The 420772-nt window shown below is 63.6% G+C and carries 404 protein-coding genes, 1 tRNA gene, 3 pseudogenes and 2 riboswitches (1 of these 410 cut by a window edge); of the genes and pseudogenes, 228 read left to right on the forward strand and 180 right to left on the reverse strand.

The annotated features are described in order from the left end of the window. From AC1D10_RS16025 to AC1D10_RS16070, 10 genes are all read left to right on the forward strand, one after another. Nucleotides 1-581 carry the 3' portion of a 2Fe-2S iron-sulfur cluster-binding protein gene (locus AC1D10_RS16025; RefSeq protein WP_477273384.1) on the forward strand. It extends 481 nt beyond the left edge of the window, so only the last 581 of its 1062 coding nucleotides appear in the window; its start codon lies off the left edge, out of view; its stop codon occupies nucleotides 579-581. A 48-nt stretch (nucleotides 582-629) separates the two neighbouring features. Beyond that, on the forward strand, nucleotides 630-1688 hold the full coding sequence (locus AC1D10_RS16030; RefSeq protein ID WP_477273386.1) for an aromatic/alkene monooxygenase hydroxylase subunit beta: 1059 nt from the start codon (nucleotides 630-632) through the stop codon (nucleotides 1686-1688). 16 nt (nucleotides 1689-1704) lie between these two features. Beyond that, entirely contained in the window at nucleotides 1705-2076 is a 372-nt protein-coding gene (locus AC1D10_RS16035) for an MmoB/DmpM family protein (RefSeq protein WP_096455128.1), read from the forward strand. A gap of 73 nt (nucleotides 2077-2149) precedes the next feature. Beyond that, complete coding sequence (locus tag AC1D10_RS16040; protein WP_477273387.1) at nucleotides 2150-3172, forward strand: amidohydrolase family protein; 1023 nt, start codon at nucleotides 2150-2152, stop codon at nucleotides 3170-3172. 5 nt (nucleotides 3173-3177) lie between these two features. Then, nucleotides 3178-3975 (forward strand): iron-sulfur cluster assembly protein, encoded by a 798-nt coding sequence (locus tag AC1D10_RS16045; RefSeq protein WP_477273389.1) that lies wholly within the window; start codon nucleotides 3178-3180, stop codon nucleotides 3973-3975. Nucleotides 3976-4052: 77 nt separating this feature from the next. Further along, nucleotides 4053-5684, forward strand: coding sequence for a chaperonin GroEL (gene groEL, locus AC1D10_RS16050; protein WP_477273391.1), 1632 nt, complete (start codon nucleotides 4053-4055; stop codon nucleotides 5682-5684). 31 nt (nucleotides 5685-5715) lie between these two features. Next, a complete protein-coding gene (locus tag AC1D10_RS16055) occupies nucleotides 5716-6759 on the forward strand; it encodes an NAD(P)-dependent alcohol dehydrogenase (RefSeq protein ID WP_477273393.1) in 1044 nt (347 codons plus the stop codon). Nucleotides 6760-6940: 181 nt separating this feature from the next. Then, nucleotides 6941-7438, forward strand: coding sequence for a DUF1097 domain-containing protein (locus AC1D10_RS16060; RefSeq protein WP_167458681.1), 498 nt, complete (start codon nucleotides 6941-6943; stop codon nucleotides 7436-7438). Nucleotides 7439-7806: 368 nt separating this feature from the next. After that, nucleotides 7807-8286, forward strand: coding sequence for a GlcG/HbpS family heme-binding protein (locus AC1D10_RS16065; protein ID WP_379092406.1), 480 nt, complete (start codon nucleotides 7807-7809; stop codon nucleotides 8284-8286). A 59-nt stretch (nucleotides 8287-8345) separates the two neighbouring features. Next, on the forward strand, nucleotides 8346-9110 hold the full coding sequence (locus tag AC1D10_RS16070) for a hypothetical protein (RefSeq protein WP_477273396.1): 765 nt from the start codon (nucleotides 8346-8348) through the stop codon (nucleotides 9108-9110). 84 nt (nucleotides 9111-9194) lie between these two features. Here AC1D10_RS16070 and AC1D10_RS16075 read toward each other — a convergent pair whose 3' ends face one another. Then, complete coding sequence (locus AC1D10_RS16075) at nucleotides 9195-10106, reverse strand: LysR substrate-binding domain-containing protein (protein ID WP_477273398.1); 912 nt, start codon at nucleotides 10104-10106, stop codon at nucleotides 9195-9197. 224 nt (nucleotides 10107-10330) lie between these two features. On the opposite strand from AC1D10_RS16075, the gene AC1D10_RS16080 reads away from it, so the two are divergent. Further along, the gene (locus AC1D10_RS16080) at nucleotides 10331-11377 is read left to right on the forward strand and encodes a Kelch repeat-containing protein (RefSeq protein WP_477273400.1); all 1047 of its coding nucleotides are present in this window, start codon (nucleotides 10331-10333) and stop codon (nucleotides 11375-11377) included. Nucleotides 11378-11500: 123 nt separating this feature from the next. Here the strand turns inward: AC1D10_RS16080 and AC1D10_RS16085 are convergent, their stop codons facing one another. The 3 genes from AC1D10_RS16085 to AC1D10_RS16095 all read right to left on the reverse strand — a co-directional run bounded on the left by AC1D10_RS16085 (nucleotide 11501) and on the right by AC1D10_RS16095 (nucleotide 15307). Beyond that, complete coding sequence (locus AC1D10_RS16085) at nucleotides 11501-13573, reverse strand: sigma-54-dependent Fis family transcriptional regulator (protein WP_477273402.1); 2073 nt, start codon at nucleotides 13571-13573, stop codon at nucleotides 11501-11503. 81 nt (nucleotides 13574-13654) lie between these two features. Further along, the gene (locus AC1D10_RS16090) at nucleotides 13655-14128 is read right to left on the reverse strand and encodes a hypothetical protein (protein WP_477273404.1); all 474 of its coding nucleotides are present in this window, start codon (nucleotides 14126-14128) and stop codon (nucleotides 13655-13657) included. 192 nt (nucleotides 14129-14320) lie between these two features. Beyond that, nucleotides 14321-15307 carry an aldo/keto reductase gene (locus AC1D10_RS16095; RefSeq protein WP_477273406.1) on the reverse strand — a complete coding sequence of 329 codons (987 nt, stop codon included), beginning with the start codon at nucleotides 15305-15307 and terminating at the stop codon, nucleotides 14321-14323. A 162-nt stretch (nucleotides 15308-15469) separates the two neighbouring features. Here AC1D10_RS16095 and AC1D10_RS16100 point away from each other — a divergent pair, with 162 nt between their 5' ends. The 5 genes from AC1D10_RS16100 (at nucleotide 15470) to AC1D10_RS16120 (ending at nucleotide 20154) form a co-directional block, all read left to right on the forward strand. Continuing rightward, on the forward strand, nucleotides 15470-16684 hold the full coding sequence (locus AC1D10_RS16100) for an ABC transporter substrate-binding protein (protein WP_477273407.1): 1215 nt from the start codon (nucleotides 15470-15472) through the stop codon (nucleotides 16682-16684). A 116-nt stretch (nucleotides 16685-16800) separates the two neighbouring features. Beyond that, nucleotides 16801-17673, forward strand: coding sequence for a branched-chain amino acid ABC transporter permease (locus AC1D10_RS16105; protein WP_477273408.1), 873 nt, complete (start codon nucleotides 16801-16803; stop codon nucleotides 17671-17673). Further along, nucleotides 17670-18701, forward strand: coding sequence for a branched-chain amino acid ABC transporter permease (locus AC1D10_RS16110; protein WP_477273410.1), 1032 nt, complete (start codon nucleotides 17670-17672; stop codon nucleotides 18699-18701). The genes AC1D10_RS16105 and AC1D10_RS16110 overlap by 4 nt, the downstream gene beginning before the upstream one ends. Then, the gene (locus AC1D10_RS16115; RefSeq protein ID WP_477273412.1) at nucleotides 18698-19426 is read left to right on the forward strand and encodes an ABC transporter ATP-binding protein; all 729 of its coding nucleotides are present in this window, start codon (nucleotides 18698-18700) and stop codon (nucleotides 19424-19426) included. Before AC1D10_RS16110 ends, AC1D10_RS16115 begins: the two co-directional genes overlap by 4 nt. After that, a complete protein-coding gene (locus AC1D10_RS16120) occupies nucleotides 19423-20154 on the forward strand; it encodes an ABC transporter ATP-binding protein (protein ID WP_477273414.1) in 732 nt (243 codons plus the stop codon). The genes AC1D10_RS16115 and AC1D10_RS16120 overlap by 4 nt, the downstream gene beginning before the upstream one ends. 8 nt (nucleotides 20155-20162) lie before the next feature. Here AC1D10_RS16120 and AC1D10_RS16125 read toward each other — a convergent pair whose 3' ends face one another. Then, on the reverse strand, nucleotides 20163-20903 hold the full coding sequence (locus tag AC1D10_RS16125; protein ID WP_477273416.1) for a FadR/GntR family transcriptional regulator: 741 nt from the start codon (nucleotides 20901-20903) through the stop codon (nucleotides 20163-20165). Between the two features lie 125 nt (nucleotides 20904-21028). On the opposite strand from AC1D10_RS16125, the gene AC1D10_RS16130 reads away from it, so the two are divergent. Further along, the gene (locus AC1D10_RS16130; RefSeq protein ID WP_477273418.1) at nucleotides 21029-21946 is read left to right on the forward strand and encodes an NAD(P)-dependent oxidoreductase; all 918 of its coding nucleotides are present in this window, start codon (nucleotides 21029-21031) and stop codon (nucleotides 21944-21946) included. Nucleotides 21947-22177: 231 nt separating this feature from the next. Then, nucleotides 22178-22786 (forward strand): hypothetical protein, encoded by a 609-nt coding sequence (locus AC1D10_RS16135; RefSeq protein WP_477273420.1) that lies wholly within the window; start codon nucleotides 22178-22180, stop codon nucleotides 22784-22786. A gap of 140 nt (nucleotides 22787-22926) precedes the next feature. Here the strand turns inward: AC1D10_RS16135 and AC1D10_RS16140 are convergent, their stop codons facing one another. Next, entirely contained in the window at nucleotides 22927-23775 is an 849-nt protein-coding gene (locus AC1D10_RS16140; protein WP_477273423.1) for an AraC family transcriptional regulator, read from the reverse strand. Between the two features lie 169 nt (nucleotides 23776-23944). Between AC1D10_RS16140 and AC1D10_RS16145 the strand changes: the two genes are divergently transcribed. Beyond that, a complete protein-coding gene (locus AC1D10_RS16145) occupies nucleotides 23945-24514 on the forward strand; it encodes a GNAT family N-acetyltransferase (RefSeq protein WP_477273425.1) in 570 nt (189 codons plus the stop codon). A 440-nt stretch (nucleotides 24515-24954) separates the two neighbouring features. On the opposite strand, the gene AC1D10_RS16150 is transcribed toward AC1D10_RS16145, so the two are convergent. Next, a complete protein-coding gene (locus AC1D10_RS16150; protein ID WP_477273427.1) occupies nucleotides 24955-25692 on the reverse strand; it encodes a hypothetical protein in 738 nt (245 codons plus the stop codon). A gap of 332 nt (nucleotides 25693-26024) precedes the next feature. Between AC1D10_RS16150 and AC1D10_RS16155 the strand changes: the two genes are divergently transcribed. After that, nucleotides 26025-26177, forward strand: coding sequence for a hypothetical protein (locus tag AC1D10_RS16155; RefSeq protein WP_477273429.1), 153 nt, complete (start codon nucleotides 26025-26027; stop codon nucleotides 26175-26177). Between the two features lie 8 nt (nucleotides 26178-26185). Here the strand turns inward: AC1D10_RS16155 and AC1D10_RS16160 are convergent, their stop codons facing one another. Both AC1D10_RS16160 and AC1D10_RS16165 read right to left on the reverse strand, forming a co-directional pair. Beyond that, complete coding sequence (locus AC1D10_RS16160; protein WP_477273431.1) at nucleotides 26186-26968, reverse strand: FadR/GntR family transcriptional regulator; 783 nt, start codon at nucleotides 26966-26968, stop codon at nucleotides 26186-26188. Nucleotides 26969-26975: 7 nt separating this feature from the next. Further along, the gene (locus AC1D10_RS16165; RefSeq protein WP_477273433.1) at nucleotides 26976-28415 is read right to left on the reverse strand and encodes an FAD-binding oxidoreductase; all 1440 of its coding nucleotides are present in this window, start codon (nucleotides 28413-28415) and stop codon (nucleotides 26976-26978) included. A 153-nt stretch (nucleotides 28416-28568) separates the two neighbouring features. On the opposite strand from AC1D10_RS16165, the pseudogene gloA reads away from it, so the two are divergent. Continuing rightward, nucleotides 28569-28979 (forward strand): annotated as a pseudogene (gene gloA, locus AC1D10_RS16170) (lactoylglutathione lyase). Nucleotides 28980-29065: 86 nt separating this feature from the next. On the opposite strand, the gene AC1D10_RS16175 reads toward gloA, so the two are convergent. From AC1D10_RS16175 to AC1D10_RS16190, 4 genes are all read right to left on the reverse strand, one after another. After that, entirely contained in the window at nucleotides 29066-30034 is a 969-nt protein-coding gene (locus tag AC1D10_RS16175) for an ABC transporter permease (RefSeq protein WP_477273435.1), read from the reverse strand. 4 nt (nucleotides 30035-30038) lie between these two features. Then, nucleotides 30039-31541, reverse strand: a complete 1503-nt coding sequence (locus tag AC1D10_RS16180; protein ID WP_477274107.1) for a sugar ABC transporter ATP-binding protein — start codon at nucleotides 31539-31541, stop codon at nucleotides 30039-30041. A gap of 5 nt (nucleotides 31542-31546) precedes the next feature. After that, complete coding sequence (locus AC1D10_RS16185) at nucleotides 31547-32587, reverse strand: ABC transporter permease (protein WP_477273437.1); 1041 nt, start codon at nucleotides 32585-32587, stop codon at nucleotides 31547-31549. Between the two features lie 97 nt (nucleotides 32588-32684). After that, complete coding sequence (locus AC1D10_RS16190) at nucleotides 32685-33767, reverse strand: sugar ABC transporter substrate-binding protein (protein WP_477273439.1); 1083 nt, start codon at nucleotides 33765-33767, stop codon at nucleotides 32685-32687. Nucleotides 33768-33981: 214 nt separating this feature from the next. On the opposite strand from AC1D10_RS16190, the gene AC1D10_RS16195 reads away from it, so the two are divergent. Beyond that, nucleotides 33982-35577: a GMC family oxidoreductase gene (locus AC1D10_RS16195; RefSeq protein WP_477273441.1), complete on the forward strand. Its 1596-nt coding sequence runs from the start codon at nucleotides 33982-33984 to the stop codon at nucleotides 35575-35577. 5 nt (nucleotides 35578-35582) lie between these two features. On the opposite strand, the gene AC1D10_RS16200 is transcribed toward AC1D10_RS16195, so the two are convergent. Further along, nucleotides 35583-36413 carry an NAD-dependent epimerase/dehydratase family protein gene (locus AC1D10_RS16200; RefSeq protein ID WP_477273443.1) on the reverse strand — a complete coding sequence of 277 codons (831 nt, stop codon included), beginning with the start codon at nucleotides 36411-36413 and terminating at the stop codon, nucleotides 35583-35585. A gap of 158 nt (nucleotides 36414-36571) precedes the next feature. Here AC1D10_RS16200 and AC1D10_RS16205 point away from each other — a divergent pair, with 158 nt between their 5' ends. Next, the gene (locus AC1D10_RS16205) at nucleotides 36572-37303 is read left to right on the forward strand and encodes a FadR/GntR family transcriptional regulator (protein WP_379092337.1); all 732 of its coding nucleotides are present in this window, start codon (nucleotides 36572-36574) and stop codon (nucleotides 37301-37303) included. A 48-nt stretch (nucleotides 37304-37351) separates the two neighbouring features. Here AC1D10_RS16205 and kdgD read toward each other — a convergent pair whose 3' ends face one another. The 4 genes from kdgD to AC1D10_RS16225 all read right to left on the reverse strand — a co-directional run bounded on the left by kdgD (nucleotide 37352) and on the right by AC1D10_RS16225 (nucleotide 41494). Further along, complete coding sequence (kdgD, locus tag AC1D10_RS16210) at nucleotides 37352-38284, reverse strand: 5-dehydro-4-deoxyglucarate dehydratase (protein WP_477273446.1); 933 nt, start codon at nucleotides 38282-38284, stop codon at nucleotides 37352-37354. A 79-nt stretch (nucleotides 38285-38363) separates the two neighbouring features. Beyond that, nucleotides 38364-39191 (reverse strand): ATP-binding cassette domain-containing protein, encoded by an 828-nt coding sequence (locus AC1D10_RS16215; RefSeq protein ID WP_477273448.1) that lies wholly within the window; start codon nucleotides 39189-39191, stop codon nucleotides 38364-38366. Continuing rightward, nucleotides 39188-40261: an ABC transporter permease gene (locus AC1D10_RS16220; protein ID WP_477273450.1), complete on the reverse strand. Its 1074-nt coding sequence runs from the start codon at nucleotides 40259-40261 to the stop codon at nucleotides 39188-39190. Before AC1D10_RS16220 ends, AC1D10_RS16215 begins: the two co-directional genes overlap by 4 nt. 141 nt (nucleotides 40262-40402) lie before the next feature. After that, on the reverse strand, nucleotides 40403-41494 hold the full coding sequence (locus tag AC1D10_RS16225) for a substrate-binding domain-containing protein (protein WP_477273452.1): 1092 nt from the start codon (nucleotides 41492-41494) through the stop codon (nucleotides 40403-40405). A 185-nt stretch (nucleotides 41495-41679) separates the two neighbouring features. Between AC1D10_RS16225 and AC1D10_RS16230 the strand changes: the two genes are divergently transcribed. Beyond that, complete coding sequence (locus tag AC1D10_RS16230) at nucleotides 41680-42714, forward strand: aldo/keto reductase (RefSeq protein WP_477273454.1); 1035 nt, start codon at nucleotides 41680-41682, stop codon at nucleotides 42712-42714. 31 nt (nucleotides 42715-42745) lie between these two features. Here AC1D10_RS16230 and AC1D10_RS16235 read toward each other — a convergent pair whose 3' ends face one another. Beyond that, entirely contained in the window at nucleotides 42746-43615 is an 870-nt protein-coding gene (locus AC1D10_RS16235) for a LysR family transcriptional regulator (protein WP_477273456.1), read from the reverse strand. Nucleotides 43616-43848: 233 nt separating this feature from the next. On the opposite strand from AC1D10_RS16235, the gene AC1D10_RS16240 reads away from it, so the two are divergent. Next, entirely contained in the window at nucleotides 43849-44004 is a 156-nt protein-coding gene (locus AC1D10_RS16240) for a YjiS-like domain-containing protein (protein ID WP_477273458.1), read from the forward strand. A gap of 16 nt (nucleotides 44005-44020) precedes the next feature. Beyond that, the gene (locus AC1D10_RS16245; protein WP_477273460.1) at nucleotides 44021-45007 is read left to right on the forward strand and encodes an aldo/keto reductase; all 987 of its coding nucleotides are present in this window, start codon (nucleotides 44021-44023) and stop codon (nucleotides 45005-45007) included. Here the strand turns inward: AC1D10_RS16245 and AC1D10_RS16250 are convergent. Continuing rightward, nucleotides 45004-45594, reverse strand: coding sequence for an amino acid synthesis family protein (locus AC1D10_RS16250; RefSeq protein WP_477274109.1), 591 nt, complete (start codon nucleotides 45592-45594; stop codon nucleotides 45004-45006). The two genes, AC1D10_RS16245 and AC1D10_RS16250, sit on opposite strands and share 4 nt — an antisense overlap. Before the next feature lie 194 nt (nucleotides 45595-45788). On the opposite strand from AC1D10_RS16250, the gene AC1D10_RS16255 reads away from it, so the two are divergent. From AC1D10_RS16255 to derI, 22 genes are all read left to right on the forward strand, one after another. Next, a complete protein-coding gene (locus tag AC1D10_RS16255) occupies nucleotides 45789-47594 on the forward strand; it encodes a helix-turn-helix domain-containing protein (protein WP_477273462.1) in 1806 nt (601 codons plus the stop codon). A gap of 191 nt (nucleotides 47595-47785) precedes the next feature. Beyond that, the gene (locus tag AC1D10_RS16260) at nucleotides 47786-48778 is read left to right on the forward strand and encodes a flavin reductase (protein WP_477273464.1); all 993 of its coding nucleotides are present in this window, start codon (nucleotides 47786-47788) and stop codon (nucleotides 48776-48778) included. Beyond that, nucleotides 48775-50286 carry an aldehyde dehydrogenase gene (locus AC1D10_RS16265; protein WP_477273466.1) on the forward strand — a complete coding sequence of 504 codons (1512 nt, stop codon included), beginning with the start codon at nucleotides 48775-48777 and terminating at the stop codon, nucleotides 50284-50286. The genes AC1D10_RS16260 and AC1D10_RS16265 overlap by 4 nt, the downstream gene beginning before the upstream one ends. Nucleotides 50287-50323: 37 nt before the next feature. Then, nucleotides 50324-51397, forward strand: coding sequence for an LLM class flavin-dependent oxidoreductase (locus AC1D10_RS16270; protein WP_477273468.1), 1074 nt, complete (start codon nucleotides 50324-50326; stop codon nucleotides 51395-51397). A gap of 5 nt (nucleotides 51398-51402) precedes the next feature. Next, on the forward strand, nucleotides 51403-52227 hold the full coding sequence (locus AC1D10_RS16275; protein WP_477273470.1) for an alpha/beta fold hydrolase: 825 nt from the start codon (nucleotides 51403-51405) through the stop codon (nucleotides 52225-52227). Continuing rightward, entirely contained in the window at nucleotides 52220-52606 is a 387-nt protein-coding gene (locus AC1D10_RS16280) for a carboxymuconolactone decarboxylase family protein (RefSeq protein WP_477273472.1), read from the forward strand. Before AC1D10_RS16275 ends, AC1D10_RS16280 begins: the two co-directional genes overlap by 8 nt. Nucleotides 52607-52764: 158 nt before the next feature. Next, nucleotides 52765-53598: a transporter substrate-binding domain-containing protein gene (locus AC1D10_RS16285; RefSeq protein ID WP_477273474.1), complete on the forward strand. Its 834-nt coding sequence runs from the start codon at nucleotides 52765-52767 to the stop codon at nucleotides 53596-53598. Nucleotides 53599-53658: 60 nt separating this feature from the next. Beyond that, nucleotides 53659-54633, forward strand: a complete 975-nt coding sequence (locus tag AC1D10_RS16290) for an amino acid ABC transporter permease (protein WP_477273476.1) — start codon at nucleotides 53659-53661, stop codon at nucleotides 54631-54633. Then, nucleotides 54630-55373, forward strand: coding sequence for an amino acid ABC transporter ATP-binding protein (locus tag AC1D10_RS16295; RefSeq protein WP_477273478.1), 744 nt, complete (start codon nucleotides 54630-54632; stop codon nucleotides 55371-55373). Before AC1D10_RS16290 ends, AC1D10_RS16295 begins: the two co-directional genes overlap by 4 nt. A 471-nt stretch (nucleotides 55374-55844) precedes the next feature. Further along, nucleotides 55845-57380 carry an FGGY-family carbohydrate kinase gene (locus AC1D10_RS16300; RefSeq protein ID WP_477273480.1) on the forward strand — a complete coding sequence of 512 codons (1536 nt, stop codon included), beginning with the start codon at nucleotides 55845-55847 and terminating at the stop codon, nucleotides 57378-57380. Then, nucleotides 57377-58153: a DeoR/GlpR family DNA-binding transcription regulator gene (locus tag AC1D10_RS16305; protein WP_477273482.1), complete on the forward strand. Its 777-nt coding sequence runs from the start codon at nucleotides 57377-57379 to the stop codon at nucleotides 58151-58153. Before AC1D10_RS16300 ends, AC1D10_RS16305 begins: the two co-directional genes overlap by 4 nt. Next, entirely contained in the window at nucleotides 58150-59862 is a 1713-nt protein-coding gene (locus AC1D10_RS16310) for a glycerol-3-phosphate dehydrogenase/oxidase (RefSeq protein ID WP_477273484.1), read from the forward strand. The genes AC1D10_RS16305 and AC1D10_RS16310 overlap by 4 nt, the downstream gene beginning before the upstream one ends. A 423-nt stretch (nucleotides 59863-60285) precedes the next feature. Then, complete coding sequence (locus AC1D10_RS16315; RefSeq protein ID WP_477273486.1) at nucleotides 60286-61308, forward strand: sugar-binding transcriptional regulator; 1023 nt, start codon at nucleotides 60286-60288, stop codon at nucleotides 61306-61308. A gap of 33 nt (nucleotides 61309-61341) precedes the next feature. Further along, the gene (locus tag AC1D10_RS16320) at nucleotides 61342-61998 is read left to right on the forward strand and encodes a DUF2291 family protein (protein ID WP_477273488.1); all 657 of its coding nucleotides are present in this window, start codon (nucleotides 61342-61344) and stop codon (nucleotides 61996-61998) included. Beyond that, on the forward strand, nucleotides 61995-63536 hold the full coding sequence (locus AC1D10_RS16325) for a sugar ABC transporter ATP-binding protein (RefSeq protein ID WP_477273490.1): 1542 nt from the start codon (nucleotides 61995-61997) through the stop codon (nucleotides 63534-63536). The genes AC1D10_RS16320 and AC1D10_RS16325 overlap by 4 nt, the downstream gene beginning before the upstream one ends. 26 nt (nucleotides 63537-63562) lie before the next feature. Beyond that, nucleotides 63563-64696, forward strand: coding sequence for an ABC transporter permease (locus tag AC1D10_RS16330; RefSeq protein WP_477273492.1), 1134 nt, complete (start codon nucleotides 63563-63565; stop codon nucleotides 64694-64696). 40 nt (nucleotides 64697-64736) lie between these two features. Continuing rightward, a complete protein-coding gene (locus tag AC1D10_RS16335; RefSeq protein ID WP_095081092.1) occupies nucleotides 64737-65678 on the forward strand; it encodes a D-ribose ABC transporter substrate-binding protein in 942 nt (313 codons plus the stop codon). 106 nt (nucleotides 65679-65784) lie between these two features. After that, nucleotides 65785-67344 (forward strand): FGGY family carbohydrate kinase, encoded by a 1560-nt coding sequence (locus AC1D10_RS16340; RefSeq protein ID WP_477273494.1) that lies wholly within the window; start codon nucleotides 65785-65787, stop codon nucleotides 67342-67344. Further along, complete coding sequence (locus AC1D10_RS16345) at nucleotides 67341-68858, forward strand: glycerol-3-phosphate dehydrogenase (protein ID WP_477273496.1); 1518 nt, start codon at nucleotides 67341-67343, stop codon at nucleotides 68856-68858. Before AC1D10_RS16340 ends, AC1D10_RS16345 begins: the two co-directional genes overlap by 4 nt. Further along, nucleotides 68858-69799, forward strand: coding sequence for a sugar phosphate isomerase/epimerase family protein (locus AC1D10_RS16350; RefSeq protein ID WP_477273498.1), 942 nt, complete (start codon nucleotides 68858-68860; stop codon nucleotides 69797-69799). Before AC1D10_RS16345 ends, AC1D10_RS16350 begins: the two co-directional genes overlap by 1 nt. Nucleotides 69800-69838: 39 nt before the next feature. Next, a complete protein-coding gene (locus AC1D10_RS16355) occupies nucleotides 69839-70606 on the forward strand; it encodes a triose-phosphate isomerase (protein ID WP_477273500.1) in 768 nt (255 codons plus the stop codon). Between the two features lie 93 nt (nucleotides 70607-70699). Next, nucleotides 70700-71137 carry a D-erythrulose-4-phosphate isomerase gene (gene derI, locus AC1D10_RS16360; RefSeq protein WP_111547084.1) on the forward strand — a complete coding sequence of 146 codons (438 nt, stop codon included), beginning with the start codon at nucleotides 70700-70702 and terminating at the stop codon, nucleotides 71135-71137. Between the two features lie 24 nt (nucleotides 71138-71161). On the opposite strand, the gene dhaL is transcribed toward derI, so the two are convergent. The 4 genes from dhaL to AC1D10_RS16380 form a co-directional block, all read right to left on the reverse strand. After that, nucleotides 71162-71803, reverse strand: coding sequence for a dihydroxyacetone kinase subunit DhaL (gene dhaL / locus AC1D10_RS16365; RefSeq protein ID WP_477273502.1), 642 nt, complete (start codon nucleotides 71801-71803; stop codon nucleotides 71162-71164). Between the two features lie 26 nt (nucleotides 71804-71829). After that, complete coding sequence (locus tag AC1D10_RS16370) at nucleotides 71830-72837, reverse strand: dihydroxyacetone kinase subunit DhaK (protein WP_477273504.1); 1008 nt, start codon at nucleotides 72835-72837, stop codon at nucleotides 71830-71832. Between the two features lie 229 nt (nucleotides 72838-73066). Continuing rightward, a complete protein-coding gene (locus tag AC1D10_RS16375; RefSeq protein ID WP_477274111.1) occupies nucleotides 73067-73831 on the reverse strand; it encodes a GntR family transcriptional regulator in 765 nt (254 codons plus the stop codon). A gap of 5 nt (nucleotides 73832-73836) precedes the next feature. Then, a complete protein-coding gene (locus AC1D10_RS16380) occupies nucleotides 73837-74877 on the reverse strand; it encodes a Gfo/Idh/MocA family protein (RefSeq protein ID WP_477273506.1) in 1041 nt (346 codons plus the stop codon). A 186-nt stretch (nucleotides 74878-75063) separates the two neighbouring features. Here AC1D10_RS16380 and AC1D10_RS16385 point away from each other — a divergent pair, with 186 nt between their 5' ends. The 10 genes from AC1D10_RS16385 to AC1D10_RS16430 all read left to right on the forward strand — a co-directional run bounded on the left by AC1D10_RS16385 (nucleotide 75064) and on the right by AC1D10_RS16430 (nucleotide 85338). Then, a complete protein-coding gene (locus AC1D10_RS16385; RefSeq protein ID WP_477273508.1) occupies nucleotides 75064-76332 on the forward strand; it encodes an ABC transporter substrate-binding protein in 1269 nt (422 codons plus the stop codon). 98 nt (nucleotides 76333-76430) lie between these two features. After that, nucleotides 76431-77318 (forward strand): carbohydrate ABC transporter permease, encoded by an 888-nt coding sequence (locus tag AC1D10_RS16390; RefSeq protein ID WP_477273511.1) that lies wholly within the window; start codon nucleotides 76431-76433, stop codon nucleotides 77316-77318. Between the two features lie 8 nt (nucleotides 77319-77326). Next, complete coding sequence (locus AC1D10_RS16395; protein ID WP_477273513.1) at nucleotides 77327-78202, forward strand: carbohydrate ABC transporter permease; 876 nt, start codon at nucleotides 77327-77329, stop codon at nucleotides 78200-78202. Between the two features lie 61 nt (nucleotides 78203-78263). Beyond that, nucleotides 78264-79307: an SIS domain-containing protein gene (locus AC1D10_RS16400; RefSeq protein ID WP_477273515.1), complete on the forward strand. Its 1044-nt coding sequence runs from the start codon at nucleotides 78264-78266 to the stop codon at nucleotides 79305-79307. Then, the gene (locus tag AC1D10_RS16405) at nucleotides 79307-80236 is read left to right on the forward strand and encodes an ROK family protein (RefSeq protein WP_477273517.1); all 930 of its coding nucleotides are present in this window, start codon (nucleotides 79307-79309) and stop codon (nucleotides 80234-80236) included. The genes AC1D10_RS16400 and AC1D10_RS16405 overlap by 1 nt, the downstream gene beginning before the upstream one ends. Before the next feature lie 4 nt (nucleotides 80237-80240). Beyond that, entirely contained in the window at nucleotides 80241-81332 is a 1092-nt protein-coding gene (locus AC1D10_RS16410; RefSeq protein WP_477273519.1) for an ABC transporter ATP-binding protein, read from the forward strand. Between the two features lie 203 nt (nucleotides 81333-81535). Further along, on the forward strand, nucleotides 81536-82534 hold the full coding sequence (locus AC1D10_RS16415; protein WP_477273521.1) for an ABC transporter ATP-binding protein: 999 nt from the start codon (nucleotides 81536-81538) through the stop codon (nucleotides 82532-82534). 7 nt (nucleotides 82535-82541) lie between these two features. Further along, nucleotides 82542-83411 carry an ABC transporter permease gene (locus AC1D10_RS16420; RefSeq protein WP_477273523.1) on the forward strand — a complete coding sequence of 290 codons (870 nt, stop codon included), beginning with the start codon at nucleotides 82542-82544 and terminating at the stop codon, nucleotides 83409-83411. Next, on the forward strand, nucleotides 83408-84211 hold the full coding sequence (locus tag AC1D10_RS16425; RefSeq protein WP_477273526.1) for an ABC transporter permease: 804 nt from the start codon (nucleotides 83408-83410) through the stop codon (nucleotides 84209-84211). Before AC1D10_RS16420 ends, AC1D10_RS16425 begins: the two co-directional genes overlap by 4 nt. Before the next feature lie 80 nt (nucleotides 84212-84291). Continuing rightward, a complete protein-coding gene (locus tag AC1D10_RS16430) occupies nucleotides 84292-85338 on the forward strand; it encodes an extracellular solute-binding protein (protein WP_477273528.1) in 1047 nt (348 codons plus the stop codon). Between the two features lie 76 nt (nucleotides 85339-85414). On the opposite strand, the gene AC1D10_RS16435 is transcribed toward AC1D10_RS16430, so the two are convergent. Further along, a complete protein-coding gene (locus AC1D10_RS16435; protein ID WP_477273530.1) occupies nucleotides 85415-86116 on the reverse strand; it encodes a GntR family transcriptional regulator in 702 nt (233 codons plus the stop codon). A gap of 145 nt (nucleotides 86117-86261) precedes the next feature. On the opposite strand from AC1D10_RS16435, the gene AC1D10_RS16440 reads away from it, so the two are divergent. From AC1D10_RS16440 to AC1D10_RS16450, 3 genes are read left to right on the forward strand one after another with little or no spacing between them, the layout of a single operon-like run. After that, nucleotides 86262-87146 carry a fumarylacetoacetate hydrolase family protein gene (locus AC1D10_RS16440; protein ID WP_477273532.1) on the forward strand — a complete coding sequence of 295 codons (885 nt, stop codon included), beginning with the start codon at nucleotides 86262-86264 and terminating at the stop codon, nucleotides 87144-87146. Between the two features lie 27 nt (nucleotides 87147-87173). Then, a complete protein-coding gene (locus AC1D10_RS16445; RefSeq protein WP_477273534.1) occupies nucleotides 87174-88448 on the forward strand; it encodes a metal-dependent hydrolase family protein in 1275 nt (424 codons plus the stop codon). A gap of 5 nt (nucleotides 88449-88453) precedes the next feature. Beyond that, nucleotides 88454-88972: a DUF5943 domain-containing protein gene (locus AC1D10_RS16450; RefSeq protein WP_477273536.1), complete on the forward strand. Its 519-nt coding sequence runs from the start codon at nucleotides 88454-88456 to the stop codon at nucleotides 88970-88972. 10 nt (nucleotides 88973-88982) lie between these two features. Here the strand turns inward: AC1D10_RS16450 and AC1D10_RS16455 are convergent, their stop codons facing one another. Further along, a complete protein-coding gene (locus tag AC1D10_RS16455) occupies nucleotides 88983-89303 on the reverse strand; it encodes a hypothetical protein (RefSeq protein WP_477273538.1) in 321 nt (106 codons plus the stop codon). A 338-nt stretch (nucleotides 89304-89641) separates the two neighbouring features. Here AC1D10_RS16455 and AC1D10_RS16460 point away from each other — a divergent pair, with 338 nt between their 5' ends. Together AC1D10_RS16460 and AC1D10_RS16465 are read left to right on the forward strand one after the other, a co-directional pair. Further along, on the forward strand, nucleotides 89642-91072 hold the full coding sequence (locus tag AC1D10_RS16460; RefSeq protein ID WP_477273540.1) for a DHA2 family efflux MFS transporter permease subunit: 1431 nt from the start codon (nucleotides 89642-89644) through the stop codon (nucleotides 91070-91072). A gap of 157 nt (nucleotides 91073-91229) precedes the next feature. After that, nucleotides 91230-91868 carry a GntR family transcriptional regulator gene (locus AC1D10_RS16465; protein ID WP_477273542.1) on the forward strand — a complete coding sequence of 213 codons (639 nt, stop codon included), beginning with the start codon at nucleotides 91230-91232 and terminating at the stop codon, nucleotides 91866-91868. A 124-nt stretch (nucleotides 91869-91992) separates the two neighbouring features. On the opposite strand, the gene AC1D10_RS16470 is transcribed toward AC1D10_RS16465, so the two are convergent. The 8 genes from AC1D10_RS16470 to AC1D10_RS16505 all read right to left on the reverse strand — a co-directional run bounded on the left by AC1D10_RS16470 (nucleotide 91993) and on the right by AC1D10_RS16505 (nucleotide 99321). Next, complete coding sequence (locus AC1D10_RS16470) at nucleotides 91993-92448, reverse strand: MaoC/PaaZ C-terminal domain-containing protein (protein ID WP_477274113.1); 456 nt, start codon at nucleotides 92446-92448, stop codon at nucleotides 91993-91995. Then, entirely contained in the window at nucleotides 92445-93518 is a 1074-nt protein-coding gene (locus tag AC1D10_RS16475) for a Gfo/Idh/MocA family protein (protein WP_477274115.1), read from the reverse strand. The genes AC1D10_RS16470 and AC1D10_RS16475 overlap by 4 nt, the downstream gene beginning before the upstream one ends. Further along, entirely contained in the window at nucleotides 93514-93843 is a 330-nt protein-coding gene (locus AC1D10_RS16480) for an L-rhamnose mutarotase (RefSeq protein ID WP_477273544.1), read from the reverse strand. The genes AC1D10_RS16475 and AC1D10_RS16480 overlap by 5 nt, the downstream gene beginning before the upstream one ends. An 8-nt stretch (nucleotides 93844-93851) precedes the next feature. Next, nucleotides 93852-94964 carry a mandelate racemase/muconate lactonizing enzyme family protein gene (locus AC1D10_RS16485; protein WP_477273546.1) on the reverse strand — a complete coding sequence of 371 codons (1113 nt, stop codon included), beginning with the start codon at nucleotides 94962-94964 and terminating at the stop codon, nucleotides 93852-93854. Nucleotides 94965-94969: 5 nt separating this feature from the next. Then, entirely contained in the window at nucleotides 94970-96067 is a 1098-nt protein-coding gene (locus tag AC1D10_RS16490) for an ABC transporter ATP-binding protein (RefSeq protein WP_477273548.1), read from the reverse strand. Between the two features lie 4 nt (nucleotides 96068-96071). Further along, nucleotides 96072-96938 (reverse strand): carbohydrate ABC transporter permease, encoded by an 867-nt coding sequence (locus tag AC1D10_RS16495; RefSeq protein WP_095080845.1) that lies wholly within the window; start codon nucleotides 96936-96938, stop codon nucleotides 96072-96074. 2 nt (nucleotides 96939-96940) lie between these two features. Then, nucleotides 96941-97837 carry an ABC transporter permease subunit gene (locus AC1D10_RS16500; RefSeq protein ID WP_473602544.1) on the reverse strand — a complete coding sequence of 299 codons (897 nt, stop codon included), beginning with the start codon at nucleotides 97835-97837 and terminating at the stop codon, nucleotides 96941-96943. A 164-nt stretch (nucleotides 97838-98001) separates the two neighbouring features. Then, the gene (locus AC1D10_RS16505) at nucleotides 98002-99321 is read right to left on the reverse strand and encodes an ABC transporter substrate-binding protein (RefSeq protein ID WP_379092163.1); all 1320 of its coding nucleotides are present in this window, start codon (nucleotides 99319-99321) and stop codon (nucleotides 98002-98004) included. A 168-nt stretch (nucleotides 99322-99489) separates the two neighbouring features. On the opposite strand from AC1D10_RS16505, the gene AC1D10_RS16510 reads away from it, so the two are divergent. Further along, a complete protein-coding gene (locus AC1D10_RS16510; RefSeq protein ID WP_477273551.1) occupies nucleotides 99490-100275 on the forward strand; it encodes an IclR family transcriptional regulator in 786 nt (261 codons plus the stop codon). A 64-nt stretch (nucleotides 100276-100339) separates the two neighbouring features. Next, complete coding sequence (locus AC1D10_RS16515) at nucleotides 100340-101179, forward strand: amidohydrolase family protein (protein ID WP_477273553.1); 840 nt, start codon at nucleotides 100340-100342, stop codon at nucleotides 101177-101179. A gap of 10 nt (nucleotides 101180-101189) precedes the next feature. Here AC1D10_RS16515 and AC1D10_RS16520 read toward each other — a convergent pair whose 3' ends face one another. The 3 genes from AC1D10_RS16520 to AC1D10_RS16530 are packed head-to-tail and all read right to left on the reverse strand — an operon-like array spanning nucleotide 101190 to nucleotide 104073. Then, nucleotides 101190-102326: an extracellular solute-binding protein gene (locus AC1D10_RS16520; RefSeq protein WP_477274117.1), complete on the reverse strand. Its 1137-nt coding sequence runs from the start codon at nucleotides 102324-102326 to the stop codon at nucleotides 101190-101192. A gap of 32 nt (nucleotides 102327-102358) precedes the next feature. After that, nucleotides 102359-103519 (reverse strand): CaiB/BaiF CoA transferase family protein, encoded by a 1161-nt coding sequence (locus AC1D10_RS16525; RefSeq protein WP_477273555.1) that lies wholly within the window; start codon nucleotides 103517-103519, stop codon nucleotides 102359-102361. Nucleotides 103520-103521: 2 nt separating this feature from the next. Further along, entirely contained in the window at nucleotides 103522-104073 is a 552-nt protein-coding gene (locus AC1D10_RS16530) for a MaoC family dehydratase (protein WP_477273557.1), read from the reverse strand. Between the two features lie 198 nt (nucleotides 104074-104271). Between AC1D10_RS16530 and AC1D10_RS16535 the strand changes: the two genes are divergently transcribed. Then, nucleotides 104272-105369, forward strand: coding sequence for a lactonase family protein (locus AC1D10_RS16535; RefSeq protein ID WP_477273559.1), 1098 nt, complete (start codon nucleotides 104272-104274; stop codon nucleotides 105367-105369). A gap of 49 nt (nucleotides 105370-105418) precedes the next feature. Here AC1D10_RS16535 and AC1D10_RS16540 read toward each other — a convergent pair whose 3' ends face one another. The 3 genes from AC1D10_RS16540 to AC1D10_RS16550 all read right to left on the reverse strand — a co-directional run bounded on the left by AC1D10_RS16540 (nucleotide 105419) and on the right by AC1D10_RS16550 (nucleotide 108034). Further along, on the reverse strand, nucleotides 105419-106420 hold the full coding sequence (locus AC1D10_RS16540; RefSeq protein ID WP_477273561.1) for a Tim44 domain-containing protein: 1002 nt from the start codon (nucleotides 106418-106420) through the stop codon (nucleotides 105419-105421). Nucleotides 106421-106495: 75 nt separating this feature from the next. Next, nucleotides 106496-106795 carry a TFIIB-type zinc ribbon-containing protein gene (locus tag AC1D10_RS16545; protein ID WP_477274119.1) on the reverse strand — a complete coding sequence of 100 codons (300 nt, stop codon included), beginning with the start codon at nucleotides 106793-106795 and terminating at the stop codon, nucleotides 106496-106498. 249 nt (nucleotides 106796-107044) lie between these two features. After that, nucleotides 107045-108034: a zinc-dependent alcohol dehydrogenase family protein gene (locus tag AC1D10_RS16550; protein WP_477273563.1), complete on the reverse strand. Its 990-nt coding sequence runs from the start codon at nucleotides 108032-108034 to the stop codon at nucleotides 107045-107047. A gap of 102 nt (nucleotides 108035-108136) precedes the next feature. On the opposite strand from AC1D10_RS16550, the gene AC1D10_RS16555 reads away from it, so the two are divergent. Both AC1D10_RS16555 and AC1D10_RS16560 read left to right on the forward strand, forming a co-directional pair. After that, nucleotides 108137-109039, forward strand: a complete 903-nt coding sequence (locus tag AC1D10_RS16555; RefSeq protein WP_477273565.1) for a LysR family transcriptional regulator — start codon at nucleotides 108137-108139, stop codon at nucleotides 109037-109039. Between the two features lie 151 nt (nucleotides 109040-109190). Then, nucleotides 109191-110507, forward strand: coding sequence for an aspartate aminotransferase family protein (locus tag AC1D10_RS16560; protein ID WP_477273567.1), 1317 nt, complete (start codon nucleotides 109191-109193; stop codon nucleotides 110505-110507). Between the two features lie 132 nt (nucleotides 110508-110639). Here AC1D10_RS16560 and AC1D10_RS16565 read toward each other — a convergent pair whose 3' ends face one another. Genes AC1D10_RS16565 through AC1D10_RS16585 form a run of 5 tightly spaced genes read right to left on the reverse strand, consistent with a single transcriptional unit; the run spans nucleotide 110640 to nucleotide 115390 of the window. Further along, on the reverse strand, nucleotides 110640-111944 hold the full coding sequence (locus tag AC1D10_RS16565; RefSeq protein ID WP_477273569.1) for an NAD(P)/FAD-dependent oxidoreductase: 1305 nt from the start codon (nucleotides 111942-111944) through the stop codon (nucleotides 110640-110642). Further along, complete coding sequence (locus AC1D10_RS16570; protein WP_477274121.1) at nucleotides 111941-112924, reverse strand: branched-chain amino acid ABC transporter permease; 984 nt, start codon at nucleotides 112922-112924, stop codon at nucleotides 111941-111943. Before AC1D10_RS16570 ends, AC1D10_RS16565 begins: the two co-directional genes overlap by 4 nt. Next, nucleotides 112921-113829, reverse strand: coding sequence for a branched-chain amino acid ABC transporter permease (locus tag AC1D10_RS16575; protein WP_477273571.1), 909 nt, complete (start codon nucleotides 113827-113829; stop codon nucleotides 112921-112923). Before AC1D10_RS16575 ends, AC1D10_RS16570 begins: the two co-directional genes overlap by 4 nt. Then, nucleotides 113826-114593: a branched-chain amino acid ABC transporter ATP-binding protein gene (locus AC1D10_RS16580; protein WP_477273574.1), complete on the reverse strand. Its 768-nt coding sequence runs from the start codon at nucleotides 114591-114593 to the stop codon at nucleotides 113826-113828. The genes AC1D10_RS16575 and AC1D10_RS16580 overlap by 4 nt, the downstream gene beginning before the upstream one ends. Further along, nucleotides 114590-115390, reverse strand: coding sequence for an ABC transporter ATP-binding protein (locus AC1D10_RS16585; RefSeq protein WP_477273576.1), 801 nt, complete (start codon nucleotides 115388-115390; stop codon nucleotides 114590-114592). Before AC1D10_RS16585 ends, AC1D10_RS16580 begins: the two co-directional genes overlap by 4 nt. Nucleotides 115391-115516: 126 nt before the next feature. Between AC1D10_RS16585 and AC1D10_RS16590 the strand changes: the two genes are divergently transcribed. From AC1D10_RS16590 to AC1D10_RS16620, 7 genes are all read left to right on the forward strand, one after another. Next, nucleotides 115517-116251 (forward strand): GntR family transcriptional regulator, encoded by a 735-nt coding sequence (locus tag AC1D10_RS16590; protein WP_477273578.1) that lies wholly within the window; start codon nucleotides 115517-115519, stop codon nucleotides 116249-116251. Next, complete coding sequence (locus AC1D10_RS16595) at nucleotides 116248-116730, forward strand: DUF3830 family protein (protein ID WP_477273580.1); 483 nt, start codon at nucleotides 116248-116250, stop codon at nucleotides 116728-116730. Before AC1D10_RS16590 ends, AC1D10_RS16595 begins: the two co-directional genes overlap by 4 nt. Nucleotide 116731: 1 nt before the next feature. Continuing rightward, nucleotides 116732-117085, forward strand: coding sequence for a TIGR04076 family protein (locus AC1D10_RS16600; RefSeq protein WP_477273582.1), 354 nt, complete (start codon nucleotides 116732-116734; stop codon nucleotides 117083-117085). Next, nucleotides 117082-118137 (forward strand): aldo/keto reductase, encoded by a 1056-nt coding sequence (locus AC1D10_RS16605; RefSeq protein ID WP_477273584.1) that lies wholly within the window; start codon nucleotides 117082-117084, stop codon nucleotides 118135-118137. The genes AC1D10_RS16600 and AC1D10_RS16605 overlap by 4 nt, the downstream gene beginning before the upstream one ends. After that, nucleotides 118134-118562 (forward strand): DUF4440 domain-containing protein, encoded by a 429-nt coding sequence (locus tag AC1D10_RS16610; protein ID WP_477273586.1) that lies wholly within the window; start codon nucleotides 118134-118136, stop codon nucleotides 118560-118562. The genes AC1D10_RS16605 and AC1D10_RS16610 overlap by 4 nt, the downstream gene beginning before the upstream one ends. Nucleotides 118563-118669: 107 nt before the next feature. Beyond that, nucleotides 118670-119929: an ABC transporter substrate-binding protein gene (locus tag AC1D10_RS16615; RefSeq protein WP_477273588.1), complete on the forward strand. Its 1260-nt coding sequence runs from the start codon at nucleotides 118670-118672 to the stop codon at nucleotides 119927-119929. Between the two features lie 140 nt (nucleotides 119930-120069). Continuing rightward, the gene (locus AC1D10_RS16620; protein WP_477273590.1) at nucleotides 120070-121473 is read left to right on the forward strand and encodes an FAD-binding oxidoreductase; all 1404 of its coding nucleotides are present in this window, start codon (nucleotides 120070-120072) and stop codon (nucleotides 121471-121473) included. On the opposite strand, the gene AC1D10_RS16625 is transcribed toward AC1D10_RS16620, so the two are convergent. The 8 genes from AC1D10_RS16625 to pcaQ form a co-directional block, all read right to left on the reverse strand. Continuing rightward, on the reverse strand, nucleotides 121461-122906 hold the full coding sequence (locus AC1D10_RS16625) for an aldehyde dehydrogenase (protein WP_477273592.1): 1446 nt from the start codon (nucleotides 122904-122906) through the stop codon (nucleotides 121461-121463). The genes AC1D10_RS16620 and AC1D10_RS16625 overlap by 13 nt on opposite strands. 39 nt (nucleotides 122907-122945) lie before the next feature. Beyond that, nucleotides 122946-123731, reverse strand: a complete 786-nt coding sequence (locus AC1D10_RS16630; RefSeq protein WP_477274123.1) for a coniferyl-alcohol dehydrogenase — start codon at nucleotides 123729-123731, stop codon at nucleotides 122946-122948. Nucleotides 123732-123733: 2 nt separating this feature from the next. After that, entirely contained in the window at nucleotides 123734-124798 is a 1065-nt protein-coding gene (locus AC1D10_RS16635) for a branched-chain amino acid ABC transporter permease (RefSeq protein WP_477273594.1), read from the reverse strand. After that, complete coding sequence (locus tag AC1D10_RS16640; protein ID WP_477273596.1) at nucleotides 124795-125691, reverse strand: branched-chain amino acid ABC transporter permease; 897 nt, start codon at nucleotides 125689-125691, stop codon at nucleotides 124795-124797. The genes AC1D10_RS16635 and AC1D10_RS16640 overlap by 4 nt, the downstream gene beginning before the upstream one ends. Continuing rightward, nucleotides 125688-126416 (reverse strand): ABC transporter ATP-binding protein, encoded by a 729-nt coding sequence (locus tag AC1D10_RS16645; RefSeq protein WP_477273598.1) that lies wholly within the window; start codon nucleotides 126414-126416, stop codon nucleotides 125688-125690. The genes AC1D10_RS16640 and AC1D10_RS16645 overlap by 4 nt, the downstream gene beginning before the upstream one ends. After that, a complete protein-coding gene (locus AC1D10_RS16650; protein WP_477274125.1) occupies nucleotides 126413-127156 on the reverse strand; it encodes an ABC transporter ATP-binding protein in 744 nt (247 codons plus the stop codon). Before AC1D10_RS16650 ends, AC1D10_RS16645 begins: the two co-directional genes overlap by 4 nt. A gap of 21 nt (nucleotides 127157-127177) precedes the next feature. Continuing rightward, nucleotides 127178-128455 carry an ABC transporter substrate-binding protein gene (locus tag AC1D10_RS16655; RefSeq protein WP_477274127.1) on the reverse strand — a complete coding sequence of 426 codons (1278 nt, stop codon included), beginning with the start codon at nucleotides 128453-128455 and terminating at the stop codon, nucleotides 127178-127180. 331 nt (nucleotides 128456-128786) lie between these two features. After that, a complete protein-coding gene (pcaQ, locus tag AC1D10_RS16660) occupies nucleotides 128787-129704 on the reverse strand; it encodes a pca operon transcription factor PcaQ (protein WP_477273600.1) in 918 nt (305 codons plus the stop codon). A gap of 93 nt (nucleotides 129705-129797) precedes the next feature. Here pcaQ and pcaD point away from each other — a divergent pair, with 93 nt between their 5' ends. From pcaD to pobA, 6 genes are read left to right on the forward strand one after another with little or no spacing between them, the layout of a single operon-like run. After that, nucleotides 129798-130607, forward strand: a complete 810-nt coding sequence (pcaD, locus tag AC1D10_RS16665; RefSeq protein WP_477273602.1) for a 3-oxoadipate enol-lactonase — start codon at nucleotides 129798-129800, stop codon at nucleotides 130605-130607. After that, nucleotides 130600-131007 (forward strand): 4-carboxymuconolactone decarboxylase, encoded by a 408-nt coding sequence (pcaC, locus tag AC1D10_RS16670; protein WP_477273604.1) that lies wholly within the window; start codon nucleotides 130600-130602, stop codon nucleotides 131005-131007. Before pcaD ends, pcaC begins: the two co-directional genes overlap by 8 nt. Continuing rightward, complete coding sequence (gene pcaH, locus AC1D10_RS16675; RefSeq protein WP_477273606.1) at nucleotides 130997-131752, forward strand: protocatechuate 3,4-dioxygenase subunit beta; 756 nt, start codon at nucleotides 130997-130999, stop codon at nucleotides 131750-131752. The genes pcaC and pcaH overlap by 11 nt, the downstream gene beginning before the upstream one ends. Continuing rightward, a complete protein-coding gene (gene pcaG / locus AC1D10_RS16680) occupies nucleotides 131752-132366 on the forward strand; it encodes a protocatechuate 3,4-dioxygenase subunit alpha (RefSeq protein WP_477273608.1) in 615 nt (204 codons plus the stop codon). The genes pcaH and pcaG overlap by 1 nt, the downstream gene beginning before the upstream one ends. Nucleotides 132367-132385: 19 nt before the next feature. Then, complete coding sequence (locus AC1D10_RS16685; RefSeq protein WP_477273610.1) at nucleotides 132386-133438, forward strand: 3-carboxy-cis,cis-muconate cycloisomerase; 1053 nt, start codon at nucleotides 132386-132388, stop codon at nucleotides 133436-133438. After that, nucleotides 133438-134607 carry a 4-hydroxybenzoate 3-monooxygenase gene (gene pobA / locus AC1D10_RS16690; RefSeq protein WP_477273612.1) on the forward strand — a complete coding sequence of 390 codons (1170 nt, stop codon included), beginning with the start codon at nucleotides 133438-133440 and terminating at the stop codon, nucleotides 134605-134607. Before AC1D10_RS16685 ends, pobA begins: the two co-directional genes overlap by 1 nt. Here the strand turns inward: pobA and AC1D10_RS16695 are convergent. Both AC1D10_RS16695 and AC1D10_RS16700 read right to left on the reverse strand, forming a co-directional pair. Beyond that, on the reverse strand, nucleotides 134604-135056 hold the full coding sequence (locus AC1D10_RS16695; RefSeq protein WP_477273614.1) for a GFA family protein: 453 nt from the start codon (nucleotides 135054-135056) through the stop codon (nucleotides 134604-134606). The genes pobA and AC1D10_RS16695 overlap by 4 nt on opposite strands. 132 nt (nucleotides 135057-135188) lie before the next feature. Then, nucleotides 135189-135659, reverse strand: a complete 471-nt coding sequence (locus AC1D10_RS16700) for an NUDIX hydrolase (protein WP_477273616.1) — start codon at nucleotides 135657-135659, stop codon at nucleotides 135189-135191. 191 nt (nucleotides 135660-135850) lie between these two features. On the opposite strand from AC1D10_RS16700, the gene AC1D10_RS16705 reads away from it, so the two are divergent. Continuing rightward, complete coding sequence (locus AC1D10_RS16705; RefSeq protein ID WP_477273618.1) at nucleotides 135851-136384, forward strand: sterol desaturase family protein; 534 nt, start codon at nucleotides 135851-135853, stop codon at nucleotides 136382-136384. A 75-nt stretch (nucleotides 136385-136459) separates the two neighbouring features. After that, on the forward strand, nucleotides 136460-136882 hold the full coding sequence (locus tag AC1D10_RS16710) for a GFA family protein (RefSeq protein ID WP_477273620.1): 423 nt from the start codon (nucleotides 136460-136462) through the stop codon (nucleotides 136880-136882). 26 nt (nucleotides 136883-136908) lie between these two features. Here the strand turns inward: AC1D10_RS16710 and rsgA are convergent, their stop codons facing one another. Continuing rightward, nucleotides 136909-137946, reverse strand: coding sequence for a ribosome small subunit-dependent GTPase A (gene rsgA / locus AC1D10_RS16715; RefSeq protein WP_477273622.1), 1038 nt, complete (start codon nucleotides 137944-137946; stop codon nucleotides 136909-136911). A gap of 168 nt (nucleotides 137947-138114) precedes the next feature. Further along, nucleotides 138115-138786 (reverse strand): FadR/GntR family transcriptional regulator, encoded by a 672-nt coding sequence (locus tag AC1D10_RS16720; protein WP_477273624.1) that lies wholly within the window; start codon nucleotides 138784-138786, stop codon nucleotides 138115-138117. Nucleotides 138787-139010: 224 nt separating this feature from the next. On the opposite strand from AC1D10_RS16720, the gene AC1D10_RS16725 reads away from it, so the two are divergent. The 12 genes from AC1D10_RS16725 (at nucleotide 139011) to AC1D10_RS16780 (ending at nucleotide 153998) form a co-directional block, all read left to right on the forward strand. Continuing rightward, a complete protein-coding gene (locus AC1D10_RS16725) occupies nucleotides 139011-139889 on the forward strand; it encodes a fumarylacetoacetate hydrolase family protein (RefSeq protein ID WP_477273626.1) in 879 nt (292 codons plus the stop codon). Beyond that, nucleotides 139886-140665: an alpha/beta fold hydrolase gene (locus AC1D10_RS16730; RefSeq protein WP_477273628.1), complete on the forward strand. Its 780-nt coding sequence runs from the start codon at nucleotides 139886-139888 to the stop codon at nucleotides 140663-140665. Before AC1D10_RS16725 ends, AC1D10_RS16730 begins: the two co-directional genes overlap by 4 nt. Nucleotides 140666-140717: 52 nt before the next feature. Continuing rightward, nucleotides 140718-142058, forward strand: coding sequence for a metal-dependent hydrolase family protein (locus AC1D10_RS16735; RefSeq protein ID WP_477273630.1), 1341 nt, complete (start codon nucleotides 140718-140720; stop codon nucleotides 142056-142058). 44 nt (nucleotides 142059-142102) lie between these two features. Further along, nucleotides 142103-143104 carry a branched-chain amino acid ABC transporter permease gene (locus AC1D10_RS16740; RefSeq protein ID WP_477274129.1) on the forward strand — a complete coding sequence of 334 codons (1002 nt, stop codon included), beginning with the start codon at nucleotides 142103-142105 and terminating at the stop codon, nucleotides 143102-143104. Then, nucleotides 143101-144126, forward strand: coding sequence for a branched-chain amino acid ABC transporter permease (locus tag AC1D10_RS16745; RefSeq protein ID WP_477273632.1), 1026 nt, complete (start codon nucleotides 143101-143103; stop codon nucleotides 144124-144126). The genes AC1D10_RS16740 and AC1D10_RS16745 overlap by 4 nt, the downstream gene beginning before the upstream one ends. Before the next feature lie 51 nt (nucleotides 144127-144177). Next, nucleotides 144178-145425 carry an ABC transporter substrate-binding protein gene (locus AC1D10_RS16750; protein WP_477273634.1) on the forward strand — a complete coding sequence of 416 codons (1248 nt, stop codon included), beginning with the start codon at nucleotides 144178-144180 and terminating at the stop codon, nucleotides 145423-145425. Nucleotides 145426-145451: 26 nt separating this feature from the next. Beyond that, the gene (locus tag AC1D10_RS16755; RefSeq protein WP_477273636.1) at nucleotides 145452-146237 is read left to right on the forward strand and encodes an ABC transporter ATP-binding protein; all 786 of its coding nucleotides are present in this window, start codon (nucleotides 145452-145454) and stop codon (nucleotides 146235-146237) included. Next, entirely contained in the window at nucleotides 146230-148455 is a 2226-nt protein-coding gene (locus AC1D10_RS16760) for a Tm-1-like ATP-binding domain-containing protein (RefSeq protein WP_477273638.1), read from the forward strand. The genes AC1D10_RS16755 and AC1D10_RS16760 overlap by 8 nt, the downstream gene beginning before the upstream one ends. 89 nt (nucleotides 148456-148544) lie before the next feature. Continuing rightward, entirely contained in the window at nucleotides 148545-150731 is a 2187-nt protein-coding gene (locus AC1D10_RS16765; protein WP_477273640.1) for a flotillin domain-containing protein, read from the forward strand. Between the two features lie 69 nt (nucleotides 150732-150800). Further along, nucleotides 150801-151238 (forward strand): SRPBCC family protein, encoded by a 438-nt coding sequence (locus AC1D10_RS16770; protein WP_477273642.1) that lies wholly within the window; start codon nucleotides 150801-150803, stop codon nucleotides 151236-151238. 9 nt (nucleotides 151239-151247) lie between these two features. Beyond that, complete coding sequence (locus AC1D10_RS16775; protein ID WP_477273644.1) at nucleotides 151248-152774, forward strand: zinc-binding dehydrogenase; 1527 nt, start codon at nucleotides 151248-151250, stop codon at nucleotides 152772-152774. Nucleotides 152775-152963: 189 nt separating this feature from the next. Beyond that, complete coding sequence (locus AC1D10_RS16780; protein WP_477273646.1) at nucleotides 152964-153998, forward strand: LacI family DNA-binding transcriptional regulator; 1035 nt, start codon at nucleotides 152964-152966, stop codon at nucleotides 153996-153998. Nucleotides 153999-154008: 10 nt separating this feature from the next. Here AC1D10_RS16780 and AC1D10_RS16785 read toward each other — a convergent pair whose 3' ends face one another. Both AC1D10_RS16785 and AC1D10_RS16790 read right to left on the reverse strand, forming a co-directional pair. Further along, nucleotides 154009-154953, reverse strand: coding sequence for an alpha/beta hydrolase (locus tag AC1D10_RS16785; RefSeq protein WP_477273648.1), 945 nt, complete (start codon nucleotides 154951-154953; stop codon nucleotides 154009-154011). 10 nt (nucleotides 154954-154963) lie between these two features. After that, nucleotides 154964-156100 (reverse strand): Gfo/Idh/MocA family protein, encoded by a 1137-nt coding sequence (locus tag AC1D10_RS16790; protein WP_477273650.1) that lies wholly within the window; start codon nucleotides 156098-156100, stop codon nucleotides 154964-154966. A 198-nt stretch (nucleotides 156101-156298) separates the two neighbouring features. Here AC1D10_RS16790 and AC1D10_RS16795 point away from each other — a divergent pair, with 198 nt between their 5' ends. From AC1D10_RS16795 to AC1D10_RS16840, 10 genes are read left to right on the forward strand one after another with little or no spacing between them, the layout of a single operon-like run. Then, nucleotides 156299-157645 carry an ABC transporter substrate-binding protein gene (locus AC1D10_RS16795; protein ID WP_477273652.1) on the forward strand — a complete coding sequence of 449 codons (1347 nt, stop codon included), beginning with the start codon at nucleotides 156299-156301 and terminating at the stop codon, nucleotides 157643-157645. 4 nt (nucleotides 157646-157649) lie between these two features. After that, on the forward strand, nucleotides 157650-158582 hold the full coding sequence (locus AC1D10_RS16800; protein WP_477273654.1) for a carbohydrate ABC transporter permease: 933 nt from the start codon (nucleotides 157650-157652) through the stop codon (nucleotides 158580-158582). After that, on the forward strand, nucleotides 158579-159415 hold the full coding sequence (locus AC1D10_RS16805) for a carbohydrate ABC transporter permease (protein WP_477273656.1): 837 nt from the start codon (nucleotides 158579-158581) through the stop codon (nucleotides 159413-159415). The genes AC1D10_RS16800 and AC1D10_RS16805 overlap by 4 nt, the downstream gene beginning before the upstream one ends. A gap of 5 nt (nucleotides 159416-159420) precedes the next feature. Further along, nucleotides 159421-160242 carry a sugar phosphate isomerase/epimerase family protein gene (locus tag AC1D10_RS16810; protein WP_477273658.1) on the forward strand — a complete coding sequence of 274 codons (822 nt, stop codon included), beginning with the start codon at nucleotides 159421-159423 and terminating at the stop codon, nucleotides 160240-160242. Between the two features lie 11 nt (nucleotides 160243-160253). Then, nucleotides 160254-161330, forward strand: coding sequence for a Gfo/Idh/MocA family protein (locus AC1D10_RS16815; RefSeq protein WP_477273660.1), 1077 nt, complete (start codon nucleotides 160254-160256; stop codon nucleotides 161328-161330). Beyond that, nucleotides 161330-162148: a sugar phosphate isomerase/epimerase family protein gene (locus tag AC1D10_RS16820; RefSeq protein ID WP_477273662.1), complete on the forward strand. Its 819-nt coding sequence runs from the start codon at nucleotides 161330-161332 to the stop codon at nucleotides 162146-162148. Before AC1D10_RS16815 ends, AC1D10_RS16820 begins: the two co-directional genes overlap by 1 nt. Further along, entirely contained in the window at nucleotides 162148-162981 is an 834-nt protein-coding gene (locus AC1D10_RS16825) for an alpha/beta fold hydrolase (protein ID WP_477273664.1), read from the forward strand. The genes AC1D10_RS16820 and AC1D10_RS16825 overlap by 1 nt, the downstream gene beginning before the upstream one ends. Beyond that, nucleotides 162978-163700, forward strand: a complete 723-nt coding sequence (locus tag AC1D10_RS16830) for a ribulose-phosphate 3-epimerase (protein ID WP_477273666.1) — start codon at nucleotides 162978-162980, stop codon at nucleotides 163698-163700. The genes AC1D10_RS16825 and AC1D10_RS16830 overlap by 4 nt, the downstream gene beginning before the upstream one ends. Beyond that, a complete protein-coding gene (locus AC1D10_RS16835) occupies nucleotides 163697-164719 on the forward strand; it encodes an ROK family protein (RefSeq protein ID WP_477273668.1) in 1023 nt (340 codons plus the stop codon). Before AC1D10_RS16830 ends, AC1D10_RS16835 begins: the two co-directional genes overlap by 4 nt. Next, entirely contained in the window at nucleotides 164712-165812 is a 1101-nt protein-coding gene (locus AC1D10_RS16840; RefSeq protein WP_477273670.1) for an ABC transporter ATP-binding protein, read from the forward strand. Before AC1D10_RS16835 ends, AC1D10_RS16840 begins: the two co-directional genes overlap by 8 nt. A 75-nt stretch (nucleotides 165813-165887) precedes the next feature. Here AC1D10_RS16840 and AC1D10_RS16845 read toward each other — a convergent pair whose 3' ends face one another. After that, entirely contained in the window at nucleotides 165888-167216 is a 1329-nt protein-coding gene (locus AC1D10_RS16845; protein WP_477273672.1) for a dicarboxylate/amino acid:cation symporter, read from the reverse strand. Between the two features lie 341 nt (nucleotides 167217-167557). Here AC1D10_RS16845 and AC1D10_RS16850 point away from each other — a divergent pair, with 341 nt between their 5' ends. From AC1D10_RS16850 to AC1D10_RS16860, 3 genes are all read left to right on the forward strand, one after another. Beyond that, nucleotides 167558-169381 carry a sensor histidine kinase gene (locus AC1D10_RS16850; protein WP_477273674.1) on the forward strand — a complete coding sequence of 608 codons (1824 nt, stop codon included), beginning with the start codon at nucleotides 167558-167560 and terminating at the stop codon, nucleotides 169379-169381. Further along, the gene (locus AC1D10_RS16855) at nucleotides 169378-170769 is read left to right on the forward strand and encodes a sigma-54-dependent transcriptional regulator (RefSeq protein ID WP_477273676.1); all 1392 of its coding nucleotides are present in this window, start codon (nucleotides 169378-169380) and stop codon (nucleotides 170767-170769) included. Before AC1D10_RS16850 ends, AC1D10_RS16855 begins: the two co-directional genes overlap by 4 nt. 68 nt (nucleotides 170770-170837) lie before the next feature. Continuing rightward, the gene (locus tag AC1D10_RS16860; protein WP_477273678.1) at nucleotides 170838-171266 is read left to right on the forward strand and encodes a GNAT family N-acetyltransferase; all 429 of its coding nucleotides are present in this window, start codon (nucleotides 170838-170840) and stop codon (nucleotides 171264-171266) included. Here the strand turns inward: AC1D10_RS16860 and AC1D10_RS16865 are convergent, their stop codons facing one another. The 9 genes from AC1D10_RS16865 to murA form a co-directional block, all read right to left on the reverse strand. Next, a complete protein-coding gene (locus AC1D10_RS16865; protein ID WP_477273680.1) occupies nucleotides 171267-172382 on the reverse strand; it encodes an anhydro-N-acetylmuramic acid kinase in 1116 nt (371 codons plus the stop codon). It lies immediately after the preceding gene. Nucleotides 172383-172392: 10 nt separating this feature from the next. Further along, the gene (locus AC1D10_RS16870) at nucleotides 172393-173397 is read right to left on the reverse strand and encodes a serine hydrolase domain-containing protein (RefSeq protein ID WP_477273682.1); all 1005 of its coding nucleotides are present in this window, start codon (nucleotides 173395-173397) and stop codon (nucleotides 172393-172395) included. 43 nt (nucleotides 173398-173440) lie between these two features. Continuing rightward, nucleotides 173441-175189, reverse strand: a complete 1749-nt coding sequence (locus AC1D10_RS16875) for an ABC transporter ATP-binding protein (RefSeq protein ID WP_477273684.1) — start codon at nucleotides 175187-175189, stop codon at nucleotides 173441-173443. Next, nucleotides 175186-176025, reverse strand: a complete 840-nt coding sequence (locus tag AC1D10_RS16880; protein WP_477274131.1) for an ABC transporter permease — start codon at nucleotides 176023-176025, stop codon at nucleotides 175186-175188. The genes AC1D10_RS16875 and AC1D10_RS16880 overlap by 4 nt, the downstream gene beginning before the upstream one ends. Next, nucleotides 176025-176984: an ABC transporter permease gene (locus AC1D10_RS16885; RefSeq protein ID WP_477273686.1), complete on the reverse strand. Its 960-nt coding sequence runs from the start codon at nucleotides 176982-176984 to the stop codon at nucleotides 176025-176027. Before AC1D10_RS16885 ends, AC1D10_RS16880 begins: the two co-directional genes overlap by 1 nt. Nucleotides 176985-177015: 31 nt before the next feature. After that, nucleotides 177016-178536: an ABC transporter substrate-binding protein gene (locus tag AC1D10_RS16890; protein ID WP_477273688.1), complete on the reverse strand. Its 1521-nt coding sequence runs from the start codon at nucleotides 178534-178536 to the stop codon at nucleotides 177016-177018. Between the two features lie 145 nt (nucleotides 178537-178681). Beyond that, nucleotides 178682-179605: an N-acetylmuramic acid 6-phosphate etherase gene (murQ, locus tag AC1D10_RS16895; protein WP_477273691.1), complete on the reverse strand. Its 924-nt coding sequence runs from the start codon at nucleotides 179603-179605 to the stop codon at nucleotides 178682-178684. Between the two features lie 176 nt (nucleotides 179606-179781). After that, nucleotides 179782-180663 carry a glucosamine kinase nucleotide-binding domain-containing protein gene (locus AC1D10_RS16900; RefSeq protein ID WP_477273693.1) on the reverse strand — a complete coding sequence of 294 codons (882 nt, stop codon included), beginning with the start codon at nucleotides 180661-180663 and terminating at the stop codon, nucleotides 179782-179784. Continuing rightward, on the reverse strand, nucleotides 180660-181916 hold the full coding sequence (murA, locus tag AC1D10_RS16905) for a UDP-N-acetylglucosamine 1-carboxyvinyltransferase (RefSeq protein ID WP_477273695.1): 1257 nt from the start codon (nucleotides 181914-181916) through the stop codon (nucleotides 180660-180662). Before murA ends, AC1D10_RS16900 begins: the two co-directional genes overlap by 4 nt. A gap of 206 nt (nucleotides 181917-182122) precedes the next feature. Here murA and AC1D10_RS16910 point away from each other — a divergent pair, with 206 nt between their 5' ends. Both AC1D10_RS16910 and AC1D10_RS16915 read left to right on the forward strand, forming a co-directional pair. Further along, the gene (locus AC1D10_RS16910; RefSeq protein ID WP_477273697.1) at nucleotides 182123-182983 is read left to right on the forward strand and encodes a MurR/RpiR family transcriptional regulator; all 861 of its coding nucleotides are present in this window, start codon (nucleotides 182123-182125) and stop codon (nucleotides 182981-182983) included. A 186-nt stretch (nucleotides 182984-183169) separates the two neighbouring features. Continuing rightward, entirely contained in the window at nucleotides 183170-183859 is a 690-nt protein-coding gene (locus AC1D10_RS16915; protein ID WP_477273699.1) for an SDR family NAD(P)-dependent oxidoreductase, read from the forward strand. A 6-nt stretch (nucleotides 183860-183865) separates the two neighbouring features. Here AC1D10_RS16915 and AC1D10_RS16920 read toward each other — a convergent pair whose 3' ends face one another. Both AC1D10_RS16920 and AC1D10_RS16925 read right to left on the reverse strand, forming a co-directional pair. Next, entirely contained in the window at nucleotides 183866-185221 is a 1356-nt protein-coding gene (locus tag AC1D10_RS16920; RefSeq protein WP_477273701.1) for a glutamine synthetase family protein, read from the reverse strand. A gap of 230 nt (nucleotides 185222-185451) precedes the next feature. Then, nucleotides 185452-185670, reverse strand: coding sequence for a hypothetical protein (locus AC1D10_RS16925; RefSeq protein WP_477273703.1), 219 nt, complete (start codon nucleotides 185668-185670; stop codon nucleotides 185452-185454). Nucleotides 185671-185847: 177 nt separating this feature from the next. On the opposite strand from AC1D10_RS16925, the gene AC1D10_RS16930 reads away from it, so the two are divergent. Further along, complete coding sequence (locus tag AC1D10_RS16930; protein WP_477273706.1) at nucleotides 185848-186660, forward strand: class I SAM-dependent methyltransferase; 813 nt, start codon at nucleotides 185848-185850, stop codon at nucleotides 186658-186660. Here AC1D10_RS16930 and AC1D10_RS16935 read toward each other — a convergent pair. Beyond that, complete coding sequence (locus tag AC1D10_RS16935; RefSeq protein WP_477273708.1) at nucleotides 186657-187355, reverse strand: GntR family transcriptional regulator; 699 nt, start codon at nucleotides 187353-187355, stop codon at nucleotides 186657-186659. The two genes, AC1D10_RS16930 and AC1D10_RS16935, sit on opposite strands and share 4 nt — an antisense overlap. Before the next feature lie 367 nt (nucleotides 187356-187722). Between AC1D10_RS16935 and ftsZ the strand changes: the two genes are divergently transcribed. From ftsZ to AC1D10_RS16965, 6 genes are all read left to right on the forward strand, one after another. Beyond that, nucleotides 187723-188760 (forward strand): cell division protein FtsZ, encoded by a 1038-nt coding sequence (gene ftsZ, locus AC1D10_RS16940; RefSeq protein WP_477273710.1) that lies wholly within the window; start codon nucleotides 187723-187725, stop codon nucleotides 188758-188760. A 221-nt stretch (nucleotides 188761-188981) separates the two neighbouring features. Further along, nucleotides 188982-190364: an SWIM zinc finger family protein gene (locus AC1D10_RS16945; RefSeq protein WP_477273712.1), complete on the forward strand. Its 1383-nt coding sequence runs from the start codon at nucleotides 188982-188984 to the stop codon at nucleotides 190362-190364. After that, the gene (locus tag AC1D10_RS16950; RefSeq protein ID WP_477273714.1) at nucleotides 190361-191800 is read left to right on the forward strand and encodes a DUF5691 domain-containing protein; all 1440 of its coding nucleotides are present in this window, start codon (nucleotides 190361-190363) and stop codon (nucleotides 191798-191800) included. The genes AC1D10_RS16945 and AC1D10_RS16950 overlap by 4 nt, the downstream gene beginning before the upstream one ends. Before the next feature lie 19 nt (nucleotides 191801-191819). Then, a complete protein-coding gene (locus AC1D10_RS16955) occupies nucleotides 191820-192899 on the forward strand; it encodes an ATP-binding protein (RefSeq protein ID WP_477273716.1) in 1080 nt (359 codons plus the stop codon). A 4-nt stretch (nucleotides 192900-192903) separates the two neighbouring features. Beyond that, nucleotides 192904-195153, forward strand: coding sequence for a DUF5682 family protein (locus AC1D10_RS16960; protein WP_477273718.1), 2250 nt, complete (start codon nucleotides 192904-192906; stop codon nucleotides 195151-195153). Continuing rightward, entirely contained in the window at nucleotides 195146-196369 is a 1224-nt protein-coding gene (locus tag AC1D10_RS16965) for a VWA domain-containing protein (protein ID WP_477273720.1), read from the forward strand. The genes AC1D10_RS16960 and AC1D10_RS16965 overlap by 8 nt, the downstream gene beginning before the upstream one ends. A gap of 60 nt (nucleotides 196370-196429) precedes the next feature. Here AC1D10_RS16965 and fba read toward each other — a convergent pair whose 3' ends face one another. From fba to AC1D10_RS16980, 3 genes are all read right to left on the reverse strand, one after another. Continuing rightward, on the reverse strand, nucleotides 196430-197494 hold the full coding sequence (fba, locus tag AC1D10_RS16970; RefSeq protein ID WP_023729260.1) for a class II fructose-bisphosphate aldolase: 1065 nt from the start codon (nucleotides 197492-197494) through the stop codon (nucleotides 196430-196432). A 163-nt stretch (nucleotides 197495-197657) separates the two neighbouring features. Continuing rightward, the gene (locus tag AC1D10_RS16975) at nucleotides 197658-198131 is read right to left on the reverse strand and encodes a 6,7-dimethyl-8-ribityllumazine synthase (RefSeq protein ID WP_477273723.1); all 474 of its coding nucleotides are present in this window, start codon (nucleotides 198129-198131) and stop codon (nucleotides 197658-197660) included. A 76-nt stretch (nucleotides 198132-198207) separates the two neighbouring features. After that, nucleotides 198208-198412, reverse strand: a riboswitch (FMN riboswitch). Nucleotides 198413-198481: 69 nt separating this feature from the next. Further along, nucleotides 198482-199660 (reverse strand): MFS transporter, encoded by a 1179-nt coding sequence (locus tag AC1D10_RS16980; protein WP_477273725.1) that lies wholly within the window; start codon nucleotides 199658-199660, stop codon nucleotides 198482-198484. A gap of 48 nt (nucleotides 199661-199708) precedes the next feature. Here AC1D10_RS16980 and AC1D10_RS16985 point away from each other — a divergent pair, with 48 nt between their 5' ends. Further along, the gene (locus AC1D10_RS16985) at nucleotides 199709-200248 is read left to right on the forward strand and encodes an Lrp/AsnC family transcriptional regulator (RefSeq protein ID WP_477273727.1); all 540 of its coding nucleotides are present in this window, start codon (nucleotides 199709-199711) and stop codon (nucleotides 200246-200248) included. A gap of 32 nt (nucleotides 200249-200280) precedes the next feature. Here AC1D10_RS16985 and mtnA read toward each other — a convergent pair whose 3' ends face one another. Beyond that, nucleotides 200281-201375 carry an S-methyl-5-thioribose-1-phosphate isomerase gene (mtnA, locus tag AC1D10_RS16990; RefSeq protein ID WP_477273729.1) on the reverse strand — a complete coding sequence of 365 codons (1095 nt, stop codon included), beginning with the start codon at nucleotides 201373-201375 and terminating at the stop codon, nucleotides 200281-200283. Beyond that, nucleotides 201372-202643: an S-methyl-5-thioribose kinase gene (gene mtnK, locus AC1D10_RS16995; protein WP_477273731.1), complete on the reverse strand. Its 1272-nt coding sequence runs from the start codon at nucleotides 202641-202643 to the stop codon at nucleotides 201372-201374. The genes mtnA and mtnK overlap by 4 nt, the downstream gene beginning before the upstream one ends. Before the next feature lie 134 nt (nucleotides 202644-202777). Between mtnK and AC1D10_RS17000 the strand changes: the two genes are divergently transcribed. The 4 genes from AC1D10_RS17000 to AC1D10_RS17015 all read left to right on the forward strand — a co-directional run bounded on the left by AC1D10_RS17000 (nucleotide 202778) and on the right by AC1D10_RS17015 (nucleotide 207417). Then, nucleotides 202778-204289, forward strand: a complete 1512-nt coding sequence (locus AC1D10_RS17000) for a sugar ABC transporter ATP-binding protein (protein WP_477273733.1) — start codon at nucleotides 202778-202780, stop codon at nucleotides 204287-204289. 82 nt (nucleotides 204290-204371) lie between these two features. Further along, a complete protein-coding gene (locus AC1D10_RS17005) occupies nucleotides 204372-205367 on the forward strand; it encodes an ABC transporter permease (RefSeq protein WP_477273735.1) in 996 nt (331 codons plus the stop codon). Nucleotides 205368-205415: 48 nt separating this feature from the next. After that, a complete protein-coding gene (locus AC1D10_RS17010; RefSeq protein ID WP_477273737.1) occupies nucleotides 205416-206468 on the forward strand; it encodes a substrate-binding domain-containing protein in 1053 nt (350 codons plus the stop codon). Nucleotides 206469-206571: 103 nt separating this feature from the next. Then, nucleotides 206572-207417 (forward strand): acyl-CoA thioester hydrolase/BAAT C-terminal domain-containing protein, encoded by an 846-nt coding sequence (locus AC1D10_RS17015; protein ID WP_477273739.1) that lies wholly within the window; start codon nucleotides 206572-206574, stop codon nucleotides 207415-207417. Nucleotides 207418-207455: 38 nt separating this feature from the next. Here AC1D10_RS17015 and AC1D10_RS17020 read toward each other — a convergent pair whose 3' ends face one another. Further along, the gene (locus AC1D10_RS17020; RefSeq protein WP_477273741.1) at nucleotides 207456-209510 is read right to left on the reverse strand and encodes a bifunctional aldolase/short-chain dehydrogenase; all 2055 of its coding nucleotides are present in this window, start codon (nucleotides 209508-209510) and stop codon (nucleotides 207456-207458) included. Between the two features lie 91 nt (nucleotides 209511-209601). Beyond that, the gene (locus AC1D10_RS17025; RefSeq protein ID WP_477273743.1) at nucleotides 209602-210567 is read right to left on the reverse strand and encodes a sugar-binding transcriptional regulator; all 966 of its coding nucleotides are present in this window, start codon (nucleotides 210565-210567) and stop codon (nucleotides 209602-209604) included. Nucleotides 210568-210758: 191 nt separating this feature from the next. On the opposite strand from AC1D10_RS17025, the gene AC1D10_RS17030 reads away from it, so the two are divergent. The 11 genes from AC1D10_RS17030 (at nucleotide 210759) to AC1D10_RS17080 (ending at nucleotide 226055) form a co-directional block, all read left to right on the forward strand. Further along, nucleotides 210759-212399: an acyl-CoA synthetase gene (locus AC1D10_RS17030; protein WP_477273745.1), complete on the forward strand. Its 1641-nt coding sequence runs from the start codon at nucleotides 210759-210761 to the stop codon at nucleotides 212397-212399. A 189-nt stretch (nucleotides 212400-212588) separates the two neighbouring features. Continuing rightward, complete coding sequence (locus tag AC1D10_RS17035) at nucleotides 212589-213194, forward strand: TetR/AcrR family transcriptional regulator (protein WP_477273747.1); 606 nt, start codon at nucleotides 212589-212591, stop codon at nucleotides 213192-213194. 52 nt (nucleotides 213195-213246) lie between these two features. Further along, entirely contained in the window at nucleotides 213247-214395 is a 1149-nt protein-coding gene (locus tag AC1D10_RS17040) for an efflux RND transporter periplasmic adaptor subunit (protein ID WP_477273749.1), read from the forward strand. Nucleotides 214396-214593: 198 nt separating this feature from the next. After that, entirely contained in the window at nucleotides 214594-217734 is a 3141-nt protein-coding gene (locus AC1D10_RS17045; protein WP_477273751.1) for an efflux RND transporter permease subunit, read from the forward strand. 197 nt (nucleotides 217735-217931) lie between these two features. After that, on the forward strand, nucleotides 217932-219941 hold the full coding sequence (locus tag AC1D10_RS17050) for a CocE/NonD family hydrolase (RefSeq protein WP_477273753.1): 2010 nt from the start codon (nucleotides 217932-217934) through the stop codon (nucleotides 219939-219941). A 19-nt stretch (nucleotides 219942-219960) separates the two neighbouring features. Continuing rightward, on the forward strand, nucleotides 219961-220911 hold the full coding sequence (locus AC1D10_RS17055; RefSeq protein WP_477273755.1) for an ABC transporter permease: 951 nt from the start codon (nucleotides 219961-219963) through the stop codon (nucleotides 220909-220911). Then, complete coding sequence (locus AC1D10_RS17060) at nucleotides 220895-221782, forward strand: ABC transporter permease (protein ID WP_477273757.1); 888 nt, start codon at nucleotides 220895-220897, stop codon at nucleotides 221780-221782. Before AC1D10_RS17055 ends, AC1D10_RS17060 begins: the two co-directional genes overlap by 17 nt. Continuing rightward, nucleotides 221779-222744 (forward strand): ABC transporter ATP-binding protein, encoded by a 966-nt coding sequence (locus AC1D10_RS17065; protein WP_477273759.1) that lies wholly within the window; start codon nucleotides 221779-221781, stop codon nucleotides 222742-222744. Before AC1D10_RS17060 ends, AC1D10_RS17065 begins: the two co-directional genes overlap by 4 nt. Then, nucleotides 222741-223769, forward strand: a complete 1029-nt coding sequence (locus AC1D10_RS17070) for an oligopeptide/dipeptide ABC transporter ATP-binding protein (protein WP_477273761.1) — start codon at nucleotides 222741-222743, stop codon at nucleotides 223767-223769. Before AC1D10_RS17065 ends, AC1D10_RS17070 begins: the two co-directional genes overlap by 4 nt. A gap of 1 nt (nucleotide 223770) precedes the next feature. Then, nucleotides 223771-225330 (forward strand): ABC transporter substrate-binding protein, encoded by a 1560-nt coding sequence (locus AC1D10_RS17075; protein WP_477273763.1) that lies wholly within the window; start codon nucleotides 223771-223773, stop codon nucleotides 225328-225330. Nucleotides 225331-225374: 44 nt separating this feature from the next. Then, complete coding sequence (locus AC1D10_RS17080) at nucleotides 225375-226055, forward strand: TetR/AcrR family transcriptional regulator (RefSeq protein ID WP_477273765.1); 681 nt, start codon at nucleotides 225375-225377, stop codon at nucleotides 226053-226055. 1 nt (nucleotide 226056) lies between these two features. On the opposite strand, the gene AC1D10_RS17085 is transcribed toward AC1D10_RS17080, so the two are convergent. From AC1D10_RS17085 to AC1D10_RS17170, 18 genes are all read right to left on the reverse strand, one after another. Beyond that, the gene (locus AC1D10_RS17085; protein WP_477273767.1) at nucleotides 226057-227595 is read right to left on the reverse strand and encodes a trimethylamine methyltransferase family protein; all 1539 of its coding nucleotides are present in this window, start codon (nucleotides 227593-227595) and stop codon (nucleotides 226057-226059) included. Nucleotides 227596-227664: 69 nt separating this feature from the next. Then, nucleotides 227665-229767 carry an oxidoreductase gene (locus AC1D10_RS17090; RefSeq protein WP_477273769.1) on the reverse strand — a complete coding sequence of 701 codons (2103 nt, stop codon included), beginning with the start codon at nucleotides 229765-229767 and terminating at the stop codon, nucleotides 227665-227667. 178 nt (nucleotides 229768-229945) lie between these two features. Next, nucleotides 229946-231655, reverse strand: a complete 1710-nt coding sequence (locus AC1D10_RS17095) for an APC family permease (RefSeq protein WP_477273771.1) — start codon at nucleotides 231653-231655, stop codon at nucleotides 229946-229948. 403 nt (nucleotides 231656-232058) lie between these two features. Then, a complete protein-coding gene (locus AC1D10_RS17100; RefSeq protein ID WP_477273773.1) occupies nucleotides 232059-234428 on the reverse strand; it encodes a DUF1989 domain-containing protein in 2370 nt (789 codons plus the stop codon). Between the two features lie 161 nt (nucleotides 234429-234589). Continuing rightward, nucleotides 234590-235219, reverse strand: coding sequence for a sarcosine oxidase subunit gamma (locus AC1D10_RS17105; RefSeq protein WP_477273775.1), 630 nt, complete (start codon nucleotides 235217-235219; stop codon nucleotides 234590-234592). Further along, entirely contained in the window at nucleotides 235212-238193 is a 2982-nt protein-coding gene (locus AC1D10_RS17110; RefSeq protein ID WP_477273777.1) for a sarcosine oxidase subunit alpha, read from the reverse strand. Before AC1D10_RS17110 ends, AC1D10_RS17105 begins: the two co-directional genes overlap by 8 nt. Beyond that, nucleotides 238193-238468: a sarcosine oxidase subunit delta gene (locus AC1D10_RS17115; RefSeq protein ID WP_477273779.1), complete on the reverse strand. Its 276-nt coding sequence runs from the start codon at nucleotides 238466-238468 to the stop codon at nucleotides 238193-238195. The genes AC1D10_RS17110 and AC1D10_RS17115 overlap by 1 nt, the downstream gene beginning before the upstream one ends. Before the next feature lie 16 nt (nucleotides 238469-238484). Beyond that, entirely contained in the window at nucleotides 238485-239738 is a 1254-nt protein-coding gene (locus tag AC1D10_RS17120) for a sarcosine oxidase subunit beta family protein (protein ID WP_477273781.1), read from the reverse strand. Nucleotides 239739-239783: 45 nt separating this feature from the next. Then, on the reverse strand, nucleotides 239784-241091 hold the full coding sequence (gene glnT, locus AC1D10_RS17125) for a type III glutamate--ammonia ligase (RefSeq protein ID WP_477273783.1): 1308 nt from the start codon (nucleotides 241089-241091) through the stop codon (nucleotides 239784-239786). Between the two features lie 51 nt (nucleotides 241092-241142). After that, complete coding sequence (locus AC1D10_RS17130; RefSeq protein ID WP_111546931.1) at nucleotides 241143-242471, reverse strand: FMN-binding glutamate synthase family protein; 1329 nt, start codon at nucleotides 242469-242471, stop codon at nucleotides 241143-241145. A 6-nt stretch (nucleotides 242472-242477) separates the two neighbouring features. Further along, a complete protein-coding gene (locus AC1D10_RS17135) occupies nucleotides 242478-243209 on the reverse strand; it encodes a GltB/FmdC/FwdC-like GXGXG domain-containing protein (protein WP_477273785.1) in 732 nt (243 codons plus the stop codon). Nucleotides 243210-243213: 4 nt separating this feature from the next. Further along, on the reverse strand, nucleotides 243214-244110 hold the full coding sequence (locus AC1D10_RS17140) for a class II glutamine amidotransferase (RefSeq protein WP_477273787.1): 897 nt from the start codon (nucleotides 244108-244110) through the stop codon (nucleotides 243214-243216). Nucleotides 244111-244195: 85 nt separating this feature from the next. Continuing rightward, entirely contained in the window at nucleotides 244196-244525 is a 330-nt protein-coding gene (locus AC1D10_RS17145; RefSeq protein ID WP_477273789.1) for a hypothetical protein, read from the reverse strand. Then, complete coding sequence (locus AC1D10_RS17150) at nucleotides 244522-245211, reverse strand: hypothetical protein (protein WP_477273791.1); 690 nt, start codon at nucleotides 245209-245211, stop codon at nucleotides 244522-244524. Before AC1D10_RS17150 ends, AC1D10_RS17145 begins: the two co-directional genes overlap by 4 nt. Nucleotides 245212-245256: 45 nt before the next feature. Beyond that, entirely contained in the window at nucleotides 245257-246651 is a 1395-nt protein-coding gene (locus AC1D10_RS17155; protein WP_477273793.1) for an APC family permease, read from the reverse strand. Nucleotides 246652-246665: 14 nt separating this feature from the next. Further along, nucleotides 246666-246827 carry a hypothetical protein gene (locus tag AC1D10_RS17160; RefSeq protein WP_477273795.1) on the reverse strand — a complete coding sequence of 54 codons (162 nt, stop codon included), beginning with the start codon at nucleotides 246825-246827 and terminating at the stop codon, nucleotides 246666-246668. A 15-nt stretch (nucleotides 246828-246842) separates the two neighbouring features. Further along, nucleotides 246843-247220, reverse strand: a complete 378-nt coding sequence (locus AC1D10_RS17165) for a hypothetical protein (RefSeq protein ID WP_477273797.1) — start codon at nucleotides 247218-247220, stop codon at nucleotides 246843-246845. A gap of 12 nt (nucleotides 247221-247232) precedes the next feature. Beyond that, on the reverse strand, nucleotides 247233-247511 hold the full coding sequence (locus AC1D10_RS17170) for a hypothetical protein (protein WP_477273799.1): 279 nt from the start codon (nucleotides 247509-247511) through the stop codon (nucleotides 247233-247235). 297 nt (nucleotides 247512-247808) lie between these two features. Here AC1D10_RS17170 and AC1D10_RS17175 point away from each other — a divergent pair, with 297 nt between their 5' ends. From AC1D10_RS17175 to AC1D10_RS17190, 4 genes are read left to right on the forward strand one after another with little or no spacing between them, the layout of a single operon-like run. Then, nucleotides 247809-248942, forward strand: a complete 1134-nt coding sequence (locus AC1D10_RS17175) for an aminomethyl transferase family protein (RefSeq protein ID WP_477273801.1) — start codon at nucleotides 247809-247811, stop codon at nucleotides 248940-248942. A 41-nt stretch (nucleotides 248943-248983) separates the two neighbouring features. After that, entirely contained in the window at nucleotides 248984-249580 is a 597-nt protein-coding gene (locus tag AC1D10_RS17180) for a dimethylamine monooxygenase subunit DmmA family protein (protein ID WP_477273804.1), read from the forward strand. Beyond that, on the forward strand, nucleotides 249577-250542 hold the full coding sequence (locus AC1D10_RS17185) for a PDR/VanB family oxidoreductase (protein WP_477273806.1): 966 nt from the start codon (nucleotides 249577-249579) through the stop codon (nucleotides 250540-250542). The genes AC1D10_RS17180 and AC1D10_RS17185 overlap by 4 nt, the downstream gene beginning before the upstream one ends. Before the next feature lie 9 nt (nucleotides 250543-250551). Next, nucleotides 250552-251592: a heme-dependent oxidative N-demethylase family protein gene (locus AC1D10_RS17190; RefSeq protein ID WP_477273808.1), complete on the forward strand. Its 1041-nt coding sequence runs from the start codon at nucleotides 250552-250554 to the stop codon at nucleotides 251590-251592. Here the strand turns inward: AC1D10_RS17190 and AC1D10_RS17195 are convergent. After that, on the reverse strand, nucleotides 251589-252314 hold the full coding sequence (locus tag AC1D10_RS17195) for a helix-turn-helix domain-containing protein (RefSeq protein WP_477273810.1): 726 nt from the start codon (nucleotides 252312-252314) through the stop codon (nucleotides 251589-251591). The two genes, AC1D10_RS17190 and AC1D10_RS17195, sit on opposite strands and share 4 nt — an antisense overlap. A gap of 44 nt (nucleotides 252315-252358) precedes the next feature. Continuing rightward, on the reverse strand, nucleotides 252359-252592 hold the full coding sequence (locus AC1D10_RS17200) for a hypothetical protein (RefSeq protein WP_477273812.1): 234 nt from the start codon (nucleotides 252590-252592) through the stop codon (nucleotides 252359-252361). Nucleotides 252593-252652: 60 nt separating this feature from the next. On the opposite strand from AC1D10_RS17200, the gene AC1D10_RS17205 reads away from it, so the two are divergent. Continuing rightward, on the forward strand, nucleotides 252653-254011 hold the full coding sequence (locus AC1D10_RS17205) for an NAD(P)-binding domain-containing protein (RefSeq protein WP_477273814.1): 1359 nt from the start codon (nucleotides 252653-252655) through the stop codon (nucleotides 254009-254011). Between the two features lie 15 nt (nucleotides 254012-254026). Here AC1D10_RS17205 and AC1D10_RS17210 read toward each other — a convergent pair whose 3' ends face one another. The 6 genes from AC1D10_RS17210 to AC1D10_RS17235 all read right to left on the reverse strand — a co-directional run bounded on the left by AC1D10_RS17210 (nucleotide 254027) and on the right by AC1D10_RS17235 (nucleotide 261958). Next, a complete protein-coding gene (locus AC1D10_RS17210; RefSeq protein ID WP_477273816.1) occupies nucleotides 254027-256009 on the reverse strand; it encodes an ABC transporter permease in 1983 nt (660 codons plus the stop codon). Next, nucleotides 256006-257085, reverse strand: coding sequence for a quaternary amine ABC transporter ATP-binding protein (locus tag AC1D10_RS17215; RefSeq protein WP_477273818.1), 1080 nt, complete (start codon nucleotides 257083-257085; stop codon nucleotides 256006-256008). The genes AC1D10_RS17210 and AC1D10_RS17215 overlap by 4 nt, the downstream gene beginning before the upstream one ends. A gap of 77 nt (nucleotides 257086-257162) precedes the next feature. Then, entirely contained in the window at nucleotides 257163-258137 is a 975-nt protein-coding gene (locus AC1D10_RS17220) for an ABC transporter substrate-binding protein (RefSeq protein ID WP_379105554.1), read from the reverse strand. A 432-nt stretch (nucleotides 258138-258569) separates the two neighbouring features. Further along, a complete protein-coding gene (locus AC1D10_RS17225; protein ID WP_477273820.1) occupies nucleotides 258570-259334 on the reverse strand; it encodes an SDR family oxidoreductase in 765 nt (254 codons plus the stop codon). A gap of 81 nt (nucleotides 259335-259415) precedes the next feature. Beyond that, a complete protein-coding gene (locus tag AC1D10_RS17230) occupies nucleotides 259416-260213 on the reverse strand; it encodes a DUF427 domain-containing protein (protein WP_477274133.1) in 798 nt (265 codons plus the stop codon). An 89-nt stretch (nucleotides 260214-260302) separates the two neighbouring features. Continuing rightward, entirely contained in the window at nucleotides 260303-261958 is a 1656-nt protein-coding gene (locus AC1D10_RS17235) for an ABC transporter substrate-binding protein (protein WP_477273822.1), read from the reverse strand. A 113-nt stretch (nucleotides 261959-262071) separates the two neighbouring features. Here AC1D10_RS17235 and AC1D10_RS17240 point away from each other — a divergent pair, with 113 nt between their 5' ends. Beyond that, nucleotides 262072-262974 carry a LysR family transcriptional regulator gene (locus tag AC1D10_RS17240; protein ID WP_477273824.1) on the forward strand — a complete coding sequence of 301 codons (903 nt, stop codon included), beginning with the start codon at nucleotides 262072-262074 and terminating at the stop codon, nucleotides 262972-262974. Nucleotides 262975-263006: 32 nt separating this feature from the next. Here AC1D10_RS17240 and AC1D10_RS17245 read toward each other — a convergent pair whose 3' ends face one another. The 8 genes from AC1D10_RS17245 to AC1D10_RS17280 all read right to left on the reverse strand — a co-directional run bounded on the left by AC1D10_RS17245 (nucleotide 263007) and on the right by AC1D10_RS17280 (nucleotide 272824). Beyond that, nucleotides 263007-265037, reverse strand: coding sequence for a dipeptide ABC transporter ATP-binding protein (locus AC1D10_RS17245; protein WP_477273826.1), 2031 nt, complete (start codon nucleotides 265035-265037; stop codon nucleotides 263007-263009). Further along, nucleotides 265030-265908, reverse strand: a complete 879-nt coding sequence (locus AC1D10_RS17250; protein WP_477273828.1) for an ABC transporter permease — start codon at nucleotides 265906-265908, stop codon at nucleotides 265030-265032. The genes AC1D10_RS17245 and AC1D10_RS17250 overlap by 8 nt, the downstream gene beginning before the upstream one ends. Continuing rightward, a complete protein-coding gene (locus AC1D10_RS17255; protein WP_477274135.1) occupies nucleotides 265905-266858 on the reverse strand; it encodes an ABC transporter permease in 954 nt (317 codons plus the stop codon). Before AC1D10_RS17255 ends, AC1D10_RS17250 begins: the two co-directional genes overlap by 4 nt. 72 nt (nucleotides 266859-266930) lie before the next feature. Next, on the reverse strand, nucleotides 266931-268595 hold the full coding sequence (locus AC1D10_RS17260) for an ABC transporter substrate-binding protein (protein WP_477273830.1): 1665 nt from the start codon (nucleotides 268593-268595) through the stop codon (nucleotides 266931-266933). Between the two features lie 250 nt (nucleotides 268596-268845). Then, entirely contained in the window at nucleotides 268846-270030 is a 1185-nt protein-coding gene (locus AC1D10_RS17265) for a mandelate racemase/muconate lactonizing enzyme family protein (protein WP_477273832.1), read from the reverse strand. 1 nt (nucleotide 270031) lies between these two features. Beyond that, nucleotides 270032-271138 (reverse strand): mandelate racemase/muconate lactonizing enzyme family protein, encoded by a 1107-nt coding sequence (locus AC1D10_RS17270; RefSeq protein ID WP_477273834.1) that lies wholly within the window; start codon nucleotides 271136-271138, stop codon nucleotides 270032-270034. A 52-nt stretch (nucleotides 271139-271190) separates the two neighbouring features. Next, entirely contained in the window at nucleotides 271191-271928 is a 738-nt protein-coding gene (locus AC1D10_RS17275) for a GntR family transcriptional regulator (RefSeq protein ID WP_477273836.1), read from the reverse strand. A gap of 107 nt (nucleotides 271929-272035) precedes the next feature. Continuing rightward, nucleotides 272036-272824, reverse strand: a complete 789-nt coding sequence (locus AC1D10_RS17280) for a HalD/BesD family halogenase (protein WP_477273838.1) — start codon at nucleotides 272822-272824, stop codon at nucleotides 272036-272038. 104 nt (nucleotides 272825-272928) lie between these two features. On the opposite strand from AC1D10_RS17280, the gene AC1D10_RS17285 reads away from it, so the two are divergent. Then, nucleotides 272929-273837 carry a LysR substrate-binding domain-containing protein gene (locus AC1D10_RS17285; protein WP_477273840.1) on the forward strand — a complete coding sequence of 303 codons (909 nt, stop codon included), beginning with the start codon at nucleotides 272929-272931 and terminating at the stop codon, nucleotides 273835-273837. A gap of 41 nt (nucleotides 273838-273878) precedes the next feature. Here the strand turns inward: AC1D10_RS17285 and AC1D10_RS17290 are convergent, their stop codons facing one another. The 3 genes from AC1D10_RS17290 to AC1D10_RS17300 are packed head-to-tail and all read right to left on the reverse strand — an operon-like array spanning nucleotide 273879 to nucleotide 278581. After that, on the reverse strand, nucleotides 273879-275030 hold the full coding sequence (locus AC1D10_RS17290; RefSeq protein ID WP_477273842.1) for an efflux RND transporter periplasmic adaptor subunit: 1152 nt from the start codon (nucleotides 275028-275030) through the stop codon (nucleotides 273879-273881). A gap of 15 nt (nucleotides 275031-275045) precedes the next feature. Next, nucleotides 275046-278222 carry an efflux RND transporter permease subunit gene (locus tag AC1D10_RS17295; RefSeq protein ID WP_477273844.1) on the reverse strand — a complete coding sequence of 1059 codons (3177 nt, stop codon included), beginning with the start codon at nucleotides 278220-278222 and terminating at the stop codon, nucleotides 275046-275048. Then, nucleotides 278216-278581, reverse strand: a complete 366-nt coding sequence (locus tag AC1D10_RS17300) for a hypothetical protein (protein ID WP_477273846.1) — start codon at nucleotides 278579-278581, stop codon at nucleotides 278216-278218. Before AC1D10_RS17300 ends, AC1D10_RS17295 begins: the two co-directional genes overlap by 7 nt. 148 nt (nucleotides 278582-278729) lie before the next feature. Here AC1D10_RS17300 and AC1D10_RS17305 point away from each other — a divergent pair, with 148 nt between their 5' ends. Next, entirely contained in the window at nucleotides 278730-279320 is a 591-nt protein-coding gene (locus AC1D10_RS17305; RefSeq protein ID WP_379105582.1) for a TetR/AcrR family transcriptional regulator, read from the forward strand. Nucleotides 279321-279658: 338 nt separating this feature from the next. Here the strand turns inward: AC1D10_RS17305 and AC1D10_RS17310 are convergent, their stop codons facing one another. From AC1D10_RS17310 to AC1D10_RS17370, 13 genes are all read right to left on the reverse strand, one after another. Next, the gene (locus AC1D10_RS17310) at nucleotides 279659-280681 is read right to left on the reverse strand and encodes a LacI family DNA-binding transcriptional regulator (RefSeq protein WP_477273849.1); all 1023 of its coding nucleotides are present in this window, start codon (nucleotides 280679-280681) and stop codon (nucleotides 279659-279661) included. Nucleotides 280682-280884: 203 nt separating this feature from the next. Further along, nucleotides 280885-281676, reverse strand: a complete 792-nt coding sequence (locus tag AC1D10_RS17315) for an ATP-binding cassette domain-containing protein (protein WP_477273851.1) — start codon at nucleotides 281674-281676, stop codon at nucleotides 280885-280887. Nucleotides 281677-281679: 3 nt separating this feature from the next. Beyond that, the gene (locus tag AC1D10_RS17320) at nucleotides 281680-282666 is read right to left on the reverse strand and encodes an ABC transporter permease (protein ID WP_111547193.1); all 987 of its coding nucleotides are present in this window, start codon (nucleotides 282664-282666) and stop codon (nucleotides 281680-281682) included. A 121-nt stretch (nucleotides 282667-282787) separates the two neighbouring features. After that, the gene (locus tag AC1D10_RS17325) at nucleotides 282788-283723 is read right to left on the reverse strand and encodes a substrate-binding domain-containing protein (protein ID WP_477273853.1); all 936 of its coding nucleotides are present in this window, start codon (nucleotides 283721-283723) and stop codon (nucleotides 282788-282790) included. Between the two features lie 188 nt (nucleotides 283724-283911). After that, entirely contained in the window at nucleotides 283912-284034 is a 123-nt protein-coding gene (locus AC1D10_RS17330; RefSeq protein WP_477273855.1) for a hypothetical protein, read from the reverse strand. 50 nt (nucleotides 284035-284084) lie between these two features. Then, nucleotides 284085-285233 (reverse strand): fumarylacetoacetate hydrolase family protein, encoded by a 1149-nt coding sequence (locus AC1D10_RS17335; protein ID WP_477273857.1) that lies wholly within the window; start codon nucleotides 285231-285233, stop codon nucleotides 284085-284087. A gap of 171 nt (nucleotides 285234-285404) precedes the next feature. Continuing rightward, on the reverse strand, nucleotides 285405-286274 hold the full coding sequence (locus AC1D10_RS17340) for an aldose 1-epimerase (protein ID WP_477273859.1): 870 nt from the start codon (nucleotides 286272-286274) through the stop codon (nucleotides 285405-285407). Nucleotides 286275-286290: 16 nt separating this feature from the next. Continuing rightward, nucleotides 286291-287046: an SDR family oxidoreductase gene (locus AC1D10_RS17345; RefSeq protein WP_477273861.1), complete on the reverse strand. Its 756-nt coding sequence runs from the start codon at nucleotides 287044-287046 to the stop codon at nucleotides 286291-286293. Nucleotides 287047-287062: 16 nt separating this feature from the next. Further along, nucleotides 287063-287794: an ATP-binding cassette domain-containing protein gene (locus tag AC1D10_RS17350; protein WP_477273863.1), complete on the reverse strand. Its 732-nt coding sequence runs from the start codon at nucleotides 287792-287794 to the stop codon at nucleotides 287063-287065. 3 nt (nucleotides 287795-287797) lie between these two features. Beyond that, nucleotides 287798-288775: an ABC transporter permease gene (locus tag AC1D10_RS17355; protein ID WP_477273865.1), complete on the reverse strand. Its 978-nt coding sequence runs from the start codon at nucleotides 288773-288775 to the stop codon at nucleotides 287798-287800. A gap of 76 nt (nucleotides 288776-288851) precedes the next feature. Next, entirely contained in the window at nucleotides 288852-289829 is a 978-nt protein-coding gene (locus tag AC1D10_RS17360; protein ID WP_477273867.1) for a substrate-binding domain-containing protein, read from the reverse strand. A 25-nt stretch (nucleotides 289830-289854) separates the two neighbouring features. After that, nucleotides 289855-291057, reverse strand: coding sequence for a mandelate racemase/muconate lactonizing enzyme family protein (locus tag AC1D10_RS17365; RefSeq protein ID WP_477273869.1), 1203 nt, complete (start codon nucleotides 291055-291057; stop codon nucleotides 289855-289857). After that, nucleotides 291054-291776: a FadR/GntR family transcriptional regulator gene (locus AC1D10_RS17370; RefSeq protein ID WP_477273871.1), complete on the reverse strand. Its 723-nt coding sequence runs from the start codon at nucleotides 291774-291776 to the stop codon at nucleotides 291054-291056. The genes AC1D10_RS17365 and AC1D10_RS17370 overlap by 4 nt, the downstream gene beginning before the upstream one ends. A gap of 114 nt (nucleotides 291777-291890) precedes the next feature. On the opposite strand from AC1D10_RS17370, the gene AC1D10_RS17375 reads away from it, so the two are divergent. The 8 genes from AC1D10_RS17375 (at nucleotide 291891) to AC1D10_RS17410 (ending at nucleotide 299726) form a co-directional block, all read left to right on the forward strand. Further along, entirely contained in the window at nucleotides 291891-292781 is an 891-nt protein-coding gene (locus tag AC1D10_RS17375; RefSeq protein WP_477273873.1) for an SMP-30/gluconolactonase/LRE family protein, read from the forward strand. Nucleotides 292782-293020: 239 nt separating this feature from the next. Beyond that, on the forward strand, nucleotides 293021-294304 hold the full coding sequence (locus AC1D10_RS17380) for an NAD(P)/FAD-dependent oxidoreductase (protein ID WP_477273875.1): 1284 nt from the start codon (nucleotides 293021-293023) through the stop codon (nucleotides 294302-294304). A gap of 103 nt (nucleotides 294305-294407) precedes the next feature. After that, entirely contained in the window at nucleotides 294408-295292 is an 885-nt protein-coding gene (locus AC1D10_RS17385; RefSeq protein ID WP_477273877.1) for an ABC transporter permease, read from the forward strand. After that, nucleotides 295289-296158, forward strand: a complete 870-nt coding sequence (locus tag AC1D10_RS17390) for an ABC transporter permease (RefSeq protein ID WP_477273879.1) — start codon at nucleotides 295289-295291, stop codon at nucleotides 296156-296158. The genes AC1D10_RS17385 and AC1D10_RS17390 overlap by 4 nt, the downstream gene beginning before the upstream one ends. Then, nucleotides 296143-297207, forward strand: a complete 1065-nt coding sequence (locus tag AC1D10_RS17395; RefSeq protein WP_477273881.1) for an ABC transporter substrate-binding protein — start codon at nucleotides 296143-296145, stop codon at nucleotides 297205-297207. Before AC1D10_RS17390 ends, AC1D10_RS17395 begins: the two co-directional genes overlap by 16 nt. A 265-nt stretch (nucleotides 297208-297472) precedes the next feature. Beyond that, entirely contained in the window at nucleotides 297473-298081 is a 609-nt protein-coding gene (locus AC1D10_RS17400) for a cupin domain-containing protein (protein ID WP_477273883.1), read from the forward strand. Continuing rightward, a complete protein-coding gene (locus tag AC1D10_RS17405; RefSeq protein WP_477273885.1) occupies nucleotides 298071-299156 on the forward strand; it encodes an ABC transporter ATP-binding protein in 1086 nt (361 codons plus the stop codon). Before AC1D10_RS17400 ends, AC1D10_RS17405 begins: the two co-directional genes overlap by 11 nt. Nucleotides 299157-299372: 216 nt before the next feature. Beyond that, a complete protein-coding gene (locus AC1D10_RS17410; RefSeq protein ID WP_111546893.1) occupies nucleotides 299373-299726 on the forward strand; it encodes a nuclear transport factor 2 family protein in 354 nt (117 codons plus the stop codon). A gap of 100 nt (nucleotides 299727-299826) precedes the next feature. Here the strand turns inward: AC1D10_RS17410 and AC1D10_RS17415 are convergent, their stop codons facing one another. Then, a complete protein-coding gene (locus tag AC1D10_RS17415; protein ID WP_477273888.1) occupies nucleotides 299827-300306 on the reverse strand; it encodes an SRPBCC family protein in 480 nt (159 codons plus the stop codon). Further along, nucleotides 300303-300659 (reverse strand): ArsR/SmtB family transcription factor, encoded by a 357-nt coding sequence (locus AC1D10_RS17420; protein ID WP_477273890.1) that lies wholly within the window; start codon nucleotides 300657-300659, stop codon nucleotides 300303-300305. Before AC1D10_RS17420 ends, AC1D10_RS17415 begins: the two co-directional genes overlap by 4 nt. A 159-nt stretch (nucleotides 300660-300818) precedes the next feature. Between AC1D10_RS17420 and AC1D10_RS17425 the strand changes: the two genes are divergently transcribed. Further along, entirely contained in the window at nucleotides 300819-301172 is a 354-nt protein-coding gene (locus AC1D10_RS17425) for an ArsC family reductase (RefSeq protein ID WP_477273894.1), read from the forward strand. Between the two features lie 48 nt (nucleotides 301173-301220). Here the strand turns inward: AC1D10_RS17425 and AC1D10_RS17430 are convergent, their stop codons facing one another. From AC1D10_RS17430 to AC1D10_RS17440, 3 genes are read right to left on the reverse strand one after another with little or no spacing between them, the layout of a single operon-like run. Continuing rightward, nucleotides 301221-301586 (reverse strand): DUF488 domain-containing protein, encoded by a 366-nt coding sequence (locus tag AC1D10_RS17430; RefSeq protein ID WP_477273896.1) that lies wholly within the window; start codon nucleotides 301584-301586, stop codon nucleotides 301221-301223. 20 nt (nucleotides 301587-301606) lie between these two features. Next, nucleotides 301607-302863, reverse strand: a complete 1257-nt coding sequence (locus AC1D10_RS17435) for an aminopeptidase (RefSeq protein WP_477273898.1) — start codon at nucleotides 302861-302863, stop codon at nucleotides 301607-301609. Continuing rightward, complete coding sequence (locus tag AC1D10_RS17440; RefSeq protein ID WP_477273900.1) at nucleotides 302860-303858, reverse strand: LysR substrate-binding domain-containing protein; 999 nt, start codon at nucleotides 303856-303858, stop codon at nucleotides 302860-302862. Before AC1D10_RS17440 ends, AC1D10_RS17435 begins: the two co-directional genes overlap by 4 nt. A 94-nt stretch (nucleotides 303859-303952) precedes the next feature. Between AC1D10_RS17440 and AC1D10_RS17445 the strand changes: the two genes are divergently transcribed. The 3 genes from AC1D10_RS17445 (at nucleotide 303953) to sbmA (ending at nucleotide 306971) form a co-directional block, all read left to right on the forward strand. After that, nucleotides 303953-304177 carry a hypothetical protein gene (locus tag AC1D10_RS17445; protein ID WP_379105623.1) on the forward strand — a complete coding sequence of 75 codons (225 nt, stop codon included), beginning with the start codon at nucleotides 303953-303955 and terminating at the stop codon, nucleotides 304175-304177. Nucleotides 304178-304437: 260 nt separating this feature from the next. Next, nucleotides 304438-305598 (forward strand): YbfB/YjiJ family MFS transporter, encoded by a 1161-nt coding sequence (locus AC1D10_RS17450; protein ID WP_477273902.1) that lies wholly within the window; start codon nucleotides 304438-304440, stop codon nucleotides 305596-305598. A 113-nt stretch (nucleotides 305599-305711) separates the two neighbouring features. Next, nucleotides 305712-306971, forward strand: a complete 1260-nt coding sequence (sbmA, locus tag AC1D10_RS17455; RefSeq protein ID WP_477273904.1) for a peptide antibiotic transporter SbmA — start codon at nucleotides 305712-305714, stop codon at nucleotides 306969-306971. A 36-nt stretch (nucleotides 306972-307007) separates the two neighbouring features. Here the strand turns inward: sbmA and AC1D10_RS17460 are convergent, their stop codons facing one another. Further along, complete coding sequence (locus AC1D10_RS17460; RefSeq protein ID WP_477273906.1) at nucleotides 307008-308015, reverse strand: polysaccharide deacetylase family protein; 1008 nt, start codon at nucleotides 308013-308015, stop codon at nucleotides 307008-307010. Between the two features lie 192 nt (nucleotides 308016-308207). On the opposite strand from AC1D10_RS17460, the gene AC1D10_RS17465 reads away from it, so the two are divergent. Then, nucleotides 308208-308873, forward strand: a complete 666-nt coding sequence (locus tag AC1D10_RS17465) for a tetratricopeptide repeat protein (RefSeq protein WP_477273908.1) — start codon at nucleotides 308208-308210, stop codon at nucleotides 308871-308873. Next, a complete protein-coding gene (gene der, locus AC1D10_RS17470) occupies nucleotides 308870-310309 on the forward strand; it encodes a ribosome biogenesis GTPase Der (RefSeq protein WP_379105630.1) in 1440 nt (479 codons plus the stop codon). The genes AC1D10_RS17465 and der overlap by 4 nt, the downstream gene beginning before the upstream one ends. A gap of 26 nt (nucleotides 310310-310335) precedes the next feature. On the opposite strand, the gene AC1D10_RS17475 is transcribed toward der, so the two are convergent. After that, nucleotides 310336-311259, reverse strand: a complete 924-nt coding sequence (locus tag AC1D10_RS17475) for a LysR substrate-binding domain-containing protein (RefSeq protein ID WP_477273911.1) — start codon at nucleotides 311257-311259, stop codon at nucleotides 310336-310338. A 122-nt stretch (nucleotides 311260-311381) separates the two neighbouring features. Here AC1D10_RS17475 and AC1D10_RS17480 point away from each other — a divergent pair, with 122 nt between their 5' ends. The 8 genes from AC1D10_RS17480 to AC1D10_RS17515 all read left to right on the forward strand — a co-directional run bounded on the left by AC1D10_RS17480 (nucleotide 311382) and on the right by AC1D10_RS17515 (nucleotide 316965). Next, a complete protein-coding gene (locus AC1D10_RS17480; protein ID WP_477273913.1) occupies nucleotides 311382-312686 on the forward strand; it encodes an MFS transporter in 1305 nt (434 codons plus the stop codon). Nucleotides 312687-312835: 149 nt separating this feature from the next. After that, on the forward strand, nucleotides 312836-314020 hold the full coding sequence (locus AC1D10_RS17485; protein WP_477273915.1) for a cell wall hydrolase: 1185 nt from the start codon (nucleotides 312836-312838) through the stop codon (nucleotides 314018-314020). Nucleotides 314021-314031: 11 nt separating this feature from the next. Then, nucleotides 314032-314193: a hypothetical protein gene (locus tag AC1D10_RS17490; protein ID WP_477273917.1), complete on the forward strand. Its 162-nt coding sequence runs from the start codon at nucleotides 314032-314034 to the stop codon at nucleotides 314191-314193. Between the two features lie 82 nt (nucleotides 314194-314275). After that, nucleotides 314276-314683, forward strand: coding sequence for an AtpZ/AtpI family protein (locus tag AC1D10_RS17495; protein WP_477273919.1), 408 nt, complete (start codon nucleotides 314276-314278; stop codon nucleotides 314681-314683). Between the two features lie 60 nt (nucleotides 314684-314743). Further along, complete coding sequence (locus tag AC1D10_RS17500; RefSeq protein WP_027142301.1) at nucleotides 314744-315502, forward strand: F0F1 ATP synthase subunit A; 759 nt, start codon at nucleotides 314744-314746, stop codon at nucleotides 315500-315502. Between the two features lie 74 nt (nucleotides 315503-315576). Further along, the gene (locus tag AC1D10_RS17505; RefSeq protein ID WP_006206606.1) at nucleotides 315577-315801 is read left to right on the forward strand and encodes a F0F1 ATP synthase subunit C; all 225 of its coding nucleotides are present in this window, start codon (nucleotides 315577-315579) and stop codon (nucleotides 315799-315801) included. Nucleotides 315802-315863: 62 nt separating this feature from the next. Then, the gene (locus tag AC1D10_RS17510) at nucleotides 315864-316463 is read left to right on the forward strand and encodes a F0F1 ATP synthase subunit B (RefSeq protein ID WP_477273923.1); all 600 of its coding nucleotides are present in this window, start codon (nucleotides 315864-315866) and stop codon (nucleotides 316461-316463) included. A gap of 10 nt (nucleotides 316464-316473) precedes the next feature. Next, the gene (locus AC1D10_RS17515; RefSeq protein ID WP_379105645.1) at nucleotides 316474-316965 is read left to right on the forward strand and encodes a F0F1 ATP synthase subunit B; all 492 of its coding nucleotides are present in this window, start codon (nucleotides 316474-316476) and stop codon (nucleotides 316963-316965) included. 76 nt (nucleotides 316966-317041) lie between these two features. On the opposite strand, the gene AC1D10_RS17520 is transcribed toward AC1D10_RS17515, so the two are convergent. After that, nucleotides 317042-317737, reverse strand: coding sequence for a ribonuclease HII (locus tag AC1D10_RS17520; protein WP_477273925.1), 696 nt, complete (start codon nucleotides 317735-317737; stop codon nucleotides 317042-317044). 152 nt (nucleotides 317738-317889) lie between these two features. Next, nucleotides 317890-319044, reverse strand: coding sequence for a PA0069 family radical SAM protein (locus AC1D10_RS17525; RefSeq protein ID WP_477274137.1), 1155 nt, complete (start codon nucleotides 319042-319044; stop codon nucleotides 317890-317892). A 150-nt stretch (nucleotides 319045-319194) separates the two neighbouring features. Between AC1D10_RS17525 and AC1D10_RS17530 the strand changes: the two genes are divergently transcribed. Further along, nucleotides 319195-319719, forward strand: a complete 525-nt coding sequence (locus AC1D10_RS17530) for a glycosyltransferase family protein (protein WP_477274139.1) — start codon at nucleotides 319195-319197, stop codon at nucleotides 319717-319719. Between the two features lie 146 nt (nucleotides 319720-319865). Next, nucleotides 319866-320840 (forward strand): hypothetical protein, encoded by a 975-nt coding sequence (locus tag AC1D10_RS17535; RefSeq protein ID WP_477273927.1) that lies wholly within the window; start codon nucleotides 319866-319868, stop codon nucleotides 320838-320840. On the opposite strand, the gene AC1D10_RS17540 is transcribed toward AC1D10_RS17535, so the two are convergent. The 7 genes from AC1D10_RS17540 to AC1D10_RS17570 form a co-directional block, all read right to left on the reverse strand. After that, entirely contained in the window at nucleotides 320816-321271 is a 456-nt protein-coding gene (locus AC1D10_RS17540; protein ID WP_477273929.1) for a GFA family protein, read from the reverse strand. The two genes, AC1D10_RS17535 and AC1D10_RS17540, sit on opposite strands and share 25 nt — an antisense overlap. Before the next feature lie 140 nt (nucleotides 321272-321411). After that, entirely contained in the window at nucleotides 321412-321966 is a 555-nt protein-coding gene (gene moaB / locus AC1D10_RS17545) for a molybdenum cofactor biosynthesis protein B (protein WP_477273931.1), read from the reverse strand. Between the two features lies 1 nt (nucleotide 321967). Beyond that, a complete protein-coding gene (locus tag AC1D10_RS17550) occupies nucleotides 321968-322855 on the reverse strand; it encodes a 4-(cytidine 5'-diphospho)-2-C-methyl-D-erythritol kinase (protein ID WP_477273933.1) in 888 nt (295 codons plus the stop codon). Nucleotides 322856-322881: 26 nt separating this feature from the next. Then, nucleotides 322882-323067 (reverse strand): membrane protein, encoded by a 186-nt coding sequence (locus tag AC1D10_RS17555; protein WP_027023000.1) that lies wholly within the window; start codon nucleotides 323065-323067, stop codon nucleotides 322882-322884. A gap of 140 nt (nucleotides 323068-323207) precedes the next feature. Next, a complete protein-coding gene (locus AC1D10_RS17560; RefSeq protein WP_379105658.1) occupies nucleotides 323208-324068 on the reverse strand; it encodes a S49 family peptidase in 861 nt (286 codons plus the stop codon). Between the two features lie 79 nt (nucleotides 324069-324147). Further along, nucleotides 324148-324948: a tRNA1(Val) (adenine(37)-N6)-methyltransferase gene (locus AC1D10_RS17565; RefSeq protein WP_477273935.1), complete on the reverse strand. Its 801-nt coding sequence runs from the start codon at nucleotides 324946-324948 to the stop codon at nucleotides 324148-324150. Next, on the reverse strand, nucleotides 324948-325172 hold the full coding sequence (locus AC1D10_RS17570; RefSeq protein ID WP_023759075.1) for a putative signal transducing protein: 225 nt from the start codon (nucleotides 325170-325172) through the stop codon (nucleotides 324948-324950). The genes AC1D10_RS17565 and AC1D10_RS17570 overlap by 1 nt, the downstream gene beginning before the upstream one ends. Nucleotides 325173-325379: 207 nt before the next feature. Here AC1D10_RS17570 and AC1D10_RS17575 point away from each other — a divergent pair, with 207 nt between their 5' ends. From AC1D10_RS17575 to AC1D10_RS17595, 5 genes are all read left to right on the forward strand, one after another. Then, on the forward strand, nucleotides 325380-326396 hold the full coding sequence (locus tag AC1D10_RS17575; RefSeq protein ID WP_379105662.1) for a polyprenyl synthetase family protein: 1017 nt from the start codon (nucleotides 325380-325382) through the stop codon (nucleotides 326394-326396). Between the two features lie 107 nt (nucleotides 326397-326503). After that, nucleotides 326504-327172, forward strand: coding sequence for a GntR family transcriptional regulator (locus AC1D10_RS17580; protein WP_477273938.1), 669 nt, complete (start codon nucleotides 326504-326506; stop codon nucleotides 327170-327172). A 175-nt stretch (nucleotides 327173-327347) separates the two neighbouring features. Further along, nucleotides 327348-327941, forward strand: coding sequence for a biotin transporter BioY (locus AC1D10_RS17585; protein ID WP_477273940.1), 594 nt, complete (start codon nucleotides 327348-327350; stop codon nucleotides 327939-327941). Then, nucleotides 327938-328381, forward strand: coding sequence for a DUF1284 domain-containing protein (locus AC1D10_RS17590; RefSeq protein ID WP_477273942.1), 444 nt, complete (start codon nucleotides 327938-327940; stop codon nucleotides 328379-328381). Before AC1D10_RS17585 ends, AC1D10_RS17590 begins: the two co-directional genes overlap by 4 nt. Before the next feature lie 238 nt (nucleotides 328382-328619). Continuing rightward, nucleotides 328620-330395, forward strand: a complete 1776-nt coding sequence (locus AC1D10_RS17595; RefSeq protein ID WP_477273944.1) for a tetratricopeptide repeat protein — start codon at nucleotides 328620-328622, stop codon at nucleotides 330393-330395. Nucleotides 330396-330495: 100 nt separating this feature from the next. Here the strand turns inward: AC1D10_RS17595 and AC1D10_RS17600 are convergent, their stop codons facing one another. Continuing rightward, a complete protein-coding gene (locus AC1D10_RS17600; protein ID WP_477273946.1) occupies nucleotides 330496-330957 on the reverse strand; it encodes an N-acetyltransferase family protein in 462 nt (153 codons plus the stop codon). 223 nt (nucleotides 330958-331180) lie between these two features. Here AC1D10_RS17600 and AC1D10_RS17605 point away from each other — a divergent pair, with 223 nt between their 5' ends. Next, entirely contained in the window at nucleotides 331181-332101 is a 921-nt protein-coding gene (locus AC1D10_RS17605; protein WP_477274141.1) for a glycine--tRNA ligase subunit alpha, read from the forward strand. 2 nt (nucleotides 332102-332103) lie between these two features. On the opposite strand, the gene AC1D10_RS17610 is transcribed toward AC1D10_RS17605, so the two are convergent. Continuing rightward, a complete protein-coding gene (locus AC1D10_RS17610; protein WP_477273948.1) occupies nucleotides 332104-332280 on the reverse strand; it encodes a hypothetical protein in 177 nt (58 codons plus the stop codon). Nucleotides 332281-332507: 227 nt separating this feature from the next. Between AC1D10_RS17610 and glyS the strand changes: the two genes are divergently transcribed. Both glyS and AC1D10_RS17620 read left to right on the forward strand, forming a co-directional pair. Beyond that, on the forward strand, nucleotides 332508-334886 hold the full coding sequence (gene glyS / locus AC1D10_RS17615; RefSeq protein ID WP_477273950.1) for a glycine--tRNA ligase subunit beta: 2379 nt from the start codon (nucleotides 332508-332510) through the stop codon (nucleotides 334884-334886). 134 nt (nucleotides 334887-335020) lie between these two features. Beyond that, entirely contained in the window at nucleotides 335021-335275 is a 255-nt protein-coding gene (locus AC1D10_RS17620) for an ATPase (RefSeq protein ID WP_477273952.1), read from the forward strand. Nucleotides 335276-335348: 73 nt separating this feature from the next. Here the strand turns inward: AC1D10_RS17620 and AC1D10_RS17625 are convergent, their stop codons facing one another. Beyond that, entirely contained in the window at nucleotides 335349-335738 is a 390-nt protein-coding gene (locus AC1D10_RS17625) for a hypothetical protein (protein WP_477273954.1), read from the reverse strand. A gap of 151 nt (nucleotides 335739-335889) precedes the next feature. Further along, complete coding sequence (locus AC1D10_RS17630; protein ID WP_477273956.1) at nucleotides 335890-336372, reverse strand: hypothetical protein; 483 nt, start codon at nucleotides 336370-336372, stop codon at nucleotides 335890-335892. A 162-nt stretch (nucleotides 336373-336534) separates the two neighbouring features. Between AC1D10_RS17630 and AC1D10_RS17635 the strand changes: the two genes are divergently transcribed. The 3 genes from AC1D10_RS17635 (at nucleotide 336535) to AC1D10_RS17645 (ending at nucleotide 339701) form a co-directional block, all read left to right on the forward strand. Next, a complete protein-coding gene (locus AC1D10_RS17635; protein ID WP_477273958.1) occupies nucleotides 336535-337509 on the forward strand; it encodes an L-threonylcarbamoyladenylate synthase in 975 nt (324 codons plus the stop codon). A gap of 9 nt (nucleotides 337510-337518) precedes the next feature. After that, nucleotides 337519-338949 carry an FAD-binding oxidoreductase gene (locus tag AC1D10_RS17640; protein ID WP_477273960.1) on the forward strand — a complete coding sequence of 477 codons (1431 nt, stop codon included), beginning with the start codon at nucleotides 337519-337521 and terminating at the stop codon, nucleotides 338947-338949. A 185-nt stretch (nucleotides 338950-339134) separates the two neighbouring features. Next, nucleotides 339135-339701: a DUF6101 family protein gene (locus AC1D10_RS17645; RefSeq protein ID WP_379105689.1), complete on the forward strand. Its 567-nt coding sequence runs from the start codon at nucleotides 339135-339137 to the stop codon at nucleotides 339699-339701. Between the two features lie 37 nt (nucleotides 339702-339738). On the opposite strand, the gene ubiA is transcribed toward AC1D10_RS17645, so the two are convergent. After that, complete coding sequence (ubiA, locus tag AC1D10_RS17650; protein ID WP_477274143.1) at nucleotides 339739-340722, reverse strand: 4-hydroxybenzoate octaprenyltransferase; 984 nt, start codon at nucleotides 340720-340722, stop codon at nucleotides 339739-339741. Nucleotides 340723-340753: 31 nt separating this feature from the next. Then, the gene (locus AC1D10_RS17655) at nucleotides 340754-341680 is read right to left on the reverse strand and encodes a LysR family transcriptional regulator (RefSeq protein WP_477273962.1); all 927 of its coding nucleotides are present in this window, start codon (nucleotides 341678-341680) and stop codon (nucleotides 340754-340756) included. A gap of 88 nt (nucleotides 341681-341768) precedes the next feature. Between AC1D10_RS17655 and AC1D10_RS17660 the strand changes: the two genes are divergently transcribed. Both AC1D10_RS17660 and purD read left to right on the forward strand, forming a co-directional pair. Further along, a complete protein-coding gene (locus AC1D10_RS17660; RefSeq protein WP_477273964.1) occupies nucleotides 341769-342590 on the forward strand; it encodes a phytanoyl-CoA dioxygenase family protein in 822 nt (273 codons plus the stop codon). Nucleotides 342591-342748: 158 nt separating this feature from the next. Further along, the gene (gene purD, locus AC1D10_RS17665; RefSeq protein ID WP_477273966.1) at nucleotides 342749-344026 is read left to right on the forward strand and encodes a phosphoribosylamine--glycine ligase; all 1278 of its coding nucleotides are present in this window, start codon (nucleotides 342749-342751) and stop codon (nucleotides 344024-344026) included. Nucleotides 344027-344146: 120 nt separating this feature from the next. On the opposite strand, the gene AC1D10_RS17670 is transcribed toward purD, so the two are convergent. Both AC1D10_RS17670 and AC1D10_RS17675 read right to left on the reverse strand, forming a co-directional pair. Continuing rightward, the gene (locus AC1D10_RS17670) at nucleotides 344147-345256 is read right to left on the reverse strand and encodes a glycoside hydrolase family 25 protein (RefSeq protein WP_477273968.1); all 1110 of its coding nucleotides are present in this window, start codon (nucleotides 345254-345256) and stop codon (nucleotides 344147-344149) included. A gap of 138 nt (nucleotides 345257-345394) precedes the next feature. Continuing rightward, nucleotides 345395-345631, reverse strand: coding sequence for a hypothetical protein (locus tag AC1D10_RS17675; protein WP_379105701.1), 237 nt, complete (start codon nucleotides 345629-345631; stop codon nucleotides 345395-345397). Between the two features lie 213 nt (nucleotides 345632-345844). On the opposite strand from AC1D10_RS17675, the gene AC1D10_RS17680 reads away from it, so the two are divergent. Together AC1D10_RS17680 and AC1D10_RS17685 are read left to right on the forward strand one after the other, a co-directional pair. After that, nucleotides 345845-347614 carry an acyl-CoA dehydrogenase gene (locus tag AC1D10_RS17680; RefSeq protein ID WP_477273971.1) on the forward strand — a complete coding sequence of 590 codons (1770 nt, stop codon included), beginning with the start codon at nucleotides 345845-345847 and terminating at the stop codon, nucleotides 347612-347614. A gap of 19 nt (nucleotides 347615-347633) precedes the next feature. Next, nucleotides 347634-348386, forward strand: a complete 753-nt coding sequence (locus tag AC1D10_RS17685) for a crotonase/enoyl-CoA hydratase family protein (RefSeq protein ID WP_477273973.1) — start codon at nucleotides 347634-347636, stop codon at nucleotides 348384-348386. A gap of 9 nt (nucleotides 348387-348395) precedes the next feature. Here AC1D10_RS17685 and pdxH read toward each other — a convergent pair whose 3' ends face one another. Continuing rightward, nucleotides 348396-349013: a pyridoxamine 5'-phosphate oxidase gene (gene pdxH, locus AC1D10_RS17690; protein WP_477273975.1), complete on the reverse strand. Its 618-nt coding sequence runs from the start codon at nucleotides 349011-349013 to the stop codon at nucleotides 348396-348398. Between the two features lie 59 nt (nucleotides 349014-349072). Here pdxH and AC1D10_RS17695 point away from each other — a divergent pair, with 59 nt between their 5' ends. From AC1D10_RS17695 to AC1D10_RS17710, 4 genes are all read left to right on the forward strand, one after another. Then, nucleotides 349073-349537: an RT0821/Lpp0805 family surface protein gene (locus AC1D10_RS17695; protein ID WP_477273977.1), complete on the forward strand. Its 465-nt coding sequence runs from the start codon at nucleotides 349073-349075 to the stop codon at nucleotides 349535-349537. 100 nt (nucleotides 349538-349637) lie between these two features. Then, nucleotides 349638-350567: a DnaJ C-terminal domain-containing protein gene (locus tag AC1D10_RS17700; protein ID WP_477273979.1), complete on the forward strand. Its 930-nt coding sequence runs from the start codon at nucleotides 349638-349640 to the stop codon at nucleotides 350565-350567. 105 nt (nucleotides 350568-350672) lie between these two features. After that, on the forward strand, nucleotides 350673-351491 hold the full coding sequence (fabI, locus tag AC1D10_RS17705; RefSeq protein WP_056581092.1) for an enoyl-ACP reductase FabI: 819 nt from the start codon (nucleotides 350673-350675) through the stop codon (nucleotides 351489-351491). Nucleotides 351492-351536: 45 nt separating this feature from the next. Next, nucleotides 351537-352124, forward strand: coding sequence for a histidine phosphatase family protein (locus AC1D10_RS17710; RefSeq protein ID WP_477273982.1), 588 nt, complete (start codon nucleotides 351537-351539; stop codon nucleotides 352122-352124). A 127-nt stretch (nucleotides 352125-352251) separates the two neighbouring features. Here the strand turns inward: AC1D10_RS17710 and AC1D10_RS17715 are convergent, their stop codons facing one another. Then, a complete protein-coding gene (locus AC1D10_RS17715) occupies nucleotides 352252-352512 on the reverse strand; it encodes a DUF1344 domain-containing protein (RefSeq protein WP_379105717.1) in 261 nt (86 codons plus the stop codon). A gap of 282 nt (nucleotides 352513-352794) precedes the next feature. Between AC1D10_RS17715 and aroC the strand changes: the two genes are divergently transcribed. Together aroC and ribB are read left to right on the forward strand one after the other, a co-directional pair. Then, entirely contained in the window at nucleotides 352795-353895 is a 1101-nt protein-coding gene (gene aroC, locus AC1D10_RS17720; protein ID WP_477273984.1) for a chorismate synthase, read from the forward strand. A gap of 30 nt (nucleotides 353896-353925) precedes the next feature. Beyond that, nucleotides 353926-355026, forward strand: a complete 1101-nt coding sequence (gene ribB / locus AC1D10_RS17725) for a 3,4-dihydroxy-2-butanone-4-phosphate synthase (RefSeq protein WP_111546838.1) — start codon at nucleotides 353926-353928, stop codon at nucleotides 355024-355026. A gap of 53 nt (nucleotides 355027-355079) precedes the next feature. Here ribB and AC1D10_RS17730 read toward each other — a convergent pair whose 3' ends face one another. Next, entirely contained in the window at nucleotides 355080-356303 is a 1224-nt protein-coding gene (locus tag AC1D10_RS17730; protein ID WP_477273986.1) for an MFS transporter, read from the reverse strand. 121 nt (nucleotides 356304-356424) lie between these two features. Between AC1D10_RS17730 and AC1D10_RS17735 the strand changes: the two genes are divergently transcribed. Both AC1D10_RS17735 and AC1D10_RS17740 read left to right on the forward strand, forming a co-directional pair. Next, nucleotides 356425-357033 (forward strand): TetR/AcrR family transcriptional regulator, encoded by a 609-nt coding sequence (locus AC1D10_RS17735; RefSeq protein WP_477273988.1) that lies wholly within the window; start codon nucleotides 356425-356427, stop codon nucleotides 357031-357033. Between the two features lie 95 nt (nucleotides 357034-357128). Next, nucleotides 357129-358112, forward strand: coding sequence for a hypothetical protein (locus tag AC1D10_RS17740; protein WP_477273990.1), 984 nt, complete (start codon nucleotides 357129-357131; stop codon nucleotides 358110-358112). Nucleotides 358113-358282: 170 nt separating this feature from the next. Here the strand turns inward: AC1D10_RS17740 and bluB are convergent. Then, nucleotides 358283-358864 (reverse strand): annotated as a pseudogene (bluB, locus tag AC1D10_RS17745) (5,6-dimethylbenzimidazole synthase); the annotation flags it as partial. A 50-nt stretch (nucleotides 358865-358914) separates the two neighbouring features. After that, nucleotides 358915-359094: riboswitch (cobalamin riboswitch) on the reverse strand. 121 nt (nucleotides 359095-359215) lie between these two features. On the opposite strand from bluB, the gene AC1D10_RS17750 reads away from it, so the two are divergent. From AC1D10_RS17750 to AC1D10_RS17775, 6 genes are all read left to right on the forward strand, one after another. Then, entirely contained in the window at nucleotides 359216-360142 is a 927-nt protein-coding gene (locus tag AC1D10_RS17750; protein WP_379105723.1) for a histone deacetylase family protein, read from the forward strand. A 3-nt stretch (nucleotides 360143-360145) separates the two neighbouring features. Beyond that, on the forward strand, nucleotides 360146-360397 hold the full coding sequence (locus tag AC1D10_RS17755) for an exodeoxyribonuclease VII small subunit (protein ID WP_027035956.1): 252 nt from the start codon (nucleotides 360146-360148) through the stop codon (nucleotides 360395-360397). A 110-nt stretch (nucleotides 360398-360507) separates the two neighbouring features. After that, nucleotides 360508-360774 (forward strand): DUF2277 domain-containing protein, encoded by a 267-nt coding sequence (locus tag AC1D10_RS17760; protein WP_379106621.1) that lies wholly within the window; start codon nucleotides 360508-360510, stop codon nucleotides 360772-360774. Nucleotides 360775-360808: 34 nt separating this feature from the next. Then, nucleotides 360809-361729: a pirin family protein gene (locus AC1D10_RS17765; RefSeq protein WP_477273993.1), complete on the forward strand. Its 921-nt coding sequence runs from the start codon at nucleotides 360809-360811 to the stop codon at nucleotides 361727-361729. 150 nt (nucleotides 361730-361879) lie between these two features. Further along, nucleotides 361880-363793 (forward strand): 1-deoxy-D-xylulose-5-phosphate synthase, encoded by a 1914-nt coding sequence (gene dxs / locus AC1D10_RS17770; RefSeq protein ID WP_477273995.1) that lies wholly within the window; start codon nucleotides 361880-361882, stop codon nucleotides 363791-363793. Between the two features lie 148 nt (nucleotides 363794-363941). Next, a complete protein-coding gene (locus AC1D10_RS17775; RefSeq protein WP_477273997.1) occupies nucleotides 363942-364235 on the forward strand; it encodes a hypothetical protein in 294 nt (97 codons plus the stop codon). A 26-nt stretch (nucleotides 364236-364261) separates the two neighbouring features. Here the strand turns inward: AC1D10_RS17775 and AC1D10_RS17780 are convergent. Further along, nucleotides 364262-364477: pseudogene (locus AC1D10_RS17780) on the reverse strand (GFA family protein); the annotation flags it as partial. Nucleotides 364478-364621: 144 nt separating this feature from the next. Here AC1D10_RS17780 and AC1D10_RS17785 point away from each other — a divergent pair. Together AC1D10_RS17785 and AC1D10_RS17790 are read left to right on the forward strand one after the other, a co-directional pair. Then, nucleotides 364622-365386 carry a TlyA family RNA methyltransferase gene (locus AC1D10_RS17785; RefSeq protein ID WP_477273999.1) on the forward strand — a complete coding sequence of 255 codons (765 nt, stop codon included), beginning with the start codon at nucleotides 364622-364624 and terminating at the stop codon, nucleotides 365384-365386. Beyond that, nucleotides 365383-366624, forward strand: coding sequence for a class I SAM-dependent RNA methyltransferase (locus AC1D10_RS17790; RefSeq protein ID WP_477274001.1), 1242 nt, complete (start codon nucleotides 365383-365385; stop codon nucleotides 366622-366624). Before AC1D10_RS17785 ends, AC1D10_RS17790 begins: the two co-directional genes overlap by 4 nt. Before the next feature lie 19 nt (nucleotides 366625-366643). Here the strand turns inward: AC1D10_RS17790 and AC1D10_RS17795 are convergent, their stop codons facing one another. The 4 genes from AC1D10_RS17795 to AC1D10_RS17810 form a co-directional block, all read right to left on the reverse strand. Further along, a complete protein-coding gene (locus AC1D10_RS17795) occupies nucleotides 366644-367426 on the reverse strand; it encodes a transglutaminase-like cysteine peptidase (RefSeq protein WP_477274003.1) in 783 nt (260 codons plus the stop codon). 179 nt (nucleotides 367427-367605) lie between these two features. Continuing rightward, on the reverse strand, nucleotides 367606-369018 hold the full coding sequence (gene tldD, locus AC1D10_RS17800) for a metalloprotease TldD (RefSeq protein WP_477274004.1): 1413 nt from the start codon (nucleotides 369016-369018) through the stop codon (nucleotides 367606-367608). Nucleotides 369019-369102: 84 nt separating this feature from the next. Further along, nucleotides 369103-369594: an N-acetyltransferase family protein gene (locus AC1D10_RS17805; RefSeq protein ID WP_477274006.1), complete on the reverse strand. Its 492-nt coding sequence runs from the start codon at nucleotides 369592-369594 to the stop codon at nucleotides 369103-369105. A 10-nt stretch (nucleotides 369595-369604) separates the two neighbouring features. Continuing rightward, entirely contained in the window at nucleotides 369605-370174 is a 570-nt protein-coding gene (locus AC1D10_RS17810; protein WP_477274008.1) for an invasion associated locus B family protein, read from the reverse strand. A 377-nt stretch (nucleotides 370175-370551) separates the two neighbouring features. Here AC1D10_RS17810 and coxB point away from each other — a divergent pair, with 377 nt between their 5' ends. The 13 genes from coxB (at nucleotide 370552) to AC1D10_RS17875 (ending at nucleotide 380746) form a co-directional block, all read left to right on the forward strand. Beyond that, on the forward strand, nucleotides 370552-371418 hold the full coding sequence (gene coxB / locus AC1D10_RS17815; RefSeq protein WP_477274010.1) for a cytochrome c oxidase subunit II: 867 nt from the start codon (nucleotides 370552-370554) through the stop codon (nucleotides 371416-371418). A gap of 37 nt (nucleotides 371419-371455) precedes the next feature. Next, the gene (ctaD, locus tag AC1D10_RS17820) at nucleotides 371456-373108 is read left to right on the forward strand and encodes a cytochrome c oxidase subunit I (protein ID WP_379105753.1); all 1653 of its coding nucleotides are present in this window, start codon (nucleotides 371456-371458) and stop codon (nucleotides 373106-373108) included. A 73-nt stretch (nucleotides 373109-373181) separates the two neighbouring features. Next, nucleotides 373182-374126, forward strand: a complete 945-nt coding sequence (locus AC1D10_RS17825; protein WP_477274013.1) for a heme o synthase — start codon at nucleotides 373182-373184, stop codon at nucleotides 374124-374126. A 2-nt stretch (nucleotides 374127-374128) separates the two neighbouring features. Then, the gene (locus AC1D10_RS17830) at nucleotides 374129-374290 is read left to right on the forward strand and encodes a hypothetical protein (protein WP_379106651.1); all 162 of its coding nucleotides are present in this window, start codon (nucleotides 374129-374131) and stop codon (nucleotides 374288-374290) included. Between the two features lie 8 nt (nucleotides 374291-374298). Beyond that, complete coding sequence (locus AC1D10_RS17835) at nucleotides 374299-374931, forward strand: cytochrome c oxidase assembly protein (protein WP_477274015.1); 633 nt, start codon at nucleotides 374299-374301, stop codon at nucleotides 374929-374931. Between the two features lies 1 nt (nucleotide 374932). After that, entirely contained in the window at nucleotides 374933-375814 is an 882-nt protein-coding gene (locus tag AC1D10_RS17840; RefSeq protein ID WP_477274017.1) for a cytochrome c oxidase subunit 3, read from the forward strand. Nucleotides 375815-375900: 86 nt separating this feature from the next. Next, nucleotides 375901-376392, forward strand: coding sequence for a L,D-transpeptidase family protein (locus AC1D10_RS17845; protein ID WP_477274019.1), 492 nt, complete (start codon nucleotides 375901-375903; stop codon nucleotides 376390-376392). A gap of 3 nt (nucleotides 376393-376395) precedes the next feature. Beyond that, nucleotides 376396-376782 (forward strand): DUF983 domain-containing protein, encoded by a 387-nt coding sequence (locus tag AC1D10_RS17850; RefSeq protein WP_379105762.1) that lies wholly within the window; start codon nucleotides 376396-376398, stop codon nucleotides 376780-376782. Continuing rightward, on the forward strand, nucleotides 376779-377534 hold the full coding sequence (locus AC1D10_RS17855; RefSeq protein WP_477274022.1) for an SURF1 family protein: 756 nt from the start codon (nucleotides 376779-376781) through the stop codon (nucleotides 377532-377534). Before AC1D10_RS17850 ends, AC1D10_RS17855 begins: the two co-directional genes overlap by 4 nt. A 71-nt stretch (nucleotides 377535-377605) precedes the next feature. Next, complete coding sequence (gene ispH, locus AC1D10_RS17860; protein WP_477274024.1) at nucleotides 377606-378616, forward strand: 4-hydroxy-3-methylbut-2-enyl diphosphate reductase; 1011 nt, start codon at nucleotides 377606-377608, stop codon at nucleotides 378614-378616. A 5-nt stretch (nucleotides 378617-378621) separates the two neighbouring features. Then, nucleotides 378622-379584: a homoserine kinase gene (locus tag AC1D10_RS17865; protein ID WP_477274025.1), complete on the forward strand. Its 963-nt coding sequence runs from the start codon at nucleotides 378622-378624 to the stop codon at nucleotides 379582-379584. After that, nucleotides 379581-380111 (forward strand): ribonuclease HI, encoded by a 531-nt coding sequence (gene rnhA / locus AC1D10_RS17870; protein WP_477274027.1) that lies wholly within the window; start codon nucleotides 379581-379583, stop codon nucleotides 380109-380111. The genes AC1D10_RS17865 and rnhA overlap by 4 nt, the downstream gene beginning before the upstream one ends. Before the next feature lie 41 nt (nucleotides 380112-380152). Next, nucleotides 380153-380746, forward strand: a complete 594-nt coding sequence (locus AC1D10_RS17875) for a histidine phosphatase family protein (protein ID WP_477274029.1) — start codon at nucleotides 380153-380155, stop codon at nucleotides 380744-380746. A gap of 5 nt (nucleotides 380747-380751) precedes the next feature. Here AC1D10_RS17875 and AC1D10_RS17880 read toward each other — a convergent pair whose 3' ends face one another. From AC1D10_RS17880 to AC1D10_RS17890, 3 genes are all read right to left on the reverse strand, one after another. Beyond that, complete coding sequence (locus AC1D10_RS17880) at nucleotides 380752-381228, reverse strand: DUF2938 domain-containing protein (RefSeq protein ID WP_477274031.1); 477 nt, start codon at nucleotides 381226-381228, stop codon at nucleotides 380752-380754. Nucleotides 381229-381324: 96 nt separating this feature from the next. Further along, on the reverse strand, nucleotides 381325-381807 hold the full coding sequence (locus tag AC1D10_RS17885; RefSeq protein ID WP_379105777.1) for a peroxiredoxin: 483 nt from the start codon (nucleotides 381805-381807) through the stop codon (nucleotides 381325-381327). Between the two features lie 103 nt (nucleotides 381808-381910). After that, nucleotides 381911-382717 (reverse strand): protein-disulfide reductase DsbD domain-containing protein, encoded by an 807-nt coding sequence (locus AC1D10_RS17890; RefSeq protein ID WP_477274033.1) that lies wholly within the window; start codon nucleotides 382715-382717, stop codon nucleotides 381911-381913. Nucleotides 382718-382887: 170 nt separating this feature from the next. On the opposite strand from AC1D10_RS17890, the gene AC1D10_RS17895 reads away from it, so the two are divergent. Then, nucleotides 382888-383496 (forward strand): YqgE/AlgH family protein, encoded by a 609-nt coding sequence (locus AC1D10_RS17895; RefSeq protein ID WP_091576862.1) that lies wholly within the window; start codon nucleotides 382888-382890, stop codon nucleotides 383494-383496. Nucleotides 383497-383513: 17 nt separating this feature from the next. Here AC1D10_RS17895 and AC1D10_RS17900 read toward each other — a convergent pair whose 3' ends face one another. From AC1D10_RS17900 to thrC, 4 genes are read right to left on the reverse strand one after another with little or no spacing between them, the layout of a single operon-like run. Continuing rightward, complete coding sequence (locus AC1D10_RS17900; protein WP_477274034.1) at nucleotides 383514-386402, reverse strand: EAL domain-containing protein; 2889 nt, start codon at nucleotides 386400-386402, stop codon at nucleotides 383514-383516. Nucleotides 386403-386404: 2 nt separating this feature from the next. Then, nucleotides 386405-387001 carry a GNAT family N-acetyltransferase gene (locus AC1D10_RS17905; protein WP_477274036.1) on the reverse strand — a complete coding sequence of 199 codons (597 nt, stop codon included), beginning with the start codon at nucleotides 386999-387001 and terminating at the stop codon, nucleotides 386405-386407. A gap of 14 nt (nucleotides 387002-387015) precedes the next feature. Then, complete coding sequence (locus AC1D10_RS17910; RefSeq protein WP_477274038.1) at nucleotides 387016-388308, reverse strand: M16 family metallopeptidase; 1293 nt, start codon at nucleotides 388306-388308, stop codon at nucleotides 387016-387018. Nucleotides 388309-388322: 14 nt separating this feature from the next. Continuing rightward, nucleotides 388323-389720 carry a threonine synthase gene (gene thrC, locus AC1D10_RS17915; protein ID WP_477274040.1) on the reverse strand — a complete coding sequence of 466 codons (1398 nt, stop codon included), beginning with the start codon at nucleotides 389718-389720 and terminating at the stop codon, nucleotides 388323-388325. A 128-nt stretch (nucleotides 389721-389848) separates the two neighbouring features. On the opposite strand from thrC, the gene AC1D10_RS17920 reads away from it, so the two are divergent. Beyond that, the gene (locus tag AC1D10_RS17920; RefSeq protein ID WP_477274042.1) at nucleotides 389849-390553 is read left to right on the forward strand and encodes a hypothetical protein; all 705 of its coding nucleotides are present in this window, start codon (nucleotides 389849-389851) and stop codon (nucleotides 390551-390553) included. Between the two features lie 42 nt (nucleotides 390554-390595). Here AC1D10_RS17920 and AC1D10_RS17925 read toward each other — a convergent pair whose 3' ends face one another. Next, a complete protein-coding gene (locus AC1D10_RS17925) occupies nucleotides 390596-391285 on the reverse strand; it encodes an HAD family hydrolase (protein ID WP_477274044.1) in 690 nt (229 codons plus the stop codon). Nucleotides 391286-391462: 177 nt separating this feature from the next. Between AC1D10_RS17925 and AC1D10_RS17930 the strand changes: the two genes are divergently transcribed. Further along, the gene (locus tag AC1D10_RS17930; RefSeq protein WP_379105792.1) at nucleotides 391463-392596 is read left to right on the forward strand and encodes a site-specific DNA-methyltransferase; all 1134 of its coding nucleotides are present in this window, start codon (nucleotides 391463-391465) and stop codon (nucleotides 392594-392596) included. Between the two features lie 67 nt (nucleotides 392597-392663). Here AC1D10_RS17930 and AC1D10_RS17935 read toward each other — a convergent pair whose 3' ends face one another. Next, nucleotides 392664-393275 (reverse strand): HAD family hydrolase, encoded by a 612-nt coding sequence (locus AC1D10_RS17935; RefSeq protein ID WP_477274047.1) that lies wholly within the window; start codon nucleotides 393273-393275, stop codon nucleotides 392664-392666. After that, nucleotides 393272-394474, reverse strand: coding sequence for an A/G-specific adenine glycosylase (gene mutY / locus AC1D10_RS17940; protein ID WP_477274049.1), 1203 nt, complete (start codon nucleotides 394472-394474; stop codon nucleotides 393272-393274). Before mutY ends, AC1D10_RS17935 begins: the two co-directional genes overlap by 4 nt. 55 nt (nucleotides 394475-394529) lie before the next feature. On the opposite strand from mutY, the gene AC1D10_RS17945 reads away from it, so the two are divergent. The 3 genes from AC1D10_RS17945 to smc all read left to right on the forward strand — a co-directional run bounded on the left by AC1D10_RS17945 (nucleotide 394530) and on the right by smc (nucleotide 399473). Beyond that, nucleotides 394530-395030, forward strand: coding sequence for a DUF721 domain-containing protein (locus AC1D10_RS17945; protein ID WP_477274051.1), 501 nt, complete (start codon nucleotides 394530-394532; stop codon nucleotides 395028-395030). Between the two features lie 162 nt (nucleotides 395031-395192). Then, the gene (locus tag AC1D10_RS17950) at nucleotides 395193-395936 is read left to right on the forward strand and encodes a DsbA family protein (RefSeq protein WP_477274053.1); all 744 of its coding nucleotides are present in this window, start codon (nucleotides 395193-395195) and stop codon (nucleotides 395934-395936) included. 78 nt (nucleotides 395937-396014) lie between these two features. Beyond that, on the forward strand, nucleotides 396015-399473 hold the full coding sequence (gene smc / locus AC1D10_RS17955; protein WP_477274055.1) for a chromosome segregation protein SMC: 3459 nt from the start codon (nucleotides 396015-396017) through the stop codon (nucleotides 399471-399473). A gap of 125 nt (nucleotides 399474-399598) precedes the next feature. On the opposite strand, the gene AC1D10_RS17960 is transcribed toward smc, so the two are convergent. After that, entirely contained in the window at nucleotides 399599-401689 is a 2091-nt protein-coding gene (locus AC1D10_RS17960) for an O-antigen ligase family protein (protein ID WP_477274057.1), read from the reverse strand. Between AC1D10_RS17960 and AC1D10_RS17965 the strand changes: the two genes are divergently transcribed. Beyond that, nucleotides 401689-401964, forward strand: coding sequence for a hypothetical protein (locus AC1D10_RS17965; RefSeq protein ID WP_477274059.1), 276 nt, complete (start codon nucleotides 401689-401691; stop codon nucleotides 401962-401964). The genes AC1D10_RS17960 and AC1D10_RS17965 overlap by 1 nt on opposite strands. Nucleotides 401965-402247: 283 nt before the next feature. Here the strand turns inward: AC1D10_RS17965 and AC1D10_RS17970 are convergent, their stop codons facing one another. The 3 genes from AC1D10_RS17970 to AC1D10_RS17980 all read right to left on the reverse strand — a co-directional run bounded on the left by AC1D10_RS17970 (nucleotide 402248) and on the right by AC1D10_RS17980 (nucleotide 403856). Further along, the gene (locus tag AC1D10_RS17970) at nucleotides 402248-402928 is read right to left on the reverse strand and encodes a Crp/Fnr family transcriptional regulator (protein WP_477274061.1); all 681 of its coding nucleotides are present in this window, start codon (nucleotides 402926-402928) and stop codon (nucleotides 402248-402250) included. Nucleotides 402929-403309: 381 nt separating this feature from the next. Beyond that, nucleotides 403310-403384, reverse strand: a tRNA-Gln gene (locus AC1D10_RS17975). A 127-nt stretch (nucleotides 403385-403511) separates the two neighbouring features. Further along, nucleotides 403512-403856: a VOC family protein gene (locus tag AC1D10_RS17980; protein ID WP_477274063.1), complete on the reverse strand. Its 345-nt coding sequence runs from the start codon at nucleotides 403854-403856 to the stop codon at nucleotides 403512-403514. A gap of 224 nt (nucleotides 403857-404080) precedes the next feature. Between AC1D10_RS17980 and ppdK the strand changes: the two genes are divergently transcribed. The 3 genes from ppdK (at nucleotide 404081) to AC1D10_RS17995 (ending at nucleotide 408996) form a co-directional block, all read left to right on the forward strand. Continuing rightward, complete coding sequence (gene ppdK / locus AC1D10_RS17985) at nucleotides 404081-406765, forward strand: pyruvate, phosphate dikinase (protein WP_477274065.1); 2685 nt, start codon at nucleotides 404081-404083, stop codon at nucleotides 406763-406765. 214 nt (nucleotides 406766-406979) lie between these two features. Then, nucleotides 406980-408083, forward strand: coding sequence for a glycosyltransferase family 9 protein (locus AC1D10_RS17990; protein WP_477274146.1), 1104 nt, complete (start codon nucleotides 406980-406982; stop codon nucleotides 408081-408083). A gap of 172 nt (nucleotides 408084-408255) precedes the next feature. After that, nucleotides 408256-408996 (forward strand): polysaccharide deacetylase family protein, encoded by a 741-nt coding sequence (locus AC1D10_RS17995; protein WP_477274067.1) that lies wholly within the window; start codon nucleotides 408256-408258, stop codon nucleotides 408994-408996. A gap of 134 nt (nucleotides 408997-409130) precedes the next feature. On the opposite strand, the gene AC1D10_RS18000 is transcribed toward AC1D10_RS17995, so the two are convergent. Together AC1D10_RS18000 and AC1D10_RS18005 are read right to left on the reverse strand one after the other, a co-directional pair. Continuing rightward, nucleotides 409131-409520: a DUF427 domain-containing protein gene (locus AC1D10_RS18000; protein WP_477274069.1), complete on the reverse strand. Its 390-nt coding sequence runs from the start codon at nucleotides 409518-409520 to the stop codon at nucleotides 409131-409133. A 143-nt stretch (nucleotides 409521-409663) separates the two neighbouring features. Beyond that, nucleotides 409664-410020 carry a hypothetical protein gene (locus AC1D10_RS18005; RefSeq protein ID WP_477274071.1) on the reverse strand — a complete coding sequence of 119 codons (357 nt, stop codon included), beginning with the start codon at nucleotides 410018-410020 and terminating at the stop codon, nucleotides 409664-409666. A 193-nt stretch (nucleotides 410021-410213) separates the two neighbouring features. On the opposite strand from AC1D10_RS18005, the gene AC1D10_RS18010 reads away from it, so the two are divergent. Together AC1D10_RS18010 and AC1D10_RS18015 are read left to right on the forward strand one after the other, a co-directional pair. Further along, nucleotides 410214-411842 (forward strand): fatty-acid--CoA ligase, encoded by a 1629-nt coding sequence (locus AC1D10_RS18010; protein ID WP_477274073.1) that lies wholly within the window; start codon nucleotides 410214-410216, stop codon nucleotides 411840-411842. A gap of 183 nt (nucleotides 411843-412025) precedes the next feature. Continuing rightward, the gene (locus AC1D10_RS18015; protein ID WP_477274075.1) at nucleotides 412026-412811 is read left to right on the forward strand and encodes a DUF1499 domain-containing protein; all 786 of its coding nucleotides are present in this window, start codon (nucleotides 412026-412028) and stop codon (nucleotides 412809-412811) included. A gap of 63 nt (nucleotides 412812-412874) precedes the next feature. On the opposite strand, the gene AC1D10_RS18020 is transcribed toward AC1D10_RS18015, so the two are convergent. Next, on the reverse strand, nucleotides 412875-413873 hold the full coding sequence (locus tag AC1D10_RS18020; protein WP_477274077.1) for a LacI family DNA-binding transcriptional regulator: 999 nt from the start codon (nucleotides 413871-413873) through the stop codon (nucleotides 412875-412877). A 321-nt stretch (nucleotides 413874-414194) separates the two neighbouring features. Between AC1D10_RS18020 and AC1D10_RS18025 the strand changes: the two genes are divergently transcribed. The 5 genes from AC1D10_RS18025 (at nucleotide 414195) to AC1D10_RS18045 (ending at nucleotide 418816) form a co-directional block, all read left to right on the forward strand. Continuing rightward, the gene (locus AC1D10_RS18025) at nucleotides 414195-415112 is read left to right on the forward strand and encodes an ABC transporter substrate-binding protein (protein ID WP_477274079.1); all 918 of its coding nucleotides are present in this window, start codon (nucleotides 414195-414197) and stop codon (nucleotides 415110-415112) included. A gap of 63 nt (nucleotides 415113-415175) precedes the next feature. Further along, the gene (locus tag AC1D10_RS18030; RefSeq protein ID WP_477274081.1) at nucleotides 415176-416213 is read left to right on the forward strand and encodes an ABC transporter ATP-binding protein; all 1038 of its coding nucleotides are present in this window, start codon (nucleotides 415176-415178) and stop codon (nucleotides 416211-416213) included. A 2-nt stretch (nucleotides 416214-416215) separates the two neighbouring features. Continuing rightward, a complete protein-coding gene (locus AC1D10_RS18035) occupies nucleotides 416216-417103 on the forward strand; it encodes an ABC transporter permease (RefSeq protein WP_477274083.1) in 888 nt (295 codons plus the stop codon). Next, complete coding sequence (locus AC1D10_RS18040; protein ID WP_477274085.1) at nucleotides 417096-417887, forward strand: ABC transporter permease; 792 nt, start codon at nucleotides 417096-417098, stop codon at nucleotides 417885-417887. The genes AC1D10_RS18035 and AC1D10_RS18040 overlap by 8 nt, the downstream gene beginning before the upstream one ends. Before the next feature lie 14 nt (nucleotides 417888-417901). Continuing rightward, entirely contained in the window at nucleotides 417902-418816 is a 915-nt protein-coding gene (locus tag AC1D10_RS18045) for a phosphorylase family protein (protein ID WP_477274087.1), read from the forward strand. A 36-nt stretch (nucleotides 418817-418852) separates the two neighbouring features. On the opposite strand, the gene AC1D10_RS18050 is transcribed toward AC1D10_RS18045, so the two are convergent. Further along, complete coding sequence (locus AC1D10_RS18050; protein WP_477274089.1) at nucleotides 418853-419761, reverse strand: MBL fold metallo-hydrolase; 909 nt, start codon at nucleotides 419759-419761, stop codon at nucleotides 418853-418855. A gap of 122 nt (nucleotides 419762-419883) precedes the next feature. On the opposite strand from AC1D10_RS18050, the gene AC1D10_RS18055 reads away from it, so the two are divergent. Then, on the forward strand, nucleotides 419884-420474 hold the full coding sequence (locus AC1D10_RS18055) for a biotin transporter BioY (RefSeq protein WP_379105830.1): 591 nt from the start codon (nucleotides 419884-419886) through the stop codon (nucleotides 420472-420474). Between the two features lie 37 nt (nucleotides 420475-420511). After that, a partial coding sequence (locus tag AC1D10_RS18060) for a GDP-mannose 4,6-dehydratase (RefSeq protein ID WP_477274091.1) occupies nucleotides 420512-420772 on the forward strand: 261 nt, incomplete at its 3' end.

Genomic DNA, 420772 nt, shown 5'->3' on the forward strand with positions numbered 1-420772 from the left:
ATACGCCGGACCAAACCGAAAAACTCTCCTTCATCATCAAAAAATACCCTGAGGGAAAGTTCTCCGGAGAACTCGATTCCGGAGGGATCGAAGCCGGAGCCGAGGTCACCGTCGTCGGACCTTACGGAACCTGTTTCCGCCGCGACGAACGGCAAGGACCCCTGATCCTGGTCGGCGCCGGCTCGGGCATGTCGCCGATCTGGTCGATCCTCAACGACCATCTCAAGAGCGGCGAGAAGCGTCCGGTCTATTTCTTCTACGGCGCCCGCACCCGCAACGACCTGTTCTATCTCGACAGGATCGCCGAGCTGGTCGGCAATCATTCCGACGTCACCTTCATTCCCGTGCTGTCGCACGCGAACGACGACGCCGAATGGCAAGGCGAACGTGGCTTCGTGCACCAGAGTGTCGACGCCATGCTCAAGCAACTGGCGGTCGACGGGCAGGGCGATGTCCATGCCTGTGGTCCGCCGCCGATGATCGATGCGCTGCAGCCGGTCCTGTTCATGAACGGCTTCGAAACCGAGCGCATCTTCTTCGACAAGTTCACCACATCGGCAGGTGCAACGCCGGCCCATTGAGGGCGGCCGACGCACAGCCATCCACAACTGCAACAAGGGAGAGAGACTATGCCTGCAACCTCGAGTTCAGTCGGATCCGGAGCCGCCGGCGCGGCGATCTTCGCCGACTCTGACAGCCGGAAATACCGGTATTTCGACCCGAAAGGCCAGCGCGCCACCCACTACGAGGACATGACGGTCGACGTTCAGCCCGACCCGGAACGCTACCTGATCCAGGACTGGATCATCTCCTTCGCCGACGGCAAGGGCGCCTATGTCAAGCAGAACACCGCCGCGCAGAGCTCCAACTGGCATGCCTTCCGCGCTCCCGACCAGGAATGGGAGCGCACGCACTACCAGCGCCAGTCGAAGATCGAGACGATGGTGCAGAGCGTCATCAACAATGCCCGCAAATCCGGCACCCCGAAGACCTTCGACAAGGCCTGGGTCAAGATCCTGCAGACCCATCTCGGCGCCTGGAAACACGCCGAATTCGGGCTCGGCACCTCGCTGATGCAGGCGCAGCGTTACGGCTACACCCAGATGATCAACAACGCGACGCTGACCAACTCGTCCTACAAGCTGCGACTTGCCCAGGACATCACGCTCTACCTTGCCGAGATCGGGATGGACCTTCCCGACTGGGACGACGAGCTCGGCAAGAAGGCCTGGCTCGAGGATAAGAACTGGCAAGGCACCCGCGAAGCGGTCGAAACCATCATGGGCGCGACCGATTATCTCGAGCAGTATTTCGCCATCAACATCGTCTTCGAACCGCTGGTCGGCGAAGTGTTCCGCTCCGGCTTCCTGATGCAAATCGCCGCCGCCAACCACGACTTCATCACGCCGGCGGTGATCTCGGCGGCCGAGGCCGACTACGAACGCAACCTCGCCAACACGATCGACCTCATGCACCTGCTCGCCAATGACGAGAAGCATGGCGCCGCCAACAAGAAGCTCTTCCAGGGCTGGGTCAAGAAACACGGCGCGCTCGCCGACAAGGCAGCCACCGGCCTGCAGCCGATCTGGTCGATGCCGCATTCCAAGCCGGTCGCGTTCGCGGATGTCCGCGCCAAATCCGAGGAGCGGATTGGCCAGATACTCGGCGAACTCGGCCTCAAGCGCTGAAACAGGAGAATTTGTCATGTCACTAGCAGCACGCGACGCAACGCATTCCAACATCTTCAAGGCGATGAAGGACATCACCTTCGAGCAGACGATTTCGCATCAGTGCGGCGTCACCATGAACGACTCGGTCGAGGCTCGCGCCATCGCCGAATTCATGGGCCAGAAGCCGGGGGTGACCATCACCTACCAGCCGGCACTGATCCGCATCGACGGTGACGGCAAGCTCATCTTCAAGATGGACGCGATCGGCGAATATCTCGGCCGCGAGATCTCGGCCGAGACCTTCGAGGTCAACACCTCCACCCATTACGGCCGCATGGTCCGCGTCGACGACAACACCGTGATCCTGTTCGGCAACATGGACGAGATGTTCGAATACATCGAATAGCCGCCCCAAAAAATCTGGCGCGCCGCTGGGTGCGGCGCGCCGACCGATCAACGCGATTGCTGCGGAGGCAACCATGTACAGAACACCGGAAGGCAAGGACATTTTCGTGGTCGACGGCCACACCCATTTCTGGGACGGCAGCCCGGAAAACCAGAAGAATATCCACGGCAAGCAGTTCATCGAATGCTTCTATGCCTATCACACCGGCTTGAGCCCGAAGGACCAGCTGTGGGAGAAGAGCAAGTTCGAGAAATACAGCGCCGACGATCTCTATCGCGACCTGTTCATCGACGGTCCCGATGATGTGGCGATCGTCCAGTCGACCTACCTCAAGGACTTCTACAAGAACGGCTTCAACACGATCGAGCGCAACGCCGAGGTGGCCAAGCGCTATCCGGAGCGGTTCATCGTCAACGGCGCCTTCGATCCGCGCGACGGGGAAAAGGCGCTGGAATACATCCACTTCCTCAAGGAGACCTACAACGTCAAGGGCGTGAAGATGTACACGGCCGAATGGAACGGCGCTTCCAAGGGCTGGAAGCTCACCGATCCCGATGCCTACAAGTGTTTCGAACTCTGCGACAAGCTCGGCATCAGGAACATCCACGTCCACAAGGGTCCGACGATCATCCCGCTCAACAAGGACGCCTTCGACGTCCATGACGTCGACCACGCGGCGACGGATTTCCAGAACCTCAACTGGATTGTCGAGCATTGCGGCCTGCCGCGTCTCGACGATTTCTGCTGGATCGCGACGCAGGAAACCAATGTCTATGGCGGCTTGGCGGTCGCGCTGCCGTTCATCCACGCGCGCCCGCGCTATTTCGGCGAGGTCATCGCCGAGCTCTTGTTCTGGCTCGGGCCGGAGAAGATCCTGTTCGGTTCCGACTACGCGATCTGGACGCCGCGCTGGCTGGTCGAGAAATTCTGGGCCTACCAGATTCCCGAGGACATCGCCGCCGAACGGGGTGTGCAACTGACCGACGAGATCAAGGAAAAGATCCTCGGCCTCAACGCCGCGCGTCTCTACAACATCGATATCGAAGCCAAGAAGAAGGCGCTCGCCAGTTCGCCCTTCAGCATCGCGGCGGAGTAGGAGCCATGGCAACCGCCAGCGTTTCCGGCAGCCGCGAGAAGGAACTCTGGCGGCGCCTTGGTGAGGTCAACGACCCGGAACTCGACGAACCCATCACCGAGATGGGCTTCGTGGAGCGGGGCGAGGTGACGAGCGACGGCAGCGTGGAAGTTGACTTCCGCCTGCCGACCTACTGGTGCTCGCCCAACTTCGCGTTCCTGATGCTGGACGGCGTCCGCAAGGCGCTCGACCAGCTTTCCTGGGCGCCGGCCTACCGCGTCAAGCTGCACGACCACATGTTCGCGGAGGAGGTCAATCGCGGCATGGAAGCCGGCAAGAATTTCGGCGACATCTTCGCCGTGCTTGCCGAGGAGCAGGATCTCGGCGGCTTGCGTGAAACCTTCGCAATGAAGGCCTTCAAGCGTCGCCAGGAGGCGGTCCTGCGCGGCCTCCGGCAGCACGGCCTGACCGATGGGGAAATCCTCGGCATGGACCTGCCGGCATACGACGTCGCCCGGTTCGAAGCTGGCGAAGCCGCCAAACAGAAGCCGAGATACAGGGCGGCTCTGCTCGAGCGTTTCCCTGACCGGCGGGCGGCCGATCCTGTGTTCGTGACCTGGGAAGGGCAGAGAATACCGCCTGGCGCGCTCGGTGCCCATCTCGCCGAGCTGCGCGGTGTGCGCATCAACATGGAGTTCAACGGCGCGCTGTGCCGCGGGCTCAAGCAGACCAGATACAAGGAACTGGATGTGGTCGACGGCGAACCGACGCTGGTCGATTTCATTCTGGATCGCGTGCCGGCACGAGCCGCGCCGCCCGCCTGAAGCAGAGCCGACAGCAACGGCCTCCCTCGCACGAGGCCCCCAACCAACAACCCGCCCGTAAGGCGGAAGGAGGAATCATGCCCAAGATAATGCTTCACAATTCCGAGGCCCGCCGTGCTCTCGCCCGCGGTGTCTTCCGGCTTGCCGCCGCCGTCGAGCCGACGCTCGGCCCCAAGGGCATGAACGCCATGATCGACCGGCCGATCGGCACGCCGATGGTGACCCGCGACGGTGTCAGCATCGCCTCCGAGATCGAGCTGCACGACCGTTTCGAAAACATGGGCGCACAGGTCGTCCGCGAAGTGTCGATGCAGACCAACGAGATCGCCGGCGATGGCACCACGACGGCCATCGTGCTCGCCAACGCGCTCATCCAGGGCGGCGTCGAGGCCAATGAACGCGGGGTGAAATCCGTTGATCTGTGCAAGGGCATCGACCTGGCCGTGGCGGCGGTGGTGGCCGCGCTCAAGGCGTCCGCCAGGCCGGCCAAAGGCAACGGCATCCTCGCGTCGGTCGCCAACATCGCGGCGACCAACACCAAGCTCGGCGCACTGGTGGCGGAGGCGCATCAGCGGGTGGGCGCCGAAGGCGTCATCACCACCGACTTCAGCGTCACTACCGAGACCACGCTCGATGTCGTCGAGGGCATGTCGTTCGAACGCGGCTACCTCTCGCATCACATGGTGACCGATCAGGAGAAGATGGAGGCGGTTCTCGAACGGCCCTACATCCTGATGACCGACCTCAAGATCAAGGACCCCGGGCAGCTCGATGCGGTTCGCCGCATCGCCGCCGAGGCCGGCCGGCCGCTGCTGATCGTGTCCGAGGAAATGTCGCCGGAAGTCGTGGTGACGCTGCTCGGCAAGCAGGGACCGGGACGGTACCTCGTCGTCCATCCGCCGGAATATGGCCACTGGCGCAAGGCGATGATGGAGGATCTGGCCATCATCACCGGCGGCAAGGTGATCGCACGCGATCTCGGCGGCCGGCTCGAGGATGTCACCGCCGAGGATCTCGGCACGGCCGACCGGGTGAAGACCAGTTCGTCCTACACCTCGATCATTCGTGGCGGCGGCGACCATGCGGCAATCGCCTCGCGCCGCGCCCAGGTGCAGCGGCAGTACGAAGCCTCGCCGCCCAACATCGACCAGGACAAGCTGCGCGAACGCCTGGCCAAGCTCTCCGGCGGCACCGCGATCCTCTATGCCGGCGGTGTCACGCCGGTCGAGCAGAAGCGCACCATCCAGCTGATCGAGGATTCCTTGAATGCGGTGCGCGCCGCATCCGAAGAGGGCGTCGTCGCCGGCGGCGGCTCGGCACTCGCCCAGATCGCGCCACTGCTCGACAAGGTGGCGGCCGGCGTCGACGGCGATGTCGCCGAGGGCGTGCGCCTGGTGCGCTCGGTGCTGTCGCGGCCGTTGTGGCGCATCGCTGCCAATGCCGGCGCCGACCCCGAAGCGGTGGTGATCGAGGTCACCCGCATCAACGGCGGCTATGGCTACAACGCGTCGACTGGTGCGTACCAGAACATGTTCGAGGCAGGCATCATCGATCCGGTCCGTGTCACCTACACCGCGCTCGCCAACGCGGCTTCCGTGGCGACGCTGATCCTGACCACCGAAACGTTGATTGGCGATCTCGCCGAGGACGAGGATCCGACGGCTGGACCGGCGCGTGGCGGCGGCTCCGAAAAGCTCGGCCGCGCCTGAAGCTACCCAGACATATCGAAAGGACACAGCCATGAAAGCTGCCAGACTCTACGAATACGACCCGAAGATAAACGTCCAGCTCAGGATCGAGGAGGTCAAGGCGCCGACGATCACCGCTCCCGATGAGGTGATCGTGCGGGTCGGGGCCGCCGGCCTCTGCCGCACCGACCTGCACATCATCGAGGGTGTGTGGAAACCGACGATGGACCCCGAAGGCACGCTGTTGCCCTACATCATGGGCCACGAGAATGCCGGCTGGGTCGAGGAGGTCGGCAGCGGCGTCAGGTCGGTCAAGCGCGGCGACGCGGTCATCTGCCATCCCTTCCGTTCGTGTGGCATCTGCCTCAACTGCCGCCATGGCGAGGACATGTATTGCGACAACGGCCAATTCCCCGGCCTTGGCATGAATGGCGGTTTCGCCGAGTACTTCATCACCAGCGAGCGCTCGCTGATCAAGCTGAACGCCAACATCACGCCGATCGAGGTGGCGCCGCTGGCCGATGCCGGCATCACCGCCTACCGCGCAGCCAAGCGTGCCGCGAAGCTCCTGCGGCCGGGGAGCTACTGCGTGCTGCTGGGCATTGGCGGGCTCGGCCACATCGCGCTGCAATCGCTGCACGCGATCTCCGGCTGCCGCATCATCGCCGTCGATCGCGAACCGGCGGCGCGGGTGCTGGCCAAGGACCTGGGTGCCGACTTCATCCTCGATGGCGGGCCGAACGTCGTCGAGGAAGTCAGCCAGATCACCGGCGGCGGTGCGCATGTGGTGATCGACTTCGTCGGCGAACTCGGCGTCGAGAACATCTGCTGGAAGATGGTGCGCAAGGGCGGGCAACTGTTCGTCGTCGGCTATGGCGGCAACATCAACGTACCGACCGCGCATCTCGTCATCGAGGAGATCAACATCGGCGGCAGCCTGGTCGGCAATTTCACCGAGCTTGTCGAACTGATGGAACTCAACGCCGACGGCAAGGTGAAGATGCACTACACCGAATACAATCTCGCCAGCATCAACACCGCGCTCGACGATTTCAAGAACCGCCGGTTCACCGGCCGCGGCGTCATCGTGCCCTGAAAACCTTGCACCGCACGCGGCATGGAACGGGTGTCGCGGGCGGTTCGATCTGGCTGCTTGCCGGACCCGGCAAGCCTTCCTTTGAGCGCCATGGCGGATGCCATGGCATTTCCGAGTCGGGACGTCGGCGAAGCGCGATCCCCGCACGAGTTTCCTTGCTTCGTCAAAACGGGAGGACAACATGGATCTTGTTACAGGGCTGGCCGTCGTCATCGGCATTATGGGTGGCATTGCGACATGGGCGGCGATCACGATCGGCAATCCTTATCTGCTGATCTGGGCGGTGTTTGTCGGCTGGGGAAGTTTCTATCACTGTGGCGGCAAGGAAGCCGGGTTCAAGAACTCGGCGGTTGCAAACCTGTGGGGCGCGATCTGCGCGGCCGGCGCCTTGATCGCGCTGACGTCGATTGGCGTTACCGCGATCATGGCCGGTATTTGCGTCGGCATTTCAATCATAGTCCTGATCCTCGCCGCCAAGCTGCCATTGCTGAGCGCCATTCCGTCAGCGGTCTATGGCTACGCAACGACCGCAGCGCTTTTTCTGCTTGCTGCCGCCGCCTATGGCGAGGGTGCCGGCGGCATCATCAAGGTCGCTGCCGCCGTGGTGATCTCGCTGATCATCGGCAACATCCTCGGCTACGTCTCGGAGAAAGTGACCGGTGCCGTCGTGAAGGCCTGATCATGTCCGCGACCGCTGCCTGAAGGCAATTTCGGTCGACGAATTTCCCCAACCCCGCGGCGCGAATGCCGCGGGTTTTTTGTTGCGAAGGAGCCGGCCTGGTTCGCGGAGTCACGCAGACGCGGGATTTCCGCTGAGCGCCAACGGACTTGTCCGTACGAGCCCATTCTTTCACATCCCCAAATACTCCATTTCGGAATTCGTCATTCATTCGCGGGACGGGCAGACATATCCATGTCCAGTGACCAACGGCATTCACTCTCACCGGGGATTGATGAGCGCCCGTTCTGGTCTTTCTCATGAGGCGGCAGCGACCTTCGCTTCGTTTCAACGAAACAAGGTCGCATGACCAACGAAAGGTTTCAAAAATGTCTATGTCAAAATGGGCCGCCACCGCTGCGGCCATTGGCTTTCTCTCGGTTGCCACGTCCGCATTTGCCAGCGACGCCGATGTTTACGGTCCCGACATCACTCTGTCGCAGGCCAAGCAGGTTGCCGCCGGCGCTGTCAAGGAATGCGCAGCCAACAAGTGGCTCATGGCCATCGCCGTCGTCGATACGCACGGCGCCCTGGTCTATTACGAAAAGGCTGACAACACCGAGGTGGCGAGCGCCCAGATCGCCTTGGACAAAGCGGCTTCGGCAGCCGTCTACAAGCGTCCGACACGCGACTTCTTCGACGTCACGGCCAAGATGGGTCCATTCATGCTGAACATGGACCACGTCATCGCGGCGCCTGGCGGTATTCCGGTCATGAAGGACGGCAAGATCATCGGTGCGATCTCGGCCAGTGGCGGCACGGGCGCGCAGGACGAGCAGTGCGCCAAGGCTGGTCTCGCCGGCTTTTGATCCTCCTTCTAGCGACGCTCCCGAGGGAGCCGCCGCACTCCAAAGGAACTATTGAAATGATGAATCTCAAATCGCTGGGCAGCCGTCTTGCCGCGGCCGTCGCGCTGTCCGTTGCGCTTGCATCGCCATCTCTCGCAAACGCCGCCGAGCTTTACAGCGGAAGCAATTCCGATGTCCGCACGGTTCTCTACTACAAGGCTTCGACGGCTGCGCTCTCCAAATTCCTGCCAGCGGGCTGGGAGCTCAGCCCGTTTGCAACAGCACCTTCCGCCGGCGCCAACCTCCAGGTTGAATTTGTGGACCAGCTTTATGCGGTGGATCCCAAGGGTACCGTCGGGGCTCCGTACCGCTACGTGCTTTTCGGCATCCCTGTTCACAAGACGGGAAGCAGTGAGAACGTGCTGATGTTGTTCGATGGCCTTTCGCGAGGTGGGGCCGGTCCTTACGGCATTGCCGAGACCGCTGCCGACGACGTCAATCGCGGGGTCCATTACAGCTCGAGCCCGACGGCGGTGAGCGAGGCCTGGAACTTCGAAGGGGGTGGTGAGAAGGTTTCACTGGAAACGGAATTCGAACGTGGCCCGGTGACCCTGGAGAAGGGCGACAGTCACGTCTACTCGCAGCTCAAGCCTGAATTCTCGCGCATCTATCGCTATAATGAGGCTGCTGACGTTGTGAAGTCCGGCGCCGCAAACCATGTCCGCAGCCTGTCCTTGAAGGCCGAAGGTGGAAAGTTGACCGCGATGTTCGACGGCAGCGAGAGCCTTGTCGCGGTCGTATCGTTGCCTGTCTATTCCCGCGACATCTTTGTTCCGCAGCCCTGAGCATCGCGTTCCTTGAAGGGTGGCGGCCACCCAAAAGGGTGCTGCTGCCCTCCAAGTTTCCACCGCGCCTGTGACCGTCCCGTTTCAGGCACGTGTTGGCGCGGGCCTGTTCTGCTTCATGAACGCTATGAAGGCAGCAAGGGCTGCAGGAAGCTGCCGGCGGCTGGGATAGTACAAGTAGATCCCAGAGATCTGGGAACCCCACCCATCGAGGACAGGCACGACGCGCCCCGACCGAAGCTCATCCTGCAGAAGAACGGCTGGCACCAAGCCGATTCCGGCGCCTCCGGCAATCGCACTGGCAACCGCACGAAGATCGTTGGCCACAACTTGCGTGCCGGCGACGGGTTCGGCCTTCTCAGCCCCCTTGTGCAGGGTCCAGGGTCGGATTGTGCCGTCCCACGGGGATCGAAGGCGAACGCACCAGTGATCTGCCAGAGCGCTGGGCGTGCTGGGCTCGCCATGAGCCAGAAGGTAGTCTTTCGTGGCAAGAAGAACTTCGTTGAAGGGATCGGCGATCCGAACGGCGATCATATCCTTCTCGATGCGTTCTCCGACCTGAATGCCCGCGTCGATGCGGTGTTCCACCAGATCGAGGTGAAGATCATCGACGAGGATTTCGAGCTCTATTTCGGGGTGCTTTGTCAGGAAGCGGCCGATCAGAGGGGCAATCAGCACGGTTGTTGCCGTCCGTGAACCTAGAATTCTAAGCCTTCCGCCCGTAGCGTTGCGGAACTTGTTCAATCCGTCGAGGACGCTGTCCAGTCCGCTCAATATCGGGCCTATGTTGGTAAGGAGCTCTTCGCCCGCCGCGGTCAACGACACGCTGCGGGTGGTTCGTGTGAGCAGTCTCACGCCGAGCTTCTCTTCCAGACCCCTCAGCGTCTGGCTGAAGCTGGGTAGCGACACCCCCAGTGCGGCGGCGGCCCTGGTAAAGTTCAACTGCCGAGCAGCCTCCGCGAAGGCGATGAGCTCCCGCAATTCAGGCTTGTGCATTTGTCCTCCTCGCTGGGGCTGCCCGGTTGCGCGTCGCAGGCCGAGCCTTCTGCCCAGGGCGCTTCGGAATGGCAAGGTTGGGCACGACATTGTTTGGTGGGCCCAAAGAGCCCATTCCGCAATCGATAATTCTAACGGCTCATACGTTCAGTTACCTCCTGTGCGAGACGAAGGCGCTCGGGCAACTCGAGGTCGGTGCCCAACCGCGACCAAGGAGCTTCCCGATGAAGACGAAATTGCTGGTTTCCGCTGCGATGATCGGTCTGGCACTTAATCTTGCGCCTGCACTAGCCCAGGAGGGCACGTGGCAGATGGGAACGCCGATGCCAGAGCCTCAGAGCGAGAACTCCAGCGCAGTGGTGGGCAGCCAGTGGTTCGTCATTGGCGGCATCGACGTGCCGGAGGTCATGCCCGTCGGCACGGTCGTGATGTACGACGAAAATAGCAGGACCTGGTCGAAGAGAGCGGCAATGCCCGAGCCGGCCCATCACACGGCAACTGTGGCTTGCGGCGGCAAGGTGTACGTGTTCGGTGGTTTCGTCGGAGCGCCGGGCACCAAGGAATGGCAACCGACGGCAGATGCTTTTGTCTACGATCCGAAGACCGACAGTTGGTCCAAGCTTCCACCCATGCCAACTGCCCGCGGAGCGGCAGCGGCCGTGGTGCTCGACGGAAAAATCTACGTCGTCGGCGGGGCGCATGCCCATGAGGATGGCCGCGACATGAAGGAGCCCCTTTGGGCCGACGTTCCCAACATCGTCGGCAGGACTGTCGAGGCCTACGACCCCGCATCCAAGACCTGGACAAGGCGGGCTCCCATGCAGACCGGCCGCAATCACTTTCTCGCCGCTGCTGTCGGTGGGAAGATTTATGCGATCGACGGTCGAATTGGCCTGCCCTTCGTGACCAAGAGCGACGTCACCGATCTGGTCGAGGAATACGATCCCAAATCCGATTCCTGGACCTACAAGGGTCGCTCCCCCACGCCGCGGGGTGGGGTGTCGGGCAGTGCCTATGGCGGGAAGATCTATGTGACGGGCGGCGAGTACCAGGACCCGGCGGGCAAGCGCACATTCTGGGCCTTTGAGGCCTACGATCCCGCAACCGACACGTGGCAGACCCTACCGCACATGCAGATTGCCCGCCACGGCTTCGTAGCCGGTTTCATAGGCAGCGAGTTCCATGTCGCCGGCGGCTCCTTCCAATCCGACGGCATGCCGGGGATCAATGCTCAGATGAACACCCACGAGTTCTACACCGTCCCCAAGTAGTTCAATTTGATGCCGATGCCGGTCGTGTTCGGGAGTGGTTTGCGCTTTGGTCCCGGCAAGCAGCAGGTCGGGCCGCGCACAGCTGTTCGCAAGGCAGCGCAAAACCTCTGGCGGCATTGCAGGCTAGAGGAAGCCGCGCCGGATCCCGTATTGGCCGAGCTTGCGATACAGCGTCGGCCGTGAAATGCCGAGCCGCAGCGCGACCTTGCTGAGATTGCCGCCCTCCGCGACAAGCGCATTCTTGATCGCCTGGCGTTCCGCATCCTCGAACGAGCACACCGGCGCTTCGAGCATGGCTGCGGGATGGTCGCCGTGTACGGCGTTGCGATCGCCCGCGCTGATTTCTCCGGGAAGGTCCCGCAGTTCGATCGCGCCGCCGCGCGACATTATGTGCAGGCGCTCCACAAGGTTCTTCAATTCGCGCACGTTGCCCGGCCAGCGATAGGCCAGCAGCGCGTCGAGCGCATCGTTCGAAAACGCCAGCGGGTCATTGCCTGCCTGCTTAGCAATCTGCCGGTTGAAATGTTCGATCAGCAGCAGCACGTCGTCGCCGCGCTCGCGCAGGGCCGGGACATGAATCGAGACGGCGCCGATGCGGTAATAGAGATCGCTGCGGAAGCGCCCGGCCGCGACCTCCTGCTTGAGGTCGCGATTGGTCGAGGCGACGAGGCGCACGTCCACCGGTCGACCCCTCGAGTCACCGATGCGGTGGACCACGCGCTCCTCCAGGACACGCAACAGGAAGGGCTGGATTTCGAGCGGCAATTCGCCGATTTCGTCAAGGCTGAGTACGCCGCCATTGGCCTGTTCGAAGATGCCCGGCTTGCCGTCACGCGAAGCTCCGGTAAAGGCGCCGGCGACGTGGCCGAACAATTCGCTGCCGAACAATTCCTTGGTGATCGCGCCGCAGTTCATGGCGATGAACGGATCATTTTCGGTGCGCCGGCTACCGGCATGGACAAGCCGCGCAAACAGCTCTTTTCCGACACCCGTTTCACCTTCTATCAGCAACGAGGTGACACCGTTCGATCCGGCCACTCGGGAGGCGACATCGACGGCAGCAAGCAGTTTCTCGCTTTCGCCGACGATCATCGCCGCGGCTGCCTGCAGGTGCTTGTTCACCTGCCTGCCTGTTACCGTCATGCTGGAGACGGCAGGGACCGAGGGGAACACCAGGGCCGCGCCACGCAGGTCGCCATCGAGCTTCAGCGGCGTGACATGGCAGGATCGCAGATGCGCCGGCAGCGCGTTGGCGAGATCGGTGTCCGAGCCCGAGGCCGGCAGGTTCATGAGCCAGCGACCGCGGCCCGGTTCCATCGGGCCGTCCATCATCTCCGTCGTGTCGCCATTGGGCACGTTGTTGCAGAAGATCGCGCGGCCACGATGGTCGACGATCACCAACCCGTCCTTGCGGCGGTAGCTCGGTGCCGAGGAAATGAAGGCTTCGAGCAGGCGCGTGCGCTGCTCCTGCTGCTGCTCGGCCAGTGCCTTTTCGATTTGCCTGGCGGTGGCGGCGACGAGCGCCGTGTTGTGCGGCCGGAAGATCGGCGAATAGCCCGAAAGGTCGACAACGCCGATGATCTTGCCGTCCAGCGGATCGCGGATCGGCGCGCCGGCGCAGGTCCAGGATTTGATGCCGGCGCAGAAATGTTCGGCCGCGTGGACGAAGATCGGTTCGCCGGTCCACAGCGCGGTGCCGATGCCGTTGGTTCCGACGGCGTCCTCGTTCCATTTGCCGCCGATGCCCAGATGAATGTCCATGCCGTCATGCAAGGTCTTCTTGTCGCCGATGGCGTCGACCAGCACGCCGTCGCTGTCGGCGAGCACCAGCATCGCTCCCGTGCCTTCCAGCAACTGGCCGAGCGACGCGAACGATCGCCGCGCCGCCGAAAGCAGCTCGGCGTTGGCGCGGGTCAGGTATTCGATCTCGTCGCGGTCGCTGCTCAGCGGCGCTTCGATGCCTTGCGCGTTGATGCCGCCGGTGGCGCTGCGATACCAGGAATCGTGGATCAGCGAGCGGACGTGGACCGGATCGCGTGCGCTTGTCGGCTCGTCGGAAAGAAAGCTTTCCCAGGCGCGCATGGTGGCGCGCTCGTCATAATCGATCTTGTCTAGAACCAGCTGTCCGGTGGCCATCGAGGCACGCGTCGGAAGAGCATGGGTTTTCATCTGATCGGGGCCGCTCGCGTGTCTCATTCAGTCATCACAGTACCTTTGAGGTATGCCATTTCTGTATGCTGTCGCGGATTGGACGTGCAAACGTCCGAATGCCGGTCGTCAGTCGATGCCAAGTTTGGCACCGATGTCGGCGGCAAGCTGCTCTTCGGTATAGGCTTCGGTCAGCCGGGACCCATCCAGTTCGGCAAGTGCCTCGGCGATGGTTTCGTCGACCGGCGAGAAAAAGCCGTTCTGCTTCGTCGCCAGGACGAAGACCTGGTCCCCATTCCGGTTGCGGACATCGCCGATATGGTGAAGCTGGCGGCCGGTGTTCTGGTCCTTGGAGATCACGCGGCCATTCATGGTGACGCGGATCGACGGGCTCGCCTCAGTGGCGGACGCCGCGCCGCCGCCGACATGGATGATCAGGCCTTCCGCCTTGGGTTGCTGGCGTGGCTGCCTGGAGGCCGAGTAGCCGCCGCCGCTGATCTGGTCGGCCAGGCGGACGATGGTCGAGCGGTTCTGCTCGATCAGTCGCTTGACCTGAACATCCTCGCGCCGCGGGCCGTCCCGCTTGGAGATGATCTCGACCATGAATCCTCCCAGATTCGCCCGGCGGTGCCGGGGGTGCGGCTCAATCTTCTTTTGTGCGAAGCCTACACCGCCTTTTGCGGGTTCGCCATCCCTGATGGATAGCACCAGAATTCACATTGCTGGTAGCAGGGGGCTGCTACATCCTGCTATGGCACCCCCCAGGAAAACGCACCGGGATGCGATGGCCTTCGATCACCAGCGCTGGTGCACATGGGGCTTGATGTCCTGGTCGTAGATGTCCCGGATCTTGCCCATGAGTTCAGCCGACAGGGGCGGAAGCTCGGCGGCTTCGGCATTGGAACGGGCCTGTGCAGGATTGCGGGCGCCCGGAATGACCACCGTGACCGCGTTGAACATCAGGATCCAGCGCAGCGCGAATTTCGCCATCGTCGTGTCGCCCAAGACAAGCGGTCGGATGCGTTCGACCGCCGCCAGTCCGACCTCATAGGGCACGCCGGAAAAAGTCTCGCCGACATCGAAGGCCTCGCCGTTGCGGTTGAACAGGCGATGGTCCGTTGTCTCGAACTTGGTGTCTGCGTTGAACTTGCCCGACAGCAGACCGCTGGCCAGCGGGACGCGGGCGATGACAGCCACATCGTTCTTTTTCGCCAGGTCGAAGAACAGCTCGGCCGGCCGCTGCCGGAAGGCGTTGAAGATGATCTGCACGCTGACGACTCCGGGAAACTGCATCGCCTTCAGCGCCTCTTCGACGCGCTCGACGCTGACGCCGTAGTTGCGGATCTTGCCTTGCTCGACGAGCCGGTCGAGGCGCTCGAACACTTCCGGGTGATAATAGAGGTCGGTCAACGGGCAGTGCAGCTGCACCAGATCGAGCGTATCGGCCTCGAGATATTTCAGGCTGCGGTCGATCCAGTCGGTCAGGTTCTTCTGGCTGAACCCCTCGACCGTCTGCGCCGGCAGTCGCTTTCCGGCCTTGGTGGCAATGAACGGCCGCTCGCCGCCACGCTCCTTCATCACCCTGGCGATCAGCTTTTCGGAACGGCCGTCGCCATAGACGTCGGCGGTGTCGATGAAGGTAACGCCGGCATCGAGGGCCGCGTGCAGGGCGGCCACCGCGTCGTCGTCATTGACCTCACCCCAGGCAGCGCCGATCGCCCATGAGCCAAAGCCGATCTCGCTGACGTCGCGGCCGGTACGGCCGAATTTCCGTGACTGCATGTCCTGTTCCTAACTGCGGCTTGGTGGTGATTCCTGATCTGCGGGTCGCCTTTTATCGCATGGCAACGCGATTGACATCCCGGTTCGTTGGATTTACCAGATAACAGGGTTGTATGACAACCCGGTAAGACTGCAATGATTTGGAGTCGGGAGGATCTCAAGTTGAAAACCGTTCTGAAAATGGGCGCGTCGGCGGCACTGTGCCTTGGCGCGCTTGCTCATCCTGCATTGGCCGAGGACAACATCGTCAAGATCGGTGTCGTCGCGGCGGAGTCGGGCTCGTTCGTTTCCGCCGGCCATACCTTGCCGGCGGGCGTCGGGCTTGCCGTGAAACAGATCAACGACGCCGGCGGCATCAAGGTCGGCGGCAAGACCTACAAGCTGGAAATGGTCAAGCGCGACGATCGCACCGACATCGCGACCGCAATAGCCGCCACCCAAGAACTGGTGCGCGACGTGAAGGTGCAGGCGATCTTCGGGTCGGAAACGCATGACTTCACGCTGGCCATGGCCAAGATCACCCAGCCGGCAAAGATCATCCATTTCGCCGGCAATTCGACGCTGGCGAAAATATTGACGCCGGACTCGGTCAAGCCGGGCGGCGAGGATCACTATCTCTTCCAGTCCGAGCCGCAGGAGTTCCAGCGCTCCGGATCGACCGCGCGTGGCGTGCTCACCCTTCTCGAGCCGCTGCTCGGCTACAAGCCGAAAAAATCGGTCATGATCGTCGGCAACGACGCCACCGGCCAGTTCCTGTCGTCCTACTACTACAAGGCGCTGAAGGCCGAGGGGCAGGATGTTCCAGACATCATCTTCTATCCGCCTGACACGACCGACTTCTCGCCGTTCCTGACCCGCGCCAAGAGCCTCAATCCGGATATCATCCACTTCTGGTACAATGGCGATTCAACGCTGACGGCACTGCCGCAGGCGCTCGAACTGGGTGCAGCCAAGAGCTACTTCCTGTTCGGCGTCGACCCCGGCATCTGGAAGGAGAAGCAGCTTTCGGCCGATGTGCCGGTGGCGATGAGCTGCGTTCCGGTCTGCTGGGGCGAGTCGTCCAACCCGAAAGCCAAGGCCTATTTCGACGCATACTTTGCAGCGGGCGCGCCGCACGGCGTGACCTCGTCGGTGTCGCTGCTCTACCACGACTATGTCCACTTCCTCGCCGAAGCCTGGGAGAAGGCCGGCAGCTTCGATCCGGACAAGACGGTTGAGGCGCTGCTGACCCTCCACCATCAGGGCGTGGTCTCGGATGACCTGACTTTCAATCCGACCCACCAGGTCACCCATGCCACCGAGGTCTGCGCGGCGGCACCCGGCGGCGCGATCTCCTGCTCGATGCAGCAGCCACCGGCTGAAGCGCCGAAAAGCTGATCTGGGAAGCGACCCTTGGGTTGGCGGCGTCACCTGCCGCCAACTCATCCATCTTGAACACCGCCGGGTCGCCACCACGTCAACGGCGCCCACCACGTCAACAGCGGAAGCGAGCCGTGGATATTTTCATACAGCAGATCCTCAACGGGCTTTCGATCGCCAGCGTCATCACGATGATCGCCATCGGCGTGACCCTGATCTTCGGCCTGACCGGCATCATCAATTTCGCCCATGGCGAATTCCTGATGATCGGCGGCATCGTCACCTGGCTTGCCGTCAGCGCCGGCCTTGGCTTCCCGCTGGCGGTGGTGCTGGCGATCCTGGCGGTCGGGCTGATGGGCTACATCCTCGAGCGCGGCCTTTTCCGGTTTACGCTGGAGCGGCCGACCAACGGCTTCATCGTTTCGCTCGGCCTCATCGTCGTGCTGCAGCATGTCGTCGTGCTGTTCTGGAATCCCAACCAGAAGAGTATTCCGCGTCCGCTGACCACCGTCTGGGAGGTCGGCGGCGTGCGCATCGCTTCGGTTCGCGTCATGGTCATCCTGATCACCATCGCGGTGGTGGCGCTGAGCTTCCGGATGATCACCGCAAGCCGCTACGGCCGCGCCTTGCGTGCGAGCGTCGAGGACCGCGATACGGCGGCCCTGATGGGCATTCCGGTGCGCCGCTACATCACCGGCGTGTTCGTGCTCGGCAGTGCGCTGGCCGGGCTCGGCGGCGCGCTGCTGATCGCGCTGTTCCCGATCACGCCGTTCACCGGCGGCACCATGGTCATGAAGGGGTTCGCCGTGGCATTGATCGGCGGGCTCGGCAACATCTACGGCGCCGTCGCCGCCGGTCTCATCCTCGGCATCGTCGAGGGCTTCAGCGCCGGCTACGGCTTCTCGCAATGGACGGATGCGTACTCCTTCGCCCTGATGATCCTGGTGCTGATCGTTCGCCCGCACGGCCTGTTCGGCGGCACCAGCGGACCCAGGATGGCATCATGAAGGAGGGCCTCGACCAGGATCGCGCCGGTTCCAGCCTCAAGGCGTTGCGATCCCTGCTGCCGGTGCTGGTCATCCTGGCGCTGATCGCGCTTGTGCCTTTGTTCTCGCCGAGCAACCGTTTCATGTCGCTGGCGATCTCGGCCGGCATCAACGTCATCGCGCTCTACGGCCTGTCGGTGCTGTTCGGCCAGACCGGCATCCTGTCGATGGGTCACGCGGCGCTGGTCGGCGTCGGCGCCTATGCGGCGGCGATCCTGGCGCGGGACTTTGGCGTCGGGTTCTGGCTGGCGCTGCCGGCGGCAGCCCTGGCGAGCGCCGTGTTCGCGATGATCGTCGGCATTCCGTCGCTGCGCGTCGGCGGCCATCATTTCGTCATCATGACCTTTGCATTCGGCCAATTGCTGGCCATCGTGCTCACCAATGGCGGCGACTATACCGGTGCGGCGACGGGGCTCGACCTGGCCGGCCCGATGACCCTGTTCGGCGCCGACATGAGCGACCTGACGCGCTACTATCTGATGGTGGTGGCTTTCGTGACGGTCGCGGCAATGGCGAGCTGGGCGATCATCAACTCATCCTACGGCCGCACGCTGCGCGCCATCCGGGAGAACGAGAAACTGGCCGCCTCGCTCGGCATCAATGTCGGCCGCCACAAGATCGGCGCCTTCGTCGTCAGCGGCATCTTTGCCGGCATCTCCGGCGTGCTGCTGGCCTATTTTCTCGGCCACATCTCGCCGTCGCAGTTCTCCTCCTTCCCCAGCATCTACCTGGCGCTGATGGTCATGATCGGCGGCGCCCGCCTGATCGAAGGTCCGCTCGCCGGCGGCATCCTGGTCGCCTTCCTGCCGGAGGTGCTCAACCTCGATCCGGTGCAGTCGCGCATCGTCTACGGCGTCTGCCTGATCGCGGTGATCATGCTGCTGCCCGACGGCCTGATCGGCGGCATCGTGCGTGCGCTTCGCGCGGCGTTTTCCGGCAAGCCGAAACAGGCGGCGGAACAGCGCGACGCGGCGGAGGCGCGGCGATGAGCCCGATCCTGGCGATCAATGGCCTGAGCAAGCAGTTCGGCGGCGTCACGGCATTGGCAGGCGTCGACCTCGCCATCGAAGAGGGAGAAATCCTCGGCGTCGTCGGTCCGAACGGCTCGGGCAAGACGACGCTGTTTAATGTCGTCACCGGCGTCCACAGGCCGAGCGGCGGCAATGTGGTGTTTCGCGGGCAAGACATCACCGGCCTGGCGCCGCATGCCATATCGCGGGCCGGCATCGGCTACACCTTCCAGCAGGCGATGGCCTTTGCCGGCCTTGGCGTGCTGGAGAATGTCCAGATCGCCGGCGAGCATGTCCGGGCGAGGGCGGACGGCACCGCCAATCCGTGGCCGACAGCGCAGGCGCTGCTCGACTTCGTCGGCTTGAAGCCACTTGCGGTTGAAAAAGCAGGCGTCCTGCCATTCGGCAGCCTGCGCCTGCTCGGCCTTGCCTTGGCTCTCGCCACGCGGCCGTCGCTGCTCTTGCTCGACGAACCCGCCGCCGGCCTCAACGACCGCGAGACCACGGCCCTGGTCGGGCTTGTCCGCCAGCTCCCCGGCCACGGCATATCCGTTTGCGTCATCGATCATGACATGAAGCTGATGCAGATGCTGTGCCGGCGCCTCGCGGTGCTCGACTTCGGCTCCAAGATCGCCGACGGGCCGACCGAAGCGGTGCTTGCCGATCCTAAGGTGCTGGAAGTCTATCTGGGGGGCGATCTGTGAACCTGCTCGCCGTTTCCGATGTCATCACCGGCTATGGGCCGACGATCGTCAACCGCGGCGTCACGCTGACGCTGGGCGAGGGCGAGATCGTCACCATCCTCGGCCCCAATGGCGCCGGCAAGTCGACGCTGCTCAAGGCGATCGCCGGGCTGATCCGGCCGCGCGCCGGCAGCATCTCCTTCGATGGCGCCGAGGTGACCGGGCTTACCGCCGATGTCATGGCCAGGCGCGGCGTCGTGCTGGTGCCGGAAGGGCGCAAGATATTCGTCGACATGACGGTCGAGGAGAATTTGCGTCTTGGCGCCTATGCGCGCCGCGACGATGCCGCCGTGGAAACCGATTTCGCAACCATGCTGGCCTTCTTCCCGATCCTGGCCACCAAGCGGCGTGACAAGGGCGGCTCGCTGAGCGGCGGCCAGCAGCAGATGCTGGCAATCGCGCGCGGGCTGATGACGCGGCCGCGCGTGTTGTTGCTCGACGAGCCGTCACTGGGCCTGTCGCCGCTGCTGGTCAAGGAGATCAAGGCGATCATCCTCGGCATCGGCGAACGCTTCGGCGCCGCCGTGCTGCTGGTCGAGCAGAATGCCGGCCTGGCGCTTTCCGTCGCCTCGCGCGGCTATCTCATGCAGAACGGCCGCATCGTCGTCTCAGGCGCAATCGCCGAATTGCGCGACATGTCGCTGATGCGGGAGCTCTATCTCGGCGGCGTGGCGGGAGCCACTGCATGAGCAAGCGGTCAGTCGTGGCTTGCCCTGTCGCGCAACTCCTCGAAGCGGGCATAGCTCTTGGTCAGATGGCTGCGCATGGCGCGCCGCGCCGCGTTGGCATCCCTGGCCTCAATTGCGGCGAGAATGGCGCGGTGCTCGCGCTGCATCCGGGCCAGATATTTCTCCCGCTCCGGAACGGTCATCCGGTCGAGCCGCGTCCACTGGCGCGGGATCATGGCGCTGCCGAACGTGTCGAACAGCCGGGTGAAATTGGCGTTCTGCGTCGCAGCCAAAATGGCGCGATGGAAACCGAAATCCTCTTCCGAGCCCGACCCGCCGGCGCGCACCGCCGCCTCCAGCGCGTCAAGCCGCGAGCTCATCTGCTCGAGCGCTGCGTCGCTGCGCCTCTCGGCGGCAAGCCCGGTCGCCTCGACCTCGATGCCCATGCGCAGTTCCAGCACGCGCAGCACCTCGTCGATCGATTCGAGGTCGTCCGGCAGGATGGAAAAGGTCCTCGGCAGCGGATCCTTGGCGACGAAGGCGCCGAGACCCTGGCGCGTGGTGATCAGGCCACGGGCGCGCAGCGCAGCAAGCGCCTCGCGCACGACGGTGCGGCTGACGCCGGTGGCGGCCACGATCTCCTGCTCGGTCGGCAGCCGTTGACCCGGCGCCAGGTCGCCGGATTCGATCTGCGCGATCAGCGTGTTGACCAGCCCGGTCCGCAGATTGGGCGCTTGCGGTATGGCGTCGAAAGACATGGGCTGCGCCATCGGGGCACTCCGGTCCGATTCTCCCGCAAGGATTGCATCGACAGGTGCCCGCCGCAAGGTGAGGAAATGTGGTCCGCCGTGCGCAGGCCACAGTTGTTGGAGGCCACGGTTTGTTGGAGGATGGCATGAAAGAACGCATAGGCTTCATCGGTTTGGGCAGCATGGGTGCCGGCATGGCCGACAATCTGCTGCGCAAGGGTTGGCCGCTGACGGTCTGCGTGCATCGCAGCCGCACTGCCGCCGACCGGTTGATCGCAGCCGGCGCCACCGAGGCGGCAAGCCCGCGCCAACTCGCCGCCGCCTGCGATGTCGTCATCCTGTGCGTCACCGGCTCGCGTGAGGTCGAAATGCTGATCAACGGGCCGGATGGACTGGCCGCGGCCGGAACGCCGCTGTTGATCATCGACTGCTCGACCTCCAACCCGTCATCGACGACCGCACTTGCAGCCAAACTCGCAGCACTTGGCGTGATGCTGATCGATGCACCGCTGGCGCGCACCCCCAAGGAAGCGACTGAGGGCAAGCTCGACGTCATGGTCGGCGGCCCGGCCGAAGCCGTCGCCCGCGCACGACCAGTACTTGAAGCCTTCGCGGCGCGAGTGATCCACACCGGCCCGACCGGCAGCGGCCACACCATGAAGCTGCTCAACAACTTCGTCTCGATGGGCTATTCGGCGATCTATTCGGAGGCGCTGACGCTCGGCGCCAAGGCCGGGCTGACGCCGCAGGTCTTCAACAGCGTCATCTCGGGCAGCCGCATGGATTGCGGCTTCTACCAGGCCTTCTTCGATTTCGTCCTGACCCGCAACGAGAACGCCCAGCGTTTTGCCATCGTCAATGCGCTGAAGGACATGACCTATCTCGCCTCGTTCGCGCAGGCCGCAAGCGTTGCCAACCCGATCGGCGCGGCGGTGCGCAACGGCTTCGCCACCGCGGTCGCCACTGGCCATGGCGAGAAGTTCGTGCCGGCACTGTCAGACATCATCGCCGGCCTGAACGGCGTCTCGCTGGTCGAGCCGCCACGGGAAGTGAATCCGGACTGAGCCTATCTTTCCGGCATGGACCTCAAGCCAGCGCTCCAGGGCGCGTGGACGAATTGGCCTGTGACGGATCAATGAAACTGCGAGAAGAGGTTTCTCTGGGCTCGCGAAAGCCGCCATTAGGGTCAAATCCAGTCACGCTGAACGACCGAGTTCGACCCCATAGCTGCCATTCGAACTTATCCGTCTCTGGCAATGTGGTTCTCATTCTGCCGAACTTGTCTATGATCGGGAATGGACGCAAGTTTCAAAGTCTTTGCCAAAGCAACACTTTTGACAGTCATCCTTGCCGTTGGCGGACCGGCGGTCCCGAGTGAACTGACCGCGACGGCTTCCAAGCGGATTTCCATATGCCACGGCTACGGTTGCAACTATCGCACCATGCTTGTGCTTGGCTCCGGCGACTACATTCGTTTGCGCTCTATCCTGCATACGGGCGCGGGTTCAGCCCGTGCCGAACGTTCCGCCATTTCGAAGGCTGTCCGCTATTTCGACCAGCGCATTTTCCGGGCCACCGGTGTCCGCGACTTGCCGCAGTCGGAATTCGGTGCATCGCGTATCAGGGGCCAGATGGATTGTGTCGACGAATCGACCAATACGCATACGCTGCTGGTCTATCTTGCCGAGCGAAAACTGCTCACGTTTCACAAGGTCGAGGACAAAGCCTCGCGCGGCCTGTTTGTCGACGGACGCTATCCCCATTGGACGGCGGTGATAAGTGATCGCGGCGGGACCGAATGGGTGGTGGACTCCTGGTATGCGGCCATGGGCGGCGCACCGGACATTTTTCCACTGAGCCAGTGGAAGGAACGGGGCGTGCTGAAAAGTGGTGCGCTGGACTGACGATGCCCCTTAGATGGGAAATCAGTTAGCGGGCGTGCCGAGTGCATTGCCGGGAACTCATAAATGCGGAATGACCGAGATGGGGGACAACGGTCTGTCCGCTGCTGGGGATCAGAAGGACAAGCCGCCGTCCAGCGGTATTATTTCAGCGGCAGGAACAGCTCCGCGACCGTCTCATGCTCCGGCACCTCCGGGAAGAAGGCGAGGCGTTGGCAGTAGAGAGGGAAATCCCTTGCTTCCTCGCCGCTGGCCGGCAGCCAGTCGCGATAAAGGTAGAGCGCGGCGGGCTCCAGATTGTGGGTGTTGCCGACGACGCGCAGCACCGCGCAGCGTCCGCCAGGGATCTCGCCGGCCTTGATCTGCTCGCCGTTCGCCTCGATCGGTTGGTCGGTCCCGACACAAAGGTCCACGCTGTAATCGGCAGGCGACGCAGGACGTCGCTCGGAACGCCAGACATTGAACGTCGGATTTGTCTTGGGCGACAGGCCAGCGGCCTTGCGCCACGCGATGAACCGCTGGATGGTGGCGCCGAGCGTCGCCGGGTCGCCCCGATGCTCCACGATCGCCACAGGCGTCGGGGGCACATCGCGGATCGTCACGTCGTCAGTGGTAAAAGTCTTCTGCATGAGCTTGCTCCTGGCGTTGTCGAGAGGCCCGAAGGCCGCAAGCCACGGCTCCCAGTCGGGAGACTTCCGGAACGACGAAGGCGATTGCCCGAACCGTTGCCGAAAGGCGCGGGCGAAGGCATCCGGTGCGTCGTAACCGGCATCCATCGCTATGTCCGTGACGCTTTGGGTGTCTTGGTAGGCCAGCCGGTACGAAGCGCGCTTCATGCGGGCAAGCTGGACATAGCGATGCACGGACAACCCGAAGGTGGACATGAACTGCCGGTGGAAATGGTATTTCGAGAACGCCGCGACGGCGCTCAACGCTTCCAGGCCCAGATCGTCGTCCAGATGCTGGTCTATGTGGTCCAGCACCCGCTGCATTCGGGCATGGTAATTTGCACGTGCCGTCTTCACCGTCTCTTCCTCCGTGGCGACACCAGCTAGGCCCTTCCGGATATGTCGCGCTCGACCGATCTTGCGATTTGGCATGGATCGACAGGTGCCTGCCAGCGCCGTTGCATTGGCGCCGCCTCAGGTCGAAAATGCCCCGATGGAAGCAGTCCGATTTCCCAAGCTCACGACACCAAGGCTCGTGCTTCGGGCGCCGAGGAAACGGGATATCCCAGCATGGTTTGCGCGCGCGACGGATGTCGAAGCCGCCTCCCTTGCCGGCGATCCCGTTCCCGACGACACAAGCGCAGGCGAGCGATGGTTCGCCCGTTCGCGTCAGCGGTTCGCTGACGGCAAGGCGATCCAGTGGTCCATAGACCAGGCAGGAGTATCGGACGCGATCGGGTCGATAACCCTGTCCTTCGGCGCAACCGACGCCAAGGCAGCCGCATTGGGATTTGTGCTGGCGCGTGCGCATTGGGGGCACGGACTGGGCAGCGAGGCGGCGCGCGAAGTCCTCCGCTACGCCTTTGAATCTCTGGCGCTTGAACAGGTGACGGCCGAGGCGGCGGCGCGCAATTTCGCGTCGCTGCGGATATTGGCGAAGCTCGGCTTCAAACATAGCGAGAGCTTCATCGATGAGTCCGACGGCGAGCGCTGCGAGCGTTTTGCGCTCGACCGAGACATCGGATCGTCACTGCTGGCGAGCACGCGATGCCAGCCGATATGACCTGACCGACTTCAATGGTGCAAATGACGCGTTGTAGCGTTCATCTCCGAATCGTCGCAGCGCCCTATCAAGTAGCCGGCATTTTCTATCGACATCCCATGGATGACATCGAGTAGCATGGGCTCGAAATTCCCATGCCCATCAGATCGGGCAGCTTGTGCTTGTCCGTTGCGGGCTCTGTAACGTCAAACGCTGGTATCAGCCGAGTGATCTGAGGGAAATCTTTGGGGACATCGAGGCCGAGCTAGTGGGGGCAACAATGAGGTGCCAACGGTGCGGTAAGAACGGGTACATGCATGCCGAGACACGAAATCCACCGGCGCGGGAACGGCAGGACATTCGGGTTACGCGGCTTGCCGAAATGAGGGTCCGGCGCGTGATCTGGAGGGATGAGAATTGAGAGGCGGCTTTCGACCCTGAACGAAAGTTCGAGAGGCAGCTCACGGGAAATACGATGGCCCTCCAGCGCGAACCCAATGTAATTCTAACATGCGTTCAGGCGTCGAGGGGACGAAGAGAGGCTTCGTGAAAGCGTCAGGGATCTCAATTTCACAACGATCTGCCCCGTCGTCGTAGACAAGCGCCCCTTGCGAAATCCGTAGCGCAATATTCGTAACGCGTCGTGGCTCATTGGACCACCTATCCAGAGCAGCCATACTGTCTGGCATGGCAAGCCCTTGAAACTCTTGCATCGCGCGGATGAGACGTTGCGCTCGTCGCGTTTCAAAAAAGATCAATCTCGGAAGGACGAAAACTGAAAGATCATTTTTGCTTTCCAAGTCTTCAGTATCACCACCCATCAAGCCCATTCGCAGGAGGGTCATCATGCAACTCTGCAATATACGGTGGAAATTTGTGGGCCACGGCGAGAAAAGGAGATGTCCGGGCAGCGTATAGCGCATATTGCCCTTTTTTGTTCGCCGCCACGGCCGAGGACACTCATCGCTGGGGTCAGTTGATTGAACGAGGAGCATGCCTTTTGTTTCGCGGATGACCGGCCAGAAATTTCTCATGGGCGAGCGACGAATTGATTTGTGAAGTTGGGCGATAGCAACAGCAACTGAAGCTGCATTGACCAACTTTTCGATGGCTGCCGACACGTGTTGGCTTTCCTGGCGCATATATTCTTCCGCCAGGCGGCGATTTATGCTTCGGAGATGATCGCGATAGGCCCACATATGCGCTTCATATGTGGCGGTCGTCCGATTAAGTGCCAATCATCCACCTTCCCCCGACCGATTAATGGCGCATGCGACGAATAATCGTCACCGCCACAATCGCAAAAAACAGGGCAAGCGTAAACCACGGTGCGATATCGAATAGTATTCGAAGTCCACCCCACATCTGTGCTTGATCCTTTGGTTAATCCTGCACCGCGACATCTCCTAGGACGACATGGAGTCTCAGGCAACCCGGGATCGAATCGAGCGCGAAACCAGTTGGTTTGCCGGGGCATTTCTTCTGCCGCGCGTCCATATTCCGTGAGTTCTATTCTACCAGGGCGAGCCATTTGAAGGGGCTCAAACAGCGCTGGTTGGTGTCAATGCAGGCGATTGCCCATCGCGCGCGCGACATAGGCGCTATTGATGAAAACCAATACGTTTCCTTCCGCATTCAAATGACCAAAACAAAGCAAAAAGCTCAGGGTCAAATTTCAAACTGATGCACGACCTATCCCGCGGCCTGCTTGCGGACAGCCTTCCGCAACCTTGTGTGCCGCGGCGAAGGCGCTGCCTCTGCCTCACCACCATCGTGCAGTCCAACGCGCAGGGCGGCGCCCGCCAGATGGTCGCGCATGGCCGTCTGTGCCGCCTCAACATCGCCGGCGCGGATGGCGGCCAGGATGCGCTCGTGTTCGCCCAGCGTGATGCGGGCCATGTCGTCCGATTTCTGCTGGTTGCCGGCGGCGAGAATGCTCTCGCGGACCCGCTCGGACACAAACACCAGGAACTGGCCCATGTAATTGTTGCGCGTCGCCTCGGCGACGGTGCGGTGGAATTCGAGGTCGCTGCGCAGCCAGGCGACGCTGCCATAGGGGGCCGCGCGCATGCCGGCCAGCGCATCGCCCATCGCGGTGAGATCGGCTTCGGTGCGCCGCTTTGCGGCAAAGGCCGCCGCCTGCACCTCGAGGATACCGCGCAGTTCGAACAGGTTGCGGAAGGAGTCGGCGCGCTGCAGCGCCTCATAGTCGATGGTCAGCACCGTCGGGTTGGTGCTCTCCACCACGAAGGCGCCGCGCCCCTGCTGCGACCAGATGCGGCCTTCCGAGCGCAGCCGCGCGATTGCCTCGCGCACCACGTTGCGGCTGACGCCGAATGTCGTCGCCAGCGCCTGCTCGGTCGGCAGCTGATCGCCGGGCTTCAGGCGCCCCTGCGCGATCTCGCGCGAGATCGAACTCGCAACCAGGGTGGAGAGGTGTGGTCCGCGATTGACCTTGTCGAGCTTCAGCGTCATCGCTCACCTATAGACCATGATTGGCCTTGCTTGCCAGAATGCGACCATTGCTCAGGATATGGCGCGGATCGAAGGCTTGCTTGATGCCGGCCGCCAGATCAAGCGTCACCGGGTCGATCCGTTCGAGAAACGCCTTCTGCTTGACCCGGCCGATGCCGTGCTCGGCGCTGATCGAGCCGCCATAGCGGTCGACGACGGCAAAGATCTCGGCCTCCGCCTCTTCGAACAGATGCTCGACCGCGCGCGGTTCCATGCCTTCCGGCGGCACCACGTTGAGATGGATGTTGCCGTCGCCGACATGGCCATAGGTGACGGCCAGCGCGTCCGGTCGCGATTCCGCCAGCGCCGCCAGCGCGTCGGTGACGAAATCGGCGAGTTTGGAGATCGGCACCGAGACGTCGGTGCGCAGATAGCGGCCGCCGCGTCCCTGCCGTTCGACCATGATCTCGCGGTAGAGCCACAGCCGCTCGGCCTGTGCCCGCGTCGATGCCACGATGCCGTCTTCGACGATATCGGCGACGCCGCCGAGAAAACCCAGCAGCATGGCCGACAGGTCGATCAGCCCGCCGGAGGAAACCTCGATCAGCACATAGGCCGGATAGGCTTTGGTCAGCGGATCGGCAAAGTCCGCGCCCTCGCGCATGGTGATCTCGATGCCCTGGCGCAGGATCAGTTCGAAGGCGGTGAGAAGATCGCTGCAGTCGCGCCGCGCCCGCGCGTAGAGCGCCATGGCGTCCTCGACCGAACGCAAGCCCACCAGCGCCGTCTCGATCTGCGTGGGCTTGGGAAAGAGTTTCAGCGCCGCGGCGGTGACGATGCCGAGCGTGCCTTCCGAGCCGATGAAGATCTGCTTGAGGTCGTAGCCGCGATTGTCCTTGCGCAGCACCTTCAGCCCGTTCCAGATCCGGCCATCGGCCAGCACCACTTCGAGGCCGAGCACCAGGTCGCGCGTCATGCCGTAGCGCAGCACGTTGAAGCCGCCGGCATTGGTGGCGACGTTGCCGCCGATGCGGCAGCTTCCCTGCGCCCCGAAGGTGATCGGCAGCAGGCAGTCGCTCTCTTCGGCGGCGCGCTTGGCGTCCTCGAGGATACAGCCGGCCTCGACCACCATGGCGAAGTCGATCGGGCTGATCGAGCGGATCCTGTTCATGCGTTCCAGCGAGATGACGATCTCGCCGCCATCCGCGGCGACCGCTGCACCCACGAGCCCAGTCAGGCCGCCTTGCGGCACGACGGGAATGCGCTCCGCATGGCAGTGCCGCATCAGCGCCGACATCTCCTCGACCGAGGCCGGACGGGCGACCGCCAGCGGACGGCCGAAATGGTCGCCGGACCAATCGCGGCTGTAGCGGGCCAGGTCTTGCGTCTCGGTCAGCAGCCCGCCGTTCGGCAGCACGCCGGCAAGGGCCGAGATCAGCGATGCTGAGGTGGGTGGCACGACATTCATGACCTGGCTCTGGACCCTCTGGGAAAACGACTGGACAACCACCGTTCTTGTCGTGTTATCATACAACCCTGATTCAGAACATCAAGCATTCCCGCCAACCGTTTGATGTGGATGGTCAGACCAGCAAATCACCTGACGCGGAGGACTTTCCCAATGAGCGACGCCCCGGGCTTTCGCTATATGCACACCATGATCCGGGTTCTCGACCTCGACAGGTCGATTGCCTTCTACACCGAGGTTCTCGGCATGACCTTGCTGCGCCGGGACGACTATCCCGGCGGCAAGTTCACCAACGCCTTTGTCGGCTATGGCCCGGAAGAGACCGAGGCCGTCGTCGAGCTGACGCTGAACTGAGGCAGGGAAGAGCCGTATGAAATCGGCACCGGCTTCGGCCATCTGGCGCTCGGCGTCAACGACATCTACGCCGTCTGCGCCGAACTCGAGAAGCGCGGCGCCAAGATTCCGCGCAAGCCCGGGCCGATGCAGCACGGCACCACCCACATCGCTTTCGTCGAGGACCCGGACGGCTACAAGATCGAGCTGATCGGTCTCGACACGATGTAACGACCTGATCAGGCGGGGCCGCATCGAGCCTTTGATGCGACCCCGTCCGGTCCGCGCTTGCTTGGGAGGCGGTGCGGAGCGTTCTGTCACTTGATGACCGCGATCTTGCTGCGGTCGATGGTGATGGCGACGGCGGCGATGAGCACCGCGCCGAACACCATGTTTTCCAGGAAAATGTTGACGCCGACGAAGGTCATGCCGATGCGCACGATCGAGATGATCAGCGCGCCGACCGCCGTGCGCGCAACGCCACCCAGCCCGCCGGTGATGGCGGTGCCGCCGACGATGACGGCGGCAATGGCCGGTAAGAGCAGTTGGTTGGCGAGCACCGGCGAACCGCTCGACAGCCGCGCCGCCAATACGACGCCGGCGATGGCGGCCAGCATGCCAGAGGCGGCGAAGGCGATGATCTTGGTGCGGTCGACATTGATGCCCGCCGCCCATGCGGCCGGCTCACCGGCGCCCACCGCAATCGCCTGGCGGCCAAAGCGCGTGTAGCGCAGCGCCAGAAAGCTTGCGATGCCGATGACCGCCGAAATCAGCACCACCACCGGCAGGCCGGCGACCGTGGCATTGATCCAGGCGGTGTTTTCGCGGCCGCCTTCCTCGATGGTGATAGCGCGGCCGTCGGACACCCACAGCGCGATGCCGGTGACGACACCGCCGGTGGCGAGCGTCGCCACGAAGGACGGCACGCGCAGCTTGACATGGACGATGCCGCTCAACGTGCCGAAGGCGAGCCCGGACAGGATCGCCACCGGAAAGGCGGCCAGCCCAAGCGAGGGCAGCAACTGCGCCAGGATGACACTGGCCAGCGAAGCGACCGCCTGGATCGACAGGTCGATGCCGCCGAGCAGGATGGCGAAGGTGACGCCGGTCGCCAGGATGAACAGCACGGCGGTGTTGGCGAACAAGAGCGCCACGGTTTCGCCGGTGAGAAAGCCGGGCGCGGCGATCTCGATGATTAGCAGCAGGGCGACGAGCAGGACCAGCGGAATGGCGCCCTGTGTCCACTTGCCTTCGAAGATGCGCCTGAAGGAGAAATCGTCATTCATCGGCTCACACCATTGCCCGCAGAAGGTCGACCTGGTTCGGCTTGTTGCCCGGGCTGGCATCGAAGCGCGCGGTGATCTCGCCGTCGCGCATCACCAGCACCTGGTGCGACAGGCCGATGGTTTCCTCCAGCGTGTCGGAAATCAAAAGGATCGCCACGCCCTGCGCGGAGAGATCGCGCACCAGCTCGTAGACCTCCTCCTTGGCGCCGACATCGAGGCCGCGCGTCGGGTGGTCGAGCACGAGGATGCGCGAGCCCGCCGTCATCCAGCGCGCCAGCACCACCTTCTGCTGGTTGCCGCCGCTGAGCTTGCGGCAGGCGGCATCGGGGCTAGGCGCCTTGATGCGCAGCCGCTTGATCCAGTCGGCGGCGAGCCGGCGCTCCTTGCCATAGTCGATGGCGCCATGGCGCATGACGCTCGACAGGTCGGCCAGCGAAATGTTTTCGGCGATCGACAGGAACATCACCAGCCCTTCGAGCCTCCGCTCGCGCGGCACATAGCCGATGCCCCTGCGCACCGCTGGTTCCGGCGAGCCGAAACGCACCGCGTCGCCGGCGATCTTCATTTCACCGGCATCGTGCTGGAGGAACCCGCCGATGGTGCGCGTGACCTCTTCGCGGCCGGAGCCGACGACGCCGGCAATGCCGACGATCTCGCCGGCCCTGATCTTGAGGTCGACGCCGTGATAGGCGCCGCCCGCGCCCAGCCCTTTTGCCTCGACCATGACCGTTTCGCGCGGTGCCTGCTGGCGAGCCTCGCGGTAATACTCCGCCTGCAGCCCGCGCCCGACCATGATCTCGTGCAGCTCCGGCGCGGTGACATCAGCCGCGCGGTGCTCGGCGACGACCGCGCCGTCCTTCATCGTGTAGACGCGGTCGGAGATTGCAAGCACCTCGTCGAGACGGTGCGAGACGAAGACGAAGCTGGCGCGCGATTTGAGCGACCGCACGCGCGCGAACAGCACCTCGATATCTGCGGCGTTGAGCACCGAGGTCGGCTCGTCGAGCAGGATGAGCAGCTGTCGCTCGACCACTTCTTCCAGGGTCAGCGCCTTGGCCAGTTCGACCATCTGGCGCGCCGCGAAGGTAAGCTCGGAGGTGCGCGCCGTGACGTCGATATCGATGCCGATCTTGGCCAGCTGGCGGCGCGCCGCCGCGTTCATGGCGCGCCAGTTGACGATGCCGAAGCGGGTGAAACGATCTTCCTCGCCGAGATAGATGTTTTCGGCGACCGTCAGATTGAGCACCAGCGACTGTTCCTGGAACACCATGCCGATGCCGTGCCGGGCCGCGTCGCGCGGACTGCGCATGCGCAGCTGCTCGCCGTCGAGGGTGAGGCTGCCGCCGTCCGGCCGGTAGCTGCCGGCCAGCACCCGCATCAGCGTCGACTTGCCGGCGCCGTTCTCGCCGATCAGCCCGACAACTTCGTTGGGCCGGACCTCGATACTGACGTCGCGCAGAGCCTGGACGCCGGGAAAATTCTTGATGATGCCGGAAGCGCGCAGCATGGCGGTCACTTGACTATTCTGAGGCGGACGCGGTCGAGCGACAGCGCCACCGCGGCGATGATCATCAGGCCCTGCACCGTTTGCTGGATGTAGGGCGAAATGCCGAGCAGGATCATGCCGTTGGCGAGAACGGTGACGATCAGCACGCCGATCAGCGTGTTGACGACGCCGCCTTCGCCGCCGGTCAAGGCCGTGCCGCCGACGACGACGGCGGTGACCGCGGCAAACAGCCTGCCATCGCCGATGACGGCATGCGACTGCCCGAGTTGGGCTGCGGCAAGCACGCCGGCAATGCCGAAGAAGAAGCCGGCCAGCGCGAAGGCGGTGACGCGCACGCGCACCACATTGACGCCGGAGAGCTTGGCGACGTCCTCGTCACCGCCGATGGCCAGGATGTGGCGGCCGAGCTTGGTGTGATACTGGATGATGGCGGCAAGCAGGAACGCGCCGGTGGCGACCCACACCGCCAGCGGCAGGCCGAGGAAGCGGGTCAGCGCCAGATCGCGGATCGAGGCGTCGTTGAGACGGATCGCCGAGCCGCCGAGCATATAGACCGACAGGCCAAGGCCGATGAACCACATGCCGAGCGTCGCCATGAAGGAAGGGATCCGCAGCATGGTCTGGACGAGACCGCTGACGAACCCCATCACGGTGCCGGCGACGACCGCGGCCAGCACCGCCCACCAGCCATAATCGTTGCCATTGCCGTCATTGGCGGCGAGCAGCACGACCACCATCGCCGCCACCGACAGGGTGCCTTCGACGGAGAGGTCGATGCTGCCCATCAGGATGATGAAGGTCAGCCCCATCGCCAGCGTCAGCGGCACGGCGGCCGAGTTGGCGAGGCGCACCAGGTTGCGCAGTTCGATGAAATTGTGATTGGCGATGGCGATCAGCACGCACAGCACGATCAGCACCGCCAGCGGCGCCAGGCTGCGCCAGCGCCTGCCACCGAACACGGTGGCGATGCGGCCGGGGAGAAATGTCATAAGCGTCGTCCGCTCGATGTCCGAAACGGACTTCAGGGGTTCTGTATGGATTGTCAAGAAACCGCTTCCCGTCTGCTGATGACAGTGGCCGATGCAATGCACGACGACGATAAAAGGGAGCGGGCCGCCAGGGAGCAGCAGCCCGCCCCGGTGGTCAGGTCCGGATGGCTCCAGTCACCCGACCCCACAGATCGTTCCAGTCGATCTCCGGCTTCGCGTCGACATTGGTCTTGTAGTATTCCTCGACATTGTCGTGCGAGATCAGCACCGCCTTGCCGTAGAATTCGCGATGCTCCGGCGGCTCCTTGACCGGGTCGAACTTGCCGATCTTGGCGTTGTAGCCGATGGCCAGTCCCATGCCGCCCTGCCAGAATGGATCCGAGGTCACGGTGCAGGCGAACTCGCCGGTGCGCACCGCGTCGACCGCCGTCTTGATGCCGTCGACGCCGACGATCGGCACCTTGCCGGCGAGGTTTTCGGCGCGCAGCGCCTCGAGCGCGCCGGAGCCCATGTCGTCATTGGCGGCCCAGATACCCTTAATGTCGTCGCCGAAGCGGGTGAGCAGGTTGCCCATCAGGTCGAAGGCTTCGGTCGATTTCCAGTTGGCGACCTGGAAGTCGAGCAGCTTGATGTCGGGATTGGCGGCAAGGGCCGCGTCGAGACCCTTCTTGCGCTCGATCGCCGCCGTGGTCGAGATCAGGCCGCCGAGGGCGACGATGCCGCCCTTGCCGCCGATGGTCTTGAACAGGATCTCGGCGATGGTCTTGCCGCTCTCGATGCCGTCGAACTCGATGTGGGAAACATAGTTCGGGTTGAAGTCCTTGGGGTGCAGATCCCCGGGCTTGTTCCATTGCGTCACCACATAGGCGCCGGCCTTGGCGCAGGCCTCGACGATCGGGCGTGCATCAGGCGTGTCGTTGGGATCGGAATTGAGCACCATGTTGCCGCCGGTCTTGGCCAGCATCGCCTTGATGTCGGCGATGCCTTTCTCGCTGTTGCCTTCCGAAACCAGCGTCACGTGTTCGAGACCGGCCCATTTGGCGTAGGCCTCGGCGCCGGTCTTCCACACCGCGTGATAGGGGTTGGACAACGAGCGGATCGACGTCACCAAAGTCGGCTTTTCCTGCGCGCGCAAAACTTTTGGCATGGCGAGCGCCGCCATTCCGACGGTGGCGCCCATCATCAGCGTCCGGCGGCTGACTGCGCCGGAAAGCGTTAAACCTGTCCTGTCCTTCATTTGTCGAACCTCCCGATTGAATTCTGTTTCCCGCCCGGCGGCTTGCGCGGGGAGCGCGGCCGGGCCTCCGATCGAGGGATTGCCAAGTTCCTCCACTTGTACGACAACCCTTCAACACGGCAACCATACCCTTTCTCTTGACGCGGCACAAGGGACTTGAGATCGTCGCGCACATGAGGCTGCCGTAATCTGTGGCCGTGGCATCGGAGGAAAAATGCCGGATTTCATCATTGTCGGCGGCGGCTCGGCCGGCTGCATTCTGGCCGCCAGGCTGAGCGAGGATCCGGATATCTCCGTCGTCCTGCTCGAGGCCGGACCGCGCGACACCGACCGCTACATCCATCTGCCGGTCGGCTTCTTCAAGATGACGGCAGGGCCGCTGATCTGGGGCTATGACACGGCGCCCGGCAAGGCGATCGACGGCCGCACCATGGTCTATCCGCAGGCGCGCGTGCTCGGCGGCGGCTCCTCGATCAACGCCCAGGTGTTCACCCGCGGCTGCCCGCAGGATTACGACGGTTGGGCTGTCGACGATGGCTGTGCGGGCTGGAGCTACGCCGAGGTGCTGCCGTATTTCCGCCGCTCCGAGGGCAACGACACCTTCGCCGGCCCGCAGCACGGCATCGATGGCCCGCTCGGCGTTTCCAGCGGTGCGCCGCATCCGCTGACCCGGGTCTTCGTCAAGGCGGCGCAGCAGGCCGGTCTTCCGTTCCGGGCCGATTTCAATGCCGGCCAGCAGGAAGGCACCGGATTCTACCAGACGACGACGCGTCAGGGGAAACGCAGCAGCACGGCGGTCGCCTATCTCAGGCCGGCGCTTGGCCGCAGGAACCTGACGTTGCGCGCCGACGCCACGGTCAGCCGCATCGTTGTCGAGAACGGCCGCGCCATCGGCGTCGAGATCATCGTCAATGGCCGCACCGAGCTGCTGCGCGCCGAGCGCGAGGTGATCGTCACCGCCGGCGCCATCGGTTCGCCCAAACTCTTGATGCTGTCAGGCATCGGCCCGGCCGCCCATCTCGACACACACGGCATCGAGGTGATCCACGATCTGCCCGGCGTCGGCCAGAACCTGCATGACCACATGGATGTCGACGTCGTCGCCGAACTCAACGGGCCGCACGGCATCGACCGCTACAAGAAGAAGCGCTGGCAGGCGGTCGCCGGCCTCGAATACGCGCTGTTCGGCAAGGGGCCGGTGGCGTCCAACATCGTCGAAGCCGGCGGCTTCTGGTGGGGCGACCGGGCGGAGAAGACGCCGGATATCCAGTTTCATTTCCTGCCCGGTGCCGGCGTCGAGGAAGGCATCGGCTCGGTTCCCGGCGGCAATGGTTGCACGCTGAATTCCTACCATGTCCGCCCCCGTTCGCGCGGCAGCGTCACGCTCGGATCAGGCGATCTGCGCGATCCGCCCATCATCGATCCCAACCCGTTCGCCGAACGCTACGACCTCGAGCGCGCCGTCGACGGCATCGAGATCAGCCGCGAGATCCTGTCTCAGCCGGCCTTCGCCAGATACATCAGCCGGGAACACCTTCCGGGTGCGGCAACGAAGGGACGCGCGGCACTCGAAGCCTTCGCCCGCGAGCACGGCCGCAGCGCCTACCACCCTGTCGGCACCTGCCGGATGGGCGGCGATGCACAAAGCGTCGTCGATCCCGAACTTCGTCTGCGCGGGCTGCAGGGCCTGCGCGTCTGCGACAGTTCGGTGATGCCAAGCATCGTGTCGTCAAACACCAATGCAGCGGTGATCATGATCGCCGAAAAGGCAGCCGACATGATCGCCGGGCGGAGCCCATTGCCGGCGTAGATAAATCATTCGTCCGGGAACATGGAGCGCGGCGGGAAGTCGGCGCGGCTGTAGTCGACAACGATGAACTTGCCGCCTTGGTATCGCTCGACGACCGGATTGTCCGTCACCTTGCCACGGACGCGCTCGGCCTGGCTGTCGGAACTGTCGAGCGGCGTCCAGCCGATCTTGCGCCTGGCATCGTGCCGCCAGAAGCCACGGCTGTTGTTGGACTGCCCCCAGATCACCGAGCAGCCGACGTGCTCGGCCTCGGCGCAACGCTCGATCAGCCTGACAAAGTCGCCATGCGATATCCAGGTCGACAGGATCCTTTCGTCCGCAACCTCCGGCAGCACCGAGCCGATGCGGATCAGCACGCTTTCGACCGCATGCTTGTCCCAGTACAGTCTAGCCAGCATCTCGCCATATGCCTTCGACAGGCCGTAATAGCCATCCGGTCGCAACAGGCAGTCCTGGTCGAGAATCTCTGTCCGCTCGTAAAGGCCGACGGCGTGCACCGAGGAAGGAAAAACCACGCGTGCCTTCTGGCTGCGCGCCGCCTCGTAGATATGGAAGCTGCCGCGCAGATTGGGGCCAAGCACCGTCTCGAAGGATTGTTCGGTGGATATGCCGCCGAAATGCAGGATCAGCCCGCAGCCCTGGGCGAGATCGTTCACCGTCTGCTGATCCTCGAGATCGGCAATGTCGAAACTTGCCTTGTCCGGCAGCGGGATCGGCAGAGGCACCACATCGGTGAGCCGCAAGGTCCAGCCGAGCGCCGCCAGCCTGGCCGAGAGCAGGCGTCCGATCGTGCCGGAGGCTCCGGTCAACAGGACCGGTTTGTCGCAGAGTGCCAATCCCTGTCCTTTCATGATAGGGAAATCGGGAGACATGTTCGCGCCGGCTTGGCAAGGCGAACGGAGATTGAGCGCGTCATGCGCCCCGTAAATGTCATCATATCACCATACAAATAATGGGTTGCCAAGAACAGCGGTTCGTTTATTGCTTGGTGGCGATGAAACGTTCCTTTGGCCTTCCCCCTCAGATCAGCCGCACGGCGCAGGTGGCCGACTGGTTTGCGCGCGAAATACGCGCCGGCCATCTGACCAGTGGCGAGAAATTGCCGACCGAGCAGGAACTGATCGCGCAATTCGGGGTCAGCCGGACGGTGATTCGCGAGGCGATGGCTTCGCTGCGCTCGGAAGGGCTGGTGGTCAGCCGACAGGGTTCCGGCGTGTTCGTCGCCGACCACGAGGCCAACACCACATTTCGCATCGTCTCCGACGAGCTTCACTCGCTGACCGAAGTCCAGAACGTGCTGCAGCTGCGGCTCGCCGTCGAACTCGAAGCGGCCGGCATCGCCGCCGAGAAGCGCAGCGACGACGACCTTGCCCGCATGCGTGATTGCCTCGATGCCATCGACGCGTCGATCGCCGCCGGCGAGAGCGCGATCGAACCGGACTTTGCCTTCCACCGGGCGATCGCCTCGGCCACCGGCAATCCCTATTTCGAGCGCTTCATGCATTTTCTCGGGCCGGTCATCATTCCGCGCCAGTCGATCCGCCCGCGGACTGAGACGCCGGAGCAGCGGCGGCTCTACCTCGAACAGGTCCAGATGGAGCACCGCCGCATCTATCAGGCCATCGAGCGGCAGAATGTCGAAGCCGCCCGCTTCACCTTGCGCGAGCATCTGGAGGCGGGCCGCGAGCGCTATCGCCGCATGGTCGACGGTTCGGCCAGGTCGTAACACGGCGTCAAACCTGACCTTCGATCCGTTTGCCCAGCCCATCCGATCTCACGCCAGCTCCCCGACCGGCATGCGGCAGGACTGCATGAGGGCCGCGAGCTGCCGCTCCTCATCTATTGTCAGGTCCAGAAGCGGTGACCGCACCGGCCCGCAGTCGATCCCGGCGATGCGGGCGCCGGCCTTGACGATGGAGACGGCATAGCCGGCGCGACGGTTGCGGATGGCGAGATAGGGCAGGAAGAAGCTGCGGATGATGTCGCCGACTTCCGCCGTGCGCCCGGCCCGCAGCGCGTTGAAGAAACGCAGCGCCATCTCGGGCGCGAAATTGTAGATCGCCGACGAATAGGTGGTCATGCCGATGGCCGCGGCGGCACTGGCATGGACTTCGGCCGTCGGCATGCCGCCGATGAAGATCAGGCGGTCGTCCATGCGGTAGCGCAAGGCGGTAAGCAACTCGATGTCGCCGACGCCATCCTTGAGGCCGACCAGATTCGGGCAGTCCTGAGCCAACCGGTCGAGCGTCTCGGGCGTCAGCACCGCATTGTCCCTGTTGTAGGCGATCACGCCGATGCCGACCGAGCGGCAGATGGCGGTCAGATGCCGGCGCAGGCCTTCCTGCTCGGACTTGACCAGATAGGGCGGCAGCACCAGCAGGCCGTCGGCGCCATTGGCCTCGGCGGCCTTGGCGAACTCGACCGCCATATGCGTGCCGTAGCCGACGCCGGCCAGCAGCGGCAGGTGATCGGGAACTTCATCCGACGCAGCGCGGACGACGCGCTTGTATTCCTCGAGCGTCAGCGAGAAGAACTCGCCGGTGCCGCCGGCCGCGAAAAGCCCGCTTGCTCCGGCAGCGCCCTGTTGCGCGACATGGGCGCGATAGCCGTCTTCGTTGAAGGCGCCGTCGTCGTCGAAGAAGGTCAGCGGAAAGGACAGCAGCCCGCGGCCAAGGGATTTGGTCAGCTCGGTGGGTGAGAACGTCAAAACGAATACTCCGTGTATGGGGCCGGCAAATGGATGGTCGGGCCGGCAAAGGTTTTTGCGGCCGTGGCGTTGGGTGGGCTCATAGGATGCCGGGCCGGACTTCGGCGGCGGCGGCGTCGATCGCCTTGCGGCCAAGGCCCGACTTGACGATGCGGATCAATTCCTCCTCGCTGGTGTCGGCAGTGGACGCGTCCAGCGCGACCTCGCCGGAATGCAGGAAGTTGATGCGGTCGCAGACTTCGAAGATCTGGTTGTAGTTGTGGACGATCAGGATCACCGAGACCTGGCGCTGCTGGCGCAGGTTCTGGATCAGGCCCAGGACATGCGCGCTCTCGCGCACACCCAGTGCCGCCAGCGGTTCATCGAGGACCAGGATCTTGGGCGACGAATAGATCGAGCGGGCAACGGCGATGCACTGGCGCTGTCCGCCCGAGAGTAGGTCGACCGTGCTGTTGACGCTGGGGATCGAGATGCCCAGCGTGTCGAGGTAGATCTGCGCCTGTTCGCGCATCTTCCTGTTGTCGAGCAGGTTCAGCCCAAGAATGCGCTTATGGTATTCGCGGCCGAGGAACATGTTGTGGAAGACGCTGAGGTCGCCGATCAGGGCGAGGTCCTGGTAGACGGTCTCGATGCCCTCGGCGCGCGCATCGCGCGGCGAGGCGAAACGCACCTCCTTGCCTTGCGAGACGATCGTGCCGGTGTCGGGCTGGTGAAAGCCTGACAGGATCTTGATCAGCGTCGACTTGCCCGCGCCATTGTCGCCGACCAGGGCCAGAACCTCGCCCTGGCGCAGCTTGATCGAGACGTCGACAAGTGCTGTGACGGCGCCGAAACTCTTGGAGATGTTGGACATTTCCAGCACCACGGGCGCGTCGGGTGCGAGCGGCGGAATGGTCTGCGTGTTCATAGGCGCCTCCTTGTGCGCAGCCGGTCGACCTGGATGCTCAGGATCATCGCCGCGATGATGGCGGCGCCCAGATAGATGTCAGACACGGTGGCCTGGGCGCCGATCATCACCAGGCCATTGTTGAGCGAGGCGACCACGAACGCGCCGATCAGGGCGCCGATGACGGTGCCGGAGCCGCCCAGCAGCGAGGTGCCGCCGATGACTGCCGCGGCGATCGCCTGCAAGGTGAGGAACGGGCTGCCGGCCTGCGGGTCGGCGGATGTGAACTGGGCGGTGTTGATGATGCCGGCAAACGCCGCGCAGCCGCCGGCGATCATGAAGTTGTAGATCTTCATCCGGTCGGTGCGCACACCGATCTCGCGGGCGCCGATGATGTTGCTTCCCGTCGCGATCGTGTGCAGGCCGAAGGTGGTGCGGTTCAGCGCCAGGGCCAGCGCCAACACGATCAACACCGTCCACAGGAACGGCGTGAACGCCGTCACGCCGTGCCAGGACAGCAGCGCGTCCGACGGCTGGTAGAGGCTCTGCCCGAAGATCGCGTTGAAGGGCTGTTCGACCGGCGCCACGATCGGCTGGCTGTTGTAGATCGAGACGACGATGCCTTGCATGAAGAACAGCATGCCGACCGTGGTGATCAGCGACGGCACGCGGAAGCGTACCGTGATGATGCCGTTGATGGCGCCGACCAGCACCCCGATCAACACGCCGATCACCGCGCCGACGGCCAGAGGCACGCCCCAGGTGACCGACAACAGCGCCATGACATAGGGCGCGATCGAGAAGATGGCGCTCAGCGAAAGATCGATCTCGCCGGTGATCATCAGCATGACCTCGGCGGCGGCGATCAGGCCGAGCCGGCCGGTGTCGCGCAGCACGACGCTCATGAACTGCGGCGACAGGAACCCGCCATCGCTGCCGACCTGGAAATAGATCACCAGCACGATGGCGACGACGGCGATGCTGGCCTCGCGATAGCGGGAAAGCAGGATAAGCAGCCTTTCCGTCATCGTGTGCGGAACCTTGACGCCAACGGCGCTCTTTCGGGCTTTTAGGGGTTCGATTGGCGGCACTCTTGTCTTCCTGATTTCGAATTCTGGGCGACGGGACGGATCGGCGGCGGGCGAGCCGGCCGCATGGGCTTGCAGCCGGCGATGTCCCGCCACGTCATCGGAAAATGACGTGGCGGGGTAGGCGTTTCGCTTGGCTGAGTGTCAGGTCGGCTCGACGTCGCTGCGGCCTTCGAAGCGGGACTTGCCGACATAGGCGTCGACATTGTCCTTGGTCACATAGGCCTGGCTGGTGTCGCTGTTGGCCGGGCCGACGAGACCGCCCGACAGCTTGTAGAGATACATCTGCTGGACCGGCAGGAAGCCCTGCAGATAGGCCTGCTGGTCGGTGGTGAAGTTGACGTCGCCCGACTTGATGAAGTCCAGCGTCTGCGGGAACAGGTCGAAGCCGGCCACGGCGCCGCCGGCTTTCACCAGCCCATATTTGTTGGAGATGAAGCCGCAGGCATAGGTGTCGGAACCGCCGGTGCCGAACATGCCCTTCACGTCCTTGTGGCTGAGATAATAGCTCTCGACGCGCGAGATTTCCGTTGCCGGATCGGGGCCGGTGTTGACGACATCGTAAGTGACGCCGCTGCCGCTGTCCTTGATCGCCTGGATGTAGCCATCGAGGCGCGGCTGCGTGTTGAGCGAGCCGGGAACGCCGATCGACAGCATGACGTGGCCGCCCTTGGGGATCAGCTTCAGCCACTTCAGCGCCGAGTTGTAGCCCGACTGATAGAGCGGCTGGCCAACATAGGACAGCCGCTTGTTGGGACTGCCGACCGGCACGTCGGCATTGAAGGCGACGACCGGAATGCCGGCCTGGGCGGCCATGTCGGTGGCGGCGTCGAAGGCCGTCGGATCGACCAGGCAGACGGCAATGCCGTCCGATTTCTGCGCGATCGCCGTCTGCATGGCGCTGACCATCTCGGAGACGACGTTCTTCTGCGAACCCGTCCACTGATAGCTGCACCCGAAGGCGGCGCAGGCGTCCTGGATGCCGTAGACCGTCGGCGTGAAGAACTGGTCCAGCGTCACATGGCAGACGAAGTGGAACTTGTAGGGCTTCTTCGGCAGTCCAGCCGATGAATCCGCCGCCTTGGCGGCGCTGATGCCGCCGGCCAGTCCTGCGCCTGCCAGTCCGCTGGCCAGGCCGGCGGCACCGAGACCGAGTTTCCCGGCCAGTGCGAAGGCACTTCGCCGGCTGATGGCGGCATTCACCATCTCCATCTGATTTTTCGTTTCGTCGTCCACTTGGTTCCTCCCTCTTCGTTTTGCGGGCTTGCCCACATTTGTCGTCTGGTTACATTGTTATATGATAACTTTTGTGTCAATGCTTTTTCGACACCGGTTTCACGACGGGCTTTTTGCGATCGCAACACGGTGCGGAAAGGCTGCCGCTTGGCCGGCACGATGGACAGGGATGACAGGAAGAGAAAATGGCTGAAATCGAATTCAGGGCTGTCGCGAAGAACGGCCTGAAGGTGACGACGATCGGGCTCGGCGGCACCGGGCTGGGCAACATGTACCGCGCCGTCGACACCGACGCTGCGGTCAAGACGGTGCACGCGGCCTATGACAATGGCATCCGCTATTTCGATACCGCGCCGGTCTATGGCTTTGGCGTCAGCGAGACCCGGCTTGGGCTGGCGGTCAAGTCGCTGCCGCGCGCCGACATCGTCATCTCGTCGAAGATCGGCTACGACCTCGTCCCGATCTCGCCAGAGGACCTTCAGCCGGCGCTGTGGGACCAGCCCGGATCATTCCGTGCCGAGTTCGACTATTCGCGTGACGCCGTGATGCGCTCGCTCGAGGGAACGCTGAAGCGCCTCGACACCGACTATGTCGACATGGTCTCGATCCATGATCCCGACGAAGCCATTCATTTCGGCCCCGGCGAGGATCCCTATGCCAGAAGCCGTTTCAGGGAAGCCATGGATGGCGCCTATCCGGCGCTCGACGAACTGCGTTCGCAAGGCGTCATCAAGGCGGTCGGCGTCGGCATCAACCAATGGCAGATGCTGTCCGACTTCGTCGTGGCGGGCGCGTTCGACTATTTCCTGCTTGCCGGCCGCTACACCCTGCTCGAGCAGGAACCGCTGGCGACCTTGCTGCCGCTATGCGAACAGCGCGGCACCAGGATCATTATCGGCGGGCCCTACAATTCGGGCATCCTGGCCACGGGCGCCGTCAAGGGCGCGACCTTCAACACCAGGCTGGCGCCGGAACCCGTGCTTGAGCGCGTCCGCCGCATCGAGGCGATCTGCGCCAGCCACAAAGTATCGTTGCCGGCGGCCGCCCTGCAATTCCCTTTGGGGCATCCGATCGTGTCGAGCGTCATTCCGGGGGCGCGATCGGTCGAGGAACTGAAACAGAATCTGGACTATCTGCGGGAAGATATTCCCTCGGCTTTGTGGGCTGATCTCAGGCAGGCCCAGCTGATTGAAACCAGCGCACCCGTACCTGGAACGTGAGGGCACCTGGCGGCCGATCGACGCCTGAGGCTTACCGGATCGGCGTCTCGCCGCGAAACAGCGGCTGGTGCGCCCGCATCAAGGCGGCAATCCGGTCGGCGACTTTTCGTACCGGCGGGGAGTGACGTTCCTCGTGATGAGTGACGATCCATTGGTCGGTTTCGAGTTCGGGGATGGGCTGGGCGACGCGAACCAGCCGCGGATCGCAGTCGCCGACGAAGCACGGAAAGATTGAAAGACCGGCGCCGGCGGCGACCAGTTCGCGCACCGAATGGCTGTTGTTGCCGCGCACGGCGATGCGGTCGCCGTGATGGGCCTGCAGCCAGCGCGCCGAAGCAATGTTTGCCCCTTCGCCGGTGACGCCGACGAACAAGCCGGCGGCGATGCCGTTGATCAGGTGGCGTCCGGAATAGATGGCGTGGGCGACCTTGCCGCTCTGACGGCCGGCCAGCCACTGCTCGGTCGGTCGCTCGCTGCGGATGCCGATATCGGCGGCACGGCGTCCGATGTCGACCCTGTCGGTGGTGGTGACGAACTCCACCCTGATGCCATCATCGACCGTCCAGATCTCGCCGATGTGGGCGGAAACGAAGGCCGAGGTCCATGGCCCGGCCGAGACGCGGACAATGCGGTCAGGCAGGCTCCCCTCGCGCCAGCGGGTCAGAGACTGCATAGCTGCCTCGACGTCTTCGGCGCGCCGCAGCAGTTCTTCACCGACCGGGGTCAGCCGGTAGCCGGTCTGCTGACGCACGAACAGCGGTTCGCCGATCTGCTTTTCGAGCGCGGTGACGCGTCGCCCAAGGGTGGCAGCGCTGAGCCGCGTGGTTCCCGTCGCCGCGCTCAGGCCACCCAGCCGCGCAACGTCGAGAAACAACCGCAGATCGTCCCAGCCGATATCCATTTTGCAGAAATGAAAAACTCCTTGCGACCGTGGCTGTAGCGCGAAGCGGGCATCACGCGCAAGTATGCAGGCCTTGGAGACGTTGGACAGTCCGGCCTGGCGGGACGGTGACAGGCGCCTCGGCTGGCCAGGAAGCCAGTGCAATCCTTTCGATCGCGCCTGCGCTTTGTCCAGATGCTTTGCGCTTTCGATCAACCCAGGCGCGGGCCTTCTGCGCGCCAAAGGAGACGATCATGTTGGATGAACTTCGACGCCGTTTCGCCTGCTGGCGTGCCTATCGCCAGACACTTGCAAGCTTGAGGCATGTCCCGGACAGCACGCTGGCGGATGCCGGCATTTCTCGCGAAGAGATCCGCAAGCGTGCCCGCCACGCCAGCCTGCATCGTTGAGACCATGGAGGCGGGCATGCAGATGATGGAGCTCTGGGATGGCCGCTCGGTGCCGCGCATCGGGATCGGCACCTGGGCGGCGGGCGGCGCCGCGCGCTGGGGGGATGCGGCGACTATCTATGGCGAAGTCGACGACATCAGATCGCAAGCCGCGCTGGCGATGGCCTATGACATCGGCGCGCGGGTGTTCGACACGGCTGCCGCCTACGGCGCCGGCAATGCCGAGCTGATCCTCGGGCGGGCGTTGAAGGGCAGGGACGAGGCCGTCATCGTCACCAAGGTCGGCTATTTCGGCGATCCCGAAACGCGCAAGATCGCTCCCGAGGATGCCTCTGCCGCGGCGATCCGGACATCGATCGACAAGTCGCGGCAGCGCCTGCAGCGCGATTGTATCGACGTCGCGCTGCTGCATATCAACGAGTATCCGATCGAGCGCGCCGGCGAGGCGTTCGATACGCTCGGTCAACTGCACCAGGAGGGCAAGATCGGCGGCTTCGGCTGGAGCACCGATCACCGCGAACGGCTTGCCGCCTTCGCGGCGCGCGACGGTTTCGTCGCCGTGGAGAACGACTTCAATGTGTTTGCCCCGGCGAACGAGCTGATGGCCGTTGCGGCGCGCGAAAACCTCGTCTCGTTCAGCCGGCTGCCGTTGGCAATGGGCCTGCTCACCGGCAAATACACGCCGGCCATGAAGCTGCCCGCCGACGACGTGCGTGGCGGCAATGCAGAATGGATGGTGTTCTTCAGGGATGGCGCCGCCAACCCGCAATATCTGTCAAGGCTCGCGGCGATCCGCGACCTGCTCACCTCGGGCGGACGCACGCTTGCGCAGGGCGCGCTTGGCTGGATCCTCGCCAAATCGGCAATCGCCTTGCCGGTGCCCGGCTTCACGCGGCCCGAGCAGGTCGAGGACAATCTCGGTGCACTCGAAAAAGGGCCGCTGCCGGCAGCGGTGATGGCCGAGATCGACGCCGTGCTGAACAGTGCCGAGACCGCCTGCTAAGACCGCGAGGAGTCGTTCTCCGCTTCCATCTCCGCAACATCCTGAAACCTGTCGGCGATGCGGGCGTGCACCCGTCCGCCATTGGCTGCTCCAATGGCAACCAGCACTTCGTCGGCACCCGGCGCGTCGGCGATCTGGAAATTTGCGGTGAGGAAATGCGAACGCCTGCCATTCTCGCTCTTGTGCATCATCGGCAGTGACATCAGCGCCCCGGCGGCGTTTCTTGTGTTGCAGAATTCGAGATAGGTGGTGCCGCCAACGGCATCGCGGAACAGATTGCCGAACCGCAGCGTGTGGATCAGCGCCGAGGCATGTTCGATCTCGCCGTTGACGCCGACCGCCGCGGCCTTGCCGTAGGATTCGATCTCGCCCGGCGGCATCAGGGCGATCAGGCGCTGGGTAAGTTCGGCACCGACCTTGGGGGCGACGTCGAGGATTTCGGGGCGAAGGTTCTCGACGAAGCCGCGCCCCGCCCACGGGTTCTTCAACACCGCCGCGACGACGATGATGGTGACCGGCTTGCCCGCAGCCTTTCCACCTTCGATCAGAACCTCTTCGATGAAGGTGCAGATTTTCCTGATTTCCATTCGCTTCAACGGCCTTTCCTGCGCGCAGAATTCTGACGTGAGGCTAGGAAGCGTCTGGTCGTGCGTCTTCCTCCGCTTCGGAGGAAAATCTGGATGTCTCGCTGTCGGAAGCCGTGTAGCTTCGCAAGGCTGCGAATTGCTTATATCCAGCCTCGATGGATCAGCAGGAACAGATCGGCCAACAGGATCGAGAAGTGAACCACCAGTCGCAAATCCTGTCCTTGCGGGATGCCGCCAGCCTGATCAATTCCGGCGGCGATCTCAGCACGGTGCTGCGCGATCTGGTGTTGGCCGCCTGCCGGCACGCCAAGTGGACGATGGGCTCGATCATGAGCATCGACGCGCCGCATGGCCATGCCTACGTCATCGTTCGTCACGATCCGACCTTGATCCAGCGTCCGCTGCCCGACCGCTGGGAACTCGCCACCAGCCCATCGATCATCGCCCTGCAGCGCAACGAACCGGTCTATATCCGCGATGCGCGCGTCTCGGAGGAATTTTCCGGCTATCGCCGCGAGGCCTTCGAACGCGACTACCGCAGCGTTCTCGTGATGCCGATGAACTGTGTCGACGAGGACGGCCGGCCGATGGTGCTCAGCGTCGTCTCGCGCGAGATCATGGACGTCACGGCCGACGACCTCGCTTTCATAGGCATGATCGTCCATCTCGGCGAGATCGCGGTCGAGAAACAGCACAAGCTGCGTGCGGAAAAGCGCGCGGCGGAACGGCTCCAGCAGGCGCTGCAGGCCCATACCTCCCTGCTGCAGCAGGCCCTGGCGGAAAGCTCGGTTTCCTCGCTTGCCGGAAAGATCAGCGCGCTTGTCCCCAACCCGGTGGTCGTGGTCGATTTCACGGCGAACCTGATCGTCGCCAGCCGCTCGCCGAGCGAGAAGCATTTCGACGACGCGGCCTGGCAGCTTGCCGCCAACACGACCTTGCACCGGCAGATCATGAAGGCCGCGCGGTCGGCGGTGGATCTGCCGCAGACTGAGCCCTACACTTTCTTTCTCGACGACGGCACGCGCCGTCTGCGCGTCACCGCGAAAATCGAACCGCTGAGCGTCGACGCGGAGGCTGTTGGCGCGCTGGTCATCTTCACCATGCAGCAGCCGTTCAGCCAGCTCGACCTGCTGTTGCTCGACAGCGCCAAGTTCGCGCTTAGCGTCCAGATGATGCGCAGTTTCATCCGCTTCCGTTTCGAAACGCGCACGCTGACGGAGCTGTTCATGGAGGTCGTCGAGCATCGTTGGCACGACGCCGCGGATGTCATGCAGCGGGCGCAGCGGCTGGGCATCGGCCTCGCGTCACCGCAGCAGATGATCGTCATCGACCTGCCTGAAGCCGCGAAAAGCAACGCCGGACGTTCGGTCGACCCGCATCATGCCGTGATCCGGCTGCTGCAGCAGAATTCGGTCGCGGCAGGCATCATCGTCGTCGACAACGGCCTTGTCTGTCTGATCCCGCCCGAACTGGGTGACGACAAGGAGCGTGTCAACAAACTGCTGCGCAAGATCGCCGAGGAACTGGGCCGCTATTTCGGCCAGGAGCCGTTCGTCGTTCTGTCCGGCCCCTGCGTGAAGCTCTCGGACTACCCGGCGGCATGGGACCGCTGCCGACGCATGATCGGCATCGGCCGCTCGTTCGGCCGCACCGGCGTCTTTTCCAGCCAGGATTTCGGCCCCTTGCCGATGCTGGTCGCGGCCGCCGATGTCGAGGACGTTCGCGGCTTCGTGCAGGACAGCGTCGGCGCGATCGCCGACCACGATCGCCAGCACGGAACGCCCTATATGGAGACGCTGTTCTCCTATCTACGCGAGGGCTGCCGCAGCCAGGCCTGTGCCGACGCGATGGGCCTGCACGTGACCACCTTGCGATACCGGCTGGCGCGCATCCAGGAACTGTTCGGCGTCAATCTCGATACGCCCGAGCGGCGCTTTGCCTTTGAACTCGCCATTCGCTTGCGCGAGGTCATCGACAGCAGCGGCTCCACGGAAAAATAGTCTCAGTCCAGGCTCCGCCGAACGGACGGTTTCCGGCTTGGGAACACGACCGCTGCTGACCGGATCGCCCCTTCCCCTCTTGCTCGCAAACACAGCAGTGTCTCCGCCGCCTGTTCCTCTCAACAGGAGGAAGAACGGCTGCGAATGAGCGGCTAACGTTTCGTGCAATCCGAAAGGGACCACGAGGCCAGATGCTGACCACCCCGCAACCGACGATCGATCCGATCGCCCTCAGAAGGGCCTTCGGAACCTTCGTGACCGGCGTGACGATCATCACCACGCGCGACAGCGACGGCACGCCGCGCGGCATGACGGCGAACTCCTTCACCTCCGTCTCGCTTGATCCGCCGCTTCTCCTGGTTTGCGTCGGCAAGGCGGCGGCGAGCTATGCGGCGTTCAACGCCTCCGATTCGTTCGCCGTCAATTTGCTGCATGAGGGGCAGGCCGACGTCTCGACGGTCTTCGCCTCGAAGGCTCACGACAAGTTCGGGTCCGTCAGGCATGACCGTGTCCACACCGGCGCGCCGATCCTCAACGAGTGCCTGACTTGGTTCGACTGCACCGTGCACGACCGCGTCGATGCCGGCGATCATGTTGTGCTGATAGGCGCGGTGCAGGCGTTCGGCACCAGCCCATCGGCGCCGCTCGGCTTCTGCCGGGGCCGCTATGCGTCCGTCAAGGATCCGCTGCCGCCGGGCTGGCTTGCCTCCCACAGCATGATCGTCGGCTACCTGATCGAAGCCGACGGAAACATCCTGCTGCGCTCCGACGGCAAGGGGGGCTGGGTGCTGCCCAGCGCCAAGAGCCGGAAAGCGGAAAACGAACTCAAGCTCGAAGGCGGCGATGCGCTGACGCTGCTGCCTGACGAGACGTTCCTCTATTCGGTCTTCGATGTCGCCGACAGCGATCCCGGCTACCTCATCTATCGCGCACGTCTCTCCGGCACCTCGGCCGCCTTCACCATGCCCTCGGGGTTCCGGTTCTTCTCCCTGGCTGATCTTCCATACGAGGACATCCCAGCCGGCGAGATCCGCGCGCTGCTGCGCCGCTACAGCCGCGAGCGGCGCGACGATTCCTTCAGCATCTACATGGATTCGGGCGATGGCGGCCGCCTTGCCAGGATCGAAGGCGCCTCACAGCCATGGTCGCATGGCCCCCGGGACGCGGAACAGGAAAAGCCATGAAAACGACCGTCAAATCGCTCGAGAACTCCCGCCAGACGCTGTTCATCGGTGGCAGCTTCGCCGCTCCGAAAGGCGGGCAGTACATTGCGAGCTATGATCCGACGAGCGGCGAGCCCTGGTATGAACTGGCCGAGGCCGACGCATCCGATGTCGATGCAGCCGTAGCCGCCGCACGCGCCGCTTTTGCCGACCCGGCATGGCGCCGGATGACCCAGACCGACCGCGGCAAGCTTGTGCACCGGCTGGCGCAACTCGTGCTGGACCATGCCGACGAACTGGCGCTGATCGAGACGCGCGACAACGGCAAGCTCATCAAGGAAATGCGGGCGCAGATGCGCGCCATGCCGGATTCTTACAGCTATTTCGCCGGCATGGCCGACAAGCTGCTGGGCGACACCATACCCGTCAACAAGCTCGACATGCTGAACTTCAACCTGCGCGAGCCGCTTGGCGTCGTCGGCATGATCACGCCGTGGAATTCGCCGCTGATGCTTCTGACCGGGACCTTGGCGCCTTGCCTTGCGCTCGGCAACACCGTCGTCATCAAGCCTTCGGAGCATGCCACGGCCTCGACGCTGGCGCTGGCCGAGCTGATTATGGAAGCCGGTTTTCCGGCAGGCGTGGTCAATGTCGTGACCGGCACCGGAGCCAGCGCCGGCGAGGCGCTGACACGTCATCCCGGCGTCGCCAAGATCGTCTTCACCGGCAGCACCGCCACCGGCCGGCGCATTGCCACCAACGCCGCGGCCAACCTGGTTCCCTGCCAGATGGAGCTAGGCGGGAAATCACCGCATGTCGTCTTCGCCGACGTGGACATCGAACACGCCGTCAACGGCGTCGTGTCGGGCATCTTCGCGGCGGCCGGCCAAAGCTGCGTCGCCGGATCGCGCTGCTTTGTCGAAGCCAGCGCCTATGACCGCTTCGTGGATGCGCTGGTCGAGCGCACCAGGCGGGTCAGGGTCGGCCATCCCATGGATGATGATACCGACATTGGCCCGCTCGCGATGTCGGCGCAGCTTGCCAAGGTCGAAGCCTATGTCGCGTCGGGCGTCCGCCAGGGCGCCAGGATCGCGGCCGGCGGCCGGCGGCCGCAATCGGCGGACCTTGGCGGCGGCTGGTATTTCGAACCGACCGTCATGGTCGATGCCCGCAACGACATGGAGTTCATGCAGGACGAGATTTTCGGACCGGTGGTCGGCGTCATCCCGTTTTCTTCGGAAGAGGAGATGACCGCTCTTGCCAACGACACGCGCTATGGACTGGCTTCCGGTATCTGGACCAAGGACATCGACCGCGCGCTGCGTTTTGCCCGCAACGTCGATGCCGGAACCGTCTGGATCAACACCTATCGTGCGTCGTCCTTCATGTCGGCGAATGGCGGCTTCAAGGAAAGCGGCTACGGCCGCCGCGGCGGCTTTGACGTGATGCAGGAATTCTCGCGGCTGAAGAACGTGGTCATCGATTACTCCGGGGCCATGCAGGACCCGTTCGTCATCCGCCTGCGCTGAGCTTCATCCAAGCCGAAACATCAAACGGGACAAGAACATGAAATTCGCAGTGTCGCTGACCATGGAGCGCTTCTCGCCGGAGACATCGATGGCGACGGTGAAGAACAACCTGCTCGAACTGGCTGTCATGGCCGACGAGGGCGGCTTCGAAACGTTGTGGACGGCGGAGCATCACACGATCGAGTGCACCATTTCGCCCAACCCGCTGATGACGCTGACATGGCTGGCGCAGCACACCCAGCAGATCAGGCTTGGTACCTCGACGCTCGTGGCGCCGTACTGGAGCCCGATCCGGTTGGCCGGCGAAGCCGCGCTTTGTGACCATTTGACCGGCGGCCGGCTGGAGTTCGGCATCGCGCGCGGATCCTACCAGTATGAATTCGACCGCATGGCCGAAGGCATGCCGCAGCAGGAAGGCGTCGCCTATCTGAAGGAACTGGTGCCGGCGGTGAAGAAACTATGGGCCGAGGACTACGCGCATCAGGGCCACTACTGGAATTTTCCGCTTGCCGCCGGCGTGCCCAAGCCGCTGCAGCAGCCGCATCCGCCGATCTGGGTCGCGGCACGTGATCCCGGCACGTTCGACTGGGCTGTCGGCATCGGCGCTAACATCCTGTCGACGCCGCTTTCCGCCCCCGCCGCTGAAATCGCCGTGCTTGGCGAAAAATTCCGCAAGGCGGTCGCCGATCACCCGGAAGTGCGGCGCCCGCGTCTGATGATGCAGCGCCGCACCTGCGTCTATGAAAGGCCGGAGGAATGGGAAGTCGCCGTCCGCCACGCCATTGATTACGGGCGCGCCTTCGAGAACCTGTTCCAGAACATCGGCACGGTGAAGAACGGTTTTCCCGAAGCCGTCCCGTACGAAAGCGTCAAGGGCAAGGACAATTACAACCCCGAGAGCATCCGCAGGAACCTGATGTTCGGCACGCCCGACGAGATCATCGAGAAGCTTGAGGATTACGAGGCCGCGGGCGTCGATCAGTTTTGCCTTGGGCTCACCTTCAACCTGCCGTTCGAGCTGCAGAGGAAGACGATCCGGCTGTTCGTCGACGAGGTCATGCCGCATTTCGCCGGTCGGGATCGTGCCAAGGCCGTCGCGGTGGGGCGTTGACGGCAATGGCAGCCGATTCCTTCGTCCATGGCGACGTCACGCTCAATTACCGTGTCGACGGAAACGGCCCGCAGAAGCTGGTCTGCATCCATGGCGTCGGCTCCTATCTGGAAGCGTGGGGCGGCGTGGCCGCCCGCCTGCCGGATCAGTTCACGGTGCTGACATCAGATCTGCGCGGCCACGGCCGGTCGACGCGCATCAAGGGCCGCTACGAGATCGACGACTTCGTCCATGACACGCTGGCCTTGGCCGATCATGTCGGCTTCGCAAGTTTCCATCTGGCCGGCTTTTCGCTGGGCGGCCTTATTGCCCAGCGCCTCGCGCTGACCCATCCCGACCGGTTGCGCCGGCTGGTGCTGCTGGCAACCGTCGCCGGACGTCTGCCGGAAGAACGCCAGGCCGTTCTCGGTCGTCTTGCCGCCCTGGCCGCCAGCCAGCCGAGCGCGCACCATGCCGCGTCGCTGTCGCGCTGGCTGACCGAGGAATTTCAGCAGCGCAATCCAGATATAATTGCCGAGCTGCGCCGGCGCGATGCCGAAAACGATCCGGCATGCTACGCCGCCGCCTACCGGGTGCTGGCCGAGACCGACTTTGGCGGCATCCTCGACCAGATCAGGGCGCCGACGCTGATCGTCACCGGCGAGGACGATCAGGGATCCAACCCGCGCATGGCGCGCCACATGCACGATCAGATCCGCGGCTCGCGGCTCGAGATCCTGCCTGGATTGCGGCATTCGATCCTGGTCGAGGCGCCGGCGCAGGTGGCCGGCCTGATGGCGGATTTCCTGACCGAACACGCTGAGCAAGCGGGGGCAGCCAGCCATGGATAACGACTTGCAGAAAGCCGGCGAAACGGTCCGGCGTGCGGTTCTCGGCGACGATTATGTCGACCGGGCGATCGGCAATGCCGACGACTTCTCACGGCCGTTCCAGGAGATCCTCAACGAGTATTGCTGGGGCACATGCTGGACGGACGAGGCGCTCGACCTCAAGCAGCGCAGCCTGCTCAATCTCGGCATGCTCGCGGCGCTGGGGCGGATGCATGAATTCGGCGTGCATTTCCGGGGTGCGATGCGAAACGGTCTCAGCGACGACGAACTCCGCGCCGCGTTGATCCAGATATCAGTCTATTGCGGCATTCCGGCCGGCGTCGAGAGCTTTCGGGTGGCGCGCTCGGTGCGCGACGAGATGAAGGCGCAAACGCGATGATCGGGGCAGGTGGAATGCGTCCTGGCCGGAAGCTCAAGGACAGAGGCCGGCTTACCATCCTTCCGAGCAACCGCCACGAAAAACCTCCTCTGGCTCGCCGGAAGACGGCGCCAGAAGGCTCGTCTCTAAATTAGCAAACAACAAGGGGAACTGAACATATGAAAACATCTCTCAGATTGACGACGCTGGCGGCCTCGCTGGCCTTGGCCATCGCAGCGCTTCCCGCGCACGCCGGCGCGGTGCTCGACCGCGTGATGGCGGCAGGCACCCTCAAAGTCGCCACCGATGCAAATTGGGCGCCGCAGTCCTTCCTCAACGCCAACAACGAGCTGGACGGCTTTGACGTCGACGTCGCCAAGGAAATCGGCAAGCGCATCGGCGTCAAGGTCGAGTTCGTGACGCCGGGCTGGGACATCATCACGGCCGGCAACTGGGTCGGTCGCTGGGACATGCATGTCGGCTCGATGACGCCGACCAAGAAGCGGGCCGAGATTTTCGATTTTCCCGCTGTTTACTACTACACCCCGGCCGCTGTTGCCGTGCACAAGGACAGCAAGGCCGCGTCGTTGAGCGATCTCGACGGCAAGGTCGTCGGCGCGACGACGACATCGACTTTCGAGGCCTATGCCAAGAAGGATCTGACGCTCGACGCCGCCGGCGCACCGCCTTTCGAGTACAGGCTCAATCCGAAAGAGGTGCACTCCTACGAGAACTCCACCACCGCCTTCGACGATCTGCGGATTGGTGATGGCGTTCGGCTGGACGCTGTCGTGTCGTCGCTGCCCAGTATCCTTGATGCGGTGAAGGCAGGCTATCCGATCAAGCAGATCGGCGATCCGGTGTTCTATGAACCGCTGGCTGTCGCCATCGAACATGGCGATCCCGAATTCTCGGCCAAGATCGCCGATGCGGTGAAGGCCATGAAGGCAGATGGCACGCTCAGCACGCTGTCCAAGAAGTGGTACGGGGTCGATTATTCCATCGTAAAATAATCTCGACTTTCGCTGGCGGTCTGCCGTGGGCAGGCCGCCAAATCATCCAAGGGACAGACGATGCTCTATCCGGATACCGTCGAAGCTGAAATTCTCGTGCACAAGCCGTGGTTTATCGCGACGATGTTTGGCGTCGTCTTTGCGATCTTCCTTGCCTTCAACCTGACATCGACCGGCTTTGGCGAATTGATGCGCCCGGTCATCGGTGAGCCGTCCCAGAGTGGTCTCTACGGCAGGTTTGCCATTGCCTTCATCATAGCACTTCTCTTCATCTTCAACGTCGTGTTGATCGGCTTCGCCTCGCTGCGCGTCCAGATAGCCATCGTCTGGGCGGAGCTGCTGCTGCTCTTTCTGGCCTTCTTCCAGACCTTCCATCTCAGTCTGCCCTTCATCTGGCAAAAGCTGCCGTTCCTGATTTCCCAGGGTGTCGTCACGACGCTTTATGTTTCGGCGATCTCCATCATCATCGCCTCGCTGATCGCAATCCTGGGTGCGGTCGCCAAACTGTCCACCAACGGCTTTGCTTATGCCATCGCCAGCTTCTACACCTCGTTCTTTCGCGGCCTGCCGCTTTTGATGCAGGTCTATCTGATCTATCTCGGCCTGCCGCAGCTCGGCTTCGTGGTCGGCGCCGTGCCGGCCGGCATCCTGGCGCTGTCGCTATGCTACGGCGCCTACATGACCGAGATTTTCCGATCGGGCATCCAGAGCATCGATCGCGGCCAGTGGGAGGCGTCGCGCTCGATGGGCTTCGGCTTTTCGCTGACCATGCGAAGGATCATCCTGCCGCAGGCGCTTCCCGTGATCATTCCGCCGACCGGCAACCAGTTCATCTCGATGCTCAAGGACAGTTCGCTGGTGTCGGTCATCGGCGTCTGGGAATTGATGTTCCTCGCCCGCACGCTCGGCCAGAAGACCTTCCAGCACATGGAGATGCTGATTTCGGCCTCGGTCATCTACTGGATGCTGTCGATCTGCCTCGAACTGATCCAGTCCCGCATCGAACGGCACTACGCCAGGAGCAAGGTGCGATGAGCGCTGCGCCGATCATCGAAGCCAAAGCCGTATCCAAATGGTACGGCAAATTCCATGCGCTGAAGGACATCAACCTGACGGTCCACAAGGGCGAGCGCATCGTCATCTGCGGGCCGTCCGGTTCCGGCAAGTCGACGCTGATCCGCTGCTTCAATCGCCTCGAAGCGCATCAGGCCGGCGACATCACCGTGAACGGCGTGCACCTCCACCCAGGGATGAAGAACGTCGCCGATGTGCGCAGCAATGTCGGCATGGTGTTCCAGCACTTCAACCTGTTTCCGCACATGACGGTGCTGATGAACTGCATGGCGGGTCCGATGTGGGTCAAGGGTGTCCCGGCAGCCGAAGCGCGCAAGACCGCGCTTCAGTTTCTCGAACGCGTGCGCATCCCCGAACAGGCGAACAAATTCCCGGTCCAGCTGTCCGGCGGCCAGCAGCAGCGCGTCGCGATCGCGCGCAGCCTGTGCATGAAGCCGGCGGTGATGCTGTTCGACGAGCCGACGTCGGCACTCGACCCCGAAATGGTGTCGGAAGTGCTCGACACCATGACCGGCCTTGCCCGCGATGGCATGACCATGGTTTGCGTCACCCATGAAATGGGCTTTGCGCGTGCGGTGGCCGACCGCGTGATCTTCATGGACGCCGGCCAGATCGTCGAGGAAGGCAAGCCGGACAGCTTCTTCGGCAGTCCCCAACATGCCCGCACGAAACTGTTTCTGAGCCAGATACTAAAACACTAGCGCTGCCGGCAGTTCTGATATCACTCTCGCAAACGACTATGCAGCTGCCGTCAGGTTTGGCGCCCGACGGCGAAATTGAAGGACCCCAAGTTGTCCTGCCGGCTGGCTGGCCGTCCGGTCCCGGCAGCAGCGTTCATGAGTTCAGCTTGTCGGCGAACTGAGCCCATCAATGGCGTTCGCCGATCGAATGAACGACCCGAATGGGATATTTCAGGAACGAAAAAATTCAACTGAATCATAGAGTTTGAAAATTTCGTATCTTTTGATCACGCTCGATTTCAACGGCGCGGGCGTCATTGTCTCATATATTGACGTTAAATTAACATCGCGATATGGTTCGTTCAGTCCGCAAGGTACCCGCCGCTTTGTATCGCCGTTGCCCCTCGCTTGTTGTTATGTCTGTCGCCCTTGCCCCAGCCTGCAGGATTGTCGTGCAGTGCGCATCGCCAGTTGCTGAAAGAGGCGGTGATCATGCCCAGTTTGCTTGGAATCGATAACGGTCTCACGGTTACCAAGGCGGTGATCTTCGATGCCGATGGCACGCAGTTGTCGGTGGCGCGTCGCCGGGTGCCGCAGTCGATGCCCCATGCGCGCTGGGTGGAGCGCGACATGGCGGGCCTCTGGCAAGCGACCGCCGATGCAATCAAGGAAGCGATCGCCCTGTGTGGCCGGCCTGCGGACGACATCAAGGCGGTGGCGGCGACCGCGCATGGCGACGGTCTCTATCTGCTCGACAAGGATCGCCGGCCGCTAGGGCCAGGCATCCTGTCGCTCGACAGCCGCGCCGGCGAGATTGTCGAAAGATGGTCGGCGGATACGGTCTTCGACGAAGCGCTCGCGCGCACGGGCCAGGCGCCGCATGTCTCGGCGCCATCGGCGCTGCTTGCATGGATCAAGCAGAACGATCCCGATCGCTATGGTCGCATCGGCCACGTGCTGGCCTGCAAGGACTGGCTTCGCTTTTGCCTGACCGGCACGATCGGTACCGACCGTACGGAGGCGAGCACGTCGTTCACCGATTACCGCACCCAGGCTTACGCGCCGGAAGCGATGCAGGTCTTCGGGTTGGCCGACCTTTTCGGCGCGCTGCCGCCGGTTGCGCATTCGGCCGACATCGTCGGTCACGTCACCGCCGATGCCGCCGAAATGACTGGCCTTCGCCAGGGAACACCGGTCGCGTGCGGCCTGCACGACGTGACCGCTTCGGCGCTGGGCATGGGCGGCCATGAGGAGGGCGTGCTCGCCATCGTCGCCGGGACCTATTCCATCAACGAAGTCGTCTCTTCAAAACCGCGCGTCGACCGGCGTTGGTTCTGTCGTAACGCCATCGATGCAGGCCGCTGGAACAACATGGCGATCTCGCCGGCCTCGACCGCGAACTACGACTGGTTTCTCGACACGTTCTGCCGCTCGGAACAGGACAGGACAAACGCGGATGGCGGCTCGATCCACGAACTGCTGGCGAGCGAGATCGACGCGGCGCTGAAGAAGCCTTCGACCATCCTGTTTCATCCCTATCTGTTCGGCTCCCCCCATGGTGACGTGGCCAGCGGCAGTTTTGTCGGCCTGCACGGCTGGCACAATCGCGGCGACATGCTGAAGGCGGTTCTGGAAGGCATAGTCTTCAATCATCGCACCCATGTCGAAGCCTTGCGCGAGGGCTTCGCCGTTCGCGAGATCCGCCTGACCGGCGGCGGTTCGCGTAACCCGGCCTTCGTCCAGATGTTTGCCGACGTGCTGGACGCTCCGGTCACCATCACCTCGACCGACGAGGCCGCCGCCTTGGGTGCCGCCCTTTGCGCCGGCGCCGCGGTCGGCATCTTCGCGACGCCACAGCAGGGCGCCGAGCAGGTCGGCATGACGGCGCGCCAGTATCAGCCGGTGCCCGCCTCCAGTGCTGTGTTCAACGAGCGCTTTTCCCTCTATTGCCGCATCGCCGAGCAGCTGAAGTCGCAGTGGCCTGACATCGAAAGGCTGGCGCGGCCGGACACCAGGGGGACCGCATGATCAAGGCCGACGAACGACGCGAAGAGATCGCCGACTATGTGATCAAGCTCGGCCAGGTGCGCATCGACGATCTGGTCGAGCATTTCGGCGTATCGCGCATGACCATCCACCGGCATATCGACCGGCTGGCGCAGCAGGGCGTGCTGCGCAAGCTGCACGGTGCGGTGACGGTTCAGCCTTCCGGTCTCTACGAAAGTGCCTTTCGTTATCGCGTGACGGTCAACAGAGCCGAGAAGGATACGCTGGCGCGGGCGGCACTGGATTATGTCGAAGCCGGACAGGTGGTCATGCTGGACGATTCGTCGACCGCGAACGCCGTCGCCACGCTGCTGCTCGACATCAAGCCGCTGACCGTCATCACCAACAGCGTAGCGACGGCTTCGCTGCTGACCAATGTCGACGACATCGACTTCATCTGTCTCGGCGGCAAGTACCACGGCACCTACAATGCCTATATCGGCATCGTCTGCGAGAACGCCGTGGCGCAGCTTCGCGCCAATGTGCTGATCTGTTCGGCATCGGCCATCACTGGCACCACCGCCTTCATCCAGGATCCCAATGTGGTGCGGGTCAAGCAGGCGATGATGGCCGCATCGGTGAAACGCATCCTGCTGGTCGACCATGCGAAATTCGATCGGATCGCGCTGCATGTCTTCGACGATCTGACCAGTTTCGATGCCGTGCTGACGACCGGGGGGCTGGGCGACGCACAGGCGCAGAGCCTTGAACGGGCCGGCGTGAAGCTGCGCGTCATCGAGACAAAGGCACAATGAGTCCAGCCGACGCAGCAGGTGCGGAAAACCCGGCCAGGCGGCTCGCGGCCATGGCCGGGACCGGCGAGGTCGACGTCGTCATTCTTGGCGCTGGCATCAACGGAGCGGGGCTGTTTCGCGACCTGTGCGCGCAAGGCGTCAGCTGCCTGATCGCCGACAAGGCGGATTTCGGCTCGGGCACCAGTGCCGCGCCGTCGCGGCTCATCCATGGCGGCCTGAAATATCTCGAAACCGGCGAGTTCGGGCTGGTGGCGCAGTCGACGCTCGAACGCAACCTGCTTTTGCAGAACGCGCCGCACTATGTCAGCCCGCTGCCGACCGTCATCCCGATCTTCTCCTGGAGCAAAGGCATGCTGGCGGCGCTGCGAACGCTGTTCGGCTCGACCAGCGCGCCGCGCAGCCGCGGCGCCATTCTGATCAAGATCGGCCTGATGATCTACGATTTCTATGGCTCGCGAAACCAGGTCATGCCGCGCCACCGCATGGTCGGGCGGCGGCAGGCGCTCGGTGAGATGCCGGCGCTCAACCCTTCGATCGTCGCCACCGGCACGTACTACGATGCCAAGATAAGCCATCCCGAAAGGCTGGTGCTCGAACTGATCCTCGATGGGCTGCAGGCCAATGCAGCCTCGGCCAGCACGAACTACACGGCGCTGGTGAACTCAGCCAATGGCGTGCTGACCTTTCAGCCGGAAAGCGGCGCCGCATTTTCGGTTCGGCCGAAGCTGGTGGTGAATGCCGCCGGTCCCTGGATCGACGATGTCAACGCCTTGCTTGGCGCGCCGTCGAAGATGATCGGCGGCACCAAGGGCTCGCACATCCTGCTGAAGCATGACGACCTGGTAAAAAGCCTGGCCGGCCGCATGCTCTACTTCGAGGCCGATGACGGCCGCATCTGCCTTGTCTACGACTATCTCGGCCTGGCGCTGGTCGGCTCGACCGACATCAAGGCCGACAACCCGGACGAGGTCCGCTGCGAACCGGACGAAGTCGAGTATCTGCTCGAGAGTGTGCGGGCCCTGCTGCCGGGCATGGCGTTCGAACGTGACCAGATCGTCTATGCCTATAGCGGCATCAGGCCGCTGCCGGCGTCGGAGACATCGGTGCCCGGGCTGATCAGCCGCGACCATTCGGCCCCGGTCGCCGAGCCGAACCGGGACAGGCCCTTCGCGGTCATCTCGCTGGTCGGCGGCAAATGGACGACATTTCGCGGCTTCGCCGAGGAAGTCGCCAACACGATACTCGACCGCCTGCAACGCAGCCGCAAGGTGACGACGCAATCCATGCCGATCGGTGGCGGCAAGGACTTCCCAGCCAATGCCGCAGCGCGCACGGACTGGCTGGCTCGGGCGCGGTCGCAAACGGGCATCGGGGAACGACGTCTCGACCAATTGCTGTCCCGCTACGGAACCCGAGCCCTGGAGATCGCCAGGTACGGGCCGGATGGTGAGGGCCATCTGCCGGACTCCGGCGGCTACGGCAAATCGGAGATCGACTACATCGTCCGCAACGAGTTCGTCGAACATCTGGCCGATATCGTCATGCGCCGCAGCACGCTCGCCATAGGCGGCACCCTGACATGCCGGGACCTGCAGGAGATTGCCGTGATCGCCGGGTGGGCGCTGGGCTGGAGCGCTGAGCGCATTGCGCAGGAAGTCGAGGCCGCCGTTGTGGAGCTCGAAGGCAGGAACCTGATGCGGCTGGACTGATCCCGCCATCGACAGTGCCAATGCCCCTTTCTTGAGGCAATCCGACCGGTTTGCCCATGGCGCCGTCGCATCCGCAAAGCGTCCCAACTCACAGCCGGATTGGGATTTTTATCCCGTTGGGTATATCTGATTAAAAGCAGACACTTAGTGGATAATTCGGCGGCGATGATCTTTGCGTGGCCACCGGCGATGGCATTAAATAACATCGATTGACGTTAAATTAACATCGCCATATGATCAACTAACATGCCGACCTGCTAATGGGCGGAGGTCGCCGATGCGCCGGCAGGAGGATCGGGAGGGCGCGGCTTGTGAATTCCCGCCGCGGCTTGGAAGCCGATCCGCAGAGGGATTGACAGCGATGCAGGGATGTGAAAATTTTTGCACACAAAGATAATAATATCATCTCAGGGAGGAGATGGCTTGAAATCCGGCGGAACCGCTAACCGCGACCACGAGTCCAGTCTCGCCACGCGCGCGGCCTGGCTTCACTATGCGGGCGGTCTCACGCAGGCCCAGGTGGCCAAGCGGCTTGGCCTGACCAGCCTCAAGGCACATCGGCTCATCACCAAGGCCAACCAGGAAGGTCTGGTCAGGGTCTTCATCGACGGCGACGTCGCCGAGTGCGTGGAGTTGGAGCAGCGCCTGACCGCTGCATACGGGCTCGACTATTGCGAGGTGGTTCCGGATCTGGATCAGGAAGACCTGCCGCTCAGGGGTCTGGGCATCGCCGGCGCGCAGTTTCTGAAGCGCGAGATCGATCGCGGCGAAGACATGCTGATCGGCGTCGGTCATGGCCGTACCCTTGCTGCCAGCGTCGAATATCTGACGCGCACCGCCGCCGCCCACATCCGTTTCGTCTCGCTGCTTGGCGGGGTGACGCGCAAGTTCGCGGCCAACCCGCACGACGTCATGCATCGGCTGGCCGAGCGGACGGGCGCGCAGGCCTATGTGATGCCGGTACCCTTCGTCGCCAACACCGCCGAGGACCGTGAGGTGCTGCTTGGCCAGCGCGGCATCAGCGATGTCTTCGCACTCGCAAGCCGGTCCGACCTGATGTTCGTCGGAATCGGGACAGCCGAGCGGGAAGCCTCGCTGGTCGCAACCGGCATGATCGAGCATTCCGAAATCGATGAGGTCAAACGTGATGGCGGCGTCGGCGAGCTGCTCGCCCACTTCTTCGACGACAACGGGCGCCCGGTGGAAACGGCGCTGTCGGACAGAATCCTGGCGCTGCCGCGTGACCAGTTGAAAGGCCGAAGGATCGTCGCCGTCGCCGGCGGCAAGGTGAAAGTGCGGGCGATCAAAGCGGTGCTCGAAAGCCGTTACCTGAGCGGCCTGATCACCGATGAATGCACCGCCCGTGCGCTTGTCGAACAAAGCCAATCCAATGCGGCGTACGGCGCGGCGAAGCACCATGTGAACGGAGGATCGTCAAATGCGTAACAACGGCAAATCCGCTTCACCGGCGGTTGCGTCATGAGCGCGAAGGCCACCACGGCGCCAACCCGTCAGACCTCGCCTGGCCTGCGGCGCACCATCGCTGCCGCCGCGGTCCTGGTTCTGCTCGGCGCCATGGCGCTCGACACCAAGGTCGTCAGGATCGGATCCGCGGGCGACGTTCGCAGCGCCGTCTTTTCCGCGGCCGACTATGGCAAGTCGGAGTTTCCCAAGGTGCAGGCCGATGTCGAAGCACGCGCCGCCGACGCGGTGACGGTGGCGACGGCGATCGCCAAGGACAGGGCGACGGCCGAGAAGGAATACGGCGTGCCCGCCGGCGTCGGACCGGTCATCTCGGTCAAGTTCAGCGGCGTCGTCGGCGAGGGAAAATCGGGCATCTACAAGGTCACCGTCGAGGGCGTGCCGGACACGTTGCAGGTTCGCGTGCAGACGGGCCCGGCGATCAACGGCACCGAGCTGCGCGACGCCACCGGCAAGATCACGTTTGGCCAGTTCACCAATCAGATCGAATACCAGGACGCCGGCTCGGCGCTGAACAACGAGATGAAGAAGGAAGTCCTGGCAAAGGTCGATACCAGCGCCCTGACCGGCAAGACCATATCGGTGGTCGGCGCGTTCAAGCTGGTCAATCCGAAGAGCTGGCTGGTCACTCCGGTGAGGCTGGAGGTGCAATGAAACCGGCTGCCGACACCGGGCCCGCGACTGGAGACGCCGTGCTTTCGGCGCGCAACATCGTCATGTCGTATGGCGGCGTTCATGCGCTCAAGGGCGTCAATTTCGACATCCATCGCGGCAAGGTCACCACGCTTTTTGGAGAGAACGGCGCAGGCAAGTCGACGCTGATGAAGATCCTGTCCGGCGTCGTCACGCCGACATCCGGCGACATCGTGCTCGACGGCAATCTCGTCAGTTTTTCCTCGTCCTCGGACGCGCGCGATCGCGGCATCTCGATCATCCACCAGGAACTCAGCCTGGCGCCCAATCTCAGCGTTCGCGACAACATCTTCATGGGCCGAGAACTGCGCACCAGGACCGGCCTCGACTTCGCCGAGGAGTCGCGCCAGGCGCGCGCGCTAATGGCCGACCTCGAGGAAGACATCGACCCGATGACCCTCGTCGAGGATCTGCGCCTCGGCCAGCAGCAGATCGTCGAGATCGCGCGGGCGCTCTCGGTCGACTCGCGCATCCTCATCATGGACGAACCGACATCGGCACTCAGCGCGACCGAGGTGGAAGTGCTTTTCAAGGTGATCCGCGATCTGACCAGCCGCGGCGTATCCATCGTCTACATTTCGCATCACCTCGAAGAGGCGCTGCAGATCACCGATTACGCCGTTGTCCTGCGCGACGGCGCGATAACGGCGACGGCTGAAGCCGGGGACATCGATCTCGAGTGGATCGTCCGCAACATGGTCGGCGAGAATTTCGATCTCGGCTCGCCGCCGACCGGCCATGAATTCGGCGAGGTCGCGCTGTCGATCGAGGATGTCAGCGTCATAGACACTTCGGGCTCGGGCTATTCGGTCGTCGATCACCTGTCGCTGGACGTCAGGGCGGGCGAGATCGTCTGCATCTATGGGCTGATGGGCGCCGGGCGCACGGAATTGCTGGAGGCCGTCGCCGGACGGGTGCCGATGGCGGGCGGCCGTGCGCTGCTGGAAGGCGAGGACGTCTCGGGGCTGAGCATTGCCCAGCGCATCGCCAGAGGCCTTGTTCTGGTCCCCGAGGATCGCCAGCGCGATGGGCTGGTGCAGACGATGACCGTCGGCCGCAATCTTTCGCTTGCCAGCATCGAGGCGTTTGCGAAAGGCCTGTTTCTGTCCCGCTCCAGGGAGCGAGAGCTGGTCGAAGAGTCGATCCGCAAGGTGACCGTCAAGACCGCGGGCGGCAACGCCATGATCGGATCGCTGTCCGGCGGCAACCAGCAGAAGGTCGTCATCGGCAAGATGCTGACGACCAACCCAAAAGTCATCCTCCTCGACGAGCCGAGCCGCGGCATCGATGTCGGCGCCAAGGCCGAGGTCTTCCGCTTGCTGAGCGAGCGTGCCGCGCAAGGCCTGGCGGTCGTCTTCTCGACTTCCGAGGTCAACGAGTGCCTCAGCATTGCGCACCGGATCGTCGTCATGCGCCGGGGCAGGATTTCAGCAGAGTTCGGCGCCAACGCCACCAAAGAGCAGATCATGGCCGCCTCCGGCGAAGCCGTGGTCGCCTGATCACCAGGAATTTCGGAGCCCCGACCATGACCGACGTCAGCCAGGCCAGAAAACAGTCCAGTCCAAGCGCGCGCGGCGAAGGCTTCGATCTCGCCAAGCTGCTGCTCGAGGGCCGGGCTTTCTTTGCCCTGATCGTCATCATCGTCGTCTTCTCGATCCTGTCGCCCTACTACCTCTCGGTGGCGAATTTCCTCACCATGGCCTCGCATGTCGCCATCTTCGGAATTCTCGCGGTCGGCATGCTGCTCGTCATCCTCAATGGCGGCATCGATCTGTCGGTGGGGTCGACGCTCGGCTTGGCCGGCGTGGTTGCCGGCTTCCTGATGCAAGGCGTGACGCTGACCTGGCTGGGCGTCGTTCTCTATCCGCCGGTCTGGGTGGTCGCGGTGATTGCCTGCATGCTCGGCGCCGGCGTCGGGCTGATCAACGGTGTGCTCATCGCGCGCTTCAAGGTTCCGGCTTTCGTCGCCACGCTGGGCGTCATGTACATGGCCCGCGGTCTGGCGCTGCTGATGACCAGCGGCCTGACCTACAACAATCTCGGCGGCAAGCCGGAGCTCGGAAACACCGGCTTCGATGCGCTCGGCTTCAACCGCCTGTTGGGCGTGCCGACCGGCGTGGTGGTTCTCGCGGTCATCGCGCTCATCGGCAGCATCGTCTTGAACCGCACCGCCTTCGGGCGCTGGCTCTACGCATCAGGCGGCAACGAGCGCGCGGCCGAACTGTCCGGCGTTCCGGTCAAGACGGTGCAGGTTTCCGTCTATGTGCTGTCAGGCATCTGTGCCGCCATTGCCGGCCTGATCCTGTCCTCGCAGCTGACCTCGGCTGGACCGACCGCCGGCACCACCTACGAACTGACGGCCATCGCGGCCGTCGTCATCGGCGGTGCGGCGCTGACCGGCGGGCGCGGCAACATCCGCGGAACCCTGCTTGGCGCCTTCGTCATCGGCTTCCTGTCCGACGGTCTGGTGATCATCGGCATCTCGTCCTACTGGCAGACAGTGTTCACCGGCGCGGTCATCGTGCTCGCCGTGCTCCTCAATGCCGTTCAGTATCGCCGCCGCAGCAAGCTCCCAAGCTCGACAGGTGGCCAACCGACTTCTCAGCAACGGGGGAAGGCCGAGCCGGCCAATCCTGCCCAAGGGAAGACTGCCATGTGAACTGGCAGCAATACCGCGTAAATCATTTGGAGGAATGTACATGAAAACAATGCTGAAAAGTCTGCTTGCAGCCGCGATGGTCGTCGGGTTTACGGCCGCCGCGTCGGCCGCAGGCCTGATCTCGATCATCGTCAACGATCCGGCCAACCCATACTGGCTGACCGAAGGCAACGTCGCCAAGGCCGAGGCCGAGAAGCTCGGCTATACGGCCAACGTCGCCGCCCACAAGGGCGACACCAACACGGAAAGCAACCTGATCGACACCGCCATCACCAACAAGTCCGTTGCGATCATCCTCGACCCGGCCAACGCCGACGGCTCTGTCGGTGCGGTGAAGAAGGCGATTGCCGCCAACATCCCGGTTTTCCTCGTCAACGCCGAGATCAACCAGGAAGGCCTCGCCAAGGGGCAGCTCGTTTCCAACAATGCTCAGGGTGCTGCTCTGGGCGCCCAGCAATGGGTGCAGGCAGTTGGCGAAAAGGGCAAATATGTCGAACTCCTCGGCGCTCCGTCGGACAACAATGCCGCCACGCGCTCAAACGGTTACGCGACCGTGCTGAGCCAATATCCGGACTTGGAGAAGGCCGCCTCGCAGGTCGCCGACTGGGATCGTACCAAGGGCCACGACAAGATGCAGAGCATGCTGCAGGCCAATCCCGACATCATCGCCGTGATCAGCGGCAATGACGAAATGGCGCTCGGCGCGGTTGCTGCTCTGAAGGAAGCCGGCAAGCTTTCCGGCATCAAGGTCGGCGGCTTCGACGGCTCTCCGGACGCGGTTGCAGCGATCAAGTCCGGCGAACTGCAGTACACCGTGCTTCAGCCAGTCGCCATCTTCTCGGCCAAGGCCGTGCAGCAGGCGGACTCGTTCATCAAGAGCGGTGCCACCGGTGCCGCGACCGAGAAGCAGCTGTTCGATTGCCTTCTCATCACCAAGGACAATGTCGACAAGTACACCGCACCCTTCGTGCTGTCGGAATGAAACCTGCACAGGGGGTGTCCTTGCGGACACTCCCTGCCTCTTCCACGGCTTGAGACGACACGATTGTGCTTGTGAATTGCCTTCGTAACCAACCGGAATTTGCGGCATGAAAGATCTGCTGATCGGGATCGACGCGGGAACGTCGGTGATAAAATCGGTCGCTTTCGATCTGTCCGGGCGGCAGCTCGCGATGACGTCGGTGACCAACAGCTTCGTCACGCTGGAAGGTGGCGGCGCCGAGCAGGACCTGGATCAGACCTGGCGCGACATGGCACAGACGGTTCGCGACCTGGCGACCAAAATTCCCGACCTCGCGCAACGAACCGCGGCAGTTGCCATCACCGGGCAGGGCGACGGAACCTGGCTGATCGATGGCGACGGCTTGCCTGTCTCGCGCGCCTGGCTGTGGCTTGACGCCCGCGCCGGACATCTGGTGGACGAGATGCGCGCCGATCCCCGCGATCGCACGCGGTTTGAGCTGACCGGCACGGGGCTCAATTCCTGCCAGCAGGGCGCCCAGCTTGCCTTTATGAAAAAGAACAATCCGGACATGCTGGAGCGGGCGGCGACCGCGCTGCATTGCAAGGATTGGCTTTACTTCAAGATGACGGGCGAACGCGCCACAGATCCGTCCGAAGGAACTTTCACCTTCGGCGATTTTCGCTCGCGCAGCTATTCCGACGAAGTCTTCGACATCCTGGGTCTGACGACGCATCGCCGCCTGTTGCCTCCGATGCTCGAAGGCACCACCGACCATCATCCGCTATCGCGCTCGGCAGCGGGAGAGACCGGCCTGCTTGAAGGTACGCCTGTTGTCCTGGGCTACGTGGATATGGTCATGACAGCGCTCGGAGCCGGGCTCTATGATCCCTCAGGTAATGTCGGCTGCACGGTCATCGGCTCGACCGGCATACACACCCGCTTCGCCCGCACACCCGGCGATGTCGTGCTCAACGACGATGGGTCCGGCTATACGATCGCCATGCCCGTGCCGGGTGCCTTTGCACAGCTGCAGTCCAACATGGCCGCGACGCTCAACATAGACTGGCTGCTTGGCCTTGCGCGCGACGTGCTCATTGCCGGCGGCGCCGAGCTCTCGCGTGACGAATTGCTGAAAGCGCTCGACGTCTGGGTGGAGGGATCGGAACCGGGATCGCTGGTCTACCAACCTTACATATCGCTCGCTGGCGAACGCGGACCATTCGTCGACCCTAATGCGCGCGCGGGCTTCATCGGTCTTTCGGTCAAGCACGGCTTCGGTGATCTGGCGCGCGCCGTCCTTGAGGGGTTGGCCTTCGCCGCCCGTGATTGCTACCAGGCGATGGGCGCCGTGCCGAGCGAGATCCGGCTGTCGGGGGGTGCTGCGCGCAGCCCGTCTCTGCGTCGCATCATTGCAGCCGCGACCCGGGCGCAAGTGCGAACCAGCAGCCGCCAGGAAGCAGGTGCGGCGGGTGCCGCGATGATGGCCGCCGTCGGCCTTGGCGTCTATGGCTCCATGGAAGACTGCGCTGCCGAGTGGGTGACGCCGCTTCTCGGCGACTGCGATGCCTATGACGAGGCGCTTTCGCAAACCTACGATGCGCTCTTTCCTTCCTTCGTCGCGGCGCACCAGGCGCTTCGGCCGGTGTGGAAGGGCATGGCGCACCGCACAGGAGCAAAGTCTTGAGCAATACAACAGATGTCGTCGATCTCTTCGTGATTGGCGGCGGTGTCAACGGAGCCGGCATAGCGCGCGATGCGGCAGGTCGCGGGTTGTCCGTCATCCTGTGCGAAAAGGATGATCTCGCGCAGGGAACCAGCTCGCGCTCGGGCAAGCTTGTGCATGGTGGCCTGCGCTATCTGGAGTACTATGAATTCCGGCTGGTTCGCGAAGCGCTGATCGAACGCGAGGTGCTGCTCGAGGCGGCGCCGCACATCATCTGGCCCATGCGCTTCGTGCTTCCGCACAGCCCGGAAGACAGGCCGGCATGGCTGGTCCGGCTCGGGCTGTTTCTCTACGACCACCTTGGCGGCCGCAAACGGCTGCCGGGAACCAGGACGCTCAATCTGGGAACAGCGCCGGAAGGGGCGCCGATCAAGGACGAATTCAAGCGCGGTTTCGAATATTCCGACTGCTGGGTCGACGATGCGCGCCTGGTGCTGCTCAACGCCTTGGACGCCAGGCAGCGCGGCGCCAGGGTGCTCACGCGCACCGCCTGTGTCGCGGCGCGCCGCGAAGGCGGACTGTGGTCGATCGACATGCAGGATAGCCGCACGGGTGCTGTCACGAAAGTCCGCGCGCGGGCGCTGGTCAATGCGGCAGGGCCATGGGTCAACGACATCGTGAGCCGCGTCGCCGGGCAGAATTCCACCCGCAACGTTCGGCTGGTAAAGGGCAGCCATATCGTCGTGCCCAAGTTCTGGGAGGGACGGCAGGCCTATCTCATCCAGAACAGCGACAAGCGGGTGATCTTCGTCAACCCCTACGAGAGTGATCTGGCGCTGATCGGCACGACCGACATTCCCTACGAAGGCAGGCCCGAGGAAGTGGCAGCCGAGGCAAGCGAAGTCGAGTATCTGATCAAGGTGGTCAATCGCTATTTCAAGCGGCAGCTGACACCACAGGACGTGGTCCATAGTTTCTCGGGCGTGCGTCCGCTCTATGACGACAATGCCGACAATCCAAGTGCTGTGACGCGCGACTATATTTTCGAACTCGACGCTCCGAATGGCGGCGCGCCGCTGCTTTCGGTATTCGGCGGCAAGATCACCACCTTCCGCAAGCTGTCCGAGCATGCGCTGGAAAAAATCCAGCCGTTCTTTCCGACGATGCAGAAGGCATGGACGGCGACTGCCGCCTTGCCGGGGGGCGACCTGCCGAACGCAGACTTCGAACAGTTCCTGAGCGACCTGCACACCGAGTTTTCGTGGCTCGGCCCGTCGCTGGTGAAGCACTACGCTCGAAGCTACGGCACCCGTGCCAGACAATTGCTCGCCGGGGCACTTGGCGAGGCCGATCTCGGCCGCCGCTTCGGCCCCGATTTTTATGAACGCGAGGCAAAGTTCCTGGTCGACACCGAATGGGCCGGCACATCAGCCGATATCCTGGAACGTCGTACCAAACATGGCCTGCATATCAATGCAGCCGAGCGGAAGACATTCGAAGACTGGTTCGGTAACATCATGGCGACGGCAGACTGATGGCCTTCACGCTTTCCCTCAACACCAACCCGCTGGTCAACCGCTTTGCCGATCCCGACGACCTGATCGACGCGATTGCCTATGGCATCGGCATCCGCGACGTGCAGCTGACGCACGAATTCGTCAACCCGGGCTGGCCGGCGGCGACGATTGCCAAATTCCTGCGCCGGTTCAACAGCGCGCTTTCGCGGACCGGTGTCAGGATCACCTCCGGCATGACCGGACCCTATGGCCGGCTCAACCATTTCGGCCATCCGGACGCGGATGTCCGGCGCTACTATGTCGATTGGTTCAAGACCTTCGCCGACATTTCCGCCGAACTCGGCGCTTCGGGCATGGGCACGCAGTTCGCCATATTCACCTACAAGGATTACGACGATCCGCAACGGCGGGAAGTGCTTCTCGACATCGCGCTCGAATGCTGGCGCGAGGTTGCCGAACACGCTAGGGCGGCGGGGCTGACATACCTGTTCTGGGAGCCGATGTCGGTGGGCCGCGAGTTCGGCCACACGATCGAGAGCTGCGTTGCCCTGCAGCGCGCCATCGATGCGGCGAAGCTGCCCATACCGATGAAGATGATGGTGGACATCGACCATGGCGACGTCACTTCGCCCGATCCTGCCGATACCGATCCCTATGCCTGGGCGAAAGCGTTTCCATTGCAATCGCCGATCATCCACATCAAGCAGTCGTCGATGAACAAGGGCGGGCATTGGCCGTTCACGGCCGCCTACAACAAGGATGGCCGCATAATTCCGCAGAAGCTGCTCGACACGGTGCGGCAGGGCGGCGGAACCGACAACGAAATTTGCCTTGAACTTTCCTTCAGAGAGAGGGAACCGGTCGATCATCAGGTGATCGGGATGATTCGTGAGTCGGTGGATTTCTGGGCGCCTTACATCGACAGTGGCCGTGACAGTCTCAAGCTACGGGCTGAATGAATCAAGCGCCGTCCGAATTTCGGATCGAAGGAGAAAAGAATGACCCCATATTGGGTCGGCACGAGCTGGAAGATGAACAAGACGCTGACGGAAGCGCTGGAGTTTGCGGATGCGCTGGCGGCGTTCGTGCCCGGTTTCGATCAGGCGATACAACCTTTCGTCATTCCGCCATTCACCGCCGTGCGCGACGTCAAGGCGGCGCTGGCCGCGACCCGCGTGAAAGTCGGCGCCCAGAACATGCATTGGGCGGACGCCGGTGCCTGGACGGGGGAGGTTTCGCCGGTGATGCTCAGGGATTGCGGGCTCGACCTGATCGAACTCGGCCATAGCGAGCGCCGCGAGCATTTCGGCGAAACGGATGCGACTGTCGGATTGAAGACTGCGGCCGCAGTCAGGCACGGTTTCGTGCCGCTGATCTGCGTTGGAGAGACGCTGGCCGAGCGCGAAGAGGGCCGCGCCGATGACATTTTGACTGCCCAGGTTCTCGGGGCGCTACACGGTCTGAAGGACGATGAATTGTCGGCAGAAATCCTCTTTGCCTACGAGCCGGTCTGGGCGATCGGCGAGAAGGGTATCCCGGCAAGCGCCGGCTATGCCGACAAGCAGCAGGCGCTGATCAAGCAGGTCGCTGCAAGCCGGTTGCCGGCTGCCCCGCTCGTGCTCTACGGCGGCAGCGTCAATCCTGGCAACGCGGCCGAATTGATCGGCCAGCCGCATATCGATGGCCTGTTCATCGGTCGCTCAGCATGGCAAGCGGAAGGCTATATCGACATTCTGAAAAAGGCGTCGGCCGCCATCGGGCGCTGACCGCCAGGGCAATTCCAGGAAGAGTGTGAAACGGTTTTCCATCCGGACTTGCGTCAACCACTCTACGACAAGAAAGCAAAGGAGTTCATCGCCATGAAAATCGCACTCGGAGCCGACAGCGCCGGCAAGCCGCTGCTCGATGTCATCGCCAAGCATCTCGCCACGAAGCCGGAGCTGCAGGTCGTTGATCTCAGCCAGGCCGGATACTACGCCGATATCGCCGCCAAGGTCGGCCACGAAATTCTGGACGGCAGCTACGACCGGGCCATCCTGTTCTGCGGTACCGGCATTGGCGTCAGCATATCCGCCAACAAGGTCCCAGGTATTCGCGCCGCGTTGACCCACGATACCTATTCCGCCGAGCGCGCCGCCAAGTCCAACAACGCCCAGATCATCACCATGGGCGCCCGCGTCATCGGTCCCGAACTGGCGAAATCGATCGCCGACGCGTGGCTCGCTTCGGAGTTTGATCCGAACGGTCCGTCCGCCGCAAACGTTCAGGCCATCGACAAGCTCGACAGCAAGCGCTGAAGGCGTCGGGACTGACTGGTTGAACTAGACGGTCAAGGCGTCCCGCATCGCCTCGATCATGGTTACGGCGGACGCGGCGCCTGGATCCATATGGCCAAGCGAGCGTTCGCCGAGGCGGGAGGCCCGGCCCTTGGTGGCGATCATCGCCTTGGTCGCTTCCGCGCCTGCCTTTGCCGCCTGCGCGGCAGCCTCGAGACTGCCGACCAGACCCTTGCCGGAGGCCAGCGCCTCGCCCGCCGCCTGCGCTGCCGGCGCCCATGCATCCATCATCGTCTTTTCGCCTGGCTCGGCCTTGCCGCGATCTTGAATGCCCTTGGCCATGGCCTGGAACATTGCAACTGCGTCGGCGTCGTCGAGCGTTGCCTTGCCCTTGACGGCTGCCGCGCCGCGCATGAACGCGGTGGCATAGAGCGGACCCGAGGAGGCGCCGACGGCATTCAGGAACGATTTTGCCGCCGTGTTGAGCAATGTGGTCGGATCGGTGGACCCGGTATCCAGCGCCGCGACCGCATCGCGTGCCGCTGAAAATCCGAGCTCCATCGCAATGCCGTGGTCGGCGTCGCCGATGATACCGTCAAGCGCGCACAGCCGGTCCCTGTCGGCTGACATGGCGTCTGCGATGGCCGCGAACATGCTGGCCAGGCGGGCAGTGTCGATTGTCGTCATGTTCTTGTCCTTGCCGCAGAGCAGGTTTAGCCAGCGCGAAACATGGCGCAGTCGCAAGGATGGTCCAGCATCGTCTGCAACTCGCCGTCGAGTTGGTGCAGCGTGATCGAGGCGCCGGCCATTTCGAGCGAGGTGCAGTAGTTGCCGACCCACGTCGCATGAATCGACACACCGATATCATCGAGCCTCTGCTTCACCCGCCGGTTCATGATGTAGAGCTCCATCAGCGGCGTCGAGCCGAGCGAGTTGACGAGCACGGCGACCTTGTCGCCACGCGCCGGCGCCATCTCGTCGAGGATCTTGTCCAGCATCTCATCGGTGATCTCGTCGGCCGTCTTCAGCTTTTCGCGGGCGATGCCGGGCTCGCCATGGATGCCCATGCCGATCTCCATCTCGTCCGGCCCGATCTCGAAATTGGGCCGGCGGGTCTGCGGCAGCGAACAGGGCGACAGCGCCACGCCCATGGTGAAGGTGTGGTCGTTGGCCTTCCCCGCGATGCGCTCGCATTCGTCGAATGACAGCATCCGGTCGCAGGCGGCACCGGCCGCCTTGAAGATGAAGAAATTGCCGGCGACGCCGCGCCGCTTGTGCCGCTGGTCACGCGGTGCCGAGGCGACATCGTCGGTGCTCAGCACCGTGCGCACCTCGATGTCGTCCATCGCGGCCATCTCGGCGGCCATGTCGAAATTCATCACGTCGCCGGCATAGTTCCCGTACATGAACAGCACGCCGGAGCCGCCGCTGACCGCCTTGGCGCATTCGAGGATCGGATCGGGTGGCGGCGAGGCGAAGACGTTGCCGATTGCCGCCGCATCGGCCAGCCCCTTGCCGACGAAACCGAGGAAGCTCGGCTCGTGGCCCGAGCCGCCGCCAATGACGAGGCCTACCTTGCCCTGGCGCGGTCCGTCGCGGACGACGATCGAGCGTCGGCTGCCGTCCAGGCTTTTGAGATGGCGGGGATGCGCGGCCAGGATGCCTTCCAGCATCTCGTCGACGGCGCGGTTGCCGTCATTGATGATCTTCTTGGTCTGCACCGGCAGCCTCCCGATTTCGATATTTTTGCAGATGATACCGGGTGTTATCGGGATTTCCACCCGGCTGCGAGCATTTCACGCGCTGAGGTGTCCTCGCGCCGCCACCGTTGACGAGCATGCCTGGACGGAAGCGTCTAGTCGGGTTTCGCCAGACCCGAATTGAACTTGCGCCGGGTGGCGGGTCAAGAATTGGCCGGTCCTTGCGATTGTCTCGGAAAAGTCCCGGCGGTCAACCCGGACCGCGGCCCGAGGACCTGCCTGTCCGCGAAAACGACGTGCGGAGGCGATAGCGGTCGCCGGCATATCGGATGGTTGAGGAGAGCAGCGGCCGGCCGGCCGCATCGACGATGAGCTGGCGCATCACCAGGGTCGATTTGCCGACGTCGATGTCGAGATGGCGCGCCAGTACAGGATCCGCGCCGCGCGCCTCGATCGTCGTTTCGGCGCGGGCCAGGTCGACGCCTGCATCGATCAGCAAGCCGAACAGCGACGCGGTTCGAAAATCGACCCCGCTGAGGTCGGGAACAAGAGCGAGGGCGAAGAACGAGGTGTCGACGGCGACCGGAACCTGGTCGAGGCGCCGGATCCTCTCCAGGTGGAAGAGCGTCGCGCCGGGGGCGATCGAAAGTTCCTCGGCCTCGTCCAGCGAAGCAGGCGCTTCCGCGGCGCGCAACACGTCGGAGGAGGGTGTCAGGCCGAGGCGCTTCGCGGTTTCGCTGAAGGATTCCAGCGTGTTGGGAAACTCCTTCGGCACCTTGGCCGAGACGTACCAGCCGCGCCCGTGTGAAGGCGTCAGCACACCTTCCTCGACAAGGCTTTGCAACGCCCTGCGTAAGGTCACCCTGCTGATCGACATGCGCGTGAACAGATCGCGCTCGGCCGGCAGGCGCGCGCCCGAGGCAAGTTTGCCGGTGGCGATCTCCTGCCGGATCGCATCGGCCGCTTGCCGCCAGAGCGGTTCGGGTCCGTCCGACTGCAGTGGCGAGCCCTCCATCTCAGTCACCCATCCGCCTTCACCTTCTCCCAGACGCCGGTTCGCATCGAACGGTAGCAGGCGTCAATCACCTGGTTGACGATGACGCCGTCCTCGAAGGTTTCCAGTGGCGTTGTCCCCGCCGCGAAGTGTTCCACAAAATGTCGCATCTGTTGTGAAAAACCGTAGGCCCGGGTCTCCTCAGGCACCGGATAGACCCAGCCAGTCTCGGAATCGGCCTTTTCGACCAGATAACCCACCGGCTTTTCGATAAAGCCCCAGACCGGACCGACCGAAGTGTCGGTGACGATGCGGCCGGCCGAGCCGACCAGTTCGTGGCGAAGCTGCATGCCGCCTTTCTCGATCCATGACGATTCGATCGTGGCGAGCTGGCCGCCGGTGAATTTCAACAGCGCGATCGCGGTGTCTTCTCCTGTCGTCTTGTCGCCATGGACCAGCGTTGCGCCCCACGCCATCACCTCGGTGATCAGATTGTCCTTGCCAAAGAAGTGGCGCGCGCTTTCGACGGTGTGGCAGCCCATGTCGAGCAGGGCGCCGCCGCCTGCGAGCTCGGCGTTCCAGAAATGCGGTGCATGCGGCCCCGAATGCGCTTCGCGGGCGCGCATGGTGAGGAGATTGCCGATGCCGCCCGCCTGTATCATCTGGTGGGCCTTGGCGATGTTGGGGGAAAACACGGCGCATTCGGCATAGCCGTGCCAGATGCCGGCGCGCTGGACGATGTCGAGGATTTCCTGCGCTTCCTTGCCCGTGCGCGCCAACGGCTTGGTGCAGATGACGGCCTTGCCGTGCCCGGCGGCAATCCTGACGGCTTCGAGATGGATCTCGTTGGGCAGAGCGATCACCACGATCTCGACAGCCGGATCGGCGCAAAGGGCGTTGATATCCCTGTGGGCGGTAACCTTTGGACCCCATTTTTTCGCGAAGGCTTCCGCGCGCTCGAAACTGCGCGACGAGCAGGCGACGAGCTCGGCGTTGCGCACGTCGAGCAGCGAGTCCGCATAGGTCTCGGCGATGAAGCCCGAGCCCAGAATTCCAACACCAATCATCAAGTCCTCCCAAATCCAGACCGTGTGCCCTGTCTGTTTGCCGTGCCCGGTCGGGGCACGAGGCCATTCAACAGGAAAAGACAACACAATACCACTTGTCACAACATGTATCAGTAGGTATGGTCCCAGGCAACAGTGCAAAATCGTGAATCCACACGAGGCACCATCTTGAGGGAGAGCAGGAAAATGCGTTCCATGCGTGTATCGATCCCGCTGGCGGCAACGCTTGGCGTGATGTTTTCAGGCGGCGTCGGCGCCGCTTTTGCAGACCCTGTCACCATCACTTTGAACAGCTGGCGCACCGAGGACATCGCGGTCTGGCAGGACACCATCCTGCCCGCCTTCGAAGCCAAGCATCCCGACATCAAGGTCGAGTTCGCGCCGATCAACACCAATGAATACAACGCCGCCGTTCAGTCGCAGATCGAAGGCGGCGCCGGCGGCGACCTCATCACCTGTCGCCCCTTCGACGTGAACCGCGAATGGATCAAGCGCGGCTATTTCGAACCGCTGGAAGGGCTGCCGGGCCTGGAAAACTTCGACAAGACGTCCCGCGCAGCGTGGTCGGGCGCCGACGACAAGGCCTACTGTCTGCCTGTCGCCGCGGTACTCGCCGGCTTCTACTACAACGCCGACATCTTCAAGGAACTGGGCCTCAAGGTGCCGACCACCAACGCCGAGTTCATCGAAGTCCTGCAGGCGATCAAGAAGGACGGCCGCTATACGCCGCTGGCTTACGGCTCGGCCGAATCCTGGCAACTCGCCTATAATGGTCTCTACAGCATCGGCCCCGCCTACTGGAAAGGCGAGGAGGGCCGGCTCGGCCTGATCGACGGCAAGAAGAAACTGACTGACCCCGAATTCGTCGATGCCATCGCCGCTTTCGAAGCCTGGAAGCCGTTCCTGCCTGCCGGACAGGAGAGCCTGAACTATGCCGACATGACGCAGCTGTTCACGCTCGGCAAGGCGGCCATCCTCCCCGACGGTTCGTGGGACATCAACCAGGCGACCTCGACCGGCCTCAACGTCGGCGTGTTCGGTCCGCCGGTGCCGAAGGCAGGCGACCAGCGCTACCTGCAGGAGATGCCGGACATGGGCATCGGCATCAACGCCAAGAGCACGCACAAGGAAGCTGCCAAGACCTTCCTCGACTGGGTTGCCGGTCCTGAATTCCAGGAACTCTACGTCAATGCCGCGCCTGGCTTCTTTGCCATGAGCAGCAAGCCGGTCACCTACAAGAACAAGCTGGCGCAGGATTTCGCCGACCTGAAGAAAGGTGCTGAGCTGACGCCGCGGCTAGCGCTGGATCGTTTGAGCGCCGGCACGCCTCCGCTCGACGACGAGACCTGGCGCTTGCTGCAGGTGATGTTCACCAAGTCGGACGTCACCCCGCAGCAGGTCGCGACGGAGCTTCAGGCCGGACTCGCCTCCTGGTACGGGCCGCAGAAGAAGTAACCTGGGAACGTCTCGCGCATGCCTTGCCAGCCGGCGAGGCATGCGCGAAGCCTGCGGGCACGCCGCGCACCATGCCGGCGTGAACATGAGGTCTTGAGTTGATATCTCCCGCTGCCGTCCACAGAAACCTGTTGCTGTTCGTGCTGCCGGCTCTGGCCGTCTATCTGGTCTTCGCCGTGCTGCCGCTGGCGACCTCGATCGTGATGAGCTTCTTCCAGACCAATGGCGCCTCCGGTGACACCTTTGTCGGCCTGGCCAATTACCAGCGCCTGTTCACTCATCCGACAATCAGCGCCCGCTTCTGGAATGCGCTTCTGAACAACATGCAGTATTTCGCCATCCATCTGATTGTCGAAGTGCCGATGGGGCTGCTGCTGGCGGCGTTGCTGACGTCGGGAAAACTGGCGCGGTCGGAAGGCATCTACCGCACGCTGCTGTTCATACCGGCGACGCTGTCGGTGGTCATCGTCGGCTTCGTCTGGCGCCTGATCATCAATCCACTCTGGGGGCTGGTCGGCTTTCCGCTGCTGGGCACGGAATCGACCGCACTCACCACCATCTCGCTGATGTCGGTCTGGCAATATTTCGGCATCCCGATGGTCTTCCTCTACAGCGCCCTGCTGGCGGTGCCCAACGAGCTTGTCGAAGCCGCCAACATCGACGGCGCCGGCGGCTGGACGACTTTCTGGAAGATCAAGTTCCCGCTGATCGCGCCGCAGTTCGGCCTGATCGCGATCCTGACCTACATCTGGACGTTCAACGGCTTCGATCTCGTGTTCGCGCTCAACGGATCGGCACCCGGGCCGAACTACAGCACCGATATCCTCGGCACCTATTTCTACCGCACCTTCTTCGGTTCGAGCGGACAGCTTGCCGATCTCGACCTTGGTGCTGCGGTCGCAACGGTCATCTTCCTCACGGTTCTGTTGGTGACAGCAGCCTATTTCTGGCTGATCCAGCGCCGCCTGAAATCCTACTCGGTCTAGGAGCGGATATGAGCGCCCCGGACCTCACCATTCCCGTTGCCCGCCGTCGCCAGGATCGCGAACCCTGGACGGTCGAGCGCATCATCGTGCACGCGCTGCTGATCCTCTTCGTTGTCCTTGCCATCGGACCGGTGCTGATCGTCATCATCAATTCGCTGAAGACGACGCCGGCGATCTTCGGCGGCCCGTTCGACCTGCCGACGGCCAAGACGTTCAGCCTCGAGGGCTACAGGCGGGTCTTCACCCGTGGCAATTTCCTCGTCAATTACCGCAACAGCCTAATCGTCACGGTAACCACGATCGTGCTGACGGTGGTCCTGTCGACGCTCGCCGCCTTCGCCCTGGTCGAATACCGTGTCCGGGTCGCATCGCTGCTCGGCGGCCTGTTCGTGCTTGGCATCATGTTGCCGATCAGGCTCGGCACCATCCCGCTCATCCAGATGATGCTCGCCTGGAAGCTGATGGATACGCTGGCGGCCCTCATCCTCGTCTACACCGCCATGAGCATCCCGATCGCGGTGACGCTGATGGTCACCTATTTCCGCACGGTGCCTACCGATCTCAAGGAGGCGGCCCGCATGGATGGCGCGAGCGAGTTGCGCACCTTCTGGATCGTGCTGCCTTTGGTCAGGCCGGGCCTCGCCGCGGTGGCCGCGCTGACGATGCTGCCGGTCTGGAACGACCTCTGGTTCCCGCTGATCCTGGCTCCAAGCCGGCAGAACCAGACGGTGACGCTCGGCGTGCAGCAATTCGTCGGCCAGTTCATGAACGACTATCCGGCACTTCTCGCCGCGCTGACGCTTGGCGCGGTGCCGCTCGTCCTGCTGTTCACCCTGTTCTCGCGGCAATTCATCAGCGGCCTCAGCAAGGGCTACAGCAAATAGCCAGACGTCCCGAGGAACAGATTTTCGCAAGACTCCAATTTCGAACTGATGGAACATCAAGATGCAGATAGGCAAATACATCCGCCGGCAGCCTTCGACCCTGACCGGTCTGCCCGCCGCCATCGGCGCGGATCTCGACCGGTTCGCCAGCCTGCGCCAGAAGCCGGAGCGGATCGTTCTGCTCGGCACCGGCTCCTCGATGAATGCGTTGCTGGCCGGCGCCGAGGCGCTCGAGGAAGGGACGGGCGCGTCGGTGATCGCCAAGGAGCCGGAAGCTTTCCTGCGCCTGCCGCCCAGGGCATCGGACCAGCGCACACTGGTGCTGGCCGCCTCGCAGTCCGGCATGAGCATCACCACAATCGAAGCGGTGCGCCTGTCCGTGGCGCGCGGTTTTCCGACGCTGGTCATTACCGGTGAGGAGGGCAGCCTCATTACCGAGGCCGGTGCCGAGGTAATCGTCATGCCGATCGGCCCGGAGACGGTCGGCCCCAAGACCATGGGCTATACGGCCACCGTCATCTCGGTGCTGGCGGTTGCCGCCAAGCTCGCCAACAAGACGGTCGACCTGTCCGGACTGCTCGCGCAACTGGAGCAGACAGCGGAAACCGGTCTGGCCGCGGCGAAGGATCTGATCGCCCGCTTCGGCGTCCCCGATTACATACTTGTCGCCGGACAGGCGACGCATCTCGGCACCGCACTTGAGGCGTCCCTCAAGATTGCCGAGATCAGCGGCGTGCCGACCGCCGCCTTCGACACGGAAGAAGCCCTGCACGGTCATGTCTATGGCACGACGGACAACAGCCTCGTGATTGCCATCGCGCAGACCGACACCGAGGCGAAGGTCGCCGCCAATCTCGGCGAGGCGCTGGCCGAACTGGGGCCGCGAGCGGTCGTCCTCAATCTCTCGGGCCACCCGACCCGTTTCGATCTCGATGTCAGCTGGCCGACGGCGCCGGAACAGCAATGGCTCGCCGGTTGCTGGGCACCAATGCCGCTGCAATGGTATGGCTGCGAACTGGCGATCGCGCGCGGCATCGATCCCGACAAGATGATCTATCCCAACCTCGGGCGCCGGCTCAACGTGCGCATCCGCAAGGAGGCCTGATGGTAACCGCGATCGGAATCGACATTGGCGGCAGCCTGGTCAAGCTCGGCGCCGTCGACGGTTCGGGCAAGGTGCTGGCGCGCGGCACTGTCCCAGTGCATCGGGACATCGAGTTCCCGGATTTCGTCCATCAGGTCACCAAGGCCACCGAGGACCTGACGCGGCAGTTTCCGGACATCGCGGCCATCGGCATTGGTGTGCCGGGCACCCCAAATCCCGAGACAGGCATGCTGAACGGCCGCTGCCCGGCCATCCCCGCGCTGCTGAAGGGTTCGCTGTCAAAGCTGTTCGGTATTCGCTTCGGCGTCCCGGCCATCGTCCGCAACGATGCCGTCTGCGCCACCCATGGCGAGATGCGGCACGGTGCCGGACGTCCCTTCTCCCGCTTTGCGCTGCTGACGCTCGGCACCGGCATCGGCGGCGCCATGGTCATCGACCGCAAGGTCATCGACGGTCCGGACGGTCTGCCGCCGCAGCTCGGCTGCATCTCGCTCGATCCGGCCCGCACCGACATTGCTGATCCAGTGCCGGGCATGGTCGAGAATCTGGCCAGCGCCCGCGCGCTCGTCAACCGCTATCGTCAGCTCAAGCCGGACACCGACGCCACCAACGCCCAGGCGGTCTGCGATCTCGCCAAGCAGGGCGAGCCGATCGCGCTGCAGGTTGTCGATGAGGTCGCGCGCTGGCTCGGCCAGATGATCGGCATCATGTCGAACATGCTCAACATCGAGGCGGCGATCATCGGCGGCGGTCTGGCGCTGGCCGGTCCGTTCTTCACCGACCGCATTGCCCGCAATGTCAGGGATTTCGTGCTGCTCAAGCCCGGCCGCCCGCCGGTGATCGTGGCGGTGGAGCATGGCAACGACGCCGGCGTGATCGGTGCTGCGGCGCTCGCGCTCGACATGTTCGCGCCGACGGCAAAGGAATAGCGCCATGGCGGATGTCGAACTGAGGCAGGTTTCCAAGAGCTTCCAGAATCTGAAGGTCGTGCACGATATCGATCTCGAAATCGCCGAGGGCGAATTCGTTGTCCTCGTCGGACCGTCGGGCTGCGGCAAGTCGACGACGCTGCGCATGGTGGCGGGACTGGACAGGCCGAGCGGCGGCGAAATCCATATCGGCGGCCGGCTGGTCAACAACGTCCAGGCCAGGGATCGCGACATCGCGATGGTCTTCCAGAGCTACGCACTCTATCCACAGATGACCGTCGCGCAGAACATGGCTTTCGGCCTGCGCATCCGCAAAGTGCCGGACGGCGAGGTGACGCAGCGCATCGCCCGTGTCGCCGACATCCTCGATCTCAGCGAACTGCTGCAGCGCAAGCCGCACCAGCTGTCCGGCGGCCAGCGCCAGCGCGTCGCGATGGGCCGCGCCATGGTGCGCCAGCCGAAAGTGTTCCTGTTCGACGAGCCGCTCTCCAACCTCGATGCCAAGCTAAGGGTGAAGATGCGCGCCGAGATCAAGAAGCTGCACCAGATGGTCGCCACCACGACGGTCTACGTCACCCATGACCAGGTCGAGGCGATGACGCTGGCCGACCGTGTCGTGGTGATGAACAAGGGGCGCATCGAGCAGATCGGCCCGCCCAACGATCTCTACCATGAGCCGGCCAGCCGCTTCGTCGCCGGCTTCATCGGCAGTCCCGGCATGAACTTCTTCAAATGCCGCCTGGAAGCGCGCGGCGACCGGCTCGCAGTCGTGCTAGGCGACGGGACGGCACTGGCCGTCCCGGCTGCCCGTACCGCACGCTATGCCAGCCATGTCGGACGCGAACTCGAATTCGGCCTGCGCCCCGAGCACATCACCGAGCAGCGCGACCGGCCCGACGTCGTCGACATCAAGGCGCCCGTCGAGGTTGTCGAGCCGATGGGCATGGAGACGCTGCTGCATGTGCTGATCGCCGGCGCGGAGGCGACGGCGCGCATCGATCCGGCTTCGACACCGAAGCCCGGCGAGGTGGCGACGCTCTCGCTCGGCATGGCCCACATGCACCTGCTCGATCCCGACAGCGGCAAGGTGCTCTGAACGCCACCGGCGTATCGCCACGACATGCGAAGGCGTCGGCGCGGCCGGGTCCCTGCCACACTTTCGCGTGTCAAAAAGCAAAAACAATATATTATTTGTTGACAAATATAATTTTGGAGCGAATTTTTAGGCGCGGTTCCGAACAGCCGCGATGGCCTTCGACACGCCCGGCCATCTCACCGCAGTCCCAGGAATTGCCGGTCATGATCGACATCCAAAGCGTGTCAAAATCCTTCGTGACCAGGGACGCCGATCCGGTTCACGCGCTGAACGAGGTCAGCCTCGAAATCTATGACAATGAGTTCTTCACGCTGCTCGGTCCGTCCGGCTGTGGCAAGACGACCCTGCTGCGCCTGATTGCCGGCTTCGAGGCGCCGAGCTCGGGCGCCATCCGCATCGCCGGCAGCGACGTCGCCGCTCTGCCGCCGCAGAAGCGGCCGGTCAACACTGTGTTCCAGAGCTACGCGCTGTTCCCGCATATGAGCGTTGCCGAGAATGTCGCGTTCGGTCTGGAGATGCAGAACGCGCCGAAATCGCTGATCGACGAACGGGTCCGGGAAGCGCTGGAAATGGTGCGGCTCGAGGGCTTCGCCGCGCGCCGCCCGGCGCAATTGTCGGGCGGCCAGCAGCAGCGCGTCGCGGTGGCACGCGCGCTGGCTCCGAAGCCGAGCGTGCTTCTGCTCGACGAACCGCTGTCGGCCCTCGACCTCAAATTGCGCAAGGGCATGCAGAGCGAGTTGAAACGGCTGCAGCGCGAGACCGGCATCACCTTCGTACTGGTCACTCACGACCAGGAGGAGGCGCTGGCCATGTCGGACCGGATCGCAGTGATGCGCAGCGGCGACGTGCTGCAGGTCGGCACGCCGCGGGACATCTACGACAACCCACAGGACCGCTTTGTTGCCGATTTCATCGGCGAGTCCAATCTGCTGCCGGGCGCAGCCCTTGGCCGCGACCCGGCGAAGACGATCGTCGTGCGTCCCGAACACATCGTGGTGTCGCCGGCTTTGGATGGCGTCAGGGGCCACGCCAGGGGAGCGGTTTCCGCCATCACCTTCCTCGGCTCCGACACACTCTATGAGGTTGTCCTGGAAGAGGGAGCACGGCTGCATTCGCGCTCGCGCGGCGGTTCGGCGCTGGCGACAGGCGACAGGGTCGTCGTCGACTGGGCCCGCGACGTCGAACGCGAACTGGCGAACTGAGGCGGCGATGGGTCCGAACCGCACCTATCTGCTGATTGCCCCCGCCATGCTGGTCATCGGCATCTTCATGGTGCTGCCGCTCTTTCTGGCGGTCGCCTATTCCTTCATGACCGCCAACCCCTATGGCGGCGTCACCGCCCCTGCAACATTCGACGCCTATCTCCAGTTTCTCTATCAGCGCGACTTCGACGACAGCCTGGTGTTTTCGCCGAGCTATGCCCTGATCATCCTGCGCTCGATCTACCTGGCCATTGCCACGACCGGCATCTGCCTTGTGCTCGGCCTGCCGGTTGCCTGGTACATTGTCTGCCAGACGCCGGAGCGCCGGCGGGTCCTGCTGTTCGCCGTGACGCTGCCGTTCTGGATCAACACGCTGATCCGCACCTATTGCTGGATCCTCATCCTGCGCGACGAGGGCCTGGCGAACGGCGCGCTGCGCCATGCCGGCATCATCTCCGATCCGCTGCCGTTGCTCTACAATGACGGGTCGATCCTGCTCGGCCTCGTCTACACCTTCCTGCCCTTCATGGTGCTGCCGATCTATTCGACGCTGGAGCGCATAGACCCCAGGCTGATCGAGGCCGCGCACGATCTCTACGCCAGCCGCGCCGCCGTCTTCCGGCGCATCGTCTGGCCGCTGGCGAGACCCGGCGCGCTGGCCGGCGCTACGCTTGTGTTTGCGCCGGCGCTCGGCTCGTTCCTGGCCCCCGACCTGCTTGGCGGCGGCAAGAAGCTTTTGATCGGCAGCCTGATCCAGATGCAGTTCACCTCGTCGCGCAACTGGCCGTTTGGGGCCGCGCTATCGACCGTGGTGACGGTGGTCGTGCTGACCGTCTTCGTCATCCGTTCGCGCAAGATCCAGGAGGAGCGGCGATGACCGGCGCGAAACCCTTTGACTGGCGGCACACGCCCGGCCTGTCGGCCTACACCGCGCTGATATTCGTGTTCTTCTACGCGCCGCTGCTGATCCTGGTGATCTACGCCTTCAATTCGAGCCGGCTTGTCACCGTATGGGCCGGCTTCAGCTTCAAATGGTTCGTGGCGGTCGCCAACAATGGCTCGATCCGCGACGCCGCCTTCAACAGCGTCATCATCGCGATCGTCTCCACCATTGCTTCGACGGCCATCGCCACGGCCGGAGCGCTGGCGCTGGAACGCGGCCGGCTGCGCTTCGGACGCAGCGCCGCAACGGCGCTGATCGCAATGCCGCTGGTGGTGCCGGAGATCGTCGTGGCAATCACCACGCTGATCTTCTTTTCCGGTGTCGGCATGCATCACGGGCTCATCAACCTGATGATCGCCCACACCGTCTTCTGCATCCCGTTCGCGCTGCTGCCGGTCCAGGCGCGGCTGCGCGACATGGGCGGCACGCTGGAGGAGGCCGGCCGTGACCTCTACGCCGACGAGTGGCGGCTGTTTCGCCGCGTCACGCTGCCCTTGCTGCTGCCGGCGATCTCGGCCGGCGCCATCATGGCCTTCGTCGTCTCGCTCGATGATTTCCTGATCTCGATGATGGTGTCGAGCGCCGGCTCGACCACCTTGCCGGTCTACATCTACGGCATGATGCGGCTTGGCGTGACGCCGGAAGTCAACGCCATCTCCACCATCCTTCTTGCCGTTTCGATCGTCTTCGTCGCGGCGGCCCTGCTCGTCGGGCGGCGCAACAGATTTGCCTGACCATGATCCCGAAACGTGGAAGCCGGTTTTCGGAAAGGATCACGGTCACAACAAGAAAACAAAACCAGAGGAGAACGACCGTGACCAAATGGAAAGAAGGACTTTCGGGAATAGCCCTGGCCGCCGCCATCATGGGGGCGATCACCACCACCGCGCTCGCCGATGCCGGCGAGCTGCACATCTACAACTGGACCGACTACACGTCGGACGAAATGATCAAGAAGTTCGAGGCGGAGACCGGAATCAAGGTCACCATCGACACCTACGATTCAAACGAGACCGCGCTCGCCAAGCTCAGCTCGGGCGCCGCCGGCTACGATGTGATGATCATCAGCAACGACTTCGTGCCGATCTTCGTCAAGCAGAAGCTGTTTCAGGAAGTCGATGCGGCGGCGATGCCGAATTTCAAGAACGTCGATCCGAAATGGCAGCACCGGCCCTGGGACCCGGATTCGAAATACACCGTGCCATGGGTGTGGGGCACCACGTCCTATTCGGTCGACACCGCCGTCTACAAGGGTCCGACCGACAGCCTGAAGCCGCTCTTCGATCCTCCGGCGGAACTCAAGGGCAAGGTCGGTATGTTCGGCTCGCCGACCGAGGTGATGTCGCTGGCGCTCGTCTATCTCGGCAAGGATCAGTGCAACAGCAATCCGGCGGACTTGAAGGAACTCGACGCCTTGCTCGAGGCGCAAAAGCCCTTCGTCAAGGTTTACAATTCCGACGGCATCGTCGAACGCCAGGTCGCGGGCGAGACGGTCATGCACGAGCAGTGGTCGGGCAAGGCGCTGGCGACACGCCAGCAGAAGTCAACTGTCAAATACGTCTATCCCAAGGAAGGCGTTGTCGGCTGGATGGACAATGTCGCCGTTCCCTCTACCGCGCCCAATGTCGACAATGCCAAGAAGTTCCTCAACTTCCTGATGGATCCCGAAAACATCGCGTTGCAGCAGAAATACACCGGCTACCAGAGTGCGATCGCTGGATCGAACAAATATCTGGCGGCGGATATTGGCGGCTCGCCGGAGTTCAACCCGCCGGCCGACCTGAAAATCTCGTTTGCACCGTCATGCGACGAGAAGGCGATCCGCGCCTATGACCGGATCTGGACCAATCTGCGCCAGTAGGCCTGTGACGCAAAACGCCGCCCGTTTGTACGGGCGGCGTTTTTACATCCTGACCGAGGAATTCGAAAATGAAACGCTATGCCCGCACAATTGTCTTGCGCGGCGGCAGGTCGTCGGCTTCGGCGGCCAGCAGGATGTCGGTGGTCACCGCCAGATGTGCCGCCAGCAGTTCGGCTGCCTTCTCGGCATTGCGGTCGAGCACGGCATTGGCGAGGTCCTGATGTTCCTTGCTGATGTTGCGGGCATTTGGCGCCAACGAGACCGAACGGCGGCGGTAGCGCTCGCTCTGGTCATAAAGCTGGTCGCGCAGCCGCAGCAGCCAGCGGCTGTCGCAGCCGCCGACCAGCGCCTTGTGGAAGGCCGCATGCGCGGTCGCCCATTCGTCGCTCGAATGCACCGGATCGTCCGGCGTATGCTCGGGCGTTCGCGACAGCCGGTGCAGGGCCGCGACCAGCTGCGATTCCCAGGCGACGTCGCCGACCTCGATGGCGCGGCGGATGCACAGCGTCTCGATCTGGATGCGTGTCTTGGTGAGGTCGAGCAGGTCCTCGGCCGAGATCGGCGCGGCGCGGAAGCCGCGCTGCGGTTCGGCCACGACGAGACCCTCGGAGGTCAGCCGCGACAGTGCCTCGCGGATGGCGCCGAGGCTGACGGACAGCCTGTCGCACAGCTCCTGCACCTTGAGCCGGCTGCCCGGCGCGATCCGGCACGACAGAAGCTCGGCGCGCAGATCCTCATACGCGCCCTGGGTGAGATTGATCGAGCCTTCCCTAGCCATTGGTTCGCCCGCGGCCGAATCTGTCCATCGAATGCCCTCCATACATCATCTCAGGCAGGAATCAGAATGCAAAATAATATATTCTATGTTGACAGATATATAATTTCTGAACAAAGTCCAGCCTTCACAAGCGAGGATGTGGCCAGTGCGATTTGCAGCCTATGAATCGCCGCGGGGACCCGGACTGGCAATCGCATTGCCAGAAGGTGAGTTCCGCGGCATCGACGAAAGCGATGCGATGTTTCCCGGACGATTGGAGGACCTGATCGCCGAAGGCGCGCAGGCGCTGCAGGCGGCGGGCGAGCGGCTGGCCAGCGGACGACGGATCGATCGTCAATCGGTCGAATGGCTGCCGCCGATATCGGCGCCGGGCAAGATCATCTGCGTCGGCCTCAACTATGTCGACCATTCGATCGAGAGCGGCTTCGTGCCGCCGACCTATCCGACTTTGTTCGCCCGCTTCTCGACCAGCCTGATCGGGCATGGCGCGGCCATCCGCCGTCCGGAGGCCTCGATCCAGCTCGACTACGAGGGCGAGATGGTCGCGATCATCGGCAAGGCTGGCCGCCACATCGCCCCCGCCCAGGCGCTGAGCCACGTCGCCGGCTACTCCATCTTCAACGACGCCTCGATCCGCGACTTCCAGACCAAGTCGCCGCAGTGGACCGTCGGCAAGAATTTTGACGGCACCGGCTCCTTCGGGCCGATCTTCGTCACGGCGGACGAATTGCCGCCGGGCGGCAAGGGGCTGCGCATCCAGACACGCCTCAACGGCCAGGTCGTCCAGAACGCCTCGACCAGCGACATGATCTTCGACGTCGCGTCACTGATCTCGATCATCAGCGAGGCGATCACGCTCGAGCCGGGCGACATCCTCGTCACCGGCACGCCGTCCGGTGTCGGCATGGCGCGCAAGCCGCAGCTGTTCATGAAGCATGGCGACGTCTGCGAAGTGGAGCTGGAAGACGTCGGCATCCTGTCCAATGTCGTTGCCGACGACGTCATATCGGCACAAGCCGTCAACCAATAACCCCGCCAACTCCGAAAGGACGATGTCATGACAAGAGTGATGTTTCGAAATGCCATGATCTGGGACGGCACCGGCGCCGATGCCTTTCCAGCCGATCTGCTGGTCGAGAATGGCCGCATCAGCAGCATCGCCCGCACGCCCGGGCAATTGTCCGGCGACGGTGCGACCACCGTCGAGTGCCGCGGCATGACGCTGATGCCGGGTCTTGTCGAAGGCCATGCCCACATCTCCTTCGGCGGCGCGATCAAGGATTCCGACCTCGGCCTGATCCCGCCCGAGGAGCATCTCCTGCTGACCATGCGCAATGCCAAGACGTTGCTCGACCACGGCTTCACCAGCGCCTACAGCGCCGCGACCTCGAAGCTCAGGCTGGACATCGTCATCCGCAACGAAATCAATGCCGGCCGTCTGCCGGGACCGCGCATGCGCGCCGGCAGCCCGGAAATCACGGTGACCGGCGGCCTCGGCGACGAGCGCCAGCAGCATATGTATCACGAGAGCTTCGGCATGATCGCCGACGGCGTCGAGGAAATCACCAAGGCGGTGCGCCTGTGCTGCCGCGAAGGCGCCGACAACATCAAGATCAACATTTCCGGCGACGATCTGAGCCCGGCGGCGCACGGCGGCCTCACCGTGATGAGCGAAGCCGAAGTGATGACGGCGGTCTCGGTCGCGCGCGACTTCGGCAAGAAGATCAACTGCCATGCCCGCGCCGCCGGCTCGGTGAAGCGCGCGGTGAAGTGCGGCGTCGACGTCATCTACCACTGCGAATCCGCCGACGAGGAAGCGCTCGACGCGCTGGAATCGGCCAAGGATCGCATCTTCGTCGGCCCGGCCATCGGCATCATCTACGGCACGCTCTACGAGGGCGAGCCCTTCGGTTTCACCCACGAGATGGCGGTCAAGTTCGGCATGCAGCGCATCCTCGACGACAGCCGCAAGGTCTACACCGAACTGCGCAAGCGCGGCGTGCGGGCGCTGATCGGCGGCGACTATGGTTTCGCGCAGACGCCGCAAGGCACCAACGCGCGCGACCTCAAGCACTTCGTCGACCTGCTCGGTTATTCGCCGAGCGAGGCGCTGCAATGCGGCACGCGGCTCGGCGGCCAGGTGATGGGCCTCGGCGACGAGCTCGGCATGGTCAAGGAAGGCTTCATCGCCGACCTGCTGCTGGTCAATGGCGACCCGCTGAAGGACCTCGATATGATGGTGCACGAGAAGAGCCTCGTCGTCATCATGAAGGACGGCGAGCTCTACAAGGACCAGTCGGCGTCGGTCGCCGCGCAGCGTCAGGCGGCCTAGCCATCATGCAGCCCGCGGTGCCGATCGATGTCGACGAGACGAGCGGCATCTGGCGGACCGACGGGCTGCCCATGGTCTATCTGCCCAGGCACTTTCTGGTGAACAACCATCTCGCGGTCGAGGCAGCGCTTGGCCGCGCCGCCTACCGCGCCATTCTGCGCGTGGCGACGGCGAAATCCGCGATCGAATGGTGCGAGGCCCAGGTGCGGGGCAAGGGCCTCGATCCCGAGGCGACGTTCCGCCACTATTTTCAGCGCCTGTCGCAACGCGGTTGGGGCCAGTTCTCGATCGACATGCTCGCTGGCCGTCGCGGCAGCATCAGCCTGCGGAATTCGATCTTTGCCCTGGAGGCCAGGCAGGGGCCTGGTCAGCGCGTCTGCTACATGTTCGAGGGCTTTGTCACCGGCGCCTCCTCGTTCCTGCTAGGTCTTGCCGCACCGACGGAAGTCGAATGCGAGGAGACACATTGCGCCTGTGATGGCCGGCACGACCATTGCCGGTTCGACTTCGCGGCGAGGTCCTAACCGACCACCGCTAGAGACCGTGGGGGCCGCAGAATCCAAGCGTCCACTGGATGGTTCCGCAATAGTCGCCCGTGTAGCCGTCGTAACTGCCGTAACCATTATAGTAGCCGTCTACCCAGCCACTATCTCCGCTCCATTCGTCGCCAGTCCAACCGCCGCGGCGCTCATGTCCGCCGCGAACAGCCTGTCGATGCGCGCCACCGTGATGGGACGTGGCGTGGTGGACAATATGGTGCCTGACGATCGCGGCATCGGCAGTGGTGGTCAATGATGTCGCGCTCGTGGCCAACGCCAGCACGATGGAGCCGATGAATACGATTTGCCTTTTCATGAGGATGTCTCCTGTTGATGCGAGACATAGATGGGGAAGAAAACGACCTCTTGCTCGACACGTTCCTTCACGAAATCGGGACGGCATTCGCCGAAACGCAAATGCACCGGAAATGCACGGTGTAGTCGGGCGAGGGCGGTCCCGACGCCCGACAGTTCACGGTCAAGATTTGTTGACCGCCAACAAGGCAGAAATGGCTACCGCTTCCCGGTTTGGCGGATCATAAGACAGGCCGCGCGATCGGGTCGCGACTGACCGGTCGGATGAGATAATCGTTGCTTCGTGCCGACGTTCGCCAAAGCACATAAGCCGCCTGCATGACGGAATTGGCCACAGCATTGGAACAGCCTCAATTTGCCACCGAGCGCGACCCGAGGCTGAGACTGATCATTCCGATAATCGTCGCCATCGCCTTCCTGATGGAGCAGCTCGATTCCACCATCATCACCACCGCGATCCCGGCCATCGCGCGCAGCCTCGACACGACGCCGGTCAGGCTGAACCTGGCGATCACCACCTACATTCTGACCTTGGCCGTGTTCATCCCCGTCAGCGGCTGGTTCGCGGACAGGTTCGGCGCACGACGCGTGTTCGCGCTGGCGCTTTTCACTTTCACCCTTGGCTCGGCATTGTGCAGCATGGCCAACAGTTTCGGCATGCTGCTGGCGATGCGCGCTCTGCAAGGGCTGGGCGGTGCTATGATGACGCCGGTCGGGCGGCTGATCCTGCTGCGCAGCTTTCCGCGCAGCGGGCTGATCACCGCCATGACCTACATGACCTTGCCCGCCATCATGGGGCCTGTCATCGGGCCGCTGCTCGGCGGCCTGTTGACCACCTATGCCTCGTGGCGCTGGATATTCTATGTCAACGTGCCGTTCGGCTGCCTCGGCATTGTGGCCGCGCTGCGCTTCGTCGACGATTTCCATGAGGAAGCGGTGCAACGCTTCGACTTCGCCGGCTTCCTGATGGTGGGATGCGGCGTCGCACTGCTGCAATTCGGACTGGAAAGCATCGGCCGGCCGATCATCCCGGTCTCGGCGACGGTGCTGGTGCTGGCCGCAGCGGTCCTGCTGCTGCTCGCGTTCGGTCGCTACGCGCGCCGGGTCGTCGCGCCGGCAGTCGACCTGACGCTGTTTCGGTTTCGCTCGTTCTGGGTCGGCACGCTTGCCGGCGGCCTGTGCCGTGTCGGCCTCAACGGCGTGCCGTTCCTGTTGCCGCTGATGCTGCAGGTCGGCTTTGGCATGAGCCCGGTCACCTCCGGCTCGCTGACATTCGTCGGCAGTTTCGGCGCCTTGCTCATCCGGCCACTGCTGTCGCCGCTGTTGCGGCGCTTCGGCTTCAATGTCGTGCTGATCGGCAGCGCGCTGGTCGGGGCCGCCGCTGTGGCCGGCTTCGCCCTGATCGGCGCCGATACGCCGCACTGGATGATCGGCCTCTACGTCTTTGTGTTCGGCATCATCCGGTCGGCGCAGTTCATGACCTCGAACACGCTGTCCTACGCCGACCTGCCAGCGGATAAGCTCAGCCGCGCCACCAGCCTCGGCGGCGTCCTGCAACAGCTCAGCGTTTCCCTCGGCGTTTCAATCGCCGCCATGGTGCTGGGTCTGGTTGCAGGGGAAACACACGTCGTGACACCGGAGCGATTTCACCAGGTGTTCCTGCTGACCGCCATCATCCCACTGCTGTCCATTCCCGGCTTCCTGTATCTGCGCGCCGAGGACGGCGTACAGGTCAGCGGCCACGTTAGGGCAGGCAACTCCCGCAAATGAGGCGGTGACAGGTTTCGACGTGAGGTACTCACTTCGGCCGCTTATACGAGCATACTTATATCCATGCCGGGTGCCTTCGGTTAGGCTGAGCGACGCGTGAAATGGGGAGCACCGGTTGCGAGGATTTGCGGAAAGCGTGATGCAGGGCCCCCGGACCGTGGCCGAGCAGGTCGCCAATGTCCTGCGCGAGGCGATTGCCAATGGCACCATAAAGGCGGGCACTCCGCTTCGCCAGGACGAGCTGGCCGAGCAGTTCGGCTTCAGCCGGATGCCCATTCGCGATGCCCTTCGTCAGCTGGAAGCCGAGGGTATCGTTTCCATTCACCCGACAAAGGGCGCCCATGTCGCCCGGATGGACAGCGCCGAGATCGGTGAAATCTACGCGCTGCGCGAGCTGCTCGAAAGCGAGGCGCTCCGGCTCTCGGTACCCGGCCTCGCCGGCACGAAGCTCGATGAGGCGGAACAGGTGCTCGACCAGATCGACGCGGAGCGCAATGTCGGCCGATGGGGCGCGCTGAACCGGGCCTTTCATCTGGCTCTATACGATGCCTGCGGCAACCGGCGATTGCTCGGCCTGATCGAGGCGCATCACAACGCGGCCGATCGCTATGTCCGTATCCTGTTGTCGAACCTGGACCATCGCAACCGCTCGCAGACGGAGCACCGCGACCTGCTGGCCGCCTGCCGGCGGCGCGACGGCGGCAGGGCCGTAAGCATTCTGACGCAGCATCTTCGCGAAGGAGGCGAGACGCTCGTCAGCGCGATAGAGGGAGATGGCCTGTCGAGAAAATCCTAGGCTGTGTTGAAGGTCCATTGGCGGTGCTGCACTCGCCATGATCCTGGTGGCGGCGATACTGCTACTGCTGCTCGGGATGGAGCGCATCACCGCGCGCCACCGGCTCATGGGAATTGGCTGAGTTTCAGCTCTGTGTCGGCTTGCGCTCGACGATGTAGATGTGGTCGGCCGCCAGCACCACCTCGCCGCGCTGGTTGATCACCTCGCAGCGCTCGATCACCCGCCCTGAGCCCGGCCGCTTGGGATCGTCTTCCTTGGCCGCGATGGTGGTGCGCGTGCGGATCGTGTCGCCGATGAACACCGGCTTGATGAAGCGCAGCCGGTCGTAGCCATAGGAAAAGGCGACAGGATTGATGATCGTCGCCGTCAGTCCGACGCCGACCGAGAACACCAGCGTGCCATGCGCGATGCGCTGGCCGAACGGCGTCGTCTTCATGAACTCGGCGTCCATGTGATGCGGGAAGAAATCGCCGGTGTGGCCGGCATGGACGACGAAGTCGGTTTCGGTGATCGTGCGGCCGCTGGTGATGCGCGAGGCGCCGATCTCGTAGTCCTCGAAATACTTGATCTGTTCCATCAGGGTCTTTCCGCGATCGGCGTCGCCGGTGCCGCGCTCGACTGATAGGCGGCTTCGACCAGCGCCATGGTGTACCACGCATCCGCGACCGGACTGATCAGCATTGCGTCTTCTCCGGCCGCAAAACGTTGGACATTGGCCATGCGGCCGACAAAGGCGTCGGGAAACCATTCGCCGGCCAACGGCACCGCAATCCAATCGGTCCCGCCTTTCGGATAAATTTCCAGCACATCCGGCTCGCCACGCGGATAGTCGAGATTGAGGCCGAGCTTGAGATAGGCCGCTCCCTCGGTGCCGCAAATGCGGAACTCGCAGGCCTGGTGCCGGCGGCCGAATTTGTGGTCGTGGTTGATCGACAGCGCGCAGCGCAGGGTGTCGCCATAGTCGAGAATGGCGCTGGTACGCGTCTGCGCCACCTTGTGGTTGGGATGGCCGAGCGTCTTGGCGTGCACGCCCTGCGGGTCGCCGAGCAATTGCCGGATCAGGTCGAGATAATGAATCGAATGCATGGCGATCTCGACGCGTGGCGCCTTGAGCAGGAACTCCCACAGCTCCCACGGCGTCGCCAAAGCCAGCCAGGCATCGAAGTCGACGATCTCGCCCAGCCAGCCCTTGCCGATGGCGTCCTTCAGCGCCAGCATCATCGGCGCGAAACGCAGCTGGAAATTCACCGCCGCTTGCAGTTTTTTGGCACGACAGATTTCAAGGATCGCTGTTGCCTCGGTGAGATTGCTGCCCATCGGCTTCTGGATCAGCGCCACCGCGCCGTCGGGCAATGCGTCAAGCACATCGGCATGGCGCGACGGCGGCGTCGCAAGGTCGAAGATCGCGCCCTCGACGGCGGCAGCCTCCTCGGCCGTGCGATAGGCTGTCACACCCCATTGGTTGGCCAGCTTTTCGGCGCGAGCATGATCGGGATCGTAAAGCCCGGCGACCGGAAAGCCTGCTTTCCTGTAGGCCGGGAAATGCGCATCGCCGACGATCGACCCGGCGCCGAAGGTGACGATCGGCCGGGGCGTTGAGGGTCTGGGCCATGACTGGGCGAGTGAGGCTGGGTCGAAGCCGCCGTCAATCATGATGGAAGACCTCGTCCATGGCTGCCCACCATTCGCCCTCCTTGCGTGTCGCCAACGGCTCCTGGCAAGGCATGCAGACCGCCCACCATTCCTGCGTCCTGGGGTCGGCCGCCATTCTGGCCATGTCGGCCGCATAGTCGGTGCCGTGGTATTCGAAGGTGCTGAACAGCAGGTTCTCCGGCCGCTTCAGATAGATCGAGTAGTTCTTGATGTTGCAGGCCGAGATCATGGTCAGCACGTCAGGCCAGACGTCGGCATGCAGGCGAACATACTCCTCGACCTTTTCCGGCTTCAGCCCCAGAACCATCCCCATCCGCTGCATGCCGTCTCCTATCTGGTGATCGCCGTGGTGAATTCGGCGATGCTCATGGCCTTGACCGCATCCCAGTCCCAATCGATGCCGATGCCCGGTTCGTCGGGCGCCAGCGCTTGGCCATCCTCGATGCGCATATGTTTGCCGGTCAACTGGTCGAGCTGGGGAATGTACTCGACATAGCGGCCGTTCTGAACAGCACACGTCAGGCTGACATGCAGTTCCATCAGGAAATGCGGGCAGACCGGGATGTCGAAGGCTTCCGCAGCATGGGCGATCTTCAGCCAGGGCGTGATGCCGCCGATGCGGCCGACATCGGCCTGCACGATCGAGCAGGCACCTTTCTGCATGTATTCGCGGAAATGGCGGATGGAGTAGAGCGACTCGCCAATGGCGATCGGCGTCGGCGTCGAGTTCGACAGCCGCACATGACCGTCGATATCGTCGGCCGGCAGCGGCTCCTCGATCCAGGCGAGATCGAGCTCGCGCAGCCTTGCCGCGCGCCGGATCGCCTCGTCGACCGAGAACCCCTGATTGGCGTCGGTCATGATCTCGTAGCCGTCGCCGACTGCCTTGCGCACCGCCGACAGGCGGGCGAGATCCTCTGACCCGTGCGGCTTGCCGATCTTGACCTTCGAGCCGCGAAAACCCTTCGCCTTGGCGGCCAGCGCATCGTCGACCAGCGCCTGCGTCTCGATGTGCAGCCAGCCGCCTTCGGTGGTGTAGAGCGGGCAGCGGTCCTTGGCGCCGCCGGCCAGCTTCCACAGTGGCAGGTTCTGTTTCTTCGCCCGCAGATCCCACAGCGCGATGTCGATCGCCGCGATCGCGATGGCTGTGATCGCACCGATCGTCGTGGCATGCGTGGCGAATTCGAGATCGTGCCAGATCGCCTCGATCATGTCGGCGTCGCGACCGATCAGGCGCGGCGCCAGATGGTCGGACAGCAGCCGCATCACCGACGAGCCGCCGGTGCCGATCGTGTAGCTGTAGCCGGTGCCGACCGCGCCGTCGGAATCGGTGATCGTCACGATCGGCGTTTCCTGGCTGACGAAACTCTGGATAGCATCGGTACGCTTGACCTTGGGGACAAGGTCCACCATCCGCAGTTCGACTTTCTCGATTCTGGCCATGTCCGTCAGCTCCGCAATGTCTTCCCGGTGTCGGCGGCAAACAGATGTGCCTGCGACATGTCGAGGCTCATCCCGATACGCTCGCCCGACCGCAGCTGCCTTGGGTTCAGCATGCGCGACACCCAGTCAGTGTCGTTGAACTCTACGAAGACGAGCGTCTCGTTGCCGAGCGGTTCGGTCACTGTGATCGGCAGTTCGATCTGGTGGACGTCAGCAACGCCACCGGAACTGATGCCATGTCCGGTCGGATAGATGTCATCTGGCCGCAGCCCGAACACCACTCTGTCGCCGGTGGCGACATTGGCCTTGAACTGGCCAGGCAGAGGCAGTTTTTCGCCGCTGGCGAAAACCATCTGGCTGTCGTCGATCGTGGCCTCATGCAGGTTCATCGGCGGCGAGCCGATGAAGCCTGCAACAAAACGCGTCGCCGGCCGCCGGAAAACCTCGTCGGGGGTGCCGACCTGTTCGATGTAGCCGTCGCGCATGATGACGATGCGGTCGGCAAGCGTCATCGCTTCGACCTGGTCATGCGTGACGTAGATCACCGTCGACTGCACCTTGGCATGCAGTTTCTTGATCTCGGTGCGCATCTGCGTGCGCAGTTTGGCATCGAGGTTGGAAAGCGGCTCGTCGAACAGGAAGACGTCGGGATCGCGCACGATGGCGCGGCCCATGGCGACGCGCTGGCGCTGGCCGCCGGACAGTTGCGAGGGGCGGCGGTCGAGCAGCGTGTCGAGGCCGAGGATGGCCGAGGCTTCGGCGACGCGGCGATCCATGTCCTCCTTGGCGGCGCCGGCGATCTTCAGCGAGAAACCGAGATTCTCGCGCACCGTCATATGCGGATAGAGAGCGTAGGACTGGAACACCATCGAGATGTTGCGCGAGCGCGGCGGCAGGTCGTTGACGACGCGGCCGCCGATCTCGATCGAGCCGCCGCTGATCTCTTCCAGTCCGGCGATCATGCGCAGCGTCGTCGACTTGCCGCAGCCGGAAGGGCCGACCAGTGCGATGAACTCGCGGTCGGCAATATCGAGATCGATGCCGTGCACGATCTCGATATTGCCGTAGCGCTTGGTGAGCTTGGTGAGGGAAACCGGTGCCATTTGATCAGCCTTTCACCGCGCCGGAGGTCAGGCCGCCGACAAGGTGTTTCTGGACGATGTAGGTGAGGGTGAGCGCCGGAATGATCATCACCACGGCGAGCGCGCACATGCCGCGCCAGTCGATGGTGAACTCGGCCGTATAGTCGAGCAGGCCGACCGGCAGCGTCTTGGCGCTCACCGAGCGGGTCAGCTGCGAGGCCAGTGCGAATTCGTTCCAGCAGGTCAGGAAGGCGAAGATGGCGGCGGATGCGATGCCCGGCCCTGCGAGCGGGAACTCGACCTGCCAGAACGCCTGCCAGCGCGTGCAGCCGTCGATCTGCGCCGCTTCCGCGAGGTCTTTTGGCACCTGGCGGAAGAAGCCGTCGATCAGCCAGATCGTGAACGGCACGTTGAGCGCGACATAGGCAAGGATCAGCCCGAAATGCGTATCGATGATGCCGAGCCGCACATAGAGGAAGAACAGCGGCAGCGACAGCGCGATGCCCGGCACCGTGCGCGTCAGCATCAGGCCGAGGAAGACGCTCGATTTGCCGCGGAAGCGGTAGCGCGCAAAGGCGTAGCCGCCGGCCATGCCGATGGCCACCGCGATGATCGTCGATGTCACCGAGATGATCAAAGAGTTGCGGAAATACTCGATCACCGGGATGCCGCCCTTGCCGATGCCGCTGAACATCGCGACATAGGCGTCGAACGAAATCTCCTGCGGGATCCACACCGGCGGCTTGGCCATGATTTCGACCGTTGGCCGCAGCGACGAGAGGACGATCCACAGGCCAGGCAGGCAGATCGTCAGCATCGCCAGGAACAGGCCGATGCGATAGACAATGCCCGTGAGCCGGCGCTTCAGGCGGGCGGAGGAATTCTCGTCCATTCTCACCACTCGGCACCGATCTGCGTGCGCGCCGCGGCGAGCTTGTTGAAGAAATAGACGGTGAAGGCGATCGACAGCAGGATCGAGAAATAGGCCATGGCGTTGGCCATGCCCATGCGCCCATCGCTATAGGCGGTGCGCGCCACCAGCGTCCAAAGCAGCTCGGTACGGCCCGCCGGTCCGCCATCGGTCATGATCTTGACGATGTCGTAGGCGCGCGCGACGTCGAGCGAGCGGATGGTCATGGCGATATAGGCGAAAGGCATGACGAACGGCCACGTCACATAGCGGAATGTCTGCCATGGCGTGCAGCCATCGACACGCGCCGCCTCGATCGGCTCCTTGGGCATGGCCAGCAGGCCGGCGAGGATCAGGATGGCGAAGATCGCCGTCGACGACCAGATTTCGGCGATCGAGATGGCAATGAAGGCGAGGTGGCTTTCGATCAGCCACGGTATCGCATCCTGGGTGATGCCGAGCGACTGCAGGGCATTGTTCACCAGGCCGATATTGTCGTTGAACATGAACTTGAACTGGAAGCCGACGAGGATCGGCGAGAACATCATCGGGAACATCATCAGCGTGCGCAGGATGCGCTGGCCGCGCGTCGCCTTCTCGACCAGCATGGCCAGGCCGAGGCCGAGCAGCATCTCGAGATTGAGCGCGATGGTCAGCAGCAGCACCGTGCGGCCGAACGCCCACCAGAAATCCGTGTTCGACAGGATCGAAAGATAGTTCCTGATGCCGATGAAGACGTAAAATGTCTCGGGCCGAGTCAGACGGAACGGCGTGAAACTGGAATAGAGCGACAAAAGCAGCGGCACGACGACCACCGCTGCCAGCACGATCATTGCCGGAAGCAGCAGCAGGAATGGCGCGGATGGCTTGAAGCCCTTCATCGGGATCCTGTGAGATGTTGCATTCGACTATCGGTGCCTCTTCTTCGTTGAGGCCCGTGCCGGAGAGCGGAACGGCTGTCGTGGATCGACCAAGCGCTCCCGCCCCGGCAAGGCGCGATCGCCTCCCCCATTGCTGATGGGGGAGGCCGTCTAGGGACCCGCTTCTAGAGCTTGCCGGCGTCTTGGAGGATCTGCGTCGCCTTGGCGGCGGCTTCGTCCAGTGCCTGCTTGGAGGTCTTGTCGCCGAGGATCGCCGCCTGCAGCTCGGGGTAGACGGCGTTCGAGATTTCGATCCATTCAGGCGTCTGCGGCACGGCGAAGGCGTGCTTGGCCTCTTCCTGGAAAGCCGCAAGAACCTCCTTCTTGTAAGGGTCGTTTGCTGCTTGCTGGAGATCCCAGTCCCACACCGCGGTGCGGGTCGGCAGCGGACCTGCGGCGGCCTCGAGCTTCTGGCTGTCCTCGTTGGTCAGCCACCACACCAGGGAAGCCGCGGCCTCCTTGTTGGGGCAGTTCTCGGTCACCGAGAAGCCATGGAAGCCGGACCAACCGGTGCGCTTGCCGGAAGAACCCTTCGGCGCAACCTTGACGCCGACATTGCCGGCGACCTTCGACGATTTCGGATCGTTGAAGAAGCCGGCCCAGCCCGGCCAGTCGAGATTGATGGCGACGGTGCCGGAAGCAAAGCCCTGACCGAGATCGTCCCACAAATAGTTGGTCGTCCCGGCCGGCACTGCCTTGGCCTTGTAGAGGTTGACGAACCAGTCGAGCGCCCGGATGCCGGCCTCGGAGTTGAAGACCGGCTTGCCGTCCTTGTCGAGATATTCGCCGCCTTCGGCGACCACCATCTCGTAGAAGCGGCCGTTGATCGCCTCTTCCTTGCCGGCGAACTGCGTGCCGTAGAAATTGGGCGGGTTGGCGAAGAATTCTGCCTGGTCGGTGACTTCCTTCCAGGTGTCCGGCGGCACCAGGTCATAGCCGTATTTCGCCTTGAACTTGGTCTTGTTGTCGGCGTTCTCGTACAGGCTCTTCTGGTAGTAGAGCGCCGAAACGTCGAACTGCGCGCGAGGCAGCATCTCCAGCTTGCCGTCGATGGTCGCCGCCTTGATCGTCGAAGGCACGAAGGCGTCGATCTCTTCCTTGGGCAACAGCTTGCTGAGATCGGTGTAGAGGCTCGTATACTGCGGCGCGAACGACGAATGGTTCCAGCCGACGCACCAGTTGGTGCTGCCCGAAGCGATGTCGGACTTGAGCTCCTTGTCGATGTCGAAGCCGTTCTTCTTGGTCAGGATGTTGACCTTGGCGCCGGTCAACTTCTCCCATTCGGGGATGCGCTCGTAGAGTTTTTCATATTGCTGGCCACCGATCAGCTTGGCGTCGATGGTGACGCCTTCGAACTTGCCGGGCAGGTCGCCGGCAAGGGCAGTGCCTGCACCGAATGCAAGCAACAATGCGCCGGCGGACACGCCGGAAAGCAGTCTGTTCATTGGTATCCTCCCTTGGTGCGCCTCAGCGGCGACCGCAACTCGTCTGATGACAAGAAGTGCTACATTCATATACAAACAAAACATTTATGGATACGTCAAGGCGAAATTTGTTTCCGTCGGCAGCATTCCTGCGTATATGAAGAATCGAATTCACTGGAGAGATGACCCATGGACGACAGCGAAGACGAGCGCTATCGCGCGCCTGCGCTCGACAAGGGGCTCGACATCCTCGAACTGCTGGCGGGCGTCGACGGTGGCCTGACGCAGGCCGAGATCGCCAAGAAACTCGACCGTAGTCCCAACGAATTCTACCGCATGCTGGACCGGCTGGTGCGGCGCGGCTACGTCACCAGGCTGGATGGCGACCGCTATTCGCTGACGCTGAAGCTGTTCGGCCTGGCGCAACTGCACGCCCCGGTGCGGCGGCTGGTTTCCTATGCCACGCCGCTGATGCGTGAACTCGCCGAAACGTCTCAGCAGGCCAACCAACTCGTTGTTTTTGATCGCGGTTCCGCCGTCGTGATCGGCCAGCAGGAGGCGCCGAATTACTGGGGTATCTCGATCCGGGTCGGCTCCCACATCAGCCTGTTCGACACCGGGTCGGGTCATGTGCTGCTCGCCTTCCGTTCGCAGGAAGAGCGGCAGATGATGATTTCCGAACATGTCCGCAGCACCGACAAGACGGCGCAATCGGCCGAGTTCTTCGCCCGGCTCGACCAGATCCGCGACCGTGGCTACGAGATGATGGCCTCGATGCAGACCGCCGGTGTCTTCAACCTGTCGGCGCCGGTGCGCAGTTCCGACGGCAAGGCGATCGCGGCGCTGTCGATTCCCTACATCACCGTCGTCAACGCGCCTTCTGCGCCCGACATCACCAGGACCATCGAATTGCTGCTGGTCACGGTCGAAAAGCTGTCGCACCTGGCCGGATCGGCCGTCGGCTCATCCACGTAAATTCTTATTTGAATGAAGAATTCCTCTGTGAGATGATTTGAAAAAGCCCGGAGGAGGGGCCACCATGATCATCGACACCCATCTGCATCTCATCGATCGTTCGGTGCTGCGCTATCCCTGGCTTGCTGGGGTGCCGGCGCTCAACCGCGATTTTTCCTACGACGAATACGTCGTGGAAGCCCACCGCGTCGGCGTCGAACGAGTGCTGCATATGGAGGTCGATGTCGATCCCGCCGACATCGAGGCCGAGACCGCTCGTGTCGAAGGACTGTCGCGGCAGCCCGGCAGCATGCTGGCCGGAGTGATCGCATCCTGTCGGCCGGAAGAGGCGGATTTTGCAACCTATCTCGAACGGCAGCGAACAAATCCCTTCGTCAAAGGGTTCCGCCGTGTCCTCCATGTCGTGCCCGACGATCTCTCGGAAGGCGCGCTGTTTCGTGACAACATCAAGCGGCTTGGCGGCACCGGCCTGACCTTCGATCTTGTCGTGCTGCCGCACCAGATTCCCAAGGCGATCACGCTTGCCGACCTGGCGCCCGACGTCCAGTTCGTCCTCGACCATTGCGGCGTCCCCGACATCAAGGGCAATGGCGAGCATCCATGGCGCGAACACATAAGCGAGATTGCGCGGCGTCCGAACGTGATCGCCAAGGTTTCCGGTGTCGTCGCCTATGCCGACCCCGTCAGCTGGACGGCCGAGACGCTGCGGCCTTATGTCGAACATACCATCGGTGCGTTCGGCTGGGACCGCGTCGTCTGGGGCAGCGACTGGCCGGTCTGCACGCTCGGCGGCGGCCTGTCGACCTGGGTGGCGGCGACCCATGCGCTGCTTGCCGGTTCCAGCGTCGATGAACGCGACAGGCTGTTGTCCGCGAATGCCCGCAAGCTGTGGCGGCTCGACTAGTCGGGCCCGTTTACGTTCCACCAGCAGCACCGGGCGCCGGAAAGCTCTCCCGGAACAGGCGATTGAGGTCTGCAACGACCTGGGCGGCCTGATGCCCGGAGGTCATGCCGGAAAGGATGCGGTCGGACGCCGCCTGCTGGAACGCCATATAGCCGTCGTGGCGCGGCCGCACCCATGCGCCCTCCAGCGTCGCACGCGTGTCCCTGTAGAAATCGCCGGTCGCGGCGTTGACGGTCTGATCCTCCCAGGCCTCGGCATGGCCTGGCTGACCGCCCGCGGCGGCATAGGTGCTGCGCTGCACGTCGCCGCTGGCGACCCAATAGGCGAAGTCGGTCGCGGCATCTTTCGCCTTGGAAAAGGCTGACACCGCTATGCCGGTGCCACCAAGCGCCGAACCGACAGGGCCGGTGGAACCGATCATCGGAATATCGGTGAAGGCCAGGCGATGCGCGCGAAATCCCGCTACCGCATAGGAGACGTAGCCATAGATCAGCGGCGTGCAGACGATCCTGGAATCCGGCTCTGCCATGCGTTCCGAGACGGCGATCGGATCCATGTCGAAGCAGGCCGGCTCGACCAGTGCCGCGATCTCGCGCATCGTTTCGAAGACTTCGCATCCGGTCCCGATGTCAATGAGATCGCGGGACGGATCGGTGGCGCAGGGATGGCCGAGATTGCCGGCCAACGTGTAAAAGGTCATCAGTGAATGGGGCGGCCGCAACGGCAACAGCACGCGTCCTTGCCGCGCGAGTTCGAGCACGTCGCTCCAATGCGATGGCGGTGCACCGAGCGCATCCGGTCGCCATGCGTGGACTTGGCTGGCCGCATCGATCGGGAAGGCCCATTGCCGACCTTGCCAACTGTAGCTCGGATAGGATTGGCCGACGCTGCCCGAGGCAAGCGCCGCGCGCTCCGCTTCGCGGCCGGCGACATCCAGCGGCTCAAGGCAGCCCTCCGCCGTGATCTGGCCGACATGCGGATGGTCGATGACGATGAGGTCATAGGTCCGCGCCAGTTCCTCGACCGGGAAGGACTCGAAATCCTGCAGCGAGCGCTTGTCCCATTCAATCGCAACGCCGGTCTTCTGCTTCCATAGGGACGAGCAGGCGACCATCGGATCGTAGCCGCGCGGATGGCTCCAGGTCATGCCCCTGAGGGTGGGCTTGAGCGGGCCCACGCTCACAGCCCGAACTCCTCGCGGATTGCCGCACTGTGCTCGCCGATGCGCGGTGCTGCCCGGTCGACCTTGGCCCTGATACCATCGACCCTGAGCGGCGAGCTGGTGGTCAGGATCGACACCTTGTCCTCGCGCGTCACCGTCTGCAGCATATCGAGCGACTGAAACCCCTCGCTTGCCAGCATTTCCGGCCAGGTCAGCACCTTGGCGCACCAGATGTCGGCCGGCTCGAGGATTTCAAGCCACTCGTCAATGGTCTTCGTGGCGATCCTTTGCGCGATGATCGCCTTGATGTCGTCGCGCGCGGTGAACCAGGATGCCGGTTTGTCGCGATAGGGCGCCAGTTCGCCGAGCGCCAGCAGGTCGGCCAGTTTGGGGATCGGCGTCATGGCGATAGCGAGATAGCCGTCCTTGGCCGGATAGACGCCATAGGGCGCCGACAGATAGGCGTGCGCGCTGCGGAAGTTGGAGCGCCTGGGCAAGCGGCGGCCATCGTTGAGATGCGTCGTCAGCACCTCGAACTGGAAATCGACCAGCGCTTCCAGCAGGCTGGTCTCGATATGGCTTCCCTGGCCGGTGATGCCGCGCCGCACCAGCGCCGCCAGGATGCCTTGCGCGCAGGCGGCACCCGCCAGCATGTCGCCGATGGCAAGGCCGAACGGCACCGGCCCCTGGTCCTCGTCGCCGTTCAGCCACATCACGCCGGAGCGCGACTGGGCAAGCAGATCCTGGCCCGGCCGCTTGACCCATGGGCCGTCCTCGCCATAACCGCTGATCGAGGCATAGACGAGCCGCGGGTTGATCTTGCGGACCGCCTCGTAGTCGAGCCCCAGCCGTTCGATGACGCCCGGCCGGAAATTCTGGATCAGCACGTCGGTCTTGGCCAGAAGAGCTCGCAGCGCCTTGAGGTCGGCCTCGTTCTTGAGGTCGATAGCAAAACTTTCCTTGGCCCGGTTGATGGCATGGAAGATGGTGGAATCGCCGCCGATCTCGGTATCGCTGAGGTAGAGCCGGCGCGACAGGTCGCCGCCATCCGGACGCTCGATCTTGATGACGCGGGCGCCGAGATCAAGCAGCCTGAGCGAGCAGTAAGGCCCGGACAGGAACTGGCTCAGGTCGACGACGACGAGACCGGCTAGCGGCAATTCGGCTGCTGCCGGCATCGCTATTTCTCCGTCTTGCCGACAAAGTCGGCCGGGTTGCGGTATTTCACCGTCTGCAGATGTTCGCAATAGAGAACGAGTTCGCCTTCGCCCTTGAACACCTCGTAGCTGGCGCGAACCAGCCCCATCTCCTTATAGCGGGGCTTCTTGTCGAGGTTGGAGCGGATCGAATAGATCGTGTCACCAATGAAGACAGGCTTTATGAAACGGAGTTTATCGTAGCCATAGGAAAAGGCGTTGATGCAATTGGTGGCGACCAGCCCGAGACCGGCCGAAAAGACGAAGGCACCGGCGATCAGCCGCTTGCCGAAAATGCCTTCGGTCTCGGCAAACATCTGGTCCTGCACATAGGGGTGGATGTCGAGCACCAGCGTGTTGAAAAGGTGGCTGTCGCCTTCCGCCATGGTGCGCCGCAGCGAGCGGATTTTCTGGCCGACGGGCCAGTCCTCGTAGAACCAGTTTTCGGCGTTCCACACCGGCAGGGCGGCGTGTTCTTCAGGCATATTGTTGGGATACGTCGAGGCGACGCCGACAGTGGGCGCGAAGTCGGTCATGGCTGGATCCGCCAGCCGTGCGCGAGGTGCGGCACGACTGTCTGAACACGCATCAAAGCGCTTGAAAGCACGACGTCTCCTCCCGTCAATCTTCTTTTGTAAATAGTATTTTCACATATGGGGTTGCGTTGCAAGCGTGAACAGGTGAAATTTTGGCGGTTCCGCGCGCCGAAGCGCTGGCGAGCAGGGGAGGAAATCATGCGCAATGCCTGTCTGGTCTTCGTCGGCAGCCTGAACCGCGAGGCGCCCTATTTTCAGGGCGCGCGCGGCGTCGGTCTCGGTGTCTACAGCGTCGACGAAACGACGCTTGAAGTGCAAAAACTGGCCGAGACCAATGAGGTCGACAATCCGACATTCCTGTCGGTGACGCCAGATGGCACACACGTCTATGCCAATTCGGAAGTCTTCACCTGGCGCGAGGGAACCGTTTCCGCCTACAGCTTCGATCGTGCTTCGGCCACGCTTACCTATTTGAACAAGCAGCCTTCGCTGGGCAGCATCACCGCGCACAACACCATCACCCGCGACGGGACGAAGCTGCTGGTCGCCAATTACGGCATGGGCGAGGGCGGCCAGGACCGCGCGGTGGCGATCTATGGCTTCGAGAAGAACGGCGCACTGTCAGCGCCGCTGGCCAGCGTTTCGCATAAAGGCGCAGGCCCCAACGCGGCACGTCAGGAACGTTCGCACGCCCACAGCGTCACCGAAACCATCGCTGGGGGAACAGCCATCGTCGCCGACCTCGGCATCGACCGGCTGGTGTCCTACCGGATCGGGCGCGACGGCAGCTTGAGCAAATTAGCCGAATCCGCTTTGCCACCAGGCTCTGGTCCGCGCCATCTCGCCCTGCACCCGAACGGTCGCTTCGTCTTTGTCATGAACGAGCTGGATTCGACGATGCTGTCGATGGCGCTGGACGAAGCGAGCGGCAAGCTCACGATCATCGATGCCAAGCCGGCGGTGCCTGCGCAGGCGCGCGACAGCAACCACTGCGCCGATATCCAGATCTCGCCGGACGGCCGTTTTGTCTACGGCTCCAACCGTGGCCATGACAGCGTGGTCATCATGGCGGTCGACCAGCAGACCGGTACGCTGAGCCTGGTCGGCCATGTGCCTTGCGGTGGTGCGACACCGCGCAACCTGGCGCTGACGCCGTCAGGTGGCCATCTGTTCTCGGCCAACCAGAATGCCGACCGCATCTCGATCTTTGCCCGCGACGCCGAAAGCGGCATGCTGACCGACACCGGACAGGCCATCGAGATCGGCACGCCGATGTGCGTCAAGATCGTGCGTTGAGCGCGCGCAACTGATCTGCATCGAAGCCTCGGACAAAACCGACCAGGGCTCAAGCCTGTTGTATTGCCGACAGCTTCCAGTTCGAGCCATTCTCACGCATGAATGTCCACAGCTCGGTCGTCTCTGTCGGATGATCATCGTCGCCCTCGACGACCTTGCCGCTGGCCCGTTCGCGCGTCACGTCACGAGACTCGTAGCGCAATGCGGCCGTGGCGTAGTCGCGGTCATCCTCGCGCCAGCTTTCCGCGATGTCGGCCTGCAGCAAGGTGACGTCCGTTACCTCGTTCCTGAGACCTTTCTGGGCATTTTCGGCCAGCTCTTCGGACAGATAGGACACCATCTCGGGGGTCACCGCCCGGCGCAGAGCGGCATGGTCTTCGCGCCCGAATGCTTCCTGGACATCAGTCAACAGCTGCTGGAATGCATCGAGGTCGGTCTGGGCCAGCGTGATTTCCTCAGAACCGGTGGCCGGGGAGCCTCCATCCGAACTGCCGCCGAAGCCGGGAATTGTGAAGGAGCGTTGAGTGTCAGTCTGCGGCTCTGCCGTTGCGCGGTTCTCAAATCTCGAAACTTGGGCATTGGAAGCTTGGGCATTGCCGGCACCGGCGAGGGCAGGACCACCCGCGGATTGCGACCGGAAGAAGCGAATAGCCAGCATGATTGCGCCACCTATGAGCAGGGCCTGAAGCAAGAAACCGAACATGCCGGCCAGGCCGCCGAAGCCCTGGCCCACGAGCAGGCCGATCAGGCCGCCGAGCAGCAGGCCGCGCATCATTGTTCCACCGAAGCCGCTCATGAAGCCGGGCCTCTGCAGGCCGGCCTGCGGTTGCCGGGCCGCTGTGTTCACGCCGGTGTTGGGCGTCATCGAACGCTCGACCGGAGCGGTCGGCGCTGGTGCGGTTCTGGTCGGTGGTGCCGATTGGAACGTCCGCGTGCCACGGCTGCCGAAACTGCCGCCGCGGCGAGCCTCGGCATGATCCATCGCGACCATCGAGAATGCAAGGAACAGGCCTGCAAAGAGGACGGCAAATCGGCTCGTGCGAGAAATCATCGGGGATGAACCTTTATCGATGTGGTTTCGGAAAATTTCAGCAATCGCCGCCCCGGGTAACCGGGCGTCATGCTGTCAATCGAACAACTCTTCGAAAAATGATTTCTTCCGCTTCGGATAGCGGTGACCCTGCGAACGGGAATAATCGTCGCCGCCGCCCTGGCCATGTTGCGGCTGGGCGAATGCTGCCGGGTGTGGCTGCGGCGCGGGCGCCGCTTCCCTGCCGGAACGCTCAATTATCTTGTCGAGTTCGCCTCGATCAAGCCAGACGCCGCGGCACTGCGGACAGTAATCGATCTCGATACCCTGGCGTTCGCTCATCACGAGCGCGACGCGGCAGGAGGGGCAAACCATACCAAGGAGGGAAGATGTCATGCGGGGCTCCGAACCAAAAAGGAATGAGCCCGCTTGACCGAAAAGGATGGAAACGGGCCCGTTATAGCGGTCCGACATCACAATCGCCAAAAGCGACAGTCAGAGGGGCCCGGCCCGCACCAGACAATTAAGAACGCAGAGCCGCGCCTTCAAGGGTGATGTTGCCTGCAAGAATGATTTGTTGCCATCGCAGGCTTTGGTCATGTCTGAGCGTGGCGGTCCGGTGCCTGAACTGATGACGGGGATTGCTCAGACCGTAACGACGATCTTGCCGAACTGCTCGTTCGATTCCAGGAAGCGATGCGCCTCGACGATCTGCTCGAAGGGGAAGGTTCTGTCGATGATCGGCTTCAGCGCTCCGGCCTCCAGGCCTTCGAGGATGAATGCCTTTGCGGCTTCCAGTTTCGCAGGATCGCCGGTGATCTCGTGGACTAGGTAGCCGCGCAGCGTCAGTGTCTTGGTCAGTACGGCGGGCAGTGGGAATGGCGTCGGCTCGCGGCTCAAGCCACCATACTCGATGAGAATGCCGCCCCGTGACATCCCCGCCGTCAGCGGCTCGAAGATCGGCCCGCCGATCGGATCGAACACGACGCGCACGCCCTGCAGACCGGCGAGCTCGTTCAGCCGTGCCGTAAGATCCTCCTCCGCTGAGGCCACGACAAAAGCCGCGCCGGCATCATTCAGGGCCTGCCTCTTAGCCGATGCCCGCGTCACCGCAATCGCGGTCGCACCAACCCTGTTGGCGATCTGGATCGCGGCAAGCCCGACACTGCTCGATGCAGCGGTGATGACGACAGCATCTCCGGCATGCAGATTGGCGATATCGATCAGCGCGCCATAGGCGGTGAGATATTGCATCCATACGGCGGCCGCCGTTGGCCAGTCGAGCGACGAAGGGTGCTTGACCACGAGCCCGACGGGATAGGTGGCAATCTCGCCATAGGCGGGCCAGCGGACCATCGACTGCGGCGGGATGATACTGACGCTGTCGCCTGGCGCGAAATCCTTCACACCGTCGCCCACCGCCTCGATCATACCGGCCGCTTCCAGGCCAAGCCCCGAGGGCAGCGTCGGCGTCTCGATATAGGCGCCCGCACGCAGCAGCGCCTCGGCGCGATTGAGGCCGAGCGCCTTGACTCGGATTTGAACTTCGCCCGGCCCAGGTCGAGCAAGCCTAACATCCTCGATACCGAGAACCTCGGGGCCACCATGCTGATGAAAGCGAACTACACGTGCCATTCGGAAACTCCAAATTATCTGAACCGAATGAGCTATGCAGCCAAGGTTCTCGGCGATAAATAGCTGTACAGATAGAACAGTAGAAATCAGGAGTTCCGAATTATGGATCGGCTCGAGAGCATGGCCGTGTTCGTCAGGGCGGTCGACCTCGGCTCGTTCGCGGCCACGGCGATCGCGCTCGATCTGTCCGGACCGATGGTCGGCAAGCATGTCCGGTTTCTCGAGGAACGGCTGGGCGTACGGTTGCTCAACCGCACCACGCGCCGGCAGAACCTGACCGACTTCGGACGTGCCTACTATGAACGCTGCCGCATCGTGCTGGCCGAAGCCAATGCCGCCGACGCGCTCGCCGCCGACCAGTTTTCAGAACCACGGGGGAAACTGCGCGTCACCATGCCGGCGCATTTCGGCCGCCACTGCGTGATCCCCGTGCTGCTGCGATTGGCACGGCAATATCCGATGCTGGAACTCGACCTGTCGCTCAGCGACCGCTTCGCCGATCTCGCCGAGGACGGCTACGATCTTGCCATCCGCACCGGTGTCCTGGACGACAAGGCCGGGGTGATCGCGCGCCGCGTCGCCCGGCAGGGCATGGTCGTCTGCGCAGCGCCCACCTATCTCCAACGCCACGGCGAACCGCGACGGATCGGGGATCTCGCAGACCACCATGCCATCGTCTACCGCCGACTTGGCCAAATCGTTCAGCCGTGGCTGTTTGCACGCGAGGGACAACGCGTGCAGGAGATCACGCCAACCGGCCGGCTGCGGCTCGACGATCTCGATGCCATCGCCGACGCCGCCGCCGAAGGCATGGGTCTTGCCTGGCTGCCCTACTGGCTGGTCCGCGAGCGCATCCAGGCTGGCGCGCTGGTGGCGCTGCTGCCGGATGAGCCGCGATATCTCTACGACTGTTATGCACTTTGGCTGCAGACGCCGCATCTGCCTTTGAAGGTGCGGCTGGCCGTCGATGCATTGGCGGCTGCGTTGCCGAAATCGATGGGCTGACGGCAAGCGTCGCCATCGGACGTCTGCGCGGCTCAGGCTTTTTCCGCTACAGTTTGCATTAAGGTGTTACCGGTGCGATGACGCCGAAATCCCTAGCGATCTCATAGCCGATGCCGTCGGCTATTCTCTCGACCATTGCAATCCGGAGTAGATGCTCGTGTCTCAGTCCTCGCCTGCAAATGCCTTTGCCGATGCCAGCACTTCGTCACAGCAGCACGCCCTGCTCGAGCGCCGCGCCAGGCTGCTTGGGCCGACCTATCGCGCCTTCTACCGCAACCCGATCCATCTGGTGCGCGGCAGCGGCGTCTGGCTCTACGATGCCCAGGGCCGGAAATTCCTCGACGCCTACAACAATGTCGCCTCGATCGGCCACTGCCATCCGCGCGTCGTAGAGGCGCTGTCGGGGCAGGCTGCGACGCTCAACACGCATACACGCTATCTCAGCGAGATCATCCTCGACTATGCAGAGAAACTTCTCGGCACCTGTCCGCCCCATCTCGGCCACGCCCTGTTCACCTGTACCGGCAGCGAGGCCAATGACCTCGCCATTCGCATCGCCCAGCATTCCAGCGGTGGCACCGGGGTGATCATCACCGACTTCGCCTATCACGGCGCCACGATCGCGACGGCGCAATTGTCGCCGGCCGCGGTTGGGACGAAAGCCGTGCCCGCACACCACCGCACTGTCGCAGCGCCGGACACGTTCCGCGACCGTGGCCGCGCCGCGCGCGATTTTGCCAAGAATGTCGCCGCCGCCATTGAAGACATGCGGGCGGGAAATATCCGTCCGGCGGCTCTGCTTCTCGACTCGGCCTTTTCCAGCGACGGCATTTTCTTTCCCGATGCGGCGGTGATGCGCGAGGCGACGGATCACGTCAAAAAGGTAGGCGGCATCGTCATTGCCGATGAGGTCCAGTCCGGCTTTGGCCGGCTCGGCCAGGGCATGTGGGGTTTCGCCAATTATGGCATCGAGCCTGACATCATCACGATGGGCAAGCCGATCGGGGATGGGCATCCGATGGGCGCGGTGATCGTGCGGCCGCAGCTTGTCGCCTCCTTCGGCTCGAACACCGGCTATTTCAACACGTTTGGCGGCAATCCGGTTGCGGCCGCCGTCGGCATCGCCGTTCTCGAGGTGATCGAGGGCGAGGGGCTGATCGAGAATGCACGCATGGTCGGCGCTTATACGGCTGACCTGCTGCGCACGCTGAAGACACGGCACGGCATGGTTGCCGATGTCAGGCACAACGGCCTTTATTTCGGCGTCGAGTTGATGGCGGGGGGCGACGAGGCACTGGCCGCCACCAAGACATCGGCGGTTGTTGAAGCCATGCGCGAAGACGGTGTGCTAATCTCGTCGTGCGGTCCACGCCGCAATGTGCTGAAGATCAGGCCGCCTCTGCCCTTTGCTAGGGACAATGCCGAGCAACTGGCCGAGACGCTCGATCGCGCACTGTCGAACTGGTGATCGAACGCCATCGAGGCGGGCGACGCCAGGGCCTATCTCACGCTAAACGAGGCCTTCCACGTCACCATTTAACAGCATGCCGCGCGCCGATCCTGTTCAGTGTGATTCCCTGCACGACCAGTCGTGATTGACCTATCTCGTCTCGTCCAACCGGTCGCGCAGCATGCTCCAGCCGAGCAGCATGTTGGGCGCATGCCGAAGCAACCCATGGAACGGGATCGGCGCCGGCAGCGCGAACGGTAGCGCCAAATCACGGGCATCGGTTCCAGAGGCCCAGTCGGCCAGCACCTTGCCCATCGCCGTCGTCATGGCAATGCCGCGCCCGTTGCAGGCGCGACCGGCGATGAGCCCCAGCCCAAGGTCCAGGAGGTGCGGCAGGAAATCCGGCTCGACCGCGGCCATTCCCGACCAGCTATGGGCAAGCGGCGGCAACTCGGGCAGGTCGAGATGCCGGCCAAGCCGTCGCCAGATCGCCTGCGGTACGCGCGTGTCGGCGCCGGCGCCAAGGATATGCATGCCGCCGCTGATCAGCCGGTTCTCGGCGTCGAAGCGGAAGGTGAAGAGATTGCGTCTGGTGTCGCCGACGCCTTGCCCACCGGGCAAGAGACGCGTGCGGATTTCGCGCGGCAGTGGCGCGGTGGCGATCTGGAAAACCTTGAGCGGAAAATAAGTTCGTTGCAGCAACGGATTGAGCGACCCGCCATACGCGTTGGTGGCGATCAGCACCTTGCCGGCGCGCACCGAGCCCGATGGCGTCGCCAGCGTCCAGCCATCCGCCGTGCGATCGACCGAAGTGACGCGCGAATGCTCGAAGATGCGCGCGCCGGCTTTCTCGGCCGCATCGGCCAGCCCGCGCGCGTATTCGACCGGATTGAGCACGCCGCCCGAACGGTCCATCCAGCCGCCGACATAGCCCTTGGCGCCCGTCAGTGCTTCGACCTCCTGCCGGTCCAAGGTGACGGCCGGGCGGCCACGCTGCGCCCATTGCCCGGCCCGGGATTTGACCTTCTCGAACGCGGCGGGCGAATGCGCCGGCTGGATCCAGCCGCTCTGCACTGCGTCGCAATCGATGCCGTGCCGGCGGATCAGACCGAAGATCAGATCGGCGCTGCCGGCGGCGAAATCGATCAGCCTTTCGCCACGCTCGGGTCCGAGATGGGCCAGTATGTTGACCGGGTCCATCTTGGCAAAGTTCGGCACGACGAAGCCGGCATTCCTGCCGGTCGCGCCCCAGGCGATGACTTCGGCCTCGAGAACGGCAACGGAAAGCCCTTTGCCGGTGGCGTGCAGCGCTGTCGATAGGCCGGAAAAGCCCCCGCCGACTATGGCGAGGTCGACATCGAACTCGCCTTGCAGCGCCGGCCGGTCACGGTGGTTGCGGCTGACAGCACGCCAGAGCGAAGCGTCATGCGCTTCCTGCCGGACCACCGCATTCATGACTGGGAATTGCTCTTGGCCGCAACGATTTTCGCCCGCTTGCCATACCATGGCCGCCGCGGCCGGTCGCCGAACAGGCCGTTCGGTCGGATCAGCAGGATGACGCAGAGCATGACGCCGATGGCGGCGATCTGCAGGGCGGCGGCGCGGGCCTGTTGTTCCGGCGGAAACAGCACGCTGGTCAACGTGCCCGATCCGGCCCATATCGCCCAGACCAGGATGCTGCCGATGACGGCGCCGAGATTGCTGCCCGAGCCGCCAACGATCAGCATCACCCAGACCTGGAAGGTCAGGATCGGCAGATAATTGTCCGGTGCGATGAAGCCGGTGAAATGCGCTTGCAGCGCGCCGGCCAGCGCCATGATGGCGCCGCCGACGGCAAAGGCCTGGACGCGATAGAAACGCGCGCTCTTGCCCAGCGAGATCGCCGCCCGCTCGTCCTCGCGCAGCGCCTTCAGCACGCGCCCCCAAGGGCTGCGCGACAGGTGCTCCAAGGCGAGATAGGCAACCATCGTCACCACCGAGACGACGGCAAGGTTGGACAAGTTGAACAGCAGGGGTGTCTCGGCGAGGCTGCCGAAGGGGCGCGGGATGAAGCCGATGCCGAACGGGCCACCGGTCAGCCTCTGCGCGTTGAGCGCGACCAGTTGCACGACGACGGTGACGCCGAAGGTGGTGATTGCCAGATAGTCGGATCGCAGACGCAGCGTCGCCACGCCGGTAAGTGCTGCGGCGATGCCGCCGACGACCATGGCACCGAGCCAGCCGATAACGATCGGCAGGCCGAAGCCGCCGAGCCGCGCGGCATCGTCAGGGGTGGTCAGCAGGGCCGAGGTGTAGGCGCCGATGGCGACGAAGCCGGCGAGGCCGACATTGAACAGGCCGGTCAGTCCCCATTGCAGATTGAGCCCCAGCGTGACCAGCGAAAAGATCAGCGCGGTGGTCAGGAAAAAGGCGCCGTAGCCGAGCAGATCCATCAGCGTTCCCTCACACCAAACAGGCCGATCGGCCGCACGAACAGCACCGCCATCAAGATGATGAAGGAGACGGCGGCGCGCCATTCGGCGCCGATCATCTGTACTGCGCCGGCTTCGGCGAGCCCGATGATCAGGCCGCCGAGCACGGCGCCGGGAATGCTGCCGATGCCGCCGAGAATGGCTGCGGCGAACATCGGCAGCAGCATGTCGAAGCCCATGAACGGGCGGATCTGCACCAGAATGCCGATCATCACGCCGGCGACGCAGGCCAGCGCGCCGCCGATGATCCAGGTGACGCGCACCACGCTGGCGACGTCGATACCGACGATGCGGGCCAGTGCCGCGTTCTGGCTCAAGGCCTGCATCGAGCGGCCGGTCTGCGTCCGCGTCATCAACAGATGCACACCGAGCACCAGCACAGCAGTCAGCAGCAACAGGGCGATCTGGTCGGGCGTGATGCGGATGCCGAAGCCGACCGGCATGGCGATCTGGATCGCCCGGCTGAAATAGGTCGGCCGCGAGGTGAAGGTGAATTCGAGCAGGCTTCTGAGCGCCATCGAGGCACCGAAGCTCGCCATAACCACGATGATCGCCTGGCCCTGCGAGCGCAGCCGCGCGAACAGCACCTTGTCGAGCAGCAGCGCCAAGAGGGCGGTGAATGCCATGCCGACGACCAGTGCGACAATGAGCGGCCAGCCGAAGGACAGCGGAGCGATCGGCGCCACTTTGCCGAAGGTAGCGCCGATGGCGCTGACGACGGCCAGCGTCGCATAGGTGCCCCAGGCCATGAAGTCGCCATGGGCGAAGTTGGAGAACCGCAGGATCGAATAGGTGAGCGTCACGCCGATGGCGCCAAGGCCGATCATCGAACCGGTCAGCAGTCCGTCGACGACGAATTGCAGGCTCATGCCGCGCCTCCTTTCCCGGTCTGCGACGTCTTTTCTGCCTTGAGGGGGCGCTGGCCGAGATAGAGTTCGGCGACGACCGGGTCGTTCCACAGTTCGGAGGCAATGCCCTCGTGCCGGTCCTTGCCTTCAACCAGCACATAGGCGCGGTCGCCGATGGCAAGCGCTGCCTTGGCGTTCTGTTCGACCAGCAGGATGGTGACGCCGGACTTGCGGATGCCGGCCAGCATCTCGAACACCATCGACACGAATTTCGGCGACAGGCCGGCTGACGGCTCGTCCAGCACCAGCACCTTGGGATGGACGATCAGCGCCCGCGCGACGGCGAGCATCTGCCGCTGTCCGCCCGACAGATTGCCGGCGGCGGTGCGGCGCTGACGGACGAGGTCGGGGAAGGCACCATACATCTCCTCGATGCGGGCAGGGATTTCGCGCCGCTCGAGGATGCCGCAGGCAACCTTGAGATTGTCTTCGACCGACATCAGCGGGAAGATGTTTTCGGTCTGCGGCACGAAGGCAAGACCGAGACGCACCATGGTGTGGGCCGGTGCGGCAGTGATGTCCTTGCCGTCCAGGAACACCTTGCCGCCGGTGATCGGGACGAGGCCGGCAATCGCCTTGATGAAGCTCGACTTGCCGGCGCCATTGGGGCCGAGCACGACGACGATCTCGCCCTTGCTTACGGTGATCGAGGCGCCGCGCACGATCGGCACGCCGGGCTCGTAGCCGGCCTCGAGACTGCGGACATCGAGGACGATATCATTCATGCTGTGCCTCCGAGATAGGCCTCGATGACGCGCGGATCACGGGCGACCTGTTCCGCCGTGCCTTCGCTGAGCAACTGGCCGCTCGCCATGACGAGGACGCGATGGCAGAGCCGCGTCACCATGTCGATGTTGTGCTCGATCAGCAGGAAGGTGATGCCGCGCGCGTTGATGTCGCGGATGCGGTCGATGATGACTTCGAGCAGCGTTGCGTTGACGCCCGCCGCCGGTTCGTCGAGCAAAATGATCGCCGGGTCGGCCATCATGACGCGGGCGAGTTCGAGCAACTTGCGCTGGCCGCCGGAAAGCACGCGCGCCGGCTCATGCGCAAGGTGGGTGAGGGTGACGAGCTCCAGCAATTCGAGCGCCTTGGTCCTGGCGGCTCTCTCCTGCGCCGCCACCCGCCATGGCGTGACGAAGTTGGCGAGCAGTCTTTCGCCGGCCTGACCTTGCGCGGCCAGCATGATGTTTTCGATCAGTGTCAGATTGGGCAGCGGGCGCGGGATCTGAAAGGTGCGGCCAAGGCCGCGGCCGATGCGCAGATGTGCGGCTTCGCCCGAAACGCGCGTGCCGTTGAGAAGGATCTCGCCGCTGGTCGGCAGGATGCTGCCGGCGAGCAGATCGAACATCGTCGTCTTGCCGGCGCCGTTCGGCCCGATCAGGCCAAGGATTTCTCCCGCCCTGACATCAAACGAGACATCGTTGACGGCGACGAGGCCGCCGAACCGCCTGACGACGTTCCTTGCCGTCAGAACCGCCGCATGGGTCTCCTGCCCCTGCTGTCCCGCTGCCTCGCTCATCAAACCCTCTGGCCGAAGACGATCGTCGCCGTCTCCTGATTTTTGATTTGTGATCACACTTGCTTTGATCACGCTATTCGGCTTTAATTTCCTCTGCAAGCCGAAAACCGCCAAGAACGGAAATCCATGCAAAAGGCTGCCATCGAAAAGAACAACGAGGCGATCGCGGCGCAGCTTGCGCCGGTCGGCCGCGAAACCGTGCAGGATCGCGTCTATTCGGAGCTACGCCGTGCCTTGATTGGCGGCCTGTTCGAGCCGAGCCAGGTGCTGACCATCCGTGGGCTCGCCGATGCGCTGGTCACGTCGACCATGCCGGTGCGCGAGGCGCTCGGCCGGCTGATCACGGAAAAGGCGCTGGAGGCGCTGCCCAACCGTTCGGTGCGGGTGCCGCCGATCACTCTGGAACGCCTCGACGATCTCTTGCGTGCTCGCATCCTGATCGAGGGCGAGGCCATCGCGCTGGCCGCCGCCCGCATGGGGCCGCGCCAGATCGCCACCATCGAAACCATTCTCGGCGAATGGGACGAGATGCGGGCGCTGAAACACAAGAAGGATGTCGATCGAGAAGTGACGCTCAACCAGAGCTTTCACTTCGAGATCTACCGCTCCTGCGGCTCGGCCGTGCTGATCCCGATGATCGAGAGCCTGTGGCTGCAATCAGGCCCCTGCATTCGTGTCGCCATCTACGCCTTCTCGGAAGCCGGCGAGGTCGACACAGCCCAGTATCACCGGCGCATCGTCACCGCGCTGGCCACGCAGGATGCGCAGGCGGCACGGGAATCGCTGGTTGCCGACATCAGCCGGCCCTTCACCTTCCTGCGCAGCAAGCTGCAATCCGCCGCCGCGAAAGACCAGACATGACCGCCATCAGGATCACCGAGCCGCGCTCAAAGCTATCCGTGACGGCGCTGTTGCTGCCGGAGAAGGCGCCGGAAAGCGCGGCCTTCCTCTCGGCATATCTCGGCTCCCCACGCGTCGTCCCGGGCATCCATGCGATGTGGACAGGGCCGGAAATCTCTTGTCCGGTTCCCGCCGCCGATCTTGAGGGGCAGGCCTATGCCAGGCCCTTGCCGGCCGAGAACGCGACGCTGACGCCGCAGCCGGGCGACATCGTGCTGTCCTATGTGCCGCCGCGCGTGTGGGGCGGCAATCCCAATGCGATCTTCGACATCGGTCTCTACTACGGGCAGGGCGCGCGGCTCTTGTTTCCGATCGGCTGGCTCGCCGGCAGCGTGGTGGCGCAAGTGCGCGCCGAAGAGCGCGACCGGTTCGCCGCCGCCTGCGGCGTCATCCGCCGCAATGGCGCCTGCGATGTCACCTTCAGCCTGGTGGAGGCTTGAAATGGCTGGCGACGGTTTCGAACTCTTCGATCTTCGCGTCGAGGCGGTCATCCCGGAGGGCAAGCCGATCTATTGCGGCGCCAAGGCCGGCGACTATTTCGAGCTGAAGGGCGAGATGCTGTCGATGCCGGCCGGCCAGGGTTTTTCGATCTATTCGATATCGGCCGTGTTGCCGCTGCTGGCCGCCAAGCAGCGCCCCACCCACCCCAATGACTGGATGACCTCGGACGCCGAGATCGCTTGTCCCGATCCCAATTGCGCCAGCCGGCTGAGGATCGTCAGGACCGGCAAACGGCGGTTCAGCCATGCCGAGACCACGGCCGTGCCGCTGTCGAAGGAGAATGAAGACAAATGAGTGCCAAGACCTTCGAACTCGGCCCCGGCTACACGATCTCGCGTGTCATTCGCGGCGGCTGGCAACTGGCCGGCGGGCATGGTGCCATCGACCGCCAGCAGGCGGTGGCCGACCTGATCGCCACCTTCGATGCCGGCATCTGGACCTATGATTGCGCCGACATCTACACCGGCGTCGAGGAACTGATCGGGGCCGCGCGCCTGCGGCTGGCCGGCGAGCGCGGCCTCGACACCGCCGCCAGGATGAAAGTGCACACCAAGCTGGTGCCCGACCTCGAACGGCTAGCCGGCATCAGCCGCGACTACATCAGGGCCATCGTCGACCAGTCGCTGCGCCGACTGAAGACCGAGCGGCTCGATCTCGTGCAGTTCCACTGGTGGGATTATGCGCAGCCTCGCTATGTCGAGGCGATGGGCTGGCTCAACGAGCTTCGGCTTGAGGGTAAGGTGCGCAATCTCGGCACCACCAATTTCGACACGCCGCGGCTCGCCGAAATCCTCGCTGCCGGCATCCCGCTGGTCAGCCAGCAGCTGCAATACTCCGTGCTCGACCAGCGGCCGGGTAACAGCCTTGCCGCACTCGGCGCGAAAAACGGGGTCTCCTTCCTCTGCTATGGATCCGTCGCCGGTGGCTTCCTCAGCGACAGATGGCTAGGTGTGGCCGAGCCTGCCACGCCGCTCGAAAACCGCTCGCTGGTCAAATACAAGCTGATCATCGATGACTTTGGCGGCTGGGACCTGTTCCAGCAACTGCTCCAAGTCCTGAAGGCCGTCGGCGACCGCCACGGCGTCGATATCGCCACCATCGCCAGTGCCTGGGTGCTCGAACAGCCGCAAGTGGCGGCCGTCATCGTCGGCGCCCGCAACCAGGCGCATGCGCTGGCCAACGCCGGCATCATGGACGTTGCGCTCGATGCCGAGGACCGGGCGCGGATTGCGGCCGTCATTGCACAAGGCTCCGGCCTCGAGGGTGATGTCTACACGCTGGAGCGCGACCGCCATGGCCGCCACGGTTCAATCATGCATTACAACCTCAATGCGGGGAAGCAATGACCGGCGAACCCTCCCTGTTTTCACGCGCAAGCGCCGAAGTCGTCGACCTGCATCGCTTCTTCGTCGACTGGTTCGTCGCCGCGCGGGCCAACACAGTGGACTTCACTCGCTTCGAGCGTGTCATGGGCGAAGGCTTCGCCATGGTCGCGCCGGACGGCCAGATCCTCGATCGCGACGCGGTCGTCGATCATGTCCGCACCAGCCGCGCGACTTGCGACGGCGGCTTCACCATTTCGATCGAGGACATCCGGCCTGGCTGGCAGGATGCCGACACGATCATCATCCTCTACGTCGAGGCGCAGCTGCGGGGCGGCCAGCACAGCCGCCGCCAATCCAGTGCCGTTTTCACCACCAGTTCATCGGCGCCCAACGGCGTCCTATGGCGACATCTGCATGAAACCTGGCTGCAGGTGCCGGAACGCTGAACAGGCCAGAGCATCGGACCAAAAAGTTCGAAGCGGTTTTTGGGCAAATCCGATGCTTGAACAAAGACACATGTAATCCAGTTCGTGTAGCTCAAAGGGGAACAACAATGAGAAAGACGATACTCCAACTCACCACCGCGCTCGCTCTCGTGACGATGGCAGGTGCCGCGCAAGCCGCCGATTGCAAGATCACCGTCGGCCTCGTCATGGAACTGACCGGCCCGGCGGGCGAATACGGCCAGGCCGGCGCCAAATCGGTCGAGATGGCCTTCCGTGACATCAACGCCGCCGGCGGCGTGCGCGGCTGCGACCTGGCGACCGACACGCGCGACAGCCAGAGCCAGGGCAACATCGCGGTCGATGCCGCCACCCAGCTGGTTCAGGTCAAGAAGGTGCCGGTGATCATCGGCGGCATCATCTCGTCTGTGTCGATCCCGATCCTGACCTCGGTCACGGCACCGGCCAAGATCGTCCAGGTGTCGCCGGCATCATCCTCGCCGACGCTGACCGCTCTCGGTCGCGACGGCAAGACCAACGGCATCTTCTTCCGCACCATCACCTCGGATGCGCTGCAGGGCGTCGCCGCCGCCAAATATGCCATCGACAAGGGCTTCAAGAAACTGTCGATCATCCATGTCAACAACGACTTCGGCGTCAACATGGTCGCCGAATTCTCGCGTGCCTACAAAGCGCTCGGCGGGACAATCATCTCCGACACGCCCTACAACGAAAAGCAGTCGAGCTATGCTTCGGAGGTGACGGCGGCGATGGCCGGCGAGCCGGACGGGCTCTACCTCGTCAGCACCCCGGTCGACGGCGCAACGGTTGCCCGCACCTGGATCTCGCAGGGCGGCGTGCAGAAATTCCTGCTCAATGACGGCATGAACAGCCCGGACTTCATCGAGTCCGTCGGCGCCGATTATCTGAAGGAAGCCTATGGCACGTCGTCCGGCACCAGCCCGACCGCCTCGACGGAGTATTTTACCAAGAACTACAAGGAATTCTCCGGCATCGAGCCATCCAATCCGGCGGCCGACCGTTCCTATGATGCCGGCGCCATCGTCGGGCTGGCCATCGCCATTGCCGGCTCCGAGGACCCGGCCAAGATCAAGGATGCGATGTACAAGGCGGTCGACCCGACCGGCACGCCGATCTTTGCCGGCAAGGAAGAGTTTGCCAAGGCACTCGGGCTGATCAAGGACGGCAAGCCGATCCGCTACGAAGGCGTCATCGGCCCGGTCGCCTTCGACAAGTATGGCGACATCACCGGCCCGTTCCGGTTGTGGAAAATCGTCGACGGCAAGGTGACGACCGACGGTGAAATGACCACCGACGACGTCAACGCGCTGCAGGCCAAACTTCAGTAAGACGGCCCTGTTGTCCGGCGTCGTTCCATCGTGATCGACGCCGGCGGCCGCCTGTCCCGCATTGTCCAAGGAGGATCATGCGGACGATGTCGCTTGCACGGAGGATTTGACCGGCAGGCGATCGTGATTAGGATTGGCCGATGTCGCCTGATACCCAAAAGCTTCTAAATGCTCTCGACGGTCGGCTGGGCGCGGGCAGTGTGCTCGCTGGCTCCGACGTTGACCAGCGTTATCGCGACGATCCCGACGGCAAGCTTGGTGCTCTCCCGCAAGTGGTGCTGCGCCCGCGTGACACCGAGGGTGTCGCGGCAGCACTCGCTGCATGCAACCGCCTCGGCCAGCCGATTGTCGTGCAGGGCGGGCGCACCGGGCTGACCGGCGCCGCGCGTGTGCAGCCGGGCGAGGTCGTGCTGTCGCTGGAGCGCATGACCGGCCTTGCCGTTCCGGATCGCCAGGCTGCCAGCATCGTCGCCGAAGCGGGCGCAACGCTGCAGGCGGTGCAGGAAGCAGCCGACGGCGCCGGGCTGATGTTCGGCGTCGATATCGGCGCGCGGGGATCGGCCACGGTTGGCGGCAATGTTGCCACCAATGCCGGCGGTATCCGCGTGCTGCGCTACGGCATGTACCGGGCGCAGGTGCTCGGTCTGGAAGCCGTGCTTGCCGATGGCAGCGTGCTGACATCGCTAAAAGGTCTGCCCAAGGACAATTCCGGCTACGACCTCAGCCAGCTCTTCATCGGCTCGGAAGGGACGCTTGGCGTCGTCACACGTGCCGCGCTCCGGCTGCATCCGAAGCCGGTGTCCGAGGTGAACGCCTTCTGCGCCCTCTCTTCGCTCGATGCGGCGATTGCCCTGCTTGGGCTGCTACGGCAAAAGCTCGGCCCACTCCTGTCCGCCTATGAGGTCAACTTCGCCCCGCTCTATGACGCCATGGTCGCCAGCATGGACATGCCGGCACCGCTGCCGGCGGGCTCATCCGTCTACGTGCTGGCCGAGATCCAGGGCAGCGAACCCGAACGTGACGGCGAGCGCTTCGCCGAGGTCTTGATGCAGGCGGTCGAGGATGGCGTGGTCGACGACGTCGTCGTCTCGCAGTCGCCGCGCGAAGTCCGGACGCTGTGGGCCGTGCGCGAGGACGCCAATCGCGTCCTGTTTTCGATCAAGGGCTTGGTCGGGGTAGACATCAGCATCCCGCTGGCGCGGATGGGAGCTTTCCTGCGGAACGCGGATGCTGCCATCCATGCCATGGATTCCGGCGCCGACATCTATGTCTTCGGTCATCTCGGCGACGGCAACCTGCACTACCAGGTTCGCACGGCGGATCCGGCGGCGGCATACGACATCGTCTATCGCGGCGTGGCGGCTGCCGGCGGCGGCGTTTCGGCCGAACATGGCATCGGCCTCGACAAGAAGAAGTGGCTGCATCTGGTCCGCAGCGACGCCGAGATCGCCACGATGCGGCGACTGAAGGCAGCCCTTGACCCCAGGAACATCCTCAATCCGGGGCGGGTCTTCGACCTCAGCCCTCCGGGTCAGAACGGATAATGCTGGCCCGGATCCTCGATCGTCACCCAGCGCAAATCGGTGAACTCGGCGATCGATGCCTTGCCGCCGAAGCGGCCGTAGCCCGAGCCCTTGACGCCGCCGAACGGCATCTGTGCCTCGTCGCCGACGGTCGGGCCGTTGATGTGGCAGATGCCGGCTTCGATGCGCGCTGCCACCGCCATGGCGCGCTTGATGTCGCGGCTGAAGATGGCTGACGACAGGCCGTATTCGGTGTCGTTGGCGACACGCACGGCCTCGTCCTCACCCTTTACCCGGATCACCGGCTTGACCGGCCCGAAGGATTCTTCGGCATAGACGCGCATCGCCGGCGTGACATGGTCGAGCAACGTCGCTTCCACCACGGTACCGCTGCGCTTGCCACCCGCGACCAGTTTGGCACCCTTGGCGACAGCATCGGCGATGAGTTCCTCCATCTTGTCGGCCGCCTGGCTGCTGATCAGCGATCCCAGCACGACATGGCCGCGCGGATCGCCCGCCGGCAGCTTGGAGGCGCGAGCCGCGAGTTTTGTCACGAACTCGTCGGCGACCTTGTCGTCGACGATCAGCCGTTCGGTCGACATGCAGATCTGGCCCTGATGCATGAAGGCGCCGAAGATGGCGGCGTTGACCGCCGCATCGATGTCGGCGTCGTTTAGCACCAGCAACGGCGCCTTGCCGCCGAGTTCGAGCAGCGCGGGCTTCAGGTGCCGGCCGGCGAGTTCGGCGATGATCCTGCCGACCTTGGTCGAGCCGGTGAAGTTGACGCGTTTGACCGAGGGATGCGCGACCAGTGCCTCGACGATGCCGGCGGCATCCTTGGGATCGTTGGTGACGACATTGATGACGCCCTTCGGCAGGCCGGCCTCGACCAGCACCTGGCCGATCAGCCGGTGCGTGCCCGGGCACATTTCGGATGCCTTCAGCACCACCGTGTTGCCGCAAGCGATCGGCATCGCGATGGCGCGGGTGCCGAGAATGACCGGCGCATTCCATGGCGCGATGCCGAGGCACACACCGGCCGGCTGGCGGATCGCCATGGCCAGCGTACCCGGCTTGTCGGAGGGGATGATCTCGCCCGAAATCTGTGTCGTCATCGCCGCCGCTTCGCGCAGCATGTTGGCCGCCAGCATGACGTTGAAGCCGGCCCAGGGTCCCGTTGCGCCGGTTTCTTCCATCATCAGCCTGGTGAACTCGCCGACTTTTGAGGCCATGACATCAGCCGCCTTGCTCAGCAAGGCGCGGCGCTCACCCGGCCCGGTCTTCGACCACGCCGGAAAGGCGGCTGCTGCGGCTTCGACCGCGGCATTGGCATCGGCAACGCTGGCCGCTGCCGCGCGGGTCGCCAGCTTGCTGGTGAACGGGTCCATGCGCTCGTAGGAGGCCGAGCCGGACGCATCCCTTTTATCGCCGTCGATCAGAAGTCCGATATCCATGACTGTCTCCCTCGCTCCGTTCGGAGCGTCCTCGTTGGTTTAGAATCCGAACATTTCGGCGTTGATCGATGCTTCGAGGCCACCATCGACCGGCACGTTGGCGCCGTTGATCCAGCGCGCGCCGTCGGAGCACAGGAACAGCACAACCGGCGCGATGTCGCCTGATGTGCCGGCGCGTCCGACCCTGGCAATGTCGCTGTCGACGCGCGCATCGCCGAGCACGGTGCGGAACTGTTTCAGGATCGGCGTTTCGACCGGGCCGGGGCTCACCGCGTTGACGCGGATGCCGCGGCGCTTGAACAGGTCCTGGTGCGCCGCGCGGAAGGTCCACAAGAGCAGCAGTTCCTTGGAGACGGGATAGCCTTCCTCGTTCCTGACGGCGTGGTCGCAGACCACCTCGGCGACATCCGGAAAACCTTCGATGCCGACCATCGAGGCGGCGCGTGTGAGATTGGCGCGCCAGCCATAGCCGGCGATCGAGGCGACGTTGACGATGGCGCCGCCTTCGCGAAGTCTGGTGGCGAGACCTTCCGAAAGCGCCCGCAGCCCGAAGAAGTTGACGGCCAGCGTCGATGCCGCGCCGGTGCTGCCGGAGAGGCCGGCGACATTGCAGAGCGCGTCGATGCGCTGCGGCAGGCGCGCGATGAGATCATCGACGCCGGCCTTGGTGGAGATGTCGGCCTTGACGAAACTGCCAACCGCCGCAGCCGGCTCGCGCACATCGACGCCGATCACATCGGCGCCGAGCTGGCCGGCGAGTTCCGCCGTGCGCGCGCCGATGCCGGAGGCGACACCGGTGATGAGGATGGTCTTGCCGAAAAGCATGGTCATGCCTTCTCCCGAAATGTTGTGGCTTGCTGTGGCGAAGACGTCGCGTCGCCATCGGTGGGATCCGTGGGAAGCCTGACGCGGTAGCCGACCGGCAGCAGGCGCAGGCCAAAACGCTCTTCGATCGTCCCCCACAGGCCGCGCGGCAGGAAGAGCGAGAACAGCACGGCCGTGGCGCCAAGGCCGACCAGATACCAGACGCCGGTGCCGCCGAACCACGTCTCGATGAGGAAGAACACCAGCGCGCCGAGTATGGCACCCTCGAAAGTGCCGATGCCGCCGACCAGCACCATGAAGATCATGTAGGCGGTCCATTGGACGTTGAAGTAGGTTTTCGGCTGGAAGGTGATCGAGGTCGCCAGCCACAACGCGCCGGCAATGCCGATGCCGAAGGCGGCAAGCACGAACAGCAGCCGCTTGGTACCGGTGACGCGCACGCCGACCGAGGCGGCGGCGTCCTCATTGTCGCGGATCGCGCGGATCGCGGCACCGGTGCTGCCGCGCAGCAGGCCAAACAGGATGGCCAGCAGCGCGGTCATCGACGCCAGCGCCAGCCAGTAGATCGTTGCCCGCCTCGTACCGGCATCGTAGACATTGAGCGAGATCAGCGAGGTGCCGGTTTCGCCCTGCACCAGCCGGTCGAGATTGACCAGCAGATGCGTCAGTGCCGCGATCACCCACATGCCGATGGCGAACTCGCCGTTTCTGAGCCGCAGCATGAACAGCGACAGCGGGATGGACACCATGCCGACGACAATTCCCGAGGCGAACAGCGCCAGGAACGGGTTGAGGCCTGCATCGGCAAGCCGGATGGCGAAATAGGCGCCGAGCCCGAAGAACACCTGCTGGCCGACCGAGACCAGGCCGCCGAAGCCGGCCAGTGCGTTCCACATCGCCGCCAGGATCACATAGATGAACAGCGCCGTCATCCGGTCGACCGCGCCGGCCGACAGGACCTGCGGTGCGATCGCAAGCAGCGCGATGATGACGGCGACGGCAATGGCGGCGATCCGCGACGTCGCGGTGCCGCGCTCGATGACAGGCATGGGGACGGAAGCGCTCATGGCGTCTTCCCGGATGGCAGGCGCAACAGCCCGCGCAAGCCGATGCCGGACGCGGACAGCCGCACGAACAGCACGACGAGGAAGACAGCGTGGCCGCCGATCAGAAACCCCTGCGGATGCACTTGCGCGCCGAGTGTCTGCGCAAGCGCCAGCACGATGCCGCCGATCAGCGTTCCCCACAGCGAACCGGCGCCGCCGATCACCGCCGCCTCGAAGGCGAACAGCAATTGCGGCGTGCCGGCATAGGGATCGAAGGTGGCGCGCATGCCCAGGAACGCGCCGGCAAGACCGACCGTGACCATGGCGATGGCGGCGGCGATGGCGTTGGCGCGGCGCGCATCGACCCCGACCAGGCCGGCGGTGTCGGGGTCTTCCGACGTGGCGCGGATCGAGCGGCCAAGCTTGGTGCGGGTGAGGAACAATTGCAGCCCGCCAAGCAGGATCACGGCGGTAGCGAACATGATCACGGCGAGCTTGCCGACATAGATGCTGCCCGGCCATTCCCAGGAATCATAGGACAGGCTGCCGATATAGGGCGCCAGCGAACGGGTGTCGGCGCCGAACTGTTCGAACAGCAGATTGTCGATGACGATGGCGAGGCCAAATGTCGTCAGGATCGGCAGCAGGGCACCACCGCGCGCGCTGCGGTCGAGCAGGAAGCGCTGCAGCGCCCAGCCGATCGCGGCCATCAGCGGCAGGACGATGAGCAGGCCGACAAAGGGCGAGATATGGAACCGCGAGGCCAGCCACCACAGCGCATAGGCAGCGAACACCGCAAGGCTGCCATGGGCGAGGTTGATGATGCGCATCACCGAAAACATGAACGACAGGCCGCAAGCGATCAGCGCATAATAGCCGCCGAGAAGGATGCCCTGGATGATCTGGTTGCTCATACCGGAACGCTCCCGGTGCTTTTCCGGTGCAGGCCGAAATAGGCTTTCGTCACCTCGTCGCGCGAAACCTCCATGCTCGGCCCTTCGAGCGCGACACGCCCTTCGAGCATGCAGATGACCCTGTCGGATACCGCAAGCGCCCGATTGAGGTCCTGTTCAACTAGGATGATCGTGGTGCCCGAAGCGATCAACCCTTGCAGCGCCGCATAGACACGATCGACGATCAGCGGCGACAGGCCGAGCGAAACCTCGTCGAGCAGCAGCACGTCCGGATTGCTCATCAGAGCGCGGCCGATCGCCGTCGCCTGCTGCTCGCCTCCCGAAAGGTGGCCCGTCCTGGCATGGCGGCGCGGCTTCAAATTGGGGAACATCTCCAGCACCTTGTCGACGCTCCAGTCGCCCGGCCGGCCGGCGGTCTTGCCGAGCAGAAGGTTCTCCTCGACCGTCATCTGCACGAACAGTTTTCGCCCTTCCGGCACCAGCGCGATACCCATGCCGACACGTCGGTGCGACGGCACGCTGGTGAGGTCGGCACCGTCCAGCAGCACGCGGCCGGCCGCCGGCTGATGCGCGCCGGCGATCGCCCGGAGCAGCGTCGTCTTGCCGGCGCCATTGGCGCCGACCAGCGCCAGCGTTTCGCCGCGTTCGATGCTGAAGCTGACGCCACGAACCGCCTGCAGCAGGCCGTGTCGGACAACCAGGTTCTCGACCGACAGCAGGCTCATTTCGGGCCTCCGCCAAGATAGGCGCGAACGACCTCGGGGTCGGCCATCACCGTCTGCGGCTCGCCGTCGGCGATGATCTTGCCGGCGTCCATGCAGATCAGCCGCTCGGCCACCTGCAGCAGGATATGCACGATGTGCTCGATCCAGACGATGCCGATCTTGCGCCGGCGCAATTCCTTGATCGTGTCGACCAGTTCGCCGGCTTCGCCATCGGTCAATCCGCCGCCGATCTCGTCCAGCAGCAGCAGCGTCGGTCTTGCAGCGAGCGCCCGCGCCAGTTCCAGCCGTTTGCGGTCAAGCAGCCCGAGCGTCTCGGCGCGCCGGTTGGCGACGCCCAACATGCCGCACAGTTTCAGCGACCCGAGTGCTTCCTCATAGGCCTCGTCGCGGCCGAGGCCAGCGCCATGCGAGGCGGCGACGAAGACATTCTCGAAGGTGGTCATGCCGCTGAACGGTTTTGGCACCTGGTGCGTGCGCACCAGCCCGAGCCGGCAGCGCTGCGTCGCCGATAGCGGCGTGACATCGCCGCCCTTGAAGCTGACCGTGCCTGAGCTTGGTGGAAAAGCCCCGGCCAGCACGCTGAGCAGCGTCGTCTTGCCGGCGCCGTTGGGGCCGACGATGCCGACCGCCTCGTCAGCCGCCATGGTGAAATCGACGGCATCCAGCACAACGAGTGCGCCGAAGCGCTTGTGGATACCGGCGGCCGCGAGGATCGCCTGTTGTTTCGGATGGGTCACCAGGCGATCCTCGTCAGCGGTCCATCAGCCGTTGTAAGGCAGAAGCTTGGCTTCGACGGGCACTTTCGGGTCCGTGGCGTTTTCGGTCACGACATAGTCGAGCGGGAACTTGCTGCCTTCCTTTGCGGCCACCCACTGGGTGCCGATGATCGGGCCGGGCGAGACGTTGGCGACCGGGCCGCTGGTGAAGTCGACCTTGCCGATCATCGTCTCGGTCTTGAGCTGGCTCAGCGCCTTGGCCACTGCCGCCTTGTCCTTGGCGTCGCTGCTTGCCTTCAGAGCCTCGAAGCCGGCGTCGAGCAACGACATCGAGGCGCCGAGCTGCTGTGTCCACTGCTTGCCGCTCGCCGCCTCATAGCCGTCGGCCAGCTCGGTTCCCGAAACGCCGGTCAGCGGCGACTTGTACGGGAAGGCCTTGTGCCAATAGGCGGCGCTCGAGATCTTCATGCCGAGATCGCCGAGCGCCTCGATGTCAGACGGGAACAGCCCGGTCTTGGCGACCTGGCAGATCTTGATCTGCTTGATCAGGCCTTGCTGTGCCGCCTGGCGCCAGAACGCAGCGAAATCCGGCGGGATCGGGAAGGAATTGAAGATCTCGACGCCTTCCTGCTTGAACAGCGCGATCTGCGAGGAATAGTCGGTGGTGCCGGTCTCATAGGCGCCGGGATCGACGATGGTGAAGCCTTGCTTGGCCAGCAGCGGCGCCAGGTTGGCGCGGATGGCGTTGCCGTCGGCGTCGTTTGGATACATGACGCCGACCTTCTTGTTGGTCTCGATCAGATTCCATTGCGAGATGTAGGTTTTGAAGAACTCGCCGACGCCGAAGCCGAAATGATAGGTCCATTTGAACGGCGAGGGCGCGCCGGGCTTGGCGCCACGGCCGAAATACCATGCCTCCCAAGGCATGACTGTCGACAGGCACGGCACGCCGGCGGCTTCGCAGGCGTCGGCCACCGGATTGATCACCTCGGGCGTCGACACCGCCAGCATCAGGTCGATGGCCTGGTTGTTGATAAGGTCCTTGGCCAACTGACCGGCGCGTGACGGATCGGACTGCGTGTCCTGGTCGAGGATTTCGACGCTGTATTTCTTGCCGCCGATGTCGAGGCCGCCGGCCAGCGCCTTGCGGGCCAGATCGAGCACATAGCCGTCGGTCTGGCCGAAACCGGCGAGCGGACCGGTGCGCGGGCTGACGAAGCCGACCTTGAGCGTGTCGCCGGCCTGCGCAAAGGCACTGCGGCTGCCAAGCGTGAGCGCCGCGCCGCCGGCGATCGATGTAGCGATGAATTGGCGTCGCGACATGCCTGGAATGGTGGCTCTGCTGGCGTGGGTCATCTGTTCCTCCCTCTGTGGTGGCGCATTGCGGCAACCACCGGTTCGTTCAACGCTTGAGACGGTGATCCACCGCCACCTTTCCCTGCCATGCATCGATGGCCGCATGGCAGTTCGCCCCGATCTGGCAAGGCTGCAGCGCTGTGTGGCCGATGGCGACGAATGGCACGATTTTTGATCCTCCATCGTCACAGTGCACTACGGGTTTGGTTCGGTAAAATGATATTTTGCGGTATTTCATTAACCTCTGGGTTAGGAAACCGCGCAGCCGAAACGACGTCCGGTTGGAAGTTTCGCGTCGTCAGCTGCCTTGCCTTGCCGCCTCGCGGATGGTCTGCAGCAGGATGGAGAAGGCCGGCCAGGGTGCCGTGTCCGTCCGCATCGTCAGGCCGACCGGCCCTTTGGTCTCCTCAGTGTTGACCGGCAACGCGACGAAGGCGCCACTGCCGAGTTCGTTGGCAACGACACCGGCCGAAATGATCCAGATGGCGTTGCTCTGCCGCAGGAAGGCACGGCCGAAGGAGTCCGAGACGGTTTCGATCTCGGTTGCCGGTGCCGTCATGCCGTTGGTGATGAACAGCCGGTCGACGAAGGGACGGATGACCGATTCCCGCGTCGGCATGAGCATCGGGAATTCGTCGAGCCGCGCGAACACATCCTGATCCGGATCAAGCAGCGGATGTCCCGACCGCACCACGAACAGCACCTGTTCGGAATAGAGGTGCTCGAAGAAGAAACCGGTCATGTTCTCTGGCGCCGCCAGCCGCCCGACAACGAGATCGAGTGCGCCGGTGCGCAGTTGTTCGAGCAGCACCGCGTTCTCGCCGGTGACGATCTTGATCGCTGCACCGGTGCCCTCCTTGAGGAACAGGGTCATAGCAAGCGGCATCACCCGCGCGGAGACCGTCGGCAGCGCGCCGATACGGATGGGGTGACGGTTGATCGCCCCGTCCTGCCTGACGGAATCAACGCCTTGCTTGAGCGCTGTGATCGCCGTGCCGGCATGGCGAAGGAAGATCTCGCCGATGCGCGTCAGCCTGATGCCGCGGCCATCGCGTTCGACCACCGCCACGCCGAGCGCCTCTTCCAGTTCGCGCAAAGTCTTGGTCACCGCCGGTGGGCTGACATGCAGAAGATCGGCCGCTCTCGCCACGCTTCCCTGCCGCGCAACTTCCAGGAATGCCTGCAGGTGACGGAAGCGAATTCGGCTCTCGGACACGGATTTGATAACCCCTGAGTTAATGAAACGGCGCAAAATATCATTTTACCGAACCAAATGCCTTGTGCAATGTGGAGGTGGAGGACCGAAATCGTGCCATTCGTCACCATCGGCGGCATCACGCTGCACCACCGTCGCATCGAGGCGAACGGCAGTGCTCGCCCGATCGTGTTCATCAATTCGCTCGGCACCGACTTCCGGATCTGGGACCAGGTCCTGTCGATTCTGGGCGGAGAAATGCCTCTGCTGGTCTACGACAAGCGCGGCCACGGGCTCTCCGATATCGGCGACATCAGGTCGATCGACGATCATGTCGATGATCTCTGCGCGCTCATCGATCATTTCGGCCTGGGCAAGGTCGTGCTGTGCGGCCTGTCGGTCGGCGGCATGATCGCGCAAGGATTTTATATCAGGCGCCCTGAAATGGTCGAAGGCCTGATCCTGTGCGACACAGCCCACAAGATCGGCACGACGGACAGCTGGAACACACGCATCGCGACGGTCGAAAGCAAGGGCATCCAGGCCATTGCCGATGGCGTGCTCAAGGTGTGGTTCACCCCCGCCTTCCACTCGGCGCGGCTGGCCGAGTTGGACGGCTATTGGAACATGATGACCCGGCAAGCGCTTGCCGGTTACATCGGGACCTGCACGGCAGTGCGCGACGCGGATTTCACCGACGCAGCACGCCGCATCGCGGTGCCGACGCTTTGCATTGCCGGCGATCAGGACGGCTCGACGCCTCCTGACCTTGTCCGCTCGCTGGCGGCTCTCATTCCCGGCGCGCGCTTCGAGATCATCCGCGACGCCGGACACATTCCTTGTGTCGAACAGCCCGAAGCGCTGGTCGCCCTGATCCGCAATTTTATCGCATCGCTTGCCCCTGGAGCAGAAACCCATGGATGAAGTCCCCGGCAACGCCGCCAGATATCGCACGGGCCTCGCAGTGCGGCGGTCCGTGCTCGGCGACCAGCATGTCGACCGGGCCGAGATTGCCGCCACCGATTTCGACCAGCCTTTCCAGGAACTGATCACCGAGGCCGCCTGGGGAACGGTGTGGGCACGGCCAGCCTTCACCAAGCGCGAACGCTCGATCGTCACGCTGGCGCTGCTGGCCGCACTCGGCCATGATGAGGAGGTCGCCATGCATGTGCGCGCCACCGTCAACACCGGTGCCTCGCGCGACGATATCTGCGAAGCGTTCCTGCATGTCGCCATCTATGCCGGGGTGCCGGCCGCCAACCGTGCCTTCAAGATCGCCAAGGACGTGTTTTCGGAAATGGACGGAGCCAGGAATGCCCGCTGAGTCCGGCTCGAACCGGAGCCCCGAGACCGGCGCCTTCTTCCAGCGCGACCGGACCTGGCATCCGCCGGCGCTGACGCCGAACTACAAGACCTCCGTGCTGCGCTCGCCGCAGAAGGCGCCGCTCGCCTTTGACAACACGCTCTCGGAAATAACTGGCCCGGTCTTCGGTCACGCCATGCTCGGCGAACTCGACGCCGACCTGATCCACAATTTCGCCAGACCCGGCGAGAGCGCCATCGGCGAGCGCATCATCGTCTATGGACGGGTGCTCGACGAACGCGGTGTTGGCGTGCCTGGCGCGCTGCTCGAATTCTGGCAGGCCAATGCCGGCGGCCGCTACCGCCACAAGAAGGACGGCTACCTGGCGCCGCTCGACCCGAACTTTGGCGGCTGCGGCCGCGCCATCACCGGTGAGGATGGCGGCTATGCCTTTCGCACCGTCAAGCCCGGTCCCTATCCCTGGCCGAACGGGCCGAACGACTGGCGGCCCTCGCACATCCATTTCTCGGTCTTCGGCCACGGCTTTGCCCAGCGGCTGATCACGCAGATGTATTTCGAGGGCGACCCGCTGATCTGGCACTGTCCGATCGCGCGCGGCATCCCCGACAGGGCGGCCATCGAAACGCTGATCGCCACGCTCGACATGCAGGCGACGATCCCCTTCGACGCGCGTGCCTACAAGTTCGACATCGTGCTGCGCGGGCGCCGCTCGTCGCTGTTCGAAAACAGGCTGGAGGGCAATTGATGGCCCAGTCGCTCGACCGGCTCAGGGAAAGCCCTTCGCAGACCGCCGGACCCTACGTCCATATCGGGCTGACACCCAATTTCTGCGGCATCGGCGGCGTCTATGCGAGCGATCTTGGTGCGGCCATGGTCAACGACAAGACCAGGGGCGAGCGCATCGGCCTGCGCATCCGGGTGCTAGACGGCACCGGCACGCCGCTGAAGGACGCGCTGATCGAGATCTGGCAGGCGGACGCGGACGGGTTTTACAATTCGCCGGCGGAACTGCGCGGCGCTGCCGATCCGAATTTTTTCGGCTGGGGCCGCTGCCCTACCGACATGGACACCGGCCTGTGCGCGATCGACACGATCAAGCCGGGCCGCGTTCCGTTTAGGGATGGCCGCCTGATGGCGCCGCACGTCACGCTCTGGATCGTCGCCCGCGGCATCAATCTCGGCCTGCACACAAGGCTCTATTTTTCCGACGAGGCAGAGGCCAATGCCGAGGATCCGATCCTGGCGCGCATCGAGCACCGCATTCGCGTGCCGACGCTGATCGCCGAGCGCACCGGCGATATTTATGTCTTCGACATCCATCTCCAGGGGGAGAAGGAAACGGTCTTCTTCGACAGCTGATGCTCAGGAGACCCAAGATATGACCGTATCGCCCTTCGACCATCCATTGCTCTCCGCTCTTCTCGGCGACGAGGAAGCGAGCCGGCATTTTTCCGTCGAGGCGGAAATCGAAGCGATGCTGGCCTTCGAGCGTGCGCTGGCCGAAGTGGAGGCGGAAAACGGGATCATCACCAAAGTTGCGGCGGCAGCGATCGTGGCGGGGCTTGGCACGTTCCGGCCCGACACCGCTTTGCTGCGGGCCGGTGTGGCCAGGGACGGCGTCATCGTGCCGGAGCTGGTGCGCCAGATCAGGGCGGCGGTCGGCGAACCGCATGGCGCCTCCGTTCATTTCGGCGCGACCAGCCAGGATGTCATCGATACGGGCCTGATGCTTCGGCTGAAATCCGTCGTCGAGCATCTCGGCCTGCTGCTGACCGAGACCGTCATGCGCCTCGCCTCGATCGAAGAGCGCTTCGGGGGCAGGGCGCTAATGGCGATGACGCGGATGCAGCCGGCGATCCCGATCACGGTGGCGGATCGCATTGCCGCATGGCGGGCGCCGCTACAGCGCCATCAATCGCGATTGGCAGAGCAGTCCCGGCGATTGCTCGTCGTGCAGTTCGGCGGTGCGGCCGGCACGCTCGAAAAACTCGGCGACAAGGCGCCAGCCGTCCGTGCGGCGCTTGCCTTCAGGCTCAGCCTCGGCAATGCGCCGCAATGGCAGAGCCAGCGCGATGCGCTCGCCGATTTTGCCGGCTGGCTGTCGCTGGTAACGGGTAGCCTCGGCAAGTTCGGCCAGGACATTGCGCTGATGGCGCAAGGCGCAACCGACATCGCGCTTTCGGGCGGCGGCGGCTCGTCGGCCATGCCGCACAAGCAGAACCCGGTGAAGGCCGAGGCGCTGGCGGCGCTGGCCCGCTTCAACGCCACGCAGCTTTCCGGCATGCATCAGGCGCTGGTGCATGAGCAGGAGCGATCGGGCGCCGCCTGGACGCTGGAATGGCTGCTGCTGCCGCAGATGGTGGTGGCGACAGCCGCATCGCTGCGGCTTGCCGCCGAACTGGCCGGACAGATCGAAAGTCTCGGGCACTGATGCGCACACAGGTTCTCATTGTCGGGTCCGGACCGTCCGGCCTGCTGCTCGGCCAGCTTCTCAGCACGATCGGCGTCGAGACTGTCATTCTGGAACGCTCGAGCCGCGACCACGTGCTTGGCCGCGTGCGCGCCGGCGTGCTCGAACAAGGCACCGTCGAACTGCTGGAGGAAGCGGGTGTCGCTGCACGGCTGCACGCCGAGGGGCTGCCGCATTCCGGCATCTCGCTCGCCTTCGACGGACGCCTGCACCGCATCGACCTCGAGGCGCTGACGGGAAGGCACGTCACCGTCTATGGCCAGACCGAAGTGACGCATGATTTGATGGACAAGCGCGCTGCGGCAGGACTGACCACGATCTACGAGGCGGCGAACGTTACGCTGCACGATTTCGACGGCGAGGCGCCTTTTGCCACCTATGACGAGGACGGCGTCACGCATCGCATCGACTGCGACGTCATCGCCGGCTGCGATGGCTACCACGGCGTCAGCCGCAGATCGGTGCCCGAACCTGCGCTGAAAACCTTCGAGCGCCACTATCCGTTCGGCTGGCTCGGCGTGCTGGCTGAAGTGCCGCCGGCCGATCACGAACTGGTCTACGCCAATCATGAGCGGGGTTTTGCGCTGTGCTCGATGCGTTCGACGCACCGCAGCCGCTACTATGTGCAGTGCCCCGAGGGTGACCGTGTCGAGGCGTGGTCCGACGACCGGTTCTGGGACGAATTGCGCCGCCGCTTGCCGGAGCAGACGGCAGCAGGCGTCGTCACCGGTCCATCCTTCGAAAAATCGATCGCGCCGCTGCGCTCCTTCGTGGCCGAGCCGTTGCGTTTCGGCAGGTTGTTCCTGGTCGGGGACGCCGCCCATATCGTGCCGCCGACCGGCGCCAAGGGCCTCAATCTCGCCGCCAGCGATGTGCGTTATCTCTTCACCGGTTTGCGCGATTTCTACGTTGAGAAATCGCATGCCGGCATCGACGCCTATTCAGGCAAGGCGCTGGCGCGGGTCTGGAAGGCGGTCCGCTTTTCCTGGTGGATGACGACGATGCTGCATCGCTTTCCCGACACCGGCGATTTCGGTCAGCGCATCCAGGAAGCCGAGCTCGACTACCTCGTACAGTCGCGTGCAGCGTCGACTGCGCTGGCCGAGAACTATGTCGGCCTGCCTTACTAGTTTTTCGTGTAGTCAGGCCCAAACCGTGTCGGCAGGCCGTCGGCGAATTTCAACCAAGGGAGCTTCTCCTCAAAAGCGACATGCAGCGTGGGTGCAAATTTTTCCGGCTCCTCCATCGCTGCGGCAAAAAAATGCATGACACCGGACATGTTCTTTGAGCGGAAGGACAGCGGCGAGCCACATTTATCGCAAAATGTTCTTTCCACACCGGGAGAAGAGTTGAATACCTTCGGTGACTTGCCCAGCCATCGCCATTGGCTGTCCAAGACGCCAATGTAGGTGGTCATCGGCGCAGAACATTGCCGCCGACAACTTTCACAATGACAGCTCACGCATGCTTGTACCGGGCCATCGACTTCAAAAGCAACAGCGCCACATAAGCAATGACCACGCATGCAAATTCTCCTTGCCGGCGGCGCCTTCTTGTCGAGCATGGCCTTGGCGGCCATCAGATTGTGGCTTCGCTTTTATGAGTCCGCAGCCTAATGCATGTCGCCCAAGTCCCGGTTTTGGGACAACGACATGCATAAAACAAAACCTTAAAGCGCGGCGCGCTTTAGGGGCCGCACCGCTGGCGATCCTCATTCAGCGTAATGCTGCCTGGCAAGATCCGACAGCATCGGCCGCTGCCCCTTGAGGATTTTGACCTCAGCCTTGGGCAAGGTGAACCATCCGGCTCTGTCGACTTCCGGGAATTCCTTCATCGATCCCGACCTTGGCGGCCATTCCATGGTGAAAGTGTTGCTCCTGATGGCGGCCACGTCGATGTCGATACGCGCCTCGACGGACCAGGCCGTGACGATCTTTCCGCCCGGTTGCTTGTAGTCGCCGAGCCGCGCGAAGGGGCCATCGACCTTGACGCCGAGCTCTTCCTCGGTCTCGCGTTGCGCTGCCGCCAACGCGTCCTCGTTCTCACCGACGAGACCCTTCGGTATCGACCACGCGCCGTCGTCCTTCTTCGCCCAGAACGGTCCGCCTGGATGAACCAGCAGCACCTGAAGACTGCTGTCGCCTTGACGGTAGATCAGCAACCCCGCACTGCGTTTTGCCATTTTTTAATGTCCGTTTGTGAATCTGGTTGCGAAGGCGGCGGTCTACCGATTCTCCTGGATCATGGCTGCCGACCTTGCGCCAGATGATTGCGACGCTATGTCAGGTGCGGCTGCATTGCTCCTCGTCCGCGAGTCCGGCAATCTGACACCATCGCTTGTTTGGCGGCTCGAAGGCTAGATAGGGCGTGACGATGCAACTCGGTCTTATTGGCTACTATAGCGACTTCGTGGTGTATCCACTGGTGATCGCCGTGCTGGCAGTGGTCGGGTTGTTCGAGGCCGGCGAAGAGAGTGCGCCAGGCTGGATAGGCACGGTCCTCGCCTGTCTCGGCCTCTGGACGCTGACCGAATACCTCTTGCACAGGTTCGTCCTTCACCACATTCCCTACATCAAGGACCTGCATGATCGTCACCATGTCGAGGAGCGCAGTTCGGTGGGTACGCCGACCTGGCTCAGCCTCGGAGTGCATGCCCTGGTCGCGTTTGTGCCCGTTTGGGTGGTCTCGGACTTCGCAACCGCGAGCGCGGTAAGCTGCGGGCTGATGCTGGGATATCTCTGGTACATCAGTGTCCATCACATGATTCATCACTGGCATCCCACCCATCCGAGCTATCTCTACACGCTCAAGCGCCGCCACGCCGTGCACCACCATGTCGACGAAAACGCCAATTTCGGCGTGACGTCGATATTCTGGGATCGGGTTTTCGGCACGGCGCGGCTCTGAGAGCCCGTTTGGAAATTGAGGTGGCGGTTGGCCGAGTCGAGTTCATACTGTCGATGATGAGGCCGGTCGCGTGGAATGGTCGAATTGGTCAACGCCGGAGGATGGATGGAGGGTGGATGCCTTTGCGGCGCGGTGCGCTATATCGTTGAGAGCGAACCGATCAGCAGCGGCATATGCCATTGCGAGACCTGTCGGCGCGCTGCATCGGCGCCCCGGCTCCCCTTCATTGGTGTGCCATCGGCAGGTTTTCGCTACACCCGCGGTGCGCCGGTCGACTACACCTCTTCACCCGGCGTCACCCGCAGCTTCTGCGGCCGATGCGGGTCTCCTCTGACCTATCGCCGGGACGACTCACCCGACGAACTCGACGTAATGACAGTCAGTTTGGACAACCCGAGCGCGATCCCTCCAACCTTCCATGTCTGGACGAGCGAGGCTCTCGACTGGGACCTGTTGACGGGGGATCTCACGAGCTACTCGCGATCACGCAACGGCTAAAGGCCGGGGTGGCGTGCCTCAGCCCTTCAACGCCTCTTGCCGCGGCCGCCGGGAGTTTTGGCTCCGCGAGGGCCGCTCTGAACCGGCGTGTTGTTCTGGTTTTCGTCGGACAGTTTTCGCCAGCGGGCAAGACGTTCCGGATCGAGCGTACCGGCCTTCAAGGCAGCCTGCACCGCACAGCCCGGCTCATGCACGTGCGTGCAGTCACGGAACTTGCAGAGCGGCGCGAGCTCGGTGATTTCGGCAAACAGCGTGTCGATGCCGTAGGCGACGTCGCTGACCTGCAGCGTTCGCATTCCCGGCGTGTCGATCACCCAGCCGCCACCGGCGATGGCGTGCAACGATCGGGACGTGGTGGTGTGGCGTCCTTTGGCGTCGTGTTCGCGGATGTCTCCGGTCTGTTGCGGCAATTGCTGTGCCGATCCGGCCAGCGTGTTGACCAGCGTCGATTTGCCGACGCCGGAAGAGCCGACCAGCGCGACCGTTTGGCCCGCGCCGCACCAGGCAGCCAAGGCTGTTGCCGCATCTGATGTGCGGGGGTTCAGCGTCACGACCGCCAATCCACGCTGCAGCGCCGCAGCCTGCCTCTCATACGTCTCGGCGTCAGCGACGGTATCGGCTTTTGTCAGCAGGATCACCGGCGTCGTTCCAGCCTCGTTGGCCAGCGCCAGATAGCGCTCGAGCCGGGCGGGATTGAAGTCGGCATTGCAGGAGGTGACGATGAACAGCGTGTCGACATTGGCCGCGGCAAGTTGCGGCACCCTGCCACCCTGGGTGCGGCGTTCCAGCACGGTCTTGCGGGTCAGGCGGCGCTGCACAAGGCTGTCATGCGCATCGACGAGCACCCAGTCGCCGACGGCATAGTCACCGGTGTTCGCCTGCGCCGGCAGCGTCAGGTCGATTGGTCCTGCCTGAGACAGGCCGGTCAGGCGGTCGCGATGGACTGTGGCGATCCGCGTCGGGATGAGATTGGCTTCGCCGGGCTCGATCTGGTCGCCGAAAAAATCCGTCCAGCCCAGACTGGCAAGTGATGGCGTAGAGCGCTCCGTCACGGCTTTGACCAAGGGTACGGCGTCGCAGACATCGGACAGTATCCCTGGCGGGTGGGGCGCGAATGGGGTGGGGCGGATTGCCCAGCCCGTGTATGGGCGGCATGGCGGCATTTGGCAAGCCGGGCCGTGGCCACAGGCGAGCGGCAAGCTTCTGCTCGGCACCTATCCCGATCCTGGCTGCTACCGCCCCAGCAGATTGCGCTCGACGGTTCTCAGATGTGCCAGCATTGCCTGGCTGGCGCTCTCGGGATCGCGCCGCAGCAGCGCATCGAGAATCATCTGGTGCTCGCTGCAATAGACGCTGCGCCGCTCTTCCGAAAACGATCGCTTCTTCATTTCGAACCATGGCGCCTGATTGCGCAGGATGCGCATCAGATTGTGGATCTCCTTGAGGAAGTCGTTGCGCGAGCAGGCGAAGATGCGGTGGTGGAACTCGGCATCCCAGTGCTCGAATGTCGGCATGTCCTGGGATTCGGAGGCGATCTTGTGCGCCTCGCGCACAGCGTTGAGTTCGGTGGCGCTGGCATTGGTGGCGGCGAACGATGCTGCCGCCGGCTCCAGCAGTTGCCTGATCTCCATCATGTCGGCCGGGCTGGTGCCTTCCATCCGCCCGACGGTGGCCGCCATCGAGCCCGGATTGGTGGCGGTCAGGAAGGTTCCGCGTCCGACATGCCGCACCACCGTGCCATCATCCTCGAGGAAGGAAACGGCTCGCCGCACGGTGTTGCGCGCGACGCCGAATTCGCTCGCCAGATCGCGCTCCGGAGGCATACGGCCATTCTCGATCCATTCGCCTGAAGAGATGCGTTTCTTCAGGGCAGTGGCGATATCGTTGGCGACGAGCTTTGGCATATTTGGCTGCTTTTATCTGATCCGGTATTGAACCATAGATATCAGCTTCTGAAGCCGTCGTCCATTCGGCCGGATTGCCGGCATCCCCGCAGAAGTCCACTGGCTTGCCAACGAATGCGTTTGGTCAGACCAAGTCAGATTCCGCTTGCGGCCTAAACCAATCGGCGATAGCGTGTAACGAAAGAGCGAAAAATTGGCTCAGTATTGGTTCAGGGAGGATGCGGATGCGGGTCGCGACTTTTTCGATCGCCGGCGAACGTCGCGTGGGTCTTGTCGACCTTGATGCCCAGGCCGTCGCGCCTTTCGATTTTGCCGTCGATCAGGCCCAGGCCGGCATCCTGGCCTTGATCGAGGGCAATGGCGCCGGCATGCCACGCACCCTGTCGCCGATCCCGCTGGCGCAGGTCGAGATCGAGGCGCCGATCCCGCAGCCGCGCCGCAACATTTTCTGCGTCGGCAAGAACTATCACGAGCATGCGCATGAGTTCGCGCGCAGCGGCTTCGATTCCAGCGCCGGCGCCGGCGCGATCCCGAAACACCCGATCATCTTTTCCAAGGTTCCGGAATCGGTCGTCGCCAACCATGCCAGTGTGCTGATCGATTCCTCCGTCTCGACGGCGATCGACTACGAGGCCGAACTCGCCGTCATCATCGGCAAGGGCGGGCGCGGCATCTCGAAGGCGGATGCGCTCGACCACGTCTGGGGCTACACCATCGTCAACGACGTCACCGCCCGTGACCTGCAAGGCAAATACAGCCAGTGGCTGATCGGAAAGTCGCAGGACACGTTCTGTCCGATGGGGCCGTGGGCCGTGACCAGGGATGAGCTCGACCTGGCGACCGCCGGCATCCGCTGCTTCGTCAACGGGGATCTGCGCCAGGATTCCCGGATATCGCTGCTCATCTTCGACATTCCGACCATCATCGCCACGCTGTCGCAGGGCATCACGCTGAAGCCCGGCGACATCATCGCCACCGGCACGCCGGTCGGCGTCGGCATCGGCTTCGATCCGCCGAAATATCTCAAGGCCGGCGACGTCGTGCGCATCGAGATCGACGGCATCGGCACGCTGGAAAACCGCTTCGCGGAGTATGCGCAATGACGACGGTGACAGTTGGCCCGGTCGTTGCGGAAGTTGTCGGCGAGGGCGCTGCCGTTGTGATGATCCATGGCCTCGGCGGCACCTCGAACATGTTCCAGCCGCAGATGGCGGCGCTTTCCGGCTACCGCGTTATCCGGCTCGACCTGCCGGGCTCCGGCCGTTCGCCGCGCCCGATCGAACCGTTGACCATCGAACTGATGAGCGAGGCCGTGGTCCGCGCAATGGCCGGCATGGGCGTCACTACAGCGCATTTCGTCGGCCATTCGATGGGCACCATCGTCTGCCAGCAGATTGCGGCAACGCAGCCTTCGCTGGTGGCCTCGCTGGCGCTGTTCGGCGCCCTTGCCGAGCCGGCGGAAGCAACGCGACAAGGTCTTGCCAACCGGGCACGGCTGGCGCGCTCGGGCGGCATTGCCGATATCGCCGACCAGATCGTCGCCAATGCGATCTCGGCGCACACCAGGGAAACCTCGCCTGCCGCTGTCGCCTTCGTGCGGGAATCGATCACCCGCCAAGATCCAGAATCCTACGCCCGCACCTGTGAGGCCTTGGCCAAGGCGAGCGCGGTCGATGCGCGGCGGATCTCGGCACCGACGCTGCTCGTCACCGGCGACGCCGACACGGTCAATCCGGCGGGTGTCGGCCAGGCGCTTGCCGACAAGATCAAGGGCGCCGTATTCTCGTCACTGGATCGGTGCGGGCACTGGGCCACGGTGGAAAGCCCGCGCGAAAGCAGCCAGAAGCTCGCCGATTTTTTGAGACGGGTTGATAGGTGACGATTTTGGATCGGGCGTAGAACTACGCGCTCGGCAAGTTGGGAGGCTTGTGATGGCAGACGACAGCTGGAACGGCAACAGTTCGAGCAGCACGCTCTTCACCAATGTGCGCGTGCTCGACGCCACCGGTGAATATCCCTACACCGGCGAGGTGCTGGTGCAGGGCAACCGCATCAAGCAGATCACCAAGGGCTCGTCACGCTTCGGCTCGTCCTCGTCGTCTTTCTACAGCGGCGGTGCACCAGGGGGCGTCACGACGATCGACGGCATGGGCGCGACGCTGATGCCCGGCATGATCGACGCGCATCTGCATCTATCCTGGAACAATGCGCCGGGCATCGATCCCATCCAGATGATGGAGATCGAAGAGCACATGCTGGTCACCATGGAAATGGCCAAGCTGGTGCTCGATGCCGGCTTCACCGCCGGCCGGGGTGCGGCCGCCGCCAAGCCGCGTCTCGATGTCGTCGCCAAAAAATTCATCAACCAGGGCCGCTTTCCCGGCCCCCGCTATCTCGCGGCGGGCCCTGAGATCACCACGGTCGGCGGCCTCGGCGATTCCTCGCCGTCGCACATTCCGCATGAGGGGCTCAATCTCGGCATCGTCGTCTCCGGCCCCGAGGAAATCCGTCGCACCGTGCGCCAGTTGATCAAATACGGCGTCGATTCCATCAAGCTGAACCTGTCCGGCGAGAGCATCACCGGCATGGGCGCCGAGGAAACGCCGATGTCGGAAGAGGAGGTCGCCATGGCGGCCTCCGAGGCGCGCTGCCGCAACAAGGTGCTGTCGGCGCATGCGCGCTCGTCCGGCTCGGTTAAGCAATGCGTCCGCCATGGCATCCAGAACATCTACCATGCCTCCTTCGCCGACGAGGAAGCGCTCGACATGCTCGAGGCGGTGAAGGACAAGCACTTCGTCGCGCCCGGCATTGCCTGGCTGATCAACACCGCACGCCATGCTGAGCAATGGGGCATCAAGCCGGGCTCGCCGCTGTCGCTCGAATATGAGCGCGAACTCGAAATGTGCATCGAGACGATGAAGAAGATGCACAGGCGCGGCATCCGCGTTTGCATCGGCGGCGACTACGGTTTTGCCTGGACACCGCAGGGCACCAACGCCAAGGACATCCAGACCTTCGTCGAGATGCTCGGCTTCTCGCCGATGGAAGCTATCCAGGCCGGCACCAAATATGGCGGCCAGATCATGAACATGGGCGACGAACTCGGCCTGATCAAGGAAGGCTATCTCGCCGACATTCTGCTGGTCGACGGTGATCCGATCGCCGACGTGCGCATCCTGCAGGACAAGAACCGCATCCTTGCCATCATGAAGGACGGCAAGTTCCACAAGGCGCCGCGCATGAACGAGCAGCGCCGGCGGCTGACTGCATGAGCCTGCTCGACCAGCCATCCTCGTCGCCGCTTGCCGGCAGCGGCATGACCGGGCGGCAGGCCTGGGGTCTCGTCGGCCTGCTTGCCGCCGCCGTCATCGCATGGCTGGTCTTTGCCGTGTGGCCGGACTGGCTGAACGCGATCCTGATCTCGAAGAAGGCTTTCGTCAGCGCCATCCTCAACGGCATCACGCTGGCCGGCCTGTATTTCCTTGTCGCCAGCGGTTTCACGCTGATCTTCGGCCTGATGCGCAACGTCAATCTGGCGCATGGCTCGCTCTATCTGCTCGGCGCCTATATCGGCTACGAGGTCACCAACCGCACCGGCTACTGGCTGCTTGGCGTCGCCGCCGGCTTTGCCGTGCTGGCCCTCGTCGGGGTCGTCATGCAGGTCTTCGTCTTCCGCCGCCTGGAGGGTGACGACCTGCGCCAGACCCTGGTCAGCATCGGCATCTCGATCGTCGCCGCCGACCTGATGCTGGCAGTCTGGGCTGGCGGCACCTATCAGATCACCACGCCGGAATGGCTCGATGGCGCCCTGACGCTCCCGATCATCACCGCGGTGCGCTCCAACGGTGCCTCGGTCTTTCTCACCTATCCGCTATACCGCGTCGTCGTGCTGGCGGCGGCGATCGTCATCGGCGTCGGCCTCTGGCTGATGCTGCACCGGACACGCGTCGGCATGATGATCCGCGCCGGCGTCGATGACCGTGCCATGCTGCAGGCATCCGGCGTCAATGTGCATGCGGTGTTCGCCATCGTCTTTGCCGTCGGCGCCGGGCTTGCCGGTTTTGCCGGTGTCGTCGGGGGTTCGGCGCTTTCCGTCGCGCCCGGCGAGGATGTCCGCTACCTCCTGGCCTCGCTGGTTGTCGTCATCGTCGGCGGCATGGGCTCGATTTCAGGGGCCGCCATCGGCGCGCTGCTGATCGGCCTCGCCGAACAGATCGGCCTCGTCTACTTCCCGACCTACGGCATCGTGCTCACCTTCGTCATCATGGTGGTGACGCTGGCGGTCCGGCCGCAAGGCATCATGGGGAAGGCGAGATGAGTCTGGCCATCGCCACCGGCAGCGCGACGCAGCAGAACTGGCTGGACAAGCTCGGCGCCGGCCACATCATCCTTGCGCCAGCACTTGTGCTTTACCCGCTGGTGGCCTCGGATTTCTTTCTGACTCAGATCGGCGGGTATTCCCTGGTCTTCGGCATGCTGGGTCTGTCGCTGATGCTGCTCGCCGGCTATGGCGGCATGGTCAGCCTGGCGCAGATCACGGTCGCCGGCATTGCCGCCTACGCCATCGCCATCCTCGGCAACAACAATTCCAACGTCCTGGGCTTCGGCTGGCCGTGGTGGCTCGCAGTGCCCTTCGCGGTTGTTGCGGCGGCACTGGCCTCGGCGCTGATCGGCTGGATCTCGGTGCGCACCGAGGGCATCTACACCATCATGATCACGCTGGCGATCGCCACCGCGACTTACTATTTCGCCCAGCAGAACTACGCCATCTTCAACGGCCATTCCGGCTACGCCGGCATCCGCGCCCCGGCCTTCTGGGGCCTCAACTGGCGCGATCCCCGGCCTTTTTACTACCTTTGCCTCGGTCTGGCGGTGCTTTCCTACGCAGCCGTGCTCTACGGTTCGCGCTCGACCTTCGGCATGACCTTGCAGGCGATCCGCGACAATCCGCGCCGCATGCGCGCGCTTGGCTATCACGTCACCGCGCACAAGGTCTTCGCCTGGCTGCTGGCCGGCGTCATCGCCGGACTGGCGGGCGTGCTGCTGGTCTGGTTCAACGGCCGTGTCTCGCCCGGCACCATCGGCGTCGATGCCGCGATCGACGTGCTGATCATTGCCGTCATCGGCGGCCTTCGCCATCCGATCGGGCCATTTCTCGGCGCGATCGTCGTCGTCCTGATGCAGACCTTCGCCATCGACATCGTCGGTGCCGAGCGTTTCAACACGCTGATCGGCATGGTGTTCCTGGTGATCGTCTTCGTCTCACCGGATGGAATTCTTGGGTTGTGGGGGAGGATCAAGGCAAATCTTGCCCAGGAGTCCTTGCGTCCCGGCTCGTAGCGGCCGGAACGGATGAACCACTGCAAAACGAAATCAACGGGAGGAAAAATCATGAGGATGCATAGACGTACATTGCTGGCCCTGGCGGTGTTCACCGGGCTGACCGCCCCTTCGATGGCGCTCGCCGCCGACGACACCATCAAGATCGGCCTGCTCGCCACCTTCGAGGGACCGTTCACGGTGCTCGGCGAGGACGGTGAGCGCGGCGCCATGACGGCGGTTGCCGAGATGAACGGCACGGTCGCCGGCAAGAAGATCGAGATCGTCAAGGGCTCGTCCGACGCCTCGCCCGACAGCGCCGTGCGCGCGGCGCGCAAGCTGGTCGAGCAGGACGGCGTCAAGGTGCTGGTCGGTCCGCTTTCGGGCGACGAAGGCCTCGCGGTCAAGGACTACGCCAAGACGCAGCCGAACGTGACCTTCATCAACGGCACCTCGGCCGCGCAGGACACCACGCTGCGCGATCCGGCGGAAAATTTCTTCCGCTTCTCGACCGATGGCGCCCAGTGGATGGCCGGCCTCGGCACCTATGCCTTCAAGGACAAGGGCTACAAGAAGGTCGCCACCGTCGCCGAGGATTATTCCTTCCCCTACACGCAGGTGTTCGGCTTCATGGCAGAGTTCTGCAAGGCCGGCGGCCACGTGCCGTCGAAGTCCTGGGTGCCGATCGGCAACAAGGACTTTTCTTCGGTCATCGCGGCGATCCCGGAAGACGTCGATGCGATCTACGTCGCGCTCGGCGGCGCCGACGCCGTCAACTTCCTGACCCAGTACCAGCAGGGTGGCGGCTCCGCACCGCTGATCGGCGGTTCGATTACCGTTGACCAGACAGTGCTGACCTCGAAAGGCAAGCTGCGCGACGTGCTGAAGGGCACACCCTCGGCCGGGCCGACGGCAGACACCAATGACGCGCCGGCCTGGAAGACGTTCGTCGAGGCCTACAAGAAGCAGCCAGGCGCGTTTCCCTCGCCCTCGCTCTTCGCCCACGGCTACTATGTCAACATGAAGGCGACGCTGCTCGGCCTCGACCAGGTCGGCGGCGATGTCTCCGATGGTGGCAAGAAGCTCCGCGATGCGCTGTCGAAACTGTCCTTCGACACGCCGACCGGCAAGGTGTCGCTCGACAAGAATCGCAACGCCATCGCCGACATCTTCCTGACCGAAGTCACCGAAGGTGCCGACGGCAATCTCCTCAACAAGCTGGTCAAGGTCGTGCCGCAGGTCAACCAGACGCTCGGCATTCCCGAAGACGAGTTCATGAAACTCGGTGCGGTCAACCGCGACAATCCGAGCTGCCCGTAACACATCGGAATTCGAGTGTAGCGCCAGTGACCGAAAGCTTCTCAGCAAACCGTCTCCAGAGCACCGGCGCCTATGCGCTGGAGCTCGATGGCGTGGCGCGGCATTTCGGGGCGCTGGTGGCGCTCTCGGGCATCACTATGAGGATCGCGGCCGGTGAACGGCGCGCGGTCCTCGGCTCCAACGGCGCCGGCAAGACGACCCTGTTCAATGCCGTGACCGGCGATTTCCTGCCGACGGCAGGGCGCATCCGCTTCTTCGGCGAGGACATCACCGATCTGCCGCCGCATGAGCGCATCCGCCGCGGACTGCGGCGCACCTATCAGATTTCGCAATTGTTCAAAGGCCTGTCGGTCCTCGATTCCATCTTTCTCGCTTGCCGTGGCGTCTCGCGCCGGCGGTTTTCGCTGCTGCGCCCGACGGTCACCGACGTCAACATGGTGCAGGCGGAATCGATCCTCAACGCCGTGCATCTCGAAGCCTATCGCGACACGCTGGTGGCGACGCTGAGCCATGGCCAGCAACGCCAGCTGGAGATCGCGCTGGCGTTGGCCGGTGCACCGCGCTTCATCCTGTTCGACGAGCCGGCGGCCGGCCTTTCGCCGACCGAACGCCGCGACCTCGTCGCCATCCTCAATGCGCTGCCGAAACACATCGGCTACATCATCATCGAACACGATCTCGACGTTGCCCTGCGCGTGTCGGAATATGTCTCGATGATGCACAATGGCCGGCTGTTCAAGGAAGGCACGCCGCAGGAGATCGAGGCCGATCCCGAGGTCCAGGAGATCTATCTCGGGGGCAAGCATGGCTGAGCGCCAGACCGCCTCCGGCAAACCGGCCAAGGCCATCCTCAGGATAGACGACCTGCAGGTCTTCTACGGCGAAAGCCATGCGTTGCAGGGCGTTTCGCTGACGCTGGAAAGCGGCGTGCTATCGGTGGTCGGCCGCAACGGCATGGGCAAGTCCACGCTCTGCAACACCATCGTCGGCTTGAAGCGCGCGAAGTCCGGTTCGATCCGTTTTGACGGCCGCGAGATCACCGCTCTCGAGCCGCATGAGATCCACCGCCTCGGCGTCGGCTATGTGCCGCAAGGCCGCCGCGTCTGGCCGAGCCTGACCGTCGACGAACATCTGCGGCTTGCTGGTGGTATCAGGCGCGATGCCAGCTGGACGGTCGAGCGTGTCTACCAGACTTTTCCGCGCCTGGCCGAACGCCGGACAAACGGCGGCTCGCAATTGTCAGGCGGTGAACAGCAGATGCTGGCGATCTCCCGCGCGCTGCTCAGTGACCCGAAGCTGCTGGTCATGGATGAGCCGACCGAGGGGCTGGCGCCGATCATCGTCGACCAGGTCGAACAGATGCTGGTCGATCTCGCCGCCGAGGGCGAGATGGCGGTTCTGGTCATTGAACAGAACATCGGCGTCGCGACCGCGGTGTCGAACCAGGTCGCCGTCATGGTCAACGGCCGCATCAACCGGCTGATGGACGCCAGGGCACTCGCCGCCGACCGTGAATTGCAGCAGCGGCTGCTTGGTGTCGGCCGCCATGCCGAGGAAACGCCCGTCACGCCGGCCGAAGCCGCCCAGGCAAAGCAACAACTGGCGGAGGTCTATCGTGTCGACCGCACTGGCGCCGGCTCGGCCGAACCGATGCCGCAGAGCGGCGTCTATCGTCCGGTCACCGACTTGCCCAACCGCTGGAACGTGCCGGTCACCGAGATGCGTCAGGCGGCGGTCGACAAGGCAGCGCCGCAGGACGATTTGAAGAAGGTCTTCGCCATTCCCTTTGCCGAGCGCATCGGCCGCACAGTGCTGGTCGTCGGCACCTTCGACACCAAGGGCAAGGAATTGCGCTTCGTCGCCGACCGGCTGAAGTCGCTGGGCATCCCGGTGCGCACCGTCGATCTGTCGACATCGGGCAAGCCGACCAGCGCCGACGTGCCCGCCATGCAGGTGGCCGGCATGCACCCACGCGGCTCGTCCGCCGTTTTCACCAACGATCGCGGCGGCGCGGTCAGCGCCATGGCGGACGCCTTCGCCCGCTGGATCGAGCGTGAGCCGCGCATCGGCGGCGTCATCTCCGCCGGCGGCTCCGGCGGCACCACGCTGGCCACATCAGGCATGCGTGTGCTGCCGGTCGGCATCCCCAAGCTGATGGTCTCGACGGTGGCGGCCGGCGATGTCGCCAAATATGTCGGCGGCGCCGACATCATGATGTTCCATTCGGTCGCCGATGTTCAGGGGCTGAACTCGATCACCGAACAGGTGCTGTCCAATGCCGCGCATGCGATGGCCGGCATGGTCGCCCAACTGCCCAGTGCCGAGGCGTGGGAAGCAAAGCGCAAACTGGCGCGGCCGGCTGTCGGCATCACCATGTTCGGCGTCACCACGCTCGCCGTGCAAGCGGTGACCAAGCGGCTTGAAGCCGACTATGACTGCCTCGTCTTCCATGCCACCGGCATCGGCGGACGCGCCATGGAAAATCTCGGCGATTCCAGGCTGCTTTCGGCCTTTCTCGACCTGACCACCACGGAAGTGGCCGACATGATCGTCGGCGGCGTGTTCCCGGCGACCGAGGATCGCTTCGGCGCTGCGATCCGCACCGGACTGCCCTATGTCGGCTCGACCGGTGCGCTCGACATGGTCAATTTCGGCCCGCGCGACAGCGTGCCGGAGAAATTCCGCAGCCGCAAATTCGTCATCCACAATCCGAACGTCACGCTGATGCGCACCACGCGCGACGAGAACCGCGCCTTCGGCGAATGGATCGGCGCGCGGCTCAACGCCATGAATGGCCCGGTGCGCTTCCTGCTGCCCGAAGGCGGCGTCTCGATGCTCGATGCGCCCGGTCAGCCTTTTCACGATCCCGAGGCCGACAACGCGCTGTTCGAGGCCATCGAGAAGACGGTTCGCCGCACACCTTTGCGCCATGTCGAACGGGTGCGGGCGAACATCAACGATACGCCTTTCGTCGACGCGGTGCTCTCTGCGTTCCATGCGATCACGCCGAAGCTGCAGAGGCGGGCATGAAGAATTGGACTTCGCCACCGTGCGGGTGGATGTTTGAAAACACTGCCGGTCGCCCCGTGCCGACCGTATTGTCTTGGGGAGGATAGATCATGGACGCGCAAACCTTTGGCGCTTTCCTGTTGTGGCTGATCATTGCCGCAGTCGTCGTGGTGATCGCCGTCTACATCTTGCGCTGGCTCTATCGCCGCTCGACCAAGGAGACGGCGTTCGTGCGCACCGGCTTCATGGGCGAGAAGGTGGTGGTGAATGGCGGCGCCTTCGTCATTCCTGTGCTGCACGAGATCACCCCGGTCAACATGAATGTGCTGCGCATCGAGGTGCGCCGCGAGGATGGTTTTGCGCTGATCACCAAAAACCGCATGCGCGTCGACCTGATCGCCGAGTTCTTCGTCCGTGTCGGCGCCAGCCGCGAACTGGTCGCCGCTGCCGCGCAGACGCTTGGCCGCCGTACGCTGCAGCCCGACAGTTTGCGCGAACTGCTGGAGGGCAAGTTTGCCGGCGCCCTGCGCACCGTCGCGGCCCAGATGACGCTGGAAGAGATGCACGAACTGCGCGGCGACTATGCCGCGAAGGTGCGCAGCCTCGCCTCGGAATCGCTCGCCGCCAACGGGCTTGAGCTGGAGAGCGTCGCCATCGTCGATCTCGACCAGACCAGCCTTGAATATTTCGATCCGTCCAACGCTTTCGATGCCGAAGGCCTGACGCAACTGACGGAATCGATCGAGACCCGCCGCCGGATGCGCAACGAGATCGAGCAGCGCACGCTGGTCGACATCCGCAACCAGAATCTCGACACCCAGCGCAAGGTGCTGGAGATCGACCGCGACAGCGAATATGCGCGCCTCGAACAGGAGCGCGAAGTCGAGATCCGCCGTGCCGCGCAACGCTCCGAGCTCGCCATCGATCGCGCGCTGCGCGACCAGGAATCCGAGCAGGCACAGCTTTCGTCGCGCGAAGCCGTCGAGAAATCGCGTCTCAACCAGGAGCGCAGCATCACCGAGGAGCGCATCAAGAGCGAGGAAGACACGCAGCGCCGCGAGATCGCGCGCCGCCGTTCGCTCGACGAGACCGAGATGAAGATGCGCGAGCTGACCGAGCGCGAGCAGATCGCGCTCGAACTGTCGCTGGAGAAGGCCCGGATCGAGCGAGAGGGCACGCAAAGCCAGCTCGAGATCGAGCGCAGGAAGCGGCTTGAGGTCGCCGAACTGGAGCGCCAGATAGCGCTCGCCGAAAAGGCGCTTGAGGTGACCAGGGCAGAGGCGGAAAAGCGCCGCGCCGAGATCGTCGAGAACCAGGCGACCGAGACGGCGCGGATCGCGCAGGAGCGTGTCGTCGACGAGGTGCGGATTGAACGGGAGCGGCATCTCGAAGCGCTGCAGATCGCCAAGCGCCAGGCCTTCGAGGAGGCCGAGATTTCAGCCGGCGAAGAGGTCGAGCGCGCCCGCATCACCACCGAGCGCGGCATCGAGGAAGCGCGCCTGATCAAGGATCGCGACATTCGCCAGCTTGGCGTCGATCGCGACCAGACGATCGAGATTGCCGAAATCCAGAAGGCCATCGACGTCGCCAAGAAGACGCAGGAGCGTTCGTCGGCGATCGCGGCTTCCGAAGCGGTTCGCGCCAAGGCCATCCAGGCCGAGGAACAGGCCTTCACGGCCCGTGAGCGCGAGATCGCCGAGCGCCGCAAGCTGACCGATCTGATCGGCGCGCAACGCGAAGCCGAGCGTGACGCCCTGCGCATAGTCTCAGCCGCGGATGCCGAGATGAAGGCGGCGAAGAGCCTCGCTGAAGCGCAGAAAATCGCAGCCGTGGCCTCGGCCGAGTCTGAGAAGATCCACGCCCTTGCCGCGGCCCAGCGCTACGAGGTCGACGCGGCCGGTCATCGTCAGCTCAACGAGGCCGAGAACATCCTTTCCGAAGGCGCGCGGGCAGGGCGCCTGCGCGGCAAGCTTCTCGACCACATGGAGGGCATCATCCGTGAAAGCGTCAAGCCGATGGAGAAGATCGAAGGCATCAAGATCCTGCATGTCGACGGCATCAACGGCGGCCAGGGCAGCAACCGCAACGTCACCGACGAAGTCATCGACTCGGCGCTGCGCTACCGCGTGCAGGCGCCGATGATCGACAATCTGATGAAGGAGATCGGCATCGAGGGCGGCTCGCTCGGCCGCATGACCGACGTGCTGCGCGACGCCAAGGACATTGCGAGCCTGACCCGCGACAAGAAGGGCAAAGGCAAGGCCGCCAAGGACGACGATGACGACCGCGACCACTGACCAGATGATCGTGCGTTTGCAGATGCGTTGCGCCAGACGGTTCCTCGATGATGCCGGCGGCTGCCTGACATGACCAAGGTCTACGTCTCCTCGGTCATCCCCGCGCCGGCGGCGGACGTCTGGAAGGTCGTGCGCAACTTCAATGGTTTGCCGGGCTGGGCGCCGTTCGTTGCCGAGAGCCGCATCGAGCAGAACGCACAAGCCGACCAGATCGGCTGCATCAGAAGTTTCACGCTCAGGGATGGCGGGCGCATTCGCGAAAGGCTGCTGGCGCTGTCGGATTACGATTTGTCCTGCAGCTACGCCATCCTGGAAAGCCCGATGGGGGTAGAGAACTATGTCGCCACCCTGTCGCTGACGCCGATCACCGATGGCAATTTGACGCTCGCCGAATGGCAAGCGGAGTTCGACTGTGCGCCTGATCGCGAGGCGGCCCTTATGCACCAGATCGGCACCGGCGTGTTCCAGACGGCCTTGACCGCGTTGAAACACCGGTTCGGGCGCTGACATCAGCCAATGGTCAGGGTTTGCCAGAGCACGATCATCGACGCACCGATCGACGAAGTCTGGGCGATCCTGCGCGATTTCAACGGCCATGACCGCTGGCACCCGGCAATTTCCTTCAGTGAGATCGAGGGCGGTGAGCCGGTCGATGCGGTAGGCTCGGTGCGTCACTTCCGGCTCGCCGACGGCGGCGAGTTGCGCGAACAATTGCTGGCGCTGTCCGACAAGGACCGAAGGCTCAGCTATTGCCTGCTCGAAGCGCCGCTGCCGCTGATGGGCTATGTCGCCTCGGTGCGGCTGAAGCCGGTGACCGACGGGAACGCGACCTTCTGGGAATGGCGTTCCGAGTTCAGCCCGCCCGCGCATCGTCGCGACGAGCTGGTCAGGTTGGTCACCGAAGGCATCTATCAGGCTGGCTTCGCCGCCGTGCGCGATCTCCTGCGGCGCAGAAATGTCGGCTCGCCGGTCGATGCGAGATCGCCTCGGGCGGTTGCCGCGCCGATACGGTCGGCAAGCCTGCCGCGTGGCACGTCAACGCCTGCTCCGGGCCAGGCCGCGACAACCGGGGCGATCGTCGTCGAGCGCTACGGCGGACCGGAGGAGTTGCAGCTGAAGGAAATCGGCCTGCCGCCGCCAGCGCCGAACGAGGTCCGGATCCGCCACACGGTGATCGGCGTCAATTTCATCGATGTCTATTGCCGCACCGGTTTTTTCGATCTGTTGCAGCCGCCTGGCGTGCCGGGCATGGAGGCAGCCGGCGTTATCGAACAGGTTGGCTCTGCGGTGTCTGGCTTCGCCGTCGGCGACCGCGTCGCCTACGCCTGTCCTCCGGTTGGCGCCTATTGTGAGCGGCGCAACATGGCGCCCGAATTGCTGATCCGTCTCTCCGACGATATTTCGGACGAGATCGCTGCCGCCGGCCTGCTCAAGGGGGTTTCCGCCAGTTTTCTGTTGCACGATGTCCATGTCGTGAAGCGCGGCGACATCGTTCTCATTCATGCGGCGGCAGGCGGCATCGGCCAGTTGCTGGTGCAATGGGCGCGCCACCTCGGCGCGACGGTGATCGCGACAGTGTCCAACGACGAAAAGGCGCGTATCGTCGAGCGCCTTGGCGCGCACAACGTCATTGTCTATTCCCGCGAGAATTTCGCTGAAGCCGTCATGCGGCTGACCAATGGCGCCGGTGCCGATATCGCTTACGACGCGGTCGGCAACGACACCTTTGCCGGTTCGATTGCGGCCCTTGCCGTGCGCGGCCATCTCGTCAGTTTCGGCCAGGCCTCGGGGCCGGTCGGCAATTGGGACATCGGCCGCTTCGCCACCAAGTCGCTGACCATTTCGCGGCCCAACTACGCCCACTACACCGACACGCCGGAAAAGCTCACGCCACACGTCACCAGGTTTTTCGGCGCACTTCGCCAAGGCATCGTCAGGGTTGAATCGCCGACGCATTACGATCTTGCCAACGCCGCCGACGCGCACCGCGATCTGGAATCCCGCCGCACGACGGGAGCCTTGGTTCTGCTGCCGCAGCCTTGATTGAGGGTCACCAATTTCGGGGTGTCAATAAAGAATTTGACGCTCGTAATGTTTTTGCGTTGTATTGGAAACTGTGAAAATTTGACTGGGTAAGTTCGGCCAAGCATTGCCGCTCCCGGACAAGGGCCGCATGACTGGTGACAGCCGATCGTTTCGGTCGGCGATCGCTGCAAGAGGATCGGGAAGTCGATGGCGGAGAAGACGCACCGCACGATGGATGACTTCGCCCGGGCATGTGGTGTGTCCCGGCCGACGCTGTCGAAATATTTTGACGATCCGGCGAGCGTCAAGCCGGGGACACGCGCCCGCATCGAAGCGGCGTTGCGTTCCTCGGACTATCAGCCAAACCTTTTCGCCCGCAATCTCAACCGCAAACGCACGCGCAACATCGGCATCGTCGTGCCGACGATCACCGATCCGTTCTATGCCGAGATGGTCAGCCGCATTGAATTTCGCTGCCGCGACGAGGGCTATTGGCCGATCGTCATTTCCTCGCATGGCTCGCAGAAGCTGGAGGCGGAGTCGGTCAGGACGCTGCTGTCACTGAAGGTCGCCGGCGCGATCATCGCTCCGCTGGGCCTGGCCTCCGATCGGAGTGTTTTCGACAAACTCGGACAGGACATTCCGATCGTCTATTTCGACACCTATATCGAGGACGACACGCCTTTCGTCGGTAACGACAACCACCAGAGCACGTCGACCATGGTCGACTATCTCAACCGGTCCGGAGAACCGCCTGTCTATGTCGACATTCCGCATGTCAACCACAATTCGGGCGAGCGGTTGCAAAGCTACATCGCGACGATGCAAGCCGCCGGTTTGGAACCTGTCGTCATCGACGCGGCGCGTGACTATACCTGGGACTTCGAGCGCATCGGCCATGAATGGATGGAAAGGACGCTCGATGTTGGCGGTCTGCCCGGCCGCACGATCCTGTGCGCCAACGATCGTCTCGCCTTTGGCGTGATGGCGGCCGCGTTCTCGCGCGGACTGAAGATCGGCCGCAAGCCCGACAGCGATCTGCGTGTTGCCGCGCATGACGATCATCCATTGAGCCGCTACACTTGTCCGGCACTGACCACCATGGCGCAGGATTTCGCCGCCATGGCCGGCCGCAGCGTCGAGATCCTTCTGGCCCTGCTGGACGAGGCCAACCCGCCAAAGAAGGACTTGGCGCGCACGGTCAAGCTCGGCGCGACCCTGGTGATGCGTCAGTCGGCCTGAGCAGCCACCGTCAGCGACCCTTCTCGAATCGGCGCCAGGCCGCCACCGCCTCGGCAACCGCTTGCCGCGCGGCGAGGGTATGGCGTCCCATCGAGACGAAACCATGGATCTGACCCGGCCATCGCCGCAAGATCAGCGGGACGCCTGCGGCTTGCAGCCGCGCTGCATAGGCCGCGCCTTCGTCGGCAAGGATGTCGCAGCCGGCAAGTGCTACGAAAGCCGGCGCTACGCCGGCGAGATCGGGCGCCAGCAAAGGCGAGACGCGCCAGTCGACGATGTCGTCCGGCGTTCGCACATAGTGGTCGCGGAACCAGGCCATGGTTGTTGCCGTAAGCCCGAAGCCGTCGCCGAAGCGTTGGTAGCTGTTGGCCATCTGCCGCGCATCGGTGTTCGGATAGATCAGGATCTGCGCGGCAAGCGACGGCGCCAGGCCATCGCGGGCAAGCAGCGCCAGCACGGCGGCGAGATTGCCGCCGGCGCTGTCGCCGGCAACGCCGAGGCGGGACGGGTCGATGCCGGGCTCGGCGGCGTTCTCCGCCATGAAGCGCAGTGCCGCCAGACAATCCTCCAGCCCAGCGGGAAATTTGTGGTCCGGTGCCAGGCGATAGTCGGGACAGACAATGACGGCGCCACCGAGATTGGCCAGCCAGCGGCAGATCTCGTCATGCGAATCGAGATTGCCGACGACCCAGCCGCCGCCATGCAGATAGAGCAGCGCCGGGGCTCCGCTTTGCGGCGCACTGATGCCGCGATGGACGCGGATCGTCAGGAGCCCGTTCGGCCCGTCGATCTGCAATTCCGAGGTCGCAGCGGTCGGCTCCTGCTCGCCTTGTAGCGTCGGGAACGAAGCATTGTAGGCGGCGCGCGCCGCCGCCACGCTGCCGGTCTCGAACGGCTCGCCACCGGCCGTACGGCCGATTTCGAGGACGCGCAGCGCATCCTGGTCAAGCGTCATCGTCATATCCTCAGGCCAGCAGGTCGCTCGCCTCTTCCTCTGTCAGCAGGGCAGGCTGGGTGACATCCCCCGCGACCGCGACCGAGCCCCGGCTCTCCCCGGAACGCAGGACAGCCTCCATGATTTCCAGCATGTGCAGGGCGAGGGTGCCTGAGGCGCGTGGCGCGTTGCCGGTTTGAAGCGAGCGCACCAGATCGGCGACGCCAAGCATGCGGTAATTGGCGCGATCGGGCGCCGCATAAGGCCAGTTGCGGGCGCCATAGAGGTCGCCTTCGCTGGCGAAATCCTTCCAGTCGGCGCCGCGTTCGGACAGCGACACGGTGCCGCCGAACGTATCGGGATCGGGCAGGCGCAGCGAGCCTTCGGTGCCGTGTAGTTCGATCGGGTGGTTGGAGTGGCGGAAGACATCCCACGAGGCGCCGAAAGTGACCGTCGCGCCTGAGCGGAATTCAAGCAGCGACAGCACGTTGGTCGGCGTGCCGACCTTGAATGTGGTGTTCTTGAACGGCCCGTCGGCGGTGATCAGCCGTTCCTCCTGGCCACGCGTCGCCATCGCCATGACGCGCTCGACCGGACCGAGCAGGTTGACCAGCATGGTCAGATAGTAGGGGCCCATGTCGAACACCGGGCCACCGCCTGGCTGGTAGTAGAATTGCGGATTGGGGTGCCAGTGCTCCATGCCGCGGCCCATCATGAAGGCGGTGCCGGTGACCGGTCGGCCGATGGCGCCGGCGTCCATCAGTCGGCGCGCCCGGCGACCGGCGGCACCCAGGAAAGAGTCGGGCGCCGAGCCGAGCAGCAGGCCGCGCGACCTCGCCTCGCTGACCAGAAGCTGCCCGTCGGCAGCCGAAGTGGCGAGCGGCTTTTCGGTGAAGACGTGCTTGCCGGCCGAAAGCGCCGACATCGTGACGTCGAAATGCACAGCGGGGATGGTGAGGTTGAGAACGAGGCCGATTTCGGGATCGGCAAGCAGGGCATCGACGCCCATGGCCCGGATGCCGTATTCCCGCGCCCGCAGGGCGGCCGCGTCCGCCGAGATGTCGGCGCAGGCCTTCAACTCCACGCCGCCAAAAAGTGCTGCGTTGCGCATGTAGGTCATGGCGATGTTGCCGCAGCCTATGACCCCTACACCAAGCTTTTCCATCATTCCTCCAGTCGGCCGCCGTCCGTCATTCTCCATGCCGGATCGGCGATTCTTCGTCCACGTGGCGATACTTCGCACACGTCATGAGCACATTGATGCACCATTATGCAGTTTAATTCTTGACGCGCGACAATTTTTTATAAATCATGTGTGAAGTTGGACGGGCGGGAATGGCTGCCGTCAACTCTGGGAGGACTACAAATGAACGAGTCAAGGAAGGGGCCGCGCAGCGGCTCCAAGTCGATTGGGCATGTCACCATTGCCGATCGCCGGCAATTTCTCATCGGTTCCGCCGGCCTTCTCGGCGCGGCGGCGCTCGGAGCGGGAACCTCGCTCGGCATTGGCCGGGCTCGGGCACAGAGCCGGGCCGAAATCTCGTTTGCCAGCGCCGCCTTCTTCGGCAAGGAGACCTTCGGCGACCTGATCAAGGCTTTCAACGAATCGCAGGACCGTATCCTGGTCAAGAACATCGAACTGCCGCCGCCGAGCTCCTCGACCGAGGTCTACCAGGGTCTGGTCCAGCAGCTCGCCCGCCGCACCGGCACGCCTGACGTCTTCAGCCAGGACGTGATCTGGATCGCCGGCTTTGCCGCCGCCGGATGGGCGCTGCCTCTGGACGAGTATTTCCCGGCCGACAAGCGCAGCGCATACTTCACCGGAACCCTCAACGCCTGTACCTATGGCGGCAAGCTTACCGCCCTTCCCTGGTTCATGGATTCGGGCATGTTCTATTACCGCAAGGATGTGCTGGAAAAGCATGGCGGCAAGGTTCCGGAAACCTGGGCCGATATGGCAACCATTGCCGCCGCCGCGCAGAAGGCCGGCGATATCGATTTCGGCTATCTCTGGCAGGGCAAGCAGGCAGAGGTTCTGGTCTGCGACGCGGTCGAGATCATCACCTCCAACAACGGCGCCATCTTGGCGCCCGACGGCAAGTCGTCGCTGATTAATGAGAAGGGCGCGGTGGAGGCGATCCAGTTCCTGCACGACACGATCGCCACCAACAAGATCAGCCCGCAGGATGTGCTATCCTGGGATGAGGAACCGTCGCGTCAGCCCTTCACCTCGGGCAAGGGGTTGTTCATGCGCAACTGGTCCTATGTCTATCCGATCGCCCAGGACGCCAAGGCTTCCCAGGTGGTCGACAAGGTCGGTGTCGCGCCGCTGCCGTCGTTCCCCGGCGGCAAGAGCTCGGCCTGCCTCGGCGGCTACCAGCTGGGCGTCAATGCCAACTCGAAGCAGCGCGAAGCCGCGATCGAACTCTTGACCTGGCTATCGTCGACCGAGACCCAGCACCGCATCGCACTGAACTTCGGCCTCGCACCAACGCGGCCGGCGCTGTTCCAGGACGCACAGATCAAGAAGGAACAGCCATTCATGGCCAGCCTCGAGAAAGTGTTCACCGGCGCCACGGCGCGGCCGATCACGCCCGAATACGCGAAAGTGACGCTGGCCTTGCAGTCCGGCATCTCCAAGGCGCTGGTCTCGGGCAACGTCCAGGCCGAGATGGACGCGACGGCGGCGCAAATCAACAAGATCGTAGGCTGAACCAATGTCCGCGGCGGCCACCATTCCTGGCATCGGCCGGCCGCGGCGCTCTGGCAAGGCGCTTCCGGGCGCCTTGTGGGCCTTGCTGCTGCTGACGCCGGCCTTCGTGTCGCTGGCGTCGGTTTCCTTCTACCCGATCGTCAACGGGCTCTACCTCTCGCTCACCAACACCTCGCTGATCACGCAGGAACAGGATTTCACCGGCTTCTCCAACTACGTGGAACTGTGGGGCGACCCGCAGTTCTGGAATGCCTGGTGGCACACGATGTGGTTCACCGCCGCCTCGACCGTGCTGGAGACGGTGATCGGGCTCGGCATGGCGCTCATCCTGTGCGAAGCCTTCAAGGGGCGCGGCCTCGTCCGCGCGGCCATGCTGGTGCCGTGGGCGATGCCCACCGTCGTGACCTCCAAGATGTTCGGCTGGCTGTTCGACGGCCAGAACGGCATCGTCAACTACATCCTTCTGCATGCCGGCCTGATCGACCAGAATGTCAACTGGTACGGCTCCACCGACACGGCGATGATCACCATCATCATCGCCGATGTCTGGAAGACGACGCCGTTCATGGCGCTGCTGCTTCTGACCGGGTTGCAGACCGTGCCCAATTCACTGATCGAGGCGGCGCGCATGGATGGCGCCAAGGGCTGGATTACCTTCTGGTACATCCGTCTGCCGCTCCTGATGCCGACCTTGCTGATCGCCGGTCTGTTTCGCGCGCTCGATGCCTTCCGCGTCTTCGATCTCGTCTATGTGCTGACTGGCGGCGGCCCGGCCGATTCAACCGAAACGCTGTCGACGCTGTCCTACAAGGTGCTCTTCTCGACGTTGCAGTTCGGCTACGGCTCGGCCGTTTCGACGGCGATGTTTGTCACCGAGGGCATCATCGCGCTGGTGTTCTGCCTGTACCTCATCCGCCAGATCAGGAGAGCGCAATGAACGACACGCGCTCGCCGCTGCAGACAGTCATCATCTATCTCGGCGCCTTGCTGATCCTCGTCTGGTCGGGCGGTCCGTTCATCTGGCAGTTCTCGACCTCGTTCCAGCTCGACAAGGCATTGACGTCAGGCTCGCCGTCGCTGATCCCACATCCCTTCACGCTGGAGCACTACTACAACGCCTTCGTCGAGAAACAGCTTCACCGCTATGTCTGGAACTCGCTCGTGGTCTCGCTGGCGACGACCTTCCTGTGCCTGTTCGTCGGTTCGCTGGCCGCCTTCGCACTGTCGCGGCTCAACATCAAGGGCCGCTTCGGCATCCTCATGGTCATCCTTTCTGTATCGATGTTCCCGCAGATCGCGCTCGTCGGACCGCTCTATCTGGTCGCCACCAATCTCGGTCTGCTCGACACCTACACGGCGCTGATCATCACCTACCTGGCGCTCGGCCTGCCACTGGTGACCTGGGTGCTGTTCGGTTATTTCGAGACGCTGCCGCGCGAGATCGACGAGGCGGCGCGCATGGACGGCGTCAGCGTGCCCGGCCTGCTCTGGCGCATCATCCTGCCGATGTCGCTGCCGAGCCTGGTGACCACCGGCCTGCTTGCCTTCATCACCGCGTGGAACGAATTCCTGTTCGCGCTCGCCTTCACCTCCAACATCGACCGGCAGACGATCCCGGTCGGCATCGCCAACTTCACCAACCTCTATTACGTCCCCTGGGGCGATATCGCCGCGGCCTCCGCCGTCGTGACCGTGCCCTTGATCCTTCTGGTGCTGTTCTTCCAGCGTCACATCATCGAAGGCCTGACCCAGGGCGGCGTCAAGGAATGAACGACATGACGAAAACGAAGCTCAAGGTCGGCTGCCAGACCTTCACCTGGGAAATGCTGGGCAAGGCCTGGACCGGCGGCCCCGATGACCTGTTGAAAGCGATAGAGGATGGCGGCTACGCTGGCATCGAAATCACCGACACCATGATCGGCCGCTATGCCGACAAGCCCGTCGAATTCGCTACCGCGCTCGGCGCCCGGGATCTCGCCCTCGTCTCCTTCGCCTTTGGCTCGAAGAGCGGTTTCACGCTGAAGGAGGCGCTGGAAAGTGACCTCGAAGCCGCCCGGCGCTGGACAGGCTTTGCCGCGAACTTTCCCGGCGCGCTGGTCTCGATCGGTTCGGCGACAGTCGTTTCCGAGGGCCCTCGCACCGACAAGTTCGCGATCGCTGCCGAATTCTACAACCGCGCCGCCGAGATCGGCCGCAAGGCCGGTGTCGACGTCGCCGTGCATCCGAGTTCGCACCACAACACGCTGCTGTTCGACCGCGCCGACTACGACGCGATCTTTGCCTTGCTCGACCCCGACCTTGTCGGCTGGGTGCCGGATACCGGCCACATCCTGCGCGGTCACAAGGACATTTCAGACACGCTACGCACCTACCGCGATCGCATCCGCTACATTCACCTCAAGGATGTCGACGCCAAGGGCACATGGGCGATGCTCGGCAAGGGCGTCTGCGACACCCCGGCGGTCATCGAGATCGCCGGCACGGCGCCGCACTTCACCGGCTGGCTGGTGCTCGAAGAGGAGTCCGACACGGCCGCCGCCGATCCCGCCGGCGCGGTCAAGACCAACCGCCAGACAATGCGCTCTTACGGCGCCTAAAGAACGAGACGATGATCAAGAAACAGGACAGACGCCTCAGGGTCGGCGTGCTCGGCTGCGGCCCCATCGCGCAGTTCGCGCATCTGCAATCCTGCGTGAAGGCCAGCAATGCCGACCTCTACGCCATCTGCGATGCGGCACCCGACCTGCTCGCCCGCATGGGTGCCACCTACGAGCCGCGGAAAATGTATGCCGACTATGAAGCGATGCTCGCCGATCCGGAGCTGGAGGCGGTGATCGTCGCCACGTCGGACGCCTATCACGTCCCGATGTCGATCAAGGCGCTCGATGCCGGCAAGCATGTCTTGTGCGAAAAGCCGATCGGCACCTCAGTCGAGGAAGGCGAGGCGCTCGCCGCGGCGGTCAGGCGCTCGGGCAAGGTGCTGCAGGTCGGCCATATGAAGCGCTTCGACCCGGCGCTGCAGGCGGCGCGCGACTTCGTCCGCGACGAGATCGGCGACGTGCTGGCGCTGAAGGCGTGGTACTGCGATTCCACCCATCGCTACACCAACACCGATGCCATCCAGCCGCTGCCCGTCACCAGCAAACTGGCGAGGAAACCGAGCGGCAATCCGAAGGCCGATCTCAGGCAGTATTTCATGCTGGCGCACGGCTCGCATCTCGTCGACACGGCGCGCTTCCTGTGCGGCGATATCGTCGCCGTGCGCGCCCGCCTCAACGAGCGTTTCGGCGCCTATTGCTGGTTCGTCGAGACCGAGTTCGCCAGCGGCGCGCTCGGCCATCTCGATCTCACCGTCGCCGTACGGATGGACTGGCACGAAGGTTTCCAGCTCTACGGCGAGAACGGCTCCGTCATCGCCAAGACCTTTAACCCCTGGTACTTCCGCGCCAGCGAAGTCGAGATCTTTCACGAGAAGACCGCCACCGCCCATAAGCCACTCGGCGCCGATGGCCACTTCTTCCGCCGCCAGCTCGAAGGTCTTGCCGAAACGGTGCTGGACGGCGCGCCGATGCGCGGCGCCAATGTCGAGGATGGCATCGCGTCGATCCGCGCCATGGTCGCCATTGCCCGCTCGGTGGAGACCGGCGAGCGGGTGGAACTCGCCTCGGTTTCGGGGGCGGTCTGATGCGTCTCGGCATTTTCGCCAAGACATTTGCCGGCACCGAGCCGGCCGCCGTGCTGGCGGCCGTGCGGCATGCGGGCTATGAGACCACGCAGTTCAATCTCGCTTGCGCCGGCCTGCCGTCGATGCCGGATGTCGTGCCGGCGAACGCCGTCGCGGCGATCCATGCCGCCGCGCAATCGGCCGCTGTTTCACTCGCAGCGCTATCGGGCACCTACAACATGGCGCATCCCGACAAGGCCGTCCGCGACGACGGCCTCAGGCGCCTCGCCGTCGTCATCGAGGCGGCTGCCATCCTGGATATTCCCCTGGTCACGCTCTGCACCGGCTCGCGCAACGCCACCGATCAATGGGCGTACCATCCGGAAAATGCTACTCAGGCCGCCTGGTCCGACATGGCCACCGAGATGGAGAAGGCGCTGGCGCTGGCCGAAGCCGCCGGCGTCGATCTCGGCATCGAGCCCGAGCAAGCCAACATCGTCACCTCGGCGAGGGATGCGACCCGGCTGATCGCCGAGATGGGGTCGCGGCATCTGAAGATCGTTCTTGATCCGGCAAACCTGTTCGAGCACGCGACGCCTGACGAAGCGCGCGCCGTCGTCGCCGCCGCGATCGACGAGGCGGCCGGCCATGTCGCCATGGCACATGCCAAGGATCGCCATGGTGACGGCCGCTTTGCCACCGCCGGGCAAGGCATCGTCGACTTCCCGGATTTCGTCGGCCGGCTGAAGGCGGCCGGCTTCGACGGGCCGCTCGTCACCCACGGGCTGTCCGCCGACGAAGCTCCTGGCGTCGCCGCCTTCCTGCGGAAGCTCCTCTGATGGGTGCTGCGCCAACGATCATGCTTCGCGACGATGCATCACTTCGTGTCTTCGATACGGGGCAGGGCAGGCTTCCCGTCGTTTTCCAGCATGGTCTCGGCGGCGATGCCACCCAGGTGGCGCAGAACTTTCCCGACAACCCGTCCTATCGCCGGCTGACCCTCGAGTGTCGCGCACAAGGCGGCTCTGGCGCCGGCGGCAGGCGGCCCTTTTCGATCGCCATGTTTGCCGACGACGTGCTGGCCGCCGCCGACGCGGCCGGGCTCGACCGTTTCGTCGCCGGCGGCATCTCTATGGGGGCGGCAATTGCGTTGCAGCTTGCCGCCCGGCACCCGGATCGTGTCACCGGTATCGTGCTTGTGCGCCCTGCCTGGGCGTTCGATGCGTCGCCGCAAAACATGCACCCTTACGCCGAAGCCGCGGAGCTCATCCGCGACCGTCCGCTGGACGAGGCGCGCAACGTCTTTGCAACCTCCGCGACAGCGGACCGCTTTCGCAGGGAAGCGCCGGACAATCTTGCTTCCCTGCTCGGCTTCTTCGAGCGCGAGAATGCGACTGTCTTCGCCGAGGTGATGCAGGCGATCGCAAACGATGGGCCCGGCGTCACGCGGGCAGCGGCCGCCGCCATCGCGATCCCGACGCTCGTCGTCGGCAGCGGCATCGATCTCGTCCATCCGCTGGCGACCGCCCAGGAGCTTGCCGAAACCATCCCCGACGCGGTCTTCAGCGAGGTGACGCCGAAGGCCACCGACAAGGATCGCCATTTCGCCGAGGTCCGCGCGGCTATCGCGGGCTTCCTCGATGCAAATTTCAACAACCAGGACCAGTCATGATCTCGAAACCTCTCTCTGGCCCGGCCGCCATCGCCGCACTGCCGCGCGATCGCATGATCGCTGAATTCTCGCTGTGGTCCGCCGACCTCGTCAATTTCGAGAGCGACCTGAAGCGCATCGAGCCCTATGTCGATCTTCACCACATCGATGTGGCGGACGGTCATTTCGCGCCGTCCTTCTTGTTCTTTCCCGATCTCGTCGCCCGCATTGCCAGGCTGACGGCCAAACCCATCCATGTCCATCTGATGGTCGATGCGGAGATAGTCGAGGCGCAGACGCGCCAGTTCATCGAGGCCGGCGCCGACATGATCAGCGTCCATGCCGAGAACGGCGAGGCGGGATTGCGCGCCGTTCGGCTGGCGCGGGAACTCGGTGCCGAGGCCGGCGTCGTGCTCAGGCTGGAGACGCCGGTCGAGACGGTGGCGCCTTTCATCTCCGAGGTCGCTTTCGTCACGCTTCTTGGAACGGCAATCGGCGTCAAGGGCCAGAGCCTGTCCGACAAGGCTTGTGACAGGCTCGGCGCTGCCCGCACCATCCTGAGAGAGGCCGGCCGCGAGGCGGCCGTGGTTCTTGCCGCCGATGGTGGCATCCGCCACGAGACCGTGCCGTTGCTGCGTGCCGCAGGAGCGGAGACCGTGGTTCTCGGTTCGCTCGCGTTTGGCGACAAGGATCTGGCCGGCCGCATCGGCTGGCTGCATGGCCTGAAGGTCGCGGCATGAGCAACGAAGCCGCTCTAGCGATCGATCTTGGCGGCACCGAGCTTCGTGCCGCCCTGGTCGACCGCGACGGCAAGATTCTGGCGTTCGCCGCGGTGCCGACGCAGGCGCAGGCTGGCCCGGATGTGGTGATCGGCCAGATCGAGGCGCTGGCCGCGACGGTGCATGCCGAGGCACCGGCGCTCTCAATCCTCGGCGTCGGCGTCGGCGCACCCGGGCCGCTCGATCCGCTGGCCGGCATCGCCGTCGGACCGCCGACGCTCGCCGGCTGGCTCGACGTGCCGCTTGCCGATATCCTCGAGCGGCGGCTCGGCCTGCCGGTGCGGCTGGAAAACGACGCCAACGCGGCGGCACTCGGCGAATGGCGCTTCGGCGCCGGTCATGGCGCCCGCTCGCTGGTCTTCGTCACAGTTTCCACCGGCATCGGCGGCGGTGTCGTCGTCGATGGGCGCATCCTGCATGGCCGCCGCGGCCTCGCCGCCGAGATCGGCCACATGACCATCACCAATGAAGGCGAGCGTTGCGTGTGCGGCGTCGTCGGCTGCTTCGAGGCCATCGCCTCGGGCACGGCACTTGGCCGCCGCGCCAATGCCGCGACAGCTCCATCGGATGGCTCGACGCTACGGCGCCTCTCGGACAACGGTGACGTGACAGGCCGTCACGTGGTCGAAGCGGCGCGGCTGCAGGATGACCTTGCCTTGGCCCTGCTTGACGAGGAAGCACGCTGGCTGGGCATCGGCTTCACCAATCTGCTGCATCTCTATTCGCCCGACGTCCTGGTCGTTGGCGGCGGCATTGCCAATGGCCTCGACCTCATGGCGCCTGCCATCGAGGCGACCATCAGGCAGCGGGCCATGCGAGCCTATCGCGACGTTCCGGTCGTTCAGGCCCAGCTCGGCCGCCACGCTGGGCTGGTCGGCGCGGCCAGCCTTGTCCTGTTCGATGATGGCGGTACGTTGGCGGCACGCATGCCGGTAGGCCCAAGCACATTTCCGGACACGAGGAGGGACTTCAATGGCTGAGCTCAAGCTGCGCGGCGTGCGCAAGTCCTATGGCAATGCGGAGGTGATCAAGGGCGTCGACCTCGATGTCGGCGACCGCGAGTTCGTCGTCTTCGTCGGCCCGTCCGGCTGCGGTAAGTCGACGCTGCTGCGCATGATCGCCGGCCTCGAGAAGATCACCTCCGGCGAGTTGATGCTTGACGGTGCTCGCATCAACGACGTCGATCCCTCCGAGCGCGGCCTCGCCATGGTTTTCCAGTCCTATGCGCTCTATCCGCACATGACGGTCGCCGAGAATATGGGCTTTGCGCTGAAGATTGCCGGCCTGCCGGTGACCGAACGCGACGCCAAGGTCAAGGCGGCGGCCGAGGTGCTGCAGCTGTCGCATCTGCTCGAGCGGCGGCCGAAGGAGCTGTCCGGCGGCCAGCGCCAGCGCGTCGCCATCGGCCGCGCGATCGTGCGCCAGCCCAAGGTCTTCCTGTTCGACGAACCGCTGTCGAACCTAGACGCCGCACTGCGCGTCAACATGCGGCTGGAGCTGATGCAACTGCATGAACGGCTCGCCGCCACCATCGTCTACGTCACCCACGACCAGACCGAGGCCATGACCATGGCCGACAAGATCGTCGTCCTCAATGGCGGCACCATCGAGCAGGTCGGAACACCGCTCGACCTCTATGCCAGGCCAGCCAATGTCTTCGTCGCCGGCTTCATCGGTTCGCCGAAGATGAACATGCTGCCGGTGCGGGTTCTCTCAGCCAACAGGGATGGCGTTGCCGTCGCCCTGCCGGGCGGATCCAGCCTGGTCGTTCCGGTCGAGGCGGGCGCGCTTGCACAAAACAGCGAGCTGCTGCTCGGCATCCGGCCGGAGCATATCCGCATCGCCAATGCCGGCCAGTTCAAGGGCGAGGCAGTGCTGGCCGAGCGGCTTGGCGGCCTGACCATCCTGCATGCCGACATCGGCGAGAAGACAAGGCTGGTCGTGCAGACCGAGGGCATCGATACGACGCCGCTGCACAGCCCCATCGCCATGCAGGCCGACCCCTCCCGCTGCCATCTCTTCGCCGCCGACGGCAAGGCGCTGGCACCTCTGGGCAAAACCGGCACCGCCTGACATCGTCGTGACCTGAACGGCAACGGCCGGAGGCTGTGAGCCTCCGGCCGTTGGTTTGGCATTGACGCGCGCCGTTTACTCGGCGGGAACGATATCAGCAGGCAGGCTGTCGTCGGCCGTGCCCGCCAGTGCCCTGGCCAGCTTGGCTTCGTCGAGTTCGCCTTCCCAGCGTGCCACCACCAGCGTGGCGACGGCGTTGCCGACGAAGTTGGTCAGCGCCCGGCATTCCGACATGAAGCGGTCGACGCCGAGGATCAGCGCCATGCCGGCGACCGGCACCGCCGGAACGACCGACAGCGTCGCGGCAAGGGTGATGAATCCGGCCCCGGTGATGCCGGCGGCACCCTTGGAGGAAAGCATGGCAACCAGCAGCAGCAGGATCTGGTCGCCGATCGACAGATGGGTGTTCGTCGCCTGCGCGATGAACAGCGCCGCCAGCGTCATGTAGATGTTGGTGCCGTCGAGGTTGAAGGAATAGCCGGTCGGGATGACCAGGCCGACCACCGAGCGCTTGGCGCCGGCCTTCTCCATCTTTTCCATCAGCGAGGGCAGGGCGGCTTCCGACGAGGAGGTTCCCAGGACGAGCAGCAGCTCTTCCTTGATGTAGCGGATCAGCGACAGGATGGAGAAACCATTGTAGCGGCAGACGGCGCCCAGCACGACGAACACGAACAGCAGCGACGTCACGTAGAAGGTGCCGACCAGCATGGCGAGGTTGATGACCGCGCCGATGCCGTATTTGCCGATGGTGAACGCCATGGCGCCGAAGGCACCGATAGGGGCTGCCTTCATCAGCACGCTGACCAGCTTGAAGATCGGCGTCGTCAGCGCCTGCAGGAAATTGAGGACGGGGGTGCCCTTGTCGCCGACCAGCGCCAGCGAAATGCCGAACAGCACCGAGAAGAACAGCACCTGCAGGATGTCGCCGTCGGCGAAGGCGCCGACGATGGTCGACGGGATGATGTTCATCAAGAACCCGGTGACCGACTGATCATGCGCCTTGGCGGCGTAGGTGTTGACGGTCGAGGCGTCGAGCGTCGCCGGATCGATGTTGAAGCCGGCACCCGGCTGCACGACATTGGCCACGACAAGGCCGATGATGAGAGCCAGCGTCGAGAAGGTGAGGAAGTAGAGCATCGCCTTGCCGGCGACACGCCCGACCTTTTGCAGATCGCTCATGCCGGCGATGCCGGTCGCCACGGTCAGGAAGATGACCGGGGCGATGATCATCTTGACCAGCTTGATGAAGGCGTCGCCGAGCGGCTTCATGCTCTCGCCGACCGACGGATAGAAGTGACCGAGCAGGATGCCGACGGTGATCGCGACGAGCACCTGCACGTAGAGTTGGGCATAGAAAGGCTTGCGCTGCGCGGCGAGCGCGCCTGATTGGTCTGCGATGTGCATCGAACTCTCCCTGCCGGATGGGGCGGAAATGCACCGCCCTGCGTGACTTCTCCCATCGCGGCGCTCCGGTCGCACGCCGCTGCAAGGACTTTTGCAAGCGCTGTGCCAGATCGGTGAAAGGCCGGAATCCCGGGATTTCGGCGGTTGTCCGGTGCTTTTCGGCAAATGCCTGTGCGGATTTCCGCACAGGCAACGTTTGCCTGGGCGGAATTTCGCATTACACTGGCCGCAAGGCCGCGAAGAAAAGGGGCCGCGAGGAAAGAGGGAGAGGGCAGACGTCGCAAGCAGGCACCGATAGCGGATCCACTGGATTTGCCGGCCGTGAACTGCTGCGCGAGGCGGTGGCCCGGCTGCGCGATGGCCGCTGGCTTGTCGTGCTTGTCGCCCTGGCGATTCTGGCAGGTGCGATCGCCATTGCCGGGCGCATCGCATCCGGCCAGGCGGCCGACAATCTGCGCGACACAGCACTTGCCGCCTTGCCGCTGGCGGCGGGAACCCTGACCGGCGAAATCGAAAAGCAGCGCCTGGTTCCATTGGTGCTGGCCCGCGACGATGCCGTGCGCGGCGCGCTGCGCCGGGCCGGAAAGATGGAAGAGGCGGCGCTCAACGACAAGCTCAAGGCGATTGCCGGCGATGCATCGGCGTCCGCCATCTACGTCATCGACACAGCCGGCATTGCGATCGCCGCCAGCAACGCCGGCGAGCCGACGAGCTTTGTCGGCATCGACTATAATTTTCGTCACTATTTCAAGGAGGCAATGGCCGACGGCGCCGCCAGCCAATATGGCCTCGGCACGATCAGCGGCCGGCCGGGTCTTTACCTCGCGAGCCGCGTCGACGATGGCGCCAAGCCGCTTGGCGTTGCTGTCCTGAAGGTCGAACTGGATCGCGTCGAGACCAATTGGCGCTCCAGCGGCTTTCTTGTTTTCGTCACCGACGAACGCGGCGTGGTGCTGGCCACCAGTCAGCCAGAATGGCGGTTTCGTGCCCTGGCGCCTCTCTCTACGCAGGACGCCGCAATTGCCCACGAACAGCTTCAGCTGGCCGATGCCGGCTTCGAACCGCTGCCTCTGCGGCGTGGCGCTGGCGACGGCCTGGCGACGATCGACAGTTCTGGAAAGCCGCGCCAGTTCGTCGAAGTGGTGCAGGACCTGCCCGGCGCGGTGCCCGGCTGGCGTCTGTGGCTGCTCACCCCCGCCGACGCTGCCCTGTCGTCCGCTGCCAACACGGCGCGACTGACCACGCTGCTCGGATTGCTGCTTATGGGCCTGATTGCCTTCGTGCTCACCCGGCGCCGGCGCGCCCGCCGGCTGAGGCAGGAGGCGTTGGCGCGCATGAATGCCGAACTGGAGAGCCGGGTCAGCACGCGCACGGCAGAGCTGACGCGTTCCAACACAGCACTCGCCGGGGAAATCGCCGAGCGCGAGAATGCCGAAGCCAAGGTGCGCCGGCTGCGTGATGATCTCGCCCAGGCCAACCGGCTTTCCATCCTCGGCCAGATCGCCGCCGGCGTGGCGCATGAGATCAACCAGCCGGTCGCCGCCATCCGGACCTATGCCGAGAATGCGGGCCGCTTTCTCGACACTGGCAAGACCGAGCCGGCCACCGGCAATCTGACATCGATCATTTCAATGACCGAACGCATCGGCGCGATCACCAGCACCTTGCGCACCTTCGCCCGCCGGCCGGGCGTCGCCGCCTCGCCATTGCCGGTGCGCGAGGCGATCGACGGCGCGCTTTCGCTTTTGTCCGGCCGCATCCGCGATTCCGGCGTGACCATCGTCAAGCCGCGCGGCACAGCCTCGCCGGTGGTCATGGCCAGCCGCATCCGGCTCGAGCAGATCCTCGTCAACCTCTTGCAGAACGCGCTGGACGCGATGAAGGACCAGCCAGATCCCCGTGTCGAGATCGATATCGCCGAGCGCGACGACAGGGTGCTGATTTCGGTGCGCGACAACGGCCCCGGCCTCGGTCCGGAGGCGGCCGGAAATCTGTTCATGCCGTTCCAGACCACCAAGGAGAAGGGGCTTGGCCTCGGGCTGGTGATCTCGCAGGAGATCGCCCAGGAATTGGGCGGCACGCTGCGTCTCGATCCCGGCAGCGCCAGCGCCTCCGGCAGCACCGGCGGCGCATCCTTCACCATCGACTTGAGGCGAATCGAATGACAGAGGCATCAGGGCTGGTGGCGCTCGTCGACGACGATGCGGATCTGCTTCACGCCACCACGCAACTGCTTGAGCTGGCCGGCTTCAGGGTGGTTGCGCTCGACGCCGCCGAGGCCGCGCTTGCTGTCGTCGACAGGAATTTCGAGGGCGTGGTCGTCAGCGACATCCGCATGCCGGGCATGAACGGGCTGCAGCTGTTCGATCGCATCAAGGCGATCGACCCAGACATACCGGTGATCCTGGTCACCGGGCATGGCGACGTCGATCTCGCGGTGGCCGCGCTCAAGGATGGCGTCTACGATTTCATCCCGAAACCCTATGCCGGCGATCGCCTCGTCGAGGCGTTGAGACGGGCTTCGGAGAAGCGGCGGCTGGTGATGGAGAACCGGCGGTTGCGCGAGGCCGCGGCGCAGGCTGCCGACGGTCTGCCGCTGATCGGCGAGGCGCCCGCCATCAGACGGCTGCGTGAGACCTTGCGCCAGATCGCCGACATGGATGTCGATGTGCTGGTGGAAGGGGAGACGGGGACCGGCAAGGAAGTGGTGGCGGACCTCCTGCACAAATGGGGCCGGCGTTGCGCCAAGCCCCTTGTGGCGCTGAATTGCGGTGCCCTGCCGGAGACCGTCATAGAAAGCGAGCTGTTCGGTCACGAGGCCGGCGCGTTCACCGGCGCGCAGCGGCGACGGATCGGCCGCATCGAGCATTCCAGCGGCGGCACGCTGTTTCTCGACGAGATCGAATCCATGCCGCCGGCCCTCCAGGTCAAGCTGCTGCGCGTGCTCGAAACGCGCAGCGTCACCCCGCTTGGCTCGAACGAGACCCGGCGTGTCGACCTGAGAGTCGTCGCGGCGACCAAGGTCGATCTCGGCCGACAGGATCTGCGCGGCGATTTTCGCGAGGATCTCTATTTTCGCCTCAATGTGGTGACGTTGCGCATCCCGCCGCTGCGGGAACGGCGCAGTGACATCCCGATGCTGTTCGGCCATTTCCTCGGCAAGGCCTCGGAACGGTTCGGCCGGCCGGTCGCAAAGGTGAACGCTGCTGTCAGCGACCATCTCCAGTCGCATGCCTGGCCGGGCAATGTGCGCGAACTTGCGCATTTTGCTGATCGCGTCGCGCTTGGTCTTGGTCCGGATGACGACACGAGGGCGGTTCACGCGCACTTGCCGGAGCTTGAGGCCTCACTGCCCGAACGGGTCGGCCGCTACGAGGCGCAACTCATCCGCGACGCGTTGCGCGATCACGGTGGTGATGTGCGCAGCGCCATCGACGCGCTCGGCGTGCCGCGCAAGACCTTCTACGACAAGCTCAAGCGCTACGGCATTGCCGCATCCGAGTTTCGCAATGGTGGCGATCCGGATCCGCACCCTGTTCGGAGCCAGATATAGACATTGCGCGGGGCAACGCCTTTTCGTAACGCGTCGTTCGTATCCAACTGCACATCTCGGAAAAAGCCATGAACACGACACTAGAATCGACGGCAAATCCCTTGCCGGAAGACCTCACCTTTCTCGCCGAACGCTTGACGGCGTTCAACGACGGCGATGTCGGCGCGTCCGAAAGGAAGGCCCTGGCTGTGTTCGTGCGCGACGAGCATGGCGCGGTCGTCGCGGGCATCTCCGGCTACACCGCCTGGGGCTGGCTCTATGTGCAGTGGCTGTGGGTCGATGAACGACTGCGCGGCCAGCACATGGCCGGCAGCATGCTGGACGCGGCCGAACAGGAAGCCGTGGGGCGCGGCTGTCGGAATGCCTGGATCGATACCTTCAATCCCAATGCCGCCAAGGTCTATCAGCGCCAGGGCTATCGGCCCTTCGGCACGCTTGCCGATTTCCCTGTCGGCCGCAGCCGCATCTTCCTGCAGAAGACGCTGTCGCCAGCTTGATCAGCCCGCAAGGCGTCCGCCGCGCATCGGCTGCGGCGCGCCAGTCGTGCTCGGGAAGCTGATCGGCAGGCCCCTCAGCACGCGAACCGCGAGGAAGGCAAAACACTCCGCCTCCACCGCGTCGCCGCTCCAGCCAAGGCTTTCGGCCTGCACCACCTCGACACCGGCGCGGCTGGCCAGCATCGCCATCATCGTCGGGTTGTGGCGGCCGCCGCCGCTGACCACGAGTGTTTTCGGCCGGCTTGGCAAGAGGTCGAGCGCCTTGCCGACAGCTGCGGCGGTGAAGGCAGTGAGCAGGGCCGCACCATCCTCGGCATTCAGGCCGTCCGCCATCGCGGCGCCGAAGTCGAAGCGGTCCAGCGATTTCGGATAGGGCTTGGTCAGATAAGGATGCTGCAACAGCCTGGCGAGCCGTGCCTCGTCGACCATTCCCGCGCGGCCAAGCGCGCCGTCGCGGTCCATTTCTCCCAACCCTTTCGACTTGATGAAATCGTTCAGCGGAGCGTTCGCCGGCCCGGTGTCGAAGGCGACGACATTGTCGGCGCCATCCCACCAGGTGATGTTGGCGACGCCGCCGAGATTGAGCACGGCCACCTCGCCGCTGGCGCCGGCGCTGCGCATCAGTGCGGTGTGATAGGCAGCCGCCAATGGCGCGCCTTGCCCGCCGGCACGCATGTCGGCCGAGCGGAAATCGTAGGCGACCTTGGTGCCGAGGATTGTATGCATGAGTTCGCCATCGCCGAGCTGCCGGGTCTGGCCGAGCCGGCTTACCTGTGGTGCGCGATGCAGCACGGTCTGGCCATGAAAGCCGACGACGCCGATGTCGGCTATCGTCATGCCATAACCTTCGACGAGTTCCTTGACCGCAGCCGACTGGGCACGTGTCAGGGCCTCTTCCGCCTTGCGAAAGATCGCCGGCTCCGGTCCGGTGAAATTCCAGGCCCTTGCCGCGGTCAGCGTCTCTTCCAGCAGCGAGCGGATCGATTGCGGGTAAGGCATCAGCCGATAGGTGCCGAAATCGTCGATGCGCTCGCCATCGGTCTTGATCAGTGCGACGTCGATATTGCCGTCAAGCACGGTGCCGGTCATCAGGCCGACGGCCCAGATTGGTTCCATCATCTAGCTCCTAAAGTCCATTGACGAGATCGCCGACCGCCTGTCGCAGCGAAGCGATGCCGCTGTCGAAATGACGTGTCGGATGGATCCGGTTGGTGAGCAAGGTCCACGCCTTGCCTCTGTCGAAGTCGATCCACAGTCCCGTGCCGGTAAAGCCGGTGTGGCCAATGGTTCCCGGACTGCACAACGTCCCGCCGGACCAGCCCTCGTAGGGGCGCTCCCAGCCATGGGTACGGGTGGCGGACAAGGGCGTTCGCATCAGCGCGATCGAACGCCCGGAAGCGCCGGTGCCATCCAATAGCCCCTGCGCGAAATCGAGGACGGAAGCGGCCGTTCCGAACAGGCCGGCGTGACCCGCGCCTTGCAGCGCCGAGCAATTGTCGTCATGGACCTCGCCGGACAGCACGCGATGGCGCCAGGTGCAGTCCTCGGTCGCGGCTGACGCATCCGGTTCGGCGGAGAAAGCAAAACCGGGGCCGGGATCCATGTCCCGGATCGTCTTTCCCGTCAGCCGCTCAAGCGCAAAGCCGAGCAGGATGAAGTTGATGTCGGAATAGACCGGGTCGCGGGCGCGCCATTCGCGCTGCAGGATGAAGGCACGCAGCAGTTCGGGGTCACGCCCATAGGTGTAGATCGGCTCGACGGCGGGAAACGGCGTCTGGTGGCCGAGGCACTGGCGGAACGTCGCTTTCCGCTCCCAAGCCTCTTGATCATACTGGCGAAGGTCCGGCAGGACCGAGATCACCGGCGCATCGAGATCGATAACAGCGTCTTCCGCCAGCGCCAGGATGCGCGGCGTCGTGAAGATCACCTTGGTCAAGGACGCCAGGTCGAACCAGGTTTGGTCGTGCATAGGGCGCGGCTTCGGCACCAACTGCGCGGAGCCGACCGATCGGACTACGCGTTCGCCATTTCTGTCGACAATGCCGAGCACGCCGCCGGGGATCCGCCCGGCGGCCACTGCGGCTTCCAACGGTGCGAAGGCGCGGTCGACGAGCTGGGCGAGGTCGCTCAATGCCGGGCTCCGTCTGAAAAGTAGCGCTGTGTCCCGCCAGCCATCACGCCTCCGCCCTCGCGCGATGATCAGGCCCAAACTGCTCCCATCTCGCCGGCGCCGGCTCAAACCCCTGCGGGCGCACCAGCGAGGGAACCTGGCGCGTGTCGAGTTCGAAATGTTCGTGGCGGCGGTCGATGGTCGGAACGGCGGCGATGAGCTTCTTCGTATAGGAATGCTTCGGCTTCGACAGCACCGAGGCCGCGTCGCCGATCTCGACGATCTGGCCGGCATAGATGACGGCGATGCGATGAGCGATCCGTTCGACGACAGCCATGTCGTGCGAGATGAACAGGTAGGCGAGGCCAAACTCGCGCTGCAGGTCGACCAGCAACTCCAGCACCTTGGCCTGCACCGAGACATCGAGCGCGGACACCGCTTCGTCGAGAACCACGACGGACGGGTTGAGCATCAGCGCGCGGGCAATGCACAGCCTTTGCCGCTGGCCGCCGGAGAATTCGTGCGGATAGCGCTCCAGACTGTTCTTTGGCAGGCCGACGCGTTCCAGCAGGCTCACCATCCTGGCTCGCGTTTCATCCTTGACCCGACCACCGGTGGCGATCACCGGTTCGGCCAGAATGCTCTCGATGGTCAGCCTTGGATTGAGCGAGGCATAGGGGTTCTGGAACACCATCTGCACGGGCAGGGCGCTCTGCTCGGCCGAAGCCTTTCGCACGCCAACCGAGAAGCTGCCGCGTGTCGACCGCACCAGCCCCAGGACGGCGCGCGCTGTGGTTGATTTACCCGAACCGCTCTCGCCGACGATGGCCAGTGTTTCACCTGGCATCAGGTCGAAGTCGATGCCATCCACGGCATGCACCGCGCCGGTGGCGCGGCTGAAGAAACTGCTCTTGAGGGGAAATCGTACAACCAGGTTATCGACCCTCAGGGTCGGTTCCGTGCTTGCGTCCTTGTCGCGCTGCCCGTCCGCGCGCGTCGCGCTGCCGTTGGCGAAATGCGGCACGGCATGCAGCAGATGCTGCGTATAGGGATGCTGCGGAGTGTCGAGGATCTGGTTCAGTTCACCTTGCTCCACGGCCTGGCCGTTCTGCATCACCATCACCTTGTCGGCGATACCGGCAACCAGGCCGATGTCGTGGGTGATGAAAATCATCGACATGCCGGTTTCCCGCTTCAGCTCGGCCAGCAGCGCCATGATCTGCGCCTGCACCGTCACGTCGAGCGCCGTCGTCGGCTCGTCGGCGATGAGCAGGCGTGGATTGCAGGCCAGCGCAATGGCGATCATCACCCGCTGCAGCATGCCGCCTGACAGCTGGTTGGGTGTGTATTTCAGTCGCCGCGCGGCATCGGGAATGCGCACGCGGTCGAGCGCATCCCTGGCCGCTGCGGTTGCTTGTCTTCCGGTCAGCCCACGGTGCAGGCGAAACGATTCCTCGATCTGCCTGCCGATGGTCAGCACCGGGTTGAGCGAGGTCATCGGCTCCTGGAAGATCATGCCGATCTCGGCGCCGCGAATGCCGGTCAGCTGCGGCTCGGTCGCGGTCATCAGGTCGAAGACGCTGCCGTCGGCCCGTTTCAGCTTCATGGTGCCACCGGTGATGCGACCACCGTCAAAATCGATGAGGCGGTTGATCGACAGTGCGGTGACGGATTTGCCCGAGCCGCTCTCGCCAACGATGGCCAGCGTCTCGCCGTCGGCGAGGTCGAAGCTGACGCCGCGCACCACCTCATTGGCTTGCGGATTGCGGCCGAAGCCGACGCGCAGATCCGCAACGGACAGCAGCGGGGTCATGCCGGCGCCCTCCGCATCTTCGGGTCGAGGATATCGCGCAAGGCGTCACCAAGCAGATTGAAGCCGAGGATGCTGATCATGATCGCCAGACCCGGGGAGATCATCAGCCAGGGCGCCGTCTCCATCAGATTGCGGCTGTCGCTCAGCATCAGGCCGAGCGAGGCGGCGGGCGGCTGCGTGCCGAGCCCCAGGAAGCTCAGGCCCGCTTCCGTCAGTAGCGCCCAGGCCAGCGCCAGCGTCACCTGGACGGTCAATGGCGCCACCAGATTGAGCAGCAGATGCCGCGTCACGATGTAGCTCGAACTGCTGCCGAAGGTGCGCGCGGCGTCGACGAATTCGCGCGCCTTGAGCGACAAAGCAGGGCCACGCACCACGCGGGTGAAGATCGGCGTATAGACGATGCCGATGGCAACGACGCTGGTCCAGGTGCCCGGCCCGGCGACGGTGACGATGAGCAGCGCCAGAAGGATTGCCGGGAAGGCCAGCAGCACATCCATGATCCGCATCACAACGCCGTCCCAGCGGCGTCCGAGCCAGGCGGCGGCCAGCCCCAGCACGGTGCCGGCAAGCGTCGCGAAGGCCACCGAGAAGAAGGCAACGGTGAAGGATTGGCCGACGCCCGCCATCAGCCGGCTGGCCACGTCGCGGCCGAACAGGTCGGTGCCCATCCAGTAAGCGCCGTTGGGTGCATGCAGCCTGTCGACCCTGTATTGCGTGATGGGATTGTGCGGCGTCAGCCCCAGCATGCCGAGGATGGCGATCAACAGATAGGCGCCGACGATGATGCCGCCGATGCGGCCGCTGCCGTGGCCGAAGATGGCGCGCAGGATGCGCATCATGGCTCTCCCAGACGGATGCGCGGATCGAGCGCGACATAGGCGAGGTCGACCAGGAGATTGACGATCATGAAGTTGAAGGCGATGAACAGCACGCTGCCTTGCACCAGCGCGTAATCGCGCTGCAGGATTGCGTCGAGCACCATGCGTCCAAGCCCCGGCAGGGCGTAGATCTGCTCGACGATGACGGCGCCGCCCAGCAGGTAGCCGAATTCTATGCCGCTGAGGGTCACGACAGGGATCAGCGCATTGGGCAGGGCGTGCCGCCAGATGACACTGCGCGCCGAGGCGCCCTTGCTGCGCGCGGTGCGGACATAGTCGTCGCTCAGCACGTCGAGCATTGCCGAGCGCGAGATGCGGGTGACCGACGCGGCGAAGGCGAAGCCGAGCGTGATGGCGGGCAGGATAAGCTGGCTGAGATTGCGCAAGGGAGCCTGCCACAGCGGCGCGAATTCACCCATCGCCGGCAGCACGCCGAAGCCGGCCGACAGCGCGTAGATGATCAGCAGGCCAAGCACGAAGCTCGGCGTCGACTGGCCGATCATCGCGGCGATGCGCACGCCGAGATCCGATAGTTTCTCATTGTGCGTGGCGGCAAAGATCCCCGCCGGCATGCCCACGGCAAGCGCGATGATCATCGACAGGATGGCCAGTTCGAGCGTCAGCGGGAAGCGCTCGAGGATGACGTCGAGCACCGGCCGGCCATAGGTGACCGAGATGCCGAGATTGCCGTGCAGGATGCCGCCTATCCAGCGCCAGTACTGGACGAACCAGGGCTGGTCGATGCCGAAGTAGGCGGCGAGCGAGTCGCGTTGCGCCGGCGTCAGCAGGCCGGCTTCGGTCCCCAGCATTGCCGTGATCGAATCGCCCGGCACCATCCGGATCGCAACGAAGACCAGGATGGACACGCCAAGCAGGACGAGAGGAAACGTCGCCAGTCGTCGCATCAGATAATTCACGCGAAGAGTACCTCTCGTCCAATGCCGGCGGCTACTGCTGGATGGTCACCTTGCTCAGGCTGAACAGCGTGCCCGTCGGCGTCGGCACGAACCCCGCAATGTTCTTCTGCTGCGCCGTATAGCTGTACGAAGTGTAGAGCCAGATCCATGGCGACATCTCGGCGAGGTGCTTCTCGAACTCGGCGAAGATCACCTTGCGTTTTGCCGGATCGGTCTCGGCGCGGCCTTTCTGCATCAGGCTGTCGAGCGTGTCGTCGATGTAGTTCGCCACCTTCTGCAAATTGCCTGATTTGGTCCAGTAGCGGTTGTACATGGTGTAGGGGTCGGCGCGGCCGCCGTTGAGCGCGATGGCCATGTCGAAGTCGCCCTTCAGCCAGGCGTCGACATAGACGTTGAGCTCCATCATCTTGATGTCGAGCTTGACGCCGATTTCGGCAAGCTGCGACTGGATGACCTGGGCTTCCGCCGCCGCCGTCGGCGGCTCGCCGGTGGCGCCGATCACCGTCGCCGCAAAGCCGTCGGCATAACCGGCCTCGGACATCAGCTTCTTGGCCTTTTCGACGTCGCGCTTGTAGCAGAACAGCTGGCTCGGATCGGTCGCCAGCGCCGGGATGGTCAGCGGCCCGGTGACCTTGCCTTCGCCGAGTGAAGCGGTGTCCAGCACCTCCTGCCGGTCGATGGCGCAGGAGATGGCCTGGCGCACCTTGAGCTCGGTCATCGGTTTGCGCGACGGATTGAGCTGCAGCACGTGATAGGACAGAACCGGCACCCGGTTCAGTTGCAGGCTGGCTTCCTTCGGCACCAGCGTGGCGACGAGCGGGTCGTTGAGCAGCGCGAAATCGATCTGCTTGGTGCGCATGGCGGCCAGGATCGCGGCTTCGTCGGGAAGCACGCTGATCTCGATGCCGTCGACGCCGGTCGCGCCGCCCGCCCAGTCCTTGTTGGCGCTCAGCACCTCCTTGGCATTGGGGTCCCATTTGTCGAGCTTGAAGGGTCCTGAGCCGACCGCCTTGGTGCCGATCGAGCCGGCCTTGATTTCGCTTGCCGGTACGATGGCCGCGTTGACGTCGCTCATCGCCGTCAGGATCGGCGCATCCGGCTGCGACAGATGAAACACGACGGTCGCCGCATCGGGCGTGTCGATGCTGGCGATCGACAGGAAGTTGGCGCGCGCAGCCGCGCCCGTCTTCTCGTCGAGGATGCGCTCGAACGATGCCTTGACGTCGGCCGGGGTCACAGCCGTGCCATCCTGGAATTTCGCCTTGGGATCGATCTTGAAGGTCAGCTCCTTGCCATCCTTGGAGAATTCCCAGGAGGTGGCGATGGCCGGGATGATCTGCAGGCTGGCGTCGACCCGCACCATCGGCTCATAGATTAGCTCGAGCAGCCGCAGTGACGAAAAGGCCGTCTGCTTGTGCGGGTCGAGCCCGGTGGCGTCCTGCGACCAGGCCATATGCAGCGTCGCTGCATTCGCCTGCGTTGAAACCGCGGCCAGGCCGAGCATCGCGGCCAGCGTGATGCCTGACAGCAGCTTTCTTGTGAGGTGAACCATTCTCGTCTCCCATTCTGATTGAACTTGACGCCTTGCAGTTTCTGCGGACCGCTTCCAAGACACACATGGTTTGGAGTATCGGCCCAGTCTAAGCGGCTTCACGCCGTCTTGTCTCAAGCGGCCCTGCCGTCGTGTTCATGCGGCTTCATGCCGTCGCGTTGCTGATTGCCTTTCGCAGGAAGCCTCCAGCCTTGCCGAGAGCCGCTCGCGCCTCCTCGACGCCCATGCCGGTGATCGTCACCAGGATCGCCAGCTTCACGTCATTGCCGGTCTTGCCGAGCACGTGTTTTGCCTGCTGTGCCGTGCAGCCGGTCGTCTGCATGACGATCCGGATCGCCCTGGCGACGAGCTTCTTGTTTGAGGGGTTAAGGTCGACCATCAGGTTCTGGTAGCTCTTGCCGATGCGGACCATGCTGGCGGTGGTCAGCATGTTGAGCACCAGCTTCTGCGCGGTTCCCGACTTCAGCCGGGTCGAGCCGGTGAGCACTTCCGGACCGACAACCGGCGAGATGGCGATGTCGGCGATGCCGGCAATGGTCGAGGCCGGATTGCAGGATAGCGCGACCGTCGTTGCGCCCACTTGCCTGGCATAGTTCAGCCCGCCGATGACATAGGGTGTGCGCCCACTGACCGCGATGCCGACCACCACATCGTCTGACGTGAGCCCGATCTCTTCCAATGCCTTGGCGCCCATTTTGGGATCGTCCTCGGCGCCTTCCGTCGACCGCATCAGGGCGTCGGGCCCGCCGGCGATCAGGCCGACGACCATGCCTTCGGGCACGCCGAAAGTCGGCGGACACTCCGAAGCGTCGAGAACCCCAAGCCGGCCGCTGGTGCCGGCGCCCATGTAGATCAGGCGTGCGCCATTCTGGAAGGCAAGCACGATGCGGTCCACCGCGGCCGCGATTTCCGGCACGACCTTCTCGACCGCCGCCGGGACAGCCCTGTCTTCGTCGTTAATCTTGCGCAGCACGTCGATGGTCGGCAGCAGGTCGATGTCCATCGTCCTTGGGTTCCGGCCTTCGGAAACCAGCCGGTCCAGCTCGGACATCAACCCTTGTTCGGTCATCTCTTGCTTTCAAATCATGCTGCACGGCCGGCGTCGAGCATGGCTCCTTGACCGGCACCTGCGCGCACGGACCTGGGTCCGTTCTCGCTACCTGTTTCTTTTGTTAACTTTTTAGAATTGATTATTCGCATCGTCAACAGACATATGGAATATATTATTCCTATGTGGACAGAGCGCTATCGCCCGCCGCAGGACCGTTTTGCGAGGATGATCGCGCCCGAGACGGCGTCGCCGTCAGCCGGCTTCAGGCGGCGCCTCACATCGGGGGCGAGCCATGGCTCGAGCGGGCTGGACAGGCCGCCCAGCAAGGTCACGCGCGGCGCGCCCTGCTCGAACAGCACCCGCACCAGCGTGTCGATCTGCTCGGCCGCACTTTGCACGATGCGCCGCCCGATCGGATCGCCCTGGTCGGCATGGCGCATCACCATCGGCGCGAGGACCGCGTAGTCCGTGGCGCTGGCGCGGTCCATCCAGGCGACCGCTTCCATCGGGTCGCCTTCGAAGCGCTGCATCACCTCGGCCAGCAACGCTGTCCGCTCGTGCCGGCCGTCATGGGCGCGCAAGGCCAGTTGCACGGCCCTCAATCCAAGATCGGCGCCGCTGCCTTCGTCGGAGATCGGAAACCCGTAGCCGCCGACGCGCAGGTCGCGGCCGTCGACAAAGCCGAGGCCGATCGAGCCGGTGCCGGCAATGACGATGGCGCCGTCCTGGCCGGAATGGGCGCCAAGGCAGGCACCGACGCCGTCGCTGACGAAATCGATGCTGGCAAATGGATGCGCAATCGCCCGCAACACTTCCAGCGCGCCCTTGCGGCCGATGCCGGCAAGGCCAATGCCGGCGCTGATGCGGGCGGTCTCGGCGGGTCCGAACCCTGCCTCTTCGATCGCCGTCCCGAAAGCTTTCGCAATCGAGGCCCAGGCAGCGTCGATGCCGAGCCGGGTTGTCGCCGGGCCCGACAGGCCCTGTCCCAGCACGTTTCCCTGGGCATCCTCGATGCGCGCCCGGCAGCCGGTGCCGCCGCCGTCGACACCGAGAAAATAATGATCCGCGCCACTCATGCGCTCAGCCGCTCGATGTCGGCGCCGCACAGGCGGAGCTTGCGATCCAACTGCTCATAGCCACGGTCGAGGTGATAGACCCGGTTGATGGTCGTCTCGCCCTCGCACACCAGCGCCGCCAGCACCAGCGACACCGAAGCACGCAGGTCGGTGGCCATCACCGGAGCGCCATGCAGTTTCTCGCCACCACGCACCAGCGCCGTGGTGCCCTGCAGCTTGATGTTGGCGCCGAGCCGCATCAGTTCGGGAACATGCATGAAGCGGTTTTCGAAGATCGTTTCACGCAACAGCGACGCGCCGTCGGCGCAACACATCATCGCCATGAACTGCGCCTGCAGATCGGTCGGAAACCCCGGATAGGGTTCCGTCGTGAGGTCGACCGCCTTGAGCGGCCGGTCGCGGGACACGATGAGCCCGCGGTCGCCCGGCCAGACGCTGACACCGGTGGCCTCCAGCAGTTGCACCACCGAGGCCATATGTTCGAGCCGGGCATGCGTCAGTTCGAGCTGTCCGCCGGTAATCGCCGCGGCGATGGCATAGGTGCCGGCCTCGATCCGGTCCGGGATAATGTCGTGCCTGGCAGCCTGCCAGGTCGTGTCGCCAGCGATCAGGATGCGGTGCGTGCCGGCGCCTTCGATGCGCGCGCCCATGGTGTTGAGACACGCGGCGAGATCGGCCACTTCGGGCTCGCGCGACGCGTTGAGGATTTCGGTTTCGCCCTTGGCCATGGTCGCCGCCATCATGGCAGTTTCCGTTGCCCCGACCGACGGCGAGCTCAAGACGATGCGCGTGCCGGTCAGCCCGTTCGGCACTGACGCGACGATCGAGCCGTTTTCGATGGCTATTCTGGCGCCCAGTGCTGCGAGCGCCGCGACATGCATGTCGACCGGCCGCGCGCCGATCGCGCAGCCGCCCGGCAGCGAAACCCGCGCATGGCCGAACCGGGCCAGCAGTGGCGCCAGCACGAGCACCGTCGCCCGCATTTTTCGCACCGTGTCGTAGGACGTCTCCTTGGAAACGGCGGAGCTGGTGTCGATCGTCGCGGCATGGGCCGAGCGCGTCACTTCGGCGCCGTGCAGCCGCACCACGCCGAGCATGTTTTCGATATCGGTCACATCGGGCAGGTTGGTCAGTTCGAGCGGGTAGGGGCTGAGCAGGGCCGCCGCGATCTGCGGCAGGGCGGCGTTCTTGGCGCCGGATATGGTGACCGCGCCTTCCAGTCTTTGTCCGCCGACGATCCGCAGTCTGTCCATGGGCTGAAACCTTGTGCGCGGAGCCGGGCCGCCGTCTCGCTCCGGAGTCCTGCTCCGAATCCTGGATTGGCTTGGGTCCAGGTCGAGAATTAATTGTGCGTTCTTGGCTGTCAATCAGAATTGGAATATTTTATTCCTATCGTGGCACGCGGTCAGCCCGGGTTGACTGTGCGGCTTGCCGGCCTGAAACGCGTATAGGGAATCCCGTGTCCGTTCTGAACAGGATCAATGCGAAGCTCGACGGCATGGCGCCTGGCGATCGTGAGATCGGCCAGTACATCGTCGACAATCCCGACCAGATGCTGCGTTTGTCGACGGCGGCACTTGCGGCCGAGATTGGACGCAGCCAGTCGAGCGTCGTCAAGTTCAGCCAGAAGCTCGGCTATGCCAGCTACCAGGAGCTCAAGCTCGCCGTCAGCGAGGCCAAGGCGCAGGAATGGCAAGTGCCGGCCGGCGTGATCCACGGTTCGATCGAGGTCGGCGACAGCTACCAGGTTATTCTGAAAAAGCTGGTCGGCAGCAAGCTTCTGTCGATACAGCGGACCGTCGCCGCCAACACCGAGCGGATCATTTCCAGGGCGCTGGAACTATTGGATGGCGCGCGCCGCATCCATCTGGTCGGTGTCGGCGCCTCCTCGCTGGTGGCGCGCGATTTCTCCTACAAGCTGATGAAGCTCGGCCGCAATGTGCTGCATGACAGCGACAGCCACGTCCAGATGGCCAATGTCTCGACGCTCGGGCCTGGCGATGTGCTGTTTGCACTCTCCTATTCCGGCGCCAGCATCGAAACCTTGCGCATCGCCGAGCTTGCCCGCAAGCGCGGCACGACGGTGATCGCTGTCACCGGCCTGCACGACAATCCGCTGAGCCGGGTTGCCGACATCTGCCTCTACACCATCGCCGACGAGGAGCGTGCGCGCTCCTCATCGATCACCGCGCGCGACGCGCAGCTGACGCTGACCGACCTGCTGTTCATCCTGCTGGTGCAGAAGCAGCCGGACGCCAACGAGTATGTTCACAACAGCGAAGTGGCGGTCTCGGTGCTGAAGGCCGATCGGTCTTCGTAGTTTGCTCAGGACGGAGGGCATTCCCGCCGTCATCTTGAATTGAGCCTGCCTCTCCCGCGATCTGCCTGAGGCTTGCACGTGGGGCTTTTGGTATCCACATCCACCTGACACCAAAATCGCAGCAAAGGCTTTTCTTGCCTCTTGTCGCCGAAGGCGCGACGTTGCGAAACACCGGAGGAAAAAATCATGACATCCGATGTGGCCGTCATTGCAGGTGCGGGCGCTGGCCTGAGCGCCTCGCTTGCGCGTCTTCTCACGAGAGAGGGCTTCCGTGTGGTTCTGGCGGCCCGCGACGTCGAGAAGCTCCGCGCCCTGGTCGACGAGACCGGCGCACTGGCCGTCGAGACGGACGTCGCCGATCCAGCTTCCGTTGCAAATTTGTTCGACGCCGCCGACAAGGCCGGTCCGCTTGCACTTGCGGTGTTCAACGCCAGCGGGCGCACGCGCGGCCCGATCGCCGATCTCGATCCCGATGCGGTCAGGCAGGCGCTGTTGGTCGGCGCTTATGGCGGCTTCCTGGTCGGCCAGCAGGCGGCTCGGCGGCTGCTGGCGCGGGGCTCGGGATCGATGCTGTTCACCGGTGCCACCGCCAGCCTCAAGGGGTTTTCCGGCTCGGCCGGCTTTGCCATGCCGAAATTCGGCCTGCGCGGACTGGCGCAATCCATGGCCCGCGAGCTTGCGCCCAAAAACATTCATGTCGCGCATTTCATCATTGACGGTCAGATCGAGCCGCCCGGACAGGCAGCCGGTCCCGACAGGCCGGACCACCGCCTGTCGCCAGACGCGATCGCCGAGGCCTATCTCGCGGTCCATCGTCAGCACCGCAGCGCTTGGAGCTTCGAAGTCGAGCTCAGGCCGTGGGTTGAGGCGTTCTAGTCGAACCTAGACGCTTTCGAGATATGTCTCGATCTCGAAATCGCTGACATTGAGGGCGAACGTATTCAACTCCTGGCGTTTGCAGGCGATGAAAGAGTCGCGCAGGATTGCCGGAAAGATCTCAGCCACATGTGTCCCGCTTTCAAAGGCCGCAATTGCCGACGCCCAGTCGGGCGGCAGCTTGGCCGGCACAATCCCTTGCCCGTCGCTGCCGGTCGGGTCGCCGGGCGACATCTGTCTTTCAATGCCGATCAGCGCGGCGCCCAATATGGCGGCAAGCACCAGATAGGGATTGGCATCCGCGCCCGAAACGCGATGCTCGATGCGACGCGCACCCGTCGGACCGCCGGGAATGCGGATCGCGACCATGCGGTTCTCATAGCCCCAGGCCACGGCGGTCGGCGCGTAGGATCTCGGACGCAGCCTGCGGTATGAATTGAAGTGCGGTGCGAACACCAGCGTGCTCTCGGCCATCGCCGCGAGAAGGCCGCCGACCGCATGGCGCATGATTTCCGAGCCCTGATCCGTGCCGTCGTCAAAAACGTTGCGCCCCTCGGCGTCGACCAGGCTGAAATGGACGTGAAAGCCGTTGCCGGCGCGGTCGCCATAGGGCTTGGCCATGAAACAGGCGGCAAAGCCGTGCTTGCGGGCGATGCCCTTCACCGTGCGCTTGAACAACACGGCATCGTCAGCCGCCCGCAGCGCGTCGGCGACGTGGTTCAGGTTGATCTCGAACTGGCCGACGCCATTTTCCGCAATGGCCGTGTCGACGGGAATGCCTTGCGTTCTGCAGGCTTCGTAGACGTCGTGGATGAAGGATTCGAAGTCGTCGATCTCATCGATCGACAACGCGGCGTCGGAATCGAGACGGCGCCCGGTCACCGGTGAGACCGGCCCGACCGGCCGCTGCGACTGCGGATCGACCAGATAGAATTCGAGTTCCGTCGCCGCGACCGGGGTCAATCCCAGGGATTTGTAGCGGTCGAGAATGCGGGCCAGCGCCCGCCGCGGATCGCCAAGATACGGCGCTCCGGTTTCATCGGCGAGCCAGAGTGGGACAAGCGCGGTGGGATGCGCCGTCCAGGCCACCGGCAGAATGCCGCGTCCCGTCCATTGGCACAGTCCGTCGGCATCGCCGGTCGAGAAAACCAGCGTATTGCCTTCGATGTCCTCGCCCCAGATGTCGAGGCCGATCAGGGAATAAGGCATGCGCAGCTTGCCTTCGAGCGCCTTGCGCGCCTGCTCGACCGGGATGCGCTTGCCGCGCATGACGCCGTTGAGGTCGCACACAGCCGCCCTCAGGCTCTGGATGTCGTTTCTGGTTTCAAGCCAGTTCAAAACGTCCGCAATTGCATCGCTCAATTTCTAACCTCTGGTTTCGAAGGTGCCGTAGCCTTCCCGGCTACGCAGTCCCTGGTAAAGATGGCTTGTGAGTTCTTGAAAACCAAAATCCGACCACCGCCGGAGGTTTTCTTATCTTTTCAAGTCACTAGCCGGGATGTCGGGAGGCATTTCAAAACCAATTGCGCGATCTGCGATCGCAATATAGAGGCAAGGGTATGGAAAGCCAAGTGGCATTTGAGTGGTGCGTATTACCAGGTGCAACCCGGCCACTTGATAAGCACGCTGTGCCCGTAGGCAGCCTCCTTATCGTCAAATGATTTGACGACCGACCATACCGGATTGCCGTTGTCGTCGGTTTCGTTGTTCACCATGACCGAAACGATATGGTCCGGATACTTCGCGCTCTCGACCGCCGTCAACCTGTCGCGAACGCGCGCCCTTTCCTCGTCGGTCAGATGTCGTTTCATGGAAGAAACCTCCACCACTTTCCGCCGAGCATACAGGAGTTCGGCCCGCCATGCGACAGCAGGCGAGCTTCGACGACGTACCTCTATATACGGCTGGATGCTCTCGGTCGAAAGTGATCAAAGCGGGCAATTATGTGCTAGTCTCGCGCGCTATTAAATGGATGGTGGGTGGTGGCAATGCTGGAAGCGGACAAGGTGTTCACGGGCTCGATTCCGGAAAACTACGACCGCTATATGGTGCCGTTGATTTTCGAGCCGTTCGCCGCGGATCTTGCGCGAAGGGCGGCGTCCTTGTCGCCAAATGCCGTTTTGGAAATCGCCGCCGGCACCGGGGTGGTCACCCGCGCATTGGCGCCAAAACTGTCCCCTGGCGCAAGCTATGTCGTAACCGACCTCAACCAGCCGATGCTCGACTACGCCGCGTCGCGACAAGCTCCCGACAGTCGCATCACATGGCGCCAGGCGGACGCCCTGGCACTGCCGTTTGAAAATGCGGTCTTCGACCTCGTTTGTTGTCAGTTCGGCGCGATGTTCTTTCCCGACCGCTCATCTGGCTACCGCGAAGCAAAGCGGGTCCTGAAGCCCGGAGGCCATTTTTTGTTCAACGTCTGGGATCGCATCGAGGAGAATGTATTCGCCAATGATGTGACGAATGCGCTCGCAGAGATTTTCCCGAACGATCCGCCGCGTTTTCTGGCCCGCACGCCACACGGCTATCACGATACGGCACAGATCCGCAGCGACCTGGAGGACGCGGGCTTCGCCCAGGTGGCGATCGAAACGAGAGCCGAACAAAGCCGCGCATCCTCGCCGCGCGTTCCGGCCGTTGCCTATTGTCAGGGAACTGTTCTTCGCAGCGAAATCGAGGCCAGGGACGCGGGAGGACTGGAAACTGCAACCGACTACGCCGCAGCCGCGATTGCAAACAGACATGGCCGCGGCGAGGTTGCCGCCAAAATTCAGGCCCACGTCATCATGGCTGTGGCCTAGTTTCTGGCTTTCGGAAATCTGGCCTGCTGAAGGATATGTGTCGCGCCTTCGTCGATGTCCCGAACGATGGCCGCGCGCGCACGCTCGCCATCCTGGGCCTCGATCGCCGCGACGACTTCCTCATGGTAGTCGATGTCGAGAATGGAGGCGAGATCGTCCTCGAAACCCATGGCCAGGTTTCTCAGAAACGGGCCGACCTGCATCCAGACGGTCTCGATCAGGAAGATCATCTGCTCATTGCCGCAATGGCGGTAGATCGAGAATTTGAAGTCGTGGTTCTTCCGCAGATAGTCGTCGATATCGCCCTTGCGGGCCGCCAAAGTCAGGTCGGTGCAGTGGCGTCGGATCGTCCGCAGATTGTTGCCGTTGATGAGCTTTGTCGCAAATTCAGTTGCCGAGCCTTCGAGGATCGTCCGCACGGCGGTCAATTGTGAAAACCGTTCGGCTGAAATGACAGGCACTTCGACGCTGCCGTTCGGCATCGGGCTGAGCGCCCGCAGCGCCTGCAGCCGCATGAAGGCGCTGCGTACCGGCATGTCGCTGGTGCCGAGTTCCTTGGCGAGCTTGCGTGAGGTCAGCTTCTGGCCAGGCAGGAACTGGCCGGACATCAAGGCTCTGACGAGCTCCAGATAGACTTTCTCGTGCAAGGGGACGGTGTCGACGGCGGTCAACCCGAATTGTGTTCTGTCGGCCATTGGCGGGGGCGCTACTTCATTCGTTCTGAAATTGACCCTGACGACATCAGCCGCAGACAATCTGGTTGGCCGAACGCGGCACGAACGCCGAAGTCAGCGATTTATCAAGCACATGATAGCCGCTTCGATCATTGCGCGGCAAGCCGTGTTGGCAAAGCCGGCCCCGGCGCCCGGCGTCTGTGCCACGGTGTGCAAAACCGTCATCACAAATCTTGACCGTTCCCGCACTTGCACCTCTGGCCGCTCTCTGGCTTTTTGAGGTACCCATCCGACCGGACTGATTCGCGTCATGCCGCTCGATTGCAATGTCCCAAAGGCAGTCTGCGGGTGGGTCGTGAAGCGCGCGATTGGCGAAGGAGAAACAGGCATGGCCGAGTTCAAGAAGCCCGAAATCTCCGAGATGAGACCCAAGATCACCGTTATCGGCGTCGGCGGCGGCGGCGGCAATGCCGTCAACAACATGATCGCGGAGCAGCTTCAGGGAACCGAGTTCATCGCCGCCAACACCGACGCTCAGGCGCTGACCATGTCGAAGGCCACGCGGCTGATCCAGCTTGGCGCTCATGTCACCGAAGGATTGGGCGCCGGGTCGCTTCCCGAGATCGGCCGCGCCGCGGCCGAGGAATCGCTCGACGAGATCATGGACCATCTGGCCGGCACGCATATGTGTTTCGTCACCGCCGGAATGGGCGGCGGCACGGGAACCGGCGCTGCCCCAATCATTGCCCAGGCGGCGCGCAAGGCCGGCATCCTGACCGTGGGCGTCGTCACCAAGCCTTTCGCCTTCGAGGGCAGGCGCCGCATGCAGATGGCCGAAGAAGGCATCGAGCGGCTGCGCGAGAGCGCCGACACGGTGATCGTCATCCCGAACCAGAACCTGTTCCGGATCGCCGATGCCAAGACCACCTTCGCCGATGCGTTCGTCATCGCCGACCGGGTGCTCTATTCCGGCGTCAGCTGCATCACCGACCTCATCGTCAAGGAAGGCCTGATCAATCTCGACTTCGCCGATGTGAAATCGGTGATGCGCGACATGGGCCGCGCCATGATGGGAACCGGCGAGGCCTCCGGAGAGGGCCGGGCGATGAAAGCGGCGGAAGCGGCGATCGCCAACCCGTTGCTCGACGAAGTGTCGATGAAGGGCGCCAAGGGCGTCCTGGTTTCGATCTCGGGCGGCAGGGACATGACCTTGTTCGAGGTCGACGAGGCCGCCACCCGCATCCGCGAAGAGGTCTACGAGGACGCCGACATCATCGTCGGCGCGATTTTCGACAAGAGCATGGAAGGCCGCTTCAGGGTCTCGGTGGTGGCGACGGGGCTCGACCGTTCGTATGGGGCCGAGGATGCCGATGCCGGCATAGCCCGCGACCACGTCGGCCAGCCGCCAGCGCGGACGCTCCAGTAGGGCGTACCCCGCATCATATCCTCGCCAAGGCATACCTTTTCGAGGGGAGATCGCCGAACGGCAGCACCCATTGCCCGCAGATCAGCTTGGCGACACAAATTAACGTGGCCAGCTGTATCGATCTCTAGCAGACTGCTGCTACAAGAATCCTTCACAGACGGCCATCTATACTGGCAACCGGCATTCGTTCGAGCGACGAGAGGCGCGGCTTGGAATTTGACTTGAAAACCATCGAGGCGCTTGCGCCCGACCAGGCGTCGTTGAGCGCCGCTTCCAAATTGACCAAGCAATCGAACTGGCCACGGCTCGAAAAGAACGAACAGCTCGCTCTCATCTGGGGGGAATGCCAGGGTTCCGGCTCCAATCCCTACCGTGTGGTCGTCGACACCGGCGACCACGGCTACAAATGCACCTGCCCGTCGCGGAAATTTCCCTGCAAGCACACCTTGGCGCTGATGTGGATCGCCGCCACCGCGCCAGCCAGTTTTGCCGCCGCTGGGTCGACGCCGGAATGGGTGAACGATTGGCTGGGCCGCCGCAGGAAGGCCGCGTCGCAACCTGTGGAACCGACACAAGGTGCGGGAGGCAAAAGCATCGGCGAAGCCGCGCGCGACGAAAGCGCAGATATCGAGGACGCCGCTGCGGTCGAGCGCCGCGAGGCGGCGCAACGCAAGCGGGCAGAAGAGACGCGGTCCTCCGTGTCGGCGGCCCTGGATGAGTTGGATCAATGGATCGCCGACCAGCTGCGGCTTGGCCTTGCCGGCTTCGTCGACAACAGCAGCGACCGTTGCCGCCGGATTGCGGCGCGGCTGGTCGATATGAAGGCGACAGCACTTGCCGGCCGCATCGACGAGATACCGTCACGGCTGATGGGGCTGCGCAGCGAGGAACGGCCGGACGTGGCGATCCGCGAACTCGGCAAGCTTGTGCTGCTGGCCAAAGCCTGGCGATCGGCACCCGACGACCCGGAACTGAGGCGGCTCGTATCGACCTCCGAGAGCCGCGAACAGGTGCTGGCCAATCCCGATGCGATCGAGGTCGAAAGCGTCTGGGAGGTGCTCGGCGAGAAGATCGAGTCTCGTCGTGACGGTCTTGTCAGCCATTCGACCTGGCTGCTCGACCTGAACAGCGCCACCTCGCAATTTGCCCTCCTTCTCGATTATTTTCCGGCGTCGGCCGGTCGCCGCTCGAACGCGTTCACGCCAGGTGACCGTTTCGATGCCCGGTTGGTCTTCTATCCGGCGCTTCAGCCGCTACGGGCGTTGGTGGCGGACCGCAAGGGCGACGTCCCGTCCGGCGAGTGGCCAGATTTCAGCTTTGGCGCATCGGATCCTCTCGCGGCTCACGTTGCTCGCCAGGACGAAGCGCCCTGGCTCATCGACTGTCCTGTCATGCTGCCACCCGGCGCGATCCTGCTGGACGATCGGGGTGCCGCCTGGTGGCAGGCAGCCGGCGATCCGCACGGCATCGCCTTGCCGATCGCCGACACCGTCAATCCGACGCTGCTTGGGCTGGACCTCAAGGCAACGGCCGCACTATGGAACGGCAGCCGGCTTGACCTGCTGGCGGCGCAAAGTGGGTTCGGGAGGCTTGATCTGTCATGAATGAGAGCGAGCAGACCGGCCTGGCGACCATGCGCGATTGCTGGATCACCGGCGGCACCAGCTTCGATCTGGCTCCGGCCGCATGGAAGGAGATCGCCGGCAGCGCAAACCCGGACGAGCGCGAACGCCGGTTGCTGGCAATCGCCGCGCAGGCCCTCGAAATTGCCTTGCGGCCGGCCGCTCCGAAGACGCTGAAGCGTCGCCCGCCACTGCCTGAACTTGGCCTACCGATGCTGCCGGAGCGGCTGCGGCCGCTTTTGCGAGCCGCGCTGAAACACGCCAGCGACACAAGAGGCAAGACGCGCGTCGTGGCGCTCGTCGCCAGCCGCGGCTTCGTGCTGCATCCGATGGACTGGATGCCTGCCGCCTCGGATCAGAACAGTCCGGACGTCTATGCGCCCTGGATCGACTGGCAGTCAGGCGTGGACGGCGAAAAACATACAAGCCAGGAGCAACTGACGGCGGAAAATTGGGACGACTTCTATCCCGCTGCCCGCCGTACCGCGCTGGCCGACATGCGTCGCACCGCACCGGCTTCGGCTCGGCAGCTGATCGAGACCAAGGGACCTGGCGAGCCGGCGGAGGTCAGGCTCGCGCTCATCGAACTGATGCGCTTCGGCCTCGGCGCCGATGACGTGCCGTTCCTGAAGAGCCTCTCCGCCGATCGTTCCGGCAAGGTGCGCGAACTGGCCGGCCGGCTGCTGGCAAGGCTGGGAGAGCACGGCCAGCCTGGTGATGGCGGGCCGGAAGATCCGACCGCCGAACTCGCCGCCTTCATCGCAGAAGGCAAATCCGGCTTCATCCGCCGCCGCACCACCTACGCGCCGGCAAAACTCAAATCGCCGGCACAGGAACGACGCCGCGCCGAACTTTTCGAAACCTGCAACCTGGTTGATCTTGCCGCGCGCTTCGGCGTCACCGAATCCGATTTCATCCGGGCGTGGCAATTCGGCGCCGACAACAATGCCGATATCCTTGTCGCGCGAATGGTTGCCGCCTCAGGCAGCGACGCTGCGGTGACGCATATGGCCGATACGCTTGTCGCCGAAGGCGGCAAGCCGGCGCTTTTCGTCCTCCACCTCATGCCGCGTCTGGACAGCCGCAGGAAGCGTGTCCTGGTCAGGCTGATCCTGAAAGACTCGCAATATCTTGGTGCGCTCAACCTGGCCGAGGGCCTCGAAGCAAGCTGGCTGGAATGGGCCGACCTGACAAACGGCCAGACGCTCCCGGCGCTGCGCTCCGCTGTTGCGGGAAACGATGACGCCGTGAAGCGAGGCGTCGACCAGCTGCTGGAAACGATGGGCCATCTCGCCACGGCGGCAGCGGCGGAAAAATTGATCGGGGACGTTGTAGCCGCCGGCATGCCGCCGGCTGCGCCTTCGCTCGGTCTTCTGCGTCTCAACGCATCACTGGCCGGGCCTGGAACGGACACATGATCAATCCGGAGAACAGCAAATGGACGCAGCCATCCGTCTCCCGGTCGAGCAGGCCTACGCCGCCGAATTGCAAGCGCTCGCACGCAACGACGACCGGCAGAGACCTGCCGGGTGGAGCCTCTCGCCGAAGGCCGTGTTGACTTACCTGCTCGGCGGCAAGGCTGACGACGGGACGCTGATAACGCCGAAATATGTCGGGCGGCGCCGGCTGATGGAGACCGCCGTGGCGACGCTCGCCACCGATCGCGCGCTGTTGCTGCTCGGTGTTCCCGGCACGGCCAAATCCTGGGTGTCGGAGCATCTTGCCGCAGCCATCATGGGCGACTCGACATTGATCGTGCAGTGCACGGCCGGCACCGACGAGAACCAGATCCGCTATGGCTGGAACTACGCGCAGCTTCTGGCAAAGGGCCCAAGCCAGGAGGCGCTGGTGCCGACGCCGCTTTACCGCGCCATGCAAGACGGAAAACTATGCCGCCTCGAGGAACTGACGCGCATGGGCTCTGATGTGCAGGACACGCTGATCACCGTGCTTTCCGAAAAGATGATGCCGATCCCGGAACTCAACACGTCGATCTACGCGCAGCGCGGTTTCAACATCATCGCCACCGCCAACAACCGCGACAAGGGCGTCAACGAATTGTCATCGGCACTGAAGCGCCGCTTCAATGTCGTCGTGTTGCCATTGCCCGAGGACATGGCGGAAGAAGTGGCGATCGTCTCCAAGCGGGTCGGCGAAATGGCCGGCGGCCTCGACCTGCCGGTGCCGAAGAATGTCGGCGAGGAGATCGCCCGCGTGCTGACCATCTTCCGCGAATTGCGCTCCGGTGCGACATCGGACGGCAAGGTCACGCTGAAGACGCCATCCGGTTCGCTGTCCACGGCCGAGGCGATCGCCACCATGGTTGGCGGCCTCAGCCAGGCGGCCTGGTTCGACAGCGGCAAGCTCGGCGCCGAAGGCCTGGCTGCCAGCCTGGTCGGAGCGATCATAAAGGATCCGGTGCAGGACAAGCTGGTGCTGGAAGAATATCTGGAAACAGTGCTCAAGAAGCGGCCGGACTATGCCGGCTATTACGCCGCCTTGAACGCGGCGATCTGAGGCCATGGCGCTGAGCGACGTTTCCTATTTCGGCATACGCCATCACGGGCCCGGCTCCGCCGACAGCCTTGTGCAGGCGTTGCAGGAGTTGAAACCAGTCACCGTGCTGATCGAAGGGCCGGCCGATGCCTCCGCGCTGCTGCCACTGCTTGCCCGCCCCGAAATGCAGCCACCGGTGGCGCTGCTCTGCTATCCGGAAGACGATCCGGCCTCGACGAGCTTCTGGCCTTTCGCCGAGTTCTCACCGGAATACCAGGCGGCCCTGTGGGCTGTTGGCAACAACGCGGCATTGCGGTTCATCGACCTGCCGTCATCGGCCCGGGTTGCGCCTGTTGACGACGCGGAAAATGCCGATGCCGCTGAAGCGGAACCCGACGTCGACAACGAGACGGCGCCGTATGTGTGCGACCCGATCGGGACGCTGGCGCAGGCTGCCGGCTATGAGGATGGCGAGAGCTGGTGGTCTGACATCATCGAGCAGAATCCGCAGCCGGGCCCCATCTTCGCTGCGATATCCGACGCCATGACGACGCTGCGCGACGGCGAAGGTCCGCTTGCCGCGTTCGAGGCGAAACGTGAAGCGCATATGCGGCTTGAAATCACCGCCGCGCGCAAGGAATTCGATGGGCCGATCGCTGTCGTTTGCGGCGCCTGGCATGTGCCGGCGTTGCAAGCGACGCGATCGCAGAAGGAGGACCACGCACTTCTCAAGGGGCTCGCCCGGCGCAAGAGCATGATGACCTGGGCGCCATGGACGGGGCCGCGTCTGGCGCTCGGTTTCGGCTATGGCGCCGGCGTCGTAGCGCCCGGCTGGTGCAAGCATCTGTGGCGCACGCGCGGCCGGCACGACGCGGCGACGCTGTGGCTCGCGATGATCGCGACGGTGCTGAGAGGCAAGGGGCATATGGTCTCCACCGCCTCGCTGATCGAAGCCGAACGGCTGGCCCGCACGCTGGCCGCAATCCGTGAGCGGCCAAAGCCTGGTTTCGAGGAATTGCGCGACGCCGCGATCGCCGCCCTGTTCAACGGCGAAGCGCTGTTGTGGGCGCTGGTCGAAGCCGAACTGCTGCTGGGCGCGGATGTCGGTGAAATTCCGCCCGACACGCCACTGGCGCCGCTGATCGAGGATCTGCAGCGCAACCAGAAGGCGGCGCGGCTGAAGCCTGAGGCGCTGGAGCGCGAACTGTCGGTCGATTTGCGCAGCGAAAGCGGGCTGTTTCGTTCGACATTGCTGCACCGGCTGAACGTGCTTGGCGTGCACTGGGGTAAATTGACCGACAGCGGCCGCAGCCGCGGCACGTTTCGCGAGCGGTGGATGCTGTCGTGGGAGCCGGAATATGCCGTTCGCCTGGTCGAGAACCTGGTCTATGGGCCGACCATTGAAAAGGCCGCCAACGGCCGGCTGATCCAGATGATCGGCGCGGCGACGTCTCTCGATGCGATGGCCGCACTGGTTCAGGGCGCCATCACGGCAAACCTGTCGGAAGCGTCGGCGGCCGGCCTCGTGGCCTTGGAGGAACGGGCGGCGCGCAGCAGCGAATGCCTGGAAATCCTGGCATCGGTGCCGCCGCTCGCCGACATCATCCGCTATGGCGAGGCGCGCAAGACGCAAACGGCTCGCCTTTCCGGTCTGCTGGAGCGGCTGATCATCGAAGGCGGGATCGCGCTTGCCTATGCTGCTCGCGACCTCGATGCGCAGGCTTCCACGACACTGGTCGGCGCCATGCGCAAGGCCGACGAGGCGATCAAGCTGGTCGAGCCTGGACAGGACGTGCTGGACGCCTGGCGCAATGGACTGGCTGCGGTGCTGGATGGATCGCGATCGACGGCATTGGTAGCTGGCTGTGCCGCGCATCTTCTCTACGAAGCCGGCCATCTGTCGGCCGACGCAGCAGCGGGTCTGATCGCACGGCGCCTGTCGCCGGGAACGCCGGTCGCCGAGGCGGCAGGATTCTTCGAAGGGTTCTTCAGCACCGCCGGTCAACGGCTCATCTATGATGAAGGCCTGCGCGGCGCGGTCGATGCCTGGCTCGTATCCCTCGACGAGGACGCCTTCATCGCGCATCTGCCGCTGCTGCGCCGGGTCTTTTCGCATCTGGACTCCATGGAACGGCGGCGGTTGATCGAGGCGGTGCTCGGCCGCGCCAGGCGCCTACCTGCGGGCCTTACACCGACGCCGGATGGTGGCGAGGCGTGGCGCCGTCACCTGCAACGGCTTGGACCCTTGCTGATGGGCGGGAATGGCGATGGATGACGAGGCCGAGATAGGCGAAGCGTCGACCGATGACGGACGGGAGCGCCGCTGGCGACTGGCGATCGGCGCCGATGACGAGAAATCGCCTTCTCTTTCCGACACTGACAAGCGGCTTTCGGCGGCACTCGATGCACTCTATGGCGATGGCGCCGGCGATGCCGCCGCCGATCCGCGCAAGCGGCGCGGCGGGCTCGGCCGCTCGGCGCCGCGGGTGGCGCAGTGGATGGGCGATATCAGATCGTTCTTTCCCGCGCAGGTCGTGCAGATCGTCCAGAAGGATGCCTTCGAGCGCCTCAACCTGAAGCAGATGCTGATGGAGCCGGAGTTCCTCAAGGCGATCGAGGCGGACGTCAATCTCGTTGCCGACCTGATTTCGCTGCGCTCGGTTATGCCGGCCAAGACCAAGGACATCGCGCGTACGATCATCGCCGATATCGTCGCCAAGCTGATGCAGCGGCTGGAGCAGAAGACGGCCGAGGCGATCCGCGGTGCGGTCGACCGGTCGCAGCGCACCAACCGGCCCCGCCAGCGCGACATCGACTGGCCGCGCACCATCTCGGCCAACCTCCGCCACTACCAGCCCGAGCACAAAACCATCGTGCCTGAGAAGCTGGTCGGCTTCTTGCGCAAGCAGCGCCGGCTGGTCGATCTGGACGAGGTCGTGCTGTGCGTCGACCAGTCAGGATCGATGGCAAGCTCGGTGATCTACGCCTCGATATTCGCCGCGGTGCTGGCCTCGTTACCCGTCGTGCGGACCAGGCTCGTCTGCTTCGACACGACCATCGTCGATCTCACAGATGAGCTCAGCGATCCCGTCGAAGTCCTGTTCGGCGTTCAGCTTGGCGGCGGAACCGACATCAATCAGGCCATCGCTTATTGCGCGGATCGCATCGAACGGCCGACCAAGTCGCACATGGTGCTGATCACCGACCTTTATGAAGGCGGCAACGGTCAGGAATTGCTGCAGCGGCTTGCCGCGCTGGTTCGTTCCGGCGTCAATGTCGTGGTGCTTCTGGCGCTGACCGACCAGGGCAGACCCGGTTACGACCCAAAGATGGCGGGTTCGGTGGCCGCGCTCGGCATTCCGGTCTTTGCCTGCACGCCGGATCTGTTTCCAGACATGATGGCGGCGGCATTGCGGCGCGAGGATATTGGCGCATGGGCGGCCGGCGCCGACATCAAGCTGGTCCGCGCCGAGACCGAGACGCCGGAGTGAAACAGCCGGCACCAGGGTTGCCAGGATGATCCTGGCAACTCTGGGAGAGGTTCGTCCGGCTCAGCCGAACTTCGGGTCGAGGCTGCCCGATTTGTAGCGCTTGGCCATTTCGGCGACCGGCAGCGGCTTGATCTTCTGCGCGTTGCCGGCGGTGCCGAACTGCTCGAAGCGCTCCTTGCAGAGCTTCCTCATCGCCGCCATTGCCGGCGTCAGATATTTGCGCGGGTCGAACTCGCTCGGGTTCTCGGTCAGCACCTTGCGGATCGCGCCGGTCAGCGCCATGCGGTTGTCGGTGTCGATGTTGATCTTGCGCACGCCATGCTTGATGCCGCGCTGGATCTCCTCGACCGGCACGCCCCAGGTCGGCTTCATCTGGCCGCCATATTTGTTGATGATCTCCTGCAGATCCTCCGGCACCGAGGACGAGCCGTGCATGACCAGATGCATGTTCGGCAGCCGGCGATGGATTTCCTCGATGACGTTCATGGCCAGCACAGCGCCGTCCGGCTTGCGCGAGAATTTGTAGGCGCCGTGGCTGGTGCCCATGGCAACCGCCAGCGCGTCGACATGAGTGTCTTTGACGAACTCGACAGCCTGCACGGGGTCGGTCAGAAGCTGGTCGTGGCTTATCGCGCCTTCGACGCCGTGGCCGTCTTCCTGCTCGCCGCCACCGCTCTCCAGTGAGCCGAGCACGCCGATCTCGCCTTCGACGGAAACGCCGCCCCAATGCGCCATGTCGACGACGCGGCGGGTGATGCCGGAATTGTAGGCGTAGTCGGCCGGCGTCTTGCCATCTTCCTTCAGTGATCCGTCCATCATCACAGAGGTGAAGCCGTACTGGATCGCCGTGACGCAGGTGGCTTCGTTGTTGCCATGGTCGAGATGCATGCAGACCGGAATATCGGGATGGATTTCGACCAGCGCGTCGATAAGCTTGGCCAGCACCACGTCATTGGCATAGGCGCGGGCGCCACGGCTCGCCTGCAGGATGACCGGTGACTTGGTCTCTTCGGCGGCCTCCATGATGGCGAGGCCCTGTTCCATATTGTTCATGTTGAAAGCGGGCACGCCGTAGCCGTATTCGGCGGCGTGGTCGAGCAATTGTCTCAGTGTTATGCGAGCCACCCAATAGTCTCCCGTATCTGGTTTCAAGCGCAACGTCGCGGGCCGACCGGTCGCCGGTCGGCCCTGATGCTTCTGGCCGGATTTCAGGGCAACCGCAACCATAAGAGGCCTCGTCGACCGCAATTCTTGTTGCAGGGCTGAAATCCGGCTTCTTTTGGTGATCTCAGGCCGCGATCAATTCCCGCGCGGCCAGGATCTGCACGCAGGCATTGGCCGCTTCCTTGCCCTTGACGGTGAAGTGCTCGAAGAAGAAGCGGTGATGCTCGGCGCTGTCATGGTAGTTGTGCGGGGTGAGCACCGCCGACAGCACCGGCACGCCGGTCGACAATTGCACGTTCATCATGCCGTCGATGACGGCACTGGCGACGAATTCATGCCGGTAGATGCCGCCATTGACGACGAAGGCGGTGCCGAGGATCGCGGCATAGCGGCCGGTCTCGGCCAGGGTCTTGGTGTGCAGCGGAATTTCGTAGGCGCCGGGCACGTCGAAGACCTCGACGGCGAAGCGCTCGCCGCCGATGGCAGCCAGTTCCGCCTCGAAGGATTGCACGCACTGGTCGACGATGTCGGCATGCCAGCGCGCGCGAATGACGGCGATGCGGGTCGTTTCGTAGTCTTTATGGGTATGCTGATTCATGGGTCCATCCTTCCGTTTCGAACCAGAATCAGGACGCACGATACGAAATCCGGCCCGCCGAGGCGGTCCGTCTTCCGTTCGTTCTCTTCCATCCGGACTGTAACCGTCGGCTCCGGAATCACACCGGATCTGCTGACCTCTCCGGTAAACCGGAGAGCGCTCGCGGGCTTGGGCCTGCCGCATGACCCCGAAAACCGAGATCGGTTTTCGGAAAGGTATCATGCGCACCAAAAAGTGCCCTTACCGCCGGTGGGGACTCTCACCCCGCCCTGAGAACATTAACGCCGTTTGTATGGAAGGGCAGGGCGCCGCTGTCAATCGCGCGAAAGACGGATGGCTGGTACAGTCTGTCAATTAGTCGTGCGCCAGGCCGCCGCAGCAGCGGCAACCAGCATGAGCAAGGCCGCAACCGTCGCGCAGGTGGCAAAGCCGAAGCTGGAATAAATCGGCCCGAAGCCAGTGGTGCCGACAAACACCGCCAGATAGGTCACTGCGCTGTTGAGTCCCATGATCGTGCCGCGCCGCGCGGGATCGAGCGCCGACAGGCGCATCACCAGGACGTTCAGGCCGAAGTGGTTGGCCAGTCCCCATACCGCCACCATGGCAATGGTCAGGCCGAAGCTGCCGCTGGCCGCGGCAATCGCGACGTAGACGGTGGCGACCAGAAGATAGGCGAACGGCATGACGCGACGCGCACCCAGCCGATCGATGACACCGTCGAGGAGGGCGGCCGTGCCGAAGCCGATGCCATAGGCAAGTGCTGCCCAGCCGTTGGCACTCACCGGTCTCCCCAATCCGCTGTGCAGGTGATCGCCGAGATAGCCATAGACGCCATAGAAGGCGGTCATGAAGGCGGCGCAGGCGACCAGAAGCGGTACGATGCCGGGAATGCCGAGCGCCTCCAGCGGCGTCGGCGCCGGGCCGCTCTTCCTGGCGTCGCTCAGCGACGTCATTGTGAGACCGGCCAAGGCAAGCATAGCAAGCAGTGCGACCGCTGCGAAAACGGCACGCCAATGCACGAGATCGGCAAGCACGGCCGACAGCGAAACGCCGGCGACCATGCTCAAGGTCCAGCCGGTCAGCACGACACCGATCGTGCCGCTTTCGCGGCCCGGCGGCGCGATGGCCGCCGCACTGGCATAGATTGCCGGCATGGCGATACCGGCGGCGATGCCGGCGACAGACTGGGCCACGACCAGCGCGGCGACCGTCGGTGCCGCGGCACTGGCGACCAGTGCAATCGCCAGCAGCAACAATGCGCCCTGCAACATCCGGCGTGCGCCAACCCGGTCGATATAGCGCGCCAGGAACAGGGCGCTTGCGGAGGTGCCGAGGCCGAACGCGGCCGCCGCAATCATCACGACCGGCACGCTTGTCGCAAACGACGAGGCCACGGCCGGTGCGATCGGGCCCAGCACAAGCGAATTCGAGCCGATCACGGCGATGCAGCCGGTCAGGAGATAGGCGAGAGCCGGGATCGGCGCCCGAGCGTTTGTGGCCAATGATGCAACTTGATCTGCGTTCGACATAAGACCATAATGACCGCATTGAATTCTGCGGCAACCAGGAATTTCAACATGGATGAAGAAACAGATGGCATTCTGCAGAACAGGGCTGCGGCCCGTGACCTCGACGCAATCGACCGAAAAATATTAGGCGTCCTCGTCGACGACGCGACGGTCAGCTACGCCGAGCTCGGCGATCGTGTGGGGCTTTCACCGCCGGCCGCGCATGAGCGGGTCAAGCGCCTGCGGCGTAGCGGCGCCATCCGCAGCACAGCCGCCATCATCGATCCCAAGGCGGTGAAAAAGCCGTTGCTCGCCTTTGTCCATATCGACACCAGAGGCTGGGGAAAGACCCCGGAACTGATGGCGGTTTCGCAGTATCCGGAAGTCGAGGAAATCCATACCGTCGCCGGTGATACATGCATGCTGCTGAAGGTCCGCACCGAAGACACCAGAGCGCTCGAAGGACTTCTGGCACGCCTCTACGAGACGCCGGGTGTCACGTCGACGCGCAGCTATGTGGTGCTGTCGACCTATCTCGAGCGGCCGGTACAGCCGGGCGTGACCGCGACGTGGCCGACGCCGAAGCACATGGCCGAGCCACTGTACTAGGAGGGCGGGACCGAAACTGGCGGCGTTTGGTGCTACACGCGCTCGGGAAACATCGCCTTCAGGCCTTCGCGGGACGCCTTGGCGACACCGCGTTCGGTGATCAGGCCGGTAACCAGCCGCGCCGGCGTCACGTCGAAGGCCGGGTTCGCCGCGGGCGTCGCCTCGGGCGATATCCGCACCTGGGCGATCTCGCCGGCAGCGGTCTTGCCCCAGACCAGCGAGACCTCGTCGGCCGAGCGCTGCTCGATCGGGATTTCAACCAGCCCATCATGCACCGTCCAGTCGATGGTCGGTGACGGCAAGGCGACATAGAACGGCACGTCATTGTCGGCGGCGGCAAGTGCTTTGAGATAGGTGCCGATCTTGTTGCAGACATCGCCGTCGGCGGTGGTGCGGTCGGTGCCGACGATGACCATGTCGATCTCGCCGCGTTGCATCAGATGGCCGCCGGCATTGTCGACGATCAGCGTGTGCGGCACGCCATGACCGGCCATTTCCCACGCGGTCAGCTGGGCGCCCTGGTTGCGCGGCCGCGTCTCGTCGACATAGACGTGGACGGGAATGCCGGCCTCTGTGGCCAGATAGATCGGCGCGGTGGCGGTGCCGTAGTCGACGGTCGCCAGCCAGCCGGCATTGCAGTGGGTCAGGATGTTGACGGGTTCGCCCGGCGCCTTGCGCGCCGCGATGGCCTTGATGATGGCGAGGCCGTTCTCGCCGATGGCGCGGTTGAGGCCGACATCCTCGTCGGCGATTTCGCCGGCGCGGCGGTAGGCGGCTTTGGCGCGTTCTGCAGGTGGCAGCGGCTTGAGGAAGCGCCGCATCTCGTCCAGCGCCCAGCGCAGGTTGATCGCCGTCGGGCGCGTCTCGTGCAAGGTTTCCCAGACGGCGTCGAGCGCTGCATCGGACGGATCGTCCGCCATCTGCATGGCGACGCCATAGGCGGCAGTGACGCCGATCAGAGGCGCGCCGCGCACCCACATGTCGCGGATCGCGGTGGCGATGCCGGCCACGCTGCCGATCCTCTCGACGCGGAAATCATGCGGCAGCCAGCGCTGGTCGATGATCTCCACCGAACGCCGGTCGTCGCTCAGCCAGATGGTGCGATAGTGGCGGTCGCCGACGTTCAAATGCTGCTCTCCTGTTCGATCAGCGCGGCCAGGGTGTTGACCTCGTCGATGCTGTGGATCTGGCGCCGGTTGACGGCGAGGTGGCGGCCGAATTTCAGCGCCTTCGCCTCACAACTGGCGCGCAAATCCTCGTCGGCAATGGTCTCGAAATCGGCATTGTGGGCGAGGCCGAGGATACGCCGATGGATCTCGATGCCGGCAAATCCCAGGAGGTCGGTCCAGATCTGGTGCAGCATGTGGTCGAGCGCCTGTTCGGCGCCGAGCCTGTCGCCCTGATCTTCGAACAGGCTCTTCTGGTAGAGCATGCCGGTGCGCTCGGTGCGCCATAGATGCGAGAACTCGGCGCGGAACACCGCCCATGTCTCGACCGTCACCTCGAGTAGATAGGCGCGCATGGCGCCGCGCTTGCCGTTCTGCTCGTGTCCACGCTGCGAGAAGAAGGACATCCAGAAATTGGCGAGCAGCATGCCGACGTCGAACGCCATTGGACCGTAGAAGGCGAACTCCGGATCGATCATCCGCGTTTGGCTGTCGGTGACCATGATCGATCCGGAATGCAGGTCGCCATGCAGCAGTGTTTCGGCATTGGCGGCGAAGATATGCTTCAGCCGCTGCGCCTCGACCTTGAGGTCGCGGTCGGCGCGCAGTTCGGCGACGAGAGCGTCCAATTGCGGGCTCGTATGCCGGTTCATCCTGGCGTCGAAATAGGGATCGGAGAACACCAGGTTCTCGGTGATGTCGCAGAGTTCGACGTTGTCGGCGAACAGCGCCAGATCGGCCTTGCGGTCCTTGGCTGCCATATGCAGGTCGGAGCCGCGAAACAGGGTGCGCGCCATGAACAGGCCGATATCCCTGGCAATGTTTGGCAATTGCCGGCCTTCGATCAGCGCCCGCCGCAGGATGATGTGCGGCGACAGATACTCCATGATGATCAGCGCCTGGCCTTCATCGAAATGATGGATCGCCGGCACCGAGCCCGGCGCGCGCGCCTCTTGCCGGGTCAGCGCGTGATACTCGAAGAAGGAGCGCTTGAGCGGCAGCGGCCAGCTGTCGCCGACCAGGCGGACATAGGGCAGGGCCTGCTTGACCACCGCTGCACCGCTGGCGCCCTCGACGATGAAGACGAGGTTGAGGTTGCCGTCGCCGACCTCGCGGACCCTCCAGGCGCTGGAGTCCTTGCCGATCCGCGCGCGCAACGCCTCGTTGTCGCCAAGGCGGCTCGGCAGCGTCTCGACCGACAGTGCTTCGAACGGCAATTTCCCAGTCATCGTCATCCTCCCGCGATGCGCCCCGAACATAACGGAGGCATGGCGGCCGGGCCAAGCTAGGAAGCGATCTGGCAATTGTCAATCGTGTTGACAATTGCCGATGTTGCCCATAGCGTCATGTCAGGGAGGAACGCATGGTCGGCAATGCCGTGTTCCGCGCAGAGGGGCTGAGGAAATCCTTTGGCCAGAACGAGGTGCTTGGCGGCGTCTCGCTGGAGCTGCACGCCGGTGAAGTGACCGTGCTGATGGGCGCCAACGGCGCCGGCAAATCCACCCTCGTCAAGATCATCAGCGGCGTCTATGAGCGCGGCGACGGCACGATGGGCCTCGCCGGACAGGCCTTCGCGCCGAGCACGCCGGCGGAGGCGATCCGCGCCGGCGTCGTCACCGTTCACCAGAACATCAATGACGGCGTCGTCGCCGATCTCGATGTCGCCACCAATTTGACCCTCGACCGCCTGAGTGGCAGCGGCGCCCCGTTTCTGTTCAATCCGGCTCGCGTGCGTCGCGAGGCCAGGGCCGTTGCCGACCGCATGGGGCTGGCCATCGACCTCAAGGCGCGCGTCACCGATCTTTCGCTGGCCGATCGCCAGATGGTTGCGATCGCCCGCGCGCTCGCGCATCAGCCGAAAGTGCTGATCCTCGACGAGCCGACCTCCTCTCTGTCCAGCGCAGAGGCCGACCGGCTGTTTGCGCTGATCGACAGACTGCGCGAGCAGGGCGTTGCGATCCTCTACATCTCGCACCGCATGTCCGACATCAGGCGGCTTGCCGATCGCATCGTCTCGATGCGCGACGGCATCATCTCAGGCGTCTTCGACAAGAAACCGCTCGATTATGAAGGCGCGGTCAACGCCATGCTCGGCCGCAAGATCCAGCTTGACCAGATCGTCGTCAGGGACTCGGCCAAGATCGTTCTCAAGATCGATGGTTTGCGCATAGCGCAAGGCGCCAGGCCGATCTCGCTGACGCTCGGCGATGGCGAGGTCGTCGCCATCACCGGCCTCGTCGGCGTCGGCAAGACGGCGCTGGCCGAGACGCTGTTTGGCGTGCGCAAGCCGCTCGCCGGCACCATGATGCTGAACGGCAAACCCTATGTGCCGCAATCGACGGGCGAGGCGATCGCCGCCGGGGTCTTCCTCGTCGCCAAGGACCGCGGCGAGAACGGCATCGTCGGCGGCTTCAACATCCAGGAAAATATCAGCCTGCCGTTTCACAAGCGCATGTCGCGTCTCAGTGTTCTCAGGCGCCGTCTGGAACGCGCCACCGCGCGCCGGCAGATCGAGGACCTGGGCATTGTCTGCCGCTCCGAGAAGGACGAGATGTCGGCGCTGTCCGGCGGCAACCAGCAGAAAGTGATGGTCGCCCGCTGGATGGCGCAGGAGGCAGGGCTGTTCATTCTCGACGAGCCGTTTCAGGGCGTCGACATTTCCGCCCGGCGCGACATTGCCGCCAAGCTCAGGGCGAGTGCAAACGGCCGCGCCACGCTGCTGTTCGTCACCGAACTCGACGAGGCACTGGAGACCGCCGATCGCATCCTGGTGATGTCGGAGCAGACCATCGTCGGCGAACACCGCAACGCCGATGTCGATCTCGATCGCCTGCTGGCCGAGGTCGCCGGCGGACCGCTGCACAGCGCCGCCTGAGCGCGGCGGCAAATAGGAATTGGAATGGAGAGAGCATGGGTTCGAGTTGGGTAAAAATCGCAGCGGCGTTGGGGAGCGCTGAATGACGCTGCGCGACCATGCCATCCGCTACGGCTTCATCGTGCTCTTGTTCGGGCTCGTCGCCTATTTCGCGATCGCCGCCGACGGGTTCGTTTCGCCGCAAAGTGCCGTCTTCATCTTCCAGTCGGTCGCCATCACCGGCGTGCTGGCGCTCGGCGTCACCGCCACGCTCGTCGTCGGCGGCTTTGATCTGTCGATCGGCTCGGTTGCAACCTCAGCCATGATGGCGGCGGCCTATGTCATGGTGGTGCTGGAGCAGAACGCCCTCGTCGCGGTCGTCGCCTGCCTGCTGATCGGCGCCATTGTCGGCCTGATCAATGGCTGGCTGATCGTCTATATGCGCGTGCCCGATCTCCTGGCGACGCTCGGCATGATGTTCCTGCTCGTCGGCCTGCAGCGCATCCCGACCGAGGGCCGTTCGATCGCCACCGGCATGACCATGCCAGATGGTTCGGTCGCCAATGGCAAGTTCAGCGACGCTTTCCTGGCACTCGGCCGCCACCGCTTCGATTTCTTCATCGCGAACCTCATTCCGGTGTCGGTGGTGGTGCTGCTCGTGCTCGCCGTGCTGATCTGGTTCTTCCTCGAATACACGCGTTTCGGGCGCATGATGTATGCGGTCGGCAGCAACGAGCGTGCTGCCGAACTCGCCGGCGCGCCTGTCAAGGCATACAAAATCTGGGCCTACGTTATTTCAGGAGTTTTTGCCTCGATCGGCGGCATTTTGCTCGCCGCCCGGCTTGGACGCGGTGACATCGCCTCGGGTAATAATCTGCTGCTCGACGCTGTCGCCGCGGCGCTCATCGGCTACGCGGTGCTCGGCGCCGCCAAGCCGAACGCCTTCGGTACTGCCGTCGGCGCGCTGTTCGTCGGCATCTTGCTGCAAGGCCTGACGATGATGAACGCGCCTTACTACACGCAGGATTTCGTCAAGGGCGTGGTTTTGGTCGTCGCCCTTGTCTTCACCTTTGCCCTTTCGGGCAGGGGCGGGAGATAGCATCCGGCCGGATAGGATTTTGAGTTCAACAAGAGTGGAGGAAACAAGGTGAACATCACAAGAAGACTTCTGGGAAAGGCAGCGCTCGGGCTGGCCGGCGCAACCATGCTGATGCAGTTCCCGGCGCTGGCCGCGGACAAGCCGGCGCCTTTCGACAAGCCCGGTGTCAAGATCGCGCTGGTGCGCTATCTCTCGACCGGCGACTTCTTCCAGGCCTATCTCAGCGGCGTCGAGGCACAGGCCAAGGCACTCGGCGTCGACCTGCGCGTGCTCGACAGCCGCCAGGACGCCGCCCTTCAGTCCGACATGGTCGACCAGGCCATCGCGCTTGGCGTGCAGGGCATCATCATCCAGCACGGCCTGACGGAATCGATGAAGGACGCCGCGCAGCGCGCGGTCGACGCGGGCATCAAGGTGGTCGCCTTCGACGTCAATGTCGAGAACCCCAAGATCCCGCAGATCGAGCAATCCGACCGCGACCTGGCCCGCCTCGCGCTCGAGCAGGCGGTGAAGGACAATGGCGAGAGCTGGAAGGCCGGCTATGTCTATGTCGCCGGCATCGCGCCGCTCGACCGCCGCAACGAGACCTGGGTCGACGTCAAGAAGAAGTATGCCGGCATCAGCGAAGTCGCGATGTTCGGCACGCTGGACAACCCGATCGCCAATTCCGTCGCCAACCAGGCGCGTTCGGTGCTGTCGGCTCACCCCGACATCAAGGTGATGTTCGCCCCCTATGACGAATTCGCCAAGGGCGTGAAGATCGCCGTCGACGAAGCGGGCTTGAACAAGGGCATCAAGATCTACTCGGCCGATATCTCGACGTCCGACATCGCGGCGATGCGCGAGCCCGACAGCGCCTGGGCGGCAACCGCCGCGACCAACCCGGCCGTCGTCGGCCAGGTCTCGGTGCGTGCGCTGGCACAGCTGCTCGCCGGTGAAGACCCCGGCCACAACGTCGTCGTGCCGCCGACGCTGATCACCCAGAAGGACCTCATCGACAAGGACATCAAGAACATGGAAGACCTGTCGGCCAAGCTGCCGCAGTTCGCCCATGCCGATGTCGCGATGCCGGCCTGGATGCCGAACCCGAACGCCAAGTAGTTTCGCTACCGAAGGCCGCTTGCGGCAGCTTGTTGCAGGCGGCCTTTTTGCCGAATATTGCAGAGCCGGATTGCAGACACCGGCACTAAGGTTCGGTTCGTAGATGGAAGCACAGGCGGTAGTCGAGGAAACCCTGTCCGGCGCCGTCGCCGGAAAATTGTTTCGATGCCCGCAGGCCACCACCGGCGTCGTGGTGCTAGGTGGATCGAGTGGCCGTGTCGATGTCGGGCGCGCGAGGCTCTTTGCAAACGAGGGGTCGTCGGCCTTGGCGCTGCAGTGGTTCGGCGGTGAGGGCCAGCCTCCTGGAATCTGTGAAGTTCCCCTGGAAACGTTCTTCGCGGCAACCGATCATCTCCTTGAAACAGGATGCCGCCGCATCGTCTATGTCGGCACCTCCAAGGGTGCCGAGGCCGCATTGCTCGCGGCAGTCCATGACCAGCGGATCAACGCTGTGGTCGCAATCAGCCCATCATCCGTGGTTTGGGGAAATATCGGTGCGGGCCGGGACGGTGTCAGCTGGCCTGAACGATCCTCATGGTCGCTCAACGGTATTCCGTTGCCGTTTGTGCCGACAGATCCGGACTGGACACCAGAGTATGTGGATGGCCTGGTCGCTTATAGGGGGCTTTTCGAACGCTGCTTGAAAACCTTCAAGCGGCAAGCCAATGCGGCGACCATCCCCGTTGAGATCGCGTCGGCCGAGATTCTGCTGGTCGCGGGTGGCGACGATGCACTGTGGCCTTCCCTATCGTTCGCGACAGATATTGTTCACCGGCGCAGCCAGGCAGGCAAGGTCACAGATCTCGTTTCATCGCCGGATGCGGGTCACCGCATTCTCTTGCCAGGCGAAAATACACCACGCTCCGCATTGCATGCACACGGAGGCAATGACGAAGCCGATTCGAGGCTGGGCAGAAAGGCCTGGGAAGGCATCCGGGAACTGCTGTAGTTCTCGAATGCCCTTCGCGCCTGTCTCGGCAGGTCCGCCTACCGCAACGCCGCAGCGATGTTGCCGCCGTCGACCGTCGTCACATCGGCGGTGGTCCGATCGGCCAGCGCGTGGTGCAGGAAGGCCTGCGCCACGTCCTGCGCCGTCACTTCCTGGCCGAGCAGATTGCCGGACATGTACTCCTTCTCCGAGACGGCGCGCGCGCCCGAACGGCTGGCGATCATGGCGTCGGTCAAAAGACCCGAGCGGATGCGGTCCGCGTTGACGGCGTTCGAGCGGATGCCGTGCGCGCCATAGTCGAGCGCGTATTGCCTGGACAGGAACAGCGTCGCTGCCTTCGGCACGCCATAGGCGCCGAACTTCGGCCCGGGGTTGACCGCCTGCTTGGAGGTGTTGAACAGGAGCACGCCGCCGGTGCCCTGTTCCAGCATGATGCGCACGGCATTCTGCGCCACCGACTGGTGGGCGAAGAAATTGAGCTCGAAACTCCTGCGCAAAAGCGCATCGTCGAGTTCGCCGATCCGGCCTTCCCAGGCAGCACCCGCATTAGAGACCAGGATGTCGACACCACCGAACACGGCAACCGCCCTGTCAAAGGCGGCACGCACCTGCGCCGGATCGGTGATGTCAGCGGCAACGCCGATCGAATTGTTGCCGGCCTTCTTGGCGGCGTCAGCGGCCTTTTCGGCGTCGAGATCGACGACTACGGCATGGGCGCCATTGTCTGCGAACAGCTTGGCAGTCGCAGCACCAATCGCACCGGCGCCGCCGGTGATCAGCACCACCTGGCCAGTCAGCGGCTTCGGCTTGTTGGAAGCGAGCTTGGCCTGTTCCAGCGACCAGTATTCGAGCGGAAACAGGTCGGCCTTGGAGAGCGGATGGAAACGGCCCACCGCCTCGGCGCCGCGCACCGCCTCGATCCACATCTCGCCGACATCCGACGCGATCTTTGCGTCCTTCAGCGTGCGGCCGTGGCCGAACATGCCGAGGCCCGGCACCAGCGTCAGCCGCGGCATCTGGTCGAGCATGGTGCGCTTGACGTCGTCGAGGGCATCGTTGGTTTCGAAATAGGCGCGGTAATCCCTGGCGAAGGCCTCGACGTGATCCTTGATCACGGCCTTGTAGTCGCCGACCTTGTCGGCGTCGGGCGCCGGCAGCGCCATCGGTCCGGTCTTGATGCGGATTGACAGATCGGGCGTCGAAACGCCGCGTCCGGCTAAGTCGGCGATCTCCGATGAATTGATGAAATCGACGATAGCGTCCGAGGTGCGGAAGTCGCTGATCATGCGGTCGAAGCGGCCTTCGCCGCGTGCTACCGCCACGGCGCCGCGCAGCATCGGCGCGATGGTGGCCGGCGTCGCGAGCTTTGCCGGCAATGCTGCCTTCGCCGCTTGCGGCTTGGCGTTTTTGGCGACGTAGTCCTCGGCGACGTTCACGTAGTGGATCATCCGGTCGTAGGCCTGCCTGGCATCGTCGCCGAAGGTGAAGATGCCATGCTTGTCGAGGATCAGGCCCTCGACGGTCGGATCGGCGTCGAAGATGTCGGCCGCCGCCTTGGCGAGGTCGAAGCCGGGCATGATGTAGGGCACATAGCCCATCTTCGCGCCGAACACCGTCTTCACCAGCGGCTTGCTGTCTTCCTGGTCGACGATGGCCAGAATGGCGGTCGAGTGCGTGTGATCGACGAATTTGTGCGGCAGGAAGGCGTGCAGCAGCGTCTCGACCGACGGGTTGGGCGAGGACGGGTCGATGAGATTGGCGCGTTGCAGGGCAACCATGTCCTCGTCGGCCAATTTGTTCAGTAAGCGCGCCTTGAGCAGCGGCTTGAGCTTGACCGCCGGCAGGCCCTGCGGCTCGATGACGCCCATGTCCCAGCCGCTGCCCTTGACGCACAACACGTCCCACTGGTCGCCGACAAGATCGGTGGCAGTCGTCTTGCAGGAGGTGTTGCCGCCGCCATGCAGGACCAGCCGCGGCTCGCCGCCCAGCAGCCGCGTCGTGTAGACGCGCAACGCCAGGTCGCGCTCGACACCCTTCCTTGCATAGTCGGCAACGAGTTTCTCGGCTGCGTCGTCATTCCACAGGTTCTTCATGTTCGCTTCGTCCGATTGCTGTCATTGATGGTGAAACAGGAATGCCGCGACGCTTTGATGACAATGCGCCTGCGGCGGAGATGGTGGTTTCCTAGGAGGCCTTTTCTGTCGTGGCAGCCGCATGGTCCAGCAGCCGCTGCGCCATTCGTGCGCCGACCACCAGATGCGTGCAAAGTCCGCCAGCGATTGCCGCGAGAAGCGGTTCGAATTTGCTGTCCTCCTGCACGACCATCAGGCGCCTGGCGATGGCGTGCAACGAGGCAAGTTCGGCGGAGATCACCCGGCGGTTGTAGCTGCAGTCGAGCACCTTGCCCTCGGCGTCGATGATCTGCCCGGCAATGACGCCGGCAGCACCTCGGCTGCGCAGCTCCGCCATTTCGCCTGATGTCAGTGCGCCGCATTTGACCAGATGGCTGTCGGCGTCGACCGCGCCGACCGAGTACAGCGCCAGATCGCATTCGCCGACGCCGGACAATTGCTCCCGGATCACCGGCTCGGCGCGCAGCGCGCGCGCCAGCTCTTCCGTCGATAGCACCAGCGGCGCGTAGAAATTGAGCCCCTTGGCGTTGAGCCGCCGCGCGATCTCCATCGTGCACTGGTCGGGCCGGTAGGAATAGGGCGCGCCGAGATTGCCGCACAGCTGCACCACGGTGACATCCTGCAGGTCGGCATAGGACATGATGTCGGCGATCGTGTAGACGGTGCGGCCCCAGGCGACGCCGATGCGATCGCCCTTCTTGACCAGCTCGAGAAAGACGCTTGCCGCCAGCACGGCGATTTCCGTCGACGGATCGGCGATGTGGTCGTTTTCCGGCGCGATCCAGACTGCGTCGAGGCTCAGCGCATCCTCGAGCTTGCGCGCCAGCACATCGTCGGTGAAAAGCTGGGTCGAGGTCGAGATGTTGACGATGCCGGTCTCGCGCGCCTTGCGCAGATACATGGCGACCGAGGCGCGGGAAATGTTAAGCTGGCTCGCCACCTGGTCCTGCCGCAGGCCATGGGCGTAGTAGAGCCAGGCGGCCTTGTGGATAAGCTGTTCTGCCGGTCGGATCGCCATGCCGTCTCCTCGGCTGACATTATTCACGGCCTTCGACAAAAGTCAAACAAGGCCAAGGTATACGATGCCCTTTCGCCCGCTGAATCTAGATCATCATTGTGCCAATTGCGCTCTATCGTGGCATCGTTGGTGGTGACGCGGCCCGAGCCTGTTATTAGAAGGTCTCGAAGAAGAAACTCGGGGAGGACGGGATGGGCAATCCTTACGAACAGGATCTCGACAAGAATGCGGCCAACCACCAGCCGCTGACGCCGCTCACCTATCTGGAGCGCGCGGCAAAGACCTATCCCGACCATGTCGCCATCATCCATGGCCGCCAGCGCATCGACTATCGCACCTTCTGGCGCCGGTCGCTGAAGCTTGCCTCGGCGCTGCACAAACGTGGCATCGGCAAGGGCGACACCGTCACAGTCATGCTGTCCAACACGCCGCCGATGCTGGAGGCGCATTTCGGCGTGCCGATGACCAAGGCGGTGCTGCACTCGCTCAACACCCGCCTCGATGCCGCCGTCATTGCCTTCCAGCTCGATCATGCCGAGACCAGGATCCTGATCGTCGATCGCGAGTTCTCCGGCGTCGTCAAGCAGGCCCTGGAACTGGCCAAGGTCAAGCCGCTGGTCATCGACTATGACGATCCCGACTACGCCACCGACGCGCCCTATCCCAAAGGCGAGCGCATAGGCGCGCTCGACTATGAGGACTTCGTTGCTGGCGGCGACGAGGATTTCGCCTGGTCGATGCCCGACGATGAGTGGGACGCGATCTCGCTCAACTACACCTCCGGCACCACAGGCAATCCGAAGGGCGTCGTCTACCACCATCGCGGCGCTGCCCTGATGGCCTACACCAACACCATCCATGCCGGTATGGCCAAGCATGCGGTCTATCTATGGACGTTGCCGATGTTCCACTGCAATGGCTGGTGCTTTCCATGGACGCTCGCCGTCCAGGCTGGCACCCATGTCTGCCTGCGTTGGGTGCGGCCGAAGCCGATCTACGATGCGATTGCCGACCATGGCGTCACCCATCTGTGCGGCGCGCCGGTCGTCATGTCGGTGCTGATCAATGCCAGGGATGAAGACAAGCGCGAATTCCCGCAGACCGTCACCTTCAACACGGCCGCTGCTCCGCCGCCGGAGGCCGTGCTGTCGGGCATGGCCGATGCCGGGTTTGCCGTCACCCATCTGTACGGCCTGACCGAGACCTATGGTCCGGCTGTCGTCAACGAATGGCATGGCGCCTGGGACGATCTTGAAAAGGCCGAGCGCAGCGCCAAAAAGGCACGGCAGGGCGTGCGCTATGCAGCACTCGAGGGCCTGACCGTCATGGATCCCGAGACGATGCGGACGACCCCGCCGGATGGCGAGACCATCGGCGAGGTCATGTTCCGCGGCAACATCGTCATGAAGGGCTATCTCAAGAACCGCAAGGCCAGCGACGAGGCCTTCGCCGGCGGCTGGTTCCATTCCGGCGATCTCGGCGTCATGCATGCCGATGGCTACATCCAGCTCAAGGACCGCTCCAAGGACATCATCATCTCGGGTGGCGAGAACATCTCGTCGATCGAGGTCGAGGATGCGCTCTACAAGCACCCCTCGGTTGCCTCCTGTGGCGTCGTCGCCAGGGCCGACGACAAATGGGGCGAGGTGCCGGTCGCTTATGTCGAACTGAAACCGGGCAAGGTGGCGACCGAGGCCGAGATCATCGAACACTGCCGTGCGCTGCTTGCCCGTTTCAAGGTGCCGAAGGCAGTGATCTTCGCAGAAATCCCGAAGACCTCGACGGGCAAGATCCAGAAGTTCCGGCTGCGGGAAATGGCCAAGGTCGCATGAAGTCTCCGATAGCCTCTCGCGAAAATATTTCCTGTCGCCCCGCATCCTCGGGCCGCTTCGTGACGTCTGTTGGATGTCACCAGCTGTCACCAATCGTACAGGTACGTCGAAATCGCATTGACAGGTCGCCCATTTCGATTTACGAGTGACGAAAATCGAAATTCGTCACTCGTAAAGCAACAGGGACCCATGTCCGAAGCCGCCAACATAGTTTCCGACGTCGCCCGACAGGAAAATGTGACGCGCATTCTCGACTGCGCCGAGCGCCTGTTCCGGCACTATGGCTACGGCAAGACCAATGTCGCCGACATCGCGCGCGAACTCGGCATGTCGCCGGCCAACATCTACCGGTTCTTCGCCTCCAAGGTCGAAATCCACCAGGCCGTCTGCGGCCGGATGCTCGGCGCCAGCTACAAGATGGCCTACGAGATTTCGCGCCTGCCGATCAGCGCCGAGGAGAGGCTTCGGCGCTACGTGCATGCACAATACAAGATGACGCTGGAGGTCATGCTCGACGAGCAGAAGGTCCATGAAATGGTCATCATCGCGCTCGAACGGGACTGGGGCGTGATCGACAAGCATGTCGACAGCGTTCACGATCTGTTCGCCGAGATTATCCGCGATGGCATCGAGGCCGGTGAGTTCAGGGAACAGGATCCGGTGATCGCGTCGCGATGCTTCGGCGCCGCCACTGTCATCCTGTGCCATCCGCAGATGGTGGCGCAGTGCCTTGCCAAGACCAATCGGGCGATGCCCGACGACCTCATCGACTATGCGATCAAGGCCTTGAAATAGCCCTGCACGCGGGTGCCGGTATCGACCATTCATCTCCAGTTGGAGTACCAAGATGTCTTTGTCCCGTTCCATCCTTCGCAAGCTGCCAGTCGCCGGCCTGATCGTCGCGGCGCTCGGGCTTGCCGGCTGCTCGCAGGAGAAAGCCGAAGTCAAGGACATCATCCGTCCCGTCAAGGTCGTCGAGATTGCCCAGGCGCATGACACCCGCACGCTCTCCTATTCCGGGTCGGTGCGAGCCCGCACCGAAAGCGCCCTGGCATTCCGCGTCAACGGCAAGATCACGGAGCGCCTTGTCGACATTGGTCAGCATGTGGCCTCGGGCGATGTGCTCGCCCGCATCGATCCCATTGATTACGACCTTTCGGTCAAAAGTGCCCAGGCCGCCCTCGATGCCGCCGAGCGGCAGGTCGAGACGGTCGAACTTGCCCGCAAGCGCGCCGAGCAGCTTTTTGCCAAGAACTTTGCGCCGAAATCGCAGCTCGAACAGGCCACGCTCACCTATGACCAGGCGGTTGCCACGCGCGACTCCGCCCGCTCGTCGCTTGACCAGGCCAAGAACCAGGCCGGCTACACCGACCTCAAGGCCGACAGGGACGGCATCGTCACCGCGGTCAATGCTGATGTCGGCCAGGTGGTCGGCTCCGGCACGCCGGTGGTCACCGTTGCCGTCGACGGCGAAAAGGAAGTGCTGATCGCCGTGCCGGAGATGGAGATCGCCGAGTTCAAGCCGGGCAAGGTCGTCAAGGCGGGCTTCTGGTCCGACGACAGACTGGCGCTCGAGGGCAAGGTGCGCGAAGTCGCCGGCAGCGCCGATCCGCAGTCACGCACCTTCGCTGTACGCGTCAGCCTGCCTGGGGATTCGCGCGTGCTTCTCGGTATGACCGCCAACATCGAAGCGTCGGCGGCCAACGAACGGCAGCTCGTTTCGATCCCGCTGAGCGCACTGGCCGAGCAAGGCAGCCAGTCGATTGTCTGGACCGTCGATCGTGGCGCCGACACCGTTCATGCCCGTCCGGTCAAGGTCGCCGAATTCGCCGCCGATGGCGTACGGGTTGCAGAAGGTTTGAAGCCCGGCGATGTCGTGGTCGCTGCCGGCACGCAGTTCATGACCGAAAACCTGAAGGTGAAACTCGCCGGCGACACTGTGCTGCAATCTGCTTCCGTGGCCGGCGATGGCAGCGACGCCAGGCAGGTGCGCTGACGACAGACAACCGGCTGCACGTTCCCGCAGCCGCTGGTTTCCGGGCGGCAAGCGCCCTGACCGAGACGCTCGATTGATGTGACCCCCCGCGCATCAAGCCTCGCGTCCCACTGCGACGAGTGTTTCTCCGCTCGGAGCCTTGCCGCCCGGAAGCCACTACCGAACCTCGATCTTGTTGAAATAGATGGACCAGCATCGATGACCAATTCCACGGACGAGAAGCGGCCCTTCAACCTGTCGCGCTGGGCAATCGGCCATCCCGCCATTGCGCGGTTCCTGTTCGGCCTGATCATCATTTCCGGCGCGCTCGGCTTGATGCGGATGGGCCAGAAGGAAGATCCCGATTTCACCTTCCGGGTGATGGTCGTCCAGGCGGTCTGGCCGGGCTCCTCGATCCAGGAGATGGAAGACCAGGTCGTCAACAAGATCGAACGCAAGCTGCAGGAAACGCCGCATCTCGACTTCGTGCGCTCGTTCACGCGCGCCGGCAGCGCCATCATCACGGTCCAGATCAAGGGTGACACCAACGCCGCCGAGGTGACGGACGCCTTCTACCAGGTACGCAAGAAGGTCGGCGATATAGCCGGCGACCTTCCGCAAGGCCTGCTCGGCCCCTATTTCAACGACGAGTTCGGCGACACCTTCATCACCCTGCATTCGATCAGTGGTGACGGCTTCAGCTATCCCGAGCTGAAGAAGTTCGCGATCCAGGCTCGCGACATGCTGCTGACCACGCCAGGCGTCGAGAAGGCCGTCATCATCGGCGACCAGCCGGAAAAGCTCTACATCGACGTCTCGTCCAAGGCGCTCGCCGAACGCGGCCTGACGCTGACCGATCTGCAGAACGCGATCAAGGGACAGAACAATGTCGACCCCGCCGGCTCCGTCGACACCGGCACCAATTCGGTGCGCATCTCCGTCGAGGGCGATGTCAGCAAGGTCGAGGATATCCGCAACCTGCGCCTGCGCGCCGGCGGCCAGGTCACCCGGCTCGGCGACATCGCCACGGTGACGTCGGGGCTGGAAGATCCCTACCAGCGCAAATACCGCTTCAACGGCCATGAGAGCGTGCAACTCGGTGTCGTCATGGCCAAGGGCTTCAACGTCAGAGACGTCGGCAAGGATGTCGAGGCAACCTACAAGCGCTTCGAGGAAGCACTGCCCTATGGCGTTGCGGTCGACCAGATTTCCGACCAGCCCGAGGTCGTCAAGGATGCCGTGAACGAGTTCATGGAGGCGCTCGGCGAAGCGCTGCTGATCGTGCTCGTCGTCTCGTTCCTGTCGATCGGCTGGCGTTCCGGCCTGGTTATTGCCATCGCCATTCCGCTGGTCCTGGCCGCCACTTTCGCCATCATGTACGAAATCGGCATCGATCTGCAGCGCATCTCGCTCGGCGCGCTGATCATTGCGCTCGGGCTGCTCGTCGACGACGCGATGATCGTCGTCGAGATGATGGAGCGCAAGCTGGAGGAGGGGCTGGTCAAGATCGAGGCGGCGAGTTTCGCCTATTCCTCGACCGCCTTCCCCATGCTGACCGGCACGCTGATCACCACCGCCGGCTTCATCCCGGTCGGCTTCGCCGCCTCCACGGCCGGCGAATATGTGCGCACGCTGTTCTATGTCGTAGGCATCGCGCTGATCGTGTCCTGGTTCGTCGCGGTCTATTTCACGCCGTGGCTCGGCAACATGATCCTGAAGCAGCGCAAGCATGCCGGCAGCCATCACGATGTCTTCGACACGCGTTTCTACCGCCGGCTTCGCTCGACCGTCGGCTGGGCGGTGCGCCATCGCATCATAGTCTTGGTGATGACGCTGGTTACCTTCGGGACCAGCCTGTGGGCGTTCCAGTTCATCCCGCAGAACTTCTTCCCGCAATCGTCGCGGCCGGAAATCCTCGTCGACCTCTGGCTGCCGGAAGGCACCAGCATCAAGGAAGTCGAGGCGCAGGCCAAGGCGCTCGAAACCAAGATGATGGACGACAAGGACAAGCGTTTCATCGCCACCTATATCGGCGAAGGCGCGCCGCGCTTCTTCCTTCCGCTTGACCAGCAGCTGACCAATCCGAACTTCGCCCAGCTTCTGGTGATGGCCAATGACGAGCCGGCCCGCGAACGGTTGATCGTCAAACTGCGCACGGTTCTGGCTGAAGACTTCCCGTCGATCCGCGCCAAGGTCGACCGTCTGTTCCTTGGCCCGCCGACCGGCTGGCCGGTGCAGATGCGCGTCATGGGTCCGGATCGCCAGGAGGTGCGCCGCATCGCCGATCAGGTGAAGGCAAAGTTCCGCGAAGATCCGTTGCTTGGCGCCGTGCATGACGACTGGCTGGAGCCGGTGCCGGCAATGAAGCTGGTTATCGACCAGGATCGCGCCCGCGCACTCGGCGTCACCTCGCAGCGCATCCGCCAGATGCTGCAGGCGACGATGACCGGTGCGCCGCTCGACGACTTCCGTGACGGCGAGGAGACGGTGTCCATCGTAGCCCGCGAGCCGGATGCCAGCCGCAGCCTGCTGTCCTCGGTCGACTCCGTCTACATCCCGACCGATTTCGGCGGCTTCGTGCCGCTGTCGCAGGTGGCCAAGGTGGTGCCGGTGCTGGAGCAAGGCATCGAATGGCGGCGTAACCGCTTGCCAACCATCAGCGTGCTGGCGACGCTCCCCGACGGCGTGCAGTCGAACGATGTCGTCACCAAGCTGTACAAGGACATGCAGGGCCTGCGCGACGGACTGGCACCCGGCTACAAGATCGAGATCCAGGGCGGTGCCGAGGATTCGGCCGAAAGCCAGGCTTCGATCGCCGCCAAGGCGCCGATCATGCTGGCCATCATCGTCGTGCTGCTGATGATCCAGCTGCAGAATTTCGGCAAGGCGATGCTGGTGCTGGCGACCGGTCCGCTCGGCATCATCGGTGCAGCCGCGGCCCTGCTGATCAGCGGCGCGCCGTTCGGCTTCGTCGCCATCCTCGGCGTCATCGCGCTGCTCGGCATCATCATGCGCAACTCGATCATCCTTGTCGACCAGATCGACCAGGATATCGCCACTGGCATGGATCGCTATGAAGCGATCATTGGCTCGGCCGTGCGACGCTTCCGGCCGATCGTGCTGACGGCAATGACGGCGGTGCTGGCGCTGATCCCGATCTCGCGCGCCGTGTTCTGGGGGCCACTTGCCTATGCCATGATGGGCGGCATCATGGTTGCCACCGTGCTGACCATTCTTGTTCTCCCCGCCGGCTATGCCTTGTTCTTTGGGCGAGAGCCCAAGAAGGCGGTGGATACCGAACAGACGCCTGAACCAGAGTTGCCTGCCGAAAGGCCGCAACTGGCGCTGGCGGCCGAATAGATTTGCGGGCCGGACGCTGTCGTCCGGCCCGCAAATCTGCGTTCTCTTCCGCCGCTTCATAACCCGGTCTCTCGCTGGCCCACCCGGCCGGCACTGGCCGTGAGCGGTATTCAACGCCAAAAAGCGCGAAGCGGGATTGCGCCTTAAATCGCCTTGTTGTACGAACGTTCAACAAGGCGATTTAACGAGTACCTGCCGTGGTACGAACCGAGTTCCCCTTTGCCGTCGAAACCGTCGATCCGCTCTGGATCACGCTGGCCGACGGCACGCGTATCGCCGCCACTCTGTGGCGCCCGCGCACCGACGCCCAAGTGCCTGTCGTCGTCGAAATGGTGCCCTATCGCCGCCGCGACGGCACAGTGGCCCGGGACATCGACATCCACCCCTGGCTTGCCGGTCACGGCATCGCTTGCGCCCGCATCGATATCAGGGGCTCGGGCGATTCCGATGGCGACCTGGCCGACGAATATCTGCCGCGCGAGCAGGAAGACGCCTGCGAGATCATTGCCCATCTGGCCGCGCAATCCTGGTGCAATGGCAATGTCGGCATGACCGGCATTTCCTGGGGCGGCTTCAATGCGCTGCAGGTGGCGGCGCGCCGGCCGCCGGCCTTGAAGGCCATCATCACCAACTGCGCCACCGACGACCGCTATGCCGACGACATCCACTATATGGGCGGCGCGCTGCTCACCGAGCAGGAGATGTGGTCCAACTTCATGCTGGTCAAGAAGGCGATGGCGCCCGATCCTCAGATCGTCGGCGACGCCTGGCGCGCCATGTGGACCAGCCGTCTGGCGGCGACCAGCTCACTGTCGGAAACCTGGCTGGCGCATCAGCGCCGCGACGACTATTGGCGGCAAGGCTCGGTCTGCGAAGATCACGCCGCGATCGAATGCGCGGTCATGGCCGTCTGCGGTTGGGAGGACAGCTACTCCAACTTCGTGCCGCGCCTGCTCGAACATCTGCCCGGACCGAAGCTTGGCATCGTCGGTCCGTGGTCGCATGCCTATCCCTGCCGCGGTGCGCCCGGGCCGCTGATCGGTTATCTGCAGGAGGCGTTGCGCTGGTGGCGCCATTGGCTTTGTGGCGAAGACACCGGCATCATGGACGAGCCCCTCTACCGCGTCTGGATAACCGGCGAGGAGCGGCCGCAACCTTTTTACCTTCCCGATCATGCCGGTAACTGGGCCGCCGAGGATCAATGGCCGTCGCCGCGCATCGAGCGCCGCGCCTTGCACCTGAACGCCGGCGGGCTGGGCAGCGAACCCGCGCCGGGTGCCATGCTTTCGGTACGCTCGCCGGCCACCGCCGGCCGCGATTGCGGCCGCTGGGGCGGCTATGGAGGCTCTTGCCCGGACATGGCCATCGACCAGCGCCGCGAGGACGGGCTGGCGTTGTGCTTCGATACGCCACCGCTCGATGACGACGTGACCTTGCTCGGCGCGCCGGAACTCGATCTGCTCGTCACCGTCGACCAGCCGCATGTCAACCTTGCCGCCCGGCTCTGCGACGTCTATCCGGACGGCACCTCGGCGCTGATGACTTATGGCGTGCTCAACCTCAGCCATCGCGACAGCCACGAGCACCCGACGCCATGTCCGGTCGGAACGCCGTTCCGCGTGCGGCTGAAGCTCAACGATTTCGCCCGCAACGTGCCCAGGGGCCACCGCATCCGGCTGGCGCTGGCCAACCAGCATTGGCCGATCCTGTGGCCGCAGCCGAGATTGTCGACCCTGTCGGTGGCGAGCGGCGACAGCACGGCAATGCTTCCGGTGCGTCCGCCGTCGCCGCGCGACCGCGACGTCCGCTTCGAGCGGGCTGAAACGGCGCCGCCGGTTCCTACGACCACTCTGGATGACGGCTTCGACCGCCGCATCGTCACCGACGATGTCGGCGCGGGCATACAGACCATCGCGCTGTCCTCCGACCATGGGCGCAGGCGCTATGACGATCGCGCCATCACCGTGTCCTCCGCCAACGGCGACACGATGAGCATCCGTGCCGACGATCCGCAGTCGGCCAGGCTCGTCACCGAATACCGCTGGGCCATCGCCAGCGGCGATGCCGACACCGAGGCGACGGCGGTCACCGAGCTGACATCGGATGAAACCCATTTCAACCTGAGCTGGCGGCTCGAGGCGCGAGAACGAGGCAAGCTCGTCCACAGCGCCTCGGCAACGCGGCGCATCAGGCGCGATTTCGCCTGACAGGAGCGGAGAGGAGACCATGCTTGCATATGCAGTGAAGCGCATCGGTCTCGGCCTCCTGATCCTCGTGCTCGTCATGGTCGCCATGTATGCGGCCGTCTTTCTGGTGCCGGGCGATCCGGCAACCGTGGCGCTTGGTCCGCGCGCCACGCCGGAGCTGAAGCGGCTGCTGATCGAGCGCATGGGCCTCGACCAGCCGGTCTGGTGGCAGATCGTCGAATTCTTCCGCAACGCGCTGACCGGCAATCTCGGTTTTGACGTATGGTCGAACCGGCCGGTCTCCACCTTGGTGATGGAGGCGCTGCCGAACACGCTGATCCTCGGTCTGACGGCGCTCACGGTCGCGCTGCTCATCGGCGTTCCGCTCGGTTGCCTGTCGGTGATGCGGCGCGGCACGCTCGCCGATGCGGTCATCGGCGTGCTCTCGGTCGGCGTCATCGCCGTGCCGTCCTTCGTCGTCGCCATCTATTCGCTGCTGCTCTTTGCCGTCACGCTGCGCTGGCTGCCGGCCATCGGCGCCGGCGAGGCGGGCGACATTGTCAGCCAGGCCAAGGCGCTGATCATGCCGGCCGGGGCAATAGCGCTCGGCTGGATCGGCTACATCGCCCGCATGGTACGTGCCTCGATGATGGAGGTGATGGGCGAGCCGCACATCCGCACCGCGCGCTCCTTCGGCCTGCCGGAATGGAAAATCGTCTCCAAATACGCGCTGCGCATCGCCATCATCCCGACCATCTCGCTGGTCGCCGTCGGCCTCGGCAGCATCCTGTCCAGCGCCGTCTTCGTCGAGGCGGTGTTTGCTCGCCCCGGCATCGGCAAGCTGATCACCGACGCCGTCAACACCCGCAACTATCCGGTCGTCATGGGCACCGTGCTGATCATGACCGCCATCTACGTCTCCATCACCATCGCCGCCGATCTGTTGATTGCGCGGCTCGACCCGAGGGTGCGCGATGTCTTCCGTGGCTGACGCCTCGCTGTCCCTTCCGGACCGACAACGGTTTCCGCTGCTGCGCGCGCTGCTTGCCGACCCGTTCACCTGCGTGGCGCTTGTGCTGGTCACCGGCTTCCTCACCACTGCCGTCTTCGCGCCCTGGCTGGCGCCGTACTCTCCGCTCAAGATCGATGTGCTGCACAAGCTGCAACCGCCGTCGGTCGGGCACTGGTTCGGCACCGATCATCTCGGCCGCGATCTCCTGTCGCGCGTCATCTATGGCGCGCGCACGGCGCTGACCATCGCCATGGTGTCGGTGGCCATCGCCGGTGCGATCGGCCTGTTGCTCGGGCTGATCGCCGGCTACGGGCCGCGCTGGCTCGACGCCATTCTGGTGCTGACCTTCGACAGTCTGAACTCGCTGCCGATGATCATGTTCGCGCTCGCCATCATCACCGTGCTCGGCGCCGGCACCGGCACGCTGATCATCGTCATCGCCGCGACCTCGTTCCCGAGCTATGCCAGGCTGATTAGGGCGCAGACGCTGGCGCTGAAGAACAGCGACTACATCCTTGCCGAGCGCCTGCTCGACGCCAGCGCCACGCGCATCATCTTCATCCACCTCCTGCCCAATGTCGTCGGCCCGCTGATCATCCTTTTGTCGATGGACATCCCGGTCGTCATCATGGTCGAGGCGGGCTTGAGCTTCCTCGGCCTCGGTGTGCGGCCGCCGACGCCGTCCTGGGGCTCGATCCTCTATGACGGCTACACCAGCATCCGTTCGGCGCCCTTCATGGTCATCTTCGGCGGCCTGCCGCTGGTGCTGGCGACGCTCGGCTTCACCTTCCTCGGCGAAGGCCTGCGCGACTATCTCGACCCGCGCCTGCAATTGCGGAGGCCGGCATGAGCGTTTCGCTCGCCGCCAGCGACCTCAGCGTCCGCTACGAGACGCCGCATGGCAGCGTGCACGCCCTGCGCCATGTCGACATCGAGGCGCATCCCGGCGAGGTGATCGGCATTGTCGGCGAGAGCGGCTGCGGCAAGTCCACGCTGGTCACCGCTCTGGCCAACCTGCTGCCGGCCAACGCCCGCATCGACGGCTCGATCAGCTACAACGGCGTCAACCTGGCAAAGCTCGACGCGCACCGCCAGCGCCTGCTGCGCGGCGACGAGATCGCGCTGGTCAGCCAGGATCCGATGACCGCCTTCAACCCGGTGCTGACCATCGGCGACCAGCTCGTCGACTTCCAGCATCACCGCAAGGATCTCGGCCGTGCGCAGAAGCGAGCGCGGATCGCCGCCATGCTCGGTCGCGTCGGCATCGCGGACGCGGAACGGCGGATGGACTGCTACCCGCACGAGCTCTCCGGCGGCATGCGCCAGCGGGTGGCGATCGCAGCGGCCCTGCTGACGGATCCCGGCCTGCTCATCGCCGACGAGCCGACGACGGCGCTCGATGTCACCATGGAGGCGCAGATCATCCATCTGCTGCGCGAACTCCGGCGCGAATACAATGGCATCATCATCGTCGTCTCGCATCATCTCGGCGTCATCGCCGAACTCTGCGACCGCGTCTACGTCATGTATGCCGGCGAGGTGGTCGAGAGCGGCGAGGTCGACGCGATCTTCCATGACGCCAGGCACCCCTATACGCAAGCGCTGCTCGCTTGCGATCCGGCCCGCTTTCCCGAAAGGCTGGACCGGCTGCCGACCATTCCCGGCTCATTGCCCAACCTGACGCAGCCGCCATGCGGATGCGTCTACGCGCCGCGCTGCGACCGCGCCTTCGCGCCCTGCGGCTCAGTCGCGCCGCCAGTGGTTAAACTGTCCGCCTCGCATAGGGCGCGCTGCCATGCGGTGGCGCCATGAGCCCGCTGCTCGCCATCGACGATCTGTCGGTAACCTTCGCCCGCAGCAACTTGTTCAGCCGCCTGATCAACCCATTCCCGTTGCCGGGCTTCAACGTCATCGACGGCGTGACGCTGTCGCTGATGCCGGGCGAGACGCTTGGGCTGGTTGGCGAGTCCGGTTCCGGCAAGACCACGCTGGCGCGCACCATTCTTGGCCTTGTGCGGGCTGCGGCGGGCCGCATCGTCTTCGAGGGCAGGGACGTGCAGACGCCGGCCGATTTCCGCGCCATGCGCCGGCGCTCGGCGATGATGTTCCAGGACCCGGTCGCCTCGCTCAGCCCGCGTCTGCGCATCGGCACGCTGCTGACCGAGCCGCAGGTCATCCAGGGGCTGCCGATGCCGGACCGTCGCGCCGCGGCAAAAGCGCTGCTGGCGCTGGTCGGGCTGCCAGCCTCCTTCGTCGACCGCTTCCCGCATGAACTTTCCGGCGGGCAGGCGCGACGGGTCGGTGTTGCCCGCGCCCTGGCGATGAAGCCGCATCTGCTGCTCGCCGACGAGCCGACCGCCGGCCTCGATGTGTCGGTGCAGGGCGACGTGCTCAACCTGATCGGCGAGCTGAAACGCGAACTCGGCTTCGCCGCCATGATCGTCACCCACAATCTGGCAATGATCCGCCATGTCAGCGATCGGCTGGCCATCATGTATCTCGGCCGGCTGGTCGAGACCGGACCGACACAGGATGTGTTCTCGGCGCCGATGCATCCCTACACCGCGACGCTGATCCAGTCCGAGCCGATACCCGACCCGCGCCGGCGCAGCCACACCCCGGCCGTCACGGGCGAGATTCCAAGCGTGTTCCGCCGGCCCTCGGGCTGCGAATTCCACACGCGCTGCCCGATCGCGCGCGATCGTTGCAAGACCGAGGCACCGGCCTATCGGCCGATGGGCACCGACCGGATGGTGCGCTGCCATTTCCCGCTGGAGACAGGCGGGCAAGAACGGGAAGCCTTCTCACGCGCTTCCGCAAACCAAAGGGGAAACTGACATGACGCAATGGAACATGGACAGACGTGCATTCCTGAAAGCGGCCGGTGCACTGGGCGCCGGGCTGGCGATGAAGCCGGGTTTCGCCTGGTCGGCCGCCGGCGACACGTTGCGCATCCGGATGGAGGGCGATCTCCAGACTCTCGACCCCGCCTTCATGATCGGCGGTATCGAGGATGTCATGATGCGCGGCATCTATGTCTCGCTGAACCGGCTTGGCGATCTCAGGGCAGGTTCGCCATGGTCGCCCTGGGGTGCGGAGAAGCTTGAGCTGAAGGATCCGAAAACCATTGCCTTCACACTGATCGACGGACTGAAATGGTCGAACGGTTTTGGCCCTGTCACCACCGAAGACGTGAAATTCTCGTACGAGCGTATTGCCGATCCAAAGCTGTCATCGCCCTGGGCCTACCAGTTCGAGAAGCTCGATCGCGTCGAGGTCGTCGATGCCAGGTCCGGCATCATCCATCTCAAGGACCCGTACCAGCCGATCTTCGTCACCAGCCTGCCCTATTATGGCGGCCACATCATCTGCCGCGCCGGCACCGAAAAGGCAGGCGGCAAGTTCACCACCGAACCGCCGGCGACCTGCGGCCCGTACCTTTTCTCGGACTGGCAGCAGAAGCAGAAGGTGACACTCACCGCCAATCCTGACTGGCCGGGGCCGAAGCCGGACTTCGGCAAGGTCGAGATCTACATAGTCGCCGATGATCAGGCAGCACAGCTTGCCTATGAGGCCGATGCCTTCGACTACACCAAGATCGCCATTTCGGCGACCAAGGCGGTCAAGGCCAGCCCGCCTGCCAACACCAAGGTGATCGAAGCGCAGTCGACCCGCTATGTCTGGCTGACCATCAACATGCTGAGCCCGCGGCTCAAGGACCTGAAGGTCCGTCAGGCCGTGCAGTATGGCGTCGACGTCGGCCAGATCCTGACCGGCGTCTATGACGATCTCACCAAGCGCTCCACCGGCGTCGTCCAGCCTGGCACCAAATTCGCGCGGGCCAGCAATCTGATCGCCGCACCCGACTATGAGAAGTCCGCCGCCCTGCTCACGGAGGCCGGCGTCAGCAACCTGTCGCTGACTTTGACGGTCATGAACGATTCCATTCGCACCGCGACCGCGCAAATCATCCAGGCCAGCCTCGAACAGGCCGGCATCAAGGTCGAGATCCAGCCTTACGACGAAGCCGCGTTCTGGGGCGTCGGCGACAAGACGCAGGGTGACGGCTACAAGAATATCGATCTGGCACTGATGGATTTTGCCGGCGGCGTCGACCCTTCCGAAAACCTGGTCTGGTTCCGTCCCGACCAGATCGGCGTCTACAACTGGTCCGGCTTCGACAGCCCTGAGTTCGAGACCGGCTATCAGCAGCTGGTTGCGGAGAGCGACGAGGCCAAGCGCATCGCATTGTCCAACCGCATGGAGGACCTGATGGAGCAATCCGGCGGCTTCGTCTTCATCTGCCACCAGCCGCTGGTCGTCATTCACAAGAACGGTTTCGAGCCGGTCATCTATCCCGACGGCCATCCCAATCCGGTGCTGTTCAAGAAGGCATGATCACTTCCGTGGACAGAGAAGATGTGATCGTTTAGCTGGGCTCGATGACGGACAGAGAACCAGCACCTGAAAAACGCAAGCGCGGCGCCAAGAAGTCGCCGCCGCGCTTCAGCCGCGAACAGGCGGATGTGCGGCGCTCGATGCTGGTCGAGGCGGCGACGCGATGCCTGTCTGTCGGCGGCATCGGCGCCTTCACCATCGACCGCATCTGCAAGGAGGCCGGCGTCTCGCGCGGCCTCATCAACCATCACTTCGAAGGCCTCGATGGCTTGCTGGTCGAGGTCTACAAATCCTCGCTCTATGCCAGCGTCAACAACCAGATCGCCGAAGCCAAGCGGCGCCGCGCCGAGACGTCCGACTGGTCGCCGCAGGCAGCGCTCGCCGCTTTGGTGCACTCCAATTTTTCGCCCGATTATTTCAGCCGTGACAATCTGCTGATCTGGCTTTCGCTGTGGGGCGAGATTGCCGTCAACCCGCGCCTCAAGGCGGCGCATCGCGAACTCTACGACGCCTATAGGGCGGAACTCGCCGAGGACATCGCTGCAGTTGCCATCCCGCGCGGCAGGCAAGTCGACGCCCCGACGCTGGCGCGCAATTTCATCGCGCTGGTCGACGGGCTCTGGCTCGAATGGTGCCTCGACGAAAGCGTCGTGACACCGCAGGCGGCGGAGGCCGCCGGATTCGAGATGCTCGAGGCGCAGGTCGGGCCGCTGCGCGATTCCTAGTCTAGTTCAGCGGCGAACCACCCTCACGTTTGCGGCGCTCCATATAGTCGCGCAACGCCTCGTCAATGCCGGGATCGATCGGCGGCTGTTCATATTCGGCGACCATGCGCTTCCAGACGACATTGGCGCGCTCGCGCGCCGTGATCTGGCCGCGCTCCATCCAGGTGTCGTAGTTGTCCCAGTTGGAGACCAGCGGCGAATAGAAGGCGCGCTCGTAGCGCTGCATCGTGTGCGCGGCGCCGAAGAAATGCCCGGCCGGACCGACCTCGCGCACCGCTTCCAGCGCCAGCGTGTCGATGTCGACCACCGGCGGGTCGAAATAGGCGCACATCATCTGCAGCATCTCGGCATCGATGACCAGTTTCTCGAACGATGCGGTCAGCCCGCCGCCGAGCCAGCCGGCCGCATGCAGCACCAGGTTGGCGCCGCCCATCAGGCAGCCCCACAGCGACATCGCGCTCTCATAGGCGGCCTGCGCGTCGACCGAATTGGCGGCGGTGACATTGCTGGAGCGGAACGGCACGCCGATCAGCCGGCACAGCTGGCCGGTGATCTGCGCGGCCTGTGTGTATTCGGGCGTGCCGAAAGCCGGAGCGCCGGTCTTCATGTCGACATTGGAAGTGAAGCCGCCATACATCACCGGCACGCCGGGTCGCACGGTCTGCGTCAATACGATGCCGGCCAGTGCCTCGGCATGCTGCTGCGACAGCGCGCCGGCCAGCGTCACCGGGCTCATTGCTCCGGCCAGCGTGAACGGCGTGATGACATTGACCTGGCCATGCTCGGCCAGCGCGATCAGGCCTTCGGCCATCGGCTCGTCGAGTTGCAGCGGCGAGTTGGTGTTGATGATGCCGGTGAACACCGGCATCTCCTGCGCCAGGTTTTCGCGCGTCGTGCCGAGCGATATCGCCACCATCTCCAGCGCGTCGATGGCGCGCCCGCGGCCAAGCGCCTGCGGCTGCCAGTTCTTGTCGAGCAACGTGATCTCGGCATAGTAGAGGTCGAGATGGCGGGTGTTCTGGTGCAGGTCGAGCGGCTCAAACGGCCCGCCACCTTCCTGATGCAGCACGTTGAACGACTGGATCAGCTTCAGGTAGTCGCACATCTCGGCATAGGTGCCGGGACGGCGTCCGCGATCATTGTCCATGACATAGGCCGGTCCGCCGACGGACGACAGGATACAGTGCCGCCCGCCGACCTTGACGTTCTTCGCCGGATTGCGGGCCCGCAGTTCGAACGATGACGGCGCCATGGCGACGCGCTCCATGACCATGGCACGGTCGAAGCGCACCCGCATCTCGGCTTCGTCGACATCACAGCCGGCGGCGCGATAGAACTGGCGTGCCTGCGGCTGCAGCACACGCATGCCGATCTCCTCGAGGATGGTGAGGCCCATCTCGTGGATCGTCTGAACCTGGTCGGCCGACAGGATTTCGATCGGCGCGTAGGGCCGCGTCAGCTGCTTCCACGGCCGCTGTTCGATGCCGCCGATCTCGCGCTGCGGGCGGCCGGGTCTGCGACGTGCCGTGATGCGCTCCATGGTTTCTAGAACTCCTTGTTTGACGCAATTCCGAACGGAAAACCGCTTCACACTTTTCCTGGAATTGCTCTATTCGGCTGCCGTCCGCATGTCGAAGTCCGCTACTTGATCGACGATCGGCGTGTCGCGGCGGTAGGGCTGCCAGCGGATTTTTGCGCCGATCTCCTGCGCAAGCTTGTGGCCGCTGTGGACCGCATGGGCGATGGCGCCCGGCGCCAGCGCATCGCCGATACGATCGACACTTTTGATGCCGGCCGCCGCAAGCGCGTCCGCGCGTTGCGTCAGCGCCTCGAAGAGTTCGCCGCGCGGCAGCCTGAGCCCGACGATCAGCACCGAGCGGCAGGCGACGCGGACCTCTTCGCCGGTGAACAGATGCGCCAGCGTCGCCGTCTCGCCGTCGAAGGATTTCAGCAGATGCAATGTCGTCACCGGCACCTTGCGCCGCGCCAGGGCGCGATGCACCAGCGGCAACTCGTTGGTCATGATCGTCCAGGCGGACGCCTGGCCGGCCGGGGTCACATAGCTGACGGGAATGCCGTGTGCTGCCAGATGTTCGGTGAGGACGCCGCCCATGGTGTAATTGTCGAAATCGAAGACCAGGGTCGGTCCCTGCGGAAGCCGGCCGGCGGCGATGTCGTCCGGTGTCAGCACATCGGGATGATCAAGCCGGCCGACCGGAATCTCCAGCGAGGAATAGAGCATGTTGGTCCAGCGCGCGCCGGTCGCCAGCACAACGCGGTCCGGCGCCAGCTCGATGATCTCGTCGGCGCTCAAAACACTCTCGGGATAGAGCGAGACGTTGCTCATCTCGTTGAGGCGCCCGAGGCGGTAGTCGACGACGCGATTCCAGGCCGACAGTCCGGGCAGCGTCTTCTCGAAGGTCAGCCGCCCGCCGAAGGTTCGGCTGCCGTCGGCGAGCATCACCTCCTGGCCGCGCCGGCCGAGCGTCAACGCGCATTCCAGCCCGGCCGGTCCGCCACCGACAATCAGGATCCGTTCGGGCGCGTCGGTGCGCTCGACACGCTCGGGATGCCAGCCACGCCGCCATTCCTCGCCGGCGGTCGGATTCTGCGTGCAACGTACCGGCACGCCGTCATGCCAGCTCGAAATGCAGATGTTGCAGCCGATGCATTCGCGGATTTCAGCCTCGCGGCCCTCACGGATCTTGTTCGGCAGGAAGGGGTCGGCGATCGAAGGCCGCGCGCCGCCGATGAAGTCCAGCACGCCGCGCCGGATCTGCGAGACCATGGTGTCGGGCGAGGTGAAGCGGCCGACGCCGACCACCGGCTTTTTCGTCAGCGACTTGACGAAATCGATCACCGGCTCGTGGCTGCCTTCACCGCTGAAACGCGACGCCGAACAGTCGGTTGGACTGGAATCCATCTTGACGTCGAACAGGTCCGGCAGGTCGGCGAGCAGTTCGACCAGCTCGTGCGCCTCGGAAGGCTGGCTGCGGCCGGGCCGGCCGCGCAGTTCCTCGAGGCTGACCCGCAAGGCGACGCCGCAGTCCTTGCCGACTGCATCCTTGGTGACTTCGATCATCTCGCGCACGAAGCGCACCCGGTTCTCGACCGGTCCGCCGTATTCGTCGCCGCGATGGTTGTATTCCGGCAGCAGGAACTCGTAGCCGAGATAGCCCATGCCGGCATAGACATAGACGATGTCGAAGCCCGCCGTGCGCGCCTTGCGCGCAGCTTCTGCCTGGCATCTCAGCACCTCGCGTATGTCGGCCCTGTCCATGGTCTTCGGCCGCAGATTGCCCATGAAGCCGACATGGGTGGCCATCCAGGGAATTCCCGACGGCGACAGCGGCGGCAGGCGGCTTGTCCTGTTCATCACCGATGCACCGCCGTGCCACAGCTCCACGCCGGCAAGCGCGCCATGGCGATGCACCGCCTCCGTCATCAGCGCATGCGCGCGGATGTCGTTGTCGTCCCACATGGTGGCGAAAGGCAGCGGCGTGTCGTCCGAGCTCGGGTCGATCGAACAGGCGCCGGTGCAGATCACCCCCCATCCGCCCTCGGCCTTCGCCTCGCGAAAGGCCGCGCGCACCCGCGGCAAGGCGTTGGTCATGCCGCTTGCGTGCGGCACTTGATAGAAGCGGTTCGGCGCGGTGACCGGCCCGATCCGCATCGGCTCGAACAGGATTTCGTAGCGGGGATTGCAGGTCATCGGGGCTTCGCGAATATGCTTGTTGAACGATCGTACAACAAGCATATTCGCACACCGGCTGCTGCGCAATGGGCGGGAGGGCAAACAACAAAAAATCCATCCCGGCTTTCGCAGGGATGGATCTGAGATCGATGGGAGGATGTGGACCGGGCATCCTTGGACACCCGGCCCAGCGAGGTCAGATGACGAAATACCAGTTGGCGAGCAGCATCACCACCACGCCGGCAACCAGCGTCAGGTAAGGCAGCATTCCCGCCTTCTTGACCGCCAGATCGGACGAACTCATGCCGAGGTCGGCCAGCATATGGTCGGGGAACTTGCCACCATCCTGGATGTAGTGGCGATAGCAGAACACCGGGATGATCAGAGCGGCGGTGATCAGCCCGGCCCACAGCGCCATCGGGTTCCACACCTTGGCGCCGGCGCCCATGAAGATCGCGTTGACATAGGCGAAGATGGCGCCGACGCCGAGCAGCCAGCTCGGCGCCCTCCACGGCCGCGCGATATGGCCGTTGTCGATGCGATGGATCCAGCCGGCGTTGAGGTTGAGGAAGTTGAAGATGATGTAGCCGCAGTTCGACACGGCGAGGATGAAGAAGAAGCTCGTCGCGTCGGCCGATGCGATGGCCAGCACGATCAGGTTGAAGACGAGGTCGGTCCACATGGCGCGGGTCGGCGCGCCATGCTCGTTGACGTGGCTGAGATAGCGCGGCAACCAGCCGTCGACGGAACCCTGGTAGAGCGTGCGCGACGAGCCTGCCATCGCCGTCATGATGCACAGCACCAGTGCGAGGATCATCAGCATCACCAGCAAGCTGTGGATCAGCGCTCCGCCGCCGACCATGCCGGCCAGCGCATCGGCGACGCCGGAGCCGTCGACGATCGGCGTTGCCAGCATGCCGTTCAGGCCGAGCACGCCCTGGAAGGTGAACGGCACCAGGATGAACAGCAGCATGCACAGCAGGCCGGAGTAGAAGATGGCCTTGAACGTGTCGGTGCCGGGGTTCTTGAACTCGGAGGTGTAGCAGACAGCGGTCTCGAAACCGTAGGTCGACCAGGCGGCGATGAACATGCCGCCAAGAACCAGCGTCCAGCCGGCGATGTTCCAGGCGCCGGGCTCTGGCGCATAGGCGGCGGCCAGCGGCACCAGTGGCGAAAAATTCGCCCAGTTGATCTGGCCGGTGACGATCGGCACGACGCCGACGATCAGCATCGGGATGATGACCAGCAGGCCGATGTATTTCTGCACATTGGCGGTGCCCAGAATGCCGCGATGCTGGATCGAGAAGATGATCAGCATCAGCACCGCGCCGATGAAGAAGGTCGCGTTGAGGGTGAAGGAGACCGGGCCCAGCGTGTGGCTGAACAGCGTCCAGTTGCGGATCGCCGGCGTGGCGGCCGCGGTCACTGCCGTGATCGCATCGGCGGCGCTCGTTCCTGCATGCGCCGCGATATAGGCGACGACATCGGGCGAGGCGTCGGTGAACAGCGGCACCGGCGCCAGCGCGTTGAGGATATAGGCGGCGGCGATCGAGCAGCCGAGCGACAGCACCGGCGACCAGGCGAACCAGTTGCACCACACCGAGAGCGGCGCAATGAACTTGGAATAACGCAGCCAGGCTGTGGCGCCATAGATCGAGGCACCGCCCGACTTGTTAGGGAACAGGCCGGCGATCTCGGCATAGGTGAAGGATTGCAGGAAGCCCATGATCATGGAAGCGATCCAGATCGCGAAGGCCAGCGTTCCGGTCGTGCCGGCAATGCCGCCGATCGAAAACAGGACGAGGGCAGGCACGCCGCTCGCCACCCAGAAGGCGCCGCGCCAGTCGATATTCCGGTGCAGCTTGCCCTCCGCAGGCTGCTCCAAGGCAGTCGTTATCGTGGTCATGTGTTTGGCTTCCCCATTTTGATGTTCCCCGTTCGTGACGGCCGCGACTGCGCGAGGCTTCATCATCGACGCATGCGTTGAGCAACTGCCGGTGTTTCCACTCAGTCGCATTTTTTTCTTAACAGTAAACATTGATCCGGCGCGCTTTCACGTCAAGCGTTTTGTGAAACCGTGCACATCACGCTTGCGAAACATGTCAGCTTCGCACTGTTCGGGGCGGGATTGTTCGAAAGAAGGACCAGGGGCCTGAAACGAAAAACCCGCCTGAGGCGGGTCGCGGCGCAAATCAGCACCATGCCTGTATCAATAGCATAACTGCCGTCACTTGTCGATCGAAATGCCTGGCCACGGCGATCGTTCAGACTGCCGGCGTGGCTCTCACTGTCTTGTGAGAGAAGCGCGGTCAGGAGCGCGGTCTGGTCTTCTGCGGATCGTAATGGGCAAAGGCGACGACCCGCGCCGGCAGCCGCTTGGCATGGCCGTCGAGCTTGCCGATCTCGACCTCGGTGCCGATGGCGGCATGGGTGACGTCGAGCCTCGCCAGCGCGATGGTCTTGCCGAGCCCCGGCGAGCGCATGCCTGAGGTCACCACGCCGATCTGGGCGCGGCCGACATGCACGCAATCGCCATGGCCGACATCGACATTGGCATCGATGTCGAGACCGACCAGTTTTGTCTGCGGGTTTTCCTTGCGCCGGATCAGCGCCTCGCGGCCGATGAAGTCGTCGGTCTTGCTCTTCAACGGCACGGTAAAGCCGATACCGGCTTCGAACGGGTCGGTCTGGTCGGAGAATTCGTAGCCGGCGAAGATCAGCCCGGCCTCGATGCGCACCATGTCGAGCGCCTGCAGCCCCATCGGCTTCAGCCCATGCGGCTGGCCGGCTTCCCAGATCGCGTCGAAGACTTTTTCGGCGTCGCGCGGATGGCACCAGATCTCGTAGCCTAGCTCGCCGGTGTAGCCAGTGCGCGAGACGACGACCGGAATACCGTTGCCGCCACCGATGCGGGCGACGGCGAAACGGAACCATTCCAGCTCCTCGATCGACGGCTGCAATGGCGAGGTCCAGATCACCTCCCTCAGGATGTCGCGGCTCTTCGGGCCCTGCACGGCGACATTGTGCATCTGGTCGGTGGAAGAGCGCACCAGCACGTTGAGGCCAAGCTTCTTGGCGGTCTCGCGCAGCCATTCGCCGGACAGATCGTCACCCCCGACCCAGCGGAAATTGTCCTTGCCGAGCCGCAGCAGCGTGCCGTCGTCGATCATGCCGCCATGCTCGTAGCACATGGCGGAATAGACGACCTGGCCGACGCCGAGTTTCTTGACGTCGCGGGTCAGCGTGTATTGCAGCAGCGCCTCCGAATCCGGGCCGGTGACCTCGAACTTGCGCAGCGGCGACAGGTCCATGATCACTGCGTCCTGCCGGCAGGCCCAGTATTCGGCGATGGGACCTTGCCTGGCGAAGGAATTGGCAAGCCAATAGCCCCGGTATTCGACGAAGTTGCGGGTGTGCTTGGCAAAGCTCGAATGAAAGGCTGTCTCGCGGGTCATTTTCGGTTCCGAATCAGGCGTCATGCGTCTGGCGATCGCTCGCGAGAATTTGTGCTGGCCGGAATAGGTCCGCACATGGATGTCGGTCAGGTTCCAGCCATTGGCCGGCGTCGTATCATCGGGGCAGGCGGAGGACACGCAGACGATGTCGGTCAGCGCCCGCAGCAGCACATAGTCGCCCGGCCGCGACCATGGCTCGTCGGACACCATGACGCCATGCGCGTCGATCGCGGTGTTGAAGAAGAAGTTGATCGCCATCCAGCCGGCGCGTGGCGTGACGCCCTTATCGGACAGCGCGCGATTGAAATTCTCCGAGCAGTTGGTGTGGCCGGGATAGCCGATGTCGTCGTAGTATTTGGCGGCGCAGGCGAGCGCGAAGGCATCGTGCCGGCCGCATGTGTCCTGCACCACCTCGACCAGCGGCTCCATGTCCTGGTCGTAGTATTTCGAATGCAGGCCAGGCATCGGATAGCTCGCACCCATCAGCGTGCGCGTCGTCGTCACGTCGAGCGGATGGTCGCGGCCCTTGTCCAGCTTGCGCGCCGAAAAGCACTGGAAGTCGGTGCATTGGCGGCCGTCGACATCGATGATCTGCAGATAGTCGCCGGCCTTGACGAAATAGGATTCGGCCGTCGCCGAGTGGACGCGCAGGTCGAGCACCGGATCGGCGAGCGGATCGGCCAGTTGCGATCTCGCCGCAGGACGGACGGTGGCGCGCCGGACGATGACGCTGAGCGGCGTCGCCGTGTCGTGGCCATCGACCAGCATCGGCCCGCCGGGCGCGGCGATGACCATCGCGCCGTCGCGGACGACGGTGAAACCCTGCTCGGTGCCGGCTGGTGTGGTGCCGCCAAACACACGCACGGCTTTTGCCTGATCGAGCTGCACCTGCCGGCGCGCAAGCCCGCGCCGAAGGGTTGCGAGACTGTCGTCGCCCTCGGCCAGCAATGCCTTGATGCCGGCGGCATTGCTGTTCGATGACTCGCCGAAAATGCCGGGATCGGTCGCGCCGGTCTTGTCCCAGGCCAGCACCTCGAAGGCTTGCCCGCCCTCGACATTGCGCACGCTGATCGTGTCGCCGGCCTCGACTTCGATGAGCACCGCGCCGTTGCCCTGTATCGTATAGCGCTCCATGCCTGGCGGCAGCGCGATCTGGCCAGGCCGCAGGATGAGGCTCGGCCGGGGCGGTCCGGCGGCGATTGCGGGGTAGGGCGACTGGCTCATCTCAGCCTTGCATTTCGAGACATCGGTTCGAGAAACAAGTTTGCCTGTACGTGAAATTATTTTAGCAGGAAGAATAGGCAGCAAGGCTGGATTTGGCAAGGCGAAGGTGGTGTGCGGTTCTTCCTTCTCCCACATGGGGAGAAGGGAAGGCAGCCCGAAAGTTACGCCAATTCCTCCGAATGCGCGATCTCAACACCGTACTCAGCCGCGGCATCAAGCATCGTCTGCCACAGGCTTTCGGCAAAGGTCGCAAACACCAGCAGGTTGAACACGGCCTGCCCATCCGGCCGATCGCCGCCGCGCCAGAGCGTGACGCTGGTATGATCCATCGAGGTTGCGGCAGCCGCGCCAACCGGGAATGCGCCTGTGTGCAGATCGATCGACGACAGCTTGGCCAGCATGGTGCGGGCCTTGGCGCCGGAGATGCTGATCAGCGCGCGTGCGTGCGACTGGTCCGACAGCGAGGCGGGGCCGGACAATGCCGGCGCCACCGTGTCCATCGTGTGCTTGCCGCCCTTCGAGAGGAGGAAGAACTGATCCGGCCCGGACCAGATCAGCGTGGCGTCCAGGCTCTGCACCGCCTTCGGCGCATCCGGGGCAGGAACGCCGAAACGGGCCTTGCACGCTTCTGCCAGTTCGGCCGCTTTGCCGCGCCGCGCCATCACCTGGACCAGCTCGAAATTGCGGATCTCGGTCAACGAGACGCCGGCCTCGATATTGCGTGCGCCATGCGCGCCGTCGACAAGCGCATGCTCGAGCGGACTGCGGGGAGACCAGGAAAACTCAGCCACGCTGGCGCCCTCCATCCGCATCGTAGAAGACGGGATTGCAGAGCTCGACGTCATAGTCCTCGCCGCGCAGCGGGTCATGCGCATGAACAATCTCGCCGATGCGGTCGCGGCCACGTTCGACAAGGCCGAGCCCGATCCATTGATCGAGCGTTGGCGAGAAGCAGACCGAGGTGACATAGCCCTGGTCGTTGCCCGGTCCCGGCGTCTGCCCCTTCGGAATGATGTGCGCACCGGAGCGCAGGCGCTTTGCCTTGTCGACGGGCTTGATGCCGACCACGACCTGGCGGTCCGGCGCGACCAGCGCCTCGCGTCCGGCCATGACGCGGCCGACAAAATCCTTCTTGGTCGACATCATCTTGCCGAGGCCAAGATCGGCGGCCGTCGTCGTGCCGCTCAGTTCCGGTCCGGCGACATGGCCCTTTTCGACGCGCATGACACCGAGCGCCTCGGTGCCGTAAGGCGTGACGCCGAATGGCGCGCCGGCCAGCATCAGATTGCGCGCCATGGCATCGCCGAAGCGCGCCGGCACCGAAATCTCGAATGCCATTTCGCCGGAAAACGAGATGCGGAACAGCCGCGCCTTGATGCCGCCGCGCAGCCCAACTTCGCGTGCGCCCATGAACGGAAAGCCTTCATTGGACAGGTCCTCCGCCGGATCGACGATCTCCTTGAGCAGGTCACGGGTCTTCGGCCCGGCGATCGAGAATTGCGCCCACTGGTCTGAGACCGAAGTCAGTTGCACGTCGAGTTCGGGAAACAGCACCTGCCGGCAGAATTCGAGATGCTGCATCACCAGCCCGGCCTTGGCGGTGGTGGTGGTCAGGAAATAATGGTCCTCGGCCAGCCGCGACGTGGTGCCGTCGTCATAGACGATGCCGTCCTCGCGCAGCATCAGCCCGTAGCGGGCCTTGCCGACGGCGAGATTGGAGAAGGTGTTGATGTAGACGCGGTCGAGGAAGGCGCCGGCATCCGGGCCATGCACGTCGATCTTACCGAGCGTCGAGACATCGCAGAAGCCGACGCCGCCGCGCACCGCCTTGACCTCGCGGGTTACCGATTCCAGCCAGTCCTTCTCGCCGGCGCGCGGATACCATTGCGCCCGCTTCCACAGCCCTGTGTCGACGAAAACAGCACCCTGTTCGGCGGCCCAGTGATGCGACGGCGTCAGCCGAGTCGCGTGGAACGTCTCATCGCGATGATGGCCGGCGAAGGCGCCGATGGCGACCGGTACATAGGGCGGGCGGTAGATCGTCGTACCGGTCTCGGGAATGGATCGGCCGCTGACCGCAGCCATGATGGCGAGGCCGGCGACATTGGAGGTCTTGCCCTGGTCGGTGGCCATGCCGAGCGTCGTGTAGCGCTTCAGATGCTCGACCGATTCAAAGCCTTCGCGTTGCGCCAGTTCGATGTCGGAAGCGGTGACGTCATGCTGGTAATCGACAAAGGCCTTGCCCTTGCCGGCGACATGCCAGAGCGGTGTGAGCGAGAAGGCTTCGCTATCCGCGACAGGCGCCGTGCCGGCCTTGCCGTTGTGCCCTGCGTCGTGCGCCGCTGCGCTGCCGGCGGCGAAGCCTTCGGCCAGGCAGGCGCCGAGCCCGAAGGCGCCATTGGCGGCACCGGCGGCCACCATGCCGGGCGGCGCGCCATCCGGCACGAAGGCGGCGATGCTATCTTGCCATTTCGGCCGGCCGCGATGATAGGAGGTCAGCCCGACGGCCGGGTTCCAGCCGCCGGAAACGGCAAGCCCGTCGGCCTCGACTTCGGCGCGTGCGCCGCCGGTGAGTGAGACCGCGATTTTCCTGACACCATCCTTGCCGCCATCGACGCCGCTGACGGATCCGTGCAACACCGGGAAGCCACCCTTGGAAGCGAGCGAGCGATGGGCAGGCGAGACATCCGGCCGCGCATCGATGACCGCTGCTATCTGCAATCCGGCACCGAGTGCGGTCTCGACCGTGCGCCAGCCATCCTCATTGTTGGTGAACAGCGCGATGCGTTTCGCCGGTGTCGCAGCGTAGCGCGCGACATAGGTGCGCATGGCGGAAGCCATCATCACGCCGGGCGTGTCGTTGCCGGCAAAGACGATCGGCCGCTCGATGGCGCCGGCCGCCACCACGCAGCGCCTGGCCACGATCCGCCACAGCCGCTGGCGCACCTGGTGCTCCGGCGGCGAGGGCAGATGGTCGTTGACCCGCTCGATCGCGCCATAGGTGCCGCCGTCATAGACGCCGAACAGCGTCGTGCGGGTCATGATGCGGACATCGGGCATTGCCGCCAGTTCGCCCAGCGTCCGCGAAAGCCATTCCGCTGCCGGCAGGCCATCGATCGTGCCGCCGTCAGACTGCAGGCGGCCACCGAGCGAAAAATCCTCCTCGCACAGGATGACACGGGCACCCGAGCGTCCGGCAGCCAGTGCCGCGGCCAGGCCGGCTGGGCCGGAGCCGGCGATCAGCACGTCGCAATGCGCCCACGCCTTGTCATAGTGGTCGGGATCGGCAACGCCTGCCGCACGGCCGAGACCGGCGGCGCGGCGGATCGCCGGTTCGTAGATCGCTTCCCAGAACTTGGCCGGCCACATGAAGGTCTTGTAGTAGAAGCCGGCGACGAAGATCGGCGCGAACAGCTGGTTCACCGACATCACATCGTGGCGCAGCGACGGCCAGCGGTTCTGGCTGGCGGCCTCGAGCCCTTCATAGAGTTCGGCCGTCGTCGCCTTGGTGTTCGGCTCGCGTCTTGCGCCGGTGCGCAATTCAACCAGCGCGTTGGGCTCTTCCGATCCGGCGGTCAGGATGCCGCGCGGGCGATGGTACTTGAACGAGCGGCCAACCAGCTTGACGCCATTGGCGATCAGTGCCGAGGCCAGCGTGTCGCCCTGGAACCCGGAGAAAGTTTTGCCGTCGAAGCGAAAATTCAGCGGCGCCGAGCGGTCGATGAGGCCGCCTGTATCCAGCCGGTTTGTCTGCGCGCCGGCCATCACGCGCCAACCTTCGCGGCACCGGCGCCAGCCGCCGGCTCAACCGAAGAAATCTCGTGTGTCAGCGTGTTGCGGCCAACCTTCAGCCAGGCCCGGCAGCCACCGCCATGGTACCAGTGTTCACTGGTCTCGCCGGCGACATTGTCGCGCAGATAGACATAGTCGAAGACGTCGTCCTCCGAAGTGCCGGCCGCCGGCCGCACCGGCTTGGCATCGCCCAGATAGGTGAACTCGCCGAGTTCGCGTTCGCCGCAGAAGGGACAGACAATGCGCATGGTTTCCTGTCCGTCCTCAGTGCAGGTTCGGTTGGGCGCCCTGGCCCTTTTCGTCGATCATCGCACCGCGCCGGAAGCGGTCGAGGCGGAACCGCGCGGCTTCTTCATGCGGCGTGTCACGGGCCAGCAGATGCGCAAAGACAAGACCCGATCCCGGCGTCGCCTTGAAGCCGCCATAGCACCAGCCGGCGTTGAGGTAGAGCCCATCGACCGGCGTCTTGTCGATGATCGGCGAGCCGTCCATCGACATGTCCATGATGCCGCCCCACTGGCGCAGCAGGCGCACACGGCCGATCATCGGCATCAGCGCCATGCCGCCCTCGCAGACATCCTCCATCACAGGCATGTTGCCGCGCTGGGCGTAGGAATTGTAGCCGTCGATGTCGCCGCCGAAGACCAGCCCGCCCTTGTCCGACTGGCTGACGTAGAAATGCCCGGCGCCGAAGGTCATGACCCCGGGGATCAGCGGCTTGATCGCCTCGGAGACGAAGGCCTGCAGCACATGGCTCTCGATCGGCAGGCGCAGGCCGGCCATCGCCGCGACGCGCGAGGAACTGCCGGCCACCGCCATGCCGACCTTGCCGGCGCCGATCTTGCCGCGCGAGGTCTCGACGCCGGTCACCTTGCCGTTGGCGTCGCGGGTAAAGCCGGTCACCTCGCAGTTCTGGATGATGTCGACGCCGAGCGCGCTTGCCGCATGGGCGTAGCCCCAGACCACGGCATCGTGGCGCGCCGTGCCGCCACGTCGCTGCAAGAGCCCGCCCTGCACCGGAAAGCGCGCATTGTCGAAGTTCAGGAACGGGATCATCTTCTTGACCGCGGCGAGGTCGAGCAGTTCGGCGTCGATGCCATTGATGCGCATGGTGTTGCCGCGCCGCGCATAGGCGTCGCGCTGCGCATCGGAGTGGTAGAGGTTGATGACGCCGCGCTGGCTGACCATCGTGTTGTAGTTGAGGTCCTGCTCCATCCGCTCCCACAGCTTCATCGACAATTCGTAGAAGCCGGTGTTGCCGGGCAGGCCGTAATTGGAGCGGATGATGGTGGTGTTGCGGCCGGCATTGCCGGAGCCGATCCAGCCTTTTTCGAGCACGGCGACATTCTTGATGCCGTACTCGCTGGCGAGGAACCAGGCGGTGGCCAGACCATGGCCGCCGCCGCCGATGATCACCACGTCGTAGCGGTCCTTCGGCGTGGCATCGCGCCAGGTGCGCTGCCAGTTCTTGTGGCCGGAGAGCGCGGCGCGGGCGAGCGAGAAGATCGAGTATTTCATCAGTTCATTCCGAGGTCGCTCGCACCACGCAGGCTGCTAGATTCCCTAGATGTCCAGCGTGTGGTCGCGCTCCCATTGCGTGAAGTGCGAAGCATAGGAATTCCATTCCTGGTGCTTCAGCTTTAGGTAGGCCGACGAGAATTCCTCACCCAGCGCCGCCTTCAGCGATTTGTCCTTGTCGAACTCGCGCAAGGCGTCGAGCAGGTTGAGCGGCAGCTTCGGCGCGCCCTTCACCGTGTGGCCGTGCTGGTACATGTCGATGTCGTAGCGCTTGCCGGGATCAGCCTTCGAACGAATGCCGTCGAGGCCGGCGGCGATGATGACCGCCTGCAGGAGGTAAGGGTTGGCCGCGCCGTCGGGCAGGCGCAGTTCGAAGCGGCCGGGGCCGGGCACGCGCACCATGTGGGTGCGGTTGTTGCCGGTCCAGGTCACCGTGTTCGGCGCCCAGGTGGCACCCGAGATGGTGCGCGGTGCGTTGATGCGCTTGTAGGAATTGACCGTCGGGTTGGTGATCGCCGCAAGTGCCGAGGCATGCTTCATGATGCCGCCAAGGAAATTCTTGCCCTTCGCCGACAGCCCGAGCTCCAACGAATTGTCGGCGAAGACATTGGTCTTGCCGGCCTTGTCCCAGACCGAGATATGAGCATGGCAGCCATTGCCGGTCAGGCCCTGGAAGGGTTTGGGCATGAAGGTCGCGCGCAGACCATGCTTTTCCGCGATCGACTTGACCATGAACTTGAAGAAGGAGTGCTTGTCGGCGGTCGCCAGCGCATCGTCGAACGCCCAGTTCATCTCGAACTGGCCGTTGGCGTCCTCATGGTCGTTCTGGTAGGCGCCCCAGCCGAGCGCCAGCATGTGGTCGCAGATCTCGGCGATGACATCATAGCGGCGCATCACCGCTTGCTGGTCGTAGCAGGGCTTCGACGCGGTGTCGTATTGGTCGGAAATTGTCTTGCCGTCCGGCGAGATCAGGAAGAACTCGGCCTCGACGCCAGTCTTGACGTGCATGCCGTCACTGGCAGCTTCGGCGATCAGTCGCTTCAGCGTGTTGCGCGGCGCCTGGTCGACTTCCTTGTCGTCCATGATGCAGTTGGCGGCGACCCAGGCGACTTCCGGCTTCCACGGCAGCTGGATGACCGAATCCGGATCCGGCACCGCCAGCATGTCGGGATGCGCCGGCGTGAGATCCAGCCAGGTGGCGAAACCGGCGAAGCCGGCGCCGTCCTTCTGCATGTCGGCGATCGCCTGCGCCGGCACCAGCTTGGCTCGCTGGCCACCGAACAGGTCGGTGTAGGAAATCATGAAATATTTGACGTTTTTCGCCCTTGCGAATTCTGCAAGATCAGCTGTCACGGAAGTTCCCCATTTTTTTGTCGATTGTTGGTGGGCTTCGGCCCTTCTTGATTAGAAGCCGTTCTTCCCCGGTATCCAGTTGGTGCCGGCCAGCGGTACGCCGGCCATTGCGGCTGCCTCGATCGTCAGCGCGACGAGGTCCTCGGGTTCGAGATTGTGCAGGCTGTTCTTGCCGCAGGCGCGGGCGATGGTCTGAGCTTCCAGTGTCATCACCTTCAAATAGTTCGCCAGCCGGCGTCCGGCGGCGACCGGGTCGACGCGCTTCATCAGTTCCGGATCCTGCGTGGTGATGCCGGCCGGATCGCGGCCCTCGTGCCAGTCATCATAGGCGCCGGCGGTGGTGCCGAGCTCGTTATACTCAGCTTCCCAACGCGGATCATTGTCGCCGAGCGCGACAAGGGCAGCAGTGCCGATGGAGACCGCATCGACGCCGAGCGCCAGCGCCTTGGCGACGTCGGCGCCGTTGCGGATGCCACCGGAGACGATCAGCTGCACCTTGCGGTGCATGCCGAGATCCTGCAGCGCCTGCACCGCCGGCCTGATGCAGGCGAGCGTCGGCTGGCCGACATTTTCGATGAACACTTCCTGCGTCGCGGCGGTGCCGCCCTGCATGCCGTCGACGACGACGACATCGGCGCCGGCCTTCACGGCAAGGGCGGTGTCGTAGTAGGGGCGGGCGCCACCGACCTTGACGTAGATCGGCTTCTCCCAGTCGGTGATTTCGCGCAGTTCGAGGATCTTGATCTCAAGATCGTCGGGCCCGGTCCAGTCGGGATGGCGCGAGGCCGAACGCTGGTCGATGCCTTTCGGCAGCGTGCGCATTTCGGCGACGCGGTCGGAAATCTTCTGACCAAGCAGCATGCCGCCGCCACCCGGCTTGGCGCCCTGGCCGACGACGACCTCGATCGCATCGGCGCGGCGCAGGTCGCGCAGGTTCATGCCGTAGCGCGATGGCAGGTATTGATAGACCAGTGTCTTCGAATGGCCGCGCTCTTCCTCGGTCATGCCGCCATCGCCTGTCGTGGTCGAAGTGCCCGACAGCGTCGCTCCGCGCCCAAGGGCCTCCTTGGCCGGGCCGGACAGCGAGCCAAAGCTCATGCCGGCGATGGTGATCGGGATCTTCAGTTCGATCGGCTTCTTGGCATGGCGCGAACCAAGCACGACGCTGGTGTCGCAGCGCTCGCGATAGCCTTCGAGCGGATAGCGCGAGATCGAGGCGCCGAGGAACAGCAGGTCATCGAAATGCGGCAGCTTGCGCTTGGCACCGGCGCCACGAATGTCGTAGATGCCGGTCGCCGCGGCGCGGCGGATTTCAGAAAGCGTGTAGTCGTCGAAGGTCGCGGATTTGCGCGGCGTCGTCGGCGGGTTCCTGTAGGTCATGCTGCCTCAATACGCGTCGGCGTTGTCGATATTGAAATTGTAAAGCGTGCGCGCCGAGCCGTAGCGCTTGAACTCTGTCGGCTTCACGCCGGTCACGCCGGCGCGATCGAGCAGGCCCTGCAGCAGTTCCAGATGTTCGGCACGCATCTCCTTGGCGATGCAGTCGGCGCCCAGGCTGTCGACCTTGCCGCGCACGAACAGCCGCGCTTCGTAGATGGAATCGCCCAGCGCATCGCCGGCATCGCCCAGCACCACCAGATTGCCGGACTGCGCCATGAAGGCCGACATGTGGCCGATATTGCCGTGCACGACGATGTCGATGCCCTTCATCGAGATGCCGCAACGCGACGAGGCATTGCCTTCGATGACCAGCAGTCCACCCTTGCCGGTGGCGCCGGCATATTGGCTGGCATCGCCTTTGACCGTGATCGAACCCGACATCATGTTCTCGCCGACGCCGGGTCCTGCCGAACCATGCACGGTGATCGTGCTGCCGGAATTCATGCCGCCGCAGTAATAGCCGACGCTGCCACGCACATCGATGGTAACAGGCTGGTCGACGCCGACGGCGACCGAATGATTGCCTTTCGGGTTCAGCACTTCCCATGCCGTTTCATTCGAGCCGGGAGCCAGATTGTGCAGCGCCTGGTTGAGTTCGCGCAGCGACATCTGGTCGAGGTCGAAGATTCTCGATGCGTGGTCGTGCGCCGCCGTCTTTGAAAGCTTGGTTGCCGGCATGAACTCAATGCTCCCAGAAATAGACGGTTGCAGGCTCGGGTTCCCAGACCCTCGCATTGTCTATGCCGGGCAATTTGCTCAGCGCGCGATACTCCGAGCCGAAGGCGACATACTGGTCGGTTTCGGCCATCACGGCGGGCTTGCAGGCGATCGGATCGCGCACGACGCCAAAACCGTTCTTGGTGCCGACGACAAAGGTGAAGAAGCCGTCGAGGTCGGACAGCGTGCCTTCCAGCGCTTCGCCCAGATTCTTGCCATGCGCCATCTGCGACGAGAGATAGGCGGCCGCCACTTCCGTGTCGTTTTCGGTTTCGAAGGTCATGCCCTCGCGGATCAGTTCGCGGCGGACATTGTTGTGGTTGGACAGTGACCCATTGTGCACTAGGCACTGGTCGGCGCCGGTCGAGAACGGATGCGCGCCCATGGTCGTCACCGCCGATTCCGTCGCCATGCGGGTATGGCCGATGCCGTGGGTGCCGGTCATGCTGCGGACGTCGAAGCGGTCGACGACTGCCTCAGGCAAGCCGACTTCCTTGTAGATCTCGACCACGTCGCCGGCGCCCATGATGCGGATGTCGGGGCGCAGCACCTGGATGGCTTCGCGCGCCTCGTCGATCTTGGCCGGCGTGGTCCTGACCACGGCATGGGTGGATTTCACGGCGATCGTTACCGGCGTGGCGATGGCCTTGGCGAGTTCAGCCTCGAGGCCGTGGAAATCGCGTTCCGGCTTGGCCGACTGGATGGTGATCTTGGCCTCATTCCTGGAAGGCGCGCCATAGATGGCGATGCCGGCGCTGTCCGGACCCCGATCGCTGAGCGAGATCAGCATCTGCGACAGCATCGAGCCCAACTGGGGTTCGAGCGCCTTGTCCTTCAAAAACAGTCCGACAATTCCACACATGTCAGCCTCCCGGTGTTTACAGCTATGAGATGATGTATCGAATGAGTCCCCCGAATTCAATCACATGAAAAAAATTTTCCTCTAGTTACGTATGCGGCTCAATGCCGCTCTGCGCACTATCGTTGCCTCGCTGGGCATTGTGAACCCATTTGGCGGTGCGGATACGGGCGATCTTGTAGGCGTCGAGGATCGACAGCGCATAGATCAGGAAGCCGCCGGCATGACGTCCGACGAAGCTGGCGTCCGCTGGTGCGATCTTGGCGGTGACCCACGCCAGGATCACCATGAAGAAAAGAAACTGCAGGCCGCGCACCGGCACGCCGAGCATGACGTGTCCGCTTGCCGGCAGCACGATTGCCGCGCCGAGAACCAGATACGGGCTAGGAGGGGTGGGGGCGGTGGCGGAATTGGTCATGCGGCTTGCCGTTCGCTTTGGTTGATGGCGTCGCGAAGCGCCGACATTGACACCAGCAGTCTCTCGATCAGCGCTGGATCGACTGTCGCATCACCAAATTCGGCTTGCCGGAAGACGCCGTAGCGCGCCCGCTCGGCCTCGGCCAGCAGCCAGACAATGCGTATCCCCTTGGGCGTGATCAGCAGTTCCTTGGCGCGCCCTTCGGAGAAGATCTCGATATGGCTGGCGATGATGCCTTGCGGAAAACGCGCACCCCTGCGGTCGGTGCGCAGCACGGCCTCGGCTGGAAATCCCGGAGCCTTCGGCAGGGTATGGTCGAGATGATCGAAATTGGAGAAGGTCGTCGGCGAGCCCGGCCGCATCATCATGTCGAAGGTGCCGGGCACAGACACGGGCTCGGTGATCGAGACGCTCAGCCAGCGCGCCGGGAGTTTTCGCGTTGCCAGCGTATCGACGATGGTGCGCAGCTGGACGCGCCGACCGTTCCAGGAACCCTCCCAGGTGATGACACCCGCGGTGCCGTCGGAAACATCAGCTGCGTCGGCAATGACGGTACGAATGCTGGCATGGTCGATGGCGAGCGCCACTGACGCCCTGTTGCTGCTGGCGCGCGCCAGCCAGGCAAGGTGGAGAACGAGGGCCAGGACAATTGCCCCGGCAAGCAGTGCTGATGTCACCTCGGACATTTTGTCATGCCAGGCCCATCCGGAATACGGACGGGCCTACTCCCATCAATAACCCTGCGGCTTCGGCCACGGCATGGTGAACTGATCGCCGCGCCGCACGAATTTGTAGCGGTAGAAATGGAACCATAGCGAGATCAGGAAATAGAAGGCGACCATGGCGATCAGCTGCGAGCCGAAGCCGAGGAAGATGGCGAAGAAGGTCACCACGCACAGGCAGAACAGCACGATCGCCGGCAGCGGATGGAACGGATGCGTGTAGCCGCGGCGGATCGAGCCGAGCGGCCATTTCTTCCTGAACATGATGATGTTGATGCTCATGAACGTGTATTGCAGCACGCCCGACAGGATGGAGAAGGTGATCGCCTGGTTGAGGTCGGCGATGAAGGCGAAAGCGAGCGCGATCGGCAGCAGGAACAGGATCGAGCGATAGGGCGTGCGATATTTCGGATGCACGGCCGAGAACCAGGTCGGCAGATAGCGGTCGCGGCCGAGCGAGAACCAGGCGCGCGCCGCGTCGTTGATGCAGCCATTTGCGGAGGCCAGCGCGGCAAGCAGTGTCGCGATGAACAGCAGGTTCTCGAGCAGCGGGCTGCCGGTCAGCTTGCCGGCGTCCCACAGCGGGTAGTAGGTGATGCCGAGATACTCCCACGGCATCATCGAAGCGCAGACATACCAGGTCATGGCGGCGGCGATCAAAAGCGTGATCATGCCGGCCATCGTGCCGTAAGGCAGCGAGCGCGCAGGCGAACGCACTTCCTCAGCCGCCTGCGTGGTCCCCTCGATGCCGAGATAATACCAGATGCCGAACTGGAAGGCGGCGATGACGCCGATCCAGCCATAGGGCAGGGCGTTGCCGGGAGTGACCAGTTCATTGAGCTTCAGCACCGCTCCTTGCGTCCACGGGCTGACCGAAAAGAACAGGATGACGATCGAGATGTAGGCGATTGCGGTGATGACGAAGTTGACGTTGAGCGTCATCAGCACGCCGCGATAATTCAGCCACGCCAGCACCACGATGGTGGCGGCGATGAAGGAATTGTGGGTGAGCCCTTCGACCCCCGCCTTGGCGACGATGGTGTCGCCGAGCAGGATGGCGTCGGACACTTCGAGCATCGTGTAGGCAAAGACCAGGAACAACGCGACATTGAAGGCCATCAGCGGCCCGACGATGTGCTTGGCCTGCGCATACTGGCCGCCGGCGGCGGCCACGGTCGATGTCACCTCGGAATCGATCATCGCGACCGAGGTGTAGAGCAGCCCGACGACCCAGCAGACGATCAGCGCGGCGAGTGCGCCGCCCTTGTCGGCGGCAAAGTTCCAGCCGGTGAATTCGCCGACGAGCACGATGCCGACACCGAGCGCCCAGACATGTGCCGGGCCAAGCACGCGCAGCAGTGAAACCCTGTCTCCGTGGACTGCCGGTTCAAGTGTGACCGTCATTGTTCAATCCCCACTCAGATCCGGTGTTTTTCGGAAACGGCCTCAAGCTCGCCTTCGCGCGACGAGGTCAGCACCTCTTCGGAGAAGGTCGTGTCGATCTTGAACCAGTCGTAGAGCATCCACAAAGCGAGCACGATCGAGATGCCCCAGCATGCGTAAGAGAGTGCCATCCACATGATCGTGTCCCCGGATTACTTGTCGTCGAATTTTTCGTTGATGACGTCACGGTATTCGCGGTCGGATGCGCGGAACAGGAAGACGAAATAACCGATCAGCACCGCGGCCATGATGATCAGCGTCGGCCAGTCGATGACATAGTGGAAGCGGTTCTGGATGATGTCGTGCGCGGTCTCGGGCGTGTAGCCGAGCTTTTCCCAGATCGAGGCCATGGTCGGGTTCTGGCCCAGCGCTTCCCAGGTCTTGGCGTCGAGCGCGTCGATGGACTTCGCCGCACCGGCGAGGCCCATCTTGAGGGGCAGCCACAGCGCCACGAAAATGGCGACCACGACCACGACGATATCGAAAATCTGCCCGGCCTTGCTTTGCTCCGGCGGTGTATAGCGCGGCATCTCTTCTACCCCTCAGGACTTGCGGTTGCGGAACGCATCGGCGTTCTTGATGTCGAGCCCGTAGATGAAGTCTTTGTCTTCCTTGTAGTGATTGACCATCGCCAGGATCGCCGCGGTGTTGAAGATCAGCACGGCGGCGGCCGCGGCGGCGACGACCACCTTGATCCCCATGTTCGGGATATGCGGCCACGTCATGAGGAGGACGAAGAGGATCGTCGCCCACAGGCAGACGATCAGGAGCACGGATCCGCGCACGTCGGAGCGGTACAGCGCTTCGATGCGCTGCTGCATGTCTGACATCGGCTTTCCCCTTTTTCCGACGCCCGGTTCCGAATCCACCGTGCGTCGCCCTCTTTCAAGAGAGTGAAATTTTTTTCATAAATTCAGGCCGAATTCCGCAATTGTCAAGGCGAATTTACGCGGCGTTAACTGTTTGCTTCGCGCAACGAATTTTGCCTGACAATGAAATTAATTGCTTATGGGTATTGCGGCGCCCGAATGTTTGCGGTCAATATTCGGCCAAAGCTCCCGCCGTTGCGCAGGGGGCAGGGAACAGCAAAAAGATTTTTCGAAACGGAGGACGAGCGGATGACGGCATCCTGGAGATTTTCGACCCTGGCGGATCGCCATCGCGCGCTTGGTTCGAAGCTCGAAGACTGGAGCGGTATGGGAACCGCCTGGACCTACGACAAGGATGCCGATGAGGAGTACATCGCCATCCGCACCAAGGCCGGGCTGATGGATGTTTCCGGTCTCAAGAAGGTCCACATCACCGGGCCGCACGCCTCGCATCTGATCGACCTGGCGACGACGCGCGACGTCGAGAAGATCTATCCCGGCAAGTCGGCCTATGCCTGCATGCTGAACGAGGCCGGAAAATTCACCGACGACTGTATCCTCTACCGCACAGGACCGAATGCCTGGATGGTCGTGCATGGCTCGGGCACCGGACATGAGGAATTGCAGCGCGCGTCCGTCGGGCGTGACGTCTCATTGCGCTTCGACGACAATCTGCACGATTTGTCGCTGCAGGGCCCGACATCGGTCGACTATCTGGCCAAGCATGTGCCCGGCATTCGGGATCTCAACTATTTCCATCACATGCAGACGCAGCTGTTCGGCTTTCCAGTGATGATTTCGCGCACCGGCTACACCGGCGAGCGCGGCTACGAGATCTTCTGCCGTGGCCAGGATGCCGGCACGATCTGGGACAGGATCCTCGACGAGGGCAAGAGCGCCGGCATCATTCCGTGCCGCTTCACCACGCTCGACATGCTGCGCGTCGAAAGCTACCTGCTGTTCTACCCCTACGACAATTCGCAGAAATACCCGTTCGACAATGAAGGTCCCGGCGACACGCTGTGGGAGCTCGGCCTCGACTTCACGGTCAGTCCCGGCAAGACCGGGTTCCGCGGCGCCGAGGAGCACTACCGCCTCAAGGGCAAGGAACGTTTCAAGATTTTTGGCGTTCTGCTCGACGGCAAGGAGCCGGCCGACGAGGGCGCGCCGGTCTATCGCGACGGCAAGAGGGTCGGCGTGGTGACCTGCGCCATGTATTCGCCGCTGGTCAAGAAATCGATGGGCATCGCCCGGCTCGATGTCGACTGCGCGGTCAAGGACACCAAGCTCGAAATCCGCAACAAGAGCGGTGCCATCAAGGCGACCGCGCAGCCGCTTCCGTTCGACGACCCGAAGAAGACCAAGCGCACGGCAAAAGGTTGAGGCATAATCAACAGCGAGGGGTTCGAGGCACGAAGACTTAAATGGCAGCCAAAAGCATCATCAGCCGGCCCGTTTACGGAACCCTGTCCCCACAGCCCGGCAAGCACCATCTTTTCGTGGCGGATGCGGAAGGGGCACTGGCGATAGCGGAAATGGCCGAACGAGCCCCGCCAGGGTTTTTCGACGGCGCAGAAATCGTCTTCATTCCCGGCCCTGACGGCAAGCATGCTGCCGCGCTCGAAGCGTTGATGCCGGCGCAATTTCATGAGGCGCCGTCCTTTGCCAGTCTGCTGCCGCGGCTCAGGCAGACGCTGGCCAATGCGCATATGGGGCTGCGCCTCTACCTATCCGGCACCGAAGGGCTGATCGGCCAGGCCATGCAGGTGGCCCTTGAGGCCGGCATCGACCACACTTCGATCCAGACCGAGCATCGCGGCTCGCTGGCGCGGCGCATGCAGTGCGTGCACTGCAAGGGCATCACCGAGAACGTGACGACGCAGCCGGCGACATGCGCGCATTGTGGCCTGCTGCTTCTGGTTCGCGATCACTATTCCAGGCGCATCGCGGCGTTCCAGGGCGTCTGCATCAATGCCGAGGACCGCAGCGAGATTCCTCCGATGGAGGAGATTTTCCGATGAGCACCGGCACCACCAAGCTTGATGTCGTGGTCAGCGATGTCGTCCCGGTCAACGACCTGGTCACCCGGTTTCATTTCCGCCGCCGCGACGGCCAACTTTTGCCGACCTTTTCCGGCGGCGCCCATGTCGTTGTCGAGATGCGCGACGGCGAACGCACCCGGCTCAATCCCTATTCTTTGATGGGCTCGCCGCTCGACACGCGCGAATACACGATCAGCGTGCGCCGCGACGATGTCGGCCGTGGCGGCTCGCTGTTCATGCACAGGAATGTCAGGCCTGGGCATGAGATGGTGGTCAGCTATCCGGTCAATCTGTTCTCGCTCGACCTGCGCGCCAAAAAGCACCTGATGCTGGCCGGCGGCATCGGCATCACACCGTTCATGGCGCAGACCGCTCAACTGGCGGCGGAAGGCGGCAATTTCGAATTGCACTACACCTGCCGCACCGCCTCGCTCGGCACCTATGCCGATGTGCTGCGCGAGCGCTACGACCGCCGGGTGCGGCTTTATCATGATGACCTTGACGAGCGCATCGAACTCGACCGCCTGTTGTCCTCACAGCCGCTCGGCACGCATCTCTATGTCTGCGGCCCGGCCGGCATGATCAACTGGGTGCGTGATCGCGCCGCCACTCTGGGCTGGCCGTCGGAGACCGTGCATTTCGAGCATTTCGCCGCACCCCAGCCCGGACTGCCGTTCGACGTGACGCTTGCCGTCAGCGGCAAGATGATCCGCGTCGACGAACAACAGAGCCTGCTCGAAGCGATCGAGGCGGCCGGCGTCGACCCGCCCTATCTCTGCCGTGGCGGCGTCTGCGGCCAGTGCGAAACCAATGTCATTTCTTCGGACGGCAAGTTCATCCACAACGACCACTGGCTGAGCGAGGAAGACCACCGCTCGGGCTGCAAGATCATGCCGTGCGTGTCGCGCTTCGAGGGCCGGTCGCTGGTTTTGGAAAGATAGGAGGCGAGCTTGGGCATCACCTTTCGCAAGGAAACGTTCCGCGACGACTTCACCTTCAAGAACAGCCCGGAGCACATCAGGCGGTTCCCGTTTCCGTTCCACGAAGACGCCTACATGTATGCGGTCAACATCGAGCCGCATGTCGTCGGACCGAAGGACAGCGTGCTGGAAAACCTGATCGACGTCGACGAGCACTATGTCGCCGAGATGCAGGACCGCGCGCTGGTGCTGGCCGAGGATCCGCTGCGTTGCCAGTCGCTGCCGCACATGACGCTGGCCGGCTGGGACCTGCTCGAACTCCTGATGGAGCAGCAGGCGCTCGGTTATCCCGAGCATTTCACGCTGACCCGCGACGGCGATCGCTGGCGCTGGATCAACCGGCCGCTCGGCATCGACGATACCTTCACCTTCGGCGACACCTCGACGCTGCCTTACGGGCCGATGGAATACATCACGCGGCAGAGCCAGGGCGATTTCTGCATCCTCGACCAGCGCGACGGCAATCTGTGGATGGACGCCGGCATGGTCACCACGCAGGCCGACTGGTCGCTCGATTTCGACATCGGCATGAACTTCTTCGAGTGGCATGCGCCGGTGCCGCTGGCGCATGAGAAGGGGATTTTCACCCGCGCACTGAAATTCCTCACCAACATTCAGCAAGGCAAGCCGGCACGGCGTCTGAACTGGACGATGACCATCAATCCGCGCCTCGATACGAGCCCGGAGAACTATCACAAATGGGGCCCGGACCGGACCACGGTGACGCCTGAGAATGTCGGCGACAAGGTGCATCTGCGCGTCGAACTGCAGAGCTTCTGGCGGTTGCCGCGCTCGAACGGCATCGTCTTTCCGATCCGCTGCTACCTGATCAAGATGGACGAGCTGGTAACGCAGCCGAAATGGGCACGGCGGCTGCACCGCGTCATCCGCGACCTTCCCGACGAACTCGCCAACTATAAGGGCCTGACGCGCTACCGGCCGACGCTGGTCGAGTGGCTGTCGAAGCTCGATGACGGCAGCCCGACAAGCCCAGGCTTTGGGCCGGATTAACCCGCGCTGTTCTGCGGATAACAGATGATCGAGAGGTAGCGCATCGGCAGCCGTGTCAGCTGTTCGGGACCGTGCGGCGCATCGGCATCGAAGAACAGGCTGTCACCGGGCTTCATCGGATAGAGGTTGCTGCCGTGCCGGTAAACGACCTCGCCTTCGAGCATGTAGAGGAACTCCATGCCTTCATGCTGGAAGGTCGGAAACACGTCCGAATCCTCGGTCAGCGTGATCAGGTAGGGCTCGACGACGACGCCGCTGGTGTTGGAGCCGATATGGCCGAGCAGATTGTACTGGTGGCCGGCGCGCGTGCCGCGGCGCTCGACATCCAGCCCTTCACCGGCCTTGACGAAGACGGCGCTGCGCTCTTCCTCGAAGCGGCGGAAGAAGGCGGTGACCGGAACGCCCAGCGCCCGCGACAGCGCCTGCAAGGTGGTCAGCGACGGCGAGGTTATGCCGTTCTCGATCTTCGACAGCATGCCCAGCGAAATGTCGGTGGCGACCGCCAGATCGGCGACGGTGATGCCGAGCTTCTTGCGGAACGCCCGCACCTCGCGGCCGATCGCGACCTCCAGCACCTTTTCCCTTGTGTCGCGAATGGCATGCGGGTTCTGCGTCAGCGGCGCCCGGATGGTTTTCCCGTCCGACGAAACCTTGGGCAGCGGCTTGGCCTTGGCACCGGCAGGACCGGTACCAGGCTTGGGATCGGAAATCTTTTTCGCCATGTTGCCCCCGACTCTGCGGATTTATTTCACTCTAGGTGAACATGTCAGGTGCCGATACATGAGCGCAACCGCGACGGCAAGTCGCCTGAAGGTGCATGCCCATGATCCGGCGTTTGGCCGTGCCCGCTTTTTTGCGGGAAATCCACCTTGCCGAAACGCTGTTTCGGCATGAGGCTGTTGACAGCACGAAAGGGCCAATTACTGTCCTGTGAGTGAAATTTGTTTCGTAAGAGCAATTCCAGGAAAAGCGTGAAACGGTTTTCCCGGGAAAGGCTCATAGTGCTTTCCCTTGGGAATTGCGTCAAAACAAAAGTCGAAATCAGACCGGGAGGCCTGCAATGAAAAGTCGCGTTGCCGTTATCGGAGCCGGGCCGTCCGGGCTGGCACAGCTCAGGGCCTTCAAGTCGGCCGCCGACAAGGGCGCCGACATTCCCGAGATCGTCTGCTTCGAAAAGCAGTCCGACTGGGGCGGCCTGTGGAACTACACCTGGCGCACCGGCCTCGACGAGCATGGCGACCCCGTGCACGGCTCGATGTACCGCTACCTCTGGTCGAACGGACCGAAGGAGTGCCTGGAATTCGCCGACTACACCTTCGAGGAGCATTTCGGCCGGCCGATCGGCTCCTATCCGCCGCGCGCCGTGCTGTGGGACTACATCAAGGGCCGCGTTGAAAAATCCGGCGTGCGCAAATGGGTGCGCTTCAACAGCCCGGTGCGCATGGTGACCTTCTCCGAGGCGACGAATAAATTCACTGTCACCGCGCATGACCGCACCAAGGATGTCACCTATTCGGAAGAATTCGACAATGTCGTCGTTGCCTCCGGGCATTTCTCGGTGCCCAACGTGCCCTATTTCGAAGGCTTCTCGACCTTCAATGGCCGCATCCTGCACAGCCATGATTTCCGCGACGCCATGGAATTCAAGGGCAAGGATATCCTGATCATCGGCCGCTCCTATTCGGCCGAGGACATCGGTTCGCAATGCTACAAATACGGCGCCAAATCGATCACCTCCAGCTACCGCTCGAAGCCGATGGGCTTCAAATGGCCGGAGAACTGGAAAGAGGTGCCGCTGCTGCAGAAGGTCGTCGGCAAGACCGCGCATTTCAAGGACGGCACCACCAAGGATGTCGACGCCATCATCCTGTGCACCGGCTACCTGCATTCCTTCCCGTTCCTCACCGAGGAACTGAAGCTGAAAACCGCCAACCGCATGTGGCCGGACGGACTCTATGAGGGCGTCGTCTGGGAGAAGAACCCGAGGCTGTCCTTCATCGGCATGCAGGATCAGTTCTACACTTTCAACATGTTCGACGCGCAGGCCTGGTTCGCGCGCGACGTCATCATGGGCCGCATCAAATTGCCATCGGTCGAGGCGATGGCAGCGCACGGCGCGAAGTGGCGGGCGCGCGAGGAGACGCTGGAAGACGCCGAGCAGATGATCTGGTTCCAGGGCGACTACACCAGGGAATTGATGGAGCAGACCGACTATCCCGGCTTCGACGTCGAGGCGGTCAACCAGACCTTCATGGAGTGGGAGCACCACAAGGCGGAAGACATCATGAGCTTCCGCGACCATGCCTATCGCTCGCTGATGACCGGCACCATGGCGCCGCTGCACCATACGCCCTGGCTGCAGGCGCTGGACGACTCGATGGAGAGTTATCTCGAGGTGAAAGGCGTGGCGGCGGAATAGCCGTCGCGCCTCATTCTACCCCAGCCTCGCCCGTGCCTTCGCCGTCCAGGCGCTGAACAGCCGGTCGGCGACGATGCCGATGAAGGCGATGGCGAGGCCCGCGACGATGCCACGGCCGGAATCGGCCTTGGACAGCGCGATGAACACCTCCTGGCCGAGATCGCGTGTGCCGACCATGGCGCAGATGATGATCATCGCCAGCGCCATCAGGATCGTCTGGTTGACGCCGAGCATGATTTCGGGAAGCGCCAACGGCAATTGCACGCGAAAGAAGGTCTGGCGCGGCGTGCAGCCCGAAACTTTCGCCGCCTCGATCAGCGCCGGCTGCACCTGCCGGATGCCGTGATTGGTGTAGCGGATGGCCGGCACCACGGCGAAGGCGACGGTTGCGATCATCGCGGTGACGTCGCCGACCCGGAACAGCATCACCACCGGGATGATGAAGCAGAAAGACGGCAGCACCTGCAGCGTGTCGATGACCGGCGCGACGATCTTTTCGAAGCGGTCGCTGCGCGAGGCCATCAGACCGATCGGGATGCCGATCAGGCACGCGATGAAGGCCGAGATGCCGCAGAGATAGACCGTCGCCATGGTCTTTTCCCACAGCCCTGTGACGGCGCAGAAGGCGGTCAGCGCGGCGACGAGAACTGCCAGCCGCAGGCCGGAGAGCTGATAGCCGGCAAGGCCGAGCAGGAACACCGCGCCCAGCCAGGGAAACCCCTCGCAGAAGGCGCGCACCGGGTTCAGCACGTTGAGGATCAACGCAACGCGAAACGCCTCGATCGTGTCGAAGAAGTTGATCGTCACCCAGTTCACCGCCGCCTTCCACAGCGGTGCGGTGGTGAAGGTGATCGCCTTCGGCACCGCCGCGAAGGCCGGCACGAACAGGCCGAGCAGCGTGGTGACGACAAGGATGGCAATGGCCAGCGTCAGATTGGGGTAGCGCCGCCAGAAGCTTGGGCTCACCTCCCGATGGACATGGCCCTTTGCTTGCTTGTGCGCGATCGCTTGGCTCAGCCGGTCGAGCGCGATGGCCAGCGCGACGATGGCGAGACCGGCTTCCATCGCTTCACCGACCTTCAGCGCGCGCAGCGCCAAAAGCACGTCGTAGCCAAGGCCGCCGGCGCCGATCATCGAAGCGATGATCACCATGTTCAGCGCCAGCATGATCACCTGGTTGACGCCGACCATCAGCGTCGGCCGCGCCGAGGGCAAAAGCACCCGCCACAGTTTCTGCCGCGCCGTGCAGCCGGCCATTTCGCTGAAATCGTCAATCTCGGAGGGCACCCGCGACAGACCGAGCATCGTCGCCCGCACCATCGGCGGCGTGGCGAAGATGGCGGTCGCGATCATCGCCGAAACCGGGCTGTTGCCGAACAGGAGCAGCATCGGGATGAGATAGGCGAAGGTCGGGATCGTCTGCATCAGGTCAAGGGCAGGGGAGACGATGAGCCTTTCCGCCCACGGCTTGCGCCAAGCCCAGATGCCCGCGAACAGGCCGGTGACAATGCAGAACGGCACGGCGATGGAGATCAGCGCCAGCGTCAGCATGGCGCTGGTCCATTGGCCAAACAGCGCGATGTAGAGGAAACAGCCGCCGACCAGCATGCCGAGCTTCCGGCCGCCGACGGCATGCCCGGCAAGGAAGGCGGCGGCGCAGACGCCGACCCAGGACAAGCGCGGCAACACATAGGCGTCGGCGCCATGGCCGATCTTGAAGTTCTTGGCCAGCAGATTGAGCGCAAAGTCGAGCGGCACGCCGAGCACCGCGGTGATCGAGCGCGTCAGCCACGACAGGTTCGACTTGATCCAGCGCATCAACGCGCTGACCCAATCGGCGACCGGCACGATCGCACTGGCCGGATAGTTGACGGCCCAGGGCAGGCTGTTCTGCAGCAGGAACACGACAAGTACGGCGGCAAGCGCCGAGGCCCAGACCAGCAGCCAGAGCTGGACCGGCCGCGCCCTTGCCTCGCTGGCACTAGCCGTCACCGTCATGCGCCGGCCCTCGAACGATCGATGCCGGCCAGCAGATCGATCACCGCTTGCGGCGTCACTTCGCCGATCGGCTTGCCCGAGCCGTTGACCACCGCGAACGGCTTGTTGGCGGAGACGATGCTGGCGGAAAAACTTGCGATCTTGGCCTCCGGCGAGACCGTGCCGCCATGCTCGGTGCCGTCACAGGCGCGCATCAGGCTGCGCGCCGAAATCACCTTGGCGCGGTCGACGTCGCGGGTGAATTCGGCGACATAGTCGGTCGCCGGGTTGACCACCAGTTCCTCCGGCGTGCCGATCTGGATGACCTCGCCGTCCTTCATGATGGCGATGCGGTCAGCCAGCCGGATCGCTTCGTCGAAATCATGGGTGATGAAGACGATGGTCTTGTGCAGCATGGTCTGCAGCCGCATCAGCTCGTCCTGCATCTCGCGGCGGATCAATGGGTCGAGGGCCGAGAATGGCTCGTCGAGAAACCAGATTTCCGGCTTTGTCGCGAGGCTGCGGGCGATGCCGACACGCTGCTGCTGGCCGCCGGAAAGCTCGCGCGGATAGAAATGCTCGCGGCCGCGCAGACCGACAAGCTCGATGACCTCATGCGCCCGCGCTTCGCGTGTCGCCCTGTCCTGCCCCTGGATGCTGAGCGGAAAGGCAATGTTCTCCAGCACGTTGAGATGCGGCAAGAGCGCAAAATTCTGGAAGACCATGCCCATGCGGTGCCGCCGCAATTCGATCAGTGCCGCGTCGGAAATCTTGAGCAGATCCTTGCCTTCGAACTCGACCTTGCCGTGGGTCGGCTCGACCAGCCTGGACATGCAGCGCACCAGCGTCGACTTGCCGGAACCCGACAGGCCCATGATGATGAAAATCTCGCCCTGGCGGATCTCGAGGTCGACGGCGCGCACGGCCCCAACCAGCCCGGCCGCGGCGACATCGGCCATGCTGGCCTTGCCGTCGCGTTCGCGGATGAAATTCGCCGCGTTCGATCCGAACAGCTTCCAGACGTTGCGGCAGGCAAGCTTTATCGGACGGGCATCCTTGCCCGCCGGTGTCGGTACCTGTTCAGTCCTATCCGTCATCCAATCGTCCTTCTGGAACATCAACACTTGAGGCCCGGCTGATCAACAGCCGGGCCTCATTTTTCCAGTCGGAACGATCACTGCGCCCAGGCTTTCCAGTCTGCCTCGTGCGCTGCGATCCAGGCGGCGGCGACATCTTCCGGCGTCTTGCCGCCGAGGTCGATCTCGCCGCTCATCTTGTTGAGCTCATCTGTGTCGATCGTGTAGGCCTTCGCCACCTTGTAGGCGACCGGCCATTTGTCCTTCATGCCCGACCAGGAGTATTTCCAGATCTCGCCATGCGGCTTGCCGCAATCATATTTGGCGTCGGGGTTCACGCCCCATTTCGGATCGTTGTAGCATTCGGGCGTGTATTCGGGGAATTGCACCCATTCGCCCTTGTATTTGGCCGGCGCCCAGTGCGGCGAATAGATCCACAGCATGATCGGCGCCTTGCGCTGATAGGCCGATTCCAGTTCGGCGAACATCGCCGCATCGGTGCCGGCATGGATGACGGTGAAGGGCAGTTTCAGCGCCTCGACACGCTCGTCGTCAAAGCCTTCCCACGTCACCGGGCCGCCGAGATAGCGCCCCTTCGGCGCGGTCTCCGCCGTTGAAAACGCTTCGGCGCATTTCGGGTCCTTCAGCGCTTCCCAATTGGGCAGGCCCGGGCATTTTTCCTTCATGTATTCGGGAAACCACCACTCTTCCTTGGCCTTGGGTCCGAGCTTGCCGAGCCGTTCGGTCTGGCCGGTCGCATCGGAGGCTTTCATGGCTTCGCCGGCGGTCGTGTCCCAGAACTCCAGGCCGACGTCGAGGTCGCCATTGGTGAGACCGGTGGTCAGGCTGGAGAGGTAGTCGGCGGTCGGATATTCGACGGTATAGCCGAGCTTTTCCAGGATGCCGCCGAGGATCTTGGCGTTCAGATTGACGCTGGTCCAGTCGAACAGCGCGATCTTGATCGGGTCGTTGGATTCGGGTGCTGCGGCTTGGGCGGAAGGTGTCAGCAGGCTTAGGGTCGCGAGCGCGACGGCGCCCATCGACAATTTCGAGATCTGGCTGCGAAATGACATGCTTGTTCTCCTTCAAGCTGTGAAAATTATCGTTCGTTCCCTTCTTGCGGCTTTTCTTGATTGTGTTGGAAAGGCTGGTCGTTGCGCAAGGCCGTCGGCGCCGAATTGTCGCCCTGGCTTTGGCCAAGGCAGGCAAGATGGTGCTCAATTCTGCTGATGGTCGAATGGGACTGGGGGGTCAGCGTCATGGCTGCCGACGGATCGCTGCGGAAGCGATCACCTGCGGATCAATTGCCAGTCTTGCGGCGCCCTGCAAGGTGCGAGCCATCAAGGTCCCATGATCTCGGCTGTCGGCCCGGCAAGCCCCATCTCGCCAGGACCGTTTCATAGGATGAAATTATATATACCAACGTTCATGTCGCGCAACGACTAACGCCCGTGGGTTGCAAAATTTCAGACCGCGGGCAAAGGCGGGCCGCCGAATGGCAGATCCTACCAGCAGACGTAGCCGCCATCGACAATCAGGTCGAGGCCGGTAACGAAGCTCGACGCGCGGCTGGCCAGGAACACCGTCGGTCCGACCATTTCCTCCGGCGCCGCCATGCGTCCCATCGGTGTGTCACGCTTGAAGATCTTGATCTCTTCAGCCACCTCCGGCCGTTTGTTCATAGGCGTCAGCGTGTAGCCCGGGCTGACGACATTGACGCGCAGCCCACGGTCGGCCCACTCCATGGCGAGGCTCTTCGACATGTGGATGACGGCGGCTTTCGAGGAGTTGTAGTGCGCCTGCGTCAGGCCCCGATTGACGATGGTGCCCGACATCGAGGCGATGTTGATGATCGAGCCCTTGCGCCGCGCCAGCATCTTGCGGGCTTCGGCCTGGCAGGACAGGAACACGCCGGCGACATTGACCTCGTGCACCTTCTGCCATGTCTCCAGCGACAGCGTCTCGGCCGGTTCCGAACCGGCAATGCCGGCATTGTTGACGGCGACGGTCAGCGCGCCGAGTTCGCTCTCGACGCGATCGATCGCCGCCGCGAGATCGCTTGGCGATGTCACCGTGCCGGTCAGCACCAGCGCCTTGCGGCCGAGTGCCGTGATCCGGTGAGCGGTCTCGTCCAGGCCACCCTTCGAGGCATGGCCGAAACAGGCGACATCGGCGCCCGCCTCGGCCAGTCCGATCGCGATTGCCTGGCCGATGCCGCTGCCAGCACCGGTGACCAGCGCGACATCGCCGTCAAGCTTGAAAAGATCCATCGATAGCCCTCCCTGTCTCGGGGAGGGTATGCGCTGAGCCGTGCTTCGATCAAGCGCCCTGCGCGCAAGGTGCGTTGTTGCTCAGAAGTAGCCGTCCGACGCGGCTGTCGCTTCCTTGGGGATTTCGACGCCGTCGACCAGGATCTTGTCGACCAGTTCGTGGTGGAAGCAGACCAGTCCCTTGATGCGTTCCGCCTCGTGCACCGGCTCGGGATAGTACCAGACCAGATTCTCGTGGCGCTTGGCCTTCGTCGTTACGTGATAGTAGCTGGAGATGCCCTTGTAGGGGCAGCGCGAGATGTAGCGGCTGGGCGCGAACATATCGAGCCGCGTATCGGCGATCGGCAGATAGTGGCGCACCGGATGACCGGTCTCGAACAGGAACAAGCCACGGCGTGAATCGGCGACCTGTTCGCCGTCGAGAATGACCTGCACGCGCCGCGACGACGGCAGGCAGTCGACGCGGCGGAACGGATCGCGGGCGTGGACGAAGATTTCCTCGTCCTCCTCGAACCAGTGGCCCATCTTGCTCCAGTAAAACGACATATGGTCGGCGAGCGGCGGACAGCCTTTCACCGGATCGGCGTAGCGCCAGGCCGCGTCCTCGACCAGGGTCACGCCGGTGTTGAGCGAATAGTGGGTCGCGACGCCCTTGAACGGGCTCTCGGTGGTCGTCGTGCTCGGCAGAAGAAACTCCTCGCGCACGTCGCGCATCGGGAAATAGTAGACCGGCAGATGGTCGGACTCGTAGAGCACCAGCGCATTGACCGTGTCGGCGACCGTCATCGACCCAACCTGTACCCGCAGCCGCTTCTGCGTCGGCATGGTGAAGGCCACATAGCCCGGCTCGAACTCATATTGGGTGATGCTGTCGAGCAGCGGAAAATGCGGCCCGCGGCCGCGCAGATGGCGCTTGCGAATGGTACTCTCCCGGTGCTTTTCTTTTGTGATCGAGCGTTGGCGCACGATCAACTCAATGACACGCGATCGAGCAGCAGCCCGGCGGCGATCGGTGGCAAGCCGCTGACATTCTTGCGCACCGGCACCAGCAGATCGGGGAAATAGCTGAAAATGACCGGTGTCTCGTCGAGCAGCAGCTTCTGGATGTCGGAGGCGGCGCTGCGCTGCGCGCCGATGTCGAGCGCCTTCAGATAGCTGGTGACCATGCCGTCATAGGCCGGGTTCTTGAAATGCGCCGCGTTCCAAGGGCCGTCGCTGACCAGCGGGCTTTTGAGGAAGACGTTCGGCACGCTGCGATGCGCGTAGTCGGTGATGCCGAGTGGGCTGTCCAGCCAGTCCGACTGGCCGAACACCGCCTTGCCATAATATTTGTCCTGGTCCTCGATGTTGAGCGCGATACGGGCGCCGATTTCCTTGGCGAAGTTCTGGAACAGCTGCGCGTAGCCGGGGATGTCGGAATAGCGCAGCGTCGTCAGCGTGATGTCGAAACCGCTGGCCGCGCCGGCTGCTTCGAGCAACTGCTTCGCCTTGGCGATATCCTGGACGCGCTGCGGCACCGTCGTGTCGGTCGCGGGGAAGGCCGGCGCGAACGGGCTGTCATTGCCGGTCGCCGCCATGCCGCGGCACAGGCCATCGACCAGCTTGGAGCGATCGATGCACAAAGCGAGCGCCTGGCGTACGCGCTTGTCGGTGAACGGGCCGGTGTCGCAGCGCATGTGCAACTGGCGATGCGCGGTCGAGGCGACACGCAGCACGTTGATGTCGGGGCTGTTGAGCACGACCTGGCTGACGTCGAGCGGAACGGCGTCGAGAATGTCGACCTCGCCGGCCTGCAGCACCAGGATGCGCGGCTGCACGTCGCCGTAGAACTTGAATTCGAGACGGTCGGGCAACGCCTTCTCGCCCCAATAGTCGGGGTTGCGGACAAAGGTCGCGCCGACCTTCGGCGTGTAGGTCTCCAGCCGGAACGGCCCGGTGCCCTCGAAGGTCTTTTCGTAGTCGCCCTTGTAGCTCGCCGGCAGGATGACGGCGTTGTAATTGTCGATCGACACCGAATAGGGAAAGCTGCCGTTCGGCGCATCGAGATGGAAGGCGACGGTGTGATCGTCGACCTTCCTTGTACCGCCCTTCGACAGCAGGCCCTTGAACACCGACAGCGCGTTCGAGGCGCCGCCGGGATCGGCCAGCCGGTCGAAGGTCGCGACGACGTCGTCGGCCTTGAAGTCCTCGCCATTGTGGAATTTCACGCCCTTGCGCAGCTTGAATGTCCAGACGCTGCCGTCCTCGTTCGGCGCCCAGCTTTCCGCCAGCACCGGCTTCAAGGTGAGATCCGGCTGGGTGATGCAGAGAAACTCGGCGGTCTGGAAAACCAGCTGGTAGCTGCCGCTGTCATAATAGGTGACGGGATCGATGGCGCCGCCCGGCGTGGCGACGCCGGCGCGCACCGTGCCGCCCGGCTTGCCCTCGGCGCGGGCCTGCTGCGTGCCGAGGCCGGCAGCAGCGACGAGGCTGCCCAGGAATGGCAGCGAGAGGCCAAGCACGCTGCCATGGCGCAGGAAATCGCGCCGGCCCATCCTGCCGGCCAGCAACTCGTCGACAGCGGAGTTTTCGATTGCTGTGAGATTTCCGCGAGCGGCGTCGATCATCCTGAAATGCTTTGGCATGGCTGCATTCCTCGCTTGTCTTGGGGTTTTGCCATCTAGTTCATTGTTGACTGCCGCCGGAAAGCGATATTTTTTGATAGGGGCCATCGAAATTTTCGATGCTTGGATGAAGCATGGACACTGAAAATCTGCGCAGTTTTCTCGAAGTTGCCACCCATGGCAGCTTCACCGTCGCGGCCAACCGGCTTAACCTCGCCCAGTCTACCGTCAGTGCGCGCATTCGCGGGCTGGAGGAGCAGTTGGGGCGCCGGCTTTTCGTGCGCGACCGCGACGGCGTCACGCTGACGCCGGCCGGCCGGCAGTTCCTGCCGCACGCCTCGTCCATCACCCGCACCTGGGAGCAATCGCGGCAGGACATCGCCGTTCCCGATGGCTACGAGACCTTGCTGCGGTTGACCGCGCCCGCCTATCTGTGGGACCGCATCACCTCGCCATGGGTCGAGTGGATGCGTGCCAGGCGGCCGAACGTGGCGCTGCGGCTGGAGGGCAGTTTCCCGGATTTGGTCATCGACCAGTTGGCGGAAGGTCTGCTCGACATCTGCATCCTCTATCTGCCGCGGCCACATCCCGGCATCGTCTACGAAACGCTTGCCGTCGATCAGGTCGTGCTTGTCCAGCATGCGGCGCAGACGAAGCCGTGGACGGAGAACTACATTCTGATGGATTGGGGGCTGGAGTTCCGCATCGAGCACGACCGCGCCTTTGCCGGCATGGTCAAGCCGGCCATCTCAGCTGGACTGGTCTTCATCGGGCTGCAGCATGTGCTGTCGCAGCAAGCGGCAGCCTATCTGCCGCTCAGCGCCGTCAGCGGTCATATCGAGCGCGGCGAAATGCGGCGCATCGACAACGCGCCTGTGTTCCAGCGGCCAATCTATCTCGCCTATCCCTCGAATCCTGTCTCGTCGGATGTTCTGGATGTCGCGCTCACCGGGCTGCGCACGCTGGCAAGGGACTGGGCGGAAGGTCAGGGCTTTTCGGAAGGCGACCGTTCCCTGAGCATGTCCGGCCGGACGTGACGGGTCGGATCACGGAGCATCAAGTGATGCTGCTATGCCGGCTCGGTCATCGCCGCCTTTTGGAGCCGGGCAAGTTCGGGGTAGGGAATGTGGCAGCGGATCGAGTGGCCGGGCTGCGCTTCGCTCAGCGGCGGCTCCTGCTGCTCGCAGATTGGACCGATCTTGCGCGGGCAGCGTGTGTGGAACACGCAGCCCGACGGCGGGTTGGTGGCGCTGGGGATTTCGCCGTCGAGGCGAATGCGCGCCGTCTCGGTCTGGTCGAGCTTGGGCACCGCCGACAGCAGCGCTTCGGTATAGGGATGATGCGGGCCGGAAAAGACGTCTTCCGACGGTCCGAGTTCCATGATCCGGCCGAGATAGAGCACGGCGATCTTGTCAGAGAGGTAACGCACCACCGCAAGATCATGCGAGATGAAGATGTAGCTAACGTCTTCCTTCGACTGCAGGTCGGCGAGCAGGTTGAGAATGGCCGCCTGCACCGACACGTCGAGCGCCGAAGTCGGCTCGTCGCACACCACGATGCGCGGGTCGCCGGCGAAGGCGCGCGCGATGGCGACGCGCTGCTTCAGGCCGCCCGAAAGCTGGCGCGGCTTGACGGCGAGATGCCGGTCGGTGAGCCGCACCGAGCGGACGAGATCGTTGAGGCGAGCATCAAGTGCCTTGCCGCTCAAGCCTGCCAGCCGCTTAAGCGCGCGGCCGATCAGGTGCCGGATCGAATGCGAGCGGTTGAGCGCCGAGTCCGGATTCTGGAAGACGATCTGCATCGCCTTGATCTGGTCGTCACTGCGGTTTTCAAGCCGCGGCGCCAGCGCCTTGCCTTCGAGCTCGATGGTGCCGCCTGCATCCGGCGGCACCAGGCCGAGCAGCAGCCGGGCGAAGGTCGTCTTGCCACTGCCGGATTCGCCGACCAGTCCAAGCGTTTCGCCGGGGCGCAAATCGAGCGACACATCTTTCACCGCGCGCAGCGCATGGCCATGACTGGCATAGGTCTTGTTCAGCCCCGCGACCCGCAGCACCGGGACGGCTACCGCCTGTGGTGCAGGCGCCACATCGCTCGGCGTCGCGCGCGGCAGCGCCTGCGCCTTCTCGTGATAGAAGCAGCGCGACAGCCGGCCGCCCAAATCGTAAAGCGGCGGCAATTCGCTGCGGCAGCGGTCGTCGGCGAGCGCGCAGCGATCGGCGAAGGCGCATCCCTTGATGTCAGCACCAATGCCGGGCAGGAAGCCCGGAATGGTGTCGAGCCGACCCTGGTCCTTGCGCTGGCCGCCGCGCGGCAGGCAGCGCAGCAGCGCCACCGTATAGGGATGGCGGGGATCGTTGAACACGGCCTCGGTCGGCCCTTCTTCGACCAGCATGCCGGCATAGAGCACGCCGACCCGGTCGCACATGTTGGAGACGACCGCGAGGTTGTGGCTGATGAACAGGATCGAGGCCAACAGTTCCTGCCTGAGCTGCGCGATCAGGTCGAGCACCTCGGCTTCCACCGTCGCATCGAGGCCGGTAGTCGGCTCGTCGAGGATCAGCATCGATGGATCGTTGGCCAGCGCCATGGCAATCGCCACGCGCTGCTGCATGCCACCGGAAAGCTGGTGCGGATAGCGTTGCATGACGCTGACCGGGTCGGAGATGCGCACCCGGTTCAGCATGGCGATGGCCTTGTCGGTGGCCGCCTGTCCCGTAATGCCGCCAAGCTCGAAGATTTCGGTCAGCTGTCGGCCGACGCGGATCGACGGGTTCAGCGCCTTGCCCGGGTCCTGGTAGACCATCGAGACGCTTTCGGCCCGCGCCCGCCTGAGCGCTTCGGCATCGAGCTTCATGACGTCCTGGCCGTCGAGCGAGATCGCGCCGCCGGTGATCGAGCCGTTTCTTGGCAGGTAGCTCACGACGGTGAGCGCCACGGTGGATTTGCCGCAGCCGGATTCGCCCACCAGCCCATAAGCTTCGCCCTGGCCGATGTTGAGGCTGAGGTTGCGCAGCACCGCGCGATTGCGGCCGGCAACGCGGTAGGCTACCGACAAATCGTGCAGTTCGAGGGCGTTTTCTGCCTTGGCGGGCTTAGTCATTGAGCGCTCCATGAACGCCGTCGGCCGCCAGATTGACGCCAATCACCAGCGAGGCAATGGCCAGCGCGTCGAACAGCACCGTCCACCAGAAGCCGCCGCCGATCATGCCGTAATTGTTGGAGATCGAGAGCCCCCAGTCGGGTGAGGGCGGTTGGATGCCGAAGCCCATGAAGGAGAGCGTGGCGACCGCGAAAATGGCATAACCGAGCCGCACGGTTGTCTCGACCAGGATCGGCGGGATGACGTTCGGCAGGATCTCGACGAACATCGTATGCAGCGCACTTTCATGCCTGAGCTGTGCTGCGGCGACATAATCGAGTTCGCGCTCGGCCAACACAGCGGAGCGCACCGTGCGCGCGATGATCGGCGCAAAGCTGAGGCCGATGACGACGATGACCGTCGTCTTGGATGTGCCGAGCGCCACGATGGCCAACAGCGCGACGATGACCACCGGGATCGCCATGAAGGCTTCGAGGATGCGGCTGACGACATCGTCGACGAGGCCGCGAAAATAGCCGGTGACGAGGCCGAGCGCCGTGCCGGCCACGGTTGCCAGCAAGGTCGCCAGTGGGGCGACGGTCAGGATGTCGCGCGAGCCGACGATGACGCGCGAGAAGACGTCGCGGCCGATCTGGTCGGTGCCGAACCAGTGTTCGGCCGAAGGTGGTGCCAGGGCGTTGATGATGTCGTCGGCGAGCGGGTCATAGGGCGCGAAATGTTCGCCGAAAATCGCGCAGGCAACCCAGAACAGCACGATGGCGAAACCGGTCAGGAAGGTGCCGGAGCGCAGCAGCGACAACAGCACCTCCGCCAGCGGCCCGCGCCGGCGCGTGTCGTCGGGGGGCGGGGAGGTGGTTTGGACGGCGCTCATTGGTCTGACCCCAGCCGGATGCGCGGATTGAGCACGGAATAGAGGAAGTCGGCGACAAGTGTCGCCACCGCATAGACGATGCCGATGGTGAGAATCCCCGATTCCAGCATCGGGAAATCCTTGCCGCGCGCTGCGGTGAAGATCAGCGAGCCGATGCCCTGGTATCGGAACAGCGTTTCGATGACGACGAGACCGCCGATGAGATAGCCGGTCTGCGTCGCGATGACGGTGATGGTCGGCAGCAGTGCGTTGCGCAACACATGCCGCCAGATCACCGTGCGCCATGGCAGGCCCTTCAGCACCGCTGTCCGCGTGTAGTCGGAATCGAGCGCCTCGATCATGCCGGAGCGCGCCATGCGGGCGATGTAGCCGAACAGCACCAGGAACAGCGGCAGCGCAGGCAGGATCAGATAATAGAGCTGGGTGAAGAAGCCGGCATTGCGCGGCCATGCGGCTGAGATCGGCAGCCAGCGCAGCCAGACGCCGAACACCAGGATCAGGATGATGCCGGTGACGAATTCCGGCAGCACCGTCACCGACAGGCCGCCAAGGCTGATGATGCGGTCGAGCGGCCGGTTGAGGTTGAGCGCGGCAACGACGCCGCCAAGGATGCCGATCGGCACCACCAACACGAAGGCGACCGCCGCCAGCTTCATCGAATTGCCGAGTGCATCGATGACGAAGGGCGCGACCGGCGAGCGGAAGATGTAGGACGTGCCCATGTCGCCCTGGACGAAGTTCGAGATCCAGCCCCAGTACTGCGCCAGCAGCGGGCGATCGACGCCGAGCGTATGATTGAGCGCGTCGACGGCACGCTGGTCGGCGAACGGGCCCAAAATCGCGCGTCCGACATTGCCGGGCAGCACCTGGCCGCCCAGGAACACCATGATGCTGAGCAGGAACAGCGTCACCAGCGACAACGAGACACGCCGGGCAAGGAAGGAGAGAATGGCTAAGACTCCTTGTGGAGCCAGCCCCCCGTGAGGGAGCTGGCTGTTACAGGATTGGCTTTCCCTTTCCGTTCAGGCCTTCGATGCCTTGTCGAGGAACAGCTGCGACATCGCGGTCGGTTGCACGCCGGCCACGCCTTTCGCCGTCGCTGTCAGATAGTCGTAGAAATAGCCGAAGATGACCGGCGTTTCTTCGAGCAGCAGGTTCTGGATCTTGCCCGCCGTCGCCTTCTGCGCCTCGAGGTCGAGCGCGGCGATGTAGCTGGTCGCCAGCGTGTCGTAGTCCTTGTTCTTGAAGTGCGCCGCGTTCCAGGTGCCCTCGCTCTTCAAGGGCGCGGCCAGGAAGACGTTCGGCACGCCGCGATGACCGTAGTCGGTGATGCCCATCACCGAATCCAGCCAGTTCGACTTGCCGAACACCGCATCGCCGTAATAGGCGCCCTGGTCGAGGATGTTGAGCTCGAGCTCGATGCCGATCTCCTTGACCCAGTTCTGGATGAGCTGGGCGTATTCGGGGATTTCCAGGTAGCGCTCGGTCGTCAGCGTCACCTTGACGCCCTTGCCGGCACCCGCGGCTTCCATCAGCTGCTTTGCCTGGGCGATATCCTGCTTGCGTTGCGGCACGCTCGCATCGGTCGAGGGATAGGCCGGCGCGAACGGGCTGTCATTGCCGGGCGAAGCACGGCCTTTCATCAGGCCGGCAACCAGCTTGTCGCGGTCGAGGCTGAGTGCAATGGCGCGGCGCACGCGCGGGTCCTTGAAGGGATCGGAATCGCAGCGCAGATGCAGTTGCTGGTGCGCGACCGACTTCAGGCTGATGATGTCGATACCCGGATCGTTGAGCAGTGCGACGCCGGCCAGCACCGGCAACTGGTTGATGATGTCGACCTGTCCGCCCTGCAGTGCCAGGATTTGCGGCTGCGTGTCGGCGAAGAAGGTGAACTCGGTGCGCTCGGGCAATGCCTTCGGTCCCCAATAGTCTTCGTTGCGGACGAAGGAAGCGCCGACCTTTGCCGTGTATTTCTCGATCTTGAACGGCCCGGTGCCGTCGAAGCTCTTCTCGTAGTCGCCCTTGTAGCTCGCCGGGATGATGACGGCGTTGTAATTGTCGGACGACAGCATGTAGGGGAAGTTGCCGTTCGGGGCGTCGAGATGGAATTCCACCGTGTAGTCGTCGACCTTCTTGCTGGCGCCCTTCTGCAGGATGCCGGAGAACACCGAAAGCGCGTTGGACGAGTTTGCCGGATCGGCAAGGCGGTCGATGCTGGCCACGACGTCGTCGGCTTTCATCTCGCCGCCGCTGTGGAATTTCACGCCCTTGCGCAGCTTGAAGGTCCATACCGTGCCTGTGTCGTTCGGCTTCCAGCTCTCGGCCAGTGCCGGCTGCAGCACGAGGTCGGGGCCGTCGACGCAGAGGAACTCGGCAACCTGCTGCATGACCAGCAGGCCGCCGGCGTCCGCGATGGTGACCGGGTCGATCGTCGCCGCCGGCACGCTGCTGGCGACACGTATGGTGGCGCCGGGCGCGCCCTGGGCGCGCGCCAGCGACGGCATGCCGCCGAGGCCGGCTGCCATGCCGATACGGCCCAGCAGCGGCAGCGACAGGCCGAGCAGGCTGCCGTGACGGATGAAGTCGCGGCGGCTGACCCTGCCGTCGACGAGGCCATCGATCAGGTGATTTTCAAGCGGCGAACGATTGCGCCGGATCAGGTCGAGAATGTGATAGTTCTTGCTCATGGGTTTCTACCCTTTCCCCTATGTTCTTATGATCGACGAATTTTTGTGGATTGTTCCATATCCGATCGTCAGAAAGGCCTGCTGACCGGGACTGTAGCATGCGATTTTGTCCGGTCCATCCAGTCGTTGGCGTGGATGCGCCGGATTCCTGGCTGCACTGCTTCCACCGTCCTTGTCCGACCTTCCCGACCGAAGTCGCGGCGGTTGGCTTCTCGTCTGTTGGCAGTTCGTCTTGGCCACTTGCCGTCATCTAGTTCAGCGGCAAACGGCGATAGGTTCCGGGCTTTGCCGGGTCATGATACTTGTTGCAGGGTCCTTTCTCGGTAAAGTCTCTGTGACAGGCGGCGAGGTTTTCCCGCGACAACGTGATGCCGAGACCGGGACCTTCCGGCACCCGAACGACGTTGTTTCTGGGCGAAAACGGCCCTTCCTCGGTGACATCCATCGGCAGCATGCGAAACAGCGACTGGTTCGGCTCCCTGATCCAGCCGAGTGCCGCGCACAAATGCAGATAGGCCGCGCTGCCGATGCCGCTGTCGCCGCTGTAGCACCAGAAATCGATGCCGGCGTGCTCGCAGGCGCCGACGAAACGCAGCAGGCGGCCGATGCCGCCATGCGTCGTCGGATTGCCGACGAAGGCGTCCGGAACCCTGGTTTCCATGGCGCGGGCAATGTCGATGTTGTGGGTCGAAAACGGGATCGAGCAATGGCGCCGCAACTCGCGCATCTCCTCGATGGTCGCAACTGGGTCCTCCCAGTTGCGCACGCCGAGATCTTCGAGCGGCCGCGCCAGCCGCCGCGCCGTCGCCAGCGAATAGGCCTGGTTGGAATCGATGCGGATCATTGCATCGTCGCCGAGTTTGCGGCGGATCAGTTCGACCATTCTGAGCGAGACTTTCGGGTCCTCAGTCGAGAACTTGCCTTCGAAGAACGTCGTCCCGTGGGTCTCGTGCATTTCAACACAATAGTCGGCGACTTCTTCCGGTGTCGTCTCGCCCTTCACCTTTGGGCCGTCACCGCGCAGCGAAAAATAGTCGGTGAACGGGATATCCTTGCGCACAGCGCCACCGAGCAACTGGTAGAGCGGCTGGTTCCATGCCTTGCCGCGCAGGTCCCAGAACGCCATCTCGATGGCGCCGAAGGCCATGATGCGGGTCCGGTCGTTGATCGACTGCACGCCGGTCCAGTAGGGCAGGCAGACATTTTCGGCGCCGGCGATGTCGAAGGCATCGCGGCCGACCAGCCGTGGCGCCAGAACATCATTGATGATCGCGGCTGCCGCCGGTGTCGGCGCCTCGCCGAGGCCGATCAAGCCATCCTCGGTCTCGACCTCGACAATGGTCGGCGAAAATCCGTCGAGCTCGCCGAACACCCAGGCATAGGGCGCCTCGAGGCGCAGGTTGATCGGCGTGGCGGTGATGCTGCGGATTTTCATCTCAGCGGCCGACCTCGAAGAACGGCGCGCCGAGCAGATCGGGAACGACATCGATGCCAAGGCCGGGGCCATCGGGGATGCCCATGCGGCTACCGGTGACCGGCGGCTTGTTCGATGCCGTGCGCACCGTCACCCATTCGTGGAAGGCGATGGCGTGCAACCGGCGCTCCTCGGGCGTCGACAGCGACAGGTGCGCCATCGCCGCGGTGTCGATCTCGGCACCGCCAGTGTCCTCGACGGTGATCATGAAACCGAGGTCGACAGCGAGATCGCGGATCTGCCGCGTCTTCGTCACGCCGCCGAGCCGCGAGATCTTCAGCGTCAGCCCGTCGGCGGCACCCTTGCGATGAATATCGAGCATGTCGTCGAGCGAGGCGACGGATTCGTCCAGCACCATCGGCTTGTCGAGCGAACGGCGCACCGACATGCACTCATCGATGGTGGTGCAGGGCTGCTCGAATGTGTAGTCGATGGCGCGCGTCGCATCAGTGAACTGGCGCGCCTGGTAAGGCGTCCAGCCGGCATTGGCGTCGCAGAAGATGACCGTGCCTTTCGGCACCGAAGCCGCGACCGCGGTCACGCGCTCGATGTCATCATGGACATTGCCGCCGACCTTGACCTGCAGCCGGTGGAAACCGTCCTTGACGATCCGTTTGGCCAGTGCCGCCATGGCGTCGACGCTGCCGTGGGTGACGACCTTGTAGAGCTCCGCGGTCTCGCTCTCCCGGCCGCCGAGCAGCGTCACCAGCGGCACATCGGCGGCCCGCGCCGCCAGATCCCAGCACGCCATGTCGAGCGCCGACTTGATGTAGGGATGGCCCTTGAACACCGTGTCCATCAGTCGGCCGATGCCGGCCAGCCCGCGCGGATCGTGGCCGATGAGATGCGGCGCGATCTCGACCACGCCGGCGCGCACGCCAGCCGCGAAGGCGGGCGAGTAGAAATTGCCGAGCGGCGCCATCTCGCCCCAGCCGGTCAAACCGCTGTCGGAAGTAATGGACACAATCACTGCGTCGAAGGCGTCGGCAACGCGTCCCTTGGACATGCGGTAGGGCCCGTCCACGAAGGGCTGCACGACGTGATAGGCCTTGATGCTCTTGATCTGCACGTTGTCTGTCCGTTGTCTGTTATGTCGGGATGGGCTGCCAGACTGACCGGGCTCAGCTGCCTCCCGGGCCGCTGCGCGCGGGGCTGGCGCGATCGGCTCTGCCGCCCTTGGACGTCCGCTGTTCGAGGCTGCGCGCATAGGCAATCAGTTCCTCGTAATCGAGGCCGATATGCTCCCTGGCATGGCGCTGGGCGGCGCGCATGTCCTTGCCCTTCAGCAGCCGCACATAGGTCTCGTGCACATCTTCGGCCGGCACCGGCTCGTTGCGAGCATGCTGGTGGAGCGCAAAATACATCTGCAGCCGGCTGGTCAGCCGCTGCCAGGTCTCGAGCAGCACCGAATTGTCGGCCCATTCATAAATCAGTCCGTGCAGTTGCAGCGCCGTCTCGATTTGGCGCGTGGTGTCGAGCGCGCGCGTCGCCTGCTTCACGGCCTCGTGACGCTGGTCAAGCTCGTCGAAGAAGCGCTGGTCGCGCAGCGGCCAGGTCTGTTCGATGGCAAACTCGTCCATCACCTTGTTGAACGAATAGGCGTCGTCGATGTCCTTGGCGGTGACATCGATGACGAAGGTGCCGGCATAGGGGATGCTGGTCAGGATGCCTTCCTGCACCAGCTCGCGCATCGCCTCGCGCAGGGGCGCACGGCTGACCCGCATCTGCTCGGAAATCCGGAGCTCGTTGAGCTTCTGGCCTGGTTCCAGCTGGCCGGTCAGGATCGCGCGTCGCAACAGCGCGACGATCTCGGCGCGCCGCGTGGTGTCCGCGATCGGACTGAAATCCGCCTTGCTCATTCGGCCACTCCCAAGGAAACCGAGAGCAAGACAAGCAGATTGTCGACAATCTAACAAGAGGTCATTTTCGGATTCTTGGGGACCGCTGGCGTGTCGCCTCTTCGGCCTCAGGCCGCGCGGCCGTAGAAGCCGACCCGTTCCTCGTCGCTGAACATGACGCCGGGCTTCTCGTAGTATGAAAACACAGCGATCATGCGTTCGCGTTCGCCTTCGACGGTGGTGACGCGATGCGCGGTGTTCTTGCCGCGAAAGACGTTGAGCGTGCCGGGCTTCATGCGCAGGATCTTGGCCTCGGGGTCGCGCCCTTCGAGCAATCTGGCGACGCCGGCATAGTTCGGGTTGTCGTCCGACCGCAGGTCGGTGCGGTATTCGAGGTCGCCGCCGCGTAGCGACTGCTGCAGGAGAAGGGTGGTGGTGAATTCCGAACGGTCGAAATGCCAGTTCAAGGCCTCGCCGGCGCGATAGGCCATCACATTGGTACGCGCCAGCGGGTCCTGCATGACATGCAGCTTGGGCTTGCCCATCGCCGCCGCCAGGAAGCGCAGCAGCGGTTGGAATTCGTAGATGGCAAGCACGACGCTGCCGGGAATCTGGTCGGCACAGACGGTGTGGCTGATGGTCTCGACCTTGCGCAGCGCCGGATGGTCGGGCGCAAGCTCGGGAATGTCCGGCTTGAAGTAGATGTTGTGCATGCGCTTGTGCACGTGCGACCGCGCAGCCATGACCGGCTGGATTTCCCGCACGGCCTTTTCAGCAACGCCGGGCCGCAAAAACCCCTCGAGATTGAACATGCCGTCGGCTTCGAGCGCGGCGATGGATTGGTCGACGAGGCGCTGCCATTCGGCGCTGCCTTCGCGGTCGAGCGGATAGCGGTCGAGATCGAGGATGTCTTTCATGATCATGGCTCCGAGGTTTCGAGCCTATGAGACGGCAAAAAAATCTTTCTCTCAACGCGGAAAATTATTAGGATTGGGCAAGAAAAACTTTTGGGAAGATTGGCGTGGAACGGTTACCGCCACTGAATGCGATCAAGGCCTTCGAGGTTGCGGCGCGGGCCGGCAGCTTCACCTTGGCTGCGGCCGAACTCGGCGTGTCGTCGGCGGCGGTCAGCCAGCAGATACGCAACCTCGAAACCTGGTTCGGCAAGCAATTGTTCGTGCGCAGTGGCAACCGCATCGCGCTGACCGACGCCGGCCACGCCATCTATCCGCAGACCGCGCGGGCACTCGGCGACATCGCGGCGATCGGCCGGCGCATGCTGGAAGGCGGTCTGCGGACGCGTCTTGTCGTCAGCGTGCCGTTTTCGCTGGCCGAGCTGTGGCTGGCGCCGAAGCTGGCCGTGCTTCTCGATGCCTTCCCGCAAATGGCGATCGACGTCCGGGTCGAGGACGATCCAGTCGACCTGATGCGCCAGAACATCGACCTGCGCATCAGCTATGGCGATTATCACTATCCCGGATTGAAACTCGTCCGGCTTGTCCATGATGACGTCCTCCCGGTCTGCGCGCCGGACTTCTGGCATAAGCACGGCAATGGCGATCCGGGTCTGGCGGACCTGCACGAGAGCCTGTTCATCCACACCAATTGGGGCCCGAACTATGCCTCGCACCCGACCTGGGCCGATTGGTTCGCGGCGTCCGGAGGCGGTCGCTCGCCCGACCCGTCGCACGGGCGGCGCGTTGGCCTGTCCAGCCTCGCGATCACCTCGGCGAGGCTGGGTCTCGGCATCGCCCTTGGCCAGCGGGTCATGGCGCGCGCCGACCTGGAGGCCGGCCGGCTGATCGCGCTGTCATCCGTCTCGGTCCGCCTTGGCCACCCCTATTGCGCGTTCATGCCGCCGGCCAAGGCTGATCGTGCCGATGTCGCCGGTCTGGTCGAACTGCTCATGAAAACGGCGCCCCCGACCTGACCGGTCGAAGGCGCCGTTGAAGCCAGACCTGACGGGGGTGTTCAGGTGGCCGGCTTTTCCGGCAGCGGAGAGATCGGCATTCCGGGTCCGATCTTCTGCAGATTGCCTGTTATCACCTGATCGCCTTCGGCCACGCCGCTCAGGATCGCCACCTGATCGCCGCTGGTCGGTCCGAGCGAGACCAGCCGCTGGTCGACCGTATTGCCCTTGCCGACGACATAGAGATATTTGCCGAGCTGGCTCGAGCCGAGCGCCGTCTGCGGCACCATCAGCGCATCGGCCTGCTGCTTCACATGCAGCCGGACGCGAACATACTGGCCCGGCAGCAGCGTGAACTTGCCGTTGCCGATCGTCGCCCGCGCCGTGATGGTACCGGTCGAACGGTCGACCGTATTGTCGATGAAGGTGAGTTCGCCCTTCTGGCTGGCTTCGGTCTCGCCGGGAAGCAGGACTTCGACTTCGATCGGACCAGCCGCACGGGCCTGTTCGATCTGGGCCAGATCCGTCTCGCTCGGATTGAAGGTGACGTAGATCGGGTCGAGCTGCACCAGCGTGTTGAGCACGGTCCCGGCAACGCTGACCAAGGTTCCGACCGAGGCCTGGTTGCGCCCCAGGCGTCCGGCAAACGGCGCACGGATTTCGGCATAGCTCAGATTGAGCTCCGCCGTGCGGACCGCCGCCTGGTTGAGAGCCAGCGACGCCTGTGCTTCGCGCAAGGTGCTGGTGCGCTGGTCGAAGCCGTCCTTGGCGAGGTAGCCGCTCTTGGCAAGCTCGGTGCCGCGACCGAGATTGGACCGGGCATAGTCGAGCGTTGCCGTGTCGCGCTGCACCTGCGCCTTCGCCTGGTCGAGTGCCGCCTGGAAGTCATCAGGTGAGATCTTGTAGAGAAGATCGCCTTGGCGGACGTCGACGCCGTCAGCCGCGGTCTGCTCCTGCAGATAGCCTGGAATCCTGGCCTGCAAGGTGATGTTGCGGATCGGCTCCGTCCGCGCGGCATAGTCGAGGTAGATCGGGATCGTCTTCTTGACGACGCTGATCACCGGCACCGGCATGACGAACGCCGCGGGGGCGGGCGCCGCACCGGCGGTGCCGGCATTGAGGCTGACATTGCCCATGTCGAGCAGGTGGACGCTGGCCACCGAGATCGCTCCCAGCGCGACAGCCGTTCCCAACGCGATTTTCCATTTACGCATGATTAGTCTCCAATCTTATTCGGCCGCTTCCGCCAGGGGAGGGAAGGCGGGTTCGGCAGTTGGTTCAGTGTGTTCAGCGGCGGGCTCGTCATTGCCACGGCGTTCGCGCAGCTGTTCGATGACCGCGTAGAAGACCGGCACGAACACCAGCGACAGGATGGTCGCCGCGACCATGCCGCCAAAGACGGTGGTGCCGATCGACTGACGGCTTGCTGCACCGGCGCCGGTCGCGAACATCAGCGGCAGCACACCGAGGATGAAGGCAAAGGCCGTCATCAGGATCGGCCGCAGCCGCAGTCGTGCAGCCTCCATCGCCGCGTCGACGATGCTGAGGCCCTCCTCGCGTCGTCGCCGGGCGAATTCGACGATCAGGATGGCGTTCTTGGCCGCCAGGCCGATCAGCATGACGAAGCCGATCTGCGAGTAGACGTCGATCTGCATGCCACGCGCCCACAGCACCACGAACGCGCCGAACAAGGCGAGCGGCACCGCCAGCAGCACCATGAACGGCATCGCCCAGCTCTCATACTGCGCCGCCAGGATCAGGAAGACGAAGACGATGGCGAGGCCGAAGACGACGGACGCGATCGACCCTGCCTTGAGCTCCTGGAAGGTGATGCCGGTCCATTCGAAACCGAAATCCCTGGGCAGGGCGGTGGCCGCGGCCCGTTCCATCGCGGCGACCGCCCGGCCCGAGGAAAAGCCCGGAGCGGCGCCGCCATTGATCGAAGCCGACGCGTTGTTGTTGTAATGCGGCACGGTTTCCGGGCCGACGAACGGCACGAGCTTGCCAAGTGTGCTCAACGGCACCATGCCGCCGGAGGCATTGCGCACATAGAGCCGCGAAATGTCGGCCGCACCCGCACGTGCATCCTTGTCGGCTTGTATGGTCACCCGGAAGGTGCGGCCGAACAGGTTGAAGTCGTTGACGTAGAGCGAGCCGAGATAGATCTGCAGCGTGTTGAACACATCCGGCAGGTTGAGGCCGAGCAGTTTCGCCTTGCTGCGATCGAGATCGTAGTTGAACTGCGGCGTCGAGGTCGAGAACGGCGAAAACAGCTGCTGCGGATTGATCTCCGGCTGCTTGCGCGCCTCTGCGATCACGGCTTGCGTCGCATCGTTGAGGGCTGAACTGCCGCGGCCGGTGAGATCCTCGACGACGAACTCGAAGCCGCCCGTGGTCCCGATACCCGGGATCGAGGGCGGGTCGAAGCTCAGCGCAAAGGCTTCCGGAATCTGCAGCAGCTTGCCGCGCACGTCGGCGACGAGCTTCGACGCGCTCTGGTCGGGACTGCGCTCCTCCCAAGGCTTCAGGATGGCGAATTCGACCGCCGAATTCGACTGCGCCGCACTGGTCAGGAAGTTCAGGCCGCTGATCGAGCCGACGATGTCGACGCCGGGCGTCGCCTGCAGGATGTCGCGCGCCTTCTTCGCCACCGCGTCGGTGCGCTCCAGCGAAGCACCGTCGGGCAACTGGATGACGACGAAGAAGTAACCCTGGTCCTCGACCGGAAGGAAGGTCGAGGGCAGGCGCTGCCAGACGAAATAAGTGGCGACCAGACCGGCCGCGAACAGGCCAAGCATGATCCAGCGCAAGCGGATCAGTATGCGCACGCCATGGGCATAGGCATGCGACAGCCGGTCGAAGCCGGTGTTGAACCAGCGGAACAGCACGAACTGCGTTGGCGGTCGATGCCGCAGGAAGGTGGCACTGAGCGCGGGGCTGAGCGTCAGCGAGTTGAAGGCGGAGATGCCGACGGAGATCGCCACCGTCAGCGCGAACTGGTTGTACAGCTTGCCGGAGACGCCGGGAATGAAGGCGACCGGCACGAACACCGCCATCAGCACGGCGGTGGTGGCGATGATCGGACCGGTGACCTCGGCCATCGCGGCCTTGGTCGCCGCCAGCGGCTTGAGCCCGGCCTCCAGCTGTCGTTCGACATTCTCGACCACGACGATGGCATCATCGACGACGAGGCCGATCGCCAGCACCATGCCGAGCAGGCTCAACATGTTCAGCGAGAAGCCAAGCATCTCCATGACGACAAGCGTCGCCACCAGCGATACCGGAATGGCGATGGTCGGGATGATCGTCGTGCGCCAGCTTTGCAGGAAGAGGAACACCACGGCGACGACCAGGACCAGCGCTTCAGCGAGCGTGATCAGCACGTCATGCATCGACGCCGAGACGAAGCGTGTCGTGTCGTAGTGCATCGCGTAGGAGACGCCCTTGGGGAAACGGCCCGACAGCTCCTGCATCTTGTCCTTGACGCGCTGTTGCAGATCGAGCGCGTTGGAGCCTGGCATCTGGTAGACGGCAAGCACGACGGTTGGATCCTTGCCGAAAAAGGCCGACGATGAATATTGCAGGGCGCCGAGCTCGATACGGGCGACGTCGCGCAGCCGCACCAGCGAGCCGGTGTCGGTGTTGGCGCGCACGACGATATCGCCGAACTCCTTGGGATCGCTCAACCGGCCGACGGCATTGACCTGCATCTCGAACGCAGTGCCGGCGGGCGCCGGCGACTGGCCGATCTTGCCGGCCGCCACCTGGACGTTCTGCTCGGCAATCGCATTCTGGACGTCGACGGCGGTGATGCCGAGATTGGCGAGCTTGTCCGGGTCGAGCCAGACGCGCATCGAATAGCGCCGCTCGCCGAAGATCTGCACATCGCCGACACCGGGCAGCCGCTTCAACGGATCGACCACCTGCAGATAGGCGAGATTGCTCAGCGCCACCGGATCGACCGAACTGTCCGGCGAAGTCAGGTTGACGATGAGGACGAAGTTCGGATTCTGCTTCTTGATCGTCACACCGCCCTGATTGACGATCGCCGGGAGCGACGAGGCGGCCTGCGAGACGCGGTTCTGGACGTCGACGGCGGCGGTGCTCAGGGAGTAGCCGACATCGAAGGTGATGGTGATGGTCGAGGAGCCGTCATTGGAGCTCGTCGACGACATGTAGGTCATGCCTTGCACGCCGTTGATCTGCTGCTCAAGCGGCGTCGTCACGGTATCGGCAACCACCTGCGCGCTGGCGCCTGGATAATGGGCGCTGACCACGACCTGCGGTGGTGTGATGTCGGGAAACTGCGAGACAGGCAGCAGGAAATAACAAATCGTCCCGGCGAGCACCATGATGATGGCGATCGCCGAGGCGAAGATCGGACGGTGGATGAAAAAGTTTACCACGACACACACGCCTCCCCGGCTGCTCTTGCCTTGCCGAAGGCACTGGCAACCCTGGACAGCCTTTGGCCGCGCCCCTCACCAGGCTCTTCCAGCGAACGCAGCAACGGCACCTCGCGGCGCTGCGCATCGGCGAGCGAGCGCAGCATTCTCTCGAAGGCGCGCGGGTCGACGCCATCTGCTTTCATGACCAGCCGGATCATCGGATCCCGGACGGCTTCATCTATGGTAAGATCGCGGCGCTGTGGCATTGGCCGGCTCCTTGTCTGTCGATTCGCAGCCCATGCTCGCAAACCGTTTTTCATCTCTTCACCGGCCAAAGCCGCATGACCTGCAATTTTCGCCATCTCGATCTCGCTCATGTTGATCTGGTAGGACCAGTTCACAGCCTTGTGATTGACGAGTGGCGATATAGGTGTTACCAGTAAGTAACATTCGTGACGTTACAGACCGGTAACACCCTAGTCAAGAGGCGTACCGAGGGATTTTTGGGAAACCAAGGAGGTTTTGATGGAAGACGGCACTGTGGAACGCGCTCGCCCCCGGGACAGGATCCTGGAGACGGCGCAGGACATGTTTCACAAGCATGGCATCAAGGGCGTCGGCATCGACGCGATCACTGAGGCCGCCGGAACCAACAAGATGACGCTCTATCGCCATTTCGATTCCAAGGACGACCTCATCATCCAATGCCTGCGCGCCACCGCCTGCAAGGCTGGTGCGATGTGGGAAAAATTCGAAATCGAACACCCCGGCGACAAGCTGGCTCAGCTGCATGCCTGGGTTCGTGTTGCTGCCGATATGCTCAGGGCGGACGGCCGCGGCTGCGACATGGCCAATGCCGCCGTCGAGTTGAGCGAGACCGACCATCCGGCCAGGCGCGTGATCAAGGAACTCAAGGAGGCCCAGCGCGATCGCCTCGTGACGCTGTGCAGGGATGCCGGCATCGGCCAGGCCGAGCTACTTGCCGATACGCTGTCGCTTCTGCTCGAAGGCGCCCGTGTCAGCGTTCAAAGTGTCGGTACGGAAGGCCCCAGCGCGCAGTTTGTCCGCATGGCTGAAGGGCTGATCGTGTCCTTCCGAGGCACTTCAGCCGGCTGAATTCTTCGCAGCTGTTGACTGCCCCATCCGATCTCGTAGCCGAGAATGAAGACGCCTCACGTCTTTTGGCGTGAGCAGCGCTGCAACCGTCGTTGACCGGAACGAAAAAAGCCCGCTGCCGGGAGGAGGTGGCAGCGGGCTCGATTTCGAATGTGGCGCGGGAGGAGGTGCACCCCATTCAGCGTCGGCATCGCATCTGGGAGGAGTAGATGGCCGACAACTCCAAACTAGAGGTTGCCCAACGATTCGGCAATCGTGGATCGTGCATAGCAGCTGTGCAGATTTGCTGTATCACCCGCGAAAGTTGTCGAGTGTGACCGAAAAAGCTCAGGTGGGGTTCACTGCACCGGAACGTTTTCCCTGAAGATCAGGCGCGGTTCGATGAACTTCCTTGTCAGATAGGGCGCCGAGGATGCAATCGAGCCAAGCAGGCGAATGACCGACTGTTCGGCGATCAGCCTGGCATTCTGGTCGATGACGACATCGAGCAGGTCGTCGACGAGATAGCCCCGAGTGTCCCGGGTGAGGTCGTGACAGATGAACACCGGCTTGCGATTGGGCCTGGCGTCCCGGATCGCCTTTGCAACACCCGAATGTCCGGCTCCGACGCAATAGATGCCGAGCAGTTCGGGCTCGTTGTGCAGCGCCTTCATGGTCGCGGCATAGCTGACGTCGGGCTCGTCGTTGATCTCGACGGCGCTGCTGACGGTCAGGTTGGGAAACTCCTCGTTGAGCACCGAGCGGAACCCCATTTCGCGTTCTTCATGACCGCGATAGGAGCGCGAGCCGACGACCATCGCCAGATGGCCGGTCCGGCCGCCGAGGAATCGTCCCATCAACAGCGCCGCCGTTCGCCCCGCCACCCGGTTGTCGATGCCGACATAGGCCGATCGCGGGGCTGCCGGCACATCGGACACCAGCGTCACCAGGCGCATGCCGGCATCGACGATGTCGCGCAGGATGTTGCGCGTGCGCGGATGGTCGACGGCGATGACACCGACGCCATTGGCCCTGAGCGAGAGGTTTTCGACGGCGGTCTGCAGTGCGTTCGGCGAGATTCCGGCGAGGTTGTGGATCCGGCACGAGGCGACAAGCGGCAGCCGCGCGGCGTAGTCCTCGATATGTCCGGCGAGATCGCGCATGAAGGCATTGCTGCCGATCGGCAGCAGGAATTCGAGATGGGCAGGCCGCGACGGCAGCGTCACCTGGTCGGCGACCGGCAGGTAGCCGAGCTGCTTGGCGGCCTCCATGACGCGTTGCCGGTTGGCGGCACTCGCGCCTGGCCGGTTGTTGAGCACCCTGTCGACCGTTGCTGTCGACAGCCCGCAATTGCGGGCGATATCCGAGACGGTGGCTTTCATGCCGCAACCCACAGCCCGCAATTGCGGGCGATATCCGAGATGGTGGCTTTCATGCCGCAACCCTATGTGCCGATGCGATGCCGCGCCAGACGAGCGATGCGATTTGAGGTGACGGATGATTGCCACCCGTCAGCCGGATGATCATTCGACTGCCTCGACAAGACGTCTTTCGCCCGTTCTCAGGCGATGGCTTGCCACCCGCCTCAGTGCGATGGCTTGCCATCGGCGATGGCATCGCGGATTTCCTTGTCCGACATGCCGGTGATGATCCGTTCGACTTCCGCCACGCTGGTCTTCTTCGGGTCGATGTCGTCGGCGACCACCTTGCCCCGGCGCATGACGACGATGCGGTCGACCACCTGAAAGACGTGGTGGATGTTGTGGGCGATGAAGATGCACGAATGGCCGGAATCGCGAGCGCTGCGCACGAAGCTCAGCACGCCCTGTGTCTCGGCAACGCCGAGATTGTTGGTCGGCTCGTCGAGGATGATGAGGTCGCTGTCGAAATGCATGGCGCGCGCGATCGCCACCGCCTGCCGCTCACCGCCGGAGAGCGAGCCGATCGGTGTCGTTGGCGGGATGTTCTTCGAGATGCCGACCTGCTTGAGCAGATCGCGGGCGACCGTGTTCATGGCGTCCTGGTCCATCCGGTTGAGGAAACGCGGCGGCTTGATCGGCTCGCGCCCGAGGAACAGATTGCGGGCGATCGACAATTGCGTGACCAGTGCCGAGTCTTGGTAGATCGTCTCGATGCCGTGGGCGATGGCATCGCTGGTGCTGCGCAAATTCACTTTCTTGCCGCGGATGAAGATGTCGCCGCTGGTCAGCGGAACGGCACCCGAGAGCACCTTGATCAGCGTCGACTTGCCGGCGCCATTATCGCCGAGCAGGCCGACGATCTCCCGTTCATTGACATGGAAACTGGCGTCCTCGAGTGCCTGCACGCGGCCATAGGACTTGCGGATGTTCTGCATGCGGATCAGTGGCTCGGCCATGGTTCAAGTCCCTGCCTGATGCCGGCGTTCCAGCCATGAATGGAGCGCCATCATGCCAAGGATGATCGCCCCGATGAAGATGTTGTAGGCGAGGCCGGGCACGCCGATCAGCACGATGCCGTTGCGCATGACGCGCAGGATCAGGATGCCGAGCACGGTGCCGATGATCGTACCGCGCCCGCCGGTCAGCGCCGTGCCGCCGATCACCACCATGGCGATGACTTCGAGCTCATAGCCGGTGCCGCTGTTGGGGTTGGCGGCGGAAGTGCGCAAGGAACTGATGACGCCGGCAAGCGAGGCCATCAGCGATGACAGCACGAACAGGCCGATCTTGACGCCGCTGACATTGACGCCGCGGGCGCGCGCCGCATTGGGATTGCCGCCGGCCGCCTGGATCCAGTTGCCGGTACGGCTTTGCGTCAGGACATAGCCGAGCGCGATGGCCGCCGCGATGAACCAGAACAGCGACATGTAGATGCGGAACGGTCCGATGAAGAAGTCGCCGACCAGCGCCTCCGCCAGCCAGCTGCCTTCCGCGCTCCAGGTGCGCTGCGGAAAGCCGTCTGTGACGAAAAGGGCGGTGCCGCGCACCACCAGCAGCATGCCGAGCGTCACCAGGAAGGACGGGATCTTGAGCTGTGTGACGAACCAGCCGTTGACCAGCCCGATGAAGGCGGCGACCAGCAGCGCTGCGACAAAGCCGACCTCCAGCGACGTGAGGCCGCTGTTGAACAGCGTCCACATCAGCACCGGCGAGAAGCCGAACAACGAACCGACCGAAAGGTCGAACTCGCCTGACGTCATCAACAGCGTCATCGCCAGCGCGATCAGGCCGAGTTCGACCGTGAAGGCCAGCGTGTTCGATATGTTCTGTGGCGACAGGAAGTCGTGGTTGATGCTCCAGAAAACGGCGATCTCGATGACGAGCAGCACCAAGGGGCCGAATTCAGGCCGCGCGATCAGGCGTTGGATGAGTGAACGATGTTCCACGAGCAACCTGCGACAGGATTGGAAAGGCTGGGCCTTGCGCATCCGCATGCGAAGGGCTCGGCGAAAAGGAAGAAGCCAGTCGCGACCGCCGAAGCAGTCGCGACCGTCTGAGTTTGAGGTCTTACTTGCCGGACAGAATCTTGTCGTAGACCGCGGCGGTGTCCTTTTCGTAGAGCGCGCCGGTGATCACGTTGAAGCCCGGAGGAATGCCGCTGGCGGCCATGTTGGCCAGGGAGAGTGCGACATAGCTGGTTGCCTGCGGATCCTGCCACTGGCCGGCATTGACGTAGCCGTTCAGCACTTCCTGGGTGGTGTCGAGCGAGTTGCCCCAGCCGACAACCGGAATTTCGCCAGGCTTGATGCCGACCTGGTCGAACACCCGCTTGATCGAGCCGGTGACCAGATCGCCGAGGCCGATGATCGCCTTGACCTTGGCCTTGTTGGCGGTGAGGTAGTCGACCATGCGGTTGATCACTTCGGCCTGGTCGAGCGTCGCTTCGGTCACTTCATAGGTGATGCCGAGCGGCCCGAAGACGCTCTTGATGCCTTCCTCTTCCTGGACGCCATAGGTGGCGCCGGGGACCTCGACCGGCATCCAGACAAAGTCGCCTTTCTTCACCAGGCCCTTGTCGACCAGATACTGCGCCCAGTGCTTGCCGAAGGTGACGTTGTCGCCGCCGACATAGGCGTTGAAGTTGGCCTTCGGGTCAGGCGTGTTGAAGTTGATGATCGGGATGTTGGCCGCGCGGGCTTCCTTGACGATCTCGACAAGGCTGCCCGGATCGGGACTCGTGGTGACGATGCCATCGGCCTTGGCGGAGAGAGCGGCGCGAACCGCTTCCTGCTGCGAGGCCACGTCGCCATTGTGGAACGAGGTGTTGACGGTGTTGCCGGTGTCCTTGGCCCATTGCTTGGCGCCAGCCAGGAAGTAGGTCCAGACCGGGTCAGCCGGGCCGCCATGCGAAATCCAGTAGAACGTCTTGGCCTGTGCCGCTGCCGGAACAATCGTCAGCGCCACCAACAGGCCATATAGAACGAGTCTTAGCCGTGTCAGCATTTGATTTCCTCCCGTTGTAGATGGTCAGTTCCGAATCCGTCCCTTGTCCCGGCGACCGCCGGATTGCGTCTTTTGCCAGCGCCGGTTGGATGCATCAGAGCATTCCCTTTTTCGACGGATGGCAAGCCTCCATCTGCAGATGTAGTTGGCGCCTGACGAGGCGCCATCAACGGTCCCATCAGATTGCATCAGTTGAGGTGATTTTTCGCGGCAGTCGCAGGGTTGGCGTCGACGATGCCGCCGGCGCCGACCTGGATCACTCCGGCAAGCCCCGCCATCGTGCCCATCAGCACCAGCGTCAGCCGCCCCACCTTGGCGGTCGGAATGCCGGCATGGCGGCGGCTTTTTGGGCGAAGGCCGACTAAATGAAATCCGCCTTCGACAGATCGCGCATCAGATGGCTGGCGCCGTAGGTCCAGTGCGGGCAGTCGGGCGACAGCCGCACCCGGTTGACCAGCGCGCCGAATTTCTCCGACGAGATCGTGACGATATCGCCGACCTTGTGGGTGAAGCCCTTGCCCTTTTCGCCGCGATCCTTCGACGGCACGAACATGGTGCCGAGATAGAGCGCCAGCCCGTCCGGATACTGGTGGTGCGGGCCCATGGCGGCGGCAACCAGCTCTTCCGGCGAGCGGCTGATCTCGGCCATCGAGCTCGCGCCCTCCAGCGAAAACCCATCCTCGCCCTCGACCTTCAGGTGCACCACGGCCCGCTTCACGTCGTCGATCGAGAAGGTGTCGTCGAACAGGCGGATGAAGGGGCCGAGGGCGGCCGAGGCATTGTTGTCCTTCGCCTTGCCGAGCAGCAGCGCCGAACGCCCTTCGACGTCGCGCAGATTGACGTCGTTGCCGATGGTCGCGCCGACGATCCTGCCGCTGCTGGCGGCGAGCATGGCGATCTCGGGCTCGGGATTGTTCCAGGTCGACACCGGGTGCAGGCCGACATCGGCGCCGAAACCGACCGAGGCCATCGGCTGGCACTTGGTGAAAATCTCGGCATCGGGGCCGATGCCGACTTCCAGATATTGCGACCAGGCACCGCGTGCGATGAGCTTGGCCTTGATCTCCATCGCTTCAGGCGAGCCCGGCTTCAGCTTCGACAGATCGTGGCCGATCAGCCCGGCAATGTCGGCGCGGATGGCGTCCGCCTTTTCCGCCGAACCGCGCGCCTGTTCCTCGATCACCCGTTCCAGCAGGCTGACGACGAAAGTGACGCCCGAGGCCTTGACCGCCTGCAGGTCGGCCGGCGACAGGAGATAGGGTTTGTTCGCATCCCGCGTGGCCTCAAAACTGTTGGCGGCGATGGCGTCGAGCGAGCCGATCGGCGTGCCCTTGGCCGACCGCACATGGCCGGCAGGATCTGGCATCTCGCAGACATCCCGCACGGTTGGTGCCGTGCTCGACGTGATGTCGAAGACGGTGCCGTCGCGCACCGTGACCACCAAAGGATGGGGCGCGGCCGGTGATCGGGTACGGCCGAGAAAGACACCGTCGTCTGGCAGAAAGATCATGTTCGCAACTACTCTCTCGTCACAGGGCAGAATGATTTAACATTGTGAAGTGCCACGGTCTGTTCTTCAAGTCGGCATGTGGCAGAGCGACAGACGCGTAACCGAAAGGCCTTTGTCGGCATGTCTCTGCGCCGACGGCGCCGAACGCCACCTCGCGCTCCCGATTCATTGTCACAGCTCATCCCAGCGTAGACGCAAATGCCCGCTTGTCGATCTGCCATGTTCCAGCCTGGTTAGGCCGCTGCCATGATGGGCGTCCACCGCATGTGAAACCGGTTCGAAACAGAAGAAATCGGCATCTCGTGCTGGCGAATAGAGAACGAAGATGTTCAGCGACGGCGATGCCTCGATCGTAACGACGATAGCGTCATCCGGCTGGACAATCGAGGCGCGGCCATCCCAGCCTTCGAAGGCATTGTTGACCCAGGTGTCGGGAAGCGGCACAGCTCTAGAAAAATCCCAGTCCGTACGGGAGGCAACCGACACAACAGTCGTCGGCAGGTGGCGTTCGTCCTCCAGCCAGACCCTTGTCGCCGATGCTTGGAGCAAGGTATGCGGGCTGCGCGGAAACCACGGATGGAAGCCGAGCCCGTAGGGCAGGCGCATGGCGGCCCGGTTCTCGACTGTCAGGACCGCAGCCAGCGCGCCATCCTCCAGTGCGTAGCGGACGCTTGCATGGTAGCGATAAGGCCCGATTGCCCCGTTTTCCAGAACCAGCTCCATTTCGGTGCTGGTTCGTCGTGTCAGCCGCCACGGTCTTTGAAAGCCATCGCCATGGAGCGGGAACGGTTCGCCTTCGACATTGGGTTCGATCGCATGGAAGCGCCCTTCGAACTCGAAGCCCCCGCCGGAAATGCGGTTCGACCATGGAACCAGCAGTTGCGATCCGAACTTCAGCAGGCCCGTCGATGGCTTGATGAGAGGGGTCGGCGGCCTGCCGGGGCGCAGGGCATCGTAACGCAGGATGGCAGCCCCCTCGCAGGGCCGCACGACGAGGCTGGCGCGCCCATCGGCAAGTTCGACCGCGTCGCTGCTCGTCATGGGCGGACCGTCACGGCTACCAGCCGCCGTCGACATGGATATTCTGACCACTGATCATGTCCGAGCCCGGGGAAACAAGGAACAGTACGAGATCGGCGACATGCTGCGGCTCGATGCGGCGTTTCAGGCTCTGGTTGGTCAGGATCCAATCGTTGTATTCCTTGAGGCGCTCTCCGAAAACGCGCTCCTCCGCCTCTGAAACGACGGCGCCGGGCGACACCGCGTTCACGATGATGCCGTGCGGTCCCAATTCCCGCGCCAGCGACTTCGTGAGACCGAGCATGGCGCCTTTCGAGGCAACATAGGGCACATAACCGTCCCAGCGGCCGTTCAGCGTCACTGAACAGAAATTGACGATCCTCCCGTGGCCCTTGGTCTTCATGCCGGGAGCGCAGGCACGCACCAGCGCGAAGGCGGCGGAGGAATTCACGCGGATCTGGTCCTCGTATTCGGCGAGCGAAAATTCCTCGAACGGACGGTTGATGATGAGCGCCGCATTGTTGATCAAGATGTCAATCGCGCCTTCTTCGTTGGCGAGCGCCTTGACCACGGCCTCGGCTTCGGCCAAGCGGTTTAAGTCGCATCCGACATAGACGATCGCACCGTTGTTGGCCGCCGCCAACTCAGCTGCGATCTCGGGTCCTTCGACAGTCTCCGGGCGATCCAGCAAAAGCACGCGAGCGCCGGCACGAGCAAGCGCCGCAGCCTGGGCACGGCCGAGCGAACCCAGACCGCCCGTCAGGAGTGCCACTTTGCCGGAAAGGTTCGTCATGGCCATCACCCACGTCTCAAAGCACGCTGTGGACTTCGTCGATGGAGGTATCCTCGATGCGCTTGTCGAGCACGACCTCGCCGCGCGCCATCGCGACCACACGATCACAGCAATCGAAAACATGATGCATGTTGTGGCTGATGAAAACGCCTGTCACCCCTTGTGCCTTTAGACCACGAACGAAGCCGATAACCTTGTTGGTCTCCTTGACCGAAAGGTGATTGGTCGGTTCGTCGAGGATCATCACCTTCGACTTGAAATGCATGGCGCGCGCGATGGCGACACCCTGTCGCTGGCCGCCTGACAATTCACCGACCAGCGCGTCGGGTGAGCGAAGATGTAGGTCGACATTCGCAATCGCCTTGATGCTTTCGCTGCCCATCCTCTTCTGGTCGAGGACGCCAACACCGAATACGGAAAACCGAGTTGGTTCCCTGCCGATAAACAGGTTCCTGGCGATCGACATGGTCGGAACCATGGAATTGTACTGGTAGATGGTCTCGATGCCGAGGTTCATCGCATCGCGAGGGCGGGCGATCCGCACCGGTTTGCCTTCGACCAGTATCTCGCCCTCGTCGGCTGTATGGACGCCTGACAGGATGTTGATGAGCGTCGACTTGCCGGCGCCATTGTCGCCAATAAGCCCGAGCGCCTCGCCCCGTTTGAAGTCGAGGCTCACGCCCTTCAGCGCATGGACGCCCGAGTACCATTTGTGAAGATTGCGGACGGAGATGATCGCGTCGTCCATGCGTCAATTCTCCATCTTGATCGCCTTGGCACGCTTGCGCATCCAGGCATTGGCGACGACCGCGAAGATAGTCAGCAAACCGATCGCGAATTTGAACCAGTTCGCGTCGACCTGGGAGAGCACAAGCCCGTTGTCGATGATGCGGATCAGGATCGTGCCGATGATACCGCCTGCGACCGTGCCGATGCCGCCAGCGAGCGAGGCGCCGCCGATGACAGCCGCTGCGACTGCCTGGAGTTCCAGCCCCTCGCCTATGGAGGGCAAAGGAGAGCCCAGTCTCAGCACTTGCAGCATGCCGGCGAAACCGGACAGCATCGAGCAAAGCATGAAGCAGGCGAGTTTTACCCTGGCGGTCGGGATGCCCATCGAGGCGGCAGCGGGAAGGAAGCCGCCGGTGGCCTTTATCCAGTTACCGAAATTGGTTCTGGAGAGCATCAGCGATGTCAGCACTGCAATTCCGGCGAACCACAGGAACGACATGCGGAACATGTGGCCGGGACCGACAAACGAAGTGAACAACCAGTTTGGCAAGTCGGCGGGAAGCAGCGGTGGAAACCCGCCCGAGACCACGATCGTCAGCGACCGGGCGATGAACAACATGCCGAGCGTGGTGATGAAGCTCGGGATCTCGAACCAGATCGTCACATAGCCGTTGATGAAGCCGATCACCGCGCAAACGACAAGGCCGGCCAGCAAGGCAAGCGGGAAAGGGACGCCCTCGACCATGAGGACGGCCATCGACATGGGCATCAGCGCGAATACGGACCCAACCGACAGGTCGAACTCGCCGCTGATCATCAGGATGGTGACGCCGATGGCGACGAGGCCCGTTTCGGGCAGAATGCCGAGCATGCCGCGAAGGTTGTCCTGGTTGAGGAACACGCCATTGGAGCGAACCTCGAAAATCACCACCAGAATTACCAACAGGATCAGTCCCGCCAATTCCGGCTTTTCCAGATAGGTCTTGAAGATGCGTTTCAAGGCAGGCTCCAGAAGTTCGAGGCAAGGGACGCCCGACGGCGCGAGTGCCGCCGGGCGAACATATGGTTACGTTGGCCTAACGCAGGCCTTGCGCGGAAAGCGTCATGATCGCGTCGGCCTGATCCGGACGCACGATGCCCTGGCCCGTGTCGATGTCGGAGGGTGCCAGACCCACCTTCTTGTTCAGGTAGGCTTCCATCACCGGCATGAAGCCCTGCATGTAGGGCTGCTGGTCCACCAGGGCCTGCACATAGCCCTTCTGCATCTGCTGCAGAACCTCAGGCACCAGATCGAAGCCGCCAAGAAGGACCTTGCCGGGCGCGACGCCGCGATCCTGCAGCGACCGCGCAACGCCCGCGCACCAGAAGCCGGTGTCGAAATAGGCGGTGGTGTCGGGATGCGCATTGAGATAGGCGCCGACACGATCGGACGTGACCGCAAGGTCCGTTCCGCTGTCGATCCGCTCCCATGAGACTTGGCGGTCGGGATGGGCCGTCTTGTATTCCTCCAGGAACTGCATCACGCCTGCGCCGCGACTTTCCGACCAGTTCTGGCCTGGTGCGGAAATGCCGACCAGAACCTTGATTGGCCCTTCTTTCGGGAAGCTGTCGGAAATCGCCTTGCCGAGCGAATAGCCTGCCGGCTTGAAACCTTGCCCTATGAAGGCCTGTCGCGCATTGCCCTTGGCGCCTTCGGTGTCATCGACATTGACGGCAATCACCAACACACCGGCATCGCGCGCCTCCTTGATGACGTCGTCGAACGCCTTGTTGTCGACGATCGAGGTCAGCAAGGCATCCGGCTTGGCGGCAAGGGCAGCGCGCATATTGGCGAGTTGCTGCTCGACCGAACCTTCGGTCTGGGTGAAAATCATATTGCATTTGGCCTCGACCTTGCCGCAGGCATCGTCAAAGCCCTTCTTCACTGCCTGCCAGAAGGTATTTGAGGCGGACGAATGGTGCGTAAAGACGATGTTGAGCCCGTCAGCGCTGGCGGCGGAAGGCCCGGCGAGCAGCGTGGTGGCGAGCAAAAGTGTTGCAGTCAGTCGTTTCATTGCTATTCCTCCCGTTGAGTATTTTTCAGATGTCCGCCTTGTCTGAGACACGGCGATGGACGGTGTAGGCCCGACCGAGGTCGGGATTGAGTTCCAGCCCGAGACCCGGGCCGGGTGGCACGGTGATCATGCCGTCCTTGACTTCCGGTAGCGCAGTCACAAGATCGCGATACCAGGTCCGGTAAAATGCCCGCACGCTCTCCTGCACGAGTGCGTTGGGCGCGTTGAGAGACAAATGGGTGGACGCCGCCAGAACCACCGGTCCGGTGCAGTCGTGCGGGGCGACTGGCAGGTGCCAGGCCTCCGCCATCGCTGCAATCTTGCGTGCCTCCGAAAGCCCGCCGCACCAGGAGATGTCCAGCATGACGATGCCGGCAGCCCCGGTCTCCAGAAGGTCGCGGAACGCCCAGCGACTGCCCAAGGTCTCTGACGCCGAGATCGGCGCCGGGCTCGCGGCCTCATAGCGCTTGAGATCGGCGAGGCCATCCATGCGGATGGGATCCTCGTGCCAGTACGTGCCATAGGGTGCCAGCGCTTTGGCGATCTTGATCGCCGGTAGGAGCTGCCACATGGAGTGGAACTCGACCATGATGTCGATCTTGTCGCCGACGGCTTTGCGAACCTTCTCGAAAGGCTGCAGCGCGGCTTTGAGGTCGGCGGCGGTAATATCCTGCCCCCGGCTCTTCTCGGCGGCATGGTCGAAAGGCCAAATCTTCATGGCCGTGATACCGTCTTCAAGGAGTTCCGCCGCCAATTCGTCGGCGCGGTGGAGAAACCCGTTCAGATCGTCATAACCCTGCCTTGTGCCGAGACCGTAGTTTGCCGTGGTCTGTCCCTTGCCGTCCTTGATATACTCGGTACCGGCGCAGGTGTTGTAGGTACGAATGGACTGCCGCGAAAAGCCTCCCAGAAGTTGCGCAATCGGCTGGCCAGTCGCCTTGCCGAAAATATCCCAGAGCGCGATGTCGAAGGCGGAATTGCCGCGGACTTCGACGCCGCTTGAGCGGAAGCCGAGATAACCAACCAGATCCGCGGAAAGCAGATCGATCTGCAGCGGATCGCGGCCGATCACGCGTGGCGCGACATATTCGTGGACGTATTCCTCGACCGTGCGCGCCATGAAGAAGGTTTCGCCAAGGCCAGTGATGCCTTCGTCGGTATGCACCTCGACCCAGAGCAGATTGGGCCGCTCTTCGATGCGGATGGTCTCGATCGAGTGGATTTTCATGCGATCCCCGCATCGATCAGCGCCTTGACGCTCTTGTCGAAATGCGCGGCCATATGTTCGGCGGCAAGTTGCGGATTTCCCTCGACGATCGCCCTGGCTATATCTCCGTGGCCCTCGATCATCTTGATCTGCTCTTCCTCGGTGGCGCGCGTACGCCAGCCGATTACCCAGGTGCGTCTCGTGACACCGCTGAAGGCGGTGATGATCAACGAGAACACCGGGTTGTGAGAGGCCCGCGCGATGACCTCATGGAACGCGATATCGTGTTCCATGACGATCTCGGGCACGCGATAGTTCTCGCGCATCAGCCGCGCGCATTTTTGTATTTCAGCCGCCTCCACGTCGGTCCGCCGGAGTGCGGCGAGGGCCACCGTGCGCATTTCGATGGTACGGCGCACATCATAAACCTGATGGACGCTGATCTGTTCGGTGGTGATGCCATGCTCGATCACCATCGACATCGCACCAGTGTCGAGCTTGGCGACGCTGGCGCGCCGACCGGCGCTCATATCGATCAGGCGCATTGCCGACAGCGATCGAAACGCCTCCCGTACCACTGTCCGCGAGACGCTAAGCTTGCGGGTCATATCGGCTTCGCTGGGCAGAAGGTCGCCAGGGCCGAGGCCTTCAACACGGATGTGTTGAGTGATGGCCTGAATGGCGGCGCTCACCAAGCCGGGACTGGTCTCCTCTGGCGTCATGCTGCGATCGCTCACCATTTACCCCAAACCTGTATGACATGTTTTCTTGAAATGTGTATATCTTTGTGAAATTCTGTCTGTCAAGTGCCGCCAACGGCGCGATAAACGAGGCGCGGCAGGGATAGCGGAGAGATGCAGGCGATTTTCGTATTCAATGCTCAGGATGTCGTCGGGGAGAGCCTGATCTGGGACCAGGACAGGAAGGCTCTGGTCTGGGTGGATATCATCGGGCGGCGCATCCACCAGCTCGATCCGGGCACTCTCGACCACCAGAGCTGGCAAGCACCGGACCTCGTAACCTCGATCGGCCTGCGCAGGGACGGTGGTGCAATCGTCGGGCTGCGAAAGGACGTGGCTCTGTGGGATTTCGGAGAAACCTTCAGGACGATCGCAACGATCGAACCGGATAGTCCGGACACCCGGTTGAACGAAGGCGTGGTCGCTCCGGACGGCTCATTCTGGATCGGCACCATGGAAAACAATATCGGCCCCGACGATCTTCCGCGCGATATTTCGCGAGATGCGGGGCGGATCTATCGCGTCGACATTGCCGGCGCTGTAGAGGCGCTCAGCGCCGATCGCTTCGGTATCACCAACACAATGGTCTGGACGGCGGATGACACCTTCGTCACGGCGGATACGACGAAGAACCAGCTTTTCCGCTATCATTGGGATAGGATGCAGTCGCGAATAACCGACAGGCGCCTTTTCTTCTCCGGCTTTTCGCGCGGTCTGCCGGATGGGTCGTGCATGGATGCGGAGGGCTATGTCTGGAATTGTCGCGTTGCGGGGGGCGGCTGTCTCGTCCGCATCTCTCCCGGGGGAGTTCTCGACAAAGTCGTGGAACTGCCCTGCAGCTGGCCGACGAGTTGCGCTTTTGGCGGCGAGAATTTCGATACTCTCTTCGTCACCTCGGCGCGATTTACGATGAGTGGGCTACACTTGCGGGCAAATCCGCAAGAGGGCGGATTGTTCGCGGTGCGCACAGGCGTTCAAGGCACGCCGACCAACCGGTTCGGATGAGATGGTTCTTACCCAACGCTCCCCAAGACGGAAGGCTTGCTGGACCTGCGGCGGCAATTTCCACAATTGCGGGCAAGGACCGCACGTTTTGATAGCGGGAGGAGCGTTGTTTCATCCGACGCTAGGCGCGGTGCCGGGAAACCCACGGCTCGATCTGTGAACTGCCGGATTAACCCACTTTCAAAATAGTGAAATCATATCTAGGATTTTCATTTTGCCAATGAATCCTAGGTGAAGCCTTGCCCACACCGTTCTCCGATCCGATCTGGCGCAAGCCGCAAGCGGCGTCCACGGCTCAGTCGCTTTTTCCCAGCGGCGATCGTGTCGATGTCGTCATTGTCGGTGGCGGCATCATGGGGCTGTCGACGGCCTTGCATGCGTCCCGGCTTGGCTTGTCCGTACAGGTGCTGGAGGCCGGGGAAATCGGCCAGGGCGCGTCGGGGCTCAATGGCGGCCAGGTCATTCCCGGCCTGAAATACGATCCTGAATGGCTGCTCGAGCATTTTGACCCGGAGCGCGGCGAGGCGCTGGTCAACTTTGCCGCTTCGACCGCAGATGCGGTTTTCGAACTGATCCGCGATGAAAAACTGGCAGTGCCGTTCGTCCGCAATGGTTGGATCCAGGCGGCTCATACCGAGGTTGCGCTGAAGGCAGCGGCAAATCGTGACCGGCAATGGCGGGCACGCGGTGCCGACGTCAAGCTTTTGAGCCAGGCCGAGATTGCCGCGATGACCGGCGCTCAAGGGTATCTCGGCGGCTGGCTCGATCGCCGCGCCGGTGTGATCGATCCGCTCGCCTATACGTCGGAACTGGCACGGATCGCCGCGGCGGCTGGTGCAGGGATAGCGGAGCGCCAGAAGGTCGTGCGGCTCGCCAATGCCGCCGGCGTTTGGCGTATTTCGACCGAAAACGGCCTTGAATTGCAGGCGAAGGCGGTCGTGCTGGCGACCAACGCCTATACGGACGGTTTGATCCCCGGCCTCGCCGAGACGATCGTGCCGCTGCATTCCTTCCAGATCGCCACGGCACCGCTGCCGCCCAACCTGGCGGCCACGATCCTGCCGGAAGGGCAGGCGGTGTCGGATTCCAGGCGCATACTCGTCTATTACCGCAAGAGCGCCGACGGCCGGCTGGTGCTCGGCGGGCGTGGTCGCATGGCCTTGCCGACCAGCCCCAATGACTGGGCGCATCTCAAGCGCGCATTGCTGCGGCTCTATCCGGCACTATCCGGTGTGGCGATCGAAAAGCGATGGTTCGGCCGGGTGGCGATGACGCCGGACCACCTGCCGCACATCCACGAACCGGAGCAAGGCCTTTTGGCGGTGGTCGGTTGCCAGGGGCGTGGTGTTGGCCTGATGACGGCGCTTGGCGAGCGCATCGCAACCTATTTTTCCAGCGGTGATGCCAGGCAGTTGCCATTCCCGGTCTCGCCGATCCGGCCGATCCCATTCCACGCCTTCCGGCAGGTCGGCGTCGCCGCGACCATTGCCTGGTATCGTCTGCTCGACGCACTGGAACGTTGACGCAGCAATTCATGCCAATGGGATCGTCTTTTGGGGATTCCGCTTGACAGTTTCATGAATATGAAAAAATCTTAGGTAATTTCAAATTTGGACCGGCAGGTCGATGTCGACCATTGTTGCAGCACAAGCGCCCGGGGCCCGGTCTTCATCGGGCTTCCGCGTCGCCATGTTGCTGCCGGGCGCGCTGGTCACCTTCCTGCTGATCCTGTTTGCCCTCGGCCTGGTGCTTTTCCTCGCCTTCCGCGGCAATGACGGTTCGCTGCTCGGCGCCGGCTTTACCGTGGCGAATTTTGTCACCGTGGTTTCGGATCCACTGTACTGGACGGTGACGCTGCGCTCGCTGATCATTGCCGCGCTGGTCACCTTGGCCACGGTGGTCACCGCCTATCCCGTCGCCTACTATCTCGCCTTCCATGCCGGTCGGCGGCGCGGCCTGCTGCTGTTCCTGGTGACGCTGCCGTTCTGGACCAGCTATCTCCTGCGCGTCTTCGCCTGGAAGATCGTGCTCGCCTACAATGGCGTGCTGAACTCGGCGCTGATCGAAAGCGGCATCTGGTCCGAGCCGACTTTGGCCTTTCTCAACACGCCGGCTGCCGTCGTCGTCACGCTCGCCCATGCTTACGCGCCCTTCGCCATCCTGCCGATCTATGTGGCATTGGACACCATCCCGAAGTCGCTGATCGAGGCCGCTTCCGATCTTGGCGCCAGACCCTTCACCTCTTTCCGCCGGGTCGTGCTGCCCAATTCGATGCCGGGCGTGCTGGCGGCCGCACTTGTCGTCTTCGTGCCGACGGTCGGCGACTATGTCACGCCCGCGCTCGTCGGCGGCCCGGCCAGCACCATGATCGGGTCGCTGATCCAGGCTGAGTTCGGCAAGGCCAATGACTGGCCGTTTGGCGCAGCACTGTCTGTCGTCGTCATGCTGGTCATCCTTGCCGTGGTGCTGGTCGCACGCTTCACCGACCGCAGATTTGGCAGCCGCACATGAGCATCGCGCGCACACAAGGTGGCGGCCGCTGGCTTGGCGTTTACGTCGTCGCCTATCTGGTCTTTCTCTATTTGCCGGTGCTGCTGATCCCGCTGTTTTCCTTCAACAACTCGATCCAGGCAGCGTTTCCGCTGCAAGGCTTTACCTTGCAATGGTACGCGACGCTGTACGGCAATTCGATGCTGTCCGGTGCACTCTTGAACAGCCTCGTCATCGCCGCCATTGCCGCCACTGGCGCAACGCTGTGCGGCATCACCGTGTCCTACATGGACCTCTATGGCCGCTCGCCGTTGGCTGCCACCATCAGCGCCATCGCGCGGCTGCCGATCCTGATCCCGGGTGTCATCGTCGGCATATCGCTGCTGATCCTCATCAACCTCATAGGTCTCGGTCCATCGCGCATTGCCATCGTTCTCGGCCACATATTGGTGGCGCTGCCGACGACGGTGGTGATCATGCGCAGCCGCTTCGCCGCCATCCCGAAAACCATTCGCGAAGCGGCGCTCGACCTCGGCGCTTCCGACTGGACGACCTTCCGGCGGGTGATGCTGCCGCTCAGCCTGCCGGCCATCGCCTCGGCCTTCATGCTGGCCTTCCTGATCTCCTTCGACGAGTTCATCGTCGTCTTCTTCCTTGCCGGCACCGAGCCGACGCTGCCGCTCTACATCTGGAGCCAGCTTCGGTTCCCGAAATCGCTGCCGGCGGTCATGGCGCTGGGCACGTCGATCCTGGCGGTCTCCTTCGTCATCGCCGCAATCGCCGAAATCCTGCGCCATCGCGGCCTGTCCGCAACGGCGCCAAGACCCGTCGATCCACCACAACCAAAACAAACCAAGAGAGGAGAACTGCAATGGCATTCGACCTGATATCCGGAAAGATGGCCCGAACCGGCCTGGCGGCCCTGGCATTGGCGCTGTCGTCGACCGTCGCTTTCGCCGGCGACAAGCTGCAATATTTCACCTGGTCGGGCTATGAATTGCCCGACTTCAACAAGAGCTTCCTTGCCGCACACCCCGATGGTGTCGAGGCCTCGATCTTCGGTGACGACGATGACGCCTTCACCAAGGTCAAGGCCGGCTTCCGCCCTGACATCGCGCATCCCTGCTATGACAAGGTGGCGCGCTGGAACAAGGAAGGCCTGCTGCAGCCGATCGACACCAAGCGCATCAAGAACTGGGATTCGATCTTCCCGGTGTTCAAGAACCTGCCTGACCTGCAGGCCGGCGACGGCAAGGTCTGGATGGTGCCGTGGGACTGGGGCAACACCTCGATCCTCTACCGCACCGATCTGGTGAAGAACCCGGAGGCAAGCTGGAACCTTTTGTGGGACAAGCAATATGCCGGGCGCATGGCGACCATCGACGCCGTGCACGACACGCCGATCGTTGCGGCGCTTCTGGCCGGCGTCAATCCGTTCGACATGACGCCCGAGCAAATGGACAAGGTGGCCGATAAACTGCGCGAGCAGCGCCCGCTGCTCTCCAACTACACCACCGACATGACCTCGGTCGAACAGGCGCTGGCCAGCGGCCAGCTGGTCGCCGCCATGACCTGGAACGCGTCCGCCACCTCGCTGAAGAAGCAGGGGGTGCCGGTCGAGTTCATGAAGCCGAAGGAGGGCATGCTGACCTGGTCCTGCGGCTTCGTCATGCTGAAGGACGCCAAGAATGTCGATCTCGCCTATGATTTCATCAACAGCCGGCTGGATGCCGACTCGGGCAAATACCTGATCCAGTCCTATGGCTATGGCAGTTCGCTGAGCTCTGCCTTTGCCACCGTGCGGAAGGAGGAGCTGGAAAAGCTGCAGCTGCCATCCGACCCGGAGGTGATGCTGAAGACCACCATCTTCACCGGGCCGATGAAACAGAATGACGACCTCGCCAAGATGTTCGAAAAGGTCAAGGCAGGCGGCTGAGCCTGGTTCTTCCTTCTCCCCTTGAGGGGTGAGCAGCCGGTTCGCGTAAGCGAATTCATCGTGCCAGTGGCACGATGAAAGGCCGGCGAACGCCGGGACGCTGCGAAGCAGCGGGGGACCCGGCAGGGTGGATCGGCTACCACGCCCGGCCCTTCGCAGGCTCAGGGCGTTCGAAGCTCGAAAAGCCAAGCAATTGGCTTTTCGTTCGCTGCGCGAACCGCTTCTCACCCCACAAGGGGAGAAGGGAAAAAACGAGGACGAACGAATGGATATGCTGGACGAAGCGGCTGGAAAGCCGAAGGACGATGCCGATGTGCGGGTCGGCCGGCGCGTGCGGGCGCTGCGGCTGGAACGCAACCTGTCGCTGGCCGATCTCGCCGCCAGGGCAGGCGTGTCGATCGGGGCGCTCAGCCAGATCGAGCGCGGCATGTCCTCGCTGCGCGTCAAGGTGATCTGGCCGCTCGCCGCCGCCCTCGACATCGAGCCGTCGGCGTTGATCGCCGACGGCAACGATACCGTCAACGACCTCTATTGCGTGCGTGCCAACAGCCGCCGCGCGATTCCCGTGGAGTCCGAAGGCATCGCCAAGGCGCTGCTGTCGCCGCCGGGCGCGACACTGACCGGCATGCTGGTGACGGTCGACGCCGGCGGCGGCACCGCAGAGGCCTATGCCCATGCCGGCCATGAATTCGGCTACGTCCTTTCGGGTGAGGTTGAGCTGGTTGTGGATTCGACAAAATACGGGCTGAAGACCGGCGACAGTTTTGCCTTCAAGAGCACGCTTTTGCATGCCTTCCGCAATCCGGGCGCCGAACGCTGCCAGATACTCTGGGTCAACACCACGAAGCCCTCCGAGGTTCGCGATGGCGCCTGATCCTCTCGTCCGGCTGCAGGCGGTCTCGAAGCTGTTTCCCGGCGGCATCGTCGGACTCGACGCCGTCGATCTCGACATCGTCCGCGGCGAGTTTCTCACCCTTCTTGGTCCGTCCGGCTGCGGCAAGACCACCAGCCTGCGCGTCATCGCCGGCTTCGAAAGTCCATCGAGCGGCAAGGTGCTGCTCGATGGCCGCGACATCACAGCGCTCAGGCCCTACGACCGGCCGGTCAACACCGTGTTCCAGGACTACGCGCTGTTTCCGCATATGAACGTTGCCGAGAATGTCGGCTTCGGCCTGTCCTTGCGAAAACGATCCGGCGCCGAGCAGGCAAAACGCGTCGGCGAAGCCCTCGACATGGTCGGTCTGGCCGACAAGCTTGGCGCCCGCGTCTCCGAACTGTCGGGTGGCCAGCGCCAGCGCGTCGCACTCGCCCGTGCCATCGTCTGCGAACCGCGCGTGCTGTTGCTCGACGAGCCGCTGTCGGCGCTCGACGCGCATCTGCGCGAACAGATGCAGGTTGAATTGAAGCGGCTGCAGTCGCGGCTCGGCACCACCTTCGTCATGGTCACCCACGACCAGACCGAAGCGCTGTCGATCTCCGATCGCATCGTCGTCATGAACAAGGGCCGCATCGAGCAGATCGCGCCGCCGGCGACGCTTTACGACCGGCCCGCCACCACATTCGTCGCCAGTTTCATCGGCACCATGAACCTGTTGCAGTCGCGTTTTATCGGACGCGATGGCGATCGCTTGCGGTTCGCCGCCGGTACCTTGCCGCTGGAAGCGATCTCCGAATCCGGCGAGGCTCCCGCCGAGGGCGCCATGCGCATCGTCGGCGTGCGGCCCGAGGATTTGCTGGCGGCCACCGAAGCGGCGACCGGCACAGCGCCGGCCCGCGTCAACAGCATCGTCTTTCATGGCCGCACCTTGCGCCTGCATGCCGAACTCGGGCAGGGCGCACCTGTTGTCATCGACGCGCCACGCCAGGCCGAGGGTTTTCAATTCAGCGTCGGCGATGTGGCGCATATCAGCCTGCGCCGTGGCGCCAACTGCCCTATGCTGCCAAGCTAGTTTCACACGGCAAATGGCTGGCACCGGTGGCATCGGTGCCCTCGTTGTTTGAACGGCCAGGACGATGCCGTGGCCGCGATGTAGAACCTCAAATCGTCGTCGCATATCCGCGCGAAATCATCATCCTGACATGGCTTGTCAGCTACAAGCGGATTGACGATGGCAGGCCGTCGAGCTGTCCCCTACTTGCACTACGTCTGAACAGGAGGATCACATATGACCATCGCGGAAATTGCCAAGGATTTCACCGAACTCCTACAGCAGGGCGACCACCAGGGTGCTGCTGAGAAATACAATGCCGACGATATCGCCAGCTACGAAGCCATGGAGGGGCCGATGGCCGTCAGCCATGGCAAGGCGGCCCTCAAGCAGAAGGGCCAGTGGTGGCAAGAGAACCACGAAGTCCATGGCGGTTCGGTCGAAGGCCCCTATGTCAACGGCGACCAGTTCGCGGTGCGCTTCAAGTTTGACATAACCCCCAAGGCTACGGGCGAGCGTGTCACCATGGATGAGGTCGGCTTGTATACGGTCAAGAACGGCAAGATCACCGAAGAGCGCTTCTACTATTGAGGCCGGAAATACCCCGGCTTCCGGGAACCTGCTCTCTTCGCTGCAGTGTTGACAGATAAGCATGGCGGCCGGGACAATGCCTGGCCGCCATCCAAGAGGCTCAAATCGTCTTCACGTATTCTGCAAGCTGATCGGCCACCGTGCCCCAGCCGTCGAAGAACCCCATCTCTTCATGGTTCTTGCGGGTGGCCTCGTCGCGGTGGATGGCGGTGGCGGTGTAGCGCGTGCCCTTGCCGTCCGGCTGCAAGGAAATGACCGCGGTGATGAACGGCTCCCCCGACGGCCGATAGCCCGGCAGCAGCGCGTCCGTCCACACCAGCCGCTCGTTCGGCACGATTTCGAGATAGCAGCAATGGCGGTCGTTGACCTCCTTGCCGTCGGGCGACTGCATGCGCGTCCGAAACAGCCCGCCCGGCCTGAGGTCGATCTCGCAGTCGGTGACGCTCCATGGCTTTGGCGTGAACCACTGCTTGACGTGCTCCGGCGTCGTCCAGGCCCGCCACAGCAACTCGCGTGGCGCATCGACGACGCGCTCCAGCACGAGATCCAGTCTGGGATCCGGCTTGAAGGGATAGCTCATTTTTCTTTCTCCTTGAGGGTCATCACATAGGCGTCGAACTGGTCGAGGCGGCGCTCCCACAGCGTGCGCTGTTCGGCGAGCCAGTTTTCGGCCAGCTTCAGCGGCTCAGGCACCAGTTGATAGGTCCTGACCCGGCCAGTCTTTTGCGAATGCACCAGCCCGCAGCCTTCAAGAACCCTGAGATGCTCGATGAACGAGGGCAGGGCCATGTCGAAAGGCTCTGCGAGGTCGCTGACCGAGGCGGGGCTGCGGTTCAGCCGCTCCACCACGCGTCGCCGCGTCGGGTCGGACAGGGCGCGAAAGATGCCGTCGATCGGTGGCGGGCTCGGATTGGCGGTCTGGATGTTGGTCATTGGTCGGTCCTGGGCTGCCGTCAAAATGGCTCGAAAAATACTTAGGAAAATTCCTTAGTGTTTGCAAGCACAAAATCACGGGGCGCCCGAGAGCCCGCTGGCAAAGCGAAGCGAGCGTCCTTACTCTGCAGTCAGATTCGAAGTTTCGAGGGACCCGGTTTGACGATCACCATGTACGGCATCACCACCTGCGACACGATCAAGAAGGCGCGCGTCTGGCTGGAAGGTCATGAGGTGCCCTACCGCTTTCACGACTACAGGGCGGAAGGGCTGGAGGCGAAGCGGCTGGATGGCTGGGTCGGCAAGGTTGGCTGGGAAATCCTGCTCAACAAGGCAAGCACGACCTTTCGCGAACTGGCGGACAAGGACAAGCAGGGCCTCGACGAGAAGAAGGCCAAGGCGCTGATGCTGGCCAAGCCGACAATGATCAAGCGGCCAGTGCTGGAACTGGGCGAGAGGATTCTGGTCGGCTTCAAGCCGGATGTTTATCAGCAGGCGGTGGGCGGGAAGTAGAGCCGAGCTCCCCTCCGCCGCGTTCCCTGTCCCGCCGACTCGCGGAATTCAATCGCCTGAACCCGTCCCCTGCAGATAGCCCGCCAGCGCCACCGCATTGTTGTGGGCTTCGTCCCGGGCGCCGTAGAGCAGAGTCACCCGACCCTTGCCGAGCATGGCCCGCAACTGCCCGACCACTTCGCCATTCCTGTCCAACTCGGCGCGATATCGCTTCTGGAATTCCATCCAGCGCTCCGGCTCATGGCCGAACCATCCACGCAGGGCATCGCTCGGTGCGATATCCTTCAGCCACAGCGCCAGCGCCGCGTCCTCTTTGCTGACGCCGCGTGGCCAGATCCGGTCGACCAGAACCCGTTGCCCATCGTCGGTCGCCGGCGGCTCGTAAATCCGTTTGACCACGAGGTCGAAAGCCACCGGACCCTCGTAAGTCCCTGTCAGGCCCACTCGCCCTTGCGCATCACCGGCACGCGGGCGCCGTCCTTGTGGACGCCGTCTATGTCTATCTTGTCGGAGCCGATCATCCAGTCGATGTGGATGAAACTCTTGTTGCCACCACGTTGGGCGATCTCGTCCTGGCTGAGCGAGGCGCCGTTGACGAAGCACTTCGAATAGCACTGGCCGAGCGCGATGTGGCAGGCGGCGTTCTCGTCGAACAGCGTGTTGAAGAACAACAGGCCGCTCGCCGAGATCGGCGAGGAATGCGGCACCAGCGCCACCTCGCCGAGACGGCGCGCGCCTTCGTCGGTGTCGAGCACCTTTTTCAGCACGTCCTCGCCCTTCGACGCCTTTGCCTCGACGATCCTGCCCTCCTCGAAACGCACCGAGATCTCGTCGATCAGGGTGCCCTGGTAGGACAGCGGCTTGGTCGAGGAGACATGGCCTTCGACGCGTCTTGCATGCGGCGTGGTGAAGACCTCCTCGGTCGGGATGTTCGGGTTGCAGGTGATGCCGTTCTTGGCGGTCGAGGCGCCGCCCATCCATTCGTGGCCGTCCGCCAGCCCGACGGTCAGGTCGGTGCCCGGCCCGGTGAAATGCAGCGCATGGAAATTATGGCCATTGAGCCATTCGGTGCGGCCGCGAAGCGCTGAATTATGCGCCTTCCAGTTGTCGATCGGGTCTTCGACATCCACCCGTGAGGCGGCGAAGATGGCGTCGGCGAGCTTCGCCACCGCAACATCGTCGGCATCGCCGGGGAAGACCTGCCTGGCCCAGGCGAGATCCGGATAGGCGACGATGTTCCAGTTGATGTCGAAGCCGGTGATCTTTTCCAGCGCCGGCTGGTAGGCCATCGAATTCGCCTTGTTGGCGCGCGCCACCTTCGCCGGATCCTGCGCCGACAACAGCGACGGATCCTCGCCGCGCACGGCAAGCCTGGCCGCATTGTTGGCGAAGGCCTTCGCCATGCCTTCGTAGAGCCAGCCGGCGGCGTGGTCGAAGCTGGCATCGGCGCCGAAGCGATAGCGCGCCAGCGTCATCTCGTCGTCGTTGAAGATCGGCGTCACCAGCCCGGCGCCGGCCTTGTAGGCATGCTCGACGATCCGCCTGGTCAGCGGCAGCGCCGCAATCGACGACGTCAGCACCAGATCCTGTCCGGGCTGCAACTGCAATCCGACCTTGATGGCGACTTCCGCCAGCCTGTCGAGCTTCACCGGGTCGATCGATGCGGAAACGCCGCGCGAATGTGTGGTCATGATCCTGCCTGCCGTAGTTTGATGTCTGACTCTACATAGACCGGCGCCACGGTGCTTTCCACCGCGATCCCTCCGGCGGGTGCCGTGGCTGCATTCGGCGACCCGAACTGTGCCATCGTCGCCTCGATCTCTTCCTTGATCCAGACCTTGAAATCCCGGACCTTGCGGCTTTCGGCCTTGGCGGAGGAGGTCACCAGCCAATAGCCGAGACCGCTCTGGGCGCGGATTCCGAACGGCGCCAACAGCCGTCCGTCGGCGAGAGCATCAGCCGTCAGCAATTGCCAGCCGAGCATCACGCCGTGGCCGGCAATCGCCGATTCCAGGCACAGCATCGGATCGGTGAAGCGCGCGCCCTTCAGGAAGGTGACGGGCGGAACGCCGGCTGCTTCGAACCAGCTCTCCCAGTTGATCATTGCCCTTTCGTCGGTGATGGCGCAGGTCTGGGCGAGATCCTCGATCGATTTCAGTTTTCTGGCGATCACCGGGGCGCAGACCGGGAAGATTTCCTGCGCCAAAAGCAATTCCGCGCGCCCGCCCGGCCATTTGCCGTCGCCGAGCCGGATGGCGATGTCGATGTCGGAGTGATCGAGATCGGCCAGCCTCACCGACGCGTCGATGCGCAGCAGCACGTTGGGATGCCGGGTGAAGTGACGCGACAATCGCGGCAGCAGCCACTTCGAGGCAAAGGCCGGCGCCACCGAAACCACCAATGTGCACTGCGTCGCCTCGTCGGCCAGCGCCACGGCCTGGGCAAGCTCGCGAAACCCCGCGCCGAGGCGGGCCGCGAAGACGGCGCCGAATTCGGTCAGCACGAGTCCGCTCGCCGTCCGCTCGAACAGCGCCTGGCCGAGCTGCTTTTCGGAGCGGCTGATCTGCTGGCTGACGGCACTGACGGAAACGTTGAGTTCTGCCGCCGCCGCCGCAAGCGAGCCGAGACGGGCGACGGTTTCCACGGCGCGAAGGCCGTTGAGATGGACTCGGTTGAGCATAGCCATACAGATTTTCTAAACCGACCCGGCCGAAATCTCAATTGAAAGACACATCGAAACGGCAGACTTTATCGGGGGAGACAGACCCGCGGAGCCGAAAATGCTGAGCATGTTGTCATCGCTGAAAGTTCTGTTCGCAACGGATGCTCCGCATGAGCCAGGCCGGGAGAGCGAGACGCAGAGATGGCTGACCGATCCGCTTTCGCATCCCGTGCTCAACACCATGTCGGAGCGCGAATTGGGTGATGTGCCGTTCAGGTTGACGGCGCAGCGGACGGTGTACGAGACCGCCTCATTGCGTGCCGGTTTTGGCGGACGCTGCTGAGAGCCTGTTTGAAAATTCTACTCTAGCGGCCATCGGATGGCGTTTTCTGCGCTTTCGTTGCTCACGGACCAAAGTTCGCTGCGCTACGGTTTCGAAACCACCACCATATGACTCGCCAGAGCGAATTTCGAAGCGGTCTCCGAGCGGAGTTACGCGTTAGAGCGTAAGGAAAAGTCGTAGCGAGCGCCGCGTGCTGCAACCGCGCTGGCCCAACAGATGGCGGATTGTTCCAGCGATCCCTGCATTTATTGTGCGCTGCGATGACATCCGCCACCTCGACAGCGCTGCGTTTCGCCTTCGCCGGCATGATCGCCATGGCCGTCGCCATGGGCATTGGCCGCTTCGTCTACACCCCGATCCTGCCCGGCATGATGGAGGAACTCCATCTGTCGCCGGCCAATGCCGGATGGATCGCCTCCGCCAACTATCTTGGCTACCTCGTCGGCGCGCTTGCCGCGGCCGGAGGCTGGGCGCATGGACGTGAGCGCCTGTTGATGCTGGCCGGTCTCGGCGCCAGCACGGTTCTGGCAGCCCTGATGGGACTGTCCGATACCATGGTCGCGTTTCTCGTCATCCGCTTTCTGGCCGGGCTGGTCAGCGCCTTCGTCATGGTGTTCATGGCCAGCATCGTTTTCAGTCATATAAACGCAGCCGGCCGCAGCGACCTGCAGGCGTGGCATTTTGGCGGTGTTGGCCTCGGCATCGCGATCTCCGCGGCGATGATGGCGGTGCTGGTCACCGAGCATGCCGGCTGGGCGGCGGGCTGGCTGTGGTCGGCGGCAATTTCGGCTTGCGGTTTCGTCGTCGTGGCGCTGCTGGTGGACGAGGGGCCGCTCGCCAATGGCCAAGCCGGCCCTGAGCCGGCCCTGCCGAAAGACCGGTCGCTCGTGAAGATCATCATCGCCTATGGCCTCTTCGGCTTCGGCTATGTGGTGACGGCGACATTCCTGGTCGCCATCGTCCGGCAAGGCGGCGGCAGCCGCGTCTTCGAGGCCATGGTGTGGATGGTCGCCGGCCTTGCCGGCTTTCCCTCGACCTGGCTGTGGCAGAAGATCGCGGCACGGATCGGGCTCCATGCCACCTATGCGCTGGGATGTTTCGTCGAAGTTGTCGGCGTCACCGCCAGTGTGGCCGTCGGCGGACGCACCGGGCCGGTTCTTGGCGGCCTGCTGCTCGGCGGCACCTTCATTGCCATAACCGCGCTTGGCCTGCAGGCCGCGCGGCAACAGGCGCCAAGGGCGCCTCGGCGTATCTTTGCCTTGATGACGGCCTCTTTCGGCCTTGGCCAGATCATCGGCCCGATCGCCGCCGGGCTGCTGGCACAGGCGTCAGGTGATTTCTTCCTCGCCTCGATCACCGCCGCTGCCATGCTGGTCGTTTCCGGCGCCGTCACATGGTCGGCTGCGCCAAAATCGCCATGATTGTGGGTTTGCTCGATGCCGGGCATCGGGCAGGCATTTGCTTTCCAGCTAATGTGTGACTTTATGCCCGCTGATATCAGCTGATTTGCGCATAGATCGAGGAATTCCCCACAGTGTTCGTATCCTTCTTCCCGCAGCCGAAGTTGTTTTTCTCTTCGGCCGCCATCTGGAGCCTTGCGGCAATCCTGTTCTGGTTTTTCGGTGGTGAACAGCTGGGCGCGGTTTTCGGACTGCCGCCCGCCGCGGCTGGCGCGCCGCCGATCATCGGTATCGCCGTGCTCTGGTCGCCGCCCTTCCTGTGGTTTTATCTCTATTTCGTGTTCTGCGTCGCCGTCTTCTATGCGTTCTGGAGCTGGTATTCGCCGCACCCCTGGCAGCGCTGGTCGATCCTGATGACGGCGGTCATCCTGTTCTTCATCTATTTCAATGTGCAGGTCAGCGTCGCCGTCAACGCCTGGTACGGGCCTTTCTTCGACTACGTACAAGGACTGATGTCGGGGACTGGAAAGTCGACCAACGGAGAGTTTTATATCGGATTGGCCGACTTTTCGTGGCTCGCGCTGGTCGGCATGAATGTGCAGGTGGTCAATGCCTTCATCGTCAGCCACTGGATCTTCCGCTGGCGCACGGCGATGAACGATTATTTCGTCGAGAACTGGGGCAGGCTACGCCATATCGAGGGCGCCTCGCAGCGTATCCAGGAAGACACGATGCGGTTCTCGCAGATCATGGAAGATCTGGGCTCCAGTTTTGTGCAGTCGATCATGACCCTGATCGCCTTCCTTCCCGTCATGATTCAATTGCAGGCCCATATCACCGAACTGCCGATCATCGGCGCGATTCCCCAGCCACTGGTTGTCGCAGCGCTGGCCTGGTGTCTGTTCGGAACGATCTCGGTGATGATTGCCGGCATGAAACTTCCAGGACTGCAGTTCCGCAACCAGCGTGTCGAAGCCGCCTACCGCAAGGAACTGGTGTACGGCGAAGATCATGCGGACAGGGCTCAGCCAGCCACCACGGCCGAGCTGTTCGCCAATGTTCGTCACAATTATTTCAGGCTCTATTTCCACTACATCTATTTCAACGTTGTCCGGTACACCTACCTGCAGGCCGACAACATTTTCGCGCTGCTGATCCTGGGTCCGTCGCTGGTGGCGCACAAGATCACCTTCGGCGCGCTGAACCAGATCTCGAACGCCTTCGGCAAAGTAACGGGCTCGCTGCAGTTTCTGCTCACCTCCTGGTCGACCATCGTCGAGCTGCAATCCGTCCACAAACGCCTGCGCGCCTTCGAGGCGACCCTGCAAGGCGAGCCGCTGCCCGAGATCGACCAGCGCTATCTGGCAAGACAGGGCGCCGAGGACCCAGCCTAAAGACCGAGGTTTTTGGAAATCGAGCTGGTTGGCGGCTCAGCCGCCGACCGAAGCCTGCTTCTGGGCCGCGTCCTGCCGCGAAACATAATCGCGAAAACTGATGCATTCGACATCGGCCTTGACGCAGACCTCGCCGGCAAAACGCTCCAGCGCGTTCCAATAGGCGCCGTCATTCATCAGCGCGAAGTGGAAGCCGAGTTCCAGCGGAACGCGCTTGCCCTGATATTGCGCATCGAAGGCGGCGCGGAAGGCGTCATAGGTCCGGTTCGCGAATTCGTTCGCCTTGCTCGGCCGCTCGAATCCGCCGGAATGTCTGACATAGAGATTGTAGTCCATGGCGATCACCGGCCTTGATTCCGGTCCTTCCGGGATCTGCGGCAGCGAAAAGTGCATGATGCCGTGGCTGGTCGCCGGCCGGGCAGGGCCCTGCGAGACGCCGCTCGCATCGAATTGATAGCCAGCCGCCGGCAGCGCCTCGTAAAGCGCCTTGCTTGTCGACAAGTAAGGCGCGCGGAAGCCGACAACCGCATGCCTTGCGAAATCACGCCAGCCCTTGGGCTCGGGCGCGATACCGTTGATCGCATAGGCGTTTTCGAGAATGTGCTCGAACGAACCGAACTCCTTCAGCCAGTCGGCCTTGCTCCAGTCCTTGCCGTCGAAATGGCCGCAGCCGTGGCTGGCGATGTCGTGACCTTCAGAGGCGGCAAGTCCGATCTGCTCGAGCCGCTCGGTCACCTCCTGCTTGGAGGCGGCAAAGCCGATGTTGGATTTGCCGGCCGTTTTGCCGGGCGCCGTATATTCCTTGCGCGTCTCAGGCGACAGCAGGAAGACGCAGGAGAGAAAATAGGTGAAATGCGCGCCGGTGCGCTGCGCCAGTGCCCGGCTGCGCTTCCACTGCGAAATGTCGCGGGCGCTGTCGAACGAGATGATGATGACCTGCCTGGGCTTTGCCGGCGCTGGCGGCGAGGGCGGATCGGCCAAAGCCCCACCCGCAGTGGCGAGCGAGGCGATGGAAAACACAACAACGCGAAACGGACGGTACATCGGCTATCTGATCTGCACTCAGGGAATGTCTGGAAGCCGGCTATCGCTCAAATGTGGCGTAGGTGCGATTGGCCTTTTTGGCAACCAGCCTCGGGAATAGGCGATTTTCCGGTTGAACCCCTTCCATGCCGACAAAATTTCGCTAAAACGCGGGCTGACAACGGCCCGAGAGGGCAGGAATGGTTTTGATTGATGTCCGACGACAGTTTTATCCGTGAAGTCAACGACGAGATGCGTCGCGAACAGGCGCAGAAGCTGTGGGACCGTTTCGGTCCCGCTTTGCTTGTCCTCGCGATCCTCGTGGTGCTCGGCACCGCCGCCTTCGTCGGTTATCGCTATTGGGACGAGACGCGCGCCAACCGCTCGGGCGATGCATTCTCGCAGGCGCTGAAGCTCGCCAATGACGGCAAGAACGACGAAGCGCTGACCGCCCTCGACCAGTTGGAGAAGGACGGCTACGGCGCCTATCCGCTGCTCGCCCGCATGCGCGGCGCGACCGTCAAGGCCAACAAGGGCGACGTTACCGCCGCGGTCAAGGATTTCGACGATGTCGCCGCCGACACGGCCATTCCCTCGGGCATTCGCGACATGGCGCGCCTCAGGGCAGCCCTGCTGCTTGTCGACAATGGCTCCTTCGCTGACGTCTCCAGCCGTGTCGAGGCGCTTACATCCGATACCAACACGTTGCGCCACACGGCGCGCGAGGCGCTCGGTCTTTCCGCCTGGAAGGAAGGCAAGACCCAGGATGCGCTGAAGCTGTTCGACCAGATCGCCGCCGATGACGGCGCCCCGCGCAACACCCGTGAGCGGGCAACCTTGATGTCCGAGCTGATCCGCGGGTCGGGCAGTGCGTCGTGACATTCAAAGTCGCCATCATCGGCAGACCTAACGTCGGCAAATCGACTCTTTTCAATCGGCTGGTGGGAAGGAAGCTGGCGCTTGTCGATGACACGCCGGGCGTCACCCGTGATCGCCGCGTCCATGCCGCCAAGCTGTACGACCTGCATTTCGACGTCATTGACACCGCCGGCTTCGAGGATGCCGCCGCCTCGACCTTGCCCGGGCGCATGCGCGCGCAGACCGAGATCGCGATCCGCGAGGCCGACCTGATCTTCTTCACGGTCGATGCCAAATCCGGCCTGATGCCCGACGACAAGACGTTCGCCGAGATCGTGCGCAAGTCCGGCAAGCCGGTGGTGCTGGTCGCCAACAAGGCCGAGGCGAAGGGCGCCCAGGGCGGCATGCTGGAGGCCTGGGAACTCGGTCTTGGCGAGCCGATCCCGGTGTCTGCCGAACACGGTCAGGGCATGCCCGATTTGCGCGACGCTGTGATTGGCGCGCTTGGCGAGGCACGTGCCTTCGGCGAAGAAGAGGATGGTGTCGGTGAGGAGATCGCCGCCGGCGAGGTGCTGATCGGCGAGGACATCGTCGACCCGGATGCCGAAGATGTGCATTGGTATGACGACACCAAGCCGATGCGCATCGCCGTCGTCGGCCGCCCGAATGCCGGCAAATCGACGCTGATCAACGCGCTGATCGGCGAGGAGCGGCTGTTGACCGGGCCGGAAGCCGGCATCACCCGTGATTCCATCTCGGTCGACTGGGACTGGCATGGCCGCCGCCTGAAGCTGTTCGACACGGCCGGCATGCGCCGCAAGGCCAGGATCCATGAAAAGCTGGAAGTGATGTCGGTGCAGGATGGCTTGCGCGCCATCCGCTTCGCCGAGATCGTCATCATCGTGCTCGACGCCACCATTCCCTTCGAGAAGCAGGATCTGCAGATCGCCGACCTGATCATCCGCGAGGGCAGGGCGCCGGTGATCGCCTTCAACAAATGGGACGTGATCGACCACCCGCAGGAGCTTCTGGCGGAGTTGCGCGAGAAGACCGAGCGGCTGCTGCCGCAGGTGCGCGGCATCCAGGCCGTGCCTGTCTCGGCCGAAACCGGGCGCGGCCTCGACAAGCTGATGGATGCGGTGCTGAGGACCCACAAGGTGTGGAACAGCCGCGTCTCGACCGGCAAGCTCAACCGCTGGCTGGAGAGCATACTGGCGCATCATCCGCCGCCTGCCGTCGCCGGCCGCCGGCTGAAGGTCAAATACGTCACCCAGGCCAAGACGCGGCCACCGGGCTTCGTCGTCCAGTGCTCGCGGCCGGATGCGATGCCGCAATCCTATGTCCGCTATCTCTCCAACAGCCTGCGCGAGGCTTTCGACATTCCCGGCGTGCCGATCCGCATTGCGCTGCGCACCTCCGACAATCCGTTCGCCGGCAGGGCCAAGAAGCGCAGCTGAGCCGCAGCGCCGGTCCGGCGCCATGATCACGCTACGCTGCGCAAACCGTGGTCGTTGGCCCGCCCATTTTCGGGCAGCGCCTGCCGTGCCGCCTGAAGCAATATGTCGGCAAGGCGGGCTACCACCGGCTCGGGCTCGGCGTCCTTGCGATGCAGGAATAACGCCATTTTGGGCAGCTTCGGCAACCCGGCGATCTCAGGTGTCATCGCGCTGACACTGGCCGGCAGGCCGATGTCGGTGCGGATCGTCAGCCCCAGTCCCGCCGCGACGGCTGCCCAGATGCCGCCGAGGCTCGGGCTGGAAAAGGCCATCCGCCACGACAGGCCGGCGCGGTCGAGCGTTTCGGTTGCCACCGTGCGCAAAAGGCAGGGTGCTTCGAGCGCCACCAGCGGCAGTGGCTCACCGTCGCGCAGGCTGGTCTCGATGCGCTTTGCCGGGCCGATCCAGCGCATCTGCACGTCGGCGACATGCTCGCTGTAAGGCAGCGTCTCGCCGCTGTGCCAGGCGAGAGCGATGTCGAGGTTGCCTGACATGATCCTTTCGGCGAGGTCGTAGCTGCGTGCGATCCTGGCTTCGATCTTGACCTTGGGATGGGCGCGGTCGAAGCGGCCGAGCACGTCAGGCAGCACCGCCTCGCCGAAATCCTCCTGCAGCCCAAGCCGTACCCAACCTTCCAACTCGACGTCATGGATCGCGGATGCCGCTTCGTCATTGAGTTCGATCAGACGGCGCGCATAGCCGAGCATGGTCTCGCCGGCTTCGGTCAAGGCGAGGCCACGTCCCGACTTGCGGAAGATCGGCGTCGCCGCCTGCTCCTCAAGTTTCTTCAACTGCGCGCTGACCGCCGACGTCGACCGGCCAAGCCGGTCGGCGGCCTTGGCGAAGCTGCCCAGTTCCATGCCGGTGACGAAGCTGCGGAGAACGTCGAGGTCGAATGTTACGCGTCGCATGGCAATAATCCTGATTTTCGGGACAAACAGTCAAATACTTCCCGATATTCGGCATGAAGCTATGGCGGTAAAAACGGAGCGTCAAGGTCCGGATGCAGTGGACCATCAAGGGAAATTCAGCCATGTCGCTCGTCGCTACGGATTTGGAATGCAACCAGGGCAGGCCTCGGCAGCAGGCGAGAGCAGCCGCCGGTGCCGCGACAGTCCGCTCCAATCATCGCTGGAAGGTGCTGGGCATCGGCGTTGCCGCCAATGCCAGTTTCTCCGCGACTTTCTCCGGCATTCCGGCGACGGCGGTCTTCTTGCGCTCCGGCTATCAGCTCGGCAACGGCCAGCTCGGGCTGGTCCTCGGTCTCCTCGGCCTGGGTGTGGCGCTGAGTGAGCTGCCATGGGGATTGCTCACCGATCGCTGGGGCGATCGCCGCGTGCTGCTCACCGGGCTCGGCGCCACCGCGGCATGGCTGTTTCTCATGGCATTCCTGGTCGTGCCGTCGCCGGCACACCTTCCCGGAGTTGCGCTTCTGGCCGCCGTATTGCTTGTCACCGGTCTGCTCGGCGGCAGCGTCAACGGCTCGAGCGGCCGCGCCATCATGGCCTGGTTCCGTGAAGGCGAGCGCGGCTTCGCCATGAGCATCAGGCAGACTGCAGTGCCACTCGGCGGCGGGCTCGGCGCCCTTGTCCTGCCGTCGCTCGCCTCGACGCATGGTTTTGCCTCGGTCTATGGCCTGCTGGCCACATTCTCCGCCGTCACGGCGCTTTTCGCCTGGCGCTGGTTGCGCCAGCCGCCAATCGGCGAAGACGCGACGTCCGCCAGCGACGCGATGGTGTCGGCTGGCCTGACACCGCTGCGCAACCCCGACGTCTGGCGCATTGCAATGGCCATCGGCCTGCTCTGCGTCCCGCAAGTGGCGGTGCTCACCTTCGCCTCCGTCTTCCTGCATGATTTCGGCGGCATGGGAACGGCGGTGATCAGCGCCAGCCTGGCAGCCGTGCAGGTCGGCGCCATGGTCATGCGCGTCTGGAGCGGCCGCTTCACCGACCGTCACGGCAACCGCCGCGCGTTCCTGCGCCTTTTCAGCATGCTGAGCGCGGCCGCTTTCGCCACCCTCACGCTGCTTGTGTTTGTCGCGGCCACCATTCCTGGCTGGCAGCCGGTGCTCGCGGCAACGATCGTTGCCGCCTTGATCGTCGCCGGCATCTGTGTCTCGGCATGGCACGGCGTTGCCTACACCGAGCTTGCCACGCTTGCCGGCGCCAGCAATGCCGGGACGGCGCTCGGCCTCGGCAACAGCTTTGTCTTTGTCGCCTTCTTCCTGGTGCCGATCGCCATCCCCGGGCTTCTGGTCGTTGGATCATGGACGGGCGTCTGGCTGTCGGCCGCCGTCTGTGCGCTGATCGCCCGGCCGCTCTTCCTGCGGCCGGCCTGAATTCACAGGCCGGCCGCAAAACCGCCCGACTTCGGAACCACGACCTTGAGCCGACTGAGAAAACCCGATCGAACCCGTTAACGTCCCATCAAGGTTAATGCATCATTTTGCTCTCCAGTGGGGTCAGTCGCGTTCCTGGAGAGAGTTCCGTGCATCGACGTGTGTTGAAGCGGCTTTTTGCCGCCGCCGGTGAGAGAAAACGTGGCTTTCTGCCTCCGTTCGTAATCGGTCTCGGAATCTGGATCGGCTTTCCGACCATCGTTGCCTACCAGGACATGACGAGCCTTGTCTCCGGCCTCGAAGCGCCAAACACCCGCTGGAATTCCTATGTCGAGAAATCCGTCGCCGGCTCGACCCATGCGGCCGAGATGCCGTTCGTCGATTCCGACGTCACCGGCTCCATTTCCGGATCGGGTGTCCATCTGGCCGGTATCGGCAACGTGTCGTTTCGTGGCAAGGGCGGCAAGGTCAGCGGCACGCCCGACGAGGATCGTGTCGTGCGCGCCGACAAGAAGGGCCGCATCGTCCAGATGTCTCCCGTGGCGCCACCGAAGAACTTCAATGCCGGCTCGATCTTCGAGCGCACCTCCTCCTTGCTGCGGCCCAGCATGGACAGCGGCCTGAAGATGGCCTTCGCCAAGCCGCAGATCAAAGGCAAGGAAATCCAGATCGCCGCGGCATTCCATGCGCGCGAGGACAAGAAGCCGGATCCCGGCGTGCCGGCCATGCTTGCCGCGCTGGTCAACAACGACCATCCGGACGTACTGGCGACCGCCTACGCGCAGGCCGAGCCCGACTATGCCAAGGCGTCACCCTTCGAAGCCCTGCTTCAGGACGAGCAGCCCAATGACGGCCGCTTCATCCCGCCGATGGCCAAGGGCGATCACTCGTGGATCCAGAATCCGCTGCCTGCGAGTGTCTTCTCCAACAAGGAGCAGGCATGCCTTGCCAACGGTATCTATTTCGAGGCCATGAGCGAATCCGTGCGCGGTCAGGCCGCCGTCGCCCAGGTCATCCTCAATCGCGTCCGCAACCCGGCCTATCCGAATTCGATCTGCGGCGTCGTCTACCAGAACGACAGCTGGTTCAACCGTTGCCAGTTCTCTTTCGCCTGCGATGGCAGGAGGAAGCGCATCGATAGTCCTGCCGCCTACAAGACCGCGCAGGATATCGCCATGGCCGTCACCGCCGGCAAGATCTTCATCCCCGAGGTCGGCTCGTCGACCCACTACTACGCCCAATATGTCCATCCCGGCTGGGCGCGCACGATGCAGAAGATGACCAAGATCGGCCTGCATATCTTCTACCGGACCTATGGCGGCGGCTGGAGCTGAGCGCCGAACGATTGCTGATCTTCTCGCGCCGCATGCAGTCGATCAAAGAGCCATTGCCGGGGGGATTCGTGCAACGCATCCGCGTCATCGTGGCGGGCACGATGTCGCACCTTTATAAACAATTGATTTTGTTGCCTAAAATACATGACAATGAACTTCCGCCCGTGGCTTGACTGGCGCAAACCCTCTAACTATGTTGCCGGCGACTTTAGAAGCGGACGGACGGTGACGGTCTGACCGGGCAGGGGGGTTGCGATGGCCGATAAAAACAGGCCAGACGGAACCGGAGAAACCGGCCGCGGCAAGCAGCATGAAGCCGACATCCGCGACGACGATCTTGAGCGCCGCCGGCGTGAACTTGGAGCATCTCTTGCGACAAGGCGGCCGGACCGGCTCGAGGGGAAAGACGACGCGAAAGCGGGCAGTGTGGCCGGTTATGGCCAGGCGCTCAAACTCTCCAGCGAGTTCATCGCCGGAGTGGTGGTGGGGGCCGGCATCGGCTGGATCATCGACCGTCTGGCGGGGACATCGCCATGGGGTCTGATCGTGTTTCTGCTGCTTGGTTTTGGCGCCGGCGTGCTCAATGTCATGCGTTCCGCGGGCGTTGTGGCAGAATTCGGACAGGGCGATAAATCGCGCCCCGACCAAGACGACAAGAAATGACCGCGCTTTCATGTGCGGTAATGGTAACGAGGCCGTACGCGGCATTGACGGGGTTTGAACGTGGCAGCTGACAAGGTCGATCCGATCCACCAGTTCCATATCAACAAGCTGATACCGATCGAGATCGGCGGCTACGACTTGTCTTTCACCAATTCGGCGCTGTTCATGGTCGCGACCGTGGTCGTTGCCGCCGCATTCCTGTTTCTCACGACGTCGAGCCGCAGCCTGGTTCCCGGCCGGCTCCAGTCGGTCTCCGAGATGGCCTACGAATTCGTCGGCAACATGTTGCGCGATGCCGCTGGCACCCAAGGCATGAAGTTCTTCCCGTTCGTGTTCTCGCTGTTCATGTTCGTGCTGGTTGCCAATCTTCTTGGCCTGTTCCCGTATTTCTTCACCGTCACCAGCCACATCATCGTCACCTTCGGCCTTGCCGCCCTGGTGATCGGAACCGTGGTCGTCTACGGCTTCATGAAGCACGGTCTGGGCTTCCTCAAGCTGTTCGTGCCGCATGGCGTGCCGGTGTTCCTGCTGCCGCTGGTGGTGCTGATCGAGGTGATCTCCTTCGTGTCGCGCCCGGTCAGCCTCTCGGTTCGTCTGTTCGCCAACATGCTCGCCGGCCACATCACGCTGAAGGTGTTCTCGGGGTTCGTCGTCAGCCTGAGCGCGCTCGGCGCGGTCGGCGTGGCCGGTTCGATCCTGCCGCTGGCAATGGCGGTGGCGTTGACGGCGCTTGAACTGCTGGTCGCCTTCCTGCAGGCCTACGTCTTTGCGGTGTTGACCTGCATGTACCTCAACGACGCCCTGCATCCCGGGCACTGATACCGATCAAGAGTTTCCGGCATTGGCGCCGGATGGAATCGCAACGGAATTTTAGATCCAAAGGAGTTGAACAAATGGACGCAGAAGCAGCAAAGTACATCGGCGCCGGCATCGCTTGCCTGGGCATGGGTGGCGCGGGCATTGGCCTCGGCAACATCTTCGGCAGCTATCTGGCGGGCGCGCTGCGCAACCCGTCGGCCGCTGATGGCCAGTTCGGCCGTCTGATCTTCGGCTTCGCCGTGACCGAAGCTCTGGGCATCTTCTCGCTTCTCATCGCGCTTCTGGCCCTGTTCGGCTGAGCATTGGGAAGATTGGACAGGCCGGCCGCGCAAGCGGCAGGCCTGAATTTCGGGGATAGTCCATGTTCGTGACATCTGCCTTCGCGCAAGAGTCCGCACCTGCAGCCGACACCAGCCACGCTGCGACGGAAGGCGACACGCATTCCGGCACGAGCGTGCCTGCCGAAGCGCACGGCACGTTTCCGCCATTCGATCCGGCGACATTCCCGTCGCAGCTTCTGTGGCTGGCGATCACTTTCGGGCTGTTCTACCTCTTCCTGAAGCGGGTTGTGATGCCGCGCGTCGGGGGCATCATCGATGTCCGCAACGATCGCATCACGCAGGACCTCGATCAGGCAGCCAAGTTGAAGGGCGAGGCCGACGCCGCTGTTGCTGCCTACGAGCAGGAACTGGCGGAAGCCAAGACCAAGGCCAACGCGATCGGCCAGCAGGCCAACGATGCGGCCAAGGCCGAGGCCGAGACCGTACGCAAGAAGATCGAGGCAGCCCTCGACGAGAAGCTTGGCGAGGCCGAAGCCCGCATTTCTTCCATCAAGGCCAATGCCATGAAGGAAGTCGGCAGCATCGCCGAGGACACCGCTTCGGCAATCGTCGAGGCACTGGTTGGCGGCAAGGCCAGCAAGGCCGAGATCGCGGCCGCGGTCAAATCCGTGGCCCGGTGAGGAGCGCATCATGGATTACACATCTCTCGCGACGCTCTGGGCCACGATAGCCCTCTTCATCTTCCTCGGTGTTGCCGTCTACATCAAGGTGCCGGGCATGATAGCCAAGGCACTCGATGCCCGCGCCGACAGGATCAGCAATGAACTGGATGAAGCGCGCCGGCTGCGCGAGGAGGCCCAGCAATTGCTCGGCCAGTATCAGAAGAAGCGCAAGGAAGCCGAGCAGGAGGCCGCCGACATCGTCGCCGCTGCCAAGCGCGAGGCCGACATGCTTGCCGCCGATGCGCACAAGAAGACCGAGGACTATGTTACCAGGCGCACCGCGCTTGCCGAACAGAAGATCGGCCAAGCCGAACGTGACGCCATCAGCGAAGTCCGCGCCAGCGCCGTCGACATCGCCGTCGAGGCCGCGCGCACGCTGCTCGCCGGCAAGATCGACGCCAAGGCGGGTGCTGACCTGTTCAAGGCATCGCTGGTGGATGTGAAGTCCAAGCTCAACTGAGCTCTCTTATCCCGAGCAAAGTATCGAAGCCGCCCGGGAAACCTGGCGGCTTTTTTGTTGCGGGCAAACCATCCGATCAATCCAGGCCGGCAAGGCTCTCTTCTTCCGCCACTTCCGTCCCGCCAAGCCTGAACGGCGCGAAGGACACGCGGTGCAGTCGCGCCACTGGACCATGCACCTCGATTGCCGTGCGATGGCGGGCCGTGGCGTAGCCCATGTGGACCTCGAAGCCGTAGCGGTCGTGATGGTTGCCGCAGCCGCACATCATGCGGTCGCGCATCACCTTGGCGACGATCGACGCGGCGGCGATCGATTGCGAGCGCTGGTCGCCTTTGATCAGCGCGCGGCCGGCGCAAGGCAGCCCCGGCGGCACGTCGCGCCCGTCGGCCAGCGCGAGCTTCGGCTGAACCGACAAGCCGATCACCGCACGGCGCATCGCCTCAAGGCTGGCCTTGAGGATGTTGCTGCCGTCGATCCCCTCGGCACTTATGGATGCCATCGACACACCCAGTGCAGAGCCGAGAATTCGCACGAACAGCGCTTCGCGTTGCAGGTGGCTAAGGCGTTTGGAATCGTCGAGCCCATCCGGAATGTTGGCGGGGTCGAGCACCACTGCGGCGGCGACCACCGGCCCGGCCAGGGGACCACGTCCGGCCTCGTCCATTCCCGCCACCGGCCACAGACCGTCGGCCATCGCCTTCGTCTCGAAGGAGAAGTCGGGTTTCTCGATGATCTCAAAGAGAAGCGGAGAATCGGAACGCGCGCGAGCCATGTTGCGGCGAGGTTCGCATCGGCTCCGATTCTCCGCAAGTCCCTCCGGGTCGGGTGGGGCGCCGGACCGGGAGGGCACCGTCTGCAGGCCGGGGCAGGCCGGACGGGATTCTCGTGCTGCGCCAGATCAAACCGCCGCAGGAAACTGCAATTTCAAAGCAGCGTCAGTTGCACCTGGTCTTTTCCGGCGGCAACGAACTGGTCGGTCCGAAGCGTGCGCCGCTCGACGTTGAGGCCGAGCCGCTTGGCGGTGATCTCGAAGCGCCGGCCGATCTGCCAGGCGTAGGGACCGGCGCCCTTCATGCGCTTGCCCCATTCCGAATCGTAGTCCTTGCCGTCGCGCATCGAGCGGATCAGCGAAATCACGTGACGGTAGCGGTCGGGATAGTGGCGCAGCAGCCAGTCCTTGAAGATGGGACTGACCTCCAGCGGCAGGCGAAGTATGACATAACCCGCCTCGCGTGCGCCGGCGGCGCGCGCCGAATCCAGAATGCGTTCCATCTCCTGGTCGGTCAGGCCGGGAATGATCGGCGCGACCATGACCGAAGCCGGAATGCCGGCATCCGAAAGCTGTCGGATGGCTTCCAGCCGCTTGGTCGGCGTCGAGGCACGGGGCTCCATCGTCCTGGCCAGCATGCGATCGAGCGTCGTCACCGACAGCGCCACCTTGGCCAGCCCGCGCTCGGCCATGCGCGACAGGATATCGATGTCGCGCGTCACCAAAGCGGACTTGGTGACGATGCCGACCGGATGGCCGCGCGCTTCCAGCACTTCGAGGATCTCGCGCATGATCCGGTATTGTTTCTCGATCGGCTGGTAGGGATCGGTGTTGGTGCCGATGGCGATGGTGCGCGGCTGGTAGCCATCCTTCGACAACTCCTTGTCGAGCAAGCGCGCCGCATCCGGCTTGGCGAACAGCTTCGATTCGAAATCGAGACCCGGCGACAGGCCCATGAAACTGTGTGTCGGCCGCGCGAAGCAGTAGACACAGCCATGCTCGCAGCCGCGATAGGGGTTGATCGAACGGTCGAAGGAGATGTCCGGCGATTCGTTGCGGGTGATGATGGTGCGCGGCTTCTCGACCTGCACTTCGGTCTTGAAGGGCGGCAGTTCCTCCAGCGAATTCCAGCCATCATCGAAGACATGCCGGCTGACCGGCTCGAACCGGCCGGACGGATTGATGCCCGCCGACCTGCCGCGATTGCGGTCCGGACGGACACGCATGCCACTCTGCTCGATCATCGCATTGGCCATCTCGGCTCTTCCTGCCCCGAAAGCTGCAATGTCGGCGCGCACGATCTGTTCCATCTTCGCCCGCTCCCAAGGACTGTCCATGTTGTGTCGAATCGTTCTGTTCATGAAATTATTCCTATTTAGTCGATGAGAACAAAGCAAGAACTTTTTGGGGTGCATTGCAAAAACTGGCGCTGCGTTCGGCTTTCCGCTATTCGGCTAATGATGCTCAGTGTTCTGATCGAGACCCGCAATGACGAGGAGGGCCTAGCCCGTACGCTCGGCTCGCTGATTGGCGGCGCGGTCGAGGGCGTGGTGCGTGACGTCATCGTCTGTGACACGGGTTCCACCGACCAGACGCATCGAGTTGCCGAGCATGCCGGCTGTCAGTACGTGACCGGCGGTATCGCTGTCGGCATCCGCCAGGCCAAGGGCGACTGGCTGCTGCTTCTGGAGCCGGGCGCGCGGCTGGTGGAAGGCTGGATCGACGCGGTTGTTGCCCACACGGCGAGGCAGACCATGGCGGCGCGGTTCTCGCGGGCGCGCGGCAGCCGGACACCGTTCCTGGCCCGGATCTTTTCGGGAAACCGCGCCTTGGCCGACGGGTTGGTGATTCGCAAGCATCAGGCCGCGGCAGCGGCCAAGAGTGGCGGAAGCGCCGAGGCCATCGCACGCGGCCTTGCGACAAAGCGTCTCGACGCCGAAATCTGGGTGGCGCCGCCGAGGCAAGAGCACCGCTCGCCGACGTGATTTTTTTGCAGCTGCTCTGTCCATTGTGCATTGCACAAAATCTGACGGGGGGTTAGCTTCCCGTAGGCGGGTGAATTGGGTTTGGGTCATGCCGAGTGGTGAGCACCCGATGCGGCATCGGTGTCGCCCTCATAGCCGAGGACCCAATGAACCTTTCAACCCCCGACAAATCCGGCACGGCCAGTCTCGAGGCTATTGCGCGCAACGGCAGCCTGCTGCGGCGCATCGCCGTGCGCATTCCGACCTATCTGACGGACCTGCGCGAAAACCCCGCCTGGCTGCCGATGTTCGTGCTGGCGCGCACAATGCCTGGGCGCCGGATGCATTGGCTCGGCGCAAGACGAGCCCGCCCGGCCGACAATGCGGGGGACACGATGTTTGCCGGCGTCGACCGCCAAGCAGTGGTCGAAGCGCTGCGTTCCGACGGGCTGTTTTCAGGCCTGGTCCTGCCGCCGGCGATCCACGAAGAGATCTCGGATTTCGCCCGGCGCACGCCTTGCTTCGGCAATTTCGACCGCCGTCTCGAATTCATGCCGGGTGAACATGCCGAGGCCGAGAAGCGCTTTGGCCGCTCGCTGCTCAGCGGGCATTTTTTCGAGCGCATCCTCGACTGCCGGGCGGCACTCGCCATCCAGCGCGATCCGCTGCTTCTCGACATCGCAGCGCACTATCTCGGCGGCCAGGCGAAACTGATCACGACGCGCGTCTGGTGGAGTTTTCCGACCGGTGCAGCTTCGGACGCCGACAAGAACCTTGCCTCGCTCGGCAAGTATCATTTCGACCTCGATGACTGGCGCATGCTGAAATTCTTCTTCTATCTCAAGCCGGTCGACGCCGACACCGGTCCGCATGTCTATGTCCGGGGCAGCCACAAGCGCCGCAGCCTCAAGCACCAGCTCACCCTGCTGGTCGGCCATCCTGCGCAAGAGGTTCTGGATGTCTATGGCGAGCAGAGCCCGGTGACGCTGACCGGCGACGCCGGCCTCGGCTTCGTCGAGGACCCGTTCGGCTTCCACATGGGCACAGTGCCGGCGCGCACGCCGCGCCTGATGATGGAAGTCGGCTTCGGCGTGTCGCCGCCGTCACGCCGACGCTTTCATGGCGAGCCGGTCATCCGCTGAAGGGAATTTCCGAAGCTCATTAGGACAGGCATCCAGCGAGCGCGGCGTCTGGCCTGGCGCTGCTCTCTGCTTTCGGCATCGAAGTCGACGGACACCGGTTCCTGATTGAACCGCTCTCGGTCGTCCAGGGCGTTGATGATGACGATCGCCCTGGCGTCGTCATCATCCCCGGCGATTGCAGCGACATAGACGCCGCACTCCCGGCAGATCAAATAGTCGGCCGTCCTCAGCCCAAACCGATATGTCCGCAATTGCGTTCTGTCCTTGACCGAGATGGTCAATCTGCCGGCCGGATCGGCGACGGCGCGCGAACCATGCTTGACGCAGAACGAGCACTGGCAGGCGCGAACTTCGACTTGCGACGGGTCGAGCCCGGTTGAAAATCCAAGGCGAACGTTGCCGCAATGGCATCCGCCAGTATGCACATTCATCGTACCTGCCTTGTCGTGACGGCGATGATCGCCTTCACGCAGGGTACTTTCCCCGGGGTTCGGTTTGAATGGGGTTTCGAAGGCGCCGGTATTGTTCTGCCTTGCAAATACGGCGTGGAACCGGCGCTTTGCCTTGGCTTTTACGGAGCCGATTTTCCGCGCCGCTGGTGCTCGTCCAGGCGCGGCATGATCTCGACGAAGTTGCAGGGCATATGCCGGTAGTCGAGCTGCGCCTTGAGGATGCCGTCCCAGGCGTCCCTGCAGGCGCCGGGCGAGCCCGGCAGCACGAAGACGAAGGTGGCGTTGACGACGCCACCGGTCGCCCGGCTCTGGATCGTCGAGGTACCGATCTTGTCGTAGGAGATGCGGTGGAACACTTCCGAAAAGCCGTCCATGCGCTTTTCGAAGATCGGCTCCAGCGCTTCCGGCGTCACGTCGCGGCCGGTGAAGCCGGTGCCGCCAGTGGTGATCACGACATCGATCGCCGGGTCCTTCGACCAGCCGAGCACCTTGTCGCGGATTTTCTCGCGGTCATCGGTGACGATATCGCGGGCGGCCAGGATGTGACCGGTTTCAGTGATGCGGTCGGCCAGCGTCTGGCCGGATTTGTCGTCGGCAAGCCTGCGTGTGTCGGACACGGTCAGCACCGCTATGCGGATCGGGATGAAAGGCCGGCTCTCGTCAATCCTGGCCATCTCAATCGGCCTCCGATGTCATGCTGCGCGTCGCGGCGACGAACCAGTCGGGCTGGCGGCTGCGGATGTCGGCAGCGGCGCGTTTGGCAACATTGCCGGTCTCGAACAGGCCGAAGCATGTCGCGCCGGACCCGGACATCCGCGAGAATCCCGATCCAGCCTTGTTGAGCCAGGAAAGCGCTCTGCCGATGGCGGGCTGCATCGTCAGCGCTGCAGGCTCAAGATCATTGCGGGTGATCTCCAGCCAGTTGCGCAGGCTATGGAAATCGATGCTGCGCGGCAGCGGCGGCAGTGGCTCGTTGTCGCGGCGGGAAAGCGCTGCGAAGACCTCGGCGGTCGAAAGGGCGGTGCCCGGATTGACCAGCACCAGCCCGAGCGCCGAAAAATCCGGCACCATCGTCAACTCGTCACCAATACCGCGCGCGACCAGCGGCTTGGCCGCCAGGCACATCGGCACATCCGCACCAAGCGAAAGGCCGATCCGCGCCAGCTCGGTGGCATCGATATCCAGGCCCCATGTCTCTGCCAGCCCGCGCAGCACGGCCGCCGCGTCGCTCGAGCCGCCACCGACGCCGGAGGCAACCGGCAGGTTCTTTTCAAGCCGGATGGCGACCGGCGGGGTTCTCTTGGATCCGGCTTCCCTTCGCAGGGCATCGCGAGCCTTGAGCACCAGATTGCTGGCGTCGAGAGGAACGGCCGGCGCATAACGGCCGGACACGGCAAAATCATCGCTGTCGGCGAGCGCGATCTCGACCCTGTCGCCAAAACGCGTGAACACCGCCAGGCTTTCGATCAGGTGATAACCGTCGGGGCGCCTGCCGGTGACATGCAGCGCCAGATTGATCTTGGCATGCGCGTGCCAGGTACGCGACCCGATGTCGGTGTCCACGGCGTCAGTCGTATGCGGGATGATGGTCAGTCCTTGGCCAGCCGGTATTCACCGGTCTTGGGATCCTTGACAAGCGTACCCATCGCGCCGTTGGCAGCCTGCTTTTCGGTACGCCGCACCTTGGCGGTCACGCGCTCGGCTTCGCGGATGAAGGTGCGGTAGCCGAAATAGGCGGCGACGCCAACGACGGTGAAGAAAATAATCTGCGGCATGCCAAAACTCCTCCCACGCTGGGCCGGCGAAGGCGGCCGGTCGGGTCGGTTGATACATGTCGCCCAAAAGTGGATCCGGTTTTGGGAAAACGACATGCATGAGACTTCAAGCGGTTATGCTAGACGGTTTTGCCGGGTTTTCAAAGCCCGAACCGTGCCCACAACGCGCGCTCTTCCGCCGCATCGATGACGCCGCTGGCGGCTGCGGCCGCGATATCGGGCGCCGAAAAGCCCTTGCTTGAGCCGAACAGGCCGAAGCGGCTGAGGAAACCGCGCGGCGTCGTGATCAGCCTGAGCTGGGTTTTCGCTCCGAAACGGGTTTTCAGCACCGTGCGCATGTCGCCGAGCGCGTCGACGAGGCCGAGTTCGAGGCCCTTCATGCCAGTCCAGAACAGGCCGGTGAACAGGTCCGGATCGTCCTTCAGCTTCGTGCCGCGCCTCTCCTTGACGAGGTCGATGAAGGTGCCGTGCACCTCGAGCTGCAGCGCCTTCAGGCGCTCGACGTCTTCCTTCTTCTCCGGCTTGAACGGATCGAGCACAGCCTTGTTCTGGCCGGCGGTGTGGACGCGGCGCTCGACACCGATCTTCTTCATCAGCTCCGGAAAGCCGAATGAGGCCGAGACCACGCCGATCGAACCGACGATCGAGGACGGATCGGCGAAGATCTCGTCGCCGGCGACCGCGATCATGTAGCCGCCCGATGCCGCGACATCCTCGACGAAAACCAGCACCTTTTTGTCCTTCTCGGTCGCCAGGTCGCGGATGCGCTTGAAGATCAGCCGCGACTGCACCGGCGAGCCGCCGGGCGAATTGATCGAGATGGCGACCGCCGGCGCATCGTAGGAAAACGCCTTTTCGATGAGGCCGGCGGTGGAGGCAAGCGACAGGTTCTGCCGGAACTGACCGCCCGACATGATCGTGCCGTGCAGCCGGATGACCGGAATGGTGACGACCGTGGAGCGCCAGGATTTCGGCAGCAGGCGGTTGAAAAGTCGTTTCACGTGGGCGCGGTCTCCGGTCGATGGGTTGCTGGCATGTAGGGATTCCCGGGCCAACGGCAATGTGGCGGGGCAGAATAGCTCAGTCTCCGAACAACGAGGCGAGGCCGTTGGTGATCATTTCGCTGCGTTCATCAGGACCGCGGCCCGATTGCGCGTGAAGCATCAGGGGAGGGCGGATGGCGAGTTTCCCCCGCGCCCCGAGCGCTGCCCGCACCACGATGCGGATCGCCGCCGCGTCGGGGCGTGGGTGGACGGCGAGCATCTCGGCGTCGCCGAAGCGCCCGGCGAGCGCATCGAGAATCGAGCCGAACTGATCCGGCCGGGCGATCACGGCAAGCCCGCCGCGCGGCCTGACCACCGCCGCCGCGCTGCGGATCCAGCTCTCGAACAGCCCGTCCTCCATGACATGCGCTTCCTTTCTCAGGCGATCTGGCGTGGCGCGGTCCCGTGCGGCGTTGAAAGGCGGGTTCATGATGACGAAGTCGAAGTCATTGTCGGCGAGGCCGGCCGCCGCCCGGGCTCGGCCCGATACGGTGACATCAGCGACCAGCACGGAGGCACGATCGCTGAGATGGGCATTGCCGGGATGGGCAAGGGTGGCCGCGGCGAAGGCTGCCATTTCCGGCGCGCGTTCGACAAGCACGGCCACGGCCGCCGGGCAGCGCGACAGCACCGCCAGGCTCGCGGCCCCGGCGCCGGCTCCGAAATCGGCGAGACGTCCGCCAAAAGAGGATGGCACGGACGCCGCGAGCATCATCGCATCCATGCCGGCGCGATGCCCTCCCTGCTTGGGCTGCACGAGCCAGAACCGGCCGCGATGGAAAGCATCGACCGTGTGGGCCGGCGTGTCCGGGGCAAGGGTGGCCGGTGCGGCGGGCATTATTTTCCGCGGATTTCGTTGGCGATGCCGGCATCCGTCAGGATGCGCCGTGCCGCGTCGGCCTTGTCGGCGTCGACCATGACGCGTCGCGGCAGGATGCCGAGCGAGCCGTCGAGCACGCTCATGTTCTGGTCGGCGACGAAGCAGCCGATGCCGGCATCGCGCATCAGCGATTCGACAAAGGAGATGATGACGGCGTCGTTGGTGCGAATGAGCTCTATCATCGGGCGAAACTCTCAGTTTGCGGCGCATATGTAAACGGGCAGGCGGATTTCCTGGCCAAAGCCGACCTCCCTTTCGGCGTCGGTTGACAGGCTGTCATCGCCGCCGCGCCAATTCGCCACTTGCCGTGGCCGTGTCTGCCGCCCTAGAGTCCATACAGGGACCAAGGGTGCCGTCGCACGCGTTATACCAAGACGGGAGTGATTGTCGTGGGTGTCGTTCTCAACATCGAAAACGGGAAGCGGGAACCCGCATCCATCAAGGATTTGATCGACCTGACGGCGGCCGATATGGGACGCGTCAACGAATTGATCCTGTCCAAGGCCGGTTCCGACGTCGAGATGATCCCGGAGGTTGCCAACCATCTGATCTCGTCCGGCGGCAAGCGGCTGCGGCCGATGCTGACGCTCGCCGCCGCGCAGATGTTCGGCTATGCCGGCGAAGGCCATGTCAAACTCGCCACGGCTGTCGAGTTCATGCATACGGCGACGCTTCTCCACGACGATGTCGTCGACGAGAGCGGCATGCGGCGCGGCAAGAAGACCGCCCGCATGATCTGGGGCAACCAGGCGAGCGTACTGGTCGGCGATTTCCTGCTCGGCCAGGCCTTCCGCATGATGGTCGATGTCGGCTCGCTGGAAGCGCTCGACATCCTGTCGAGTGCGGCCTCGATCATCGCCGAGGGCGAGGTGATGCAGCTTGCCGCAGCCAAGAACCTCGAAACCACCGAGGACGAGCATTTCGCCGTCATCAAGGCTAAGACCGCAGCGCTGTTTTCGGCCGCTGCCGAGGTTGGCCCGGTGATTGCCCAGGCGACCCGCAATGACCGCGCCGCGCTGCGCTCCTACGGCATGAACCTCGGCCTTGCCTTCCAGCTGATCGACGATGCGCTGGACTATGGCGGCACCAGCAAGGATCTGGGCAAGAATGTCGGCGACGATTTCCGCGAGGGCAAGGTGACCTTGCCGGTCATTCTCGCCTACAGGCGCGGCACCAAGGCCGAGCGCACCTTCTGGAAGCGCGCCATCGAGGACAATGTCACCGATGACGCAGGCCTGGAAAAGGCGATCGGCCTGATGACCCGCCACGGCGCCATTGCCGACACGATCGGGCGCGCCCGCCATTTCGGCGAGATCGCCCGAGATGCGCTGGCGCCGCTGGAGGCGACGCCGCAGAAATCGGCGCTGATCGACGTCATCGATTTCTGCATCAGCCGGGTGAACTGAGCGGCTGGCGTTTCGCCGGCTCCCTCTGGCCTGTTGTGGGGAGGAAGGTCGCGAATCCCGGTCTTGCCGTCTCGACAAGCTGCCCCGCCGCAAATTATCTATAAAACATGGCAAAGGGCACAGACGACACCATCGCCGTCCGCATCAGCAAGGTACTGGCGGACCGCATCATCTCGGGCGCGATCGAGCCCGGGGCTCGTCTTCGGCAGGATCACATCGCCGAAGAATTTCAAACCAGCCATGTGCCCGTGCGCGAGGCCTTCCGCCGTCTCGAAGCGCAAGGGCTGGCCGTCGGTGAGCCGCGCCGTGGCGTGCGTGTCGCGTCTTTCGATCTGGGCGAGGTCAAGGAGGTCGCCGAAATGCGAGCGGCACTTGAAGTGCTGGCGCTGCGCCATGCCGCGCCGCACCTGACGTCAGCCATTCTCCATCTGGCCGAGGAGGCGACCAAGGCCGGCGACAAGTCCCGCGATGTCAGGTCGTGGGAAGAAGCCAACCGCGCCTTCCACCGGCTGATCCTGGCGCCATGCGGCATGCCGCGCCTGCTCGCCACCATCGACGATCTGCACGCGGCGAGTGCCCGCTTCCTGTTCGCGGCATGGCGCTCGGAGTGGGAGACACGCACCGATCAGGACCACCGCGCGATATTGGCCGCCTTGCGGCAGGGAAATACCGAATCGGCAGCAGCCACGCTGGGGCGGCATGTCCAATGGATCGGCCGCAAGCCGGTCAGGACCGCCTCCGGAACGACGCGAGAAGCCTTTGCCATCGTCGGCTGATGCATGCCGCCCAAAAGTGGCGCCGGGTTTTGGGACAACGACAAGCAAGCGCGTCGCGACGCGCTTTGGACGGTGTCTGCAGAGGGAGGACTTGCTATCTCACCGGAATTGTGGATTCGATAATAGATCGAAAACAGAAATTATCTATAATTTGCAATCGAGCGAAGGAATCCCAATGACAGATGTTGCATTCTCGTCCCACAACCCGTCGTTCAGCCCGCTCCGGCTTCAGGGTCGCTCTCTCGGCTGGCAGGTCGGGGCCGTCGTGCTCGGCACATTGTTCCTGGCGCTGTCGTCCTACATCGAAGTGCCGATGGTGCCGGTTCCCATAACCATGCAAACCTTTGCCGTGACGCTGATCGGCGCGCTCTATGGCTGGCGGCTTGGCGCCATCACCATCGCCGCTTGGCTGGTCGAGGGCGCGGTCGGCTTTCCGGTTCTGGCTGGAGGGGCAGCCGGTGTGCAGCATTTCGTCGGGCCGACGGGCGGCTATCTTTTCGCCTTCCCGATTGTCGGCGCGCTCGTCGGCTGGCTGGCTGAACGCGGCTGGAACGGCAACAGGGTGGTGCTCGCCTTCGCCGCCATGCTGCTCGGCAACCTTGCCTGTCTGGTGCTCGGAACAGCATGGCTCGCCATCATGATCGGCGCCGAAAAGGCCATCACCTTCGGCTTCCTGCCGTTCATCGTCGGCGGATTGCTGAAGTCGGCCCTCGGTGCCGCGACGCTGATGGCCCTTCCCGGCAGCAAGGCGAAATCGGGCAATCCGTGACGATCAGGCTGCGCGCCCATCACCTCCTTTGCCTGCTCACCTATGTGGGCAAGGGATACAGCCCCGCCTTCACCGCCAATTACGACAGGATCGCGGAGCGTCTGAGCCGGGGCGAGGACATCCTCCTCGTTTCCGGCCCGGACGACGTCTGCGCCCCGTTGCTCGACCAGCCGGAACCGCACTGCCTGCGCGAAAGCGCCGCCGAGCGGGACCAACTGGCGGCGCAGGATGTGGCGGATCTGCTGGCGCGGCCAATCCGGGCTGGTGACCGCCTCGATCTCGATGCGGCAATCCTGGCACGGATGCGGCAGGCATTTTCGGCCGGCCTCGTCCGCAAGGCCTGCGGCGGCTGCGAGTGGAATGGGCTGTGCAGTTCGGTTGCGGCCGGCGGTTATCGTGACACGCAGGTGCAGCGGCCTGCCTTGCCGGGCAAGCATTGATATCGGCGAGGGAGTCTCGCGGTCGAATCTGTGATATGGTCGGCTCCGCGCAGGGTCATGGCCGGAACTCGAAACCGGAAAACTGTCCCTTGTCGCCATGGTTTGTTAATCGGGTGCCCGGATTGTGAATTCGAGGCGGATTGAAGCGCGACCCCAAAAAGGCCATGCTTTGCCCGGAAAGATCGAGTCTACGTCGATCCCGCTGACGCGGAGATGACGCCTGGCTGAAAGGGATACGATGCAGCAAGGACGTGCGCGCTGGCTGACAAGGCTGGCAATTGTGACGGGCATGGCGATCTCGGCTTTGCCGGCCTATGCCAAGCAAACCACCGAACCGGTCAAGATCACGTCGTTCTCGGGAGCCTATCTGGCCGCCCGCATCGCCGAAGGCGACAATGACCTCGACAATGCCATTGCGTATTACAAGCAGGCATTGGCCTTCGATCCGAGCGACACCGGCCTGCAGCAGAGCCTGATGCTGTCGCTGATCGCTCAAGGGCGCTTCGACGAATCCCTGGTCTATGCCGACAAGCTCAAGGAAGTTCCCGATGTCGAGCGCTTCTCGCGCCTGGCGCTGGCGGTCGATTCCTTCCACAAGAAGGATTTTGCCAAGGCACAGTATTGGCTCAAGCTCTCACTGGAATCGGACCTCGACCGGCTGATCTCCGGGGTCATGTCCGGCTGGGCCGAACAAGGCGCCGGCCAGCCCAGCGATGCGATGGCTTCCATCGACAAGCTCCAGGGCCCGGATTGGTTCGGCCTGTTCAAATCCTTCCATCGCGCGCTGATCGCCGACGCCTCTGGCATGCCTGAAAAGGCAGAGGCGATCTACGCCGCGACGATGCAGGATACGGCCGCTGGTGGTGCGGCTCCCGAAACCTGGATGCGCAACGCTCAGGCCTACGCGTCGTTCCTGGCCCGCAAGGGCGACAAGGCCAAGGCGCTGTCGGTGCTCGATCAGGCCGAGGCGTTTTCGCCCGGCAAGCTGGAAATCGTCGCTTTGCGTGACAGGATCAGCAAGGGCGACAAGATCGCGCCTTTCGCTGCCGGTCCGTCGGACGGTGCGTCGGAAATCCTGCTTGATCTCGCCACGGCGCTCAATCGTGGTGGCGGCGAGCCGTTCGTCCGCCTCTATCTGCAATATGCCCTTGCCCTGAAGCCCGACAGCGACGCAGCCCTCGTGCAACTCGCCGCGGTGTCCGAGCAGCTGAAGGACGGCGAGGGCGCCATCGCGCTCTATCGGCGGATCCCCGACTCTTCGCCGCTGAAGGAGCTTTCGGACCTGCAACTCGGCCTCAACCTTGCCGATCTCAATCGCCAGGACGAGGCGATCACGCATCTCAAGGCATTCGTCGATGCGCATCCCGACGACATGCGCGCCTATCTGGCGCTTGGCGGCGTCTATTCGTCGAAGGATGATTTCCGCTCGGCGGCCGATCTCTACGACAAGGCAGTCACGGTGCTGAAAACGCCGACGGCGGCCAACTGGAACATCTTCTACCAGCGCGGTATCGCCTATGAGCGGCTGAAGGAATGGCCGAAGGCCGAGCCGAACTTCCGCAAGGCGCTGGAACTGTTCCCCGACCAGCCGCAGGTGTTGAACTATCTCGGCTATTCCTGGGTCGACATGAACACGAACCTCAAGGAAGGCCTGGCGATGATCCAGAAGGCCGTCGATCTCAGGCCGAGCGACGGTTACATCGTCGATTCGCTGGGCTGGGCCTATTTCCGCCTCGGCCGGTTCGACGACGCGGTGCGCGAAATGGAACGCGCCGTGTCGCTGAAGCCGGAGGATCCGGTTCTCAACGACCATCTCGGCGATGCCTACTGGCGCGTCGGCCGCAAGCTGGAAGCCACCTTCCAGTGGAACCAGGCGCGCGACCTGAAGCCGGATCCCGATGTGCTGGCCACCTTGCAGCAGAAGCTGATGAAGGGCTTGCCGCCGATCGAATCCAACACGGCGCAGGAAACCCCCAAGGTCAAGCCTGAGCCGGTGCCTGCCCCGAAGGGGTGAAATCGGTTTTCAGAATGCAAACGGGGCTCTTTTCGGAGCCCCGTTTTCGTTTGGACTCCATCCGCTCAAAACGCACACGCGCAATGTGCTGGAAACTACCTCAGAACAGCTTTCGATAGACGACGAAGCCGGAACGTTCGCCGACCTTGTCGTAAAGCTTCATCGCCGTGTGATTGGTCTCATGCGTCAGCCAGTACACCCGGCCCGAACCGGCAACCTGGGCACGCTCGTAGACGCCCTCAATCAACGCCCGGCCGATGCCTTTGCCACGCGCGGCCTGCGTGGTGAAAAGATCCTGCAGATAGCAATTAGGCGCGATCGCCGTTGTGCTGCGGTGGAAGAGGTAGTGCACGAGGCCGAAAAGCTGTCCCTCGCTCTCGGCAACCAGCGCATGCATCGGCTCATAGGCATCGAAGAAACGCGACCATGTCATGGCGGTGATCTCGCCTGGCAGAGCCGTCTCGCCGGAGCGGCCATAAAATGCGTTGTAGCCGTCCCACAGCGGCAGCCACTGGTCGAAATCTTGGCGCGTGATGGGGCGGATGATGATCGGGCTGGGCATGGCTGAGCCTGTTGTGGTTGACGCGGACGAGGCATGGAACTGATCGCAGGCGCCAATGGCCGGCAATGGGCCAGCAGCTCGCAATGCATTCAACATCTTCGGCAGGGCGCGGCAGTCCGCGTCGGCGCGGCTTGCTTGACGCTTCGCCGCCGGGTCTCTAGGACGTGCCGGCAAGCTAGCCTTTGCTGTCGAGGCCCCCGTGAAGAATGAAATCCCCGCCCATATGCATCCCAGCCGCTCGTTCCAGGGGCTGATCCTGACCTTGCACAATTACTGGGCGGACTATGGTTGCGTCATCCTGCAGCCCTACGACATGGAGGTCGGCGCCGGCACCTTTCACCCGGCGACCACGTTGCGCGCACTCGGGCCAAAACGCTGGAGCGCCGCCTACGTCCAGCCTTCGCGTCGCCCCAAGGATGGCCGGTACGGCGAGAACCCGAACCGGCTGCAGCACTATTACCAGTATCAGGTGATCCTGAAGCCGAACCCGCCGAACCTCCAGGAGCTCTACCTCGGCTCGCTGGCGGCGATCGGCGTCGATCCGCTGCTGCACGATATCCGCTTCGTCGAGGACGACTGGGAAAGCCCGACGCTGGGTGCGTGGGGCCTTGGCTGGGAGTGCTGGTGCGATGGCATGGAAGTGTCGCAGTTCACCTACTTCCAGCAGGTCTGCGGCATCGAATGCGCACCGGTGGCGGGCGAACTGACCTACGGGCTTGAGCGGCTGGCCATGTATGTGCAGGGCGTCGACAACGTCTACGACCTCAACTTCAACGGCCGCGAAGGCGCCGACAAGGTCACCTACGGCGATGTCTTCCTGCAGGCCGAGCAGGAATATTCGCGCCACAATTTCGAATACGCCAACACGGCAATGCTGCTGCGCCACTTCGAGGACGCCGAGGCCGAGTGCAAGGCGCTGCTCGATGCCGGTGCGCCGGCGTCCAACGACAATCTGCCGATGCACCGCATGGTCTTCCCGGCCTACGACCAGTGCATCAAGGCCAGCCATGTCTTCAATCTGCTCGATGCGCGCGGCGTGATTTCGGTCACCGAACGGCAGAGCTACATCTTGCGGGTGCGCAATCTGGCGAAAGCCTGCGGCGAGGCGTTTTTGAAGACGCAGGCCGGCGGACGGGCGGCCTGAGTTCAGGCACGCTTCGTCATGTCGAGGGAAGCGTTGACCGGCAGTGCGTTCTGACCGCTGGCACCGTCGATCGTGCGCAATGCCTGCCTCACACCCGGCATCGAGAAAGCGCCGTGGGCCTGCGCGGTGAAGCAGGCGCTGAGCGCGAGGATCTGCAGTAGTCTTGATGCCGTTTTCATGGTCGTTCAGCCCAATAGTTCCCTGCCTGAGCGTGGGTCGCTTCAGCGCTGCATTCGGTTCATGGAAATCTTTGATCCAAGGACGGGCGGGATCGCCTCGTACCGACAGGGCCGCCAGAATTTCCGGAAATCAGTCGAAGTCGGCGATCGCCGCGCGGAAAGGGTGACAGCGGCCAGCCGAGTTGCTATGCCCCGCGCGGACCATTTTTGCCGCGTGAGCCCCATCCATGCCTGACCTGCTTCTAGAACTTCGCTCGGAAGAGATTCCTGCCCGCATGCAGCGCAAGGCGGCGGGTGATCTCAGGAAGATGCTGACCGACGGTCTGGTCGAGGCAGGGCTGACCTATGAGGCGGCGCGCGAGTACTGGACGCCGCGGCGGCTGGCGCTCGACATCCGTGGGCTCAACGCGCGCTCGAAGGATGTAAGCGAGGAGATCAAGGGGCCTTCGACGACCGCGCCTGAGCAGGCGGTCCAGGGTTTCCTGCGCAAAGCCGGGCTTTCGTCGATCGCCGAGGCGCATGTCCATTCCGACCCGAAGAAGGGTGACTTCTATGTAGCCCACATTTCGAAGCCGGGCAGGGCGGCGGAAGAGGTCATTGCCGAAATGGTGCCGGGCATCATCCGCAGCTTTCCCTGGCCAAAATCAATGCGCTGGGGGCCGGCCTCGGCCAAGCCCGGCTCGCTGCGCTGGGTGCGGCCGCTGCAATCGATCCTGTGCACATTCGGCCCGGAAACCGAGGAGCCGGTGGTGGTCGATTTCGAAATCGACGGTATCCGCTCTGGCAACATCACCTACGGCCACCGCTTCCATGCGCCTGATGCCATCACGGTGCGCCGCTTCGACGACTATGTCTCCAAGCTGGAAGCGGCGAAGGTCGTGCTCGACGCCGACCGGCGCAAGGAAATCATCCTTGCCGATGCCCGCAATCTTGCCTTCGCAAATGGGCTCGATCTGGTCGAGGACGACCGGCTGCTGGAGGAAGTGTCCGGCCTGGTCGAGTGGCCGGTGGTGCTGATGGGCGAGTTCGAGGAGGCTTTCCTGGCCATTCCGGCCGAAGTGATCCGGCTGACCATCCGCGCCAACCAGAAATGCTTTGTGACGCGGCCGCAGGGTATTGCCGAAGATCTTTCCAATCGCTTCATCCTCACCGCCAACATCGAGGCCAAGGACGGCGGCAAGGAGATCGCTCACGGCAACGGCAAGGTGGTGCGTGCCCGCCTGTCCGACGCGCTCTATTTCTGGACGACCGATCAGGGCGATTTGCCGGATCTCGGTGAGCTCGAGGCATCGGCGGAAAAATTCGGGCTCGACCTGAAGAAGCCGCTCGACCAGCGCATGGCCCGCCTCGACCATCTCGGCGTCACCTTCCACGCCAAGCTCGGCACGCAGGGTGAGCGGGTGGAGCGGATTGCCCGGCTGGCGGAAGAACTGGCGCCGATCGTCGGCGCCGATCCCGCGCTGGCGCGCCGCGCCGCGGTCCTCGCCAAAGCCGATCTCACCACAGAAGTCGTCGGCGAATTTCCAGAACTGCAAGGCGCCATGGGCTGCAAATACGCGCTGCTGCAGGGTGAGCATCCATCCGTGGCCGCCGCCGCTGAAGAACACTACAAGCCGCAAGGCCCGTCCGATCGCGTGCCGAGCGATCCGGTTTCGATCACTGTCGCGCTCGCCGACAAGCTCGACACGTTGGCCGGCTTCTGGGCCATCGATGAAAAGCCGACAGGGTCGAAAGATCCCTATGCACTGCGGAGGGCGGCGCTCGGGGTGGTGAGGATCGTTCTCGAAAACAAGATCAAACTCTCCTTCAGCACCGCCATTGCTGCGACGGTCGCGGCGGCACTTTTTGCCTATGAACGTTTGGGTGAGGGCACCGCGAGTCGTGGCGTCGTGGCGATGCTGGATGCGCGGATTCAAGACTACCGAGGGGAAAGTCGTCTGCTGCTGGAAGCGGGTCTTGTCGCCGAGTTGGTGAAGACCGGTCTGAGGAAGGCAATATCCGAAACCTTTGGCACTGCTGACTCGGAACGAGAGTTCTTCGACGGGCAGCGTATAATGGAACTGCAGGCCTCTTTGGCTCCGTTCACCGATGACCTCCTCGCTTTCTTCCATGACCGCCTGAAGGTCTACCTGCGCGACCAGGGCGCCCGGCACGATCTCATCGACGCCGTCATCACACCGCAGTCCGACGACCTCTTGCAGATCGTCCGCCGGGTCGAGGCGCTTGGCGCCTTCCTCGAAAGCGAGGACGGCAGCAACCTGCTCGCCGGCACCAAGCGCGCGGCCAACATCCTGGCCGCCGAGGAGAAGAAGAAAACGGCGGTCGCCGACCATGTTGAGCCGGCGCTGTTTCGCGAGGATGCCGAGAAATCGCTGTTTGCGGCGGTGAATCTGGCTGAGAAGCAAGCCGGCGAAGCGATTCAAAACGAAGACTTTTCCGGCGCCCTGCTGGCGCTTAGCGTGTTGCGCGAACCGGTTGATTCATTCTTTGAGCGTGTTCTCGTGAATGATGACGACGAGGCGGTGCGCGCCAACCGCCTGGCGCTGCTTGCCCGCATCCGCGCGGCCACCGGTCAGGTCGCGGATTTCTCGAAGATCGCCGGCTGAGAAGCATGATCCCGATAAGTCTGTAGGCCCAGGAAGATTTTCTTTGCCACCGGCCGTTCGAGCCGGCTTACAGTCATATGACGATGATCTCTCCGTGGCAAAAGGGACATGTTCCCCAACCCACGGTGGCTTCCATGAATACCGATCACGAAATCGAAGTGACAGAAGAAACTTCGGCTCCCGCCGAGGCGCTTGAATCCGCTTCCGAAACCAACCTCGACCATGCCGCTGCCGCCACGGTCGAAGCGACCGATCTGTCGGATGACGATGAAGATGGCGACGATGAAGACGGCGAAGAGTCTGACCAGGACGACGCCGAAGCCGCCACGCTCTCGGGTGACGACGAAGACGATGAGGACGAAGACGACGACACGGAAAAAGCCGCCTGATTTTCAGCTGCTCCGTCTATCGATGGCAGGGCGGCGCTAACGCGCCGCCCTTTTCCGTCAGATGCTAGCCTTCTCAGTTTTCCAGAATGCTGACGCGCACGCTGTTTTCGTAGACGTCGACCTGGATCAGCGGTTCGCCGTTGACGATGGCGCGTTTGGTCGAGGAACTCATCGCGCCGGAGCGCTGCAGCATGCGTTGCAAATCGGCGCGCTGGTCGTTGGTCCTGAACCAGCCATCACCCTCGTCGTCGCTGTCGCGACGGTGGAATTTGTGCCAGTTGGCGCGATCCTGCCGCACCATCTGCGCCGCGCTCTCCAGCGCATAGCCGTCACTTGCCTGATGATCCCTGTCTGAAATGCGCGCGACATAGGATCCCAGCATGTCATCGGCATGAGCCGCGCCGGCGCCAAACAATGATGCCAGCAGAAGTCCTGCCGCGGTGACAGTTCTGAATGTTCTCATGATCAACCCCCTTTGAACGACGAAATCCCGTCTGCCAGAGCCGCTTGACGAATTTCGGGCGCTGGCGTCCAGCGGCGATGACAAACTGGAGCGGAATTCGTCCGGCAATGGTGCGCCGGGCACCAGATCGCAGTCAAGCCGCGCCGTCGGGCTACTTGGCTTTGCCGGACGCGGGCATATGTTGAGCTGCTGGCTGCGCCGGCGCGCTCGGTGGTGTGGCAGATTTTGTCCCGGCGTCTCCGGCAGGGGCGGCGGAGGCAGTGGCCGTTGCCGGCGCGGTGCCCGTCGCCGGCGCGGCGGCTTTCGCAGGTGCGGCGGTTGGCGTCGGCGCCGAGAAGGCGGGACCGACGACGCCGCCGCGAATGACCATCGGGTTCTGCTCGAAGCCATGGCTGGCCTCGGGCTTGTCCGGGATCGCTGCCACCTTCTCGTCGGTGACGTCGGGCTGTGTTTCGCCCAGCCCCACCACCGATTGCACCGCCTTGGCGGTGTCGGCGGTCTTCAGCGGTTTGGCGGCATCGAGCCTGATGATGGATGGTGTCGAGGACGGCACACCTGGAAAAACCAGCGACGACGCCTGTGCCCCGCCGGTCACCACCGCAAGAACAGTCCCCAGCAGGATACGCACAGACACGATGATCGCTCCCCTTTGCCCAGAAGCCGCACAGTAGCGGGCCGGAATTGATGCCGGCTTTCGCGGAAACATAGCATTTTAGGGATTGATAAATCGCCAATGGCCGGACTTGCCCAACAGCCGCCATCGTACTACGCAGCCGGCATCTGCGAGGTGACGAGAGTGGCTGAAATACTTGTCGTCGGCGAGGCGTTGGAGCGGGCGCTGGCGCTGCTTCGGAGCGGCGATGTCGTCGCCATCCCGACGGAAACCGTCTACGGGCTTGCCGGCGACGCCACCAACGGCATCGGTGTGGCACGCATTTTCGAAGCCAAGGGGCGGCCGCGCTTCAACCCGCTGATCGCCCATGTCGCCGACATGGCGATGGCCGAACGCATCGCACTGTTTGATCCGCTGTCGAAAAAACTGGCGCTGGCGTTCTGGCCCGGGCCGCTGACGCTGGTGCTGCCGCAGCGGCCCGGCAACGGCATCCATCCGCTGGTAACGGCCGGGCTCGATACGATTGCCTTGCGCATGCCAAGGGGCTTTGGCGGCGATCTCATCGCCAGGCTCGGCCGCCCGCTTGCCGCGCCCAGCGCCAATTCATCCGGCAAGATCAGCGCGACGACAGCACAGGCGGTGGCGGCGGATCTCGGCGCCAGGATCAAACTTGTGGTCGATGGCGGCGCGACACCGGTCGGACTGGAATCGACCATCGTCAAGGCCGAAGGGGAAAGATTGCGGCTGCTCCGGCCCGGCGGCATTGCCGCCGAAGACATCGAGGCGGCTATCGGCATGAAGCTTTTGCGTGGCGGTGCCACCGGCGTCGAGGCGCCGGGCATGCTTGCCTCGCATTATGCGCCGGGTGCTGCTATGCGGCTCAATGCCGGGACAGTCGGTGCGGGCGAAGCCCTGCTCGGCTTCGGCAGCCGGCGAGCCGAAGGCTGGCGTCGCGCCGCCGCTTTCCTCAATTTGTCCGAAGCCGGTGACCTGCGCGAAGCGGCGAGCAATCTTTTCGCCTACATGCAGGATCTCGATCGCAGCGGTGCGCGGACCATCGCGGTCGAGCCGGTTCCGTTCGACGGGCTTGGCGAGGCGATCAACGATCGACTCTCGCGAGCAGCCGCCCCTCGTGACAACACACAGCCCGCAACATAGTTTTCCCACATGACCGAAATCTCAGAAAAGCTTGAGCCCGCACTCATCGATCGCTTCGCGGCGATCGTCGGTGACAAATATGCGCTGCGCGACCAACACGATATCGCGCCCTACCTCATCGAGCGGCGCGGGCTCTGGCATGGCGCGACATCGCTGGTGTTGCGGCCGGGCAGCGTCGAGGAAGTCAGCCAGATCATGCGGCTGGCGACCGAGACGGGAACGCCAATCGTGCCGCAGAGCGGCAACACCGGGTTGGTCGGCGCCCAGGTGCCGGACAGGTCCGGCCGCGAGATCGTGCTGTCGCTGTCGCGGCTGAACCGCATTCGGGAGATCGATGTCCGGTCCAACACGGTGACGGTCGAGGCCGGCGTCATCCTGCAGACGCTGCAGGAAGCGGCGGATGCCGCCGACCGGCTGTTTCCGCTGTCGCTGGCGGCGCAAGGCTCCTGCCAGATCGGCGGCAATCTGTCGTCCAATGCCGGCGGCACCGGCGTGCTTGCCTATGGCAATGCGCGCGAGCTCTGCCTCGGTGTCGAAGTTGTGCTGCCGACCGGCGAGGTGTTCGACGATTTGCGCAAGCTGAAAAAGGACAACACCGGCTACGACCTGAAGAACCTGTTCGTCGGCGCCGAGGGCACGCTCGGCGTCATCACCGCGGCCGTGCTCAAGCTGTTCCCGAAGCCGAAGGGGCGAGAGGTCGCGTTCGTCGGCCTGTCGTCGCCCGAAGCCGCGCTTTCCCTGTTCAGCTTGGCAATGGACCGCGCCGGAGCGGCCCTTACCGCCTTCGAGCTGATCGGCAGGCGGCCATACGACTTCACCCTGGCGCATGCCCAGGGCGTGGTGCGGCCGCTGATTGAGGATTGGCCGTGGTATGTGCTGATGCAGATTTCGTCCGGCCGTTCATCGGAGGATTCGAGAGCGTTGATCGAGGACGTGCTCTCGGCAGGCCTTGAACAGGAATTCGTCGGCGATGCCGTCATCGCGGCAAGCCTTGGGCAAGGGGACGTCTTCTGGAATTTCCGCGAGGTGCTGCCCGAAGCGCAGAAACCGGAGGGTGCCTCGATCAAGCACGACATTTCCGTGCCGATCGCATCAATCCCGCGTTTCATCGAAGAGGCCGCCGGTGCGGTGGCGTCGGTGAGTGCCGGCGCCCGCGTGGTCTGCTTCGGCCATATGGGCGACGGCAATCTGCACTATAACATCTCGCGGCCTGTCGACGGCGACGACGAGGCGTTTCTCGCTCTCTATCACACCATGAACAAGGCGGTGCACGACGTGGTGCGCAGCCTGCACGGGTCGATCTCGGCCGAGCACGGCATCGGCCAGTTGAAGCGCGACGAACTGATCGCCACCGCGCCGCCGATGGCGATCGACCTGATGCGCCGGGTGAAGGCTGCCTTCGACCCGGCCGGTATCATGAATCCCGGTAAGGTTATCTGATCCTTTCAACATCTTGTTGCTGGTGGCATTCCGATAACCATCCCTGAGATCAGCAAAATTTAACCGACTTTCTTAAGCGGGGCGGTAAGGAGCCCGCGCTACTGTCTGCTTACAAACGAGGCTGGAAAAACCGGCCCGGAGAGAACCGGACACCGGCTCTCAGGAGACAGACAGGAAGGCACTCAATGAATACCGGACTGAAGCCAGTCTGGGCGGGACGCAACATGCGTCTCGACCCATTCCGCCTGCCGCAGGTGGTAAGCTACGCCACACGCGACAACTACGGCGACGTGACCTTCACCATCGACCAGCGTGGCGCTGTGATCCGCCGCATGCTCGAGATGAGCGGTTTGCCGGCGATCATCGCGCTGCCCGCCAATGCGTTTCGCGGCGTCGCCGCCCGTGCGATGGAGGATCCGGACGGCAACGTGACGGTGACGCTGGAACTCCTGCACAACGATCCGATGCTGTCGGTGCCGCTGCTGGTGGCCGATGATCTCGAGGACGTCGCCGCCGACTGGCGCGCCTGGGCCGACGCCTACCGTCTGCCGATGCTGCTGATCGAATCGGACGGCGTTGCCCGTACCCTCGAAGAATCGCTCGGCGCCGCCATCAAGACGCTGCCGCCGCAGGCTCGTCGCAAGGGCCGCGTTTCGAACATGCGCCGCCCGCGCTTCCTCGCTCGCCGCAGGGCCGGCGACCTTGGTCTCAGGCTGGTCATAGACGGCCAGGAGATCATTTCGCGAGACTGAGCACGATCCTTTGGGACATGCTCGAAAAGCGAAGCCGCTAAACCAGCGGCTTCAGCGCCACCCACACAGCACCGCCGATCAGGCCAAGGAAGATCAGCCAGCCGACCTGGTTGTTCGACCGGAACAGCCGCAGGCACTGGTCCGGATTGTCGATGTCCAGCACGGCGATCTGCCGGGCCATATGAGCGCCGGCGGCGATCAGTCCGGCCAGCGCCGGCACCGGAGCCTGGGCCGATGCAAAGGCGATGGCGAAGCAGATCAGCGTGCCGCCATAAAGCCCTGCCAGCCATGATTTGGTGTTGTCGCCGAACAGGCGTGCCGTCGAGCGCACGCCGACAATGGCGTCATCTTCCTTGTCCTGGTGCGCATAGATCGTGTCGTAGCCGATCACCCACAGGATCGAACCGATGTAGAGCATGATGGCCGGCCCATCGAGATCGCCGAACTCGACCGCCCATCCCATTAGCGCACCCCAGGAAAAAGCAAGCCCGAGTACCAGTTGCGGCCAGTTGGTTATCCGTTTCATGAACGGATAGACGGCGACGATGGCCAGCGAACAGATGCCGAGCAGAATGGCGAAACTGTTAAACTGTAGGAGCACCACCAGGCCAACCAGCGCCTGCAGGATGAGAAACACCCATGCCCGCCGGCGCGTGGCCTTGCCCGATGGCAGCGGCCGCGAGCGCGTCCGCTCGACCTTGTTGTCGATGTCCTCGTCGACCAGGTCGTTGTAGGTGCAGCCGGCGCCGCGCATGGCGATGGCGCCGACCAGGAACAGCACGAGATACAATGGCGCTGGCAGCAGCGAGAGCAGCGGATCGCCGGGACGCGGATAGGCGCTCGCCGCAAGTGCCGCCGACCACCAGCATGGCCATAGGAGCAATTGCCAGCCGATCGGCCTGTCCCACCGCGCAAGCTGCGCATAGGGCCATATCGAGCGCGGCAGCACGCTGTAGACCCAATGGCCGTTCGGCGCATCGGCGACACGGCCCTGGGCCGCTTTCGACTGGATCGGTTCCATCATGCTGGATTGGCAGCAGACTGGAAGGCCGTCAAGCAGTCTCGCTGGCGGACGCGAAGATGTCATGGGAGGCGAACCAGACCTTGGCCACATCGATGAACGCCAGCGCCGCATTCGATACGCGCTGGTGCGTGTCATAGGTGAGCAGGATCCGCTGCTTGGGCAGCGGATCCGACAGCGGTTTGCAGATCAGCGGCAGGCCGTCATAGCTGCGGTCGCCATGCGGGCGGGTGTAGCTGACGGCGACGCCGAAGCCGTTGGCCACCATGCTGCGCTGGAGTTCGAACGAACTCGTCGTTGTGTCGGCCACCGGAGAGAGGCCGCGGCTGCGAAAGAGGTCGAGCATATGCTGCCAACTGTGCGGCTGATCCGTCGTGATCAGCGGATAGGCTGCCAGATCCGCCAGGCTGATCTCGGGACGATCCGCCAGGGCATGGCCTGCCGGCAACAAGGCATGGGGGCGAAGTTCGCGCAGCAGGATGCGGGCGAAATGTGTCGGCAGGCTGAGATCATAGGTGAGGCCGAGATCAATGGCGGCATCGCCAAGCCGCCGCGCCAGCGTCTCGAACGTCTCGTCGCGAACGACGATTTTCACGGCCGGATAGCGTTCGGAGAAGGCACGGATCAGGGCCGGTGCGAAGAAAGGGGCCAGGTCCTCGAAACAACCCAGCACCAGTTCACCGCCGACAGCCGATTTGCTTGAGCCGAGGCCGACGAGTTCGTCCGTCTCGGTGAGAACCTGTCTTGCCTTCGCCACGACAGCGCGGCCGAACGATGTCGCCGACACGCCGCTTCCTCGCTGGCGGACGAACAGTTTCTGGCCGAAATTCTTTTCGACGGCGTCGATGGCCACCGAAATCGAAGGCTGCGAGACGTTTAGCATCTTCGCGGCGCCAGTGACGCTGCCATGGCGCGCAACGGCGACCAGATAACGCAGCTGCGTGAGGGTCACATTCATAGGGTGATCCTATGTACCAAATGAGAAGTTATTATTTTACTGAATGAAAGAGGGTTGCGATAGTCGGTTATTCCAAGAGGAGAACGCCATGGCTTCCCAGATCGACACCCAGACAATCGACACCCAGGTCATCGACGCAAAGGCGATCGCCGACTATCAGTGCGATGGCGCTGTCTGCATCCGTGGCGCCTTCAAGGGCTGGGTCGACACGATTGCCGCCGGCATCGAGCGCAACCTGCAGAACCGTAGCGCCACCGCGTCCGACATCGCCAATGGCCGCGGCAGTTTCTTCGACGACTATTGCAACTGGGAGCGCATTCCCGAATTCGTCAGCGTGGTGCGGGACTCGCCTGCCGCCGAGCTGGCGGCGGCGGTGATGCAGTCGCGCACCGCGCAGTTCTTCCACGATCACGTGCTGGTCAAGGAACCCGGGACGCAGAAGCCGACGCCCTGGCATCAGGACATCCCCTACTACTTCGTTGATGGCCAGCAGACGGTAAGCTTCTGGATTCCCATCGATCCGGTGAAGGAGGCGACGCTGCGCCTGATCGCCGGCTCGCACAAATGGGACAAGATGATCCTGCCGGTGCGCTGGCTCGACGACAGCAATTTCTATGCCGGCGAGGGCGACTATCTGCCGGTGCCCGATCCGGACAAGGATCCGTCGATGAAGGTTCTCGAATGGGAAATGGAGCCGGGCGACGCCATCCTGTTCGACTTCAGGACCGCGCATGGCGCGCGCGGCAACATGACCTCGGCACGGCGCCGGGCGCTGTCATTGCGCTGGGTCGGTGACGATGCGCGTTATGTCGAGCGGCCGGGGCGCACCTCGCCTCCCTACCATGGCCACGGCATGCAGCCGGGACAGCGGTTGCGCGAGGATTGGTTTCCGGTCGTCTTCCAAGGTTAAAGGGACTTACCAGAAAATCGCCGGCGGCGTGCGCCGCCGATTTTCGGCAGGGTAACGTTCCCGTGCGCAATTCCGATCAAAGCACCGTGATGCCTTGACCCATCGTCCAGAGAGCAATAGCGGGTGCTCTGCAGGATTATAGGCATCAAGAGGTGGCCATGAACGTTCTTCTTCTCGGCTCCGGCGGCCGCGAACATGCGCTGGCCTGGAAGATCGCCGCATCGCCGCTGCTGACCAGGCTTTATGCGGCTCCCGGCAATCCGGGTATCGGCAGTGAGGCCGAACTGGTGAAGCTGGACATTGCCGATCACGTCGCCGTCGCCGCCTTCTGCAGGGACAAGAAGATCGACCTCGTCTTGGTCGGTCCGGAGGGGCCACTGGTCGCCGGCATTGCCGACGATCTGCGTGCGGAAAACATTCGCGTCTTCGGCCCCTCCAAGGCTGCCGCCCGGCTGGAAGGCTCAAAGGGGTTCACCAAGGATCTCTGCGCCAGATACGACATCCCGACCGCCGCCTATGGCCGTTTCGGCGATCTGGCGTCCGCCAAAGCCTATGTCGAAAAGACAGGCGCGCCGATCGTCATCAAGGCCGATGGCCTGGCCGCCGGCAAGGGCGTCACCGTCGCCATGACGCTCGGCGAGGCACAGGCGGCACTCGATGCCTGTTTCGACGGGTCTTTCGGCACCGCCGGCGCGGAAGTGGTGGTCGAGGAATTCATGACCGGTGAGGAGGCAAGTTTCTTCTGCCTCTGCGACGGCACCACGGCGCTGCCCTTCGGTACCGCGCAGGACCACAAGCGCGTCGGCGATGGCGATGTCGGCCCCAACACTGGCGGCATGGGCGCCTATTCGCCAGCGCCGGTGATGACGCCGCAGATGATCGAGCGCACCATGCGCGAGATCATCGAGCCGACCATGCATGGCATGGCCGAGTTGGGCGCGCCTTTCTCCGGCATTCTCTTCGCCGGACTGATGATCACCGACAAGGGGCCGAAGCTGATCGAATACAACACCCGTTTCGGCGATCCGGAATGCCAGGTGCTGATGATGCGGCTGAAGGACGATCTGCTGGTCCTGCTCAATGCCGCCACCGATGGCCAGCTTGCGCACAGCTCGGTGCGCTGGCGCGACGAGGCGGCACTCACCGTGGTGATGGCGGCCAGGGGCTATCCCGGAACGCCCGAGAAGGGATCGGTCATCCGCGGTGTCGAAGATGCGGCGGGCGACGGCGTCCAGATCTTTCATGCCGGCACGGCCATCAATGGCGGCGCCCTGGTTGCCAATGGCGGCCGCGTCCTCAACGTCACGGCATCAGGCGCTACGGTCGGCGAGGCGCAGAAACGCGCCTATGCCGCGCTCGACCGGATCGACTGGCCGGATGGATTCTGCCGCCGCGACATTGGCTGGCAGGCCGTGGCGCGCGAGCAGGCAAACTGAAGGTCCGAAACACCAATGCATGTCGCCAAAAAGTGACTTCGGTTTTGGGACAACGACATGCATGAAAACAAGGAGCTAAAGCGCGTCGCCTGAATCCGATCAAACGGGATGCGCTTTGGTCTATCGCAAGCCGCGATCAATCTCGGTCGAAGCGGTGCTGAGCGGATCGGCCGCGGCAAAGGCGGCGTCGATTTGTGCAGGCGAACGCTGGTCGGTCCGCTTCCAGGCGACATATTGGACAATGCCGAAGCTCGGCCGTCGCGGCACCGTCTTCACGACAGGCATGCGGAAGCCGTCGCGGAATCTCGTCCAGCGCGTGCCCAGCGCCGCGACCATGTCCTCGAAGGTCGGCGGCGCCGCCACAGAGGCGTAGGTAATGGTGACGTTGCCGGCGAGGCCGGCTTCGCGTGAGACCGGCAGCGGTATCGAGGCGAGATAGTCGGGCGGTACATCGATGAGCCCACCGAACGGCCACTGCGCGCGCAGCGTGGCGGCGTCCGTCGGCGCGACATTGACGTCGATGTCCTTGGGCGTGCCGGCGACCCTGTAAGGGCAGCGGAACCGGCCGCAATTGGCTTGCGCCGAAAACTGCCACAGCGAGTAGCCCTGCCAGTTGCCCATCGGAAAATGCACGTCGATGTCGGACTTGTAACGTGCATACCAGAGCGGCAGCCGCGACAGGAGCCGGTATCTATAGCTGTTGTCGGCAATGTACTGGGCCGTCTTGCCATTGGAATAGAGCACCGGGAAGCGGCCGATGCGACGATGCACCTGGCGCACGAACTCCTCGGCATCATCGAGCGACATCCACTGTGTCGGGTCATTGCCCTCGATGTCGAGAGCCAGCAGATCGTCCGGCGCGGGTTCGGCGAAATCGAGGAAATTATTGGCCTGTTCGACCGGATTGCCGGGGCGGGCGAGGTGATAGGCGCCCCATTTTAGGCCCAGCGCCTTGGCGACCACCTTGCGCGTCTGGAACAGTTCGCGCGTCACCGCGTGGCGTTTCCAAAGCGCCTTGCAGAGTTTTACCTCGGTGTCGTCACCGAAACAGAAATAGGGCGGCGGCAAGCCGTCGGATGCCTTGTTGATGAAGCCGACGATCCGCTTGTCGGTGGCGAGTTGGGCCCAGTCGATGGAATTGTATTCGTAGGCGTCGATGACCAGGGCGCGGTCAGCATTCTTCCAGGGCTCGGAGAAATCCGAGGACTTTGCCACCGTCGACAACGTCATCGTCGCCGCAAAAGCGAGAAGCGCTGTGCGGCGAAGGAGGTGCGCCGTCCTTTTCAAACAGGGAATCCCCGTTGACCAAGGCAAAATCCTGGACCGTCATGGTTAAGGAAGTGCTTATGCAGGCTGGCGCCGGCAAAGCTACCGCCGGATGAGCGGCCGAAATTCGAATGGATCGGGCGCCGGCTCTTGCGGCAGCGTGCCTTCGGCTGCGCGTTTGCGGTGGTGGGCTAGAGAACATTGCGGCGAGCACAATATGCCGCGATCCGACCAGTAGGCGGCGCCGTCTTCCAGTCTGCCCTGATGATAGCAGAATCCTGCCGCGCGATAGGGCAGGCCGCATTCGATGCAGCGATAGGCGTCGGGTCTGGCAAGCATGGGTGGTTCCGGTTCGTTGGTTCTGGTCTGTTGTCGCTCGGCTTGATCCGGCGCTAACCCGAATCTAATACGCGCCGGCGCGTTTGCAAAATCCGCGTGACAAAGTTTGACGTTTACGTAAAAAGAAGTTGGGAACCGATCAAAAGGCGGATGGTTTTGCGGCAGTGCGGGTCCTAGGATCGACGAGCCGATGCATCAGGAGGAGCGAGCGGCATGTATCGGGCACCGGTCGAGGATATCGCTTTCACGCTCAAGCACGTGGCCGGCATGAAGTCGGCCCTTGATGCCGGCACCTTCGGCGATCTCGGCGAGGATCTGGTCGATGCCGTTCTCGGCGAGGCCGGACGATTCGCCACCGAGGAGGTCGCGCCGCTCTACAAGATCGGCGATGAGCAGGGTGCGGTGCTGAAGGACGCTGCCGTCACCACGCCGCCCGGCTGGAAGGAACTCTATCGCCGCTGGATCGATGGCGGCTGGAACGCACTGTCCGGGCCCGAGGCGTATGGCGGCCAGGCGTTGCCGACCATGCTCGGCGTCGCCGCGCTCGAAATGTGGAACTCCGCCGCCATGGCCTTCGGCATCGGCCCGACGCTGACAATGGGCGCCGTCGAGGCGCTCGACAAACACGCCTCCGGAGAACTCAAGGCGAAATATCTCGAAAAGCTCGTCTCCGGCGAATGGATGGGCACGATGAACCTGACCGAGCCGCAGGCCGGTTCGGACCTCAATGCCTTGCGCGCCCGCGCCGAGCCGGCGGGTGACGGCACCTACCGCATCTTCGGCCAGAAGATCTTCATCACCTATGGCGAGCACGACTTCACCGACAACATCATCCATCTGGTTCTGGCGCGGCTGCCCGATGCGCCGGCCGGCACGCGCGGCATATCGCTGTTCCTGGTGCCGAAATTCCTGGTCGGCGACGATGGATCGCTGGGCGCGCGCAACGACGTCTTCTGCTCGGGTCTCGAGCACAAGCTCGGCATCCATGCCTCGCCAACCTGTACCATGATCTACGGCGACGGCTTCGGGGGCGCTGCGCCCGGCGCCATCGGCTGGCTGATCGGCGAGGAGAACAAGGGCCTCGCCTGCATGTTCACCATGATGAACAACGCCCGCCTTGCCGTCGGCATGCAGGGCGTCGCGGTCGCGGAAGCCGCGACGCAAAAGGCGATCGCCTATGCCAATGAGCGCCGCCAGGGCAAGGCGGCAAGCTATGCTGGCGCCGGCATGGCGCCGATCGTCCATCACCCCGATGTACAGCGCAATCTCCTGACCATGAAGGCGCTGACGCAGACGGCGCGCGCCATCAGCTATTGCTGCGCGCATGCCATCGACCTGGCGCGTGTATCAACCGGTGACGAGGCGGCGCATTGGCGCGATCGCGCCAATCTGTTGACGCCGCTGGCCAAGGCGTTCTCGACCGATGTCGGTGTCGAGGTCGCCTCGCTCGGCCTCCAGGTGCATGGCGGCATGGGCTTCATCGAGGAGACGGGCGCGGCCGCCCTCTATCGCGATGCGCGCATTGCCCCGATCTACGAGGGCACCAACGGCATCCAGGCCATCGATTTGGTCATGCGCAAGCTGCCGCTCGGCGGCGGCGAACATGTGTATGGTTACATCGTCGAACTTGCCGCGGTCGCCAATGCCGTGCGGATCTCCAATCTGCAGGGTTTCGGCCGCACCGCCGATGCCCTCGACGAGGCGCTTGCCGAGTTGACGCACGCGACCCGCTTCCTGCAAAAACTGTCGGCCGATGGCCAGTCGGACGAGGCGCTGGCCGGTGCTACGCCCTATCTCAGGTTGATCTCGCTTGCTGCCGGCGGCGCCTATCTGGCGCAGGGCGCTCTTGCCGATCCGGGCCGGATCGCGCTTTGCCGCTTCTTCGCCGAAAACCTGCTCGGTGAGGCACGTGCGCTGAAGGATCGCATCATCGGGGGCGCCGAAAGCCTGGCCGCTGCTGGCAAGGCGCTCATCTCTGCCTGACGTTCACAAGGAAGAAACCGTGACAGACCATATCCTCGTCGAGCGCCAGGGCGCCATTCAGATCATCCGCATGAACCGCCCGGACAAGAAGAACGCCTTGACGCGCGCCATGTATGCGAAAATGTCGGCTGCGCTGGCCGAGGGTGACGCCGACCCCGCGATCCGCGTCCATGTCTTCCTCGGCGTGCCCGGCGCCTTCTCCTCCGGCAACGACCTTGCCGATTTCATGGTCGTCGCCACCGGCGGCGACGGTGGCACCGAGGTCTGGGACTTCCTGATGGCGCTGGCCGGGGTCGAGAAACCCATTGTCTCCGGCGTCGACGGCATCGCGGTCGGCATCGGCACGACGCTCAACCTGCATTGCGATCTGACCTTCGCCACGCCGCGCACCGTGTTCAGGACGCCTTTCGTCGACCTCGGCCTGGTGCCCGAGGCGGGATCGAGCCTGTTGGTGCCGCGCATCCTGGGGCAGCAAGCTGCTTTCGCGCTGCTCGGCCTTGGCGAGGGCTTTTCGGCCGAGCGGGCGAAGGCCGCCGGCCTGATCTACGAGGTGGTCGAGGAAGCGGCGCTGGAAGCCTCGGTGCTGGCGGCTGCCGGCCAGATCGCCGCCAAGCCGCCGCAGGCGCTGAAAATCGCACGCGACCTGATCCGTGGCTCGCGTGACGACCTCGTCGCCCGCATCGGCGTGGAAAGCGAACATTTTCGCGCGCGGCTGAAGTCGGATGAGGCGCGCGCCGCGCTCACGGCGTTCATGACCAGAAAGAAGGCCTGAGCCTCTCTTTCAGGGATAAAGCCTCGTCTTGTCCCAACCGTCCCCGGTCTTGCGTGAAAAGACGACGCGGTCATGCAGCCGGAATGGTCGATCGTGCCAGAACTCGATGGTCGTGGGTACGATGCGGAAGCCGGACCAATGTTTTGGCCGCGGGATTTCGCCGATCGCATAGCGGGCCGTGTATTCGGCCACCGCCTTTTCCAGCGCAAAGCGGCTTTCCAGCGGCCGCGACTGTTTCGAGGCCCAGGCGCCGATACGGCTGCCACGCGGCCGCGTCGCGTAATAGGCGTCGGCTTCGGCCTCGCTGACGATCTCCACCGGACCGCGCACCCGCACCTGCCGGCGCAGAGATTTCCAATGGAAACACATCGCCGCCTTCATGCTGCCAAGAATTTCCTGGCCCTTGGCGCTCTCGAAATTCGTGTAGAACACAAACCCGCCTTCATCGAAGCCCTTGAGCAGCACCATCCGCACATCCGGCATGCCGTCGGCATCAACGGTCGCCAGCGCCACGCCGTTGGGGTCGTTCATCTCGCTTTTGGTGGCGTCCTCCAGCCATGCGGCAAAGAGGCGAAACGGCTCTGCAGCCTCGGTAAAGTCACTGGTTGTTAACTCTGTGTCACTCATAGTTTTTCTCAAATTGTCACGAAGCCAAGATTCTTATGGCGCAGGGGGGAGGTTGCCGATTGTCGCGTATCGCGCAAGCTTTTGACAGCAGGCAAGGCAGCCTAATTGCTTCAGCCAGCGCCAAGGCCGCGATCGTGATGATCGTTCTGCCGCTTGCCGCCTGCGGCGCGGGTGGCTTCAGCCTGGAAAAAGCCGAAGTCGATCGCTCGATTCTGACCAGCAGCACGTCCGCCCCATTATCCGCGCCGGTCAGTTCGGATCGCGACTCCGACCAGACGACGATCGGCAATGCGGTGTCCTCGGCCGACATCGAACAACTCGACGGCCAGGCCGTGCCCTGGGCGAATGCCGGCACAGGGTCACGTGGTTCCATCACCGAACTGGCGGAATTGAAGGACAAGGGCCAGACATGCCGCCGTTTCAGGGCCTCGCGCGAAAGCTTTGATGGCGTTGCCATGTTCGAAGGCGAACTCTGCCTGGCCAGTGCCGGCGGCTGGCACATGCAGGACTTCAAGGCGCTTTGACTTTCCGCTTTTGATATGCTGCTCGGGCACTGGAATTTCTTCCTATGCGAGCGCATATAGGAGGCAACCACCGTTTCACTCCTTCTCCAGGGCAGTAAGCATGCGCGACCCCTATGAGGTGCTGGGCGTTGCCAAGAACGCATCGGCCAAAGACATAAAATCGGCGTACCGGAAACTCGCCAAGAAGCATCATCCGGACCAGAATCCGAATGATCCCAAGGCGAAGGACCGTTTTGCCGCGGCCAACCAGGCCTACGAGATCGTCGGCGACGAGAAGAATCGCGCCGCGTTCGACCGCGGCGAGATCGACGCCGACGGCAAGCCGCGTTTCCAGGGTTTCGAGGGTGCCGCCGGTGGTGGTGATCCCTTCGGCGGGTTTCGCCGGCAGCAAGGGGCCGGCGGTTCGCGATTCGAATTCCGTTCGGGGCGTCCGGGCGGTGATCCGTTCGACGGCAACAGCGATATCTTCAGCCAGATTTTCGGCGACGCCTTTTCGGGCGCGCGGGGCGCCGGCACCGGCGACCGCCGGCAGCCTGCGACCGCCGCCGATCTGAACGTGACGCTCGACGTCACCATCGAGGAAGCGGCGACCGCCGAAAAGGTGACGGCGATGTTTCCCGACGGCCGCAAGGTGGCGGTCAAGCTGCCGGCCTATGTCGAGGACGGCCAGACCATCCGGCTGAAGGGGCAAGGCGAGCAAGGGCCGGGCCAGCCGGGCGATGCGCTGGTCAAGATCCATCTGCGCCGGCATCCGCGCTACCGCATCGAGGGCCGCGACCTGCATGCCGATCTGCCGGTGGCGCTGGCGGATGCTGTGCTCGGCGCCAAGGTGCCCGTCGAGACCCCGACCGGCAAGCTCGCGGTCAACATTCCCGGCTGGTCGAGTTCTGACAAGGTCCTGCGGCTCAAGGGCAGGGGCCTGCCGGAGAAGGCCGGCGGCCATGGCGATCTCTATGCCCATGTGCGGATCATGCTGCCGGAAGGCGGCGATAGCGCGCTCGAAGCGCTGTTGCGCAGCCAAAAAGGCTGATTGCGGCTTTTGTCCCCCGAACTGTCCGGTTTGAACGCTTGAAGGGGCCCTGTGCCTGTGCGATAGGGCACTCCACAAAGCAGGAATCTTGCGGAGAGCGCTCACATGGCGGGTGGACAGGGCCTAATGGCCGGCAAGCGCGGCCTTATTCTTGGCGTCGCCAACAACAGATCGATCGCCTATGGCATCGCCAAGTCGTGCGTCGACCATGGCGCCGAGATCGCGCTCACCTATCAGGGCGAAGCGTTCAAGAAGCGCGTCGAGCCGCTGGCGGCGGAACTCGGCGCCTTTGTCGCCGGCCATTGCGACGTCACCGATCCGGCGAGCCTGGATGAGGTTTTCGCCAATGTCGCCAGGCATTGGGGCAAGCTTGATTTTCTCGTCCACGCCATCGCTTTTTCCGACAAGGACGAGTTGACCGGCCGTTACGTCGAGACGACGCGCGACAATTTCCTGCGCACCATGGACATTTCGGTCTATTCCTTCACCACCATTGCCAAGCGCGCCGAAGCCCTGATGACCAATGGTGGCTCGCTGCTGACGCTGACCTACTATGGCGCCGAAAAGGTGATGCCGCACTACAACGTCATGGGTGTCGCCAAGGCGGCACTCGAGGCCAGCGTGCGTTATCTGGCCGTCGATCTCGGCGCCAAGAAGATCCGCGTCAACGCCATCTCGGCCGGACCGATCAAGACGCTTGCCGCATCCGGCATCGGCGATTTCCGCTACATCCTGAAGTGGAACGAATACAATTCGCCGCTGAAGCAGACGGTGACGCAGGAGGAAGTCGGCGATTCCGGCGTCTATTTCCTGTCCGATCTGTCGCGCGGCGTCACCGGTGAAGTGCATCACGTCGATTCGGGCTACCACGTCGTCGGCATGAAGGCGGTGGACGCGCCGGATATTTCGACGGTCAAGGAATAACACCCACCAACCGTCGTCCATCCCGACCCTGCACCGGAAGACCTGATGTACCCGCTGGTTTACATCGTGCGCCACGGCCAGACCGCGTGGAACGCCGAGTTCCGGCTTCAGGGCCAGGCCGACACGGACATCAATGCGCTTGGCCGCGAACAGGCGACCGGCAACGGCGATCTGCTGGCCAAACTCGTCCACAACCCCCAGGATTTCGATTTCGTCGCAAGCCCGATGCGACGGACGTGCGAAACGATGCAGCGTATCCGTGCCGCGATGAAGCTCGATCCGGACGCCTATCAAACCGATCCTCGCCTGGTCGAAGTCAATTTCGGCGATTGGCAGGGTTTTACCTTTGCCGAACTCAAGGCGCGGTATCCGGACGCGCGCCGGACGCGCGCGCTGGACAAATGGAACTTTCAGCCGCCTGGCGAGGGCGCGGAGAGTTACCAGATGCTGCTCGAACGGGTGAAGCCCTGGTTCGACGCGATAGAACGCCAGACGATCTGCGTAACCCATGGCGGGGTCATGCGGACCTTGTTCCGCTTCGTGCTTGGGATGGCGGAGAATGAGGCAGCGAACCTGGAGACCCCGCAGGACCGCGTGCTCAAACTCGAAGGCAAGAGCCTGGAGTGGCTATAAGCCACCTTGGAGTAATCCAGGAAAGTGCGTAGCGTTTTCCGTTCGGAATTACCCAAAAACAAAAGGTTAGCGCGGCTCAGCAAAAAAGCTGAACCGGCGCCACTGCATCCAATTCAGGTTGGAAGCTCTAGTTGGCGGAACTGTCCGGCAGTTCCATGTCGGTGATGACGTTTTCGCCATTGGTCTCATCATAGGCGATGACGATGTCCATGCCCGGCTTCAGCGCGTCGAGATCTGTCTCGGCATTCAGCTTGTAGGATTTGCCGTCGTCCAGCGTCAGCGTCAGCGCATCCTTGTCGATCTTCTTGATCAGGCCTTCGGTCTGGCCGGCGAAAGCGGCGGTGGAAAGCAGCAGCGTGGCGGCGACGGCGCCAATCAGGGTACGCATTATCGTTCCTCGTTATCATTGCACCGGCATGGCGGCGGCAGGCGGTGGCTGGCGGATGGAAGAGAGCAGAAACCAACCGAATGTGTCAAAACTAAATCCGCCAGATCACAGTTTGACCCCTGTGAAAAACGCCAATAGAAGGCAGGCTGCAGCGCCGCGCGTCTTCCTGGACGGTCAAGGGACGCTGTAGCGCTTTTTGATTTGCGGGTGATCCTTTCCGAAATCGCGCCGATTTTCGGGATCATGCGCCAAGCCGGCTCCGACGCCGGGCAGGGTCGTTTTATGTCTCACAACACGTTCGGCCACCTTTTCCGCGTCACCACCTGGGGTGAAAGCCACGGCGCCGCACTAGGCTGCGTGGTCGACGGCTGTCCGCCCGGCATCCGCTTTACTCAGCGAGACATCCAGGCCGAACTCGACAAGCGCCGGCCGGGCCAGTCACGCTTCGTCACCCAGCGCCGCGAACCCGACGAGGTAAAGGTGCTGTCTGGCTTCATCCTCGACGAGGACGGCGAGACGATGATCACCACCGGCACCCCGGTATCGATGCTGATCGAGAATGTCGACCAGCGCTCGAAGGACTATGGCGAGATCGCCCGCCAATACCGGCCCGGCCATGCCGACTACACGTATGACGTCAAATACGGCGTGCGCGATTATCGCGGCGGCGGCCGCTCTTCGGCACGCGAGACGGCGGCGCGCGTGGCGGCCGGAGCCTTGGCCCGCAAGGTGGTGCCGGGCATGGTGGTGCGCGGCGCACTCGTGTCGATGGGCGACAAATCGATTGATCGCGCCAACTGGAACTGGAATTTCATAGGCGACGCGGAAAATCCGTTCTTCACCCCCGATCCGGCTTCCGTTCCGGTCTTCACGCAGTATCTCGACTGCATTCGCAAGGCGGGTTCATCGGTCGGCGCGGTCATCGAGATCGTTGCCGATGGCGTTCCGGCAGGCCTCGGCGCGCCGATCTACGCCAAGCTCGACCAGGACATTGCGTCCGGCCTGATGTCGATCAACGCCGTCAAGGGCGTCGAGATAGGCAACGGTTTTGAAGCCGCCCATATCACAGGCGAACAGAATGCCGACGAGATGCGCATGGGCAATGACGGCAAGCCGGTGTTCCTGTCGAACAATGCCGGCGGCATCCTCGGCGGCATTTCGACCGGCCAGGAAATCGTCGCGCGTTTCGCCGTCAAGCCGACCTCATCGATCCTGACGCCGCGAAAGTCGATCGACAAGGATGGTCACGACGTCGAGATCATGACCAAGGGCCGTCACGATCCATGCGTCGGCATCCGCGCCGTGCCGATCGGCGAGGCGATGGTTGCCTGCGCCATCGCCGATCATTATCTGCGTCATCGGGGACAGACCGGACGCGTCTGACCTTCAACCTTGCCAGCGAAGCGAGCATCCATGCCTTACGACCAGAAGAAAATCGTCGAAGCCCTGCGTGCTTTCGAACGCGGTGAGATCGTCGTCGTCATGGACGATGATGGGCGCGAGAATGAGGGCGACCTGATCGTCGCCGCCGTCCATTGCACTCCGGAGAAGATGGCGTTCATCATCCGTCACACCTCCGGCATCGTCTGCACGCCGATGCCGCGCGAGGAGGCCAAGCGGCTCAATTTGTCGCCGATGGTCGCCGACAACGATTCCGCCCATACCACCGCCTTCACCGTCAGCGTCGATTTCAAGCATGGCACGACGACCGGCATCTCGGCCGAGGACCGCACGCTGACCGTGCGCAATCTCGCCAACGGCAACGTCGGTGGCTCGGATTTCGTCCGTCCCGGCCACATCTTCCCGCTGATCGCGCGCGAGGGCGGCGTGCTGATGCGCTCGGGCCATACCGAAGCCGCGGTCGATCTGTGCAAGCTCGCCGGCCTGGCGCCGGTCGGCGTCATTTCGGAACTGGTCAATGACGACGGCACCGTCAAGCGCGGCCCGCAGGTTTCGGCCTTTGCCGAGGAGCATGGCCTCAAACAGGTTTCGGTCGCCGACCTCATCGCCTACCGGCAACGCAAGGAAACGCTCGTCGAACGCGTGGCTTGCTCCGAAATCGACACGCTCGGCGGCAAGGCGCAGGTCTTCACCTACACGCTGCCCTGGGACTCCATGCATCACGTCGCGATTGTCTTCGGCGATATCCGCGACGGCGAGGAGGTGCCGGTGCGCCTGCATTCCGAGGATGTGGTGACCGACGTGTTCGGCACCAGCCACAGGCTGGACGGCATCATGAAGGCGATGGGCGAGCGCAGGCGTGGTGTCATCGTCTATCTGCGGGAGGGCTCCGTCGGCGTCGCCCATCAGGAACGCAAGCGGCCGGCGAGCGGCGACCGCGAGGACCACGAAGAGGCCCGCCGACGCGAGAACGAGTGGCGCGAGATTGGTCTCGGCGCACAGATCCTCAAGGATCTCGGCATTTCCTCGATCAATCTGATCGCTTCACGCGAACGCCACTATGTCGGTCTTGAGGGCTTCGGCATCCACATCGCCAAGACCGAGATTCTCTGAAGGGCAACCGCGGGAGATAGCGCCCGGTCCGTTCGAACCGGGCGCTTCGGGGATCATTCTGCAGGAACGACGCCTGCTTCGCATCCGTCCAGGTCGCATTTAGGCGTGGCAAGGCTGCGCTGGCCAAGCAACACGGTGGCCAGTGCGATTGTGCCTGAAGCCACCGACACCCAGAACCCGTTCTGGGCGCCGAATGCATCCACCACCGAGCCGGCCGCGAACGAGCCCAGCGCCATGCCGATGCCGATCCCGGTGGTCACCCAGGTGATGCCCTCGGTCAGCATCGCCTCCGGCACGTGCCGCTCGATCAAGCCGAATGCCGTGATGAAGGTCGGTGAGATCGCCACGCCGCTGACGAAGACGGCCAGCGCCAGAAGCGGCACCGTGTCGGCGGCGAGCAACGGCAGCGCTGTGAGCGCGATGACGGCGACGGCGATGGCAAGTTGACGCTGCAGGGCCATTTTCAGGTTGAGCGCCCCGACGATGATGCCGAGCACGAACGATCCCAGCGCGTAGACGCCGATGACCAGGCTCGCGGCGGCCGGCTGGCCAAGCTCCTTGGTGATCGCCACGGTGCTCACTTCCGTCGTCGCGAAGGTTGCGCCGATGAAGATCAGGGCGAAGGTGATGATCTGCACCGGCCGCAGGCGGATTGCCGAGCTGCGCGAACCATGTTCCGCCGGCCGCACTTGCGGCTCGGTCGAACGCTGCAGGATGAAGGCCGTCGAGCCGACGGCGAGGAACAGCGTGCTCGCCAGCATTCCCGCTTCCGGGAACAGGGCGGCACTCAGTCCCACCGACAGCGATGCCCCGGCAATGTAGACCAGCTCGTCCGCCGCCGACTCGAAGGCGAATGCGGTGTTCATTTCGGGCCGTCCGCGGAAAATCTCGGTCCAGCGTGCGCGCACCATTGCCGGGATGCTGGGCATCGCCGCGGCCAGCAGCGCCGACACGAACAGCGTCCATACCGGCCAGTTGTGATTGGCCGCCGCAATCAGGACGGCAAAGGCGAGCACGGAGATGATCGTGGTCGGCACCACGATCCGCGTCTGGCCAACGCGATCCACCAGCCTTGATATTTGCGGCGCCACGAAGGCGTTGGCCAGTGCGAATGTCGCTGAGACGGCGCCGGCCAGCCAGTACTCGCCACGCGTCTGCGACAGCATCGCCACGATGCCGATTGGCGCCATCGCGATCGGCAGGCGCGCCAAGAAACCCGCGGCTGCAAAGCCCTTGGCGCCGGGAGCGCGAAAGATTTCCGCATAGGGATTTTGCATGGTCCGGTTCCTCGACAAAGGAAGATTCGACAATTACATACGAAGCGTATGATTGTTAGATAGATCATACGCCGCGTATGTCAATTGGCATACGAAGCGTATGTTAGTAGGTCCAGAAGCCATGCACAAACCTCGCAAGGAAATGATCGCCGAGACGCGCGCCAAGCTGATAGCGGCGGCCCGCCACGCCTTCGGCACGATCGGCTATGCTGAAGCCTCGATGGATGATTTCACTGCCTCGGCCGGGCTGACGCGCGGCGCACTCTATCATCACTTCGGCGACAAGAAGGGATTGCTGCAGGCGGTCATCGCCGAAATCGACGGCGAGATGGCGGCGCACGTGAACGAAGTGGCGTCGAGAGCGCCGACCCGCTGGCAGCATTTCGTCGACGAATGCACGACCTATATCGAGATGGCGTTGGAACCGGAAATCCAGCGCATCATGTTCCGGGATGGCCCAGCCGTGCTGGGAGATCCGGCACAATGGCCGAATGCCAATGCATGCATCGCTTCAATGACCAGCCATCTGACGATGTTGCAGGAGGAGGGGGTTGTCGTATCCAGCCTCGACCCCGAGACTGCCTCGCGGCTGATCAACGGGGCGAGCAGTCAGGCGGCGCAACGGATCGCCAATTCGAGCGACCCCGAAGCGACGTCGAAGAAGGTGGTCACGGCGTTCAAGCAACTGCTCGAAGGCCTGCTCAAAAAGCCTGATCCGCAGCCGAACTGAAATCCCCATAGGCGGTCCGGCGCCATTGCCCGCAATTGACAATAGCCGGTTTGAGCGCATCCTCTCGCGCCATCTCTGAAGCGGAGATTCGGGGCATGTGGGATTTCGATATCGGCAGGTCGGTGTCTATCATGATGCGGACCTGGCCCTTCATTGTCTTTCGCATGATCGTCTATTTCGGCATCACGCTGGCCTACATCATTGCGACCGGTGCGGGCGCCTCCGTTGGCTATGGTATCGGCCATATCTCCACCGATCCTGACGGGCCGCTGTCATTTGCCTTGTGGGGCGGCGTGGTCGGGTTCGGTATCGTCTCGATCGCCGTTTATTGGATCCGCGAATACATCCTCTACGTCGTCAAGGCCGGCCATATCGCCGTCATGGTCCATCTGATCGACGGCCGCGATATTCCCGACGGCCAGAACCAGATTGCCTACGCCAAGGACATCGTCACCCGGCGTTTTGCCGAAGCCAACATCCTTTTCGTCGTCGACCAGCTGGTCAAGGGCGCCATCCGCGCCATCACCGGCCTGATCGGCGGCGTCGCCGCTTTCCTGCCGATCCCGGGCTTGAGCGGCCTGGTCTCCTTCATCAACACGGTGATCCGCCTGTCGCTGACCTATGTCGACGAGATCATCCTGGGCTACAACGTCCGCATCAATTCAGCCTCGCCGTTCGAGACGGCGCGGCAAGGCGTCGTGCTCTACGCCCAGAACGGCAGGATCATGGTCAAGAACGCCGTCTGGCTGGCGGTCATCATGTGGGGCGTGTCGTTCGTCATCTTCCTGCTGATGCTGGCTCCGGCCGGTGCCATTCTTTTCCTCATGCCCGGGCAGCTCGCGGGCTGGGCCTTCGTGCTCGCCATTGTCTTCGCCTGGGCTTTCAAGGCCGCGTTCATCGAACCCTTCGCCATCGCCTGCCTGATGCAGGTCTATTTCAGGACCATCGAGGGCCAGGTGCCCGATCCCGAGTGGGACGCCCGGCTGGCCGAAGCGTCGTCGAAATTCAGGGAACTCAAGGACAAGGCGCTGGCCTCCTTCGGTGGCTCGCGCTGGGGCACGGCCGGCGCGACAGGCTGATCAGCGGCGGTCGCCGTCGCCGGTGCGGCGCCGACAGCGTTGAGGCGCGTTACGGTCGATTTGAGCGGCGCTTCGCCTTGCCCGGAAAAAATCTCGCTCATGATCAGCTCCGGCAACGGCAGGCGGCGTCCCCAGCCGTGCGTTTCAAGGTCCGGTTTTGGCGCGAACTCCGAGACGCGGCCGACGCAGAGATAGGCGACCGGCGTCACATGCTCGGGAATTGACAGCAGATCTTTCAACGCCTGCGCCTCGATGATGCTGACCCAGCCGACACCAACACCTTCGGCGCGCGCCGCCAGCCAGAAGTTCTGCACCGCGCAAACCGTGCTGTAGAGGTCCATCTCCGGATTGTGCCAGCGCCCCAGCGGCGAACCCTTCGAGCGCTGGCGGTCGCAGGTGATGCAGATGTTGAGCGCGCTTTCGCAGATGCCATCCAGCTTGAGCTTGCGGTAGAGCGCCTGTCGCTCTTCCGCGATGGCTGGCAACTCCTGTTCGCGCGCCGCCAGGAACAGGTCGCGCACCTTCTGCCGTCGCTCGGTGTCGCGAATGACGATGAAGTTCCATGGCTGCATGAAGCCGACCGATGGCGCGTGATGGGCCGCAAGCAGCAGCCGCGCCAGCACATCATCTTCGAGCGCGGTGGGCAGGAAATGGCTGCGGACATCGCGCCGCGTGAACATGGCGCGGTAAACCGCGTTGCGTGCACTTTGGTCAAATCCGTCGCCAACTGGAGCGGTCATGTGTTCCGGCATCGCGTGTCCCCTTGCGATTGCAGTGTAGATGTCATCCGCCTGACCATGCGGACGACGATACCTGCCAGGCCGGTCTTCTGGCTCAGGATCAACCCGCGTCCGGTGCCTTCCCGTCATCGACAGTGGCATTTACCGGCGCGGTCCCCCTTACAGCGTTGGGCACGCCACGGAATTCAACCGTGTTCCCGATTCTCTCGCTTGCGGCGAGCACCAGGCAGTGGCGCCGACCTTACGCCGAAGCGCTAACGACGCCAATGCCCGTAGCGACACCAATGGACGCAGGCGTGATTTTCCCCAGTCATCAACCGCCTGCGCATGGCCTTTGTCGATCCGGGTCACTAGATTAGGGCGATGACCACCCGTCTCTACAGCCATCCGATCTTCCTCGAGCACATCACGCCGCCCGGCCATCCCGAGCGGCCCGACCGCTTGCGCGCCATCGAGCGTGTGCTCGACGACGAGGCTTTTGCCACGCTCGATCGCGTCCAGGCGCCGGAGGGCGACGAGGCCACCATCCTCTACGCGCATCCCGCCGATTTCGTCGCCCGCGTCCGCGCATCCATTCCCGACACGGGCATTGCCCGCATCGACGCCGACACCACCGCCAGCCCGAAGAGTTGGCAAGCGGCGATCACGGCGATTGGTGCTGCCAACGCTGCCGTGGACGACGTTTTCACAGGCCGCGCCGACAATGTCTTCGTCGCCGCGCGACCGCCCGGCCACCATGCCGAAAAAACCACCGCCATGGGCTTCTGTCTCTTCAACACGGCGGCGATTGCGGCGCGCCATGCACAGAGGAAACATGGCGTCGAGCGCGTTGCCGTTGTCGACTGGGACGTGCACCACGGCAACGGCACGCAGGATATTTTCTGGGACGATCCGACGGTGCTCTATTGCTCGACGCACCAGATGCCGCTCTATCCCGGCACCGGGGCAAAGAGCGAAACCGGCGCCGGCAACATCGTCAACGCACCGTTGGCGCCGCAGACCGGCAGCGAGGTTTTCCGCGACGCCTTCCTGTCGCGGGTCCTGCCGGCGCTCGACAATTTCGCGCCGGACCTGATCATCATTTCGGCCGGGTTCGACGCGCATCACCGAGATCCATTGGCCGAGATCAACCTGACCGAGGACGATTTTGACTGGGCGACCGGCCAGTTGATGCAGCGCGCCACGCGCCACAGCGGCAACCGGCTCGTCAGCTTGCTCGAGGGTGGCTACGATCTGCAGGGACTGGCATTTTCGGTCGCCGCCCATGTCGGGCGACTGATGAAAGGATGAATGATGGCTGGTGAGACCAACGAAGACATCAAGGCGATGAGCTTCGAACAGGCACTCGACGCGCTGGAGAAGATCGTCGATGATCTGGAGCGTGGCGACGTGCCGCTCGACCAGTCGATCCGCATCTACGAGCGCGGCGAGGCGCTGAAGGCACATTGCGACCGGTTGCTGAAGGCCGCCGAGGACAAGGTCGAGAAGATCAGGCTGTCGCGCGACGGCAAGCCGGTTGGAACGGAGCCGCTCGACGCCGACTGAGGCATGCTCCCGAACGATGGTCTTGCCTCACCGGTTTTTGGACATGATCATGATCGAGGATGGAATTCGCCCCGATTGAAACGGCTTCAGGAAGAGGAGGTTCGCAAACGATGTGCAGAAACATCAAGACCCTGTTCAATTTTGATCCGCCTGCAACCCATGACGAGGTGCGCGACGCAGCCCTTCAGTTTGTCCGCAAATTGAGCGGAACGACACGGCCCTCGAAGCAGAACCAGCACGCGTTTGACCACGCCGTCGAGGCCATCGCGGCATCGGCCCGTGAGCTTCTCGATTCCCTCGAAACCCATCAGCATCCCCGCAATCGCGAAGAGGTGGCAGCTAAGGCGCGGGCAAAAGCCGCGGTCCGTTTTGCCTGACGCAAGTAGGCGCGGCCGCTGACAAGGAGAGTGCATGAACTTCTTCCCTGGGAAAGACCCTGAAGTCGGCGATGCCTTTGCCAGCGACCAGATCGAGCTGATGGTCATCCCGAACGCCAAGGACATTGGCGGTTTCCAGGTGCGCCGCGCCCTGCCGACCGCCAAAAGGCGGCTGGTCGGGCCCTTCATCTTTTTCGACCGCATGGGCCCGGCGATCCTGCGCGCCGGCCAGGCGCTCGATGTCCGCCCGCATCCGCATATCGGTCTGTCGACGGTGACCTACCTGTTCGACGGCAAGATCAGGCATCGCGATTCACTCGGCACCGAAATGGTCATCCAGCCCGGCGACGTGAATTTGATGACCGCCGGCCGTGGTATCGTTCATTCGGAACGCACGCCCGAGGAACTGCGCGGCGCGCCGATGTCGGTCTCAGGCCTGCAGACATGGCTGGCATTGCCGGACGGCAAGGAAGAAGTGGCCCCGGTGTTCGAAAACACCGCAGCGCTTCGACTTCCCGAGATCGATGCCGAAGGCGTCAGCGGGCGCATCGTCATCGGTGATTTCCAGGGGCTGCGGTCCCCGGTGAGGGCCGACTCCGAGACGCTTTATGCCGATCTGCGTCTGGCGCCCGGTGCCAGCGTGAAAATTCCCGCCGACGCGGAAGAGCGCGCCATCTACACGCTCGAAGGCGAGGTCTCGATTTCGGGCGACGTTTTCCCGGCCGAGCGCTTGCTGGTGTTCCGGCCCGGTGACGAGATCGTTGTGTCGTCGCAGACAGGCGCGCATTTCATGCTGTTCGGCGGCGCCTCGCTCGGCTCGAAGCGTTACATCTGGTGGAATTTCGTCTCGTCGTCGAAGGAGCGCATTGAGCAGGCCAAGCATGAATGGAAGACGGGCCGCTTCGACATCGTTCCCGGCGATGAGGAAGAATTTATCCCGCTGCCGGAAAGCTAGGGCATGATCCCGAGAATGGGAACCGGTTTTCGGACGAGATCATGCCCAACAGATAGAACCACAACCTGATCCGCGTCACTGACACGCATTTACTTTCGCCGGCCGGCGGCCTATCCCGCCCATGAACAGAAAGCCCGAGCAGGCCTACCCGTGAACGCAACGCCGCATACGCCGCTCCTCGACAAGGTCCGCATCCCTGCCGACCTGCGCACGCTTGCCGAGAGCGAACTGCCACAACTGGCATCCGAGCTTCGCGCCGAGCTGATCGACGCGGTGTCCCGCACCGGCGGCCATCTTGGCGCCGGCCTTGGCGTGGTCGAGCTGACGGTGGCGCTGCACTATGTCTTCAACACCCCGGATGACCGGCTGATCTGGGATGTCGGCCATCAGGCCTATCCGCACAAGATCCTGACTGGCCGCCGCGACCGTATCCGCACCTTGCGTCAGGAGGGCGGCCTGTCCGGCTTCACCCGCCGCGCCGAGAGCGAGTACGATCCCTTCGGCGCCGCCCATTCCTCGACATCGATATCGGCCGGCCTCGGCATGGCCGCCGCTCGCGACCTCTCCGGCGGCCGCAATAACGTCATCGCCGTCATCGGCGACGGCGCCATGTCGGCCGGCATGGCCTACGAGGCGATGAACAATGCCGGCGCGCTCGATGCCCGGCTCATCGTCATTCTCAACGACAACGACATGTCGATCGCGCCGCCGACCGGCGCGATGAGCGCCTATCTGGCGCGTCTGGCCTCGGGCAAGACCTATGTCGGCCTGCGCGACTTCGGCAAGAAACTGACGTCCTATCTCGGCAAGCGCGCCGATCGTGCGATCACCCGGGCGGTCGAGCATGCGCGCGGCTATGTCACCGGCGGCACGCTGTTCGAGGAACTCGGCTTCTATCATATCGGCCCGATCGACGGTCACAATCTGGAGCATTTGATCCCGGTCCTGAAGAATGTCCGCGACAATGGCGAAGGCCCGGTGCTGATCCATGTCGTCACCCAGAAGGGCAAGGGCTACGCGCCGGCCGAGGCCGCCGCCGACAAATATCACGGCGTCAACAAGTTCGACGTCATCACCGGAGCGCAGGCCAAGGCGCCGGCCAACGCACCGGCCTACACCAAGGTGTTCGCCGAAAGCCTGGTCCAGGAAGGGCGTGAGGATGACCGCATCGTCGCGGTCACCGCCGCCATGCCGAGCGGCACCGGCCTTGACCTGTTCGGCGAAGCGTTTCCGTCGCGGACCTTCGATGTCGGCATCGCCGAACAGCACGCGGTGACCTTCGCCGCCGGCCTCGCCACCGAAGGTTACAAGCCGTTCGCCGCGATCTATTCGACCTTCCTGCAGCGCGCATACGACCAGGTCGTCCACGACGTCGCGATCCAGAAATTGCCGGTGCGTTTTCCCATCGACCGCGCCGGCTTCGTCGGCGCCGATGGCGCCACCCATTGCGGCGCCTTCGACACCACCTTCCTGGCAACCTTGCCGGGTTTTGTGGTGATGGCGGCGGCCGACGAAGCGGAGCTGCGCCACATGGTGCGCACCGCGGCGAGCTATGACGAGGGCCCGATCGCCTTCCGCTATCCGCGCGGCAACGGCGTCGGCGTCGACATGCCGGAGCGCGGCGCGATCCTCGAAATCGGCAAGGGCCGTATCGTCAGGGAAGGCAGCAAGGTCGCACTGCTGTCCTTCGGCACGCGGCTGCAGGATTGCCTGATTGCCGCCGAGGAGCTTGGCGCGGCCGGGCTTTCCACCACGGTCGCCGATGCCCGTTTCGCCAAGCCGCTCGACGAGGATCTGATCCGGCGGCTGGCCCGCTCGCACGAGGTTCTGGTGACGGTGGAAGAGGGCGCCGTCGGCGGCTTCGCCAGCCACGTGCTGCAGTTTCTCGCCCATGAAGGCTTACTGGAAAGCGGCCTGAAGGTGCGCCCGCTGGTGCTGCCCGACGTATTCTCCGACCACGCCAAGCCGGAAAAGATGTATGCCGATGCCGGGCTGGATGCCGCCGGCATCGTGCGCACAGTGTTCGTCGCCCTCGGCCATACAGCCAGCGCCCAGCGCGCCTGAATCAAAATCTCAAGGGCTTGAATCAGTTTGCCGGCTTGATGTCTTAACGCCTTGTTAAGGCTGCCGTTTGGCGATTTGCTTACCCTGTCTCTTGGCCGTTTTTCAACGGCGCCCTGCTAGACCGTGATCAGGCAGGGAGACAACAACAATGAGAACGCTTCTGTGCGGCGTGGCGCTTTCAGCGGCCATCGTCGCGCCGGCCGCCGCCGAAACGCGCTATGATCGCAGCCTTGAAAAGGCGGCCATGGGCATCATCGCCGGCAAGATGGGCGATATCCGCGGCGGCTTTTCCTACAAGCAGGTGCCGCAACTGGTCGTCCTGCCGGATCCCGGTCCGGCGCCTGTGGGCGCGCCCGAGCCTCCCCGCGAGCAGGCTTCGGGGGATCGCGGCGACGGCTTGTCTCCAGCCGTCGATCGCCAGGCTTCGCGAACCATTTTCTAGGGCATGTCGCCCGTTCAAGCGGCGCGCTAGAACCACATGTCGCGCACGCAGCGGCCATCGCGCGGCAGGTCGTCGTAAGTGTCGAGACCATCGAAATGGTCGATCGGCAAGTCGGCGACGGCCTCCGGCGGTGCAAGCCTGACATTGACGGGGATTCGAGTGCGGCCAGTGGGGCTGGAGCGCAAGCCACGCCAGGCGAGCACGCATGCGCAAGTGGGACAGAACAGCATCTCGAACGAAGGCGCATTCTTTCCGGCGCGCGTATTGTGCCGGACCCGATGCTATGCGCGCAAGCGGCGCAGCGGCTTGATGGGTTCGCACGGCTTCCAACGATGTACCCGCCCCAATGTCCTTGCCTTCGCGACCAGCTTTCGCCATGAAGGCCGATGAACTTGCCTTTGCCAGCCAGCGCCCGCCAGCGGCTCGACGACCTGCTCGTCCAGCGCGGGCTCTTTGCCAGCCGCTCGCGCGCTCGCGACGCGGTCGAACGCGGTACGGTGACCGTCGACGGTGTCATTGCGCGCAAGCCCGGCCAGAACGTTCTGCCGCAATGCCTGATCGCCATCGATGATCCTGCGCAAGGCTACGTGTCGCGCGCGGCGCTCAAGCTGATCGGCGGGCTCGACCATTTCGGCCTCGATCCCGCTGGCCGCGAAGCACTCGACATCGGCGCTTCGACCGGCGGCTTCACCCAGGTCCTCCTTGAGCGCGGTGCGGCCCACGTCACCGCCATCGATGTCGGGCATGGCCAGATGCATCCCGATATCGGCAACGATCGGCGTGTGACTGTCATCGAGGGCCTGAACGCGCGCGATCTCACAGTCGCCGATCTGGCCGGCCGGATCCCGGATTTCATCGTTTCCGATGTCAGCTTCATTTCGCTGAAACTGGCGCTGCCGCCGGCGCTCGCCATCGCGAAGGCAGGTGCCGCCGCCATGTTTCTGGTCAAGCCGCAATTCGAGGCGGGCCGCGAAGCGATCGGCAAGGGCGGCCTGTTGAAGGATCCCTTCGATGCCGCCCGTGTCGCCGGCCTGCTGCAGGATTGGCTGGACGCCGTTCCCGGCTGGCGCTCGCTGGGGATGCATTTGTCGCCGATCGAAGGCGGCGACGGCAACCGCGAATTCCTGCTCGGTGGGATCAAGGATCGATGAGCGCGCGCTTCAGCATCAGGAAACTCGGCGCCCAGGGCGACGGTATCGCCGAGACCGAGAGCGGCGATCTGTTCATTCCCTTCACGCTGCCCGGCGAGGTCGTCAACGCCGCGCGCGAAAGGGATCGCGCCACGCTGATGGCGGTGCTGGAAGCCTCGCCGCTGCGCATCGAACCCGCCTGCCGCCATTTCACCGAATGCGGCGGGTGCGCCCTCCAGCATTTCGAAGCCGAAGCCTACCGCCAGTGGAAACGCGAAAAGGTGGTGCACGCCCTGAAGGGCAAGGGCATCGATTGCGAGGTCGGCGAACTGGTCGCCTGCGTGCCGCACACGCGCCGCCGTGTCGTGCTCGCCGCACGGCGCACCGATACAGGCATGCAGCTCGGCTTCAATCGCCATCTGTCGCCGGAAATCATCTCCATTTCGGAATGCCCGATCTCGGTGCCCGAGATCGTCAGCGCACTCGATCGGCTGAAGGCGCTCGCCGAACTGGTCTGCGCCACCACCAAATCGTTCCGGCTGGCGGTCACCGTGACCGGTTCGGGCCTCGATGTCGCGCTTCACGAATCCGGCAAGCTCGGCGAAAACCAGCGTCGTGTCGCCTCCAACTTCGTCCTGGCTCAGGGGTTTGCCAGGTTGTCGATCGATGACGAGATCATCATCGAGCCAAGGAAGCCTGTCGTCATGTTCGGCAGTGTCGCTGTCGCCGTGCCGCCGGGCGCCTTTCTGCAGGCAACCGTGGCCGCCGAACAGACCATGGCCGATATTGTCGGCGGACATCTCAAACGTGCCAAGAAGGTCACCGATCTTTTCGCCGGCTGCGGCAGCTTTGCTTTGCGGCTGGCGGCGAAGTCGGAAGTCCATGCGGTGGAGGGCGATGCGGCAGCCCTTTCGGCGCTCGACCGGGGATCACGCTTCGCGAGCGGTCTGAAGCGGGTGACGGGCGAACGCCGCGACCTGTTCCGGCGTCCGCTGACCTTCAAGGAATTGAATGCCTTCGACGGCCTGGTATTCGACCCGCCACGCGCCGGCGCCGAAGACCAGTCGAAGCAGATCGCGCGCTCGGATGTCCCCTACGTTGCTGCGGTGTCCTGCAATCCTGTGACGCTCGCTCGCGACCTGCGCATTCTGCTCGACGGCGGCTACACCCTGAAAAGCGTGACGCCGATCGACCAGTTCCTGTGGTCGCCGCATGTCGAGGCGGTGGCGCTGCTGGAGAAGCCGAGAAAGAGGCGGTAGCCGTGGGTTTCGGCTCCTACTAGCTTGGCGACAGTCGTTTCGACGTGCCGCCCCGTTGGTTGATCGACACCCATGTGTTTGGGTTCTGCTGGGACTGGCGTTTGAGGAAGTAATAGCCCGTCGCATTCCAAGGTCTGATCTCATTGACCAGATTGTCCAGGACAAGATCGCCCTTGTCGGTTTTCACCGTCAGGATGGTGTGGCCCTCATTGTCCAGGTCGCGCACCACGGTCATCAACAGCGCCTGCCGCGGGAATCCCGCCTCCTGAAGAAGCTTGCGCTTGTAGAGGGCGTAGATCTTGCAGTCGCCCTTGCCGTCCACGGGGTAATCCCAGTGGTCCGCCATCGTGCCCCAGTGATCGAAATTGCTGACGGGTTTGATGGCGCTGTTCGCCTTCTGATTTATCCGCTTGAGGATGCGTAGGTTCTGCGCCGTCAGCTTGACATTCGCGGCCGGCAGAGCGCGTACCTTGCACTCTTTTGGTCGACGATGGCAGAAATCGACCCAACCGTAGGGGACGCTGGTGCTTGCACCAACGGTGGCGGAGCGCAGCCCTTCCGTTGAAGATTGCGTCGATCGCGACTTGAACAACGTCGACTGTGCTGCCGCCGGGCTGGCTTGCAGCGATGTCGCACCAATTAACGAAACGAAGCCAAGTAGGAAAGACGAAGTCAGGACGCCGGAGAAAAGCCGCATTGCCAAAACCACCACCGCAACGAGGAAGCTGGTGCTGCGTCCGTGCGCAAAAGGCAGCCCAGGCAGTTGAAGACATAACAATTTCCTAATGTCGATTGTGTTCACTTCAAGGTGCTGAGAGGGATTAGCTGGAAAATGCCGTCTCTCCCCCAGACCCCGTCAGGATCGAGGAACGTTGCGACGCCGATCCCGCCGAAATGCCGGCTCCTGTCAAGATGACGACCTTGGATGGTTGGTTGCATTCGGAAACATCGTTTGGAAGGTGATGTTCCATCCCGGCATGCTCAAACCCTGGTGCCACCCACCGTCATCTGGTTCATGCGCAAATGCGGCTGGCCGACGCCGACCGGGACGCCCTGTCCGGCCTTGCCGCACATGCCGATGCCGGTGTCGAGCTTCATGTCGTTGCCGATCATGGAAACGCGGTGCATGGCGTCCGGCCCGTTGCCGATCAGCATGGCGCCCTTTATCGGCTGCGTCACCTTGCCGTTCTCGATCATGTAGGCCTCGGTGCAGCCGAACACGAATTTGCCCGAGGTGATATCGACCTGGCCGCCGCCGAAGGACACGGCATAGATACCGTTCTTGACCGAGGCGATGATTTCGTCCGGCTCCATGTCGCCCGCCGTCATAAAGGTGTTGGTCATGCGCGGCATCGGCTGGTGCGCATAGCCTTCGCGCCGGCCGTTGCCGGTGGCCTTCATGCCCATCAGCCGGGCATTCTGGCGGTCCTGCATGTAGCCGACCAGCTTGCCGTCCTCGATCAGCACGTTGCGAGCTGAAGGCGTACCTTCGTCGTCGACGGTGAGCGAGCCGCGCCGCTCCGGCATGGTGCCGTCATCGACGACCGTCACGCCCTTGGCGGCGACCTGCTGGCCCAGCAGGCCGGCGAAGGCCGAGGTCTTCTTGCGGTTGAAGTCGCCTTCCAGCCCATGGCCGACGGCCTCGTGCAGCATGACGCCCGGCCAGCCGCTGGACAGCACGATGTCGAAGGTGCCAGCCGGCGCCGGTATGGCCTCAAGATTGACCAGCGCTTGCCTGAGCGCCTCCCTGGCGGCGTGCTTCCAGCTGTCCTCGACAAGGAAGTCGCCAAAGGCCTTGCGTCCGCCCATGCCGTAGGAGCCGCTCTCCTGTCGGTCGCCGTCGCCGACGACGACCGAAACACTGACCCTGACCAGCGGGCGGATGTCGCGCACCACCTGGCCATCGGCGCGCACGATCTCGACATGCTGCCAGGACGAGGTCAGCGAGGCTGAAACCTGGCGCACGCGCGGGTCCTCGGCGCGCAGCCAGGCGTCGATTTCCTGCAGCAGCTTTGCCTTGGCCTCGAAGGAGGGCGAGGGGATCGGATTCTCGTCGCCATAGAGATGGCGGTTGGTGCGGGCCGGTGCTGCGGCGAGCGTGCCGGAATAGCCGCCCTTGACGGTTGAAACGGCGTCGGCGGCGCGCAGCAGCGAGGCTTCGGAAAGGTCGCTGGAATGGGCATAGCCACTGGCTTCGCCGGCGACCGCACGCAGGCCAAACCCCTGGTCGGTGTTGAAGTTGGCGGTCTTCAGCCGGCCATTGTCGAACATCAGCGCTTCGCTCTCGCTGTATTCGAGGAACAGCTCGCCGTCATCGGCGCCGTTTATGGTGTCGGCAACGATCTGCTTGATGCGATCGTCTGAAATGTCGAATTGGCCGATCAGGCTGTTCATGGCGCGGGCCCTTCAATAAGCGGTTTTACCGGATGTAGGCGCCAGGGCGCCGTTCGGCAATCCTCACGATGGAACACACAGATCCTATGTCAGGCGGCGCGCCATCACGATTTCGTCGATCTCCCGGCCCTCATGAAGAAAGCCTGCAGGTATGCAGCCAATTTCCTGAAAACCTTCGCGTTGATAAAATCGTATGGCGGCGGGATTTTCCGCGCTTACAGCCAACTCGACCTGCCTTATGCCCAATGCGCGCGCATGATCGAGCAGCAGATTGAGCATCGCGACGGCGTGTCCGCCGCCACGCTCGCTGTCGCGCAAATAGACCATGATGATGGTGGCGCGGTGCGCCATCTTGCTGCCCTGCTGCCGCATCAGGCCCATTATGCCGACAGGCTCTTCGCCCCGGAAGCTGACGACGACCGGGTTGGTCGTCAGGCGCCGACGCCACTCCTCGTCAGGGAGACTTTCCCAATCCGATACGCTGCTGGCGAAGGCTTCGGGAGCAACACGCAAGGCCTCCAGGCGAATTCGCTTGAAGATCTCGAAATCGTCCGGATCGAGCAGTTTCAAGGCCAAACAGTCAGGCTCAGGGCAGGGCGGCGAAACCGTCGGCGAAACCCTTGAGGTCGACCGGGATGCCGATGCCTTCTTCCGGGGTCTGGAAGACGATGAAGGTGGCCGACGTGCCGGTCTTCAGCGTGTCGAGCAGCGGTTTTTCAAGAATGACCTCGGCGTAGCAACCATCCTGGAAGCAGCGCACGAAATAGGCGCGGCCGATGTCCTTGCCGTCGACATTGAGGCCGAGCCCGTTGGGCAAAAGCACGCCCAGTGGCGCCAGCACGCGCAGGATCTCGGCCTTGTTGTCTGCGGTGCGCAGCACGACCACCGACAATCCCATCTCGGGTCGGTCCTCGGCGACGACGTTCTGCATCATCACGCACTGCTCGGAGGTGGCGCCGGCCGGCGTGTCGCAGATGATCGACCATGCGCCATGCGTCGAGCGGACAGTCCCGCTCGGCTGCGCGGCATTGGCCTGGCTGGACAAGCCCATAAAAGACAGGCCGATGACGGAAGGGCCGATTGCGGACAAGGCGGCGAGAAAGATGACCCTCGCCAGGATTCTCGAAAGCGCAAGTCTCGAAAGCCAAGGGTTCATGACGGCTCCATTGCGAATCACGGCACTTTAAGCCGCGCCAAAGCCAAGTAAAGGATGAGACCGCAACCGGTCTGCCCCGAAAAAGCCAATACGGCGCTTTTTCCCTGCCAATTTCGCCCGAATTGCGACGGCCGGCACGCCCGGCCCGCAGGAATGGTGCGGTGGGCCGAACATACGCGATTCGGGGCCGTTGCCGTTACCTTCAAAGGCACATCCGCGCTTGCGCGCAAAAATGCCGCACGGTTTCGCCCGCTCCTTTCTTGCGGAGGGAAAAAGAGTATGGTTTGAACCACCTTGAGACTGTCGGGATTCCCGTCCCGGCATTGTTCGTTATTCTCGTGGGGCACGCCGCGAGGAACTGGGAGACGATGAGGGCGATGAGAAGATTCCTAGCAGGCGCAGTTGTCGCCGCCACGTTTTTCGCCGGCGCATCCGCCCATGCCGATCAGCCCAAGGACTGGGAGACCGGCTTCCAGGCGCCGGCAACCGACATGATGCGGCAGATCGAGTGGTTCGGGAACTACACGATGTGGTTCATCGTCCCGATCACCATACTGGTGCTGTGTCTGCTTGCTTATTGCATCTTCAAATTCCGCGCGAGCGTGAACCCGGTTCCCTCCAAGACCAGCCACAATACGCTGATCGAGGTGATCTGGACCGTCGGCCCGGTCGTCATTCTGCTCTGCATCGCCATTCCTTCGTTCCAGCTGCTCACCGCGCAATACACGCCGCCGGAAGACGCCAAGCTGACGATCAAGGCAACTGCCAACCAGTGGAACTGGGACTACGAATACCAGGTCGACAAGACGCTCTCCTTCAATTCCGCGATCCTGCAGGAAGCAGACCGGGCCAAGGCCGGCAAGGAAGACCGCGCGGCCTATCCGCGCCTGCTCGCCGTCGACAACGAGATGGTCGTGCCGGTCAACACCATGACCCGCGTGCTGGTGACCGCGGCGGACGTCATCCACTCCTTCGCCATGCCTGCCTTTGGCATCAAGATGGACGCGGTTCCCGGGCGGACCAACGAGACCTGGTTCAAGGCCGACAAGGAAGGCCTCTACTACGGCCAGTGCTCGCAGCTCTGCGGCAAGGACCATGCCTTCATGCCGATCGCCATCCGCGTCGTCTCCGACGCGCAGTACAACAGCTGGCTGGCAGCAGCCAAGACCGACCTGCCCGGGGCCAACAAGGCGCTGATGGCCGAGGTCGATGGCGTGAACAAGGTAGCGGCCGCCGGCAACTGATGCCGCGGCCAGAAAAGATCAGGGAACGGAGCGGAACATGGCAGGCGCTGCAGCTCACGACGACCACGACCACAAGCCGTATCACGGCTGGGTCCGGTGGGTGTATTCCACCAACCACAAGGACATCGGCACGCTCTATCTGATCTTCGCGATCTTCGCCGGCATCGTCGGCGGTGCCCTGTCGGTCGCCATTCGCATGGAGCTGCAGGAGCCGGGGATCCAGATTTTCAGCGGCCTCGCACAGATGGTCTACGGCATGAACGGTGACGCCGCGATCGACGGCGGCAAGAGCATGTACAACGCCTTCGCCACCGCGCACGCGCTGATCATGATCTTCTTCATGGTCATGCCGGCCCTGATCGGCGGTTTCGCCAACTGGATGGTGCCGATCATGATCGGTGCGCCTGACATGGCCTTCCCGCGCATGAACAACATCTCCTTCTGGCTGCTGCCGCCGGCTTTCATCCTGCTGCTCGGCTCGATGTTCATGCCGAGCGCACCTGGCGCCTACGGCGTCGGTGGCGGCTGGACGCTCTATCCGCCGCTGTCGACCTCGGGTCAGCCCGGACCGGCGATGGATCTGGCGATCCTGTCGATCCACATTGCCGGCGCCTCGTCGATCCTCGGCGCCATCAACTTCATCACCACCATCTTCAACATGCGTGCGCCGGGCATGACGCTGCACAAGATGCCGCTGTTCGCCTGGTCGGTGCTGGTCACCGCTTTCCTGCTGCTGCTGTCGCTTCCGGTGCTGGCCGGCGCCATTACGATGCTGCTCACCGATCGTAATTTCGGCACGACGTTCTTTGCACCCGACGGCGGTGGCGATCCGATCCTGTTCCAGCATCTGTTCTGGTTCTTCGGTCACCCGGAAGTCTACATTCTGATCCTGCCGGGCTTCGGCATCATCAGCCACATCGTCTCGACCTTCTCGAAGAAGCCGGTGTTCGGCTATCTCGGCATGGCCTACGCGATGGTGGCGATCGGCGCTGTCGGCTTCATCGTCTGGGCGCACCACATGTATACGACCGGCCTGTCGCTCGACACGCAGCGCTATTTCGTCTTCGCCACGATGGTCATCGCGGTGCCGACGGGCGTGAAGATCTTCTCCTGGATCGCCACCATGTGGGGCGGGTCGATTTCGCTGAAGCCACCGATGCTGTGGGCCCTGGGCTTCATCTTCCTGTTCACCATCGGCGGTGTCACCGGCGTCCAGCTGGCCAATGCCGGTCTCGACCGCTCGCTGCACGACACCTATTTCGTCATCGCGCACTTCCACTACGTGCTGTCGCTGGGCGCGGTCTTCGCCATCTTCGCCGGCTGGTACTACTGGTTCCCGAAGATGACCGGTTACATGTATTCCTTTGCCATCGCCAACACCCATTTCTGGGTCACCTTCATCGGTGTCAACCTGATCTTCTTCCCGCAGCATTTCCTCGGCCTTGCCGGCATGCCGCGCCGCACCATCGACTATCCGGACGCGTTTGCCGGCTGGAACATGGTGTCGTCCTACGGCTCGTATATCTCGGCCGTCGGTGTGGCGATCTTCCTCTATGGCGTGTTCGAGGCTTTCCAGAAGAAGCGCGTCGCCGGTGCCAATCCGTGGGGCGAAGGTGCCACGACACTGGAATGGCAGCTGCCTTCGCCGCCGCCTTTCCACCAGTGGGAGCAACTGCCGAAGATCAAATAAGGCGGCAGCATGGAATCGAAACCGCCGGCCTGCCGGCGGTTTTGGCCAAACGGAATGATGGACTTGAGTACGCATGGCCCTAGTCGACGAAACCAGCATTGACGAAGCGGGCTTCCGCATGTCGGAAGCGACGGCGGGCGATTTCTTCGCCCTGTTGAAGCCGCGCGTCATGTCGCTGGTGGTGTTCACAGCTTTCGTCGGGATGGTCGCCGCGCCGGTGACGATCAATCCGCTGCTGGCGGTGATCGCGATCCTGTCGATCGCCATCGGTGCCGGCGCCTCCGGTGCGCTCAACATGTGGTATGACGCCGACATCGACGCGGTGATGACGCGCACCGCCGGTCGTCCCGTCCCGGCCGGTCGCATCCTTCCCGGTGAGGCGCTGGGCTTCGGGCTGGTGTTGTCTGTGCTGTCGGTGATGACGCTCGGCGTGCTCGCCAACTGGCTGGCGGCGACGCTTCTGGCCTTCACCATCTTCTTCTATGCTGTCGTCTATACGATGTGGCTGAAGCGCTGGACGCCGCAGAACATCGTCATCGGCGGCGCCGCCGGCGCCATTCCGCCGGTGATCGGCTGGGCTGCGATAACCGGGAGCGTCAGCCTGGAAAGCTTTGTCCTGTTCCTGATCATCTTCCTGTGGACGCCGCCGCATTTCTGGGCGCTGGCGCTGTTCAAGTCCGAGGACTATGCCCGCGCCGGCATTCCGATGATGCCGAACGTCGCCGGCCATGCCTCGACCCGCCGTCAGATTTTCGCCTACGCACTGGTGCTGGCGCCGGTCGGCGTGCTGCCGTGGCTGCTGGGCTACACCACACCGGTCTATGGCGTCGCCGCCGTGCTGCTCGGGTTGGGTTTTGTCTGGTACGCGTGGAAGGTGCTTGATATGGCCGACGACGACCGCGTGATGAAGCCGGCCAAGGCCTTGTTCGCCTATTCGCTGCTCTATCTCTTCGCCATCTTCGCCTCCTATCTCGCCGATAGCGTCGTCGAGCGCGCGCTTGCAATGGGTGGAGCATGACCATGATCGAAGAAAAGCTCGAGCTGGTCACGCTGACCGAGCGGCAGAGGAAGGCCAGACGCAACCGCTCTGTCGCCATCGGCCTGGCTTTGGCGGTGCTGGTCATCATTTTCTACATCGCGACGATCGTGAAGTTCGGCCATCACGTCTCCGGATCGATGTGAGGACGACGATGAGCCGCGCGACAGTCACTGACCCAACGAAGAAGAACACAAACCGCATCGTCGCGTTCGTCTGTGTGGCCTTCTTCGGCGGCATGATCGGCATGGCCTATGCAGCGGTGCCGCTCTACAAGATGTTTTGCCAGGCGACGGGCTATGGCGGCACGACGCAGCGTGCCGAGAAGCAATATGCCGGTCGCGTGCTCGACCGTGAGATCACCGTCCGTTTCGATGCCAACATCGCCGGCGTTCCCTGGGATTTCCAGCCGGTTCAACGGTCGATGACGATGAAGATCGGCGAGACGGTGCAGGCGCACTATCAGGCCACCAACAAGTTCGATCGCCCCGTGACCGGCCGCGCCACATTCAACGTGCAGCCGGAACTGGCGGGACCCTACTTCAACAAGGTCGAGTGCTTCTGCTTCACCGATACGACGCTGAAGCCCGGCGAGACGCTGGACATGCCGGTCGTGTTCTATGTGGATCCCGACATCGTGAACGTACCGGAACTGAAGGACGTGAAGACAATCACTCTGTCCTATACGATGTTCCCGGTCGAGAAGAGCAAGCCGGTCGCGTCGTCGGAGCCGGTCCAGGGCAATAGCAAGACAATTTCGAATACCGAAGCAAATCTCGGGGGTTGATATGGCAGACGCGCACGCAAAACCACACCATGACTACCATCTCGTCGACCCGAGCCCATGGCCTTTCCTGGGGTCCATCGGCGCATTGGTGACCGCGATCGGCGGCGTCTGCCTGATGCAGTATCTCAAGGCCGGCGATTTCCCGATCTTCGGTTTCAACATCGCCAATCCGTGGCTGTTCTTCATCGGCCTGGCGATCGTCCTCTACACCATGTTCGCCTGGTGGTCGGACACGATCAAGGAAGCGCACGAGGGCCATCACACGCGTGTCGTGTCGCTGCACCTGCGCTACGGCATGATCATGTTCATCGCATCCGAGGTGATGTTCTTCGTTGCCTGGTTCTGGGCATACTTCGATGCCAGCCTGTTCCCGAGCGAGGCTCAGCAATACGCCCGCACCGCTTTTACCGGCGGTGTCTGGCCGCCGAAGGGCATGGAAGTTCTCGATCCCTTCCACCTGCCGCTCTACAACACCGTCATCCTGCTCTTGTCGGGCACAACGGTCACCTGGGCGCACCATTCGCTCATCCATGGTGATCGCAAGGGGCTGATCAACGGCCTGGTGCTGACCGTCGGCCTCGGCATGCTGTTCACCATGGTGCAGGCCTACGAGTACATGCATGCTCCGTTCGCCTTCAAGGATTCCATCTATGGCGCCACCTTCTTCATGGCGACCGGCTTCCATGGCTTCCATGTCATCATCGGCACCATCTTCCTGCTGGTCTGCCTGATCCGGGCGATGAAGGGTGATTTCACCCCCAAGCAGCATTTCGGCTTCGAGGCGGCCGCCTGGTATTGGCACTTCGTCGACGTGGTCTGGCTGTTCCTGTTCGCATCGATCTATGTCTGGGGATCGGTCGGCGCGGTGATCGAAGGTCACTGATACCGGTCTGAGGAGTTTTGATGAGGCGGCCGCGGCGACGTGGCCGCCTTCTTCTTTTCGGCGCAATGATCGCCGATCGATGGCCAATGCGGCTGACTGTTCTCTGTGCCATCTACGCGTGCATGATCGCGATAGCTCCGGCCTTTGCCGCCGAGAGGGTCGATCTGGTGCGCGTGCACAAGGCGGAACGGCTGCTGGAACTGGTCGGCGACGGCAAGGTGCTGCGCAGCTACAGCATCGCGCTCGGCGGCGATCCCATCGGCCACAAGCACCAGGAAGGCGATCAGCGCACACCCGAGGGGCGCTATGTCCTCGATTGGCGCAACCCGAACAGCATCGCCCACAAGTCGATCCATATCTCCTATCCCAATGCCGACGATCTGACGGCCGCCAAGGCACGCAATGTCGACGCGGGCGGCATGATCATGATCCACGGCCAGCCAAATGGTTTCGGCTGGTGGGGCTGGCTGCTTCAATTGGTCGACTGGACCGATGGCTGCATTGCGGTTACGGACTCCGACATGGACGAAATCTGGGCAATGGTGGCCGACGGCACACCGATCGAGATCGAGCGGTAAGCAATGAGCGACGACAAGGCGATCTGGCCGCCGATCGATCCGATCTCGGCCGGCCTGCACGGCCGCTGCCCGCGCTGCGGCGAGGGGCGGCTGTTTTCCGGCTTCCTCACCGTCGGCAAGCGCTGCACCAATTGCGGCCTCGATTATTCCTACGCCGATGCCGGCGATGGGCCGGCGGTCTTCGTCATCCTGATCATCGGCTTCATCATCGTCGGCCTGGCGCTCTGGGTTGAAGTCACGCTGAGCCCTCCGCTCTGGCTGCATCTGCTGGTCTGGATTCCGCTGGCTGTTGTGCTGTGCCTGACGGCGCTGCGGCTGATCAAAGGCGTGCTGCTGACGCTGCAATACCGCAACAAGGCGGCCGAGGGCCGGCTGGATCACGGCGAATGACCGAGGCATCCGTTAGAACTGGCGGCCGTTCGCGGCCAAGGACGGCATTGCTGCTCGGCCTTGGCCTGGTTCTGATACTGATCCTGCTGGCGCTCGGCACCTGGCAGGTCCAGCGCCTGCAGTGGAAGGAAGGCCTTCTGCAGACCATCGATCAGCGGACGCACTCGGTGCCGCGGCCGCTCGCCGAGGTCGAAAAAGAATTCGCCTCGACCGGAGACGTCGACTATACGCCGGTGACCGTCAGCGGCACTTTCCTGCATTCCGGCGAACGGCATTTCTACGCGACCTGGGACGGCGACGCCGGCTTCAACGTCTACACGCCACTGGCCCTCGACGATGGCCGCTTCGTCCTGATCAATCGCGGCTTCGTGCCCTACGACCTGAAAGATGCCGCCAAGCGCGCGAAGGGGCAGGTGACGGGCAAGGTGACGATCACCGGCCTCGCCCGCAACCCGCTGCCGGCAAAGCCGTCGATGATGCTTCCCGACAACGACGTGGCCAAGAACATCTTCTACTGGAAGGATCGCGACGCCATGGCGGCGAGTGCCGGGCTGCCGGCGGGCGCCACGCTGGTGCCGATCTTCATCGATGCCGACAAGACGCCAAATCCGGGCGGGTTGCCGGTCGGCGGCGTCACCATCATCGACCTGCCGAACAGCCATCTGCAATATGCGATGACCTGGTATGGCCTTGCCGCCGCGCTCGCCGCCGTGCTCATCCTGCGGCTTCGCCGTCCCGTGAAAGAGGAATGAAGGCTATCGCTGCCCTTGACAGGGCGGGGGTAGGCACCTCATTTCGGCTTTGATCAACCGGCCCGGATTTAATGCTTCAGACAACCACCAAGCCACCCCTGACGATCCGGCTCTGCCAGCCGCGCGGTTTTTGCGCCGGCGTCGACCGCGCCATCCAGATCGTCGTGCTGGCGCTGAAGAAATATGGCGCACCGGTCTATGTCCGCCATGAGATCGTGCACAACCGCTACGTCGTCGAGGGACTGCAAAGCCTTGGCGCCGTATTCATCGAAGAGCTCTCCGAGATTCCCCCTGAGCATCGGGAGTCGCCGGTCGTGTTCTCGGCGCATGGCGTGCCGAAATCGGTGCCGGCGGATGCCCGGGCGCGCAACCTCTTCTATCTCGACGCCACCTGTCCGCTGGTGTCGAAGGTCCACAAGCAGGCGATGCGCCATCAGCGGCTGGGCCGCCATGTGCTGCTGATCGGCCATGCCGGACACCCCGAGGTGATCGGCACAATGGGCCAACTGCCGGACGGCGCGGTGACGCTGATCGAGACCGAGGCCGACGCGGCGAAGCTTGCGCCTGCCGATCCGCAGGCGCTCGGCTTCGTTACCCAGACCACGCTGTCGGTCGAGGACACCGCCGGCATCATCCGTGCCTTGCAGGATCGCTTTCCAGACCTGCATGCCCCGGCTGCGGAATCGATCTGCTACGCCACCACCAACCGCCAGGAGGCGGTCAAGGAAACTGCGGCCGGCGCCGATCTCTACCTGATCGTCGGAGCGCCCAATTCCTCCAATTCGCGGCGTCTTGTCGAAGTGGCGGAGCGTGCCGGCGCCTCGATGTCGCTTCTCGTGCAGCGCGCCGCCGAGATTCCGTGGAATGACATCGCCGGCATCTCGACGCTCGGTCTGTCGGCAGGGGCATCGGCACCGGAGATCATCGTCGATGAGATCATCGACGCGTTCCGCCAGCGCTTCGATGTCACGATCGACCTGGCCATCACGGCCACGGAAACGGAGGATTTTCCGGTCATGCGGGTACTGCGCGATGTCGAACTGACGCGGGCCGACATGGCCTTCGTCAATGGAGCCGCGTAAGGCACATGGCGGTCTACACCGACGTTGCCGAAGGTGAACTCGGCGCATTCCTCAAGCACTATCCGGTCGGCGATCTCCTGTCCTACAAGGGCATCGCCGAAGGCACGGAAAACTCGAACTTCCTGCTGCACACCTCTAGCGGCTCCTACATCCTGACGCTCTATGAAAAGCGCGTCGAGAAGGCGGATCTGCCGTTTTTCCTCGGACTGATGGACCATCTCGCCAAAAAAGGCGTGTCCTGTCCGCTGCCGGTGACCGCGCATGACGGCAGCGTCATCGGCACGCTCGCCGGCCGGCCGGCGGTCATCATCACCTTTCTCGAAGGGCTTTCGCTGCGGCGGCCGGCGGCAACGCATTGTGCCGAGGTCGGCAAAGCCCTGGCGGCCCTGCATCTGGCCGGAGCCGATTTTTCGATGACCCGTCCCAATGCGCTCGCCATCGACGGCTGGCGCAAGCTTTGGAATGCGTCCCGCGACCGCGCCGACGAGGTTGAGCCTGGCCTGGCCGCCGAGGTCGATGCCGACTTCGCCGACTTCGAGCGGAACTGGCCGAAGGACCTTCCCGAAGGCATCATCCATGCCGATCTTTTCCCGGATAACGTGTTCTTCCTCGGCGAAAGGCTGTCCGGTCTGATCGATTTCTATTTCGCCTGCGACGACCTCTACGCCTACGATGTCGCCACCTGCCTCAACGCCTGGTGCTTCGAGAAGGATTTTTCCTTCAACCTGACCAAGGGCAAGGCATTGCTGGCCGGCTATCAGAGCGTGCGTCCCCTGAGCGAACAGGAAAATGCGGCGCTGCCGATGCTGGCGCGCGGATCGGCGCTGCGCTTCATGCTGACCCGGCTCTACGACTGGTTGACCGTTCCCAATGGCGGGCTGGTGATGAAACGCGATCCGACCGAGTATATCCGCAGGATGCGGTTCCATCGGGCGATCAGATCTCCTTCGGAATATGGATTGGCATGAACAAACAGGTTGAGATTTTCACCGACGGCGCCTGTTCGGGCAATCCCGGCCCTGGCGGCTGGGGTGCGATCCTGCGCTTCAACGGCACCACCAGGGAGCTCTCCGGCGGCGAAGCGGAGACCACCAACAACCGGATGGAACTGCTCGCCGCCATTTCGGCGCTCAACGCGTTGAAGGAACCCTGCACGGTCGATCTCCACACCGACAGCAAATACGTCATGGACGGCATTTCCAAGTGGATCCACGGCTGGAAGAAGAACGGCTGGAAGACCGCCGACAAGAAGCCGGTCAAGAATGGCGAACTCTGGCAGGCGCTGGATGAGGCCAACAGGCGCCACAAGGTGACCTGGAACTGGGTCAAGGGCCACGCGGGCCATGCGGAGAACGAACGCGCCGACGAACTCGCGCGCGAAGGCATGGCACCGTTCAAGAAAGGCCCGGTCAAGCCTGCTGCTGCGCCAAGGCCAACTGCGCAGGCAACCCAGCCGGCAGTGGCGAAGGCACGGCGCTCGACCCAGAGTTATTGAACTCCGGGAGGGGGCGGCTCTCACGCAGGAAGACGTCTATCGTGCCGATCCTGTACTATGTCACCCATCCCCAGGTTCAGGTCGATGCCAACATTCCCGTGCCGGAATGGGGTCTATCCGACATCGGACGCGCGAGGGCGATTGCGATGCTCGATCAGCCCTGGGTTGGATCGATCGGGCGTATCGTGTCGTCGGCTGAGCGCAAGGCGATGGAAACCGCCGAAATCCTCGCAACGCATCTCGGCCTCGCCATCGAAGTGAGGGCCCGGACGCATGAGAATGACCGATCGGCAACGGGCTTCCTGCCGCCGCCGGAGTTCGAAGCGGTCGCGGACCAGTTCTTCGCCAATCCGCACAAAAGCGTTCGCGGATGGGAGCGGGCCATCGATGCCCAGCAGCGGATCGTGAGCGAGGTCGACGCCGTGCTCGGTACCGCTGGCGCCGACGCCATAGCTTTCGTGGGCCATGGCGGCGTCGGAACGCTCCTGCTGCTCGCCCTCGGCGGCCGAAAGATCAGCCGCGAAGCCGATCAGCCGGCGGGCGGCGGCAACCACTTCGCCTATGACATCGGCGCACGCCGCGTTATCCACGGCTGGCGGCCGATCGACGCGCCGATGCAGCGTCGCGACGATTGACCGGGCTACCGGATCAGCAGCGCCGTGCCGTAGAGCCCGAGCGCGAACACCGTGTGCGACACCAGGTTAAGCGCCCGGATCTGCATCGGGTTGGGGCGCTTCGAGGCAGCCCAGCCGGCGCCCATGCCGGGCGCCAGCAGGAACCAGCCGGCGCCCACGGTGACCATGCCGAGGATGAAAGCCGGCAGGAAGGTCGGCGCCGCCAGCCAGGCCGCTCCCACCAACGCCACCAGGATGATGCCGTAGGCGATGCCGACAAGATAGTGAAAGGCCCAGCCCAGCACCACTTCATGCGTGTAGGGCGCCGCGTCGCCAATATCGTCGTGAAAGACCTTGTCGCGGAGATGCCAGACCCATCGACCGACCGGTCCCCAATTCGGCCGCGGTTGACCGAATGCCTTGTGGAGGAAGAAGGCCCAGATATCCATCAGCGCGGTGGCGCCGATGCCGATCGCGATGGTGCGCCAGAAGATGTCAAACATCGTTGGACCTCCCCAAAATCCGACAGTTCAGAACAAGCTCGGTCGTCCGGCGCAAGCGACCGTTGCGACGTCACGCCCGAAATCATCGCCGGGGCGTCAGAGCTGTCCCAGAATGTGAGCCGCGCCGGACTCGTCGACGCCGGGCTTGGTCTCGACATTGAGCGCGGTGACCTTGCCGTCCTCGACGATCATCGAAAACCGCTTCGAGCGCAGTCCCATGCCACCTGCGGACAGGTCGTTGTCGAGGCCGACTGCCTTGGCGAAATCCCCACTGCCGTCGGCGAGATAGAGGATCTTGCCCTCGCCGCCGGTGAAGCGCGCCCAGGCGCCCATGACGTGAGCGTCGTTGACCGAAACGACGGCGATGGTATCGACGCCGCGTGCCAGGATGGCGTCACGGTTCTCGAGATAGCCGGGCAAATGGTTGTTGCTGCAGGTCGGCGTGAAGGCTCCAGGAACCCCGAAAAGCACGACCTTCTTTCCCGAGAAAATCTCGGCCGACGTGATCGGCTTCGCGCCATCGGCGGTCATCGTCTTGAAGGTCGTTTCAGGCAGCTTGTCGCCAACGGAAATGGTCATGAATTTCTCGCTTGGAAAATCGGGAAGGGGCGTGTGCTTGCGTAGCGAACTCGGCGGCCTTCTGCAACCATCGAGGCGGCTTCAGTACATGATGCGGCGCGCTTTAAGGAAACGGCAAAAGCCCTTCGACCGCGCCGGTCGAACTCGTCAGCGTATAGTGAAGCCCGCCATCCGTCGGCGTCGTCGAAGGGCGGTCGAGGATCGGCACGGTGAAGATCAGCTTGCCGTCCTTTTCGCTGCGGGCAGGGGTCCCGAACATGTAATCCCGCTCGCCGGCGACAAAGAAATCAGCCGCCTCCGGATCGCCGGGAAAGCTTGCTTCGACAACCAGCGTCTCGTGGTCGCCCGGCAGCACATTGATGCCGAAGTCGGACCTTGCGGGTGTCGGCAACGCCGCGAAGCTCGCCTTCACCAGCGCCGTGTCTTCGGCATTGTCCGGATCGGAGCCGGGGTCGACGGTCAGCCGCGTCTGCACCGGAATGCAGATCGTTTCGCAAATGCCGAGAAAGATGTCGGCGTCGATCACGGCGGGATCCTTCGCCGCCGAAAGGGTGAACACCACCGGCAGCGAAACCGGATAGTCGTAGCCTGCCCATTTGCCATAGCCTTCGTCATGACGCTGCGGCGCCGGGAAGGAAAGCTGGGCGTCGGCGATGTTTGTGCTGCCTGAAATGTCGAGCTGCGGTGGCACGCCGGCGTCGCCCGGATCGCGCCAGTAGGTCTTCCAGCCGGGCTTGAGTGCTATGTCGAGAACGCCCTGGATGCGGCCGGCGGCATCGGCTTTGCCGCTTGTCACCAGCCGGACCTTGCCGCCTTCGCTGTTGTACCACGATGATGAGGAGGCGGCGGCGGGAAGAGCGGTCGCCAATCCGATGGCGGCGCCGAGCAGCAGGATTTTCAAGCTTTGCATGGCGGTGATTTGATCGTCCGTTCGTGGCCGCGCAATGATTTCGTACCCTTGCCGGTATCATATTTGCGTGACCTTGAGGGAAGGAATGCTCGAGCCGGCGGTATGGGCTTTGGTCGAATCACGCACGGCGCATCTTTTCGGCGCTTTGGAAACGCGTTACGCTCGCCGTCATGGACTTGTTGCGCCACAAGAAGACAGCCGCCAGCCGCGGCTTTCTCGACGATCAGTTCCTGATTGCCATGCCCGGCATGAAGGACGACCGTTTCACGCGCTCGGTCATCTACGTCTGCGCGCACAGCGATGAAGGCGCGATGGGGCTGATCATCAACCAGACACAGCAGATGCTGTTTCCCGACCTGCTCGTGCAACTGGGCATCATGAACGAACAGGAAGCGATCCGCTTGCCGGCGCAGGCGCGCGATTTCGTCGTGCGCAACGGCGGACCCGTCGACCGCAGCCGGGGCTTCGTCCTGCATTCGGGCGACTACCGGGTGGAATCGTCGCTGACCGTTTCGGACGACATCTGCCTGACCGCGACCGTCGACATATTGCGCGCCATTTCGTCTGGCCGTGGCCCCCGTCACGCGCTGATGGCGCTCGGCTATTCCGGCTGGGGCGCCGGCCAGCTGGAGACCGAGATCGCCGAGAATGGCTGGCTAACCTGTCCGGCCAATGCCGAGCTTCTGTTCGACACCGACATCGAGCGCAAATACGACCGGATCCTCGCCTCGATCGGCATCGATCTGGCGCATCTCAGCCTTGCCGCAGGACACGCCTGACCTCATCACAGAGGCTCTCAGGCTTGTGTCAGCGGATACTGTTCCTTCAGCGTCTTCAGCACCTGGTCGCCCGGCATCGGTGCGCCGAACATGAAGCTCTGCACATATTCGCAGCCCATCTGGCGCAGTTCCAGCGCATCGCTTTCGTCCGAAATGCCCTCGGCGACGACGGACAGACCGAGTTCATGCGCCATGTTGACCATGGATTTGAGCAGCACCGCGCGCTTGGGGGTGTTGTCGTCGACGAAGCTCTTGTCGATCTTGATCGTGTCGAAAGGGAAACGCGTCAGATAGGCCAGCGAGGAATAGCCGGTGCCGAAATCGTCCAGCGACAGGCCAATGCCGAGCTGCTTCAGCTTGGTCAGTACATGGGCGGTCTGCTCTGGATTGTCCATCACCAGCGATTCGGTGAGCTCGAGCCGAAAGCAGCGCGGCTTCAGATTGGCGCGTGCGATGACCGAGCGGACATCACTGACCAGATCGCGGCGGATGAGCTGGCGGCTGGACAGGTTGACCGAGACCGACAGCGGCGCGTCGCCGATCTGCTTTTGCCATCCGGCGAGATCTTCCGCCGCCTGCTGCATGGCGAACAGGCCGAGTTGCACGATCAGCCCGCAGTTTTCGGCGACCGGAATGAAGTCCGCCGGCGGGATCATGCCGCGGCGCGGATGATCCCACCGAAGCAGGGCCTCGAAGCCGGCGACGCTGCCATCCTCCAGCCGCACGATCGGCTGGTAGGCGAGCGTGAATTCGCGCCGTTCGATGGCGCGTCGCAGGTCGGATTCGAACTGCAGCCTGTCGGTGCCGACGGTGCGGAAAGCCGGGCGGAACGGCTCGATCCTGTCGCCGCCGAAGCGCTTGGCCTGATGCATGGCAAGCTCGGCATCCTTGACCATGTCCTCGGCCGACATCTGGGGCGAGTTCCAGGTGATCAAGCCGATCGACGCCGTCAGCACGATCTCGCGCTTGGCGAAGGTGATCGGGTTGTTGATCGCGTGCTTGATTGCATCCGCCACCGCCGCGATGCGGGCCGGGTCCTGCTCGGACAACAGCATCAGCGCGAACTGGTCGCCGGCAAAGCGCGACAGCGAATCCTTCGGCTTGAGCAGCCGGTGCAGCCGGCGCGCAATGGTCAAAAGGATGGTGTCGCCGGCCGAGATGCCGAGCCCGTCATTGACCTGCTTGAAGCGGTCGATGTCGATGACGAAGACGGTCGGACGCACTTTCTCTTCGGTGCGGGCGATCGAGATGATCGCTTCCAGCCGGTTCATCAAAAGTTCGCGGTTCGGCAGCCCGGTCAAATTGTCGTGTACGGCGTCGTGCAGCAGCCGTTCCTCGGACTTCTTCTGCTCGGTGACGTCGACCATGGTGCCGACGCAGCGGATGACTTCGCCGTCCGACCCGATCACCGGGCGAGCCCGCAATGAAAACCAGTGATAGTGGCCGTCGGCGCCGCGCAGGCGGAAGTTCTGCGACACCCGGCCGCGCCGGTGTTCCAGCACCACGTCGAGCGTCGTGCGGAAGGTGTCGCGGTCGTCGGCATGCAGCACCGGCAGCCAGTTGCGCGCGGCACCGCCGAGACTGTTGGGCGCCAGGCCGAGCTGGATGCTGACATCGGGCTTGGTGACGACGCGGTCGCGCAGCACGTCCCAGTCCCACACCGTATCGCCCGATCCGGCGACGGCCAGCGCCTGCCGCTCGAGGTCGGAGAACAGGCCCTGGTGCAGCGCACCGCCGGCAAAGGCGTGCTGCATGACGGTGAAGCCGATCAAAAGGATGATCAGGATCAGCCCGCCACCCAATGCCGGCTGGGCGATGTCGTTGTCGAGCATGCCGGTGATCGCCATCCACGACCCGCATAGCCATAGCAGCACCATGACCCAACTGGGCACCAGCATGATGGCGCGGTCGTAGCCGCGTATGCCGAGGAAGATGATCAGCCCGAGCCCGGTCAGCGCGGTGGCGGCGAAGGACAGCCTGGCGATGCCGGCGGCGACCGCCGGATCGACGATGGCGACGCCGGCGATCAGCACCAGTCCGAGGATCCAGACCAGCGCACCATAGCTGAAATGGCCGTGCCAACGGTTGAGATTGAGATAGGCGAACAGGAAGACCACGAAGGTCGCCGCCAGCGCCACCTCCGTCCCCGCTCGCCACATCTGCTCGTTGCCGGGCGATATCTCGATGATCTTGTTGAGGAAACCGAAATCGACGCAGATATAGGCAAGCACCGCCCAGGCGAGTGCCGCGGTCGCCGGGAACATCGACGTTCCCTTGACCACGAAAAGGATGGTCAGGAAGAGCGCCAGCAGGCCGGCAATGCCGATGACGATGCCGCGAAACAGCGTGTAGGAATTGACCGAGTCCTTGTAGGATTCCGGATCCCACAGATAGACCTGCGGCAGCTTTGGCGAGGCCAGCTCGGCGATGAAGGTGATCACCGTGCCCGGGTTCAGCGTCACCCGGAACACGTCGGCGTCGGGGCTGGTCTGGCGGTCGAGCGCGAAGCCCTCGCTGGGCGTGATGGCGGCGATGCGGGTCGAGCCCAGATCGGGCCAGAAGATGCCGGAGTTCACCAGCCGGAAATGCGGCGCGACGATCAGCCGGTCGAGCTGCTGGTCGGTGGTGTTGGCCAGCGCGAACACCGCCCAGTCGCCGGTCGACCGCGCATCGTTGGCCTCGACCTCGATGCGCCGCACGATGCCGTCCGGCCCGGGAGCGGTCGACACCTGGAAATTCTCGCCCTGGTTCCGGTAGATCTCGACGGCGCCCGACAGATCGAGCGCGACGTCGTCGCGGGCAATCTTGATCGGCTCGACGGCGAAGGCCGACGATGCCGCGCACAGCGTCAGGATTGCCGCAAGGACAAAGGCGAACAGCGGCCCGTTTCGCAGGAAATTCGTCAAAATCAGTCCTTCGTTCCCGCGCCCGGCGGATCGTCCGCGATCCGGGCGTAGAGGTAGTGGTCCTGCCAGATGCCGTTGATCCTGAGATAGGATCGCAGAAGTCCTTCGCGCCGGAATCCGGCTTTTTCAAGCACGCGGATCGACCGGGCGTTGTCGGGAATACAGGCCGCCTCGATCCGGTGCAACCTCAGCGTATCGAAGGCGAAGCGCGCCACCACCTTGACCGCGTCGGTCATCAGTCCACGGCCGCCGAAGCGCTCGCCGATCCAGTAGCCGACATGGCCGCTTTGCGAGACCCCGTGGCGTATGTTGCCGAGCGTGATGCCACCCGCCAGTCTGCCGCTGCTTTTCTCGAAGATGAAGAAGGCGATCGCCGTTCCCTGGGCATAGTCCTCGCGATAGCGGCTGATGCGCAGCCGCCACGCGGTGCGGTCCAGTTCATCGGGAGTCCAGCGTGGCTCCCATGGTTCGAGGAAGGCACGGCTTTCGCCGCGCACCGTCGCCCATTCGCGGTAGTCATTCGTGAAGGGCACGCGCAGCGTGACGCGGTCGCCCTTCAGCGCCGGTAGATCGCGGCGAAAGAAAGGGAGCGCGAACACGACGCTTTGGGGGCTTAGACGGCGAGCTTGCGGGCCGTGGTCTGCGTGCCCGCAAGCGACTCGAGGATCGCCTCGTATGGCGCCAGCGTACCCACAGGCCCGACAGCGGTCAGCGTCGGCTTGGTCGAGAACAGCCGTGACGACAGGTCGGTCAGCCGCTCGATCGTCAGCGCTGACAGCCGCTCCATCAATTCCTCCTTGGCGATCGGCCGGCCGAACAGAAGCAGCTGCCGTGCGATCTGCGAGGCGCGGCTGGCCGGGCTTTCGGCGGACATGATCAGCCCGGCGCGATACTGGGCGCGGGCCCGGTCGAGTTCTTCCTGCAGGATGTTCTCGCCGGCCTTCTGCAGCTCGTCGATGATGACCGGTACCAGTTCGGCGATGTCGCTCTGGCCGGTCGCGGCATGGACGCCGAAGACGCCGGTGTCGGAAAAGCCCCAATGGAAAGCATAGACCGAGTAGCACAGGCCGCGCTTTTCACGGACTTCCTGGAACAGACGCGACGACATGCCGCCGCCAAGGATCATCGACAGCACCTGCGAGGCATAGAAGTCGCGCACATGATAGGCGCGTCCCTCGAAGCCCAGCACGATCTGCGCGTCCATCAGGTCGCGGTCCTCGCGGAAGTCGCCGCCGACATATTGCGCATATTGCGGGATGGTGCTGTCGGCCTTGCTGCGGAAGCCGCCGAGTTGTTTTTCGACCTCGCGCACGAAATTGTCGTGCTTGATGTCGCCGGCAGCGACGATCACCATGCGCTCGGCGCCGTATTGCCGTTCGATGAAATCGTGCAACTGCTTCGAGGTGAAGGATTTGACGGTTTCCGGCGTGCCCAGGATCGAGCGGCCGATGGTCTGGTGGCGAAAGGCCGTCTCGGTGAAACGGTCGAAGACGATGTCGTCGGGCGTGTCGTGCGCGGCGCCGATCTCCTGCAGGATCACATGCTGCTCGCGTTCGAGCTCCTGCGGGTCGAACTCGGACTCCTGCAGGATGTCGGCAAGAATGTCGACGGCCAGCGGCACGTCGTCGGAGAGCACCCTGGCATAGTAGGAGGTGGTCTCGACGCTGGTGGCGGCATTGATCTCACCTCCGACGTCCTCGATCTCCGAGGCGATTTCGAAGGCGCTTCGCCTTTTCGTACCCTTGAACGCCATGTGCTCGAGCAGATGGGCCATGCCATGCTCGTCGTCGCGTTCATTGCGGGCACCTGACTTGACCCAGGCACCAAGGGCAACCGATTCGATGCTTTGAAGGGTTTCGGTGGCGACTGTCAGGCCGTTCGACAGACGGCTTACCTCAACACCCATATGGCTACTACTCCCTAACGCGCCGCCCGCGCGCGGCGGCCGACGTAATCTTCCACCATTTTCAGGTCGGATGGAAGTACCGTGTATTTTTCCTCTGATGTCATCAACCCACCTAGCCATGCGGGCAGTGCCGGCGACACGCCACTGGCGGCTTCGACGGCGGACGGAAACTTTGCCGGATGGGCGGTGCCCAGCACCACCATCGGCACGGCGCCTGTCGCCTTGCCCGCCGCGACATGCACGGCTGCCGCGGTGTGCGGATCGAGGAGATAGTTGCTGGCGGTCAGCGTCGAGCGGATGGTGGCGGCGACCTCGTCCATCGTTGCGCGGCCGGCATCGAATTCCGACCGCATGCTGGCGATTTCCCGGGCTTCGATGGTGAAAGCGCCGGACTGCTTCAGGCCGTCCATGTAGCGCCGCACGGTCGCCGCCTCACGGCCGGAGGCCTCGAACAGCAAACGTTCGAAATTGGACGACACCTGGATATCCATCGACGGCGACGTGGTCGCAAAGACGCCTTTGGTGCGGTATTCGCCGGTCGCGAAAGTCCGCGCCAGGATGTCGTTGTCGTTGGTGGCGATGACCAGCCGCTCGATCGGCAAGCCCATCTTCTTGGCGGCGTAGCCGGCGAAGATATCGCCGAAATTGCCGGTCGGCACCGTGAAGGAGACCGGCCTGTCCGGCGCGCCGAGCGACAGCGCCGAAGAGAAATAATAGACGATCTGGGCCATGATGCGGGCCCAGTTGATCGAATTGACGCCTGAAAGCGCAACCCGGTCGCGAAAGCCGTGATCGTTGAACATGTCCTTGAGCAGACCCTGGCAATCGTCGAAATTGCCTTCGATCGCCAGCGCATGGACGTTTTGCGCGGTCGACGTCGTCATCTGCCGCTGCTGTACCGGCGAGACGCGGCCATGCGGGAAAAGGATGAAGATGTCGGTGCAGCTGCGCCCGGCAAAGGCATCGATGGCGGCCCCACCGGTATCGCCCGAGGTGGCGCCGACGATGGTGGCGTGCTGATCGCGTTCGGTAAGCACATGGTCCATCAGCCGGGCCAGAAGCTGCATCGCCACGTCCTTGAAGGCGAGCGTCGGCCCGTGGAAAAGTTCCAGGACGAAGGTGTTGGGGCCGGTCTGCACCAGCGGGCAGACGGCTTCGTGGCGGAAGGTGGCATAGGCTTCGCGAACCAGACGTTCGAAGACGGGCGCCGGAATTTCGTCGCCAAGGAACGGCGACAGCACGCGGATCGCAAGGTCGGGATAGGCGAGGCCGCGCATGGCGCGGATCTCGGCTGCGGAAAACCGCGGCCACTCACGCGGCACATAGAGCCCGCCATCGCGCGCCAGGCCAGCCAGCACGGCATCGGAAAATCCAAGCACAGGCGCTTCGCCGCGGGTACTCACATATTGCATGTCACAAATCCGTTACTGCTTGACATTTCCGTTCACCACAAGGTGGTTAATTTCTGCGCTGGCTCAGTCGCATTTTTGCCGCGCGGTTGATATACGTCACCAGCTTTGCGAGAGGGAAGTGCAGTTTCATGGCGTTTCATACATTCAGCGGTCGCTTTTTGGCGGGACTTGCGCTCACCGGCTTTATGCTTGCCGCCGCCGGCTGCCAATCGAGCGACAATGGCGTCCTGAACTTCGGTTTCGGCAAGAAGGATCCGACGGCGCCACCGCCACCACAGGATCCAAAGGTCCTGGCCAGCCAGTTGCAGGCCTATTGTCCGAGAGTGATGGTGCGAGACGGTACGGCCTTCTTCAACACCTATTCCAAGGACGTCCAGAAGCCCAAGTCGAGAAAAAAGGCCGACGCAGCAGAGGACCAGGCTGCAACCGACCCGGCTGCGACACCGCCTGACAATTCGGACAAGATCATCTACCAGGCATCGATCAGCGACGTGACCCGCGACTGCGTCCGCGCCAATGGCCAGTTGACGATGAAGATCGCGGTCGCCGGCAAGATCGTGCCGGGACCGAAGTTTTCTCCCGGCACCATCACCATGCCGATCCGTGTCGCCGTGATGCATGGCACGGATGTTCTCTATTCGCAGATCCACCCGTATCAGGTCCAGGTCACCGATTCGTCGGTCGCCACGCAATTCGTCTTCACCGATTCCAACGTTGTCGTGCCTGAGCCGACGGCGCAGGACTATCAGGCCTATGCAGGCTATGATGAAAACGCGCCGAAGACGACGGCGGACAAGCCGAAGAAGAGGAAGAGAACCGCCGCGACGAACTAAGTCTCGGCAGTTGTACGAGGCGTGCGTCGCTGCGTACGCCTCTCAGGCGTCCGCCGACCACTCCGACAGCGCCGCGATCACGCTTTTCAACTCCGCCCAGCGGCGGATGACCGTCTCGGCGCCGGCCTCGGTCAGTGCGTCGGCATGGCCAGGATAGCTGTGGCTGGCACCGGTGAAGCCGATCACGCGCATGCCGGCCGTCCTGGCGCCGTGGACGCCGTGTACGGAATCCTCGATGACGAAAGTGTTTGCCGGATTGGCGTTGAGTTTTTCCGCCGCAAACAGGAACACGTCGGGCGCCGGCTTGGTCTTCTTGCTTGGTATCTCCAGGGCCGAAAAGATCCGGCCGGCGAAAAACGGCAGCAGGTGCACCTTCTCCAGCATGAATTCGATCCGCTCGGAGCGCGAATTCGAGCAGATGCAGTGCGGCACCGTGACCGCCGCGACCGCATCGCGCACGCCGTCGATGGCGCGCACGTCGCTGCGCAACTTGCGGTCGACCAGGTCTTCGGCGCGGTCGATCAGTGAGGCCTGGAAGGGAATCTTCGACTTTTCCTCGACCCGCATCAGGATGTCCTTGAAGGTCAGTCCGGCATAGGTCTCGGCAATCTCCTCCGCCGAGATTTCGTATCCGGCCAAGGTTATCAATTCAGCCTCGACCCGCGCGGCGATGATTTCTGAATCGACGAGCACGCCGTCGCAATCGAAGATGACAAGGTCTGGCTGGGGCATGGTGATCCGGACAATGGGAGGATGAAGGGGCCTCGGAAGGCTCAGGCGGCGCGGCATACACCAACAGGGCGACCTTCGCAAATTCGCCAGTCCGCAGGTTTGACCTTCACCGAATATTTACGCTGATCGGTAACCATAACAGAGAGTAAAACTGTAACGCGTGCCTTGGGTGTCAGAATGTCAGCCGTGCGTCTTCTCGACGAGCTATCCCACGCTCCCCAGCAATCCGAATGGCTGGACACGATCCTCAAGGGCGACTGCGTCGCCGCGCTCGATCGGCTGCCGGAAAAGTCGATCGACGTCATTTTCGCCGATCCGCCCTACAATCTGCAGCTCGACGGCGACCTGCACCGGCCCGACCAGTCGAAGGTCGACGCCGTCGACGACGATTGGGACCAGTTCGAGAGCTTTGAGGCCTACGACGCCTTCACCCGCGCCTGGCTGCTGGCGGCGCGCCGGGTTCTGAAACCCAATGGCACCATCTGGGTGATTGGCTCCTATCACAACATCTTCCGGGTCGGCGCCAAGATGCAGGATCTCGGCTTCTGGATCCTCAACGATGTCGTCTGGCGCAAAACCAATCCGATGCCGAATTTCCGTGGCCGCCGTTTCCAGAATGCACATGAGACGATGATCTGGGCGTCGCGCGACCAGAAGGGCAAGGGCTATACCTTCAACTACGAGGCGATGAAGGCGTCGAACGACGACATCCAGATGCGTTCCGACTGGCTGTTTCCGATCTGCACCGGCGGCGAGCGGTTGAAGAACGACAATGGCGACAAGCTGCACCCGACGCAGAAGCCGGAGGCGCTGCTCGCCCGCATCATGATGGCCTCGACCAAACCGGGCGATATTGTGCTTGATCCGTTCTTCGGCTCCGGCACCACTGGCGCGGTGGCCAAGCGCCTCGGCCGCCATTTCGTCGGCATCGAGCGCGAGCAGGCCTATATCGACGCCGCCAATGAGCGCATCGATGCGGTGCGGCCGCTGGAAAGCGCCGACCTGACCGTGCTGACCGGCAAGCGTGCCGAGCCGCGCGTCGCCTTCGTCAGCCTCATCGACACCGGGCTGGTGATGCCCGGCGCGACGCTTTACGATGCCAAGAAGCGTTGGGCGGCCAAGGTGCGCGCCGATGGCACGGTGGCGATCGGCGACAGCGCCGGCTCGATCCACAAGATCGGCGCCGAAGTGCAGGGCCTGGACGCCTGCAACGGCTGGACCTTCTGGCACTATGAGCGCAGCGGCGGCCTGACCCCGATCGACGAGCTTCGCCGCATTGCGCGGCTCGGCATGGAGCGGGCAGGGGCCTGAACCCCTGCCAACTGCCGCTCATTCTCGTTGATTCAAAATCTCATCGGATCGCTGGAAGCGATTCAAATCACGCCTTTATGCCGAGCCGCTCAAGGTCTGCTTGAAGCTTCTTCGCATCGGTGAACAGCACCGATTGCCAGCCGGCCGCCTTGGCGCCGTCGACATTCTTCTGGCTGTCGTCGATGAACAGCGTGGCCGACGGCTCGAGGCCGAACGCGGCGACGTGATGATCGTAGATGCCCCGATCCGGCTTGATCATGCCGACTTCGCCGGAGATGGTGACGCCGCGCGGCCGTTCGAGAAAATCAAAGCGCTTGCGCGCCTCGGCCAGCGTGTCGCTGGCGAAATTGGTCAGCATGGTAACGTCGTGGCCGCTCTCGATCAGGCCGAGCATGATGGCGACGCTGTCCTCATAGGCATGCGGCACCATGTCGTGCCAATAGCGGCGGAAATTGCGGATGTTTTCCGCGTGGTCGGGATGCTCCGCGATCAGCAGCGCCTCGGCCTCTTGCCATGTCCGGCCACGGTCCTGCTCGATGTTCCAGTCGTGTGTGCAGACATTGTCGAAAAACCACTTTCTCTCTTCGGCATCCGGAATGAGGCGGCTGAACGGGATACTCGGATCGTAGTGGATCAGCACCTTGCCGATGTCGAAAACGATGTGGCGGATTTCAGTCATGCAGGCCTCTTTGCAGTGTGTGGCGACGGCTTTTTCGTCGCGCCGGGTATCGCAGCCTCTATTGCCTTTTTCATGACAGTGGGCAGCGCCTCGCCTGAAATGTCCGATGGCAGCGACCAGAAATGACCGGCCGGCGTCTCGCCCTTCGTGTGGGCAAGGAACACGTCGAGCTCGAGCGCGAAATGGGTGAAGACATGCACGATCCGCCCCGCGAGCTTCCAGTTGCCGGCAAAGGGTGCGGCTGCTTGCGTGGTGTCGCCATCGATCCGCGCGGTCCAGCCCGTCGTCGGCACCTCGGTCATGCCGCCGAGCAGGCCTTTTTCCGCGCGTTTGCGCAGAAGAATGGCACCGTCGCCCCGCACGGCGACGAAGGCCGCGCCGCGCCGCAGCGGCTTGTCGGCTTTTGGCAGCCGGACCGGGAAGTGCTCGGGATCGCCTGAAACGACGGCGCTGCAGTCTTCGCGAAGCGGGCACAGCATGCAGCGCGGCCGGCGCGGCGTGCAGATCGTGGCGCCGAGATCCATCATTGCCTGGGCGAAGTCGCCCGGCCTTGTCCCTGGCACCATGCGCTCGACATGGGCGCGTATCTCGGCCTTGGCCTCGCTCAGCGGCGTTGCGATCGAAAACAGCCGGGAGACGACGCGTTCGACATTGCCGTCGACAACGGCGGCGGGGCGGTCGAAGGCGATCGCCGTGATGGCGGCCGACGTATAGGCGCCGATGCCGGGCAGTTCCCGCAAGGCCGTCTCGGTGTCGGGAAAGCGGCCGCCACGCCGGGCCACCAGGTCGGCGCAGGCCTTGAGATTGCGCGCGCGGGAGTAGTAGCCGAGCCCGGCCCAGGCCTTCATCACGTCTTCGGTCGGCGCCGCGGCCAGCGCCTCGACATCAGGCCATTTCTCGACGAAGACGCGAAAATAGGCCTTCACCGCTTCGACCGTGGTTTGCTGCAGCATGACTTCGGACAGCCAGATGCGGTAGGGATCGGGCCTCGCCCCGCGCGCATGCTCGCGCGGCGTGATACGCCACGGCAACTCGCGATGATGCACATCGTACCAGCCGAGCAAGCGCGACGCGATGTCGTCACTCACTCCGGATGCAGCTACGCTGCTATCTCCGGATGTGGCTCCGCCACTATCCCCGGATGTGGCTCGGTCACTATCTCTGGATGCGGTCTTGCGGGTCTGGTCTGCTGGTGCCATTGATCGGGAATTGGCCTTGGCCGATACGGATGAAGGTCGTGGCTGGAGAACGTACATGGCAGGGAGAACGCCCTACGGCAATCCCGTCCCGGTCAGCGATCTGGCGACCAAGATCCTCGACCCGGTACTGCGCAAGCGGGCCGGCATTTCGATCGGCCTCGTCCAGTCGTGGGAAGAGATTGCCGGGCCACGGCTGGCCAGCCGTTCGCGTCCCGAAAAAATCCAATGGCCGCGCCGCATGCATGAAGATGATCCGTTCGAGCCAGCGGTGCTGCTCATCGCCTGCGAAGGCATGGCGGCGCTGCACCTGCAGCACGAGACCAGCGAGATCATCAACCGGGTCAACGCCTTTCTCGGCTTCACCGCGATCAGCCGGATCAGGATCCTGCAGAAGCCGGTGACAGTGGACAAGGGGAAGCACAAGCCGACCGTCAGGCCGCTGACCGCGGCCGAGAAGACGAAATTGTCCTCGACCGTCGGCCTGGTCGACGATGACGGGCTGCGCGCCTCGCTGGAAAGGCTCGGCGCCACCATTCTGGGGGAAAAGAAGTCATAGATTTGTCGTCAATATCTCGGATTTGTCTTCAATATCTCGCATTCGTGATCGTCCCAGTCAGGTTTCGCGATTGGATTGGGGACGGAGATGCCTTAATTCGCGCCAACTCTCGCCTTTTCGTGCCTTTGCGTTGCAAAATCCAACCCTTGTCAGGTGATTCGTATGAACCGTCCCCCGTTTGGCCAAAGTCTGTCTCGCAGAAACGTCCTGTCTTCGCTGGCCGCCATTCCGGCGGTCGCCCTGCTCGCCGCCTGCAGCGACTCCAGCGAGGAAGCCAAGGCGGCGGATGTGAAGCCCGCGGCCCCGGCCGCGCCTGCGAAGCCGGCCACGCCGGCCGCCGCTACCGCGCCGGAAGCCCAGGGCACGGTGGATATGGCGGAACTGCTGAAGCCGGGCGCGCTGGCCGACAAGCAGCTTGGCAAGGACGACGCCAAGGTCACCATCGTCGAATACGCCTCGATGACCTGCCCGCATTGCGCGCATTTCGCCGAGACCACCTTTCCGGACCTGAAGACGAAATACATCGACACCGGCAAGGCGCGCTACATCCTGCGCGAATTCCCGTTCGATCCGAGCGCCGAGGCCGGTTTCATGCTGGCGCGCTGCGCCAAGGATAACTATTTCCCGATGGTGGATGTGCTGTTCAGGCAGCAGGCGAACTGGGTTGGAGTGCCCAATACCAAGGATGCGCTGCTGCAAATCTCGAAGCTCGCCGGTTTTACACAGGAGTCCTTCGAAGCCTGCTTGACGGACCAGAAACTTCTGGACGATGTGAGATCGGTCCAGAAGCGCGGCGCCAATGAATTCAAGGTCGACTCGACACCGACCTTCTTCATCAATGGTAAGACCTACAAAGGGGCGATGTCGATTGAGGAAATGTCGGCCATCATCGACCCTCTGCTCTGACGTCCAGGCAGCGCCGAAGCGGCGGCGCTTCGGCGTGCGCGCTCTGTTGTCGTGCCGCGGCTCTAGTGGGCGGCGCGAATGAAGTTTTCGCGCCTCCGCCTCCTTGGTTTCAAATCCTTCGTCGAGCCCGGCGAGTTCGTCATCGAACGCGGCCTGACGGGAATTGTCGGGCCGAATGGCTGTGGCAAGTCGAACCTGGTCGAGGCGCTGCGCTGGGTGATGGGCGAAAGCTCGTACAAGAACATGCGCGCGTCCGGCATGGACGACGTCATCTTTTCCGGCTCGGGCACGCGTCCGGCGCGCAACACCGCCGAAGTCACGCTCTTCCTCGACAATAGCGACCGCTCGGCGCCCGCAGCCTTCAACGATGCCGACGAACTGCAGGTGTCGCGCCGCATCGAGCGCGAAGCGGGCTCGCTCTACCGCATCAACGGCAAGGAGGCGCGCGCCAAGGACGTGCAGCTTCTGTTCGCCGACCAGTCGACCGGCGCGCGCTCGCCGTCGATGGTCGGGCAGGGCCGCATCGGCGAACTGATCCAGGCCAAGCCGCAAGCGCGCCGCGCCCTGCTGGAAGAGGCAGCGGGCATTTCCGGTCTGCACACCCGTCGTCACGAGGCCGAGCTGCGGCTGAAGGCGGCCGAGCAGAACCTTGAACGCCTGGACGATGTCGTCGGCGAACTGGAAAGCCAGATTGAAAGCCTCAAGCGCCAGGCGCGCCAGGCGTCACGCTTCAAGAATCTGTCGGCCGATATCCGCAAGGCCGAAGCGACGCTGCTGCATCTGCGCTGGACGCTGGCCAAGACACAGGAGGGCGAGGCGCGTTCGGCGCTGGCCGTTGCCACGGCGCTGGTCGGCGACCGCGCCGCCGCCCAGATGGCCGCCGCCAGGGAGCAAGGCATCGGCGCCCACCGCTTGCCGGACCTGCGTGACGCGGAAGCCGCCGCTGCCGCTGCCTTCCAGCGCCTGTCGATCGCCAAGTCGCAGATCGAGGAGGAAGCCGGCCGCATCCGCGCCCGTCAGAGCGAGATTGAGCGCCGGCTGCAGCAACTCGACGGCGATATCGCGCGCGAGGAGCGGATGGTCCGTGACAATGCGGATATCCTCGAACGCCTTCGCACCGAAGAAGCCGCGCTCAATTCTGAAAATGCCGGTGCCGCCGAGCGCGAGGCCAGCACCCGCGCGGCCTTCGAGCAGGCAGCGTCGACGCTTGCGGCAAGCGAAGCCAAACTCGCCGCACTGACCGCCGAACGGGCCGAGGCTGCCGCCTCGCGCAACCAGATCGAACGGACGCTGCGCGACACTGCCGAGCGCCGCGACCGTTTCGGCCGTCAGCTCGCCGATGTCGACCGGGAACTGTCGGAGATCCTCTCCAAGGTGGCGGGCCTGCCGGATCCTGCCGAGAAGCGCGTGCTGGTCGAACAGGCCATGGCGCTGCTGGAGGAGGCCGAGGCAGCCGTGGTGGAGGCCGAGCAGTCGGTCATCGATGCCCGCGCCACTGAAAGTGCGGCCCGGCCGCCGTTACAGGACGCCAGGGCCGAGCTGGCGCGCATCGAGACCGAAGCGCGCACGCTGGCCAAGATCCTCAACGCCGCCAGCGGCGATCTCTTCCCGGCAGTGCTGGAGCAGATCAGCGTCGATCGCGGCTTCGAGACGGCGCTGGGTGCGGCGCTTGGCGAAGACCTCGACGTGCCGCTCGACCGCAGCGCGCCGGTGCATTGGGGCGAAAGCGGGATCCAGCCCGGCGACGCCGCTCTGCCTGAAGGCATCAGGAGCCTCGCCAGTGTCGTCCACGCGCCGGCACAGCTTGCCCGCCGGCTGGCGCAGATCGGTATCGTCGAGACCGGCGATGGCCGCCGGCTGCAGGCACTTCTTGCCCCCGGCCAGCGGCTGGTCAGCCGCGAGGGCGCGCTCTGGCGCTGGGATGGCTTCACCGCCAGTGCCGATGCGCCGACCGCCGCCGCGCAACGGCTGGCGCAGAAGAACCGGCTGGCCGAGCTCGATGCCGAAGCGGTGCAGGCGACACTCGTCCTGCGCCAGGCCGAGGAGGCGCTTGCCCAGGCCGAACAGGCACTTCGCCTGGCGAGCGAGACCGAGCGCAATGCGCGCCAGGCCGGACGTGACGCCCAGCATCGGCTGGACGCCGCCCGCAATGCGCTGGCCGAGGCCGAAAAGGCCGGCGGCGAACTGTCGAGCCGGCGCGCGGCCCTCGATGAGGCGCGCGCCCGCATCGTCGACAGCCATGAGGAGACCTCGGCGGCCTTCGCCGAGGCCGAAATGCTGCTGCAGGACGCGCCTGATCTCGGCGACCTGCAACTGCAGCTCGAACAATCCTCGGCCAATGTCGCCCGCGACCGCGCCACGCTTGCCGATGCGCGTGCCGTGCACGAGGGTCTGCGGCGCGAAGCCGAGGCGCGCACGCGCCGGCTCGATGCCATCAGCACGGAGCGCAGCAACTGGCTGGAGCGGGCCGAAAACGCCTCGACGCAGATCGCATCGCTTGGCGAACGCAAGGCCGAGGCGGAGGCCGAGCGCGAGCGACTGGCGGATGCGCCCGACGAAATCGACGCCAAGCGGCGCGCCTTGCTGTCGCAGCTCACCGAGGCCGAGACGTTGCGCAAGGCGGCCGCCGACCGCTTGCAGGAGGCCGAAAACAGACAAGCCGAAATGGACAAGGCGGCCACCGGCGCCATCCAGTCGCTGGCCGAGGCGCGCGAAACCCGCGTCCGTGCCGAAGAGCGGCTGACGGCGGCCGACGAACGCCGGCTGGAGATCGAGGCGCGGATCCAGGAAACACTGAACACGCCGCCGCATCTGGTCATCCGACATACCGGTCTGGAGGCCGACAGCCCGATGCCGGAAATGGCCGAGATCGAGCGTCAGCTTGACCGGCTGAAGATCGAGCGCGAGCGGCTTGGCGCCGTCAATCTGCGCGCCGAGGAAGAGCAGAAGGAGCTTTCCGACCGGCTGGAGACGATCGTCTCCGAGCGCGAGGACATCATCGAAGCCATCCGCAAGCTCAGGCAGGCGATCCAGAGCCTGAACCGCGAAGGCCGCGAGCGCCTGCTTGCCGCCTTCGACGTGGTCAACGGCCATTTCCAGCGGCTGTTCTCGCATCTGTTCGGCGGCGGTACGGCGGAGTTGCAGCTGATCGAGTCCGATGATCCGCTCGAGGCCGGGCTTGAAATCCTGGCCCGCCCGCCCGGCAAGAAGCCGCAGACCATGACGTTGCTGTCCGGCGGCGAGCAGGCGCTGACGGCGATGTCGCTGATCTTCGCCGTGTTCCTGACCAACCCGGCGCCGATCTGCGTGCTCGACGAAGTCGACGCGCCGCTCGACGATCACAATGTCGAGCGCTTCTGCAATCTCATGGACGAGATGGCCGCCACCACCGAGACGCGCTTCGTCATCATCACCCACAACCCGATCACCATGGCACGCATGAACCGGTTGTTCGGCGTAACCATGGCCGAGCAGGGTGTCAGCCAGCTCGTCTCGGTCGACCTGCAGGCCGCCGAGGCAATGCGCGAGGCGAGCTGAGGGCCGCCGCAATTCCGGGTTTCGACGACTCCTGTCGTGAACGGGTTCAGTCGAGGCGCTTTAAGTCTTTGCTTTCCTGCCTGCCGCAGCCAACCCCCGCACGTTTTGCGCCACTTGTGGCCGGCCTAAAAATAGGTTCTCGGCTGGACGAGGTTGTTCTGCTGGCGAAGATAGAAACAATAGAAGCCGAATGCGGCTGCGAACCACATGAAGGCCTCGCCCATCGCCAGCCGGTTGTTCGAATTGCTGAGGATGGTGAGGGCGAAGAAGACCAGCGTCGAGATGTAGCAGGGCCATGCGGCCGGAGCGATAAGTCTGGCCCGCACGGCCAGCAGGACCTGCCTGGACGACCAGGTGTAGAGAAAGGCGAAGAACGCCAGCCCGACCACACCATAGCGCACGGCTATCTCCAGATAGCCGTTGTGGAAGACGTTGAAGATCATGGGATGATAAGTCCTGTTCTGCCATTCGGTGAGCCAGCTGGAGCTGGCTCCGAAGATCGGGTGGCGTTTCCAGACCTCGATCGCATCGGCCCACAGCATCAGCCGTTCCTTGGCCGCAAGCGGAACCGTGTTGCTCGCGATGGCGCGGTCGAAGGCCGGGAGGACGCCGCGGCTCAAAACATCCGCAACCAGGCTCTTGACGAAGATCATGGTGTCGCCCGCGGTGGACCAGAAGATGTTGTGGGCGGCGACGAAGCCGGCTGCCACGATCGCCAGCACGCCGCCCCCGACCATCAGCTCGCGGCGATGGCCTCTCGCCAGGGTCATGACCGCCACCAGGAGCAGGGCGAGTGCGAGCGCGAGCCAGACGCCCTTTGACCGCAGCGCGATGATGTTGACGAGGGCAAACAGGAGGACGGCTGCCGACAGCGCCCAGTGCAGGCTCCTGGTTGTCTTGCCCAGGTCTGTTCTTTGGGCCGTGTAGGCCATGAACTGCAGCGTGCAAAGGAAGACGAAACCCGCCGCCACCGACGCGTGAATGGGATTGTTGAAAAGCCACGGCTCCGGTCTGATGCCATGAAGTATGGTCGAATAGCCGGTGTCCGCCGCCAGGAAGACAAGACTGAGGATCATGAACCAGAGGACGAGCCGCGCCGGCCGCCTGGCAAACAGCAGGAGGGCGAAGCCGGTCGTCGCATAAAACAGCGGAAACAGGTAGATGCCCTCGGCGCCACCCAGCTGATGGGTGCCGAAATAGACGACCGCCAGTCGGATGAAGACATAGAGCGACCAGCCCACGCACAGACCGCCGACCCATCCGATCAGCGGTTTGCTGTAGGTCCACAAATCCACCCTGAACCAGCGGATGGCGGCGACCAAGGCCAGCGCCAGGCCCGCATAGCGGTAGGTGTCGGCCTCGCGCCAGGCCGAGGAGACCAGAGCGAGAATGGCGAATGACGCGAGCACCAGAAGCAGGGTGTTGCGCGGCGCGTCATCCCTGGCGTAGTCCGGTGTTTCCAGCGGTAACGGCGGCCGCAGCAGGACGTGATGCAGGCGGCACAGCTCGTCCCTGGCCCGCGACACCCCGGCGACCCACCGGCCCGGCCAGGGCAACCGCGCGAATTTGTAGCTGCCCGAGGGGCCGGCTATGCCGGAAACCTTGCTGCTGGCGGCGAAGCCAAGCACGTTCTGGCGAACCGAATACACTTTCAGGCCAGTGTCCCAAAATCGTTCGAGTGCGACGTCCCACGGCATTTTCATCACGGCGAGCGCCGACAACAGCCCCTGCGCGCCCTCCCGCGTCACCAGGTAGGCGGCGGCCGAGCCCTGCGGGCCATGCAGCGCGCGGCCGATCTCGTCGCCTTGCGTCGTCCCGACGGCGCGCATGAAGAAGCTCATGCGATGGTTGGTCAGCTTGATGACGTCGAAATCCGGCACCGCGGCGATGATGGCCTCGATGCGCCGCATGGTGTTTTCGCCGAAGAGGACGTCGTCCTCGACAATCAGGCCATGGGCGCTGCCATTGGCCAGGAACGTTTCCAGCGCCTGGATATGGCTGCGGTAACAGGCATATTCGCCGGGCAGAATATCGCGCCCGCTCAGCCTGCGTGCGGTTGGAAGATCGATCTCCGTCCAATCCGCTTTGGCAAGGGCGCGGCCGTCGATGGCGGCAATGCGGTGCAGGGTCAGGCCGGCCGCTTCGGCGCTGGCGAGCAATCCGCTCCAGCGGTCGGTCTCACGATCGAGGTTGATGGCGAAGATGGGAAGGTTCATTGAAGTTCCATTTTCGGCCGCCACCCGTCCTGGTCGAATCTGCGACGACCTTGTATGGAAAAGGGGGAGATGTTCAAGGCTATACTGTTCAGACCATGTGCATGCTTTCGGAGCTTGAAAAGATCGTCAAAGTTCGCCTGAACCATCACACGGCCGCCACGCGCCATGGTCGCCGAAAGGCAGTGCTGAGTGGCGGACGATGCACAAGCCCTCTGTGCATGACCATGAAACAGGTGATTGCGGCCAACGCTACGATCAAAGCCGAAGATCACTGATCGGAAAGGCGCTTTCTGCGATTGGCCTGTCCACGACGATTGGCCGTAGCGAAACGGGGGGCCGGCGCGCCCGCTTGCGGGGGGCGTGAGACGGACGCGCCAACGTCACCGACAACGCCGAGCCATCTTTCTGACGCACACGACCGGGGGGTGGGTTGCGCCGGTAGTCATGCGGTTGCCACACCGAGATGGTCTTGGGTTGTAGGTCCGGTCCGGAGGGCGGGACCACCGCAAAATCTAACACAGGTGCAAGTGACTTGGCTGTTCCATACAGAACAGGTCCTCAACGCTCCTTGCCCCTGAGGCGAGGATTGTCGTGCAGCACCACATTCAGGAGAGAGTTGTGAACCTCCAAATCTCCATTGTAGTGAATGAACCCGAGCTTGCGGAACTTGTTCATGAACGTGCTCACGCGCGACCTTGTGGTGCCGACCATCTCCGCGAGCGTCTCCTGGCTTATCTTCGGTATGACAAGTTGAGGGCTCCCTTCCTTGCCAAAGTTCGCCATCAGAAGGAGCAACCTCGCCAGACGCTTCTCACTCGAATTGAAAAGCTGGTCCACCAAGTCCTCTTCAACGCGGGCGTTCCTCGCCAGCAAATATGAAATGAACATCGCTGAGAACTTCGGCTCCTCCCGGAGCACGCGCGCGATTGATGCTTTGTCCAGTCGCATAACGACGCTGTCCATTATCGCAAAAACTGTCGCCAACCGCAGCGGCTGACCAGACAAGCAGCCTTCGCCGAAGAAGTCCCCGCTCTCGTGCAGAGCGACGATCGCTTCCTTGCCCTGCTCCGATACGATGCAGACTTTGATCTTGCCCTTCTGGATGTAGAAGACGGAATCCGCCGGGTCGCCCTGCGAATAGACAGTCTCATTCTTGCGATACGTCGCTACGGTCCTTCCGCCGTCCACGGTATTGAGGAAGACGTTCACGTCGAACGGGCGCTTGTTGGTCCTGGCCACGACATGTCTCAAGTTCGGTAAGGTGATATTTTAACAGAAAATGCCTCGGTTGAGGAACAGTCAAGCAGCCCTGTATCGGGGCGAAGGCGCATAAGCGCCGACACCCATTCTGTTGCCGGTCATCTTTTCACGAGACGCCTCAGGCAGCGGTATATCAAACGACATGGCAAACGAGCGGCAGTTAATCGTGGGCCTCGGGCGGAAGCAGGCGCGAAAAAGCCCGCGTTCCAGAGGGAAGGGGGAAGGCGGGCTCTTTGGCAAGCTAAGGCTTGGGCTTCTCAGGTCGGCCATCAACTCGCGAAGAGAAACAGGTGACCTTGAATGCCAGGCGTTTGGAAATAGAATTCCACGCAAGTCATTGGTTTTGCTTAAGAAACATGATGGCTGGGGCGCCAGGATTCGAACCTGGGAATGTCGGTACCAAAAACCGATGCCTTACCACTTGGCGACGCCCCAATTGCCGTCAGAGTCGCTTGTGCGGCGCGTTCTTAGCAGAGCAGCCAAAAAGCACAATCCTTATGAGCGATGGTGAGAACGCCCAAATTGGGCAGGCAACTCAGTGCTGCCAGATGACATGCATCGGCTATTCAGCCCACACCGCCATCTCGTTTCCGGCCGGATCGACAAAGTGGAAGCGGCGGCCGCCGGGGAATGAAAAGATCGGCTTGACGATCGTGCCGCCGGCGCTTTCAACGGCGCTGAGGGTTGCTTCCAGATCGCTGCTGTAGAGCACCGGCAGAGGCTTGGCCGGTGCTTCCTCGGCGTCGGCCTGGAAGCCTCCGTCCAGCCCTTCGGCAAACGCCGAGTAGGTCGGCCCGTAGTCGGTGAACGACCAGGCGAAGGCGGCGCTGTAGAAAGCCTTCAGCCGGTCCAGCGTTCCGCCGGTCGCCGGCATTTCCAGATAGTCGAGTTTTCCGGGCAGTTTCATGCGGCACCCATTTGTTCTCGTTATGTTCTAAATCAAAATCCCCGCGAAGGCAAGTCTTTTTGACGCATCTGCCGACATGGCTTTTGCTTAATCGATTGTAGCGGCCGGATGGCTTGCCGACGCCTTGCCTTTCGCACTGCAGCATCATATCGCTCCACAGTCGGACGCGGCGGAACTTTCCGTTTCGCCAATCTTTCCAATCTCCTGCAACCGGAGAGCAAAGCATGACCAAGTGGGTTTTCACCTTTGGCGATGGTGCGGCGGAAGGCCGTGCCGGCGACAAGAATCTGCTGGGCGGCAAGGGCGCCAACCTGGCCGAGATGTGCAGCCTGGGCCTGCCGGTGCCGCCGGGCTTCACCATCACCACCGAGGTCTGCAACGCCTACTATGCCAATGGCCGCACCTATCCGGAAGGGTTGGAAGCGGATGTCGCGGTCGCGCTCGATCAAATCGGCCGGCTGACCGGCCGCCGGTTCGGCGATCCGTCGAAACTGCTGCTGGTGTCGGTGCGTTCGGGGGCTCGCGCCTCGATGCCCGGCATGATGGATACCGTGCTCAATCTCGGGCTGAACGACGAGACGGTCGAGGCGCTGGCCGCCGATTCCGGCGATGCGCGCTTTGCCTATGACAGCTACCGCCGCTTCATCCAGATGTATTCCGATGTCGTGATGGGCCTCGACCATGAGGTGTTCGAGGAAATCCTCGAAGACCAGAAGGGCGGGCTTGGCCATGAGCTCGACACCGAACTGACTGCGCTCGAATGGCAAGGCGTCATCGCGCTCTACAAGGCCAAGGTCGAGGAAGAACTCGGCAGGCCGTTTCCGCAGGATCCGCATGAGCAGCTCTGGGGCGCCATCGGCGCCGTGTTTTCGAGCTGGATGAACAACCGCGCCATCACCTATCGGCGCCTGCACGACATTCCCGAAAGCTGGGGCACGGCGGTCAATGTCCAGGCCATGGTGTTCGGCAATATGGGCGAAACCTCGGCCACAGGCGTTGCCTTCACCCGCAATCCGTCGACCGGCGAAAAGATGCTTTATGGCGAGTTCCTGGTGAACGCGCAGGGCGAGGACGTCGTTGCCGGCATCCGCACGCCGCAAAACATCACCGAGGCAGCGCGCATTGCCGCCGGATCGGACAAGCCGTCCTTGCAGAAGCTGATGCCGGACGCCTTCCAGTCCTTCGTCACCATCTCCGACCGTCTGGAGAAGCACTACCGCGACATGCAGGATCTCGAATTCACAATCGAGCGCGGCAAATTGTGGATGCTGCAGACCAGATCCGGAAAGCGCACCGCCAAGGCGGCGTTGAAGATCGCGGTCGAAATGGCTCGCGACAAGCTGATTACCAAGGAGGAGGCGGTCGCTCGCATCGATCCGGCCTCGCTCGACCAGCTGCTGCATCCGACCATCGATCCGAAGGCCGCGCGTGACGTCATCGGCATCGGGCTGCCCGCTTCTCCCGGTGCCGCCACCGGCGAGATCGTGTTTTCCTCCACTGACGCCGAGGAGTTGAAGACGCAAGGGCGCAAGGCGATCCTGGTGCGCATCGAAACCAGTCCCGAAGACATTCACGGCATGCATGCGGCGGAGGGCATCTTGACCACGCGCGGCGGCATGACCAGTCACGCCGCGGTCGTCGCGCGCGGCATGGGCAAGCCTTGCGTGTCGGGCGCCGGCTCGCTGCGTGTCGACTACAAGGCCGGCACGCTGATGGCGATGGGCTCGACCTTCCGCAAGGGAGACATCGTCACCATCGACGGCAGCAATGGCCAGGTGCTGAAGGGTGCCGTGTCGATGCTGCAGCCGGAACTGTCCGGCGATTTCGCTGCCATCATGGAGTGGGCGGACGCCGTGCGCCGCATGAAGGTGCGCACCAATGCCGAAACGCCGCTCGACGCGCGCATGGCGCGCTCCTTCGGCGCCGAAGGCATCGGGCTTTGCCGCACCGAGCACATGTTCTTCGATGGCGACCGCATCGTCGCCATGCGCGAGATGATCCTGGCCGACACCGAAAAGGACCGGCGCACGGCGCTCGCCAAGCTGCTGCCGATGCAGCGCTCGGATTTCCTTGAACTGTTCGAGATCATGGCCGGCCTGCCGGTGACGATCCGCCTGCTCGATCCGCCGCTGCACGAATTCCTGCCCAAGACCGAGGCGGAAGTCGCCGAGGTCGCCGCGGCCATGAAGGTGTCGCCGGACAAGCTCCGGCAGCGCACCGAGGCGCTGCACGAGTTCAACCCGATGCTCGGTCATCGCGGCTGCCGCCTGGCTGTCTCCTATCCCGAGATCGCCGAGATGCAGGCGCGCGCCATTTTCGAGGCGGCCGTCGAGGCCGGCAAGAAGGCGGGCGCGCTTGTGGTTCCGGAGATCATGGTGCCGCTGGTCGGCCTGGTGAAGGAACTCGACTACGTCAAGGCGCGCATCGATGCCGTCGCCAAGAGCGTCATGGAGGAAACCGGCGTCAAGATCGACTACCTCACCGGCACGATGATCGAACTGCCGCGCGCCGCGATCCGCGCCCATGTCATCGCGGCTACGGCCGAGTTCTTCTCCTTCGGCACCAACGACCTGACCCAGACCACATTCGGCATTTCGCGCGACGATGCGGCCTCGTTCCTGGAGACCTACCGCCAGAAGGGCATTATCGACCAGGATCCGTTCGTCTCGCTCGACATCGACGGCGTTGGCGAACTGGTGCGCATGGCTGCCGAAAAGGGCAGGGCGACGCGGCCCAACATCAAGCTCGGCATCTGTGGCGAACATGGCGGCGACCCGGCCTCGATCCGCTTTTGCGAAGAGGTTGGCCTCGACTACGTGTCCTGCTCGCCCTATCGCGTGCCAATCGCGAGGTTGGCGGCCGCGCAGGCGGCGGTGCTGGTTGCTAGGTCGAATCCAGGAAAAGTGTGAAGCGCTTTTCCCGGGAAAAGCGCATCGCTATTTCCCTCAGGGAATTGCGTCAAAAACAGTTAGAGGCAGGCCGCGGATAGGATCCAGTCAGGTCGAGCTTACCGTTTTGTAAGGCAAGTCACACGAACGTGCTGACGGCATCGCCTAGTCTCGACAATATCTCGACAATGTTTCCGGGTATTTTGCGGGCATCCCGCCAATTGCCCGGAAACAGATATTGCAGACGTCACCCACGCCGTTTCACTCGATCTTGATCATCCAAACGAAGTTCATTGGAGATCTCGTCTTGGCCTCGGCGCTCTCCGAAAACCTGCGGCTGGAATTCCCCAGCGCCAGGCTCGTATTTCTGTGCGAGGCGCGCTTCGCGAGCTTCGTGATCGCCCATGGCATCGCTTCCGAGGTGGTCACATTCAGGCGCGCCCACATGCGCGGCACCCCCCTGGAGCGTGGGAAAGAGCTCTACGCCATGGTGCGGGCGTTGCGCCGCTTCCGCTTCGACCTGACGATCGACCTGACCGATTCAAAGACGTCGCGCATCATCACCGGGCTCGTCAACGCAAGGACCCGCGTCGGCTACAATCCGACCGAGCGGCCCTTGCGTCTGCTGGAGCGGCAGCCTGCCAATGTCTTTGCCGAGCCCTTTGGTTTTGGTGGCCAGCATTTTCTGTACCGCTATCTTTCGCCACTCCAGGCGCTTGGCCTCGGTCTCCACGTGACGGTTCCAAGCATTCAACCGCTGCCGTTCGAGACGGCGAAAGCGTTGGCGTTGCTGGACCGGCATCATCTTCACCCAAACGCCTTCATCGCTGTGCATGCGGGTGCAAGCTTCGAGGGGCGACGTTGGCCACCTGAGCGGTTTGCCGCGGCGATAAGCGAGATTGCGGGCGAAACCGGCCTGGATGTCGTCCTGGTTGGCGGCCCGGACGAGCGACAGATTGCCGAACGGATCGTCGCCGAGACGGCGTCACCTGTCGTCAATCTCGTTGGAACGCTGTCGCTTGAAGCGTTGCTGGCGGTGCTTGAACAGGCCAGGCTGTTTCTCGGCAATGAGAGCGGCCCGATGCACATGGCTGCAGCAGCCGGAATCCCGGTTGTCGGGCTCTTCGGCTTGACGCCGCCGTCGCAGTGGGGTCCCGTTGGCGTGCCGAGTATAGCGCTTCGGCCGCCGATGCCTTGCAAATGCGTGGCCAGCGACCGATGCGGCCAGCCGGATTTCGGCAAGGCCTACTGCGTCTGGCGACTGGAAGTCAAACCTGTTGTCGATGCGGTGCGCGAACTCCTTTCGCGCACCGGCGTGAAGCTGGAGCGCGCCATCTAAGTTCACGCGTAGCGCGGACAACAACCGCTATCGCGGTCGCGGAATGGGCCGTTCTCCGCACGGACGGTCAAATTGTCGCGCCGGGCGCTTTTCTGCTATGCACCATCCCAATTTCCGCCTTCATGCGGGTCTTGGGATACCCCCTTGAAACGACCGTCAGGAATTCGGTTTGATGCACCTGCTGCAAAAAAATCTCTGCATGATCGCCATGTCGCTGGCCGTCATGTCCAGCGGCCATGCCTCGCCGCTCGTCGAGCCCACGCTGCACATCAGGCCGGAGGCAGGCGGAGCCGGCCGCGTTGCGCTCACGCTCGATGCCTGCGGTGGACAGACCGACAGCCGGATCCTTTCGGCACTGGTCGAAAACAAGATCCCGGCCACTATTTTCGTGACCGGCATCTGGCTGAAGCGAAACGCCGCCGCCATCGAGATCCTGCGGGCGCATCCCGACCTGTTCGAGCTGGAAAATCATGGCGGCCATCATATCCCGGCGGTCGACACGCCGCAGAAGATCTACGGCATCCGCAGCGCCGGCAGCCCTGACGCCGTTCTGGCCGAGGTCGAGTCGGGTGCCGCGGCTCTTGCCAGGACCGGTGAGCCGGCGCCGAAATGGTTTCGTGGCGCGACCGCCGAATACAGCCCGTCGGCCATCGCCATGATCCGCAAGCTCGGCTTCAAGATCGCCGGCTTCTCGATAAACGGCGACGGTGGTTCTTTGCTCGGCGCCAAGGAAACCGCACGGCGCATTGCAGCGGCCAAGGACGGCGACGTCATCATCTCGCACATCAACCAGCCGACCCATGCGGCCGGTGAAGGCGTGGTGCAGGGGCTTCTGGCGCTCAAGGAAAAAGGGCTGACTTTCGTACGGCTCGACGATGCCGACGGCATTGGCAACAACGGCACCACGGACTGAGGCTGCGTTGATATTCAGCCGGCCTTGCAGACGGCTGGTACGTGCGCTTCCGGTGCTCACGCAAAAATTGGCAATCACGGCGCCACGGATTGACCGAAAACCAGGCCTGTAGGCGCTCTTGTTACTTTTGAAGCTCAGCCCGGCTTGGCTTCGATGCTGACCTTGCTGGCGTAGAACGCGCCGTGGTTGCGGATTTCAGCCATTTCGTCGAAAGGCCGCTCGTAAGCCCACATTGCATTCTGGCCGGCCTCGCCGGCAGGCAGCACGCTCCAATAGCTGGCATCGCCCTTGTACGGACAATGGCTCGAGTGTTCCGTGCTGGAGAGCTTGCCGAAATCGATATCGGCGAACGGAATATAGAAGACCGCGGGATAGGGGGCCTCGGTCAGCACCCTGGCTTTCGTGGAGGAGGCGACAACTATGTCGCCTGCGCGCACAGTGACTGTGCCGATGTAAGGCTCGATGGCAATGACCTTGTTCGGATTGCGTTGAAAGCCGAGTGCCGGGTTGGCGATCTGATCCATGCGGGGGTCTCCTTTGCCTCGACCTTAAGGTGTGTCGCGCAAGCGCATTGCGCAAGGGCCGGCTGTCAGCAGTGACACACAAGTCGCTTGCCCGGGCCTGGGGCCGGCTGATCACGCCCTTGAAGGCTCGTCCGCTTTGATGGTCAGGCGGCGGCCTTGAACGCGTCCATGAGTCCGGCATAGGCGGCTGCGATGCCGGCCACCGGGTTGCTGCTTCTCGATACGGTCTCGACCTTCAGGTGGCCACCACCGGTTGGCAAGGTGAGCAGCAGGAACTGGCGATTGCCGCCGTCGCCGATGGATGCGGCCGCGACGTGCTGGCCCGAGCCTTCGTTCTGGACGCACATCTTGAACAGCAGCGTGCCGCCGACCGCTTCGAGCGCGCCGCCGACAACTTGAACAAATTCGTCTTCGGAAACCGTCTTCGTATCCGGCCCCAGATCGGCCAGACTTTCGGCAAGCGTATTTTCAAGCGCCTTGTCGTCGAGCTGCGCGTCCATGCGAACCTCTTTCAGCCGCCAATCGCCCCTTGCCCGTTAACGAAGCTTAACGCCGACGATGGCCGGATTGTGGCGGCGGTTTTCTCGGCTAGGCCGATCAATGCAGCGCTTGCCTGTGCTGGTGGCTGGACAATCCGCCGGTTCGCTCCACAATGGCACGAAAAGCATAGCGCAAAGCGTAGGGGAGGAACCAATGCTGGGACTGATGCAGGAATGGCCGCTGCTTTGCCATAAACTCATCGACAATGCCGAGCGGCAGCATGGTGTGCGCGAGATCGTGTCGCGCTCGATCGAGGGGCCGATCGTTCGCACCAGCTATACCGACATCCATCGCCGTGCCCTTAAGGTCGCCCAGCGGCTGGAACGTGACGGCTATCGCCTGGGCGACCGTATCGCCACGCTTGCCTGGAACACGGCGCGCCACCTCGAGGCCTGGTACGGCATCATGGGCATCGGCGCCATCTACCATACGCTCAATCCGCGCCTGTTTCCCGAACAGATCGTCTGGATCATGAACCATGCCGAGGACAAGGCTGTCTTCGTCGACCTGACCTTCATGCCGCTGCTCGAGAAGATCGCCGGCGCCGTCAAGTCGCTGAAACAGGTCATCGTGCTGACCGACAGGGCGCACATGCCGCCGACGACACTGCCGAACGTGGTTGCCTATGAGGAATGGCTTGATGAGGCGGATGGTGACTTCGCCTGGAAGACCTTCGACGAAGGCACGGCCGCCGGCATGTGCTACACGTCGGGGACCACGGGCGATCCGAAGGGCGTCGTCTACAGCCACCGTTCGAACGTTCTGCATGCCATGATCGCCGCCATGCCCGACGCCATGGGCCTGTCGTCGCGCGATACCATCTTGCCGGTCGTGCCGATGTTCCACGCCAATGCCTGGGGTCTCGGCCAGAGCGGGCCGATGATCGGCGCCAAGCTGGTCATGCCCGGCTGCAAGATGGACGGCGCCTCGATCTATGAACTGCTCGACACAGAGAAGGTGACCTTCAGCGCTGCCGTGCCGACCGTATGGATGATGCTGCTGCAGCATCTGGAGGACACCGGCAAGAAGCTTCCCTATTTGAACAAGGTGGTCATCGGCGGTTCGTCCTGCCCGCGTGCGATCATGACCAGGTTTCAAGAGAATTACGATGTCCAGGTCATCCATGCCTGGGGCATGACCGAAATGTCACCGCTCGGCACGCTGTGCACCTTGAAGCCGGACTATGCCGGTCTCCAGGGTGAAGCCCGGCTTGATGTGCAGCAGAAACAGGGCTACCCGCCCTTCGGCGTCGAAATGAAGGTGACCGACGACGACGACAATGCACAGCCCTGGGATGGCAAGACATTTGGCCGCTTGAAAGTGCGCGGACCGGCTGTTGCCCGCGCCTACTATGGCGGTGTTGGCTCGGAGCAGTTCGACGGGGACGGTTGGTTCGATACCGGCGACGTCGCTCATATCGACGCCGGCGGCTATATGCAGATCACCGATCGCGCCAAGGACGTCATCAAGTCCGGCGGCGAATGGATTTCAACCATCGACCTCGAGAATCTGGCTGTCGGTCACCCCGATGTCGCAGAGGCAGCAGCCATCGGCGTCCATCATTCGAAATGGGGCGAGCGGCCGTTGCTGGTCGTTGTTCGCAAGCCGGGCAAGGAGCCGACCAAGGCGGACATTCTCGACTTCATGGATGGCAAGGTCGCCAAATGGTGGATGCCGGACGATGTCGCCTTCGTCGGCGAAATACCGCACACCGCCACCGGCAAGATCCAGAAGATCACCTTGCGTCAGCAATTCAGGGACTATCGCTTGCCGACGGATTGACGTGAATGTTGCGTGTTTCGGCTTCAAGCCGCCACCAAAAGGTTCTAGAGCAATTCCAGGAAAAGTGTGAAACGGTTTTCCGTCCGGAATTGCGTCAAAACAAATAGACAGAGTGGTTCGGCGTTTCCATGAAGCGGTGAACCGCTCTAAGTCTTCGTTCGGGTTGGGGCAGCGCAGAAAACAATGGTTAGCATTCCCGAACGGCAAACGTCGAGGGCGGCCGGCTGGTCGCGGCGCACCGGGGCCTTTTCAGCGGTGTTGCTGCTGACCGTTTTCGTCGGCCATCGCTTCGACCTCGTCGAGACGCCTGTTTTCCTGTGGGTGCTGGGTATTGTCGCGCTGCTGGCGGCCCTGGCGTTGTTGTTTGCCGGGTTTGCCTTTTCGCGGCTGTGGAACTTTGGCGACCTTGGCGGCCGCGACCTGACAGTCGGTGCGTTGCTGGCGCTGCTTGTGCTCGTACCCTATGGCGTTGCCGCCTACTGGGCGACAATCTATCCGCCGCTCAGGGATATCTCGACGGATTTCGACGAGCCCCCCGCGCTCGACGTCAGCGACCGGACGAAGGACATGAATGTGCTCTCGCCGTCGACGCCAGGCGAACAGCGGTTGCAGACCGAGAGCTATCCGCTGGTCAGCGGACGCAGCTACGACCTGCCGTTCGACACTGTCGTGGATGCCGTCGAAACCGTGCTTGACCGGCGCGATTGGGATCTTACCGAACCTTATCCGGACCTCAGGGGACAAAGCGAGGTGACGATTGCCGCGGTGGCCAAGGGTTTCGTCCTCGGTCTTCCCGCCGACGTGGCGATCCGCGTGACCGATGACGGGGACACGATCATCGTCGACATGCGGTCAGCCTCTCGCTACGGCCGCTACGACCTCGGCGACAATGCCGCGCGTATCGTTGATTTCCTCGCCGAACTCGACCAGGAAGTCGCCGGCCAGGTCGGCGCGGCTCCGGCCGAATGAACCCAAAGGCATCCTGCGGCCAATCGCTGACGCCGTGGAATTGGTAGGTAAGTTTGCGGCGGACTATTCGGCCGAGTCGAATCTGCCTTCCAGCAGGACAGTCGCCACCGGTCCAAGCGGATCGGCGATCCGGCTCTCCAGGAGCTCGATGAGTTTGTGCCCGACATCCGCCATATCCACGGATTGAACGTCGATCTTCGCCGGCAGGAAGCGGGCCAGCCGCGTGTTGTCACGGGCGACGATGTGGACGTCTCTGCCCGGCACCAGACCTCGCCTGCCGAGAGCGTGCAACGCTCCCAAGAGTCCCAGTTCGTTGGCGCATGCCAAGCCGGTCGGTGGATCTGACGATGCCAGCAATCGATCGAACCAGTCTGCGCTGGATTCCATCGTGAACGTGCCGTGGCCGATCAGCGATTGGTCGACTGGAATGCCGGCTTCGGCCATAGCCTTTTCATAGCCTGAAAGGCGCATGGCGCTCGCCTGATCCTTCGGCACGAGGAGTTGCAGGGCAACGCGTCGGCATCCTTTGTCCAGAAGCCGCCGGGCGGCATCGTAGGCGATCTGCTCATTGTCGATGTCGACATAGGGATAGGCGATATCCAGATCGGTTCTTCCAAACGCGACGAACGGTATGCGTCGATCGAGCAGCAGCTCGACGCGGGGATCGCCCGAGACCATGCGCGTGATGATCAGGCCGTCTGCACTGCGCGCCCGGAGCAGTTGCTCTACACTTGCGACGGGATCGTCGTCGGGCGTCGTGGAATAGATCGACAGACTATAACCCGCTTGCCGCGCCGCCAGCGTCATGCCTTCGATCAGAGGAAGCTTTGCCAGATCGGACAGGTGTTCGCTTGTCTCCATCGGGAGCACTGCCGTCAGCGTCAGGGTTCGTCCGGTTCTGAGCGCACGACCGTGGTGATCCGGTACATAGCCTACCCTCAGCGCCACCTCCTTGACACGTGCGATGGTCAAGGGATGCACTTCCGGACCATCTTTCAGTGCGCGCGACACGGTGGTCACCGAAAGGGAAAGTTCCGCCGCGATCTGTTTTAGATTGGCCATGTCGCCCGACTATGTTGCGAAAACGCCGGCTGGTTTGCTTGGCATCGTAACGTTACCGGATTCGACCCAACGGTCAAATCCGGGCTCACCAAGCCTGCTCGAATTCTACTTGACTTTTAACTCTCTCGCGGCAATCGTAACGTTACGATTGCAAAAAATCGACATAAACGACATCGCTCGATCCTGGGAGGAGAACACATGTCCTGGCTACCACGCATTTTTTTGACGGCAATCGCAGTCTCGGCTGCAATGCCCGTCTCTGCCCAAACAGTCACCATCACGACCGCAGGCGGGGACTACGGCAACGCCATTAAGGAGGCCATGTGGGCACCCGCTGCAAAAGAGCTGGGCTATGAGGTCCGCGAAGAGACGCAGAGCGACGGCCTGGCCGCCCTGAAGATGCAGGTCACCGCGGGGGCGGTCACGACGGACATCATCCACCTCGGTTCGCCGGAAGGCGCGCAGGCGGCCACGCAGTCGCTGCTGGAGCCGCTCGACTACAAGATCATCGATCCCAAATCCGTGCCGGCCGGCGCAAAGTCTGACTACTGCTATCCGTTCGACTCCTATGGCACCGTCATGTCATGGAGCACCAAGACCTATGGAGAGAATCCGCCGAAGACCTGGGCGGAGTTCTGGGACGTCGCCAAATTCCCGGGCCGGCGAGCGCTACGCGCCAATGCGCAGGACCTGATCGAAATCGCGCTGCTCTCCGATGGCGTGGCGCCGGCGGACGTCTATCCCACGCTCAGCACGCCGGACGGCCTGGAGCGCGCTATCAAGCGGCTCGAAGCGATCAAGCCGAATGTCTCTGTCTGGTGGACATCGGGAGCCCAATCCGCGCAGTTGCTGAAGGACGGCGAGGCGGATCTGGTCGTCACGTGGAACGGACGAGCGGAGACCGTGAAAGAAGATGGCGGCGCGGCTGACTACACGTTCAAGGGCTCCGTCGTCGGCACGGACTGCCTCGGGGTACCGAAGGGAGCGCCGAACAAGGAAGCGGCCATGAAACTGATCGCCGCCATGACGCAGCCAGCACGGGTGGCGAAGCTGACCGATTTCATTGCATACGGCCCGGTCAACCCTGCAGCATACGAGGGGGGCCTTATCCCGAAGGACCGTCTGAAGACCCTGGCGACTGCGCCTGAAAATGCAGCCACGTCGGTGTTCTCGAATGCCGACTGGTGGGTCAAGAACGGCGAGGCCGCTCAAAAGGCCTTCGACGAAATGATGAACTAAGGCTCAATTCGTCATCTTAAAGCATGATCCCGAAAAGTGAATCCGGTCTCGCTGGAGTCTGTGATGAAGTCGTTCCCGATCACCATCGACAGCGTGCGCAAGGCCTACGGGTCCTTCGTCGCGCTGGACGATGTTTCGCTCGACATTCGCGCTGGCGAGTTCCTCACCCTTTTGGGGCCTTCCGGATCGGGCAAGACCACGCTGCTCATGGCTCTGGCCGGCTTTGTCCGGCCCGACCGAGGTAAACTCCTGCTGGGGGATCGGGACATCACTCGCTTGGCCCCCAACAAGCGCGACATCGGCATAGTGTTCCAGAACTACGCCCTGTTTCCCCATATGAACGTCCTGGCCAATGTCGAGTACCCGTTGGCGCTGCGCAAGACTCCAAAAGCCGAAGCCCGTCAGCGGGCCCTCGACGCCTTGGCCCGCGTGAAACTGGAAGGTCTGTCCGAGCGCAACATTGCCGCCCTGTCCGGTGGTCAGCGCCAGAGGGTGGCGCTGGCGCGGGCCATCGTCTTCGAACCGCGCGTGATGTTGATGGACGAGCCGCTGTCGGCGCTCGACAAGAATCTGCGCGAGACCATGCAGCATGAGATCCGGCGGCTTCACGATGATCTGGGGGTCACCACGGTCTATGTGACGCACGACCAGCGCGAAGCGTTGACCATGTCCGACCGGGTCGCGGTTATGAATACCGGCCGCATCGAGCAAATCGACCCGCCGCAGCGAATTTACGATCGTCCATCGACCCGCTTCGTCGCGGAATTCATGGGCGAGGCCAACATCATGGCGCCGGGTGCAGTGCGCAAGATCGGTGGCGCTGACGCATCACGCGAGACCCTGGTGATCCGCGCGGAAAGCTTCCATCTGGATGCGAAGCTGGTCGGGCAAGACGGCGTGGCGCTCGAAGGAACGTTGCGCGCCAAGGCATTTCGCGGCGAAAACTGGCTTCTCACTCTGGCGCTTGACGGTGGTCAAGAGGTTCTTGCCAGTATTCCGGCAACGCTGGCCGCCGGCTGCGCCGAACTTGCTACCGGCCAGCGGGTGACCGCGTATGCGCCAGCGGAGAAGATTCATGCCCTGCCGGGAGCGGGAGCGTGACCGTGACCGGTACCTTGGATCCCGGGCTCGCGGCGGACGCGCGGCGTGAGCGCCGGTTCTTCCTCTCGCTTTCCTTGCCGGCGCTGTTCATCGTTGGGCTTGCGGCGGTACTGCCCATCCTTTGGATCATCCGCGAATCCTTCCTCACCACGGGGGGTGAGTACACCGTCGGCAACTACGAGAAGGTGCTTTCGAGTGGCCTGACATGGTCGGCACTCCTCACAACCCTTGAACTTTCCCTCGGCACACTGGCGATCTGCATTTTTCTTGGTATCCCCCTGGCCCTCGCTCTGGCCAGCGCCAGACCAAGGGTGGCCAACGTGCTGATGGCCTTCGTCATGCTGCCATTGTGGACCTCTATTCTGGTGCGTACGTATGGCTGGCTGGTGCTCTTGCGCCGCGATGGCTTGATCAACGCAGCCTTGACAGGTTCAGGCCTCACAGCGGAGCCATTGCCGCTGGTCTACAATTTCACCGGGACGCTCATCGGCATGGCTCACTACATGCTGCCGCTGTTCTTGCTGCCTGTTTATGCCGCCATGCGCGATATCGACGCAAATCTCGTTCGCGCCTCGGCGAGCATGGGAGCCACTCTCGGACAGGCGATCCGCACGGTCGTTCTGCCCCTTTCGGCCGGCGGCATCTTCTCGGGTTCGATCATCGTCTTCATCTACACCATAGGTTTTTTCATCACGCCGGCGGTACTTGGCGGCGGCAAGGTAAATCCCCTTTCCACCCGGATCGAGCGCACGCTGTCGACCTTTCAGGATTGGGGTTCGGCGAGCGTTCTGGGGATTCTGCTTCTCGTTCTTATGTGCCTGATCGGCGTGATGTTCCTGACGGCAAGGCGACTGTTGATGCTCAACAGGGTCGACACAGCCCATGCTTGAAGCTTATCCGGACAACAGGTTGGCCCGCATCCTCCTGCGGAGCTTTTCCGCGCTCGTCTTGTCGTTCTTGATGCTGCCGACGCTGGTGGTTGTGCCACTCTCGTTTTCGGCCTCCAATCTTCTCGAGTTTCCGCCGCGCGCATACTCGTTTCGCTGGTACGAGAATTTCTTTGGTTCGGCGACATGGATGGCTGCGCTCAGGGTGAGCCTGATCCTCGGGACACTGACAGCGATGATCGCAGTACCTCTGGGGCTGTTGGCCTGCATCTCGATGAATCGGCTCGGCGGAAAGGCCGCGGTAAGCATTCAGGGCGTTCTGCTCACCCCGTCCATCGTGCCGGGAATCCTGCTGGCGATCGGTCTCTTTTTCGTACTGGCAGCGCAACATCTGGTTGGAACGCTGTTCGGCGTGCTGGTCGGGCATGTGGTGCTGGCCATTCCGGTCGCGTGCATTGTGTTGTTGCCCGCTCTCGCCCGCTTTGACTGGAATCAGGTTCAGGCGGCGCGCAGCCTTGGTGCAGATTGGGCGCGAGCCATTGGCGGCATCATTGTTCCGCAACTTCAGATCAGCTTGTTGTCGGCCACATTGATGGCCTTCCTGACTTCGCTCGACGAGTCCGTCATTTCGATCTTCGTCGCAAGCGGCCAAAACAGTACGCTGCCGAAGCTCATGTTCCTGTCGCTGCGCGATCAGATCGATCCGACCATCGCGGCGATCTCGACGGTGTGGACCGCCATCGTCGTGGCCGCTGTCTTGATCGTGACCCTTCGCCAAAAACCCTGACTGAGACTGGAAAGATGCCTATCAATCATCATCTAGCGGACGATCTGGCGGATCATTCAATACCCCAGGTGGGATTGGCGATCATTACCGGGTCCGCAAACTGGGGGCTTGCTTTCCCGGAAGACGTCGAAGTCGATGGCGTGCGCACCTTGCGGCGCGACATGAGTTTTGAAACGCCTTTCGGTCGCACCGACAACTGGAAGCTGCTTGAGTTCGATGCATCAATTACCGCCGAGGGCAAAACGAAACGTGCGTTGTGCATGTATTCGCACGGCAATCCCCGGGACCACATCGATCATTCCTGCCATCGCCGGGCGTTCTGGGTATTGATGCGCGCGGGTGTCAGGCAAGTCCTCTCCTGCTCGACCATTGGCGCCGTCAACAAGGCGATCAAGCCCGGCGACATGGTGGTGAACGCCGATATCATCGAGCTGACGCAGACCCCGTTTTCACTCCTTCCCGGCCGTCAGAGCTTCGACTGCTCCGGCAAGCAGATCGTATGTCCAAGATGTGCGGCAGTTCTGGCCGAAACGGCCCGCCGTCATTGGCCAGCCGAATTCCGCGTTCATGGCATCGAACAGCAGTTGGTCGCGGCCCACTGTTACGGGCCGCGACTGACCACTCCGGCCGAAGCCTTGGCGTTTCGAGGCATGGGAGCGGATGTGCTCAATCATTCGATCGCCCCTGAGGCGACCTTGTCGCGAGAGATCGGCGCGTGTTTCGTGCCCTGTGCGTTCGTGACGGCAGGTTTCAACGACTACATGGATCGTAATCGGCAGCAGCTTCTGCAGGAGGACGTGTTGCCGAACCTCTCAATGACAGCCTCGCGGGTCGCGCTGGAGACCGCGGCACGGCTTCCTGCCAATTCTGAATGCTCTTGCCAGGGCTTGAAGTCGCCTCAACCAGCAGGGCGGTCCAGCCGTTTCTAATTGTATGAGGGTGTAGATTGAACTCGTGCCGAAGTCTTAGCCAACCGGCCTGAAAATGCCGTCAATGGCCGGTGCGGCGTCTGTCACGACCAGACCGCGCGCCACCAGGTCCTCGAGATGGGCAAGCACCGACAATCCGGCAGCGCCATGCAGCCGCGGGTCGGTATCGCGATAGATCGCCTTGACCATGTCTGCGATCGTCCGGTCGCCGGCTCTGACCCGCTCCAGGATGGCGCGCTCGCGCATCTTGCGATGCGTTTTCAACCCGCGCATGAAACCACGCGGTGCCGTCACCGGTCCGCCATGTCCGGGCAGCAGCAAGCGGTCTCCACGTTCGATCAGTCGGTCCAGCGAGGCCATATAGTCGGCCATCGCCCCATCCGGCGGCGCGACGATGGACGTCGCCCACGCCATGACATGATCGGCCGAAAACAGGATCCCGGTTCCTTCCAGCGCGAATGCCGCGTGATTGGCCGTGTGGCCCGGGGTCAGGACCGTCCTGATCGACCAGCCGTCGCCGTCGACCACCTTGTCGTCGGGCAGTGCGATATCGGGAGCGAAAGCCGTATCGGCACTGGCGTCGAGCGCGTTTGTCTCGCCGATATGCAGGGATCTTGCGGGGCGATGCGGTCCCTCTGCCAGTACGGCGGCGCCGGTGCGCTCCTTCAGCCGGACCGCCAGCGGGGAATGATCGCGATGCGTGTGGCTGACGAAGATATGGCTGACCGGCCGGCCTGCGATCACGTCGAGCAGCACCTGCAGATGCGCCTCGTCATCCGGCCCCGGATCGATCACCGCCAGCGTGTCGCGGCCAACGATGTAGCTGTTGGTGCCGTGAAAGGTGAAGGGGCTTGGGTTGCGGGCCGTGATGCGCTGGATATCAGGCGCGACGCTCACCCCCTGGCCATAGACGGGGTCGAAGCCGGTGTCGAATTTGAGAGCCATGGCAGGTGTATCGGTGCTTTGTTTGAGGAGACGGCAAAACCGATTGCCGCATAACACGCAAGCCAATATAGGAGAACGCGAGGCCGCGAACATAAGATGCGGCAATCGGATTGGGGAATATCATGGCAATTGCAACGACGATGGGTCCGCTTGTGTCTCTGGCTTTGCCGCAGAAGGGCGCGGCGCGGCTGGCAACGCAGCTTTTCCTGGCGATCGCCGGAACGCTGCTGCTGACCCTGTCGGCCAAAACCAAGGTGATGCTCGGGCCGGTCGACATTTCAATGCAGACGCTGGCCGTGTTGCTGATCGCCGCCGCCTTCGGCATGCGTCTCGGCGTCGCCACCTTGCTGCTCTACATGGCGGAGGGCGCGATGGGCTTTCCGGTCTTCCAGAGCACCCCGGAAAAGGGTATCGGCATTGCTTACATGCTCGGCTCCACCGGCGGCTATCTCTGCGGTTTCGTGGTCATGGCGGCCATTGTCGGTTGGGCCGCCGATCGCGGCTGGGACCGCCATCCGATCAAGCTTTTCAACGCGATGCTGGTTGCCGAAGTCGTCATGATGGCCATGGGCTTTGCCTGGCTGGCGCTGCTGATCGGCCCCGAAAAGTCGTGGCAGTTCGGCGTCGTGCCGTTCATCGTCGGCGATTTGATCAAGGTTGCCCTTGCGGCAAGCCTGGTGCCGGCCGTGTGGTCGCTGCTGAAGCGCGGCTGAACCCAGGGGGCGATCGAGGACCGGACGGGCGCTTCGGATGAAGGTTCTGGTCACCGGCGCGGCCGGCTTCATCGGCCATCACGTGTCGAAGCGTCTGCTGGAGCGCGGCGACGAGGTTGTCGGCATCGACAACGTCAACAGCTACTACGATCCGCAGATCAAGGAGGCGAGGCTGCGGCTGCTGGAGGAGGTGAGCCGCAAGACCAATGCGGGCTATCATTTCATCCGCGGCAATCTTGCCGACAAAGGCGTGGTCGACGGCTGCTTTGCCGACCACGCCTTCGACCGGGTGATCCAT

This window comes from Mesorhizobium sp. P2_A8 (genome assembly GCF_056404935.1).

Excerpts from the sequence above, each read along its gene's own strand:
- AC1D10_RS17785 (WP_477273999.1), top strand. The coding sequence starts at position 364,622 with ATGAACTTGCCTTTGCCAGCCAGCGCCCGCCAGCGGCTCGACGACCTG.
- AC1D10_RS16425 (WP_477273526.1), top strand. The coding sequence starts at position 83,408 with ATGACCGGCGCGAAACCCTTTGACTGGCGGCACACGCCCGGCCTGTCG.
- AC1D10_RS17825 (WP_477274013.1), top strand. The coding sequence starts at position 373,182 with ATGGCCCTAGTCGACGAAACCAGCATTGACGAAGCGGGCTTCCGCATG.
- AC1D10_RS16410 (WP_477273519.1), top strand. The coding sequence starts at position 80,241 with ATGGCGGATGTCGAACTGAGGCAGGTTTCCAAGAGCTTCCAGAATCTG.
- AC1D10_RS16035 (WP_096455128.1), top strand. The coding sequence starts at position 1,705 with ATGTCACTAGCAGCACGCGACGCAACGCATTCCAACATCTTCAAGGCG.
- AC1D10_RS16380 (WP_477273506.1), bottom strand. The coding sequence starts at position 74,877 with ATGATTGGTGTTGGAATTCTGGGCTCGGGCTTCATCGCCGAGACCTAT.
- AC1D10_RS16640 (WP_477273596.1), bottom strand. The coding sequence starts at position 125,691 with ATGAGCAACCAGATCATCCAGGGCATCCTTCTCGGCGGCTATTATGCG.
- AC1D10_RS16150 (WP_477273427.1), bottom strand. The coding sequence starts at position 25,692 with ATGTGGGCCTATCGCGATCATCTCCGAAGCATAAATCGCCGCCTGGCG.
- AC1D10_RS16135 (WP_477273420.1), top strand. The coding sequence starts at position 22,178 with ATGGACGCAAGTTTCAAAGTCTTTGCCAAAGCAACACTTTTGACAGTC.
- AC1D10_RS17100 (WP_477273773.1), bottom strand. The coding sequence starts at position 234,428 with ATGAGCCAGTCGCCCTACCCCGCAATCGCCGCCGGACCGCCCCGGCCG.
- AC1D10_RS16330 (WP_477273492.1), top strand. The coding sequence starts at position 63,563 with ATGACCGACGTCAGCCAGGCCAGAAAACAGTCCAGTCCAAGCGCGCGC.
- AC1D10_RS17715 (WP_379105717.1), bottom strand. The coding sequence starts at position 352,512 with ATGCGTACCCTGATTGGCGCCGTCGCCGCCACGCTGCTGCTTTCCACC.
- AC1D10_RS17060 (WP_477273757.1), top strand. The coding sequence starts at position 220,895 with ATGTCTTCCGTGGCTGACGCCTCGCTGTCCCTTCCGGACCGACAACGG.
- AC1D10_RS17855 (WP_477274022.1), top strand. The coding sequence starts at position 376,779 with ATGACCGAGGCATCCGTTAGAACTGGCGGCCGTTCGCGGCCAAGGACG.
- moaB (WP_477273931.1), bottom strand. The coding sequence starts at position 321,966 with ATGGCCAGGATTGACGAGAGCCGGCCTTTCATCCCGATCCGCATAGCG.
- AC1D10_RS17595 (WP_477273944.1), top strand. The coding sequence starts at position 328,620 with ATGCAGCAAGGACGTGCGCGCTGGCTGACAAGGCTGGCAATTGTGACG.
- murQ (WP_477273691.1), bottom strand. The coding sequence starts at position 179,605 with ATGACCGAACAAGGGTTGATGTCCGAGCTGGACCGGCTGGTTTCCGAA.
- AC1D10_RS16450 (WP_477273536.1), top strand. The coding sequence starts at position 88,454 with ATGCAGCCCGCGGTGCCGATCGATGTCGACGAGACGAGCGGCATCTGG.
- AC1D10_RS16355 (WP_477273500.1), top strand. The coding sequence starts at position 69,839 with ATGACCCCATATTGGGTCGGCACGAGCTGGAAGATGAACAAGACGCTG.
- AC1D10_RS17465 (WP_477273908.1), top strand. The coding sequence starts at position 308,208 with ATGTCCGACGACAGTTTTATCCGTGAAGTCAACGACGAGATGCGTCGC.
- AC1D10_RS17930 (WP_379105792.1), top strand. The coding sequence starts at position 391,463 with ATGTCAGCCGTGCGTCTTCTCGACGAGCTATCCCACGCTCCCCAGCAA.
- AC1D10_RS16510 (WP_477273551.1), top strand. The coding sequence starts at position 99,490 with ATGGACGACAGCGAAGACGAGCGCTATCGCGCGCCTGCGCTCGACAAG.
- AC1D10_RS16280 (WP_477273472.1), top strand. The coding sequence starts at position 52,220 with ATGGATAACGACTTGCAGAAAGCCGGCGAAACGGTCCGGCGTGCGGTT.
- AC1D10_RS16095 (WP_477273406.1), bottom strand. The coding sequence starts at position 15,307 with ATGCAGTCACGGAAATTCGGCCGTACCGGCCGCGACGTCAGCGAGATC.
- AC1D10_RS16620 (WP_477273590.1), top strand. The coding sequence starts at position 120,070 with ATGTCGCCTGATACCCAAAAGCTTCTAAATGCTCTCGACGGTCGGCTG.
- purD (WP_477273966.1), top strand. The coding sequence starts at position 342,749 with ATGAACGTTCTTCTTCTCGGCTCCGGCGGCCGCGAACATGCGCTGGCC.
- AC1D10_RS16490 (WP_477273548.1), bottom strand. The coding sequence starts at position 96,067 with ATGGCACCGGTTTCCCTCACCAAGCTCACCAAGCGCTACGGCAATATC.
- AC1D10_RS16965 (WP_477273720.1), top strand. The coding sequence starts at position 195,146 with ATGGATGACGAGGCCGAGATAGGCGAAGCGTCGACCGATGACGGACGG.
- AC1D10_RS17945 (WP_477274051.1), top strand. The coding sequence starts at position 394,530 with ATGGCAGGGAGAACGCCCTACGGCAATCCCGTCCCGGTCAGCGATCTG.
- AC1D10_RS16765 (WP_477273640.1), top strand. The coding sequence starts at position 148,545 with ATGGACGCGCAAACCTTTGGCGCTTTCCTGTTGTGGCTGATCATTGCC.
- mutY (WP_477274049.1), bottom strand. The coding sequence starts at position 394,474 with ATGGCACCAGCAGACCAGACCCGCAAGACCGCATCCAGAGATAGTGAC.
- AC1D10_RS16925 (WP_477273703.1), bottom strand. The coding sequence starts at position 185,670 with ATGAAACGACATCTGACCGACGAGGAAAGGGCGCGCGTTCGCGACAGG.
- AC1D10_RS16615 (WP_477273588.1), top strand. The coding sequence starts at position 118,670 with ATGAGAAAGACGATACTCCAACTCACCACCGCGCTCGCTCTCGTGACG.
- AC1D10_RS16780 (WP_477273646.1), top strand. The coding sequence starts at position 152,964 with ATGGCGGAGAAGACGCACCGCACGATGGATGACTTCGCCCGGGCATGT.
- AC1D10_RS17865 (WP_477274025.1), top strand. The coding sequence starts at position 378,622 with ATGGCGGTCTACACCGACGTTGCCGAAGGTGAACTCGGCGCATTCCTC.
- AC1D10_RS16190 (WP_477273439.1), bottom strand. The coding sequence starts at position 33,767 with ATGAAGGACAGGACAGGTTTAACGCTTTCCGGCGCAGTCAGCCGCCGG.
- AC1D10_RS16595 (WP_477273580.1), top strand. The coding sequence starts at position 116,248 with ATGACCGCCATCAGGATCACCGAGCCGCGCTCAAAGCTATCCGTGACG.
- AC1D10_RS17605 (WP_477274141.1), top strand. The coding sequence starts at position 331,181 with ATGCATCCCAGCCGCTCGTTCCAGGGGCTGATCCTGACCTTGCACAAT.
- AC1D10_RS16480 (WP_477273544.1), bottom strand. The coding sequence starts at position 93,843 with ATGCAGCGGATGGGGATGGTTCTGGGGCTGAAGCCGGAAAAGGTCGAG.
- AC1D10_RS17215 (WP_477273818.1), bottom strand. The coding sequence starts at position 257,085 with ATGACGGATAGGACTGAACAGGTACCGACACCGGCGGGCAAGGATGCC.
- AC1D10_RS17670 (WP_477273968.1), bottom strand. The coding sequence starts at position 345,256 with ATGACGTTGTCGACGGTGGCAAAGTCCTCGGATTTCTCCGAGCCCTGG.
- AC1D10_RS16585 (WP_477273576.1), bottom strand. The coding sequence starts at position 115,390 with ATGAGCGAGGCAGCGGGACAGCAGGGGCAGGAGACCCATGCGGCGGTT.
- mtnK (WP_477273731.1), bottom strand. The coding sequence starts at position 202,643 with ATGACTGGGAAATTGCCGTTCGAAGCACTGTCGGTCGAGACGCTGCCG.
- AC1D10_RS16180 (WP_477274107.1), bottom strand. The coding sequence starts at position 31,541 with ATGCTGCGCGCTTCCGGCATCATCAAGAATTTTCCCGGCGTCCAGGCT.
- AC1D10_RS16770 (WP_477273642.1), top strand. The coding sequence starts at position 150,801 with ATGACCAAGGTCTACGTCTCCTCGGTCATCCCCGCGCCGGCGGCGGAC.
- AC1D10_RS16160 (WP_477273431.1), bottom strand. The coding sequence starts at position 26,968 with ATGACGCTGAAGCTCGACAAGGTCAATCGCGGACCACACCTCTCCACC.
- AC1D10_RS16695 (WP_477273614.1), bottom strand. The coding sequence starts at position 135,056 with ATGGCCGCCAAGGCCATGCTCGACAAGAAGGCGCCGCCGGCAAGGAGA.
- AC1D10_RS17620 (WP_477273952.1), top strand. The coding sequence starts at position 335,021 with ATGAATACCGATCACGAAATCGAAGTGACAGAAGAAACTTCGGCTCCC.
- AC1D10_RS17265 (WP_477273832.1), bottom strand. The coding sequence starts at position 270,030 with ATGAAAATCCGCAGCATCACCGCCACGCCGATCAACCTGCGCCTCGAG.
- AC1D10_RS17370 (WP_477273871.1), bottom strand. The coding sequence starts at position 291,776 with ATGGTGAGCGATCGCAGCATGACGCCAGAGGAGACCAGTCCCGGCTTG.
- AC1D10_RS17165 (WP_477273797.1), bottom strand. The coding sequence starts at position 247,220 with ATGCCGCGCTATACACCGCCGGAGCAAAGCAAGGCCGGGCAGATTTTC.
- AC1D10_RS16520 (WP_477274117.1), bottom strand. The coding sequence starts at position 102,326 with ATGACCTGGAGCCATCCGCGCGGCTACGATCCGATGGTCGCCTGCTCG.
- AC1D10_RS17155 (WP_477273793.1), bottom strand. The coding sequence starts at position 246,651 with ATGACGGTCACACTTGAACCGGCAGTCCACGGAGACAGGGTTTCACTG.
- AC1D10_RS17585 (WP_477273940.1), top strand. The coding sequence starts at position 327,348 with ATGACAGATGTTGCATTCTCGTCCCACAACCCGTCGTTCAGCCCGCTC.
- AC1D10_RS16140 (WP_477273423.1), bottom strand. The coding sequence starts at position 23,775 with ATGCAGCGGGTGCTGGACCACATAGACCAGCATCTGGACGACGATCTG.
- AC1D10_RS17400 (WP_477273883.1), top strand. The coding sequence starts at position 297,473 with ATGGATATGCTGGACGAAGCGGCTGGAAAGCCGAAGGACGATGCCGAT.
- AC1D10_RS16235 (WP_477273456.1), bottom strand. The coding sequence starts at position 43,615 with ATGGATATCGGCTGGGACGATCTGCGGTTGTTTCTCGACGTTGCGCGG.
- AC1D10_RS17170 (WP_477273799.1), bottom strand. The coding sequence starts at position 247,511 with ATGCAGCAGCGCATCGAAGCGCTGTACCGCTCCGACGTGCGCGGATCC.
- aroC (WP_477273984.1), top strand. The coding sequence starts at position 352,795 with ATGTCTCACAACACGTTCGGCCACCTTTTCCGCGTCACCACCTGGGGT.
- smc (WP_477274055.1), top strand. The coding sequence starts at position 396,015 with ATGAAGTTTTCGCGCCTCCGCCTCCTTGGTTTCAAATCCTTCGTCGAG.
- AC1D10_RS17880 (WP_477274031.1), bottom strand. The coding sequence starts at position 381,228 with ATGTTTGACATCTTCTGGCGCACCATCGCGATCGGCATCGGCGCCACC.
- AC1D10_RS16335 (WP_095081092.1), top strand. The coding sequence starts at position 64,737 with ATGAAAACAATGCTGAAAAGTCTGCTTGCAGCCGCGATGGTCGTCGGG.
- AC1D10_RS16980 (WP_477273725.1), bottom strand. The coding sequence starts at position 199,660 with ATGTCGAACGCAGATCAAGTTGCATCATTGGCCACAAACGCTCGGGCG.
- AC1D10_RS16350 (WP_477273498.1), top strand. The coding sequence starts at position 68,858 with ATGGCCTTCACGCTTTCCCTCAACACCAACCCGCTGGTCAACCGCTTT.
- AC1D10_RS17750 (WP_379105723.1), top strand. The coding sequence starts at position 359,216 with ATGACCACCCGTCTCTACAGCCATCCGATCTTCCTCGAGCACATCACG.
- AC1D10_RS16515 (WP_477273553.1), top strand. The coding sequence starts at position 100,340 with ATGATCATCGACACCCATCTGCATCTCATCGATCGTTCGGTGCTGCGC.
- AC1D10_RS17935 (WP_477274047.1), bottom strand. The coding sequence starts at position 393,275 with ATGACTGAAATCCGCCACATCGTTTTCGACATCGGCAAGGTGCTGATC.
- AC1D10_RS17345 (WP_477273861.1), bottom strand. The coding sequence starts at position 287,046 with ATGACGAACCTTTCCGGCAAAGTGGCACTCCTGACGGGCGGTCTGGGT.
- AC1D10_RS16075 (WP_477273398.1), bottom strand. The coding sequence starts at position 10,106 with ATGCACAAGCCTGAATTGCGGGAGCTCATCGCCTTCGCGGAGGCTGCT.
- AC1D10_RS17395 (WP_477273881.1), top strand. The coding sequence starts at position 296,143 with ATGGCATTCGACCTGATATCCGGAAAGATGGCCCGAACCGGCCTGGCG.
- AC1D10_RS16725 (WP_477273626.1), top strand. The coding sequence starts at position 139,011 with ATGCGGGTCGCGACTTTTTCGATCGCCGGCGAACGTCGCGTGGGTCTT.
- AC1D10_RS17275 (WP_477273836.1), bottom strand. The coding sequence starts at position 271,928 with ATGAGCAAGGCGGATTTCAGTCCGATCGCGGACACCACGCGGCGCGCC.
- AC1D10_RS17845 (WP_477274019.1), top strand. The coding sequence starts at position 375,901 with ATGCGGCTGACTGTTCTCTGTGCCATCTACGCGTGCATGATCGCGATA.
- AC1D10_RS17200 (WP_477273812.1), bottom strand. The coding sequence starts at position 252,592 with ATGAGCCTTTCCCGGGAAAACCGTTTCACGCTTTTCCTGGAATTGCTC.
- AC1D10_RS16040 (WP_477273387.1), top strand. The coding sequence starts at position 2,150 with ATGTACAGAACACCGGAAGGCAAGGACATTTTCGTGGTCGACGGCCAC.
- AC1D10_RS16710 (WP_477273620.1), top strand. The coding sequence starts at position 136,460 with ATGGTCGAATTGGTCAACGCCGGAGGATGGATGGAGGGTGGATGCCTT.
- AC1D10_RS16605 (WP_477273584.1), top strand. The coding sequence starts at position 117,082 with ATGAGTGCCAAGACCTTCGAACTCGGCCCCGGCTACACGATCTCGCGT.
- AC1D10_RS16630 (WP_477274123.1), bottom strand. The coding sequence starts at position 123,731 with ATGCTTTTCGGCAAGACCATCCTCATCACCGGTGTCGCCTCCGGCATC.
- AC1D10_RS16930 (WP_477273706.1), top strand. The coding sequence starts at position 185,848 with ATGCTGGAAGCGGACAAGGTGTTCACGGGCTCGATTCCGGAAAACTAC.
- AC1D10_RS16405 (WP_477273517.1), top strand. The coding sequence starts at position 79,307 with ATGGTAACCGCGATCGGAATCGACATTGGCGGCAGCCTGGTCAAGCTC.
- AC1D10_RS16610 (WP_477273586.1), top strand. The coding sequence starts at position 118,134 with ATGACCGGCGAACCCTCCCTGTTTTCACGCGCAAGCGCCGAAGTCGTC.
- AC1D10_RS16935 (WP_477273708.1), bottom strand. The coding sequence starts at position 187,355 with ATGGCCGACAGAACACAATTCGGGTTGACCGCCGTCGACACCGTCCCC.
- AC1D10_RS17260 (WP_477273830.1), bottom strand. The coding sequence starts at position 268,595 with ATGAGCAAGAACTATCACATTCTCGACCTGATCCGGCGCAATCGTTCG.
- AC1D10_RS16785 (WP_477273648.1), bottom strand. The coding sequence starts at position 154,953 with ATGACGCTTGACCAGGATGCGCTGCGCGTCCTCGAAATCGGCCGTACG.
- AC1D10_RS16600 (WP_477273582.1), top strand. The coding sequence starts at position 116,732 with ATGGCTGGCGACGGTTTCGAACTCTTCGATCTTCGCGTCGAGGCGGTC.
- AC1D10_RS16400 (WP_477273515.1), top strand. The coding sequence starts at position 78,264 with ATGCAGATAGGCAAATACATCCGCCGGCAGCCTTCGACCCTGACCGGT.
- AC1D10_RS16130 (WP_477273418.1), top strand. The coding sequence starts at position 21,029 with ATGAAAGAACGCATAGGCTTCATCGGTTTGGGCAGCATGGGTGCCGGC.
- AC1D10_RS17810 (WP_477274008.1), bottom strand. The coding sequence starts at position 370,174 with ATGAACCCTTGGCTTTCGAGACTTGCGCTTTCGAGAATCCTGGCGAGG.
- AC1D10_RS18015 (WP_477274075.1), top strand. The coding sequence starts at position 412,026 with ATGGTTAGCATTCCCGAACGGCAAACGTCGAGGGCGGCCGGCTGGTCG.
- AC1D10_RS16800 (WP_477273654.1), top strand. The coding sequence starts at position 157,650 with ATGTCCGCGGCGGCCACCATTCCTGGCATCGGCCGGCCGCGGCGCTCT.
- AC1D10_RS17365 (WP_477273869.1), bottom strand. The coding sequence starts at position 291,057 with ATGAAAATCCACTCGATCGAGACCATCCGCATCGAAGAGCGGCCCAAT.
- AC1D10_RS17580 (WP_477273938.1), top strand. The coding sequence starts at position 326,504 with ATGGCAAAGGGCACAGACGACACCATCGCCGTCCGCATCAGCAAGGTA.
- AC1D10_RS17385 (WP_477273877.1), top strand. The coding sequence starts at position 294,408 with ATGTCGACCATTGTTGCAGCACAAGCGCCCGGGGCCCGGTCTTCATCG.
- AC1D10_RS16060 (WP_167458681.1), top strand. The coding sequence starts at position 6,941 with ATGGATCTTGTTACAGGGCTGGCCGTCGTCATCGGCATTATGGGTGGC.
- AC1D10_RS16325 (WP_477273490.1), top strand. The coding sequence starts at position 61,995 with ATGAAACCGGCTGCCGACACCGGGCCCGCGACTGGAGACGCCGTGCTT.
- AC1D10_RS17710 (WP_477273982.1), top strand. The coding sequence starts at position 351,537 with ATGTACCCGCTGGTTTACATCGTGCGCCACGGCCAGACCGCGTGGAAC.
- AC1D10_RS17510 (WP_477273923.1), top strand. The coding sequence starts at position 315,864 with ATGTTCGTGACATCTGCCTTCGCGCAAGAGTCCGCACCTGCAGCCGAC.
- AC1D10_RS17890 (WP_477274033.1), bottom strand. The coding sequence starts at position 382,717 with ATGCAAAGCTTGAAAATCCTGCTGCTCGGCGCCGCCATCGGATTGGCG.
- AC1D10_RS16915 (WP_477273699.1), top strand. The coding sequence starts at position 183,170 with ATGACATCCGATGTGGCCGTCATTGCAGGTGCGGGCGCTGGCCTGAGC.
- AC1D10_RS17085 (WP_477273767.1), bottom strand. The coding sequence starts at position 227,595 with ATGGAGCGCATCACGGCACGTCGCAGACCCGGCCGCCCGCAGCGCGAG.
- AC1D10_RS17040 (WP_477273749.1), top strand. The coding sequence starts at position 213,247 with ATGTCTTTGTCCCGTTCCATCCTTCGCAAGCTGCCAGTCGCCGGCCTG.
- murA (WP_477273695.1), bottom strand. The coding sequence starts at position 181,916 with ATGGACAGACTGCGGATCGTCGGCGGACAAAGACTGGAAGGCGCGGTC.
- AC1D10_RS16320 (WP_477273488.1), top strand. The coding sequence starts at position 61,342 with ATGAGCGCGAAGGCCACCACGGCGCCAACCCGTCAGACCTCGCCTGGC.
- AC1D10_RS16125 (WP_477273416.1), bottom strand. The coding sequence starts at position 20,903 with ATGGCGCAGCCCATGTCTTTCGACGCCATACCGCAAGCGCCCAATCTG.
- AC1D10_RS16685 (WP_477273610.1), top strand. The coding sequence starts at position 132,386 with ATGACCGTATCGCCCTTCGACCATCCATTGCTCTCCGCTCTTCTCGGC.
- AC1D10_RS17675 (WP_379105701.1), bottom strand. The coding sequence starts at position 345,631 with ATGCTTGCCAGACCCGACGCCTATCGCTGCATCGAATGCGGCCTGCCC.
- AC1D10_RS17300 (WP_477273846.1), bottom strand. The coding sequence starts at position 278,581 with ATGAGCGAGATCGAGATGGCGAAAATTGCAGGTCATGCGGCTTTGGCC.
- AC1D10_RS18000 (WP_477274069.1), bottom strand. The coding sequence starts at position 409,520 with ATGGATCAGATCGCCAACCCGGCACTCGGCTTTCAACGCAATCCGAAC.
- AC1D10_RS18040 (WP_477274085.1), top strand. The coding sequence starts at position 417,096 with ATGCTTGAAGCTTATCCGGACAACAGGTTGGCCCGCATCCTCCTGCGG.
- AC1D10_RS17135 (WP_477273785.1), bottom strand. The coding sequence starts at position 243,209 with ATGCCGGCAACCAAGCTTTCAAAGACGGCGGCGCACGACCACGCATCG.
- AC1D10_RS17020 (WP_477273741.1), bottom strand. The coding sequence starts at position 209,510 with ATGAAGAACCTGTGGAATGACGACGCAGCCGAGAAACTCGTTGCCGAC.
- AC1D10_RS17830 (WP_379106651.1), top strand. The coding sequence starts at position 374,129 with ATGATCGAAGAAAAGCTCGAGCTGGTCACGCTGACCGAGCGGCAGAGG.
- AC1D10_RS16810 (WP_477273658.1), top strand. The coding sequence starts at position 159,421 with ATGACGAAAACGAAGCTCAAGGTCGGCTGCCAGACCTTCACCTGGGAA.
- AC1D10_RS17765 (WP_477273993.1), top strand. The coding sequence starts at position 360,809 with ATGAACTTCTTCCCTGGGAAAGACCCTGAAGTCGGCGATGCCTTTGCC.
- AC1D10_RS17245 (WP_477273826.1), bottom strand. The coding sequence starts at position 265,037 with ATGACTAAGCCCGCCAAGGCAGAAAACGCCCTCGAACTGCACGATTTG.
- AC1D10_RS17415 (WP_477273888.1), bottom strand. The coding sequence starts at position 300,306 with ATGAGCTATCCCTTCAAGCCGGATCCCAGACTGGATCTCGTGCTGGAG.
- AC1D10_RS17775 (WP_477273997.1), top strand. The coding sequence starts at position 363,942 with ATGAGAACGCTTCTGTGCGGCGTGGCGCTTTCAGCGGCCATCGTCGCG.
- AC1D10_RS16580 (WP_477273574.1), bottom strand. The coding sequence starts at position 114,593 with ATGAATGATATCGTCCTCGATGTCCGCAGTCTCGAGGCCGGCTACGAG.
- AC1D10_RS16085 (WP_477273402.1), bottom strand. The coding sequence starts at position 13,573 with ATGAGACACGCGAGCGGCCCCGATCAGATGAAAACCCATGCTCTTCCG.
- AC1D10_RS17315 (WP_477273851.1), bottom strand. The coding sequence starts at position 281,676 with ATGGCCGAGCCACTGATCCGCATGCAGAACATCCGCAAGTCCTATGGC.
- AC1D10_RS18005 (WP_477274071.1), bottom strand. The coding sequence starts at position 410,020 with ATGGACGCGCAGCTCGACGACAAGGCGCTTGAAAATACGCTTGCCGAA.
- AC1D10_RS16880 (WP_477274131.1), bottom strand. The coding sequence starts at position 176,025 with ATGCGCATCCTGCGCGCCATCTTCGGCCACGGCAGCGGCCGCATCGGC.
- ubiA (WP_477274143.1), bottom strand. The coding sequence starts at position 340,722 with ATGGAACCGATCCAGTCGAAAGCGGCCCAGGGCCGTGTCGCCGATGCG.
- AC1D10_RS16250 (WP_477274109.1), bottom strand. The coding sequence starts at position 45,594 with ATGGAAATCAGGAAAATCTGCACCTTCATCGAAGAGGTTCTGATCGAA.
- AC1D10_RS16290 (WP_477273476.1), top strand. The coding sequence starts at position 53,659 with ATGCTCTATCCGGATACCGTCGAAGCTGAAATTCTCGTGCACAAGCCG.
- pdxH (WP_477273975.1), bottom strand. The coding sequence starts at position 349,013 with ATGAGTGACACAGAGTTAACAACCAGTGACTTTACCGAGGCTGCAGAG.
- AC1D10_RS16110 (WP_477273410.1), top strand. The coding sequence starts at position 17,670 with ATGAAGGAGGGCCTCGACCAGGATCGCGCCGGTTCCAGCCTCAAGGCG.
- AC1D10_RS16555 (WP_477273565.1), top strand. The coding sequence starts at position 108,137 with ATGGATCGGCTCGAGAGCATGGCCGTGTTCGTCAGGGCGGTCGACCTC.
- AC1D10_RS17920 (WP_477274042.1), top strand. The coding sequence starts at position 389,849 with ATGGCGTTTCATACATTCAGCGGTCGCTTTTTGGCGGGACTTGCGCTC.
- AC1D10_RS17140 (WP_477273787.1), bottom strand. The coding sequence starts at position 244,110 with ATGTGTGGAATTGTCGGACTGTTTTTGAAGGACAAGGCGCTCGAACCC.
- rnhA (WP_477274027.1), top strand. The coding sequence starts at position 379,581 with ATGAACAAACAGGTTGAGATTTTCACCGACGGCGCCTGTTCGGGCAAT.
- AC1D10_RS17150 (WP_477273791.1), bottom strand. The coding sequence starts at position 245,211 with ATGTCCGAGGTGACATCAGCACTGCTTGCCGGGGCAATTGTCCTGGCC.
- AC1D10_RS16285 (WP_477273474.1), top strand. The coding sequence starts at position 52,765 with ATGAAAACATCTCTCAGATTGACGACGCTGGCGGCCTCGCTGGCCTTG.
- AC1D10_RS16875 (WP_477273684.1), bottom strand. The coding sequence starts at position 175,189 with ATGACCCCGCTGCTGTCCGTTGCGGATCTGCGCGTCGGCTTCGGCCGC.
- AC1D10_RS16835 (WP_477273668.1), top strand. The coding sequence starts at position 163,697 with ATGAGCAACGAAGCCGCTCTAGCGATCGATCTTGGCGGCACCGAGCTT.
- AC1D10_RS17840 (WP_477274017.1), top strand. The coding sequence starts at position 374,933 with ATGGCAGACGCGCACGCAAAACCACACCATGACTACCATCTCGTCGAC.
- AC1D10_RS17435 (WP_477273898.1), bottom strand. The coding sequence starts at position 302,863 with ATGACCACACATTCGCGCGGCGTTTCCGCATCGATCGACCCGGTGAAG.
- AC1D10_RS17555 (WP_027023000.1), bottom strand. The coding sequence starts at position 323,067 with ATGCCGCAGATTATTTTCTTCACCGTCGTTGGCGTCGCCGCCTATTTC.
- coxB (WP_477274010.1), top strand. The coding sequence starts at position 370,552 with ATGAGAAGATTCCTAGCAGGCGCAGTTGTCGCCGCCACGTTTTTCGCC.
- AC1D10_RS17610 (WP_477273948.1), bottom strand. The coding sequence starts at position 332,280 with ATGAAAACGGCATCAAGACTACTGCAGATCCTCGCGCTCAGCGCCTGC.
- AC1D10_RS17120 (WP_477273781.1), bottom strand. The coding sequence starts at position 239,738 with ATGAAATACTCGATCTTCTCGCTCGCCCGCGCCGCGCTCTCCGGCCAC.
- AC1D10_RS17960 (WP_477274057.1), bottom strand. The coding sequence starts at position 401,689 with ATGAACCTTCCCATCTTCGCCATCAACCTCGATCGTGAGACCGACCGC.
- AC1D10_RS17305 (WP_379105582.1), top strand. The coding sequence starts at position 278,730 with ATGGAAGACGGCACTGTGGAACGCGCTCGCCCCCGGGACAGGATCCTG.
- AC1D10_RS16960 (WP_477273718.1), top strand. The coding sequence starts at position 192,904 with ATGGCGCTGAGCGACGTTTCCTATTTCGGCATACGCCATCACGGGCCC.
- AC1D10_RS16295 (WP_477273478.1), top strand. The coding sequence starts at position 54,630 with ATGAGCGCTGCGCCGATCATCGAAGCCAAAGCCGTATCCAAATGGTAC.
- AC1D10_RS16230 (WP_477273454.1), top strand. The coding sequence starts at position 41,680 with ATGGCTGAAATCGAATTCAGGGCTGTCGCGAAGAACGGCCTGAAGGTG.
- AC1D10_RS17250 (WP_477273828.1), bottom strand. The coding sequence starts at position 265,908 with ATGAGCGCCGTCCAAACCACCTCCCCGCCCCCCGACGACACGCGCCGG.
- AC1D10_RS16820 (WP_477273662.1), top strand. The coding sequence starts at position 161,330 with ATGCGTCTCGGCATTTTCGCCAAGACATTTGCCGGCACCGAGCCGGCC.
- AC1D10_RS16065 (WP_379092406.1), top strand. The coding sequence starts at position 7,807 with ATGTCTATGTCAAAATGGGCCGCCACCGCTGCGGCCATTGGCTTTCTC.
- AC1D10_RS17885 (WP_379105777.1), bottom strand. The coding sequence starts at position 381,807 with ATGACCATTTCCGTTGGCGACAAGCTGCCTGAAACGACCTTCAAGACG.
- AC1D10_RS16865 (WP_477273680.1), bottom strand. The coding sequence starts at position 172,382 with ATGGAACCAATCTGGGCCGTCGGCCTGATGACCGGCACCGTGCTTGAC.
- AC1D10_RS17735 (WP_477273988.1), top strand. The coding sequence starts at position 356,425 with ATGCACAAACCTCGCAAGGAAATGATCGCCGAGACGCGCGCCAAGCTG.
- AC1D10_RS16530 (WP_477273557.1), bottom strand. The coding sequence starts at position 104,073 with ATGACCGACTTCGCGCCCACTGTCGGCGTCGCCTCGACGTATCCCAAC.
- AC1D10_RS16825 (WP_477273664.1), top strand. The coding sequence starts at position 162,148 with ATGGGTGCTGCGCCAACGATCATGCTTCGCGACGATGCATCACTTCGT.
- AC1D10_RS17570 (WP_023759075.1), bottom strand. The coding sequence starts at position 325,172 with ATGATAGAGCTCATTCGCACCAACGACGCCGTCATCATCTCCTTTGTC.
- AC1D10_RS16815 (WP_477273660.1), top strand. The coding sequence starts at position 160,254 with ATGATCAAGAAACAGGACAGACGCCTCAGGGTCGGCGTGCTCGGCTGC.
- AC1D10_RS17740 (WP_477273990.1), top strand. The coding sequence starts at position 357,129 with ATGTGGGATTTCGATATCGGCAGGTCGGTGTCTATCATGATGCGGACC.
- AC1D10_RS16985 (WP_477273727.1), top strand. The coding sequence starts at position 199,709 with ATGGATGAAGAAACAGATGGCATTCTGCAGAACAGGGCTGCGGCCCGT.
- AC1D10_RS17130 (WP_111546931.1), bottom strand. The coding sequence starts at position 242,471 with ATGACCTACAGGAACCCGCCGACGACGCCGCGCAAATCCGCGACCTTC.
- AC1D10_RS17680 (WP_477273971.1), top strand. The coding sequence starts at position 345,845 with ATGTATCGGGCACCGGTCGAGGATATCGCTTTCACGCTCAAGCACGTG.
- AC1D10_RS16240 (WP_477273458.1), top strand. The coding sequence starts at position 43,849 with ATGTTGGATGAACTTCGACGCCGTTTCGCCTGCTGGCGTGCCTATCGC.
- AC1D10_RS17645 (WP_379105689.1), top strand. The coding sequence starts at position 339,135 with ATGAATACCGGACTGAAGCCAGTCTGGGCGGGACGCAACATGCGTCTC.
- AC1D10_RS17410 (WP_111546893.1), top strand. The coding sequence starts at position 299,373 with ATGACCATCGCGGAAATTGCCAAGGATTTCACCGAACTCCTACAGCAG.
- AC1D10_RS17390 (WP_477273879.1), top strand. The coding sequence starts at position 295,289 with ATGAGCATCGCGCGCACACAAGGTGGCGGCCGCTGGCTTGGCGTTTAC.
- AC1D10_RS17835 (WP_477274015.1), top strand. The coding sequence starts at position 374,299 with ATGAGCCGCGCGACAGTCACTGACCCAACGAAGAAGAACACAAACCGC.
- AC1D10_RS17660 (WP_477273964.1), top strand. The coding sequence starts at position 341,769 with ATGGCTTCCCAGATCGACACCCAGACAATCGACACCCAGGTCATCGAC.
- AC1D10_RS17335 (WP_477273857.1), bottom strand. The coding sequence starts at position 285,233 with ATGATCTTTCTGCCAGACGACGGTGTCTTTCTCGGCCGTACCCGATCA.
- AC1D10_RS17290 (WP_477273842.1), bottom strand. The coding sequence starts at position 275,030 with ATGCGTAAATGGAAAATCGCGTTGGGAACGGCTGTCGCGCTGGGAGCG.
- AC1D10_RS16625 (WP_477273592.1), bottom strand. The coding sequence starts at position 122,906 with ATGGATATCGGACTTCTGATCGACGGCGATAAAAGGGATGCGTCCGGC.
- AC1D10_RS16545 (WP_477274119.1), bottom strand. The coding sequence starts at position 106,795 with ATGACATCTTCCCTCCTTGGTATGGTTTGCCCCTCCTGCCGCGTCGCG.
- AC1D10_RS17700 (WP_477273979.1), top strand. The coding sequence starts at position 349,638 with ATGCGCGACCCCTATGAGGTGCTGGGCGTTGCCAAGAACGCATCGGCC.
- AC1D10_RS17790 (WP_477274001.1), top strand. The coding sequence starts at position 365,383 with ATGAGCGCGCGCTTCAGCATCAGGAAACTCGGCGCCCAGGGCGACGGT.
- AC1D10_RS16145 (WP_477273425.1), top strand. The coding sequence starts at position 23,945 with ATGGAAGCAGTCCGATTTCCCAAGCTCACGACACCAAGGCTCGTGCTT.
- AC1D10_RS17210 (WP_477273816.1), bottom strand. The coding sequence starts at position 256,009 with ATGACGGTGACGGCTAGTGCCAGCGAGGCAAGGGCGCGGCCGGTCCAG.
- ispH (WP_477274024.1), top strand. The coding sequence starts at position 377,606 with ATGCTTCAGACAACCACCAAGCCACCCCTGACGATCCGGCTCTGCCAG.
- AC1D10_RS16455 (WP_477273538.1), bottom strand. The coding sequence starts at position 89,303 with ATGAAAAGGCAAATCGTATTCATCGGCTCCATCGTGCTGGCGTTGGCC.
- tldD (WP_477274004.1), bottom strand. The coding sequence starts at position 369,018 with ATGAACAGCCTGATCGGCCAATTCGACATTTCAGACGATCGCATCAAG.
- AC1D10_RS17625 (WP_477273954.1), bottom strand. The coding sequence starts at position 335,738 with ATGAGAACATTCAGAACTGTCACCGCGGCAGGACTTCTGCTGGCATCA.
- AC1D10_RS17895 (WP_091576862.1), top strand. The coding sequence starts at position 382,888 with ATGGACTTGTTGCGCCACAAGAAGACAGCCGCCAGCCGCGGCTTTCTC.
- AC1D10_RS17080 (WP_477273765.1), top strand. The coding sequence starts at position 225,375 with ATGACGGACAGAGAACCAGCACCTGAAAAACGCAAGCGCGGCGCCAAG.
- thrC (WP_477274040.1), bottom strand. The coding sequence starts at position 389,720 with ATGCAATATGTGAGTACCCGCGGCGAAGCGCCTGTGCTTGGATTTTCC.
- AC1D10_RS17110 (WP_477273777.1), bottom strand. The coding sequence starts at position 238,193 with ATGGCCGGCGCGCAGACAAACCGGCTGGATACAGGCGGCCTCATCGAC.
- AC1D10_RS16890 (WP_477273688.1), bottom strand. The coding sequence starts at position 178,536 with ATGGTTCACCTCACAAGAAAGCTGCTGTCAGGCATCACGCTGGCCGCG.
- AC1D10_RS17045 (WP_477273751.1), top strand. The coding sequence starts at position 214,594 with ATGACCAATTCCACGGACGAGAAGCGGCCCTTCAACCTGTCGCGCTGG.
- AC1D10_RS17340 (WP_477273859.1), bottom strand. The coding sequence starts at position 286,274 with ATGACGAGCAGCGACGCGGTCGAACTTGCCGATGGGCGCGCCAGCCTC.
- AC1D10_RS16485 (WP_477273546.1), bottom strand. The coding sequence starts at position 94,964 with ATGGCCAGAATCGAGAAAGTCGAACTGCGGATGGTGGACCTTGTCCCC.
- AC1D10_RS17075 (WP_477273763.1), top strand. The coding sequence starts at position 223,771 with ATGACGCAATGGAACATGGACAGACGTGCATTCCTGAAAGCGGCCGGT.
- AC1D10_RS17195 (WP_477273810.1), bottom strand. The coding sequence starts at position 252,314 with ATGGCGAAAAAGATTTCCGATCCCAAGCCTGGTACCGGTCCTGCCGGT.
- AC1D10_RS16175 (WP_477273435.1), bottom strand. The coding sequence starts at position 30,034 with ATGAATGACGATTTCTCCTTCAGGCGCATCTTCGAAGGCAAGTGGACA.
- AC1D10_RS16735 (WP_477273630.1), top strand. The coding sequence starts at position 140,718 with ATGGCAGACGACAGCTGGAACGGCAACAGTTCGAGCAGCACGCTCTTC.
- AC1D10_RS17450 (WP_477273902.1), top strand. The coding sequence starts at position 304,438 with ATGACATCCGCCACCTCGACAGCGCTGCGTTTCGCCTTCGCCGGCATG.
- AC1D10_RS16760 (WP_477273638.1), top strand. The coding sequence starts at position 146,230 with ATGGCTGAGCGCCAGACCGCCTCCGGCAAACCGGCCAAGGCCATCCTC.
- AC1D10_RS16535 (WP_477273559.1), top strand. The coding sequence starts at position 104,272 with ATGCGCAATGCCTGTCTGGTCTTCGTCGGCAGCCTGAACCGCGAGGCG.
- AC1D10_RS16215 (WP_477273448.1), bottom strand. The coding sequence starts at position 39,191 with ATGAACACGCAGACCATTCCGCCGCTCGCACCCGACGCGCCCGTGGTG.
- AC1D10_RS17160 (WP_477273795.1), bottom strand. The coding sequence starts at position 246,827 with ATGTGGATGGCACTCTCTTACGCATGCTGGGGCATCTCGATCGTGCTC.
- AC1D10_RS16070 (WP_477273396.1), top strand. The coding sequence starts at position 8,346 with ATGAATCTCAAATCGCTGGGCAGCCGTCTTGCCGCGGCCGTCGCGCTG.
- AC1D10_RS17375 (WP_477273873.1), top strand. The coding sequence starts at position 291,891 with ATGCAGGCGATTTTCGTATTCAATGCTCAGGATGTCGTCGGGGAGAGC.
- ftsZ (WP_477273710.1), top strand. The coding sequence starts at position 187,723 with ATGGCCGAGTTCAAGAAGCCCGAAATCTCCGAGATGAGACCCAAGATC.
- AC1D10_RS17145 (WP_477273789.1), bottom strand. The coding sequence starts at position 244,525 with ATGACCAATTCCGCCACCGCCCCCACCCCTCCTAGCCCGTATCTGGTT.
- AC1D10_RS16575 (WP_477273571.1), bottom strand. The coding sequence starts at position 113,829 with ATGAGCCTGCAATTCGTCGTCGACGGACTGCTGACCGGTTCGATGATC.
- AC1D10_RS16305 (WP_477273482.1), top strand. The coding sequence starts at position 57,377 with ATGATCAAGGCCGACGAACGACGCGAAGAGATCGCCGACTATGTGATC.
- AC1D10_RS17185 (WP_477273806.1), top strand. The coding sequence starts at position 249,577 with ATGAGCACCGGCACCACCAAGCTTGATGTCGTGGTCAGCGATGTCGTC.
- AC1D10_RS17655 (WP_477273962.1), bottom strand. The coding sequence starts at position 341,680 with ATGAATGTGACCCTCACGCAGCTGCGTTATCTGGTCGCCGTTGCGCGC.
- AC1D10_RS16845 (WP_477273672.1), bottom strand. The coding sequence starts at position 167,216 with ATGCACATCGCAGACCAATCAGGCGCGCTCGCCGCGCAGCGCAAGCCT.
- AC1D10_RS17115 (WP_477273779.1), bottom strand. The coding sequence starts at position 238,468 with ATGCGCATTGTCTGTCCCTTCTGCGGCGAACGCGAACTCGGCGAGTTC.
- AC1D10_RS17540 (WP_477273929.1), bottom strand. The coding sequence starts at position 321,271 with ATGAATGTGCATACTGGCGGATGCCATTGCGGCAACGTTCGCCTTGGA.
- AC1D10_RS16030 (WP_477273386.1), top strand. The coding sequence starts at position 630 with ATGCCTGCAACCTCGAGTTCAGTCGGATCCGGAGCCGCCGGCGCGGCG.
- AC1D10_RS17980 (WP_477274063.1), bottom strand. The coding sequence starts at position 403,856 with ATGAAACTGCCCGGAAAACTCGACTATCTGGAAATGCCGGCGACCGGC.
- AC1D10_RS17220 (WP_379105554.1), bottom strand. The coding sequence starts at position 258,137 with ATGTCATTTCGCAGCCAGATCTCGAAATTGTCGATGGGCGCCGTCGCG.
- AC1D10_RS16560 (WP_477273567.1), top strand. The coding sequence starts at position 109,191 with ATGCTCGTGTCTCAGTCCTCGCCTGCAAATGCCTTTGCCGATGCCAGC.
- AC1D10_RS16375 (WP_477274111.1), bottom strand. The coding sequence starts at position 73,831 with ATGGAGGGCTCGCCACTGCAGTCGGACGGACCCGAACCGCTCTGGCGG.
- AC1D10_RS17535 (WP_477273927.1), top strand. The coding sequence starts at position 319,866 with ATGAACCTTTCAACCCCCGACAAATCCGGCACGGCCAGTCTCGAGGCT.
- AC1D10_RS16705 (WP_477273618.1), top strand. The coding sequence starts at position 135,851 with ATGCAACTCGGTCTTATTGGCTACTATAGCGACTTCGTGGTGTATCCA.
- AC1D10_RS17030 (WP_477273745.1), top strand. The coding sequence starts at position 210,759 with ATGGGCAATCCTTACGAACAGGATCTCGACAAGAATGCGGCCAACCAC.
- AC1D10_RS16045 (WP_477273389.1), top strand. The coding sequence starts at position 3,178 with ATGGCAACCGCCAGCGTTTCCGGCAGCCGCGAGAAGGAACTCTGGCGG.
- AC1D10_RS18025 (WP_477274079.1), top strand. The coding sequence starts at position 414,195 with ATGTGGGCACCCGCTGCAAAAGAGCTGGGCTATGAGGTCCGCGAAGAG.
- AC1D10_RS17730 (WP_477273986.1), bottom strand. The coding sequence starts at position 356,303 with ATGCAAAATCCCTATGCGGAAATCTTTCGCGCTCCCGGCGCCAAGGGC.
- AC1D10_RS17205 (WP_477273814.1), top strand. The coding sequence starts at position 252,653 with ATGAAAAGTCGCGTTGCCGTTATCGGAGCCGGGCCGTCCGGGCTGGCA.
- AC1D10_RS16955 (WP_477273716.1), top strand. The coding sequence starts at position 191,820 with ATGGACGCAGCCATCCGTCTCCCGGTCGAGCAGGCCTACGCCGCCGAA.
- AC1D10_RS16115 (WP_477273412.1), top strand. The coding sequence starts at position 18,698 with ATGAGCCCGATCCTGGCGATCAATGGCCTGAGCAAGCAGTTCGGCGGC.
- AC1D10_RS16565 (WP_477273569.1), bottom strand. The coding sequence starts at position 111,944 with ATGAATGCGGTGGTCCGGCAGGAAGCGCATGACGCTTCGCTCTGGCGT.
- AC1D10_RS17065 (WP_477273759.1), top strand. The coding sequence starts at position 221,779 with ATGAGCGTTTCGCTCGCCGCCAGCGACCTCAGCGTCCGCTACGAGACG.
- AC1D10_RS17090 (WP_477273769.1), bottom strand. The coding sequence starts at position 229,767 with ATGACCTGCAATCCCCGCTACGAAATCCTGTTCGAGCCGATGCGGATC.
- AC1D10_RS16505 (WP_379092163.1), bottom strand. The coding sequence starts at position 99,321 with ATGAACAGACTGCTTTCCGGCGTGTCCGCCGGCGCATTGTTGCTTGCA.
- AC1D10_RS16635 (WP_477273594.1), bottom strand. The coding sequence starts at position 124,798 with ATGAGCGCTTCCGTCCCCATGCCTGTCATCGAGCGCGGCACCGCGACG.
- derI (WP_111547084.1), top strand. The coding sequence starts at position 70,700 with ATGAAAATCGCACTCGGAGCCGACAGCGCCGGCAAGCCGCTGCTCGAT.
- AC1D10_RS16830 (WP_477273666.1), top strand. The coding sequence starts at position 162,978 with ATGATCTCGAAACCTCTCTCTGGCCCGGCCGCCATCGCCGCACTGCCG.
- AC1D10_RS18045 (WP_477274087.1), top strand. The coding sequence starts at position 417,902 with ATGCCTATCAATCATCATCTAGCGGACGATCTGGCGGATCATTCAATA.
- AC1D10_RS17925 (WP_477274044.1), bottom strand. The coding sequence starts at position 391,285 with ATGCCCCAGCCAGACCTTGTCATCTTCGATTGCGACGGCGTGCTCGTC.
- AC1D10_RS16080 (WP_477273400.1), top strand. The coding sequence starts at position 10,331 with ATGAAGACGAAATTGCTGGTTTCCGCTGCGATGATCGGTCTGGCACTT.
- AC1D10_RS16795 (WP_477273652.1), top strand. The coding sequence starts at position 156,299 with ATGAACGAGTCAAGGAAGGGGCCGCGCAGCGGCTCCAAGTCGATTGGG.
- AC1D10_RS16090 (WP_477273404.1), bottom strand. The coding sequence starts at position 14,128 with ATGGTCGAGATCATCTCCAAGCGGGACGGCCCGCGGCGCGAGGATGTT.
- AC1D10_RS17005 (WP_477273735.1), top strand. The coding sequence starts at position 204,372 with ATGACGCTGCGCGACCATGCCATCCGCTACGGCTTCATCGTGCTCTTG.
- AC1D10_RS16445 (WP_477273534.1), top strand. The coding sequence starts at position 87,174 with ATGACAAGAGTGATGTTTCGAAATGCCATGATCTGGGACGGCACCGGC.
- AC1D10_RS16245 (WP_477273460.1), top strand. The coding sequence starts at position 44,021 with ATGCAGATGATGGAGCTCTGGGATGGCCGCTCGGTGCCGCGCATCGGG.
- AC1D10_RS16500 (WP_473602544.1), bottom strand. The coding sequence starts at position 97,837 with ATGAAGGGCTTCAAGCCATCCGCGCCATTCCTGCTGCTGCTTCCGGCA.
- AC1D10_RS17025 (WP_477273743.1), bottom strand. The coding sequence starts at position 210,567 with ATGGCGATCCGACCGGCAGAACAGCTTATCCACAAGGCCGCCTGGCTC.
- AC1D10_RS16590 (WP_477273578.1), top strand. The coding sequence starts at position 115,517 with ATGCAAAAGGCTGCCATCGAAAAGAACAACGAGGCGATCGCGGCGCAG.
- AC1D10_RS17445 (WP_379105623.1), top strand. The coding sequence starts at position 303,953 with ATGCTGAGCATGTTGTCATCGCTGAAAGTTCTGTTCGCAACGGATGCT.
- AC1D10_RS16700 (WP_477273616.1), bottom strand. The coding sequence starts at position 135,659 with ATGGCAAAACGCAGTGCGGGGTTGCTGATCTACCGTCAAGGCGACAGC.
- AC1D10_RS17995 (WP_477274067.1), top strand. The coding sequence starts at position 408,256 with ATGCACCTGCTGCAAAAAAATCTCTGCATGATCGCCATGTCGCTGGCC.
- AC1D10_RS17000 (WP_477273733.1), top strand. The coding sequence starts at position 202,778 with ATGGTCGGCAATGCCGTGTTCCGCGCAGAGGGGCTGAGGAAATCCTTT.
- AC1D10_RS16540 (WP_477273561.1), bottom strand. The coding sequence starts at position 106,420 with ATGATTTCTCGCACGAGCCGATTTGCCGTCCTCTTTGCAGGCCTGTTC.
- dhaL (WP_477273502.1), bottom strand. The coding sequence starts at position 71,803 with ATGACGACAATCGACACTGCCCGCCTGGCCAGCATGTTCGCGGCCATC.
- AC1D10_RS16420 (WP_477273523.1), top strand. The coding sequence starts at position 82,542 with ATGGGTCCGAACCGCACCTATCTGCTGATTGCCCCCGCCATGCTGGTC.
- AC1D10_RS17055 (WP_477273755.1), top strand. The coding sequence starts at position 219,961 with ATGCTTGCATATGCAGTGAAGCGCATCGGTCTCGGCCTCCTGATCCTC.
- AC1D10_RS17515 (WP_379105645.1), top strand. The coding sequence starts at position 316,474 with ATGGATTACACATCTCTCGCGACGCTCTGGGCCACGATAGCCCTCTTC.
- ctaD (WP_379105753.1), top strand. The coding sequence starts at position 371,456 with ATGGCAGGCGCTGCAGCTCACGACGACCACGACCACAAGCCGTATCAC.
- pcaC (WP_477273604.1), top strand. The coding sequence starts at position 130,600 with ATGGATGAAGTCCCCGGCAACGCCGCCAGATATCGCACGGGCCTCGCA.
- ribB (WP_111546838.1), top strand. The coding sequence starts at position 353,926 with ATGCCTTACGACCAGAAGAAAATCGTCGAAGCCCTGCGTGCTTTCGAA.
- AC1D10_RS16260 (WP_477273464.1), top strand. The coding sequence starts at position 47,786 with ATGCTGACCACCCCGCAACCGACGATCGATCCGATCGCCCTCAGAAGG.
- AC1D10_RS16205 (WP_379092337.1), top strand. The coding sequence starts at position 36,572 with ATGAAACGTTCCTTTGGCCTTCCCCCTCAGATCAGCCGCACGGCGCAG.
- AC1D10_RS17015 (WP_477273739.1), top strand. The coding sequence starts at position 206,572 with ATGGAAGCACAGGCGGTAGTCGAGGAAACCCTGTCCGGCGCCGTCGCC.
- AC1D10_RS17180 (WP_477273804.1), top strand. The coding sequence starts at position 248,984 with ATGGCAGCCAAAAGCATCATCAGCCGGCCCGTTTACGGAACCCTGTCC.
- AC1D10_RS16655 (WP_477274127.1), bottom strand. The coding sequence starts at position 128,455 with ATGTCGCGACGCCAATTCATCGCTACATCGATCGCCGGCGGCGCGGCG.
- AC1D10_RS17505 (WP_006206606.1), top strand. The coding sequence starts at position 315,577 with ATGGACGCAGAAGCAGCAAAGTACATCGGCGCCGGCATCGCTTGCCTG.
- AC1D10_RS16950 (WP_477273714.1), top strand. The coding sequence starts at position 190,361 with ATGAATGAGAGCGAGCAGACCGGCCTGGCGACCATGCGCGATTGCTGG.
- AC1D10_RS16840 (WP_477273670.1), top strand. The coding sequence starts at position 164,712 with ATGGCTGAGCTCAAGCTGCGCGGCGTGCGCAAGTCCTATGGCAATGCG.
- AC1D10_RS16730 (WP_477273628.1), top strand. The coding sequence starts at position 139,886 with ATGACGACGGTGACAGTTGGCCCGGTCGTTGCGGAAGTTGTCGGCGAG.
- AC1D10_RS16645 (WP_477273598.1), bottom strand. The coding sequence starts at position 126,416 with ATGAGCCTGCTGTCGGTCGAGAACCTGGTTGTCCGACACGGCCTGCTG.
- AC1D10_RS16720 (WP_477273624.1), bottom strand. The coding sequence starts at position 138,786 with ATGCCAAAGCTCGTCGCCAACGATATCGCCACTGCCCTGAAGAAACGC.
- AC1D10_RS17460 (WP_477273906.1), bottom strand. The coding sequence starts at position 308,015 with ATGTACCGTCCGTTTCGCGTTGTTGTGTTTTCCATCGCCTCGCTCGCC.
- AC1D10_RS17310 (WP_477273849.1), bottom strand. The coding sequence starts at position 280,681 with ATGAAAGCCACCGTCTCGGATATCGCCCGCAATTGCGGGCTGTCGACA.
- AC1D10_RS17475 (WP_477273911.1), bottom strand. The coding sequence starts at position 311,259 with ATGCGACGCGTAACATTCGACCTCGACGTTCTCCGCAGCTTCGTCACC.
- AC1D10_RS17495 (WP_477273919.1), top strand. The coding sequence starts at position 314,276 with ATGGCCGATAAAAACAGGCCAGACGGAACCGGAGAAACCGGCCGCGGC.
- AC1D10_RS16165 (WP_477273433.1), bottom strand. The coding sequence starts at position 28,415 with ATGAATGTCGTGCCACCCACCTCAGCATCGCTGATCTCGGCCCTTGCC.
- AC1D10_RS16745 (WP_477273632.1), top strand. The coding sequence starts at position 143,101 with ATGAGTCTGGCCATCGCCACCGGCAGCGCGACGCAGCAGAACTGGCTG.
- AC1D10_RS16415 (WP_477273521.1), top strand. The coding sequence starts at position 81,536 with ATGATCGACATCCAAAGCGTGTCAAAATCCTTCGTGACCAGGGACGCC.
- pcaG (WP_477273608.1), top strand. The coding sequence starts at position 131,752 with ATGGCCCAGTCGCTCGACCGGCTCAGGGAAAGCCCTTCGCAGACCGCC.
- AC1D10_RS16805 (WP_477273656.1), top strand. The coding sequence starts at position 158,579 with ATGAACGACACGCGCTCGCCGCTGCAGACAGTCATCATCTATCTCGGC.
- AC1D10_RS17600 (WP_477273946.1), bottom strand. The coding sequence starts at position 330,957 with ATGCCCAGCCCGATCATCATCCGCCCCATCACGCGCCAAGATTTCGAC.
- AC1D10_RS18055 (WP_379105830.1), top strand. The coding sequence starts at position 419,884 with ATGGCAATTGCAACGACGATGGGTCCGCTTGTGTCTCTGGCTTTGCCG.
- AC1D10_RS16975 (WP_477273723.1), bottom strand. The coding sequence starts at position 198,131 with ATGAATCAGCATACCCATAAAGACTACGAAACGACCCGCATCGCCGTC.
- AC1D10_RS16270 (WP_477273468.1), top strand. The coding sequence starts at position 50,324 with ATGAAATTCGCAGTGTCGCTGACCATGGAGCGCTTCTCGCCGGAGACA.
- AC1D10_RS17440 (WP_477273900.1), bottom strand. The coding sequence starts at position 303,858 with ATGGCTATGCTCAACCGAGTCCATCTCAACGGCCTTCGCGCCGTGGAA.
- AC1D10_RS18050 (WP_477274089.1), bottom strand. The coding sequence starts at position 419,761 with ATGGCTCTCAAATTCGACACCGGCTTCGACCCCGTCTATGGCCAGGGG.
- pobA (WP_477273612.1), top strand. The coding sequence starts at position 133,438 with ATGCGCACACAGGTTCTCATTGTCGGGTCCGGACCGTCCGGCCTGCTG.
- groEL (WP_477273391.1), top strand. The coding sequence starts at position 4,053 with ATGCCCAAGATAATGCTTCACAATTCCGAGGCCCGCCGTGCTCTCGCC.
- AC1D10_RS17525 (WP_477274137.1), bottom strand. The coding sequence starts at position 319,044 with ATGGAACAGATCGTGCGCGCCGACATTGCAGCTTTCGGGGCAGGAAGA.
- AC1D10_RS16310 (WP_477273484.1), top strand. The coding sequence starts at position 58,150 with ATGAGTCCAGCCGACGCAGCAGGTGCGGAAAACCCGGCCAGGCGGCTC.
- AC1D10_RS16395 (WP_477273513.1), top strand. The coding sequence starts at position 77,327 with ATGAGCGCCCCGGACCTCACCATTCCCGTTGCCCGCCGTCGCCAGGAT.
- AC1D10_RS17325 (WP_477273853.1), bottom strand. The coding sequence starts at position 283,723 with ATGCTGACACGGCTAAGACTCGTTCTATATGGCCTGTTGGTGGCGCTG.
- AC1D10_RS17360 (WP_477273867.1), bottom strand. The coding sequence starts at position 289,829 with ATGAAACGACTGACTGCAACACTTTTGCTCGCCACCACGCTGCTCGCC.
- AC1D10_RS16550 (WP_477273563.1), bottom strand. The coding sequence starts at position 108,034 with ATGGCACGTGTAGTTCGCTTTCATCAGCATGGTGGCCCCGAGGTTCTC.
- AC1D10_RS17520 (WP_477273925.1), bottom strand. The coding sequence starts at position 317,737 with ATGGCTCGCGCGCGTTCCGATTCTCCGCTTCTCTTTGAGATCATCGAG.
- glyS (WP_477273950.1), top strand. The coding sequence starts at position 332,508 with ATGCCTGACCTGCTTCTAGAACTTCGCTCGGAAGAGATTCCTGCCCGC.
- AC1D10_RS17480 (WP_477273913.1), top strand. The coding sequence starts at position 311,382 with ATGTCGCTCGTCGCTACGGATTTGGAATGCAACCAGGGCAGGCCTCGG.
- AC1D10_RS16775 (WP_477273644.1), top strand. The coding sequence starts at position 151,248 with ATGGTCAGGGTTTGCCAGAGCACGATCATCGACGCACCGATCGACGAA.
- AC1D10_RS16340 (WP_477273494.1), top strand. The coding sequence starts at position 65,785 with ATGAAAGATCTGCTGATCGGGATCGACGCGGGAACGTCGGTGATAAAA.
- AC1D10_RS17035 (WP_477273747.1), top strand. The coding sequence starts at position 212,589 with ATGTCCGAAGCCGCCAACATAGTTTCCGACGTCGCCCGACAGGAAAAT.
- AC1D10_RS18030 (WP_477274081.1), top strand. The coding sequence starts at position 415,176 with ATGAAGTCGTTCCCGATCACCATCGACAGCGTGCGCAAGGCCTACGGG.
- AC1D10_RS16525 (WP_477273555.1), bottom strand. The coding sequence starts at position 103,519 with ATGCCGGCAGCAGCCGAATTGCCGCTAGCCGGTCTCGTCGTCGTCGAC.
- AC1D10_RS17235 (WP_477273822.1), bottom strand. The coding sequence starts at position 261,958 with ATGCCAAAGCATTTCAGGATGATCGACGCCGCTCGCGGAAATCTCACA.
- AC1D10_RS17950 (WP_477274053.1), top strand. The coding sequence starts at position 395,193 with ATGAACCGTCCCCCGTTTGGCCAAAGTCTGTCTCGCAGAAACGTCCTG.
- AC1D10_RS17640 (WP_477273960.1), top strand. The coding sequence starts at position 337,519 with ATGACCGAAATCTCAGAAAAGCTTGAGCCCGCACTCATCGATCGCTTC.
- AC1D10_RS17565 (WP_477273935.1), bottom strand. The coding sequence starts at position 324,948 with ATGCCCGCCGCACCGGCCACCCTTGCCCCGGACACGCCGGCCCACACG.
- pcaH (WP_477273606.1), top strand. The coding sequence starts at position 130,997 with ATGCCCGCTGAGTCCGGCTCGAACCGGAGCCCCGAGACCGGCGCCTTC.
- AC1D10_RS16300 (WP_477273480.1), top strand. The coding sequence starts at position 55,845 with ATGCCCAGTTTGCTTGGAATCGATAACGGTCTCACGGTTACCAAGGCG.
- ppdK (WP_477274065.1), top strand. The coding sequence starts at position 404,081 with ATGACCAAGTGGGTTTTCACCTTTGGCGATGGTGCGGCGGAAGGCCGT.
- AC1D10_RS16265 (WP_477273466.1), top strand. The coding sequence starts at position 48,775 with ATGAAAACGACCGTCAAATCGCTCGAGAACTCCCGCCAGACGCTGTTC.
- AC1D10_RS18010 (WP_477274073.1), top strand. The coding sequence starts at position 410,214 with ATGCTGGGACTGATGCAGGAATGGCCGCTGCTTTGCCATAAACTCATC.
- AC1D10_RS16275 (WP_477273470.1), top strand. The coding sequence starts at position 51,403 with ATGGCAGCCGATTCCTTCGTCCATGGCGACGTCACGCTCAATTACCGT.
- AC1D10_RS17755 (WP_027035956.1), top strand. The coding sequence starts at position 360,146 with ATGGCTGGTGAGACCAACGAAGACATCAAGGCGATGAGCTTCGAACAG.
- AC1D10_RS17405 (WP_477273885.1), top strand. The coding sequence starts at position 298,071 with ATGGCGCCTGATCCTCTCGTCCGGCTGCAGGCGGTCTCGAAGCTGTTT.
- AC1D10_RS16855 (WP_477273676.1), top strand. The coding sequence starts at position 169,378 with ATGACAGAGGCATCAGGGCTGGTGGCGCTCGTCGACGACGATGCGGAT.
- AC1D10_RS18020 (WP_477274077.1), bottom strand. The coding sequence starts at position 413,873 with ATGGCCAATCTAAAACAGATCGCGGCGGAACTTTCCCTTTCGGTGACC.
- AC1D10_RS16195 (WP_477273441.1), top strand. The coding sequence starts at position 33,982 with ATGCCGGATTTCATCATTGTCGGCGGCGGCTCGGCCGGCTGCATTCTG.
- AC1D10_RS17850 (WP_379105762.1), top strand. The coding sequence starts at position 376,396 with ATGAGCGACGACAAGGCGATCTGGCCGCCGATCGATCCGATCTCGGCC.
- AC1D10_RS17910 (WP_477274038.1), bottom strand. The coding sequence starts at position 388,308 with ATGGGTGTTGAGGTAAGCCGTCTGTCGAACGGCCTGACAGTCGCCACC.
- AC1D10_RS17070 (WP_477273761.1), top strand. The coding sequence starts at position 222,741 with ATGAGCCCGCTGCTCGCCATCGACGATCTGTCGGTAACCTTCGCCCGC.
- AC1D10_RS17095 (WP_477273771.1), bottom strand. The coding sequence starts at position 231,655 with ATGACCACGATAACGACTGCCTTGGAGCAGCCTGCGGAGGGCAAGCTG.
- AC1D10_RS17225 (WP_477273820.1), bottom strand. The coding sequence starts at position 259,334 with ATGGATCTTTTCAAGCTTGACGGCGATGTCGCGCTGGTCACCGGTGCT.
- AC1D10_RS16055 (WP_477273393.1), top strand. The coding sequence starts at position 5,716 with ATGAAAGCTGCCAGACTCTACGAATACGACCCGAAGATAAACGTCCAG.
- AC1D10_RS16495 (WP_095080845.1), bottom strand. The coding sequence starts at position 96,938 with ATGGACGAGAATTCCTCCGCCCGCCTGAAGCGCCGGCTCACGGGCATT.
- AC1D10_RS17350 (WP_477273863.1), bottom strand. The coding sequence starts at position 287,794 with ATGGACGACGCGATCATCTCCGTCCGCAATCTTCACAAATGGTACTCG.
- AC1D10_RS17240 (WP_477273824.1), top strand. The coding sequence starts at position 262,072 with ATGGACACTGAAAATCTGCGCAGTTTTCTCGAAGTTGCCACCCATGGC.
- AC1D10_RS16900 (WP_477273693.1), bottom strand. The coding sequence starts at position 180,663 with ATGAGTGGCGCGGATCATTATTTTCTCGGTGTCGACGGCGGCGGCACC.
- AC1D10_RS17530 (WP_477274139.1), top strand. The coding sequence starts at position 319,195 with ATGCTCAGTGTTCTGATCGAGACCCGCAATGACGAGGAGGGCCTAGCC.
- AC1D10_RS17280 (WP_477273838.1), bottom strand. The coding sequence starts at position 272,824 with ATGAAAGACATCCTCGATCTCGACCGCTATCCGCTCGACCGCGAAGGC.
- AC1D10_RS16860 (WP_477273678.1), top strand. The coding sequence starts at position 170,838 with ATGAACACGACACTAGAATCGACGGCAAATCCCTTGCCGGAAGACCTC.
- AC1D10_RS16385 (WP_477273508.1), top strand. The coding sequence starts at position 75,064 with ATGCGTTCCATGCGTGTATCGATCCCGCTGGCGGCAACGCTTGGCGTG.
- AC1D10_RS17420 (WP_477273890.1), bottom strand. The coding sequence starts at position 300,659 with ATGACCAACATCCAGACCGCCAATCCGAGCCCGCCACCGATCGACGGC.
- AC1D10_RS16790 (WP_477273650.1), bottom strand. The coding sequence starts at position 156,100 with ATGATGGAAAAGCTTGGTGTAGGGGTCATAGGCTGCGGCAACATCGCC.
- AC1D10_RS17175 (WP_477273801.1), top strand. The coding sequence starts at position 247,809 with ATGACGGCATCCTGGAGATTTTCGACCCTGGCGGATCGCCATCGCGCG.
- AC1D10_RS16750 (WP_477273634.1), top strand. The coding sequence starts at position 144,178 with ATGAGGATGCATAGACGTACATTGCTGGCCCTGGCGGTGTTCACCGGG.
- fabI (WP_056581092.1), top strand. The coding sequence starts at position 350,673 with ATGGCGGGTGGACAGGGCCTAATGGCCGGCAAGCGCGGCCTTATTCTT.
- AC1D10_RS17760 (WP_379106621.1), top strand. The coding sequence starts at position 360,508 with ATGTGCAGAAACATCAAGACCCTGTTCAATTTTGATCCGCCTGCAACC.
- AC1D10_RS16435 (WP_477273530.1), bottom strand. The coding sequence starts at position 86,116 with ATGGCTAGGGAAGGCTCGATCAATCTCACCCAGGGCGCGTATGAGGAT.
- AC1D10_RS16740 (WP_477274129.1), top strand. The coding sequence starts at position 142,103 with ATGACCGGGCGGCAGGCCTGGGGTCTCGTCGGCCTGCTTGCCGCCGCC.